At 50.0% G+C, this 461373-nt stretch carries 404 protein-coding genes, 1 tRNA gene and 4 pseudogenes (2 of these 409 only partly in view); 338 read left to right on the top strand and 71 right to left on the bottom strand.

The window, feature by feature from the left end; all coding sequences use genetic code 11:
- The 12 genes from PRIO_RS21555 to PRIO_RS21500 form a co-directional block, all read left to right on the top strand.
- On the top strand, window positions 1-114 hold the end of the coding sequence (locus PRIO_RS21555) for an ABC transporter substrate-binding protein (protein ID WP_046504632.1). The gene continues 1641 nt to the left of window position 1, outside the view; only the last 114 of its 1755 coding nucleotides appear in the window; the start codon falls outside the window, past its left edge; it ends in the stop codon at window positions 112-114.
- Window positions 115-174: 60 nt separating this feature from the next.
- Window positions 175-1128, top strand: a complete 954-nt coding sequence (locus PRIO_RS21550; protein WP_046504629.1) for an ABC transporter permease — start codon at window positions 175-177, stop codon at window positions 1126-1128.
- Between the two features lie 15 nt (window positions 1129-1143).
- The gene (gene opp4C / locus PRIO_RS21545) at window positions 1144-2067 is read left to right on the top strand and encodes an oligopeptide ABC transporter permease (RefSeq protein WP_020427736.1); all 924 of its coding nucleotides are present in this window, start codon (window positions 1144-1146) and stop codon (window positions 2065-2067) included.
- A gap of 14 nt (window positions 2068-2081) precedes the next feature.
- Window positions 2082-3065: an ABC transporter ATP-binding protein gene (locus PRIO_RS21540; RefSeq protein ID WP_020427737.1), complete on the top strand. Its 984-nt coding sequence runs from the start codon at window positions 2082-2084 to the stop codon at window positions 3063-3065.
- Complete coding sequence (locus PRIO_RS21535) at window positions 3058-4023, top strand: ABC transporter ATP-binding protein (RefSeq protein ID WP_020427738.1); 966 nt, start codon at window positions 3058-3060, stop codon at window positions 4021-4023. The genes PRIO_RS21540 and PRIO_RS21535 overlap by 8 nt, the downstream gene beginning before the upstream one ends.
- A gap of 480 nt (window positions 4024-4503) precedes the next feature.
- Window positions 4504-5118, top strand: coding sequence for a 50S ribosomal protein L25 (locus PRIO_RS21530; RefSeq protein WP_020427739.1), 615 nt, complete (start codon window positions 4504-4506; stop codon window positions 5116-5118).
- 148 nt (window positions 5119-5266) lie between these two features.
- Window positions 5267-6616: a vWA domain-containing protein gene (locus tag PRIO_RS21525; protein WP_046504627.1), complete on the top strand. Its 1350-nt coding sequence runs from the start codon at window positions 5267-5269 to the stop codon at window positions 6614-6616.
- A gap of 133 nt (window positions 6617-6749) precedes the next feature.
- Entirely contained in the window at window positions 6750-7886 is a 1137-nt protein-coding gene (locus PRIO_RS21520) for a GNAT family N-acetyltransferase (protein WP_046504625.1), read from the top strand.
- 189 nt (window positions 7887-8075) lie between these two features.
- A complete protein-coding gene (locus PRIO_RS21515; RefSeq protein WP_020427743.1) occupies window positions 8076-8705 on the top strand; it encodes a YhbD family protein in 630 nt (209 codons plus the stop codon).
- A gap of 77 nt (window positions 8706-8782) precedes the next feature.
- On the top strand, window positions 8783-9472 hold the full coding sequence (locus PRIO_RS21510; RefSeq protein WP_141639074.1) for a hypothetical protein: 690 nt from the start codon (window positions 8783-8785) through the stop codon (window positions 9470-9472).
- The gene (locus PRIO_RS34020) at window positions 9465-10133 is read left to right on the top strand and encodes a polymer-forming cytoskeletal protein (RefSeq protein ID WP_052741505.1); all 669 of its coding nucleotides are present in this window, start codon (window positions 9465-9467) and stop codon (window positions 10131-10133) included. The genes PRIO_RS21510 and PRIO_RS34020 overlap by 8 nt, the downstream gene beginning before the upstream one ends.
- A 118-nt stretch (window positions 10134-10251) precedes the next feature.
- Window positions 10252-11787, top strand: coding sequence for an MDR family MFS transporter (locus PRIO_RS21500; RefSeq protein WP_020427747.1), 1536 nt, complete (start codon window positions 10252-10254; stop codon window positions 11785-11787).
- A 46-nt stretch (window positions 11788-11833) separates the two neighbouring features.
- Here PRIO_RS21500 and PRIO_RS21495 read toward each other — a convergent pair whose 3' ends face one another.
- On the bottom strand, window positions 11834-12460 hold the full coding sequence (locus PRIO_RS21495; RefSeq protein WP_020427748.1) for a GyrI-like domain-containing protein: 627 nt from the start codon (window positions 12458-12460) through the stop codon (window positions 11834-11836).
- A gap of 174 nt (window positions 12461-12634) precedes the next feature.
- Between PRIO_RS21495 and PRIO_RS21490 the strand changes: the two genes are divergently transcribed.
- The 8 genes from PRIO_RS21490 to PRIO_RS21455 all read left to right on the top strand — a co-directional run bounded on the left by PRIO_RS21490 (window position 12635) and on the right by PRIO_RS21455 (window position 24098).
- Window positions 12635-13510 carry an SMP-30/gluconolactonase/LRE family protein gene (locus tag PRIO_RS21490; protein WP_231869731.1) on the top strand — a complete coding sequence of 292 codons (876 nt, stop codon included), beginning with the start codon at window positions 12635-12637 and terminating at the stop codon, window positions 13508-13510.
- 83 nt (window positions 13511-13593) lie between these two features.
- Window positions 13594-14508: a fumarylacetoacetate hydrolase family protein gene (locus PRIO_RS21485; RefSeq protein ID WP_046504623.1), complete on the top strand. Its 915-nt coding sequence runs from the start codon at window positions 13594-13596 to the stop codon at window positions 14506-14508.
- A gap of 801 nt (window positions 14509-15309) precedes the next feature.
- Entirely contained in the window at window positions 15310-16269 is a 960-nt protein-coding gene (locus PRIO_RS21480; protein WP_020427752.1) for an ABC transporter permease, read from the top strand.
- A gap of 5 nt (window positions 16270-16274) precedes the next feature.
- A complete protein-coding gene (locus PRIO_RS21475) occupies window positions 16275-17177 on the top strand; it encodes a carbohydrate ABC transporter permease (RefSeq protein ID WP_248630937.1) in 903 nt (300 codons plus the stop codon).
- 101 nt (window positions 17178-17278) lie between these two features.
- On the top strand, window positions 17279-19132 hold the full coding sequence (locus tag PRIO_RS21470) for a type 2 periplasmic-binding domain-containing protein (protein WP_020427754.1): 1854 nt from the start codon (window positions 17279-17281) through the stop codon (window positions 19130-19132).
- A 130-nt stretch (window positions 19133-19262) separates the two neighbouring features.
- Complete coding sequence (locus PRIO_RS21465; protein ID WP_020427755.1) at window positions 19263-21014, top strand: sensor histidine kinase; 1752 nt, start codon at window positions 19263-19265, stop codon at window positions 21012-21014.
- On the top strand, window positions 21007-22404 hold the full coding sequence (locus tag PRIO_RS21460) for a response regulator transcription factor (RefSeq protein WP_020427756.1): 1398 nt from the start codon (window positions 21007-21009) through the stop codon (window positions 22402-22404). The genes PRIO_RS21465 and PRIO_RS21460 overlap by 8 nt, the downstream gene beginning before the upstream one ends.
- Window positions 22401-24098 (top strand): extracellular solute-binding protein, encoded by a 1698-nt coding sequence (locus PRIO_RS21455; protein ID WP_052741504.1) that lies wholly within the window; start codon window positions 22401-22403, stop codon window positions 24096-24098. The genes PRIO_RS21460 and PRIO_RS21455 overlap by 4 nt, the downstream gene beginning before the upstream one ends.
- Before the next feature lie 211 nt (window positions 24099-24309).
- On the opposite strand, the gene PRIO_RS21450 is transcribed toward PRIO_RS21455, so the two are convergent.
- The 3 genes from PRIO_RS21450 to PRIO_RS21440 all read right to left on the bottom strand — a co-directional run bounded on the left by PRIO_RS21450 (window position 24310) and on the right by PRIO_RS21440 (window position 26640).
- The gene (locus PRIO_RS21450; protein WP_020427758.1) at window positions 24310-25491 is read right to left on the bottom strand and encodes an MFS transporter; all 1182 of its coding nucleotides are present in this window, start codon (window positions 25489-25491) and stop codon (window positions 24310-24312) included.
- A gap of 50 nt (window positions 25492-25541) precedes the next feature.
- Complete coding sequence (locus tag PRIO_RS21445; protein ID WP_020427759.1) at window positions 25542-26048, bottom strand: YbaK/EbsC family protein; 507 nt, start codon at window positions 26046-26048, stop codon at window positions 25542-25544.
- 157 nt (window positions 26049-26205) lie between these two features.
- Window positions 26206-26640 (bottom strand): MarR family winged helix-turn-helix transcriptional regulator, encoded by a 435-nt coding sequence (locus PRIO_RS21440; protein WP_020427760.1) that lies wholly within the window; start codon window positions 26638-26640, stop codon window positions 26206-26208.
- A gap of 163 nt (window positions 26641-26803) precedes the next feature.
- On the opposite strand from PRIO_RS21440, the gene PRIO_RS21435 reads away from it, so the two are divergent.
- Window positions 26804-28267, top strand: a complete 1464-nt coding sequence (locus PRIO_RS21435) for an MFS transporter (protein ID WP_407944468.1) — start codon at window positions 26804-26806, stop codon at window positions 28265-28267.
- Window positions 28268-28926: 659 nt separating this feature from the next.
- Here the strand turns inward: PRIO_RS21435 and PRIO_RS21430 are convergent.
- The gene (locus PRIO_RS21430; protein ID WP_046501121.1) at window positions 28927-30381 is read right to left on the bottom strand and encodes a transposase; all 1455 of its coding nucleotides are present in this window, start codon (window positions 30379-30381) and stop codon (window positions 28927-28929) included.
- A 350-nt stretch (window positions 30382-30731) separates the two neighbouring features.
- Between PRIO_RS21430 and PRIO_RS21425 the strand changes: the two genes are divergently transcribed.
- Both PRIO_RS21425 and PRIO_RS21420 read left to right on the top strand, forming a co-directional pair.
- Window positions 30732-31178 carry a carboxymuconolactone decarboxylase family protein gene (locus tag PRIO_RS21425; RefSeq protein ID WP_020433158.1) on the top strand — a complete coding sequence of 149 codons (447 nt, stop codon included), beginning with the start codon at window positions 30732-30734 and terminating at the stop codon, window positions 31176-31178.
- A gap of 42 nt (window positions 31179-31220) precedes the next feature.
- The gene (locus PRIO_RS21420; RefSeq protein WP_046504619.1) at window positions 31221-32159 is read left to right on the top strand and encodes a sigma-70 family RNA polymerase sigma factor; all 939 of its coding nucleotides are present in this window, start codon (window positions 31221-31223) and stop codon (window positions 32157-32159) included.
- Between the two features lie 869 nt (window positions 32160-33028).
- On the opposite strand, the gene PRIO_RS21415 is transcribed toward PRIO_RS21420, so the two are convergent.
- Both PRIO_RS21415 and PRIO_RS21410 read right to left on the bottom strand, forming a co-directional pair.
- A complete protein-coding gene (locus tag PRIO_RS21415; RefSeq protein WP_248630926.1) occupies window positions 33029-34384 on the bottom strand; it encodes a PFL family protein in 1356 nt (451 codons plus the stop codon).
- A gap of 52 nt (window positions 34385-34436) precedes the next feature.
- Window positions 34437-34706 carry an ACT domain-containing protein gene (locus tag PRIO_RS21410; RefSeq protein WP_019910116.1) on the bottom strand — a complete coding sequence of 90 codons (270 nt, stop codon included), beginning with the start codon at window positions 34704-34706 and terminating at the stop codon, window positions 34437-34439.
- A gap of 231 nt (window positions 34707-34937) precedes the next feature.
- Between PRIO_RS21410 and PRIO_RS21405 the strand changes: the two genes are divergently transcribed.
- The 6 genes from PRIO_RS21405 to ltrA (PRIO_RS21385) all read left to right on the top strand — a co-directional run bounded on the left by PRIO_RS21405 (window position 34938) and on the right by ltrA (PRIO_RS21385) (window position 43343).
- Window positions 34938-36578 carry a GGDEF domain-containing response regulator gene (locus PRIO_RS21405; RefSeq protein WP_020426815.1) on the top strand — a complete coding sequence of 547 codons (1641 nt, stop codon included), beginning with the start codon at window positions 34938-34940 and terminating at the stop codon, window positions 36576-36578.
- Between the two features lie 49 nt (window positions 36579-36627).
- Complete coding sequence (locus tag PRIO_RS21400) at window positions 36628-37008, top strand: response regulator (protein WP_020426814.1); 381 nt, start codon at window positions 36628-36630, stop codon at window positions 37006-37008.
- Complete coding sequence (locus PRIO_RS34015) at window positions 36986-40240, top strand: ATP-binding protein (protein ID WP_020426813.1); 3255 nt, start codon at window positions 36986-36988, stop codon at window positions 40238-40240. Before PRIO_RS21400 ends, PRIO_RS34015 begins: the two co-directional genes overlap by 23 nt.
- An 85-nt stretch (window positions 40241-40325) precedes the next feature.
- Entirely contained in the window at window positions 40326-41300 is a 975-nt protein-coding gene (locus PRIO_RS21390) for an aldo/keto reductase (protein WP_020426812.1), read from the top strand.
- A gap of 122 nt (window positions 41301-41422) precedes the next feature.
- Window positions 41423-41551 (top strand): hypothetical protein, encoded by a 129-nt coding sequence (locus PRIO_RS37220; protein ID WP_269451265.1) that lies wholly within the window; start codon window positions 41423-41425, stop codon window positions 41549-41551.
- 499 nt (window positions 41552-42050) lie between these two features.
- The gene (gene ltrA, locus PRIO_RS21385; protein WP_020425999.1) at window positions 42051-43343 is read left to right on the top strand and encodes a group II intron reverse transcriptase/maturase; all 1293 of its coding nucleotides are present in this window, start codon (window positions 42051-42053) and stop codon (window positions 43341-43343) included.
- A 1197-nt stretch (window positions 43344-44540) separates the two neighbouring features.
- Here the strand turns inward: ltrA (PRIO_RS21385) and PRIO_RS21380 are convergent.
- Window positions 44541-45245, bottom strand: a complete 705-nt coding sequence (locus tag PRIO_RS21380) for a DUF421 domain-containing protein (RefSeq protein ID WP_020430733.1) — start codon at window positions 45243-45245, stop codon at window positions 44541-44543.
- Between the two features lie 193 nt (window positions 45246-45438).
- Between PRIO_RS21380 and lspA the strand changes: the two genes are divergently transcribed.
- Complete coding sequence (gene lspA / locus PRIO_RS21375) at window positions 45439-45897, top strand: signal peptidase II (RefSeq protein WP_020430732.1); 459 nt, start codon at window positions 45439-45441, stop codon at window positions 45895-45897.
- Window positions 45898-45912: 15 nt separating this feature from the next.
- On the opposite strand, the gene PRIO_RS21370 is transcribed toward lspA, so the two are convergent.
- Window positions 45913-47082, bottom strand: coding sequence for an alpha/beta hydrolase (locus PRIO_RS21370; RefSeq protein ID WP_020430730.1), 1170 nt, complete (start codon window positions 47080-47082; stop codon window positions 45913-45915).
- Window positions 47083-47234: 152 nt separating this feature from the next.
- Between PRIO_RS21370 and PRIO_RS21365 the strand changes: the two genes are divergently transcribed.
- The 8 genes from PRIO_RS21365 (at window position 47235) to PRIO_RS21330 (ending at window position 57223) form a co-directional block, all read left to right on the top strand.
- Window positions 47235-47828: a TetR/AcrR family transcriptional regulator gene (locus tag PRIO_RS21365; protein WP_020430729.1), complete on the top strand. Its 594-nt coding sequence runs from the start codon at window positions 47235-47237 to the stop codon at window positions 47826-47828.
- A 225-nt stretch (window positions 47829-48053) separates the two neighbouring features.
- Window positions 48054-49913, top strand: a complete 1860-nt coding sequence (locus PRIO_RS21360) for an assimilatory sulfite reductase (NADPH) flavoprotein subunit (protein ID WP_039790103.1) — start codon at window positions 48054-48056, stop codon at window positions 49911-49913.
- A 38-nt stretch (window positions 49914-49951) separates the two neighbouring features.
- Complete coding sequence (gene cysI, locus PRIO_RS21355; RefSeq protein WP_020430726.1) at window positions 49952-51676, top strand: assimilatory sulfite reductase (NADPH) hemoprotein subunit; 1725 nt, start codon at window positions 49952-49954, stop codon at window positions 51674-51676.
- Window positions 51677-51850: 174 nt separating this feature from the next.
- Entirely contained in the window at window positions 51851-52597 is a 747-nt protein-coding gene (map, locus tag PRIO_RS21350) for a type I methionyl aminopeptidase (protein ID WP_020430724.1), read from the top strand.
- Window positions 52598-53073: 476 nt separating this feature from the next.
- Entirely contained in the window at window positions 53074-54504 is a 1431-nt protein-coding gene (locus tag PRIO_RS21345) for a SpoIIE family protein phosphatase (protein WP_020430722.1), read from the top strand.
- A 15-nt stretch (window positions 54505-54519) separates the two neighbouring features.
- Entirely contained in the window at window positions 54520-54912 is a 393-nt protein-coding gene (locus tag PRIO_RS21340; RefSeq protein ID WP_020430720.1) for an ATP-binding protein, read from the top strand.
- A 21-nt stretch (window positions 54913-54933) separates the two neighbouring features.
- Window positions 54934-56952, top strand: coding sequence for a methyl-accepting chemotaxis protein (locus PRIO_RS21335; protein ID WP_020430717.1), 2019 nt, complete (start codon window positions 54934-54936; stop codon window positions 56950-56952).
- Complete coding sequence (locus PRIO_RS21330) at window positions 56945-57223, top strand: STAS domain-containing protein (RefSeq protein ID WP_020430715.1); 279 nt, start codon at window positions 56945-56947, stop codon at window positions 57221-57223. The genes PRIO_RS21335 and PRIO_RS21330 overlap by 8 nt, the downstream gene beginning before the upstream one ends.
- Before the next feature lie 78 nt (window positions 57224-57301).
- Here the strand turns inward: PRIO_RS21330 and PRIO_RS21325 are convergent, their stop codons facing one another.
- The 6 genes from PRIO_RS21325 to PRIO_RS21300 form a co-directional block, all read right to left on the bottom strand.
- Entirely contained in the window at window positions 57302-57706 is a 405-nt protein-coding gene (locus tag PRIO_RS21325; protein WP_020430712.1) for a CBS domain-containing protein, read from the bottom strand.
- Between the two features lie 85 nt (window positions 57707-57791).
- Window positions 57792-60914 (bottom strand): hybrid sensor histidine kinase/response regulator, encoded by a 3123-nt coding sequence (locus tag PRIO_RS21320; RefSeq protein ID WP_039790096.1) that lies wholly within the window; start codon window positions 60912-60914, stop codon window positions 57792-57794.
- Window positions 60915-61048: 134 nt separating this feature from the next.
- Entirely contained in the window at window positions 61049-61483 is a 435-nt protein-coding gene (locus PRIO_RS21315) for a VOC family protein (RefSeq protein ID WP_020430708.1), read from the bottom strand.
- A gap of 72 nt (window positions 61484-61555) precedes the next feature.
- Window positions 61556-62449, bottom strand: a complete 894-nt coding sequence (locus PRIO_RS21310; RefSeq protein ID WP_039790094.1) for a sugar phosphate isomerase/epimerase — start codon at window positions 62447-62449, stop codon at window positions 61556-61558.
- Window positions 62450-62522: 73 nt separating this feature from the next.
- A complete protein-coding gene (locus PRIO_RS21305; RefSeq protein ID WP_020430704.1) occupies window positions 62523-64142 on the bottom strand; it encodes a helix-turn-helix domain-containing protein in 1620 nt (539 codons plus the stop codon).
- Window positions 64129-65934 carry a sensor histidine kinase gene (locus PRIO_RS21300; protein ID WP_020430702.1) on the bottom strand — a complete coding sequence of 602 codons (1806 nt, stop codon included), beginning with the start codon at window positions 65932-65934 and terminating at the stop codon, window positions 64129-64131. Before PRIO_RS21300 ends, PRIO_RS21305 begins: the two co-directional genes overlap by 14 nt.
- 225 nt (window positions 65935-66159) lie before the next feature.
- On the opposite strand from PRIO_RS21300, the gene PRIO_RS21295 reads away from it, so the two are divergent.
- The 8 genes from PRIO_RS21295 to PRIO_RS21260 all read left to right on the top strand — a co-directional run bounded on the left by PRIO_RS21295 (window position 66160) and on the right by PRIO_RS21260 (window position 81723).
- Window positions 66160-67725, top strand: coding sequence for an extracellular solute-binding protein (locus PRIO_RS21295; protein WP_167345650.1), 1566 nt, complete (start codon window positions 66160-66162; stop codon window positions 67723-67725).
- Between the two features lie 76 nt (window positions 67726-67801).
- Window positions 67802-68710, top strand: a complete 909-nt coding sequence (locus PRIO_RS21290; RefSeq protein WP_020430697.1) for an ABC transporter permease — start codon at window positions 67802-67804, stop codon at window positions 68708-68710.
- 24 nt (window positions 68711-68734) lie between these two features.
- Window positions 68735-69604 (top strand): carbohydrate ABC transporter permease, encoded by an 870-nt coding sequence (locus PRIO_RS21285; protein ID WP_020430695.1) that lies wholly within the window; start codon window positions 68735-68737, stop codon window positions 69602-69604.
- A gap of 39 nt (window positions 69605-69643) precedes the next feature.
- Window positions 69644-71854, top strand: coding sequence for an alginate lyase family protein (locus tag PRIO_RS21280; protein WP_020430694.1), 2211 nt, complete (start codon window positions 69644-69646; stop codon window positions 71852-71854).
- 266 nt (window positions 71855-72120) lie between these two features.
- Window positions 72121-73224: a winged helix DNA-binding domain-containing protein gene (locus tag PRIO_RS21275; protein ID WP_020430692.1), complete on the top strand. Its 1104-nt coding sequence runs from the start codon at window positions 72121-72123 to the stop codon at window positions 73222-73224.
- Window positions 73225-73529: 305 nt separating this feature from the next.
- Window positions 73530-74696 carry a cytochrome c oxidase subunit II gene (locus PRIO_RS21270; protein WP_020430689.1) on the top strand — a complete coding sequence of 389 codons (1167 nt, stop codon included), beginning with the start codon at window positions 73530-73532 and terminating at the stop codon, window positions 74694-74696.
- 13 nt (window positions 74697-74709) lie between these two features.
- Complete coding sequence (locus PRIO_RS21265) at window positions 74710-80133, top strand: diguanylate cyclase (RefSeq protein WP_046504607.1); 5424 nt, start codon at window positions 74710-74712, stop codon at window positions 80131-80133.
- Window positions 80134-80253: 120 nt separating this feature from the next.
- Window positions 80254-81723 carry an amino acid permease gene (locus PRIO_RS21260; protein ID WP_046504604.1) on the top strand — a complete coding sequence of 490 codons (1470 nt, stop codon included), beginning with the start codon at window positions 80254-80256 and terminating at the stop codon, window positions 81721-81723.
- A gap of 463 nt (window positions 81724-82186) precedes the next feature.
- Here PRIO_RS21260 and PRIO_RS21255 read toward each other — a convergent pair whose 3' ends face one another.
- Both PRIO_RS21255 and PRIO_RS21250 read right to left on the bottom strand, forming a co-directional pair.
- A complete protein-coding gene (locus PRIO_RS21255; RefSeq protein WP_020430678.1) occupies window positions 82187-82747 on the bottom strand; it encodes an AAA family ATPase in 561 nt (186 codons plus the stop codon).
- Entirely contained in the window at window positions 82744-82950 is a 207-nt protein-coding gene (locus PRIO_RS21250; protein WP_020430676.1) for a hypothetical protein, read from the bottom strand. Before PRIO_RS21250 ends, PRIO_RS21255 begins: the two co-directional genes overlap by 4 nt.
- Before the next feature lie 110 nt (window positions 82951-83060).
- Between PRIO_RS21250 and PRIO_RS21245 the strand changes: the two genes are divergently transcribed.
- Window positions 83061-84083, top strand: a complete 1023-nt coding sequence (locus PRIO_RS21245) for an NADH:flavin oxidoreductase (RefSeq protein ID WP_081487247.1) — start codon at window positions 83061-83063, stop codon at window positions 84081-84083.
- A 566-nt stretch (window positions 84084-84649) separates the two neighbouring features.
- On the opposite strand, the gene PRIO_RS21240 is transcribed toward PRIO_RS21245, so the two are convergent.
- The gene (locus PRIO_RS21240; protein WP_020429676.1) at window positions 84650-85687 is read right to left on the bottom strand and encodes an asparaginase; all 1038 of its coding nucleotides are present in this window, start codon (window positions 85685-85687) and stop codon (window positions 84650-84652) included.
- A 247-nt stretch (window positions 85688-85934) separates the two neighbouring features.
- Between PRIO_RS21240 and tnpB the strand changes: the two genes are divergently transcribed.
- The 3 genes from tnpB to PRIO_RS21225 all read left to right on the top strand — a co-directional run bounded on the left by tnpB (window position 85935) and on the right by PRIO_RS21225 (window position 88941).
- Window positions 85935-87014 (top strand): IS200/IS605 family element RNA-guided endonuclease TnpB, encoded by a 1080-nt coding sequence (tnpB, locus tag PRIO_RS21235; RefSeq protein ID WP_046504599.1) that lies wholly within the window; start codon window positions 85935-85937, stop codon window positions 87012-87014.
- A 212-nt stretch (window positions 87015-87226) separates the two neighbouring features.
- The gene (locus tag PRIO_RS21230) at window positions 87227-88069 is read left to right on the top strand and encodes a GNAT family N-acetyltransferase (protein WP_020428571.1); all 843 of its coding nucleotides are present in this window, start codon (window positions 87227-87229) and stop codon (window positions 88067-88069) included.
- 74 nt (window positions 88070-88143) lie between these two features.
- Window positions 88144-88941, top strand: a complete 798-nt coding sequence (locus PRIO_RS21225; protein ID WP_020428570.1) for a class I SAM-dependent methyltransferase — start codon at window positions 88144-88146, stop codon at window positions 88939-88941.
- A 20-nt stretch (window positions 88942-88961) separates the two neighbouring features.
- Here PRIO_RS21225 and PRIO_RS21220 read toward each other — a convergent pair whose 3' ends face one another.
- Window positions 88962-89717: a PIG-L deacetylase family protein gene (locus PRIO_RS21220; RefSeq protein WP_020428569.1), complete on the bottom strand. Its 756-nt coding sequence runs from the start codon at window positions 89715-89717 to the stop codon at window positions 88962-88964.
- A gap of 6 nt (window positions 89718-89723) precedes the next feature.
- Window positions 89724-91061 (bottom strand): MFS transporter, encoded by a 1338-nt coding sequence (locus PRIO_RS21215; RefSeq protein WP_020428568.1) that lies wholly within the window; start codon window positions 91059-91061, stop codon window positions 89724-89726.
- Between the two features lie 310 nt (window positions 91062-91371).
- Here PRIO_RS21215 and PRIO_RS21210 point away from each other — a divergent pair, with 310 nt between their 5' ends.
- The 11 genes from PRIO_RS21210 (at window position 91372) to PRIO_RS21160 (ending at window position 104069) form a co-directional block, all read left to right on the top strand.
- On the top strand, window positions 91372-92961 hold the full coding sequence (locus PRIO_RS21210) for a methyl-accepting chemotaxis protein (RefSeq protein ID WP_046504595.1): 1590 nt from the start codon (window positions 91372-91374) through the stop codon (window positions 92959-92961).
- 19 nt (window positions 92962-92980) lie between these two features.
- Window positions 92981-93409, top strand: a complete 429-nt coding sequence (locus tag PRIO_RS21205) for a chemotaxis protein CheW (protein ID WP_231869730.1) — start codon at window positions 92981-92983, stop codon at window positions 93407-93409.
- An 18-nt stretch (window positions 93410-93427) separates the two neighbouring features.
- Window positions 93428-95422, top strand: a complete 1995-nt coding sequence (locus PRIO_RS21200) for a chemotaxis protein CheA (RefSeq protein ID WP_020428562.1) — start codon at window positions 93428-93430, stop codon at window positions 95420-95422.
- Between the two features lie 294 nt (window positions 95423-95716).
- A complete protein-coding gene (locus tag PRIO_RS21195; protein ID WP_046504591.1) occupies window positions 95717-96322 on the top strand; it encodes a hypothetical protein in 606 nt (201 codons plus the stop codon).
- 119 nt (window positions 96323-96441) lie between these two features.
- Window positions 96442-97395: a copper amine oxidase N-terminal domain-containing protein gene (locus tag PRIO_RS21190; RefSeq protein WP_046504588.1), complete on the top strand. Its 954-nt coding sequence runs from the start codon at window positions 96442-96444 to the stop codon at window positions 97393-97395.
- Window positions 97396-97414: 19 nt separating this feature from the next.
- Complete coding sequence (locus tag PRIO_RS34010; RefSeq protein WP_020428557.1) at window positions 97415-97966, top strand: hypothetical protein; 552 nt, start codon at window positions 97415-97417, stop codon at window positions 97964-97966.
- Window positions 97967-98103: 137 nt separating this feature from the next.
- The gene (locus tag PRIO_RS21180; protein ID WP_046504585.1) at window positions 98104-98865 is read left to right on the top strand and encodes a CPBP family intramembrane glutamic endopeptidase; all 762 of its coding nucleotides are present in this window, start codon (window positions 98104-98106) and stop codon (window positions 98863-98865) included.
- Window positions 98866-98987: 122 nt separating this feature from the next.
- Entirely contained in the window at window positions 98988-99638 is a 651-nt protein-coding gene (locus PRIO_RS21175) for a TetR/AcrR family transcriptional regulator (RefSeq protein WP_020428553.1), read from the top strand.
- Window positions 99625-100917 carry an MFS transporter gene (locus PRIO_RS21170; protein WP_331709812.1) on the top strand — a complete coding sequence of 431 codons (1293 nt, stop codon included), beginning with the start codon at window positions 99625-99627 and terminating at the stop codon, window positions 100915-100917. The genes PRIO_RS21175 and PRIO_RS21170 overlap by 14 nt, the downstream gene beginning before the upstream one ends.
- A 33-nt stretch (window positions 100918-100950) precedes the next feature.
- A complete protein-coding gene (locus PRIO_RS21165; protein ID WP_020428549.1) occupies window positions 100951-103290 on the top strand; it encodes an ABC transporter permease in 2340 nt (779 codons plus the stop codon).
- 14 nt (window positions 103291-103304) lie between these two features.
- Window positions 103305-104069, top strand: a complete 765-nt coding sequence (locus tag PRIO_RS21160) for an ABC transporter ATP-binding protein (protein ID WP_020428547.1) — start codon at window positions 103305-103307, stop codon at window positions 104067-104069.
- Window positions 104070-104875: 806 nt separating this feature from the next.
- Here PRIO_RS21160 and PRIO_RS21155 read toward each other — a convergent pair.
- From PRIO_RS21155 to PRIO_RS21145, 3 genes are all read right to left on the bottom strand, one after another.
- Window positions 104876-105835: a serine hydrolase domain-containing protein gene (locus tag PRIO_RS21155; protein WP_082118185.1), complete on the bottom strand. Its 960-nt coding sequence runs from the start codon at window positions 105833-105835 to the stop codon at window positions 104876-104878.
- Between the two features lie 189 nt (window positions 105836-106024).
- Entirely contained in the window at window positions 106025-106186 is a 162-nt protein-coding gene (locus PRIO_RS21150) for a helix-turn-helix domain-containing protein (RefSeq protein ID WP_020428542.1), read from the bottom strand.
- Complete coding sequence (locus PRIO_RS21145) at window positions 106183-106554, bottom strand: RNA polymerase sigma factor (RefSeq protein ID WP_020428541.1); 372 nt, start codon at window positions 106552-106554, stop codon at window positions 106183-106185. The genes PRIO_RS21150 and PRIO_RS21145 overlap by 4 nt, the downstream gene beginning before the upstream one ends.
- 316 nt (window positions 106555-106870) lie before the next feature.
- On the opposite strand from PRIO_RS21145, the gene PRIO_RS34005 reads away from it, so the two are divergent.
- From PRIO_RS34005 to PRIO_RS20985, 31 genes are all read left to right on the top strand, one after another.
- Window positions 106871-107275, top strand: coding sequence for a hypothetical protein (locus PRIO_RS34005; protein ID WP_020428540.1), 405 nt, complete (start codon window positions 106871-106873; stop codon window positions 107273-107275).
- Window positions 107276-107364: 89 nt separating this feature from the next.
- Complete coding sequence (locus tag PRIO_RS21135; protein ID WP_231869729.1) at window positions 107365-114168, top strand: HYR domain-containing protein; 6804 nt, start codon at window positions 107365-107367, stop codon at window positions 114166-114168.
- A 115-nt stretch (window positions 114169-114283) separates the two neighbouring features.
- Window positions 114284-114550, top strand: coding sequence for a hypothetical protein (locus tag PRIO_RS36440; RefSeq protein ID WP_020429235.1), 267 nt, complete (start codon window positions 114284-114286; stop codon window positions 114548-114550).
- Between the two features lie 42 nt (window positions 114551-114592).
- Complete coding sequence (locus PRIO_RS21125; RefSeq protein WP_020429236.1) at window positions 114593-115384, top strand: DUF1906 domain-containing protein; 792 nt, start codon at window positions 114593-114595, stop codon at window positions 115382-115384.
- Between the two features lie 280 nt (window positions 115385-115664).
- Entirely contained in the window at window positions 115665-117185 is a 1521-nt protein-coding gene (locus PRIO_RS21115; protein WP_046504574.1) for a hypothetical protein, read from the top strand.
- A 167-nt stretch (window positions 117186-117352) separates the two neighbouring features.
- The gene (locus PRIO_RS21110) at window positions 117353-121294 is read left to right on the top strand and encodes a hypothetical protein (RefSeq protein WP_052741503.1); all 3942 of its coding nucleotides are present in this window, start codon (window positions 117353-117355) and stop codon (window positions 121292-121294) included.
- A 57-nt stretch (window positions 121295-121351) separates the two neighbouring features.
- On the top strand, window positions 121352-121672 hold the full coding sequence (locus tag PRIO_RS21105; RefSeq protein WP_046504571.1) for a DUF7716 domain-containing protein: 321 nt from the start codon (window positions 121352-121354) through the stop codon (window positions 121670-121672).
- Window positions 121673-122144: 472 nt separating this feature from the next.
- Entirely contained in the window at window positions 122145-122345 is a 201-nt protein-coding gene (locus tag PRIO_RS21100; protein WP_144412125.1) for a hypothetical protein, read from the top strand.
- 196 nt (window positions 122346-122541) lie between these two features.
- Window positions 122542-123234 carry an SMI1/KNR4 family protein gene (locus PRIO_RS21095; RefSeq protein WP_046504564.1) on the top strand — a complete coding sequence of 231 codons (693 nt, stop codon included), beginning with the start codon at window positions 122542-122544 and terminating at the stop codon, window positions 123232-123234.
- A 150-nt stretch (window positions 123235-123384) separates the two neighbouring features.
- Window positions 123385-123612, top strand: coding sequence for a hypothetical protein (locus tag PRIO_RS21090; RefSeq protein WP_046504561.1), 228 nt, complete (start codon window positions 123385-123387; stop codon window positions 123610-123612).
- Window positions 123613-123750: 138 nt separating this feature from the next.
- Window positions 123751-124191, top strand: a complete 441-nt coding sequence (locus tag PRIO_RS21085) for an SMI1/KNR4 family protein (protein ID WP_046504558.1) — start codon at window positions 123751-123753, stop codon at window positions 124189-124191.
- A 185-nt stretch (window positions 124192-124376) separates the two neighbouring features.
- Window positions 124377-126680, top strand: a complete 2304-nt coding sequence (locus tag PRIO_RS21080) for an ATP-binding protein (protein WP_020433768.1) — start codon at window positions 124377-124379, stop codon at window positions 126678-126680.
- Between the two features lie 2 nt (window positions 126681-126682).
- On the top strand, window positions 126683-127255 hold the full coding sequence (locus tag PRIO_RS21075) for a Pvc16 family protein (protein ID WP_020433767.1): 573 nt from the start codon (window positions 126683-126685) through the stop codon (window positions 127253-127255).
- Between the two features lie 211 nt (window positions 127256-127466).
- On the top strand, window positions 127467-129005 hold the full coding sequence (locus tag PRIO_RS21070) for a phage tail sheath family protein (RefSeq protein ID WP_039837788.1): 1539 nt from the start codon (window positions 127467-127469) through the stop codon (window positions 129003-129005).
- Window positions 129006-129028: 23 nt separating this feature from the next.
- The gene (locus tag PRIO_RS21065; RefSeq protein WP_019910188.1) at window positions 129029-129472 is read left to right on the top strand and encodes a phage tail protein; all 444 of its coding nucleotides are present in this window, start codon (window positions 129029-129031) and stop codon (window positions 129470-129472) included.
- Between the two features lie 142 nt (window positions 129473-129614).
- On the top strand, window positions 129615-129983 hold the full coding sequence (locus tag PRIO_RS21060; protein WP_039791015.1) for a hypothetical protein: 369 nt from the start codon (window positions 129615-129617) through the stop codon (window positions 129981-129983).
- Window positions 129968-130165 carry a DUF6760 family protein gene (locus PRIO_RS37335; protein WP_197545464.1) on the top strand — a complete coding sequence of 66 codons (198 nt, stop codon included), beginning with the start codon at window positions 129968-129970 and terminating at the stop codon, window positions 130163-130165. The genes PRIO_RS21060 and PRIO_RS37335 overlap by 16 nt, the downstream gene beginning before the upstream one ends.
- A gap of 9 nt (window positions 130166-130174) precedes the next feature.
- Entirely contained in the window at window positions 130175-130651 is a 477-nt protein-coding gene (locus PRIO_RS21050; protein ID WP_020433762.1) for a phage tail protein, read from the top strand.
- Window positions 130652-130698: 47 nt separating this feature from the next.
- Window positions 130699-132168 (top strand): hypothetical protein, encoded by a 1470-nt coding sequence (locus PRIO_RS21045; RefSeq protein WP_167345649.1) that lies wholly within the window; start codon window positions 130699-130701, stop codon window positions 132166-132168.
- A complete protein-coding gene (locus tag PRIO_RS21040) occupies window positions 132168-132779 on the top strand; it encodes a CIS tube protein (protein ID WP_020433760.1) in 612 nt (203 codons plus the stop codon). Before PRIO_RS21045 ends, PRIO_RS21040 begins: the two co-directional genes overlap by 1 nt.
- Window positions 132780-132791: 12 nt before the next feature.
- Entirely contained in the window at window positions 132792-133835 is a 1044-nt protein-coding gene (locus tag PRIO_RS21035; RefSeq protein ID WP_020433759.1) for a phage late control D family protein, read from the top strand.
- Window positions 133832-134554 carry a phage baseplate assembly protein V gene (locus PRIO_RS21030; RefSeq protein WP_020433758.1) on the top strand — a complete coding sequence of 241 codons (723 nt, stop codon included), beginning with the start codon at window positions 133832-133834 and terminating at the stop codon, window positions 134552-134554. Before PRIO_RS21035 ends, PRIO_RS21030 begins: the two co-directional genes overlap by 4 nt.
- A 15-nt stretch (window positions 134555-134569) precedes the next feature.
- Window positions 134570-134965 (top strand): PAAR domain-containing protein, encoded by a 396-nt coding sequence (locus PRIO_RS21025; protein ID WP_020433757.1) that lies wholly within the window; start codon window positions 134570-134572, stop codon window positions 134963-134965.
- Between the two features lie 3 nt (window positions 134966-134968).
- On the top strand, window positions 134969-135364 hold the full coding sequence (locus PRIO_RS21020; RefSeq protein WP_020433756.1) for a GPW/gp25 family protein: 396 nt from the start codon (window positions 134969-134971) through the stop codon (window positions 135362-135364).
- Window positions 135364-139002 (top strand): putative baseplate assembly protein, encoded by a 3639-nt coding sequence (locus PRIO_RS21015; protein ID WP_046504546.1) that lies wholly within the window; start codon window positions 135364-135366, stop codon window positions 139000-139002. Before PRIO_RS21020 ends, PRIO_RS21015 begins: the two co-directional genes overlap by 1 nt.
- Before the next feature lie 56 nt (window positions 139003-139058).
- Window positions 139059-139931, top strand: coding sequence for a baseplate J/gp47 family protein (locus tag PRIO_RS21010; protein WP_020433754.1), 873 nt, complete (start codon window positions 139059-139061; stop codon window positions 139929-139931).
- Window positions 139928-140677 carry a hypothetical protein gene (locus tag PRIO_RS21005; RefSeq protein ID WP_020433753.1) on the top strand — a complete coding sequence of 250 codons (750 nt, stop codon included), beginning with the start codon at window positions 139928-139930 and terminating at the stop codon, window positions 140675-140677. Before PRIO_RS21010 ends, PRIO_RS21005 begins: the two co-directional genes overlap by 4 nt.
- 27 nt (window positions 140678-140704) lie before the next feature.
- A complete protein-coding gene (locus PRIO_RS21000) occupies window positions 140705-143557 on the top strand; it encodes a tail fiber domain-containing protein (RefSeq protein WP_046504542.1) in 2853 nt (950 codons plus the stop codon).
- A 15-nt stretch (window positions 143558-143572) separates the two neighbouring features.
- Window positions 143573-143758 carry a hypothetical protein gene (locus PRIO_RS20995; RefSeq protein ID WP_231869728.1) on the top strand — a complete coding sequence of 62 codons (186 nt, stop codon included), beginning with the start codon at window positions 143573-143575 and terminating at the stop codon, window positions 143756-143758.
- A 37-nt stretch (window positions 143759-143795) separates the two neighbouring features.
- Complete coding sequence (locus tag PRIO_RS20990; protein ID WP_046504538.1) at window positions 143796-149543, top strand: tail fiber domain-containing protein; 5748 nt, start codon at window positions 143796-143798, stop codon at window positions 149541-149543.
- 335 nt (window positions 149544-149878) lie between these two features.
- Window positions 149879-150124: a hypothetical protein gene (locus PRIO_RS20985; protein ID WP_020433748.1), complete on the top strand. Its 246-nt coding sequence runs from the start codon at window positions 149879-149881 to the stop codon at window positions 150122-150124.
- 75 nt (window positions 150125-150199) lie between these two features.
- On the opposite strand, the gene PRIO_RS20980 is transcribed toward PRIO_RS20985, so the two are convergent.
- The gene (locus PRIO_RS20980) at window positions 150200-151027 is read right to left on the bottom strand and encodes an SDR family oxidoreductase (protein ID WP_046504535.1); all 828 of its coding nucleotides are present in this window, start codon (window positions 151025-151027) and stop codon (window positions 150200-150202) included.
- Window positions 151028-151168: 141 nt separating this feature from the next.
- Here PRIO_RS20980 and PRIO_RS20975 point away from each other — a divergent pair, with 141 nt between their 5' ends.
- From PRIO_RS20975 to PRIO_RS20930, 10 genes are all read left to right on the top strand, one after another.
- Window positions 151169-151789, top strand: a complete 621-nt coding sequence (locus PRIO_RS20975; protein ID WP_020433746.1) for a TetR/AcrR family transcriptional regulator — start codon at window positions 151169-151171, stop codon at window positions 151787-151789.
- A 125-nt stretch (window positions 151790-151914) separates the two neighbouring features.
- Entirely contained in the window at window positions 151915-152403 is a 489-nt protein-coding gene (locus PRIO_RS20970; protein WP_020433745.1) for a MarR family winged helix-turn-helix transcriptional regulator, read from the top strand.
- Window positions 152378-153316 (top strand): alpha/beta hydrolase, encoded by a 939-nt coding sequence (locus tag PRIO_RS20965; RefSeq protein ID WP_020433744.1) that lies wholly within the window; start codon window positions 152378-152380, stop codon window positions 153314-153316. Before PRIO_RS20970 ends, PRIO_RS20965 begins: the two co-directional genes overlap by 26 nt.
- Window positions 153313-154296: an amidohydrolase family protein gene (locus tag PRIO_RS20960; RefSeq protein ID WP_144412124.1), complete on the top strand. Its 984-nt coding sequence runs from the start codon at window positions 153313-153315 to the stop codon at window positions 154294-154296. The genes PRIO_RS20965 and PRIO_RS20960 overlap by 4 nt, the downstream gene beginning before the upstream one ends.
- A 613-nt stretch (window positions 154297-154909) precedes the next feature.
- Window positions 154910-156202: a group II intron reverse transcriptase/maturase gene (gene ltrA / locus PRIO_RS20955; protein WP_020425999.1), complete on the top strand. Its 1293-nt coding sequence runs from the start codon at window positions 154910-154912 to the stop codon at window positions 156200-156202.
- Window positions 156203-156543: 341 nt separating this feature from the next.
- Complete coding sequence (locus PRIO_RS20950) at window positions 156544-157461, top strand: ABC transporter ATP-binding protein (protein ID WP_046504526.1); 918 nt, start codon at window positions 156544-156546, stop codon at window positions 157459-157461.
- Between the two features lie 133 nt (window positions 157462-157594).
- Complete coding sequence (locus PRIO_RS20945; protein WP_407944501.1) at window positions 157595-158164, top strand: YkoP family protein; 570 nt, start codon at window positions 157595-157597, stop codon at window positions 158162-158164.
- 26 nt (window positions 158165-158190) lie between these two features.
- Window positions 158191-158889 (top strand): polysaccharide deacetylase family protein, encoded by a 699-nt coding sequence (locus PRIO_RS20940; protein ID WP_046504523.1) that lies wholly within the window; start codon window positions 158191-158193, stop codon window positions 158887-158889.
- Window positions 158890-159093: 204 nt separating this feature from the next.
- Window positions 159094-159654, top strand: a complete 561-nt coding sequence (locus tag PRIO_RS20935; protein ID WP_046504520.1) for a polymer-forming cytoskeletal protein — start codon at window positions 159094-159096, stop codon at window positions 159652-159654.
- Between the two features lie 157 nt (window positions 159655-159811).
- Window positions 159812-160285: a hypothetical protein gene (locus tag PRIO_RS20930; RefSeq protein WP_046504517.1), complete on the top strand. Its 474-nt coding sequence runs from the start codon at window positions 159812-159814 to the stop codon at window positions 160283-160285.
- Between the two features lie 59 nt (window positions 160286-160344).
- On the opposite strand, the gene PRIO_RS20925 is transcribed toward PRIO_RS20930, so the two are convergent.
- Both PRIO_RS20925 and PRIO_RS20920 read right to left on the bottom strand, forming a co-directional pair.
- Window positions 160345-161118: an AraC family transcriptional regulator gene (locus PRIO_RS20925; RefSeq protein WP_020433692.1), complete on the bottom strand. Its 774-nt coding sequence runs from the start codon at window positions 161116-161118 to the stop codon at window positions 160345-160347.
- A gap of 19 nt (window positions 161119-161137) precedes the next feature.
- Window positions 161138-161719: a LysE family translocator gene (locus PRIO_RS20920; RefSeq protein ID WP_020433690.1), complete on the bottom strand. Its 582-nt coding sequence runs from the start codon at window positions 161717-161719 to the stop codon at window positions 161138-161140.
- A gap of 169 nt (window positions 161720-161888) precedes the next feature.
- Here PRIO_RS20920 and PRIO_RS20915 point away from each other — a divergent pair, with 169 nt between their 5' ends.
- Complete coding sequence (locus PRIO_RS20915; protein ID WP_020433688.1) at window positions 161889-162779, top strand: AraC family transcriptional regulator; 891 nt, start codon at window positions 161889-161891, stop codon at window positions 162777-162779.
- A gap of 108 nt (window positions 162780-162887) precedes the next feature.
- Entirely contained in the window at window positions 162888-163370 is a 483-nt protein-coding gene (locus PRIO_RS20910) for a DinB family protein (protein WP_085981687.1), read from the top strand.
- Window positions 163371-163633: 263 nt separating this feature from the next.
- On the opposite strand, the gene PRIO_RS20905 is transcribed toward PRIO_RS20910, so the two are convergent.
- Window positions 163634-164029 carry a hypothetical protein gene (locus PRIO_RS20905; RefSeq protein WP_046504514.1) on the bottom strand — a complete coding sequence of 132 codons (396 nt, stop codon included), beginning with the start codon at window positions 164027-164029 and terminating at the stop codon, window positions 163634-163636.
- Window positions 164030-164196: 167 nt separating this feature from the next.
- Between PRIO_RS20905 and PRIO_RS20900 the strand changes: the two genes are divergently transcribed.
- The 7 genes from PRIO_RS20900 to PRIO_RS20870 all read left to right on the top strand — a co-directional run bounded on the left by PRIO_RS20900 (window position 164197) and on the right by PRIO_RS20870 (window position 170273).
- Window positions 164197-165027, top strand: coding sequence for a helix-turn-helix transcriptional regulator (locus PRIO_RS20900; RefSeq protein ID WP_020433682.1), 831 nt, complete (start codon window positions 164197-164199; stop codon window positions 165025-165027).
- A 76-nt stretch (window positions 165028-165103) separates the two neighbouring features.
- On the top strand, window positions 165104-166294 hold the full coding sequence (locus PRIO_RS20895) for a multidrug efflux MFS transporter (RefSeq protein ID WP_046504509.1): 1191 nt from the start codon (window positions 165104-165106) through the stop codon (window positions 166292-166294).
- 28 nt (window positions 166295-166322) lie between these two features.
- Complete coding sequence (locus PRIO_RS20890; RefSeq protein ID WP_020433680.1) at window positions 166323-166913, top strand: isochorismatase family protein; 591 nt, start codon at window positions 166323-166325, stop codon at window positions 166911-166913.
- A gap of 190 nt (window positions 166914-167103) precedes the next feature.
- Window positions 167104-167868, top strand: coding sequence for an SDR family NAD(P)-dependent oxidoreductase (locus PRIO_RS20885; RefSeq protein WP_020433679.1), 765 nt, complete (start codon window positions 167104-167106; stop codon window positions 167866-167868).
- A 318-nt stretch (window positions 167869-168186) separates the two neighbouring features.
- A complete protein-coding gene (locus tag PRIO_RS20880; RefSeq protein WP_144412123.1) occupies window positions 168187-168741 on the top strand; it encodes a hypothetical protein in 555 nt (184 codons plus the stop codon).
- Between the two features lie 58 nt (window positions 168742-168799).
- Window positions 168800-169240, top strand: coding sequence for a hypothetical protein (locus PRIO_RS20875; protein ID WP_167345647.1), 441 nt, complete (start codon window positions 168800-168802; stop codon window positions 169238-169240).
- Between the two features lie 121 nt (window positions 169241-169361).
- Window positions 169362-170273, top strand: a complete 912-nt coding sequence (locus PRIO_RS20870) for a sialidase family protein (RefSeq protein ID WP_141639231.1) — start codon at window positions 169362-169364, stop codon at window positions 170271-170273.
- 59 nt (window positions 170274-170332) lie between these two features.
- Here the strand turns inward: PRIO_RS20870 and PRIO_RS20865 are convergent, their stop codons facing one another.
- Window positions 170333-171664, bottom strand: a complete 1332-nt coding sequence (locus PRIO_RS20865) for a hypothetical protein (RefSeq protein WP_020433674.1) — start codon at window positions 171662-171664, stop codon at window positions 170333-170335.
- Between the two features lie 221 nt (window positions 171665-171885).
- Window positions 171886-173700 (bottom strand): LTA synthase family protein, encoded by a 1815-nt coding sequence (locus tag PRIO_RS20860; RefSeq protein WP_407944467.1) that lies wholly within the window; start codon window positions 173698-173700, stop codon window positions 171886-171888.
- 251 nt (window positions 173701-173951) lie between these two features.
- On the opposite strand from PRIO_RS20860, the gene PRIO_RS20855 reads away from it, so the two are divergent.
- From PRIO_RS20855 to PRIO_RS20805, 11 genes are all read left to right on the top strand, one after another.
- Entirely contained in the window at window positions 173952-174290 is a 339-nt protein-coding gene (locus PRIO_RS20855) for a hypothetical protein (RefSeq protein WP_020433670.1), read from the top strand.
- A gap of 158 nt (window positions 174291-174448) precedes the next feature.
- Entirely contained in the window at window positions 174449-175138 is a 690-nt protein-coding gene (locus PRIO_RS20850) for a response regulator transcription factor (RefSeq protein ID WP_020433669.1), read from the top strand.
- The gene (locus tag PRIO_RS20845) at window positions 175135-176139 is read left to right on the top strand and encodes a sensor histidine kinase (protein WP_020433667.1); all 1005 of its coding nucleotides are present in this window, start codon (window positions 175135-175137) and stop codon (window positions 176137-176139) included. The genes PRIO_RS20850 and PRIO_RS20845 overlap by 4 nt, the downstream gene beginning before the upstream one ends.
- A 393-nt stretch (window positions 176140-176532) precedes the next feature.
- Window positions 176533-177285, top strand: a complete 753-nt coding sequence (locus tag PRIO_RS20840) for an ABC transporter ATP-binding protein (protein WP_020433665.1) — start codon at window positions 176533-176535, stop codon at window positions 177283-177285.
- Complete coding sequence (locus tag PRIO_RS20835; protein ID WP_020433664.1) at window positions 177282-179219, top strand: ABC transporter permease; 1938 nt, start codon at window positions 177282-177284, stop codon at window positions 179217-179219. Before PRIO_RS20840 ends, PRIO_RS20835 begins: the two co-directional genes overlap by 4 nt.
- A gap of 214 nt (window positions 179220-179433) precedes the next feature.
- Window positions 179434-180804, top strand: a complete 1371-nt coding sequence (locus tag PRIO_RS20830) for an extracellular solute-binding protein (RefSeq protein WP_020433663.1) — start codon at window positions 179434-179436, stop codon at window positions 180802-180804.
- Between the two features lie 278 nt (window positions 180805-181082).
- On the top strand, window positions 181083-182672 hold the full coding sequence (locus PRIO_RS20825) for an extracellular solute-binding protein (protein ID WP_020433662.1): 1590 nt from the start codon (window positions 181083-181085) through the stop codon (window positions 182670-182672).
- A 65-nt stretch (window positions 182673-182737) separates the two neighbouring features.
- A complete protein-coding gene (locus PRIO_RS20820) occupies window positions 182738-183670 on the top strand; it encodes an ABC transporter permease (protein WP_046507225.1) in 933 nt (310 codons plus the stop codon).
- On the top strand, window positions 183664-184527 hold the full coding sequence (locus PRIO_RS20815; protein WP_020433660.1) for a carbohydrate ABC transporter permease: 864 nt from the start codon (window positions 183664-183666) through the stop codon (window positions 184525-184527). The genes PRIO_RS20820 and PRIO_RS20815 overlap by 7 nt, the downstream gene beginning before the upstream one ends.
- A gap of 26 nt (window positions 184528-184553) precedes the next feature.
- On the top strand, window positions 184554-185561 hold the full coding sequence (locus tag PRIO_RS20810; protein ID WP_020433659.1) for a zinc-dependent alcohol dehydrogenase: 1008 nt from the start codon (window positions 184554-184556) through the stop codon (window positions 185559-185561).
- A 25-nt stretch (window positions 185562-185586) separates the two neighbouring features.
- Window positions 185587-188841, top strand: coding sequence for a PQQ-binding-like beta-propeller repeat protein (locus PRIO_RS20805; protein ID WP_046504495.1), 3255 nt, complete (start codon window positions 185587-185589; stop codon window positions 188839-188841).
- Window positions 188842-188906: 65 nt separating this feature from the next.
- Here the strand turns inward: PRIO_RS20805 and PRIO_RS20800 are convergent, their stop codons facing one another.
- Complete coding sequence (locus tag PRIO_RS20800; protein WP_020433656.1) at window positions 188907-189716, bottom strand: class I SAM-dependent methyltransferase; 810 nt, start codon at window positions 189714-189716, stop codon at window positions 188907-188909.
- Window positions 189717-189974: 258 nt separating this feature from the next.
- On the opposite strand from PRIO_RS20800, the gene PRIO_RS20795 reads away from it, so the two are divergent.
- The gene (locus PRIO_RS20795) at window positions 189975-190778 is read left to right on the top strand and encodes an undecaprenyl-diphosphate phosphatase (RefSeq protein WP_046504490.1); all 804 of its coding nucleotides are present in this window, start codon (window positions 189975-189977) and stop codon (window positions 190776-190778) included.
- Here PRIO_RS20795 and PRIO_RS20790 read toward each other — a convergent pair.
- Complete coding sequence (locus tag PRIO_RS20790) at window positions 190757-191608, bottom strand: DUF6544 family protein (protein WP_020433654.1); 852 nt, start codon at window positions 191606-191608, stop codon at window positions 190757-190759. The two genes, PRIO_RS20795 and PRIO_RS20790, sit on opposite strands and share 22 nt — an antisense overlap.
- Before the next feature lie 7 nt (window positions 191609-191615).
- Window positions 191616-192080: a MarR family winged helix-turn-helix transcriptional regulator gene (locus tag PRIO_RS20785; RefSeq protein ID WP_020433653.1), complete on the bottom strand. Its 465-nt coding sequence runs from the start codon at window positions 192078-192080 to the stop codon at window positions 191616-191618.
- A 256-nt stretch (window positions 192081-192336) separates the two neighbouring features.
- Here PRIO_RS20785 and PRIO_RS20780 point away from each other — a divergent pair, with 256 nt between their 5' ends.
- From PRIO_RS20780 to PRIO_RS20765, 4 genes are all read left to right on the top strand, one after another.
- On the top strand, window positions 192337-193362 hold the full coding sequence (locus PRIO_RS20780; protein ID WP_020433651.1) for a daunorubicin resistance protein DrrA family ABC transporter ATP-binding protein: 1026 nt from the start codon (window positions 192337-192339) through the stop codon (window positions 193360-193362).
- A complete protein-coding gene (locus PRIO_RS20775; RefSeq protein ID WP_020433650.1) occupies window positions 193359-194171 on the top strand; it encodes an ABC transporter permease in 813 nt (270 codons plus the stop codon). Before PRIO_RS20780 ends, PRIO_RS20775 begins: the two co-directional genes overlap by 4 nt.
- A 211-nt stretch (window positions 194172-194382) precedes the next feature.
- Window positions 194383-194649, top strand: a complete 267-nt coding sequence (locus tag PRIO_RS20770) for a DUF6809 family protein (RefSeq protein WP_020433648.1) — start codon at window positions 194383-194385, stop codon at window positions 194647-194649.
- A 612-nt stretch (window positions 194650-195261) separates the two neighbouring features.
- Window positions 195262-196020: a carbohydrate-binding protein gene (locus tag PRIO_RS20765; protein ID WP_231869962.1), complete on the top strand. Its 759-nt coding sequence runs from the start codon at window positions 195262-195264 to the stop codon at window positions 196018-196020.
- Window positions 196021-196151: 131 nt separating this feature from the next.
- Here the strand turns inward: PRIO_RS20765 and PRIO_RS20760 are convergent, their stop codons facing one another.
- Entirely contained in the window at window positions 196152-198137 is a 1986-nt protein-coding gene (locus tag PRIO_RS20760) for a serine hydrolase domain-containing protein (protein WP_167345646.1), read from the bottom strand.
- A 93-nt stretch (window positions 198138-198230) separates the two neighbouring features.
- On the opposite strand from PRIO_RS20760, the gene PRIO_RS20755 reads away from it, so the two are divergent.
- The 3 genes from PRIO_RS20755 (at window position 198231) to PRIO_RS20745 (ending at window position 200942) form a co-directional block, all read left to right on the top strand.
- Window positions 198231-198710, top strand: coding sequence for a DUF6530 family protein (locus tag PRIO_RS20755; RefSeq protein WP_020431884.1), 480 nt, complete (start codon window positions 198231-198233; stop codon window positions 198708-198710).
- A 22-nt stretch (window positions 198711-198732) separates the two neighbouring features.
- Complete coding sequence (locus PRIO_RS20750) at window positions 198733-199854, top strand: AAA family ATPase (protein ID WP_020431882.1); 1122 nt, start codon at window positions 198733-198735, stop codon at window positions 199852-199854.
- Window positions 199855-199982: 128 nt separating this feature from the next.
- Window positions 199983-200942: a vWA domain-containing protein gene (locus tag PRIO_RS20745; protein WP_020431881.1), complete on the top strand. Its 960-nt coding sequence runs from the start codon at window positions 199983-199985 to the stop codon at window positions 200940-200942.
- 312 nt (window positions 200943-201254) lie between these two features.
- Here the strand turns inward: PRIO_RS20745 and PRIO_RS20740 are convergent, their stop codons facing one another.
- Both PRIO_RS20740 and PRIO_RS20735 read right to left on the bottom strand, forming a co-directional pair.
- Window positions 201255-201887, bottom strand: a complete 633-nt coding sequence (locus PRIO_RS20740) for a type 1 glutamine amidotransferase family protein (RefSeq protein WP_046504481.1) — start codon at window positions 201885-201887, stop codon at window positions 201255-201257.
- 237 nt (window positions 201888-202124) lie between these two features.
- Window positions 202125-202946 carry a lipase family protein gene (locus PRIO_RS20735; RefSeq protein WP_020431878.1) on the bottom strand — a complete coding sequence of 274 codons (822 nt, stop codon included), beginning with the start codon at window positions 202944-202946 and terminating at the stop codon, window positions 202125-202127.
- A 140-nt stretch (window positions 202947-203086) separates the two neighbouring features.
- Between PRIO_RS20735 and PRIO_RS20730 the strand changes: the two genes are divergently transcribed.
- The 3 genes from PRIO_RS20730 to PRIO_RS20720 all read left to right on the top strand — a co-directional run bounded on the left by PRIO_RS20730 (window position 203087) and on the right by PRIO_RS20720 (window position 205293).
- Window positions 203087-203467, top strand: coding sequence for a DUF664 domain-containing protein (locus PRIO_RS20730; RefSeq protein ID WP_231869727.1), 381 nt, complete (start codon window positions 203087-203089; stop codon window positions 203465-203467).
- A gap of 93 nt (window positions 203468-203560) precedes the next feature.
- Window positions 203561-204679, top strand: coding sequence for a stalk domain-containing protein (locus PRIO_RS20725; RefSeq protein ID WP_020431876.1), 1119 nt, complete (start codon window positions 203561-203563; stop codon window positions 204677-204679).
- A gap of 56 nt (window positions 204680-204735) precedes the next feature.
- Window positions 204736-205293, top strand: a complete 558-nt coding sequence (locus PRIO_RS20720) for a cysteine hydrolase family protein (RefSeq protein ID WP_020431875.1) — start codon at window positions 204736-204738, stop codon at window positions 205291-205293.
- Window positions 205294-205853: 560 nt separating this feature from the next.
- On the opposite strand, the gene PRIO_RS20715 is transcribed toward PRIO_RS20720, so the two are convergent.
- Window positions 205854-207131, bottom strand: a complete 1278-nt coding sequence (locus tag PRIO_RS20715; protein ID WP_020432461.1) for an ATP-binding protein — start codon at window positions 207129-207131, stop codon at window positions 205854-205856.
- Window positions 207132-207148: 17 nt separating this feature from the next.
- Entirely contained in the window at window positions 207149-207919 is a 771-nt protein-coding gene (locus PRIO_RS20710; RefSeq protein ID WP_081487311.1) for a LytR/AlgR family response regulator transcription factor, read from the bottom strand.
- Between the two features lie 130 nt (window positions 207920-208049).
- Here PRIO_RS20710 and PRIO_RS20705 point away from each other — a divergent pair, with 130 nt between their 5' ends.
- The 20 genes from PRIO_RS20705 to PRIO_RS20615 all read left to right on the top strand — a co-directional run bounded on the left by PRIO_RS20705 (window position 208050) and on the right by PRIO_RS20615 (window position 229619).
- Window positions 208050-208628 carry an accessory gene regulator B family protein gene (locus PRIO_RS20705; RefSeq protein WP_020432464.1) on the top strand — a complete coding sequence of 193 codons (579 nt, stop codon included), beginning with the start codon at window positions 208050-208052 and terminating at the stop codon, window positions 208626-208628.
- Window positions 208625-208768 (top strand): cyclic lactone autoinducer peptide, encoded by a 144-nt coding sequence (locus tag PRIO_RS34995; protein ID WP_020432465.1) that lies wholly within the window; start codon window positions 208625-208627, stop codon window positions 208766-208768. Before PRIO_RS20705 ends, PRIO_RS34995 begins: the two co-directional genes overlap by 4 nt.
- Before the next feature lie 40 nt (window positions 208769-208808).
- The gene (locus PRIO_RS20700) at window positions 208809-209087 is read left to right on the top strand and encodes a PqqD family protein (protein ID WP_020432467.1); all 279 of its coding nucleotides are present in this window, start codon (window positions 208809-208811) and stop codon (window positions 209085-209087) included.
- Window positions 209088-209096: 9 nt separating this feature from the next.
- Window positions 209097-210191 (top strand): radical SAM/SPASM domain-containing protein, encoded by a 1095-nt coding sequence (locus PRIO_RS20695; protein WP_020432468.1) that lies wholly within the window; start codon window positions 209097-209099, stop codon window positions 210189-210191.
- A gap of 281 nt (window positions 210192-210472) precedes the next feature.
- Entirely contained in the window at window positions 210473-212209 is a 1737-nt protein-coding gene (locus PRIO_RS20690; protein WP_020432469.1) for an ABC transporter ATP-binding protein, read from the top strand.
- Complete coding sequence (locus PRIO_RS20685) at window positions 212206-213966, top strand: ABC transporter ATP-binding protein (RefSeq protein WP_020432470.1); 1761 nt, start codon at window positions 212206-212208, stop codon at window positions 213964-213966. The genes PRIO_RS20690 and PRIO_RS20685 overlap by 4 nt, the downstream gene beginning before the upstream one ends.
- A gap of 108 nt (window positions 213967-214074) precedes the next feature.
- Window positions 214075-214434 (top strand): BlaI/MecI/CopY family transcriptional regulator, encoded by a 360-nt coding sequence (locus PRIO_RS20680; protein ID WP_020432472.1) that lies wholly within the window; start codon window positions 214075-214077, stop codon window positions 214432-214434.
- A 25-nt stretch (window positions 214435-214459) separates the two neighbouring features.
- A complete protein-coding gene (locus PRIO_RS34000) occupies window positions 214460-215860 on the top strand; it encodes a M56 family metallopeptidase (RefSeq protein ID WP_020432474.1) in 1401 nt (466 codons plus the stop codon).
- A gap of 167 nt (window positions 215861-216027) precedes the next feature.
- Window positions 216028-218718 carry a winged helix-turn-helix domain-containing protein gene (locus tag PRIO_RS20670; RefSeq protein ID WP_039790758.1) on the top strand — a complete coding sequence of 897 codons (2691 nt, stop codon included), beginning with the start codon at window positions 216028-216030 and terminating at the stop codon, window positions 218716-218718.
- Between the two features lie 111 nt (window positions 218719-218829).
- Window positions 218830-219753 (top strand): NAD(P)-dependent alcohol dehydrogenase, encoded by a 924-nt coding sequence (locus PRIO_RS20665; RefSeq protein ID WP_020432477.1) that lies wholly within the window; start codon window positions 218830-218832, stop codon window positions 219751-219753.
- A 170-nt stretch (window positions 219754-219923) separates the two neighbouring features.
- The gene (locus PRIO_RS20660) at window positions 219924-220391 is read left to right on the top strand and encodes a GNAT family N-acetyltransferase (protein ID WP_020432479.1); all 468 of its coding nucleotides are present in this window, start codon (window positions 219924-219926) and stop codon (window positions 220389-220391) included.
- 908 nt (window positions 220392-221299) lie between these two features.
- Window positions 221300-221980, top strand: a complete 681-nt coding sequence (locus PRIO_RS20655; RefSeq protein ID WP_020432481.1) for a GntR family transcriptional regulator — start codon at window positions 221300-221302, stop codon at window positions 221978-221980.
- Between the two features lie 24 nt (window positions 221981-222004).
- Window positions 222005-223201 carry a trans-sulfuration enzyme family protein gene (locus tag PRIO_RS20650; RefSeq protein ID WP_020432485.1) on the top strand — a complete coding sequence of 399 codons (1197 nt, stop codon included), beginning with the start codon at window positions 222005-222007 and terminating at the stop codon, window positions 223199-223201.
- Between the two features lie 25 nt (window positions 223202-223226).
- The gene (locus PRIO_RS20645) at window positions 223227-224396 is read left to right on the top strand and encodes an amidohydrolase (RefSeq protein ID WP_269451260.1); all 1170 of its coding nucleotides are present in this window, start codon (window positions 223227-223229) and stop codon (window positions 224394-224396) included.
- Window positions 224397-224430: 34 nt separating this feature from the next.
- Window positions 224431-225474 carry a methionine ABC transporter ATP-binding protein gene (locus PRIO_RS20640; RefSeq protein WP_020432493.1) on the top strand — a complete coding sequence of 348 codons (1044 nt, stop codon included), beginning with the start codon at window positions 224431-224433 and terminating at the stop codon, window positions 225472-225474.
- Window positions 225449-226108, top strand: coding sequence for a methionine ABC transporter permease (locus tag PRIO_RS20635; protein WP_020432494.1), 660 nt, complete (start codon window positions 225449-225451; stop codon window positions 226106-226108). Before PRIO_RS20640 ends, PRIO_RS20635 begins: the two co-directional genes overlap by 26 nt.
- Before the next feature lie 30 nt (window positions 226109-226138).
- Complete coding sequence (locus PRIO_RS20630) at window positions 226139-227173, top strand: uroporphyrinogen decarboxylase family protein (protein ID WP_020432495.1); 1035 nt, start codon at window positions 226139-226141, stop codon at window positions 227171-227173.
- Entirely contained in the window at window positions 227170-228018 is an 849-nt protein-coding gene (locus PRIO_RS20625) for a MetQ/NlpA family ABC transporter substrate-binding protein (RefSeq protein WP_020432496.1), read from the top strand. The genes PRIO_RS20630 and PRIO_RS20625 overlap by 4 nt, the downstream gene beginning before the upstream one ends.
- Window positions 228019-228038: 20 nt before the next feature.
- Window positions 228039-228842, top strand: coding sequence for a pyrroline-5-carboxylate reductase (gene proC / locus PRIO_RS20620; RefSeq protein WP_046507217.1), 804 nt, complete (start codon window positions 228039-228041; stop codon window positions 228840-228842).
- A gap of 3 nt (window positions 228843-228845) precedes the next feature.
- Window positions 228846-229619 (top strand): VOC family protein, encoded by a 774-nt coding sequence (locus PRIO_RS20615; RefSeq protein ID WP_020432499.1) that lies wholly within the window; start codon window positions 228846-228848, stop codon window positions 229617-229619.
- A gap of 74 nt (window positions 229620-229693) precedes the next feature.
- On the opposite strand, the gene PRIO_RS20610 is transcribed toward PRIO_RS20615, so the two are convergent.
- Entirely contained in the window at window positions 229694-230608 is a 915-nt protein-coding gene (locus PRIO_RS20610; RefSeq protein WP_020432500.1) for an arginase family protein, read from the bottom strand.
- Between the two features lie 105 nt (window positions 230609-230713).
- Between PRIO_RS20610 and PRIO_RS20605 the strand changes: the two genes are divergently transcribed.
- From PRIO_RS20605 to PRIO_RS20580, 6 genes are all read left to right on the top strand, one after another.
- Window positions 230714-231061 (top strand): winged helix-turn-helix transcriptional regulator, encoded by a 348-nt coding sequence (locus PRIO_RS20605; RefSeq protein ID WP_046504471.1) that lies wholly within the window; start codon window positions 230714-230716, stop codon window positions 231059-231061.
- Between the two features lie 133 nt (window positions 231062-231194).
- Window positions 231195-234365 (top strand): GNAT family N-acetyltransferase, encoded by a 3171-nt coding sequence (locus tag PRIO_RS20600; protein ID WP_046504466.1) that lies wholly within the window; start codon window positions 231195-231197, stop codon window positions 234363-234365.
- Window positions 234352-235227 (top strand): amidohydrolase family protein, encoded by an 876-nt coding sequence (locus PRIO_RS20595; RefSeq protein ID WP_020432504.1) that lies wholly within the window; start codon window positions 234352-234354, stop codon window positions 235225-235227. The genes PRIO_RS20600 and PRIO_RS20595 overlap by 14 nt, the downstream gene beginning before the upstream one ends.
- A 794-nt stretch (window positions 235228-236021) precedes the next feature.
- Window positions 236022-237482 carry a protein adenylyltransferase SelO gene (locus tag PRIO_RS20590; protein ID WP_046504463.1) on the top strand — a complete coding sequence of 487 codons (1461 nt, stop codon included), beginning with the start codon at window positions 236022-236024 and terminating at the stop codon, window positions 237480-237482.
- Between the two features lie 24 nt (window positions 237483-237506).
- Entirely contained in the window at window positions 237507-237938 is a 432-nt protein-coding gene (locus PRIO_RS20585; protein ID WP_046504460.1) for an SRPBCC family protein, read from the top strand.
- A gap of 103 nt (window positions 237939-238041) precedes the next feature.
- Complete coding sequence (locus PRIO_RS20580) at window positions 238042-239598, top strand: ABC-F family ATP-binding cassette domain-containing protein (RefSeq protein WP_046504457.1); 1557 nt, start codon at window positions 238042-238044, stop codon at window positions 239596-239598.
- Window positions 239599-239671: 73 nt separating this feature from the next.
- On the opposite strand, the gene PRIO_RS20575 is transcribed toward PRIO_RS20580, so the two are convergent.
- The 5 genes from PRIO_RS20575 to PRIO_RS20555 form a co-directional block, all read right to left on the bottom strand.
- Window positions 239672-240604: a VanZ family protein gene (locus PRIO_RS20575; protein WP_046504454.1), complete on the bottom strand. Its 933-nt coding sequence runs from the start codon at window positions 240602-240604 to the stop codon at window positions 239672-239674.
- A gap of 117 nt (window positions 240605-240721) precedes the next feature.
- A complete protein-coding gene (locus tag PRIO_RS20570; RefSeq protein WP_046504451.1) occupies window positions 240722-241816 on the bottom strand; it encodes a sensor histidine kinase in 1095 nt (364 codons plus the stop codon).
- Entirely contained in the window at window positions 241809-242498 is a 690-nt protein-coding gene (locus PRIO_RS20565) for a response regulator transcription factor (protein WP_046504448.1), read from the bottom strand. The genes PRIO_RS20570 and PRIO_RS20565 overlap by 8 nt, the downstream gene beginning before the upstream one ends.
- Before the next feature lie 102 nt (window positions 242499-242600).
- On the bottom strand, window positions 242601-243332 hold the full coding sequence (locus PRIO_RS20560) for a hypothetical protein (RefSeq protein ID WP_144412121.1): 732 nt from the start codon (window positions 243330-243332) through the stop codon (window positions 242601-242603).
- Complete coding sequence (locus PRIO_RS20555) at window positions 243329-244048, bottom strand: ABC transporter ATP-binding protein (RefSeq protein WP_052741501.1); 720 nt, start codon at window positions 244046-244048, stop codon at window positions 243329-243331. Before PRIO_RS20555 ends, PRIO_RS20560 begins: the two co-directional genes overlap by 4 nt.
- 346 nt (window positions 244049-244394) lie before the next feature.
- On the opposite strand from PRIO_RS20555, the gene PRIO_RS20550 reads away from it, so the two are divergent.
- The gene (locus PRIO_RS20550; RefSeq protein ID WP_046504441.1) at window positions 244395-244883 is read left to right on the top strand and encodes a hypothetical protein; all 489 of its coding nucleotides are present in this window, start codon (window positions 244395-244397) and stop codon (window positions 244881-244883) included.
- A 211-nt stretch (window positions 244884-245094) separates the two neighbouring features.
- On the opposite strand, the gene PRIO_RS20545 is transcribed toward PRIO_RS20550, so the two are convergent.
- From PRIO_RS20545 to PRIO_RS20535, 3 genes are read right to left on the bottom strand one after another with little or no spacing between them, the layout of a single operon-like run.
- Entirely contained in the window at window positions 245095-245718 is a 624-nt protein-coding gene (locus PRIO_RS20545; RefSeq protein ID WP_020428530.1) for a response regulator transcription factor, read from the bottom strand.
- Window positions 245711-248053, bottom strand: coding sequence for a sensor histidine kinase (locus PRIO_RS20540; RefSeq protein ID WP_020428531.1), 2343 nt, complete (start codon window positions 248051-248053; stop codon window positions 245711-245713). The genes PRIO_RS20545 and PRIO_RS20540 overlap by 8 nt, the downstream gene beginning before the upstream one ends.
- A 31-nt stretch (window positions 248054-248084) precedes the next feature.
- Window positions 248085-248888, bottom strand: a complete 804-nt coding sequence (locus PRIO_RS20535; protein WP_020428532.1) for a CPBP family intramembrane glutamic endopeptidase — start codon at window positions 248886-248888, stop codon at window positions 248085-248087.
- A gap of 273 nt (window positions 248889-249161) precedes the next feature.
- Between PRIO_RS20535 and PRIO_RS20530 the strand changes: the two genes are divergently transcribed.
- The 6 genes from PRIO_RS20530 to PRIO_RS20505 all read left to right on the top strand — a co-directional run bounded on the left by PRIO_RS20530 (window position 249162) and on the right by PRIO_RS20505 (window position 257906).
- Window positions 249162-250502, top strand: a complete 1341-nt coding sequence (locus tag PRIO_RS20530; RefSeq protein ID WP_046504437.1) for an ABC transporter substrate-binding protein — start codon at window positions 249162-249164, stop codon at window positions 250500-250502.
- A gap of 13 nt (window positions 250503-250515) precedes the next feature.
- Window positions 250516-252303, top strand: coding sequence for a sensor histidine kinase (locus PRIO_RS20525; RefSeq protein ID WP_052741500.1), 1788 nt, complete (start codon window positions 250516-250518; stop codon window positions 252301-252303).
- A 26-nt stretch (window positions 252304-252329) separates the two neighbouring features.
- Complete coding sequence (locus PRIO_RS20520; protein ID WP_046504434.1) at window positions 252330-253919, top strand: response regulator; 1590 nt, start codon at window positions 252330-252332, stop codon at window positions 253917-253919.
- A 169-nt stretch (window positions 253920-254088) separates the two neighbouring features.
- Complete coding sequence (locus PRIO_RS20515) at window positions 254089-255579, top strand: MFS transporter (protein ID WP_046504432.1); 1491 nt, start codon at window positions 254089-254091, stop codon at window positions 255577-255579.
- Between the two features lie 349 nt (window positions 255580-255928).
- The gene (locus PRIO_RS20510; RefSeq protein ID WP_020428537.1) at window positions 255929-256909 is read left to right on the top strand and encodes an aldo/keto reductase; all 981 of its coding nucleotides are present in this window, start codon (window positions 255929-255931) and stop codon (window positions 256907-256909) included.
- Window positions 256910-257183: 274 nt separating this feature from the next.
- Window positions 257184-257906 carry a response regulator transcription factor gene (locus tag PRIO_RS20505; RefSeq protein WP_046504429.1) on the top strand — a complete coding sequence of 241 codons (723 nt, stop codon included), beginning with the start codon at window positions 257184-257186 and terminating at the stop codon, window positions 257904-257906.
- A gap of 185 nt (window positions 257907-258091) precedes the next feature.
- Here PRIO_RS20505 and PRIO_RS20500 read toward each other — a convergent pair whose 3' ends face one another.
- On the bottom strand, window positions 258092-259180 hold the full coding sequence (locus tag PRIO_RS20500; protein WP_046504426.1) for an RNA-guided endonuclease InsQ/TnpB family protein: 1089 nt from the start codon (window positions 259178-259180) through the stop codon (window positions 258092-258094).
- Window positions 259181-259618: 438 nt separating this feature from the next.
- Here PRIO_RS20500 and PRIO_RS36935 point away from each other — a divergent pair, with 438 nt between their 5' ends.
- The 8 genes and pseudogenes from PRIO_RS36935 to PRIO_RS20460 all read left to right on the top strand — a co-directional run bounded on the left by PRIO_RS36935 (window position 259619) and on the right by PRIO_RS20460 (window position 267913).
- Window positions 259619-262495: an alpha-amylase family glycosyl hydrolase gene (locus PRIO_RS36935; RefSeq protein ID WP_231869725.1), complete on the top strand. Its 2877-nt coding sequence runs from the start codon at window positions 259619-259621 to the stop codon at window positions 262493-262495.
- A complete protein-coding gene (locus PRIO_RS36930) occupies window positions 262426-264300 on the top strand; it encodes a carbohydrate binding domain-containing protein (protein ID WP_046504423.1) in 1875 nt (624 codons plus the stop codon). Before PRIO_RS36935 ends, PRIO_RS36930 begins: the two co-directional genes overlap by 70 nt.
- 192 nt (window positions 264301-264492) lie before the next feature.
- A pseudogene (locus tag PRIO_RS36925) lies at window positions 264493-264708 on the top strand (DUF6809 family protein); the annotation flags it as partial.
- A gap of 114 nt (window positions 264709-264822) precedes the next feature.
- A complete protein-coding gene (locus PRIO_RS20480) occupies window positions 264823-265746 on the top strand; it encodes an alpha/beta fold hydrolase (RefSeq protein ID WP_046504420.1) in 924 nt (307 codons plus the stop codon).
- A gap of 36 nt (window positions 265747-265782) precedes the next feature.
- Entirely contained in the window at window positions 265783-266412 is a 630-nt protein-coding gene (locus tag PRIO_RS20475) for a class I SAM-dependent methyltransferase (protein ID WP_020429493.1), read from the top strand.
- Complete coding sequence (locus PRIO_RS20470; protein WP_046504417.1) at window positions 266413-267030, top strand: HAD family hydrolase; 618 nt, start codon at window positions 266413-266415, stop codon at window positions 267028-267030.
- A 33-nt stretch (window positions 267031-267063) separates the two neighbouring features.
- Complete coding sequence (locus PRIO_RS20465) at window positions 267064-267468, top strand: contact-dependent growth inhibition system immunity protein (RefSeq protein WP_046504414.1); 405 nt, start codon at window positions 267064-267066, stop codon at window positions 267466-267468.
- Between the two features lie 58 nt (window positions 267469-267526).
- Window positions 267527-267913 carry a VOC family protein gene (locus PRIO_RS20460; protein ID WP_197545358.1) on the top strand — a complete coding sequence of 129 codons (387 nt, stop codon included), beginning with the start codon at window positions 267527-267529 and terminating at the stop codon, window positions 267911-267913.
- Between the two features lie 37 nt (window positions 267914-267950).
- On the opposite strand, the gene PRIO_RS20455 is transcribed toward PRIO_RS20460, so the two are convergent.
- Complete coding sequence (locus PRIO_RS20455) at window positions 267951-269039, bottom strand: nucleotidyltransferase domain-containing protein (RefSeq protein WP_046504412.1); 1089 nt, start codon at window positions 269037-269039, stop codon at window positions 267951-267953.
- Window positions 269040-269299: 260 nt separating this feature from the next.
- Here PRIO_RS20455 and tnpA point away from each other — a divergent pair.
- Together tnpA and PRIO_RS20445 are read left to right on the top strand one after the other, a co-directional pair.
- Window positions 269300-269477, top strand: a pseudogene (tnpA, locus tag PRIO_RS34990) (IS200/IS605 family transposase); the annotation flags it as partial.
- A 91-nt stretch (window positions 269478-269568) separates the two neighbouring features.
- A complete protein-coding gene (locus PRIO_RS20445; protein ID WP_046504410.1) occupies window positions 269569-270627 on the top strand; it encodes an RNA-guided endonuclease InsQ/TnpB family protein in 1059 nt (352 codons plus the stop codon).
- Between the two features lie 221 nt (window positions 270628-270848).
- Here the strand turns inward: PRIO_RS20445 and PRIO_RS20440 are convergent, their stop codons facing one another.
- Window positions 270849-271703 carry a nitroreductase family protein gene (locus PRIO_RS20440; RefSeq protein WP_020432418.1) on the bottom strand — a complete coding sequence of 285 codons (855 nt, stop codon included), beginning with the start codon at window positions 271701-271703 and terminating at the stop codon, window positions 270849-270851.
- A 143-nt stretch (window positions 271704-271846) separates the two neighbouring features.
- Here PRIO_RS20440 and PRIO_RS20435 point away from each other — a divergent pair, with 143 nt between their 5' ends.
- Window positions 271847-272422, top strand: coding sequence for a GNAT family N-acetyltransferase (locus PRIO_RS20435; RefSeq protein WP_020432416.1), 576 nt, complete (start codon window positions 271847-271849; stop codon window positions 272420-272422).
- Between the two features lie 135 nt (window positions 272423-272557).
- On the opposite strand, the gene PRIO_RS36150 is transcribed toward PRIO_RS20435, so the two are convergent.
- Entirely contained in the window at window positions 272558-273196 is a 639-nt protein-coding gene (locus PRIO_RS36150) for an SMI1/KNR4 family protein (protein ID WP_020432414.1), read from the bottom strand.
- A 271-nt stretch (window positions 273197-273467) separates the two neighbouring features.
- On the opposite strand from PRIO_RS36150, the gene PRIO_RS20420 reads away from it, so the two are divergent.
- From PRIO_RS20420 to PRIO_RS20395, 7 genes are all read left to right on the top strand, one after another.
- A complete protein-coding gene (locus PRIO_RS20420) occupies window positions 273468-274709 on the top strand; it encodes a pectin acetylesterase-family hydrolase (RefSeq protein WP_020432411.1) in 1242 nt (413 codons plus the stop codon).
- The gene (locus PRIO_RS36145; protein WP_020432410.1) at window positions 274710-274868 is read left to right on the top strand and encodes a hypothetical protein; all 159 of its coding nucleotides are present in this window, start codon (window positions 274710-274712) and stop codon (window positions 274866-274868) included.
- 189 nt (window positions 274869-275057) lie between these two features.
- Entirely contained in the window at window positions 275058-276569 is a 1512-nt protein-coding gene (locus PRIO_RS20415) for a serine hydrolase domain-containing protein (protein WP_046504404.1), read from the top strand.
- 140 nt (window positions 276570-276709) lie between these two features.
- Window positions 276710-277528 (top strand): hypothetical protein, encoded by an 819-nt coding sequence (locus PRIO_RS20410; RefSeq protein WP_046504402.1) that lies wholly within the window; start codon window positions 276710-276712, stop codon window positions 277526-277528.
- Between the two features lie 195 nt (window positions 277529-277723).
- Window positions 277724-278428, top strand: coding sequence for a DUF4386 domain-containing protein (locus PRIO_RS20405; RefSeq protein ID WP_046504399.1), 705 nt, complete (start codon window positions 277724-277726; stop codon window positions 278426-278428).
- A gap of 238 nt (window positions 278429-278666) precedes the next feature.
- Window positions 278667-280172, top strand: coding sequence for an alpha/beta hydrolase family protein (locus PRIO_RS20400; protein ID WP_039790225.1), 1506 nt, complete (start codon window positions 278667-278669; stop codon window positions 280170-280172).
- Window positions 280173-280398: 226 nt separating this feature from the next.
- Window positions 280399-281400 (top strand): alpha/beta fold hydrolase, encoded by a 1002-nt coding sequence (locus PRIO_RS20395; protein WP_046507201.1) that lies wholly within the window; start codon window positions 280399-280401, stop codon window positions 281398-281400.
- 1249 nt (window positions 281401-282649) lie between these two features.
- On the opposite strand, the gene PRIO_RS20390 is transcribed toward PRIO_RS20395, so the two are convergent.
- Window positions 282650-283021 (bottom strand): hypothetical protein, encoded by a 372-nt coding sequence (locus tag PRIO_RS20390; protein WP_046504396.1) that lies wholly within the window; start codon window positions 283019-283021, stop codon window positions 282650-282652.
- A gap of 477 nt (window positions 283022-283498) precedes the next feature.
- Between PRIO_RS20390 and PRIO_RS37485 the strand changes: the two are divergent.
- From PRIO_RS37485 to PRIO_RS20305, 18 genes and pseudogenes are all read left to right on the top strand, one after another.
- A pseudogene (locus PRIO_RS37485) lies at window positions 283499-283656 on the top strand (DUF255 domain-containing protein); the annotation flags it as partial.
- Window positions 283657-283933: 277 nt separating this feature from the next.
- A complete protein-coding gene (locus tag PRIO_RS20385) occupies window positions 283934-284737 on the top strand; it encodes a toll/interleukin-1 receptor domain-containing protein (protein ID WP_046504393.1) in 804 nt (267 codons plus the stop codon).
- A gap of 307 nt (window positions 284738-285044) precedes the next feature.
- Window positions 285045-285869 (top strand): hypothetical protein, encoded by an 825-nt coding sequence (locus tag PRIO_RS20380; RefSeq protein ID WP_046504390.1) that lies wholly within the window; start codon window positions 285045-285047, stop codon window positions 285867-285869.
- Between the two features lie 459 nt (window positions 285870-286328).
- Window positions 286329-287315, top strand: a complete 987-nt coding sequence (locus tag PRIO_RS20375) for a hypothetical protein (RefSeq protein WP_046504386.1) — start codon at window positions 286329-286331, stop codon at window positions 287313-287315.
- A gap of 278 nt (window positions 287316-287593) precedes the next feature.
- On the top strand, window positions 287594-287755 hold the full coding sequence (locus PRIO_RS34975; RefSeq protein WP_020431545.1) for a DUF255 domain-containing protein: 162 nt from the start codon (window positions 287594-287596) through the stop codon (window positions 287753-287755).
- Between the two features lie 271 nt (window positions 287756-288026).
- The gene (locus PRIO_RS20370; protein WP_046504382.1) at window positions 288027-288797 is read left to right on the top strand and encodes a hypothetical protein; all 771 of its coding nucleotides are present in this window, start codon (window positions 288027-288029) and stop codon (window positions 288795-288797) included.
- 165 nt (window positions 288798-288962) lie between these two features.
- Window positions 288963-289796: a hypothetical protein gene (locus PRIO_RS20365; protein ID WP_046504379.1), complete on the top strand. Its 834-nt coding sequence runs from the start codon at window positions 288963-288965 to the stop codon at window positions 289794-289796.
- Window positions 289797-290105: 309 nt separating this feature from the next.
- Window positions 290106-290939, top strand: coding sequence for a DUF5677 domain-containing protein (locus tag PRIO_RS20360; protein ID WP_046504376.1), 834 nt, complete (start codon window positions 290106-290108; stop codon window positions 290937-290939).
- Window positions 290940-292051: 1112 nt separating this feature from the next.
- On the top strand, window positions 292052-294175 hold the full coding sequence (locus tag PRIO_RS20350) for a thioredoxin domain-containing protein (RefSeq protein WP_046504371.1): 2124 nt from the start codon (window positions 292052-292054) through the stop codon (window positions 294173-294175).
- Between the two features lie 159 nt (window positions 294176-294334).
- A complete protein-coding gene (locus PRIO_RS20345; protein WP_039790131.1) occupies window positions 294335-294637 on the top strand; it encodes an ArsR/SmtB family transcription factor in 303 nt (100 codons plus the stop codon).
- A 148-nt stretch (window positions 294638-294785) separates the two neighbouring features.
- The gene (locus tag PRIO_RS20340; RefSeq protein ID WP_046504368.1) at window positions 294786-295961 is read left to right on the top strand and encodes an MFS transporter; all 1176 of its coding nucleotides are present in this window, start codon (window positions 294786-294788) and stop codon (window positions 295959-295961) included.
- Window positions 295962-296100: 139 nt separating this feature from the next.
- Window positions 296101-296790 carry a metal-dependent hydrolase gene (locus tag PRIO_RS20335; RefSeq protein ID WP_020430751.1) on the top strand — a complete coding sequence of 230 codons (690 nt, stop codon included), beginning with the start codon at window positions 296101-296103 and terminating at the stop codon, window positions 296788-296790.
- A 468-nt stretch (window positions 296791-297258) separates the two neighbouring features.
- Complete coding sequence (locus PRIO_RS20330; protein WP_051010672.1) at window positions 297259-297936, top strand: TetR/AcrR family transcriptional regulator; 678 nt, start codon at window positions 297259-297261, stop codon at window positions 297934-297936.
- Window positions 297933-298301: an OsmC family protein gene (locus tag PRIO_RS20325; protein WP_020430748.1), complete on the top strand. Its 369-nt coding sequence runs from the start codon at window positions 297933-297935 to the stop codon at window positions 298299-298301. The genes PRIO_RS20330 and PRIO_RS20325 overlap by 4 nt, the downstream gene beginning before the upstream one ends.
- 16 nt (window positions 298302-298317) lie before the next feature.
- Window positions 298318-299670 (top strand): cytosine permease, encoded by a 1353-nt coding sequence (locus PRIO_RS20320; RefSeq protein ID WP_020430746.1) that lies wholly within the window; start codon window positions 298318-298320, stop codon window positions 299668-299670.
- A 37-nt stretch (window positions 299671-299707) separates the two neighbouring features.
- On the top strand, window positions 299708-301801 hold the full coding sequence (locus tag PRIO_RS20315) for a hydantoinase/oxoprolinase family protein (RefSeq protein ID WP_046504363.1): 2094 nt from the start codon (window positions 299708-299710) through the stop codon (window positions 301799-301801).
- A gap of 1 nt (window position 301802) precedes the next feature.
- Window positions 301803-303323, top strand: coding sequence for a hydantoinase B/oxoprolinase family protein (locus PRIO_RS20310; RefSeq protein ID WP_052741498.1), 1521 nt, complete (start codon window positions 301803-301805; stop codon window positions 303321-303323).
- A complete protein-coding gene (locus tag PRIO_RS20305) occupies window positions 303307-305058 on the top strand; it encodes a hydantoinase B/oxoprolinase family protein (protein ID WP_020430738.1) in 1752 nt (583 codons plus the stop codon). The genes PRIO_RS20310 and PRIO_RS20305 overlap by 17 nt, the downstream gene beginning before the upstream one ends.
- A 755-nt stretch (window positions 305059-305813) precedes the next feature.
- Here PRIO_RS20305 and PRIO_RS20300 read toward each other — a convergent pair.
- Window positions 305814-306029 carry a hypothetical protein gene (locus PRIO_RS20300; protein ID WP_020432175.1) on the bottom strand — a complete coding sequence of 72 codons (216 nt, stop codon included), beginning with the start codon at window positions 306027-306029 and terminating at the stop codon, window positions 305814-305816.
- A gap of 165 nt (window positions 306030-306194) precedes the next feature.
- On the opposite strand from PRIO_RS20300, the gene PRIO_RS20295 reads away from it, so the two are divergent.
- From PRIO_RS20295 to PRIO_RS20265, 7 genes are all read left to right on the top strand, one after another.
- Window positions 306195-307034 (top strand): DegV family protein, encoded by an 840-nt coding sequence (locus PRIO_RS20295; protein WP_020432173.1) that lies wholly within the window; start codon window positions 306195-306197, stop codon window positions 307032-307034.
- 173 nt (window positions 307035-307207) lie between these two features.
- Window positions 307208-307912, top strand: a complete 705-nt coding sequence (locus PRIO_RS20290; protein ID WP_020432171.1) for a response regulator transcription factor — start codon at window positions 307208-307210, stop codon at window positions 307910-307912.
- Complete coding sequence (locus PRIO_RS20285; protein ID WP_020432169.1) at window positions 307890-309311, top strand: sensor histidine kinase; 1422 nt, start codon at window positions 307890-307892, stop codon at window positions 309309-309311. Before PRIO_RS20290 ends, PRIO_RS20285 begins: the two co-directional genes overlap by 23 nt.
- A gap of 34 nt (window positions 309312-309345) precedes the next feature.
- Window positions 309346-310452, top strand: coding sequence for an AI-2E family transporter (locus PRIO_RS20280; protein WP_020432167.1), 1107 nt, complete (start codon window positions 309346-309348; stop codon window positions 310450-310452).
- Window positions 310453-310491: 39 nt separating this feature from the next.
- The gene (locus PRIO_RS20275; RefSeq protein WP_020432165.1) at window positions 310492-310839 is read left to right on the top strand and encodes an Asp23/Gls24 family envelope stress response protein; all 348 of its coding nucleotides are present in this window, start codon (window positions 310492-310494) and stop codon (window positions 310837-310839) included.
- A gap of 80 nt (window positions 310840-310919) precedes the next feature.
- On the top strand, window positions 310920-311264 hold the full coding sequence (locus PRIO_RS20270) for a hypothetical protein (RefSeq protein WP_046504358.1): 345 nt from the start codon (window positions 310920-310922) through the stop codon (window positions 311262-311264).
- 150 nt (window positions 311265-311414) lie between these two features.
- Window positions 311415-312368, top strand: a complete 954-nt coding sequence (locus tag PRIO_RS20265) for a S66 family peptidase (RefSeq protein ID WP_020432156.1) — start codon at window positions 311415-311417, stop codon at window positions 312366-312368.
- Between the two features lie 1010 nt (window positions 312369-313378).
- Here PRIO_RS20265 and PRIO_RS20260 read toward each other — a convergent pair.
- The 3 genes from PRIO_RS20260 to PRIO_RS20250 all read right to left on the bottom strand — a co-directional run bounded on the left by PRIO_RS20260 (window position 313379) and on the right by PRIO_RS20250 (window position 314912).
- Window positions 313379-313681 (bottom strand): YxcD family protein, encoded by a 303-nt coding sequence (locus tag PRIO_RS20260; RefSeq protein ID WP_081487167.1) that lies wholly within the window; start codon window positions 313679-313681, stop codon window positions 313379-313381.
- Window positions 313668-314096, bottom strand: coding sequence for a membrane protein (locus tag PRIO_RS20255; protein ID WP_039787707.1), 429 nt, complete (start codon window positions 314094-314096; stop codon window positions 313668-313670). Before PRIO_RS20255 ends, PRIO_RS20260 begins: the two co-directional genes overlap by 14 nt.
- A 249-nt stretch (window positions 314097-314345) precedes the next feature.
- Window positions 314346-314912, bottom strand: coding sequence for a beta-class carbonic anhydrase (locus PRIO_RS20250; protein WP_046504355.1), 567 nt, complete (start codon window positions 314910-314912; stop codon window positions 314346-314348).
- Between the two features lie 501 nt (window positions 314913-315413).
- On the opposite strand from PRIO_RS20250, the gene PRIO_RS20245 reads away from it, so the two are divergent.
- The 9 genes from PRIO_RS20245 to trmD all read left to right on the top strand — a co-directional run bounded on the left by PRIO_RS20245 (window position 315414) and on the right by trmD (window position 323081).
- Entirely contained in the window at window positions 315414-316139 is a 726-nt protein-coding gene (locus PRIO_RS20245; RefSeq protein ID WP_020427991.1) for a hypothetical protein, read from the top strand.
- 191 nt (window positions 316140-316330) lie between these two features.
- Window positions 316331-317848, top strand: a complete 1518-nt coding sequence (locus PRIO_RS20240; protein ID WP_020427990.1) for a carboxypeptidase M32 — start codon at window positions 316331-316333, stop codon at window positions 317846-317848.
- 92 nt (window positions 317849-317940) lie between these two features.
- A complete protein-coding gene (gene trhA, locus PRIO_RS20235; protein WP_020427989.1) occupies window positions 317941-318588 on the top strand; it encodes a PAQR family membrane homeostasis protein TrhA in 648 nt (215 codons plus the stop codon).
- Between the two features lie 373 nt (window positions 318589-318961).
- Window positions 318962-319318: a putative DNA-binding protein gene (locus PRIO_RS20230; protein ID WP_020432319.1), complete on the top strand. Its 357-nt coding sequence runs from the start codon at window positions 318962-318964 to the stop codon at window positions 319316-319318.
- A gap of 21 nt (window positions 319319-319339) precedes the next feature.
- Window positions 319340-320725 carry a signal recognition particle protein gene (gene ffh, locus PRIO_RS20225; RefSeq protein WP_020432320.1) on the top strand — a complete coding sequence of 462 codons (1386 nt, stop codon included), beginning with the start codon at window positions 319340-319342 and terminating at the stop codon, window positions 320723-320725.
- A gap of 336 nt (window positions 320726-321061) precedes the next feature.
- Window positions 321062-321334: a 30S ribosomal protein S16 gene (rpsP, locus tag PRIO_RS20220; RefSeq protein WP_019910363.1), complete on the top strand. Its 273-nt coding sequence runs from the start codon at window positions 321062-321064 to the stop codon at window positions 321332-321334.
- Window positions 321335-321356: 22 nt separating this feature from the next.
- Window positions 321357-321587: a KH domain-containing protein gene (locus tag PRIO_RS20215; RefSeq protein WP_020432321.1), complete on the top strand. Its 231-nt coding sequence runs from the start codon at window positions 321357-321359 to the stop codon at window positions 321585-321587.
- Between the two features lie 112 nt (window positions 321588-321699).
- The gene (rimM, locus tag PRIO_RS20210) at window positions 321700-322224 is read left to right on the top strand and encodes a ribosome maturation factor RimM (protein ID WP_020432322.1); all 525 of its coding nucleotides are present in this window, start codon (window positions 321700-321702) and stop codon (window positions 322222-322224) included.
- Window positions 322224-323081, top strand: coding sequence for a tRNA (guanosine(37)-N1)-methyltransferase TrmD (trmD, locus tag PRIO_RS20205; protein ID WP_046507192.1), 858 nt, complete (start codon window positions 322224-322226; stop codon window positions 323079-323081). The genes rimM and trmD overlap by 1 nt, the downstream gene beginning before the upstream one ends.
- A 739-nt stretch (window positions 323082-323820) precedes the next feature.
- Here the strand turns inward: trmD and PRIO_RS20200 are convergent.
- Window positions 323821-324738, bottom strand: coding sequence for a helix-turn-helix transcriptional regulator (locus PRIO_RS20200; RefSeq protein WP_020432326.1), 918 nt, complete (start codon window positions 324736-324738; stop codon window positions 323821-323823).
- A 186-nt stretch (window positions 324739-324924) separates the two neighbouring features.
- Between PRIO_RS20200 and PRIO_RS20195 the strand changes: the two genes are divergently transcribed.
- Window positions 324925-324998: transfer RNA gene (locus tag PRIO_RS20195), tRNA-Pro, on the top strand.
- 170 nt (window positions 324999-325168) lie between these two features.
- Here the strand turns inward: PRIO_RS20195 and PRIO_RS20190 are convergent.
- A complete protein-coding gene (locus tag PRIO_RS20190; protein ID WP_020432328.1) occupies window positions 325169-325366 on the bottom strand; it encodes a hypothetical protein in 198 nt (65 codons plus the stop codon).
- A gap of 227 nt (window positions 325367-325593) precedes the next feature.
- On the opposite strand from PRIO_RS20190, the gene PRIO_RS20185 reads away from it, so the two are divergent.
- Window positions 325594-325845, top strand: coding sequence for an LSm family protein (locus PRIO_RS20185; protein ID WP_020432329.1), 252 nt, complete (start codon window positions 325594-325596; stop codon window positions 325843-325845).
- 88 nt (window positions 325846-325933) lie between these two features.
- Here PRIO_RS20185 and PRIO_RS20180 read toward each other — a convergent pair whose 3' ends face one another.
- A complete protein-coding gene (locus PRIO_RS20180) occupies window positions 325934-326881 on the bottom strand; it encodes a hypothetical protein (protein ID WP_020432331.1) in 948 nt (315 codons plus the stop codon).
- A gap of 285 nt (window positions 326882-327166) precedes the next feature.
- Between PRIO_RS20180 and PRIO_RS20170 the strand changes: the two genes are divergently transcribed.
- The 11 genes from PRIO_RS20170 (at window position 327167) to PRIO_RS20120 (ending at window position 336767) form a co-directional block, all read left to right on the top strand.
- Window positions 327167-327463 (top strand): hypothetical protein, encoded by a 297-nt coding sequence (locus PRIO_RS20170; RefSeq protein ID WP_141639197.1) that lies wholly within the window; start codon window positions 327167-327169, stop codon window positions 327461-327463.
- Window positions 327464-327611: 148 nt separating this feature from the next.
- Window positions 327612-327956 (top strand): 50S ribosomal protein L19, encoded by a 345-nt coding sequence (gene rplS, locus PRIO_RS20165; RefSeq protein WP_019910375.1) that lies wholly within the window; start codon window positions 327612-327614, stop codon window positions 327954-327956.
- Window positions 327957-328151: 195 nt separating this feature from the next.
- On the top strand, window positions 328152-328772 hold the full coding sequence (gene lepB, locus PRIO_RS20160) for a signal peptidase I (RefSeq protein WP_020432335.1): 621 nt from the start codon (window positions 328152-328154) through the stop codon (window positions 328770-328772).
- Window positions 328773-328801: 29 nt separating this feature from the next.
- Window positions 328802-329662, top strand: a complete 861-nt coding sequence (ylqF, locus tag PRIO_RS20155; protein ID WP_020432336.1) for a ribosome biogenesis GTPase YlqF — start codon at window positions 328802-328804, stop codon at window positions 329660-329662.
- A gap of 202 nt (window positions 329663-329864) precedes the next feature.
- Complete coding sequence (locus PRIO_RS20150; RefSeq protein WP_020432337.1) at window positions 329865-330476, top strand: ribonuclease HII; 612 nt, start codon at window positions 329865-329867, stop codon at window positions 330474-330476.
- A 402-nt stretch (window positions 330477-330878) separates the two neighbouring features.
- On the top strand, window positions 330879-333032 hold the full coding sequence (locus PRIO_RS20145) for a hypothetical protein (RefSeq protein WP_046504344.1): 2154 nt from the start codon (window positions 330879-330881) through the stop codon (window positions 333030-333032).
- Window positions 333029-333331, top strand: a complete 303-nt coding sequence (locus PRIO_RS20140) for an EscU/YscU/HrcU family type III secretion system export apparatus switch protein (protein ID WP_020434147.1) — start codon at window positions 333029-333031, stop codon at window positions 333329-333331. Before PRIO_RS20145 ends, PRIO_RS20140 begins: the two co-directional genes overlap by 4 nt.
- Window positions 333328-333714: a YraN family protein gene (locus PRIO_RS20135; RefSeq protein ID WP_020434146.1), complete on the top strand. Its 387-nt coding sequence runs from the start codon at window positions 333328-333330 to the stop codon at window positions 333712-333714. The genes PRIO_RS20140 and PRIO_RS20135 overlap by 4 nt, the downstream gene beginning before the upstream one ends.
- Window positions 333715-333847: 133 nt before the next feature.
- Entirely contained in the window at window positions 333848-334264 is a 417-nt protein-coding gene (locus PRIO_RS20130; RefSeq protein WP_020434145.1) for a hypothetical protein, read from the top strand.
- 15 nt (window positions 334265-334279) lie between these two features.
- Window positions 334280-334789, top strand: coding sequence for a metallophosphoesterase (locus tag PRIO_RS20125; RefSeq protein ID WP_046504338.1), 510 nt, complete (start codon window positions 334280-334282; stop codon window positions 334787-334789).
- A gap of 202 nt (window positions 334790-334991) precedes the next feature.
- On the top strand, window positions 334992-336767 hold the full coding sequence (locus tag PRIO_RS20120; RefSeq protein WP_046504336.1) for a YifB family Mg chelatase-like AAA ATPase: 1776 nt from the start codon (window positions 334992-334994) through the stop codon (window positions 336765-336767).
- 94 nt (window positions 336768-336861) lie between these two features.
- Here the strand turns inward: PRIO_RS20120 and PRIO_RS20115 are convergent, their stop codons facing one another.
- Window positions 336862-337290 (bottom strand): organic hydroperoxide resistance protein, encoded by a 429-nt coding sequence (locus PRIO_RS20115; RefSeq protein ID WP_039836535.1) that lies wholly within the window; start codon window positions 337288-337290, stop codon window positions 336862-336864.
- 147 nt (window positions 337291-337437) lie between these two features.
- On the opposite strand from PRIO_RS20115, the gene PRIO_RS20110 reads away from it, so the two are divergent.
- The 98 genes and pseudogenes from PRIO_RS20110 to PRIO_RS35635 all read left to right on the top strand — a co-directional run bounded on the left by PRIO_RS20110 (window position 337438) and on the right by PRIO_RS35635 (window position 438048).
- Window positions 337438-337902, top strand: coding sequence for a MarR family winged helix-turn-helix transcriptional regulator (locus tag PRIO_RS20110; RefSeq protein WP_020434139.1), 465 nt, complete (start codon window positions 337438-337440; stop codon window positions 337900-337902).
- 350 nt (window positions 337903-338252) lie between these two features.
- Complete coding sequence (gene sucC / locus PRIO_RS20105; RefSeq protein WP_039836538.1) at window positions 338253-339410, top strand: ADP-forming succinate--CoA ligase subunit beta; 1158 nt, start codon at window positions 338253-338255, stop codon at window positions 339408-339410.
- A 31-nt stretch (window positions 339411-339441) separates the two neighbouring features.
- Window positions 339442-340371: a succinate--CoA ligase subunit alpha gene (sucD, locus tag PRIO_RS20100; protein ID WP_020434137.1), complete on the top strand. Its 930-nt coding sequence runs from the start codon at window positions 339442-339444 to the stop codon at window positions 340369-340371.
- 132 nt (window positions 340372-340503) lie between these two features.
- On the top strand, window positions 340504-341622 hold the full coding sequence (dprA, locus tag PRIO_RS20095) for a DNA-processing protein DprA (protein ID WP_020434136.1): 1119 nt from the start codon (window positions 340504-340506) through the stop codon (window positions 341620-341622).
- Window positions 341623-341654: 32 nt separating this feature from the next.
- On the top strand, window positions 341655-343751 hold the full coding sequence (gene topA / locus PRIO_RS20090) for a type I DNA topoisomerase (RefSeq protein WP_020434135.1): 2097 nt from the start codon (window positions 341655-341657) through the stop codon (window positions 343749-343751).
- A 24-nt stretch (window positions 343752-343775) separates the two neighbouring features.
- Complete coding sequence (gene trmFO, locus PRIO_RS20085; RefSeq protein WP_020434134.1) at window positions 343776-345134, top strand: FADH(2)-oxidizing methylenetetrahydrofolate--tRNA-(uracil(54)-C(5))-methyltransferase TrmFO; 1359 nt, start codon at window positions 343776-343778, stop codon at window positions 345132-345134.
- A 196-nt stretch (window positions 345135-345330) separates the two neighbouring features.
- Window positions 345331-345873: an ATP-dependent protease subunit HslV gene (gene hslV, locus PRIO_RS20080; protein WP_039791297.1), complete on the top strand. Its 543-nt coding sequence runs from the start codon at window positions 345331-345333 to the stop codon at window positions 345871-345873.
- Between the two features lie 33 nt (window positions 345874-345906).
- Window positions 345907-347307, top strand: a complete 1401-nt coding sequence (gene hslU / locus PRIO_RS20075; RefSeq protein ID WP_020434132.1) for an ATP-dependent protease ATPase subunit HslU — start codon at window positions 345907-345909, stop codon at window positions 347305-347307.
- Between the two features lie 378 nt (window positions 347308-347685).
- Window positions 347686-348093, top strand: coding sequence for a flagellar basal body rod protein FlgB (gene flgB, locus PRIO_RS20070; RefSeq protein WP_020434131.1), 408 nt, complete (start codon window positions 347686-347688; stop codon window positions 348091-348093).
- 6 nt (window positions 348094-348099) lie between these two features.
- Entirely contained in the window at window positions 348100-348549 is a 450-nt protein-coding gene (gene flgC, locus PRIO_RS20065) for a flagellar basal body rod protein FlgC (RefSeq protein ID WP_020434130.1), read from the top strand.
- Window positions 348550-348577: 28 nt separating this feature from the next.
- Complete coding sequence (gene fliE, locus PRIO_RS20060) at window positions 348578-348886, top strand: flagellar hook-basal body complex protein FliE (protein ID WP_052741497.1); 309 nt, start codon at window positions 348578-348580, stop codon at window positions 348884-348886.
- A gap of 34 nt (window positions 348887-348920) precedes the next feature.
- Entirely contained in the window at window positions 348921-350507 is a 1587-nt protein-coding gene (gene fliF, locus PRIO_RS20055) for a flagellar basal-body MS-ring/collar protein FliF (RefSeq protein WP_046504327.1), read from the top strand.
- 4 nt (window positions 350508-350511) lie between these two features.
- Window positions 350512-351528, top strand: coding sequence for a flagellar motor switch protein FliG (gene fliG, locus PRIO_RS20050; protein ID WP_020434127.1), 1017 nt, complete (start codon window positions 350512-350514; stop codon window positions 351526-351528).
- Window positions 351521-352372: a FliH/SctL family protein gene (locus PRIO_RS20045; RefSeq protein WP_020434126.1), complete on the top strand. Its 852-nt coding sequence runs from the start codon at window positions 351521-351523 to the stop codon at window positions 352370-352372. Before fliG ends, PRIO_RS20045 begins: the two co-directional genes overlap by 8 nt.
- Complete coding sequence (fliI, locus tag PRIO_RS20040) at window positions 352365-353678, top strand: flagellar protein export ATPase FliI (protein ID WP_039791296.1); 1314 nt, start codon at window positions 352365-352367, stop codon at window positions 353676-353678. Before PRIO_RS20045 ends, fliI begins: the two co-directional genes overlap by 8 nt.
- Before the next feature lie 6 nt (window positions 353679-353684).
- Window positions 353685-354128: a flagellar export protein FliJ gene (gene fliJ / locus PRIO_RS20035; RefSeq protein WP_020434124.1), complete on the top strand. Its 444-nt coding sequence runs from the start codon at window positions 353685-353687 to the stop codon at window positions 354126-354128.
- A gap of 18 nt (window positions 354129-354146) precedes the next feature.
- Window positions 354147-355088 (top strand): MotE family protein, encoded by a 942-nt coding sequence (locus tag PRIO_RS20030; protein ID WP_020434123.1) that lies wholly within the window; start codon window positions 354147-354149, stop codon window positions 355086-355088.
- A gap of 21 nt (window positions 355089-355109) precedes the next feature.
- On the top strand, window positions 355110-356597 hold the full coding sequence (locus PRIO_RS20025; RefSeq protein WP_052741496.1) for a flagellar hook-length control protein FliK: 1488 nt from the start codon (window positions 355110-355112) through the stop codon (window positions 356595-356597).
- 25 nt (window positions 356598-356622) lie between these two features.
- The gene (gene flgD / locus PRIO_RS20020) at window positions 356623-357108 is read left to right on the top strand and encodes a flagellar hook assembly protein FlgD (protein WP_046504323.1); all 486 of its coding nucleotides are present in this window, start codon (window positions 356623-356625) and stop codon (window positions 357106-357108) included.
- Window positions 357105-357488 carry a TIGR02530 family flagellar biosynthesis protein gene (locus PRIO_RS20015; RefSeq protein ID WP_046504320.1) on the top strand — a complete coding sequence of 128 codons (384 nt, stop codon included), beginning with the start codon at window positions 357105-357107 and terminating at the stop codon, window positions 357486-357488. The genes flgD and PRIO_RS20015 overlap by 4 nt, the downstream gene beginning before the upstream one ends.
- A gap of 120 nt (window positions 357489-357608) precedes the next feature.
- Window positions 357609-358427, top strand: a complete 819-nt coding sequence (gene flgG / locus PRIO_RS20010) for a flagellar basal body rod protein FlgG (RefSeq protein ID WP_039791286.1) — start codon at window positions 357609-357611, stop codon at window positions 358425-358427.
- 121 nt (window positions 358428-358548) lie between these two features.
- Entirely contained in the window at window positions 358549-358773 is a 225-nt protein-coding gene (locus PRIO_RS20005; RefSeq protein WP_020434117.1) for a flagellar FlbD family protein, read from the top strand.
- Window positions 358770-359237 (top strand): flagellar basal body-associated FliL family protein, encoded by a 468-nt coding sequence (locus tag PRIO_RS20000; protein WP_020434116.1) that lies wholly within the window; start codon window positions 358770-358772, stop codon window positions 359235-359237. Before PRIO_RS20005 ends, PRIO_RS20000 begins: the two co-directional genes overlap by 4 nt.
- Window positions 359238-359277: 40 nt before the next feature.
- On the top strand, window positions 359278-360276 hold the full coding sequence (gene fliM / locus PRIO_RS19995) for a flagellar motor switch protein FliM (RefSeq protein ID WP_020434115.1): 999 nt from the start codon (window positions 359278-359280) through the stop codon (window positions 360274-360276).
- Complete coding sequence (fliY, locus tag PRIO_RS19990; RefSeq protein WP_020434114.1) at window positions 360266-361534, top strand: flagellar motor switch phosphatase FliY; 1269 nt, start codon at window positions 360266-360268, stop codon at window positions 361532-361534. The genes fliM and fliY overlap by 11 nt, the downstream gene beginning before the upstream one ends.
- Window positions 361535-361561: 27 nt before the next feature.
- A complete protein-coding gene (locus tag PRIO_RS19985) occupies window positions 361562-361927 on the top strand; it encodes a response regulator (RefSeq protein WP_019910416.1) in 366 nt (121 codons plus the stop codon).
- Window positions 361928-361936: 9 nt separating this feature from the next.
- A complete protein-coding gene (locus PRIO_RS19980; RefSeq protein ID WP_020434113.1) occupies window positions 361937-362464 on the top strand; it encodes a flagellar biosynthetic protein FliO in 528 nt (175 codons plus the stop codon).
- Window positions 362461-363228 carry a flagellar type III secretion system pore protein FliP gene (fliP, locus tag PRIO_RS19975; RefSeq protein ID WP_020434112.1) on the top strand — a complete coding sequence of 256 codons (768 nt, stop codon included), beginning with the start codon at window positions 362461-362463 and terminating at the stop codon, window positions 363226-363228. Before PRIO_RS19980 ends, fliP begins: the two co-directional genes overlap by 4 nt.
- 22 nt (window positions 363229-363250) lie before the next feature.
- Window positions 363251-363520: a flagellar biosynthesis protein FliQ gene (gene fliQ, locus PRIO_RS19970; protein WP_020434111.1), complete on the top strand. Its 270-nt coding sequence runs from the start codon at window positions 363251-363253 to the stop codon at window positions 363518-363520.
- A 10-nt stretch (window positions 363521-363530) separates the two neighbouring features.
- Window positions 363531-364316, top strand: coding sequence for a flagellar biosynthetic protein FliR (gene fliR / locus PRIO_RS19965; protein ID WP_039791282.1), 786 nt, complete (start codon window positions 363531-363533; stop codon window positions 364314-364316).
- Between the two features lie 21 nt (window positions 364317-364337).
- Window positions 364338-365432 (top strand): flagellar biosynthesis protein FlhB, encoded by a 1095-nt coding sequence (gene flhB, locus PRIO_RS19960; RefSeq protein ID WP_020434108.1) that lies wholly within the window; start codon window positions 364338-364340, stop codon window positions 365430-365432.
- Between the two features lie 18 nt (window positions 365433-365450).
- Window positions 365451-367484 carry a flagellar biosynthesis protein FlhA gene (gene flhA, locus PRIO_RS19955; RefSeq protein ID WP_046504315.1) on the top strand — a complete coding sequence of 678 codons (2034 nt, stop codon included), beginning with the start codon at window positions 365451-365453 and terminating at the stop codon, window positions 367482-367484.
- Window positions 367481-368923 carry a flagellar biosynthesis protein FlhF gene (locus PRIO_RS19950; protein WP_046504312.1) on the top strand — a complete coding sequence of 481 codons (1443 nt, stop codon included), beginning with the start codon at window positions 367481-367483 and terminating at the stop codon, window positions 368921-368923. The genes flhA and PRIO_RS19950 overlap by 4 nt, the downstream gene beginning before the upstream one ends.
- Window positions 368920-369801, top strand: coding sequence for a MinD/ParA family protein (locus PRIO_RS19945; RefSeq protein WP_039791274.1), 882 nt, complete (start codon window positions 368920-368922; stop codon window positions 369799-369801). Before PRIO_RS19950 ends, PRIO_RS19945 begins: the two co-directional genes overlap by 4 nt.
- A gap of 35 nt (window positions 369802-369836) precedes the next feature.
- The gene (gene cheB, locus PRIO_RS19940) at window positions 369837-371231 is read left to right on the top strand and encodes a protein-glutamate methylesterase/protein-glutamine glutaminase (RefSeq protein WP_046504309.1); all 1395 of its coding nucleotides are present in this window, start codon (window positions 369837-369839) and stop codon (window positions 371229-371231) included.
- 34 nt (window positions 371232-371265) lie between these two features.
- Window positions 371266-373329 (top strand): chemotaxis protein CheA, encoded by a 2064-nt coding sequence (locus tag PRIO_RS19935; protein ID WP_020434103.1) that lies wholly within the window; start codon window positions 371266-371268, stop codon window positions 373327-373329.
- Between the two features lie 28 nt (window positions 373330-373357).
- Window positions 373358-373819, top strand: a complete 462-nt coding sequence (locus PRIO_RS19930; RefSeq protein WP_020434102.1) for a chemotaxis protein CheW — start codon at window positions 373358-373360, stop codon at window positions 373817-373819.
- 36 nt (window positions 373820-373855) lie between these two features.
- Window positions 373856-374449, top strand: coding sequence for a chemotaxis protein CheC (locus tag PRIO_RS19925; RefSeq protein ID WP_269847235.1), 594 nt, complete (start codon window positions 373856-373858; stop codon window positions 374447-374449).
- Complete coding sequence (locus PRIO_RS19920) at window positions 374442-374939, top strand: chemotaxis protein CheD (protein WP_020434100.1); 498 nt, start codon at window positions 374442-374444, stop codon at window positions 374937-374939. The genes PRIO_RS19925 and PRIO_RS19920 overlap by 8 nt, the downstream gene beginning before the upstream one ends.
- A gap of 2 nt (window positions 374940-374941) precedes the next feature.
- Window positions 374942-375358: a hypothetical protein gene (locus tag PRIO_RS19915; protein WP_020434099.1), complete on the top strand. Its 417-nt coding sequence runs from the start codon at window positions 374942-374944 to the stop codon at window positions 375356-375358.
- Between the two features lie 49 nt (window positions 375359-375407).
- Window positions 375408-376196, top strand: a complete 789-nt coding sequence (locus PRIO_RS19910) for a FliA/WhiG family RNA polymerase sigma factor (protein WP_020434098.1) — start codon at window positions 375408-375410, stop codon at window positions 376194-376196.
- A gap of 30 nt (window positions 376197-376226) precedes the next feature.
- On the top strand, window positions 376227-377630 hold the full coding sequence (locus PRIO_RS19905) for a flagellar assembly protein A (RefSeq protein WP_020434097.1): 1404 nt from the start codon (window positions 376227-376229) through the stop codon (window positions 377628-377630).
- Between the two features lie 85 nt (window positions 377631-377715).
- Window positions 377716-378027: a hypothetical protein gene (locus PRIO_RS19900; protein ID WP_020434096.1), complete on the top strand. Its 312-nt coding sequence runs from the start codon at window positions 377716-377718 to the stop codon at window positions 378025-378027.
- 40 nt (window positions 378028-378067) lie between these two features.
- On the top strand, window positions 378068-378634 hold the full coding sequence (locus tag PRIO_RS19895) for a hypothetical protein (RefSeq protein WP_020434095.1): 567 nt from the start codon (window positions 378068-378070) through the stop codon (window positions 378632-378634).
- Entirely contained in the window at window positions 378631-379278 is a 648-nt protein-coding gene (locus PRIO_RS33995) for an MltG/YceG/YrrL family protein (RefSeq protein ID WP_020434094.1), read from the top strand. Before PRIO_RS19895 ends, PRIO_RS33995 begins: the two co-directional genes overlap by 4 nt.
- Before the next feature lie 199 nt (window positions 379279-379477).
- Window positions 379478-380179: a 30S ribosomal protein S2 gene (gene rpsB, locus PRIO_RS19885; RefSeq protein WP_020434093.1), complete on the top strand. Its 702-nt coding sequence runs from the start codon at window positions 379478-379480 to the stop codon at window positions 380177-380179.
- A 132-nt stretch (window positions 380180-380311) separates the two neighbouring features.
- Entirely contained in the window at window positions 380312-380962 is a 651-nt protein-coding gene (tsf, locus tag PRIO_RS19880; RefSeq protein WP_020434092.1) for a translation elongation factor Ts, read from the top strand.
- 105 nt (window positions 380963-381067) lie between these two features.
- Complete coding sequence (gene pyrH, locus PRIO_RS19875) at window positions 381068-381796, top strand: UMP kinase (RefSeq protein ID WP_020434091.1); 729 nt, start codon at window positions 381068-381070, stop codon at window positions 381794-381796.
- Window positions 381796-382350 (top strand): ribosome recycling factor, encoded by a 555-nt coding sequence (gene frr / locus PRIO_RS19870; RefSeq protein ID WP_020434090.1) that lies wholly within the window; start codon window positions 381796-381798, stop codon window positions 382348-382350. The genes pyrH and frr overlap by 1 nt, the downstream gene beginning before the upstream one ends.
- Before the next feature lie 78 nt (window positions 382351-382428).
- Window positions 382429-383199, top strand: coding sequence for an undecaprenyl pyrophosphate synthase (locus PRIO_RS19865; protein ID WP_020434089.1), 771 nt, complete (start codon window positions 382429-382431; stop codon window positions 383197-383199).
- Window positions 383200-383220: 21 nt separating this feature from the next.
- Window positions 383221-384024 (top strand): phosphatidate cytidylyltransferase, encoded by an 804-nt coding sequence (locus tag PRIO_RS19860; protein ID WP_020434088.1) that lies wholly within the window; start codon window positions 383221-383223, stop codon window positions 384022-384024.
- Between the two features lie 21 nt (window positions 384025-384045).
- Complete coding sequence (locus tag PRIO_RS19855) at window positions 384046-385185, top strand: 1-deoxy-D-xylulose-5-phosphate reductoisomerase (RefSeq protein WP_020434087.1); 1140 nt, start codon at window positions 384046-384048, stop codon at window positions 385183-385185.
- Window positions 385186-385333: 148 nt separating this feature from the next.
- On the top strand, window positions 385334-386608 hold the full coding sequence (rseP, locus tag PRIO_RS19850; protein ID WP_046504304.1) for an RIP metalloprotease RseP: 1275 nt from the start codon (window positions 385334-385336) through the stop codon (window positions 386606-386608).
- 36 nt (window positions 386609-386644) lie between these two features.
- Complete coding sequence (gene proS, locus PRIO_RS19845; protein WP_020434085.1) at window positions 386645-388093, top strand: proline--tRNA ligase; 1449 nt, start codon at window positions 386645-386647, stop codon at window positions 388091-388093.
- A 177-nt stretch (window positions 388094-388270) separates the two neighbouring features.
- Window positions 388271-392596, top strand: coding sequence for a PolC-type DNA polymerase III (locus tag PRIO_RS19840; protein ID WP_046504301.1), 4326 nt, complete (start codon window positions 388271-388273; stop codon window positions 392594-392596).
- Between the two features lie 200 nt (window positions 392597-392796).
- Window positions 392797-393264: a ribosome maturation factor RimP gene (rimP, locus tag PRIO_RS19835; RefSeq protein WP_020434082.1), complete on the top strand. Its 468-nt coding sequence runs from the start codon at window positions 392797-392799 to the stop codon at window positions 393262-393264.
- Window positions 393265-393290: 26 nt separating this feature from the next.
- A complete protein-coding gene (gene nusA / locus PRIO_RS19830; protein WP_020434081.1) occupies window positions 393291-394388 on the top strand; it encodes a transcription termination factor NusA in 1098 nt (365 codons plus the stop codon).
- 35 nt (window positions 394389-394423) lie between these two features.
- Window positions 394424-394732, top strand: coding sequence for an RNase P modulator RnpM (rnpM, locus tag PRIO_RS19825; RefSeq protein ID WP_020434080.1), 309 nt, complete (start codon window positions 394424-394426; stop codon window positions 394730-394732).
- Window positions 394725-395043, top strand: a pseudogene (locus PRIO_RS19820) (YlxQ family RNA-binding protein); the annotation flags it as partial. The gene rnpM and the pseudogene PRIO_RS19820, both read left to right, overlap by 8 nt.
- Window positions 395041-397671, top strand: coding sequence for a translation initiation factor IF-2 (infB, locus tag PRIO_RS19815; protein WP_046504296.1), 2631 nt, complete (start codon window positions 395041-395043; stop codon window positions 397669-397671). The pseudogene PRIO_RS19820 and the gene infB, both read left to right, overlap by 3 nt.
- Before the next feature lie 17 nt (window positions 397672-397688).
- Window positions 397689-398042 carry a 30S ribosome-binding factor RbfA gene (gene rbfA / locus PRIO_RS19810; RefSeq protein ID WP_020434078.1) on the top strand — a complete coding sequence of 118 codons (354 nt, stop codon included), beginning with the start codon at window positions 397689-397691 and terminating at the stop codon, window positions 398040-398042.
- A 21-nt stretch (window positions 398043-398063) separates the two neighbouring features.
- Window positions 398064-399041, top strand: a complete 978-nt coding sequence (locus PRIO_RS19805) for a DHH family phosphoesterase (RefSeq protein WP_020434077.1) — start codon at window positions 398064-398066, stop codon at window positions 399039-399041.
- Window positions 399038-399952 (top strand): tRNA pseudouridine(55) synthase TruB, encoded by a 915-nt coding sequence (gene truB / locus PRIO_RS19800; protein WP_020434076.1) that lies wholly within the window; start codon window positions 399038-399040, stop codon window positions 399950-399952. Before PRIO_RS19805 ends, truB begins: the two co-directional genes overlap by 4 nt.
- Before the next feature lie 38 nt (window positions 399953-399990).
- Window positions 399991-400938 carry a bifunctional riboflavin kinase/FAD synthetase gene (locus PRIO_RS19795; protein WP_020434075.1) on the top strand — a complete coding sequence of 316 codons (948 nt, stop codon included), beginning with the start codon at window positions 399991-399993 and terminating at the stop codon, window positions 400936-400938.
- A 150-nt stretch (window positions 400939-401088) separates the two neighbouring features.
- Entirely contained in the window at window positions 401089-401358 is a 270-nt protein-coding gene (gene rpsO / locus PRIO_RS19790) for a 30S ribosomal protein S15 (protein ID WP_019910460.1), read from the top strand.
- A gap of 261 nt (window positions 401359-401619) precedes the next feature.
- Window positions 401620-403722: a polyribonucleotide nucleotidyltransferase gene (pnp, locus tag PRIO_RS19785; RefSeq protein WP_020434074.1), complete on the top strand. Its 2103-nt coding sequence runs from the start codon at window positions 401620-401622 to the stop codon at window positions 403720-403722.
- 196 nt (window positions 403723-403918) lie between these two features.
- Window positions 403919-404905 carry a polysaccharide deacetylase family protein gene (locus PRIO_RS19780; protein ID WP_020434073.1) on the top strand — a complete coding sequence of 329 codons (987 nt, stop codon included), beginning with the start codon at window positions 403919-403921 and terminating at the stop codon, window positions 404903-404905.
- 79 nt (window positions 404906-404984) lie between these two features.
- Window positions 404985-406250 (top strand): M16 family metallopeptidase, encoded by a 1266-nt coding sequence (locus PRIO_RS19775; protein WP_020434072.1) that lies wholly within the window; start codon window positions 404985-404987, stop codon window positions 406248-406250.
- Window positions 406228-406674 carry a dUTP diphosphatase gene (gene dut, locus PRIO_RS19770; RefSeq protein WP_020434071.1) on the top strand — a complete coding sequence of 149 codons (447 nt, stop codon included), beginning with the start codon at window positions 406228-406230 and terminating at the stop codon, window positions 406672-406674. The genes PRIO_RS19775 and dut overlap by 23 nt, the downstream gene beginning before the upstream one ends.
- A 920-nt stretch (window positions 406675-407594) precedes the next feature.
- Complete coding sequence (gene dpsA / locus PRIO_RS19765; protein WP_020428027.1) at window positions 407595-408491, top strand: dipicolinate synthase subunit DpsA; 897 nt, start codon at window positions 407595-407597, stop codon at window positions 408489-408491.
- Entirely contained in the window at window positions 408491-409087 is a 597-nt protein-coding gene (locus PRIO_RS19760) for a dipicolinate synthase subunit B (RefSeq protein WP_020428026.1), read from the top strand. Before dpsA ends, PRIO_RS19760 begins: the two co-directional genes overlap by 1 nt.
- A 189-nt stretch (window positions 409088-409276) precedes the next feature.
- A complete protein-coding gene (dapG, locus tag PRIO_RS19755; RefSeq protein WP_020428025.1) occupies window positions 409277-410497 on the top strand; it encodes an aspartate kinase in 1221 nt (406 codons plus the stop codon).
- Window positions 410472-411389: a 4-hydroxy-tetrahydrodipicolinate synthase gene (dapA, locus tag PRIO_RS19750; RefSeq protein ID WP_197545357.1), complete on the top strand. Its 918-nt coding sequence runs from the start codon at window positions 410472-410474 to the stop codon at window positions 411387-411389. The genes dapG and dapA (PRIO_RS19750) overlap by 26 nt, the downstream gene beginning before the upstream one ends.
- Window positions 411390-411922: 533 nt before the next feature.
- Window positions 411923-413602: a ribonuclease J gene (locus tag PRIO_RS19745; RefSeq protein ID WP_025704672.1), complete on the top strand. Its 1680-nt coding sequence runs from the start codon at window positions 411923-411925 to the stop codon at window positions 413600-413602.
- 278 nt (window positions 413603-413880) lie between these two features.
- Window positions 413881-414660 (top strand): ClpP family protease, encoded by a 780-nt coding sequence (locus tag PRIO_RS19740; protein WP_020428019.1) that lies wholly within the window; start codon window positions 413881-413883, stop codon window positions 414658-414660.
- Window positions 414657-414869, top strand: coding sequence for a YlzJ-like family protein (locus PRIO_RS19735; protein WP_020428018.1), 213 nt, complete (start codon window positions 414657-414659; stop codon window positions 414867-414869). The genes PRIO_RS19740 and PRIO_RS19735 overlap by 4 nt, the downstream gene beginning before the upstream one ends.
- Window positions 414870-414997: 128 nt before the next feature.
- The gene (locus PRIO_RS19730; protein WP_020428017.1) at window positions 414998-417649 is read left to right on the top strand and encodes an FtsK/SpoIIIE family DNA translocase; all 2652 of its coding nucleotides are present in this window, start codon (window positions 414998-415000) and stop codon (window positions 417647-417649) included.
- Window positions 417650-417839: 190 nt separating this feature from the next.
- Window positions 417840-418703, top strand: coding sequence for a spore cortex-lytic enzyme (sleB, locus tag PRIO_RS19725; protein ID WP_020428016.1), 864 nt, complete (start codon window positions 417840-417842; stop codon window positions 418701-418703).
- Window positions 418704-418949: 246 nt separating this feature from the next.
- A complete protein-coding gene (gene yfmF, locus PRIO_RS19720; protein WP_407944500.1) occupies window positions 418950-420188 on the top strand; it encodes an EF-P 5-aminopentanol modification-associated protein YfmF in 1239 nt (412 codons plus the stop codon).
- Between the two features lie 2 nt (window positions 420189-420190).
- Window positions 420191-421471, top strand: a complete 1281-nt coding sequence (gene yfmH / locus PRIO_RS19715; protein WP_046504285.1) for an EF-P 5-aminopentanol modification-associated protein YfmH — start codon at window positions 420191-420193, stop codon at window positions 421469-421471.
- On the top strand, window positions 421471-422238 hold the full coding sequence (gene ymfI, locus PRIO_RS19710; RefSeq protein WP_020428012.1) for an elongation factor P 5-aminopentanone reductase: 768 nt from the start codon (window positions 421471-421473) through the stop codon (window positions 422236-422238). The genes yfmH and ymfI overlap by 1 nt, the downstream gene beginning before the upstream one ends.
- Window positions 422239-422348: 110 nt before the next feature.
- Complete coding sequence (locus PRIO_RS19705) at window positions 422349-422609, top strand: DUF3243 domain-containing protein (protein WP_020428011.1); 261 nt, start codon at window positions 422349-422351, stop codon at window positions 422607-422609.
- Between the two features lie 179 nt (window positions 422610-422788).
- Entirely contained in the window at window positions 422789-423556 is a 768-nt protein-coding gene (locus PRIO_RS19700) for a DUF3388 domain-containing protein (protein WP_020428009.1), read from the top strand.
- 44 nt (window positions 423557-423600) lie between these two features.
- Window positions 423601-424596, top strand: coding sequence for a RodZ domain-containing protein (locus PRIO_RS19695; RefSeq protein ID WP_020428008.1), 996 nt, complete (start codon window positions 423601-423603; stop codon window positions 424594-424596).
- 92 nt (window positions 424597-424688) lie between these two features.
- On the top strand, window positions 424689-424853 hold the full coding sequence (locus PRIO_RS36140) for a hypothetical protein (protein ID WP_167330793.1): 165 nt from the start codon (window positions 424689-424691) through the stop codon (window positions 424851-424853).
- A gap of 180 nt (window positions 424854-425033) precedes the next feature.
- Window positions 425034-425525 (top strand): YajQ family cyclic di-GMP-binding protein, encoded by a 492-nt coding sequence (locus PRIO_RS19685; protein ID WP_039787733.1) that lies wholly within the window; start codon window positions 425034-425036, stop codon window positions 425523-425525.
- Between the two features lie 153 nt (window positions 425526-425678).
- Window positions 425679-426266, top strand: coding sequence for a CDP-diacylglycerol--glycerol-3-phosphate 3-phosphatidyltransferase (pgsA, locus tag PRIO_RS19680; protein ID WP_020428005.1), 588 nt, complete (start codon window positions 425679-425681; stop codon window positions 426264-426266).
- 56 nt (window positions 426267-426322) lie between these two features.
- The gene (locus tag PRIO_RS19675) at window positions 426323-427612 is read left to right on the top strand and encodes a competence/damage-inducible protein A (protein WP_020428004.1); all 1290 of its coding nucleotides are present in this window, start codon (window positions 426323-426325) and stop codon (window positions 427610-427612) included.
- Between the two features lie 298 nt (window positions 427613-427910).
- Complete coding sequence (recA, locus tag PRIO_RS19670) at window positions 427911-428975, top strand: recombinase RecA (RefSeq protein ID WP_039834594.1); 1065 nt, start codon at window positions 427911-427913, stop codon at window positions 428973-428975.
- A 337-nt stretch (window positions 428976-429312) separates the two neighbouring features.
- Window positions 429313-430047: a regulatory protein RecX gene (locus tag PRIO_RS19665; RefSeq protein WP_020428002.1), complete on the top strand. Its 735-nt coding sequence runs from the start codon at window positions 429313-429315 to the stop codon at window positions 430045-430047.
- 308 nt (window positions 430048-430355) lie between these two features.
- On the top strand, window positions 430356-431897 hold the full coding sequence (rny, locus tag PRIO_RS19660) for a ribonuclease Y (protein ID WP_020428001.1): 1542 nt from the start codon (window positions 430356-430358) through the stop codon (window positions 431895-431897).
- Between the two features lie 51 nt (window positions 431898-431948).
- Window positions 431949-432743 (top strand): TIGR00282 family metallophosphoesterase, encoded by a 795-nt coding sequence (locus PRIO_RS19655; protein WP_039787722.1) that lies wholly within the window; start codon window positions 431949-431951, stop codon window positions 432741-432743.
- Between the two features lie 200 nt (window positions 432744-432943).
- Window positions 432944-433204 (top strand): stage V sporulation protein S, encoded by a 261-nt coding sequence (locus tag PRIO_RS19650; protein WP_019910496.1) that lies wholly within the window; start codon window positions 432944-432946, stop codon window positions 433202-433204.
- Window positions 433205-433420: 216 nt separating this feature from the next.
- On the top strand, window positions 433421-434392 hold the full coding sequence (locus tag PRIO_RS19645; RefSeq protein ID WP_197545356.1) for a dipeptidase: 972 nt from the start codon (window positions 433421-433423) through the stop codon (window positions 434390-434392).
- Between the two features lie 168 nt (window positions 434393-434560).
- Window positions 434561-435133, top strand: coding sequence for a phosphate propanoyltransferase (gene pduL, locus PRIO_RS19640; protein WP_020427998.1), 573 nt, complete (start codon window positions 434561-434563; stop codon window positions 435131-435133).
- Window positions 435134-435343: 210 nt separating this feature from the next.
- Complete coding sequence (locus PRIO_RS19635) at window positions 435344-435703, top strand: YmaF family protein (RefSeq protein WP_020427997.1); 360 nt, start codon at window positions 435344-435346, stop codon at window positions 435701-435703.
- Window positions 435704-435949: 246 nt separating this feature from the next.
- Entirely contained in the window at window positions 435950-437503 is a 1554-nt protein-coding gene (locus tag PRIO_RS19630) for a DEAD/DEAH box helicase (protein WP_020427996.1), read from the top strand.
- 101 nt (window positions 437504-437604) lie between these two features.
- Entirely contained in the window at window positions 437605-438048 is a 444-nt protein-coding gene (locus tag PRIO_RS35635) for a hypothetical protein (protein ID WP_144412120.1), read from the top strand.
- A 113-nt stretch (window positions 438049-438161) separates the two neighbouring features.
- On the opposite strand, the gene dapA (PRIO_RS19620) is transcribed toward PRIO_RS35635, so the two are convergent.
- On the bottom strand, window positions 438162-439058 hold the full coding sequence (gene dapA / locus PRIO_RS19620) for a 4-hydroxy-tetrahydrodipicolinate synthase (RefSeq protein WP_020427899.1): 897 nt from the start codon (window positions 439056-439058) through the stop codon (window positions 438162-438164).
- 119 nt (window positions 439059-439177) lie between these two features.
- Between dapA (PRIO_RS19620) and PRIO_RS19615 the strand changes: the two genes are divergently transcribed.
- Together PRIO_RS19615 and PRIO_RS19610 are read left to right on the top strand one after the other, a co-directional pair.
- The gene (locus tag PRIO_RS19615; RefSeq protein WP_020427898.1) at window positions 439178-440074 is read left to right on the top strand and encodes a LysR family transcriptional regulator; all 897 of its coding nucleotides are present in this window, start codon (window positions 439178-439180) and stop codon (window positions 440072-440074) included.
- Window positions 440075-440134: 60 nt separating this feature from the next.
- Entirely contained in the window at window positions 440135-440821 is a 687-nt protein-coding gene (locus tag PRIO_RS19610; protein ID WP_020427897.1) for an MBL fold metallo-hydrolase, read from the top strand.
- 84 nt (window positions 440822-440905) lie between these two features.
- Here the strand turns inward: PRIO_RS19610 and PRIO_RS19605 are convergent, their stop codons facing one another.
- The gene (locus PRIO_RS19605; protein WP_039787585.1) at window positions 440906-441763 is read right to left on the bottom strand and encodes a glycosyltransferase family 2 protein; all 858 of its coding nucleotides are present in this window, start codon (window positions 441761-441763) and stop codon (window positions 440906-440908) included.
- Between the two features lie 180 nt (window positions 441764-441943).
- Between PRIO_RS19605 and PRIO_RS19600 the strand changes: the two genes are divergently transcribed.
- Together PRIO_RS19600 and htpG are read left to right on the top strand one after the other, a co-directional pair.
- Window positions 441944-442573: a DUF1796 family putative cysteine peptidase gene (locus tag PRIO_RS19600; protein ID WP_020427895.1), complete on the top strand. Its 630-nt coding sequence runs from the start codon at window positions 441944-441946 to the stop codon at window positions 442571-442573.
- A gap of 158 nt (window positions 442574-442731) precedes the next feature.
- Window positions 442732-444612, top strand: a complete 1881-nt coding sequence (htpG, locus tag PRIO_RS19595) for a molecular chaperone HtpG (protein WP_020427894.1) — start codon at window positions 442732-442734, stop codon at window positions 444610-444612.
- Between the two features lie 192 nt (window positions 444613-444804).
- On the opposite strand, the gene PRIO_RS19590 is transcribed toward htpG, so the two are convergent.
- Complete coding sequence (locus PRIO_RS19590) at window positions 444805-445674, bottom strand: LysR family transcriptional regulator (RefSeq protein ID WP_046504262.1); 870 nt, start codon at window positions 445672-445674, stop codon at window positions 444805-444807.
- A 158-nt stretch (window positions 445675-445832) separates the two neighbouring features.
- On the opposite strand from PRIO_RS19590, the gene PRIO_RS19585 reads away from it, so the two are divergent.
- Both PRIO_RS19585 and PRIO_RS19580 read left to right on the top strand, forming a co-directional pair.
- Window positions 445833-447572: an ABC transporter ATP-binding protein gene (locus PRIO_RS19585; RefSeq protein ID WP_046504259.1), complete on the top strand. Its 1740-nt coding sequence runs from the start codon at window positions 445833-445835 to the stop codon at window positions 447570-447572.
- On the top strand, window positions 447569-449308 hold the full coding sequence (locus PRIO_RS19580; protein ID WP_020427891.1) for an ABC transporter ATP-binding protein: 1740 nt from the start codon (window positions 447569-447571) through the stop codon (window positions 449306-449308). Before PRIO_RS19585 ends, PRIO_RS19580 begins: the two co-directional genes overlap by 4 nt.
- A gap of 558 nt (window positions 449309-449866) precedes the next feature.
- Here PRIO_RS19580 and PRIO_RS19575 read toward each other — a convergent pair.
- Together PRIO_RS19575 and PRIO_RS19570 are read right to left on the bottom strand one after the other, a co-directional pair.
- Complete coding sequence (locus PRIO_RS19575; protein ID WP_020429199.1) at window positions 449867-451849, bottom strand: Na+/H+ antiporter; 1983 nt, start codon at window positions 451847-451849, stop codon at window positions 449867-449869.
- A 109-nt stretch (window positions 451850-451958) separates the two neighbouring features.
- Entirely contained in the window at window positions 451959-452819 is an 861-nt protein-coding gene (locus tag PRIO_RS19570; RefSeq protein WP_046504256.1) for an AraC family transcriptional regulator, read from the bottom strand.
- A 187-nt stretch (window positions 452820-453006) separates the two neighbouring features.
- Between PRIO_RS19570 and PRIO_RS19565 the strand changes: the two genes are divergently transcribed.
- Window positions 453007-455085, top strand: coding sequence for a beta-galactosidase (locus PRIO_RS19565; protein WP_046504253.1), 2079 nt, complete (start codon window positions 453007-453009; stop codon window positions 455083-455085).
- A gap of 78 nt (window positions 455086-455163) precedes the next feature.
- Here PRIO_RS19565 and PRIO_RS36135 read toward each other — a convergent pair whose 3' ends face one another.
- The 4 genes from PRIO_RS36135 to PRIO_RS19550 form a co-directional block, all read right to left on the bottom strand.
- Complete coding sequence (locus PRIO_RS36135; protein ID WP_167345643.1) at window positions 455164-455418, bottom strand: hypothetical protein; 255 nt, start codon at window positions 455416-455418, stop codon at window positions 455164-455166.
- Between the two features lie 75 nt (window positions 455419-455493).
- Window positions 455494-456117, bottom strand: a complete 624-nt coding sequence (locus tag PRIO_RS19560; protein ID WP_020429202.1) for an NUDIX hydrolase — start codon at window positions 456115-456117, stop codon at window positions 455494-455496.
- A gap of 27 nt (window positions 456118-456144) precedes the next feature.
- A complete protein-coding gene (locus PRIO_RS19555; protein ID WP_020429203.1) occupies window positions 456145-456597 on the bottom strand; it encodes a hypothetical protein in 453 nt (150 codons plus the stop codon).
- Window positions 456584-456805, bottom strand: coding sequence for a helix-turn-helix transcriptional regulator (locus PRIO_RS19550; RefSeq protein WP_020429204.1), 222 nt, complete (start codon window positions 456803-456805; stop codon window positions 456584-456586). The genes PRIO_RS19555 and PRIO_RS19550 overlap by 14 nt, the downstream gene beginning before the upstream one ends.
- 168 nt (window positions 456806-456973) lie before the next feature.
- On the opposite strand from PRIO_RS19550, the gene PRIO_RS19545 reads away from it, so the two are divergent.
- Together PRIO_RS19545 and PRIO_RS19540 are read left to right on the top strand one after the other, a co-directional pair.
- Entirely contained in the window at window positions 456974-457726 is a 753-nt protein-coding gene (locus tag PRIO_RS19545; RefSeq protein ID WP_052741495.1) for an ABC transporter ATP-binding protein, read from the top strand.
- On the top strand, window positions 457723-459147 hold the full coding sequence (locus PRIO_RS19540) for an ABC transporter permease family protein (protein ID WP_020429206.1): 1425 nt from the start codon (window positions 457723-457725) through the stop codon (window positions 459145-459147). Before PRIO_RS19545 ends, PRIO_RS19540 begins: the two co-directional genes overlap by 4 nt.
- 64 nt (window positions 459148-459211) lie before the next feature.
- Here PRIO_RS19540 and kduD read toward each other — a convergent pair whose 3' ends face one another.
- From kduD to kduI, 3 genes are all read right to left on the bottom strand, one after another.
- Window positions 459212-459967, bottom strand: coding sequence for a 2-dehydro-3-deoxy-D-gluconate 5-dehydrogenase KduD (gene kduD / locus PRIO_RS19535; protein ID WP_020429207.1), 756 nt, complete (start codon window positions 459965-459967; stop codon window positions 459212-459214).
- A gap of 61 nt (window positions 459968-460028) precedes the next feature.
- A complete protein-coding gene (locus PRIO_RS19530) occupies window positions 460029-460784 on the bottom strand; it encodes a DeoR/GlpR family DNA-binding transcription regulator (protein WP_020429208.1) in 756 nt (251 codons plus the stop codon).
- Between the two features lie 34 nt (window positions 460785-460818).
- Window positions 460819-461373, bottom strand: partial view of a 5-dehydro-4-deoxy-D-glucuronate isomerase gene (gene kduI / locus PRIO_RS19525; RefSeq protein ID WP_020429209.1) — the 3' portion only. It continues 279 nt past the right edge of the window; only the last 555 of its 834 coding nucleotides appear in the window; its start codon lies beyond the right edge, outside the window; the stop codon is at window positions 460819-460821.

Genomic DNA, 461373 nt, shown 5'->3' with positions numbered 1-461373 from the left:
CTGTTCACCAGCTACAAAAAAACAGTCTATGCCTACAATGGGCGCATACAGAATCTGACGGTCAGCCCGTTCATCGGACTTGCCGGAAGCCTGCCGGAGTGGACGTTGAAATAACTACACAGTCGTCCCCTGCCTGGATGTAACGGGCAGGGGACGACTCATAAGGAGCGGGTCATGAGTACCTATCTGACAAAAAGACTGCTGTACATGCTCATCATTCTGTTTGCGGCTTCACTGCTCATCTTCATCCTGTATGCATCGACGCCCGGCGATTTCATTACGGGCAATATTAAGCTGACTGCGGAGCGCAAAGCCGAGCTGCGGGAAATTTACGGCTTGAACAAGCCGGTGCTGGAACGCTACGGCACCTGGATGAACAATGCATTCCATGGGGATTTCGGGTATTCGCTTGCCCAGCAGAAGCCGGTGCTTCAGTTGTTCAACGATTATATCTGGAATTCTTTTTTGCTGGCCGCCGTGTCCACCTTTCTAACCTGGGTGATTGCGGTTATTGTCGGCGTAATCTCTGCCTATAAGCAATATTCCTGGTTTGACACGCTGGTGATGGTGGCTATTTTTGCCGCAATGTCGCTGCCGTCCTTTTTTATCGGTTTGTTCCTGATCAAGATACTGGCGGTAGATCTGAAGTGGCTCCCGCCGGGCGGGATGATTACCACGGGCAGCCATGCCACGGGGCTGGCCTATCTCAAGGAAGTGGTGCGGCATATGGCGCTTCCCGTTGTGGTGATGACTCTGCTTGGCCTGGGTTCATTAACCCGTTATTTCCGCAGCAATATGATTGACGTGCTGAAGCAGGACTATATCCGCACTGCACGGGCCAAAGGGCTTAAGGAGCGGAAGGTGCTGTTCCGCCATGCGCTGCGCAATGCCCTGCTGCCGGCCATTACGCTGGTCGGCTTCGAGCTTCCGGCACTGTTCGGCGGCTCGCTGATTATCGAGCAGATTTTCAACTGGCCGGGGATCGGCCAGCTGTATATGAAATCCTTCGGGCTCCGGGACTACCCGCTGCTCATGGGCTTTACGATGTTTATTGCCATTCTGACCGTCATCGGAACGCTGCTCTCGGATATTCTGTACCGGGTGGCCGATCCGCGCGTCCGGTTATAGGGGGAAGATGCCGTTTTGACAGTTAACAGCAGGTTGGCCGGGCTGCGCGAGCCGCAGGTGCAGAGGCAAAAGTCCTCATTGTTCAGACAGTCTTTGAAAAGGCTGATGAAGAACAGGCTCGCTGTAGCCGGTTTTGGAGTGGTTGTGTTTATGTTTGCTTTATGTTTTATCGGCCCGTTCTTTTCGCCTTATGCGGACAACAAAATCAATATGGCGATGATGAACAAGGCGCCAAGCTTGCAGCATTTGCTGGGGACCGATGCCTTGGGCCGGGACATCCTGACCCGGGTGATGCAGGCCGGACGGATATCACTGACTGTAGGTCTGGCATCCATGGTGCTGTCCGTGTTCATTGGCGCACTGCTGGGGGCGGTTGCCGGTTATTACCGCGGCATAGCGGATCAGATCATTATGCGGATCGCCGATCTGCTGATGACGATACCCGGCCTGCCGCTGCTTTTTATCTTCGGGGCGCTGCTCTCGGAATGGAAGGTTCCGACAGACTACCGGATGTATATCGTCATGCTGATGCTCAGCATTGTGAATTGGCCGGGGCTTGCCCGGATGGTGCGGGGACAGATGCTCAGCCTGCGGGAGCGGGAATTTATGCAGGCTGCTGTTGTGCTGGGCCTGCGCGACAGCCGGAAGCTGTTCCATCATCTGCTCCCGAATGTGGTCCCGCTGCTGATTGTCATGGCTACACTGAACATCGGCGGAGCGATTCTCAGCGAATCGGTGCTCAGCTTTTTCGGGCTGGGCGTCATGCCGCCTACGCCGACCTGGGGCAACATGATTGACGCGGCGAACAATATGATTGATTTTCAGGATCATCCATGGCTGTGGATTCCTCCGGGCTTGTCCATTTTTGCCACAGTGATTGCCATTAATATATTCGGTGACGGCCTCAGAGACGTGCTTGATCCCAAACAGAAGAGGTAGGTGGCCAGCAGCTGATGAAGCATTTAATGAAAATTGAAGGACTAAGCACCGTTTTTCATACAGAAGAAGGAAAAGTGACCGCAGTGGATAAAGTAAGCTTCCAGGTCCGCGAAGGAGAGACGGTCTGCATTGTCGGTGAATCCGGCTGCGGAAAAAGTGTAACTGCCATGTCCATTATGGGGCTGGTGGAAGCGCCAGGCGGACAGGTGAACGGAGGGCGGATTGATTTTGCGGGGGAAGATTTGCTGCGGCTTGACAAGAATACCCTGCGGGCTATCCGCGGCAATGAAATCGCCATGATTTTTCAGGAGCCGATGTCATCGCTCAATCCGGTAATGAAGATCGGGGAGCAGATCATGGAGCCGCTGATGGTGCATTTGAAGCTGAGCAAAAAACAGGCGCGTATCCGGGCCGTCGAGCTGATCACGCAGGTGGGCATTGCGCGCCCTGAACAGATTTTTGGCAGCTATCCTCATGAATTAAGCGGCGGGATGCTTCAGCGGATCATGATTGCCATTGCCGTTTCCTGCAACCCGAAGCTGCTGATTGCCGACGAGCCGACCACTGCGCTCGATGTGACCATCCAGGCGCAGATTCTCGATATGCTGCGGGAATTCAAAGAAAACAGCGGGATGTCCATTCTGCTGATTACCCATGATCTGGGCGTTGTCGCAGAAATGGCCGATTACGTGATTGTGATGTATTCAGGCCAAATTGTTGAAGAGGGCGGAGTCGTGGAGCTGTTCAATCACCCCAAGCATCCGTATACCAGGGGGCTGCTGAAATCCAAGCCGGTGGTGGGCCAGCGTCTGGAGGAGCTGTATTCCATTCCGGGTCAGGTGCCGAATCCGCTGATGCTTGAGCAATCCTGTTATTTCCATGACCGCTGCGAGCATTGTATGCCGGTCTGCCGCAGCCGCCAGCCCCGCCTGAAGGAGCTGGACGGCGGACAAAAGACAGCCTGCTGGCTGTACGAGGAGGCGGAAGTCCATGTCTGAAGCACTGCTTGAGGTTAGCCATCTGAAGAAGTATTTTCCGGTCACCGAGGGGCTGCTGAACCGGACCGTTGGACATGTGAAGGCCGTCGATGACATCAGCCTCACCCTTCAGCCGGGCGAAACCTTCGGGCTGGTCGGAGAATCCGGCAGCGGCAAAAGCACGGTAGGCCGGACGATTCTGCGCCTGACCGAGAAAACGGCCGGCGAGGTAAAGTTCAAAGGAGTAGATATTCACAGCCTCTCTCCTGCAGAGCTTCGGCTGCTGCGGCCGCGGATGCAGCTGATCTTTCAGGACCCGTACAGCGCACTCAATCCGCGTGTGCGGGTGGGCGATGCGATCGGCGAAGCCCTGCTGGACCATGGTTTATGCACCAAGGATGAGGTGCGGGAGCTGGTTCTGGAATCGCTCGCAGCCTGCGGGTTATCCTACTACCACATCGACCGCTTCCCGCATGAATTCTCCGGCGGACAGCGCCAGCGGATCGGAATCGCCCGGGCGCTGATCCTGAACCCGGATCTCATTATTGCCGATGAGCCGGTATCGGCGCTGGATGTGTCGATTCAGGCCCAGATTATCAATCTGTTCAGCAAGCTGCAGCAAAGCAAGGGCCTCGCCTATTTATTCATCTCCCATGATCTAAGTGTGGTGGAGCATTTATGCTCGCGGATCGGGGTGATGTATCTTGGTTCCATGGTCGAGACGGCTGCCCGGGACGAGCTGTTCCACAACCCCCTGCATCCCTATACCAAGGCTCTGCTCTCTGCGGTGCCCGTGCCGGTTCCCAGGCTGAAAAGGGAACGGATCGTCCTGAAAGGCGATATCCCCAGCCCGGCGAATCCGCCCTCCGGCTGCAAATTTCATACCCGCTGCCCGTTTGCTGTAGAGGTGTGCAAAGCAGAGAACCCCGTTTTCCGTGATGCCGGAGGCGGACATTTTGTCGCTTGTCATTTGGTTTGATTCATATAGAGTGAACTTAAGATATTTACATTAGGGACTTCGTCGGGACTACGGAGAATGTTTGGACTTCCGGCCGCTGTTGTCTGCAGATTTCTTGATTTGTACCGCTGTTCGCGGTGGAAATCCGCAGACAAAGGCGGACGCATTCGCTCCTCCAGTTCCAAACTTCCCCTCCATCCCCTTTCCCTTTTGTTAGTTTTTCAAGTTCGCTCTATACAGATAAATCTGGCCCGAAATTGAAAATTCCCTTTTTTTGACTTGCCATATCCGCAGTGCTATACTGATTCCAATGTAGGTAAATACGTTTAATAAGAGACTAATTAGACCTGCAGCTCTAATTGGTCTTGTTTTTTTGTTTTGCGCAATGAACTATTCAATGCAGCTGAGCTGACAAAACTTAAGCGTATGCTTCCGAAGCCAGTTTTGTACGAAGAACTATTCAATGCAGCTAAGCTGACAAAACTTTTAGGAGGAAATATCATGAATACCACAGTACGTTTGACTGAAAGATCCGGATCGACCTCTTCACAGCGGAGCAAAGGCTTTGTACCGGTTGTCGTCTACGGTGCAGGTTCAGATAGCCAGTCCTTTACAGCGGATGCGAAGACATTGAACGAGATTCTGGGCAAAAACCCGCGCGCCATCCTCAAGGTGGAACTGCCCGGCTCCGGCTCCAAAAACGTAGTGATTCAGGAAGTGCAGCGCCAGCCGTTGTCCCGGAAGCTGCTGCATGTGGACCTTCACCAGATTGACATGAAGGCCGAACTGGATACCAAGGTTGCATTCCATTTCACCGGAGATCCTGTCGGCGTGAAGAGCGGCGGCATTCAGCAGGTTGAGCTGTATGAGCTGGATATCCGCACCCTGCCGGACAAGCTGACCGCCACCTTTGAAGTGGATATCAGCGGACTCGACGTTGGCGACCAGCTGCTGGTTTCGGATCTGCCGAAGCATGAAGGCTGGGAAGTGCTGACCCCGGAAGATACGCTGATTGTGCGGATTGCACCGCCTGTTGCACTGGAAGAGCCGGCGGGTGCTGAAGCGGACGAGCCTGCTGCTGCCGAGGCTGCCGAAGAACAGAAGACTGAAGAATAAATCGGATCGAGAGATAAATAGGCGTACTAAATATACGCAGCTAACAGGAGCAGACGCATCCTTGCCGGGGAGCTGTCTGCTCCTTTTGCTGCACAGGAACGGAATATGGGTCATCACTTTTATCTAAGGAGCAAAAGGAGAACTGCATATGGACGGGACAATCATTAATCTGGTCAGCGGCTCAAATGCCAAACTGGATGAGGTTTCAATGAATGCGAGAGTAAAAATATCCTGCAGCAGCTCCCCGGCGGAGCTGGATCTCAGCTGCTTTATGGTGGGGGCGGACGGAAGGGTGCCTGCGGACGATTATTTTATTTTCTATAACCAGCCCGCAGATCCGCAGCGGGCTGTGCGGTTTGAGCCGATTGATAAATACAGCGGCGAATTTGTAATCGATCTGCGTGCCCTGCAGAGCTCCGGTGTTGAAAAATGCGTGTTCGCCGCAACGCTGGACGGGCCGGGAACCTTTGCCGAGGTCAGAGGCTGCAAAATCAGTGCGGCGGCAGGGAATACGGAGCTAGTATTCGCCATTACCGAAGGCAAGGCCGAAACCTCGCTGGTCCTCGCCGAGCTCTACCGCCACGGGCAGGGCTTCAAGCTGCGGGCTGTTGGCCGCGGTTTTCACGGCGGGCTGAAGCCGTTGGCGGAAGCCCATGGTGTGGAGGTGGAGGATGAGCCGGCAGCGGAAGCTGCCAGTCCAGGCGAACCGGGTCATACGGCTGCGGCTGCTGCTGAGCTGTCAGCGTCCATCGCCGAAGCGGCAGCAGCCACGGCGGCAACGCCGCCAGCACAGCCAGATCCCCCGCTGAAGCTCAATCTGACCAAGATTGACCTGCACAAGCAGCAGGTTGCCCTCTCCCTGCGCAAAAAGAATATTGAGCAGGAAAAAGCACGCGTCGCCGTAGTATTTGACGCGTCCGGTTCGATGTCAGCGCTTTATCAGAAGGGTGTGGTCCAGCGGGCCTTTGAACGGGTACTCGCTGTTGCTGCCAGCATGGACGATGACGGAATGCTGGATGTCTGGTTTTTTGCAACTAAAAGCAAGCGGATGCCCAGTGTGCGCGAAACCGGATATGAGGACTATGTGAAACGCACCTATCCGGGGCCGCGTATGTTCGGGGGCCTTGGCATCGGTAATAATGAGCCTGTCGTCATGGCAGATATCCTCAAGAAATATACCAAGGAAGATCCGGGCATCCTGCCGGTGTACGTCGTATTCTTCAGTGATGGCGGGATTTACGAAACGCGCAAAATCTCCAAGCTGCTGATTGACAGCTCCAAGCATAATATTTTCTGGCAATTTGTCGGTCTGGGCCAGGCGGATTACGGTGTGCTGCGGGAGCTGGATGATCTGCAGGGACGTTATGTGGATAATGCGGATTTTTTTGCGCTGGATGACCTGGACGAGGTCAGCGACGAAGAGCTGTACGACCGCTTGTTCAATGAGTTTCCCAAGTGGCTGCGTGAAGCCAGGGAGAAAGGCGTGATCAGAAGCTGATTCATGCTTATGCCCGTTAACTGTTATTCGATTTTGGGGTGCAAAACGTTGTATACTGCTGATATATCCGGCACGCACCATGTGCTGCGAATGAATGCAATGTGATATGAGTGTAAGGAGAGAGGAATGGAGCATGGGCGATATTCGTTTTGTCTCGCGCGAAGAATTGAAGCAGGCGGCAGAGCTGTCGGATCTGGTCTTCCGGGATGAGGAACAGACCTCAATGGCAGTCAAATTTCCGGGGATTTTCTCCGGCAGCTACTTGAGTTCACCCGGTGTATTTGAGGACGGGCAGCTTGTGGCTTTTGCCGGACTTGTTCCGGGTTTTATACAGATGGGCACCGTGTCTGTGCCGGTATTCTCCCTTGGTTCAGTATGCACGCACCCTGAATACCGGGGAAAAGGGTATGCCAATGCCTTACTGCAGCGCGTATTTGACCATATCGACAGGGCAGGCGCTTCGCTGCTGCTTGTGTCGGGTACACGGGATCTCTACATCCGGCAAGGCTGCCATACCTTCCGGTCGGTGCGCAGCTACTTGCTGTCTCCAGAGAATGAGGTTGTCAGGAGGGCAGCAGCAGGCCCGGCCATCGTCCGCGAGGCAGAGGAACGTGACTGGTTCGGGCTGCAAAGACTGGCAGAGAACCGTGAAGTGCGGTATGACCGCAGTCTATATGAGCTGGCCACGCTTGTAAGGGCGGAAGCCATTGCAGACATTTATAAGCTGAAGCAAAAGATCTATGTTGCGGAATCCGATGGCCGCTTGCTGGCTTATGCGGTTATCGCCGTAAGAAACAAGCTGAAGACAGAGGCCGTGCCGCTTGTTATCGAATGGGGCGGAGCGCCGGAGGCCGCCCTTCAAGCGGTCTCTCAGGTGATTGCGGCGAAGGGGATTTCTGAGCTTCAGTTCCAGGTTCCATGGCATGAGACGGGGATGATACGCGCCTTGGGAAGCAGCACTTATCTGGAAGAGCCAAATCCTGGAACGGTGAAAATTGTCAACCCCGTCCGGCTATGGCAGCAAATTCATCCATATCTGCAGCAAAAGTCTCCCGAAGCCCTCAGCGGCGTGGAGCTTCACAGCGCTGCTCCAGGGGGAGAGACTGTGCTGACCGTAAATGGAACGGCAGTTCATCTGAGTGACATGGAGCTGATTTCGCTGTTTTTTGACACCCAGCCGCAGCTTGAACTGCCGGTTGCCATCCGGGAACAGCTGAAGGAGCTGTTTCCCGTTCCTCTTCCCTATGCGTCAGGGCTGAATTTTGTATAATTCAATAGAATAGGCTTGAAGAATGAGCGGAAATCCTCCTCAGGGCGGAGGTCCGCTTTTTTGACATGGAATACAATCGGAAGTGCGGCAAGGCAAGTTAAAGGGTGTACGGAAAATAGATTGATGCAGATGTTCTATTGTTTACAACGTAACAGTGTTATGTTACGATGATTGCGGGAGGTGATCATCATGGAAGAAGATTTGATCTCCAAGAAGGAGCTGCTGGACTTGACGGGAATTTCTTACGGTCAGCTGTACCGCTGGAAACGTAAGCAGCTGATCCCGGAGAGCTGGTTCATCCGCAAGTCCACGTATACCGGACAGGAAACCTTTTTTCCGAAGGAAAGAATGCTGGGGCGCATCCAGCATATTCTGAGCAAGAAAGATGACCTTTCTTTGGATGAGCTGGCAGGCAAGCTGTCGGATATGTCCTCTGTACATAAGCAATGGCTGACTATCGAAGAGGTTAGGGAACGTAACATTGTTTCGTCTATAACTCTGGAGCGGTATGGGCAGTGTGACAGGGACGAACATAAATATTCATTCGAGCAGCTGATTCATCTGGTTGCTGTTGACCTCCTGCTGGGCAAGGGGGAATTGAGTCTGGAGGAGGCAGATCTGCTCCACCGGACGCTGAGTATGAACCGGACGCAGTTTGGGGGCAAACGCTGGGAGTTGTTTTTTGCACGTAAAATGGGTGTCAGCTTTTTCCTCCAGGCTCAGGCACCATCAGAGCTTGTCTTTGACGAGGGAGTACGGCTAATCAGCAGGATTACGCTCGAGGATCTGACAGAGCAGCTGCAGGGCAAGCTGGGCTGAAGGACTGGAAGCAGGCCGCAGCCAGATAGTGAGTGAGTCAACCGTTCGCGGTGAGTTGGCATAATTGGGGAGGTTAGATGATGGATAAAGGTGCAGCGGCAGATTTATTGATTGCAGGAATAGGAGGGGCAGCAGGCGGGACCTATAATCATGTCAGTCTGGAGGGGTTAAGCCGGATCAACGGCCCCGTAACAGCCATGACATTTACCGGAAACGGCCGGATGAAGGTAGGCGGAAGTCTCACGGTAGAGCAGATGGAAACGAACGGGGATCTCAAAATAGGCGGCGGCCTGCGGATCGGCACGATGAAGCATGACGGGCTGCTGAAGATTGACGGCGGACTGCTCGGAGAAAGCTTCACGCTGAACGGGGTGGCTGACATTAAAGGCGATTGTGAGCTGGAGAAGTTTACCGCTGAAGGCGTTGTTACGATCGGCGGCTTCCTCAGCGCCGGATGTGTCGAGTTGGTTTTGCAGGGTCAGGCGAAGGTGAAAGAGCTGGGTGTGGAGAGTCTGGTCATCCGCAAAGGCGGATCGGGAGTCTGGAACAAGCTGGCTGGCGGCATTATTCCGAAATTGCGGCCAGAATTGCAGGCAAAGGTTATTGAGGGTGATTTTCTTGATCTGGAATATACGACAGCAGAGGTTGTGAGGGGTGCTGTGATTATCATTGGAGAGGGCTGCAGCATTGGCCGGGTGGAATACCGTGACAGGCTGACAGTGCATCCCGGAGCCAGTGTGGGAATGGAGGAGAAGACCGGTGAATGAGACAGCAAACCGGACAAATCTGAAAATACTCGGGAATTCAACCTCGGCGGGCGGACGTTTCCTTGATGTTAAGGTGACCGGGGAATGCACATTCCATGGAGATGTGGATTGCCGGAAATTGACACTGATGGGTGAAACCAAGGTCAGTGGCAGCCTGGTCATGGAAAGTATGAAGCTTACAGGAGAATGCTCCGTGAAGGGCGGCATTGAGGGGGAGTCTCTGCGCGGACAAGGGGAGATCAGGGCGGAGTGCGTACATGTAGAAGGTATCAAATTCACCGGGAACCTGAGCGTATCCGGCAATTGTGATGCTGAAGACATGCAGATTAGCGGTGCGGTCCAGATAGACGGGCTGCTCAGTGCGGAGACGCTGGAATTATCGCTGTTTGGTCCAAGCCGTGCAGCTGAGGTCGGAGGCGGAAGCATCAAGATCAAACGCAGCCTTGGCGGGGCGCTGATCAGACCCGGACATCCCGGACAACTGCGTTTTGCTGCGGGCCTGATTGAAGGGGATCACGTGGATCTGCAGAATACGGCAGCCGATACGGTGAGGGGCGGTAGAGTAGTCATAGGCTCCGGCTGCGAAATTGGCACGGTGGAGTACCGTGATTTTCTGGATATCCATCCGAATGCGGTTGTTAGGAATCAGGTGAAAGTGTAGTTTCAAGCTAATTCCTCCTTTACAGCAGATTTCAACCGGAATTAGGGTGTTTTTTTCACCTGAGATGCCCCTGGAGCTGAAAGAATGGGATGAATATTAAAAAATGAGGAGTGGTCCTATGAGCTCAGCTCAAAAATCGCCGAAACTCGGCATTGTGATTGCAGGTCTGCTGCTGGGCATCCTGATGGCCTCCATGGACAGTACAATTGTGGCCACAGCAATGGGCAACATCGTTGGAGAACTGGGCGGAATGGACAAATTCGTCTGGGTTACTTCGGCATATCTGGTTGCCGAGATGACGGGGATGCCGATCTTCGGCAAGCTGTCGGATATGTACGGCCGCAAAAAATTCTTCATTTTCGGGATCATTGTATTTATGGCCGGCTCAGCCCTGTGCGGAACGGCAGATACCATTACCCAGCTGGCCGCTTACCGGGCCCTTCAGGGAATCGGGGGCGGGGCGCTTGTGCCGATTGCCTTTGCCATCATGTTCGACGCGGTTCCGCTGGAGACACGCGGTAAGCTGGGCGGCGCTTTTGGCGCGGTGTTCGGGCTGTCCAGCATTTTCGGGCCTCTGCTCGGAGCCTACATTACGGATCATATCGCCTGGCAGTGGGTTTTCTATATCAACCTTCCGCTGGGAGTGATCGCGCTGGTTATGGTGGTGAGCTTCTACCGGGAATCGGTGGAGCATTCCAAGCATCCCATTGACTGGCTGGGTGCGGGAACATTGCTGGGCGCTGTAATCAGCTTAATGTTCGCGCTCGAACTGGGCGGCAAAGAGTATGCTTGGGACTCCGGGCTGATTCTGGGCTTGTTCGCAGCGTTTGCCGTGCTGGCGGTGCTGTTCATGTTCGCAGAGACGAAGGCAAAGGAGCCGATAATCTCCTTTGCTTTGTTCAGACAGAGACTTTATGCCTCCAGCATTTTATGTGCCTTGTTTAGCGGTGCGGCATTTATCGCCGCCTCGGTGTATATTCCGATTTTTATCCAGGGCGTGCTGGGCGGCTCGGCGACGAATTCCGGGCTGGTGCTGCTGCCGATGATGGTCGCCTCGGTCGTTACCGCCTCCACCGGGGGCTTCCTGATGGTTAAGACCAGCTACCGCAGCCTGATGGTGCCCACGCTGATCCTGCTTGTACTGGGTACGGGTCTTGTAGCGACGCTGGAACCGGATGCCTCGCGCCTTCTCGTTACGTTCTATATGATTCTCATCGGACTCGGAGTGGGAGCCTCCTTCTCGGTGCTCAGTACGGCTGCAATCCATGGCCTGACACCCCAGCAGCGCGGCTCGGCCAGCGCAACGCTGAACTTCATCCGCTCGCTCGGGATGACCATCGGAATCACGGCTTTCGGGATCATTCAGAGCCATTATTTCAGCTCGAAGCTGACGCAAGTATTCCCGGGGACTGCCGGAGCCGCACCTGGCGGCGCCATGAATTTCAAGGACCCGCATGCGCTGCTCTCCCCGGAGACGCGGGCACAGATTCCGCCGGGAATTCTGAGCAAAATTACCGATGGCCTGTCCTTCTCCATTACCAGCACCTTCGCCTGGGCTGCTGTACCTGCGCTTCTGGCGCTTCTGGCCGCCTGCTTCATGGGCCGCCAGAAGATGGATGCTTCGGCTGAAGGGCAGATGCCTTCCGGACACTGATGCCGCCTGCGGAGCAGAGCGGTCCGGCTGGTACACCGGCGGCGGACTATGTCTCTTCTGCGACCAGGAAACGCAGCACGGTTTTTTGCTTCTCCGGCTGCGTCCGGCGCGCATCCGTGAGGTAAATTTCCCGGTGGGTCTTGGAGAGCCGCCGCAGTCCATGCTCCGCGCAATATTGTTCCATCTTCCTGAAGCTTGCGGGTTCCTCATCATAGGGACCAGTATGCAGCATTTGGACAGACGGGCCGTCTTCGGAACTGCCGAAGACGGCTTTTTGCAGCAGTGGATGCGGCTTCGTGCGCTGCACCTTCTCCATAATACTGCCGGCAAGGTCCGGGGTAACGAACTCCGGCTGCCGGATCATTATGGTGTATACCAGCTCGTTTTTGTCGAGGGCGGCCTGGCTGCGGCCTTTTTCGCTGAGATCCCATACCCCCTCCAGCGGGAAAATGCTGTATTCATGGTAGCCTTCCGGTGCCGGGCCTTTTTTGGGCAGCATTTTGATGGCATAAGTGAGGGAGTAGAGCACACCCACCGCCTGCGCAAATTCTTCACTGTTCGGGTTGCCTGTACCCTGCAGCATGAAGTAGTTGTAAGCGGGAACTGTAATCAGCACTGGTTCAGCTGGCGGGAAATAGATTGCTTTGTCCTGTTTTTTCCATTCGTATTTCATTAATATTCCTCCGCATTTCATAGTGGCTATCCTTTGGATTCATGCTTGCTTTCAGATTATCATGTGAAACTGGACAGGTGTCTGTCATGTTAGCGGATAGTGGATAATTATACTCTGCGAAGGTAAAATGAAGAGAATGGTGTCATATTTTGGAGTGGAGTCAGGGGGGTATCATTGATTATACAGGCTGAAATGCTATTGGATGCACAGGCGGAGCTTGGCGAGGGTGCGCATTGGGACTCAGAGGCCGGCCGGCTGTATTGGGTGAATATTGAAGGCAGGCAGCTGCGGATTGTCGATCCCGTGACACTCAGCGAGCAGACTCATATCTTTGGACAAATGATCAGTGCGGCTGTACCTGCAGTTAGCGGCGGCTGGGTAGTGGCTTTGCAGGATGGGATTTACAAATTTCAGGAAGATCAGTCTTTGGAATTGTTGGCTCATGTAGAGAAAGATCTTCCCGGCAACCGGCTGAACGATGCGAAATGCGACAGCAAGGGGAGATTATGGTTCGGCACCATGAGCATGGAGGACAAGCGGGATGCGGGAAGCTTATATGTGATGGAGCCGGGAGGCGAAGTGCGGAAGGTGCTGTCCGGCATCGGCATCTCTAACGGCCTGGCGTGGGATGACAGCTGCGGACTGATGTATTACATTGATACATTGACCCGCGGCGTGGACGTAATGGATTATGATCTGCAGAACGGCACGGTCAGCGGACGAAGAACAGTGGTGCGGTTCCCGGAAGGGGCGGGCAGCCCGGATGGAATGACCATCGACAGCGAGGGAATGATCTGGGTGGCCCATTGGAACGGCGGCTGTGTCTCGCGCTGGAACCCGCACACCGGCGAACAGATTGGGAAAATAGAAGTACCTGCACCGTTTGTAACTTCATGCGCTTTTGGAGGCGGGCACCTGAATGAGCTGTATATTACTTCTGCACGCGGCAGTATGAGTCCTGAGGAATTGCAGCGGTGGCCGCTTGCAGGCGGGCTGTTCAAGGCAAATACGGGCATCAGGGGAGTGCCGGCGAATTGTTTTGCAGGATAAAAGACACAGCCAGCAGTGATTCACACGGCACCTTCTGGTGAAGTTCGAAAGCAAGTTCTGTTGCAGTTAGGAGGGGGACACATATGAAGCTAATGAATTTTTGGGAATCAGGGAACCTGCGGCTGGGTGTGAAAAAAGAAGAGGGCATTCTGGATGTGGCGGCAGCGCTGAATGCGCTCCCTCAGCGGGCGGCGGGAGCTGTTCCGGCAACGCTGAGAGAAGTGCTCGATGGAGGGGAAGCGGCGCTCGACAGCCTGCGTAAATTTGCCGATAGCCTGCCTTATCATGATGAAGGGGCAAAGGCTTTTTACAGAGATGAAACCTTGCTTGAATTCGCGCCGTGTACAGCCGATCCCGGCAAAATCATCTGCATCGGGCTGAACTACCGCAGACATGCTGAAGAAACCGGAATGCCGCTCCCCGAATACCCGATTCTGTTCAGCAAATTTTCGAACAGCCTGTCCGGCCACGGAATGGAAGTGCCGCTTCCATACTCGACACAGAAGGTCGATTACGAAGCGGAACTGGGCATTATGATCGGCCGGACGGCCAAAAACGTTAGCGAGGAAGAGGCGCTGGATGCGGTGTTCGGTTATTTTGCCGCCAATGATTTGTCCGCCCGTGATCTGCAGACGCGCACCAGCCAGTGGCTGGCGGGCAAATCCTGCGACCGGTTTGCGCCGGTCGGGCCCTATGTGGTAACGGAAGATGAGGTTGGCGATCCCGGATTGCTGCGCATCAGCTGCTCGGTGAACGGAGAAGTTCGGCAGGACTCCAACACCTCGGACATGATTTTCGACTGCAGGCAGATCATCAGCTACATCTCCAGCTGCATGACGCTCTCGCCGGGTGACATCATCCTTACCGGCACTCCAGAGGGTGTCATGATGGGGTATCCGCCGGAGAAGCAGGTCTATCTGCAGCCGGGTGACGAGGTTACTGTGGAGATTGAAAAGCTAGGAAGGCTGACGAACCGGATGGTTGCGGAAAAGGCTTGAGCCGGGCAGTATGCCATTGCCTGGACCGGCCGCTGTAATTAGTAAGATGGATATAAAAGAGCTGTTCATTTGCGGAGCTTGCAGATGAGCGGCTCTTTTTTTAAAAGTAGATATCGGGGGCACCGCAAGGTACCGGAATCAGCTTCCGAACAAAGGCTCCACTTTGTGAGATTAATTTAGTTACTTAGGGGAATGATACTGATCTTTTGCGGGGGGAGAAATAGCGGTGGAAATGCCGTTGTTTGGTGCTGTGGTGGCAGGTTAAGTGGAAAAAGGGAACTTAAATTCCTCAGAAATCAAGAATCGCGAGGTTTAAGTGGAAAAAGGTAACTTAATTTAGCGATATTCCCTTGTTTGGAACAAAACGGGTTGTATTAATGTACCTTTTTCCACTTAGTCTGCCGGGTTGCTCGATTCTCAGGCAAATTAGTGATACTTTTTCCACTTAAGCAGCAAACGAAACGCCATGAGGATACGTGCTCTCTTTCGCAAACTTTTTGATTGGGAGCGCCGCAGCGGGGATGTGCAAAAACAACGGCAAAACTGCCGCTGTTGGAGCACCGCAGGCGGGAATGTGCAGAAACAACGGCAGAACTGCCGTTGTTGGAGCACCGCAGGCGGGGGGCCCTCGCTGGAAGGAACAGAAACCCAGCGGCGGGAAATTCGTCCGCTGGCCTGTGAAAATCGTCCGAAACTGTCTTACCGCTCTCCCAGAAGGCCATTCCGGCCTCTCTACCGGGAGAAAGGTTTTTTATCCTAAAATGAAAGCGCAAACAAAAATCTGGATAGAGGAGATTCAATATGGGGGTACCTTCAGGCGAGCTGCTCCGCGGTGTGGAACCGGTCCGTCCATCCCGCAGGAAGCTGCAGAACAAATACAAGCTGTTTCTTCTGGCGCTTCCTTTTCTTGCCGTGACTTTTGTGTTCTATTATTTGCCGGTCAGCGGGTGGATCTACGCCTTCTATGACTTCATCCCCGGCATTCCGCTGTCGGAAACACCGTATGTCGGGCTGAAGTGGTTCCGCACTCTCGTAGCCAATCCCACGCAGACCGGAGAGGTGCTGCGCGTGCTGAAGAACACGGTGGCGATGAGTTCACTGGGGCTGGCCACTTCGGTTTTTCCGGTCATTTTTGCCATTCTGCTGACGGAGATAAGGGCGGGCTGGTACCGGAAATTTGTGCAGACCCTGACGACGATTCCGAATTTTATCAGCTGGATTCTCGTCTACGCGCTGGCCTTTTCGCTGTTCTCCGTGGATAACGGGGTCGTGAACCACATTTTGGTGCAGCTCGGGGTCGTGAGTGAGGAATTCAATTTTCTGGCTTCCAGTTCGCATGTCTGGTTGACCATGATTGCCTGGTACTGGTGGAAATCCCTTGGCTGGGGCGCGATCCTGTACCTGGCGGCGATTGCCGGCATAGACCAGGAGCTGTATGAAGCGGCGGAAGTGGATGGGGCCAGCCGGTTCCGTAAAATCTGGCATATCACTGTTCCCGGCATCATCCCGACCTTCTTCGTGCTGCTGCTGCTCTCCATCGGCAACTTTGTCAACAACGGCATGGAGCAGTATTTTGCCTTCCAGAATGCGATGAACAAGGATGCGATAGAAGTGCTGGACCTGTATGTGTACAACATCGCTTTTGCCAACAATTTTCCGTTCGCCACGGCGGTTAGTATGTTGAAGTCGGTCGTCAGCGTCATTCTGCTGTTTGCGGCCAACACGCTGTCCAAGGTGGTGCGCGATGAGTCGATCATTTAAGGAAGGTGATCCATTTGCGTAAAAAGCTGAAGCCCGGCGATGCCCTGTTCCAGGGAATCATCTATGTGCTCTTCGGTCTGTTCACCCTGAGCTGCATCTATCCGTTCTATTACCTGTTCATCAATACCATCAGCTCGAATGATCTCAGTGCAGCAGGGGATATCAATTTTTACCCGCAGCAGATCCATTTTGACAACTACTCAAAGGTGCTGCGGATCAGCGGGCTCAGCCATGCGGCGCTGGTGTCTGTATACCGGACCGTAGCGGGTACCTTTCTTACCGTGGGCGCTTCGGCCTTTCTCGGCTATCTGTTCACGAAGAAGGAGATGTGGGGGCGGCAGATCTGGTACCGCAGCGTCGTCGTCACCATGTATTTCAGCGCAGGGCTGATTCCCTGGTATATCACCATGCACAATCTGCATCTGACCAACAATTATCTGGCCTATATTTTGCCGACGATTATTACCCCGTTCAACATCATCTTGGTCAAAACCTTCGTGGAGGCTATTCCGCCTTCACTGGAGGAGTCCGCAGCCATGGACGGCGCGGGTGTTCTGCGGTCCTTCTGGAGCATTGTCGTCCCGCTGACGACACCGATTCTGGCGACGATTACGATTTTTTCGGCAGTCAACCAGTGGAATTCCTTCATCGACACGGCCTTCCTGATGACAGATACCAAATACTACACACTGCAGTTCCTGCTCTGGCGGTATTTGAATGAGTCCAGCTCGCTGGCTGCGCTCATCCGCAGCTCCCCGGATATGGCGGCCAGTGTGCAGAATATGCAGACACCGACCTCTGTGCGGATGACCGTAACGATGATCGTCGTGCTGCCGATTCTGATCGTGTATCCGTTTTTCCAGCGTTTTTTTGTCAAGGGCATTATGATCGGTGCCGTCAAAGGGTGACCGGTGTGTCCACCAGCCTTAAGTCAATGCTTTCGAAGCGGGTTTTGTACGAAGGATTTCAAGCAAGCAACGCCCACATAACTTTCAGGAGGTATAAAGCCATGAAATTTAAAAAGCTGCCGCTTATTCTGCTGGGCATGGTGCTGATGCTGGTGCTGGCATCCTGCGGCGGAGGTAACGGAAACTCAGGTAACTCAGTCAACTCCGGCAAAACCAACACGGCGGAAAGCACCGGCAAGCCGGCGGCTGAAGCGACGGATGCTGCGGCTGAATCTGCGGCGCCAAGTGACGGGACGCTCGACCATTCCAAGCCGCTGAAGCTGACAGTATTCTCTACCACAGCCAACTATGCAGGACCGCAGACCGGCTGGTTCGCCAAAATCATCAAAGACAAGTTCAACATCGAGCTGGACATTGTCGCTTCCAATTTAACCGGCGGGGACACCAAAATCTCCGCCATGATGGCCTCCGGCAATCTCGGCGACATTATCGTCTTCGGGGACGATAAGAATCACTATCCGAATGCGATCAAAGGCAAGCTGCTGCTGGACTGGACCCAGGACGGGCTGCTGGATAAATACGGTGCGGATCTGACGAAGCAGTTCCCGAAGGCCGTGGAGAAGGCAAAGGTTGCTTTTGGCGGCGGCAGCGCGGTATACGGCATCGGGAACGGTGTGGCCACGAATCCCTCCGGACCTTCCGAAGGGAAGGATATGACTTGGGGACCGGATCTGCGCTGGGATCTGTACCAGCAAATCGGGGCTCCGGAAATCAGCACCATTGAGGATTATCTGCCTGTGCTGAAGAAGATGCAGGAGCTTGAGCCCAAGAATGAGCAAGGCAAAAAAACCTATGCCTTCTCGCTCTGGTCCGACTGGGACGGCAACTACAAAATGACGCTGGCAAAGCAGTTCGCCAATATGATGGGCTATGACGAAATCCCCGACACTGCGCTTTATGTCAAAGCAGATGAAGAGAAATATTATGATTTCATCTCCGAGGACAGCTGGTACATGAAATCGCTCAAGCTGTATTACGAGGCGAACCAGTTGGGGCTGCTGGACCCCGATTCGCTGACGCAGAAATTTGATGATGTGGTGGCGAAGTATAAGGATGGACGTCTGCTTTTCTCCTGGTTCCCGTGGCTGGGGGCGGCCAACTACAATACGCCGGAAAGAACAGCAGAAGGCAAGGGCTTCGCACTTGTACCGTTCAAGAATGAGCTGATGTATTCCACAGGCTTCAACGTATACGGCGGCAATGGCATCATCGCGATCGGCGCGAAAGCCAAGGAGCCTGCGCGTATTATGGAGTTCCTTAACTGGATGTATACGCCTGAAGGCGCGATGATCTCTGCGGGCAGCGGAACGGCAGTGCCGAACGGACCGCAGGGACTGACCTGGGATATTGACAGCAGCGGCAAGCCGGTGGTTACCGATTTTGGCTGGAAGGCGTACGCGGATCAGCAGAACACGAAGGTTCCAGACGAATACGGGGGCGGCGACTATTACTATGGCTCGAATCAGATGAACTTTTCTTTTGTCGTGCCCGCAATGGTGAATCCGCAGACCAGCGAGCCCTATGACCACAACTTGTGGACAACATCACTGGAGCGCAACCCTACGAAGCTCGATAGCGACTGGAGAGCGAAGATGGGCGTGCTGACGGCGAAGGAGTATTTTGAGAAAAATAATCTGCTTGCCGTTGCGCCTCAGGGCTTCACCGGTAAAGAACCGCTGACGATGGACAAAACGCTGGAGCAGAAAAATAAGCAGATCGGAACCGTGATTCAGCAGATTTCGTGGAAGATGGTTTTTGCCAAAAATCAGGTGGAATACGACAAGCTCAACAAAGAAATGCATGACAAAGTGAATGGACTCGGCTATGCCGATGTGATGGACTTCTCGGTCAAAAAAGCAGCAGAGCTGTTCGAAGCCCGCAAAAGTGTGAAGTAAGCCACTCCGGCAAATAGAAGCAAGGCAGGGCGGTGAGGAAGCTGCTCTGCCTTATTCTGTTCGAAATAAGATAAATCTGGTATTCTTGGAGTACTTGATAAAACGCTTCCATTGGGGGTAGAAGAAACAAGTGCGGATACTCAAAAGGAAAGCGCGCCGGCAGGCGCCGGCAGGCCAGTCGCTGCGGACGACCCTGGTGATGTATCTGCTCGTCGGGACGCTGCTGCCGCTGCTTATAGTCGGAATAGTATCCTATACTTCGATTTATTCCATTCTTTCCGGCAAAATCGGCAGCGGCATCAGTGCAGGCCTGCAGCAGGAGGCGCTGGTCCTGGAGAACGCCATCGATAATCTGGATTTTGCCTCCAAGCAGTTTGCGCTGGATGGTCAGATCGTGGAAGAGATGTCTTCTTTTCTGGAGGAGAAACAGATTTACCGCAAATCCCAGATCATGAATTCCATCAACCAGAAGATCAATCTTGTCAACTTCACCAATCCTTACATCGGCTTAACAGCTTATATTATGCCAGGCAGCGATGACCCTGTTCTGTTCACCAATATGAGTACCCGGCGGGATTTCGATCCCGGCAGACTCCCGGCCTTTATGCGCTACAACGGGGCTGATTATTACGGGCCGCACGGGACGATGTACGCGGTTGGCGACAATGTTGTTTTTTCGGAGCGGCGGATCGTGCGTGTGAACGGACAGCATGAGCTGTACATCTATCTGGAGACGAATTACAGCCTGCTGCGCAAAATCTTCAATCCGCAGGCTTACGGGATGCAGGTGAATCATCTGCTGGTCAACCAGAATAACACAGATATTCATGTGATTGACGGCGAATTGCCTGCATCTGTTGTCGAAGCAGCCCGGGCAAGCACGGGCCCTGCCCATGAGGTGCTGGATGGCTATCATCTGTTCCGCTACGAGAGCCTGCAGGGCTGGAAGCTTGTGGCCGCAGTGAAGAAATCGGTATTCAATAGTGAAATCTCTTCCTGGTTCTACAAAATGATTTTGCTCGCCCTCTCGACCCTGCTGTTTGCCGGATTGCTGGCCTGGCTGATCTGGAAAAGGATCTACGGCCCCTTGCGCAAGGTGAACCTCGAAATTATCCGGATGGCGGAGAATGTAACGGCTCCGGTAGCTTTTACGAACGTTGCAGAGTTCGATTTCGTGCTGATGAACTTTCAGCAGATGAAGGATCAGGTCAATGAGCTGATTCTGGCTGTAGCCCGCAATGAGAAGCAGAAAAGCCAGTTCGAAATCGAGAAGCTGCTCAGTCAGATCAACCCCCATTTTCTGCATAACACACTGAATACCGTACAATGGCTGGCCCGGCTGAACGGCCAGAAGGAGATCGACAAGCTGGTCACGCTGCTGGTGAAGGTGCTCCATTATAACCTCGGCAAGCAGAGCATTATTGTTACGATCGGCGAGGAAATTGAAGCGATACGCAATTATATGGAGCTGCAGCGCATCCGCTATGACTATGAATTTGAGTTCAACGTGCAGGCGGATGAGACGGTGCTGGACGCAGCTGTCCCCCGGTTCCTGCTGCAGCCGCTGGTGGAAAACTCGATTTATCATGGTCTTAGCGACAACGGCAGGGTGGATGTGATTATTACGGCCCATGGCCCCGGGGAAGTGCAGCTATGTGTGAGGGATAGCGGAACCGGCATGGATGAGGCCCAAATCGCAGAGCTGCTCGCGGATGACGGGGTAGCGGGGCGCGGGCTTGGGATCGGATTCTCGTACGTCATGCGTATGCTGAGGACGTATTACGGAGAGCAGATGACGCTGCAAATCCATAGCGCTGCCAATGAAGGAACTACCGTATCCATTATCATTCCTATAAAGGGCAAGGAGGACTTCGATGATTAAAGCTGTTGTAGTCGATGACGAGCGTCTGGTGCGCAAAGGCTTCATCTCGCTGATTGACTGGTCGTCCTTCGGAGTGGTCATCGTCGGCGAGGCGGGTGACGGCAACGCGGCGCTTACGCTCCTCCGGGAGCAGGAAGCAGACCTGCTGTTTGTGGATCTGACGATGCCCGGTATGTCCGGTTTCGAGCTGATCCGGCAGGTCCGCCAGCGATATCCGGCCATCCGCTGCGTCGTGCTGACCTGCCATCATGAGTTTGATTATGTGCAGGAGGCGCTGCGTCTGGGAGCGGTTGATTATATTGTCAAAACACTGCTGGAGGTGGAGAACGCCGATGAGACCATCCGACGCCTGGTCGAGCGGGTGAAATGGGAAGACAGCACCCGGGAATTGCTGGCGCGGGGAGAAGGCAGGGTGATGGCTGCTGATGTGGCGCTGCTCTATCTTCCGCAGCTGCCGGACAGCCATGAAGAAGAGTTGTTCCGGCTATCGGTAACGAAAAATAATCCGCTGCTCGCGTTTCAGAACATGTGGATGTCTCCGCTGCTCAGCCGGATTCCGGACAAAGAAACCTGCCGGGAACTCCAAACGGTGCTGGGCGCAGGCTGGCAGGCGGCGCTGGTAAGCGGACTGAAAAATCAGCTGCTTCAGGAGGTAGAGGAGGTGCTGGGCAAGGCTGTCCGGCATGCGCTGTTTTATTACTGCGGGGCGGAGGACCCGGCCAGGCTGGAGTTTGGCGAGCTGAGGCGAATAGCCGGGGAGCGGTTTTCCGCAGGAGAAGATACGCTGTCAGAGGCGCAGAATCTGCGATGGGCACTGGACCGGGAGACTTGGGAGGGTTTTACCTCCGGGGTGCAGCAGCGGCAGCCTGCCCAGGAACAGATTTCGGCCTTCAGCCATTTGCTGCTCCATGACTGGAGCGGGCTTCTCTTGAAGGCTGAAGAAGCGGCACAGCTGGAAGCATCCGCTGCCGGGAACCTGAACTGGTGCCATTGGAAAAGCTGGCTGCGGCAGTTCTCCGGCTGTGTCCAGCAGCGGATGCTTGAGCTGGGGCTGAGCAAGGAGGTGGTATTCTGCCTGATCCGTGCGGTCCGCTTCATGAAGGCCCATGCCGGAGACAAGATCAACCAGGGCGATGTCGCCACCGAGATCAACATGAGCCGCGGCTACTTCAGCCAGTGCTTCGCCCGTTTTGCCGGTGAAACCTTCGGCGAGTGCCTGAGGGGGATGCGGCTGGAGCTGGCCAAGACACTGCTGCTGGAAACTTATTATCCGATAGGCGAAATCGCCGGCAGATCAGGCTTTGAGGATGACCGCTATTTCAGCAGGCTGTTCCGCGAGCATGTCGGCAAGCTGCCAAGCGAATACCGTGCGGAGGGGATGAAGCGGTGAACAGAGCCGTCAGACATGTTCTTCCTGCTGTGGCGCTGCTCTGCCTTGCAGCCTGCCGGGAGGGCAATGCCCCGGCAGCAGGCTCAGGGAGTGCAGACATCCGGGCAATTAAGGCGGAATCTGCTGCTTACGGGAGATATGAAGAGCCGGTAGTGATGCGGATCGGCTTCAAAGTGCCCGATTCCCGGCTCAATACGGGGGACAGCAATGACAATAATCCCATTTCCCGCTATTTGGAGAGTCTGACGAATATCAAGGTCATTCATTCCTGGGAAGCGAAAGGGGAAGAACCGTTTACGCAAAAAGTGCAGCTGGCGATTGACAGCAACGATCTCCCGGATGCGATGGTTGTGGACAGGGACCAGTTGGAGAAGCTGATCGACAGCGATATGATTGCCGATCTCACCCAAACCTACAAGGAGTTCGGGTCTGAGCTAATCAAAGATATGTACGATTCGACCCAAGGCGAAGCGCTGGGGGATGCGACCCGAAACGGCAGGCTCTACGGCCTGCCCAACGTGGCGATTCATGCGGATTCGCCGTCCCTGTTGTGGGTCCGCCAGGATTGGCTGGATCGGGTGGAGCTGCCGGCTCCGCGCAGCTTCGAGGATATTGAAGCCATCGCCAAGGCGTTTATCGAGCAAGACCCGGATGGCAACGGGAAGCGGGATACCGTTGGCCTTAGCGCATACAACAATATCGTGTACGGCACAAAACCCCATGTCAACGGCTTGGACACCCTGTTCAGCGCATTACATGCGTTCCCTACCAATTGGATCAGGGACAGCCGGGGCAATGTTGTCTATGGCTCGATCACCCCGGAGACCAAGGAGGCGCTGGGCAAGCTGGCCGGCTGGTATAAGCGGGGGTTGATTGACCCGGACTTTGCCCTGTATAAGGAAACGCAGGAGCCGATTATTTCCGGCAAAGCGGGGATGTTCTTCGGCCCGTGGTGGATGCCCTATTATCCACTGTCGGAGGCGGTTGCTCTGGATACCAGGGCGGAATGGAGAGCCTATGCCGCCCCGCTTGATGCTTCAGGCAAATTCGTAACTCATATGGCTCCGGTCACCGACCGCTATCTTGTCGTCCGCAAAGGCTATGAGCATCCCGAAGCTGTGGTGAAGCTGCTGAATGTGTTCACCCGGCTGGAACGGCGAAGAGATCCGAATCTGGAGGCGGTCCGAAGCCTGGATGATTTCTCGGCGCAGACCGGCATCCAGCCGAGGGCGTATTATCCCTTTGATCTGCTGATTGATTATGCAGATGCCATTGAGAAGCATTATGCGGATATGCAGCAGGCGCTCCACGGCAAGATCGATCCCGATTCACTGGACCCGGACACTCATTTGCTGTATGATCTCTGGCTTGCCGATGAGGAGCAGCCCAAAAAGAATCTGGAGGGCTGGAAAGCGGCAAACGCCTACAAATACGGGGTTTCCGTGTTATCCACAACAGCTATAGATAGAGTGCGCAGTGTCTTTTACGGAAGCACGCTGCATATGCGGAGCAATTGGCCCGAGCTGCAGAAGCTGGAGAGCGAGACCTTCCTGAACATTATTGTCGGAGATTCACCGCTCAGCGATTTTGATCTCTTTGCAGCCAAGTGGAGGAGCCTGGGCGGAGATGCCATTACCCAAGAGGTAGCGAAGGCTGTGAACATCAGGGACGAGGATAAGCAGGGAGGTGAATAAGCGGGAACTTGAAGATGCAGGGGCGTTGCGCAGCCGCACTTCCTGCACAGAACACGCACACAGGCCGGAGTCCTCTTTTGAGGGGACTCCGGCCTATGTTTTGGAACAACACCAGCGCCATTTGTGATGATAGGGCAGCGCTGGCATCGCTAGCGCCAAGGTAGCTCTAAGAAGAAGGGGTGACGCTGATGCTGTTAGCGGCCAAGGCACTCTATGAAGAAGAGGTAGCGCTGACATCGCCAGCGGTCAGGGCGGCTTGCCTGCTGCGGGTTGACAGGTAGCTGAGCCAGGCACCGGCCAAACCCAAGGCAGCCAGGCTGGCGGCTAGCCAGGGAATGGAGGAAAGGCCCCATTGGGTGATGGCCGCTCCGCCAAGATAAGCTCCGGTGGCATTGCCCAGGTTCAGCGCAGAATGGCTGGATGTGGTGGCTAGTAGCGGAGCTTTATGCGCGAGATTCATGATGCGCAATTGAATGCCGGGCATGATGCCAAACGCGGCGATGCCCCACATGAAGACGTTAATGATAGTAAGCACAGGGTTGTGCAGTGTCCAAGAGAACAGGGAGATCATAATAGCCAGGATGGCAAAATTGACTATAAGCGAGGGCATCAGCTTCCAGTCGGCCAGTTTGCCGCCGATCAGATTGCCAAGGGTTACCCCCGCTCCAAATAGTACCAGAATCCAAGTCACATTATGTTCGGCAAACCCCGTGATCTCCTCCAGCATCGGGGTGATGTAGGTAAATAAGGAGAACAGGCTTGCGCAGCCCAAGGCCCCTGTCAGAAGTATCAGCAGCACCTTCGGATTAAGCAGCCCGCGTACCTGTTCCGAGAGATTGGCTGTTTGTTCCTGAACAATGACCGGTATGAACCGGATGATTCCGAACAAGGACACGACGCCAAGCACAGTGATTGCTCCAAAAGAAGCTCTCCAACCAAGCTGCTGGCCAATAAAGGTACCGAAGGGCACCCCGATAATATTGGCGACTGTAAGGCCGGCAAGCACGACGGATACAGCGCCTGCCCGCTTCTCGGGCCGGACCAGCCGGGCCGCGATAATCGTCCCCACTCCGAGGAAAGTTCCGTGTGCAAAGGCTGTAAGGATCCGGGCCAGAATCAGCAGCGTATAGGTAGGCGCAATCACCGACACAGCGTTCCCGAAGATGAAAATGCACATCAGGATCATGAGCAGTTTTTTCTGGGGCAGGCGGTGGGTGAAGATCGTCAGCACAGGCGCACCGATGGCAACACCGAGGGCATAGCTCGTAATGAGCTGTCCGGCCTGCGGAATACTCACACCTAGATCTCTGGCAACGTTGGGCAAAAGCCCCATGATGATGAATTCGGTCATGCCGATTGCAAAAGCGCCCAAAGTAAGGCAAAGCAAAGACATTGGGAAACGCTCTTTACGCGGTGGCGATTGGCTTTTGTCCACAGTAGGGTTCAATGTGCTGATCCTTCCCCAGTCTCCAGCGGCTCATTCCAGCCTTTACAGACATCGACCCAATCCTTGGCGCCCGAGTAGACGGCCAACTCGTCACAGTTCAGTTCGATTGCGGAATTGGTGCTGCCGCAGGCTGGAAACAGAGTTGTGAATCTTTTCATAGACACATCCAGATAGACCTCCAAATCACGGGCGAGTCCAAAAGGGCACACCCCTCCGATTTCGTGTCCGGTCTGCTCCAGAACCTCTTCCGGGCTGAGCATTCTTGCTTTGAGGCCAAAGCTCTCCCTGAATTTCTTGTTGTCAACCTTGGCATCTCCGGCGGCTACAACGAGAATGGCAGACTCATCCGTGCCCCGGAAGGAGAGTGTTTTGGCAATCCGGGCCGGAATGACCCCAATGGTTGCGGCTGCCATCTCTACAGTGGCGCTTGATGTGGCAAATTCCAGGATGTCCTGCTCCCGCCCTACACGCCGGAAATGTTCTTTTACATTTGCAATGGACAAGGTCAAGTCTCCTTTCTGAAAGCTTTTCATATTGTCTTACATTTTAACCTGTTTTGGAATATTGGGCAAAGTAAATCTCATCATCGGCTTGTGCACCCTTGTCGGGGCCATTAGCTTTGATGCGGCTGGGCTTGGGCAGCCTTTCACAGTGACCTGTTCATAGCTTCGCCGAATTTTTGTTGACCTTCTGAAGCAAAGCAATAAGCTGATCAACCTCATCCCCGTCTAAATCGAGGGTAAGCTTGCGGTCCAAATCTGTCAGGATCGACTGGAGGACAGGAGCGAACTTAACCGCCTTGGGGGTCGGATACAGCAGGGAAGAGCGGCGGTCCTTGGGATCGGTTCTCCGCTCAATATAACCGGCTTCCTCCAGCTTCTTCACGGAGCGGGCGGTGGTGGCTTTATCGAATTTCATTTCGTTGGTCATTTGATCCTGCGTAATGCCGGGATGGTTCACAATCAGCTTCAAAAAAATGTGCTGTCCGCCGCTGCCGATACCGTAGGGCAACAGTTCTTTGACCAGATACTTTTGATTCTGGCGATGGAGCTGGGAGACCAGCTTCCCGATGGGTTCTCTATTTGAATTCAACATGTACACCTCATTGGTTAAAATCCTGCGGCCAGCAGGCTGCTTTCTTATAATTTAAAATAGTACAGTAAAATAGTTGCGTGCGCAACCGAATTGCGATACACTAGGGAAGCTAAGTTTGTTGCGGACGCAACTATATCCGGGGTATAAGAGGTGTTATTTTATTATGAGTACGATGACTGCAACTTATCAGGAGGACGCGGCCGTTCAGAAGAAACGCTGGCTGATTCTGATTGTTCTGAACCTGTTCACGTTTATGTCCACGCTCGACGGAAGCATTGTGAACATTGCCTTGCCGGTGCTGGTGAAGCAGCTCCATTTACCGATGGCGCAGGTGGAGTGGGTCACGACAGGCTATTTGATGGCGATTTGCTCAGCCGTGCTGTTCTTTGGAAAGCTTGGGGATATCGCCGGCAAGATCCGGATTTTTAAAATCGGCACGGTGATCTTCATCCTCGGCTCGCTGCTCTGCGGCTTGAGTGCAAGCCTCCCGCTGCTGATTGCTTCACGGGTGATTCAGGCAATCGGCGCTTCGATGACCATGGCCAACAGCCAGGGAATTGTCACGGATATTTTTCCGGCCACTGAACGGGGCAAGGCACTGGGGCTGATCGGTACCTTTGTATCTCTTGGAAGTATAGCCGGACCCAGCCTGGGGGGAATCATCGTCTCTACATTAGGGTGGGAATATATATTCTGGGTGAACGTTCCGATAGGTCTGATCGCCATCGTGCTGGGGTGGAAGGTACTGCCCAAGGATCTGATCCGGGTAAAATCCAAGATTGACCTTCCCGGCAGCCTGCTGTTCGCCGTATTTATCGTCACCTTGTTTGCCGGCATGCTTCTCGGCCAGCAGGTGGGGTATGGGGATAGCCGGATTATCTCGGCGCTGGCCGCCGCCGCCGCAGCTTTTATTGTCTTTCTTATTGTAGAGCTGCGCCGGAGCCAGCCGCTATTGCAGCTGTCCCTGTTCAAGAACCCGTTATTTTCGCTCAGCATACTATGCGCGTTTCTGGTATTCGTAGCGAATTTCTGCTTTAACATTATCGCTCCGTTTTATGCGCAGAACATGCTGAACCTGTCGCCGTTCTATGCAGGCTTTCTGCTTATGCTGTTCCCGATTTCCATGGTCATTGTCGCTCCGCTTAGCGGGGCATTGTCCGATAAAATCGGCTCGGAATTCCTTACCTTCGCCGGTCTGATTGTCATGGTGATCGCACAATTTGGTTTGGCCCGTCTGCATGATGGAAGTGCCGTCGCACTGGTAGGCGTCTGGATTGCCATGCTGGGGATCGGCAGCGGGCTGTTCCAGTCGCCGAATAACTCGCTGATAATGTCTACCGTCCCGCGGACCCAGCTGGGCTCAGCGGGCAGCGTCAACTCGCTGGTCCGCAATGTGGGGATGGTTGTCGGCATCACGATTGCCACCTCGATCCTTTTCAATGTAATGAGCAGCAAGGCAGGCTACCGGGTAACCGATCTGATCCCCGGCCGTCCGGATGTTTTCCTCTCCGGCATGCATGTCGTGTTCATGACCTCGTCGGCTATCTGCCTTGTATCGGCGCTGCTGACAGGCTGGCGGCTGTTTTCGATCAAAAGGGCAAAGCGGGCCAAAAGAGCATCGGCCTGAGAATCACTCGGCCTGAGATTCCTGCGGGCAGGGCTTCTCATTGCCAGAGATTCCTACGGCCTGGGACTTCTGCGGCTTGAAATTCCCTTGGCCTGAGATCTATACGGCCTGAAGTTCTTTCGGCCTAACACTTCTACAGCATGAGATTCCTGCCGTCTTCGACTTCTGCGCTGGTCGCTTCGTTCCCATGCCTTGTCCGCAGACTGGTACTGCTCAAAGCTGCTCACATCGTAAGCTCTATTCAAACTGGAAGCCTTTCAGCCTGACTTCAGGCCGGGAGGCTTTTTTGTGGATTCCAGTATAGGCGGCATCTCCAGGGAAAATGTCCCCGGGATTATTAATAGCACCTCAGGCGCATTATATGGAGGCAGAGTAGTAAACTTCCAAACTTCCGCTAGCTCTGGAGTCAAGGGGAGAAGCTTGATCATCTATATCCTTCCACATTAGGTACAGGCGCAACATTCGATTGCACTTTATACAGCAGATGAGCCGAAAATTGGCCGAAAAACTCAATCTGCTGCACTTTGTACAGTAGAATCCCCTGGAATAGCTGCTTTTGACGCAAAAACCACAAAACTATTGCACGAAAGAGTCAATTTCATAATTCAGTTTGCTGAATAGCAAGACTCGGCCAAAATCTAAGGTCATTTTTTAAAAAATCAGGCCACTTGCTGGGAGTTGCGTAACCGCTGGTTTAACTTGTCTAGCGCAAACTTGCTGAGATTGTAAGCTAGTGTACTGAGCTGGAAATCAACTCTTGCCCGGACGCCGCGGTGACGCGTACGTTTCATGCCAAAATACTCTTTAAGATATGCAAAAACTCGCTCCACTGCCGTACGCTTCTTGTACAGCTCTGTAAAGCTCTCGCTACCTCTTGCGGGATAGGTGTGCTTGCGTAAATCCGTTTGTATGCGGATTTTAAACACCTTTTGGCAGCCGGAACCGGAAAGTGGACAGTCTTTGCACTGGCTCGGCTGGGTATACTTCAGCGTTTCGTACTTGGCATCAAAACTGTCGTAGCGGTAGGTATGCCCCTGTGAGCATACGGGATTGTAGTCCGAGTTCATTCCCTTGGGCGGCTCTTTGTGGTGAATCATTGGAATCGTAGGATAGGCGCCTAACGAATGAATCAACTGGTAGATGGCTGCGCTGTCGTACCCTTTGTCTCCCAAGACATGCTTTACGTTTAACCTAGGAAACTTCAGGAGCAGGCCTTTGAGAAGGATAACCGCCATGCGCTGGTCATTCAAATTCGCCGAACTCCATAAGCCACTAAGAATATACTGACAGTCCGCATCGACCAGCAGATTTGCCTTGAACCCGTAATAACTGGTAAGTCTACCTTTCGCATTTTTCTTGTCACAACGCGCGGCATGCCGGGGTAATGCTGCAAGCAATTCATCGTACGTGTAGGGCAGCATCTGTTCAATGGTTTTCTCAAACGGTCCTAGGCTCTCTTCATAAGCTTCCCGTTCCTTGCGCCGACGTTCCTTTTCTTCAGCAGAAGGACGTCCAGGCGGGTAGACGGGTTTTTTGGGCCGCTCGTCCACAGGCTCGGACTCGGGCTCGGTGAGTTCTAGCTGCAGCTGCTGAGCCACCGGAGCATCACTTGGCTTTTTAGCACGGCGGGCCGCGCGGCGTTTGGATGCAGCTTCGCTAAATAGGCTATCCCAAGCCTCAACGATAGAGGAATCCAAAGCGAGATGCATACCCGTAACGAACTCTTCCTCCAGGGCGGACAGCACCAGAGTATCCTGAAGGTCCTCGAGCATGCCCGTTTGCTCAAGCACATGAATCAAACGGGAGTACGAGGCTTCGCTCGGGATGCGGTTGGAACCGGTGAACCGGCACTGCACCCGAAATTCCTCGCTGAATCGAAGTCGCCGGACCAACGCGGATACAAACTCGATGCCCTCCATTTTTGCGATGAGCAGCGAGTAGATCATCGCGGGTACGTTTAGTTCTTCCGGCCGCCCACGGTTGTTCTTTTTTCCAAGCGCGTGCAAGACCGGAGCGAGATTTAAGTGTTCAAAGATCTGACTGTATTTATCTTCCGGTCGCATCAGCAACAAATCCTCAAAGGAAAACAGCTCTTCTTGCCGAATAGAATACATGGGGATTACCTCTTTTCATTCTCGGATGTTGGTTTGGTCACCTATATCTTCGAGATTTGGGGAGGTACTCCCTTTTCTATGCTCAAAAAAACCAATCCTAGCAAGGGTTTTGAATTATGAAATTGTCTCCGAAATACAGCAGAATGTGATTTGGCATAGCAGAGTAAGCTTTCTATTGCATGAAATACAGCAGAAAGTGATTCTCGCACAGAGGCATAAGTTTTCTGTTGCCTAAAGTGCAATCAGGAAGAAATCTGCTAGTATTACTGTCACAAATCTCAAGTATTACTGTCACAAATCCGCAAGGTACATTGTCTACAGTATGTACACACATTATGGAGGCGATGAGAATGAGTTTAAGATTTAATTACAGAGCGGTAAATGAGCAGGCTTTCCGGGCAATGATGACGCTGGAGCAGTATGGAGGCGGACGGATCAAAGATAAGGTATTATATGAGTTAGTGAAAATACGCGTCTCCCAGATCAACGGCTGCGCCTTCTGCCTGGATATGCATGCGAAGGACCTGATGAAGCTGGGCGATTATGCGGACCATATTTTGCTGCTCAGTGTATGGCGAGAGGTGCCGTTGTTTACAGATAAGGAAAAAGCGCTGCTTGAACTTGCCGAAACGGTAACCCTTATTAGTCAAGCCGGGGTTCCTGCGGCGCTGTATGACAAGGTTATGGAGCATATCAGCCAGGAAGAGTTTGTAGACTGGATTATGGTCATCAATACAATCAACAGCTGGAACCGTATCGCAATCTCTACCGGAATGTATCCGGGTTGTTTTAACTGAACCACAGCAAAAAGTTAGGCTGGAAGCACAGGGGGGACAGCAGTGAAGGACCGGGACAGTAAGGCTGGCAGCACGGCTCCGCAGATAGCGGGAGAGCTTAGCGTGGAGGAAATCTACCGCAGCTATAATCGTTATGCCTTCTCGATTGCATACCGAATGCTGGGAACTGTGGCCGATGCGGAGGATGCCGTGCAGGATTGTTTTGCCGGGCTGCAGCAGAAGGAACTCAGCGGTGTGCTCAATATGAAGGCTTACTTGGCAAAGGGGATTACCAACCGCTGCCTGAATATCCTCAGCTCTGCGCGCAGCCGCAGGGAAACCTATATCGGAGAGTGGCTGCCCGAGCCTGTCAGCGAGGCTTACGACGGGCCGGAAGCGTCAGCGGAGCGGAAGGATACGCTGTCTTATGCTTTTCTGGTCCTGCTGGAACGGCTGTCACCCACAGAAAGAGCGGCGTTTGTGCTGAGGGAGGTTTTTCAGTACGAATATGATGCTATCGCAGAGATGGTTGGCAAGTCCGGGAGCAACTGCCGGCAAATCTTCAGCCGGGCCAAGCGCACGCTTCAATCGAAGCAGTTGCTGCCAGCGGCAGCAGGGGAGGCGAACCCCGCTTCTAGAGAAAAGCTGCTGCGCCGGTTCACCACCGCTTTTGCAGCTTATGATGTTGGCGGCATGCTGGCGCTGCTGGCTGAACAACCTGTGCTTATCGGTGACGGGGGCGGACAGGAAGTGCATACGATTCTTAGACCTATGGTCGGTCGCAAAGGTGTGCTGGCACTGCTGACTTCGCGGAGGGTACTCCAGCGAATGCGTGAGTGGGAGGTCGCAGTCGGCAGTATCAACGGCGAGCCGAATCTTGTGTTCAAGCAGCAAGGAGAGGTTCGGGCGGTGCTCTGCCTGACACTGGACAAGAGCGGGGAGCAGATTCAGGAGCTGTACCTGGTTATGGCTCCCGGTAAGCTGAAGCATGTGTCAGCCTAAAGCCTAGCGGCCCTGCTTTGGAACGTATAGGTCCTGTTCAAAAGCCAGGTCTCCGGTATCTATAATTCCACAACAAAAAAGCGCCGCCTGCCCGGGCTGCGGGCAGGCGGCGCTTTTTTAAAAGATAATTTATATGTTTTGGGGCCCCTTATTTATTGTATAGGAAACTTCCGCAAGTGGATAATATTATGCTTAAAGTTGTAAATAAATACTTTGGACGAATTTGTAACGAGCAACGGCAGAAATACCGTTGTTGGAGCGTCGAAGGCCAGTTTGCCCGGAAACAACGGCAGAAATATTACTTACTGGTTTCTCCGCAGGTGCTATATAAGTTGAACTTTAGTTTTACATTGTTGGGTATGGTCGTAACTGCGGGGAATGTTTGGACTTCCAGCCGCTGTTGTCGTAAGAATTTCTTGATTGGAATCGCCTTTTGCGGTTGAAATCCGGTGACTGATTATGCTTCCGATGCTAGCTTTCCTACGGAAAGCTTTCAGGCGGACGCTGCCGCTCTGTAAGTATCCAAACTTCCCCTCGGCACTTCTACCCTTTTTATGAGCTCTTTAAGTTCTACTTATATAGTTGGAAAAAGGGAACTTATTTTTCCGGAAATTAAGAAATCCTGAGAGTGAAGTGGAAAAAGTAAATCTAATTGGGCCAATTTTCTTGAAAAATGGCGAAATGAGCTGAATTAGTGTCCCTTTTTCCACTTCATCTGCCCGAGGATAGGGTACTCCGGCAAATTAGTTAACCTTTTTCCACTTAAAAAGTTGCCGTAGGATTCATGGGGAATCGTTCTCCAGGTAACGCTAGAACCAAGACGGCTGCGCAGCCCGTGGAGGACGGCACAGCCGTTTTTGTTAATGAGTCTAGTTCTTAAAGCTGTGGATCGGAGCCGGAATACGTCCGCCCCGGTTAACGAACCCAGAGCAGTCGAACTTGTTCACAGCCATGACCGGTGCATAGCCGAGCAGACCGCCGAATTCAACCATTTCGCCCACTTCTTTGCCGATGACCGGGATTACGCGGACTGCTGTGGTCTTGTTGTTGACCATGCCGATAGCCGCTTCGTCGGCAATGATGCCTGCGATGGTTTCTTTGCTGGTGCTGCCGGGAATAGCAATCATATCAAGGCCGACCGAGCAGACACAGGTCATCGCTTCCAGCTTCTCCAGTGTCAGCGCCCCGCGCTGCACGGCCTGAATCATGCCGTGGTCTTCGCTGACCGGGATAAAAGCGCCGCTGAGCCCGCCGACGTAGGATGAAGCCATAACGCCGCCTTTTTTGACATTGTCGTTAAGAATAGCGAGTGCGGCAGTCGTACCGGGTGCGCCTGCTTCCTCCAGCCCCATCACCTGAAAAATCTCGGCGATGGAATCACCGATCAGCGGGGTTGGCGCCAGCGACAGATCGATAATGCCAAAAGGCACACCAAGCCGTTTGGAGGCTTCCTGGGCAACCAGCTGGCCCACGCGGGTAACCTTGAAGGCGGTCCGCTTGATCGTCTCGCACAGCGTCTCGAAGTCATGGCCCTTCACTTCCTCCAGCGCCCGCTTGATTACGCCGGGACCGCTGACGCCCACGTTGATTACACATTCGCGCTCCCCGACTCCGTGAAACGCACCGGCCATGAACGGGTTGTCCTCCACCGCATTGCAGAACACCACCAGCTTGGCGCAGCCGATGGAATCGCACTCCTTAGTGCGCTCTGCCGTCTGAAGGATAATATCGCCCATCAGCTTCACAGCGTCCATGTTGATTCCGCTGCGCGAGGAGCCGACATTGACGGAAGAACACACTCTTTCTGTTACCGCCAGCGCTTCAGGAATGCTGTCGATCAGAATCCGGTCGCCTTTGGTGCAGCCCTTCTGCACCAGCGCCGAAAAGCCGCCGATAAAGTTCACGCCAACCTCTTTGGCCGCCTTGTCCAGAACTTCGGCAACCGGGACATAGGTATCGGTGTGGACCGCCCCGGCGGCAATGGAGACAGGAGTAACCGATATCCGCTTGTTGACGATCGGCACACCGAATTGCCGCTCCAGATCTTCGCCGGTTTTGACCAGCTTCTCGGCGGAGCGGGTGATTTTGTCATACACATTCTGATTGAACACGCGCATATCGGTGTGGGCACAGTCCATCAGGCTGATTCCCATCGTAATGGTACGGACATCGAGGTTCATTTCCCGGATCATTTTATTCGTTTCCTGTACTTCCACAATTGAAATCATAGGTTAAACTCCTTTATTAATTTAGTGCTGTATCTCAATTTTCAGCGGTTTAAATCCGATGCATAATATTGAAGATATCCTCATGCTGAAGCTTGATTTCCACGCCGATCTCTTCACCCACCTGCTGCAGATCCTCCACAATCTCTTCAAAGGATTTGCTGGGTGCGGAAATATCCACGATCATCATCATGTTGAAGTAATCCTGTACGATGGTCTGTGAAATGTCCAGAATGTTCAAATTATGGCCTGCGAGATAGGTGCAGACCTTGGCAATAATACCGACTTTGTCTTTTCCCAGTACTGTGATAATCCCCTTCAATGTAAAGCCTCCTATTAATATATTTATCTGGTGCTTTGTCCATCCGCCGCTTTAACGGAATGAACCATTTCAATTATTATGGCAAAGGAACGGCAACTCTACAACCGAAGTTTTTTTGTCCATATCTTCATAGATTTGATCTTAAGCCCCAATTTTCATAGAATACAGTTGACAGGGCTGAGAAGCTATGATTAAGTAACTTGTTTATATTAGCGGCTTGAAGGAGAAATAATGACAACGAGAAAATACAAAGAGCTGGTCGCGCAACGTACCAGACAAACACTCCACAATTGGTCCTCACAGGAATTCGTCAGCGAAAAAGATATTTACCGTTTCCTCCATAATTTGAAGGGTACCGCCGGAACGGTGGGACTCGTCAAGGTCGAGCAGCAGGCGGGCAGCATCATGCTGTATTTCTCGGAAGATGTCCATCGCAGCTGGACGGAAGCGGAATGGGGAGATTACCTATACCCGCTTTTGGAGCTTTTTGACAATGAGCAAGATGAAGCGCATCCGATGCTGCAGAGTTCCAGTCCGCCGGGGACAGAACCGTTTCATGGCATACACCACCAGCATGAGATTCTGATCATTGATGATGATGTTGAACTGGTGGCTTTTTTACGCGAATCCCTTGAAAAGCAGTCCTATTATGTCAGCATTGCCTTGTCCGCCGAGCGCGGACTGAAAATATTTTACGAAAGCAAGCCGGATCTGATCCTGCTGGATATTCTGCTCCCGGACCAGAGTGGAATTGATGTGCTGAAGCAAATCATCGGCAAGGCCAAAAAAGAACGGATTCCCATCATCATCGTCAGCGGCGAGCATTCCAAGGATATTCAAATGTACGCTTATTCGCTGGGGGTGATGGATTATCTGCCGAAGCCGCTGGACATCGATCTGTTCCTGGTGCTGATCAAAAACCGTTTTGAGCTGAAGCGGGAGTGGCAGGAATCGGTGATTGTGGATGAGCTGACCGGTGCGTTCAACCGCAAGTACTTCAATCAGACGATGAAGCGGCTTGTTTCCGATTTCCGGCGGACCGGCCGGATTTTTTCGGTGGCGCTGATGGATCTGGATCATTTCAAGCATGTAAATGACACCTATGGCCATCTGGTCGGCGATGAAGTGCTGCAGACCTTTTCCGGGGCGGTGCGGCGTTCCATACGTGTAGAAGATACCTTTTGCCGGTTCGGCGGAGAAGAATTTGCCTTGTTCATGCCGAATACGGATTCGGCTTCAGCCCTTCTGGTGGTGCAGCGGATTCAGCAGGAGTTTGCCGCAAGAAGCTTTACCGCCAAAAAGGAGCAGTTTCATGTTACCTTTTCAGCCGGCATTACGGAGGTCCGCGAGGCCCTTCATGAACCGGACCGGCTGATCGGGGAAGCAGACCAGGCGCTATATGCCAGCAAGGCTGAAGGAAGGAACCGCACTACCCTGTATACCAAACAGCTTGGCACCGGCCAGGAAGAATCGCTGCTGAATGTGATTGTCATCGATGACGACGCTCTGATCCGCCGGATTGTGACCCAGCATTTCGCCGTCTGGGAACCGGCGGGCATTGGCCAAGTGAAGGTCAGCAGCTATGCAGGCGGCCCGCAGTTTCTGGAATCGGACTGGTATGCGGAAGGCGGTAAATATATTATTTTGCTTGATGGCATCATGCCGGAGCTGGACGGACTGGAGGTCCTGGAGCGGATTCGCAGCAGCTACCCGGAAGTGAATATTCTCGTAATCATGCTGACCGGACGGAATAACCAGCGCGATATCATCCATGCCTTGCAAATGGGTGCCGATGATTATGTGGTAAAGCCGTTTCATTTGCCGGAACTGCTGAGCAGAATAGAGCGGCTGGCACACAGATTTTTGTTCTGATACAGAAACTTGCACAACATCAAGAGGAGCAGAAAGGTGAGAAGCAGAAATGCAAAAAGTACTTATCGTGGATGATGAAGAGGTTCTGCGGATGCTGATTGAAGACACGCTGGAGGATCTGGAGAATGTGGAGATTCATACGGCCGAGAACGGTGCGGAGGCATTAACTAAGCTGTCCGGGCAGCTGTACGATCTCGTTATTCTGGATTATATGATGCCCGAGATGACCGGAATCGAAGTGCTGGAGGCGCTGGACATCGAACAAAAAAATGCCATGCCCATCCTGATGCTGACCGCCAAGGCGCAGGAGAACGACCGCAGTAAGGCCCGGGATGCCGGAGCGCGCTTTTTCATGCCCAAGCCGTTCAGCCCCATGGAACTTCTGCAAATTGTGGAGGGCATTCTACATGAGAACAGCGAAACCCTCTAACCACAGCATCAAAACAAAATATTACCGTATCATTACCTTGTTATTTCTGCTCCTGGTTGTGACAGTGACCGTCCTCTTCTTCTATATTAACTCGCAGCAAAGCAAGCTGAAGGCAGAGCGGGAGGTCTTGCAGACCAAAGCCCATACTATAGACAGGCTGGCTGGTGCGCTGAACGAGGTGTTTTTCCGGGCCAGGGGTTATGTTGCCCTGAAGAACAGCAATGAGCTGAGCCTGCTGAATACAGCGCTTGAGAATCTGGACGGTATCCTGGATCAATACTCCACGCTGAATTTGTCGGCAGAAGAGGCGGAATACCGGGATGCGCTGTCGGCTTTTTACACCAACTATAAAAGCAAGACGCTGCCGAAGGCGATTCAATTGGTTGAGAGCGATGATTATGAGGGAATCCGGACCCTTTCGCAGAGCGGCAGCACGCAGGCTTTGAATGATTTTCTCGCCTATACCAAGGCTTTCAAGGATAACTCTGATAAGCAATTAAGTGAGATGGCGGACCGTTCGATCCGGAAGGCCGACGGCTATACCGTTGCCGCTTTTGGCATCAGCGCCTTTCTGCTCCTCTTTTTCACACTGATGATCTGGCGGATGCTGAAGGTGCTGATTGATCCGATTGTCCGGCTGGAGGAGGCTACCCATTCGCTTGCGGCAGGTGAGGCGGTTCTGCTCGGCAGACTGCATAAGCAGGATGAGATCGGGCGCTTGTATGAGGCATTTCTGAATATGGCCCACAGCATCCAGGACAAGGAAGAAGAGCTGACGATGCAGAACGAAGAGCTGCAGGCCCAGCAGGATGAGCTTCAGGATCAGCAGTTCAAGCTGGAGCGCTCTCTGATTGAAATTGAAAGCATCATGAAGGCGCTCAATCAGACCTCAGCCGTCGGCATTTTGTCGGATAAGGGGCTGTTCACTTACGCCAATGACAATCTGAGCAAGTATACAGGCTACAGCCATTCCGAAATGATAGGCTATCCTTTCCGGTTATTGGAGCTGCTTAATATTACGGATTCCCAGCTTGAACAGATCTTCTTCAAACTGTCGACCGGCGGGATCTGGAGCGGAGAAGTGGAGGCTCTGGTGAAGGATGGTTCGGCGTCCGTGTGGCTCCATATGACGGTGATGCCTTATTTGAATGATGAGGGCAAGGTCTACCAGTATATCCTGATCGCGAACAATATCACTTCCCTCAAAAGTGCGCAGCAGCAGCTGGCGGTTACCCTCCGGAATACGGAGCAGACCACAGTGATGCTTGAGCGCTATAACCAGTTGAACCATGAGCTTACCTATACATTGGACAAGCAGGAATTTGCCGGGAAATTCAGCAGGTTCATGAACCAGATTTATGCGTTTGATTCCAGCCTCTTTTTCCTCGTCAAAGATAAGATCGCCGTGGTCAAAGGCGTGCCGCAGGAGAAAGTGGAGCAGTATCTCGATCATCATCATCTCGACATGCTGCACCGCCTGAAAGAAGAGAAGTCCTATATTGTCAAAAGAACAGGCTCGCCGCGGGAGCAGGGCATTTCACCGGATGAAGTCCTGTGCTACGATTTCTACACTTCTGTTGTGGGCGGGAATGATGAGATTCTGGCAGTATTCTGCGGCAGCCGGATCGGCCATGCCTTCACCGAAGAGGAGATCAGCGAAATTCAGGGCCTCGCGAGCCGGGTGGCGCTGGCGATTGAGCGGATCATGATGTACGAAGAAATCGAACACGGGCGCAAGCTGAACCAGGATATCGTCAACAATGTCAACGAGGGAATCCAGTTCGTCAATACCGAAGGCGTCATGCAGCATATCAACAAGGCGCTTAGCCAGTTGTTTCACTACGAATGGGCCGAAGGTTCGCTTATTCCTGCGGAGGCTTGGCTGGATGCGTTCACCGGCAAGTCCAATGAATCGGCAGAACTGCGGAGCTTCTACGAGAATGCGATAGCTGAATCAGCGCTGGATTCCAGTACAATGAAATATTCGCTGGGCAAAGAAGAAATTCAGCATGTGGACGTCTATGCCATCCCTGTGCTGCGGCGTGAAGACCGGATCGGCACATTGTTCGTACACCGCGATATTACCCGTGAATATGAGCTTGATGTGATGAAGTCCGAGCTGGTCAGCACAGTCAGCCATGAGCTGCGTACACCGCTGTCCAGCGTTCTTGGCTTCACGGAGCTGCTGCTGTCCAAAACCATGAAGCCGGAGAAGCAGCTGAAATATCTGGAGACGATTCATAAGGAAGCCAAACGCCTGACGGAGCTGATCAATGATTTTCTGGATCTGCAAAGAATGGAGTCGGGCACACAGCAGTACAATGTGGAACCGGCCCATCTCAGCGAAATTGTGCTCGGCGTGATTGACCAGTATAAGCTCAGCAGCACCCATCATATTCTTTTTGAAGATGAAGCGGTGCATGATGAAGTGGCCGTCGATAGGGACAAAATAGTCCAGGTGCTCACCAATCTGCTCAGCAATGCCATCAAATTTTCACCGGGAAGCCATGAAGTAAAGGTGATGCTCCATAATGAACCGGGCCGGATACTGGTACGAATTCAGGATCAAGGGCTGGGGATTCCCAAAAATCAGATCGGCCAGCTGTTCCAGAAATTCAGAAGAGTGGACAACAGTGCATCCAAGCGGATCGGGGGGACCGGACTGGGGCTTGCCATCTGCAAGGAGATTATTGAAAAACACAAAGGGACCATTGGCATTGATTCGGTAGAGGGTGAAGGATCTACTGTATGGTTCAGCCTCCCTGTGCAGGTTGCGGAAGAAAGCAGGCCTGTGGAGGAAATGTCCAAGTGGGGTGCGGACAAGGAACAGAAGCCGAGTGTGATGATTGTGGAGGATGATTACAGCCTGTCTCTGCTGCTCTCGGAAGAGCTGAAGGGCAAAGGCTTCCGGGTCACCCATCATTACCATCCGCAAAAAGCATTTGACCAGGCGCTGAAATCGCCTTTTGTGGCTATTGTCGTAGATCTGATGCTGGGCGTGGAGCTGGACGGGTGGGATCTGATCCGTATGCTCAAAAATGATCCCCGGACGGAGAAGGTTCCGATTGTGATCTCTTCGGCACTGGACCAAACGGATAAAAGCCTGCTTGAAAACGTGAAGACTTATCTGACCAAACCTTATCCTCCGGGTGAGCTGTCGAAAACACTGCAGGAAATTGTAGAAATCAAGCTGAAGTCGGGGGAAGTCCTTTTTCCCGGTAATGACTGCTAATCAGGGCTTGCCTTACAGTGGACTCTAAGGTATATAGTGAAATCGAAGCAGACAACCATTCAGGAATGAAAGGGAGGAAATGCGAGTGAAGTACAGTTATTTAGGCAAATCCGGTTTAAAAGTCAGCCAATTATGTCTCGGGACGATGAATTTTGGCCCGGAAACCGAGGAAAAGGAAGCATTTAGAATTATGGATGCTGCTTTGGATGCGGGAATCAACTTTTTTGATACAGCCAACGTGTATGGCGGTAATGACCGGCGCGGCTGGACCGAAGAAATCATCGGCCGCTGGTTTCAGCAGGGAGGCGGCCGGCGCGAGAAGGTCGTCCTGGCTACCAAGGTATACAATGACATGTTCGACGAGCAGGACGGTCCCAATTCAGGTGCAGGTTTGTCCGCATACAAGATCAGACGTCATTTTGAAGGCTCGCTGAAACGCCTGCAGACCGACCATATTGAGCTGTACCAGATGCATCATATTGACCGCAATGTTTCCTGGGATGAGCTGTGGGGCGCGTTTGAAATTCTGGTCTCCCAGGGCAAAGCCGATTACATCGGGTCCAGCAATTTTGCGGGCTGGCATATTGCCGCCGCCCAGGCTAAGGCCAAGGAACGCCATTTCCTCGGGCTTGTCTCCGAGCAGCATCTGTACAACCTGCTGGAACGGACACCGGAACTGGAGGTCCTTCCGGCTTCGCAGGAGCTGGGCCTGGGAGTCATTCCTTGGAGTCCGCTGGCCGGCGGCCTGCTGGGACGCAATGCACTGTCCAAGACCGGCGTGCGCAGCGCCCGTTCGGCCAAGCTGGAGCAGCACCGCAGCCAGCTGGAGCAGTTCTCCGCGCTCTGCAAGGAGCTTGGAGAGCATGAAGACCAGGTGGCGCTGGCCTGGGTGCTGGCGAATCCGGCGGTGACTGCGCCGATCATCGGACCGCGGACGCTCGAACAGTTCGAAGACTCGCTGAGAGTGACCGAGATCGTGCTCGAAGCGGATGTGCTGAAGAAGCTGGACGAGATCTTCCCGGGACCGGGCCGCCCGGCACCGGAGGCTTACGCCTGGTAAGCGTCACGGCGGAAGCGGGGCAGGAGGCCGGGGGTAAGCGTCGGCGGAAGCAGGGCAAGAAGCTGGCAGGTAAGCGTCCGGCGGAAGCAAGGGAAGAAGCCTGGTAACGTTCCGGCTTGACAATGAATGCAAGGCAACGCCTGCCGCAGAAACATGCGGCAGGCGGACTGCGCGAGTGTATCCTGCGGGAGACACTCGCTTTTTTTGTTGTATTGGGCGTGCCCAGAAAGCACGTATCTTCTAGCCGGTGAAAGTCCGGTCACGGGAGGGGCCAAGCCCCCGTGTAGCTGGGATGCCTGCGTACGGCGAAATCTGTGCGTAGAAGCGCATCGACAAAAGTCCGGTCAGAGACAGGGCGAGCAACCTGCTAGGCCGTAACATGAAGTGAATCCTGCCGCGTCGTCACAAAGGCCCCGCAAGGGGGGAGAGAGGAAGTCGAGCCTCGCCTATACGGGTGAAGACCACGGAAGCTGCAGAGAACTTGGAACGGCAGTGAAGAATCCTCCGGCGTATGGGGATCGGCATGGAAGGAAAGAAGACGCAGTGAACTGGGGAGACCCTCCCCCACACGGGAGGAATTTTTTTTTTAGAAACCCGTAAAGAGACGCTCTATAAGTCCAAAAGATGAAATGAACCGTCTGTGGGAAGGGAGTCCGAGGGGCTCATAATACCGAAGAACCTAAGGACAACATAACCTTAGGGAGGGAAGGAGCCCTGCTTTGTTTATGCTTTTGGAGGAGGTACGAGTGAGTGAATGCCAAAGGGCTAACGACACCAAAGGAAAAAGTTCAAGAACTCCAAGAAAAGCTAGGTCATGCGGCCAAGGAGAACAAGAAGCGTAAATTTCATGCGCTGTATGACAAGGTCTACCGCCCGGATGTGCTGTGTGAAGCCTGGAAACGGGTGAAAGCGAATAAGGGAGCAGCAGGAGTAGATGCCGTGACGCTCGCAGACATCGAGGAACGAGGAGAAACGAACTTCCTTAAGACCTGTGAGCGAGAATTGAAAGAAGGCAGCTACCATCCGCAGCCTGTGCGGCGGCACTATATCCCAAAGAAAGACGGGAAGCCAAGGCCGCTGGGCATACCCACCGTGCGCGACCGAGTCATACAGATGGCAACCAAACTCGTGATTGAGCCCATCTTCGAAGCAGACTTCGAAGAAGTATCCTTCGGATTTCGCCCGAAGCGAAGTGCGAAAGGAGCGCTGGAACGAATCCGGAAAGCCTGCAACCGCAAAGGAAATTGGGTAGTCGACGTCGATATCCAAGGTTACTTCGACAACATTAATCAAGAGAAGCTCATGAAACTGGTACAGATGCGTATCAATGACAGGAGAATCTTGAAGTTAATACGGAAATGGCTTCAGGCGGGAGTTATGGAAGAAGGAAACGTGAGGCGTTCCGATTTAGGGACACCACAAGGTGGCGTCATCTCACCGCTGTTGGCGAATATCTACTTGAACTACTTTGACCGGCTATGGGAGAAACACGGAAGTGGATTGGGGGAACTGACCAGGTATGCAGACGATTTCGTCGTAGTCTGTAAAACGAAAAAGGACGCCGAACATGCCTATGAGCTCATAAGCAGAATCATGGAACGTCTGGAGTTAACTCTACATCCGACCAAAACCCGCATTGTAGGCCTGTGGACAGGAGACGAAGGATTCGACTTTTTAGGAATGCACCATCGAAAAACGAAAGCAGAAACTTCCCAAGGGAAGGTATATTACACCACACAGCAATGGCTAACGAAAAAGGCAGAGGAGCGCATCCGAGGCGTGGTCAAAGAAAGATTAGCCCCTCCGAGCATGCGCTCAAGAACGTTGGCGGAACAGGTGGAATGGCTCAATCCAAAGATTCAAGGATGGAGAAATTATTACTACACGAACTACAGCCAAAAGAGATTAGCGAAACTGGATTGGTATATTTTGCAAAGATTAACCCGGTGGTACGCGAAGAAGAGACAACGCGGGAGATGGATGAGGTCCAGGTCAGAAGTTAAATATTTGACCATCCAATATGGACTAAAAACGCTATTGTAATCTGCATGCCCATGAATGACGAACATCGGAAAGCCGTATGAGGGAAAACCTCACGTACGGTTTGATGAGGAGGGGCTGGGTTGCACCAGCCCTTTACTCTAGAAATTATACAGTGTAAGAAAATGTGGATATCTTGGAAGCCTCACAGGATATAAGCGATGCAGAAGGATTGCGCTCCATCCGCTGACTGAAGCGGACAGAGGAGCCCTTATTTTGCCCAAAATCATGCTTTATCAGCGGATACGGACTCAGGAGCCGTTATATCGTTCGATGGAGCCTGGAATAAAGGGGAAAGGGACAAATAAGGGCATCTCGGTCCGTTGTCCTGCGGAATAGACGAATCTTCTATCCATAACGGCTTTCCTGTCCGCAACGGCTGCAGATCGATCGCGAAGGAAAACAACGATCCGTCTTCAGCATGCCCCCGTTGATTTTGGAGTGGTGGGGAATCCCTGCGGGCATAAGCCCCGGGTTGCTATTCCCATCAGGGTGGTTGGACGAATTTGTAACGAGCAACGGCAGAAATACCGTTGTTGGGGCGGCGAAGGCCGTGTTCTGAGGGGGTAGCCGGTCTAGATATCCTCATTCCTGCCAGTATTCGCCTACCGGCGTCTTCGTCAGGCGGCGCTAGTTGGAAAAAGGGAACTTATTTTTCCGGAAATTAAGAAATCCTGAGGAGTAAAGTGGAAAAAGTAAACTTAATTGGGCCACTTTTCCTGAATAATGGCGAAATGGGCTGAATTAGTGACCCTTTTTCCACTTCATCTGCCCGAGGATAGGGTACTCCGGCAAATTAGTTAACCTTTTTCCACTTAAAGAGTTGCCGTAGGATTGACGGGGAGTCGTTCTTCAGGTAACGCTAGAACAAAGGCGGCTGCGCTGTCCCGTGGAGCACGGCACAGCCGTTGTTGAAGCGCCGACGGCAGGTATGTTTTTGTGTAGGAGAGCTAGGGACTGCAATTGATAAAACCAGAAAGAAAACCAATCTATTGCACTTTCTACAGCAGATTACTCCCAAATAAGCTTAGAAACAAAATCTACTGCATTCTGTGCAGCAGATTTTAGGCAAATGGTCCTTAGGATCAGATTTCTTGGATTTCAATTGTATGAAATACAATAGATTGCCTTTTTCCGCAGCGCATAGGGCAATCTATTGCACAAAATGCAATCAAACTGTAAGACCCTTTGTTCCCGGGCTTAATATTCGCCGGGTTTCGCGTGCTGCGACGTTGAAGGGATAATTGCCAGCTTCCCCTCCTCGTTGATTTCCGCATACGCTACGGAATCGAGATTCGGGCAGCCTTCCTCCTGGAGCTTCCTGCGCAGCCAGGTTTCGTCATGCCCCAGGCTGGCCAGCGCGGCCCGCTGGACCTCACCGGCTTCCACCAGACTGCGGGGCAGCCGGGTGTGCTGCGGTTTGATGTCCAGCTCCTTCCGCGTGGCGGGCTCGAACTGCGGCTTCTTCAGGATGCTCAGGGATCCGTTGGTTTCATAGATAGCATAGGCCACCTCATTCATCGAGAACGTATCCTTCGCACGCAGCATCATCCGCAGCTGCTCGAAGTCGAGATTATTTTTGCGCAGCTTGGTGAGGTCGAGCTTCCCGTCCCGGATAAGGATCTCCGGCTCCCCCTCCAGCGGTTTGCGCAGCTTGCGCACCCGCTGGGTAATTTTTTCAAATATGATGGAAAGCACCGTCCAGACAGCAAGCGCAAACAGCAGCAGCAGTACAGATTTATCCGGCTCATAAATGGTATTCCCTACCAAATCGCCAAGAATTACTGCCGAGATAAAGTCGAAAGGGGTTAAGGCGGAGATTTCCTTTTTGCCCAGCAATCTTGCCATAGCCCATAACCCGACAAATCCGGCTGTAAGCTTCACCAGTACGGATACATAATCCATGGAATCATCCTCCAGGCTCAATTGTTGACTTAAGAATGTTTAACCCATGCACTATCCGCTGTAACATGAAGGATCTGGCTGGGAGAAGAGAACTGAGGGAACTGAAGGATGATTCCAGGGGCTGTAATGTGATAAGCTATGTTTAGTATCCATCATCTTATTTATTTTTCTGCGTGCGGAGGGGACGGCTATAATGATATTTTATGTGATAACGATATTGGTCATCATCGCAGACCAGGCTGCCAAATGGGGAGTACGCTCCAATATGCAGCTTGGGGAGACCGTTCAGGTGTGGAGCGGACATCTGCAATTTACATATTATGAGAACAGCGGGGCAGCGTTCAGCTCATTTCAGGGTTATGGCAAATATTTTGCCATCATTGCCGTGCTCTTTGTTGCCGGAATATTTTATTACCGGCGCAAAGGGGAGCTGCGCGGCCCCATTCTGGAAGCGGCCACCGGTTTCCTGGCCGGCGGGGCTATCGGCAATGCCATTGACCGTGTTATTTACCACCAGGTAACTGATTTCCTGGTCTTCGGCAGCCGGGGAGGCATCCTGAATCTCGCAGACCTGGCGATCAACGCCGGAGGGCTTCTGGTTGTGGTGCACCTGCTGAAAGAACCGCTCAAGCGGGTTATGATCAGAAGATAATGAGCAAGGAGGAACTCACGCCTCCCATTGCTGCAGCCAGTGCAGCATCACATGAATAGAAAGCCCAATATTTCCTACGTGGCAGTGATTCTGGGCCTGCTCCTTGCGCGTGAACAAACGGGTGGTCAGTGACCGTACAGAGGTGAGGGAGCCGGTCTGCTCGCCAAACTGGACAAGGGGGATATAATGATCCTCCTGCGCCGCCAGAAGAAGAACATCCTGTGAGAGAAGCGGAGAAATCCCCGCTGTAGTATAGAGCATCGATTGCTTCAGAAATCCGTACGGTGTCTGGCTTCCGGTCACATGCATCCCTTGCGTGATGCCCCATTCCAGCATCAGATTCTCTTTCATTAAACGGCTGAAGAGCGCGTTGATTTCCGCTTCATTTTCCTTTGCCATCAGGGTGCTGATGCTGTCCTCCAGCGGCCCCGTCTGTCTTAATAGAACTTTGTAAAAGTCTGTACATATATCATCCGCCACCACCCTTTTGACCCTGTTGGTTTCATAAGCTGCAGCCCGCAGGGCCAGATAGCCGCCGAGAGATAAGCCGATCAGAGTCACCTCTTGTAAGTTAAAAAAATCCAACACCGTTGCGACCGGCTTCTCCCATTCATGAGTCATAGGCAACTGCCAGTCCTCCAGAGCAGCTCCTTGTCCAGGCCCGTCAAAGCAAACCACATCATAGCCCGCATCCTTGAACACCAGCGCCATCAAAAAGATTTCTTCAATATAGCTGTCAAATCCGCCGAACAGGACGATAGAGCCCTTTGCCGGAACTTCTGGTGAGAAACGGTAGGCGGAGAGAAACCCTTTACCATAGGGAATGTCAAAATGCTGATTGTCTTCCACTTGATAATGTGCTCTTGTGAGAACGATGAATTGCTGGCGGGACGTATGCTTCAAGGGGTGGCCCTCCGGCATATAAAATTCGGCACCGCGCAGATAATTGGCAGCTTTGAGCTTTTTATCCGCCGCCACCGCCTGCTGTCCCAGCTTCAGACAGATTTCGATTAACTCCGCGTAATTATGAATGCCCGGGGCTGCTGCCCGCATTTCCTCAAGCATTTCCAAATCATTAGTCCAGCTGTAGAACCGGTTCATTTGAAAGTTGATACTGAAATCCGGATGAAGCTCCTCATAAAAGCCTACCGGAAAGTCTGCTGTGGTTCTTTGTCTCTCTGCCATAATTCAATCGCCTGCTTTCTCTATCGGATATAACGAACTATAATTTTCTGAGAGGCTGGCCGCAATGATTGATTCTTGGGTTTTTGACGGATAAAGGCCAATGCGGCTGCAAGTGTGGTATATTGCGGAGATGATAGACGGAGGGAACGAATATGTCTAGAGAAACCGATTTGCGTGTAGTGAAGACGAAAAAGCTGATCCGGGATGCGCTGGTCAGCTTAATCGCCGAAAAAGGGTTTGACAGCGTGACTGTTAATGATATCGCCGGCCGCGCCCAAATTAACCGTTCTACCTTTTACCTGCATTACACGGATAAGTATGAGCTTCTGGAGAAGATCACCGCTGAAATTACCGGCAAGCTGATGGCACTCATTATTCCTGCTGCTCATGTGCAAGGGGGGCTTTTGGGCGTCGGGGATTTGACCCGTGATTTGGAAAAGATACTGGCAGCCATTGCTGAAGATGCCCTCTTTTATCAGATCATGCTCAGCGGGCGGGGAGTTCACAGCTTTCGTTTCGACCTGGGAAACCTGCTTAAGCAAAAGCTGGATGAAGGGTTCCGGGAGCAGCCCTTAATCTCGAAGGATTTATTTGTTGAGCTGTTGTCTTCATTGTATCTGGGGGCGATTGCGTGGTGGCTGGATAACGGGATGAAATATTCGCCAGCTTTTATGGCCGGGCAGTTGGTGCAGTTGATGACTATGGGCCCGGTTAAGGTCTCAGGACTGGTTTCAGGGCCAATTTAAGTATCATTTTATCTAATAGAAGTTATCATAAATTATAATGAAGCTGGTTAAATCAGAGCTTTTTACTCTGATTTAAGCGGCTTTTCTGCGTTTTATTGAATTTATTGGCTGTATATTCTGAATTTGGCAGGTTTGAGGCTCGTTGATCGTTTCATATAATTGTGATAGCCTGAATTCAAGATGTTAGAGGGAAGCAGATTTCATGCTGAGGAGAGATCGATATTGTTGCAATTACAAGTTACGAACAGTCCTTTTAACGAGGAGCAGGTTGAGCTTCTTAACCGGCTTCTGCCGACACTGACGCAGACGCAGCAAATTTGGCTTGGCGGTTATATATCGGCATTGACATTGCAGGGAGCAGCAGCGGTTTCCGCTGCAGCCCCCGCTGTGCTTGCAGCTCCGTCCGCAAGCACGGCAGCCGCAGGAGGTGCGGCGGAGCCAGCCCGTTCCCGTGAAGTTACCGTGCTTTTCGGATCGCAGACCGGCAACTGCCAGCGCCTTGCCTCCAGCCTGTCGGGCAAGCTGAAGGAGCAAGGGTTCGAGATCACCGTGTCTGCAATGAACAGCTTTAAGCCCAATACGCTGAAGAAGGTGGAGAACCTGCTGATCCTGGTCAGCACTCATGGTGAAGGCGAACCGCCGGATAATGCGCGTTCATTTCACGAATTTCTCAATAGCAAAAGAGCCCCCCGCTTGGAGCATTTGCGCTTTTCAGTGCTGGCACTCGGGGATACCTCTTATGAATTCTTTTGCCAGACCGGCAAGGATTTCGATCAGAGACTGGAAGAACTCGGCGGCCAGCGTCTGATTCCACGCGTCGATTGCGATCTGGACTATGACGAGCCGGTTGCTGCGTGGATGGAGCAGGTGATTACCGCCCTTAACGGTGCCGGGAGCGCTCCGGCTATTGCTGAAGAAGCCGTGCTTGCGGCAGAGCATGCAGAATCCCTGCAATCGGCCTATTCGCGCAATCATCCTTTTCACGCTGAAGTACTGGAGAATCTCAACCTGAACGGCCGCGGCTCGGACCGGGAAACCCGTCATCTGGAGCTGTCGCTGGCAGGATCGAATATAACCTTCGAACCGGGCGATGCCCTGGGAGTCTACCCCGAGAACCATCCCCGCCTGGTAGAGGAGATTATTGCCGCTATGGGCTGGAATCCGGAGGAACCCGTTCCCCTGAACAAAAAAGGCGAAGAGGGCACGCTGCGTGAAGCGCTCCTCCGCCACTATGAAATTACGGTCCTGAGCAAACCGCTGCTGGAGCAGGCGGCGAAGCTGTCCCCGGCTGCCGGTCTTCATGAGCTTCTGCTGCCGGACCGGGCACCGCAGCTCAAGGAATATATCCAGGGACGCGATCTGCTGGACCTGGTTCAAGACTTCTCGCCATGGGATGTACCGGCCCGCAGCTTTGTAACGATTCTGCGCAAGCTGCCGGCCAGATTATACTCCATTGCCAGCAGCTATAATGCCAATCCCGAGGAGGTTCATTTCACCGTACGGGCGGTGCGTTATGAATCCCATGGACGTGAACGTTATGGCGTCTGCTCAGTGCACTGCGCCGAACGTGTGCAGCCGGGGGACACGCTGCCGATATACATTCAGAACAATCCGAATTTCAAACTTCCGGCGAATCCCGAAGTGCCTGTAATCATGATCGGACCCGGCACGGGCGTTGCACCGTTCCGTTCGTTCCTGGAGGAACGGGAAGAGCAGGATGCAGAAGGCAAGACATGGCTGTTCTACGGCGACCGTCATTTTGTGACGGACTTCCTCTACCAGACGGACTGGCAGCGGATGCTCAAGGACGGCGTGCTGACGAAGCTGGACGTGGCTTTTTCCCGGGATACGGAAGAGAAGGTATACGTGCAGCACCGCATTCTGGAGCATAGCCGCGAGCTGTATACCTGGCTTCAGGAAGGCGCCCATGTCTATGTCTGCGGCGATGAGAAGCATATGGCTCATGACGTACATTCTGCGCTGATTAGTGTCATCCAAGCGGAGGGCGGACTTAGCCCTGAAGCGGCAGCGGCCTATCTGGACCATCTGCAGCAGGAGCAGCGCTACCAGCGCGATGTGTACTAACATTAACAAACAGTGAGTGCGGAAGGAGACTACCAGCAATGGCGAATAATGAATCAGCGGTGAAGCCTGTCGGCGGCCCGCCTAGCGATGTTGAACATATTAAGCTGGAGAGCAACTATCTGCGGGGAGCGCTTGTCGAGACGCTCAGTAACCCGATCACCGGGAGCCTTCCAGAAGATGATAACCGGCTGCTCAAGTTCCACGGCAGCTACATGCAGGACGACCGGGATTTGCGCAGTGAACGGGAACGCTCAAAGCTGGAGCCGGCCTTTCAGTTCATGCTGCGCGTTGTGGCACCGGGCGGGGTGGCTACCCCGGCACAGTGGCTGGTCATGGATGAGCTGGCCCGTAAATACGGAAACGGCACCTTGCGTCTGACTACCAGACAAGCTTTTCAAATGCACGGTGTACTCAAGTGGAATTTGAAAAAAACGATCAAAACCATTAATGATGCACTGATGACTACCCTCGCTGCCTGTGGGGACGTCAACCGCAACGTGATGAGCGGTCCGAATCCGTACCAGTCGGAGGTCCACGCCGAGGTCTATGAGTGGGCACGCCGGATCAGCGATCATCTGTCGCCGCGCACGCCTGCCTATCATGAAATCTGGCTGGACGGCGAAAAGGTCGTGGACAGCAAAGAGGGCGTTGAGGTGGAGCCGATCTATGGCCCTGTTTATCTGCCGCGCAAATTCAAAATCGGCCTCGCCGTCCCTCCATCCAACGATGTCGATGTGTTCTCCCAGGATCTTGGCTTCATCGCTATTCTGGAAGACGGCAAGCTGGCCGGGTTCAATGTTTCGGTTGGCGGCGGCATGGGGATGACCCATGGCGACACGAACACTTATCCGCAGCTTGGGCGGGTGATCGGCTTTTGCCGTCCTGAGCAGATGATCGATCTGGCAGAGAAGACCGTCACGATCCAGCGTGACTACGGCAACCGCTCCGTCCGCAAAAATGCCCGCTTCAAATACACCATCGACCGCCACGGCCTGGAATGGTTCACCGGCGAGCTGCAGCACCGGCTGGGCTGGGCGCTGGAACCGGCACGGTCCTATCACTTTGACCATAACGGAGACCGTTACGGCTGGGTGAAGGGTGTGAACGGCAAATGGAACCTGACCCTGTATATCCAGAGCGGGCGGATTCAGGACACGGAAACCAGTCAGCTGATGACAGGCCTGCGGGAAATTGCCAAGATCCATGGCGGAGACTTCCGGCTGACCCCCAACCAGAATCTGATTATCGCCAATGTCAGCAGCGTGAAGAAACGCAAGGTTGCAGAGCTCGCCAAGCAGTATGGATTGACGGATGGCGCACATCATTCTGCGCTGCGGCGGAGTTCAATGTCCTGTGTGGCGCTGCCGACCTGCGGGCTGGCCATGGCCGAAGCAGAGCGTTACCTTCCGCAGCTGCTGGATAAGCTGGAGCTGATCATCGACGAGGCGGGCCTGCGGGGTGAAGAAATCATCATCCGCATGACCGGCTGCCCGAATGGCTGCGCCAGACCGGCACTGGGCGAAATCTCGTTCATCGGGAAGGCTCCGGGCAGATACAATATGTATCTGGGAGCGGGCTTTACCGGGGACCGGCTCAATAAGCTCTACAAGGAAAACATCGATGAAAAGGAAATTCTGGAGACGCTTGAACCGATCATCCACCGCTATGCCAAGGAACGCCAGAGCGGCGAACACTTCGGGGACTTTGTAATCCGTAGCGGATATGTCAAGGCGGTTACCTCTGGACTCAACTTTCATGACTGAACCGCAAATGAACCCGTTCTCCTTTTATGGAGGGCGGGTTTGTTAATTTTGGAATTAGTAAGATTAAATTTGGATTTTCGGCGGTTATCTTACATAATATAGAGAAGTACCATCAAACCATATCCAAGAGCCATTATAGTAAGTAATGTGTTCTGTACAGAAGAGGCGAAACGAATGATCATCATGAAAACAATGGAAGAGATTGAAAAAATGCGCGCAGCCGGCAAAATTCTTGCGGAATGCCACCGGCAAATCGCTCAAATGATCAAACCCGGAATTACCACGTGGGAAATCGACCAGTTTGCCGAAAAATTTATTCTTTCCCAAGGGGCAACCCCGGAGCAGAAAGGCTATCACGGATACCCTTATGCAACCTGCGCATCCGTAAATGATGTGATCTGCCATGGATTTCCGAAGCGGGAGGAGCTGAAGGACGGGGATATCGTAACCATTGATATGGTTGTGAACCTGAATGGCTGGCTCGCGGACTCGGCCTGGTCCTACGCTGTCGGCAATATCAGCGAACAGGCGGAGAAGCTGCTGAATACGACTAAAGAGTCTTTGTTCAAAGGCATTGAGCAAGCCGTCGCCGGCAACCGGATCGGGGATGTTGCCCATGCGGTACAGGTCTATGCCGAGTCGAACGGCTTTTCGGTCGTCCGTGACTTCATCGGGCACGGCATCGGCTCCGAGATGCATGAAGCGCCTGAGGTGCCGCATTACGGGCCAGCAGGCAAGGGACCGCGCATCAAAGAAGGCATGGTCTTCACGATTGAGCCTATGCTGAACACCGGAAGCTACCGCACTAAGGTGGATGCGGACGGGTGGACCGCCCGGACCATCGACGGCGGCCTGTCCGCACAGTATGAGCATACGCTGGCCATCACTCCGCAAGGCACCATTATCCTGACCGAGCTGTAAGCCGCTCAGACCGAAACCCGGGCGTTCTCCTTCCAAGGAAGGAAGCGCACGGGTTTTTAACACTGAATCAGCTCAGCTTTCATGCAATAGCCCCACTTTGTGGGGCTATTTTACGTGCGATGCTGCCTCCCCGGCACAGCGGAAAGTAGCGTATTTGACGAAATCAGAGGTATAAATACCTTTGATTTGCCCGGGACCGGTCTGTTTGGCGAAATCAGAGGTATAAATTATAAATACCTTTGATTTGCCCGGGATCGGCCTTTTTGGAGAATCGGAGCCTATGAATGCAATCAGAGGATTCACCCAAAGGATAGTCAACTATGAAACTTATCAGAACCTAAGCTTCGTGTATTATTGACACAGATCGAGCTTCTAAGGTTTTTTTTTGCTGTATGTGTCGGAATTCACGGCTGAATGCAATTGAAATGCATATAATGGGAAGACTTCAATAGCTGAATCAGAATAGAGGAAGAAATATGGCAGTAGACAAACAATGCAAAAATCTGTTCAGGAGCCCCAGCCCGGCACAGTGTATGGAGCATTACGGCTGCATTTATGAGAACAATCATCTGATCACCTTGCTGGTGGACCCTGCGGACGGTTCCATCACCGATGCCAACCGCGCAGCCTGTGAATTCTACGGATATCCGCTCCGCATCTTCCGCAAACTCCATATTACCGATCTGCAGGCGGATCAAACATCCGGGATGGTGAAGTTCATCGAGCACGGGATGCCTGGCGGGGAGCATGGCAGAAACAGGGTTTTTATGGACAAACACCTGCTCGCAGGAGGACAACAGATCGATGTGGAGATTCACACCGGGATGATGTCCATGCTGGGGAAGTCATGCATTTATACAGTGATCCACGACATTAGTGAACGGGTGCGCTCAGAGCAGCGGCTCCGGGAGAGTGAAGAGCGGTACAGGGATCTGGTCGAGCTGTGCCCTGAAGCCATCCTGGTCTACAGCGGAGGCATGATTCTGTTTGCCAACAAGCAAAGTGAAAAAATGTTTGGCAAAAAGAAAAAAGAGATGATCGGCCAGAGGATTGAAGCTTTTTTCAGCGAGGAATACCTCAAAAGCGCCAAATATAAAAAGCTCATGACTTGGGGGTCAACGGCCAAGGAGAGATTCCGCATTGAACAGCGGCTGATCCGTTATGACAACCGGATTTTTGATGTGGAGATTTCAGGGGTGCCGATCATTTATGAGGAAGAAAAAGCGCTGCAGCTGGTGCTGAGGGACATCACCGAGAGCAAAAAGGAAGTGGAGCGGGCGGTTAAGCTGCAGAATCACCGGCATACCGTAGTTTTTCCGCTGGAAGACAAGGCAGAGCTGGAGAAGCTGTATATTCCGGCAAGAACACTTAGCGGTGATTTCTTCATTTTTCATAAGATTGATGAGGAGCGGGTGATCGGCATGATCGGTGATGTGACCGGCAAGGGGATCACGGCCGCACTGAACATATCGGCTCTCCGTGTGCTGTTTGCGGATTGTCTGGAGGTTACCGTCGATCCGCTGCAGGCCATCAAGGAGCTGAACCAGAAGGCAATGCTGCATCTGGGCGAAGATTATATTGCCGGGTGCTGCTTTCAGCTTGATTTTGGAGCGGGTGTGCTGAAGGCGGCGGGTGCAGGGATTAATGAATTCATCTATGTGCCCAAGGATCAGGAGAGCCAATGCCTTACAGTCAGGGGTGCACCGCTTGGCATGTTCGGAAACAGCGAGTTTGAGGAGATCACCGTCCCCTTTTCCTCCGGTGACCGTTTCTGCTTCTACAGTGACGGGATGGAGCTTCTCTTTGACACTCAGGAACTGAGCCGCAGCTATGAGTATCTGACCGACAAAATTGCTGAGGCTTCACTGCAGGATGACTGTACCTGGCTTAACCTGAGCATTAAATGAATGAAGGAGAGTATTATGAACGCTGTTCAAAAGGAAATTCGGCTCTATGGATTGGAGCAGCATCAGAGAATCATCGACGGGATTATTCAGGAGCTTGGACTGGAGGACTATGCGTTTGATATTCGGCTGATTCTAATTGAGGCCATCACCAATGCCTACTATCACGGTAATCTTAGCGACTGCACCAAGCCGATTATTATCCGGTACCTGCTTAGCGGCAAGCGGCTTGAACTCCAGGTCGAGGACTCCGGAGAAGGAACAGGGTCTTTGGTGTTCCCGGAAACGATCAGCGGTGATGAACTGCTGGATGAAGGCGGGAGAGGCTTGTACCTTATCCGCTGCTTCTCTGACAAGGCAGAGATGATTCGCAACACCATGTACATAAGCAAGTGTGTATGTCCCTCGTAGACTGAAAAAGGAGAGAATCCTGTGAAATTAAGTTTGAAAGTAAAAATAAGCATCCTGCTGTTCCTGATTATCAGTGTGCCGTTGGCGATATCAGGCCTTATATCCCATAATCTGGCCTCTAACGCACTGCAGCAGACCATTGAAGAGGAGCTGCGCGATACTACAGCCTCGGCAGCGAAGGCGGTTGATTCTGAACTGGAGGCTGTGGAGAGTTATCTTAGCATCGCGAGCAAAAATGATACTCTGGCAGCCTTTGCCGCCAACCCTGCCGGTGAGGCGGCCAAAAAACTGGCTCACACCTACATTTCCGGGATACAGCAGGATCATGCGAAGCTGCTGGAGTCGTTAATCATCGCCGGCACTGACGGACAGGTGCTGCTTACCAGCAGCCCGGAGAATCCTGGCTTAGATGTCCGGGACCAGGATTATTTTCAGCAGGCCCTGCAGGGGAAAGAGGCAGTCAGTGAGGTCCTTTTCTCCAAAGAGAGCAACCAGCATGTTGTCGCCATCGCCCGGCCGCTGGAGCACGATGGACATATTACCGGGGTGCTGATCGGAACGGTTGTGTTCAATTCCCTGTCATCACCGGTAGCGGAGGTCAAGATCGGTGACAGCGGATATGGATACATGACCGACCGGACGGGCCTGATTGTCTATCATCCTGACCAGGGCAAGATTCTGAAGGAGACGCTGGACGGCAACAGCAACAAGGAATTGAATGCCCTCGTCCAGGTCATGAAAAGCGGCAAGGCCTCCGACGGCTTCTACACCTATGAAGGCGTACATAAATATATGTCCTTTCAACCTGCGGGGAATTGGGTGGTGGCCACTACCGCCAATGTGCAGGATTATATGGCCCCGGCAACGGAAATCCGCAACACGACACTGATCATTGTTATAGCCTTCATATTGATCGCCTTGCTGGTAGCTTATTTCTTCACTACGCGGAATATTGTGCATCCGATTATCAAGCTGGAACAAGCCATGTCCCGTGCCGGTGAAGGCAATCTGACCGTTCATACCTCCATCCGCTCGGGAGACGAGCTGCAGGAGCTGAGTGAAGCTTTCAATACGATGATTGACAAGCAGAAGGCCATCATTGAAAAGGTAAGGGCAGGCTCAGTCTCCCTGACCTCCATGTCGGAAGAAATGGCAGCCTCTTCGGAGGAGATCAGCGCTTCTATTCAGGAGATCAGCTCCAGCACCCAGGAAATTGCTGCCGGAGCGGAGAACAACAACCAATCGGTTGTAAATGCCTCCCAGGTGCTGGTGCAGCTCTCCAGTCTGGTCCAGATGGCCCAGAGCAAGGCGGCGGCTACTTCCGGCAATGCGGATGTCACCAATCAGGCGGCCCAGCGGGGGAGAGCGCAGGTGATGGACACCGTTCAAGCGATGAACACCATCAGCAGCAGCACGCAGGAGACGGAAGAGCAGCTGCAGGCCGTTAGTGAGCTGTCGGACCAGGTGTCCACAATCATCGGCACGATCAACGCGATTGCCCAGCAAACCAATCTGCTGGCACTCAATGCGGCGATTGAAGCGGCACGGGCAGGGGAACATGGCCGGGGCTTCAGTGTGGTAGCCGAAGAGGTACGGAAGCTGTCGGATGAAACCCATAAGCAGGCGACCGAGATTTCGGCCCTCGTGAGCGACATGGTTTCGCGGATTACACAGGCGGTAGATTCCATGAGAGGGGCAACGGAGGCGGTTGAAGGCGGTGTACGCGTGGTGACCGAGACGGATCATGCCTTTGTGCATATTATCAATTCCGTGGAGCTTATTACGGGCAGCGTCAAGGAGATTCTCGATATTACCCAGGACGAGGTGGCAACCTCAGACCAGATCATCAAGCTGATTGATTCCATGGGGTCCATTTCGGAACTGGCCGCCATCAATAGCGAGAATGTATCCAGTGCGACAGAGGAGCAGGCGGCAACCGTTACAAACTTTGCAGCATCAGCCCAGGAAGTAAGCGCCATGGCGAATGAACTGGAGATTCTCGTAGAGAAATTTATAATCAGGGGTGAGCAGGTTGAGTGAGATTGTAATTGACATGCCGGAGATGTTCTCCGTCGAAGAGGCCAGTGAATTCAGAGAAAAGATCAGGGGGCATATTGACGGGGGGTTCTCCAGCTTTGTGCTTGATTTTGGCGGCTGCGCCTTTATCGACAGCACCGGGCTTGGTGTGATTGTCAGCTCTTACAAGAAATGTGTGGAGAATGGCGGCACCATTAAGCTCAAGGCACTGAATGCCAATGTGCTGAAGATTTTCGAGTTAACCAGATTGACCCATGTGTTTGAAATTTTATAAAAGCATACAGGCAACAGCAGCGGCTGCGCGTCCTCTGGAGGACAACGCAGCCGCTGCTGTATGCAGACCGGACACGAACTAATCGGTGATATTCCGGGTGTAATATTCAATGATATCTTTCCGGCGGATGATGCCCAGAAAGATTCCCTTGTCATCGACAACCGGGACAAAGTTCTGGTCAGCCGCCAGTGTCAGCATATCCTCCATCTGGGCGTGGATCTCGACGCTCTCGTTGTGTACATGCTGCTGAATTTCGCTTACGGTCACTTCACGCATATTCTCAAAATTCAGGCCGGCCGTATTCTTAAATTTCCACAATAAATCACCTTCGGAGAGGGTTCCTACATATTTGCCTTCTTCATTAATAATCGGGATGGCTGAATAATAATGATGCTCCAGTTGTTCAAGGGCTTCCAGCATAGAGATCGAAGAGGTAATGTACGATACCTGGTCTTTGGGCAGCAAAAAGGCGGATATTTCCATAAGCATTAGCTCCTTTACAGCTGATTTTTGCGATAACGGTATCCTTATTAAAACACAGATTGGCATGTAAACGCATATAAAAATGCTATTTACCCGGATCCGGTATCGTAAAAGAGACAGAGGTTCCTTGTTCCGGCTCACTCTGAATTGACAGTCCGCGGCCATATAATTGGGTCAGACGGCGGTTGGTATTGAGCAGGCCGATTCCTCCGCTGACCTTGCGGGAATGGTCCAGGAGGTGGCTGACCTGTTCCTGCGTCATGCCTTTCCCGTTGTCCCTGACCTCGAAAAAAGTGAAGCCTCCGCTGCTGCGAATGCGGATGGTCAGCAGGCCGCCACGCGAGCGGCTCAGCAGACCGTGTCTGACCGCGTTCTCAACCAGGGGCTGCAGCGTGAGCGGCGGAAGTGCAGTGTTAATCCCGTCCTCAATGTCCCATTCGACGGCCAGCCTTTCTTCGAACCGGGCTTGCTCGATATACACATAAGCCCGGACCAGTTCCAGTTCATGGGAGAGCGCAACCCGCTGATGCGAGTTCATATAATCGAAACTGATCCGCAAATAGGAGGAGAACGCCTCGCTGAGATCACGCATTTTGGCGGTATCGATTTCGCTTAAAGCCATAATTGAATTTAAAGTGTTGAACAAAAAATGCGGCTGAATCTGCGCCTGGAGATAGGCGGCTTCCATGCGCAGCATCTCATCAATGGATTGCTTCAGCCCCGTCAGCGACCGGACTCTGTATTTCAGCTCCAGCCCGTCAACCGGTTTGACCAGGTAATCGTTCGCACCGGACAGAAATCCGGTATAAATATCTTCAGGCTGTGTGCGGGCCGTCAGCAGCAGGATGGGCAGCTCCGATAATGAAAAACGCTCACGGACGATTCGCGTCAGCTCATAGCCGGAGATGTGCGGCATCATCACGTCGGCGATCAGAAGATCCCATTGCTCGGTTCCCAGCAGGTTCAAGGCTTCATGAGCGCCCAGCGCGGTCCTGATATTGTAATTCTCTGAAGAGAGAATACTGGCCAGTACCTTGAGGTTAACGGAATCATCATCCACGGCCAGAATATGGATCCGGCGGCCAGCCCCTTCTGATTCTCCGGAATGCGCAGCACTCCAGATCGCAGACAAGTCTGCGAGAGGGCTGTGTGCCGGAACGGAAGGTCTGGCCGGCTCCGTGTTCTTCGGCATCTCTTGGCTGGAGAGTGCGGAAGCAGGCTGGTCTGTTCCCTTTGCCAAGGGGAGAGTGAAGGTGAACTCCGAGCCTTGCCCTGGTTGTGAACGGACCGTCAGGGTTCCGTGATGAAGCTCAACGAGCTGTTTACAGATGCTCAGCCCGAGGCCGATTCCGCCGCCATCATTAATCCCCTGCTGCCCTTGTTCATAGCGCTTGAATATACGGCTCAGTGTCTCCTCATTCATACCGGCTCCTGTATCGGCAACATGAATGAGCATTTCCTTGCCCTGTGTTTCAGCAGATACGGCTATACTGCCTTCAATCGTATATTTGACTGCATTGTGCAGCAGATTGAATAGAATCTGGACCAGACGTTTCTCGTCTGCGAACACAGGGGGAAGAGAGTCAGCAATGTTGTTTTTTAATGTGAGCGCCCGGCCCTCTGTCATAAATTCGAACATATCAATCACGCCGGAGACCAGCGACTGGATAGACAGCGGCTCCCGCTGCAGCTCAATCCGTTTATCCTGAAGCCGGGTTACATCCAGAAGGTCATTGAGCAGATGTGACATCCGGCGGCTGATGGTCAGGAGCAGATCCATGTCCTGGACACTTTTTGAGTCCATCACCGAATGTTCCTTGGCGGCGACAGTCTGGGCAATACTGATAATGCCGTGAAGCGGCGTCCTCAGCTCATGTGAAGTATTCGCCAGGAATTGGTCCTTTAGACGGTCATTTTCCTGCAGCTGCCGGTTCAGCTTGATGTTTTCCTCAGAATTGCGGAAATAACGCTTGAACCAATAGGCGGAGAAACCGATGATTGCTGCAATAATATCAACGGGATAAAAGAAGTTGCTGGTATTTCCCCTGGATTCGACAACACCCCAAAGCACACTGGACAGGATGGCGACCGCGGCAAACAGCAGAAATACGGCGTCCTCTTGTTTCCCCAGCACCATTTGCACAATCTTCCAGACTACGCCGGCCACCGGGAGCAGATACAAAATACTGAACAAGAGAATCGTCTGAAAAATGATTTCTGCAGGCATAACCACAATAAAAGCCGAATACAGGCCCAGCACCGCAGCATAACTTCTGAAAAGAATTCCGGTATGGGGTCTTCGTCTTCCAGAGAAGCTTTGTGACAGCTGCAGCATAAAATAAGACAGCCACATATAAGACAAAAGCTTGATTTTCAGCAGCCAGGTATAGTTAATCGGCAGCCAGAGCCTCAGCAGAATATCATTATCGGAAATGATGGAAATGCCGACTGCGACCAGAAGCAGGAAAAAAAGTAAAAAGACATTTTGCCGGTTAAAGCAATATAAGATCCCTGCATACAAGGCGTGCAGCAGCAGAATAATGAATGCGACCAGCTGGAAGCCAATGGAATACCAGCGCTCGGTGTCTATCGCAGCCTGTGTACCGAAGCGGATGGAACGGACGATGCCCCCTTTCTGGGGATGGTCGAAATTGGAGACACGGACGAGCAGCTCAATCTCCCTGTGATCTCCGGCAATATAAGTAGCAGTGTAAGAAGGGGCATCGGGTATATAATCTTCCTTGCTTTCGGCTAGCCGGCCCACAGAGGGCTCCTTCTGCCCGTTAATCTCAATCTCCGAAGCTGCCTGAATGCGCTGAATCCAGAAGCCGTAGGGCTCATCCAGAGGTGTGCCGGTCAGAATCCGCAGTTTGTAGGTGCCGGTACCAAAGGAAGCATGCCCTTTTTCCGGAAAACCGTTTCTCCAGTCCCCGGGAACCATGGCATAATGCCGCCTGGTGTCAGGCTGCGGGAAGTCCTTGTGCGTTAGTAATTCGTCCGGGTAAAATTCCCACTCCCCATCCAGCGGAATGGAACGGGAGTCCCCGATTTGGAAGCTGCGCAAATCCAGCACGCCCTGAACCGCCTGCGGATGCTCCGGAGCAACATACGTGGTGAACCACAGGTAGCGTATCGCCGACAGGACAGCCAGATACAGCAGGACAATGACGATATTTTTCAGAAAAAAAGTAAAGGGCTTCTTCATCATAAATTTTTTATTCCACATCAATCGGATGTTTTCCTCTTTCTAAGTACACTTTAGAAACCATTAAAAAAGGATACAGCATCCCTAGAATTGCCCAGAGAGCTATATCCTGACCTTAATTGAATGAAGAATGGAGCTTAAGCGTTGCCGGCGCCCTGGCCGTTATCATGACTCAGCTGCCAGATGATCCCGAATTTGTCCTTTAGGCTGCCGTAGCATTTGCTCCAAAAGGTTTCCTGCAGCTCCATGATGACATTACCGCCTTCTTTTAGCTTGTTGAACCAGTCCTTGATTTTGCCGGCATCGTCATTGGTCAGAGTAAGGTTGACGTTGTTCCCTTCCACATAAGGCATTCCAGGGAAAACGTCCGAGAACATCACGGGACTGCCGTCAATAAACAGCATGGCGTGCATCACCAGATGCTTAGCCTCCTCCGGAAGAGGGTGGGAAGGGTCTGGGGGTGCTTCGCCAAAGGTCATAATCCGTGGGGCTTCTGTTCCAAATACTTCGGCATAAAACTCTACAGCTTCACGGGCATTTCCATTAAAATTGAAATACACATTAATTGCCACAGCCTTCACTCCTCTAAGATGGTTAATGTTAGCAAGCGTTTGATTTCCATATTGTATCATGTGCCTGTCCATTTATAAATATACAGAACCGTTAACTATGGCGTCTACCCAGTCATAACACTGCTGCAATTGGTCCTCGGTGATCAGGTCGGAGCGGTGCTCGAACATGATTTTTACCCGGCTGTTCTCCCCGCGGATGATCTGCAAATACTCGGCAATAGGTGCCCAGCCGTCCTGCACACTAAGCTCTGGCAGCACCGGATAATGAGAGTTCTGGACCGCTTGATTGACTTGAACCGTGGAGAGATGGATCAGCCCGGCATATTTGGCATATTTCCGTAAGACGGCTTTCGCGTCAAACCGGGGATCAAGCTTGTCCTGCAGATGCAGTCTGGCGGTATCCAGGCACAATTGAATCTGCGGGTACTTCAGCAGCAGGTTTTCAAAAAAATCATGTTCGTAAACATAACGGTTCAAGGCGTCGAATTCAAGAATAGGTGTAAAATGATATTCCCTGCTCCTGAGGTCCAGCCACTCAAACAAGGATTCACTGCGTTCAATCAGCCCGCTTAAGGTACACTCACTTTCAAATATGTATTCGCGGCGGTCCCCGAACCTCCACAGCTTCCAGTCTACGCGGTCATCCAGAATGACCGGCTTCGGATAATGAAACAATACATATTCCGGCTTCAGCACGGTTAAATATTCAAGCTCAGTCCGAATCTGCTCAAAGGCAGCCTCGCGTTCGCCCGGATCAGAAGAGAGGAACAGAGCATCCCTTATGGCTGAACCGTTCGCCCGGAACGGAAAATGAACGCCTACACGAAAGCCTTTACTTTTTGATTCCTCCATTAAAAGGCGGCAGTCTTCATCTCCCGGGAAGGAGCAGGCTTCAATGCCATAGAATGCAGCCTTGAAATCCCGGTGATATTTGTGGGAGTCAAATCCCCCGTATTGCCCAATCATGAACTGGTGCAACCCGATTCACCTCGCATAAAGTAATATCATCCAAGCCGAAGTCCGCCCGCCCCGGCTTGATTCATCTGGACATTGCTGCCCCGTTCCGGCGGTAATCGGAAGGGGAGACGCCAGTCTCTTTTTTGAATATCCGGTTAAAAGACCGGTAATTCTCGAATCCGATGGATTCGGAAATTTCGAAGGTTTTGTGATCGGTGGTGAGCAGCAGCAGCTTCGCCTTCTCGATGCGCAGGCGGGTCAGATATTGAACGAAGCTTTCTCCAACGGCTTTTTTGAACATGGAACTGAAATAGGGCACGCTGTAATTCATTGAAGCAGCCAGTTCCTCCAGCTTGTAAGGATAGCTGAGATCTTCCCGCATATGCTGGATAATCCTTGAAATGGAGGAGTCTATTTTTTTGCCGCCCTCCTGCAGCTGTTGAAGCTTGTGGAAGTAGGCGCAAGTCGTGTCGTGTACGGAGCCAAAGGTTTGGCACAGCTCCAGCTTTTTGCGCAGGGCCGCTTCCAGCTCCGCACCGCCTTCGGCTCCGATGACGGTATGGCTCATGTCCAGAAAAACTCTCAGGTACAGGGACTTAATCTGCTCCGGTTCCCAGCCATGCTCTATGGCCTGGCGGAATAAAGAGCTGCGTTCCTGCTCCAGCGCGGCAGCGCTCAGATGCGGCTCCAGCAGCGCCTTCTTGAGCACCTTGCTCCAGAACCGGCTCACCGGTTCCGGGATGCGCTGAAAGAAAGCGAACTGTTCCCATTCCTCAATGGCAATGCTCTCATCGGAGCGGTAAAAGAAAGGGTAGGGGGCTGAGGCTAAACGTTTGAGCGCCTCCGGCCGTCCCCGCAGTCCTTGCTCGAATCTGCACTGGAGGGCGAAGCATTTCATTTTGAGATTCGCGGCAAAGGACTCCAGCACCTGCTCCAGAAACCCGGGGCGCTCCAGCTTCAGGGCATCGGTATAGACGGCCAGGAAACGCCCTTTGTCGAGCGCGATCACCTTGTGTGCGCCTATGCCGCCCAGCAGTTCCTTCAGCACGTTGACGCCGGCGAACTGCCACAGCTTCAGTTCCTCGATCTGGCCGATCGGGAAGCGCAGGGAGCCCCGGTCCAGCTCCAGCAGCAGCACCTTGAACCGGCCTTCCTGAACCGGGAGCTGCGATTCCTCCAGCGTGCGCAGCCATTTGGCTTCAGCTGCAGGATTCAGCAGCATGTCCAGAAACAGGCTTTGCTCAATCTCAACTTCGCTCAGCCGGACCTGCTGTTCCAACTGGAGCTGCTTTTCCCGCGTTTCATCAATCGAATGAACCTGGGAAGCCAGCTGCTCCATCGTCCTGGTCAACAGGCCGGGATCAGAAAGGCAGTCATCCTTGATCAGGTAGGAGGCCGCTTTCAGATGAATGGCCTGCTGGGCGTAATGAAAATCCTGATGACAGGTAAGAATGATGATTTGCGGCGGGCGTTCCCCGCTTTTTTCAATTTCCCGGAGCATCTCCAGCCCGTTCATTCCCGGCATCGTGATATCGGTTACGATTAACTCCGGTTTATGCTTCAGGAACAGCTCCAGTCCGTCCTGCCCGTCTTCCGCTTCGCCGACAAGGGTGAACAGGTCGCCCCGCTCTTCAATGAAATGGCGGAATACGGTTCTTGCCGGAATCTCGTCTTCCACGAGGACTACTTTATAGTGGTTCATGTTGCTCCTCCTTCATAGGAACAGACTCAATCGGCAGCGTGATACGGATGGTCATACCTTCTCCAGGGGGGCTGAGGAGCAGAATCTGCGCGGCCTTTCCGAACAGCAGCTTCATCCGCATCCATACATTCTGCAGCCCGATATTCTCTGTGGATTCTTCCCGGAGCAAGTGAAGCTGCAGGGTCCCCAGCGCGGCCTCCTCCAGTCCAACCCCGTCATCGCTCACTTCAATGACGATATGGTTTTGAAGAGAATCGGTAAAAACATGAACCTTAATATGCCCTTCAGCCGTTTTGTTCGGAAGAATGCCGTGGAAGACGGAGTTTTCAATCAGCGGCTGAAGGCTGAGCTTCGGAATCTGCATGCCCCGCAGCGGCTCCTCAATTTCGGCCTCCAGATGGACTTGGCACTTGTACCGCATATTGAGCAGCCCGACGTAATCCGCGAGATAATCAAGCTCTTGCTGCAGCTGCACCGTCTGCTCATAATTTTCCATGGAATACCGGAGCAGTGCAACCAGCCGGCCCATCAGCGTGTTGATCTTTTCATAATCCTTCATCATGGCGAACATACGGATAGTGTTGAGAGTGTTGTACATGAAATGCGGGTTGATCTGCGATTGCAGCGCCCGGATTTCCAGCTTGTGCTTCAGCTCCTCCGAATCATGGAGATCGGCCAGCAGGTCCTGAATGCGGACAGCCATAGTGTTGAGCATCCGGCCCAGGTCGCCGATTTCATTGTTGGCAAAATGAGTGACCCGGGCATCGAAATGGCCTTTTTTGATCGCATCGACCTGCCGTTTCACCGCCTGCAGCGGCCGGTATAACTGATAGCCGAACCCGACAACGCATAGCGCGCCGAGGAACACCAGAATCCCCAGAAAGTAAGCCACGGTTCTGCGGATGATTTCTGCGCTGGCGGTCAGCTCCTTGGACGGTATCTCTGAAACCACAATCCAGTTGTCATAGGTGGATGTCTGCTTGACAGAGACAATGGAAGAGCCGACCGCAAATTGATTCGGCCGGTCCAGCTCTTTCCAGTGCTTGAGAATATTCTGCACCCGCCCGGTATCTTCTTTCGGCTCCAGCCTGCTGGTCGTGGCAATTGTCATCCCGTCATCGGTCAAAAGGGAGATAGACCCCCGGTTGCCCAGCTGAATGTTCTCAATCTGCCGCTGGTATTGGTCATTGCTCATTGAGATCAGCAGCACCCCCTTCAGGTCCTCATACAAGTCAAAGGGGACGCGTGAAATATAATAGGTTGAAGAATCCAGAATCGCAAGGTCCGGCAGAGCGTGCTTGTCCAGGAACAGATTGGCCTTCCCTGAGGACAAATAGGCTTCGATCAGCGGCCGGTAGGGAGAATCCTCAAGCATGGCCGGGGCTTCCGTGGACGAGAGGACTTCCCCCGTAATGGCTGAATACACCTGCAGTCCCTCCACGTTCCCAATAACCGCCGAGGCGTTGCTGAGCACGGAGATCAGTTCTTTTTTACGGACAACCTCTTCGAAATATTGGGCTGACGGCGACACCAGAGCGCTCTGAATGGAAGAAATGCGTGAATACTGCTCGCTCAGCTCCCGCAGCCTGGTCATGGTTAATTCAATCCGGTCCACGACCTGGTTGACGAGCTGGGCGTTCAGGCGGTTTACCTGTTTCTCCACAGTATTACTGGAGACGCTTACAGAAATAATGGACAAGACAATCAGAGGAATTACTGAAACGGCGAGCATCACCAGAATCATTTTAAAATAAAAGCTCCGGCGCAGAAAGCTGAAGAAGGTTGAACTCACAGAAACCACTTCCGTTACTTGGTTTTAGGCTGGGGATGGCAGATAAGCTATCCTGTAATTATTATAGTACATTGAAGGATGGCTATGGAACACAGATTCCGGCGGATCTTAAAAACGGTTACACATTGGCGCGAATCCGGCATGTTCACAAGATACGCTGTCTTCTATAATCCAAAGTGTAAGGACGATGTAAACGCAAACAATACAAGCAAACGGGGGATGACAATGGATTTCAAAAGAAAGCTTGTACCGCTTGTGGCAACAGCGGCATTGATGGTAACCACACTTGCAGGCTGCTCCGGCAGCAATAATTCCGCAGCGGGAAGCTCTGTTTCACCGGAAGGAACCGCTAAAACAGAAGCCGGCAGTCAAAAGGCCAGCATCAAGGCGATGACCATACTTTTCGGGAACCCGCCTGCAACGGAAAACAACAAAGCCCTGGAGGATCTGGAGAAGCGGGGCAATGTGGACCTGGATGTGACCTTCGTGCCGTCCGAGGCTTACACGGACAAGCTCTCCGTAGCCGTATCGGCAGGCAACTCCTATGATTTGCTGCTGATGGATGGGGGAAAGGACGACAAGTTCAGCAACCTTGTGAAGATGGGGGCCTTCCATGATCTGACTCCTTATATTGAGAAAACTAAGAATATCAGCCAGATCGATGATACAGTCTGGAATGGAATCAAAGTCGATGGCAAGTTATACGGAATTCCCCGGCCGCGGGGCCTGTATGGCGGAGGGGAAGCCAATATTCTGATCCGCAAGGACTGGCTGGACAAATACAACCTGGCTGTACCGAAGACAATGGATGAGCTGACCAATGCCCTTGCAGTTTTCAAGGAAAAGGACCCGGCGGGCGGGGGGAAAACCATACCGTTCTCGATCTACGCTGTAGATGGCATCAACAGCCCTGGACCATTTGCCGGTGTAGCGCCGATTCAATTCGCCTTCGGCGTCCCGAATATCTGGAAGCTGGATAACGGGAAGGCCGTCCGCGACTTTCAGACGCCCGAATACAAAGCTTTTCTGGAATGGCTCAAGGATTCCTGGAGCAAAGGGCTGATTGATAAAGATGCGCCGGTGCTCAAAAATCAGGGGCAGGCGCGCAGCAAGTTTTTGGCCGGTACGGCAGGCGCCTTTGTGGGGAATGTGAGCGATATGGCTGAGACCAATATTGAAAAGCTGAAGCAGACTGATCCGAACGCCGAAATCGCCATTGTCGATGTTCTGGAAGGTGCCAACGGGCAAAAAGGTGTCGCGGTACTTGGCGGATACTACGGCCTGTGGGCCATTCCAAGTTCTGTAAAGGAGGACAAGGTTCAGCAAATTGTGGATTTCCTCGATTTCTCAGCCTCCGAGGAGAATGTAGCGTTCTCCAAAGCGGGAGTGACCGGAATCCATTCCAGTGATTTTAAAGAGGGTATTGCTGTGCAGACAGAGGAACAGAAAAAACAGTACGATTTGGATAAACCGAGCCAATTTGTGCTGGAAAACAGAGTCGACCCTTACGTATATGCCGGCTCCAAGGATCCGGAGATTCTGAAGGCTCAAAAGGCTACTTTGGATGTCATCAGCAAGGCTGGAATCGAAAATCCGTTCCTCAGCTACAACTCGGCAACCGCGAGCAAAAATCCGGACAGCTATAAAAAAATGAGCGCCGTGATGACGAAGTATGTGCTGGGCGAAGGCACTTGGGATGATGTGCAGAAAGAAATTGATGCCTGGACGAACGGCACAGGTGCGCAGATTACCAAAGACCTGCTGGACCAGTACAATGCAGAGCATAAATAAGTAAAACTAAAGATACACAGAGGCAAAGAAGGGGGCACTCCCCTTTCTTTTGCCCATGGATAAGGAGGTTTGACCTGTGCAGAGAACTTTGCGTCCTAAACGTTTCAATCAATTGTGGCCCTTTTACTTACTGGCGGCACCGGGAATGCTCTATTTTGTAATTTTCCATTACATCCCGATGTCGGGATTGGTGCTGGCTTTCAAGGAATACAGCCCGTTTAAAGGCATTATAAACAGCCCATGGGTGGGGCTGGATAATTTCAGACAGTTTTTCGGAACTTCCGATTTCTATATTTTGCTGAAAAATACACTGCTGATCAGCTTGCTGAACCTGGTTATTTATTTTCCCTTTACGATTATTCTGTCCCTGCTGCTGAACGAACTCCGGCTGAAGGTGTTCAAGCGGGTGTCGCAGACCATAGTATACCTGCCTCACTTTTTGTCCTGGGTGGTTATTTACGGGATTACCATCTCCTTCTTCGGCCCTTCGGGAGTGATAAATCACTACTTAACCGAATGGTTTGGCGGTAGCGCCAATTTTCTGGTCAGCAACGAATGGTTCCGGCCGCTGGTTATTTTCCAGTCGATTTGGAAGGATGCAGGGTGGGGGACCATTATATTCCTGGCGGCGCTTGCCGGGATCAACCCTGAACAGTATGAAGCAGCCAAAGTGGATGGCGCGAACCGGTTTCAGAATATCTGGCATATTACGCTGCCCGGTATCAAAAGCACTATCGTCATTTTGCTGCTGCTCCGTCTCGGCTCATCCATGGATTCCAACTTTATGCAAATTTTCCTGATGACCAACAGCCTCAACCTGGATGTCTCCAATGTGTTCGATCTGTTCGTCTATCATATCGGTCTGGAGCAATTCAACTACAGCTTCGCGATTACGGTAGGCATGTTCAAATCCGTTGCCAGTCTGATCCTTGTCCTCGGGGCCAACTATGCGGCAAAGCTTCTTGGAGAAGAAGGCATATTCTAGAACTAGAACAGGAGTGGTGACGTTATGAAGCTGCGCGTAACATGGTTTGACAGCCTGATTGTAGTGATTATCTGCTTGATCAGCTTGCTGGTGATATTGCCTTTTCTGTACATTATCGCGGTATCCTTTAGTCCGCCCGGCGACTCGCTCGCAGGGAACTTCTTCATCTGGCCCAAGCATTGGACGCTGGATGCCTACTCTTATCTGCTGAATGCGGATACCTTCCTGACTTCGGTCAGAAACTCTGTTGTGATTACGGTGATGGGAACCCTCTTAAGTCTGTTTGTATCGATTACGCTGGCGTATGCATTGTCCAAAAAGTTTTTGCCCGGCCGGCGGATTATACTGCTGTTCATTTTCTTCACCATGATCTTCCACGGGGGTATGATTCCCAGCTATCTGGTGGTTAAAAATCTCGGACTGATTGACTCTTACTGGGCTGTGGTGCTTCCGGCGGCGTCCAGTGCTTTTAATATCATGGTTATCCGCTCTTTCTTCCAGAGCCTCCCTGAAAGCCTGGATGAAGCGGCCAGAATTGATGGTGCAGGTGAGTTCAGAATTCTATATTCGATTGTGCTTCCGTTGTCCAAACCGATTATCGCGACATTTACGCTGTTCTTTATGGTGCAGTTCTGGAACGAGTTCTTTTCCGCCGTTATCTACTTAAATGATACATCGCGCTGGCCGATTCAGCCGCTTCTCCGGCAGATGGTGGCGATCAGCGCCTCCAATATTTCGGCAGAGGCCGCAGTGGATGCGCAGCTGGCCGCTAATCTCGGACCCAATGTACAAAATGCTGCAATCCTGCTGGCGATGCTGCCGATTGTAATCGTGTACCCGTTCCTGCAAAAGTATTTTGCCAAAGGAGCCATGCTGGGCTCAATTAAGGAATAAATGCGAATAAGCTCCGCTGGACAAAAAGGTGATGATCCAATGACTGTTGGTTATAAAGATTTGCGGCACAATCCCGCTTACACAAGACCGCAGATGTCAGATGAAGAATTCTTAAGAACGATGCTGGACCTGGATAGACCGGAGCTTGCAGAAGCAGCCGCCAAGCTGCATGAGGGCAACGTCTCTGGGGCAAGGGATGCCTATCTGGAGGTTATCGCATCCGGTAACACCGGAAGATATTACTTTGATGTGAGAGATGTTCCCGGCCTCAAGGCATACGCGGTGAACAGCTACAGCCAAGAGGAGGAAGCCAAGCAGGACATTGCTGAGGCCGATCGGATTGCCGAAGGTGATATCCCGCTGTTCAAAGGCAAAAGAGTGGTTTTCCCTAAGGGAACCTATGAATGGAACAGCTGGCTGTACGATAGCTCGCAGTATCAGCTGCATCTGACGCGGTTTGTCTATGTCAAACGTCTGGCCAGAGCATACGCGCTGACCGGCGATGAGAAATACGCCAAATGCTTCAATGATATGATGAGCCATTTCATTGACGATAACCCGATGCCGGTGGACGGTACCTTCCGGGCCGAGCATTCCACCTGGGACCCTCTTTCTGTCGGGGTGCGGCTGTTTATGCTTCCGGAAGCTTTCATTACGTTCTTCAGTTCTCCTTCATTTGAGCCTGAAGTCAAGCTGAAGCTGATTAAATCCTTCCATGAACACGGCCAATATGTCCGCAAATATCATGCCACTCATGGCAATCATGTCTGCATGCAGCTTCGCGGATTAATCCAGACGGCTCTGCTTCTGCCGGAGCTGAAGGATTCGGCAGAATGGCTGGAATACGGTATGCGTGAAATGCCGGGGTATATCCGGCAGAATGTGTACCCGGACGGTGTGCAGTTTGAAGGCAGCCCCAACTATCATCTGGTTGTGATGCGTGACCTGTATGAGCTGGTGGCGCTGTTCCACAAGCTCGGCATCGCTGCCGGTGAATATCAGGAAATTCTGGAGAACATGTTCGTCGTCATGATGCATTTGCTGGCTCCGGACGGACAATTGGTCAAATTCGGCGATACCGACCAGCAGGTAGCCAGTGAACTGCGCAATGTTATGAGCCTGGGGGCATACCTGTATCAGCGCAGCGATTTCAAGGCCCTTGGACATGAGCGGCTGCCGTTCTCCCTAATCTGGAGAGTGGGGCCGGAAGCTGTGGAGAACTATAATCAGCTGAAGGCGGTAGGCCCGGCAGAAACGGCAGCCTGCTTTCCAGCCGGGGGATATTTGACCTCCCGGCAGGGCTGGAAGCATACCGACATGTACATGGCGATGCGGGCGGGCGTTGGAGTAGGCGGACATGCCCATTCCGATGCGCTCAGCCTGGTGCTCTACGCCGGCGGGCGTGAGCTGCTGGCGGATTCAGGAATGGGGCTATTCGAGTGGGACAAGGAGCGTAAATATGTGGTATCTACGCGGGCCCACAATACAGTGGTTGTAGACGGACAGGATCAGCATGTCCGCAGCTTCCACTGGAATACACCGGCTACCGCTGCCTGCCGGATCTGGGATTTTCAGACGAATGAACAATATGACTATACCTTTGCCAGCCATTACGGCTATACCCGGTATGATGACCCAGTGATTCATTCCCGCAAGGTTCTGTTCGTCAAGAACAGCTACTGGCTGATTGTGGATCTGTTCGAAGCGAAGGGGCAGCACCGTTATGAGCAGTACTTTCATCTGCCGCCCGGCGGAGTGGCGTACGATTGCTTCACCGGGGAGGTATCTACACAACTGGAGGATGCCAATCTGCTGCTGGTGCATCCGTCTGCCGGACAGGAAATGGATCAGCTGTCCGTGGAGCCGGGACTGGTCTTCAAGCAGGGCAATTATTATGATCATCCGGTGGTGAAGCGTTCCTTGACTGCGGCGGGAAGAACCGTCATTGCAACGCTTGCCGTTCCGTTCGGAACCGCAAAACCCAAGGTGAAGGTCGAACGCCTGCCCGCCCGGAGGAACGGGGCAGAACTATCCGCTGCAGAGGCAACCGCCCTGCGTATTGTAATGGAAGACCGAGTGGATGAAATCTGCTTGTACCATAACAGCTTTAACGTAGAGGGATACCTCGATCATACCGGCAATATCATTGCGGAAGCGCTGCTGCCCCGCAAGATCGAGCCGGAAGCATTGGAGTTTGCCGGTGCCGCCTACAGCCAGGATGTTATTGTTATTCCCAGCCGAACAGTATAGCTGGGCTTAATTTCAGACACACCCATTCCGCTAAGGAGTGGGTGTTTTTTGCATTCTCATGGGCGAGATGCCTCTGCTTGGCTTAGGCGGGCGAACTGGCGGGATGAGAGGTAAAAGTAACTGCACCCGGCTCTAACTTTACCGGTTTCCGCCGGATTTCCGATGGACAAGCTGCGGAGGGTTTCAATATACTGAAGGAAAGTATTGGATGGGTACGGAAAGCGGCCGTTCAGCTTATGTTGTATCCGGTAAAGGAGATTATAAGGATGAGTACAAACATCGCACACCGCAGGCTGGCTAACCAGTTGATCAACAGCCCGGACTCTTTTGAGCCGGAGGAAGTTGTCCGGAGACTGGGTGCGCTTCAGGCGCAGGATTATCTGCAGGCAGTATGGGCGGTCGGCCTGCGCACGCCTTCAGCAACGCTGGCCGGGGTTGAACGGGCCATCGCTGAAGGGAAGATTGTGCTGACCTGGATACTCCGCGGAACGATTCATTGTGTGCCGCCGGAGGATGTGAAATGGCTGCTTCAGCTGAGCGGGCCCCGTCTTCTCAAGCAAGCTGTGCGGAGAATGGCGCAATTGGAGCTGGATGAAAGAACGCTGGAGCGGTCAAAAGAAATCATCTATAACGCACTCACAAACGGCGGAATTATACGGCGACCCGATATGCTTGCACTGCTTGAAGGCGAAGGCATCCGCACCGATGGGCAGCGGGGCTATCATATTTTGTGGCACAGCGCGTACAGCGGTCTGATCTGCTTCGGCCCCCGGAGCGGCAAACAGCAGACCTTTGTCCTGCTCGACAAGTGGGTGGAGCATTCCCGGGAGCTGTCCTTCGAGGAATCGCTATCGGAGCTGGCCTTGCGCTATTTCACTGCCCATGGACCGGCGACCGTCAAGGATTTGGCCTGGTGGGCCGGAATCACGCTAACGGAGGCCAGGGCAGGGCTTGACGCAGTAAAGTCTGAACTCATAGCTGAAACCATTACAGGCACTGAGTACTGGATGCCGGCGGCACCTGCGGCCGAGACACAATTCCCCTCTAAAGAGGTTCATTTGCTGCCGGGTTTTGATGAATATATTCTTGGCTACAATGACCGCAGTGCTGTGCTTGAACCGGAGACGGCACCGCGCATTGTCCCTGGCAATAACGGTGTATTTCTGCCGACGATTGCCGCAGGCGGCCAGATCCTCGGCACCTGGAAACGGACCGTCAAGCCAAAGGGCGTTGAGCTGAATTTCAGCCCGTTTGAACCGCTGGAACACAAATGGGAAGAGAAGCTTATGCAGGCCGCTGAACGGTATGCCGCCTTTTTAGGACTCCCTGTGTTAAAGACTGTATTTGAAGAAGAGCACACAGCCCGATGACCCAGTTGTTGGAGGTGTAACGATGGGCGAATTCAGTGAAAGCTGCCATCTGCGGCCAGCCGGCCGGGACGAGGTTGTGAAGCTGCTCCGGGCTCCCGGAAATACTGGCAATTCTGAAGTTATATAACCGGCGTTCCGCAGCCATATTTCTGGCATCTGGAACGTCTTTTTGCTGGTTTGGCCGCCTGGTCCGCAGTAAAAAGGTAGAAAGGCAAACTAACCAGGCAGGAATAATCTGGGCGGACATCGAATAGTTCCGGTTATCAACACAACTCAACTTTTCCATACATAAGAGGGGTTATGCCATGCTGAGAAAAAACAAGATATTGTTCCTGATTGTGACGTTTGGTTTGATTTTTCTGCTCCCTTTGATCGGCAGCTTGTCCAAGTGGAAGGGGCTTCCGCCCGGCTATGGCGATTTTCCCGCACAAAAAGTGGAGGCAGACCCCGGCTTCAACCTGCTGTACTTTTCCCTGGCTTGTATTGTCGCACTGGTAATTACGCTGATTCTGGTTTTTCCCCGCTGGTTTGGCTTTAAAAAGATCAAGGAGGAGCCTGCCCCGAAAGACGGTGCAACCCCATTCCCGGTCTGGTTCTGGTGGAGCCTGCCTGTGCTTGCTGTGAGCTGGTTCCTGATGTGGGCACGGGTCAAGCTCGTCATTTCCCTCGAATATTACACCTTTGTCCCCTTATGGTGGTCATTCATTTTAATTCTGGACGGGCTGGTGTACAAAAGAAATAAAGGTGCGTCCATCATTTCACGCAAGCCTCATCTCATGCAGCTGCTGGCTGTGGTGTCCTGCTTCAGCTGGTTTGCTTTTGAATTTCTGAATTTTTTTGTGATCGAGAATTGGTATTACCCGAACGATAAAGTATTTTCCAACTTCGGCAATGTGTTCTGGTTTTCCCTCTCCTATACAACGGTGCTCCCTGCAATCTTTGAGTGGTACCTGCTGCTCAAGACCTTTGGTGCATTCAGGAACCGCTATAAAAATGGCCCGAAATTTAACGTCTCCCGGACATTTCTGATCCTTTATTATGTGCTGGGGCTGATTTTGGCGTTTGGTATGGGGTATTATCCTTATGTGCTGTTCTGGGTGCTGTGGGTAGCGCTGGTCCCGATGCTTTCTGCCGCCATGGCGCTGGCCGGTTTCTGGACGCCTTTTACTCCGGTCAAGAACGGGGACTGGTCGAGCGTCATTCTGATTGGACTTGCCACGCTGTTTAACGGATTTTTCTGGGAGTTCTGGAACTTCGGAAGCGAGTGGTTCCATGATTCCCTGCCGACCAATCCCAACTACTGGAAATATTCGGTCCCTTATCTGGACAAAATTCATATTTTCTCCGAGATGCCGATACTGGGCTATTTCGGGTATCTCTTTTTTGGACTGAACTGCTGGATTATCTGGCTGATTGCCGCCTATATTTTTAAATTTAATGCGGATATTGATGTGACGGGAGATCAGAGCTAAAGGTGGAGTGGGTATGGTTGCGTTGGGCCAATATGAGATAGTGGAAACAATTTCCGATCAATATACAAAATCCATTTACAGAAGCATCGACCCCTTATCCGGTGAATCGGTCATCCTGAAGGTTCTTAAGTCAGAGTTTAGCGGAACTGAAGAAGTGATGCGTTTTAAGCAGGAATACAAGCTCCTTATGGAGCTTAGTGCAAGTATACCGGGTGTCATCAGGCCCTGCAGGCTGGAGGAGCAAAACGGCTCTTATGTAATGGTGCTGGAGGATATCCGCGGCCGGTCACTGAAACGGATTATGGCGGAAGACCCGCCGGATCAGGAGGCGCTGCTGCAGCTTGCGGTGAGGATCGTAGATATTTTGGGGGCGATTCATGAACGGAGCGTCATCCACAAGGATATCAAGCCTTCCAATATCATCTGGAACAGGGAAGAAAACCGTGTACAGATCATTGATTTTGGTCTTGCCGTGAAGCTGTCCAGGGAAAAACGGGATTACCAGAACAGCGGTGTGCTGGAGGGGAGCCTGCTGTATATTTCACCTGAGCAGACGGGCAGAATGAACCGCAATATCGATTACCGCAGCGATTATTACTCCCTCGGAGTAGTCCTCTATGAGATGATGACGGGAATGAAGCCTTATGATGCCGATGAGATGCTGGAGCAGATCTACTCCATTATTGCCAAAGAAGCTGTACCGCCCCATAAGACAAGTGGAGGCAGGGTCTCAAAAAGTCTGTCGGCGGTGATTATGAAGCTGATGGAGAAGTCCTCGGAGGACCGGTACCGCAGCGCATATGGCATAAAGGCCGACCTGATGAAATGTCTGGCTGGCCGGGAGAGCTTTGTGGTTGGTGCCGAAGACCGGATGAACATCTTCCGGATTCCGCAGAAATTATATGGGCGGGAGCAGGAGCTTGGACGCCTTGTGGAAGCTTTCCGCCGGAGTGTCAGGGGCAGCTCGCAGCTGATGCTGGTGACAGGTGAGGCCGGTGTGGGCAAAACCGCTTTGGTGCATGAACTGCACCGGCACATCAGCCAGGAGAAGGGTCTGTTTGCGGAAGGAAAGTTTGACCAGTACAACCAAAATATTCCCTACAGCGCACTGATCCAGGCTTTCCGGCGGATGATCAGCCAGCTGATGGATAGTCCCGATGAGGAGTATAAGGCGCATATCCAGCGGTCCTTAACCAAAGCGCTGGACGGAAATGGCAACCTGATCGCCGCTCTTATCCCGGAGCTGGCTGGCTGGATTGGCGTTCAGCCGGAGATGGAGCCGCTGAATCCGGCCGAAGAGACGAACCGCTTCTATCTTACTTTTGCCAGGTTCATCGAAGGGATTACCCATAATGAGAGACCGCTGGTCCTGTTTCTGGATGATGTGCAGTGGGCCGATTATTCCAGTCTGCATCTTGTCGGGAAGCTGGTGCTTGAATCTCAGCTGCACAAAGTGTTTATCGTATGCTCTTACCGCCAGCATGAAATCCATGAGGGTCATCCGCTGTTCGGGGTCATCGCTGCCATTGAAAAAAATCACGAGGTTGCCAAAATTGTCTTGAATACATTAAGCGCAGAAAAAGTAGGCTGCCTAGTAGCTGAAACCCTCTATACTACTCCCCTCCGCGTGCAGGAGCTTACAGAAGTGATTTTTAAGCGGACCAAAGGCAACGCCTTTTTTGTAAATGAAATTATGAAGGATTTGTACAAGAACGGTTATTTGTATTTCGATGAGGTTACAGGGGGCTGGAACTGGCAGCTTGAGCAGATCATCGGCTTGCCGGTCAACGACAGCGTTGTGGACTTCCTGATGCTGAAGCAGCAGGAGCTGCCGGGGAACGTGCAGAGAATTCTGATGCTGTGCGCTGCTGTGGGAAATGTATTTGATTTTGGTCTATTGGCGCTGATTGCTGACGAATCCCTTGAAGTGGTTGCCCAGGCCATTGCAAGAGCCGTTGCGGAGGAATTCATAATTCCTGAAGAGCACCGCTATGTCCTGATTTCCAGCTTTCTGGCAGAGCCGGGGGAAGAAGGCCTGCGGAATCTGGATCTCCGGTTTAAATTCGCCCATGACCGGATTCAGCAGGCCTTTTACCAAATGCTTGACAGCGGTGAAAGCGGTGCTCTGCATCTGGCTATAGGCCGGCTGCTGCTGGAGCGGCTGACTCCGGGGGAAGCGGACGGTATTATCGTCGATATCGCCGCCCATCTGAATAAAGGACTGGACAGACTGGTCTCAAAGGAGGATTTCGGTCAAGTCATCGGGATCAATCTAAGAGCCGCCCGGAAAGCCAAGGCAGCTTTTGGGTATGACTCGGCTTTTAAGCTGCTGGAAGTGAGTATAAGCCTCCTTAAGGAGGAGGCCTGGGAAGAGAATGGGCCGCAAACGACGGAAATTTATCAGCTGTATGCGGAATGCGGATATCTGACCCAGCAGGTGGAGGCAGCCGATTCGGCGTGTGCGGTGCTGATCCGGCATACCTCAGACCGGCTTGCCCTCGCCCAAATCTATGAAATGCAGGCTAATCACTATATGTACCTGGGAATGATGAAAGAATCTATTGCGTCGGGCCGGCTGGGGCTGGCTGTAATGGGTGTTTCCATTCCTGCCCGTGTGGGGATGGCGTCTGTCCTGACGGAGCTTGTGAGGATCAAAACCGCGCTGCGGGGCAGAACCGCCGAGAACATATTCGAAGCGGATGAGATGAAAGATCCGGAGATGAAGCTTGTGATGCGGCTGCTGATCAACTTTATTCCGCCAGCCTTTATTTCGGGAGAAACATCCCTGTTTGGGCTGGTCGTTCTGAAGAAGGTGGGACTGACGCTGAAGTATGGAAATGCTCCGGAGTCAGCTCTTGCGTTTATCGGGTATGCGATGCTGCTGTCCGGTTTTGGAGATTCCAAGGGAGCTTTTGACTATGGGCGTTTGGGTATCCGCATTAATGACAAATTCGATGATCTGCAGTGGAAAGGGGCAGCGTATGTATTATACACCTTGTTCTGCCATACATGGACCGAGCCTTGGGACACCCTGCAGGAGTGGTTTACCACCTCTATAGATGCCAGCCTGCGGACAGGAGATTTGCTCTATCTGGCTCATTCCTGCTTCTATGTGAATCTCTGGAATCCGGGGATGGATATTGCGGCGAATCTGCAGGAAAGCTCCAGAATGATCGCCATGATCGAAAAGACCAAATACAAAGAGTCCTTAGCCACCGCGCAGTTGTCCCGCCAATATCTGCTGAATCTGGCAGGGGAGCTGGACAACCGCCTTTCCTTTGACAGCGAAGATTTTAGTGAAGCGTCCTATCTGAGGGAGCTGGAAGCTGCCAAATATTATTCAGGAATTGCTATTTATTATATTTATAAAATGAAGCTTCTGTTCACCTATGAGAACTACAGCGGGGCACTGGCCTGTATTGACAAAGCTTACCCGATCATCGGCACGCTTGCCGGGTCCGCTTTTATGGAGGAATTCGCCCTCTACACCTTCCTGAACTTGGCCTATGCCTATAAGGATTTAGGCGCAAACCGGAAAAGACAGGCCAAAGCCAGAATGCGCAAGGAATACCGCCGGGTCCGTAAGTGGGCCAGACACGCCCCGCAAACCTTCCGCCAGCACGAAATGCTGATGAAGGCGGAATGGGCCAGAATCGCAGGCAGGGATGATGAAGCCGGGCAGTATTACGATTGTGCCATCGAGGCCAGTGAGCAGAGCGGCTTCGTGCGGTACAAGGCGCTGACCAGTGAGCTGGCCGCCCGTTTTTATTACCGGAAAGACTTCAAGGAATTCGCCGGCTATCTGCTGAGACAGTCAGAATATTATTATTCTGTCTGGGGGGCGAAGGGGAAAATTGCGTTTATTCATGAGCGCTACCCGGATCTGATCAGAAGGATCAGCACCAAGGAGTTCCTGCATGGCCGGACTGTTACGGATTACACAGAAAGTCTGGACATTAACTCCATGCTGCTGGCTTCGCAGGCCATCTCCAAGGAAATCGAGCTGAGCAATCTGCTGGAGGCCCTGATGGAAATCGTCATCAAAAATGCCGGAGCGCAAAGAGGCTGCATCCTCATGACCTCTAAGACGAACCTGCTTGTGGAGGGCGAATATCGTCCGAAGGAGGACAAGATTACTGTAGCTGTGCATGACCGGACCAGATACGATCATCTGCCCTATGCGATTCTGAAGCAGGTGGAAGAGAGCCGTGAGAGTGTGATCTACAACGACGCGTTTTCTGAAACTCCATTCGTCAATGAACCTTATATTGTAAAACACCGGCCTAAATCGATGGTCTGTATGCCGCTGATCAACCAAAACAAGACCATTGCGGTCATTTATCTGGAAAACAACCTGGTGACAGGCGTGTTCACTAAGGAGCGGATGAAGATTATCAATCTGCTGTCCCGGGAGATGGTCTTTTCACTGGAAAATGCGACGCTCTATTCGGAGCTGGAGCGGTCGGAGGAGAAGTACCGCGAGCTGGTCAATAACATGCAGGACGGTATTTTTATTACCCAGGATTTAATCTGCAGATATGTCAATGAGGCTTTGGCGCAGATGCTCGGTTATGAGACCGAAGAAATGGTGGGGCAGCCTTTTGAGCAATTCGTCAGTCTCCCGGAGCGGGAGAAGGTGACACATTATTATACCCGCCGGGTGGAGGGGAAGCAGGCCCCTTTTGAATATGAAACGAAATTAATGCATAAGGATCAGATCCGTGAGGTGATTGTCATCCATAAGGTCACACGGATCAACTATATGAACCGGCCGGCTATACAGGGCACCGTCAAGGATATCACGGAACGGAAAAAGGCGGAGCAGGAGCTGCTGCGGCATAAAGAGCATCTGGAGGAGCTGGTCGCCGAGCGCACCAGGGAGCTGGAGCTGAACAATGAGGAATTGAATAAGTACATTGAGCTGATCGAACAGATATCCATCACCGATGAGCTGACTGGCCTGTACAACCGCAGATATTTCAACAAGCTGTTCCTGGAGGAAGTGGAGAAGGCGGGAGCGAACAAGCGGCATCTGACCTATCTGATGCTGGATATTGATTATTTCAAAAAATACAATGATACCTATGGCCATTATGAGGGCGATTCGGTATTGCGGCGGGTCGGAACCCTGCTGCAGGAGCTGGCGGCACGTGCCGATGGGTATGCCTTCCGGCTCGGCGGTGAAGAATTCGGTATCGTCGTCAGCGGCTTCACCCCCCGTCAGTCGCGTGAATATGCCGAGAGCATCCGGAGAAGCATTGCCGACCTGCGGATAGAGCACGCGCTTAGCACGGATTATGGAATCATTACGGTATCAATTGGTGTCGCTGCCGTCTATGTGGACAATGTCCGTGAAGAGGATATTTACAAGCTTGGCGATGATGCCCTGTACCAATCCAAAGCCCAAGGCAGGAACTGCGTAACGATGTTTCAATAGCCTGAAGGAGACAAACTTCTTATGGATATAACGTCATTAGTCGGCAGCTGTTAAATTTCCATGGGTAAATTCCCCGCTTATTGCAGATACTCTCCATAAAAAGAGCGGGGAGGCAGCTGTATGGGGAAAGAGGAAAAAGGACTATCGGCGTGGGGGCTGACGATGCTTGCGCTGGGAACGGTGGTTGGCGGCTCATTTTTTCTGGGCTCGTCCGTGGCGATCCGCGCAGCGGGGCCGTCTGTGCTGCTGTCCTATGTGATTGGAGGCATACTCGTTTATTTCATTTTGTCCGCGCTGTCGGAAATGACAGTGGCGAATCCGGTAGCGGGGTCCTTCCGGACCTATACCGAGCAGGCCTTTGGCCGGGGGGCGGGCTTCACGGTCGGGTGGGTCTATTGGACAGGCCTTGTACTCGCGATGTCCAGTGAAGCTACAGCGGTGTCCATCCTGCTGCGCGGCTGGTTTCCCGCTTTGCCGCTTGCGCTGCTTGGATCAGGGATCATCGCGGGAGTGACGCTGCTCAACCTGCTGGGCGCCAAACGGCTGAGCAGGCTGGAGAGCGGACTCGCTGCGTTTAAGCTGCTTGCCATTGCCGCTTTTGTGCTGATTGCTGCGGCTCTGATCGCAGGCTTCGGCACGGGAGGCGCTCGTGCGGTAGGCCTTGATGTTGTGCGCGGGCAGAGCTTATTTCCGGGCGGGATTGCCGGAATCGCCGGAAGCATGCTGATGGTCATGTTTACCTACGCAGGCTTCGAGGTGCTTGGGCTGGCGGCCTCGGAGACGGGGAATCCGGGCGTAACGATTCCCAGGGCGATCCGGTATACCATTGTGCTCCTGGTCGGATTGTATCTGGCAGCTATCATTGGGCTGTTCCTGCTGCTGCCCCCTGCCCGGGTATCCGAGCAGGTTAGCCCGTTCGTGTCGGCGTTAAGCCTATACGGGCTTGGCTGGGCCGGAACGGTCATGAATATTGTCCTGGTATCCGCTATCCTGTCCACCATGCTGGCTTCAGTATTCGGCCTGGGCCGGATGCTCCGCTCTTTGGCGGAAGAAGGGCATACTCCCGCATGGATGCGGGACCGTGCAGACATTCCCTACCGGGGCATTCTTATCTCCGGCGGCGCGATGCTGGCGGGGCTCTGGCTCGGAATGCTGCTGCCGCAGGGCGTATATCTCTTTCTGGTCAGCTCTGGAGGCTTCTCGCTGCTGTTCTCCTATGTCATTATCATGGCCAGCCACTACCGGCTGCGCAAGCGTCATGGCGGTCCGTTGATCAGGCACCATGGGCTGCGCGGATATCCTTACACCTCATGGATTGCCATAGTAAGCCTGGTGGCGATTCTGGCCAGTATGCCGCTGATCCCCGGCCAGGGCGGAGGACTTGCTGCGGGTGTGATGTTTGTTGTGTTGTTTGCAGGAATCTATGCGCTCACAGCCCTACGGAAGGCCAGGGACACTGGCAGGTATCAGAGGCGGCCTCTGCCGGTGCCTGCGGCAAGGATTCAGATGGAGGCAGCAGAAGAGCTCGAAGGGAAGCGGGAGCGGGGTCAGGGGATAAAAAAAGGTGCGGGGATAAAGCAAGGAAAGTAAAAAGGTGCAGGGCCGGGAGTGTGGTCAGTAAGAGGTACGCACAAATGTGCGTGCCTCTTTACGGTGAGTAGGAACTCATGATTTACTGCCAGTGCGGGAAATTTAAAGGGGCCAAATGGGATTGCAATCCAATCGTGCTGTTATCGTGCTTAACCTGTGATTCGCAGAGGGCCTTGGTGTTCAAAAGGTTGAAGGGGAGGAAGACAGGGCTCTGCGGGAAAGTGGAGTGGAATAAGTAAACTTAAATTAGCCTCTAAGCGCTCAACTGAGGAAATAGTGGGAATTAGTAAACTTATTTTAAGTGAATTCACCCGAAAGGATGGAAATCAGCTGGATTAGTTGTCCTTTTTCCCACTAAAGCTTGTCGGGAACCGGGATGGGGAAGATTTAAGTTCCCTTTTTCCACTTGGGCTCTGCCACGACGGAGCTGAAGGAGAGGATGGAATGGGGAAGCGCCACTTCCTCACAAGTTTTGAGCAATATCCACAATTTTTTGCAAAGTAGCTGGAACTTCACTACTATCCTTAATCACAAACAAATAGTCCGCTTCATCTTCTGCCGGTGCTATAACATCCCCATGATCAGTTTCGGCTTGCTGCCGGAGAAGCACTTCTTCAAAGGTAGACGCACTCCTGAAAATAGCTGTACTCCGCTGACTGCCGGCTACCCGGGCTTCAAGAATCTGATCGGGAATATCAAAATGAACAAGTACGCGTACAAAACCTTCGGGTTGAAAATATTCGAGCAAATCCAATCGGCCTTTGCGGCCGCGGTTAGCGTTGCATAAGATAAGATGCAAATCGGTTTCATGGACTGCATAATCAATAATTGTCCGAGAGATGGCGTTTTTAAGGGTGTTGGCACCTTGTTTTGGCAGCATGCTCTTATAATAGGTGTTGATAAATTCAGCATGGGTATCACGGTCAATTACGACTGAGTTGTGCAGGTGCTGCTCTAATTTTTGGGCAAAAGTAGTTTTTCCGCTATGTGTTTTCCCGACAGTAATGATCACTAATCTCTTCATTTGTACCTCTCCATTCCCGCATGATTGCCCAAGGGATGCAGGAAGGGGACTCCATCCGCAATCAGCGGCACTGTTCTCTGAGCCAAGTCTGCCGGAGATTCTTTTCTTCCTTCCATATTCCAGCGGTAGGTTAAGCCATAGACCGACCAGCTTATCATGGTTGCTGCTGTTGCGGCCTCTTTCAGATCCCTCCTTTCATACAAGAAAATATCCCTTCTTATTATAAGCATCTGTTGTTTTGACAACAAATGATTTCTTGGTGCGCGACAGTTTCTTTCAGCTTTTGCTTAAACAACAAATCCGGCGGATTGTAATGTCGCCGGTAGCGCGGGCTTTTTCACCCGGGGGTGTTCCCGGAGAGGATGTCACCGCATATTACCGCCGCCGTGCGGAGAATGAGGTGGGACTTATTATCACGGAAGGTGTCGTTATTGACCATCCGGCGGCCAGCAGTGAGCCGAGACTGCCGGGCATCTATGGGGAAGCTGCTATGGACGGCTGGAGAGAAGTCGTCCGGCAGGTGCATGAAGCCGGAGGTACTATTTTTCCGCAGCTTGTGCATTTGGGGATGATTCGTCCAATGGGAGCTGAGCCCTTCCCGGAAGCCCCGTCAATTGGCCCGTCCGGGCTGGATCTGGAAGGCAGACAGGTAACCGGACCCATGACAGAAGAAGAAATTGCGGGCGTTATTCAGGCTTTTGCCAATGCGGCAGCGAATGCCAAGCAGATAGGTTTTGACGGTGTTGAGCTTCATGGTGCGCACGGTTTTCTGATCGACCAGTTCTTCTGGGAAAAAACCAATCAGCGCACTGACCGCTATGGCGGTGATTTCCTCAAGCGTACCCAATTCGCTATCCAGGTAGTTCAGGCCGTCCGCGCCGCTGTGGGTCCGGATTATCCGGTCTCAATGCGGCTGTCCCAATGGAAAATGGGGGATTACGCTGCGAAGCTGGTAGGTACCCCGGAACAGCTGGAGCAATTTCTGAATGTGCTGGTGAAGGCAGGTGTGGATATTTTCCATATCTCAACGCGCCGTTTCTGGGACCCGGAGTTTGAAGGTTCAGAGCTTAGCTTGGCCGGATGGGTTAAGAAACTCAGCGGGAAAACAACCATCACGGTTGGCTCCGTCGGGATGGAGGACGAGCCGTCAGAAGATGGAGAGGCGGGTCGGCATGGGCTGGAAGAGCTGCTGAAACGGCTGGAGCGTCAAGAATTTGATCTTATCGCCGTAGGCCGTGCACTGCTCGGCGATCCGGCTTGGGCCAAGAAAATACGCGAAGGACGGGTAGACGAGATTAAGGCTTTTACACCGGAAGCCACTGCTGTTCTGTTCTAATTTGCACTCAGTCCGTCCTGCGGAATAGACGAATCTTCTATCCATAACGGCTCTCCTGTCCGTAACGGCTGCGGATCGATCGCAAAGGAATAGGGCGATCCGTCTTTACCGGCTTCTTCGCAGGTGCTAGTTGGAAAAAGGGACCTTATTTTTCCGGAAATTAAGAAATCCTGAGATTGAAGTGGAAAAAGTCAACCTAATTGGGCCACATTTCTGCTCCAATGGCGAAATGGGCTGAATTAGTGTCCCTTTTTCCACTTCATCTGCCCGAGGGTAGGGTAATCCGGCAAATTAGTGTACCTTTTGTACCTAAAGAGTTGCCGTAGGATTCATGGGGAGTCGTTCTCCCGGTAACGCTAGAACCAAGACGGCTGCGCTGTCCCGTGGAGGACGGCACAGCCGTTTTTGTTCTTCTTGGTTTGGGTCGTTCCTCCGAATAATCTAAATATAACCATTGAAGCCCACCCTTGGAGTAATGGTTTCAATGGTTATATACGGATTAACAAGCGTGCGGGAGTACCATCCTTCATGTGGCTGGCAGGGATAGCCCCTTGCTCTGGAAGAACTTAGTATTCATTGAACATTGCAGCGATTTCCTCATAACCCGTTGTTTGGGTCAGCGCCAGCGAGAGCAGGATTCGTGCCTTTTGCGGCACCAGGCTGTTGCAGGGAATCGAATTGGCAGAAAGGTCGATATAGGAATCCTTCAGCGTAATGCCGCTGGAAATCCGCGAGCAGCGGACAACGGGGATATCGTTATTTTTGAGCTCGCCGACTTTATCGATCCAGGGTTTGCTGTAGATGCCTCCGCCTGCTCCGGCAATGACAATGCCTTTGGAGAGGGTAGCCAGATAATCCAGAATTCCCGGATCAGCATCGACATGGAAATAGGCTACGGACACCTGCGGCAGCTGTTCCAGGGCAGAAATGTCGAACTGGGCGGCGGTGGTATGCTTTTTGAGCGATCTGGTGTAGAAAAAAGCCTCGCTGTCCCGCATATAGCCGAGACATCCAAAATCCCGTTCATCAAAGGCATTGGCCTTAAAGGTGTTGACCTTCTGCACATCCCGGCCGCTGTAGATCCCTTCGGCAAACACAACCATGACGCCTTGGCCGGAAGCTTCCGGGTTGGCCGCCAGGGCTACCGACTGGTACAAATTCAGCGGTCCATCCGGACTGATGGCCGTAGCCGGGCGCATGGAGCCGGTAATGATGACGGGTTTATCCGTTTTGATTACCAGATTAAGAAAGTACGACGTTTCGTCCAGGGTATCCGTGCCGTGTGTGATCACAAAACCATGCACATCTTCACGGAGTGCCAGAGTGTTAATCAAGGCTGCCAGGGTCAGCCAGTGCTCACTGGTTATATCGGCGCTGCACAGATTGCTGACCTGTACTCCTGCGCAATTGGCTACACGTTCAAGATGGGGGACACTGTCCAGCAAATCCTGTATCGACAGAGCACCAGGCTCGTAATTCAAGGTTTTATGCGCTTCGCCGCTGCCTGCAATGGTACCCCCGGTGGCGAGAATGACCACATTTTTGAGGCTGGGATTATAGAAAGGGGAGGCTGTAAAATTCACTTCTGGAACTGGAATAATCATCGCTTATATCCTTTCAAGTCAGATCATTTTTTAATAGGACTAATTAATAGAAATTGGCTGAATGTATTATAACATACGATTAACGGTGTAAGGCTGTTTTTTAACCATCAGTTGTCAGAATTCCCCCATTTCTAAAATGGTGGGATGAATGGCAACGGTCTTTCTTATCTAAAGGAAATTTTCTTCCATAAATACGAACATTTGTGCTATGATGGATTCGTAAATTCCTGGAAAGGAGTTGCGAGGCATGTTCGTACTTAAAGCGCATAAGTATCGGATCTACCCCACCCATGAGCAACAACAATATCTGGCAAAGGTGTTCGGATGTGTCCGCTTTATCTACAACAAAATGCTTGCGGATAAGATCGAACACTATAAACAAACGGAGAAAATGCTCCATAATACACCTGCCAGGTACAAGAAAGCATTCCCGTGGCTGAAAGAAGTGGACAGCCTGGCCTTAGCAAACGTTCAGCTCAACCTGGAGAAAGCCTATAGGCATTTTTTTCGGGATAAGAACGTGGGTTTCCCTACATTCAAAAGCAAGAAAACGAACAACAATAGCTTCACAACGAACAATCAAAACGGAACGATAGCCACCAAAGCTGGAACGATTAAAATTCCGAAACTAAAGACAAGAATCCGAATCAAGGTACATCGTCCATTCTGGGGGCGAATCAAATCCTGCACCCTATCCAAAACACCATCAGGAAAATATTTTGCCTCCGTACGGGTAGAAACAGATATCGCTCCTTTGCCAAAAACAGAAAAGAAGATTGGCGTAGATCTGGGACTAAGAAACTTTGCGATTACTTCGTGTGGCGAAGTGATCGCAAATCCGAAACATCTTCGTCAATCTGAACAACGATTAGCCAAACTGCAAAAGGACTTGTCGAGAAAGAAGAAAGGAAGCCATAACCGAAATAAAGCACGTTTGAAGGTCGCCAAGCTTCATGAAAAAATAGCGAATCAGCGTAAAGACTTCTTGCACCAAACGTCAACCCAAATGATACGCGAAAACCAAGTGATCGTGATGGAAGACCTGCGTGTAAAGAAAATGATGCAGAATCACAAATTAGCGAAAGCCATATCCGAAGTATCGTGGAGCATGTTCAGAGAGATGCTTACTTACAAATCAGAATGGTACGGTAGAGAATTGATGATTGCCCCAAAACACTTTGCGAGCAGCCAAAGATGTTCCTGCTGCGGCTATAAAAACGCAGAAGTGAAGAACCTTGCGGTACGTGAATGGACTTGTCCTGAATGTAGTGTACAACACGACAGAGATGTAAACGCAGCTAAAAACTTAATACAATTAGCCATATAAGATGGCAACGATTGGGCTAGGAACTAGCCTCTAAGCTTGGGTAAACTTGGAGCAGTAGCTCTATTGACCAAGAAGCACCCACCTCTTAGGTGGTGTGTAGTTCACTCCCATTATTGATATGAGACGTATCCTTCCAAACATTCCAACTCATAGTGTAAATCAGAATATAGTATACTGGGGAAAATTACTAATCTCCTGAAGGGGGCTAAAAGATGATTGAACTGGAGGTTCAAGACTATTACAGAGGGTTGCCTGCGCTGGATCAAGTGAAAATAAATACACTCTTCGCCAGGGCTGTGCTGGAGCAGCGTATTCCGGGGAAAGTGTATGCCGACAGCAAAGAAAAGCCGGGTGCGTTCTATGTCGTCCATCCTTATGGAATGTCATTGGTCTATGGAAGTGCTGCGAATCCGGATTTTCATCACTGGTTGTCGGATTACATAACGGGCAGAGCGGAAAACCGCATACAGGCAGAGTGGCTGCAGGGAGATCCGGCCGGAGGCTGGAGTGAGCAGATCGATGCTATAGCTGCTGCGCATAACAGCACATTGCCGGCAGGCAGCGGGGAATCCGGGCAGGACAATTACCGGGCCATAGTAAGAAATACCAGAGTGAATTTCAGCTTTGACCGTGAAGCCTATTGTGCAGCACGGGCGCAGTTCTTCAAGCAGGAAGCAGACCTGGTACGAACGGGAAAAGAGCATTTTTTTGCTCAGACCGGTTCAGTGCTTCCGCGTTTTTTTTGGCGGGATGAAGAACATTTTGTGGCTGAAGGCGCCGGCTACAGTATCCTGGAGGATGGCGGGGTTGCTTCTACTGCGTTTTCGTCCTGCATCACGGCGGATCAGCTCGAAATCGGGATAGAGACAGCGGAAGCTTCACGGGGAAAAGGGTATGCATTTACCGTATGCGCCGCGTTGATCGATTATTGCCTTGACCATCGTCTGGAGCCAGTATGGGCCTGCCGCCTGGAGAATCAGGGGTCTTATTATCTGGCACAGAAGCTGGGCTTCAAGCCGTCGGTGACGCTGCCTTATTACCGGCTCGCATTATGATGGGAGAGCAGCCTTTACCTAATTCAGCAAATAGAATCAGCAGAAGACAAGAGTCTGGAAGAGGAGAGGGAATCATGAAGGGGATCATTAACTATTATGACCGGTACAATGAGGCAGCCCGACTGACAACGGATCATGCAAGAAGACTAGAGTTTATCACAACTACCCATTTTCTGGACACGTACCTCAAGGGGGATTCGCAAATTCTGGATCTTGGGGCCGGAGCAGGAATTTATACTTTTTATTATGCACAGAAGGGCCACACCGTGATCTCCACGGACCTGACCCCAAAGCATGTAGAGATCATTAGTCAAAGAGCATCCGACGAAGGATACGCCAATATCACTGCCGCTATGGCAGACGCCACCGATCTTTCCCGGTATCCGGACGAGAGCTTTGACGCTGTATTGTGCCTGGGACCTTTGTATCACCTTACAGACATTCCGGACCAGGATACATGCATCCGGGAATGTCTGAGGGTTCTTAGACCGGGCGGCCTGCTTGCCGCAGCATATGTGAATAGATTGTTTATTTACCCGCATCTTGTCAAAAGTGATCCCGGCTTCCTTGACACCAGGTGGATACAAACGATTTTGGAGGAGAAACAGATTTCCTCGACGGAAGCGGATTGCTTCTGGACAGACGCCTTTTTTCACACTCCCGGTGAAATTGAGGCATTAATTGAAGCCTATGGGACACAAAAGCTGGTGCACGCCGCGAGTGACGGCATAAGCATCCTGCTGCGTGAAACGCTCAATGGCTTGACTACGGAACAATTCAATATATGGGTGGATTATCATTTGAGAACATGTACGGAGCCTTCGATACTCGGAATGAGCAATCATGGACTCTATTTATGCCGCAAAACATAAGTCCAACCTTCTGGATCTCCCTACACCAGTCCGGCATCCACAAAGCAATGCAGGTGCAGCGGCGACAGGACCTTAAATCCTTCCCCGATTTCAAAATCCTTTCCCTCCGCCAGCTGGCGTCCTTTCTCCATGAAATACAGCCGGTATAGCGCCAGCGTTTCCCCGCTGAACTGGCTGCTGTGCAGCGCCATGGCGGCCAGCTTCTGATCGAAGCAGCTGGTAATATCGATGACCGTATTCGGTTCCGAGGTAAGGTAGAATCCCAGCGCCTGGGGCTGCCAGGGCCGGGTGCTTGTCCCGCGGGGATACAGCGCAAGACCCGAGGAGAGGAAGGCCTGTGCCGCCGCCCGTCCGGTCACGATATGATCATAGTGGGCTTCATAGGGAAGCCAAGGATCAGGGCAGAATACCGCATCAGGCTGGACGGTGCGGATGATCTCGGCTATTTCCGCCGCCAGCGCCGGAATATGCTCAAGTGTGCCGTCACCGTGTGAAAGCTGATGGAATACGGTGGCACCAAGCGAACGTCCCGCCGTCTCCAGCTCTCTGGAACGGATCACAGCGATCTCGGCGGGAGAGTTTTTCCCGTCGCTGCTGCCTAAATCCCCGTTGGTCACTGTTAAATAATGAATTTCGCAGCCCTTTGCGGCAAAAGCGGCAATCGTTCCGCCCATCCCCACTTCATTGTCGTCGGGGTGAGGCTGAATACACAATATTCTGCGGCATTCCGTGAGACCGGGAGGAGACATCAGGCTGTAGAGGATAGATGAATCCATGTTAAATCACTCCTTTGTTAATGAATGAATATCCATCAATATCTGTGTCCGCTGCTTGTCGCTAATCGTATAGAACAGAATTGGAATAATGGCAGCCAGGAAACAGAGTGCGGGCAGCAAAAACATTACCAGGCTCAGGCCATGCCGGAGCCCCGGAGTAACCGGCTGGTTCTCCACGTAGTTCAGGACTCCCAGACTTGCCCCGATGATTAATCTAGACACAGCCCCGCTGAATTTGGTGATAAAGGTGTTCGTTGAGAACACAATCCCTTCGCCCCGGAAGCCCAGCTTCCACTCGGAATAATCAATCGTATCCAGCAGCATTGATGTGCTGACTATAGTGGTTATTCCCGAGAAAAAGAAGCTGACCCCAAAGAACACCAGCGTAAACAGAACATTCTGGTCCCCAAAGAGATAGGGTACAAGGCAGGAGAGGCTGCCCAGAATGCAGGACCCGATGAATACGCTTTTCTTGGAAAAGTAACCAAGCAGCCTGGGCGTTGCAATCATGCCGAGCAGCATGCCTGCTACCAGGCTGATTCCCACCTGGGTTCCATAACTGGCATCTCCCCAGACATAAACTACATAGTAGAGCTGAATGCTCTGTCTGATGCCGGTGACCAGATTGATAATCAGCAAAGAGGCCAGCAGGGTGAGCAGGGGCTTGTTTTTGTACACGGTCTGCAGATTGTTCCGGAAAGAAATCCGTTCCGTAGAGGGGACCACTCTTTCCCGGGAAAGCATTCCCGTCAGAAATATGGACAGTGCGGCAATGACCGCCACGATCACTGCAGAATACAGATAAGCCTTGGTGCTTCGCTCGCCGCCGAAAGCGAGCAGGAGCTGAATGCCGCCAATGGTGATGACCACCGCACCGATGGTCCCCCCGATTTTGCCCAAAGTGACCACAAGCGTCCGTTCCGCCGGGTCTTTGGAAATAACAGAGGACAACGCCCAGAGCGGAGTATCACAGACAGTGTAGAGCATCCCCCACAGCAGGTAAGAGAAGGCTGCAATGGTTACGGTGAGAGCAGACGAAGTGTCAAAATCCATGAAGCATAGGACAGTCGCGGCAGCGATCAGAACAGGGGCAAACAATAGATAAGGTCTAAACTTCCCCCACCTGGACCGCGTTTTATCCGTGATCATCCCCATGACCGGGTCCAGGCAGGCGTCAACAATACTTGCGGTAACCAGAATGGCACTGGCTGTCGATGTGGATATGCCCAGCAGATCCGTATAAAAGAACAGGATGTACATCGACATGAAGCTGTAGAGCATATTTTGGCCCAGCAATCCGCCGGAGAACACCATTTTTTCAGCCAAAGATACTTTTGTTGTCAATCGGCTGCCCTCTTTTCACTAGATTATTTGGGAGAATCCGGTTCTTTGTAATTATGTTTATTTATAACTTTTTCGCATTTATTGTCAAGCGTAATGTTCAGTTGGATAGCCGTCTATAAGAAATAGATATGAATGTGTATAATTAGGAATATTGAATTAGGAATATATAACTATTCTCGATAAAAACTATTAATAAAAGCGAGAAAAATGTCGAAATATACCTTAAGTTGTCCTGATGACATGCAGGGGGAGTGCAAGGACGCATGAGCATCAAGCCGGACATGAGTTGTTAACAATAGGGGGAGTTCAGATGAAATGGTTCGGTAATCTAAAAACAGCAACAAAAATCATCTCCGCATTTTTAATTGTGTCCTTGATTCTCGCGGGACTTGGCGTGTTCTCAATCTCCACGCTGCGCAATGCCAACGGAAATATGAAGGCGATGTATGGCAACAATCTGATCTCGGTCCGGGACTTGTCCGCAGCCCAGATCAACTACCAGACCATGAGAGTATATCTGCGGGATATGAGCACTACAACAGTAAGTGGAGAAGTGTCCGGCTACAAGGAGAAAATTGAAACGACACGCCAGGAAATTAATAAGTTGGTGGACCGCTACCGGCCGCTTGCAACTACGCTGAAAGAACAGGAGCTGCTGCGTGGTTTTGATACTGAATATGGGGAATATCAAAAACTGTTTGACCAGGCGTTAATCTTGGCGGAACAGGACGACCCGACCGAATTTAATGCGTTCCTTAGATCGCAGTTGACACCGCAAGGAGAAAAAGTAGTCGTCAATCTGAAGGGTCTGATTGATGTGAATGTGGACTTGGCGGATGAAGCGAACAGCCACTCCCAATCCACGTATTCTTCCGCATTGATCTTAACCATCTCTGTAGTTGTGGGAGCAGTAATCGTAAGCGTGCTTATTGGCTACATCATTGCCAGATCGATCTCCAAACCTCTCATGCGAATGCTGGGTCTGGCTACCGAGGTAGCCAGCGGCAATCTGACGCAGCGGGCGGATATCTCTACCAAGGATGAAGTTGGGCAATTGGCGAGTGCGCTGAACCGGATGGTGGATAATTTGAAGGATCTGATTAATGGCATCGTGATGAATTCGCAGAGTGTTGCCGCTTCTTCCGAGGAGATTTCCGCGAGCACACAAGAAATTGCCAGCACCAGCACGACCCAGTCGGTGGCGTCGGCAAATATTACCGAGCTGTTCAAAGAGCTGTCTGTGGCGATCAATTCTGTCGCGGTAAGTGCAGAGGAAGCTGCCGAGTTGTCCAATGAAACGGTCAGAACAGCACGCGAAGGCGGTAATGTGGTGGAAACCTCATTGCAGGGCATGCAGGCCGTGAATTACCAGATGACACAGCTCGAAGAGGACTCCAGCAAAATCGGTGACATCATTGAGGTCATTGACGATATTGCCGAGCAGACCAATCTCCTGGCACTGAATGCGGCCATTGAAGCTGCCCGTGCCGGGGAACAGGGCCGCGGCTTTGCAGTCGTTGCCGACGAGGTGCGCAAACTGGCGGAACGAAGCAGTGATGCAACCAAGGAAATTACCAAAATCATTAAGGCCATGCAGGAGAACACCAAACAAAGTGTCCGGGCTGTTGCCGAGAGCGTTGAGCAATCTTCGATGACGAGTCAGGCATTTGAGCAAATTATCAGCATGGTGAACTCGTCCTCGCTCAAGGTGAATGAAATTGCTGCGGCTTGTGAAGAGGAATCCGCTCAAGCGGCCGAAGTGATGAGTTCGGTTGAATCCATTGCGGCCTCCAGTGAAGAATCAGCCGCTGCATCGGAAGAGACAGCAGCGACCTGCCAGTCCCTGGCCCAGCTCGCTGAGGAGCTTGCCCAGTCCGCAGCCGCGTTCAAAACCCACTAACCTACAGACTGAAGGTGTTATGATGTCAACGCTGCAGAAGGAACAATATATAGAGCTTGCCGTAGGCCAGGAAACTTGCGCCATCCGCATCGAGGAAGTGCATGAAATTATCAAAATGCTCACCATTACGGACATTCCCTTCAGCCGGAATGAAGTGAAGGGGGTCGTCAATCTCCGCGGCAAAGTAGTCTGCGTGATGAGTCTGCGTAATCTGCTGGGCATGTCTGATGAGCCGTATACCCGGGCCACACGGATTGTGGTGGTCCGTTACCGGGATGAATTTGTGGGACTCATTGTAGATAAGGTGAATAAAGTCACCACTTATGGAGAAATACATCCTCCTTCCAGTGGACAAGGCCGGGGCCGGGAAGGGGTATTTCTGGGCATCGGTCAACGCGAGGACCAGCTGATCGGCATTCTGAAGCTTGAGGAAATATTGGGCGGTTAGGAAGGAGAAGGATTGATAATGATGGAGCTGTCTGCCTACCGCGATATTTTTATCGAAGAGTTGAACGATCAGCTGGAACGGATGGACCAGTCGCTGCTGGCCCTGGAGCAATCGCCGTCCGCAGAGCTGATTCAGACCATTTTCCGTGCTGCGCATACCATTAAAGGGTCTTCTTCCACCATGGGTTTCAAGGAAATGAGTGATTTGACCCACGAAGTGGAATTTATCCTCGAATGGGTACGGGAAAAGAAACCTGAGATCACCTCCGTGCTGATTGACACCTTGTTCCGTGCGCTGGATGCGATGAAGCTGCTGCGGACAGAGTATATCAGCGGCAGTGAATATACCAACTGCAGCAGTGTGGTGTCCGAGATCAAGGCACTGCTCGGCAAGCCTGCCGAACCGGAGCGGAACAGGCTCCCGCTCCCGGTTCTGAGCGCGGCAGAGACGCTTCTGGCGGAGTCGGCTGTAGGCGCAGGAGAGCAGCTGATCGCTGTAAGCATCACGCTGAAGGAAGACTGTCTGATGAAGGCCGCAAGACATTTTATCCTGCTCCAGCGGATGGAGGCTGTATGCGGAACAGTAATTGCCGTTTCTCTTTTCCCTGCATCAGCTCCGGGCACTGATGAAGATGACCGTTATGGCAGATTTACCGTAGTGGCAGCCACGATGAAGGAGCAGCAGCAGATTCAGGACCAGCTTGGTGACGATTCTGATATTCAGAGTCTGGATATTGCTCCGTTCAAACTTAAGCAGTCCAAAGAAGCGGAAAAGATAGAGCATGCCCCAGAGGCGTCTACCCAGCAGGGGAACCCGAAGGCTGAGGAACGCGGAAAGGGCATGCATCCAACGGTTAGGGTAAACGTGGAGCGGCTGGATCATCTGATGAATCTGGTTGGTGAGCTGCTGATTGAGCAGACCTCCCTGGCCGATCTCAGCGCAGCCGGTCAGCGTTCAGATCCGGCCAGAGTTCTTCCGGACATTAGCAGCGTATCGGATCACATGGGCAGTATTATCAAGGAACTCCAGGATGGTGTCATGAAGACGCGAATGCTGCCCATTGATCAGCTGTTCAGCCGTTTCCCCCGGCTTGTCCGGGATCTGGCCCAGAAGCTGGACAAGGACATTGAGCTGGTGATCCAGGGCGGTGAAACCGAACTGGACCGGATGATTATCGAGGAGCTAAGTGATCCCCTGATCCATTTGATCCGCAACAGCGCGGACCATGGGATCGAGAGTCCCGGGGTACGCATCTCTGAAGGAAAGCCGGCTAAGGGAAGGATTACCCTGACTTCTTTTCATGAAGAGAATCATGTAGTCATCCGCCTTGAAGATGATGGGCAAGGTATCGACGCTAGTAAGATCAAAGCTTCGGCACTCGGCAAAGGAATTATTACCGAGGAGCAGGCCGGTTACTTGACCGCCCAGGAGGCGGTCCATCTGATCTTTGAGCCCGGATTCTCGACGGCCTCAGCGGTGAGCGAGGTCTCCGGCCGGGGAGTCGGCATGGATATTGTGCGCAGTCAGATCGGACGGCTGAATGGGATTATCGATATCGAAACAGAGCCGGGCAAAGGGACCGTCTTCACGATCCGGCTTCCGCTCACGCTGGCCATTATCAAGGGACTGCTTGTGAAGGTTGCCGGCCGGGTCCTGATTCTCCCAATGTACAATGTTGCCGAAATTGTGCGCATCGCCCCGGAAGAGATTCAGGTCGTTCAGGGAGAGCAGGCGATAATCAACCACGGGCGGATTGTGCCGCTCTCCTGGCTGAGGGACAAGCTGCATTATCCCCGGGCGGAACGGAGCACCAGGACCATCCCGCTGGTCATCGTCAGATCTGTCGATAAGATCGCCGCTTTTGCTGTGGATGAGATTATCGGCAACCAGGAGGTTGTCATTAAGTCTCTCGGAGCTTATCTGGGAACCCTGAACCATCTCTCGGGAGCGACTATCCTTGGAAATGGCCGGGTTGCGCTCATCCTGGATGCCGCTTACCTGGTAAGTCATTAATTCAATAGATACTCGGAGCTGTCAGGTAAATAGCCGGAAGGACGCAGTGAAATGCTGTGTTATCCTTCCGGCTTTTTACCGTTTAGGAAATTATGCAATGCCAGGCAAGTCAAGAAGCGGGCAGTTCCTCAACCTTTTAGAGGTGAATCCTGTAAGTACCAGCAAAAAAGTAGGTTGTATTATGATTACTAAAATTTCCCTAATAATCGAGAGGATGATTAGTGGTAACGAAAGTGAGGACACACAATCGTTGCTTTGTCCTTAATCCTCATCTCATATTATGGAGGAATTTATATGTCAACACCCAGACCCGAGACAACACTTCGTGTATTTGCTACAAACGCTAGCTATATTGGCATCAAAGGCAGTATAAAGATTCCAACAACCCTGAATGTTTCAGGAGGTTATGTCGATTGGTATTTTGGGCTTGGTAACGCGATCGTAGAGGCTGGCATTTCGTATACAGGTTCCAAATTCCGTACACCTATTAAGATTACATCTCCTGGCGGAGAACCAATAATCGGTACAAGTCAAGATGATATCACTGGTATTATTCCAGGTGCTACCGTTCCTATTCAGTTGTTGCATGACAGAGTGAATCATACTATTTCTGTCTGGATTAATGGTGTAAAGATATGGAATTCCATTTCTATTCTTGACTCACATGGGAATGACGTACTAGGAAGTGCCAGCACTGCTAAAATGGTTTTCGGTCTAGATGACCAAGGGGCTTCCAGTTATAGCTTAGGAAGCTTCACATTGCTTAAACTCCAGAAGACGGATGGTACTTGGATTGATTGGAATAGCAGTGTTCCTTATACTCCATTGCCCAGCGGTTCGGCATCTAGTTTTAATCTGAACTCTTATGTCCCACTGAGCGCGTCTTTAAACGCAAACTAAATAAGTAATAATAACAATACCTACACAGAAATGTGTGGGTATTGTTATTTAATGAAACTTTTTACCATAAATAAGCGTCTAATAAAAAGTGACACTAAAAAAACAAGGAGGTCCATTGTATGAATAAAAGACAAATCCTATCAGGAACTCTTGCTGCATTCTTAAGCTTAATGCCATTGACTGATGTATTTGCTGCGAACACTCCTTCAATTATCGTTAATAGTAAAGCTGTGAAGACAGAGGTCATTCCAATACTTAAAAATGGGGTTACATTAGTTCCAGTAAAAACTATAAGCGAACTTCCCAATACAACAATATCCTGGGACAATGCATCAAAGACAGTGACTGTAGTCAATAAGATAACGCAGCAGACGTCAACATTTAAATTAAATAGCAAATATGTCATAATTGGTAATGAGCGCAAAGAAATTCAGGTTCCTGTTTCTATTATTAATGGCAGAGTCTTTGTTCCGCTTCGGGTTATCAGTGAAGCATCTGGAGCTGTTGTTGTTTGGGAACAACAAAAACAAACTGTGTATATCGCTAAACCAACAAATCAAACCATTAAAGATCTGGAGTCGAGCGACTTGTCCGTCAGAAGAAAGGCTGCAGTTTCCGGGACACCAAAAGTTGATGCCCTGACCTCTCCTTCTGCTGATCGTAAGGTAAATAACAATGACGTTTTTTATTTTCCAAAAGGTGAATCTAATCAATACTTCTATTTATACGGTGATGTAATCGAATATCATCAAATAAAAAACAACATCGATTACAAGACTTGGCAGGCTAACATCGGGTCCTCGAATGATTACATTCAGCTCATAAATAACAAAGAAGGCTTAGCTTTTAAAGGAAATGTTGGTGTTTTATCGGAAGAGGGAATACGGCCTAAAATTACTGGGGAGTACGTATATTATAACATGGCTATTATGGGCGGGATTGCTAGGTACGGACTAGTCAATTCGGAAGGCAAGGTTACTGAGCTGGGGATGAACGATGATATCACTTCAATAAAGGATTTTTTTATAATACCTAATGAACAAAGGGGATATTCCCATGTGGATTCCAAATGATCTGTAAAGGAGGAGGAGTATGTCTGAAACCAATACGATCATGAGCAAAAGATGGTTCCGTATCTATGTCATTGTGACAACCACTATGATTGCGATTCTATTGGTGCTTATATTTGCCTGGGAACCGGCAGGGAAACACAAAGAGACAGCAGGAGCCGCAGGCATTGCGGCCGAAGGGGAAAAATCAGCTGCCACCGGATTAACGGAGGTTGCGGGTGAAGCGTTGGAAATGGAGAATGGCTCTGGTCCAGTTCCTCATGACGGGGTTCTGTTTATCCGGGAGATGAGGCAACGGGGAGGCGGCGGCTTTAAGAATACTTTCACGACCGTTCCGGATTACGGAAAAGAGTTAGTAATACAAATTAAAAATAACGGCAGCCAGGGAACGGTTATTGCTAATGTAACCCGTGGCTCACACGAGTATGGTTTTGTGGATGTGAAGCCGGGAGAGAGCTTGACAAGAACCTTTCGCATGTCTGACGGCAGCGGAATGACCGGGCACTGGAAAGTATATGTCACCACCGAGGACGGGCATAAGATCGATATCAGTGTCGAAGCGGGCCAGCACTAGGCAAGTCAAGAAACGGGCAACCCTGCCCGCGTCTTGACTTTTTTTAATAGAATAATTTCAAGGGAAGTATTACAATTAATCCATTATTGGCCTCATGGGCCAATGAAAACAGCAAATGATTATAAAGGAGACGAGCTATGAAAGAGCACTTGGCAAAAAAAGGACATCCGGTTTTATTTTCACTTATGCTGGGCATAGTACTGACTCTGCTGGTATCGGCAGCCTCAGCGGCAGCGAGCATCATGGAGCTTGACGACACGGGGGGCCGCTTCGCCCAGGCGTGCGCTTTTTTCCTTATGGCCGTGATTGTTACGGTGTATATGAGCAGAAGCAGCAGGCCGCGTGGCAGCTACGGATTCAAAAGGTTCGAGGGGGTAAAGGAAAAGCGTGCGCTTTATTACATTCCACTGCTGGTCATTGCGCTGATTCAGCCGGCCATGGCCGGGATTAACACCAAGCTTTCCTGGATCGAGGTGGGGAGTATTCTTCTGCTGACCGTCTGTGTCGGTTTTACCGAAGAAACGATTTTCCGGGGGATCATCCGGGAGAAGCTCCGGTTCAAGGGACCTGTATTTTATATTGTTTTTTCTTCAGTGTTTTTTGGCATCCTGCATATGGCCAATGCGCTGAACGGAACCGATCTTATACATATTGTTCTTCAAGTGATCAATGCGCTGCTGCTGGGCTGTGTTCTGGCGCTGTTAATTGAAACAACGGACAACATCATTCCTTTGATTGCCTTCCATTTTATTTATGATGCGCTCGCTATGGTTTGCAATGAAAATCCGGATATGGAAATTCCGGCAGTTGCTCTATTAAATATCCTCTATCTGCTGTATGGAATCTATCTAATTGCCGTGTTATTGCGGAGAAATAAAACTCAGAGCTTGTCTATGTAAAAATAAAGCGGTCAGCAGACAGGAGTATTCCTGCGGGCTGGCCGTTTTTTCTTGACATCACCCAAATAATCCCTATACTTATTATAGACCGACGGTCGGTCAGTTGAGTGAGGAGGTTATTGATGAGAATATCCAAAGAGCCAATTGAACGCAGAAATGAGATTTTAGATACAGCGGAGGGGCTTTTTTTTACAAAGGGCTATAACAAAACAACGGTCAATGATATTTTGCAGGAAATCGGGATTGCCAAGGGGACCTTCTATTATTATTTCAAATCCAAAGAAGAAGTGATGGATGCGGTGGTCATGCGGTTTATTGAAGCCGGCGTGGCTGCAGCCAGAGCTATAGCCTCCGATCCGAAGCTTACTGTGCACGACAAGCTGCTGCAGATTATTATGGCTCAGAAGCCCGATACAGTCCGGAAGGAAAAGATGATTGAGCAGTTTCATGAGGCGGAGAATGCACAGATTCACCAGAAAAGTCTGGCAGAGACGATTCTGCAGTTGACGCCTGTTCTAACAGAGGTAATCAATCAGGGGATAGAGGAAAAGCTGTTTCGCACTCCGTACCCCAAAGAAACGATGGAATTTTTACTGGCTGCTTCGCAGTTTCTGCTGGATGAAGGAATCTTCATGTGGACACCCGAGGAAATGCTTCGAAAAATACAGGCCTTCATCCACATCATGGAGGTAACGCTTGGAGCAGAACCGGGAAGTTTCGCTTATGTCACGCAAATGTTCAGCCAGACTTCTCCAGGCAATGATGAGCAGTAGGTCTTATGGACGCTTCCTGCTCTTATGGATGGGGGAATGGATATCCAGCATAGGCAGCGGTTTGACAGCTTTTGCACTCGGGGTATACGTCTTTCATATGACAGGTACAGCCACCAGTGTTGCAATGGTCACCTTATGCGCTTATGTTCCGTCGATTGTACTTGGTCCGTTTGGCGGAGTACTCGCAGACCGCTTTGACCGGAGGCTCATGATGATAACGGGTGACTTAGGCTCGGCTGTTGGTCTGGTGTTCATTCTGGTTTTGATGCTGGAAGGCGAGCCCTCCCTCGGGCAGATTTGTTTGGGCGTGGCGCTTAGTTCAGTGTTTGTTTCCTTGCTGGAACCTGCTTATAAGGCTACCATTACCGATTTATTGAGCGTAGAGCAATTTGCCAAGGCCAGCGGGCTGGTCCAGCTTGCAGCATCTTCGAAATATCTTCTTTCCCCGGTGCTCGCCGGGAGCTTGCTGGCTATCACTGATATTAAGAACATTCTGATTATAGATATTTTCACCTTTCTGGTTACTGTGTTTGCCGTTTTTGCTGTGAAGCGGAGTATGAACACTCCGAAGTCAGCGGCGGTTACGGGAGTGCCTTTGCAGCTGTTCAAAGATTTGAGGGAAGGCTGGAAAGCACTTGCTTCCGTTCAGGGAGTACTTCAGCTTATTTTCGTGCTCTCGATGGTGACTTTTTGTGCAGGTTTTCTGCAGACCCTGTTTACCCCCTTGCTGCTGGCTTTTACGGATACGAGGACGCTTGGCATGATCGAATCTATCAGCGCTGTTGGGATGCTGGCCGGGAGTCTGGTCATCGGGATATTCAGCCTTAAGGGCAACATTGTGAGGTTACTGGCGGTCAGCCTGGGTGTGGCCGGGCTGTGTTTTGCACTGGTGGGAATGAGCACAAATACAGCGTTGATCACATCTGCCGGATTCCTTTTCTTTGCAGCCCTGCCATTCGTGAACACCAGTGCGGATGTCATGATCCGCAGCAATATTCCCGGTGAGGTGCAAGGCAGAGCCTGGGGGATTATTGGCGTACTGTCCCAGTTTGGTTATGTCGCGGCCTATGCCTGTTCCGGGGTACTGTCGGATCAAGTGTTTAACCCGCTTTTACAGGAAGGGGGAATGCTGGCATCCAGCGTAGGCAGAATTATAGGGACAGGGGAAGGGCGGGGAATTGGGCTGCTTCTGATGGTCGCGGGAGGACTTATCGTGTTTGCAGCATTTATGATTTCCGGTATGACATCTATCCGTTCTCTCAATAAGAAGATGAAATAAATATTTCGGTCATGGACAGGAGAGCAACTAACAATGCTGCTGCAAATGGTGAAAAGAGATATCCGAAGAAATAAAATCATCTCCGTTGGCCTGGTTCTGTTTATCATGCTGTCCGCATTGCTGGCAGCCAGTGCCACCCATATTCTGGTGGAGCTGTCCGGCTCGCTCCGCAGTCTGCTTGTCCAGGCACAAGCTCCGCATTTCGTTCAGATGCATTCGGGGCCGATTAATGCTGATGCCATCCGGGAGTTTACAGCAAATAATCCGCTTGTCAAACAGCAGCAGACTCAAGAGATGCTGAATATAGACGGCTCCAGGGTTTACCTGGGGGAAAGTACCCGTTCGGAAGGCAGCAGTGTGATGGACATCAGTTTTGTCCGGCAGAATCCAGCGTTTGATTACCTGCTGAATCTGGATAATCAAATCATTGAAGTGCCTGAAGGGAATATCGCCGTCCCGATCTACTACATGCAGCAGAACAACCTGCATATCGGAGATCAAGTGAAGGTGTCCGATGGACCGGATGAATGGATTTATACAATCAGTGATTTTGTCCGTGATGTACAGATGAATCCTTCTCTTGTCAGCTCGAAGCGGTTTGTGGTCAACGAATCAGACTACCGGCTCCTGAAGGGCAAGCTCGGGGAAATTGAATATCTGATTGAATTTCAGCTGAATGATTCCAGCAGGTTGGCGGAGTTCCGCAATGCGTATAAAGCCTCGAATCTGCCGGATAAAGGGCCGAATATTGACTATCCTTTATTAAAAACATTGAATGCCCTGACGGATGGAATCATAGCCATTGTCATCATTGCGGCCAGTATGCTGCTGATCGTTATCGCCTGTCTTTGCCTGCGGTTTACCCTGCTTGCCACTCTGGAGGAGGACTACCGCGAGATTGGTGTCATGAAGGCCATCGGTATTTCCAGGAAGGATATCCGCAAGCTCTATTTTGGCAAGTACTTCATCCTGGCGGCGCTCGCCTGCTGTGGGGGATACGGCCTGTCATTTGCTGTATTGGGGCTGTTTACCTCTAATATCAGTCTGTATATGGGAACGGCTCCGGCCAGCCTGCTGAAGATTATGGTTCCGATATTCGCCGCAGGACTGATTTTTGGACTGGTGATGTTTTTTTGCAGGATTATTCTTGGGAGGTTTGGCCGGATTTCGGCAGCAAAGGCATTAAGAACAGGCACACTCGGAACGGGGCATAGGCATAACCGGCGGTACCAGCTAAGCAGGCGAAAGTATGTGCACGTCAATATATTTCTTGGCATAAAGGATGTCTGCCGGCGGTTCAGCATGTTTGGAATATTGTTTGTCGTGATGGTGATCTGTTTGTTCCTGATCATTGTTCCGGTTAATCTCTTGCACACGCTGAAGTCGCCAAACTTCATTTCCTATATGGGAGTAGGGCAAAGCGATCTGCGCATTGATCTGCAGTCCGCCGGAGATACAGAGCAGCGATATCATGTTATGCTTTCAGCATTGAAAAACGATCCCGACATCGAACGCTTATCGCCTTTAGTTACCAGCAGGTTCAAAGTACTTGGCAATGACGGTTTATGGGCCAATCTTAATGTGGAGACAGGAGATTTTTCTATATTTCCTTTGTCATATCTCCATGGAACCGCACCGGAAGCAGGCAATGAAATTGCACTCTCGGATCTGAATGCACGTGAACTTAACAAAAAGGTAGGGGATATTCTTATTCTGGAGGCCGGCGGCAAAAAGCTGGATGTGACGGTGAGCGGGATTTACCAGGACATCACCAATGGCGGCCGGACCGCCAAAGCGCGCATAGGCTATGACCGGAAGAATGTTCTGTGGTACATAGTGGCTCTGGATCTCAAACCGGGGGTATCTGCAACTGACAAAATGAAGCAGTATGAGCAGAGCTTTTCATCAGCCAAAATCACTCATCTGGACAGCTATTTATCGCAAACTCTGGGGAATACAATCGCCCGGCTGAAACTGGTAACGGGTCTCGCGATCGCTGTCTCCCTGGCGGTAACGATCATGATGACCTCACTGTTCCTGAAGATGCTGCTGGCTAAGGATACCTCGCAAATTGCTATTATGAAAAGCATGGGATTCACACACCGGGATATCTGCTGGCAGTATCTGACCAAGATAGTTTCCGTAGCCTCGATTGGGATCGTCAGTGGAACATTCGCATCCGGTACAATCGGAGAAGCTCTGGTGCGTCTCTTGGGCTCGATGATGGGCGCCTCCCGGATTGAGCTTGCGGCTCAACCGCTGCTGGCTTATCTGGTTCTGCCCTGCGGTTATCTTCTAACTGTAGGCCTTGCGGCAATAATAAGCACATTATCGGTAAAAAGGGTTAGTAACGCACAGCATACAGCCGAATGAGAGGGGACAGCAACATGGTTATTTTAGAAGCGAGCGGGTTGCATAAGGTGTATGATAACGGCCAATCCAATCCGCAGCCTGTACTTAGAAATATCAAATTGCAGATTCAGCAAGGTGAATTTGTGGCAGTGATGGGACCTTCGGGGTCCGGAAAATCTACGCTGCTGTACACAGTGAGCGGGATGGACCCAATCACCACCGGCAGTGTGGCATTTAACGGACGGGAGCTTGCGGGCCTGAATGAGAATGAACTCGCGGAGATACGGCTGAACGAAATGGGCTTTATTTTTCAGCAGATGCATTTGTTGAAAAATCTGAACATCCGCGACAACATTCTTTTGCCGGCTTACCGTGCCGGGCAAATAAGCCGCAGGAGCATCAATAAGTCAGCTGCCGAGTTAATGAGATTAACCGGCATTTCTGCACTGGCCGAACGGAATATTACGCAAGTGTCCGGAGGACAAATGCAAAGAGCGGCGATCTGCAGGGCTCTGATCAATGAGCCGGTGATGCTTTTTGGCGACGAACCTACCGGTGCTTTGAATTCGCAGGCTGCCACTGAGATCATGGGGATTCTGGCAGAGATCAACCAATCAGGGACCACCATTTTGCTGGCAACCCATGATCCGAGAGTGGCTGCCAAGGCCGAACGGGTACTGTATATGCTGGATGGGAATATGGCTTCGGAGCAGTGGCTTGGTAAATACAATTCCCGGGAGCATGAGCTGAAGTTACGGGAAGAGCGTTTGTCCAGATGGTTGAATCAGATGAAATTTTAAGCTGGAAATGAAAACGCAACCAAAATGAAATAAACCTCAGCAATTCTTAGGCTTGGGAAGATCAGGCAAGAAAATGGCGAATTTTCAGGAAATATGGGGGAATATATAGGCTTTTGAAGTTTTAAATTTTATCCTTTATGCGCTAGAATGTAGACATCACCACAGGAACCACCTAAGCAAAGATCAGGGGTTACCCGGGTGACTGTCTCATTCCTAAATTTAGAAATGAATGTAGGAAAGGAGAGAATCCAATGTACTGAGTTAGCGAAGCATGCCGGAATCGGCTGCGGGTAGAAGGGTGGACGTGACAACATCTTTCGGCAGACCGTGGGGATGCGGGTAACCAGGGCAGCAAATCTTTAGTAAAGGAAAAAGCTATTCATTCAAGCAAGAGCTATCTTGCCGAAGAAAGAGCGTGATTCCGTTGAAAAAGGTTAGCGAAGCGTACAAATACGATATTCACAACAGGAAAAACGCCGGTGAAAACGTTTTTCGTGGAATCGTGTACGCGGGAATTCACCCCCATATGCAGGACATGGATTAATGCTCCGGACAGGAGAGTACGGGTAAAACAGTAAGTTGAATATGAGAACAATTACCATGTCAGGGATATGGCTTGTTACTTGGAGGAAATGATAGAAATTGAATACAGGAGTCAGCACATAATCCCCGTTGCCTTATTACTTAAGGTTAACGGGGATTTATGCGTACTATGCGTACTATGCGTACTATGCGTACTATGCGTACTATGCGTACTATGCGTACATAGTGAGGATCAACCAAAAGAACGGCGTGTATACAGGCATCTACAGCCAGCCGGGATTCAGAAGCAGAGGCGCAATGTGTTCGCTGAAGACATCCGCAGGCGGATTGTTTTTGCCGCGCTTGTTATCCTGAGTCAGAACGACGACTGTCTGTGGCTCCGGCAATACATATACAAATTGTCCGGCATACCCCCTGGCGTAATAAAATTGCATGGCGGCTGGAGGCTCCCCGTCACTTGCAGCATGAGGATAGGAATCTGTCCACCAATGCCAGCCGTACCCTCCGCGGCGGGGAGCTTCCGCATGCATTGCCGTTGTCACTGAACGTGCAAGCCTCTCCCGCGAAATCAGCTGCGCCCCGTTCCAGCGCCCTTGCTGCAAATAGAGCTGTCCAAATTTCAACAGAGCTGACGGCCGCAGCTGAAGCCCGAATCCGCCTGTATGAATGCCTTGGGGATCAGCCTCCCATTGATATTCCTCAATTCCAAGCGGTCCGAACAAATATTGCTCGGCAAACCGTGCCGTAGTCATCCCCGAGGCTTGAACCAGAATGGCGGATAAGAGCTGCGATATGCCGGAGTTGTACTCCATGCGTGTCCCCGGAGCATCCGCGAGCGGCTGTTCCAGCACATATTCCACCCAATCGGGGGAACGGGTCATCTTGGGGAAGGAATTCAGCCCGCCGAATTCACTCCAGCGGAAACCGGCAGACAGGGTCAGCAGATGTTCCAGGGTTATCTCCTGTTTGCGCGTGTCCTTGTCCCGGCGGAGCTGAGGGAAAAATTCGGCAACGCTGGACGAAGGGTCCGGCAGCAGCCCTTGATCCATTGCAATGCAGATCAGCGAGGAAAGCACGCTTTTGGTACAGGAGTTGATCTTGGCAATCCCGGAAGCGGTGCGGTCATCCCGGTAATGCTCAAACCTAAGCTCGCCCCGGGTACTGATCAGGCAGCTCCTCAGATTCAGCGGGGCAATAGCATGTTGTAATGTCATCTGATTCATCCGGCTCATCCTTTCATAAGATGTATCATACCATTGGTTCATATAATACCCCAATAGGCTTGCGGACAACCGGCATCATAGTAAAAGCTGCCCGGAGCACCTCCGGACAGCTTTGTATAATGAATTTCCAGCCGCACTGACAGCCTCAGGTGGAGAGCGTGTACGAAATGAATATTCTTATTTTTAGCTTCATAGATCCTGATAAACAATATTTATAAGTTCGATCTTCAAAGTCTGGATGGCCTCTTCCCGGGGCAGCATAATGAACTTGGACAAATATTCAATATCTACCGAGAAAAGACTTAGGATATCCTCCATGGATTCTTTGTCACCGTTTTGCGCTTTTTTCACTGTTTCGACGAAATGATGAGATATTCCTTCAGGATTTCTAGCCCCTTGCGCTTCCATTTGCTAACCCCCTGTTGAGTCATATGTAACTCTCTCGCAACCTCGTGTTCCGCCATTCCTTCAATCACCGTTTTTTTAATGATATACCTGCATTTCTCCCAAGGAATCGTTTCCAGAAGCTCGTCCACAAACAGCTCTGAAATCACCATGGTCTCAAAGCTGCTGTCGGAGCCGCTGTCATACAACTGATTGTCATACAGCGGGCTGCTTTCCCGGATCAGCTGAATGCGAGTTTTGTACTGGATTCTCCATGCTGAACGTTTTAACAGTTTTCTGCAGGTTTCAAGTAGCTCGTCATCATAGGTAATCATGACTACTCCCCCATTTCCAGTTTTGCAAAAATAGATTGGCCAGTGCAGCCTGTTCCCCCAGGCCTGATCCCCGTATGCCGCCGCAGAGCACAATGCAGCTATTTGCACTCCCGCTTGCGGCTGCATGGCGGATCAACTGATTTCTCTCCTTATATAACAAGTAGAATATTCCATAGATTCCACAACTATCAAAAACATAAATTTACATGATTACTATTTTTATTCGAATAGTTGTAAAAATAATCTTTCAATTACCATTATTTACGATGGTAAATAAGATTCGATTGTCGAAATTTCATTTTTGGAGGCGATAGGGATGGAGGACTATTTTACACCGGAAATCATCAATACCATTCTTACTGTGCTGGTTATTCCGCTGCTGGGTTTAATGGCAAAAGCAATGGTGTCATATACCAGACGCGAAATAGCCCATCTGGAAGAAAAGATAGGAGCCGAGGCCGTGAACACGCTGCTGAACCGGGCAGGGGATGCGATTGAGTCCGCGGTGATTGCGGTGAACCAGACGTTCGTGGAGGAGCTGAAACAGCAGGGTTCTTTTGATGCGGCGGCGATGGAGAAGGCGTTCAAGCTGGCTAAAGAAAAGGCTATGACCCTATTGGGGGAAACGGCCAAAACGGAGCTGAGCCTTGTCCTCGGTGATCTCGAAGCCTGGATAGAAACCAAAATAGAAGTTTATGTGAACCGGAATAAACAGTTGTAAAAACCTGTCCGGATTTCCCTTTGATTAGTAAAGGAGGGGCAAATCTTCGCCAGGTTAGATAGCTCATCACAAAAAAAGTTAGGGGATGCATGATGAAACATTCGAAAAGAAAAGTAAAGCTTGTGCAGCAAGGAAGGTTAGGCATCATCACCAAATGGCTGTGCCTTTTGCTCCTGATCTTGTTGCTGGCTCCCGGGGCTGTGTTTGGATCAGGGAAAATGTTCCTGGACGGCCCGTCGGGTGCGGAGGCAGGAAAAGTGTACGCAGCGGTGTATGATACAGAACCTCCCGCTAAACAGACGGTCAGAAATTCAGTCTACCAATCCGTATATGATTCAGTGTATGGGCTGGACCCGACACTCGGAGTCATTCTGCACCACGGGGCCTATCAGATGAACCTGCTTGCCGTCAGTGATGTGGAAGGGTCAATGACCGCAGTGTCACCGCTGCTCCAGCAGATCCGATTGTCCCAGGCTTCGGGTGTCATTCCGGGCGGACGCGGGTTTATGCTTCCGCAGGTGGTAGCTGTCAAGGATCTGGCAGGCAACCCGCTTGCCGGAGTTCCTGTTACTTTTACCGCTTCTGAAGACAGCACGATCACAGCGGTTATGCGGGGGCTTAACAGCACTGGAATCACGGTTTTTACGGATGACAACGGGTATGCCTCTGCAGCTAACACCTTTACGGGTTATGCGGGGGAAGGGTATCAGGTCTACTCTAAGAGTACCGGTGTCATTAAGACACTGGATGTAAAAGCCACGGTCCCGGGTCTGCAGCCGGTCACCTTCAAGGTGGAAATCGGTGCCGTAGGCTCCAATCTGATCGATACCACGCCGCCCGCGATTATGGCAACGGCGCGAACCGATGCCGGAGCTGCTTACATTGCCGGAACATGGACCAACCATTCCGTGACGGTTCATTACTCGGCAACTGATACTTTATCCGCGATTAAATCGCTGACCCCCGATCAGAGCTTTACCGCTGAAGGAGCGGGCCAGATGGCAACGGGTAAAGCTGTCGACAGCGCAGCTTCGAGTGATGAGGATAAGAACCATTATTCCACCACAACCTTTGGACCCATTAACATTGATAAAAGCGCCCCGGTTACGACGGTAACTGCGCCGGGTGCGGAATCCGGCAGCTGGAGCCACGATAAGGTGCAGCTTCATCTGGCCGCAGAGGACCCGTATTCAGGTGTCGACTCCCTCTATTATAAGCTGGGTGAGCATGACGCCGTGAAAACGGCAGGCAGCAGTGCAGATGTTGAAATTAACCAAGAAGGAACAACTACGGTCACCTATTGGGCTGTGGATAAAACCGGGAATGCGGAAGCTGCCCAGACAGCAACCGTTAAAATCGATAAAAGCGGTCCGGTCATGTCCAGCATTCTTAGCCCTGAGGCGAATGCAAAAGGCTGGAACAGCACCGATGTTACGGTTTCCCTCACGGCCTCGGATGTAAACTCGGGAGTTAAGGAAATTCACTATATTCTGGGTGCAGCCGGAGAAGAGAAGATTGTTGCGGGAACAACGGCAACATTTGCTGTCCAGACTGAAGGGATCACACCACTTGCGTTCTGGGCTGTAGACCAGGCAGGAAACAGTACTCCTGTACAAAAGACTGAAGTGAAGATAGACAAAACGATTCCGGTAGTCACTGTACCGGCAGATATCACGATTGAGGCAAAGGGGATTCGAACGTCTGTCGATATTGGGCAAGCCTCCGTGAAGGATATTTCGGTCCCTGATGTTTCCATCACAAACGATGCCCCGGCGGATTATCCGATCGGAACAACAACCGTGAAATGGACTGCAGTGGACCCGGTAGGGAACACCTCTTCGCAGGTGCAGAAAATCACGGTGAAGGATACCACCAAACCTGTGCTTACCGTGCAGGGGGATATTGTGGTTGAAGCGACTGCTGTAAAAACACCGGTTGTGGTCACCGGAGCATCGGCAACCGATATTTTCCCGGTCATTGTGGTCAATGATGCTCCGAAGGAATTCCCTATCGGGACGACAAAGGTCACATGGACGGCTACAGATGCGAACAGCAACGTCATTACAGCTACGCAAAAGGTAATTGTTGTCGATACGGTTAAGCCTGTACTGACGATACCTGCGAACATCACCAAGGAAGCTGAAGGCAGAAGAACTGCGGTTTCCATTGGTACGGCGACAGCGGAAGATATTTTTAAAGTGAATATCACCAATAATGCACCGGCAGACTTTCCGGTAGGGACGACCGAAGTCAGCTGGACGGCTAAAGACGAGAACGGGAATGTCTCTACAGCCAAGCAATTCATTACGGTTAAAGATACGACCAAGCCTGTAATGGTCATTCCGCAGGACATCACCATCGAGGCAACCAGCCCGCGGATGGAGCTGGAGATTGGAAAGGCTCAGGTTACAGATTTGTTCGATGTGCTGGTCATCAATAATGCCCCGGAATATTTTAAGGTAGGGGTTACCAAGGTGACCTGGACGGCTACTGACGAGCATGGCAATATCACGAGTGCGGTTCAGAATGTTACCGTTATCGACAGTACTGACCCAGTGCTCACAGTACCTAAGGATGTCTCAGCAGAAGCCACTGGAATCAAGACGCCGGTGGAACTGGGAGAGGCGGCAGCTACGGATATTTTTAAGGTCATTGTTACCAATAATGCCCCGGATAGCTATGCTGTCGGAAAAACGGTTGTGACCTGGACAGCTACCGACGAGAATGGCAACGTCACCAAGAAAACGCAGACAGTTACCATCACTGATACCACCAAGCCGCTGGTTACGCTGCCAAGCGATAAGACGGCAGAAGCGACCGGAGAAAGAACAAAGGTAGACATCGGCAAGCCGGTGGTGACGGAAATATTCCCGGTAACCATTACCCATAATGCACCGGCGGATTTCCCGCTGGGAACGACGGAAGTGACCTGGACGGTTACCGATGAGAATGGCAATGCGACCATAGGCACGCAAAAGATCAAGATAGTAGATACGACCAAACCTAAGCTCACAGCGCCTGCGGATCTCACCGTAGAGGCGACGGCGGTCAGATCCAAAGTCTCCCTCGGTCAGCCCGTTGTGACAGATTTGTTCAAAGTTACAGTCATTAATGATGCGCCAGTCGACTTTCCGGTAGGGGTTACCAAGGTAACCTGGATGGCTACGGATGCAAGCGGCAATGTGGCTATAAGCACACAGAATGTAAAGGTTATAGACTCTACCAATCCCAAACTCCATATGCCTGAGGATGTCCGGGTTGAAGCCACTGCCGTTAGAACACCGGTCCAGATTGGCATCGCCACGGCCACGGATATTTTTCCGGTTGTGATCACCAGCAATGCGCCGGCAGATTATCCGGTCGGTACGACTGAAGTCACCTGGACGGCCACGGATGCCAACGGAAATATGACAGCAGGCAAACAAAAAGTGACTGTAGTCGATACAACACTCCCGGTGCTGAAGGTTCCGGCAGATATCAGCACAGAAGCTACAGCGGTTAACACACCTGTCAACATTGGACAGGCGACGGCAACCGATTTGTTTGCAGTAACGATTACAAGCAATGCTCCGGCAAGCTATCCGCTGGGCAAAACGATTGTGACCTGGAAAGCCACCGACGCGAATGGCAATATCAGCAGCGAAACACAGACTATAACAATAGTAGATACAACCGCTCCTGCAATCGCTGAAATCGCAGATCTGACGGTGGAGGCAAGCGGACGGGAAACGCAGGTTCAGCTTGCGGTCCCGGAAGTAACGGATATTTTCGGAATTGCTGCCATGACTAGTGATGCTCCGGCTGCATTTCCTATCGGTACTACAGAGGTGACTTGGACGGCCAAGGATAAGAACGGCAATCTGTCGACCCGCCAACAGAAGGTTATCGTGGCGGATACGACAAAGCCGGTTCTGAGCGTACCGGAGGATGTGCAGGCAGAGGCTTCAGCATTACTGACACCTGTCGAGATCGGGACGGCGACAGCGACGGATTTATTCGATGTTACTGTAAAAAGCAATGCCCCTGCGTCCTATCCACTAGGCGTAACCGAAGTGATCTGGACAGCCACGGATGAGCATGGCAATGTGTCCACAGGCGTGCAGAAGATTACTGTGACAGATACCACGAAGCCGGTGCTGACTGTGCCGGATGATCTGGAAGTGGAAGCCACGGCAGTAAAGTCCCCTGTAAAGATTGGTCAAGCGGCAGCGACAGACATTTATAAAGTTACGATTACCAGCAACGCTCCGGAAGCCTATCCTTTGGGGGTAACGGAAGTCATTTGGACCGCGGCCGATGCGAACGGAAATGTGTCCACGAAGGTGCAGAAGATCAAGGTGGTAGATACGACAAAGCCGGTGCTCACCGTGCCGGAGGACCAGACTGTAGAAGCTACGGCGGTCAAGACTCCAGTGGAGATTGGTATGGCGACGGTGACGGATATTTTCAAATATACGCTTGTAAATAATGCTCCGGAAGCTTATCCGCTGGGTACAACCGAGGTCACCTGGACGGCCACGGATGAGAACGGAAATGTGTCCATGAAGGTGCAGAAGATCAAGGTTGTGGATACGACGAAGCCGGTGCTTACTGTGCCGGAGGACAAGACTGTAGAAGCCACGGCGGTCAAAACTCCAGTGGAGATTGGCATGGCGGCGGCATCGGATATTTTCAAATTTACGCTTGTAAATGATGCTCCGGAAGCTTATCCGCTGGGTACAACCGAGGTCAACTGGACAGCCACGGATGTGAATGGCAATAAGACCACAGGGGTGCAGCGCATTACCGTTGTGGATACCACACAGCCAGTGCTGAAATTCAAAGGTTCCCTGAATCTGACCAAGGAAGCAACCGCCCTGGCAACGCCAGTGGAGCTGGAAGTGCCTGAGGTGCTGGAGCTGTTCCCATTCACATTAACTACAGATGCTCCAGGGTATGGCGATGAACATCCGGTCACTTCAGGGGATCACATCACAGCGAAGTTCCTGCTGGGAACAACAAAGGTCACCTGGACGGCTAAGGATGCCAACGGAAATGCCATGATTGGAATTATAACGGTGACCATAACGGATACGGTCAAGCCCGTGCTCAAGCTGCCGGCAGATATCACTTTAGAAGCAACTGCAGTGAAGACACCGGTTGAGATTGGCCAAGCCACAGCAACAGATATTTATGATGTGACCGTCACCAGCAACGCGCCAGAGGATTACCCGCTGGGGACAACGGAAGTCACCTGGACGGCAAAAGATGCGAACGGCAATGTAAACACAGGCGTGCAGAAGATCACGGTGGTGGATACGACGAAACCGGGTCTGATTTTACCAGTTGATAAGACGGTCGAGGCGACCGGACTCAAGACTCCGGTGGAAATTGGCCAAGCAAAGGGAACGGACATTTTCAAAGTAACTGTCACCAGCAACGCTCCAGAGGATTACCCGCTGGGCACTACAGAAGTAAAATGGACGGCAACTGATGCAAGCGGCAATGTAACCACAGGCGTGCAGAAGATCACGGTGGTGGATACGACGAAGCCCGCTCTGACCCTGCCAGCCGATAAGACGGTCGAAGCGACCGGGCTTAAGACTCCAGTGGAGATCGGCTTGGCGACAGGGACGGACATTTTCAAAGTAACCGTCACCAGCAACGCTCCTGAGGATTACCCGCTGGGGACAACGGAAGTCACCTGGACAGCAACCGATGCGAACGGCAATGTAACCACAGGCGTGCAGAAGATCACAGTGGTGGATACGACGAAACCGACTCTGGCTTTGCCAGCCGACAAGACGGTCGAAGCGACCGGGCTGAAGACTCCAGTGGAGATCGGCTTGGCGACAGGAACGGACATTTTCAAAGTAACCGTCACCAGCAACGCTCCAGAGGATTACCCGCTGGGCACTACAGAAGTAAAATGGACGGCAACTGATGCAAGCGGCAATGTAACCACAGGTGTGCAGAAGATCACGGTGGTGGATACCACGAAGCCGGTGCTGACCCTGCCAGTGGACAAGACGGTCGAAGCGACCGCGCTGAAGACTCCAGTGGAGATCGGCTTGGCGACAGGAACGGACATTTTCAAGGTAACCGTCACCAGCAATGCTCCAGAGGATTACGCGCTGGGCACTACAGAAGTGAAGTGGACGGCAACCGATGAGAACGGCAATGTAACCACAGGCGTGCAGAAAATCACAGTGGTGGATACAACGAAGCCGGTGCTGAAAGCACCAGCGGACATAGCTGCCGCAGCGACAGGGGTCAAAACTCCTGTATCCTTGGGTCAGGCGACAGTGAGCGATATTTTCGGGTACACGTTAGAGAATGATGCTCCTGCGGATGGTTTCCCGGTTGGAAAAACAGCTGTCACCTGGACCGCTACCGATGCGAACGGAAATGTATCTACGGCAGTCCAGTACGTAACCGTTACTCAGGTATTCAAAGTCCAATCGTATAACGGCAGCAGAAACAGTGTCACGAGTAAGATTTCTCCAAGAATCTCCTTCGAGAACACCAGCGGCAGCACCATTCAGCTCTCAAACATTAAGCTCAGATATTACTACACCATTGATGGAGAGAAAATGCAGGGTTTCTATTCCGATTATTCACGGGTATCCGGCTCCGGCAGCAGAAACATTCTATCCTACACCGAGGGAAGCTTTCAAAAGACTGCAAGCAAGAACGGAAGCGATTATTATCTGGAGATCAGCTTCTCCAGCGGTGCCGGAAGCTTGAAGCCGGGTGAAAAGGTGCAAATCCAGTGCACGTTCTGGAAATCTAATTTTTCCGCCTATACGCAGACTAACGATTATTCCTTCAACACATGGGCTACAGATTATACAGACACCAATAAAATCACGGTTTACTCCTCCGGCAAGCTGATTGCAGGTATGGAACCGTAAGCGTGTAGGTGCATTATTGTAACAGCGTCCAGGCTGCTGCCCGGCACAAATGGCTGCAGTCTGGAGTCTATATTCATTATTGAGAGATCAACCAGCTCCATTCCGGGGGTACGATATGCCAGATGACATGAACGAAATTCTTCAACGGTTGACCCGCGTAGAAACAAAGCTCGATATTATGAACAGCGCCAGGGATATCGCACTTGAAGCAATGCAGAGCAGTAAATCGGCGCATCTGCGTGTGGATGAGATGCGGGATGAGCTGGCCAGATTGAAGGTACGGCAAGGGGAGAGCCAGCGGTGGCTGGTGGGAACCATCATCAGCAGTGCCGGACTATTTATTGCGGCTGCCGGGCTTTTGCTGAAAATAATAATCGGATAGCAGGAAAAGACAGCCAGATGACGTGAAAGGAGATGCTGGACAATGGCCAAGGGATTTGATTGCGCGGCACCGCTGACGAAGACATTAGCGAAGAAGTTCCGGGAAGGCGGATATGAATTCGCCTGCCGTTACCTCGTGCCGTCGGGCTGGAAAAGACTTACCAAGTCAGAGGCCGCGGCCATCAGCGCAGGCGGACTGCAAATAGTCTCTGTGTTTGAAACGGCCGCTAACCGTGCGCTGGGAGGCCGCGCTGCGGGTCTGACTGACGGGGCGGCCGCTGCTCAAACGGCGCTGGCTGTAGGACAGCCTGCAGGAAGCCGGATCTACTTTGCCGTAGATTTCGATGCTTCAGCGAAGCAGATGGACACGATCATTCAGTATCTTAAGGCAGCAGGTGAAGCCGCCGGGAATTTTCGGACTGGTGTTTACGGCAGCGCGGCAGTTGTTGAGGCAGCGATGGCGGCCAAAGCCTGCACAGGGTTCTGGCAGACCTATGCCTGGAGCAAGGGCCGGAAGGCGGAGGGGATTCACATCTATCAGTACGACAATGGCCCCAAAGGGCTGGGGCAGCCGATTTATGGTGTGAATGTGGATTTGAATCAGTCCAGCGGCGATGTGGGGTGGTGGAACACGCTGGCTACGATTCAACAGCCGGACGGCTGGGCCGGGGAGGTGAATGATTACATGCTGAATAAGGAGGATGCCAACAAGATCATTGCCTTCATTCAAGCCGCCTACATGGCTGCAGGCAGTGCGGAGTCCAGAACAGAATTCCACCGCCTGGCAGATGAACTGCGCAAAGCATCGGGACAGCCAGTGGACATGGAAAAGTAGGAGGCTATATAGAGTGAACTTGAAAAACGAACAAAAGGGAAAAGGGATGGAGGGGAAGTTTGGAACTGTAGGAGCGGTAGCGTCCGCCTTTGTCTGCGGATTTCCACCGCGAACAGCGGTTATAATCAAGAAATCTGCAGATGGGCAGCGGCCGGAAGTCCAAACATTCTCTGGAGTCACGGCCAAATCCCAAAATCGAAAAATCTCAAGTTCAGTTTATATAGAGTTTATTTGTTAGTAATTATCTTTTATCAGACTATAAAAAGAAAGAGGTTAACCCATGGACGATACTTTAGGAGTGTATATTTCACTATATGGAGTTAAACCAAACGGAGAGGATCAATCCGCAAATATTAATCTGGCGCTTGCTTCGGGCAACACTAAATTTATTTTTCCAAAAGGCACCATACGAGTCGATAAAAAAATTCAAATTAATAACCGGGCTGTAGAATTTATCGGCCACAACAACGGAAGAAGTCAGGAGAACGCAACCATTCTTGAGTTTTATGGAGAAGGTGAGTTTATTAGTCTTGGAAATTCATCTACTCCTGGTTTCTCTGGCCAACAGGGATTTACTTTAAGACAGATTTCTCTAATCTATAAAGGCTCAAGTAGAGGTAATCTAAAAAACCCGTTCGCTGTGAGTGCATCAAACGGGTGGTATGGAACAGGAACCTATGGAATACGAGATTGGAGAGGCGGAGGAATAAAGTTAATTGATGCTCAAATTGAACATTTTGAATACGGGGTATGGGGGACTCAAAGTGATATCAATCGGTTTAACAATCTCCAGCTTTTTTATAATAAGTGTGCAATTTATATGGAAGAAAAAAGCGACCAGTTTCTAGGCGAAGGGCTATATACTTTCGGTAACGATAATACGATTACTATGGTGAATTGTACGGGAGGAAGGTTCTTAAATTGTCAATTTGTTAAGGAAGGTTCTCAAGGCACCTATCCGGTTGAGCTTAACGGATGTTTCTCAATGCTGTTTGCCGGAAACTGGTATGAATCCACAGGGAATTATGGGGCAACTGTTCCTGCATATATTAGGCTGGGCGCAAGTTCAGAGTGTAGAAATATTGTAGTTCGTTCAAGCACATTAGCTATTGGTGATAAAATAAACGGGACCGTACCACAAGTGAATTATTTTATAGAAGTTGTTACAGGCAGATCAATAGTGATAGATGAGGCAGGCGGTTATTTAAGAAATTTAAAAAAATTAGTGGGTTTTTCAGGAGGATCTTCAATCCAAGATGTATATGTCAAGTTAGCTAATACGGTTCCCTATTCTGATGGGAAATACCATGACGAGAATGGGACCGGAAGAGCAGCTATTTTAATTGAGCAACACGATGAGAACGGCAAAACTGTAATGGGGCTAACCAGAACAAAAGCTCAAGCTGGTTCGGTTCAACGTTTAACAGGCGGCTTATGGACAAGGATCGCATTAGATAAAAGCGCCTTTGATGAGCTCGGTGAATTTGATAACGTCAAATATCAATGGACAGCAAAACATACCGGATACTATCGCATTACATCGCTGCAGATGACAGGTGTTCAACAGGCTGGAAATAGACTTCAGCTTGCTTTATTTTTAAATACGGGCGATTCAACGGGGGGAACACCTTGGACTTTTCTGGATGACCGAACGAGTCCGGTAACAGGAGGGGGAGCCGTATCTGGTTCAGTAGAAGTAAAAGTTAATGCGGGGTACAAAATTGATTTAAGAATGTTATCTACTAATGACACAACTTTGCTGGGCGGAAGTTCTAATTATTTGATTATTACTCGGATTTAGTTCGAAATCAGTTACAGATAAATATGCCCGCTTACGGCCACCTGGGGGTGGCTTTTATTATTTTTGTTCGGAAATAAAAATAGTTTTCTTTGTCATCCCGGCTGTAAAAATCGCTATAGATTTTACATCTTCTATAGGATCGATTTTTTACAGAGGGGGGACTCAGCTTGCAGACCCAAGCAACCGCGACCAAGGAGAAAGAGAACACTTCGGGCAGCCATAAACCATACAGCAATCCACTGACGTTCGTACGGCCAGCCGCAACAAAGCTACCGGACCCGGTAGAGATTATCCGGCGTGTCCGTCAAAATCCGGCTTCTTTGAGCCGGGAAGACAAGCTGGCGCTCCAGCGTACCTTAGGCAACCGTGCCGTAGTTCAATTGTTATCCAGCCTGAAGGATGGGCCTAAGGATGAGAAAAAAACAGATAACTCTCCGGAGGCAAAGCCGGGCGGACAAGGACAGGGAAGCCCGGAAACTGTAAGTAGGCAGATGCAGCCTCCGGAGCAGAAGCCGGAACCGGCACAGGCAAAGGCAAAGGTAGAACCGCTTAGCGCTCAGACTGAACCGAAGGCACAGCAGAATGAAAAGCCTAGCAATATAGCAAAGGTCAGCTCTGCACTCAAAGAGCAGGGCAGACCTTTGGCGAAAAGTTCACCTTCGGGCGCTGAAGCGGGCAAAGGAAAAGCAGATGAAGAGCGGCCGGACGGAAAAGAGAAAGCAGCAGCTCCTCAGGCTACAGAAACTGGGAAAGCGCAAGTGGCCGAAGCCCAAGATGCGAACAATATGAACGAAGGCAAAGAGTCCAAGGGAGCAAAGGAAGAAAAGTCAGAAAAGAAATCCAAGGCAGAGGATGCCAAAGGGGAATCCGCACAGAAGGGAGCACCGAAGGAACCATCCTTGGGTGAGGCCTTGGGCGCATTGGCGGGAGAGGGGAAGGAAGAGCCGGCCAAGGCTAAGAAGGTGAACATCCACGGGGAAGATCCGGGGCAAATTCTCGATCAGCTGACCCATGTTCAGCCCACAGAGATCGGGGATGCCTATGCCCAGGCTGTGGATGTATCCGCAGGCGCCTTAGCGAAGCAGAAGCAGAAGACCCGGCAGGGGCTGCCGGTCATTCCGACCCCTACGGGACTGAAGGGAAAAGTGCTGCAAGCCCGGAGAAAAATAGCGCCGCTGAAACATGACGTTCCGGACGGCTATAAGAGCGAACGGTCTGGCGGAAGCGCGCAACCAGGAAATCTTGGTCGAATGGACATCGGGTCTTCAGGATCAGACGGAAATCCGGAAGCCATGTTGGGCGAAATCCGTTCCGCTGCGGCGGTGCCGCCGGAAATCAGCATGACAGGCGAGGCGGACCCGTCCCAGCTTGAAGGCTTCAGCCAGGAGGCCTCCCAGCAGGTAGGAGCAGCCAAGCGGGCGGAGATGGACCAGATTAGCCATCCGTTTGGTGAAAATGACATCTATCCCGAGCCGGACGGCTCCACCCTGAAAGCCGCAGAACTGCAAGGAGGCCATGCCCCCGGAGCCAAAAAGCTGCCTGTGCTGGGAGTGCCGGCGGACATGACCGCCGGGCTGAATCACAGCCTTGCTCCGGAAATGAAGAAGCAGCTGGGGGCCAAGCAGGCTGAATACAGCAAGGAGAAAGCAGCGTTCGACAGCAAGGTGCAGCGCTCCAAAGCAGACAGCCACGCCCAAATCCAGCAGGCGGAGACCGAGGCCAAGGACAAGCAGCTTAGCCAGCAGGCCGGGGCGAAGGCGGAAGTGGATCATCTGCGCGGCGAATGGAAAAACGAGCTGGATGCGGCCGAAGCCGACTATGCCGGTCAGGCTGGAGCCGCAGCGCAGCAGAAAAAAGGCGAGATCAACAGCGTCCGGGCGGAAAAAGAGCGCGAAGCGCAGAAAAAGCAGTCCGAAGCTGAACGGGAAGCCACCCAAGCCTACAGCAAAGCCAAGAAGGAAGCCGACGGAAAACACGAGGAAGAAAAAGCGAAGGAAGAGAAAAAGGGCGGCTTCCTCGGCTGGGTGAAAGACAAGCTCGAAGCGGTGGTCGAAGTCGTTAAAAAGGCAGTTACCTTTATTTTCGAAGGCCTCCGAAAAGCGGTTAAGTTTATTTTTGACAAAGCCAAGCAAGCCGTGCTGGGTATTATTGAACTGGGCCGCAAGCTGATCACCACGCTGATTAAAGGCCTGGGAACGCTGCTCAAAAAGCTGGTCTCAGTTGTTTTTGCCAAATTCCCTGGCATCGCCGCCAAAATATGCAGCAAAATTGACGGAGTCGTCAACAAAGCGGTGAAGGCTGTCAACCAGCTGGCGCAGAAGCTCAAAACCAAAGTCACACAGGTTATGGATTTCCTGGCCGCCAAGGTGGATCAGGCGCTGGCTGCGGTGCAGAACTTCTATACCAAGCTGATCTCAACGTTAGGCCATCTTCTCATTGCTACCTTTCTGGATGTGCTGTCACGGATTGGGGCGCTCGGCAAGGCGGCCAAGCGTTCGCTCAGCCATTTGGAAGGCAAGATGTGGGAATATCTGCTGGGTGTGGACATCTCCAAACCTATGGGGGCAGAAGCGGCTGAGGGCGGCGCTGCGCCACAGGCCCAGGAGGAAGGTCAGGCTGCGGACGAGAAGCTTACGGCAGACGACATCGAAATGGAGTCGGTGGAAGAAGGGGAGCTGGACCCGGCGCTGGTGCAGGAAGCGAACCTTAAGGATGGAGAAACGAAGCAGCTTCCAGGCAGCAGCAAGCCGGCTACGATGGACAGCATCATGGCGGATTTTGATACCGGAAAAGCGGAGCAAAACGTTGGCGGCAAAATCGCCGACGGCGCGAAGCTTCGTGCCAGCAATGCGAAAATGTTGTTTGACCAGATGAAAACGTATGTAATAAAATGGATGAAGAGTAATGGATTGAAGCTTTTGGCGGCCATCGCGGGGATATTGGCTGGCGTCGTCGCTGCCGAGATCCTCACAGGCGGGGCCATCACCGCTGCACTTCCGATGATTATGAACCTCATCACCCTGTATCTGCAAGCAGATGCGATCAAATCCGTCGCCCAGACCCTGGTCCAAGCCTCTGGTTATATTGGCACCTACCTGAGCCAGGGCTGGCAGAAAATGATCGAGCCTGCGGCAATCGCGCTCGCCACCGCACTTGCCATGGGACTGGTTGAGCTGGCGATGGAGCTCGGGTTCAAGGCGATTGGCAAAGGGCTGAACAAAGCCGGAAAAGCTGTAAAAAACAGCATCGGAGCCGCTAGTGCGGGAGTGAAGAAGGCAGCGGGCGCAGGAGTCAAAGGCATCAAGAGCCTGCTGAAATCCGGAGCCAAGCTTGCCTCCAAGAGCGGCAGCATGATCATCCGGAGCGGCAAAATCGTGATCAAGAGCCTGCAGAAAGGGCTCATGAAGGGGGCCAAAAAGCTCAGAGTCCTGCTGGACCGGGTTCTGCAGAGGTTTAAGTTTAAGAAGTTTAAGCTGGAGCGTAAGGGAGATCACGTTCTTCTCTACGGGGAAGTTAATCCTTGGGTTTTACTGGCTAATGGGCGAATAAAAAAAGTTGACGATCTTGAAGGTAAAAAGGCTGGAATTAGTTCTCAGGCTGAGTATGACAAAATTAAAAGCTTAAACGTTTCCGAAAGAAAAGAAGTATACGGTAAAGCAGTTTCTAAAGAAGATGGCAAGATTGATTTTGATAGTATTTTGGAGAAAGATAGTTCGCAGAAGTGGTCTCCTGATAAGAGATTGTATTCAGTTGCTTATGAAATGAAATTACCCAATCATATGTACCCTGAGATGAGTGACGCTAGACATTTTCAAGAAGCTAATAAGAAACTACATGAGGCTTTCCAAGTTGACTCAATATTTGCTCAACAAATGGAGGAATTATATCCAGGAATAATTGCTGGTGTAAAACCGGGAAAAAGAGGAGCTTTTCCACGAAAACCACCAACTCCAGAGGTTACTTGGCATCATGAGCCCAATAGAGAGGGGATTCTACAATTAATACCGTTTGATCAGCATACAGCAAAGGGTGAAATACAATCTGTATTACATCCTAATGGAAAAGGAGGAATGGAGATTTGGGGGGGAGGAAGAAAAAGAAAAAAGTAATGAAATATTTATATAATTCGGCGCTTTTCTAGAAGAGTGCATTTAGGGGAGAATAAAATGGAGAAACTTATTACATTGAAAAAAATACTAAATAATATTGAACAATTCGAGTGGTCAGATGCTTTATTTCTTCCAGCTGATGAAACATGGGATTTAGATACAAAAGGTGCTATAATCGATCCAGATGATGTAGAGGATGACAGTGATGAAGTGCCTGAATTTGCTAAGAAAAATAATTTAATGTACGCTTTAGACATTCAAACTATAAAAGGAATAATTAAAAATGCTTTAGTACAAAAGGTTGAATGTACAGATGAAGATTTAATCGAGGCCTTTTTATATTATTATGATAATGACGCTTTTATAGTAACAAAATAAATAATAAATCGACTTTGAAAATGATTAGGATATTATGCTTATGTGGAGTTTAAATTGACCTTGGTTGGTTATAGGCCTTCCAAGGTTTCTTTTTTGTCGGGGCTAATTAGTACAATTCCTGACCAACAACGATTATAAGTAAAGCACTATCAAAATTCCCTCCCCAGTTGTAATCCCTCTTCCCAAAATAAGCTCGGTACTTCATGCTCCGATATCTGGAAGCCAATAAAAGTAAAATCCGCTTTGTCGTGGGGTGCACTGCCAGGGATCTGTATGACAGAGAGGCGGAGCCATCTTTGTCACAGAGCTGTAGCCAGAGAAGCATCACACTATTGAGATTGGCTGCAAGCTGGATTTTGATACCCGGAAAAGCTGAGCAAAGCCTTGGCGGCAAAACGCCGACGGCGCGTTGCTACACGCTAATAATGTGAAAATGGTGTTTGACCCGTTTAAATCGCATCTAATAAAATGGATGAAGAATAAAGGATGGAGGCTTTTTCCGGCCATCGCCGGGATATTGGTCGGCGTAGTCGCTGCTGAGATCATCACAAGCGGGGCAATCACTGCCGCCCTTCCGATGATTGTGAATTTCATCACACTGTACCTGCAAGCAGATGCGATCAAATCTGTCGCCAGAACTTGGTTCAAGCCTCTGGCTATAATTCAAAGATGACAAAGTCTCAAGGATTGACAGCTCACCATTTCAGCAATACAGAAATACAAATGATTCCATCAAAAATCTATGGAAATATACCACATAAGGGTTCTGCTTCTGAGATGAGAAATTCTAATAATCAAAAAGAGTGAAAAAGATCTGAAAATGAAAATAGTAATTATTTAAATAAATAATAAAGGAGCTAAGATATCGAATGAAAGAAATAAGCGAACAGTTTAATCTTATAGAAGAACATTTATATACTATTGGATTACCAAGTAGAGACGTAGTTTACTCTGAAGTTGATATTACAAAAATTGAGGAAAAATACAACATTTCATTTCCTGAGATATATAAACTTTTTGTACTTAAATACGGAAATTCTAAATTTGAACAAGAAGTGATTTATAAATCATTAGAATTATCGCCTTGTACAGATAAGAATGGTTTTAATGCTTTTGATTCATTTTTTGGTTTGGATGGTGGATTGGATGACGTGAGTAATAAAATTAATCAGTACTATGAAAGGATCCCCAGTTCTTTAATACCAATTGCAGACGATGGTAAAGGGAATCTTATATGTATTGGTGTCAAGAATGGATTTAATGAGAAAATTTATTTTTGGTATCACGAAAATGAATTGATGGCAAATGTAATGCTGAATGAAAAAAAATACGGAAATATTGGTTTAGATGATTATTGGGACAATGTTTTTTTAGTTTCAGATAGCTTTGTTGATTTTATAAGAAGTTTTGAAATTGAACCAGTAGAAAAAGACCAAAAAGTTGAATTGAAAATTGTAAAAGAAAGAATGAATACTGACTTTGTAGCTAATATGTTAGCCGCTAGAGCAGAATTGGAGGCTAAAGAAAAGGAAAGAAAGGATAAGAAAAATGGCAAGGGCTGAAATTAGGCTATAGGATGCTCTATACCAAAATCAGTATATAGATTTTCTCAACCTTAACCTTTGTTAGTGCTAATACTCATAGGTCGATTCCAGTCCAATGACTGAATAATCGACCTTATTTTTTCTTTTTCGTCTCAATAACTCTTCAGGGTGAATCTTCCAATTATCATCAACCTGATCACCCTGTACCTGCAAGCAGATGCGATCAAATCCGTCGCCCAGACCCTGGTCCAAGCCTCTGGTTATATTGGCACCTACCTGAGCCAGGGCTGGCAGAAGATGATTGAGCCTGCGGCAATCGCGCTCACGACCGTATTTGGCATGGGACTGGTTGAGCTGGCGATGAAGCTCGGGTTCAAGGCGATTGGCAAGGGCTGAACAAGCTGGAAAAGCCGTAAAAAGCAGCATCGGAGCCGCTGGTGCGGGAGTGTAATTTTAGAGCTAAGTACTGGAGAAAGAGAGCTAAGGAAATTATGGCAACTAAGTAAAACGATTTTATACCCTGGAGGGATAGAAATGATTTATGAAAAGCTAGAGAGTTTAATTCAAGAGAATTCTGACGAGGGCGATTTTACGGGTGGAATTACTGCAGAAGAAGTGATAAGAATTGAATCCGCCTTAAATGTTGAATTCCCACAAAGTTACAGATGGTTCTTGAAAAACTATGGTTCGGGTGGGCTGTTTGGCGTAGATATACTTGGTTGTGGTAAATCTAGTCCTTCTGTTGTTTCAAAAACAGAAAAACTTCGAAATCTTGGAATGCCGTATGGCTATATTGTCATTGAGGATTGTGAAGAGTTTTTTTATTGTCTTGATACTACTGATATTTCGAATGGAGAGTGTTCTGTAATATCTTGGGATAGAATATCAGGGTTTAATGGAAAACGTGCCGATAATTTTTATGAGTTCTTGTTCGAAAGACATAGTGACGCTAAAGAGAATTGGGAGGAAGACTAGCAGATTAATAACATGAAACTATAGTGGTTTGGCCACCCCGGTGTGAACGCACGAGGGTGGCTTTTCTTTTGCTTTTTTTCTCCGAAATAATACTATCAAAATTCCCCTCCCCCAGTTGTAAACCCCCTCCCCAAACTTACTTTATATATGAACAAGAAAATATAGAGTGAGGACATAAACAGGCGATGAAATTCAAAAAATTGGCCAGAACCTTTCGTCAGGAAACACCGGAAGCCGGGTGTGCGGAACGAGAAGCTGCACCTGTCCTTGATCCAGCGCCAGCTCATACTCTGGTTCTTGAAGCCTCTCCCGGACAGGAGAGCTGCGAGCCCGCCCAGCCCTACACCTCCAACCATGAGCATCTGGCGGAGGAGCTCCAGCGTCTGGATCTTCGGCTCAAGCTCAGAATGCTTGAGGCTCCACAGCTTGACTCCGAGCTGGCTCTCATGAACGAGGAGATCCGCAGCCTGCTGGATGCCTATTCAGCGGATGAGGACGACGGGAATCTCCTACACGTAAAGCTGAGCATGCTGGAACAGCGCATCGCTGCCAGGCTGGAGGCCAGCAGCGGGCAAGAGGTCCAGCTGATGCTGCCGCAGGTGGCTTCCTTGCTGAACCTGTCGGGGCTTGAGGTAAGTATCCTTGTGGCTTGCCTCGCACCTGAGCTGGACCGGAAATATGAGCGCATTTACGCTTTTCTGCAGAATGATATGTCGGATCAGCGTCCTACGGCCGGATTTGTCCTGGGATTGTTTACAGGGTCGGTGGAAGAGAGGCTAGCGGCACGTCTGCTCTTTGATGTGAATGCGCCGCTGATGAAGCTCCTGCTGGAGCGGAGGGGGGAATACGGCGACAGCCGCATACCTCTGATTGCCAGACCCCTGAAGCTGGAGGATTGGACGGTGAATATGCTGCTCGGCTATGAGGTGCTGGACGAGCGTTTGGCGAAGGTAGCGAGCCTCAGCACTCTGGCGATTCCGCAGCAGGCCGGCTTTCCTGAAGAGCTGGAGCAGAGCCTGCTGCGGTTTGTGAAGCATTACAGCAGCGGTAAGGAACGCAGAACCGGCAGCCTGCTGTACTGCAGCGGCCCGGATGAAGCCGGAAAGCTGAGCGGCATCAGAGAAGTCTGCGGCAAGCTGGGATTATCCGTGCTGGCTGCCGATATGGACAAGCTGCTGCTTCCAGAGGCGAATTTCAGCGAACTGCTGAGGCTGCTTGGACGGCATACGCTGCTGGAGAATACGGCCCTCTGCTTCACAGGCTTCGACAGCATAGTGACAGAGGATGACCGCCACCTGCTGAAACGGCGGCTTTTGATGGAGATGCTGGAGGCTTATGTGCCTCTAACCTTTATCCTTGGGGAAGCACAGTGGGGGATAAGCTTAACCGGGGTCCAATTGAATTTCATGCAGATTGACCTCCCTGTTCCCGATGAGGCAGCGCGCAAGCAGGCGTGGACCACCTTCGGCCAGGAGTACCGGCTGTCTCCACAGATGGATCTGGCAGATTTCAGCGGCAGCTTCCGCTTTACTTCCGGGCAGATCCGGGCCGCGCTGGCCGGTGGTGAAAATATCGCCGTATGGAATGGCTCCAGCGGGGCCGAGGTTAGCGTGAGTGACCTGTATCAGGCATGTTACTTCCAGTCCAGCCGCAAAATCCAGGCGCTGGCGACGAAGATCCGCGCCATGTATACCTGGGACATGCTGGTGCTTCCCGGCGAGCAGCTAAGCCAGCTGCGGGAAATCTGCCGCCAGGTGAAGTACCGTCCGCTGGTCTATGGAGAGTGGGGCTTTGCGGGACGGCTGTCTCTGGGCAGGGGGCTTAACATCCTGTTTTCCGGACCTCCCGGCTCCGGGAAGACAATGGCAGCCGAGGTGATCGCGACGGAGCTGAACCTGGAAATCTACAAAATCGATGTCTCGCAGATTGTGAGCAAATACATCGGGGAGACGGAGAAGAATTTGTCGCGGATTTTTGACGAAGCCGAGACCTCCAACGCCATTCTCTTTTTTGATGAAGCCGATGCCTTGTTCGGCAAGCGTTCAGAGGTCAAGGATGCCCATGACCGGTATGCGAATGTGGAAATCAGCTATTTGCTGCAGAAGATGGAGGAGTATACGGGGATCGTGATTCTGGCGACCAATTTGAATCAGAACCTGGACGATGCCTTTGCGCGCAGACTGCATTTCAAGCTGGAGTTTCCGTTCCCGGAAAAAAAGCAGCGCGGGCTGATCTGGCGGGGGATGTTCCCCCGGGGAGCGCCGCTTGATCCTGACATGGACTATGATTTCATGGCCGACAAGTTCATCCTGGCCGGCGGCAATATCAAGAACATTGCCTTGAACGCCGCCTTTTACGCTGCGCATGAGGGCTGTCCCATCGGGATGAAGCAGATCATGCTGGCCGCCAAGCGGGAATATCTCAAGCTGGGCAGAACCTTTTTACAATCGGATTATGCCCCGTATCACAAACTGATCGAGGTGAAATAAGCATGGCCGTGGATACCGGTACGGTAATAAGAGATGTCAGCACCAGCCTGAAGGCACTGCTGAAGGCGAATGTACCTGAACTGAACGATGACAGCTTCATCAGCTTCGGCTCTCCAAGCGACATTGACAGTTCGACGATGAAGCTCTCGATGTGCCTGTATTATTTGAGCCACAGCCCGAGCATGCGCAACAGTGAGAAGGAAGAGATCGGCGGCACGAACGAGTTCTTGTATCCGCCGGCTTATCTGGATTTATATTATCTGCTCACCCCGTATGCCAAGGACAGAGAAACCGAGCAGCTTATACTGGGCAGAATCTTTCAGCTGTTCCATGAGCACCCGGTGCTTAGCGGCTCCGACCTGAGAGGCAATCTTGCCGAATGCGGCAATGAGAAGATCCGGATCTCCTATAACAACCTGACCATTCAGGATATTAAGCAGCTATGGGAGGTTTTTCCCGGGAAGCCGGCCAAGGTGAGCCTGTCCTATCTGGTATCACCGGTAAGGCTGCCTGCGGATAAGAAGATCATCATTCCACGGGTACAGGTAAAGGATCTGGGCATTCACCCCATTTAAATAGACAGGCCCAGGTTTCTTCTTTGAAAGGAGTGATTCATGGAGGGAACCCGCTGCAAGGCATCCAAAAAAAGCGGATTTTCCGCAAAATTCAGCAGATGCTGCCAAAGAAGCATATGCGAACAAAACTTAAGCATATGCTTGCGAAGCGAGTTTTGCCGAAGCAATCTCAACGCAGCATATGCGAACAAAACTTTTAGGAGGGTATGAGATGGCAAATTATTTATCGCCAGGCGTGTATGTAGAGGAAGTCTCAAGCGGTGTCAAGCCGATTGCCGGCGTAGGCACATCTGTAGGGGCGTTTGTAGGGATCGCAGAAAAAGGTGTGATCGGCAAAGCGGTGCTAATCACGAATTGGAGCCAATTCGTCAATGAATTCGGCCAATTTATCCCGAATGGCTATCTGGCTTATGCCGTGTATAACTTTTTTGCGGAAGGAGGCACCTCCTGCTACGTGGTAAGAGCGGCTTCTAAGGATATTCAGCCTGCATCTCTAACCATCAAAGATACGGATAACCTGGATCTGTTCAAGGTGGTTGCACGCTCGGAAGGAAAATGGGGCAACCGGATTTCGGTGAAGATCAGCCAGTCCTCCAACAAGCAGCAGTTTGGCTTCAAAATGGTTGTCCAGTATTTGCTGGACAGCAGCTTCAACGATGAATACACCGGGGAAGATGAAGACGGCAAAATCGTTGAGGTCTTCGATAACATGCTGCTGATCAATTTTGAGGAGAAGGTCAATCAGGTTTCCGCTTTTGTCAGTGTGAAGCCGCTGGTCGATCTGACCATTCTGGAAAATATGGAAAAAACACCGGCCTTCAACGAAACAGCCCTGTCGCTCAGCGGCGGCGTGAACGGAATGTCTCCGATCGATTTCCTGGGGGATTCAGCCAGCCGGGCAGGTATCCACGCTTTTGACACCATTGACGGCATCAACATTGTGGCTGCTCCGGACCTTGCGGATATGGCTTACAGCCGGGGCACGATCCTGGACATGCTCAATTACTGCAAGCTGAGAAAAGACTGCATCTTCATTGTTGACCCTCCGCACGGACTGAGTCCGCTGGAAGTCAAGGATTTCAAGGAAGGTGCAGGCAACTATTCCGGCAATTCGTTCAACACCTCTTACGGTGCCCTGTACTATCCATGGGTCTACATTAACGATCCGCTCACAGGCAAGCAAAAGCTCGTGCCGCCGTCAGGTGCAATTGCCGGTACTTATGCTTATGTCGATTCCGTGCGCGGTGTCCACAAAGCACCCGCAGGCACAACGGACGGCTATCTTGATTCCGTGGTTGGCATTGAGAAGATCATCACCAAAGCGGAGCAGGAGCTGCTCAATCCGGACGGCATCAACGTGATCCGCTCCCTGCCGGAAGGCATTTGCGTATGGGGGGCCAGAACCCTGTCCTCCGATTCCGAATGGAATTACGTCAACGTCCGGCGTCTGCTGATGTATATTGAGGAATCGCTGGATGAGGGCAGCCAATGGGTTGTTTTTGAACCGAATGATCCCAGCCTGTGGGGCAAGGTGAAGCGCAATCTGACAGCTTTCCTGACCCGGGTCTGGAGAGACGGAGCCTTATACGGGACTACGCAGGAAGAAGCCTTTTTCGTCAAAGTGGACGAGGAGAACAATCCGCCTTCTGTGCGGGATGTCGGCCAGCTGATTATTGAAGTCGGCGTGGCACCGGTCAAGCCTGCGGAATTTGTAGTCATTCGGGTCAGCCAAAAAACCCTATCCAAATAAGAGATTGAGAGGAGATTTATTCTATGGCAACCGGCAAAAGATTGGACCCCTACCGCAATTACCGCTTCCGCGTTGTGATTGACGGCATTCAAACCGCAGCATTTGCTGACGCGACAATTCCGGATACCTCTACAGAAGCTGTGGATTACCGCGAGGGCATAGATGCTCCGCATGCACGCAAGCTATCGGGACTGACCAAATTCGGGAACATCACCTTGAAAAAAGGCCTTACCGACTCCCTGGAGCTCTACAACTGGCGCAAGTCGATTGAAGACAAAGGGGCACTGAAGAACCGCAAGAGCTTGTCGATCATCCTGGTGGATGAAGAAGGCAATGACAAAGCGCAGTGGGATATCCTCGAAGCCTGGCCGATCAAATATGATGTCAGCGCATTAAGTGCCAAGGGAAATGAAGTCTCCGTAGAATCGATGGAACTGGTGCATGAAGGTGTGCGCAGAGTGAAATAGTTTCCTTTCCTCATTCTCGCTTAGAATTTGATGCAATACGCCAAAACATGAAATGGACGGTATGGGGATCAAATTCACCGGCGGGAATGCCGGACGGAAGCATAGGCACGGGAATTTTTCAGAAGAAGAAGCGAGGGAGATCATGGAACTTTTGCAAACGGAATTCAGCTTTACGCTGCCTAAAGGATATGTGGATGAAGCAGGCACGCTGCATAAGCAGGGCACCATGCGTCTGGCAACTGCTGCGGATGAAATTACACCGCTCCGGGATTCCCGGGTCCAGCAGAACCCGGCTTATCTGACGGTGATTCTGCTCTCCAGAGTGGTAACCAGCCTGGGCGGGCTCAGCATGATCACGCCGAGAGTAATTGAAGAGCTGTACACTTCGGATTTTGCTTATTTGCAGGATATGTATAACCGGATTAACCAGAACGGCTCCAATACGGTTCATACAAAATGCCCCAAATGCGAGCAGCCGTTTGAGCTTGAACTGGAATCGCCGGGGGAATAGTCGGCTACCCCCTTGACCGCCTCTACGAGGAGGTAGCCTTTCTAACCTACTATCTGCATTGGGACTATGCGGCTGTGCTGAACCTGGAGCATCCTGAACGGAACCGCTGGTGCAGTGAAGTCAGCAAAATCAACCAAAAGCTGGGTGGCGGGGAAGAGAAGAAGAACTTCTTTGAGGCTTAGGAGGATAACATGAAGGCAAATATTTTAAATATCGGCGCGAAAAGCAATTGGGTGCCCGGTTACAGGGAAGATCCCTATCTTGCCTTTAACTTCATTGTGGAGATCGACGGGATCTCCGTCGCCGGGTTCTCCGAGGTTTCCGGCCTTAGTATTGAGACCCAGGTGGAACGCAAAACATTCGGCGGTGAGAATCATAAGGAATTTGTTTTCCTCGGACAGACCAAATACTCAGATCTGACGCTGAAAAACGGGGTTACCAACGACGAATATCTGTGGAACTGGTATCAAAATGTGGTTAATGGAGTGGTCAAACGGCGCAGCGGGTCCATCTGTCTGCTGGATCATTCCGGCACGCCAAAGGTGTGGTGGAACTTTATCGAGGCTTGTCCCATCAAGTGGGAAGGACCGGCATTCAGTGCCAGCAGCAGTGCGGTGGCGGTGGAGAGTCTGGTTCTGACCCATAACGGGCTGTACAGGTACCGGTAATGATCCGGAGCATTCGGAGAACGGCTTCCCCTGCTAACCACAAGCAAATGGATTTCATCCAGGCCATTCTGGGGAAGTACGGCATAACCCGATGGCGGAGCCGGTTTCAGAGCCTGATCCTGCGGCAATATCCTTTGCTGTTCGCGGAGCCGGAAGCAGTCAAGCCTGCTGAGACGGTTATTAATAACATTCATCCTGTTAAGGAAATGCATATTCATCATTCCATTTATCCTCCCATAACGCAGGTTATGACGGGTCCGGGGACAGTAAACCGAGTGCTGTACACCACTCAAGGCAGCGGTGGAGCGGGAATCGGCAGTCCGGCCTCTTCTCCGGGACACCAGAACCTCATCCATGGATTACAGGAGAGAGTGTGGAAGCAGCAACACGCGGAACGCCCTGTAACAAGGGGATATCGCACTCTTGATCCTGCCGGAAGTGCAGTGGAGCCCGTAACCGTTCAGGTTGCCATGAGGAATCAGGAGCGGACAGATGGCACGCCGTTGTCTTACCTTCTGCCAATGCCGGCAGCGGCTCCGGCCGGAACGGATCTGGCAGGGCGGCGCATTGGAAGCAGACTTGAGCCTTATTCCGGAGACTCCCGGCAGGGGCAATCCCTTGCGGGCAGGGGACCTCAGCATTTGCCCGCAGCTCATGGTCAGCTGCAGACGCTGCGGACCTATATCCTGCATCAAAGCGTTGACACTGTAAACAACGAGCAGCCTTTGAGGCAGAAGCTTGAACCAGCGGCGGTCCGGCATGACCAGGCTGAGCCGCCAAGAATGGCGCTGAGCCATCCTGGGGCAGGCTCAGGCTCAGCCGGGACAACGGTGGAAGCACAGCATAGCACTCCATCCGTCAGGCCAAGTCCAGGCCCCCGGTCCTTGGTAAGCCCCAATCTTCACCTGGGCTTAGGACAGAGACTGGCGGCTGCGCTGGACAAGCTGGAGGGCCGGTCTGAGCGTCTGAACCCGCTGCCCGCTGGACCTGCGGCAGTGCATGACGGGCTGCAGCAGCCGGACGTCTTACCCCTTCAGCTTCTTGCGGTTCCGTCAGAACCCCGGTCAATGGTTCAGCGGCATTCTTCCGCCCGGTTAAGCAGCGCTGTGCGGCCAGCGCATATAGGGGGCTTACTTTCAGTTGCACCACAGAATGGCTTGATCCACACAGCCAAGGGGCAAGCGGTGCCTTTGGCTCTGAAGGGAAGAGGTCCCGGAGGCAGGCTCATCACAGCCGGGCCTGAGCAAGAAGAATACCTTCAGCCCGCAGGCAGATACAGCAGCCTTATTCTGCGGAAACCTGCAGCACCCAAGGCTGCCCGGCCGGAGCCGGTTCAGCAGTGGCCGGAGCCGGTTCCTCAGGAACGGGCTGCCCCGCCTACTTCCCAGTCTTTCCCCAAGGCAGCGGCCCCTGCTGCAAAAATGGATACTGCGGAGCTGAATCAGCTGGCTGAACGGGTCTATCAGGTGCTCGAAAAGAAAATGGCGATCCGCAAGGATCGGAGGGGGCTTAGATAATGGCGGAGAAAGCGAAGATTATTCCTCTGGATATGCCCGTTGGAGCCATTGAGGTGATGTTCAACCCCAATGAGTACACCGTTTCCTTCGAAGGGAAGTATACCGGGGAGAAGAACAACAAGCAATTTCAAATCACGGAAACCCCTGAACTCAAGGTTTCTTTATTCTATGACACTTATGAGAAGCGCACGGATGTGCGCAAGAAAACCAAGCTGCTAACCTCGCTGCTTGACCCCAAAGTAAGCGGGAAAAATACGAAAAAGCCGCCGGTGTGCCTGTTTGTCTGGGGCGGGTTCACCTACCGCGGCCTTCTCAGCAAGATCGAGCAGAAGTTCACGATGTTCATGGAGAACGGCACACCGGTCCGCTCTCTGCTCGATGTTACCTTTATCACAGAAGAGTCGGACAAAACCGTCGAAGACAACCGGGGTCTGAATGCCTGCCGGAAGCTGTGGGTGGTCAAAAGCGGGGACCGGCTGGATCTGATCGCCAATGAAGCGCTGAAGGAGCCGCTGGCGTGGCGCAGGATTGCCGAGCTGAACAAGATTGTCAATCCAATCGGCTTTCCTGGAAAAAACGATATCGGGAGGACCTTGGTCATCCCGGATTAAGGCGGGGATTGCATGGGCACCAGTGTAGCGAATTATAAGATTGAGCTGAATGGAAGCAAGCTGTCCGCAGAACTGGCTGCGGCGGTGGAGGGAGTTACGCTGGAAGATGAGATTAATCTGCCGGCTTTATTTTCCATTCAGATGAATATGGTCAATTCCGGGAGCGGCATGTGGCGGGGAACCGATCTCAAGAGCATCAAGCCGGGAGACAAGGTGAAGCTTTCACTTGGACTCGACAAGCTCCAGCCGATGATCAGCGGGGAGATTACCGCGCTTGATCTGAATTTTGGGGAGCATTCCGTGCTGGACATTCGCGGGTACGACCTGCTGCACAGGCTTCGCATGGGGACGAGAAGCAAAGCTTTTCTGAAGAAAAAGGACAGCGACATCGCTTCGGAGATCGCCAAAGAGCATGGACTGACCCCTGTGGTAGACGATACTGGAACCGTGTATCCCTACATATTCCAGAATAATCAGAGCAATTACGAGTTTCTGGTGGAACGGGCGGCCATGCTCGATTATGAGCTCTATGCGGATGACAAGAAGCTGTATTTCGTCAAGTCAAGGTCGGTGAAAGCCCCCGGTCTGCCGGAGCTGAGCTTCAAGAAGGATTTTGAACGGCTGAATCTGGAGCTGCGGGCGCTTACCCGGGGGAGCAAGGTGAAGGTAAAGGGCTGGGACGTGAAGGAGAAGAAGGAGCTGGAAGCCGAAGCGAAGACCGGAGACGAGACGACCAAGATGGGCGGGACAGAATCCGGCTTTTCTTTAAGCGCCAAAGCTATTGAGGAATCGCCGGTCGCCATCATGGCGGAGCATCTGCTCGATATGAGCGAGGCCAAAACATTGGCTTCCGCCGCCTACAACAGCCGCCTGCGCGACTTCATCGCCGGTGAGGGCATGTGCTGGGGAAATCCGCAGCTCCGGGCAGGCCAAACGGTGAAGCTGCTCGGCCTGGGCGAGCGCTTCAGCGGCATCTATTATATTGTATCCACGGTTCACAAGATTGACAGCAAGGGTTATACAACGACTTTTAGGGTAAAGAGGACTGGCCTATGAATGAGGGACCTGGAATTACCAATTTTGCCGACAGCATGATTAACGAGGGACGCATCTTCGGAGTGATGGTGGGAATTGTCATTAACAATGACTCCGCGAACCATGCGGATAAACCCGGACCCGGCCGGGTAAAGGTAAAGATCCCGCTGATGGGCATGCCGGAATCCAACTGGGCCCGGATGGCTTCATGGATGGCCGGGAAGGAGCGGGGGGCTTTTTGCCTGCCTGAGGTGGATGATGAGGTGCTGGTGGTTTTTGAGAATGGAGATGTCAACCGCCCCTATGTGATCGGGTCCTTGTGGAACGGAAAGGATACACCGCCGGAAACCAACAAAGACGGCAAAAACAATATCCGTATGTTCAAATCCCGCAGCGGACACATTCTGCAGTTTGCCGATACCGAGGGGAAAGAGAACATTACGCTTACTTCCGCCAAAGGTCATGTAATCCGGCTGGATGACAAAAGCGGCGCCGAGCAAATCCAGATCATGGATAAATCGGGGAAGAACAAAATCGTCATCGATTCCAAAGCGAATAAGCTGTCGGTCCTGTCCGGACAGGACATCGAAATATCCGCCCCCGGCGGGAAGCTGTCTCTCTCCGCGAAAACGATTGAAATGAAATCATCGGCGGACACCAGGATTGAAGCGTCGGCGGGGATGGAGGTCAAAGCAGCGGCCAGCATGACGATCAAAGGGGCTACGGTCAATATTAATTAGAGAGGAGCTTCATACATGGGACAGCCTGCCGCGAAAAAGGGCGACCGCATTCTGGCTACCGATACGCATATCGTGATGCTTCCTGCCGGTCCGGCGCCCGTTCCGACGCCGTTGCCCCATCCTTTTACGGGCATTCTGGACGGCGCGCTTAGCGCAAATGTCAAGATTATGGGGCAGCCGGCAGCTACAGTGGATTCCACGGCCACGAATACACCGGCACATGTTCCGCAGGGAGGCCCTTTTCAAAAGCCTCCAACCAATCAGGGGAAAATCATCGCCGGAAGCGCTAGCGTAAAAATCAACGGAAAAATGGCCGCCAGACACAGCGATCCGGCGCTGACATGCAATGATCCGGCCGATCTGCCGGTAGGCAAGGTGGTTGCGGCAGGAACGGTCTTAATAGGAGGCTGAATTATGGAAGTTGTAGATTTTTTGGGACGGGGCTGGAAATATCCCTTCGCTGTCCAAAGAGGGAGCATCAATTCTTCAGATGGAGAAGATTCCATCCGCGAATCTATCCTTCTGATTCTTTCAACCGCCCGCGGCGAACGGGTCATGCGCCCGGATTTCGGCTGCAGGCTGAACGAGCTGGTGTTCGCGCCTAATACGATGAGCACCGCTACGCTGCTGAGAAGCTTTATTGAAGAAGCGCTGCAGAACTGGGAGCCGCGGATCGAAGTGGACGATATTACCGTCACGCCGCGCTCCGACCAGTCTCAGCTGGAGGTGTCCATTGACTATTCAATCAGGGCCAGCAACAGCAAATATAATCTGGTCTATCCATTCTTCCTTGAAAGCGTGGGGAAATAATGCCAAACAAAGTGCCTACCATTGACAAGCGGAATCAGGAACAGCTGGTTCCGGAGCTAAGACGCTTAATCTACCAATACTGCAGCAGGGAATGGACGGATCTGACGGAGCTGGAAGCAGACAAGAAGGTGGATGCGCTGGTCCATATTTTTACCCAAATGATGGGCAAAGTCATCGGCCGGCTGAACCAGGCGCCCGAGAAAAATTTCATATCCTTTCTGAATCTGATCGGTATTCATCCGACTCCGCCCAGATCAGCCAAAGTACCGCTGCTCTTTAAGCAGAAGCCTGATGCGGACACCAGCAGCACGATTCCGGCAGGGACGCGGGTATCCGCCCAGCCCGAGAATCAGGCAGAGGTGATTTTTGAAACCGAAAAGGATTTGACGGTCATCCAGCCCCGGCTGGTCAGGGCCGTAAGCCTTGATCCCGAAGAAGACCAGTGGAGCAATCAGGATTATCTTTTTGCTGAGGAGCCTTCCGGACAAAGGGCCAAGTTGTTCAAAGGCGATTCGACGGTGGTCCACAGGCTGTACCTGGGCCATTCGGAGCTTCTCGGGTTCGAAGAAGCGGGCAGCCGCTTGTCGGTTTACTTCAACAAGCCGGAAGCAGCCCTGGCTCTGGCTGCGGATGCGCCAGGAGGGGCCGGGAGTCTGCCCGATATGGACTGGTTCTGCTTCGATGAAGAGGGGAATACCGTACAGCTGTCGCCGTCAATGACCGGGATTAAGGAGGATTCTGCCTGGAGGGCGGTGGTTCAGTTTGATCACCTGTCCGGGGTTCATGCGAAGACAATTGCCGGTTACGAGCAAGCGGAGCGTTTGCGGGAATGGTCCAATAAGTGGATATTTGCCGAGCTGAAGACACCCATAACCGCCGCTGATCTGATGCCGGATATCGAAGATATCCGCTTGGAGCTAAAGCTGGTGAGCCCGGTGCCGCTGATGCCGGATATGGCGGTCAACAACGGCACTTCGCTGGATATGGGCAAAGATTATTATCCTTTTGGAGACAAGCCCAAAGTGAACGACACCTTCTATATCGCGTGCAGCGAGGCCTTCTCCAAACCGGGCTCCCGGATAACGCTGAAGATTGAGCTGTCTGATCCGGAAATCAGCAAGCTGCCGGATACCCCTTATGTGAGACTCGGCTGGGAGTACTGGAACGGCAAGGAATGGCTCGGTATCGGCAGCCTGGAAGAGACGCTGGACGGAGAAGCTGCGGCTGCAGGCGGCAGTACGCGCAGCAGCGCCTGCCTTACCGGAAGTGGAATGCTCAGCTTCCAGTGTCCGGGGATCAAGCCGCTGACGCTGAACGGGGAAGAGCGCTACTGGATCCGTGCCCGCATCACCGGCGGGAATTATGGTGAGGAAGCGAAATATGAATACCAGGATGAAGAGGTCAAGCTTGGGGAGGGAAGCATCAAGGTAGCCCAGCTGAAGGTTACACAAGCAACCTATGCTCCCCCTTCCATCCGCAGGCTCAGCATTGCTTACAGCCATACGCTGGAGGGGCACCCGCAAACGGTGCTCACGGAGAACAATTTCAGCTTTGCGGACAAAACGGCTGCCTGCCTGGCGGAAGGGGAATATTTCAAACCCTTTTACCCTTGTGCAGAGCTTGAGCCTACGTTCTATCTGGGCTTTGACCGTGACATCAGCAACCTGCCGGTATCGCTCTTTTTTCCGTTAAACGGGGAACAGCTGAGGCGTCCGGTTGTGGCTTGGGAGTATTGGGACGGCAGAAGATGGCTGACGCTAAGTGTAAATGACGAGATCAGGGGCTTCACCCGGAGGGAGATTCTGCAGTTTGCCGTTCCAACGGATATCGCTAAACGCCCGCTGTTCGGAACAGAGCAGTATTGGATCCGCGCCCGGCTGGATGAGGGACGTTTTGAGATCTTTCCCCAGGTCGATGCTATCTTTGCGAATGCGGTATGGGCCCGCAACTCCAATTCGGTTGCCGGTGAGATCCCCGGCTCCAGCAACGGCGAAGAGAACCAGAGCTTCCAGTTATCCAAGACGCCTGTGCTGCCCGGACAGCGACTTCGGGTCCGGGAGGCGCCGGGGCAAGGCGAGTGGGTGCCGTGGGAGGAAGTTGACACTTTTTCCTTGTCTGCCTCGGACGGAAGGCACTATATGCTGGACAGAAGCAGCGGGACGATCATCTTCGGGGACGGAAGAAACGGCATGATCCCGCCGACCGGAACCGACAACATTGAGTGCGACTATAAGTATGGCGGCGGAGCAGCCGGCAATGTTGCCGCAGGAGCGGTCACCAAGATATGGGACAGCTTCAGCTGGCTGGATTCGGTGACTAATCCGGTGGCGGCGGACGGCGGCTTTGACCAGGAGGCGGCGGAGCAGGCTCAAATCCGCGGGCCGCATACGCTGAAAAGCTGGGACAGAGGCGTTACCGCCGAGGACATAGAATGGCTGGTGCGTGAGGCGATGCCCCAGATTGCCAAGGTGAAATGCCTTAGCGCCATGAACCGTGATCTGGAATTCGTTCCGGGCACAGCCACAATCATTGTGGTGCCGGAAACGGATGAGCCAAAGCCGGTCCCCAGCCAGGAATTGCTCAGTGAAATTGAAGCCTATCTGTGCGAACGGACCTCTGCGGCATTGGACACGAGCGACCCGGGAATTGAAGTGATTGGCCCGGATTACGTGCGGATCGGAGTGGAGGCCGCTGTAGCATTTACCTCCGTAGAACAGCGGAAGGTGGAGGAGGGACGGATTATTGACAACCTGAAGCAGTTTTTTCATCCCCTCTATGGCGGAGACAGGGCTGCGGGCTGGGAGCTGGGACAGAACCTGTATGTTTCCGAGGTCTATGCTGTGATCAAAAATACACCGGGTGTGGACTATGTATCCGGCATTGCCATCAAGGCTTCGGTGCAGTGCTTTACGGCAAGTCTTGAACCCCTGGAGAACGGGCCTTATAAACCTCTGGCTGCTTACCCGAAGTACAGTGCGGTCCGTTCTGACGACAACTCTATTCAATTTGCGCTTGCCGAGCGGGTAGAGGCCGGAAGCGAAGTGAAATCGCTGGTGCTTAAGGGGTTCAAGGAGAATGGAAAGATCAGGCTCCGCTACAGAACTTATGAGCCGGTTGAGCTGATCGTCGTATCGATCGACGGGGACATCCTGGAATGTCAGACTCTGGACGGGCAACCGCTGGAGCACAGCTATCCTGAAGGCAGCGACCTTGAATTCGACATCACCGATGACTTAACAGTCCGCACCTATATACTTAACGGGCTGGCTTCAGGTGCTGAATCGTTTTTTGTGAAAATCGCCGTCTTTGAGCCGAAGGATATTGTCTTCTTAAGCAAGACTGATGAGTATGTCAACACCACCCCCCTCAAGATTCGCAGCATCCACTCTGATAACATTTTCCTTGAAGAGGATGAGCTGATCTATGGCGGGACGCATCTGATCAACAAACCGGAAGAGCACATCTTCCCGTATCTTCTGGATAAGAACACAGGCCTGCTGCATGATTTGACCGGAACCACGGAAGACTGCAGGCTTGGAGCCATCCTTAAGGAGGAGCGGAAGTTTCTGACCGGCCTTAAGGAGGCGCCAGGGACAGCGGCACGGTGCCGCTATTGTTTTCCGGAGGAGCAGCCATAAGAAAATGACCTGTATAGGTTGAGCTTAAAGCTTATACAACAAAGGAGGAAGAACCCATGCCGCTTCCAGTACCCAACCTGGACGATCTTGGCTTTGATGAGCTAGTGGCGGATGCCAAAACGCTGATCCCGCTCTACGATCCGGATTGGACGAATTATAATCCCTCCGACCCCGGCATCACACTGATTGAGCTGTTTGCATGGTTCAGCGAAATGGTTCTCTACCGGATTGACCAGGTGACGGAAGAGAGCCAACTGCAGTTTCTCAAGCTGCTGGGTGTTGCCCTGGCAGAAGGGGAGGAGCTGACAAGCGGGATACGGCGCGGGGTGAAGCAGTTTTCGGAGTGCTACAGAGCCGTAACGGCAGCGGATTTTCAGCTGTTGGCCAAGCAGAGCCTGCTGGATATTCCGGGCATTCTGGACACCTATCCCGATCTTGCGGTGCGCACTCTCTGTCTGATCAATACAGATATGGAGAACGGCACCGGAGTGAACAAAGAAGCTTTCGGGCATGTCTCTGTGGTATTGATTCTCCAGACGGATAATCAGAAGGATCTGCTGCGAGAAATGACACAGATCAAGCAGAGCGTCAAAGCTTATCTGGACGCCCGCAAGCTGCTGACCACGCGTGTCCATGTGGTCGAGCCCGATTACCGGGATATTGTGATCGAGATGACAGTGTCCGCCAAGGACAAAAGTATCGGCAGCACGGTTATCGACAGTATTACACGTTTCCTAGATCCGGTAAGCGGGGGAGAGGAAGGCCTGGGCTGGCTTCCGGGCAGAAAGCTGTATGCCTCTGATCTGTACCATCTCGTAGAAGGCATATCCGGGATCGATCATGTTACGAGTGTGGCGCTGGATTCCCCCGACCTGCTGCCGTTCCAGTTATTTAAACTGAAGGACCTGAAAGTTGAGGTGGAATCGTGAGCAGCCAGAACGATTATAGCTATGTGCAGTACCTTCCCAGAGTATTTCAGCAGAAAGCAGGGGAATCGGACGAACAATTTTTTCTGGGCCGGTTCCTGAAGGCCTTTGAAGCCATGCTCTCCGGTAAAACAGGAGCGGCCGGGGAAGAGTCGGTCGGGATTGAAGCACTGCTGGATGGACTGCATCAGTATTTTGATCCCGGCAGGGCCCCCTCCCAGTTTCTGCCCTGGCTCGCAGGCTGGGTAGGCCTGGAGCTGGAAGAAGGCCTCGAATATGACGGGGAACAGGATAACCGGGACCGTGCGCTTGCCCCTATGCAGATTCTCCCGCTTCCTGCGGCCCGCAGCACCGTCAACCGCAATCTGATCAGCAGCATTGTCCGGCTCTACAAAAAACGCGGAACGCTGGACGGGCTGGCGGAATATTTGCAGGTCTATGCAGGGGAAGAGGCCGCCATTCAGATCAATGATTACGAAGAGCCTGTCCGCTGCGGCATCGGGCAGCGTGTAGGAATCAATACCATGGTGGGGGCGGCGGAGCCGAGCTATTTCTCCGTTCATGTCATCCTTCCCGCGTACAGCCGGAGCATCCTGCAGAACAAAGTGCAAATTCTGCAAGAGGTGATCCGTAAGGAAAAACCTTTTTACACCAATTCCAGCTTGAATATTGAAGTTCCGAAAATGTGCCTGGGGGTGTACGGGCGTGTTGGAATGGAGACCTTGCTCGGGGGTATGACAGAGAATTAGAAGATAGAGAACGGAGGCAAGTAAATCATGGGAAAAGAATTTGCAAGAATGCGTTACTTTGACGGGCTCTTCCTGAATGCGGAGGATTACAAGCTGGACCAGAATTTCTACCTGCGTTTGCAGCGGCTGCATAACCGTTACCTGCATACCTGGGGCATTGTCTGCGGGCTGAAGGTGCTCCCTGTGCTGGATCCGGGTGAATACATGAAGGTAAAGGTAGCCGAAGGGCTGGCTTTGAATCAGGTAGTGATTGAAGATGCTGCGACGAAGAAGAAAGAGAGCATCAGCCAGGAAATCCTCATCTATGAGGGACATCCTGACAATCCGGTGGATCTGTCCGAATATAACGCCAACGAGACCATCTATATTTGGGTCAGTTATGAAGAGATGGAGACTGACCGCAATATTGAGCGGGGCCAGGGAGAGAAGATTCACATCTGGGAGCGGGGGCGGATCAGCCACGGTACCAAGAAGCCTGACAGCTCTGAGCATATCGTTCTGGCCCGGATTGTCCCGCGCAAGGAAAGCAATGGAATCGTTATCGACAGCGCATGTATTTTCGACTACGACAGTGACGTTGCCCGTACGCCGCTCCGGACCTACGCAGGTGCAGCGGGCAAAAAGATGGTTACAGAGAAGCTGATTATCAAAGCAAAGAGCGAAGACAGCATCGACAATATGGAGCTGAATGAAGCGACGCTGGCTGGCATGCCTGCGGTATATACGCTCCAGGAAGGAAAGGTGCTGGAGGTCAGCGCACCGGAGACGCGTTTTACCGGGGCGCTTAACATCGCCGGAGATTTAACGCTCCAGGGTGAGCTTATTCTGCAGAGCAAGGATAAATCGCAAAGTGAAATGCGGATTATGAACAGCTTCGTAGAGGTCAACAGTCCCAACACGGATGATCCGGATTATGAGTTTCCGGGACCGCGGGATGGCGGGCTTGAGGTCTACCGGGGCGACGGAGGCATCCATGATGCCCGGATTGTATGGGTGGAGGCCGATCAATGCTTCAAGGCCGGACTTGGCACCGATCTCAAAAAAATTGCCTACGGCAACGAGTGGGACAGCCTGATCAAATATGAGTTCGCCGACCTGCTGCACAGACACAGCAAGCTGTCATCATCGGGCGGATCGTCGTTTGGCTTCAACAGCTCCGGCAAGCTGTTCAGCGATGCGGATCTGGCGCTCAAGGACGGGACAACCTTCTGGCTTAAGGGGACGAACCCGGACACGATTGACAGCTCGCATGGTCTCGGCTGGTTCGGAGCCGGCAAGCCTTTTGCCGCATCTGAAGTGGACGGGCCTGTATTATTCGGGAACAGCGGCGGGGTTCTGGGCACTAGAACGGCCAACAGCGACGGGTCCCGGACCGACCGGCCGGTCCTCTCCTGGAACAAGGCCGGCTATGTCGGAATCGGCCCCCGGAAGGCGCTGGAGGATTCCCTGGACATCGACGGCAGCCTGCGTATCCTCAGCGGCAGGAATCCTGTCCGCTTCACCTCTGTGTGGTCGGGATTTCCGGACAATCAGATTAACGGCGCAGAGATCAGCAATGATATCACCAATCACAAAGCACTGATGATTGTAGGCAACCAGTCAGCCGGACAGGGAAGAAAGGTTGCGATCTGGGACCGCCTCGATGTGAACGGATTTCTGTACGTGAACGGTGTTATGCAGGCTGCCCAGGAAATCATTCCAAGTGCAGGCAAAGGCGAGCACAACGGCATCATCTTCCCGGCGAACCCGGGCGGCGGCGGATCAGACCTGGCGTGGATCAAATATTATCCCCGCAGCGGCGAGGATTGCACGCTGGAGATCGGCACCTCTAATGATGCCAATGACCACATCTCGCTGAATGCCTCCGGCAATGTAGGCGTCGGAACGCTGACCCCGGCAGATAAGCTGGATGTGGCCGGGGAGCTGCGAGTCCTGAGCGGCAAGAATCCGATCCGCTTCACCTCGGCCTGGTCGGGATTCCCGGATCAGGCTCATAATCAGGCGGAGATCAGCAATGATACCACCACTTACAAATCCTTGATGCTGATCGGCAACTCGTCCTCCCCGGACGGCAAACGGAAGGTTGCGGTCTGGGATCAGCTGGATGTGAACGGATTCCTGCAGGTGAACGGAAGCGCCCGCATTGCAGGGGATCTGCAGATCACAGGAAGCATCAAGACCGATGTGTTCAACTTTGACGGAAGATTTAAAAAGCTGGATGTAGCAGATAATTTTGCGGCGTATGTACGCTGTGCCGACTTCTACATCGGCTATTCCGGACGCCGTGGAGCTCCCGGCAGAGCCCTGGTCGATAATGGAAACCACCTGGTGCTCAATTACGGCAATGATTGGTCGTACGCCTCGGTTCACAGCAGCCTTGAAGTGAAAAATGCCCTGATCCCCAGTGCGGGCAGCGGCAATAACGGGATTATCTTCCCTTCCGATCCCGGCGGCGGCAGCGGCGACTCGGCTTGGATCAAGTTCTACCCGACCAGCGGGGAAAACTGCGTGCTGGATATCGGTGTATCCAATGATGCCGGGGACCGCATTTATCTTCATGCCAGCGGCGGTGTCTATGCCAACGGCAGCATGTACTGGTGGTCCTCACGCGAGCTGAAGGACAACATCGCCGATATTCCCGTCAAAGAAGCGAAGCAGCTGCTCGACGGGCTGAACCCGGTTTCTTTTAAATACAAAGGAAGTACGAAGGAAAAAACGCTTGGTTTTATCGCTGAAGAGGTGCCGGCGGTTCTGGCCGACCCTGACCAGCGGGCCATCAGCGGGATGGATATCATCGCCGTTCTGACCAGTGTGGTGAAAGACCAGCAGAAGGCTATAACCAGAATGCAAAAACAAATCGCAACCCTGCAGGGTGCCTAAAAATTGGAGGATGAAATGATGAAGGAACAACTGGAAGCGCGCATGAATGAACTGAAGGCAGAACTCGAATCCGGCCGGCAAATGATGCAGGAGCTGGATGAGAAACGCAGCAATCTGGGGTATGCCATGACACGGATCAGCGGGGCCATCCAGGTGCTGGAGGAATTGTCTGCCGGCGAAGAGGAGTCCGTTCAAGACTGAATAAGCTGTAACTATGAAAGCCGGGAGGAGTGGGATTGTGCCAAAGGATATGAAACGCATGAATTATTTCAACGGGCTGCTGCTTAAGGAAGAGGACTTAACACTGGATCAGAATTATCATAAGCGCGCACGCGGGCTGCATAACCGTTATTTCCATAATTGGGGTGTCGTCACCGGGCTTAAGGTCAATCCAAAAGAGCTGACCCAAGTAGAGATTGATCCGGGGTTTGCCCTGAACCGGATCACGGACCCGGACAACAATGAAGAGATCAGCCAGGAAATTCTGGTCAGTGACACCCATCCGAAGCGGGTGCTGGATCTGTCCGGATACAGCACCTCGGATCAGATCTATATTTCAGTCAGCTACATGGAAGAGCTGGCAGACCCCGACCTGCTCAAGGGGGGCGGGGAAAATATTCATGTGTGGGAAAAAGCGGATATCAAGGCCAGCTCCCTGAAGCCTAAGGATGTGCGCAAGGACATCCTGTTAGGCCGTGTAACCCTGAAGCATAATCAGGACGGAGCGCTTAGCATCGACCAGATTTATGATACTGACGTGGACGGAACGCAACTTGTAACCAGAGCCATAGGCGGAGAAACGCTTAAGGCTGACAAAATTATTGTCGGATCCAAGGAAGATCCGGACCAGCCCTTTTTGAGCAACTCCGTTAAAGAGGATGGAAAAGAGGGAAACAAGCTCAATGTTCACGCAGCCTTGACTGAATTTACGGGCAATCTGAGAACCGGTGCGATCAGCTCCTACGGAGCCTTGGATGTAAACGGCGAGCTTGCTGTCACTGCCGGCAGTGAACAGGTGTTCAAGGTTAATGATTCCGGGGACGTGGATATGTCGGGTTCCGTTGCCGTAGCCGGATCTTTCTCTGCCAAAAGCGGGATTGAAGTCAGCGGAGGCATGGCTGTACTGGATGTGCCTCAGGTCATGGTGGGCGGAAATATGGTTACGCTCAACAAAAATGCCAGTAAGGAGAACAATAGCGGCTTTGAAGTCATCCGCAAGGACGAGCCCAGCGCCAAGCTGCTGTGGGATGAAAAGAGCAAAGGGTGGATGATTGGAACCGATGTGAAGGAGGGGGACGCGGCCAGCGGCATGTTCCATGTCGCCTATGGAGCAGAGTGGGAGCAGCTGCATGGCGGCTCGCTTGCCGATGGCCTGCATTCCCACAGTCAGCTGCATTCGGCGGACGGGAAGCCGGCTCTCCGCACCGATGCGCAGGGCAACATCCAGATCGACCAGACACTGACCGTGTCAGGGAGCCTGGTGTCCAAGCAGGACGGGCTGGAGGTCTTCCGGGGAGAGACACTGCCTAATGCCAAGATTGCCTGGAACGAGACGGCGAAGTCCTGGCAGATCGGCACGGCAAACGGAGACATGACGGATATCCCGGACGGGAAGCAGTGGGAAGAGCTGACCGGCGGAACCGGCAACGCGGATGCCCTGCATACCCACAGACAATTCCATAATGAGGATAAAAGCCTGCTGGCCCTGGAAATTGGTGCTGACGGAAATGTAAATATTCCGCATGAACTGATGGTCGGCGAGACGCTTACGGTCAACAAGCTGATTGTCAGGGAAGAAGAGGTAGTCGTCAAGAAAGTGGAGCAGGAGGTGGCGGACAGTTTCCTGACCGTGAACAAGGCAGACAATGATGCAGTGCTTGGCAGCAAGGGGGGCCTGGACGTATACCGGGGCATAAAGAATCCAAAAGCCCGTATGGAATGGAATGAGGCGGAGCGCAAGTGGAAAATCGGACTCGAAGGCAGCATGTCCGACATTCCGTATGGAACCAAATGGGATTCGCTGACGAACGGCTCACTGGCCGATGCGGCCCACAAGCACAGTGCGCTCAGCACACCGTCAGGGGGAACGATCCTCTCCGCCGATGAACATGGGAAGGTGTCTGCTTCCGGGAGTCTGGAGATTGGCGGAACCCTGAAGGGCCAGGGCAATTCTGAGCTCAAGGCTGATCTGAATGTGGGCGGCTCTGCTACCATCGAGGGCAACCTGACGGTAAAGGGCAAGACCACCTATGTGGACAAAGTAGATCTGGTTGTCGCCAGCAACCGGATTGAGCTGAACAAATCCGAAAGCAACGGCTCCATCTTGAACCAGAGCAGCATTGACGTCTACCGGGGGAAGCAGAAACCGAGCGCCAGGCTGGTCTGGAGCGAAACGGACGGCAGATGGAAGCTGGGGCTGGGAGATGAGCTGTCCAATATTGCGTACGGCAGCAATTGGGATGCGCTGACCGGAGGCGTGAGCTCGGATGCGGATGGCCTGCACCGGCATAATTCTCTAAGTGACAGCAAGGGCAACACTGTAATCCAGGCAACTGCCAAGGGCGATATTGAGATTACGAACAGCGCGGAGGTACAGGGAACACTTACGGTCGACAACGGTGCGGATATCAGCGGCGGGCTGGCGGTGCAAGGTCAGCTTAAGGTCGACGGCAACCTGATTGTCAAAGGTACCACGACTACTGTTGAGCGTGAAGACCTGGTCGTTACCAATAATGTGATCGAGATTAACAAGTTCAAAGGCGGGACGCCGCCCGCGAATGAGAGCGGGATTGAGGTCTACCGGGGGGAATCGCAGCCTGCCGCCAGAATTATCTGGAACGAGAGTGAACGCAAATGGAAGGTTGGCACAGGCAGCGCTCTGGAAAATATCGCAAGCGGCAGCTCCTGGGACAAGCTGACGCAAATGGCGAGTGCGGATTCCCTGCACACCCACAGTCAGATCTACAATCCGCAGACCGATATACTGGCACTAAGCGCCAGTGCCGAGGGGGATGTAGATGTCCATCATGATCTGACCGTCGGCAGCAATCTTACAGTGGCCGGAGATCTGGAAGTCCGGGGGACTTCTGCCAGCATCACTACGGACGAGCTGGACATCGGCAGTCCATGGGTCACGATCAATAAGGATGGCGGTGAGGTCTCTTCACTTTCGGGCGGCGGATTGGAAATCTACCGGGGACCCAACCAGCCTGCTGCCAAGATTACCTGGGACGAGACTAAGGATGAGTGGCAGCTTGCAACGCCTACAGAACCCGCCGCAATGGTTGTAGATACATCAGGTAATGTCAATGTACCCGGTGGACTGAAGGCTGCCAACGCCAGTGTCCTTGGTGCGGTGACCGCTGCCAGTGCAGCTATTGCCGGAACGGTGACCGTTGGTGATGGTCTTGAAGTACTCCAGGGAACGGAGACGAGTGCACAGATCAAATGGGCGAAGGACCGCTGGAAGCTGGGGACCGCAGGCAAAACTGTACTCAGCCTGACCCGCAGCGGCAAAGTGGGTGTGGGCACAGATAATCCTACTGAAGTTCTGGATGTGGCCGGCAAGGCTGTTTTCCGGACAGAGGCGGAAATCGCCGGAGCAGCAACGTTTTCGGGCAAGGTCACTGCCCATGGCGAAGCGACATTCGAAGGAGATGCTGCATTTAACAAGGCGATTCATGCGGCAGATCTTGCGGTAAGCAAAAATGCAGTCGTGGCCGGCAATGTTGTCGCAGGCGGCTTCGAGGCCCCGCGCGGGCTGGACAGCAGCGGCAAGGAACTGCCGAATGCGCGGATCGTCTGGAACAACGTGCAGAAGGCCTGGTTCTATGGCGACGGAGTTACGCTCTCGGAATTCGGCACGGGCAAAGGCGGCCAGAACAAGCTCTACAACGCGCTTGGTGATACCATTGCCCTGTTCGCGGATTCGGAAGGCAGAGTAGGGATCGGAACCAATACCCCGCTGGCACTTATGGATGTCAAGATTAAGGGGGGGCTCACGGCTTTCAGCGTAACCGGAGCAGGAAATGTCGGTATCGGGACCTATGATCCGAAATCAAAGCTCGATGTGCAGGGCGACACAGCGGTTGCGGGAACCCTCACAGCGGTTAATGCCGTTATCTCCAAGGATCTGACCGTAACTGGCAATCTGACTGTGAACGGCGATACAGTGATGATCAATGCAGCTACCCTGGAAGTTGAAGACAACATTATTAGAGTGAACAAGTATGCACCCCAAGCAACGCCGGTTGTCAAAAATGCGGGACTGGAGGTATTCCGCGGCGGGACCGCGCTCCCGGCCCAACTGATCTGGGATGAAACTGCCGATGAATGGCAGGCCGGTGTCCCGAACGCACTGAAGGCTATTGAGTTCAAAGGCCATACCCATCCGGAGTTCGCCGAATTGTCCGGCGCATTTACCGTAGTTTCCGGAAATGTCGGGATCGGCACCCCAGCGCCGGCCGCCAAGCTGGATGTCAACGGCAATGTGGCCGTTTCCGGCAAGCTGACCGCCGTAGACGCCGCTGCCAGCGGGACATTAACGGCCAAGGATGCAACGGTCAGCGGTGCATTGACGGCGAAGGATGCAACGGTCAGCGGTGTATTGACCGCGAAGGATGCAGCCATCAGCGGCAGCCTTACCCTCGGCCAGGGCATTGCCGTGGACAGGGGAGCCGACCCGAAAGCGCAGCTTCTCTGGGACGAATCCACAGATGCCTGGCAGGCTGGGGTAGCCGGAAGTATGAAGCAGCTTTCGTACAGCGGCCACACCCATCCGGAGCTGACGGCTCTGACCGGTGTGCTGAAGATAGCCTCCGGGAATCTCGGGATTGGCACCGTAGCGCCAACCGCCAAGCTGGATGTGAACGGCAATGCGGTAGTCTCAGGTAAAATGACCGTTGTTGACACAGCCATCAGCGGTACTTTAACCGCCAAAGACGCAACCGTCAGCGGCAGTCTTACACTCAGCCAGGGCATTGCCGTGGAGCGGGGAACCGATCCGAAAGCACAAATTCTGTGGAACGAAGCGCTGGATGAGTGGCAGGTTGGCGTAGCAGGCAGCCTGAAGCAGCTTGCCTACAGCGGCCATACGCACCAGGAGCTTACAGACCTGAGCGCAGTGCTGAAGATCGCTTCCGGTAATCTCGGGATTGGCACCGCCACACCCGCTGCCAAGCTCGATGTGAACGGCAATGCGGCAGTATCCGGGAAGCTGACGGTGGCCGACGCCGCAGTCAGCGGCACATTGACAGCAAAGGACGCAGCACTAACCGGAGTGCTGACCGTGAAGGATGTGTCGCTAAGTGGAACATTGACGGTTCCAAATGCAACAGTGTCCGCCACGCTGACAGCGAAAGACGCTGCGGTTAGCAATAAACTGACCGCCAAGGACGCTGTCATCAGCGGCAGTCTGGCGGTTAGCCAAGGCATTGAAGTCGGCCGCGGAACGGACAAAAAGGCCCGGATCGCCTGGGACACAGCTAACAATGTATGGCAAGCCGGAATCGAAGACAATTTGCAGACCTTAGTCTGCAAGGATCACGTTTATGATGAGCTGATTCAGGTAGCGGGCGCGGTGACCGTGGACTCCAGCAGCAATGTAGGGATCGGCAAAACCCCAACCGACGATTACAAGCTGGATGTGAACGGCAACCTGCGGGCGACCAATTTCGCCCAGACCTCTTCCAGAACCTTCAAGGAGAACATCGCCAGCCTTCCGGTGAAAAAAGCCCTGGAGCTGCTGAACAAACTGAAGCCTGTTACCTTTAACTACAAAGCGGAAAATGCCAAGAAACAGAATATCGGCTTCATCGCCGAGGACGTTCCGCAAATCTTCTCGACCACGGATCACAAGTCCGTTGTTCTGATGGATATCATCGCTGTGCTGACTACTGTTGTGCAGAAGCAGCAGAAGGAAGCCCAGGATATGCGGAAGCAGGTTAATGAACTTCAGGTTCAGGTAAAAGCCCTCGCAGGCGCATAACCTATAGGCGCTTGTAAGAGACAGATTAAGCAGCTCCATCAGCTATAGTGCTGTGGGGCTGCTTTGTTTTTTTATATTAAATAAGCACCCAGCCTACTAAGCGAAAAATACCTTTGAATTACGCACAGGCAGGCAAAATGGCGAAATGAGAGGTATAAGTACCTTTGAATTAGGCCCAGGTAGGTAAAATAGCGAAATGAGAGGTAAAAATACCTTTGAATTATGAGCAGGCAGGCTTCTCATAATATTCTCTCCAGCTAATCAGCCCTGGACTGCCATTTTGCAAAGTTTAAGTGTAGAATGGTCAGTAGATGAACGCCGCAGGAGGAACAGGGATGTCAAAAGAGTATTCGCGCACCTATATTGAGAGTGTAAAGCTGGAGCTGCTGAACAGGCTTGGCCTGAAGCAGGTCTATTATAAGGGTCAGGCAGGCGATGATTTACTCTATGAAGCCACGGGTTTTGACAAAAAGACCCAGCACAGATTCTGCGTCAGAACCAGAACCGGGACCGTTGACGAATTCGTGGCCGGGAAATGGATGAAGGTCCGCAGCTTTGAGATCAAGAGCAAAGAGCAATAAGACCTGGATATCCGAAAACAACAAAGCCGCCTAACCCCCGATTGAAGGGGACAGGTGGCTTTTCTATTCTGCAATCTACATAGAGAAATCGTTGCCGAGGTACACGTTCGGCGCAGTCAGATACAGCTCACGGACCACTACATTCTGCGGCTGCTGCAGCGCGTAGACTACGGCTCTTGCTATATCATCGCCGCTCAAAAAGGTTTGGCCCATGGCCCCGCTAATCCGTGCAATCAGCTCTTCCGGCAGGTGGTCCCCCTGCTTGTATTCGACCTCCATCCCCAGCTTGCGGGCAAGCTGTACAACTGCCTCCGGTTCAAGGTTCCGTCCGAAGTTAGTGGCTACAGCACCGGGAAGAATCGTTGTTATCTGAATCGGCTCTTGGGCCAGCTCACGAGTTAAGGCTTGTCCGATTGCATTTACCATGTGTTTGGTGGCGCTGTAGAAATCCCTTCCCGGTTCGTAGGCGTTGCCTGAGGAAATATTAATAATATGGCCTGGGGCGCCGCCCTCATTCAGCCGCATGGCCTGGACAGCTGCCTGCGAGCCGGCCAGAAGCGCCACGATGTTGACATCGATCATCTCCCGCCAGTCCTCCACCTTCGTATCGACAATATTCCCATGGATATGCAGGCCGGCATTGTTGACCATGATATCCAAATGACCGGTCTGCGTCCGGGTTTGGCGGATAAAATCCTGCAGCCTGCCGGTATCCCGGAGATCAAATGCGCTGCAGGTGGCTTGACCGCCTGCCAGTTCAATTTGCGACTTCACCTCTTCCAGTTGTTCCCGGCTTCTTCCGGTGATGAAGACATGCACACCTTGTGCTGCGAGCCGGGTGGCGATGGCGCGTCCAATGCCGCTGGATGCACCTGTAATGACGGCTGTTTTATGATTTAACATGCTGTTTCCTCCTTTGTGTAATGAACAATGTGTTGATTTATGAACCATGTGTTTATTATAATCAGGGTAATATACACTTACAATAATCACTATTTTGAATAGTGTTCATTAAGGTTGGAGTGGAGAAATGGAGGGGCTTTTATGGAAAAAGCCGCTGATCTGCGGGTGATCCGCACCAAGAAACTGATCGATGAAGCGTTCCTGTCACTTGTTGAGGAGAAAGGGCTGGAAGGTGTGAATGTTAGAAGTCTGACCTCCAAAGCAGGGATTAACCGCGGCACCTTCTATCTGCATTATCAGGATATTTATGATCTGATGGAGAAGATGGAGGATCAGATTATCGAAGAGATGAACGCTCTGCCAGCCCGGACCATACCTGAACAGCTGCTTGGCAGCGGGAGTGTAGAAGAGCCTTTTCCCTCGATTGTGGAATTTATCCGCTTTATGAACGGGCGGCACCGGTTTTTTGCTATTTTTTTCGCCCAGGAGGGCACCTCATTTGGAAAAAGACTAAGAACACTGATTCACAGCCGCATGTATGAGAAGCTTCCCCGGCAGGCCTTTAATCCGGATGCCTTGGCGGTCCCGGACGATTATATTGTCGCTTATTTCAGCTCAGCGCATTTCGGAGTCATCCGGCACTGGTTTGAATCGGGAAGAACACTCCCCCCGGAGCAGGTGGCGCTGATCTTAACCCGCCTCGTCCGCGACGGCCCGCTGCTGACCGCGCTGAACCGTAAGCCGGAGCAGCCGGAGAAGTGAATTCCCTGCACCAGTACAGGATAATCGCCTCTATTTATCTGGAATAATATTCATAAAAATAAGTTGACTGAATCAACTTATCGGAGTATAACATAGTTGACTGGATCAACCATGGAGGCGGTAAAATGGAGCTTTTAACACTCGCAAGAAATGTAGGAATACTCCACAGGCAAACTCAGACGTATATTGCGGCTATTGGCAGCGCACTGGATATCAGCTTCTCGGAGTGTATCCTTCTGATGAACATTTACGGCAATGAGGGTATCACTCAGGAGGAACTGTCCGCTCTGTTGTTTATAGATAAGGCGGCAACGGCTAGATCGCTTCAATCTCTTGAGAAGAAGGGGGTGATCAGGCGGGAGACGAAAAATGAGGATAGAAGAGCCAAGAAACTTTTTGTTACGGATAAAGGAACAGAATTTCAAGCGTATTTCTTCAACCGTCTGGAAGCATGGGAGAAGGTTACAACCGGAGGAATGGATGAAGAGGCAAAGGACCAGGTCTTCAAGGGGCTGCAGAGGATGGCGGAGCAATCCATGCGGGCAGACCTAAGTGACTGTCAACAATCCAAGGAAGAAGGCCATAAGTATGCCACTCAACCCAAAACTGAATAAATTGCTGGAGACTGATTTTGCACAAATTTATACATTGCCTCTGGAGCAGCAGAGAGAATGGTACGCTCACAGCTGGGATGATTGCAAAGGAAGTGCTGTAGAAGTTGGTACAGTACAAGATTTTACCGTCACCACTTCTGTCAGGGATACCCGGATACGAGTCTATTCCCCCCAAGGCGATGGCCCTTTCCCTGCTTTCATTTGGATTCATGGAGGCGGCTTTGTGTTTGGAAATATTGAAGTCTATGACCCGATCTGCCGCAGGATAACGGATACTGTGAAGTGTACAGTAATTTCCATCGAATACGGCCTGGCGCCGGAGCATAAGTTCCCCCAGCCAGTGGCAGAGTGCTACCAGACTGTAAGCTGGATATTCGGGCATGCAGAACGCTTGAACCTTTCCGCTAACCGCATCGCTATTGGGGGCGACAGTGTGGGCGGGACTCTTGCAGCGGTCATCTGCCAGCTCTCCCGGGATACAGGAGAATTCAAGCTTGTGTATCAGGTCATCATTAACGCAATGCTGGATTTGCTGGGAGTCACAGAACCTAAATCGCGCGTAGAGAATGCGGAAGGCTATAGACTGACCACCAAAGGCATCGAATGGTTTGTGTCCCAGTACTTGAATGAAGCAAGCGAGGCCCGGAGCCCTCTGGCTTCACCGCTGCTTGCTGAGTATCTTGGAGAGCTTCCTTCCGCTTGCATAATTACCTCAGAATATGATCCGTTGAGAGATGAAGGGGAGATGTATGCGCAGCGGCTCATTGCGGCAGGAGTTGATGTTTGTTTAAAAAGATACAACGGGGTCATTCATGGTTTTTTTAACATGCAGGAGACCTTGGAGGAAGCGCAGGATGCCCTGGCGCTGGTCTGTGCGATGCTGGCGGAAGCCTTCGGGAAGGAGCTGCAATGATGGCTAGTATCCAGGAATGGCGGGCAAATAAAATCGACCTTCACAGCCATTATCTGCCTTCAGCCTACAGAGAGGCATTGCTGAAACATGCCGGACCCAATCCCGATGGTTTTCCAACTCCCGTCTGGCATGCGGACCTTCATTTGGAGGCGATGGAGCAATTGGGGATTGCGGTCTCGCTATTGTCTCTGTCTTCTCCCCATATTCATTGGGGAGACAGAGAAGCTGCCAGAGAACTGGCCCGTAGGGTAAACGAGGACGGTGCGGAGCTTGTGCGGAAGTATCCCGGGAAGTTTGGCTTGCTGGCCTCATTGCCTGTGCCGGAGATTTCCGATTCCATTGTAGAGATTAAATACGCTATGGATGTGCTGCATGCTGACGGTTTTACACTGCCTACCCATGCGCTGGGAGTATATCTGGGCAATCCCTGCCTGCATGATATCTTTGCCGAGCTGAACACACGTAAAGCCATTGTCGCACTTCATCCCAATAGACCCGCTCTCGTCCCGGAGCATGTTCTGGAAAGATTGCCTGCCCCGATGATGGAGTTTTTCTTCGATACGACCCGCACAGTAATGAACCTTATCTTCACGGGGACCTTTAGCCGCTTTCCCGACATCACTTTCATTATCCCGCATGCTGGTGCGTTCCTGCCGGTACTTGCCGACCGGATTGCACCGGCGCTGCATATGATGCCTTCGATATTCGGTGAGCACACGGAGGATGCCGGGGTGGATATCTACACCTCACTAAAAGGACTCTATTATGACATAGCCGGCGCTTGTCTGCCCAGACAGCTGGATAATCTGCTGCAATTGATTGGGACGGACCATCTCTTGTATGGCAGCGACTACCCGTATACCCCGGCTGATGCCTGCAAATCTTTAGCGGACGGTCTGGAGGGGACTAACCTGCTGACGGATGAAGCGCGTTGTCAAATCTATGGTGAGAATGCGTTGCGTTTGTTTCCAGGGCTGTAACGGCTTCTTCTGAGATTACGGCTTGTTTTGCATGTACCCGCTTTGATCATAGGATCAAGGCGTTTTTTTATTGTATGGGGCGTGCCCAGAAAGCACGTATCTTCTAGCCGGTGAAAGTCCGGTCACGGGAGGGGCCAAGCCCCCGTGTAGCTGGGATGCCTGCGTACGGCGAAATCTGTGCGTAGAAGCGCATCGACAAAAGTCCGGTCAGAGACAGGGCGAGCAACCTGCTAGGCCGTAACATGAAGTGAATCCTGCCGCGTCGTCACAAAGGCCCCGCAAGGGGGGAGAGAGGAAGTCGAGCCTCGCCTATACGGGTGAAGACCACGGAAGCTGCAGAGAACTTGGAACGGCAGTGAAGAATCCTCCGGCGTATGGGGATCGGCATGGAAGGAAAGAAGACGCAGTGAACTGGGGAGACCCTCCCCCACACGGGAGGAATTTTTTTTTTAGAAACCCGTAAAGAGACGCTCTATAAGTCCAAAAGATGAAATGAACCGTCTGTGGGAAGGGAGTCCGAGGGGCTCATAATACCGAAGAACCTAAGGACAACATAACCTTAGGGAGGGAAGGAGCCCTGCTTTGTTTATGCTTTTGGAGGAGGTACGAGTGAGTGAATGCCAAAGGGCTAACGACACCAAAGGAAAAAGTTCAAGAACTCCAAGAAAAGCTAGGTCATGCGGCCAAGGAGAACAAGAAGCGTAAATTTCATGCGCTGTATGACAAGGTCTACCGCCCGGATGTGCTGTGTGAAGCCTGGAAACGGGTGAAAGCGAATAAGGGAGCAGCAGGAGTAGATGCCGTGACGCTCGCAGACATCGAGGAACGAGGAGAAACGAACTTCCTTAAGACCTGTGAGCGAGAATTGAAAGAAGGCAGCTACCATCCGCAGCCTGTGCGGCGGCACTATATCCCAAAGAAAGACGGGAAGCCAAGGCCGCTGGGCATACCCACCGTGCGCGACCGAGTCATACAGATGGCAACCAAACTCGTGATTGAGCCCATCTTCGAAGCAGACTTCGAAGAAGTATCCTTCGGATTTCGCCCGAAGCGAAGTGCGAAAGGAGCGCTGGAACGAATCCGGAAAGCCTGCAACCGCAAAGGAAATTGGGTAGTCGACGTCGATATCCAAGGTTACTTCGACAACATTAATCAAGAGAAGCTCATGAAACTGGTACAGATGCGTATCAATGACAGGAGAATCTTGAAGTTAATACGGAAATGGCTTCAGGCGGGAGTTATGGAAGAAGGAAACGTGAGGCGTTCCGATTTAGGGACACCACAAGGTGGCGTCATCTCACCGCTGTTGGCGAATATCTACTTGAACTACTTTGACCGGCTATGGGAGAAACACGGAAGTGGATTGGGGGAACTGACCAGGTATGCAGACGATTTCGTCGTAGTCTGTAAAACGAAAAAGGACGCCGAACATGCCTATGAGCTCATAAGCAGAATCATGGAACGTCTGGAGTTAACTCTACATCCGACCAAAACCCGCATTGTAGGCCTGTGGACAGGAGACGAAGGATTCGACTTTTTAGGAATGCACCATCGAAAAACGAAAGCAGAAACTTCCCAAGGGAAGGTATATTACACCACACAGCAATGGCTAACGAAAAAGGCAGAGGAGCGCATCCGAGGCGTGGTCAAAGAAAGATTAGCCCCTCCGAGCATGCGCTCAAGAACGTTGGCGGAACAGGTGGAATGGCTCAATCCAAAGATTCAAGGATGGAGAAATTATTACTACACGAACTACAGCCAAAAGAGATTAGCGAAACTGGATTGGTATATTTTGCAAAGATTAACCCGGTGGTACGCGAAGAAGAGACAACGCGGGAGATGGATGAGGTCCAGGTCAGAAGTTAAATATTTGACCATCCAATATGGACTAAAAACGCTATTGTAATCTGCATGCCCATGAATGACGAACATCGGAAAGCCGTATGAGGGAAAACCTCACGTACGGTTTGATGAGGAGGGGCTGGGTTGCACCAGCCCTTTACTCTAGAAATTTGGCAAAGTAAAAAAATGTGGGCAGCAGCCAGCCAATCCCTATGATGGACTCTGGAATCTGGAGGCGTCCTTCCGTTCCTTCATCTTGGCTTCAAGCATGGAATCGATGAAACTCTCTACGGCATCAGTCTGCAGCTTAAGAATTATGTAAGGTTCAGGTAATAAAAAAGAAAATTCTGCTGTGTACAATAAGAGCCAGGAAGACAAACGAAGAAGCCAAAGGGGATAGCGGGAATGACAACCATATTGCGGACATGGGAGCTAACCAAGGAGTATCAAGGCAAAGAGGTTGTTAGCGGCGTGAACATGAATATTAAGCAAGGCGAAATTTACGGGTTCCTGGGACCGAACGGGGCGGGTAAAACCACGGTAATGAAAATGATCACCAATCTGGTGAAGCCGACAGAGGGGTTTATCGAATTTTTTGGAGTGAGCATGACAGACCATTCCTATGAATTGCTGAAGCGCATGGGCTGTATTATTGAAAATCCGGTGTTCTACGACAAGCTGACGGCGAGAGAAAATCTCCAGCTGCACGGGGAGTATATGGGGCACTACAATGTGAAGGCCATGGAAGAAGCGCTGGAGCTGGTCAAGCTGAAGGATGTGGACAAAAAGCCGGTCAAGCAATTCTCCCTGGGGATGAAGCAGCGGCTGGGCATTGCCCGGGCGCTAATGACCAAGCCGGAGCTGCTCATTCTGGATGAGCCGATCAACGGGCTGGACCCCATGGGCATCAAGGAAATGCGTGAAGTATTCCGCATGCTGAGCCGGGAATATGGAATGACACTGCTGATCTCCAGCCACATTCTGGGGGAGGTTGAACAGGTTGCCGACACCATCGGCGTGATCTTTGAGGGAATTTTGCTGGAGGAAGTGGCGATGGATGTGATCCGCAGCCGGAACACGCCATACATCGAGCTGATTACCGGAGAGAGCGGCAAAGCGCTGTATGTGCTGGAGCACAAGCTGGGCCTCACCAACTTCAAGATGCTGAACCCCCGGACGATCCGCATTTACGATGCCGTACAGCAGCTTGAACTGAATAAAGCCCTGACAGAAGCGGATGTGGAACTGGAAAGCTTGAGTAAAAAAAATCATTCGCTGGAAGATCATTTTGTGGAATTGATGGGGTGGGGAGGCATTGCTTAATTTCATTTTTTAATTTTCAGGCAGTGAATAATCATCCGTAAGCGTCAAACAGAGGAGAGGTAAATATTAAAAGTGAATTACATTAGTTGTTAGAGGAAGGATGAATGAAGTGGAACTAAAAATTGGTAAAAGTATGGTGCAGTCCCTCTGGATGGCCTGGGAAAAGGTGTTTGCGCTGGGCTCACATTTTCGCGGAGCCGGTACCTCCCGTTTTGGGATTTGCAGCGTAATGCTCAAAAAACACAGAGGGAAGGCTATCATATGCCAGGACTCTACAGTGATTCATGACGGGGAATGGGTAGGAGAGCTGCACCTTGATAACGGAAGTATTCTGAAGCTGATAAAGTCCGAAGGTTCGGACCGGGCTGCACTGCGCACGGCAAGAATGCTGCGGCAATCCATGCGCCAGATCAATGAAGCCTTCGAATCGCAGTCAGAGTTCAAGCAGGTCAAGGCGCTCATGGGGATTACGCTGCTGCACCGGGGAATCACGCATGGTCTGGGCTTTGAGCAGCAGGCGATGCAGCCGGGATTGTTCAGACGGATGACCACGATCTATCTCCGCCTGCTGTTGTCAGCATTGCACCCGGAGGGGAAGAACAGAATCGGCCAACGCACCGATCAACTCGTCCCGATGCTGCTGATCCATTCGCGCGCTTCGCTGAAAGACCGTTTTTCCCCCGGACAGAAGCTGCCGGGATAAATACATATCCGCTATAAGGAGGAACTATGCTCTCACACCTGACTATTGGAATCATCAGCATCTTTATCTTATACATGTTACTCCCCAGTCTTTTAACACGGCTGGCGGGGTATGGCGTCATGCGCCGGGGGACGTCTCCCAAGGAGGTGGCTTTCACCTTTGATGATGGGCCGCATCCGGAATACACCCCCAGATTGCTGGATCTTCTGGCACAGCATAAAGTAAAAGCCACATTTTTCGTACTTGGTTCGCAAGCGGAACGGTATCCTGAGCTGATCAAGAGAATGGACCGGGAAGGCCATCAAATTGGCATTCATAATTATATACATACCTCCAACTGGCTCATGCTGCCCGGCACCATCCGTAGGGGGCATCTGAAGCGGACTGCAGATATTGTGGAGTCAATCATCGGAACCCGGCCTGATTATTACCGTCCGCCTTGGGGATTGATCAATATGTTCGACTTCTTTCGCCTGAAGCAGTACCGGATTGTGCTGTGGTCGCTGATGGCACATGACTGGAGCCGGAAGAAATGTCAGACCTCCCTGCGCTCAACACTGTTGAACCGTATCCGGGACGGGTCTATTATTGTGCTGCATGACAGCGGAGATACGCTGGGGGCGGACGGAAATGCTCCTCATTATATGCTCCAGGCTCTGGAGGAAGTACTGAACCAGCTGAAGACCAGAAACCTGAAATGTGTCCGGGTGGATGAAATGGCTTAACCTGAGATAAGTGTTCCGTTTAGATGAATAGGATCATTCGCTGACTACAATTACATAATTTTGCATAAAAGCGACTTCACTGCCAAATATATTGAATTTGCATAATAAAAAAATGATAGACACAAATTTGTGAAATTTATCACGTTGTTATTATTAAAATTTTAATATATAATATGAATATACCAAAAAACAGGGGGAATTGTTGTGAAGCTAGTAAAAGGATTGATTGTTGCAGGTGTGGCGGCAGCGTTGCTGTCGGGTTGTGGAAATAATAATGATAAAGCCAATGAAGCGGCAAGCGCAGCTCCGTCTGCAAGTGCGGCGGCTGAAACTACAGATGCACAAAGCACAGCGTCCATCGTAAACCAAGCGGATGCTTTTACCAAAGCAGTAAGTGCTGAAGGCAACTGGATTGTAGCGATTCTGAATGATCTGACTGTAGACACCGATGTGGTTGTTGCCGGAGAATTCCATGACAAAGGCAAAGCAGAGAATGCCATCTACCGCAAACTGGCTCTGTATGCTCAGGATGCAGATCACAAAATCACTGCCAGCTACACACTGACTGCCCCTAAGGTGACTGTTCAGAGTGAAAACTTCAAAGTGCAGGGCGGAACAATCAAAGGTGACGTTTATGTAGAAGCCAAAGGCTTTACGCTCGACAAAACCGCAACAATCGACGGCAACCTCTACTTTAAGAGCGATGATCTGAAAACAAGTGCTGTCCTCGAAGGTAAAGTAACCGGCGAAACAGCCGTTAAATAATCCTGGTTCTGAACAACAGCTATCATTTTATCTTCATAAAAAAATGCCTGTAGACCGTACCCGCTTAGGGTTCAAATCTGCAGGCTTTTTTTCTGTATCTCCCTATCCATAATATGGTACACTTAACGGACTTAATCCTTAAGGAGCGGTGATGAATATGAAGCGGATCATTGGCCTTCTGCTCTTGTGCACTGCATTGTGGATCAGTGGCTGCAGTGGTAAGGCCTCTATTTATGACGGGATCGAGAAGCAGGATATTACAAGTATCAAGAGTATCAAGGATCTGAATTTTATTTATGAATATAAAGGGCATACCGATAACTGGGCGTCCGCCTATTATGTGTATCAACTGAAGAATGACAATGATAACCATGTCACACGATTGTTTTTGAAATATATTGGCAAAGAGCCTGGCCCCTCAGGTGAAATGAAATATAAGTATACTACAGAAGGCGGTCATAACGGGAGTGGGACTCTGTCTGATGCCCAGTCGCCATCCCCTATATATAATCTCGGTTCCTCCGGGGGGAACGGGTCCATTGCCGACCAGAATTCTGTGGTGAACATGCACGTGGAATGGGATGGTGGTACGGAAGAAATTGAGTTGATGCCTGTAAACCCACGGAAGTAGGTGAGTTGATGCCTGTAAACCCACGGAAGTAGGGCTTGGGTAGCCGGGTAACAAGAGGGCTAACTAAGCTGCGACATATATTCATAAGCCGTGATTCCGAACATGCTTTTGAAATGACGGTTGAGATGGGTCAGATCGGCAAAGCCGTAATCCGCCACAGCTGCATAGATATCTCTTGAACGTTCAATAGCCTGTTTGGCACGCTCCACCTTGCAGTTCAGAAAAAATTGATAAGGGGAGATGCCGGCATGGCTTTTGAACTCACGGATAAACTGATATTTGGACAGGCCAAATTCTTGACACAGGTCATCGAGCTTCAGCACTTGATCTATGTGGGAGTTCATCATTTCTTTCGCTTTTTGCACAAAAGCATTGTTCTTCCTCCTCGGTGCGGCGATCTCCGTTTCCGACAAAAGGCCTCCCAGCCTGAACAACAGCTCACTGGACCAAGCCTCATCTGTGCCGTTGCGGATCGATTGGTTCAAGCTTAGGATGCAGGAAGCTAAATCAGCATCGTAGACAATAGGGGAGGTGAAGCGCAATTCCTGACCCCCGAGAATCTCAGCGAACAGGTCCGGTTTGATGTACAGCATTACATAATCAATGCCCTCCCTGTCATAGGAGCTGCCGTCATGGTACTGTTCACGGTTGAACAGCATGACGCCATTTTTATGGGAAGCCTGAAAGCTGCCCTCCAGGTTATACTGCTGAATCCCGCGCAGGGTTACCCCGACGGCATACTCCTCATGGCAATGCTTTTTGTAAGTGAAATCGGTAAAGCTTGCTGACAAGGACAGGATATCTGCCGATTTGGCATAGTTGAATTTCTCCACGGAACTCACCTCCAAGGCTTTATAGAATCCCTGACACCATCACTGCGGAATACACGAGAAACAGTGCCATCAGGGTATTGAACAACCGGTGATGCTGCTGCAGCAAATTTTTGAAGACAGCGCCGCACACCACCCAGGTTACAAACGCCAGAAATCCGATGACCGTAATCATCAGCACAAACAGAAACGAAGCCGAAGCCGAAGGATAATAAGGCAGGACATAGCTGGGAATAACGGTTAAGGTGAACAGCAGCACCTTCGGGTTGATTAGCTGCATAAGCAGGCCTGAGGCAAAATTGGCGGTCTGCACCGGTGCGGCTTCCGCACGCCCCATCCGATAGATTTGATAGGCCAGGTAGAGCATATATAGACTGCCGGCAATCTGCATGATGACCAGTATATCCGGAATTATGCCGGCAAGCACATGATTAAGCAGGGCAGAAGCGGCAAGCAGCATACCAAAGGCGATCGTTGCTCCCCAGACGTATTCCATGGTTTTTTTGGCACCGTGATGCTGCACAGATGATAAAATAACAATATTGGTAGGCCCGGGTGTGAATGTGACCACAATACAGTAAATAATGAAGGATGCGATGTTCATAATGACCCCCTATACAAGTAGTCACATGAATATACACCCTGTTGCGGAATGGCTATAGTATATTATTGCAGCGTCCAATAAAGGAAGCACCCGTCAAATCTGTGCACGAACTGTCGGAACCGGGTCCTGAAAGGCTGTTATTCTAGGTTCGAGGGGAGGATTCAACAGCATGAACGTACTTGAAAACATGAACGATGCATTATCCTACATTGAAGATCATCTCACAGAAGAGATTGATTTTAAAGAGGTGACAAGGCGGGCATTATGCTCCGAATATCATTTCAAGCGGATGTTTTCATTCCTTGCCGGGGTGCCGCTCTCGGAGTATATCCGCCGCAGACGCCTTACGATTGCCGCATTCGAGCTGCAACAAAGCCAGCTGCGGATCATCGACGTGGCGGTGCATGTCGGATACAGTTCACCGGATGCGTTCACGAAGGCGTTCCAGCTTTTTCATGGAGTGACTCCCTCTGAAGCGCGGGCGGGCAGTCCCTCTCTGAAGTCCTTCCCCCGGATGACTTTTCAGTTGACCATCAGAGGAGGCAGTGAAATGAATTACCGTATCGAGGAAAAAAAGGCGTTTCGTATTGTCGGGCTGAAGAAAAGGGTTCCCATTCAATTCAGCGGTGTGAACCCGGAGATTGCCGCCATGGCGCAAAGCCTGAACCTGCAGATGATCACCGAGCTGAAGCAGCTGTCGAATACCGATCCGGCGGGGATCATCAGCGCATCGGTCAATTTCTCCGAGGGCCGTATGGAAGAAAAAGGGGAGCTGGATCATTACATCGGGGTTGCTACAACACTGGAAGGTCCGGAGCCTTATGCCCAGCTTGAGGTTGCCGCTTCTACATGGGCTGTATTTGAAGCCGTCGGGCCTTTTCCGGATACCCTCCAGAATATTTGGGGCCGGATATACTCCGAGTGGTTCCCTTCTTCCAGCTACGAGCTAGTGGAGGGGCCGGAAATGTTATGGAATGAGAGCCAGGACACGGCCTCGCCCACGTACAGAAGTGAAATTTGGATACCTGTTCAAGCTTCAGGCCTGAATTCAGGTATCTAACCACTGGCGGTATTTTTTAACTAAAAACAATCTTTGGCCCCAGCCCTCAAGCTCAGTATGGTATGGTTAGGTTGTATTCATCAACAGCAAGAGTGAGGTGTTATGGGATTGGTTCAAGCCAAGGAAGTATTGAGCAACCAGTTGCTCGCGAACGCAAATGACCCCAGCTGGTATGTGACCTTCACAGCATCCGTGCAGGGTTTAAGTGAAGAAGAGGCTGCATGGAAGGCGGATGAAGACAGCAATAGCATTGCCGAGCTGGTCCAGCATCTGCTGTACTGGAATCAGACCTGGCAGACCCGGTACCGGGAGGCCAGTGTTCAAGCTGTCCCTTCTGTAGAGAGCAACGACCATACGTTTGCGGTTCCCCCGGATCTTTCATTTCAGCAGCTTCAAACCCGGTTGCTGGCGGTGCTGTTGGATTGGCAGAGCCTGTTAACCGAAGCACAGCTGGCAGAAGATATACGCGAATTCCCCGGCAGCCAGTGGTGGGAAATCGTCGGGAATGTGACCACCCACAATGCTTACCATATCGGGCAGATCGTATTGATCCGCAAGCTGCAGAAGAGCTGGAAGCGAAGTCGGCAATAGAATAAGAGGACAAAAAGATATTTCGCTTGATATATTGACCATGTGAAATAGATAAGAGCATCTCGGTTTTGGAGATGCTTTTCACAATTTCGGGACGTTTGTTCTTTCATTACTATGTACGGAAAAGATTAACCGATTTACATTGATGATTATTCTTATTATTTTCAAAAATGGATACAAACAGCATATGAAGTAACACATAGTTGATGACTTTTAGACTTAGAAAATCAAAAGCCCTGCAGCATTCCCCGCAAGGCATTTTGTTATTCGATCATCCCCATCTCACGGAGACGGTGCTTGATCACTTCAATTTTCCCTTTTCGTTCTTCCTTCATTATATATTCTTCCTCCAAGAATCTTAATACCTCTAAATTAATTATAAGACTAGGATCGTCTGAAATCCGCTGTAGAAGTCCAATAAGTAATTTACACTCACTACGCTCAAGTCCATTTATAATGTCAATTTTACTATACTGAGCGTCCAGTATATCTCCAATTCGCTTATATCCTGCTTGGGTGAGACTTTTTAGCATTTTGTTTACGGGAGTCCTTTTTTCGCCGGGTTTTACTGCTAATTTGATGTGATTAATAGGCAGTCCTTCACCGGCTATATGTATCATGAAACTGTCTCTTAAGGTGCCTTGGAGTTCATTGGCCATCTGACATCACCTCAATATAAATATATGGTTAACATAACATTCTCAATGAGTGAATTAATAGTTGTAAAATATTACAGTGCGCCATCGCTCCCGATTGGAGACGCCTGCTGGATCATGAGCAGCGGACGCTGATATAATGTGAATACCTGTCATCCTGGAGGGAAACCATGAAGCTGAGCCATCTTTTTTTTCACATCCATTATTGCAATTTCAGAAAAATAAATGACAACCGCAAGCCTTCGAGCCGGATCAGCCGGGCATTGGATCATCATGAGCTTATATTGGTCAGCGCAGGGAAGGGCAGTATTACAATAGAGAGAAAAAAATACCCTTTCAAAGCGGGCATGCTGTTCTACCTTACCCCTGGTCTGCCGCATACGATAGAGATGGACAGGCAGGAGCCGGGCAGGTTTCAATCCGTTCATTTCAGTTATGGATATGTTGGATTACGTGAAGGCGAGTGGTTCGTCCGGCCGGAAGCGGAGAATCTCCCCCTGCAGGCGGCCCAGCAGCTGAAGGACTATTACCAGGTGGAGGAGCAATTCCATAAGCTGGTGGACTGCTGGGACGCGAAGCTGCCGGGGTATGAATATGTATCTAAAACTGCCTTCCAGCAGCTCCTCATCGCCATTTACCACAACACCAAGAAGCAGAATCAGAATTATGCAACTTCTTTGAAGGTAGAAAAGCTGATTCAGTACATGCGTGAAAATATCCATCGCAAACTAACCTTGACTGAATTATCCGGTCAGGCTCAGCTGTCCCCCACGTATCTCTCCAGAGCATTCAAAGAAATTACAGGAACCACGATCATCGAGTTCTTTAATCAATTGAAAATGGATGCCGCCAAAGAAATGCTTCTGGAAGGCGATCTGAGAATCAAAGAGGTGGCCGGGGCGCTCGGTTTTGCGGATGAGTTTTATTTTAGCAGGATTTTTAAAAAGACAGAGGGGATTAGCCCTTCGCAATTTCACAGCAAAAATGTCCATGGAGTCTAAGATTGTGCATGGTTTGAAGCCATTCCTGCTGCTAGGATAAGGATATAATCGTGAAGCAGAAGGAAGGCCGTATGTCATGCCGGTTTGGAAAAGAAATTTGATTGTCTGCTGGTTCGGAATCTTTGTAACAGGGGTAGGGATGAGCCAGATCGCACCGGTATTGCCGCTCTATATTCAGCAGCTTGGTGTGGAGAATCCTGCTTCCATTGCCCGGTTATCCGGGATCGCTTTTGGCATCACTTATGTGATATCCGCACTGTTCTCACCCATATGGGGGCTGGCGGCGGACAAACTCGGCCGGAAACCGATGCTCCTGCGGGCAAGCCTGGGCATGGCGGTAATCATCGGGTGTATGGGATTTGTACACAACGTCTATATCCTGATCGGGCTCCGCTTATTACAGGGGACGATCACTGGATATGGTACGGCCTGCACGACGCTGATTGCCACCCAGACGGATAAGGAGCACGCGGGATATGCTCTTGGCACCCTTTCAACGGCAAGCATCGCGGGTTCTTTGTTGGGGCCGTCCCTTGGCGGTTTTATCGCCGAGAACATGGGGCTGGAGGACACCTTTTTCCTGACTGGAGCTCTGCTGCTGGCCGCCTTCATCTTGACCCTGCTATTTGTACAGGAATCCTTTGTCCGCGAGGACAAGCAGGCGCTTCGGTTCAAGGAAGTATGGAGCAGTGTGCCTGAGAAAAACCTGACGATTACCCTGTTTGTGAGTTTTTTCGTGTTAACGGTCGCTTTGTATACGGTTGAGCCGGTTATCACTGTGTATGTGAACCATTTGTCCAGAAGCGGCAGCCATATTGCGCTAATCGCCGGACTCACCTTCTCGGCATCCGGACTGGCGAATATTATCGCCGCTCCAAGATTAGGCAGGCTTTCGGACCGGATTGGCGCACACAGGGTAATGCTGGCTGCGCTGATCACGGCGGGGCTGATTTTCATCCCTCAAGCTTTTGTGCAGAATCCCTGGCAGCTTATGGGCCTCCGTTTTGTGCTGGGCCTTGCCGCAGGCGGACTTATTCCTTCCGTGAACATTCTGGTCAAAAAGATCACCCCCTCTTCAATTACTGGCAGAGTGTTTGGATTGAACATGTCGGCAGGCTACCTGGGGATATTCGGGGGATCGGTGCTGGGCGGGCAAATTGCCGCCTGGTTTGGGATCCGGTATGTATTTTTTATTACAGCTGCGTTGTTATTGATCAATGCCGTGTGGGTGTATTTCAAGGTGTATAAGAAACTTAACAGCCAATAAAGAGAATGAATAGGAGCGTGTAACGACAATGGGAAATGTAAAAGAGCCTGAAGAATTAAACGCGGCTACTACAGCGCTTGTGGTGATTGACTTGCAGAACGGGATTGCCAGCACTGGCCGTGAGCTGCATCCCTATCCGGTGGAGCAGGTGATCCGTAATGCAGACAATCTGGTGAAGGCTTTTACGGAGAAAGGTGCTTTTGTGGTGCTGGTAAGAGTCTCTACGCTCGACGGGAAAGATATGCTTAAACCCAAAACGGATTTGCAAGTAAACCCGCCGCAGTACCCTGAAGGCTGGGACCAGATTGTGCCTGAATTAGCCAAATATCAGGGGACGTACACCCTTGCCAAACATCAATGGGGAGCGTTTTTCGGGACAGATCTCGACCTCCAGCTCCGCCGGCGCGGGATTCGTACAATCGTACTTTGTGGTATATCTACCTCTATCGGTGTGGATACCACCGCAAGAGAAGCTTATCAACTGGGTTATGACCAGGTTTTTGCCGAAGATGCCATGGGTGCTTCCAGCCGGGAGGAACATGAATTTGTCTGCAAAACGATCTTTTCCCGGATTGGACGGATTCGGACGAGTGCAGAAGCGGCTGCCTCATTAACATAACACGCTGGTTGAAAGGATAAGACTTTTATATGAGAACGGTCGGTGAAATAATTATTTACTGACCGTTCTCATTATGTTAAGATGATTTCGTGAGCAGGAGATCAATTTTTTTTGATAATAATAGAATGATCGTTCCCATAAAAGACCTCAATCGGCTTTAGAGAACGAATCGGAAAAGGAGAAATGGACAATGGGTAAATTGGAAGGGAAAGTAGCTTTTATTACCGGAGGGAATAGCGGCATCGGGCTGGCCACTGCAAAATTATTCGTAAACGAAGGAGCCAAAGTAGTGATTACCGGACGGAACCAGGACACTCTAAATGCGGCAGTTGAGGAGCTTGGCGCTGCGAGCGCACTTGGGGTTCAAGCAGACACTACTGATCCAGCAAGTCTGGAACAGGCGGTTGCGGCTGCGGTAGAGAGATTTGGTACGCTGGATGTGGTATTTGCAAATGCCGGAATTTCAGGCTACACCCCTGTTGGGGGAACGGAGCTCTCCCTTTTCGAGAAGGTGCTGCGAACGAATGTGACAGGCGTCTTTTTCACCGTTCAGGCGGCTGTTCCTCACTTGAAGGAGGGGGCTTCCGTGATCTTGAACAGCTCTGTGCTGGCGGAAGCCGGAAGTCCGGGCACATCTGCCTATGCAGCCAGCAAAGGTGCGGTCAGCAGTATGGCGAGAGTGCTGGTGTCAGAGCTGGCACCGCGCGGAATCCGTGTGAATACAATCTCTCCCGGAGCCACGCGGACGCCAATCTGGGGAAACGCTGAAGGTTTGGCCGCCAAAGAAGCAGTACTCACCCGTTCAGTTCCGCTGAAGCGCTTGGGTGAACCGGAGGAAATTGCCCAGGTAGCCGTATTTTTGGCATCAGATGCAGCTTCTTATGTCAACGGAGCGGATATTGGCGTCGATGGCGGTTCAGGCTCTTCTCCATTTGGAGCTCCAATCTATAAATAAGGGATTATCGTTCTTTTGAGCACAGAACAATAAATCCGGGGATGCCTATAGGGCATCTCTTTTTGCTGTTATGGGAATAGAGTGGATACGGAGACTATTCTATAATTAATATAGCCAAATACATAAGCATGATCAAACAAATGTTATAATAAGGTAAATCACTGTGCTGGAGGTGAGAAAAGCATGAGGACAAGATCGCCAGGGATACTGTCGCTGCTGGCAATATGCTGGGTAGCAGCGTCTTGTGACTCAGGCGGGACGCCTGAATCCGTATCGGTTGCGTTGCCCCGCAAGTTGACTTCTGAGCAGGCGGGCAAGTTGATTACAGCAAATATAAATGAAACCTCTTCCCGAAATGGTACGGCTCATTGGACCGACATCACACCCCCGGATATTTGGGAGCAAACCGGGCATCAGCTTTTTAAAAATATAGAAGAGACTTCAAGCTGGGATACCTTTGCCGTATCTGACGGGAAGGCAGTGCAGATCGGAATTGGATTCGGCGGGTATGGTGTAACAAGTGCTGTTCCTTACGACGTGAACAAGGACGGGACAGCGGATATCGTCTATGCGTATTCTTTTGGATCAGGAATTCATCGTTCGGTTATCGAATGGCTGGACTTGCAGGATTTCACCGAGCATGTCGTCTCGAATAAACCCGAGGCTAAGGAATTCCGGCAGGAAGATCTTATCCTGAAAATCGAAAATGAGAACATCGCTGTTTACCGCATTGAAGGTATGGATAATAACAAAGCCAGTTTCGATGTATTGCGTACATACCCCACGACTAAGGATATTGAGAAAATGACTCTAGTAAAAGAAGGGGAGCTGGTATGGGAAAATAGTGAATTCTTTAATATTCCTGAAAAATGAACGTAAGTGAATGAGAGAATAACGAATGCGGATTAGGGGGATAACCTTGTTTCATCCTGTGAGTCTTTTGGTACCGCTGTTGATTTTGCTGCCCAATCTGCTGTTTTTCCAATTAGAACCTCAGAACATGCCTGACAAGACGACACGAAATCGCTTTTTTACCGGGGCTGAATTCATCGGGCGGATGGGAGTGATTATTGTTCCGCTTTTTTATTCCCTGCATATGCAGAACGGTTTGGAGGTCCTTGCACTGATCGTAATGCTGCTTTCACTGGGCATTTACTATTACGGTTGGGGCAGATATTTCAGGAATGGAAGACCGTACAGGCTGTTGTTCACGCCGCTCATGGGGATTCCCGTACCTCTGGCGTTAAGCCCGGTTCTCTATTTTCTGTCTGCTTCCGTAATCCTGCACTCCGGCTATTTATTAATCTTCAGCCTTATTCTTGGAGCGGGGCATATTCCCGCCAGTCTGAGTGACTATCGACGAAATGTGTAAAACTTAATAGAATAATCATCCGGCTGTGACCCGATAGGAGTTTTGTTGTCTTGCAGCTGCGGTCTGTCGTTCACGATTAATTTTATGATTAGAGATATATGGTAATAGATTGGGAGGAAAAATGATGTGGAAAGGTTTACTTTTGAAAACACACTGGATTGCAGCAGTTGTATTGATGGCCTTGGCAGGGATATGGGGCTCCGGCATAAGCGAAGGCAGCGGTTCAAAGATCAAGCCTGGCACTGTCTACACCCGCAACTCGGCAGGAGAGCAGGTGATTGCCTATAATGCGGGCCATTTGTATACGCTGGATAAGGATGGTCATGTCATGATTTCGTACAATAACGGTAAAACTAAGGTGAAGGCTCCGCTAACCTTGAATCCGGGTTATGACGAAGAGTCGGGTATGACCGCAGATGGATCAGGTTTCTTTATTTCCACAGATAAAACAGCCATTGTGTATGGAGGCTCCAGGGCAATTCCGGTTCAGGTGCTTATCACCAACGATCAGGGGAAGACCTGGAATACCTACCCGGTGACCAAAGAGGTCACTGGCACCACCAAAAACATCGGGTTCATTAACAAAAATGACGGCTGGATGATACTCAGCAGCTTCAAAGGGATGGGCAGTGAAGACCATTATCTCTACAAAACGAGGGATGGCGGGAAGACCTGGAACGAAGTGAAGGGAAATGCCAATGAAGTGTATGCAAGAGTATTAACCGGAGCAGGCTTCGCAAATGACAAGATCGGTTTTATGGGGTTCAGATATGAGACGGACTTCCAGCCGGCCGTTTGCTGGACGCAGGATGGAGGTAAAAGCTGGACCAAGCTTCATCTCAAACTGCCTGGCGGCTTTGAAGAGTATAGCCTGACGCCGCTGTCTCCGGTATTCGACGGGGCACGGGGGCAGTTCCCGGTACAGCTCAGCAAGGATGGTGCGAGTAACGTTGTGGGTACGATATACTTGACCAGCAGCAATTACGGCAAGACCTGGAAGTATCAAAAGCTGGTGCGAAACCTGAATCCATAGGGTAAAGCAGCCTTACGAATAAGGCTGCTTTACTTTTAACAGCTTAATTTTTCATAAAATCAATCACTGCCAAACTTAAGCAGGAGGACGTCATAATCGTTGTTGGCTAGATACGAACCGGTAACAACATATCCGCCATCACTGGCAGCTGCGACGCTTCTGCCTATTTCGCCTGTGTCGCCAAAACTATAGGTATTCGACCATTGCGTGTTTCCGGAGCCGTCAATTTTTAACATTAACAGATCTTCCTTGTACACTGCAGGAGTAATAAAACCTGTCACTATAAAGTTGCCATCCTTCGCAAGCTTGATATCGTTGGCAAAATCGCCATTGGTCGCATGGAATTGCCGGCTCCAGCTTTGACTGCCGGACGTACTGACTTTGGTTACAAAAATATTGTAAAGTTGACTATTATTCGGTAGATCAACATTATTGATGGACCCGGCTGCCACATAACCGCTTGATGTTGCAGCAACGCCGTTCAACATTGAATAGCGGTCCAGTGTAGATTCAAATACGGTGTTACCGCTTCCATTTACTTTCACCATTAAGCCATACATCCGTTGAGCCGTTCCCGGATTAATAATTTCGGAGAGCGTTTTATATCCGACGGCTACATAACCGCCATCCGGTGTCACAGCCACCCCGTAAAAACGGTCTTCAAGGTTATCTTTGCCGAAAGTCCGGGTCCATTGGATATTGCCGTTTGCATCTACCTTCAGCATATAAGCGTCGTTGGAATTACTGCTGCTCTCCTTGGTGCCGACAACGATATATCCACCGTCAGTGCCAAGCTCCATAGCCTGGGCCTCTTCCTTGACTGGCCCTCCGTAGGTTTTCGACCATTGAACTGTACCGCTTGCATCGGTCTTGACCAGAATGACATCTGAAGAACCGCTGGCATTGCTTGTCCCGGCAATCATATAACCGCCATCGCTGGTTGCCCGTACTTCAGCTCCAGATTCGGCTCCTGTTCCTCCATAAGCGTATGCCCATTGCAGAGTTAGAGCAGCGTCTGTCTTGGCAAATATGATATCTTCATTTCCATTCACAGTGGTTGAGCCGGTGTACACGTAGCCGCCATCGCTCGTTTGCACGATAGAATAACCGAAATCACGCGGCGAGAAATTATAATTGCTGGCTGCTTGCAGTTGAGGCGGCAGCAGACTTGCCGCTTGCTGGGATGGTATCGCCTTTTGGCCCGTATCTACTGAATTGCTCTGATCCAACAAATCAATAACTTTAATATCAGCCTTCTGTGCAATTTCTTGACTTTCGGTTTGTGGAAGAATGTTGTTGGCTGGAAGCACAGCTTCCTCTGCAAATGCTAATTGCGACGAAAACAACATAGTGACGGCCAGTGTGGAGATAACAGAAATTGACTTTCGCATAACCAAACACCTCCAAGTTTTATTTTTTGACGCTAAGGGAAATATTCCCAAATTCATTCTATTCTTTTTTTCATGATAAATCTACCATCTGGATTATAATTATTGAATAATTTGTTATATTTACAAATATAGTGATGTCATTTTGACAATAAAAAACCCACCTCGATTACGAAGTGGGCTTCGCTGCGCTATGTATTGCTGTTTTTTGCCAAAAGAGAGACTTAATTTTCTTCGCCTTTTACTTCTCTGTCAGGCAATTGGGTTACATAGCTGTCAGACAGGTGAAGCAGCTCCAGCGCGCGGTTGAATTCATCTTCTGTAGCTTGCAGAGGTTTCATGCCGTCACCGGATAACGTATAATGCTGGCCATCCTTGAATCCGCTGCCGGACAGAAACAGCTCTTCATTATTTACAAATGAGCCTGTCGGCAAATAATAGCGCTGTGGAAGCAGATTATACGCGGATTGATTCAACAGATCCTGCCCGAAATGAATATGGCTGTCAAGGGATACCCCTAATAGATTGGATACCGTTGGTAAAATATCTACCTGCCCGCCTAATTGTTCCTTCACGCTTGGCGTCGTTAATCCCGGGGAGGCGATGATCAGCGGAATATTAATCAAATCGCGTTCCGTATATTTATGATTCAGAATTTCCTCCAATAAGACATGATCCTCTTCCTTGAGGGAGAAAATGGGCAGTCCCCGGTGATCGCCGTACAACATAATTAAGCTGTTATCCCATACACCATTCTGCTTAAGCTCATCGATGAACTGGCCAAGAGCATAGTCAGCATAATTCTGGGCACGAATGTAATTCCCGACAAGCGTTCCTTCAAAGCGTTCCGGCAGCGCCATCTTGTATTTATCTTCGGGAATGGTGAACGGATTATGCGATGACATCGAGATCACGTGGGAATAGAACGGCTGGCTTCTCTGGTCCATTCTCGCCAGTTCTGCGGATGTCTTCTTGTATAGAATTTCATCGGAAGCCCCGTAGAATACCTTATCGTCTTCACCAAAAAAGGCCTTGTCATAGTAACGGTCAAAGCCCAATGCTTTGTACAGCTCACCACGGTTCCAGAAGTCAACCTCATTGGTATGAAACGTTGCCGTGTCGTACCCTTGCGCCTGCAGCAGCTTGGGCAGGCTGGGAAGCTCTTTGGGAGCATAGATGTCGGTAGCCGGTCCATCCGGCGGAACATAAAAGGAAGTGTTCACGATAAATTCCGCATCCGAGGTATTGCCTTGACCGACCTGCTGGTAAAAACGCGGAAAGTAAAAGTTTCCTGCGGCCAGCTTGTTCATATTAGGAGTAATCTCCTGCCCATCGATGGACAGATTAATCAGGAAATTCTGGAAAGACTCCATTTGAATGATAATCAGATTTTTTCCCTTGGCAGCACCGAACAGGGCCGGGTTGGATTGCTCCTGAATGCCCTTTTTTTGATCGATGGCGGCTTGTGTGATTTGGGAGAGTTCAATTTGCTCTTCTTTATGCTCTGCAAGCAGGGCGTAGGCTTCATAATTAAGAATTCCCATTTGCTCGGCTTGAACCGTTTCATTCATACTGGCCTGATTCGGGAAAATATTCATCATACAAATGATCAGCGAAATGCAGAACAGGGCAGCGACCGCTTTGCGGTTGCTCCGGCGGGACATGGCTTTTTTCCAGGCGACGGCCTTTTTCCGGCTGAACATCACCAGGCTAATGATAATGATATCCAGAAAAATCAGCATATACTGCGGGTGGAGCACCGAAAATATGCTTTTCTTCACGGCTCCAACCTGTTTGGCCTGACCGATAACCTGAGAAGTGGCAATAATGCCAAAATGATTATGATAGACAATCAAAGAGAAAAACAAAACCGTAATCAATAAATTGACAATCATGTAGATAGCGATTTTCCGTTTGGTGGCGAACCATTCAATCAGGCAGAATATCAGCAGGATGAACGGGATTTCTTTCAGCCATGTTGTCCAGGTAGGACCATCCTCGAACAAGTAATACCAGGCAAAATAGCTTTTCGCAAGCATGATCAGCGAGAAAAAAAGTATAGATCTTTTGCTGAGTGTACGTGGTTCCTTCAACCGCATTTCTTATGCGCATCCTTTTCTATATAATTAGTTCATTCTATTACATGAAAGCGATCAAAATCAACTAGATTAGGAGCCAGATTTTGCATAATAAGTGACTATTGTTCGATTACAATATGTGGAACATATGTTACAATCACTCTGCAAAAGAATATTGCAACAATACACATACATACGGAGGGAATGGCAGGATGAAGATTAAAGGTCTGGAAGGATTAACATGGGAAACGCTGGAGCAGGAGGTAGGACAAGGTGGTAAATTTGTCGTTTATACTTTTTGCATCTCCATCCTCATAATGACCTTCTGGAGAAGCTCGTCCATATATTACATAGCACCAGGAATGGGTGCAGTGGGCACAGGATTGAAATTCACCGTATTTAGCGTTTTGTTCGGATGGTGGGGCATACCGTGGGGGCCAATTTATACTATTGGAGCGCTGATTACCAATTTCAAGGGGGGCCGTGATATGACCGTAGAGGTCCTGAATTCCTTGGCAGAACAACGGGGACCGCAGCAGCAAATTGGTTAATTACAAATCAAGGGTCCCCTTTGCGGGGGCCTTTTTTGATGCCGTGGGCATACTGGACTATGTTGAAGCAAGGAGGCCTAACCCAATCTACAGCTTCTATGTTAAAATAACCCTGGATTAAATATCTGCGCTGGAAGATTTGAAACGAGGTGGCTGTATTGTTCAAAATAATGCTGATTGAGGACGATGTTACGCTTTTTGGCGAGATTAAGGAACGGTTATCCCAATGGTCGTATGAGGTATACGGCATTTCCGATTTCGGGAAGGTCCTTCAGGAGTTTACGGCGGCCAAGCCTGAACTGGTCATTGTTGATATCCAGCTTCCCCAGTTCGACGGGTTCCATTGGTGCCGGATCCTGCGCGCGCATTCCAATGTGCCGATTATTGTTCTGTCCTCCCGCGACCACCCGAGCGATATGGTTATGTCGATGCAGTTCGGAGCAGATGACTTTATCCAGAAGCCGTTCCATTTCGAAGTGCTTATCGCCAAAATCCAGGCCACGCTGCGCCGGGTGTATAACTACAGCACCGAGCGGACTGAGCTGAAGACATGGCGTGGGGCAACGATTGAATATGTGAAGAATACGATAACCTTGGAACATGAGTCTGCTCTGCTGACGAAGAATGAAATGTTAATCCTCAAAATACTGGTGGAGAGTAAGGACCGGATCGTTGAGCGTGAAGAGCTGATCAGAAAACTGTGGGATAATGAGCATTTTGTGAGCGACAACACCCTGACCGTAAATGTGAACCGGCTGCGTAAAAAACTCGAGCCGCTGGGTCTGGATGCATATATAGAAACCAAGGTGGGGCAAGGCTATATGGCTACCGAAGAGGCGCTGGTATGATAAGAAAATACATAAAGGAGAAGTTAAGCTGGCTCCTTCTGCTTGGCGGGCTGCAGATCATTTTTTTGTTCGTGGCTTATGTGGATTCATCCATTCCGTTCTTGTCCGTATTGTATATTGTCGTACTGAACATCATGGTATGTACAACTTTTGTGTTTCTCCGGTATCATAAGGAAACCCGTTTTTATCAACGGATGGGCGCTTGGGACGAGGTATATGATCTGAGCACCTTCAAGGAAGCGAACAGTCCATTCGAAAGGATGGTGCAGGAGGCAGTCAATGCCCAAACCGAACGTTACAGACGGGAGTCCTCTGCAAATTTTCAACTGCTTGAACAGGAGAAGGACGATCTGCTGTCCTGGATTCATGAGGTCAAAACTCCGCTTACGGCCATGCAGCTGATGATCGAACGGCTGACGGATGAAACGCTGAAGCCCAAATTAATGTACGAATGGCTGCGGGTTCATCATTTGCTGGACCAGCAGCTTCATCAGAAACGGATTCCGTTCATGCGCAACGATCTGTATATCGAGATGATCCGGCTTGAACCCGTCCTGAATAAAGAGATTCAGGCGCTGAAATCCTGGTGTATTCCCAAAGGAATCGGTTTTGATGTGGACCTTGCCGTCGAAGCGGTGCTCACGGATGGCAAATGGCTTGGGTTTATTCTTAGGCAGCTGCTGACAAATGCCGTAAAATATAGTGAAAACTCCGACATTCTCATCCAGAGTAGGGAAAAGGCGGGCCACACCGTGCTGATCATTGAAGATCATGGAAGAGGGATTGACCCCAAAGATTTACCGCGGATATATGATAAAGGCTTCACTTCTACCACCGGGCGCCAAGAGGGAGCCGCCACAGGCATGGGACTCTACCTGACAAAACAGGTGGCGGAGCCGCTGCAGATCGGCATTCATGCAGATTCAATGCTTGGCGAAGGCACTACGTTTACCTTGACTTTTCCGCGTAAAAATGACTTTTTGCGCATTACGGGCATGTGACAACAATGTCACATGCCTTTTCGTTTTGTTCGCCGAAACGCAGGATAATATAACGTAACCCGCTTATGATAGATTTAAAGAGATCAGACATAGTGCAACATCAGAGGATCGAGGTGTTTTGATCTTAATCTTTTATAGATCAGACATAGTGCAACATCAGATGATCAAGTGGGTTTATCCAGGTACCGCTGCAGTTAAGCGGGTCCCGCAGGGACGGCAAGCGATCCTACTCCCCACATTCCCAAGTCCAGCCAATCTGAACGCCTACGCTAATTGCACTTCACCGGGTGTCCAGAGGGCGGAGCCCTTGGGGCCCTCCCTTGGCTAAGGGAGGGTTTGGGAGGGATCGAAATTTTTAGGGATCGAAATCACTTTAGGAGTTGAAAATCACCAATGATTCTGGAAGCGAACAAAATTTATAAAACGTATGGCAACAAATTCAACAGACAGGAAGTGCTGAAAGGAATCGACCTTCAAGTCAGCAAAGGCGAGTTCGTCGGCATTATGGGGGCTTCCGGTTCGGGAAAAACCACCCTGCTGAACGTCCTTTCCTCCATTGACCGGGTAAGTCAGGGAACGATTGAAATCGAAGGCAAGGAATTTACGCGGATGAAGGAGAAGCAGCTGGCGGAATTCCGCAAACAGCATCTGGGGTTTATTTTTCAGGAATACAATCTGCTGGACACCTTGACCGTCAAAGAAAATGTGCTGCTGCCGCTTTCGATCACCGGCATATCCAGGAGAGAAGCGCACCAGAAGTTCGAGCAGGTGGCAGGCGAGCTGGGGATCTACGAATTGAAAGATAAATACCCAGCGGAAATCTCCGGCGGACAGAAACAGCGGACCTCGGCGGCACGGGCGTTTATCCATGATCCGAGCATTATTTTTGCAGATGAGCCTACCGGTGCGCTTGATTCCAAGTCAGCCTCCGACCTGCTGAATAAGCTTGCCGACATGAATACGAAACGCCAGGCCACGATTGTGATGGTCACCCATGATGCGATTGCCGCCAGCTATTGCAGCCGGGTAGTGTTTATCCGCGACGGTCAAATTTACACGCAGCTGAATAAAGGCGATGAAGCACGGCAGTCCTTTTTCAACGATATTATGAAGACCCAGAGTGTATTGGGCGGTGTCCAGCAATGAGCATCAACTATATTATCCTGCTCAATCTGCGGAAAAACATCAAAAACTATTATCTGTACGTCTTTGCTCTGGTCTTCGGGGTGGCGCTGTATTTCTCTTTTGTTACGCTTAAGTATGACCCGTCCTTGGATATAGTCGCCGGTTCGATTAAAGGGGGAGCCGCCCTCGGCGCATCTTCGGTACTGCTGGTGGCCATAGTCGCTATTTTCCTGTTGTATGCAAACACGATCTTCATTAAGCGGCGCAGCCGCGAGATCGGGCTGTTTCAACTGATCGGACTAACGAAGGGGAAAATCTTCAAGCTGTTAAGCGCCGAGAACCTGATCCTGTATTTCGGGTCCATGCTCCTTGGGATTGGTGCCGGGTTTGCGGTGTCGCGGCTGATTCTGATGATTTTGTTCAAAATTCTGGCGATTGAATCTGTAGCCAAGCTCCGCTTTTCAATGGAGGCGCTGCAGCAGACCGTGATTGTCTTTGCCGGGATATATCTGCTGATCATGCTGATGAACTATACATTTATTAAAGCACAGAGCATTCTTTCCCTGTTCAAGGTCAGCTCCACCGCACAGGAACGCATCCGGAAAATGCCGCTGTGGGAAATTGTCCTCGGCTTGCTCGGCATCGGCTGTATCGCGTCAGGTTATTATTTATCGACCCTGCTCTTCAGCGGAAAATTAGATGACATGACCAGGCTGATGACCTCGATGATTGTTATCCTGGGACTGGTTATTATCGGCACGTACCTGTTCTACAAAGGCACGGTCAGCTTTGTGTTCAACGCTATCCGCAAGAGTAAACAAGGCTACCTTACCATTAATGAGGTGCTCTCGCTCTCGTCCATTATGTTCCGGATGAAGTCAAATGCGCTGCTGCTGACGATCATTACCACAGTATCCGCGCTGGCAATCGGTCTCTTGTCACTCAGTTATATCGCATATTATTCGGCAGGAGCGACAGCCAAAGACAACTCGCCTGACGATTTCGGGTTTGCGCAGGTGGAAGCCAAAGAGCGGTTTGTGCAGGCGCTGGATAAGGCGCACATCAAATACAGCGAGGTCCATATGCAGCCCATCCCGATGGAAGTCGATGGCTCGCAAATTATGGAACAGGGTTCCCGGAACACGGTTATTTCGACACTCGTAGTCAGTGACAGCAGCGTGGAGGGAGTCGATCTGAAGCCAGGAGAAGCGCGGATTATGGGCTATTATAACAATGTTTTGAGCAGTTATATGACTCTGAAGGAAAGCGGCGGGGTTGGCTTTAAAACCATGAACGGTACGATAGAGCAGCAGCTCACAGGGATCTCCGGGAAAACAATTATGCCTTACTTTTACAGCAAAGGCGCTGGAGTGTTTGTGGTCGATGAGACGGTTTATGAGGAGCTGGCTCAGGGTCAGGACCCCAAGCTAAGAAGTGCTAAGGGAGCGGCAGCAGCAGATTACTTCGGGATAGAACTTGCCGACCGTTCTCAGCTAAAGGACGCAAATCAAATTTTTACGGATCAGAAGCCGGGGGAGATGAGCATCTCACAATATGAATACAAAATGAACCACCGGAGCGGGATGGGGCTCATTATGTTTATAGTAGGGTTCCTGGGTTTGACCTTCCTGATCACCTCCGGCTGTATTTTGTACTTCAAACAAATGGATGAGGGAGAGGAAGAAAAGGCAGGCTACACTATTCTGCGGAAACTGGGCTTTACCCAGGGGGATCTCTTGCGGGGTATTCAATTCAAGCAATTGTTCAATTTCGGCATCCCGCTGGTCGTTGGCCTGAGCCACAGCTATTTCGCCGTCAAATCCGGCTGGTTCTTCTTCGGCACGGAAATGCTCACCCCGATGATCATGGTCATGCTGCTGTACACAGTGCTGTATTCCGTTTTTGGCTTCCTGTCGGTTCTGTATTACAAGCGGGTCATTAGCGAGTCGTTGTGACCAAAAAGCACATATTGGTAAAAAATGGAGGAGTACGCCTGGCAGCGGCTCCTTTTTTGTTGGTTCCACAGGAATAGTTGAATTAAAAGTGAACTAATTTACGCACAGAGTGGAAATCTGGTTCATATCTGGTATAATAAAAAATAATAATCAGGAAATATATTGCAATACAGCTATAACACAATTGATGAAAAAGGATAGGTGGAAACAGCCCATGGCGAAAATTGATCGTCATACTTTTCAGACCAAAACCAGACATATGTCTGCCGATCTGAAGCAAAAAATCAACTCGGGGGCTTACAGTCCGGGAGAATACCTGCCTTCCGAGCTGGCACTGACAGAACTGTACAAACTAAGCAAAAATTCCGTAAGGTACGTTCTGGATGAGCTTGTCCAGGAGGGATTGATTATTAAAATTCCCCGGGTGGGCACACAGGTGGCAAAATCTATTGCCAAGGAAACCATCCGCTTTGGCGTATATCCCTCGTTGTATAAGGAAGCGGGGATGGAGGAACTGATTAGGCGTTTCCACGAAACCCATCCGCATATTCACGTGGAAACCATTGAGCTTCCGTACGTGAGTTCAGACAGCATCGCCAATCTCATCAAGCTGGGGATTGTGGATGTGTTAACCGTCAACCTGCAGGATATGTACCAGTTCAAGGAGAGAAATTCCCTTGATTTGTTTGCCGGCCAGGATCGGCATGACAATATATACCCTTTTCTTACAACTTATTTTGAGAAGGAACCGGGGGTTGTGGCAGCCCAGCCTTTCGTGTACTCGCCCGTTATTTTGTGTTACAACAAGGAGCACCTTAAGGAGAAAAGACTGGGAGAACCGAACAGCAGCTGGAGCTGGGATGAGCTGGCAACGCTGCTCCGGGAGCTTAAGGCGCCTCACCGCTACAGCATCGCTTTTCAGCTGTTTTCCATGAACCGGTGGCCGATTTTCTGGATGCAAAATGAGGACGATCCGGCTTCGGCTGATTACAATCCGTCCCAGGACGGAACCAGCTTGCCTACAGAAGGGTTACGCTGGCTCAGGGATCTTGTGACGGAGGAAGGAATATTTCCTCTGGCCCTGGCTCAGGGCGAATTCGAAGCTGAGAAATTGTTTAGAGAGCAGAAGGTATCGGTCATGCTCACCACGTATTACATGCTGAATGAGCTGAAGAATGCGGATTTTTCCTTTGATATTGCTCAGCTGCCGCATTTTAAGAATGATAAGACACTCCTTCTGTCCACAGGCATTGCTCTCAGTGCAGAATCGGGGCATAAGGAACCGGCGGCCTGTTTTGTGAATTATCTCACTTCTGATGAGGCGCAGACCTATATCCGACAGCACACCTACAGTTTACCTGCGAGCAGATACATTACGGAAACGGTTTCCGTAGATATGATTAACAAACCGTCCAGGCTGGAGCTGCACCGTGACTACAGTTCAAAATACACGACGTACCACGACCTGTCTATGTCCATTGAAACCCTGATCCGATTTGGAGAAAGCCTGAAGCAATATATGTCTTATTTAACGGATGAAGAGGGACTTGCTGAAGTACTGCTTCCGGCCAAAAGCCTTAATTGACAAAAAACGCATAGCGGCTTCAATAAAAGCACTGCCATTGGGGAAGTGCTTTTTTTTTGAATTTATATGAACCACAAAAGAACCAGTTGACAGATATCGTGGTGTATGATAATTTCTTATTGAAAAATAAGAACCACACATGATCCAAATGACTGAGGGTTAATAAGGAGCTAAATAACGGCTTACCTAAAGTGGAGGGGGGAAAGTTTTCATCGTCTTTTCTTAAAGGAACCCTGTATCCGTTTTCATTGGTAGTTTACATGAAGGAGGAACGATTAATGATGCTGAAAAAAAGGATTTCCATCATGCTTGCGGCCACTCTTTTTTCCTCGATCCTTGCCGCATGCGGCAGCAGTACCGACAAAAGCGGTTCTGCCGCCCTGCCTTCACAGGAGCCCGGACAATACGGAGATACGGGCACTTTGACCCTGCCGCTGGTAGATAAACCGACCACTATTACTTACATGCTGCCCAGCAATGCCAAAGATCTCGGTCCGGGCAAGCTGGTGGTCCAGGAGCTTGAGAAGCGGACCGGCATTAAAGTGGATTTTCAGACCTATTCCCCGCAAACCTATCAGGACAAATTAAAAGTCATTGTCGCCTCCGGCAAGCTTCCCGACATTTTTACAGGGTTAAAACCGGCCGAACTCAAAAAAATCGGTAAACAAAACGGCGTGGTTGCCATCAATAAATACGCCGATCAGCTCCCTAACTTCAAAAAGCTGTATATGGAAGAAAACGACTGGGTCCTCAAATCCTTTGGCGATGAAGCCGGCGATATATACACCTGGCCGATATATAATCTGAACCGCAAAGTGAATCACGGATTCATGTTCAGAAAAGATATCTTTGATGAACTTGGCATTAAAGAATGGACGAACACCGACGAGTTTTACGAAGCTTTGAAAAAAGTAAAAGCAGCTTACCCCGATTCTTACCCGTACGCGTCAAAAAGCCTGGCCAATATTTTCCGGGATTGGGCCTTCGGCTGGGGACTCGGCAACACGGATCAGTACCCGGCTTATTACGATGAAAAAGACGGCACCTGGAAGTATGCTGCAGTCCAGCAAGCGCATAAGGACATGCTCGATTTCATGAAAAAGCTGTACAACGAAAAGCTGCTGGACCCGGAATTTTTGACAGATACCCAGGATTCCTGGACCACCAAGATGACAACAGACAAATCGTTTGTCACGTTTGACTGGATCGGCCGCCTTGACCTCTTTTATAACCAGATCAAAGAACAGAATCCGGACTATGACCTCAGGTATGCCAATCCCGTCGGACCGACCGGCAATGTCAGAACGCTGCCTGAGGTTTCGGATTTCAGCGTCGCCGTGGCCAAAAACAAAAATACGGAAGCCTCGCTCAAACTGCTCGACTATTTGACCAGTCCATCCGGAAGCGAACTTATGACCATCGGTGTGGAGGGGGTTAACTTCGAATGGGGAGAGGACGGGTTTCCGGTATACCCTGAACTGAAGGATCTTCCGCTTGTGGATATCACCGTACTGGAGGATCGTTATGCGATGTGGCTGGAAGGAGCGTACCTGAGACCGGACCACCGGAGCATTTACTATCGTTTCTCGGAAAAAGAGCAGGAAGCCCAGGATAAAATCGTAAAGGAGGATCGTTTCGAGCCGCTTGATCCGATCCTTAATTTTACGGACGAAGAAACCTCCAAGATCGCTGAGCTGCAGACCTCACTGCAAAAATCCGCCGAGGAATTTAATGCAAAATATATCCTTGATGCGGGTTATGGAGAAGCCCAGTGGGCGGATTTCCAAACCAAATTGAGCCGTAGCGGCGTGGAGGAACTGATGTCGATCTACAATGAGGCCCAAAAAAGATACGATGAGTCCAAATAAAAGGCCTTAGGTCTTGAATTAAAGGGAGGGGACAAGGCATGGAACATCCGGCAGCTAACCAAACAATGCACAAGAAGAGCTCCAGAAGCCGTCTTGGTACGACGTGGAACCATATCAAACGCGACAGGCAGCTGCTTCTGCTGTTTCTTCCCTGCATCCTGTTTTACGTCGTCTTTCGTTACGGGCCATTATACGGACTGATTATAGCCTTCAAGGACTACAGCGTATTTTCGGGAGTGCTTGGCAGCGAATGGGTGGGATTTGAGCATTTCATCACGTTTTTTACGAACCATGACTTCTGGATGCTGTTCCGCAACACGCTGCTCCTTGGGCTGTATACGCTCATTTTTGGGTTTCCTTTTCCAATCATGCTGGCCCTTCTGCTGAACGAAGTCAGAAACAAGTGGTTAAAAAAATCCGTTCAAACCTTCAGTTATTTTCCGGCATTTTTGTCCGTTGTCATCATCAGCAGCATGATCATTGATTTTCTGTCTCCCAATCACGGTATTTTGAATCAAATGCTGGCCGCGTTCGGATTCGAGAAAAAATACTTTCTGGTTGATCCGGGCTGGTTCCGTCCGATTTACGTCATTTCGGAAATTTGGGCAAATATGGGGTACGAATCGATCATTTATCTGGCAGCGATTGCGGGAATCAGTCCTACGCTTTATGAAGCGGCCAAGGTGGACGGCGCCAGCCGGTTCCATATGATCCGTCATATTACGCTGCCGGGGTTGTTTCCCACGATGCTCATCATGTTCATCCTCAAAACCGGCTCCATGATTCGTGTCGGCTATGAGAAAGTCCTGCTGCTGTACAACCCGATGACATATGACGTAGCGGACGTATTTTCAACTTATGTATACCGTAAAGGACTGCTAGAATCCAATTACAGTTACGCAGCCGCGGTAGGGCTGTTTGAAGCACTCGTGGCAATGGTGATGCTGCTGTCCGCGAATGCGGTCAGCAAACGGCTGGGAGGGAACGGATTATGGTAGGAGAACGCAAAATATCTTGGTTTGGTGTCATCAATACGCTGATACTCACTCTGGTTGCTGTAGCCACACTCTATCCCATCGTGTATATAACGGCCATCTCTTTAAGCGATACGGTGTCGGTCGTTCAAGGCAAGGTTTTTCTATTTCCGAAAGGGTTTAACTTTGAGGCCTACGGCGAGGTGCTTAAAAATGACACGATTCCAAGAGCCTATCTGAATTCTGTCTTCTATACGGCGCTTGGCACGTTCTTGAATTTGCTCTTTACTGCGGTGGCAGCTTATCCCCTGTCCCAAAAAGGTTTTTTTGGAAGAAAGTTTTTTATGACGGCGATTGTGCTGACGATGTTCCTGAATCCCGGCATTATTCCGACTTATGTGGTCGTACAGCAGCTGGGGTTGACGGATTCGGTCTGGGCCCTTGTGCTTCCCAACGCCATCTGGACGATGGAACTGATCATTCTGAAAAGTTTTTATGAAAACATGTCCTCCCAAATACGGGAAGCTGCCCTGATCGACGGAGCCTCCGAATACCGGATTCTGTTCAATATTGTCATTCCCTTATCCAAGCCTGCGCTTGCGTCCATCGGTCTTTTTTATTTCATGGGGCACTGGAACAGCTTTTTCCTGCCGCTGATTTACTTGAACGATGCGGATAAATATCCATTGCAGGTCGTGCTGCGGGATATGCTGATTTACAGCGCAGAAAATGACGCGGGTCTCGTGGATCGTTCGGCTCTGGCCCCTCAATCGATCAAAAACGCAACCATTGTGCTGTCCATGATCCCTGTTCTCCTTATCTATCCATTTGCCCAGAAGTATTTCGCTAAAGGGGTGATGCTCGGTTCAGAAAAAGGCTGAATAGACATAAGGAGGAGCCATATCTAATGAGAATCGTTGCTGCGAAGGAAGGGAAAGTTGCCATACTTCAAGCGGCTATACCCGAACTGAACAAACGGCATGTCCAAGTGAGAACCGAATATTCGGGGATTAGTCCGGGTACGGAGCTGAGCTCGATCAAGAGATCCGGATTATCTCCCGTATCACTTGGCTATAGTGCCGTTGGAATTGTGGAACAGACGGGGAGTGAGGTCAGGGATATTCATCCGGGAGACCGGGTGGCTTGTTACGGTGTGCCTTACGTCAGACACGCAGAGGTGATTTCGGTACCGACCAATCTGGTGACCAAAGTGCCGCATCATGTCAACCCTGAGGAGGCGGCATTTACAGGGCTCGGGGCCATTGCCATACATGCGTTGCGTACAGCTGACGTGAGGTTCGGTGACAAGGTGCTTGTCGTCGGACTGGGTATCCTCGGTAATCTTGTGGCCCAAATTGCTTCTGCCGCTGCGTGCCATACTGCTGCATATGATCTGAGCGAAGACCGGGTGCAGCTGCTTCAGGGACAAATGGGCATTACATCAGGCTTTTCAAGTGAAGAGGAAGTGGAACATTTTGTGATGAACGAGACGGGTGGAGCCGGGTTCGATTCCATCCTCTTATGTGCTGGCGGCCCCGGCGAAGTGCTGATTAACAAGTCGCTGGAGTGGCTTCGGGACCTGGGGAAAATCGTGATCGTCGGGGATTTGTCCATGGAGTTTTCAAGAGATCTGATGTTCCGCAAGGAAGCGCAGATTCTTATCTCAAGAGCGGGCGGCCCGGGAAGATACGATATGCGTTATGAGGAAGACAATCAGGATTATCCTATCGGTTTCGTGCGGTGGACGGAAGGAAGAAATATGGACGAGTATGTAAGGCTGCTTGCTGAAAAGCGGATTACGGTAAGTCCTGCGATCACGCACAGGTTTGCGCTGGAAGAGGCGCCTGCAGCCTATGGAATTTATCAATCCGGCCCGGCTCAAGGAGCCCTGGCCACGTTGATCAAGTATGTTTAATGACATGAAGAAGGGGAGATAAGTGATGAAAAAGCCTTTTTCCAACCTGATCACCATGTTCATGAGCTGTTTACTTGTATTAGTGATGTATCCCGTACAGCCTGCTCCCGCCGCAGCGGAGGATTCCAGACTTTCTCAGAAAAACTTCAGCGAACCCGAAGAATTGCTTATTCCCAATAACTACACGGTAGCTGTGTTTAATGGAGCCGTCGGCTATGAGGACGGCAAGCCTGTAATGTATGCGACGAGCAAAGGAAAGCCGGGGTACCTGAATGTGATAGACCTCGAAGAGTATAAACTGCTCCGGACCGTTTCTCTTGCGCCTTCCGAAAGCTCCTGGGCTCATACTGTTGCTCCAAACGGTACACTCTATGTGGCGTCCGAAGGAGCGGGGGCGCGGTTATGGGAGTACTCTCCAGTCACGCATGAGGCCGTTCAAGTGGCTGAATTTGCGGGGCAGTCTGTCTCCAACAGCATTACGACGGATGAACAAGGAAGAGTCTACGTTGGAACGTACCCGGGAGGAAAAGTATGGCAGTATGACCCTGCCACCAGGCAGGTGAGGGATTACGGCCGCGTCATCGGCGCGCTTGATCAAGAATATGTCCGCTCCATTGCTTATCAGGGAGGATATATTTATGCCGGAACGGCACATAAACAGATCGTGCGCGTGGACCTCAACACGGGAGAAAAAACGGATATTGCAGCTTCACTTAACGTTAAAAATGATACGGTATACGATTTGAGTACGATTGATAACCGTTATTTGTTCGCCCGTTATACAGACGGAAGCGGCATACCGGGTGAAGGCTACATCTACGATACGGCAACAGGATCATGGCTTGATGTAGAGCTTCAGCAGGTAACCGGCCTTCATGCAGCCGACTCGGTGGGTGGAAAGCTGTATTATATGTCAGAGAAAAAACTGAAAACCTTTGACCTGGCAACGCATCAGGTAGAAGAAACCGGCATGACCTATGAAAGCGGATTCAGAGGGGCGGATTGGGTAGAGTTCAACAATCCCGAGCTTCCGGGAAAAACGCTGGTCACCGTCCGTTATGACGGCGGGGTAGCTATGCTGAATATCGATACAAAAAAAGTAATTGTAAAGCCGCCGATTATCCCGGGATTGCCGGGCGTGGTCAACCGGCTTCAAAGCGTATCGGATACGCAGCTGATCACAACGGGTTCTCAAGCCAGATCCTCGCTGGTGGATTTAGAGAGCATGACGGCAAAACCCTTCAGCATAGGTCAGGCGGATAGTGTGTACCCGATTGGAAACAAAGTCTATATGGGTGTCTACCCGGAAGGCGGCTTATACGTTTATGATCTGAATCAAGAGCCGGGAAGCACGAATCCGCAGCGGCTCGCGGTACTCGGAAATGATCAGGAACGGCTTGTCCATATGTCTGAAGGGGACGGCAAACTGTTTATTTCTACTATCTCCGGTTACGGTACGCTGGGAGGATCGCTTACGGTCCATGATACAGCGACAGGGGAAACCAAAGTCCACCGCAATGTGGTCCAGAATCAGAGTGTGCTCAGTACCGCTTATGTAAACGGAAAGATTTTCGGATCTACGACCATCAGGGGCGGACTGGGTTCCACGCCAAGCGAGCAGGAGGCCAAGATCTTCGTGTGGGATGTCCAGAAGGAGCAAAAAATCACGGAGTTTACCCTTGATATTCCCGAACTTACCGATCCTATTTTCATAGGGGATCTGTCTCTCGGACCGGACGGGCTGATCTGGGGGGCATCCTATGAATATATTTTTGCGATCGATCCGGACACGTACAAGCTTGTGAAATATAAAAAAATCTATCCGAAGCTTTATTACACCCAGTGGCATCATCACCCGATGCGCTGGTCGGAAGACGGGCTTCTGTATGTGCTGTTCAATAACAAACTGACAGTGATTGATCCCGAAACCCTTGAATTCAGAACACTGACAGATGCATCAAGATTTGATCTTGGAAGAGACGGGAATCTTTATTTCACCGATCTCGCAACGAATACTATTCTCTATAGAATCAAGATCGATGGAGAGATGGTGCCTGAACCGCCGGGTCTGCCTTTGCCGGTCAACAATGCCGGAGTGGAGCAAGCGCCGGAGGGGAGCGGCAAACTGCCGGGCTGGACTTCTTTGTTTGCGACCAGCGGGGATGTGCATTTTGAGCGGAGCGGCGATAAGAGCTATGCGGGTGATTACAGCCTCCACACCACGGATCTGATCCGTACCGCCTCTGTGGCGGTGCAAAGCGATCCAATCACTTTGTCTCCGGGGAAAGAGTATAGCGCTAGTGCGCAAATCTACATCGAATCCGGCCAGCCCGGATTAATGTTCAGATTCTATAATGCTGAAGGGCAGACGTTGTCCACTTTGGAAACGCATTTGGATGAATCGCGGCTTCACCAATGGCAAAAGGTAACCCTCCGCGGTAAAGCACCGGAAGGGGCAGCTTCCGCCAGAATTATCGCGGTTACAAGCCGCTATAATATCTCATCCGCTTATTATGACGACTTTTCGGTATTTGAAAAGGATAATACGGCTCCCTTGACTGAGGTTACCATGAATCCACAGCCCAATGAGCAGGGCTGGCACAATAAAGATGTTTCCATAACGTTGAACTCGGAAGGGGCAGCCGCCCTTTTCTACGAGACTAAGGGGGCTGAGAGCATTGATCAACGTGAGGCTGCAGGCAGCAGCACGGAGTTTACGGTAGGCGCAGAAGGCGTAACGGAAGTAACTTATTGGGCAAAATCTGTTTATGGCGTGCCCGGGGTGCCTTCTACTATCGGACTCAAGATTGACAAAACAGCACCTGTAATCGAATTTTCAGGAGAATCCGTCTATGAAGTAAATGATGTGATCCGGATCGGCTGCTCCGCCCAGGATGCGTTATCAGGTATAGCTTCAGGCGATTGTGATGCTGTGCTTGCAGATAGCCCCGCCTATCTGGCGGGTATTGGGGAGCATACGGTTGATGCAACCGTGAGTGATATTGCCGGGAACGCTGTACAATCCTCTTTTTCTTATGAAGTGATCCTGACCTATGAGGGCATTGCAGGGCTTATTGACCAGTTCCTCGCTCATGATCCCAAGTTGGCTGGGCGGCTTAAGGATCAGCTGGCGTTAGCACAAAGCGCGGACGAAGCGGGCAACGAGGGAGGAAAAAAAGGTGCAAAGAGCGGATTTATTTATCAAGTGCAAGCCATGAGCGGCAAGGGATTAGCTCCAGAACATGCCGAACTGCTGGTACAGTTCGGAACCCGAATTTAACTTCATGTGAAGCCGCCGCAATGGCGGCTTTTTCCAATTTTCGCCTAGAGTTGCTGAAGGAACCTTTATAGTTTTCTTGCTTTGAATACAAAAGTTACAGGAAGCATCTTTGCTTTTTTTGCAAAATCACTGTTATCATTCCGCGATTGCATAATTTCCTCATCAGATTCCTCAACCATTTGTTCAATTACAAATCCCGCTTTGGAGAGCGCATTGACATAGGTGGAAAGTTTACGGTCCGATAAGGTTAGCGTACTTTCCTCAAGGGATACCGAATACCAGGATTCATCAAAATAACTTTTCTTGAAGACTAGCATATTATTTTCCGCACCAACACATTTATGAATAGGATGAGACCAGCTGAAAATAAATATGCCGTCCTTTTTCAGGTAAGAAGCGATCCGGCCAAAAGTGGCCTCAAGGTCGGTGGTCCAGCCTATGGCATAAACCGAATAAACGAAGTCAAAATAATCCTCCGGTATACCACATTCTTCTTCCATGGGAGAACAGATCAATGTTGCTGAAAGGCCGCACGACTTCAAAAGCTGCCCGGTTTTTTCGATTTGTTTTTCTGATATATCTGTCCCCCAAAGCTCAGCTGCTTTACGTTCCCCCATATATTGCAAGGATTGGCCGCTTCCACAGCCTATTTCCAGCAGCTTTTTTCCAGCGATATCGCCAAAAAGCCGGCATTGCTCTTCGGAGACAAATGCTCCATACAAAGGAAGTGCGGTTGCTCCTAAGATTTCAGTTCCTTTTGTATCCCAAAAGCTGCTGTTTGTTTTATGTATAGCATTCTTGTCCATGTCAGCCGAAATGGCGCGGCCAACCTCGCCAGCACCTATAATGTTTGTTCTAACCGTATTGTTGTCCATGCCGGTAATCCCCCAATATAATAATATGAGCCTAAAATTGAATACGAACACGCTGCGTTGTTAATCCCACAGTAATGTAACATTTTCCTGAGAATAATTCTACCTAAAATCTTCCATCCAGCCCTGTAATGAGCAATGTGACAATTATGTCATACCGAATTGAGTATTGTTATGTGAATCGATGGGAATATATAGTTGTCCCCCTTATACTGGAAACTGTTTGAAAGAGTTAATTTCCAAAGGGGGATATATCCGCTGATGACTGATGTAATTAAAGCAATAATCCTTGGCATAATAGAGGGCTTAACTGAATTTTTACCGGTATCGTCTACCGGGCATCTTATTTTAGCAGGCGATTTGCTCAGCTTTGAGGGAGACGCTGCCATAACTTTTAAAATCGTAATCCAATTGGGTGCAGTGATGGCAGTTCTGATTCTTTATTGGCGAAGGTATTTAGCGATTGGGGCTAATCTGATTAGAATGGATTTTTCCAAAAGTAAAGGGTTAAATGTCATTCATATGATTTTGGCTATGTTACCGGCATTAATCCTGTATCTTCTCTTCAAAGACATAATAAAAAGCCGATTGTTCGGCCCAACCCCTGTTTTGATCGGTCTGGTTGCCGGCGGCTTGCTGATGATCCTCGCAGCACGGAGCAGGAAAACTAACACCGCTGATACGATCGATGGGATTAATTACAAACAAGCTTTCGGGATTGGCCTGTTCCAATGTTTGGCTTTGTGGCCGGGATTTTCGAGATCGGGTTCGACGATTTCAGGGGGCCTTTTGCTTGGCACCAGCCAAAAAGCCGCCGCAGATTTTACGTTCCTTATTTCCGTGCCTGTTATGTTTGGGGCAAGCTTGTTGGATTTATACGATAGCCGCGATTTGCTGAATTCTGACGATTTAATCTTAATGTTAATTGGCTTTACGACATCCTTTCTTGTGGCAATGATTGCAGTAGTCACGTTCATCAAACTGATTAAGCGGCTTAGATTGGAATGGTTTGCCCTATACCGTTTTGCCCTGGCGGCGCTCTTCTATTTAATCGTCATCCTGTAACTATACTCCACCCGAAAATTCCTGCTGTCAAAATAGACAAGATCTCCGCTGTCATAATGCCACACTGCCTGCAGTCGGGTAGGTTGTCTAACGCCGTCAATCTGCTTGTAATCCTTCATTAGCGCCGACCATCTCACCCGCTGTTTGGAGCCGTCCATTCCGACGGCGGTGCGGTCGTCCGTCGTGAAGGACAGGCATTCTCCGTTGTCGTTGAAACTGAAGATGCCGCCTGCGGTAATGCCATAACAGGCAATCACCGCGCGGGCATGAGTATCGTCGATGGGCTCCCAAGTAATGCAGCTCTGTATAGCGGCGCTTGGCAGCAAGAGCGATTCCGACAAAAAGGTGACCAGACACGCCTGATCCATCTCCCTGCCCTGCTGGTTGAATAGAGTGAACAACTTTGCCAGAACGCCCTTCATGCTGCCTTTTCCCTCGACATAGGTATCCAGGCCTTGAAAAGGAATCCCGTACATAGAAGTTTCGATCAGGGCAATTCTGGCAGGACGCTGACTGAAATTATACTGCGTGTAATCTATCTGAATCGCCGGTTTCTTGGGGGAGAGGATGAAGTCTACCCCTTTGAATACGGCTTTCATCGAGGACATTTTGGGTGTGCCGGTCCATCCGCTGGTTTCGAAATATTTCTGGACAGGAGAAGGAAGAGCCTTCCAGTCTTCGCTTGTGAACACATCGTTAGAGGCAGCAGCAGCAGAGAGGCCGTTATCAGCGAGCCGCAGAAACTCGGCTTTGGTGCGCGAATAGGGAATATGGAAGAATATCATCACACCAACTGTGATGCCGACAAGGATTACCAGTATAAGAATCATCAAATATCTACTCCTTTTCCCGATCAGATGCGTCCGTTTCCATGCGGGCGATGTTCTCTGTAAGCCGGGTCAATCCGCGGAACAGGCCACGGGTTAACTCTGCGTCGAAGGATTGAAACAGAGCCTTTATAAACTGGTCTTCCCGTCCGCTTCTCCCCGAAAAATATACCCTGCATTTATCGGTAAGCTGAACCCGAAGAACGCGTGCATCCCGGCTATCCTTGGTCAGCGCAACAAATCCCTGCTGTTCGAGCAGGAGAGCCATCTTCTTCACATTCTGCCTGGAGCTTCCGATCATCGCGGATACATCGCTCAGGGTGGGAGCGGGTGAACCGCTCTTCAGAATGACTGCGATCAGCAGCCACTGCTTCATGGTCATTTGGTCATCCAATTGATCGCCTAATACCTGCAGGCGGTTGGCGAGTGTGAGAACAGCGCCAAGGATATAAGCCTGCTGCTCTTTTTCCTCCATATGATTCCTCTCCTTACATCAGAATGGTAACCTATTACGTTTTATTATATGTAATAGGTTACCTTTTTGTCTATATCCAAATTGAATCGCTCTACATCCAGAGACCGAGGTGAAAATGCGTTTGGAGACCGTTAACCGGCATATCCGATAGGATTATAATGAAGCAGCACTGAACGGAGTACATACCAAGTTTATATTCAGTTTAAAAAGGCGGATTATGATCCATCTATATTAGTTTTCTAGGAGGAATAGCAAAATGAGTCAAAACAAGAAACAACCGCTGCCATCCAAAGATTGGGCCATTGAGGCGCATGGGCTTGTCAAAGTTTTTGGAGACAACCGGGCGGTGGACGGGGTAGACCTGCAAGTGGCCACGGGTTCGATTTACGGAGTGCTGGGGCCAAACGGCGCAGGCAAGACTACAGCGATCCGGATGCTGGCGACATTATTAAGACCGGATGGCGGTTCTGCGAAGGTGTTCGGGCATGATGTGGTGAAGGAGCCGCAGATTGTGCGCCAGCTGATTGGGGTAACCGGACAATATGCGTCAGTGGATGAGTCGCTCAGTGCAACCGAGAATCTGGTGATTTTCTCCCGGCTGCTGGGCCTGGGACGTGCGGAAGCACGCCGCAAGGCAGAGGAGCTGCTGGAGGAATTCGGTTTGACCGAAGCTGCCAAACGTCCGCTCAAAAATTTCTCCGGCGGGATGCGCCGGCGGCTGGACCTGGCCGCCAGTCTGATTGCGCAGCCGCCGCTCATTTTCCTGGATGAGCCGACGACTGGCCTGGACCCCCGTACCCGCAACCAGATGTGGGAGACGATCCGGCGCTTGATCCAATCCGGTTCAACGGTGTTGTTGACCACACAATACCTGGAAGAAGCAGATCAGCTGGCTGACCGGATCGCGGTCATTGATCATGGCCATGTGGTTGCGGAGGGGACGGTAGATGAGCTGAAATCATCGGTTGGTACCTCGTCTCTGCAATTAAGAGTTCAGAATATGCGGGACATTGGCATTGCCCGCCAGACGGTAGAGCGGATGTTGAGAGTACAGACCAGTATATCAGCGGAAGCTGCGAAGATTACGGCACCTCTGGGAAATGTTGACCGGGTGGCGGATCTGCTGATTGCACTGCGTGAGGCAGGGATTTCTTTGGCGGAGCTGAGTGTGCAGAAGCCAACGCTCGACGAGGTTTTCCTGAGCATCACGGGCCACGGGGTAGAAGAAAAGTCAGCTCCGGCTTCGGCCGAATTCATTCAAGCGGAGGGTCAAACCGTATGAGTACAATGATAAAACCAGGCGCCCAGCGCCAACTGAAAAACCACACCAGCTTCGGACAGTCGGTACGCAATTCACTGACAATGGCCTACCGGGGGATGCTCAAAATCAAACGCACACCCGAGCAGTTATTTGACGTCACGTTTCAGCCGATTATTTTTACCCTGATGTTTACGTATATTTTTGGTGGAGCCATCTCTGGGGATGTCCAGAATTATTTGCCGATGATCATCCCCGGAATCCTCGTGCAGACCGTCATCACGACTTCGATTGTGACAGGTGTTCAACTGCGTGAGGATATGGAAAAAGGGGTCTTTGACCGCTTCAAGTCACTGCCGATCTCGCGGATAGCCCCGCTTGCCGGAGCCTTGCTGGCGGATACGGTCCGTTATACGATTGCAACAGTGCTTACTTTTGCGATGGGGTATGTGATGGGACTGAGCCCTGAAGGCGGACTCGGGCATGTAGCCATGGCCGGTGTGCTGGTCATTATCTGCTCCTGGGCGATCAGCTGGATCTTTGCTTTCTTCGGCGTTATTGCGCGTACAGCTTCCAGTGTACAGGGAATCTCCATGATTGTGCTGTTCCCGCTTACCTTCCTGTCCAACGCTTTTGTACCGGTCGATACCATGCCTGACTGGCTTCAATGGTTCGTCAAAATGAACCCGATCTCGCATTTGGTCACAGCCGTCCGCGATCTGGTCAACTCGGGAACCATGGGCTCGGATCTGGTCTTTTCCCTGGCCGGCGCCGCTGTGATTGTGGCGATCTTTGCACCAATCACGGTGCGTGCATATATGCGCCGTACGTAAGGGAGAGAAATATCTATGAAGAAGTAAAGATAATATTTGGTCATTACAAGGAAACGGCTGGAGCCTGATTGCTCAGTCGTTTTTTTGTTGCATTCGCTCTGTTTCAATAGAGGTTCAACTATGCTGTATGCGAAAATCGCATAAATATCAATATATTTATCCGTATAAAGTACACTTGGAATAAACTGCTATAAGTCAGGAGGTTGTATAAGTGAAAAGTATTCTGGAGGATATGTATTACGGGAATTTGCGGCCTGATGAGTCTATAAAATCTGCAGATCCAAGAGCTAAGCAGCTTCATCAGGAGGTTATGATGTTAATGGACAATTACCAAAAGAAGCTAGCGGCGGCAGAATTCGAAGAAATCGAAAGACTACTGGATCTCGTTGGTGAGCTTAACTCCATGCATGCGGCGGCAGCTTTTGTTCAAGGATACCGGATAGGGGCATTAATGATAATGGAGGTATATTGCGGATAAGAATTTAAAATAATCAATTGCACTTTATACAATAGATGATCCTTATATCAGCGGAAAAATGGGATCTGTTGCACTCTGTACAGCAGAATCAGGCTAAAAGGGCGCTTTTGACTCCAAACAAGAAATCTACTGCACGAAATACAGCAGAATGCGTTTCACCGTAAAACTCTCAGCTTTCTATTGTACTAAGTGCAATCACTGAAGATTTCCAGTTCAACTTATACCTTGAATCATCCTGGAACACCATGAAGGAGCTAACTATTAAATTAACTCATCTAAAAATATGGTTTAAAAAATCCCCGGAGACGTATGTCGACAGCCTTCAAGGGATTTTTTGCGCTGCTTTTCTGTGCTTTTGACCTTTTATGACAATATAACCCATATATTTACATGTTAAAATTGTTACTTATTTACTATATACATATATATTTACTAAAGTTATCCTATGAATAGGAAATGATTAACATTTCCGCAAATTACAGCTTGGTTTCGAAGTGTCAAAGGAGGAATGAAAAAGGCAAAAAAGTGTACAAAATGTATGTGTCTCATCCTAGTCGGCTCAAGACTCTGCTGTAAAAATTTGAAATTAGAGGAGCGAGAACTGTGAAAGCAATGAAAAAACTATTTGCTGGATTGATGATGTTTACTCTGATTTTTGGTGTATCCTTTGTGGGATCGGCATTTGCCAGCGGTGATGAGGTTAAGCTTATTGACTCGGATGTTAGCGTTATTTATAAACCCGGATATGTCGGATTCAGCGGAAATGTTGATGTTGCAAATCTGGGACCCGTGAAAAATGTCACTGTCCATTATACGACAGATAACACCACTTGGTATAATACAAGTGCGAATTATGTAGGGCCGACGGATGGAACCCGTGAGAAATGGCATTTCGGCATTTCCAGAACTGATGCTTCAACAGATCATAACGAGCTGAAGAATCTGAGCTTCATTAAATTCGCTATTGAATACGAAGTGAATGGCCAGGTCTATTGGGATAACAACGGGGGAGCGAATTATTACAATGAAGTCAATCATACTGTTCCCCTGAGTTCCGTGATTTTGGGAGCACCAAATGTGGTTAACGGCAGTAGTACTCTTAGCAACGGTGAATTTAACGGAACCATCTATGTGAAAAACCTGAATCCGACCAAAACAGTAAAAGTAACGTACTCAACAGACAACTGGGCAACGACTCAAGAGGCATTCGCTACTTACAACGGCTCCTTGAATAATCTCAATAGTGTTGAAAGATGGAGCTACAGTATCAATGTCCCAGGTGCTACAGATGTTAAATATTCGGTTTCGTATACAACCGGCGGGCAAACGTATTGGGACAATAACTACGGCCATAATTACGAGGTCAACTAATTTATTTTAAAATGTAGTTGATAAAGGATCACAGGCGGATTATTCCGCTTAGTGATCCTTTTTTTTGCGGATGACCAGCAAGCAAACCGTCTTGATCCGCTTGTTTATTCGCCTTTCACTAAAATCAATATCTAAAAAAGCTTCTGAACAAGCTTGTAGATCAATACCGCTGCTTCCTTGTTCAGCATAGGATCCTTCGGTCTGTATTCCAGCGCTCCGTTTGCAGCCTGGACGTCAGGGCCGAATAGCTGTTGTCCCGCAATGTACTGTACCCCTTCGGATGCCCAGGGGGAGGCGGGGGTTTTCAGGTCGGCTTTTACGGGATCAGCATTCAGCGAGATCTTGACCATCCGCCAGATGAAGGTAGCCGCTTGCTCACGTGTCAATGGCTGGTTAGGGCCAAAGATGCTGCCGGGGAGTCCCTGAACAATCCCGTAATCAACCGCCGTCTGGATTACAGCTTCATAGGGGCTGCCTTTCGTGTCAGAAAATACAGATGGCCGGGTAGAAAGCTGGAATCCCGCCAGTGGCATAATTTGTGAGAGAAACTGGCCTCGCGTCACCGCCTTGTCTGGTTTGAATTCGTTTGTGCCGCCCGGAATAGCCCCAAGCTGAACCAGGTAATAAATAGATTTGGCATAAGGATGGTTTACCGGGACATCGCTGAATATGGGGGGCACGGGGATCTTCTCCGCCCAGCTGTCTGTCATGTTGTAGGAAAAGTAGGTAATGTTCCCGTCCGCATCCGCTTTAAAACCGGCAGGGGTTCCTTCTTCGTCATAAAACAGCAAATCGTCCGCCTGGCGCAAGGTATGGGTGCCCAAAGCGTCGCGCACGATCAAGGCACCGTCTGTTGCGGTAATGTCATAACGCAATACAGGTGTGCGCAGATGGCGGTACAGTCCCTCAAACCGCAGGAGCTGCTGCTTATCCGGTGCCGGCTTCAGAAAAGCCGGTCCAGCATCCGTTTTAGGGAAATAACGGCTCATGAACTGCTCAAAGAAAGGAAGCCGCAGGTTGCCTTTGTCACTGTTCAAGGCGAGGAACATACCGGTGTTCTGCCCGGGCAGCAGCCATAGATTGGAATGGAACCCCGATAAATCGCCGCCTTTTTCTACGACTGTATGCCCGTTGTAATCTTTCGGATAGTTCGTCTCAAAGGCATAGCCGGCACCCGGAATGTCCGGATGGATCGTGACGCTTGTATGCTCCATTGCTTTTATTGAAGCTTCCGTCAGGAACCGCCCATCTCCGGTTTGCCCGTTGTGTAGCATTGCGAGCATGAACTTGGCCATATCGGCTCCCGTAGAGAACATCCCTCCTTGCGGAGAGTTGTCAGGCACGTTCTTGATTTGCTCTAGCTGCTCAAGATTGTTGTCGTAGGGAGTGGCGATGGCTTGCTTTACCTTGTCGTTAAAAATAAAGCTGCTGCTGTCCATGCCGAGCGGGTTGAAAATATTTTTGCTGACATAATCCTGAAACGGCAGTCCGGACACTTGCTCGATGATATACCCCTGCAAAGTAAATGCGAAGTTGTCGTAACGGAAAACTTCCCCTGGCTTGCGGACAACAGTAGGCATCATGTCATTCAGGTAATTCTTAAGTGTATAAGACCTATCAGAATCAACGTTGTCTGCATTATCAAAGCCAGTCGTATGGGTCATCAGATGCTTCAGTGTAAGCGGTGCTCCCGTTGTATTCGGGATTTTCAGATCCGGCAGGTAGGTTTGGACATCCTTGTCCAGATCAACCTTTCCGGCTTCAGCCAGCTGCATAATGCCGGCAGCAGTGAACAGCTTGGATACAGAAGCCAGGCGAAAGAGTGTTGTATCCGCGTCAACCGGCCGCTTTGCAGCAATGTCTGCATAACCGTAGCCTTTGTTCAGGAGCACCTGTCCGTCTTTGACGATGACCAGCAGGGCGCCTGCCAATTGTTCTTTGACCTCCTTTTGTTCAAAAAATTGCGTTGCAAAGGCTTCGACCCCGGCTTTGTCCAGCTTTACAGCCGAAGGGGACACTGGGGGGGCGGCCGCAGCAACTACAGACGGTAGGAGCAGGGTAGCAGTGAAGATGAGCATAATGAGCGGATCAAGAATTTGAAGTCTTGCCGTTGACAAAAGCAAAACAGAGGATTATTATGGTTTTAAATTTAGTAAATTAGTAATTTAGTAAATCAGTGAATTAGTAAATGAAAATTGGAGCGTGTACAAATGAAAATCCCAACAACGTTAAAACATAAGCCAGTAGTCGTATCAGAAGATTATGAGCAAGTGGACGGCCGGTATGCCCGGAATACGGATGCGAAGGGTCTCTCTCTGGGACTGGCCCAGTGGAATGACCGGGGGAAGGTTGATATTTCAGCAAAAGTATGGAGACATACGGGGGAGAAATGGTCGAGACAGTCCGAAGAGCTGCCGATGCACCGTGTCCTGGACCTTGCCATTCTGATCTGCAGCAGCAGCTTATATTTTCAGGATGCCTACCGGTTTCCGAAAATGTATGACCCGGAGAACCCGGTAATTGACCGTATCGGGCTTCAGGGGGATGCCATGAGTGTATCCGTGTGCGCAGACAATCCCATGATTGATAATGATATCAAGCTGTTTGCCCAGGCGCTTAGTGATGATGGAGAAATGATTGGAGAACGGCTGCGCGTATTGTCCCGGCTGTTGAAAGACATGGGGTATTAAAGCCTTAAAGAGGTGAGAGGGTATGAGCAAGCAAGAAACAACTATGCTGTCTCCAGCAAGACAACTGACCCGTGCAGAGCAGGAGCTGGTCTGGAATAAGCCGTTGTCTCATAAAGTCAGCGAAGAAGAGAAGCGAATCTGTAGTGAAATCAGGCGCAACTGGAACCGCGGGGAACTGAAAATCGCCAATATCCTGCTGGAAGGGGACGCCGGCTCCGGAAAAACACAGCTTGCAAAGGCACTGTCCGCTGAGTTGGGATTGCCGTATACGAAGGTGACCTGCTTTGCGGATATGGATAAATCGGATATTATCGGGGCGATCCTTCCGGTGATCCCGGAAGAAGATCTGCAGAAGCTGGAGCCTGCGGAGCAAGCCGTCTGGAACGCATTATATGAAAATGACGGTTTTCAGAGCACCGCTGAAATCTTGATGAGTGTGCTGGGGATCAGCCGGGAGCAGGCCGCCTCTAAGCTGAAGCTGCTGCTGGCGAAGGTGGCGCAGAACAGCGGTGACGAAGCGGTTGAATATCGTTTTTACCCTTCGGAGATCGTCAGAGCCTATCAGCAAGGTTATCTTCTGGAGATCCAGGAACCTACCGTTATCCGGGATGCCGCGGTGCTCATGGCGCTTAACTCGGCCCTGGAGCTGGACGGGAGCATTAACCTTCCGACAGGAATTATACGCAGACACCCGGATTTTATCGCAGTCATTACGACCAACCGCAGTTATGCAGGAACCAGGCCGCTGAATGAAGCTCTGCGTGACCGGGTCCAGCATACCGAGAAGATGGATCTGCCCGCCAAAGAGATCATGATTGAACGGGCCATCTCCAAAACCGGCTACACGGATGAACGGGTGCTGGGTGTACTGGCAGAGATTATTATGGTTCTGGACAGCACAGCCCGGGCGAATGCGATTAAAGGTGTGGCGGGGATGCGTTCTTTTTTCTATTGGGCGGATGCGGTTGCCGGCGGAGCTTCAGCCAGAGAATCCCTTTATCATAAAGTCATCTACAAGATCACAACCGATTCCGAAGAAATCAAGCTGCTGGAAGAAGCTTTAAGAAGCCATGGCTTGTTCTCGGGTCTTGATGAAATCGAACGGGAAGGTAAAAAAAAAGAATCGTTGCGGAACTGGAGCTAAAAGCATGGGGGGACATCGGCGATACTGATTTTGACCCTGGCAAGGAGGAAGAGGAACAGGGGGTTGCGCTGAAAAAATCTGCGGACAGCGACGAAAGCACAGCTGATGTTCCTGATTCTTCAACCGAAATGGAACGCTCAGATACCGAAGAAGACGGTGCTCCCAGAGTTCATCAGGCAAATCCTGAGCTGAAGTCTGAAGAAGCGAGACAGCAAGAGCGGGACTTCCGCAAAAAGCTGAACCGCGAGGCCAGAGAGACAGTGTCTGGTTCCATCCACAGCAAGATCAAACTCATTGTTCACCGTCCGGATTTCGATTTGGACTCCAAGCGGGAATATCAGAGTCTAAGCAGGGAGCTCTTGCCTGTTGTCAGAGAAATTGCCAGAAAAACCATGCCGCTGCTCGCACATGATGACTCTTTTGATTTTGCGAAACATCAGTATTATGGCAGTAAATTTCAGGCGGACAGCATTGCTTACCGTGATTTCAGGTATTTTGCGAAGAAACGGCCGCCAACTGACTCTCCCTCCCTGGCGGTCGGTGTTAGAGTGGACGAATCGGCATCCATGTCGGCTTTTGGAAGATTGGCGGCTGCCAAACAGGCGGTCATCGCCGTGTACGAGTTTTGTCAGCTTTGCCGGATTCCGGTGTTGATCTACGGGGATACAGCAGATGTCTCCAGGCTGGAGCAGATGTCCATGTACGCCTATGCGGATTTTGAGCACCCGGATGCTAATGACCGGTTCAGGCTCATGGGGATTCGTGCCAGAAGCAATAATCGTGACGGGATGGCATTGCGAGTTATGGCGGACCGGTTGGCTGGTTCAGCAGCGCAGACCCGGTTGTTGATCAGCATCAGTGACGGGCAGCCCAAGGCCTTGGAGGATTATACCGGTTCCTTGGCCGTCCAGGACATGCAGCAGACCTTGGCCTACTATGAACGCAAGGGAGTTACATTTCTTGCAGCCGCCATCGGCCAGGACAAGGATGTGATTCATGACATCTACGGGAGTGACAGATTCCTGGATATTTCCCATTTGCCGGAGCTGCCCGCACAGCTGGTCCGGATGATTGCCCGGTATTTGTGATTTTATTCTATATAGAGTGAACTTGAAAAACGAACAAAAGGGAAAAGGGATGGAGGGGAAGTTTGGAACTGGAGGAGCGAATGCGTCCGCCTTTGTCTGCGGATTTCCACCGCGAACAGCGGTACCAATCAAGAAATCTGCAGATGGGCAGCGGCCGGAAGTCCAAACATTCACCGTAGTCCCGACGAAGTCCCTAATGTAAAGATCTTAAGTTCACTCTATATACTGTGGAACTAGACAACGGCAGAAATGACGTTGTTGAAGTTCCTGCTCTGGTCTATCCAGAATACCCATATAAGTCAATTTCATAAGCTATCTATTAATTGAACTCATTAGCTGGAAGAAGTATTCAGGTTGATGAGTTTTATTCAGGTTATACCATGAATGTAATGTATCCGGCGCAAATACATCTAATTGCTTCAGTACTTCTACCGCAAATTCCAGGGGTGCTACTCCTGAGGCAGTAACCAGATTTGTGTCCGCTGCTGCAGGTCCCGGCTCATAAAATTTTTCTCCTTTATACTGAGGACAAACCATTTTCAGATACTCTAAGTCATTGCTGGTATGCTTCCTGGAATCCAGGTATCCCATATTCGCCAGTCCCTCGGTTGCACCGCAAATTGCAGCAACAATAGCGCCTCGCTTTAATGCTTCGCCAACTCTTTTCAAGACAGCTTGATGAACAGGTTCTCCCCAAGTATTCCCCCCAGGTAAAATTAATAGATCTTTACTCGCAAAAGTGCACTCATCAAGGGATATATCAGGTTGTATGCGCAATCCTCCCATCGTAGTAATAATTTCTTTATCAACGCCTACGGTAACTACTTTTAAAGGGGCTGCATCGGTTTTGAAATATCTTCCTGTGTTTAGCTCAGCAATTAAATATCCATACTCCCAGTCTGACATTGTATTCAATACATAGAGATAAGCTTTTTGGGTTCGCATCCAGTAACACTCCATTCACATTTGATATAGCCTATTATAAAATCACTTCCCTGACAGCTAACGTCAGGGAAGTGATTTGTTTGCTGAAATTTTTATTTCGTACAAGCGTGTATAGACAGGTATTCAGAATTAGGAACGATGAAATTCTCCCTGGGATTATACATACCGTTTAGAATGGACACAAAAAAGCTCTGCAGGCCGCTAGGGTCTGCAGGGCTTTTTTAATCCATGCAGGGGTTAAGCCCTATTCGCTGCTTGAGGGGGCACTTCCAGGACCGGACAAAAATCCGGATTTGAGGTGCAGAGCTGGCGGGTGAATTCCGGCCGGAGCATGGAGAGCTCTTCGAAATAACTGCTGAGTGCATGATTCAGGCTGACGGAACCTTTTTGGAACGAAAGGGGGCAGAACTCTCTGACATGACTGTAATAATACCGTTTGTCCCGCTTGGGCAGCTTGAAGATCGAGGGCGGAACATAGGCGGCAGAGTCAAAAAGATTGGCAATGCGGTGGCTGTTCGGTAAATAGCGGGTACTGGCTTTTGCGAAGGCTGGATCACCCACACGGGGTGAACCATACGTATACAGATGCGGTGTGCTGAATGAAGTGTTGGCAGCAACATCAGGCGCGCACAGTGTGGCCAGTGCTCCGCCGAGGCTGTGACCTGTAATATATAGTCTTTTGCCGGAGGATAACCGGGAGAGTGCGGAGTGAATCCCGCTTCGGGCTGAGGTATATATGTTGGTGAAGCCGCGGTGGGTCAGACAGTCTTCCTGAATATATTTGAACTTTTTTTGCGTGGCATTGGCGTTGGAGATCCAGTTGGCTGTTGAGCTGCTCCCGCGGAAGGCGATTATGATCTCTTCTGGAGATTCGATAATGAACCCGAACCGTTCCCACACCTGTCCTAACGATTTTGCCTGAATGGTGTGAGTGACAGAATAACCAGCGGGAATGGTGAATGAACCGTCCGCATGATTAAACTGGGCATAGGTCTGTCCGCAGACAGCCGCCAGAAAGATGGCCCGTTCTTCAAAAGCCTGATTATTGCTCACATGCATCCCGCCCTTCCCTCTAATTCTATGTATGTCAAGAGCACAGGATGGGTGCCTGTCGCTGGAAGAAAAAATGTTCTAAAAAAATTTCTACCATTTTCTGTATCAGTCTATATGGTAAAATGATTTGAATGACCCTACAGGTCATGTGGGGAGAACAATGCTATCAAGGGAGGATACTAGAATATGCCTATCAAGTTGAAACCTTTGAAAGAAGAGACTTAACTGAAGAAGAATTGGCCAGATGGGGAGCGGCGTTAAATTTAGGTGAAGAAGGACGGGAGCAAATTAAGGGCAATGAATTGAGTTATTATATGGACCAGCTGGATGCAGTAAGACGGACGACGCTGGAATGGTTCCAGACTGTGGATGACGAGTGGTTATACAAGGAGGAACCATTCTGGGGTGATCAACCGGCAAACTACTATTTTATGTGGTTTCATGTTTTTGAAGATGAGATTAACCACAGGGGGCAGATCCGAATGATCCGTAAAAGATGTGACGTGAGGTTACAGAATAAAGGGTGAGGCCGCCTCAAAGCGAAACCTATTGGTCAAGTTTGCGTCTATACTTCACAGGAATAGGGACCCGATATTGCAACCGGAGAGGACGGATGATATATGGTGAAAAAATGGCTGGTCGCCCCAATGCTTGCCGCTTCATTGCTTATGGCCCCAATGACGAATGCTGCTTCCTCCGCATATTTCAAGTACACACTGGAAAACGGAGGGCAGGTTACCAGTCCGGCGCTGCTCAAGAATGGAATTACCTATGTGTCAGCAGGTCTCTGGGAGTCATCAGGCCTTCAGGCCACCTGGGATAAGGCACATCAGAAGGCGCAATTTCTGGGATGGAACAAAAAGGTTGGGGTTCGCATAGGGAGCGCAAAGGGGGTTCTCGACGGTACAATCGTTGATCTTGGAGGTATTCCATTTGTGCATGAAGAGCAGTTGTATGTTCCGGCACGCTTCCTTGTCCGTTCACTGGGTGGAACAACGGTGAGCTGGGATGCGGCTCAGAACCTTTATATTGCCCAAGGGCTGAAGGTTTTCTCCAGCGCGGGTGCAACCTATGGCGGAAAGCAGTATACCGTTGATAAAAAAACCGGAAATCTTTATGTAGCCGATCCATCGGGAGAGCCCAAATTGCTGGCAAAACTCGGGTCTGAGCTTTATGACATGGTTCAATTTGATTTTAAAAAGACCCCGAAGGGCCTGCTCTACCTGACCATCACGGATGTGTACGGGGAGCCGCATATCAACAATAAATGGTATACGCTGATCCTCAAGGATGGAATGGTGATCCGTCAGGACAGCGTAAAATACTGGATGCGTTATGGGGAAAATGTGAAAATGTACGGCAATACCCTGTTGCTTACCGATGGAAAAAAGCTGCGGCTGATCGAAGATGGAACAGGGAAGGTAACTTCCGTAATAGATTTGGTCAAGCTTGGCGGTGAGGCTGATACGTATTTGGTAGAGGGAATGGATGATGATTTTCTGCTGATTCGTCCGAATCAGAAGGGGCTTCTCCTGCTGATCGAACGTAAGACAGGGAAACAAACGTTGTTGTACCAAAACCTGCTTGACGCTGAGCAGCAGAAATTTGCGGAAACGAATGATCTTCCGTTCTATGGAGACAATCTGAAATTCATCAAGCGTGAAGGGAATGCGCTGCTTTTTACCAATGAGTATGTGCGGGATGGCAAGGTTTATAAATACCTTCTGCCGGGGAAATAGATTAAGTGCGGTAGACTGAACTAAACGCTTCGGCGCCATTTGAAAGGGGAAACCATTTGAACCAGGTATTATTAATCATCGATGCGCAGCAGGAATTAATGGACGGGAACCAAAAGGAAAGTCCGGTATTCCATAAAGATCAGCTTATCCAAACGATCAATAAAGTGATTGAAAAAGCCAAACAATCCGGTGTTGAGACTGTATTTGTGAGGGATCTTGATGTCGCCGGGGGAAAAGATGCGGGCTTTCAGGTGCACAATGAAATTCTTATGCCTGCAGATGCCAAAGTGTTTGATAAAAAGGCAACGAATGCTTTTCACGGGACCGGACTTTTGCATTATTTAAAAGAGCAGCAGGTTGAACATGTAGTCATTATGGGCTGTAAAACACAGCATTGTATCGATACCGCAGTCCGGACGGCTACCGTCAGTCATTTCGATGTCACCTTGGTTGGCGATGGACATTCTACAACAGACAGTGATGTCCTGAGCGCAGACCAAATCATCAGGCATCATAACAGTACGCTGCACGGACACTATAATGTCGAACACTTTTCGCTGGTCAGAATGTCGGAGGAAGAACTGTTCCGTCCAACCCATGACTCATACAGATAATGGAATACAAACGAACGGCTCCCATCCGGTGAAGGATAGCGGGGCCGTTTATTTTTAATTGTATAGTTGCGGACTGAAGCGGACAGAGGAGCCCTTATTTTGCCAAAAATCTTACTTTTTCAGCAGTTACGGACTCTGGAGCCGTTATATCGTTCGATGGAGCCTGGAATAAAGGGGAAAGGAACAAATAAAGGGTTTCTTCGCAGGTGCTAGTTGGAAAAAGTGGACTTATTTTTCCGAAAATTAAGAAATCCTGGGAGTTAAGTGGATAAAGTAAAACTAATTGGGCTACTTTTCTTGTCCAATGGCGAAATGGGCTGAATTAGTGTCCCTTTTTCCACTTCATCTGCCCGAGGATAGGTACTCCGGCAAATTAGTTAACCTTTTTCCACTTAAAAAGTTGCCGTAGGTTTCTGCGGAATCGTTCTCCAGGTAACGCTAGAACAAAGTCGGCTGCGCTGTCCCGGCACAGCGGTTTTGTTCTTTTCAGAAACCTACAGTTAGGAAGGGCGGTATTTTATTGGCAAGACCGTTATCTTAAATTATGATGAAGATTTTTATTAAACAGAAACGCTGATCTTTGGAAAAGGAAGCACCACCACGGTTTCGAATTTTCCGTTTTTGGCCGTGGTTTTTAAATGACCGCCATATTTGTCGGCAGTCCGCTGCACATTGCTTAAACCGATTCCGTGCAGCCCGGGATTTTCTTTCCGGGTTTGCGTCTCTGACGTGGAGGGATCGGCCATGGAATTGCCAACATAAATAACGAGTGCATTGTTGTTGGAATGGATATGGAGATGAATGAACCTGTTTTCGGTCCCGCTGACCTGCTGTGCGGCTTCTATGGCATTATCCAGAAGGTTTCCTAAAACAATGCATAAATCATAGCGGTCAATGTTAATTTCTGCAGCGGTAATATGGATTTTGTGTTCCATGGCAATCCGGCGGTCATAAGCGATGCTGAGTGCATTGCTGATTAAGGCATCAATCGCCAGGTTGCCGGTGGTCACTTTTTGGCAGGAAGCTTCTATTTGAAGCAATATCCTGTTGATATGTTCAATGCCTTCCTGAGCATGGCCTTCTTCAATACAGGCACGTATGTATACTAAATGTTTATTGGTGTCATGAATAATTCGTTTGATACCCATGAATGAATGTACCGTCTGCTTGTAGCTGATATCCTGGGCGTCCATTTGTCTTTGCAGCCGGTAATTCACCTCCGCCAGCCTGAAAATTTCAATCATCCTGTCGAACAGGAAGATGATCAGGAAATTGATGCCGAGAATACCGATAACAGACAGGACGTACCAAAGATTTATTCTGGAGTAAAAAAACAGCGTATTCAAAATGAGCAGGCTTATTAAGATAATCAGCGTCATGATGAAGTAGTAGCTTTTACTGATTTTATAGTCCTGCCCCCGCTTGATAAAACGGATGACGGTGATGAACAGCAGTATAATCAAAGCGGAAATGAACAGGATGAGCAGGCGCTGCTCCAGCCTGGATAATTGGTTAACCCCGTGGGCCGGGCGGATGGCAAGGATCAGGCAATAAGACAGCGATTCGGCGATGAATCCAAGGATAACATACAGGGCGCTGAAAATGATCTGGGAACCGGGCCGGACAGAGTAGAGCCGGGCAATCCAAAAGGTACTGGCCATGGACAAAAGTCCGGTGATGGGCATGGGGAAAAAGGAAACGGACGATGTGAACAAGATCGCTCCGGCCAGTAAATAATGAAGTATAATGATTTGCAGCTTCCGGTCCGGAGTATGAAAGAGAACCGAAAAGTAACGGTTCAACAGAATCAATTCCAGTAAAGTTGTCCCCGTAAACAATGCAGTAGGCAGTATGGCTACCCTCTCCCTTGTAATTCTTCCAACACGTATTGGGCATAGACATCCTTAATGGTCTTCGATTGGGAACGGCCTATGGGGTATTCTTCATCATTGGACATCACAACGGAGGTGGCGGTAAATCTGCGGACATGCTCCAGATTAACGATAATGGAACGGTGAATCATCAGGAACAGGCTGCCCAGCTTATCCGAATACTCTTGTAGAGTGCCGTTTATGATGTACTCTTGAGCTGCTGTTATTACTTTAAGCTTGTTTTGGGCCAGCGAATGCTTGATTTTGACCATGGCGATAATTTCGGGCTTTCTTAATACGATTTGCCCGTCTTCCACCTTGATGGTGAAAAAACGGTTCGAGGAAGAAATGAGGTAGCTGCACAGCTTCAGTGTTTTTTTCTTGAACAATTCATAGGTTACCGGTTTGAGCAGGTACTGAAAGGTTTGAACATCAAAGCTTTCCATCATGTATTCGGGATAGCTGGTCAAAAAGATAATTTGTACGTCACGGTCTGGCAAGGATCGGATCTGCCGGGCTGTCTCAAGCCCGCTAATGCCGGTCATTTCGACATCCAGAATCAGCAGATGATAGGCATACTCCCCTTGCATTGCTTTATAGTGCTGCAGGAGCTTTTCGCCGGAGGGAAAATAATGGACATCAAATGAATAGTTTGTCGCTACCGAAAGTTGTGAAAAGTACCGCTGCAGCTCGTTGCGGACCCCGGCTTCATCATCGCACACCCCCACGTGGAACAAATATTTCTCTCCTCTCATCTAGTAAAGTTATGTAAGATTTGGAAGTATATCTGACAAAAGTATGCGTTTGCATGTCCTATTATACCATTAACATACATAATGTTCCATTTAATTAACAAATACGCTATATTCGATTTGGGGGATGTGAATGATAGATTATATTGTGAAACTAATCACGCTGCGAAGCGTCCAGCAAGGCATTGTGGAAGAAAGGAATGCACCGGTCATCCGCTACGGGCTGCAGGCCATGATCGAGGTTACAATCATCGCCATGTCCATGATCGCCATCTCTGTCTGGTTCAACCGGATACCTGAAGCGCTGGCCTGGCTGGGAGCCGTTATGGGGTGCCGGAGCTTTGGCGGGGGTTATCATGCGAAATCATTCAAGGCCTGTTATTTCATTTCAGTCACTATTTTCATAACGACCCTGGCATTTGTGGATATCCTGCCTCCCCTGTGGGTGAGCTCTATTGTGATCCTGTTTGTTGGGGGCTCTGTGGTTCTGTTTGCCTGTATGAACGTGATGTCCCGGCAGGGTGGACAAGCGGATACAAACGGCCGCCGCACACTGCAGAAGATATCTGTTACTGTACATATTTCATTTTATGCTTTTGTCCTGTCTATGATTTTGCTGCAGCTGGCCGGCACCGCCGTTTTGGCTAGTCTATGCGGCTGCCTCATTTCTCAGTTTTCCGTACTGATCCAATTAAAGGGGGAGAATCAATGAAAATGGTCCAATGGCCTTTGAAATCGCTTACGATGCTGGCCGGAATGTTCGCTGTGCTGGGTGCCAACATAACCTGCTGGTGGATTGCCCATGAGCCGGAAATGCCGGAAGAGGTAAAAAAATTGCATAAGCTGCAATAACGCAACACTTCGGTGTAATTACGTGTGAGGATGTGAGTCAATGAATGCAAATACGCTATTGTCCAAGGTTAATGTGATCAATGAGGATTTGGGCGAAGAGTCACTGGTGCTCGACCAGAATAACGAGATGTTCTTTTTGAACCAGACAGCCAAATATTTATGGGAACACTGTAATGGAAGAACAGTTTCTGAAGTAGCCGGCTTGCTCTATGACCAATGCCTGGATAAGGATGGACTTGAGTTAAGCGATATTATCACGGACTGTCTTGGCGCATTTGAAGAACTGGAGCAACGGGGATTTGTGAAAATCAGGAAATGAGGTGCTTATGTGGAATTTTTGTCGCCAGCCGAAAGTTTTAAATTAGGCGGTTGTTATCTGGAAATCACCTCCAATTGCAACCTGCGCTGTCTGCATTGCTATAACGAATCCGGCGTATTGCAAAGCCAGATTGATAAGCCGACCTTCATGAATATCATTAATGCTCTGCCGGATAATCCCGATACTAGCATTACCATTTCCGGAGGAGAGCCGACCACGCATCCTGAGTTCTGGTACTTTATGGATGAGCTGCAAAAGAAGCATTTTGGCATGGTACTGGTGATCACGAACGGCACCTATATTACAAAGGAAGTAGCCGAGAAATTTGCCTCCTATAAAGTTGCCATCCAATTAAGCTTAAACGGGTCGCGCGCTGAAATACATGACCAATTATGCGGACGCGGCAGCTTTAACAAAACGATGCAGGGACTGGATCATTTAATCGAAGCCGGCATGAGCGAACGCATTCTGATCCGCAGCGTGCTTACCAGCTTCAACAAAGATGATATCGTGAATCTGCTGAATATGGTCGCTGATAAAAAGATACCCCAGGCCGAGATAGCCGGATTGAGCAGCCTGGGCCGAAGTGAAAATAATAAAAATGACTTGTATCTGGACATTCTGGAGAAATCCGCACTCGTGCAGAGTCTGGAGAAAAATGCGGAAATTGTGAATCTGATCGACAGCGGTGTCAAAATTACACTCCCTGATGATTTTACAGGAGCCTGTCCTTTGTTGAGCGGCGTGACCGAGGAGGATGATAAAATTCCTTTAACACCGCGAATTGACTCTTCCGGGAATGTATTTCTGTGCCAATTGTTTACCGATGTCCAGTATGCGATCGGAAATGTCAATCAGGCCAGCCTGCCGTCGATGCTGCAATCCCCTGAGATGATTAATCTGATCCGGTTTTTTCAAGTAGGACAGACCTATATGAACAAGTGCCAGTCCTGTATTTGGAATCACAATTGCGGCAAGGGCTGTGTGGCAATCGCCGTGGCCAACGGGGGATCCATCCAGGATACCGATGGCTGCTGCAAAGTGAGAACGAAATATTATGTATCCGAGCTGAACAAAAACAGAAAAACATTGGTACCCCAGTAATAATGGGGAGCCACTTGAAAGGAGGTGAAAAAAATGAGCTATATCAAACCGATGATTGAAAAAGCAAGCGCTGATTCCATGATCACTCCTGCAGCGTGTACTTCAGGCTTCAGTTGCCCAAAAACCTTCAACTGTGGTAGCTACTCCTGCAAAAACAACTTTAAATGCGGAAATTGGTAAAACCTGGTCTACAGTATTTTTAGCAATATCCATAATATGCAAAAAGAACATGGTTATTCTAGATAATCATGTTCTTTTCTTTGAAAGGCAGGGGATATCCATTGAAGGAATACATATGGTTCTTAAAGATCTACTTCAGACATCAGCCGGTGACTATGGTATCCATACTCCTGCTCTACATATTAATGTACTCGCTGCAGCCTCTGGAGCTGCTCCTGATCCAGCGGATCATTGTCAGCCTTGGCCATCAGTCTGAAATTCTTGCCATCGCCGGACTTATCCTCGCCTATATCCTCGTATATTCATTGAAGAATATTCAATATTCTTTTTCGCTCCTGTTCATAGAATTGCTGGAGAACAAAGTCGGTGCAATGCTGCAAAGAAGTCTGTTCGACGCGATTGCCAAGGCAGATTTATGCAAATTGGATCAGGCGGATTATCTGCTTCAAATCGAAAGGGCCAAAGATACGGTATGGTTTAAACTTACTAATGCCGTTAATGACGTGTTTCATTTTCTGGGGTCCGTTGCCGGCTTTTGTATGTCTGCGCTGATTATCGTCAGGCTGGGTGTTCTCTATTTACTGGCATTTATTGTGCTTGGACTGCTCTACAACTATTTTGTGAAGAAAAACACGAAAGAACATATCGATTTGATGAAGAGGCAGGAGCACGAGGACCGCAAATTGAAGTATTTGAGCAATCTTATGCAGGACAGAAGCAACCAGAAAGAAATCAGAAGCTTCAAAATTTTCGATTGGCTGGAAACGAAACGGCTGGGCAAATTTGACGAGATCAGGGACATCGATCTGGCCTTCAGTAAAAAATGGACGGTGATCGGCTGTCTATGGTCGGGGCTGATGATTGGCCTGGAAAATAGCATTTTGATGGTGATGTGTTATGGTGTGGCACTCACAATGCTGACAGTCGATCAACTGATTGTGCTGAGCCAGGGCCAGGGGCAGATCATTGTTGGCATCAATGCCTTTGCGGAGTTTTTCTCCCAAGCCCAAAAAAATAAAATCTATATCAATGAATTCAGAGAGCTGATCACACCTGAGGAACCCGGGATTCCGGCCGGGCCGAACCCTGCCTTAGCCAGAGCCAAAACGGTTATGGAGCTGCAGCATGTGTCTTTCTCGTATGGCGATCATTCCCCTGCATTAAAGGATATCAATCTGCGCGTCGGCAAAGGCGAAAGCATCGTGCTCGTTGGTGAGAACGGCAGCGGGAAAAGCACCTTGGCCAAAGTTATGGCCGGTCTGCTTAAGCCTACTGAAGGCATCGTCCGGAAGAATTGTGCGACCGCCACCGCTGCATTTCAGGATTATGCCAAATTTGAATTCTCTGTACGGGATAATGTCGGTATAGGCGATGTAACCAGTATTAATGACAACGATAAAATCAGAGAAGCAACCATAAAAGGCCAGATCAACCATGTCATTGAGCAGTATCCTAAGCGGCTGGACACGATACTGGGCAAAAAATTCGATGCCGATGGCATCGACATGTCAGAAGGGCAGTGGCAGAAAGTCGCCATCAGCCGGGCGTTTATGCGCGATGCTGATTTTATTATCTTCGATGAACCGTCTGCCTCTTTGGATGCGTTGTCGGAGATTCAGCAATTCAACAATATCGGTAAATATTTTCGCGGCAAAAGCGTTGTCCTGGTCTCGCACAGAATCGGAATCGCCAAGCTGGCCGACAGAATCGTATTTATGAAGCACGGGGAGATCGTAGAAGAGGGCACCCATGCCGAGCTGATGCAGCTGAATGGCGAATACTGCAGTTTCTTTATGAATCAGGCCAAATGGTACGATACGGGAGATCAGGTCATATGAAAAATAAATTGCTGATTCATGTCCGCAACATTATGATGTTCGTCAAGCTGTTTTGCACCAAAGAGCTATACGTTTCACTGGCGCTTATGGCGTTCAGCGCGCTGCTGGCCCCCCTCGGCACCTGGCTGTATAAGCTTTTGATCGATGACCTCGCTTTCGTTCATTCGGCATCCGCTGTGACGCAAAAGCTGGTTGTCATTATCGCCGGTTATACCGTGCTGAAGGTCCTCCTTGAATGGTCTGAGCATATTACGGCACATATCAATAACCGCCTGAAATATAATATTAACCGGGAATTTATCAGACAAGTGAACAAGAAGCTGTCTGTTATTTCGATGGAGCAATTGGAGAATCCGGCAGTCTATGATCTGCTCGACAGGGTGCAGTCCAATGTCAATAAAGGGATATTATCCTACATCAATAACTCATTGTCTGTGGTCCTTCCTGTATTCTCCATCATCTCCTACATTCTGCTGTTGATTAACATCAATCTGTATTTCCCCTTGATCGCGGTGCTCGCTACTGTCCCTTATTTGCTGCTGATGAATGCACAGGGAAAGAAGAGCTATTTTCAAGCCGTTGAACAAAGCAAGCCGCTGCGCCGTTTAAACTATATGTACGATGTGCTGACAAGCAGACGTTATGCTAAAGAGATCCGGATGTTCGGGCTGATTGACTATTTCAATGACCGGACCGAAGAGATCCGGAAGGATGTATGGAAAGAGAAGTTCAAATTGCTGCTGCATTATACGCTGGGAGGCGCTTTTATCGATATATTCCGGAACGTTGCGCTGGGAATCTGTCTGTTGATGACCTGTATAGGCGTTCTAGAGAACCGGATGAGTATTGGTGATGTGATGCTGGTAATCACTTCAATGCAAGCCATAACAGACGGTTTGAGCGGTATGGTCAATAAAATCAGTTCGATGAACAATTATACGTTGTATATAGAAGACATGATGAACTTTTTGGAACTCCCTGAGGATACCGGCAGCGGACACAAAAAAATTGTTGAGTCACCAACGATTCAATTCAAACATGTCGATTTCAAATATCCCAATAGCAAGACCCATACTTTGAAAAATATTGATATCACGATAAATAAAGGCGAGAAAATTGCCCTGGTTGGGGAGAACGGATGCGGCAAGACCACTTTTATTAATGTGCTTCTGGGCCTGTACAAGCCAACTTCAGGTGAAGTATTGGTCGGCGGTGACCCGTTGGCTGACGTGATTGATGATTTCCGGACGATGACGGTCTGCGTATTCCAAAATTTCATCAAATATCAGCTTTCGGTAGCGGACAATATCAAGGCGGGGAACTTCGGAGAAGATTTTCACAAGCAATCTTTGCAGATCTTCAGTATGGATTCCTTCATCGATAACCTTCCGAAGGGGCTGGACACCCAGCTTGGGCAGCTCGAGAATAACGATGTGGAGTTGTCTGGCGGCCAATGGCAGAGACTGGCCATCGCAAGGGCGCTCAGCCGGGCAGGAACAGAAATTCTGATTATGGACGAACCTACAGCCAGCCTGGACCCCAAAGTGGAAACACAGATTTATGAGGAATTCTCGGCGCTGTGTGAAAATAAAACGGCGATAATGATCTCACACCGTTTAGGCGTGACCAGACTGTGCGATACAATCTATGTATTTGACCAGGGGGAAATCTGTGAATTTGGATCGCATGCGGAACTGATGAACCGGAGGGGGAAATATTATCAGATGTATTCGGCACAAAGCTATTTATACGCCTGATTCTTTTGGCATAAAAAAGAATTAACAGGATATAATTGACAATTAGTGACTACTGGAGTAGTATTGACTCATGACTACTTCAGTAGTCAATGCGAGGGAGGCTGGTACATGGAGCTCAAACTGTATGATTCCGAGTTAAAAGTGATGGACATTTTGTGGAGAGAAGGGATGCTGGCGGCAGGTGATCTGGCGGCGATCTTGAACCGGGAAACGGGCTGGAACAGAAATACAACCTACACGGTAATCAAAAAGCTGATCGTCAAGGGAGCCATCCAGCGGACCGATCCGGGCTTTGTCTGCACAGCTCTGATTCCCAAAGAACAGGTGCAGACTTATGAAACGAAGGAATTGATCAACAAAATGTACAATGGTTCGGCGGGGATGTTTTTTTCGGCGTTCCTCAATGAGAAGAACCTGAGCAAAGAAGACATCGACAAACTGAAAAAAATTGTGGAAAGCTTAAGCTGAGGCGGCGATGGTGGATATCCTACGGATGAGTATTTCGGCGAGTGTGCTGATCGTTCTTGTTATCCTGCTGCGGTCTTTGGCTATCCACAAATTACCCAGGCTGCTATTCCTCATTCTGTGGGGAATTGTGGTTGCCAGGCTGCTGGTTCCAGTTTCTTTTCCTATTCTTCCGCAGTTATTCCCCCCGGCTGAAATTGCTGATCCGAACATCAGTGTGAATGCACATACAGCAGCAGTATTCCAGCTGCCCGGTCCAACTGCTCTGAACAACGGGATGCTGACCCGTGAGGTTGAGGTCCCAGCAGATTCAGGCGGGGGGCCGAAGCCGGAGCCGATGCCGGAGCTTCTGAATACCTTGTGGCTCGGGGGGGCTGCTCTATTGCTTATGGCGATAGTGGTGATCTATTACAGAAGCAAAAGGGAGCTGCGGACAGCGCTGCCTCTTCAGGGGAGCCATCCCGTTATCGAAGCCTGGTTAGCCAAACATCCATTGCGTCGGACCTTGACGATATTGACCTATGACCGGATGGATACGCCGATCACCTTCGGAATATTGCACCCGAAGATTATTTTGCCCAAATCACTCGATACCGGCAACGAATCCGCAATGGATTATATTCTCACCCATGAATACATGCACATCAGACACTTTGATGCGGTGTGGAAATTGGCCGCGGCCGCTGTCCTATGCCTGCACTGGTTCAATCCGCTGGTCTGGCTGATGTATCTCTACCTGAACCGGGATTTGGAAATGGTGTGCGATGCAAGAGTGATCCACAAGCTTGGTGCCGAACACAAGGCGGACTATGCTTTATGTCTCTTGGCGGTGGCAGAACAAAAAGGGGGATTCACTCCCCTGTACAGTGGCTTCAGCAAAAATGCGACTAAAGAAAGGATCGTGTCGATCATGAAATTGAAAAAATTGACGGTAATGACGGCAGCCATTTCGCTCGTTTTAATATTGGGAGCGGTGTCTGCATTTGCAGACCAATCCAGCGGGGCAGAAAGCAGCGCGAATACAGAAAACTCTGTTGAAATGAACGCTGTAGAAAGCGAAGGCAACGCCGGCGGGCTTGATTCTGCCGCTGCGTCAGCCTCTTCGCAAGACGGAACAGTGAGCGACTTTAACTACGATGCGCTGAAGGATTATGTGGCCTATGGACTGACGTATGACAAAGCCAAAGACAGATTTTTGTACAATGGCAAGCATATCCGGCTGTTCCTGGACCAGGATCTTAAAAATGAAGGAAAGTTCAACAAATTTTATTTTGACGGGGACGGTAAGGCCGATTTCAAAGTCATCAGGGATAAAGACAACAAGGTAACTAAAATTACTGAAGTGGATGAACATGAACTCCAGGCTTTAGCCAAGGGGTACGGGTTTGAACTTACTCAGGATGGCCTGAAATTTGAAAATGCAAACTAGGCAGTCTCCAGCAGATTACCGTAGGGACTGGCGTAAAATATAAGGTAAGCATTGTTTCTTGAATATACAGGTCATTGCAGGGGGAGTTTTCTATAAACTGCCCCCTTTTTTTTATGAATGTATCCGCTTTGTTGACGCTGCAGGAGAGCAGTTATTATAATCTAGCTATGACAATAACCATTGTATCTGCCAAACTGTTTATCCCCCCGGCCAGGTCAAAATCCGTTGTCCGTCCGCGTCTGCTGGAGCGGCTTAACGGGAGCTTGCAAGGCAAGCTGACCGTCCTCTCGGCCGCTGCCGGTTATGGTAAAACTACACTCGCCAGTGAATGGCTCGCTGTCTGCGGACGCAGAGCGACATGGCTGTCGCTGGATGCGGGAGACAATGATCCTGCACGTTTTCTCACGTATCTGTTCGCCGCTTGCCGGTCAATCGGGGTGAACATCGGGGAGGGTGTATTTGCTGTGCTTCAATCCCCGCAACCACCGCCAGCCGAATCGCTGCTGACGGCACTGTTGAATGAAATTAGCTCTGATTCTGAACCTTCCATACTCGTCCTTGACGATTACCATGTGATTACTGCCGAACCAGTTAACCAAGCCGTTGCTTTTCTGCTTGAACATCTGCCGCCGCAGATGCATCTGGTCATCGCCACACGCGAAGATCCGCCGCTGCCTTTGCCAAGACTCCGGGTTCGGCATCAATTGACTGAACTGCGCGCTGCTGACCTGCGGTTCAACGCCGCTGAAGCTGCTGAATTTCTGGGCGGGGTGATGGGTCTCACGCTTTCCGCTAAAGATGTCATGCTCCTTGAATCCCGCACCGAAGGCTGGATTGCCGGCCTGCAATTGGCCGCTCTCTCCATGCAGGGGCGCAATGACACCACCGGTTTCATCCAATCATTCACCGGCAGCCATAAGTTTGTCCTGGATTATCTGATCGAAGAAGTGCTGCAGCAGCAGCCCGCAAGCATACAGGCTTTTTTGCAGTTCACATCGGTTCTGGACAAAATGTGCGGCCCGCTGTGTGATGCTGTTCTGGGTAAAGACTCCGAAGGAGCATCCCGTTCTACCGGCCAACGGACTTTAGAATATCTTGAACATGCGAATCTGTTCCTCATCCCTTTGGACAACGAAAGACGCTGGTACCGCTATCACCATCTCTTCGCGGATTTGCTGCGGGAGCGGCTGAATCAAGGCTTCTTCCCGTCAGAAGGGGGGAAGGAAAAAACCGTTTCTGAATTACATCTCCGGGCCAGTCAGTGGTATGAGGACAACGGTTTTGAACTTGAAGCGTTTCATCATGCAGCCGCTGCCGGAGATACCAGACGCGCCGCCCGGTTGACAGAAGGTGAAGGGATGCCGCTGCTTTTTCGCGGAGCAGTAACTCCTGTACTGAACTGGCTGCAATCTTTGCCGGAGGAAGAACTGGATGCAATTCCTTCGTTGCGGGTGATGTATGCCTCCGCACTCCTGATGACAGGACGGCTTTCCAGTGTTGAACAGAAGCTGCAAGCTGCCGAACAAGCGCTGCACGGTGCTGTGCTGGACGAGAAAACCCGTGATCTTATAGGACACATTGCCTCCATACGTGCTATGCTCGCCGTCAGCAAACACCAGGCTGATCCTATTGCTGCTGAGTCGCGCCGCGCCTTGGAATATCTGCACCCTGACAATCTGGCGGTCCGCGCAGCGGCTGCATGGACGCTGGGGTATGCTTATCAGCTCCAAGGAGAGCAAGGCTTGGCCGGTGCAGCCTATAACGAAGCCTTATCGGTCAGCAAGAGGATTGGACATGTCATGATCTCGATTATGGCGACGCTTGGCCGGGGAAATATACAGGAAGCCGAGAACCGGTTACCGGCTGCGGCTGGGAGCTATCTGCAGGTGCTGGAATGGGCAGGTGATCCGCCGCTGCCGGTTGCTTGCGAAGCACACCTGGGATTAGCGCGGATTTATTATGAATGGAACGAATGGGACACGGCTTTGATGCATGTTCAACAGAGTATTCTGCTTGCCGGGCAATTTGAGGACAGTGACCGGGAGGTTGCAGGCAAAGTATTGCTCGCAAAGCTGAAGCTTGCGCGGGGAGCGGTGAGCGAAGCGGCCGCGATTCTGGAGCAAGCGGACGATTTCGCCCGCCAGCGTCAATACTGGACACAGATTCCCCATATTGCGGCTGTGCAGGTGCCGGTAATGCTTCGTCAAGGGAATCTGGAGGCAGCCGCTATCCTCGCGGAGCAACACGGGCTTCCCCTTAGCCTGGCCAAGGTAAATCTGGCTCTCGGAGACGCTGCTGCCGCATTGGCGGTGCTGGAGCCGGTGCTAAGGCAAACGGCGGTCAAAGGCCGCCAAGATGAACGGCTGAAAGGCATGATTCTCTATGCGGCTGCACTTTATAAGTGTGGAGATAACTCCGGGGCGGCGCATACACTGGCCGAGGCTATGAGGATTGCTGAGCCGGGCGGATGTATCCGGAGCTTTGTCGATGAGGGGCCGGAAGCCGAAAGGCTGCTGCGCGGGTCAGAGATTCCTGGGGAAATGCTGGACTACCGGAGGAAGCTGCTGGCTGCATTTGCAGCGGAGACACCGGAGACACTGGAGATACTGACCTCCAGCCAAACGGGGGCCTCCCGGCATCATATCCGGCCTGATCAGCCCCTTTTCGAAAAACTGAGCAGGCGGGAGCTCGAAATCCTGCAGCTCATTGCCCAAGGCCTCTCGAACCGCGAAATTGGGGACCGGATGTTTCTTGCACTCAGTACCGTTAAGGGCTATAACCGCAATATCTTTGACAAACTTCAGGTTTCGCGGCGTACAGAGGCGATAGCGCGGGCACGTATGCTGGGTTTATTGTAAGGTCCGCAATTGCTCATCCGCAGCTTTTTAACTAAAACCATACTTAAGTATCTACATGACTTTCCCTGCTGAAGCTATACTGATTGAAAATCGACATCCGGGAGGAAACTCATGAAAGCCATGGTATGCTCAAAATACGGTTCACCGGAAAATCTGCACCTCATAGAGATGGAAAAACCCGTCCCGAAGCGCAAAGATCTGCTGATCAAGGTTCATGCGTCAACTGTTACCGCAGGGGACATTAGAGTACGGACGTTTAAGAGTCCTGTCCTGCTATGGCTGCCAATGCGTCTTGTTTTAGGTCTCAGCAAACCCAGGAAACCTGTTCTGGGTGTGGAATTAGCCGGTGAAGTTGTAGCCGTAGGCAGTGAAGTCACGCGCTTTAAGCCAGGTGACCCGGTTTATGCCTTAACGGGGATGCGCTTTGGCGGACACGCTGAGTATGCCTGTCTGTCTGAAGACGCAATGGTGAGCATCAAACCGGCCAATACGACCTTTGAGGAAGCTGCCTCAACGCTATTTGGGGGAACCACGGCACTCTATTTTCTCAGAAAAGCGAACATCCAAAAGGGACAAAAGGTTCTGATCTATGGAGCATCAGGCACAGTAGGGACCTTCGCGCTGCAGCTTGCAAGACACTTTGGGGCAGAAGTTGACGGGGTATGCAGCACCGCAAATCTGGAATGGGTGAAATCGCTGGGCGCCTCTCAGGTAATTGACTACACGGCTGAAGATTGTACTCAAAGAGGTCAGCAGTATGACATCATCTTCGATGCCGTTGGCAAACTCCCCAAAGCCGGCTGCAAAAAAGCGCTGAAGCCAAACGGATCATACGTCACCGTAGATGGGCAGGGAATGGCCAAGGTACGCCTCGAGGATCTGCAGCTTCTATCAGAATTGATGGAGGCGGGTAACATTAAATCGGTGATCGACCGGTACTATCCGTTAGAACAACTGGCTGAGGCTCACCGGTATGTGGAACAAGGGCATAAGAAGGGCAGTGTAGTCATCAGGATAGGTCAGGGCAGGGGTTAATAAGTATTGAATGAACAAGATCTATTGTCCTCCAAAGAATAGCCTTGGGGGGCAATTTTATTTTATGGGATTCTACCGCAATGTAGTTCTAAGCGGATTACAAAGTAACAAAGTAACACTCATAAAATGAAAATGCTATCATGGATTTTCAGTAAAATGGAGGCACAGCCATGAATGAAAAAAAACCTATTAATTCGTCTAACCTCGTCATTAGAAATGCAGTTGTCGACGACATCGATACGCTGCGCGGCATCTTTCGCCGTGCATCGCTGACAAATGAGGGCGTCCGGGAACTGATCGCCGTTCATCCTGAGTGGCTCCTGTGGGACGACGCGATGATGCCGTTCACTCGTGTCGCTGTTGTTGACGGGCGGGTCGTCGGCTTTGCTTCGGTACGTCCTGTTGATGACTTTCTCGAACTTGAGGATCTGTTCACTGATCCTGACTGGATGCGCCAAGGTGTCGCTAGTGCTCTGATCGAAGACATTGCGCGGCACGGTATGCGTGTAGAGGTGACCGCCAACCCGTACGCGATAGGGTTTTACGAATCCGTTGGCTTTGCCGCTAGCGGATTCGCCAACACACAGGGTGGGCCGGCGCCGCGGATGCTCCTCGATATCACGCGTGCCAGACCTTGAACTCATTTGAGATTTAAAACTACCCAAAAGGAATAGGTAATATCGCCCGAAGACACTAGCCCTTCGTTATATAGAGTGAACTTGAAAAAGTAACAAAAAGGAAAAGGGATGGAGGGGAAGTTTGGAACTGTAGGAGCGGAAGCGTCCGCCTTTGTCTGCGGATTTCCACCGCGAACAGCGGTAACAATCAAGAAATCTGCAGATGGGCAGCGGCCGGAAGTCCAAACATTCACCGGAGTCCCGACGAAGTCCCTAATGTTAATATCTTAAGTTCACTCTATATAGTGTCTTTGTATGCTGTGTAGTTTCAACCTAAGTCTTCATTTTCGACAAGTTGATTTTGGCATGATTGCACATCGTGCAATAGAATGCTTAGAATTGGGCATTGAATCGCCTTCTGCTGCATTTTGTGCAACTGATTTCCGTATATGGAGACAAAAACAGCTTTTTCAGCGAATTCTAATGTACAGAGTGCAACAGATCGAGTTTTTCGACCGGTTTATGGGTCATCTGCTGCATAAAATGCAATAGAATGCGAGCGCTGAGCTAAATTGAAAGAGAGATTAGCATTTATCTTCGCAGGATGCACAGTACTGAAAAGCAAGCCGGAACATAAGCCGCTATACATTCTGGCTCACTTTACATGTGACTTTATATTACATGGTCTTCGAGGTCGTGAGTTAAGAGAGCGTTTTCTAAAAAAAACATGGCGAAATGTGACGAAAAATGACATGAAAGTATAGACAAAATGATTTTCAATCGGTATTATAAGCCTAAATCTACAAACCGCAACGAAAAAGGAAAGAGAGAGGTGGGACTTCAGCAATAATTGTATACAATTATACAATTACACAAATGCACAATGAAGTGCTTAGAGTTAGAAATTGCAATTTAGAGGAGAAGCGCCGATGAGCAGCTCAATGTTACGGACACGCAGGTTGTCCAAGGATAACACCTATTTTGAACTGAAGCAGAAGATCATTGACAATGAACTGAAACCAGGCCAGAACGTGCATGAAGAAAGCCTTGCCGCACTGCTCGGCGTCAGCCGTACTCCCTTGCGGGAGGCGATTCAACGATTGGAGAATGAGGATTTTCTAGTCCGCCAGCCAAACGGCAGGCTGAAGGTAGCGCCGATTACTGTGGAAGAGCTGGAAGAGATCTTTCTTGTCCGCGGCATGCTGGAAGGGCATATTGCCAAAAATGCCGCCAAAAACGCCACTCCGCAAGATATTCAACATATGACGGCGATGGTTGAAAAAACGAATCAATCTCTGTATTTAGGCTCTGATAAGGATGCTCTCCCGTTTGGCTTTGAATTTCATGATTATTTATCGGAAATAAGCGGCCTGCATACTTTTGAAAGAATTCTGAGCCAGCTCCGGGATCACACGCTCCGCTATTGCCGCTATGTCTCCCTGCACGGAGAATGGAATTCGCAGGCCTATGAAGAGCATAGCCTGATTCTGCAGAGGATCGTTGAGCGGGATGAAGAAGGCGCGGAAAAAGTGATGCAGGACCACATCTCGAACAGCTTGTCCACGGCGCTGAAACGTCTAAAAACGGTGGACGAAACCAGAAAGGACTGAGCCACAATGCAAGCAGAATGGAAGATGGACACAAGGATTATTCATGAGAGCCAGTCCCCCGATCCCCTGACAGGCGCCATTTCCCAAAGCGTTATCCCTGCGGTTGCCTATGCGTTTCCTGATGCTGAAACAGCGGCGTCCGTGGTGGCAGGTGAAGCGGAAGGCGTGTATTACGGCAGATACGGGAATCCAACCTCGCGCACGCTGGAGAAAAAGATCGCCGCACTGGAAGGCGGTGAAGACGCGTTGGGGGTTTCCAGCGGTATGGCCGCCATCTCCATCGCCCTGCTTGGCTTCCTGAAGCATGGAGATCATGTCCTGGTAACAAAGGATGTGTACGGCGGCACCTATAACTTCTTAACTTCCCTCGCACCACGTTTCGGTATCGAATGCGACTTTGTTGACTGTACGGATACTGCCGCGATGCTCCAGGCGATTAAGCCCAATACGAAAGCTGTCTATATCGAAACACCCTCCAACCCGAAGCTGACGATCCTTGATATCAAGCAAATTACCCAAGCCTGCAAGCTGCATAAGCTTCCCGTTATAGTTGACAACACCTTCATGAGCCCTTGTCTGCAAAAACCTTTGGAGCTGGGAGCCGATGTTGTGGTGCATAGTGCTACTAAATACATCAATGGCCATGGGGATGTGCTGGCCGGATTCGTTGTAGGCAGCAAAGACGTAATCCGTTTTATGCGAAAAAGGCTGATGGGCGATTTGGGGCAGAATCTGAACGCCTGGGATTCATTTCTGATTCTGAGAGGGATGAAGACGATGGCCCTGCGGGTCGAAAGGCACTGCCGCAATGCCCAGACAGTCGCAGAATTTCTGGAGGCCCATCCTTCGATAGAAAGAGTATACTATCCGGGTCTTGAATCCCATCCCCAGCATAAACTGGCTCTTGCGCAGATGAAAGGCATGGGCGGTATCGTCTCGTTCGAAGTCAAGGGAGGGCTGACAGAAGGGAAGAAGCTGATCAACTCGCTTAAGCTGGCGATGATTTCCTTCAGCCTGGGGGATCCGGAAACGCTGGTGCAGCATCCGGCTTCTATGACCCATGCTTCCATTCCGCAGAAGGAGCGGGTTCAATTCGGGATCACGGACGGGTTGATCCGTGTTTCGGTCGGGCTGGAGGATGTGGACGATATTATCGCAGATTTCGAGCAAGCGCTGGCGGCGTTGTTTCCTTATTCGGAGCAGAACTCCATTTCTAAATAAAATATGGCCTATACAAGGGGGAAAAATGATGCCGGTGAAACTGCAGGATGAAATGATGCAAGCACTGGAGCAACACCTGATTGACGTTCGCAGAAGTCTGCATCGCGAGCCGGAATTATCTTACGAAGAATTTAAGACAACGGACAAGCTGCGGACATGGCTGGCCGGGGCTCATATTTCCGTCTTGGATCTTCCTTTGCCAACGGGGCTTATTGCCCAGGTCGGGCAGAATGAAGGGCCGGTGGTGGCGATCCGCTGCGATATCGATGCCCTTCCGGTTGAGGAACAGACCGGGCTGCCGTTTGCGTCGGAAATTCCGGGGAAAATGCACGCCTGCGGGCACGATTTTCATACAGCGGTCATTCTGGGAGCTGCGATGCTGCTCAAAGCCCGTGAAGCCGAGCTGCCGGGCAAAGTGAAGATTTTGTTTCAGCCAGCGGAGGAAACCGGTCATGGCGCCGAGAGTGTGCTCGCTTCGGGAGGACTGGGCGATGTGGCTGCGATATTCGGGCTGCATAACTCGCCGGAGCTGCCGACGGGAAGCTTCGGAACGAGAACAGGGCCTTTAACGGCGGGTGTCGACCGGTTTGAAATTTCGGTGGAAGGCATAGGCGCTCATGCCGCCACTCCGGAGAATGGGGTGGATGCGATCGTAACGGCAGCTCAGATCATTACCGCGCTCCAAACCATCGTCAGCCGTCAATGCGGTGCCATGGAAACGGTAGTGCTGAGTGTCACCCGGATCAACGGAGGCCATACCTGGAACGTACTGCCGGAACGGGTAGAACTGGAGGGAACCGTCCGCACTTATAATGAAGAAATTCGTGCAAGCATGCCGGAGAAGATCACCCGGATCATTGAAGGCATCGCCGGAGCTGCCGGAGCGAAGGCGCGGCTGCACTGGGCTCCGGGGCCGCCGGCGACGATCAATGACGGCGTCTGGGCCGACTTCAGCAAAGAGATCGCCGGGCAGGCCGGATATGAGGTTCATGATATCCCGCCGCAAATGGGGGGAGAGGATTTTGCGCTGTATTTGCAGCAAATCCCGGGCGCTTTTGTAAACATCGGCACGGGTCCTGCTTATGCACTGCATCATCCGCGTTTCGACGTGGACGAAGCCGCTCTGCTGCCTGCCGCCCGTTATTTTGCGCTCCTGGCTGAGCAGGCGCTGGTACAGCTGAAAGAGCGGGCTTAGCCCCAGAACATTCAATGAAAGGAGCGGAATGGTGATGATCGAATTAAGAGACGTTTACAAGACGTATCTCCGCAAGGGAATCTCGAATGATGCCATTAAGGGAGTTCAGCTGAAGGTTGAGAAAGGCGATATCTTCGGAGTGATAGGCTATAGCGGCGCAGGCAAGAGCACGCTGATCCGGCTGGTCAATTACTTGGAAAGGCCGACGAAAGGACAGGTGTTCGTCGACGGGCATGATTTGGGAGCGTACAGCGATAAAGAGCTGCGTGCCGCCAAAAAAAATATCGGCATGATCTTTCAGCATTTCAACCTGCTGGAATCCAAAAAGGTTTTTGACAATGTGGCAATCCCCCTTGTGCTGCTGAAAAAGAATAAAAACGAGATTCACCAGCGCGTCATGGAACTGCTCGAGTTCGTGGGCCTGAGCGACAAAGCCGGCAGCTATCCGAGCGAATTGTCGGGAGGACAGAAGCAGCGGGTGGGAATTGCCCGTGCGCTGGCTTCGAACCCTTCAGTGCTGCTATGCGATGAAGCGACCTCGGCGCTCGACCCGCAGACGACCCGCTCTATTTTACAATTGCTCAAGAAGATTAACGCGGAATATCATATTACGATCATGATTATTACCCATGAAATGTCTGTCATACAGGAGATTTGCAATAAGGTGGCGGTGATGGAAGGCGGCCGGATCATTGAGCAGGGCAGCGTGCTGGAGGTATTCGGGCATCCGCAGCATCCGACGACACAAAATTTTGTGAGCACGGTTATTCAGACCAGTATGACAAGCAGCATGCGCAAAACATTGATTACAGATGAGGGAAGCCGCATGTACAAGCTGGAATTCTTCGGGGAACGCGCCTCAGAGCCGGTATTGTACGAGCTTATTCGGTCCAGTGATGTCAAGGTTAATATTCTGTTTGCCAATATGACAGAGATTCAGGACACCACCCTGGGGACGATGATCATTCAACTTAAGGGGAGTTCAGAGGAAATGGACAAGGCGCTGGATTTCCTGAAGCGTAGAGAAATCGATTTGGAGGAGGTGGACAAACATGTTCTCAACAACAGTGACCAGTGAGCAGTTTATACAAGCGATCATCGATACGGTCTATATGGTGGGGATGTCCTTGTTCGTAGGCTCGTTGATCGGGATCCCCATCGGCATCCTGCTCGTCGTTACCCGTCCCGGGGGTGTTCTGGAGAACAAGCTGCTGTATACCTTGCTCAATCCGGTCATTAACATCATTCGTTCTCTGCCCTTTATCATTTTGCTGGTCGCGATCATTCCGTTCACCCGGATGATTGTCCACACCTCCATCGGGACGAACGCCGCAATCGTGCCGCTCATCCTGTATATCGCGCCGTACATCGGACGTCTGGTCGAGAACTCCCTGCTTGAGGTGAATCCGGGCATTATGGAAGCGGCGGAATCGATGGGTGCCACACCGTTTCAGGTTATCCGCTTCTTCTTACTGCCGGAGGCTGTCGGCTCGCTGATTTTGTCCTTGACCACTGCAACCATCGGATTGATTGGCGCAACGGCGATGGCCGGAACAGTCGGCGGCGGCGGCGTCGGAGACTTGGCGATTGTGTACGGGTACCAACGGTTTGACACTGTGGTTGTAGTTGCGACAGTGGTGATACTTGTTATTTTCGTACAGGGAATTCAATCTTTGGGCAACTCGCTGGCGAGAAAGATCCGCCGGTACTAGGAACTGTCCTAACAAAAGGAGGCAAACAAAGTGAGTACATGGAGCAGACAGGAACGGTTTCAGGCCATTTTATCGGGGGAGCGGGCGGACCGGCCCATCGTCAGCGGCTGGCGCCATTTTATTGACAAGGAGCAGAACGCGGACGATCTGGCCGGGACGACCATCGCTTTTACCAGGCAATATGATTGGGACTGGGTGAAGATCAACCCCAGAGCCACCTATTTGGCTGAAGCTTGGGGAAATGAATATGATTTCGGCCATTATCAGACTGTATTTCCCCGGCAGCTTACAACGGTGGTTCCGGCAGCAGCCCGGTTGTGGCAGCTTGAAGCGAAAAAGGCCACACAATCACCCCCGCTATTGGAGCAGCTTGAAGCTGTAGCCAAAATCCGCCGGGGGCTGCCGGATACCCCCTTAATCCAGACCGTCTTCTCCCCGCTGACAGTGCTGCTGTTTATTGTCGGGCGTTCCGCTTATGTGTACCCGACCGTGTTCGGCATCGAACAGCCGGTGACCCTGGAATCGCTGTTCCAAGAGCACCGGGCGGCGGCACATCATGCACTGCATGCGATCGCCCTGACTATGGCCGATTATGTGCAAGAGCTGAAGCGGGCTGGATCAGACGGCTTGTTCTATGCGGTGACGGGGACAGCACATCCGGGGATGTTCGATGAAGCGTCGTTCAACGAATTTTCGAGACCTTATGACAGTATTGTATTGGACGCAGCCGGCTACGGAAAAAATGTGCTCCATACCTGTGGGGCTTATGCGCATCCCGAGCGGTTCAACGACTATCCGGTGGACGGGATCAGCTGGGATACGAAGGCTGAAGGAAACCCGGGTCTGGAAGCTGCTGTGACAGCGACGAAGGTTGGGGGAGTCGATCATGCTCTGTTTGCCGCAAACGACATCGCGCAAATTCAGCAGCAGGCTTCGGAAGCACTGCGTCAGATGAAGGACCAGCCGTTTATACTCGCTCCCAACTGCGCGATTCCGCTGAGTGTTACCGACGAAGCACTGGTACAGTTAAAAAAATCTGTATTTGAAGGAGAGATCCGTGTATGAAAAAAGCAATGTCCCTGTTCCTGATTGGTTTCGTTCTGGTACTGACAGCTTGTGGTGCCAACAATGCGGCGGATAACTCTAAAGCCGGAGCTGCAGAAGGTGAGAAGAAGGAGATTGTTGTAGGATTTGGGGTCGGCACTTATGAAGAGCAGTTCCGCCAAGCGATTCTGCCGATTCTGGAGAAGCAGGGCTACAAGGTGGATATTAAGACCTTCTCGCAAAATATGCAGGTCAACCCGGCTATGAAGGAAGGCACCATCGATGCGAGCATCTTCCAGAGTACAGCGTATATGGAAGCTATCAACGGCGAAATTGGCGCGGATATGGTAGGAATCGCCTATGTGCCTGGCGCACCGCAAGGGATCTATTCTGTCAAGCACACTACGCTTGACGATGTAAAGGACGGCACAACGGTGGCCGTTCCCAATGACCCTGTTAACCAGGAACGGGCGCTCCGCATTCTGGAAGAATTGGGCTGGGTTAAGATTAAAGAAGGCTCGAATCTAGCGGACTTCAACATCAATAACATGGAGCCGGACAAATATAAAATCGATATCAAGATTCTCGACCCGGCGCAAATTATGGTGTCCCTGCAGGATGTGGATTATGGCGTGATTAATGGGAATTACATCGCCAGCGCGGGCAAGAAAATTACCGATGCGCTCAAAATTGAAAATACGCCTATGCAGCACCGCATCATCGTATCCGTGAACCGGAAGGATGAGAATACGCAGTGGGCCAAGGACCTGAAGGCTGCCTACGAGTCCAAGGAGTTTGAAGAATATATTACCGGTTTGGAGAAATACGACGGATTCATTCTGCCGGAAGCGTGGAAGAACAACTAATCAGAGGGGGGAAGACGTTGATCGAGCAACGGATTCATTTTATCGGAGGCGGACAGATGGCCGAGGCCATTATCCGGGCCGTCACAGCCAATCAGACCATTGCCGCCGGCCGGATCAGTGTTACGGATATCAATGAGGCACGTCTTCAGGTGTTGACCAATGCTTATGGAGTAGATACGGGCCGGAGCCAGGAAACGTATCTTGCTGAAGCTGAACTGATTGTGCTTGCCGTCCGGCCGCAGGATGCACTGGACGGGCTGGGACAAGCTATAACCCGGCTCGCTGCACCCGATGCCGTGATCGTTTCGATCGTGGCCGGCTTGACGCTGGAGAAGCTGGCCGGAGTATTCGGAGCCGGACGGCCGATCGTCAGGGTCATTCCAAATACGTTGACGGATACGGGGTACGGCTACAGCGGGGTCGTCCTGAACGCCAACGCATCGCGGGAGCAAGTGGACGAGTTCCTGCTTGGCTTTGGCAAAGTCCAGTATATGGAGGAAACATTCCTGGATATTTTCACCGGATACGGTGTGGCCGGGCCTAACTACATCTATTATTTCATTGAATCTCTTGTGGATGCCGGTGTGCTGGCGGGGTTGCCGCGTGAGCAGGCCTGGAATGTCGCGCTGGAGAATATGGCTGGAGCCGTGCTTATGCTGCGGCAGACGGGGCTGCATCCGAGACAGCTGCTGGACATCAATAACTCACCGGGCGGGGTGGGGATGCACGGTCTGTACGAACTGAACAACAGCGATTTCGCGGCCGGACTGCAGCGCAGCGTAATGGCAGCGGTCAAGCGAACGACTGAACTGGGAGCGAAATAGACGATGGCGAGCAAACAATGGGATCACTTGGTTCATTACATCAACAATTTAGACAATGTCGTCGAGGTCTTCGGGGAGAAGGGTCTGGTTGCTTTTAAGGGAGGTTCCCATAAGGACTGGGGCACCTTCAATACGTTAAGCTACTTCGGTCTGACTTACATCGAGTTTCTGGGGATTGAATCGCCCGAATTGGCCCGGTCCACCGGGTACAACCTGGTTGTCCAGGATGCCGTTGCCGCTTTGCCTGAGCATGAAGTGCTGAGCCGGGTGGTGATCCGCACCGACGATATTGAGGAAATGGCAGCATCGTTAACCGCAGCGGGCTTAAGCTTGTCGCCCATTATGGACGGCAAACGCCTGGATATGTCGGGCAGCTTGATCGAATGGCGCATGATGACCATTGCCGGAGATTTCGGCGGGCTGGTCTATCCGTTTATTATTCAGTGGAAAGGAACGGATGAGGAGCGGCTGGCCAGGCTGACGGCTTCCGGCATTGTCCAGCCTCATCCTGCAGGCCGGGCCGAGATCAGGCGGGCGGTCTTCCGCGTGTCGGACCCCGCCGCTGCTGCGGGACACTGGGCGGATTTGTTTGGCCTGGAGGTTGTGAAGTCAACGGATACATCCGCTGTCTTGCAGATCGGAGACAAGTTCTACGATTTCGTCAAAGGGGAGGAGAACCGGTTCATGCAGGTGATCCTGGACACGGACTCTGAACTTCTGGGGGGACAAACTATCCGGATTGGCGAAGGGGAGTATGTGTTCCAGACTTCGGATTAACAGATCGGGATGTACAACAAAAGCGCGCTCCAATGCCTCGGCAGGGAGCGCGTTTTTGTTGTATTTTCATGGCCTTACATATTCAGAATAGGTATTTCTCTAAGCAGATTTTTCAAGTTAATCGAATCCCATGGCATATGCTCCGTTATCCCTAATCCAACTACATCTGTTGCTTCCGAAAGTTCTTTTATCAGATTCAATAGCAGAGGCATTTGCATTGTTCCCGCAGGAGAATAATTATAAGGGGCTTCAGGATTGGCAAATAATAAAGAACGGAATGATTTTGGATCAAGCACATCCAGATCGAGGTGGATAGCCAGGTGCTTAATACCGCTTTCCTTAATCCACTCTTTTATAGATTCAGTACTGTTCGTTAGCTCTTGAGTTCCGGCAGTTTTTATGCCCAGCCGCTGAATCATCTCTGTATCTTGTTCTTCAGGAGCTATGCCCAGTCTCTGAAACGCCTCTGAAATCACTTCTATTTCTTTCTCTGTAGGAGTAGCTAATCCCGCGATAAAAACATGTTCAGGTTTTAGCGGAGTTTTCACATGTCTTGCAAATTCCTCATCTCCTTCTCCCAAAAGATTCCCGAGAGGTAAAGTATGTCCGTTGTCATAACCGGCATATCTGACTAAGTCACTGTGAGCATCGATCCAGATTAAACCCAATTCCCCGCCATACCGTTCGTTTAAATAGGCAAATGGAGCTTGTTCGACTAAGCAGTCCCCGCCAAACATTACAATACGGTCCGGCTTATGGGCATCGATGAGGTGCCGGGCAGCCTCTAATTGCTCAAGCAGCTGTGTTCTTCCATACATGCCGTTCTCGTTGTGCAGCGGGGTTCCATCATAGGCTTGGACGGGTACGTGAATTAGGGGCTGATCATTGTCCGGAGCCAGCCAGGCAAGCAGTTCGGCACCAAAAGAGTAGTTTGGATTGTTCCCTCCTTGCCACTGCGGCATTAACAAACGGATTGTTTTTTTGGTCATTTCTTGCTCTCCTTTACATCAAAGTATGGTTAGTATAAACTGGGCACAAATAAAAAAGTAGTACGCACTAATATGATAGGTACTACCCGAAAGGATAGTGTGAATATGAGTATGGCCGAATATAAAGGCAAAGTTAAGAATGTTCAAGATACACCCTTTGGTTATACATTGTCAGTTATCGGCGGCAAATGGAAGATGGTTATTATATACCTCCTGGCAGAAAATCAACCGGTCCGCTTTAATGATCTGAAAAGACAGATAGGTGCTATTACTTATAAAACTTTGAGTTCACAGCTTAAAGAATTGGAAGCGGATGGTATGGTGATCCGGAAGGAGTATCCTCAAGTGCCGCCTAAAGTTGAATACAGCCTCACAGATAAAGCGGAAACGCTATTACCCGTCTTGGAAGGGTTGTGTGAGTGGGGAACAAAAAACCAGAATAGGAGAGAGTGAGAAAAAGTAGAGTTACTATGAGCTTGGAGCAAAGTTAGTAATATTCTTCCATCCCATAGTATAATATGATCTAGCACCACAGAACCATCTGTTATTTTTGACATTGTGTAATTGAAAATAAGGAGATGAATGCATGGCAAATACCGTTGCGGAGCAAGTCCGGATTATCGAATATGACCCTTCTTACGCGGGAGCGCTTGCAGAAATGTGGAACCGCAGCAGTGACAGCTGGGGCGGCGGGACCATCCAGAAAACAAAGGACAGCGTCCTCCGGATGATGGAGGTATCGTCTCATCTTCATGCCTTTCTTGCTGTTGACGGCGGGGAGGTTGTCGGCTTTTGCAGCTTCTCGCACTACCATCAGGATGAAGGCGCGATGTATGTACCGTTGTTGAATGTCCGCCCTGATTATCACGGCTGTAAGGTTGGCCGCAATCTGATTCTGAAAGCTGTCCGCAAGACGGTAGAAGCGGGCTGGCCGCGGCTTGATTTATTTACCTGGGCAGGCAATACCAAGGCTGTACCGATGTACAAGAAATGCGGGTTCTTCTGGGAAAAAAATGACGATTACGTCCACCTCATGAACTTCATTCCGACTATTTTACAGACTGAAGCCTTGGCTCCTTACTTCGAGGAGCTGGATTGGTACGCCGACAGTACGCGTGAGCTGAGGATTGAGCCGGATGGCCGCACAGCGCGCGGTTTTGATTTCCTGGATTACACTTGGCGCAAGGGAGCGCTTGCCTTACGGGCAGAATTTGAAAAGACCGGACGCGGGCTGACCGCGCTGGATACGCCGGATTATGCAATCTCTACACATATCGATGATCATGATCTCGTATTCGGTTCCGCCTATAAGGTTCAGTATCGCATCGAAAACCGCTCGGCCGCTGCCATGACGATTGAGATCGAGGGCCAGAATAATAAATGTATCCGTTATGCCCTGGATGTCTCCCAAACGATTGCTCCGGGTGAAACCGTAACAATAGAAGGAGAATTTGAGCTGGACCCGGTCCTGGAAGAGCAGAATGACAAGAAGACCCATCCTGTGGTTATGAGCACATGGGCCATCAATGGCAAACGGGCCGAATTCCGGATTGGCATATCACCGAAATTCCCGGTCAAGATGAAGGTTGCACTGCAGGCGGGCGAGCTGTATCCGGGTATTCCGGCCATGCTGTACCTGAATGTAGAGAATCATTTTGCTACGGAAGCAGAGTTCTCCTTCGACTGGCCGGAGACGGATATCGTGGAATGGGCGGACCGTACGGTGCGCTTCACGGTACCGGCGAAAGGCAAAGCAGCTATACCCGCACCATTCAGACTGCGGTCCTATGGACTTTTATCGCATGAGGTAGAGGTAACGGCGGTCCCCGCCGGACACAAAGAAGTCACCTTCACAAGCAAGCTCTCCGCTTTGCTCAAAGGCACGCAGGGCCGGTACGGAGGGCAGAACGGGGATCAGTGGGTCGCCGTAAACGGAGCATTCTCGCTGCATATGAACAAGCTGGATAACAATATGTGGATCGAGTATCCCGGTTCCCGCCACAATTTCCGGTGGAGCTATCCGAAGCTGGGCAAGCCGTTCTCACAGGAATTCTCCAAAAAGCAGGCTGCAGAAGTGAAAATCTATGCAAAAGGGGAGAGTCAGGTTCTCGAAGCCCTATACGAGTCTGAGGATTTCTCCGGCCTGCAGATCAAGTCGGTGGCGAAGCTGTCCGCAAACGGTATTGCCGGATTCCATTATGAAATTTGCAATACCAGCAGCAGAGCGCTGGAAGAGAACATGCAATTGCTGACGAATTTTATTTTCTTCGGGAGCCGGTTCATCCTGCCGTACCAGGGCCGTTATGTTGATATGGGCAACTCCTACTCCAGCGATCCTGCGAATTGGGATAGCGCTAAAATTACAGAAAACTGGCTGTTCTCCAAGGAAGAGAACGTCACTTGCGGGATCTGTTGGGACCCTTCCCTGAAGCTGCTCCGCTCAGATTATCCGCTCGGCTTGGAGCATGAGCTTGGCCGGATTGCTGCCGGAGCCGTAGTGAAAACGAACCCGGTTATATTTGCCCTGAACACCTTCCTCAAGTGGTCTGATTTCCGCTCCTTTGCCCGGAAATTGTCCACCCCGGTTGTTCCGCTGCTGGACAATCACCTGGAACTGGTAGTCGGCGGCGGCAATCCGTTTGCAGCAGGGCTGCTGAGCGCCGAACTGATCGAACGAAAGATGGCACCGCTTGCCGGGAGACTCGAACTGCATATGCAGAAAGGTGGGGAGCCTGAACGGGAAATGGCTGTGGTTGAACTGGACCCGGAACAGCACCTCCATTCAGCCCATGTGGAGATTTCTGCTGAGAACAAGAATGGCCACGGGCAAGGCGAACCGGGCCGGAAGCTCCGGGCCGTCTACCACGGTGAGGATTGGATTCAGGAGCGTTCAGCTCTGTGGTTCCCTCAGACTGACGGCAATGTCACTTGTGAAATAGAAGAGAGTGCAGCAGGTCCTGTGTATACGGTGAACAACGGGGTTCTTTCCATAGCGGCTGCGCCCGGCTTTGGCAGTGTGGTGCATTCCTTGAAGCACAACGGCACAGAATGGCTGGATACTTCGTACCCGGAACCGGTCCCGCATTCCTGGTGGAACCCTTGGCATGGCGGGCTTGGTGTGGATATCCCCCGTTTAGGCGGATTCAGCCGGGAGCAGGAGCCGCGAAACACGGATTGGGGAGAGCGGAAGGACGGGTACGGCAATGTCTGGAAGGGCCTGCGTGTTACTACCAGCATCACGAAGCATGAAGTGAACCGGGGAATAGTCATCCATCAGCATTATCTTATGCTGCCGGGTGTTCCTGTGCTCTGTGTGCAGCATTCCGTGACCAACGGAAGCGGCGAAGCGCTGCCGCATTATTCGTTCGCCGATGATAACTTCTTCAAACCATCGCCTGAGGTCTTCTCAGAAGGTTGGGTAGAAGTCCCGGGGCAAGGGCGGTTTTTGCTCGGCAAACTGGAGGCACAGCTTCAATCCAAGGGGCTTTTGCGGATCGGCGCGGCTTCCCGTCAGGATATGCTGCAGGTGGTGAGCAGTTATCCTAATCAAAGCTCAGCAGTTTATGTGAACAACAAGGGGATCTGTCAGGGTGTAGATTATCAGCTTTCTCTTCTGAACGGGGAAACGCTTTGGACACAGCCGACCTTTCTGGTCTTGGGCCCCATTGCATTGAACCCGGATGATGTGCGGGGTTTGCTTAATCTAAGCTTTGCAGATACAGCAGATGAGAAGGAGGCCTTACATGCCGATCATTGATATTCATATCCATCTGTCAGACATCGACAGCTTCCATCGGACAGCAAGTGATCAATCCAAAGTTGATTACACTGCGGCCGGCCTCAAGGCCGAGTTTGACCAGAACGATGTCATTCTCGGCATCGGAATGGGGGTCACGGAGCAGACGAAGGGGGCTTTTCCCGATTCCGGTTCACCCAATCCTATGGGTCTTGATCTGGAGGAAGAGGTTCCCCCATTCCTGATGGAATGTGTCGGCATCAATCCAAACCGGCTGGCCGGGGCGCAGGCCCAGGCGGAGCTTGACCGGATCGAAGCGCGGATGCAGGCGCCGGAGGTAGCGGGAATCAAGCTGTATGCCGGATATTACCATTATTATGTCCATGACAAGATCTATGCTCCGGTCTATGAGCTGGCGGCTAAGTACAGCTTGCCCGTGGTGATTCATACCGGTGATACCTACTCGATGAACGGGTTGCTGAAGTATTCGCATCCGCTCACTGTAGATGAATTGGCCTATCAGCAGCGTGGCGTTAACTTTATGATCTGTCATCTGGGAGATCCCTGGGTGATGGATGCTGCTGAAGTGGTGGCCAAGAACCCGAACGTGTACGCCGATTTGTCCGGCCTCGTCGTCGGTGACCGGCCTCATTTTGAACGGTTCATGAATGAACCGCTGTTCATGGACCATTTCCGCCGGGCGCTGGTCTATTGTGATCATTATGAGAAAATGCTGTTTGGAACCGACTGGCCGCTGGCGCCAATCGGTCTGTACGCAGAATTTATCCGCAGGCTCGTCCCCGGGCAGCATCACGAAAAGGTATTCTACCGGAATGCCTTTGAGCTATTTCCGCGTATCCGCCAGCGGATCGCGGAGCTGTGAGAGGATGAATGACAGAGAATAAAAGTAATAGTTAGAAAAGCTTCTGCTGATGAACAGTAGAAGCTTTTTTAAATGTATAGGAAACTATGATTACTTCCGCTTAAGTTGGGGACAAACACCTTTGGACGAATTTGTAACGAACAACGGCAGAAATACCGTTGTTGGAGCAGCGAATCTAATCCTAATTCCAACTAGTGTTTTCTCACCGGCTTCTTCGTAAGTGCTATATAAGTTGAACTATAGATTTTCATATTGGGGCCTGGTCGTAACTGCGGGGAATGTTTGGACTTCCGGCCGCTGTTGTCTGCAGATTTCTTCAATTGTACCGCTGTTCGCGGTTGAAATCCGCAGCTTTAGTTCAACTTCTATAGTTGGAAAAAGGGAACTTATTTCACCCCAAAATCAACAATTGTGAGATTTAAGTGGAAAAAGGAAACTTAATGGGGCTATATTCCCTCGTCAGGAGTGAAATGAGCTGAATTAGTGATCCTTTTTCCACTTCACCTGCGGAGAACAGGGTGTTCGAGCAAATTAGTTACCCTTTTTCCACTTGGCATCAGAAAATAGGCCAGGGTGATTTTTTTCTTTGAAAAGAACGTTTCAATCTAAAAGCAGAGCGGTTGTTTATCTGTTAGATTTAATGTTAACATTGAAATAATTGCCACTGACCCCTACATCCTAGGAGACGCATCACATTTACTGTATATCGGCAGAAAGAAGTGGAAAGAGCATAATAAATGAGCACAGGTATACACTAAAAAGAACTTAAAGTACGGCAGAGAAAAGGAGACATTATGACGGTAGATACAGGATGGAACTTCGACAACAGCTATGCCAGACTGCCGGAATCATTGTTTACACGAATCAAGCCAACGCCAGTCCGTTTACCGGAGCTGATCATTTTTAATGACCCGCTGGCGGCAGCCCTGGGGTTGAACGGCCCGGCGCTGCGCAGCGATAAGGGCACTGCGGTTTTTGCAGGCAATGAAGTTCCTCAGGGTGCGGAGTCTCTTGCTCAAGCTTACGCAGGACATCAATTCGGGCATTTTACGATGCTGGGTGACGGTAGAGCCGTGCTAATTGGCGAACAGATCACCCCACAGGGGACGAGGGTTGACATTCAGCTTAAGGGGTCAGGCAGAACGCCATACTCCCGGAGGGGCGATGGCCGGGCGGCACTTGGACCGATGCTCCGCGAATATATTATCAGTGAAGCCATGCATGGGCTTGGCATTCCAACGACCCGCAGTCTGGCGGTAGTCGCCACCGGAGAGCCGGTCATCCGGGAAACTGAGCAGCCGGGTGCTGTTCTCACCCGTGTGGCCGCCAGCCACCTGCGGGTCGGGACCTTTCAATACGCCGCCGCAAGAGGCATTACCGAGGATCTCCGGACCCTGGCAGATTACACTTTGCAAAGACATTATCCGGAAGTTGAAGGTGCAACTAACCGTTATCTTTCCCTGCTTCACGAAGTGGTTAAACGCCAGGCCGACCTGATTGCCAAATGGCAGCTCGTTGGTTTTGTTCACGGGGTGATGAACACGGACAACATGGCTCTTAGTGGAGAAACCATTGATTATGGCCCGTGTGCCTTTTTGGACACCTATGATCCTGAGACGGTATTTAGCTCCATTGACCAACACGGCCGGTATGCCTATGGCAACCAGCCCCAAATTGCTGCCTGGAATCTCGCAAGGTTTGCCGAAACTCTGCTGCCGCTGCTGCATGACGACGAGTCGCAGGCGGTCCGGTTGGCCGAGGAGGCGATTTCCGATTTTACAGAGCGGTACTACCGGAACTGGCTCGCGGGAATGAGGGCAAAGCTGGGACTCTTTAACGAGGAACAGCAGGATGAAGCGTTGATTGAGGAACTTCTTGGCATGATGCACAAGCATCGTGCGGACTATACCAATACCTTCCGTGCCTTAACGTTAGGCAAGCTGGCAGACAGCGAGCTATTTGACAGTAAGGAATTTGCCGGGTGGCATCAGCAGTGGGAGGCTAGACTGGGCAGACAAAAAGAAGCGCAAGACGCCTCCAGGCAGCTTATGCGCAGCAGCAATCCCGCCCTGATCCCCCGTAACCACCGGGTAGAGGAGGCTCTGGAAGCAGCGGTAGAACGTGAAGACTTCAGTGTAATGGAGCGGTTTCTTGGGGTGCTCTCGAACCCTTACGCCTACTCTCCCGAACAGGAGGAGTACTCGACACTGCCGGAAAGCTGCTCCAGTCCTTACCGGACCTTCTGCGGTACCTGATTTTGATCTGAGGGAGATCTGTATATGAAAAATATTACAAAAATGAAAATCTATAAATCTGCAGGCGAAGTGTTTGAAGCCTTTATTGATCCTGCAAAAATCAGAAATTTCTGGTTCTCTTCCAGTTCTGAGAGATGGGAGCAAGGAAAGACCATTACCTTAAAGTATGATGAGTACAATGCGCAAGGGGATATTGAAATTATGGACATGGAGGAAAGCAAGAGCATTGTTTTCCAGTGGGCTTATGGTGAAGAAAAGCATACCGTTACGATTACACTGACAGAAATAGAAGCTTCATCTACAATCGTAGAAGTCATGGAAGAAGGATTTCATGAAAACGATGACAATCTGATACATCATTTATTAGGCAACAAAGAAGGCTGGGTCTACATGTTAACGTGTCTAAAGGGTTACCTGGAATTTGGCGTTACTAAGCTGAGGGCAGGATTAGTATAAGTGTGGTGCTTTGTTTTTTATTTTTAAAACCTGTCTGGAGTTGTGGCGCTTTAGCCTTTATAATATGACAAGTATACTGTATAAAGGAAAAGGTGTTTAACTCATGAGTATATTAAATGTAGAACGGCTGAGTCACGGGTTTGGCGACCGCGCGATTTTCAGCGATGTATCCTTCCGCCTGCTAAAAGGCGAACATATCGGCTTGATCGGCGCAAACGGTGAAGGGAAATCCACCTTCATGAACATAATCACAGGCAAGCTTCAGCCGGACGAAGGCAAAGTCGAATGGGCGAAGCGTATGCGGGCGGGCTACCTGGACCAGCATGCGGTGCTGACGAAGGGACAATCGATCCGCGATGTTCTGCGCGGGGCGTTCCAATATCTCTTCGATATGGAACAAGAGATGAACGACATGTACGGCAGGATGGGTGATGTGTCCCCGGAAGAACTGGAGCAAATGCTGGAGGATGTCGGTACGATTCAGGACACGCTGACAAACCAGGATTTCTATATGATTGACGCTAAAATCGACGAAACTGCCCGCGGGCTGGGTCTTACGGACATCGGTTTGGATAAGGATGTGCATGATCTCAGCGGCGGTCAGCGGACGAAGGTACTGCTGGCTAAACTGCTGCTTGAGAAACCGGACATTCTGCTGCTGGACGAACCTACAAACTATCTCGACGAACAGCATATCGTCTGGCTGAAGCGCTATTTGCAGGAATACGAAAATGCCTTCATTTTGATTTCCCATGACATTCCTTTCCTAAACAGCGTGATCAACCTGATCTACCATATGGAGAATCAATCACTGACACGGTATGTGGGGGATTACGAGTATTTCCAGCAGGTGTACGAGGCGAAAAAGTCGCAGCTTGAATCCGCTTTTAAACGTCAGCAGCAGGAAATTGCCGATCTGAAGGACTTTGTTGCGCGGAACAAAGCCAGCGTGGCTACGCGGAATATGGCGATGTCCCGGCAGAAGAAGCTGGACAAGATGGAGGTTATCGAGCTCGCCCGGGAGAAGCCGAAGCCGCAATTCAACTTCAAGGCCGGACGCACTTCCGGCAAGCTGATTTTTGAAACCAAAGATCTTGTGATCGGCTACGATTCTCCGCTGTCCAGACCGCTGAACCTGCAAATGGAACGGGGACAAAAAATCGCGCTTGTCGGTGCCAACGGGATCGGTAAGACCACGCTGCTGCGCAGCATTCTCGGCCAAATTCCGGCGATTTCAGGTTCGGCCAGACTTGGCGACCTGCTGGAAACCGGTTATTTCGAGCAGGAAATCAAGGGAACGAACTACAATACCTGTATTGAGGAGATTTGGGCAGAGTTCCCGTCCTTTACGCAATTTGAAATTCGGGCGGCGCTTGCCAAATGCGGTCTGACGACCCAGCATATTGAGAGCAAGATTGCGGTTCTGAGCGGCGGCGAGAAGGCCAAAGTCCGTCTGTGCAAACTCATCAACCGCGAAACGAATCTGCTTGTGCTGGACGAACCGACCAACCATCTCGATGTGGATGCGAAGGACGAGCTGCAGCGTGCGCTCCAAGCGTATAAAGGCAGCATTTTGCTGATCTCCCACGAACCTGAATTTTACCGCGATATTGTAACCGATACTTGGAACTGCGAGTCTTGGACAACGAAAGTGTTCTAAACCGTGAAGATCAGGGCTGTCTCAGGGAGGCAGCCTTTTTTCCCTAGGTAGACTGGGAGCCTCGGGAAGCTGATTATTGAATCCATTCGATAACAACGAGATTATCAACTTTTTTTCCATCTGAACTCCAGATGATAACATTATTTTCTTTGCGGAAAACTTCACTTTTCTGTGAAGCAAAATCAGTATATGTGATTTGCTCATAACGTTGATGTTCGCCGGAAACTGTGCTGAAAAAGTAGTCTATTTTATCATAGCAAACATAGAGGCGGCTTTCGGCTGTTACTTCAAATTTCATAAGCTCCCTTTGTTCTGATGCGCTTTGAATACTTTTTTCCACTGTCAGTATGGAATTCTCTGCTTCAACAAACTTTCCGCTAAAATAAAATGGAGTTTCAATAAATCCCTGAACAAGTTCTCCGTTTTCCACAGTAGTTTCCTTCGGAGAGGTTACAAACAAAGCTGTATGGTTAACAAATAAAATACCAAAGGCGATGCTTCCAGAAACAATCAACAGGGTTGTCAGCGAAGTAAGAAATGATAAATTTGATTTTGACTTTCTCTTCATAGCGGTAAATAGCAGATATCCGGTTATAGTCCCCAATGTATTAAATATTAAATCATCAATATCAGTGCTTCCCAAGCCAAAGATAAACTGAATGATTTCGATGAACGCGCTAAAAAGAATCCCGCCTAAAATAACATTTCTGCTTCTTCTTTTTATAATAATTGGCAGTAATAATCCCATAGGAATGAAAATAGCAATATTCCCCACAACATTTTCCAATATTCGCGTTATTGAAACACTGCTGCTAATCATTTCAAAAATTGATTTGAACGGAACAATGCTTACCGTCCGCTCGCTTGCGCCAATGGCCGCAAATAAATTATAGAAGCTCGCTTGCTTAAAAAGTGTTATGCGAAGCAGAAACAGGAAATAAAGCGTGAAAAGTCCAAATACGCAATACCACAAAACTTTTTCTTTTGCACTTTCTTTATTGTTCATAATTCCTCCATTTGTAGGGTGCCATATAAAAACGGCTCGCTTTTTTTAGTGATTGTACTAAATAAAAGCAAACCGTTGATTTTTAATTTCTTTCGAAAATCTTATTTTTTTCTTATCCTACTTACGGATAGGCAAGGTTATGGTAAATGCAGTAGTTTCTTCACGGCTTTCTGCGGAGATAGCTCCACCGTGCATTCTCATAATTTCCTTTGCAATGGCTAATCCAAGCCCTGCACCGCTATTACCAGAGCTCCTGGATTCATCGGCATGATAAAATTTATCAAATATACGCTCCAGCTTATCCTCCGGTATGGTTTCTCCACGATTTTTAATGATTGCAGTTAGATGATCATTTGACTTCTGCACAAAAACATCAATAATACCTTGGGGGAAGCTATAGGTGATCGCGTTTTTTAGGACATTGTTAAAGACTCTTGCAATTTTTTCGGCATCCACAAAAGCAAATATATTATCGGGGATATCCAAATTGAGCTGAAGCTCTTTTTGCTGCAGTAAAGGGTAGAATTCATCAGATATTTGCTCAATTAAAAAGGATAAATCCACTTCTTTTTTAACTAATGCCTTGTCCGACAGACTGTAACGTGTGATATCAAAAAATTCATCAATCAGGTTTTCAAATTTCAATGCTTTTTCAAAGGCGATCCTTTCGAACTTGTTCCGTTGTTCCGGCGGCATATCCGGCGATTCACATAAAAGGCTCAAATATCCGACAACGGAAGCAAGCGGGGTTCTTATATCATGTGCAAGATAGGTGAGCGCGTCAGATTTTTTTTGAACCTCGATTTCCGATAAATGCTGTTGCTCTCTATTTTGGGTTTTTATAAGATTAAGCCGGTTTTGCAAATCAGAAAACTCCGCAGGCAATATAATATCGTCGGCTGAATTGTCTAATATATGGTCCAGACTGTCCATGATCTTCATAATCTTTCGTGAAGCATTCCATTCAATCCCAATCCATACCAGAAATTGTGAAGCTGCAATAACAAATAAGATCACGGCCGGTTCATAGTCATGAATGAAATAAGCTAAATTGTGGCCCAGCATTTTTTCAAGCATGATGTAAAAGTTGTCTGCATACGCAATCTTCACTATAAAATAGCCGATAGCAAAAACGACGAATACGGCTATTGCCCCTACCAAATGCCGTAGCCATAATGTTTGTTTGTATTTCTTTGAAAACGTCTTATTCAATGATGTATCCTACTCCCCATATCGTTTTTATGAATTTTGGGTTTTCTCCAGTATCGTTTAGCTTCTCCCGGATATGTCTGATTTGAACCATAACTGTGTTTCTGTTATTTTTGAAATATTTCTCTCCCCATACTTGCTGAAAGAGTTCATCCGCACTGAAAACGATTCCTCTGTTTTTGCACAAAAGCCATAATATAGAGAATTCCAGGGGAGTCAGCCTGATTTTTTTACCATTTAAATTACATTCATGAGATCTTTTGTTGAGAAAGAGGCCTGTGACCATAAGGGTTTCTGATGTGCTGCTTTCTTTTCCGTCATATAGCTGGACTCGTCTTAATTGGGCCTTTACACGCGCGACTAATTCAACCGGCAAAAAAGGCTTAGTCACATAATCATCGGCTCCCAAGGATAGTCCGGTAACACGGTCGATCCCTTCTGTTTTGGAAGTAAGCATAATTATTGGAAAAGTGTATTTCTCCCGTATGAGCTTGCATAATTCAAATCCGTTTCCATCTGGCAGCATGACATCTATAATAGCCAAATCAAATCTTTCGTTATTAATGAGCACAAGTGCATCCTGTGAACAATAGCATTTGGACACTTGAAAATTTTCATTTTGCAGAAACAGCTCTATTAAATCGGTAATTTCCTGTTCATCATCAATGATTAAAATTCTGTTCATAGGTTCTCACTCTTTAGTTCCTTATTTAGGTATTTTCCATACAAAAATATTATATACGGTCAACCGAAGGATTGCATTGTTCTCTTCAATGGGCATCGTACGTCATTGTTTAAAAGATAGGACAACAACTTCATTTTTTAATTTCTTTTTCAGCGCATACCGTATAAGCACACAAACAAAAGCGAGAACGAGCAAAGTTGATCCGATGATCCAAACAAGGGAGTTGCGGTCGGGAGTGAATCCCAACTTTTTTAAGAACGTTCCAGGAAGCGTTGCAGCAAAAATGAATAATACAGAGCTGACAGACAAGTAAGTGCGGATTTTTTCCGGTGATTTGGAGAGCATGGACAGCAAAGTTAGCGTACTTGTCACGAAGTAGCTAAACAAGATAAATGCTAACGCGAAAAAAACAAATGATAAACTCAGATACAGATCTATCAGCACCCTCTGATTAGTAAAAAGAGCATAAATGAAAATCATAATATTAAAAATAAGGATAGGTCCAATACATAGTAGATAGGAGGACCAGCCATATATTTTCACAAGTTTATGAACTTCCAATTTGTTAGCGAGATAGTATTCGCAGCGTCCCGTTGTCTTTTCCGAGATGACAATCATGCTAATAGTTAACATATTCAGGAAGAAATAAATAGAAATATTTAGAATGAGCAGGACATAGACAGCAAGGTATCCCAGCGGACCCGTATTGGTTTTTAAAATTTGAATAACAGAGTTGAGTGGGATGATCAACATCATTGCAACCATAACCAGATAAGAAGAGCTTCTTAGAACATCTCTAGAATTGAGCTTAATAATTGGATTAATGCCCATCACCTAACTTCCTCCAGTACGTCAAAAAATCTTTCTTCCAAATCTCCTTTAAAGTTCTGATTATTAATGATCTCCGCGATTGTTCCATTAGCCAGAATGGCAATCCAGTCGCTGATTTTTTGGACTTCTGCCAAATCATGCGAAGTAATGATGACTGTCTTACCTTCTTCCTTCAGAAGCTGTATTACGTCCCGCATAACTCTTCTGGATTCAGGGTCAACCCCGGAAGTTAATTCATCCAACATTATAATGGGTGAATCTTTGAGTAAAGTAATAAGCAATGAGAGTTTTCGTTTCATGCCTTTGGAATAAGTAGCAACTTTCTTATCAAGAGCGGTGCTTAATTGTAGCAAATGGGCATACTTCATGGTGGTTGCCGAGACCAGTGAGGAGTTTACAGAAAGATAGATACCAAAATTCTGTAGATTCTCCCATCCGGTTTTGGTTTCGAACAAATAATCATTTTCAAGCAGTACTGACACTGCTTGTTCGTCACCGGTAAAATGGATCATTCCTTCATCCAAATGGAGTAAACCCATCATTAACCGGAGAAGCGTTGTTTTTCCTGCACCATTAGGTCCAATAATGGCATAAATGCTGTTATGGGGTACATGTAAAGAAACTCCCTTAATAATTTTTGTGTCATTCAGACTTTTGCCTGCTCCTGATATGACAATAGCGTATCCTTCAGCGTCTGAGGTACCTTGTTCGTATACCATTTACACTCCGCTCCTATTTTTTTGATTCCGATAAAAAGAATATAATCGCAATATTAATATATAATGAGTTATATTTTACGTAAGCGACATTAAATACCATAAGTTTTCGGGGTGGAAAGTCAACCTATATATAAACGGAAATAAATTGGATGAGGACGAAGTATTTGTTGAAGACGAATTTTTCAGAAGAATTAATACAAAAATTAGAAGAGCTCAAAAGCATAATGGCTTCGAACGGCTTAGAATTTCGATATGATGTAGAACGATATAAGGGAATAATCGAAAAAATAAATGGAGTAGAGTGATCTGTTTTTACTTCTAATAACAATTTACAAGGGGAAATAATATGTTTGAGAAGAGAAGACATATCAGAATTGATGCAGACGGATGGGCGGAAGATATTGAAAACGCTCAAGTGGATGTAGTGGTCACTTTTCCAGATTCCACACGATGGATTTCGAATTTTTACACCATAAAGTGCATTGAAACCATGAAGCAGGATTATTCGGAAAGTAAGGTTTGTTTGAATGGGGCCTATTGGTGTGCATCCTCTCCAGTCATTATAGTTGATAATATTAGCCGCGAGAGAATTGAACAGGTAGTTGACGATTTAATACAGGATGGGAGCTTTGAATATGTATTTGAATATTTTGGTCCGGTAGAGAATAGGGATATGGAAGCGTCAGGGTACCCTGAAGATTTTTTTGATAATAACAGTAAAATTGATCCTTTGTATGTATCGTTACAAGCTGCCCGGATACAACAGATGCTAGATCAGGCTAGTGAGGAAGTGAAAATGAAAATAATGAGAGAGATATTCGGAGTGTGTTTGTGATTTGTAAATTATTTCCAATGACTTCCGGAAGAGAGAGAAAGAGAATCATCTGTGCTCGTACGGCCTTATTGTATGTCAAGTTTATACGTAACGGTTCCGCTTATTCCCGTAGTTGCACAGCTCTTCGAAATTTCGACTATAGGCTCTGGCGCAGCAACCTTCTCTCCAATAATTTGCCTATGGATCTCATTGCATTGTCCGTTGGTATCATTCATAGCAGGGAAGGCCCCAAGACCCCCAATTCATAACCTTTGGCGACAGCGCCGACCCGCGACTTCACCCCCAGCTTCTGAAGAATGGCTGTCAGGTGATATTCAACAGTTCGCTGGCTGATCGCCAGGTCCCGGGCAATCTCCCGGTTGTTCATTTCTCTGGCCACCCGCAGCAGCACTTCCCGTTCCACCGGCGTAAGTTTGTCTTGTGCAGAAGTGTTGAATATCCGTTCCGGGACCAGCAGATGTCCGGACATACTCTGCCTTATTGCATTAATAATCTGCGCATAGGATGCTTGCTTGGACAAATAAGCGTTCACCCCAAGCTCGTAAGCCTTACGGTAAAATTCATCGTAGGTATAACCCGACAGCATAATGATTTTTAGAGAGGAGCCATAGTCCTTTTTCAATAATTTGGCCAGACTGAAGCCATCCAGGTGGGGCAGAGACACATCAAGGACCAGCACATCCGGCTTCAAAACACCGATTTGCTCCAGCAGGTGCCGCGGGTCCGCAAAGGCTTCAATCACACGGATATCCTGTTCCTGTTCCAAGCGGGCTCGCAAAGAATCCATAACCAAGGGATGATCATCGATTAATATAACCCGGATACTGTCATCCATATTGATGTACCTCCTGGGAGTTGTAATGATGCGGCCGAAGCCGGATGGTGATCACGGCCCCTTTTCCGGGCCTGGACTGGATGTCCAGCTCGCCGCCCAAATGCCCGATCTGGCTGCTGACGGAGATGAGTCCGAGATGACTGCCATTCATAAAGCTGCTCTGTTCTGAAAAAGCGGTGGCGTCAAAGCCTTTGCCATTATCGCTGACGGTGCAGCATATGCCTTCTGCCGGTATATGTATGAAGCGGATATCGAGCTGACTGGCTTCGGCATGTTTTTGTACATTAAGAACCAGTTCGCGTATGATCCGGAACAGGTTGGATTTTAAGATGGAATCAGGCGGGGTTTCGCCGCCCCAGCGATAATCAAGCGATACGTTAAGCCCGCTCTGCTCTTTGACAGTCCGCAGCAGCCAATGCAGAGAGGCTTCCAAATCGGCTTTGTCTACGATGTGGGGATACAGTTCATCGCACAACAGCCGGATTTCCTGCTGCGAAGTGTACAGGCACTTGAGCCAGGAAGCCATACGCCTGGCGTTCACCGTTCCCTGATCGGCCAGCTCCTCCAAGTCCCGGGACAAGAAGATCAGGTTCTGAAGCAGATGATCGTGCAGACGGTACGAGAGGCGGATACGTTCAGCTTGCTGGGCTTCCAGCAGCAGGTAATTCGCTGCGCGGATGCCGCTGACATCACGCTTATACGCTGCATTTTCCTCCTTAGTATGTTGAAATTCCTTGTATATTCCAGACAACAGCCCGGCATTCAGGAGCAGCCGGACGGATTCATGGCCAACCTCTTCAATCAACTGCTTCTCCTCGGCGGAGAACATGGACTGATTCCGTTTGGGTCCCACGCACAGATAGCCTTCTCCGGCATTTTCCTCCCCTCCGGCAAGAGGAACCACATGTTCAAAATCATAGTTTCGTGCCCAATAGCTACGATCCAATAAGCGGTTATCCTGGCCGGTTGCAGGATTTACGTACACCATATCCCCGTATTTTTCTGTACCATGAAAGATCGGCTGCTTATTTTGAGCCTCCTGCCAAATCATAAAAATCCCTTCCACATCTACAATGTGGTGCAGCATTTCACCCATCATACTAAGAATATCCTGAATATTCCGTTTGCTTGCTGCTTGAATCGAGAGTTTATAGGTTTGGTGTTCCAGCCATTTTTTCCGTCCCTCTGCGTGCCGCTTCGACCTTTGGACAAGATTCCGGTACAACCAGGTTCCGGCAACGAAACAGATAAACAAACCGGAGACTCCAAAGGGATCCCTGACCACATGCGCCAGAGCCAACAGCACAAATACGCCTCCGAAGTAGACAGAATGAATGAACAGGCGGGGCAGGTACAACTGCATGTCCAACATGCTCCGTTTGTTCAAAATATACAGGAGAATAACAGACAGCGGCACAAGGCCGATGAGGGTATACTCAGGGGCAATAACATACCTGTCACCCCATATATTCGGAAGGGCATACAGCAATACAAAAGGCAGAAGGCTGGTGACCAGTCCGGCAACGAGAACTAACGCATGGTTTTTTTCTACCCTGTCCAATGATCTCCAATATAATGCGACTGTCACCAGGAGCAGCAGCAGCACCAGCAGAAGGACAAGATGGAGTGTTCCCCGGAACCAACCGGGAATCTGAGGCTGAGCTACCGCCCAGAGGGCACAGCAGGAGAGCAGCACACTAAGCATCCGGAATGCAGTCAGCGCCCTTGCCCAGGTCCGGGGTACAGCACGCAGCACAAACGATACGCAAAAGGAAAGAAGCAAATATGGCAGCCAGAGAGAAGAGAGGGCAAGGATCCAATTTGACACAGCCCTCTCTGTTGAATACACGGCCAGGATAACCAGTGCCATGACATAATTCATAAGAGAGAACTTGCGCACCGTGGAGGAGCCGGGATTTGCCCGGTAGGCCAGCCAGGAAATGGAGAGCAGCAATACTTCAAGCAGCATGGAAAACAGGCTTTTCCAAACGTCGGTGTTCGACGCTGTAAATTGCAATTCATACACCGAACCATCCCTGTGCAGGAGGGTCGCCGTGCTTACCTTGGTGAGGGAGGTTTGGGTCTGGCCTGCGTACTTGGCTTCAGCGGCAATGCCGTCAACGGACACCATACGGTCTCCCTGCTGCACTTGTCCCAGCGCTGCTTTGCCTGAAGGGTCCACGCGGATTACCCGCCAGCCTGCTTCGCCGCGCCCCAGGACTGCTCCGATATAGGGATGCTGAATCGTCTCCAGGTGAACATAAACGGCTATGAGCAGAAAAAAAGCAGCAAGCGTTGCGGCGAGTAAAGCGGGTTTCGTGCGTATCGGGTACATGAGCATTTCCTCTTTCGTTCATCTTTCAGAATTATACGCCAACCAGATAAAGCGTAACTGCACCCCAGATGGTGTTGATGTAGATATGAAATAAAATAGCTCCATAGAGGTTCTTGCGCAGCTTCACTAGAATCTCACAAGGAATCACTACTGCGAGCGGAATAAAAGCCCAATTCATCGGTGCTTGCCACATGTGATAAAACTGGAATAGCACACTGACGAGCAGCCAGTCAAAGCGGAGGCGGCCGATCTTCTTCAGCAAAAATCCGCGGAAATATATTTCCTCTCCGATAAAATTCCCAATCAGCCCGATTACCAGGAGCGGCCAGGGAAAATCATAGTAGCCTTGATGATAGATATGCCATTCTCCCATCCGCAGCGCGGGTATAGAATCCAAGAAGGCGGACAAGGGCGGGAACATCCATTTCATATAGGGCAGGGAGAGGACGGTGAAAATAATAGTGATTATTGGAAGAATCACGAAAAGCCCCTTGGCATCCCCTTTTCGGAATCCGAGATATGTAAACGTCTGCTTCCAGGTCAGCTTATCCACAAATTTTAGCATGAATAATGGAAAAAAAATATGCCATCCGCTGGCCATCACTGCCAGCACAAGAAACTGGATGTAGTGACTGGATAGACCTGTGAGTTCCATGAGCCGGGGGCGGAGCGGATAGATCAGCAAATATGCCAAGAAACCGGGCAGGATGGCGCAGGATAAATAAAACAGAATGCTTCGGCGGCTGGCTGCTTCATGCTGGCGGAGAAAACTTTCATATTCAGGGTCACGATTTACAAAAAAGGCGGTAACTCTACGGGTCCAATTGGTTGTCATAATGAACGCTCCTTGTGCCAGGTAATGTAGTCACAAGGAGAATAGCATACGGCTGATATTCCGGTATCCGTATCCCGCGCCGTATCCGAGGGGAGCCACGCCTTATTTTTGCGTGGTCACGCAAAATGTACAATAATTTACTGTAAATGATATTATGATATAGAACTAGATGCGGCGGCAATCGTATTGGGTTTCATAATCAGAAAAAATGTTAAGAAAGCGCACTATACTGTGTTGAAGATTGCAGAATGCTGTGAATTGAAGGAGTCTTTCATGAAAAAGAGTCAACGTGCTGCTTGCATATTTTTAATCGTTGTACTTGGTTTGTTGCTCTCAGGGTGCTTCCCGAAGTCGGATAATGCAGCGGATACAGCGGAACACGGGGGGAAAGTCGTGCTGACCTATTGGGATGAGAATGCCGGTCCCAGCCGTACGCCAATTCTCCAGGAGCTGCTTCGCCGTTTTGAACAGAAGAACCCCGATATTCAAGTGAAATACGAAGGCATGCCCGCCGGTATCAATAAAGCTAAATATGATCTGGCTGTAGCTTCTGGCGACCTGCCCGATGCAGGGGGAATCAACGGAGAGTGGATAGCGGATTATGCAGCCAAAGGTGTGCTTCTGCCCCTGGACGCTTACTTTGCCGACTGGCCGGAGCGGGGGCAGATTGACCCTTCTTTTATTGACTATAACCGTTCGCTTACGCAGGACGGTAAGCTGTATCAGATTCCTTCCACCTATTATTTAGACGTATTCTGGTACCGTTCCGACTGGTTCGCTGCGGCCGGGCTGCCCCGGCCGCAGACCTGGGAGGATATCTTCCGGAGCGTGAGAGTGTTGGCGAATACCCGTCAGGGGAGCTTTGGATATAGCCTGCGGGGCGGTGAAGGCAGCGTGGCCCAATTAACCTCCCTCATGTACGCATACTCGGGGATTACCGGCTCTTTTCGGACAGACGGCTCCAGTACGGTGAATGATCCGGTACATATAGAATTTCTCAAACGCTATCTCGCCCTATACAAGGCTTACACCCCTGCCAGCGATATTGTCAGCGGCTATAAGGAAGTGGTGGCGAATTTTGATTCCGGCCGGGCTGCCATGATTCAGCATAATCTGGGCTCCTATCAAGACCACAAAAAGGCGCTGGGCACAGGCCACTTTGACGGTGTGCTGCTTCCGCCCTCCATAAATGGCACAAGAACCTTATTTGGAAATGCCAACGGCTACGGCATCATGAGGACGACGCGGCATCCTGATGAAGCATGGCGGCTTATCCGTTACCTGCTGTCCGAGGAAAGCCAGATCTATTGGAACAGCCAGGTGGGACAGATTCCCACCAATTTGAAAGCGTGGAATGATCCATATTTCCTAAGCCATCCTGTGCTGAGGGAGGCTATTGAAGCTTTTCGGAGCCCGGATACAGCATTTGTACGCGCTCCTTATGAGCTGCCCGATTATCCCAGTCTGATCCGTCTGATCGAACCGGAGTTTCAGCAAGTCCTGGCGGGAACGATGGATGTGGAGCATTTTCTGAATTTCTGGGCACAGTTGATGGAGAATTCCCGCAGGCAGCATCTTCATTCCAATGAAGAGCAGCCTCAGGAGCAGGGCTAGAGAGGAAGATGGTATGCGCTGGATTTTCAACCGGCCTCTAAAATCGACGATCATGAGGCTATTTATCCCGATGATATTAGTGTTCGTCCCGATTACAGGGACTGTTTCCTATATACTGGCCTCGCAGCAACTCAAAATCAATGCGGAGACAAGCTTGAACGATACCTTGTCCCAGACCCGGGATTTTATGAATGACAGGCTGACTGCAGTGCTGGCAGAAATGGCAGTGCTGGATGGCAGCACTGAGCTGCGCAGCCTTTTTTACCGCGCGAACCGGTCTGATTTCTCCATGACTCCGCAGGACTATTTGACGGTGGGCCGCAATATCGACAAAGTGTATGCTAATCTCTATTCGATCATCGACTCCATTCTGGTATATTACCGGAACGGCGCTATATCGATGTACCGCCGGGATTCCCTCCATACGGATTTTTCGTATGATATGAGCCCATATCCCGGGTATTCAGGAGGAAACACCGCTCAAATGCGCTGGTTGATTCCCGCCTCTAACCGGCTGGAGAACGATGGAGGAAACACGGCCAGTCTATACAAATGGATCGCCGGCGGTGACGGGAAACCGGACGGGATGCTTTTGCTGCAATTGAAGGAGCAATTTTTCCTGGAGATGCTCTCCACTCCAAAAATCAGTGCAAGCGGGTATATGCTACTGGCAAGCCCAGACGGCACGGTCAGCGCCAAAGCTGCATCCGCCGGAGATGCCCGGGTGGATGACGAAGCGCTGCGCAGCATGCTAATGGCGCAGACAGAGGCCTCCGGCAAACTGGAAATGACGAGCCGGACCGGTATGCGGATCGTCGTACTCTACGAGACCATCGCGATTAACAACTGGCGGCTGGCAGTGGTTTACCCCCAGGCAGAAATTTATGAGAAGGTCAATTATATCAAATATGTAAACCTGGTGGTGACGGCTGCCGTGGTTATTGCAGTAGCGCTTTTGGCCCGGGTGCTGGCAAAGCTTATCGCCAGACCCGTGACCCGGCTGACCCGGCAGGTCAACAGTATCGAAGAGGGTCATCTGGATGTTCAGATTATAGAGTCGGATAATTATGAAATCGGTATCCTGAGCAAAGGGATCAAGGATATGATGGAGAGGATCAAGCATCTGCTGTCCCAGGTGGAGTACGAGCAGGAGCAGAAACGGATCTCCGAGTTTGCCGCTCTTCAGGCGCAGATTCATCCTCATTTTCTATACAATACTCTATATTCTATTAAACAGTTGTGTGAGTTGGGGGAGACAGCGGAAGCTTCCCGGATGATCTCGGCACTCTCCCATTATTTCCGGATCAGCATCAGCCGCGGCGATGAGTTGATCCCGGTGGAGACTGAACTGGAGCACATCCGTCAGTATCTGACGATTCAACAAATGCGCTACGGGGATTCGATCCGCTATGAGATGGATGTTGCTCCTGAGATGCTATCGGTTCCCATCGTCAAATTAACTTTACAGCCGTTGGTGGAGAATGCCATTTACCATGGAATCAAGAAGGTCCGGCGGCCGGGATTCATCCATATCAGCGGCCGGATGGAGGGGGAACTCTGCCGGATTCGTATAGAAGATAACGGATTTGGCATGGATCAGAGGCAACTGGACAGACTGAACCTTGCCTTGGCAGCGGGGGAAGAGCCGCAGGAGGAACCGCCCGTGGGCTTCGGGGTCCGCAATGTTCACCGCCGGCTGCAGCTTCATTATGGAAGCAGCTTCGGTCTTGCCTACGACAGTACCGAGGGACAAGGCACCACGGTTACGGTTACCTTCCCGCTTAGCGGAGGTAAGGAATAGAGAACCCAAGCAATGGAGGAACAGCCATGTGGAAGCTAGTGCTAATCGATGACGATCATATTATTCTGCGGGGGTTAAGCCGTAATATTCCATGGGAGGAATATGGCTTCGAGGTCTCTGCTTCTGCCCACGACGGAGAAGAAGGGCTGGATGCTGTAGAGAGGGAGCGGCCGCATGTCGTCATTACGGATATCCGGATGCCGTTCATGGACGGTCTGCAGTTGACCGAGGCCATTAAGAGTAAGTTTCCTGACGTGAAAATCATTCTTATGACCAGCTATGATGAGTTTGAATTCGCCCAAAAAGCGCTGAAGCTGAAGGTTTTCGATTTTGTCCTGAAGCCGGTGGAGAATGACAAACTGCTGGAGGTTGCCCTGCGGGCGGCTGCAGAATGGGAACAGGAACGGGCTCTGGCTAAAAAGGTGCTGGAAGGAGTTCCCTTTCTGCGGCAGCGATTCTATGAGAATCTGTTGCGGGGAAAGTATCGGCAAGAGGAAATAGATCATGAGCTGGCGTTTCTGGAGCTTCCCTTGAAGGCGGAACGTTACGCTGTTCTCCTGATTATAGCTGACGACTATTACGAAACAGGAGCCGGAAACCGGTTTGGGCAGGAGCTGCTGAAATACTGCATACACAACATATCCCTGGAGGTGCTGGATTCTCTTGGCGAAGGAGTTGTATTTGAGCTTGGGGAGGATGAGATTGCAGTCATTTGCACCGGTTCTGCAGACCAGCAGGCTATGGAAAGAAAGGTGATGCAGATGGCGGAGCATATCCGTTACAACGCTGAAGTCTATCTGAAGACCACAGTTACCGTAGGTACAGGTCCGGTCTGCAGTGAGCTGACCGGTATTGCCCAATCCTACCATGAAGCCAAGGCAGCTACAGATTTCCGTCATATAGCGGGTACCAATCAGGTCCTGTCGTTCCGGGATACAAAGGTGAAGCAGCATGTGTCCGGCCATCCCGCCGTCAACGGGGGCTGGGAGGCCGATCTGGGCATGAATATTAGGCTGGGCTTTGTTCAAGAGGCTTTGCTGGTGCTGGAGCATATGGAGAAGCAAATCCAATCCGCTCCCATTACTTTGGAACGCCTTCGTCTGCTCGGTATTGAGATCGTGCTGGTCATCGTCAACACCTTTCAGAGCTGGAGCGAACCGCCGTATGACCGGGAGCGGGTGGAGGAGCTATTGCAGGAGCTGCCCAAAATCCGTACTGCCAAAGACATATTTCAAAACTTGAGAGCATTGATCCGTGACGCTGCCGCCGGTGTCAATGACAGCCGGAGTACGCAGCAGAAACGGCAGGTGGATCAGGCTGTGGATTACATCTTGAAGAATTACATGAAGGAAGGACTGTCGCTCCAGGATGTCGCCGATCAGGTGCATCTGAGCACCAGTTATTTCAGCATGATTTTCAAAAAACAAACCGGTACAACCTTCAGCGAATTCCTCCAGGACGTACGCATGAAAAAGGCCGTGGAGCTGCTGCGCGGAGAGGAAATGAGAACCTATGAAGTAGCCAGCCGGGTAGGATACACCAATCCGCGGCATTTCAGCGTCCTTTTCAAGAGACATACCGGCAAAACCCCGTCGGAATTCAAGCAGTTGCCCTAGTAAAAAAAGATTCGTGAAACAATTCACACATTTACCACATTTCACTCCCGAGATCATAAAATCCCGAACAGTTTGCATGGGATTGTGTACATTCCCCTTCGCTATAATCAAGACGGGGAAGTTGAATACGATCACAACAAATTGAGTTGACCTTAAGGAGTGCAAGGAAATGGGAAAAAAGAAAGTGACAATTCCGGTTAGTATCGGGTATGGCTTAACCGATTTAATGGGTGGGGGTGCGTTTACCATAATTGGGGCATGGCTGATGTTCTATTATACGACTTTCGTGGGAATGTCACCGGTGAAAGCGGCTTCTATTGTGGCTATCGCGAGAATCGTCGATGCAGTCATCAGCTTGTTTATGGGCAGCATCACTGATCATTTTTATAAAACGAAGCTAGGCAAGAAATTCGGCCGACGGAGATTTTTCCTGCTGGTCGGATCGCCTTTAATGATTGTTTACGCGTTGCTGTGGATTGACGGTATGAGTTATGCGTTCTATCTGGTCTGTTACCTCATGTTTGAAATTATTGCCGCGCTTGTATTGATTCCGTGGGAAACCTTGCCTTCTGAAATGACGAAGGATTTCACAGAAAGAACGAAGCTGTCCACCTGCCGTATGTTTATTTCTGCGCTGGGCACCTTCCTGGCCACCTTTGTTCCGGGTCGTCTCATCAAATATTTTGGGGATGACACTTCCTATGCTTATTTTCTGAATGGTCTTATCTTTGCCGTCCTGTTCGCGGTTTGCATCTTTATCACCTATAAAGTAACTTGGGAAAGAGAACTAACGCCTGCGATGCTGGAAGAATTGGAGAAGGGCCAAACCAGGCAGTCTTTTGCTGACCGGATACTCGCACTACGCAATATGTTGAAAGACTATGCATCCACCTTCAAAATCAGAGCTTTCCGCAAGCATTTGGCGATTTACCTGCTTTCTTTTACCGCTAAAGATATTTTTAACACCGTATTTGTATTTTTCTGTGTGTATTGTTTAAGTATTTCTTCCTCTCAAGCTGCCGATCTGCTGTCTTTGAGTATTATCGGTTTGCCGATTACCCTTTTGGCTGGCTTTGCCATCATCAAATTCGGACCGTCACGGTTATACACCGTATCCTATTCGTCTATGATTTTATGTCTGGCAGGCTTTTACATGATATATCTATACGATCCTTCCTCCAAAATAGCCATTATGTATGTGCTTGCGGTTGTGTACCAAATGGGAAGAAGCTTACTGGAGTTTACACCATGGAACGTGTTTCCCTTCATTCCGGACGTGGACGAGGCGGTAACCCAAAAAAGACGTGAAGGCCTGTTTGCTGCAGTCATGACCTTTGGGCGGAAAACGACAGTGGCATTAGCAACTTTTATCGTCGGAATTGTTCTTGAAGAGGGCGGCTTTGTCAAAGGCCAGCAGTATCAATCACCGGAAGCCATTAGCGTAATTGCCAATACCCTGATGTTCGGAGCAAGCGCATTGCTCGTGCTGGCCCTGATCTTTGCATGGACCTTCAAGCTGAACAAGAAAACCCACGGTGTATTGGTAAAAGAGGTTGACCGGTTAAAGCTCAACGGTTCCAAATCACAGGTTGATCCAGAAACCCAAAAGATTGTTGAAGACTTAACAGGCTATAAATACGAGAAGATATGGAATCAATAAGCGAATCCTTCGCTTTGACCCGCACGCAAGTCAGGACACTAACACCTCCCCGCCAGTGTGAATAATTATTCCAAGAAGCTTCTGCTGATTTTTGGCAGGAGTTTTTTGTTTAGTTGTATAGATTCATAACAATCGTAATATTCTTCCATCTCATAGTATAATGCACCTATAGGTCATGAATGAATTGTGTTGTAAAAGACGGAACGGGAAATGAGCTGAAGCCACATGAAGGATACGTGTATGAACAAATATGAGGGCATAGGAATCAGTGCCATAAAATATGCAGTATTGAATTTGATTCTAATATTTAAGAAGGACAACACTCAACGGGAAAGTGAGGAACACTCTAATGGAAATTGTAAAGCTTGGAAATACGGGCTTGGATGTCTCCCGGCTGTGCCTGGGCTGTATGAGCTTTGGTGAAGCAGATCGATGGGTCCATCCCTGGGTATTGGATGAAGACCGCAGTCGTATTATTATCAAACAAGCCCTTGAACTGGGTATCAATTTTTTTGACACGGCGAACGTATATTCAGATGGAACAAGCGAGGAAATTGTGGGCCGGGCTTTGAAGGATTATGCCCATCGGGATGAAATTGTCCTGGCGACGAAAGTACATTTTCGTATGCATCAAGGCCCCAATGGGGCCGGACTTTCCCGGAAGGCGATTATGAGTGAAATCGATAAAAGTCTGAAGCGGCTGGGAACCGATTATGTGGACCTGTACCAGATTCACCGCTGGGATTACCATACGCCGATCGAAGAGACGATGGAAGCCCTGCATGATGTGGTTAAGGCCGGGAAGGCAAGATATATTGGGGCTTCAGCCATGTTCGCATGGCAGTTCCTGAAGGCACTGCATGTTGCTGAAAAACATGGATGGACCCGGTTTGTATCGATGCAGAATCATTTGAACCTCTTATACCGTGAAGAGGAGAGGGAAATGCTCCCGCTATGCAAGGAAGAAAAAATCGCTGTCATTCCCTATAGCCCGCTGGCCTCTGGCAGATTGACGCGGGACTGGTCCGAATCCACACACCGCTCCGAGACTGACCAGGTCCAAAAATCCAAATACGATGCCACGGCAAAGACTGACCGCCTGATTGCAGAACAGGTTGCAGCAATCGCAGAACAACGCGGTGTTCCACGCGCTCAAGTTGCCCTGGCCTGGTTATTGCAGAAAGAACCCGTGACCGCTCCCATTATCGGTGCTACCAAAATCTCCCATCTCGAAGATGCGGCAGCCGCGCTGTCCATCACGCTAACACCCGAAGAAATCGCTTCGCTGGAAGAGCCGTATGTTCCGCATCCGGTGGTTGGTGCTCTATAAAAGAATCAGCGGCAGACATGGACGAGAAAACCAGTCCTGGACTGCCGCTGTTTTTTGGAGGCTAACGTTATCAATGGAAACAATTGATAGCCGGCTTGTCAGATTATATTCTTAATTGTGGTTTATATAGTTGCATTATTCTACAGGAAATGATATTTATGTATGTATATAACAGGACTTTATGCACGCTCTAAAGTTCACCTTGTAATGTTAATATCTACAATAAGGTATTGTTTAGAAAGCGCTTTCCAAAATAATGAAAGGAGATAAATGAATGCGGGAAAAAATCATAATCATTGATGATGATACTGAAACTCGCAAGTTGTTGGTTCAATCCTTACTAGAGCATGGATATGAAGCTGTTGGATATACTCACAGCGGACAAGCATTGGTCAGCTTCATTCATTCTCACGATCCTGATTTAATTATTCTTGAACTGTCAATGCCAGGGGCGGACGGCTTGAACTTATGCACCGAATTGCGCAAATTCAGTGATAAACCAGTGCTTTATACAAGTCATCAAACCGATGATTATCTCAGGATTGAAGCCTTGAACCGGGGGGCAGATGAGTTTATTGCCAAACCCTACAGCTTTGAAGTATTGCTTGCCCGAATCAGAGCACACCTCCGCAGGTATAAACGGGCTTTCCCTGTTAATCAGCGTCATTTGATACTCTATCCAGGCCTGCAGATTGATCCTACTACCCACTCAGTAATCGCCTATGGCAGGGAAGTCTCTTTATCTTCTAAAGAATTCCGACTCCTTGTTGTTCTGGCAAAAAATCCAAACCGCGTATTTCCCACCGAAACCTTATATGATCTGATTTGGAATGACATGAAGCAAGGGGACATACGAACCGTCATGGTTCATATTTATAACTTGCGGCAAAAAATTGAGAAAACCCCGAGTGAACCGCTATATATCCATACTGTCAGAGGTGTCGGTTACAAATTTAACGGATCGGTCTCACTAATGACGGAATCCTTAGACGCATGAATTTAAAGCACCGCATATCGAATAATCTATAACTTTTCGTGAATACTCCCACCGCCTATAGAGGCGGGGGCTTCTTGTTTCGACGATCGCTGCCTTTTTGTAGAAAGGTCTTACATGATCTCCACAAGCGTTCGATGCAGTATGCATCCCGTTCGGGGCAAACCCTCCCTACGGCGATCAATCCATCATGCACTGATTTTCAAAGCCCGCTGCAAAATGACCTTAGCGGATACGATGTCTCGGTCCTGCACCCATCCGCATCTTTTGCATTCATGAAGCCGAATAGCCAACGTTTTCGGCACATCCGCGCCGCATATACAGGTCTGCGATGTGCCGTGGGCAGGCACTTGTACGAATCGCTTCCCCTGTCTTTCCGCTTTATACGACAGATACGTCATGAACTTTCGCCATCCGGCATCCGCGATGCTTTTGGACAGCCGGCGATTTCGGAGCATGTTTTTCACTTTCAATTGCTCCACCGCGATCAGATCATGCTTCATGACGATACGATAAGATTGTTTATGCAAAAAATCGTTGCGCTGCCGCGCGACTTTCTGGTGGATTTTCGCGACCTTCCGTTTGGCTTTCTGCCGATTGCAGGAACCGCGTTGTTTGCGGGATAGCCGCCGCTGGGCGCGTCTGAGCCGCTTCTCCGCTCTTCGCAGATGCCGCGGGTTGTCCACTTTCGTCTCGTCGGACAGCGCCGCAAACGTGCGCAGCCCTACGTCGATGCCCACGGCCGCATCCACCGACTGGCCTGCTTCCACTGCCGCCAGCTTCACGCCTATATTTGCCATCCACCCGTCTGCATATCGTTTTACATTGATTTGGGTCACGTTTGCCCGGTCGAATGGACGGTGTGCATGCATGCGGACCCAGCCGATTTTGGACAAATAGACGGATCCCTCGTGGGCCAATGTCTTGGCTACCGCACCAGGCTGGGGGTATGTAAAAGAGAGATATCGGTCGGCCGACTTGTAATGGGGAAACCCCGCCTCCCCGCGAAAGAATCGCTGATAGGCATCATCCAGCCGTCGCAGGCAATCCTGCAGCACTTGCGAATGAACGGCTTTATATTCGGGGAATTCCTTCTTGAAGGCGGGCAATTCGTCCTGCTGCATGGCATAGGTGACGGGTTTACCCTCCTGAGTGTAGGCGGTATCTCGTTGCTCCTTAGCCCGATTGTACAGCTTCTGGCACAACCTCAACGTTCGAATCATGAGTTGCTCCTGTTTGGGAGTTGGATAGAGGCGAAACTGATAAGTGATTTGCACGAAAGGTCACCACCTTGATCGGATCATATGTTCCTATTATATCACACAAACATCCAACATCTATCCTCTTATTGGAAAAAGATAGGATGATTTTGTCGCCCAAGGGCACACACAATAGAACATGCATTTAGGCTTCGCCTAACCGAGATTCATCCCCTACCTGCAGAGGAAGGGGACTTCTCTCAGAAGGCCGTTAAAAACATATTTCATTACTTTAACTAGACTTTAACATAAGTTGGTAATATGGACTTGAGTGCAAACGATTGCAATCCGAAAAATCCAGCTTTTTTAGTAGTATACCGCCGGCTGGTTTTCGGATCACGCCACTCGTTTCATACCAAAAGGTCCAGGAGGAGAAAAAAGCTAATGGTAAAAAAAAGTTGCAAAGTTTTACTAAGCATAATGCTGCTCTGCTCAATGCTATGGAGCGTTGCAGTATTGCCAGCGGGACAAGCAACAGCAGCCACAGTACCCCCCACAGCAACGGACACAGCAGCACCTGCAGCAACCAGCAGCGGCGGACAGCAGCAAGAAGCAAGCCCATTCAGCTGGGATAATGCAAACGTTTACTTCGTCATGACAGACCGTTTCAACAACGGTAATACCAGCAATGACGGCGCTTATGGCAGACCTAAGACAGATGCGTGGGGCTCGAATGTGGGTACATTCCACGGCGGAGATATTAAAGGTTTGACACAGAAGCTGGAGGAAGGCTATTTCACAGACTTGGGTACAAATGCAATTTGGATCACAGCTCCTTGGGAACAAATGCACGGCTGGGTAGGCGGTAAAGATGGTGACTTTGCTCACTATGGCTACCATGGCTATTATGCACTTGATTTCACTGCAATGGATAAGAGCATGGGTACCATTGCTGAAATGCGCGAGTTCGTTGATCTTGCTCATGCCAAAGGAATTCGTGTTGTCCTTGACGTGGTTATGAACCATGTCGCTTATCCGACACTTGTAGATATGGCGGAATACGGATACGGTGACCGCGGCGGACTCGCCGGCAGCTGGATTCCGGATAAAGGCCAAGGCCAGAACTGGCACACGCATAATAACATTATGAACACCAATAATTCCAGTGCATGGGCTTCCTGGTGGGGCAGCAGTTGGATTCGTGCCAACAATATTGCAGGTTACGATCAATGCGGCGGCAGCGATCAGACGCTGTGCGTAGGGTTCCTGCCGGATATCAAGACCGAATCCACTAGTGGCACCGGCTTGCCGCCGGTACTGAAGACAAAGTTCAACAAAGAAGCAAGCGGTTACGACAACTGGATCGTTCCGGCTGCCAAGCAATACCGCAAAGACCTGAACATCGCCCCTAAGGATTACATGATCAAATGGCTGTCTGCATGGGTTGAAGAATTCGGAATTGATGGTTTCCGTATCGATACTGCGAAGCATGTTCAAGCAGATAGATGGAAAGAACTCAAAACAAGCGCAAGCAGTTCCCTTGCGAAATGGAGACAGAACAACCCGACGAAACCGGGAGCAGATTGGACAGATAACTTCTGGATGACCGGGGAAGTTTGGGGTCATGGCCTCGGAAGAACCGGCACTTATTTCGATAACGGGTTCGATTCCTTAATCAACTTCTCCTTCCAAAGCGCTAATATAAGCGACCTGGAAGGGCTCTTCTCCCGGTATGCAAGTGAATTAAACGGAGATCTGCCTAACTACAATATGCTCAGCTACCTTTCTTCCCACGATAAAGGGTTGTACAACCGTGGAAACCTGATTCAGGCAGGTACCGCGCTTCTGCTTCTTCCAGGCGGAGTGCAAACCTTCTATGGAGATGAAACAGCAAGACCGTTCGGGCCTACCGGCTCTGACCAGGATCAAGGCTCGCGTTCACAGATGAACTGGAGCAGCATGAACCAAAGTGTTCTGTCACACTGGCAGAAGCTTGGACAATTCAGAAACAATCACATTGCGGTAGGCGCAGGAACGCATAAGAAAATTGCGGACGGTCCGTATACGTTCTCACGCACCTATGAGACAGGTGATGTTCTGGATAAAGTAGTCGTGGCTACAGGAGCCTCCGGAACTGTGGATGTGAATGTATCCGGCATCTTCCCGGATGGGACTACTGTCCGCGATGCTTACACGAAAAACGAAGTGGTTGTAAGCGGAGGCAAGGCCAGATTTACCGCCGGAACCAACGGTGTTATTCTGATTGAAAATGTTGGCGTAAATAAGAAGTTCCCGGTTCTGACTGCTTCACCCGCAGGCGGTAAATTCAAAACCGGAACGACCACTGTAACGTTGTCGATCAAGAATGCGGACAGCGGCAAGTACACGCTGGATGGCAGTGATCCGATTAACGGGACTGCATTTACCAATGGAACAACAATCCCGATTGGCGCAGACATGGCTATTAATGACACGAAAACGCTGAAGATGTACGCTACGAATGAAAATGGCGAAGGGACTGCTTCGTACGAGTTCACGAAGGGCGATCCCAACGCCAAGCTGGAAGTCTACTTCAAGAAACCGTCCGGATGGGGAGCACCATCCATCTACTTCTATGACACAGCACCAAAGGATAATGACCCAACCTGGGCTACAGCTCCGGCTATGACAAACGCTGGCGGAGACTGGTATGTCTACAGCTTCGACAAGGCTGAACAAGCTACGGTTATTTTTAAAGATGCTACTGGCAAACAATTGCCTGCCCAAAACCAGGCTGGCTTCACCCGAACAACAACAGGCTGGTATGACGGAAGCGTGTGGTCCGATACAGATCCGCGTGTCGTAACTAAACCGACGGCTCCAACAAACCTAGCTAGTTCTGTGAAAACAGACAAAACAGTAACATTGACGTGGAATGCGTCCACCGACAGCTCCGGAATTGCCGGATACGACGTATACCGCAACAATGCGAAGGTTGGATCGTCCGCAACAACAACTTATAAGGATACAGGCTTGACTGCAGAAACAACGTATACCTACAAAGTGATTGCAAAGGGCCAATCCGGCGGCACATCCGATCCAAGTAACGAGCTCAGCGTTAAGACTTTGCCGTCTGGGCAAGGCAATGGCAACACCGCTACGATTTACTACAAAAAAGGATATGCAACTCCCTATATTCACTACCGCGCTGAAGGTGGCAACTGGACAGCCGCCCCTGGCGTGAAAATGGAAGATTCTGAAATTCCTGGGTATGCTGTGTACACGATTGACCTGGGAACCTCAGCAACACGCGCAGAGGTTGCTTTCAACAATGGCAGCGGTCAATGGACAGCAACAATCAGAAGAACTATTTCTTCAGCAAAGGCGACAATACCTATGATTCAGGTAAAGTGACTGCCGGTAAACCGGGATCTCCCAATCCGGGCAATAAAGTTACCGTTTACTACAAAGAGGGCTGGACAAATGTTAACATTCATTATCGTGCTGAGGGTGGCACATGGACATCCGCTCCAGGCGTGAAGATGGAGAATGACCCGTCGAACCCTGGCTACAAAAAAATAACGGTTGATGTTGGAACCGCCAGCCGTTTGGAAGCTTGCTTTAATAACGGAAGCATCGTTTGGGACAGCAACGGTCAGAAGAACTACTTCTTCAACACAGGCGACAATATTTACATTCCCGGCAACAACAATGCTCCTGGACAAGTGAAGCTTGGGGAGAAGCCGGCAGGTTCCGACACGACTGCTCCTTCAATCCCGGCTAACCTGGCTGGTAATCTCAGCAGTGGAACTCCTAAGACGGTCACTTTGACTTGGAGTGCTTCTAGTGACAATGTTGGCGTAGCAGATTACCAAATTACCCGTAAGGCTGGTACAAGCACGGAGACATTTACGGTGAAGGCGACAACTTATATCGACAGCACGGTGAAGGAAGGGACGACTTACAAGTACCAGGTCCGTGCCCGTGATGCTGCAAATAATTTCTCCGCTAACAGCAATGAAGTAACCATCGAAGTACCGGGCGCTGGTGATATTATCGCACCCTCGGCGCCAACAAATGTAAAAGGTACAGCAACTTCTGCCAGTGTTGCCCTTCAGTGGACAGCTTCAACGGATAATGTGGCGGTAGCAGGTTACGAGATCTACCGTGGCGCAGTGAAAGTAGGAACATCAACAACGCCTGCATTCACGGACACTGGTCTGGCTGAAGAAACACCGTATACCTACACGGTAAAAGCTTTCGATGCTGCAAATAACTTCTCAGCAGCGAGCGCTGAGCTTACAGTGGTGACATTAAAAGGAACGATCGTTATTCCTGGCGGGGACAAGCCATATTCCACTAACCCTTCGTTTGGTAAACGCGTATCCACTCCAATCACAATTGATGGAACTAACAGTGGAGAATGGACAGATGACATGCTGATTGCAATCGACATGGCCGGTGATGATCCGCGTACACTTGGCAGCAACTGGTCACTTCATGAAACGCCAATGGACCTCAGCCATCTGTGGGCTGCATGGGACAACGAGTTCCTGTATCTGGCTTGGCAGTATGTAGATGTTACAGACATCGTTGATCCTGCTAATGCTGGTTCGGCAGGCGGTACACCGATCCGCTCCATGGATATGCCGCAGACGATTGCGATAGATACGATTAGTGGTGCAGGTGCAACACATGATATGTGGAAGAAAAATGGAAATCAACCGCTCTGGGGCGGGCTGGATCTTCCCGATTATCAATTCAACATCGCTTCGAATATGTTCCACTCCGGTTACCTTTCCAGAGCCGTAAACGGTGTATTCCCGGTCGACGATGGCGGGGTGAACTATAAGACAGGGACAGCAGCAGGTATTACCGTTAAATTTGCTAAAGGTAAAGGTTATACTTCCCTGTGGGGCGTGAAAGATGCTGATGATGTTAATGATCCAAGCAAGCTCGTCAACTTCATGGCGCTTGGCCACGATTCCAATCGCGACACTTTCTATGAAGCGAAAATTCCGCTCAGCGCACTCGGAAATCCGGATATGGAGAACACGGGTATCGGCGTAATGCTGCACCAAGGCGAATACTCGCCAATGGACACCCTCCCAAATGATCCAGCGACTTCCGATACGCCAGGGATATCCGATTCCAACTCCCCTAAAGAGTGGAGTGACATCGATTTATTGACTGCTCCGTTCGCTCGCATCGGCAAATAATCGCGGACGGCTATTATTGAATTACAATTCCCCGCAACAACACAAAGAGGTCGGCCAAAATACAGGCTGATCTCTTTTCTAGTGGCAGCGCTTTAATGTGGCAAGCGGAGTATATGGAGATAAGGCTTCACGCGAGAAAAGAGTACATGTTAATCGGCCAAACGAAGTGGATTTTACTATTCCGAATACCAAGAACTTAACCGAGAGATTTCTTCGTTCATTAATGCCTATCACAAGAAGCTGTCCCTGCAAGAGTACGATGAGTTGGAAAAGTTCATTGATCTATTGGGGCAAAGTACCTCCATGTATTCAGCTGCCGCATATAAGGAAGGGTTTCGGCTGGGGGCGTTAATGATGATTGAGGTGATGGGGGCGGAGGGAAAGGCTGTTGGTGATTCAAGGGAATAACTCGATCTCTTAGGTATTCAGGGCCTATACTTTATTACTTCGAATTAATTAGCACTAGAATCTTCTATCTTATGGTAGAATTACCCTGAAATCCAAAAAAAGAAGGCTGAAAACGTGCAAATTGATAGAGGGGAATTCACAAATATCGGAAGTCATAAGCTGTTTAGGATGATCGAAGGGGGGGATGAACGATATCTCCCCGTAGTTTTTGAGCATGGTTGTGGTTCATCAGCCTTGTTATGGTCTCTTGTTGCACCTGAAATCGCCAGAATCACGACAACCATAGTTTATGATCGTGCGGGTTATGGATGGAGTGAATTAGGACCGTTCCCGCGCACCAATGAGCGATGTATCTCCGAACTGTATGAGTTATTACAGATAGAAGGAATCAAGGGACCCTATATTCTTGTTGGTCATTCGTATGGCGGCTTAAATGTAAGAATGTTTACCCACAAACATCCGGAACTAGTGGCAGGAGTAGTACTTGTGGATTCAATGCATGAAGATGAAATGACTGCCCGTTTTCCTGAAGAACATAGGAAGGGACAACTATTTGCGGTTAAATTCTTTTGGTTTTTACAAGTATTATCTAAAATTGGTATACTAAAGTTGTTGGCAGTTTTTAAAATTTTTCCTGGTTTCTCCAAGACCATAAGACCATTCCCGAAGCAAATTCAAGGTCTTTTATGGAAAATATCTTTTCAAAAAAAGTCTATGGTTACTGCATATAATGAGTTCTTAAACGTTCAGGACGGATATGCTAAAGTAAGAGGCTCGAAAATAAAAGATATTCCTTTAATCGTTATTAAGTCTGGAATAGTTAACGAATTTTATCCGGGGACGAAAGAAGAAGCAAAGAGAATCATAAGAGAGAAACTCAAGGAAGTGGCAAATGATATGAAAAATATGTCGGCTGATGGAAAAATGATTGAAGTCCATGATAGCGGACATAACATACATATTGATAACCCGCAGGTTGTTATTGATTCAATAGTTAAAATACTTAAAAAAACAGAAAAAACGGGCCTATTAAGCTAAACACGATCAATTATGGAATGAGCTGATCAGCGAAAGATGGATAAACAGCGGTTGATAAATATTTTTGATAGACAAGCTACCCAATATGACAAAAAAAGAGAAGATCCCAAACAACAGCGCTGGCGGCAGAATCTTATAGGTCACGCGAAGGGCAATGTGCTGGAACTTGCAGTAGGCACGGGTGCTAATTTCCCCTTTTATCCTCCGGAAGTCAAGATTACTGCAGCGGACTTTAGTAAGGAAATGATTGACAAAGCACGGCAGGCCGCAAGGTACCATCATCTGAATGCCGAATTTATGTGTTCCGATATGGAGGAAATCAACTTTTCCGATCAATCGTTTGATACTATTGTTTCCACATTATCCTTTTGCAGCTATAAGAATCCGCTAAGGATGTTGGATAAAGTCAACCGCTGGTGTAAACCGGACGGGGTAATCCTGTTCATGGAGCATGGGCTCAGTTCTAACTTTATGGTAGCTGTGATGCAAAAAGCGCTTAATCCGCTGCTATATCGTGTTTATGGATGCCATCATACAAGGGATATTATTGGACTGGTCCAGGAGTCACGTATGCAAATCGATAAAGTGGAAAGCCACTGGCTGAATATGGTTCATCTGATTTGGGCGAAACCAACAATATATAACTATAAGTTAGGAGAATTTTAAATGGATAGCATGATCTTTGATCTGGATGGAACGTTATGGGATTCCTTGGATGTTGTTGCAGATGTATGGAACAGAGTACTGAGCGAATATAAAGGGAGCATAGGGGAAGTAACTAAGGAAGATTTAAGAGGAATTATGGGTCTGCAAGCGGATGAAGCCGGCCGAAAAATGTTTCCTGGCTTAGATGAAGAGGCACAGCAAAAGATTCTAGGACAGTGTTATGATGCGGAGTGTGTGAGCCTGGCTGAACAAGGCGGAAGGTTATTTGAACAGTTGGAAGAGGTCCTTAAAGTTTTATCTGCAAAATATAAGCTGTTCATAGTGAGTAATTGCCAGGACGGATATATTGAAGCTTTTTATGAATATCATCAATTACAAAAGTATTTCGTAGACTTTGAGAATCCGGGGAGAACCGGGCTGTCCAAAGGTGAGAATATCAAACTGGTCATGGAAAGAAATAACTTAAAGAACCCTGTTTACGTAGGCGATACGGAAAAGGATTTGAAGGCTGCAAGATATGCCGGGATTCCTTTCGTATTTGCAAGCTACGGGTTTGGAGAAGTTAGTGATTATGATTATATCATTAATAGTTTCGAGGGGCTTTTGGAGTTGTTTTAGCTAGCGTTTCTGTACGAAAGGGGGAGATTCTATTTGGACTTAAAAGATATAGATTTCAAAAAGTGTCTGGATGAACTTGAGAGTACGGATTGGGGAGACGCCCCAATTCATTCAACAGGATTAATTATAAAAGTACATGAATTAAGAAAGCTGCCCTTAGAATATTGGACTAATGAAGATCTCAGACTAATGATACTTCAGCAAATTTCACTTGAATATTTAGTGCCCATTGCATTGTACAGACTTGCCAGGAATCCATTTAATTCAGGGGAATTATATGTGGGCGACTTGTTATATACAATTGTTAGAATTGAGGAGGATTTTTGGAAGCAACATAGTAGGTTGCACTATGAACTAGATAGCATAATAGATTCATTAAAGGTTGAGATAGAAACGTTCACTGAAATTATAAGCCATTACAAGCAGAGCTATGAATAAGTAATGTAATTGTCCATCACACATGGGGATGATAATTAAATTTTTATGAGAAATGAGGATGACCTTGAAAATTAGCACACAGGTTTATGTCAAAGGAAGCATAGAAGCTGCTGATTTCTATTGTAGTGCCTTTGGTTTAGAGAAAAGCTTGGAAATAAAAAATGAAGCGAAGAACGAATACATGCATTGCGAATTAACTTTAGATGGAAAGTTATTTATGGCTGTGAGTGAAGCACCAAAGAACTGTGACACGGGTGAAAAAAAGTCCTGGCAGACGATGGCATTTAATGTCTCTGACATAGGCAGTGAAGAAGCTGTTCGAAGGGCATTTGATGTATTGAGCAACGGGGGGAAGGTTATTGATTCTTTGGGTCCATGCGACTGGAACAGGTATTGTGCAAATCTGATTGATAAATATGGCGTGTTTTGGTGGATAGCCATTTAACAAAGGGAAGTCGGGCAGCCGGCTTCCCGGTTCTATGTTATACGCTGCCGCTCATAAAACTTTTGGTTAACTCATCAATAGACTCATAGCGGGCAACTTCCCTGCCGGCTTTTTTATATTCCTCAAGGTATTCGTCCATAATTCCCATAAAACGTTCCTGAAAAGCTTCCAGAGCATCCGCTGAGAAATGCTTCATGACATCGAACTTCGCGGTTCCCCGGCTAACCAGCATCTCATCCAGAAAATCCTGAGCGCTTAGTGCGGTAAGAAAGGCGTATGACTTATCCTTGGCCTGTGTGCTGGCAATGACCTTATTTCTCTGATTGGACCACAATTCTTCATATGTGCCTTTTAGATTATCATAGGTTGGAACCGGAGGTTCAACCAGTTCGGCTTGCATTTGATCATAAAGCACTGTTGTATTTTTCAATAGACGGAAGGCCATACTTCTGAGTTCATCCACCGACCGGGCATTTACCAGGTCCAGATAAGTTTGCTCGAAATGATGGGGCAAATATTTCAAGGGGCGCAGTTCTTCCAGATATCGCTTGATCCCTTGCTGAAAGAAAGTATTATTGAGACAATTAATCGCGTTGAAGAGTTCAAGAGCCAGATTGCCTGCCGCATAACGGACAGCACCGGTTTCCTCTGCCAACAAAGCTTCTGCATAATATTGCTTTGCCATACGGATATACGCCTGTGCCCTGGCAAGGGAGGTTTGGCCAATGGGCTTGGCCAGTTCATCAAGCGCCTTTTGCTGATAACCTTTCAATCTCTCCAAAAATTCGGGTTTTGCACAGTAAAGCACCTTCATATGGATAAGCGAAGAAACCATGGGACTTTCCAGATTCGCTTGCTGTTCAATGCGCGTATTCCACGGAGTGCAGTATAGATCATAACCAACGTCCTCCAAGATAAAGCAAGACGATATCTCCCAGCCTCTGTCGGTATTGTTGATGATGATCAGATCCAGGTCGCTTTTTTCATGAAAATCACCCGTTACAAACGAGCCCGAGAGCGCTATAATGGCGATGTCTTCCGGAAAATCACGTTTTACGCGCTCAATGACCATGTTGATGAGCCGTTCGTTTTTTTCAAGCAGTTTATGTTTCGTATGTTCATCCATAGTGTATAACCCCTTTAGTATGTTCGCCAGTATTTGCCACTCCAATATAACATGAGATGGATGCATCCTACCGTTCCAGAATTTTTTGAGCGAGAAAGCCCACTCCTTTATGTGTGGGATGATAGCGAGATTGGAACAGGCGTGTCCTAAGACACGTTAATGTTCCAACATTTCTTGGTTATCATGTTTCAGTTTTAAAAATAAATTGATACAATTAATGTATGGATAATTATAGAAGAACCAACACAACTGTATAGCTAATCCATGATCACTTTGTTTTTTGTCCACGATATCGAAAAAGAATCATTCTTTAAAATTGATGTTGAAAATAAATTTAAGGAGTTGATTAAAGAGGTTTGTGATGATTTAAAAATAGAGATTATCGCAATCGAAACAGATCAAGATCACGCACATCTATTTTTGAATGCTTTGCCGACTTGGCTAGGTGGTTGTTCTATAATTAGAGAATCAACATTTGACGAGATAAATCCATCAAAAGAGCGAAACAAATTAAGGAGAGGGGTGAAAACTGATGCAGTCCGTCACGATAAAGATAAGATTCTTTCCAAGTCGCTCCATCGAATTAAAGTTATTAAGTAGAGAATATATTCGAGTGATTAATACATTAACAGAACAAGCAGAAAAAGAAGGTTCATTCCCCAAACTCACAACGAAAGATGTAAAAGCCAAACTCCCTTCTGCTGTACTTAATCAAGCGATTCGTGATGCTAAAAGCGTATTTAAGAAAACGAAGAAGGAAATGAAGCGTCCAATATTAAGGAAACCAACCTACTATATCAATAACCAAAACTATTCCATCGGCAATGCCTCTATTGCTTTTCCGATCATCGTGGACAACAAAGCGAAAAAGACAATTTTTCCTGCACTTTTAACAGAAAGAGATCAACAATTTCTTCAAAATGCAAAATGTGGTCTTATGAGAATCGTTGAGAAATCAGGAAAATGGTTTGCTCAAGTTTCACTTAAAATTCCTACAGAGACAACCACAGGCGAACAGGTAATAGGCATTGATTTTGGATTAAAAGTCCCTGCTGCTGTCGTGACTAGCGAAGGAAAGACGAGATTTTTTGGGAATGGTAGAGAAAACAAATATATGAAACGCAAGTTCCGTAGTGAACGAAAAGCTTTAGGAAAGAAGAAAAAGCTATGTGCTATTCGTAAACTGGATCATAAAGAACAAAGATGGATGAAAGATAAGGACCACAAAGTAAGTAGACAAATTGTCAATTTTGCCGTGGAGAATCAAGTGTCTGTCATTCACTTAGAGAAGCTGACAAACATCAGAAAAACGACAAGAACAAGTCGTAAAAACGAAAAGAATTTACACACATGGTCATTCTATCGCTTGGCACAATTCATTGAATACAAAGCAAATATGGCAGGGATCAAAGTGGAATATGTGAATCCAGCGTATACATCGCAAAAATGTCCATCTTGCTCTACGCTAAATAAAGCGATAGATAGAAAATATTCGTGTCCATGCGGGTTTCATACGCATCGTGATAAAGTCGGTGCAATGAATATCATTCACGCACCTGTGATTGGTGGTAATAGTCAATCAGCCTAAGATGCTAAAACGCACTGTCTTAGGAGGGCTGATGGCACAGCCCAATCTTGGGGTCATACTTCGATAGCAGAAATGCACTTCGACTTAATCATCCAAGAATCCCACTGCTTTAGCTGTGGGAGTGTCAATAAATGGTTAAAGTTATTCTTGGTCCATAGGGTATCATCAATGCATGCGTAATTCATGATGAAATCACCCTTTCGGTTGGGTAAGGTCCCACTTTAACAGGGCGTCCAGGAAAAAAGATAATGCAAATGCTCCGGCGGATTTGTCAGCGGGAGAGGCAGCACGCGAAATGCTCCGGGCAGATTTTTGTCCTCTGCTGCAAGCTGAAAGTGACAGGCGGCAATGCCCAAGTCTACCTTCTGGATATCATAGCCAAGCGCATCGCTGTAGCCCCGCGCCTTGTACTCATAGAAATGATAGGTCTGTCCGTCCGCATCCCTGATAATCCGCCAGGGCTGCTTGTTGGAAGCCGACGGCGCCAGCCGCGTCATTTCCAGGGGGTAAGCATAGTCTCCGGCCTCGGCGGGAGTCAGGGGGTTGTTGAAGGATTCCCGGAAAAAAAGTGTCTCCCAAGGCATGCGCTGGTCCGATTTGGCCACTTTGCGGACGATGTTTTCGGTCAAGCGTCTTTTACCGGCGGCATAACCGATTGGAGAGATAACCGGGAACAGTTGACCTTCGCGCACGTCCATCGCTTTGGCGAATTCGCTTCTATTGAAGGTTCCGCCCATCCAGCAGGTGCCGAGCCCTAATGAGGTCGCATATAAAACCAAATGCTCAAACTCATAGCCCAGCGCCTCCAGCGCCAGTGCTCCGTTGGTCACGGAAGCCCCGATATAATCTTTGGCGCCTTTGATAACGCCGTAGGTGCCGAGCTTCCGCGCGTTTGCGGCCTGCTCCGTTTGCAGCAGCTTGAAATGTACCTCTGCCGAGAAAGGATTGCCCAATGTGCCGATGAACCACTGAATCTGCTCTTTGGTCCCTTGTTCGATGCTTTCTCTGGAATAGGTCCGGACCGAGGAACGGGTTTTGATGGTTTCCTCCAGCGGAAGTGCCAATGCAGTGCTCATAATTTTATTCCTCCATATCAAATTAGATGTGGAAATAAATTACTGTTCAAGTTCTTTTCCATAGTATACCATAGGCGCATTGATGCGGCTGTTGTTCCTGTAAGTAGCAGAGAGGAATTGTTGGAGAGCGGGGATGATGGACGATGAGGATTCAAAATATAGAATTTAAAAGCTTAAGCCTGGATGATTTGCGGCCGGGCCTGCTGGATTCCTTCAACAGATTTCAACGGGTGACCCGCGCCTGGCGCACAGTTGAAGGGGAGCGGAAGCTGGTCGATGCGCCGTTCATTGACAACTGGGACGCCGCAACCAAAAACGAAATCATTGCCGAGGATTTTCATACATGTATTCATAATGGGGGGAAGGTCATATGTGCTGTACATAACGGGCAAATCGCCGCGTTTGCCGCATTGCTGCGCGAGCTGTTCGGCAGTGCGCAGCAGTACGCGGATTTAATGCAGCTGCATGTCTCCACGGATTTCCGCCATGCCGGGCTTGGAAGAAGCTTGTTTATGATGGCGGCGGAGCAGGCTGAAGCGTGGGGCGCGCAGAAGCTGTATATCTCCGCGCATTCCGCAGAAGAAACACAGGCTTTTTACCGGGCGTTGGGCTGTGTTGATGCGGTGGAGATTAACGCGCATCATGTGGCGCTGGAGCCGTTTGATATACAGATGGAGTATGTGATTGGCCGGGATAAGAATCAGCGAAAAACAGACTGAATTTGGGTTCCGCTTGCTGGATATCCGGGACCGCCGGGCACGATTTTGCGCAAAAAAGACTAAAGCAGAACGCACTCCGCAACCCCGGCAGCTAAGCGCAGCCAGCGATGTATAGCCTCATAGCACTCGGGAGGGTCAGTGTGCGCCCTCTTTTGCCTTGCGTTTCCACACATCAATGGCATGGGCGTCCAGGCTGAAGAAAATATCATCTTCATCGTCTTCGGCCTCAATCTCAACCTCGCCCGCGAATGCCGTCAGATAACGCGGGATAAAAGCGGCGAGATTCGGCGCCAGCACCAGTTTGTTATCTTCGTCGCGCCCGAAATTGATGATCTGGCCCATGCTTCCTTGCTCGCCGGGGTCCAGATCGACCCCAACCGCATTGCCCGATCCATCGTAAAAGAGGGGAATCCAGCGGAGATTGGCATATACGGTTTGGATCGCGCCCGGCGGAGCGGAGGTGCACAGGCCTCCCAGTTCTTCAAGGCCTTCCGGTCCTTCCGAATCAATCAGCTCTTTCCAGTCATTCCACTTTCTGCACAGCTCAGTCAGGGACAAAAAGTCGAGCCCGAATACGATGCCGTACATATGATTTTGTCCGTTATGTATGCGATATAATTCCTCTACTTCCTCCGGAAGCGGGAAGCCGAGCTGCTGTTCCGCTTCAAGCAATTCCTCCTCCGTAGCCGGTTCATTCAAAAATTCGGGGAACCTCCGCTCCTGTTCGCTCATGGCCTGTATAAAAGCCGGCCACACCGCAGCAATATTGCCCATCACATGACCTCCTGTATTACGGGGAAATCCGGCATGGCAGGCATGTCCGGCCGTTCCCACTGAATGGTTTGCATCAGTATCATTGTACCATGCTTTACGAAATCTTCCTCCCCAAAAGATGCGGTGTACAGGCGTCTCCGCTTCAAACAGAACCGGGGATGCATGGAAAAATTGGCCCCAGGTGCTGCAAATGGGGTATATTTGAAGAAGGCAGGCGAGTAGCCGTTGCGGACTGTACATACAGTTTCTAAGTAAGGAGGGATCAGGGGAAATGAAGAGAAAAACCGGTAAATGGTTGAAAATTTCATTGGTGGCGCTGCTGGCCTTAACCCTGGTGGGAGCGGGTGTAGTGTATGCCTTTGTCATTAAACGGCCGACACAGATTGCCGAGTACGCCGATACGAAGCCTCATAAGTGGAACAGGGTAGAATTGGGCGGAAACGTCCGTTCAAGCGACGGCTCGGAATATTATCTGCTGACCAAAAAAGGGAGCAGCCGCAACTGGATTATTTTTTTCTCCGGCGGCGGGGTTAGCTGGGATGCCCCCAGCGCGGCTAGCCCGATGAAAATTACCAACATTCTCACGGGAAAAGATCCCGGCAATTACTTTGCAAATCTGCCTTTTTACATGCTGACCCTGCTGGACGGAATCATGGCGGACCGGCCGGAGAACCCCTTCCGGGAGTGGAATGTCGCATATATTCCTTATTCGACCGGCGATTTCCATATCGGCAACCGTATCGCCAAATACCCGGAGAAGGATGGCAGCAGCCTTATCGTGAATTATAACGGCAGAAATAATGTGCAAAGCAGTCTGGACTGGATTTACGAACATGCCGTTCAGCCGGATAAACTGCTGATTGCCGGAGAAAGCGCCGGCGGCTTCGGGTCGGCCTTCTGGGCGCCCGAAATCGCCGGGCATTACAAAGATGCCGAAATTTATCAATATTCGGACAGTTCTTTTTTATACAGCGACAAATGGCCTGGGATCGTTGATAACGAATGGCATGCCGATTTCAAGAAGAACTTCGGTTATCCGGCGGCTGCGGATCTGATCGGCGCGGCGGTTAGAGGCAATAGCCGTCAAATGGCGGACGGGACGGTCTTTTTGCAATCCTATTCTTTGTACGATGAAATCTTGACCCATTTTGAGAATAAAATCAACGATAAAGCCCCGGTCTCCAGCCAAAGCGATGCAGCCGCCTGGTCTAGAAGGATGACGTCAGCAGTCCGGGAATTGGCCGAAACCCTTCCGAATTATGTTTATTTTGTGACCGATGACGGGCTGGATGCCAAAAAAGGCACCACCTCGCATACCTTCGCGACCCGCGATGTCTTATTCAAGACAGAGGAAGACGGGGTGCGGCTGGCGGATTGGCTGGATGACATCATCAACAAACGGCAGAAATATTCCGTTGGCGGTAAGTTATTGTCTGCTCCGGCGGATGAAGGGGAACGGACGGAAAAAAAGGGCGCTCCAGAAGAGAGCGTTGGTACGAAAGGGGGAGAATAGGTGGGCGGATTCAGGGAACCGGGCGGATTTTTTGACTTTTTCAGTGAAGTACCGGTGTTCTTCAGGCTGTTTATCGGCGCTATTTTTCTGGTGGTGATCAGTGTTTTCGCCTATGTCATTATTAAAGGACTGCGCATTTTTGCCGATGTGTATAGCTAGTTATTGACCCACACGTACATCTCATTGATGGGGTGTTCGTGTGAATCAATTTTTTAATGAAACTTCTGCTGATGTTTTGGCAGGAGTTTTTGATTTGGAAGCAAGATGTATCTTTGAAGGGAATGGGGGAGATCGAACGTCTAAATTAAAAAGAGCACTGCGTGTTTAGAAAAGAGGGAGATTTTGAACTTGAAGATAATTAGGAGAAAAGGAACTATAGCTGCAGTAGGTATAATCCTGCTGATCGTGATCATCACTACTATTGCCTGTTGGCATGGGATTGGAACTTTATTTGCATCAGGGAAATATGATAATGAGCAAAACATGGTGGAAACCATCATGGACAAAACAGCGACTCCAGGCGTAGCTATCGTATCATCCAAGCAGGGCAAGGCAGAATTTAAGGTATACGGCTACGCCGATGTTGATCAAAAAAAGCAGGTCACTGAAGAATCGTTGTTTGAATTGGGCTCGACCACCAAGGCGTTTACGGCTCTGGCTATAATTTTGTTACAAGAAGAGGGAGCCTTAGCTTATTCCGATTATATTTCAGATTATCTTCCATGGTTTGCGCCAACCTATAAGGGAGAGAAAACTAAGATTTCGATTAACCAGCTGTTGGTTCATACAAGCGGTATACCGTCATGGAGCATCAGGTTAATTCCAGAAGGTAGTACTGAGGAAATGCTTGGAACAACCATACATAAGATTTCAGGCATTACATTAGATACATATCCCGGGACTGAGCATCAGTATGCAACTGTTAATTATGATATTTTAGCAATGATTATTGAACAAGTTACAGGCATAAGCTATCAGGATTATGTGACTCAACACATTCTGGTTCCGCTGGGGATGACAGACAGTTATTTTTCATCAGGACAGGAAAAGAAACCGGATCAGCTTACCCAAGGCTATCGCGTGTTTTTTGGAAAAAGCTTAGCATATAATGCCCCCAGATATTACGGGAATATTGCTGCGGGATATTTGGTAACGAATATAAAGGATTTGGAGCATTGGATCAACGCCCAGATGGGAATAAGCGATGTACCGGATAATCTGAAGAACGCCATTCAACAATCCCATGAGGTTGACATCCGGGCAGCCGGATATGAAGCTAAGAACCAATACTATTCCTTCGGATGGAGCAATGACCGGGTCAACCGGGTGATCAGTCATAGCGGAAGTAACCCGAATTATTCCTCTCAGGTCATTATCGACCTGGAGCGGCAGGAGGCGGTATTCGTGCTCGCTAATTTGAATTCAACTGCACCCTCGCTGATTGCTAAGAATAAGTATGAGCAAATGAATGGGAATCCAATGCACAACTTCAAATATGACGATAGCTACATAATAATTGATTTGGTATCATCGTTCCTAGTCCTGTTAGCGGCTATTGGCATTACTCTAAAGGTTATTAAACTAGCCGGAGGGAAAAACCAAAGCATAATAGATGAAAATGCTAGACGCAGGAAAAGAATCCGGGCCCGTATTACTCTGCTCTTTAGAGCACTGCTGTTGGTAGTGGTGCTGATCTGGCCTTATCTGTTGAACTACAATTACAATATGATTAGCGTATGGATGTCCTATTCAGTATTGTTGTCGATGGGGCTTGCTGCTATTAGCTGCATGTTATCCATTATCTTGGCTTGTATCAACTGCTCATGCTTGAAAAAAAGTTGTTATAAGTCGATCGTCTGAATGAAGACTTCGTGTTCTCCTTTGAGCCTTCCCCCGCCTTTTTGGGTAAATTAACCATAAGGCTTGTATAGCTAGTTGTACTTGCGGTACACATCTTAGGTATATACCCGAAGTAGAAATAAATTTAGGAGGAAACCATTATGACAAACAATAGCATGAAAAAAGCTGCAATTATTTTGAGTCTCTCAATTGTTACAGCTGTATTTCCCGGTCAAGCCTGGGCTGAGCAAGGTACAAGTACTTCAACTAACGTAACGAGTTCAGCTAGCAGTAATCCTTATGAGGTTGCGGGCATCAACGATCCAGCGGAATTTACGGCTTATTTTGCAAAATTGCAGAAAGCAGTTGAGGGCAACAAACCAGCAGAAGTGGCAGATCTGATCTCCTATCCACTGAATTTAAACAAAGACAACAAAAAATATGTTTTTTATAACAAAAATGAATTTATTAAAAAATATGATCGTATCTTTACTTCCCGTGTACGTGAAAATCTGTTAGCTCAAAAAGCCGATAAGGTGTTTGTGAACTACCAAGGGATTATGGTTGGAGATGGAGATGGAGATTTGTGGATTGGTAATCAAAACAATAAACTTGGAGTTATTGCGGTTAATATCCTTAACAATCCATATGAAGTCGCAGGCATCAACGATCCAATCGTATTTGAGCATAACTTCAGTTTGCTCCAAAAAAACGTTAAAGAAGGAAAAAAATCCGAAGTAGCCAATTTGATAGTGTACCCATTGAAAGTGAATCATAACGGAAAAACCATGCAAATCAAAACCAAGAAGGATTTTATTGCAAAATACGACAAAATCATAACTGCTAAAGTTAAGCAGGCATTATTAGCGCAAAAAGTCGAAAAAGTATTTGTCAATTGGAAAGGTGTTATGATTGGTAACGGAGAACTGTGGATTGGACAGTTTGGGGAGCAGGTTGGTGTGTTTGTTATAAACCAGTAACTGAAAACTCATAATGATCGTATTCCTTATAATTGCATATTTGAGGAGTTGCAGGTGAAGAGGCGTACAGAAGCGATTGCGCGTGCTCGAGAGGTCGGATTACTTTTGTGCTGCGTACCCTACTTTAGTAGCTACCGCGTTATTGCCGGGAACCGATATGATGTAATAAGAACATTTCATTATATCGGGGAGTGATTGGTTATTAAAACAAATAGACGAACGGCGATCCAGTTGGGACTGCTTCTTATAAGCAGCATGATATTTGGTGTGTTTAGCTCTGTGCCTGCATTAGAACGTTCCGATTATTTCGAACAGTTGCCAAATCTCGAAAAGCATGTGTTGACAGCGGCTTTTTTTCAAACGGCAATGGCCGTAGCATATGTTGCTATAACCGTATTGTTTTATTCCCTTCTAAAGACTTACAGCGAGCGATTCGTAACAGGATTTGTCGCTTTCAAATTAATAGGTGCAGGTTTTCTTTTCCTCGGAATCGGTTTTCTCCCTCTTTTATTGGAAATCAGCCAAAGTGCAGTATCGGCCACTCCTGTAAACGCAGTTATCTTTGAATGGAATGCAGAATGGCTTCGGCAGGGCCGGGATTTCGTTAATCATATTGGCATGATCTTGCCATGGAGTATCGGCAGTTTAATTCTGTATTATTGCCTATATACAACTCGACGGATTCCAAGATGGCTGGCGGTATGGGGGATGATAGGTTCCATCTGTACAGTTGCCGCTACGTTGATTCTATTATCGGACGGGATTTCGATCACAACTTCGGCCTATATGCTCTTAAATGCACCAACGGCTTTTGGCGAATTGATTCTGGCTTTATTTCTAATGATAAAAGGATTTAACGTTGACGATAAAGAGCTGAGGGGAGCAGCGAATAACGCATGAAAATCGTTGTGCTAGGAGCAAGTGGAGCCACCATTTATAGATGTTACGCTCCAGCCACTTTCGCACTACATATATACCTATTGACATTAGCTTTATTGTGGCTGTCCATTTTTTAAACAATTGTAAAACAAACAACCTTACAAGCGTGTAAGGCAATTGTCATCTAGATCAATAGTATCAACCTTGCTGCTTCTCTATACTAATCCATTGAAAGGATTATTTTTAAGGGGGAGTTGGCGTGAGGTTTTTTGAGATTCTGCTATTCTTTTCAAGTGTTTGTTTGTTGGCACTCCTGTTCATTTTCAATCAACGTATCCGAAGACCAGCTTTGCTTCTGACAAGCGGAGCAGGCTCCATTTTTTTAGTGATACATTTGCTTGTCGAAGGGTACAGGGTTCAGCTTTTATTTTTATACGGGTTTACGGTCCTGATGCTTCTGCTTTCGCTTAGAGACGTTTTCATAACGCCGAAAGTCGTTCGGACTGCCTCGAGAATCCGTAGGGTTCTGGGCCGCCTTTTTATCGTGTTTGGGCTAATCGCAACTTCGTGCTTCCTTTATGTGTTTCCCGTATTCGACCTTCCGGCGCCAACCGGCGAGTTGAAGGTAGGCACGCAAGTCTTTCATTTCACTGATCCAAGCCGGGAGGAGACATTTGGCACAACCGCGACAGGCAAGAGGGAGTTGATGGTTCAGGTATGGTATCCGGCTCAAGCTGGCACCGGCAGGTATGCTCCCTTTATTCCAGATACCCCAATTTTACGTTATATGGCCGCGAACTATGGCCTTCCCGGGTTTACTTTTCAACATCTGAAGTACGTATCCAGTCATGCTTATTCAGGGGCCGAAGTCTCTTCGGCACAAACTTCATACCCGCTGATCCTTGCGAATCCCGGCAACGGCTCATCCAGGTTCCTCCACACGTCGCAAGCCGAAAATCTCGCGAGTCACGGATATATCGTGGCAGTGATCGATCACACCTACAATACATTTGCAACCGAGTTTCCGGACGGCCGAGTCACGACCAGCACAACCGACGACTTATTCTCGCCCGACCATGACTACCGGACGGAAAGCGGAAATCGCGACAAGTTGGGGAAAGTTTTAACCGACGATGTGGTGTTTGTGCTGGACCAATTCGAGCTCATCCAATCGGGGCAGATTTCAAGTGATTTCAAAGGGAGGATTGATCTCGGCCATGTCGGAGTGTTCGGTCATTCCATCGGCGGAGCGACGGCCTATGACGCATCTTACGATCCGCGAATCACGGTTGGCATAGACTTGGATGGAGGGCTCTATCGACTGCGTGACAGAGAGGGTCTGCGAAAGCCGTTTTTGTTCATCAACTCGGAAAGCGAATTCGAAAGATTAAAAATGGTGATGGATAACCGGGTCTACACGGATGCAGAGCTTAAGCGTATGGGCTCAACAAGAGAGTGGAATGACCAGGTAACGGAGGATAAGAAGCTGGAGCTTGAACGGATGCGCGAAACGGTCGGCGAAGGGGGACAATTCCTCTATATCGAAAAAACGGAGCATTTAAATTTTACCGACGTACAGTTCATTTCTCCAATATTCAAAATGCTGGGCATTACAGGAAAGATTGCGCCCGAAAGAGCGGACTCCATTATCAATGCCTATATGCTGGATTTCTTCGATATGTATCTGAAAAATCAAGGCGGAAGCTTAATGAAAGGACCGGATAGCCGCTTTCCGGAGGTGAAGATTGTAACCTCGCTTTTATAAATTACAGAATAAGTTACCGATTTTGATTGCTCCCCTTCAAGTAGACAGGTTTAATAAATAAACCGGTACTTGAAGGGGAGTTTTCCGCTTGTTCATATTCAGTTCATATTGTCGTCATGGGGAGTACATCTCTATCGTATATGCTAGTTTAACGGCTCGATAAGGCAGCCCAATACAGAAATAACGACAGGAGAAGACGCGAGTGAAAATACGTGAGGTGGAGAAAATGGACTTGGATACAACAACAGGCAAAAAACCAGCTAGTAAAATGAAAAAAATACTTAGCATTTTACTTAAGGTATTAGCAGTATTAGCTATAGCAATCGTCGTTTTTCTTGCCATTGTTTTTGTCGTTGATAAGATCAGCAGTAAATCAGAGGAAGGAAAAATAAAGCCCTATGGTCAGTTTGTAACCGTAGATGGGAAAAACATGAATGTCTTGATTCAAGGACAAGGCGAAGAAACAGTCGTGCTACTACCAGGTTTGGGAACAGGAACACCAGCACTGGATTTTAAGCCGCTAGTAGAAGAGTTATCACCATTTTACAAAGTCGTAGTGATTGAGCCTTTTGGTTATGGATTAAGTGATGTAACCGAAAAAGAACGAAGCATAGGAAATATTGTAAGTGAAATTCATGAAGCTTTACAGGGGCTTAAAATTGACCGGTATATCCTAATGGGTCACTCCATCGCAGGCATTTACGGACTAGATTATGTGAACAAATATGAACACGAAGTGAGTGCATTTGTCGGGATCGATAGCAGTGCTCCAAAACAATACGGTGATAAGGTTGTTGAATCTCCAATATCAAATACAACAATTTCCCTACTCAAAAAATCAGGTTTAGCCAGATTGATAATGAAACTAAGTGCTGACCCCTATGCTGCAATACCAGTTGATGATGAAACCAAAGAACAAATGAGAATTCTTTCTTACAAAAACTTCAGAAATCCTACTATTGTGAATGAAATAGAAAATATGTTTCCTAATTTTAAAGCAGCTGAAAATTTAACATTCCCAAAAAACCTTCCTGTTATATTCTTTTTACAACCGGATAGTACAGCAATTGAAGGATGGTCAACACTACATGAAGAGCAAATAAAAGATTCTGTACATGGAAAAGTGATGACATTTGAAGGAACACATTATTTACACCATACCCAATCAAAAGAAATCGTTGAAAACTTTAGGGCGTTTATGGAAGAAGTAAAAAAGACAGGTAGATGATTTAAAAATGAAAGTTTAAACACGGTCCTCGTATTATCCATGCTGCGGCATCATGTGCAAGCTTCCTTGCATGTCATGTCGTAGCATTTTTTTGATAGTTCATATTCAGTTCTTATTGCCACTCATATACCCTCAAGAATGGATCGGAAATCTCGTCAAGCTGCTGTTAAGTAAAATTCTTATCAAGATGAAACTGTCGAAAAATGCTGTAATAGCCGAATAAAAACAACTACTTCATATCGGTTATTTTCATATTACTTTCATTTTGCGGGTTTATGTATGGAGAATATCAAATGGCCTAGTCTCAGCATCGAATGAAATTAATTATAAGTTTGAGGGGGAGCATATAAGCAATTTTGTGTTTGGAGGATCAGATGAACCTATAACTCTATTGAACTATTATGATTATAAATTTAATAATAGCAGTTTAAGCATATTTTCAAGAGGACATGTAAGCAATGCAATAGATATTGAACCAAATAAGTGGGTAAACTTCAGCAAATTCCTCATACAATGTGTTGGATTATTAATAGGCGGTCTAGGTGCCGGATTGCTGATGACAAATGGTAAGACACATTGTTCTTCATGTAACAAAGCGTATTTACAGGAACATAAACTTTTGGACGTAAATAGCGAGATGATAGAGCCGGTAATAAGTGAAATCAATCAATACATACAAAATAACAACGGTTTGGTCATTGTCCCAATTGTCAACAGGGCTACCTGATAAAGAGTTGTTATACGCTAGATAAACATGGGAACTTTGTAGAGCAAGAAGATAAAAAGGCAGTAATTTCTATCAGCCAAGAGATTGTAGCTAGTGTACTAAAAGCAGAAAAAGCATCATAAATGAAAAGAAAAGCGAGTGACCAGCTTTCAGCATCTGTATCTCCTTGAATGATAAGGTTTTTCTCGTCAATGGTCTCCGATGTGTCTGTGACCCCTTGATCCTGAAAGTACTGTTTATAAGTTTCTGCCAGCTTGTCGAGCTTTTCTTGGGATTTTAATATTAAAAGAACCAATTTTTTGCCGTCGTTTTGCTCTGAGTGGGAAGTGGTTATTTCAGCATCATCCGGGAGTGGAAAGTCCTCTGGCGAATATCAGTACATAACAGGACAATTTGGAAAAACAACTTTATTCGATAGAAGATGTAACGCAACAGATTTGGATTGAAGCCGAACAGTTGGGTTAATGGAGAATAGAATTCAGACGCTCGTTGAAAAGAATCAACAAACTGGCGGGAGTTTTTTTATTTCTGTTTAGACCAAATGAGAGTTCTTTGTGAGGAATTAGAGCCCTGCAGATATATTTTTTGAATGTTACCAAAATCATTATTAATTGAAATATTAAAATCCCCAGCTGATCCATTAAATGATAATAGACTTCCTTTTATTTTTATATAGAGCGTATTATCGTTATAAGTAAGTTTATATCCTCTATACTTATTTGCACTATCTGTAAAAGCATCTTTTATTAATATTGAATTATTTGTTATGTTGCATTGTGACACAAAAATTGTGTTAGGATTTATTATATTGGTAAACATAAAAAGAAACCCCACTATAGAAATTATAGGTATAGCAATCGCTGCAATTACAAAGTTGCGTTTTTTTGTGGTCAATTCATCACCTCATTCATTATTTTACATATATTTCTATTACAATGAAATACGTCTTTACAATCATCTTTTAATATATTCAACTTCCGTAGCTCAAAACCTTAATCAATCCCTATGTATAACTTTTAGAACGTAAATAAGAAGCTAACGAAGTCTCTTAAATCGCAAAACCGGGTAATTCATGGTAAATGAGTTCAAGGTAACGATGAAAATGAGTAGTGAAGAAAATATACATATATGAAAGAGACATCTGATAAACGGCTCTACGAAGAAAGGAATCAGCGGTTCGCCTTAAAAATTGATTCTTTAACTTTGAGGGGGAAACCCCTCTTTTTTCTTCTGTGATTAATATCGAAGGATGTGATAAGGTATCGTATTCGCGGTGCCTTTTTTCTATTTTTTGCGCCTCCCCCACCTTTTGGGTAAAGTAACCCTAAGCAATACTTTACCCAAATCCAACACGAAACGAAGTGATGCCCCATGACAACTCACAAAGTACCCAATAGATTAGCCAAGAGAATTCGCCGTATTTGCTGCAACACGCACATAACCCGGTGAACTGGTTCCCTTGGTCGGAAGAGGCTTTTGAAGTCGACAAGCGCGACAACAAGCCTGTCTTCTTATCTATTGGGTATAGCTATTTGTTGATTCACACGTACCTGCCATTGAGGGGATGTTCGCGTGAATCAATTTTTAGAAGCTTCTGCTGAAGGAATTGGCGGAGGCTTTTTCTATGAAAGTATAGGATTAGTGATCATCATATTCTTCCATTCCATAGTATAATAAAAACACGTTTCAAAAAGGTTATTTAGACACGATGAGTTCGTTTAATCAATTGTATTTCTTATACTTATGAACTTCGTGAATATTACGTTATATGAAAGATGGTTAAAAAAATATTGGAGGTAGTTATTCATGGATGCATTCAAAAAGCTAACGTATGATGTTCCTGGTATTCAAGGAGTAATACGAAAATATACGGGAGAACCGTATATCTCAAATATTATGGAACAACTTGTAAGAGCGGTGGGTGAAAGGAAACTTGATGAAGTAATTTATTTTTTAGAATTAATAAATGATTGGTATGGTCAGAATCAATCAAGAATTCAATCTAATGAATACGTTTCAAATCATAATGTCCACCTAGCACTTGAACAGAAAATCAAAGATTACATAAGTGAATTGAAGAATTTAGTAGACTCACAGATAGACGATAAAAGCACTGAGGATCGAGGTAAAGAAGAGATGAAAATATTCGTGAGCCACTCTTCCAAAGATAAAAGTATTTGTGATGCATTTGTAGAATTGATGGAAGTAATTGGAGTGCCAGAAGAAATGATCTTATACACATCTTCAGCTAGACATGGTATTCCGGGTGATCTTGATATATTTGACTACCTGCGACAGAATTTATCGGGGCAAACAACCGTCTTTTTTATGTTGTCTGATAATTATTACGAGAGTGTGTATTGCCTAAATGAGATGGGGGCAGCTTGGATAGCCCGAAACGATTTCTCGACATTTATATTACCTAATTTTTCAGGAGAAATTAGAGGAGTTATTGATCGTAATAAAAAAGGCTATTCTCTTATGGAACCAATTGATCTCATTCAATTCAAAAACAAACTATTAGAATCGTTTGAAATAAATCTTTCAGAAAATAAATGGGAGGACATTAAAAACAATTTTATTGAGAAACTTCGAAGAACCTATAGCTAACTCAAAGATGAACCAATCCTTCATATAACAATATGTTCACGCATCGGGCTACGCCCTCGGTCCCGGAAGAAATGTCGAAGAAGCATATGCCGGAACACACCTGCATCACCTAACCGCAACGCGGCCGGTCCTACGGTCCTTAATGTGGTGAGGCGTCGTGAACGCGGAACGTTATACGATAGAATCAATTAAAAGCAGTATAAAGAAGATTAATTTACATGCATAAAATATTGATCCAGCATTCTCAGAATGTTTTATCCTGAAATTATTGTAGGTCTATAAATAAAAAACCTGTGGGAGGTGCAGTATGTATCATAATTTTTTATTGGTACAAAAAGTAAATGAGCATGCAGATTTTAAAGTACATTTTGCAACGGGACAATATATTAATTGGACATACGAAACAATGAGGAGCCCCTCGAAGAAGCTGAACAATCCAATGTTTCCTATAATCATTACTGATCAGAGAGTAACAATTCAAGAAAAGCCGAAAGGACGTGAAACAAGTTGTTATAGAATCTCAGAGAATAAAATCAGATTTATTGATGATTACGGAGTACCAGATGGTTTTCTTATATGTATTACAGGACCAGAGGGTTACCTACCTAAGTTAATAAAGTTTGGTCCAAAGCCTAACTTGTACATGGAAGGATTCCCCCATAGAAACCCTGGAATATTTGATTTCTACGTCAATGCAACTACGAGGGAGGCTTCAATATTAGTTCATACAACTGAAAGATCACTCTTTAGCATGGCTGTTGATTTTGAAAAATATGATGGCGATTTCAGTGTACATAGAAGGACTAATTATCATGATGCATTTGATTTAACAATAGCTTTAAATGCAGGAAGGTTTGAAACAGTAACAAAAAAAGACGTAAGGGATATTATGCCTAACATATTGGAACCAGAGTCTGAAAAAATAGTTGAAGTTATGAATGAGTTAATAGATCATTTGAATACAAAACAAGATAGCAGTGTACCTAATAGTCTCAAATTAAAAATTGCTCATGTATTTAATAGTGTACTTGCAACATCTTCTGCTACAGTTACGGTAGTAGATTCGTACATGAACAATGGAAGTGTAGGGAAAATGATTAAGACATTGATAGAATATTTTTCTCAAGGATAAGTTGGTTGAATCATAGGCATGCCCAAATGAAAAGTGAAATCTACTTAAATACCTACTCAATAAAGAATTAATAATGTGGGTGAATTCAAGAAGAACGATTCCATCGTATAACACCATATTATGCGAACCATTTTCTGCACCTTCAAAAATGCCCGAACCCCTTGCCCGTAAGGCTTTCTCCACATTCCCTACTTCACTTTTGGTGCTTTGTCTTCGCATAACTTTGATTTTTTCAGCTTAGATATACGAAAGGTACATGAGAGATATGCGCAGTAAAAGATATACGCACCTGATTTTTACGTGATATACGAAGCTGATGATCAGAGTATAACTTGACTCGATTCGACAGTCAAATATATAAGCATTGACTTACTATTGTGGTCCAATTGAGTTTTGCGGAAGACATTTTAAAAAGAAACGTTATTCAAAATTAAAATAGCTTCAAAGGAGCGCATAATTATGAAGGTAGATAGAACGCACGGAGTAAATCTTATATATAATATATATCACGAATCTCTCGGCAAGAATGAGCAGTACATTTTAGACTCCAATGTAGTGGTGAGTATAGAAAAGGCATTTTACCATCCTTCAAAAATGAGGGAGGACAAACTAAGGAATTTAATGATGTTCCTTAGACATATAAATAATGAAAATAAGAACTGTGAATACAGTCATGCGTTAAGTGAACTATCTATTGATTTAATAGAAGGAGAATTAGAACGTAAAAAGTATTACGGTAGTAAACGAGCTGTTTCAAGTATTTTAAGTTTATCAATACCTAAACTAGAGAAACATATAAAGTATCATAAGAGTAAAGAGCTTCAAAATCATGAGCCAAAGCAAAAATCAAATCAAGAATTAATTAATTCGATTCGAGACTCTCTTTACAATACTTCTAGAATTGTTATCGTATCTTACTTACCTATGCTTAAGTTTTATCAATTGATTAAAATACATGGTATGCAGAAAAAAGAAAGAATTTTTAGAGAAGTGCTAGAATATATGACGAAGGTTATCGGATCTATTTCACTATATGAGATTGCTGCTATAACTTATTTTTTGTTTTCGTCAGATGAGGAGTTTAATAATTTACAATCATTAATGAAAGTCAATAATAATATTGAATTGGTCAGAAAGGCTTGGAATGTGTCTTGGTATATGAGTTTTTTGAGAATCATGAATACCTATTCTGCGAGCCAGAGGTCAGGTGAAGAATCGGGGGATAATTACAACAGAATCCTAGCAACTAATCATCGTGCTCTTAGTAATCTAGCAGAGGCAATGATTAGTGATGAGACTGCTCATTTTGACGGAAAATATGTATCGAACGTTAGAATTGATCCCGAGAAATTAAGTCCCAAATATCATGATTTTTATAGTTCAATTAGTGCTGAGTTTAATTCTCATGAGAAAAAAGTGAGCGCAAAAAAGTACTTGAAAATCTAAACGCAGAAGAAAATGTAGAACGATTAATCAAAATTACCGAAAATTTAATTAAAGATCTGATAAAATCCTGAATAAGTTGTATAGCTAACCCGATATTTGTTCAGCGGGCTTTTTTCAACATATTTTGTCGCTTAAATTATAAGAATTCAATAAAATATTTGAGAGAACGGTCACTAGCGCAATCAAGCCTAAGTTCCCTGCAACCTCCCCAACCATTTTGGGTAAACTAACCCTAAGCAATACTTTACCCAAATCCACACGAAAAGAGGTGATGCCCCATGACAACTCACAAAGTACCCAATAGATTAGCCAAGGAAAAGTCGCCGTATCTGCTGCAACATGCTCACAACCCGGTGAACTGGTTCCCTTGGTCGGAAGAGGCGTTTGAAATCGCCAAGCGCGATAATAAGCCCGTCTTCCTTTCTATTGGGTATAGCTAGTTGTTGACTTCAAAGAACTTGCCATTGGTGGGATGTTCGTGTGAATCAATTTCTATAGAAGCTCTTGCTAATAGTATTAGTGGGAGTTCTTCAGTTGGATGCAGGAACATGTTCGTCATATTCTTCCATTGTGCAGTATAATAAGAATACAGTTGATAGAAACGTCCTACCTAATAATGTTTAAATAGTTAGAGGATGTTGGGAGTTTCACGAAGTTCGTGAATATAATAATTTCCAAAATTATCTAATTATAGAGGGGGAATATATGACAATGAAGGAAGAAGAAATAAACCATCATCTTGAAATATTAATTTATGAAGATTTTGAGTTTCATCCACAACACTATATTAAAGATTTTATCAAAATTCCAAATGATATTGTCTCACATAAGCATTTATTGAAAGGCGCATCACTTGATAGTAATTCAATAGAATATTTAGTTGATCTCGTTGTGAATGATTTGAAAGAGAACCGTAGATTTCGCAGGGGAGAGTGTTTAAAAGTCTTGAAACAAATTATTAAGAATCGAGAATCTGAAGACCTTCCTAAATCCTTGATCTCAAAATTATTTTATCTTTATAAAAGTTTTATTCTTGTGGGAAGAGAAGAGATTCAGTGGGCGGTCAGCTTGTTTATCAAGAATCAAGTATTAGATAATGATGAAATACTATGGCTAATTGATAATTATCAAGAATCAGATCATCTTGTTAATCGATTACTAAGGTATCCCAAAGCAAACTCGTTAATTTTCAAGTGGGCTGAGGACGTATATAAGAATGGGCTATTACTTGATAGACAATCAGAAGTTGTAGCTATTTTAATATCAGACTCTATCCCCAAATATATTTCTGTCAGTGCAGATACATTGATGTGGGGGATTTATTATTCAAGGTGTGATTTAAAAAAGAAAGAAGAGTTAATAGTTAATCATTTAGACTTTACCGACTATTTAGCAGCCATTAAGATTGCTGCAAGACTGAATATACCAACAGTAGTAAAAAATTTATTAGGTCATTATATGGAATTGGCTTCGGAGAGATGACATCGTCTAGTACCTTTTTAATGCATCGGGGACTAAGCACCTCAATCTTCAATGGTTTGGGAGAAGTGAGTCTGACACACACAATTCGAAAATACATAAACTATCAAAAAAATTTAAATACAGAAGAATAGTAAAGAAAAGTTGAGAAGGAGTTTGTGGGAGATTATGATTTATGCATTAGGCTATAGAAAATTTTCACTTGAGCATGGACATGAATTTATTATTCAGAAACATATAACGAAAGATGAATACGACAGTCATAATATTGCGTTAGGAGAAGCAAGTAAAATAAGTGCAATGGACAATGTTCACAATTTATTAAATAGAAACGGAAATGAATTTTTATTATATTCATCAGGAGCAAAAGATTATCAAGGGGCAGACGAAAAAGTAGCATACTTAGAAGCTAATCGTTTACTAATCAACTATTTAGCGGCAGTATCAATGTTTATCGATTATGGAGAAAAATATAACAGTAAATATTTTGGTAAAGAACGAATGAAGAAGTTTCAAGAAAAAACAAGCGTGTTTTACGACAACCACATCTCCTATCGTTTCATTGTACTTATGAGAAACTATGTTTTACATTTTGGCTTTCCTTTATCAGTAATTCATCAGAGTGAATCTGGAACAAATGGATTTTTCGCTTCAAGAGAAACATTATTAAAGTTTAAGGCATGGAAACATGCTACTGAAGATATTAAAAAAATGTCTGAATTAATCTCATTGGATATACATATTGAGATTTCAATGATGTTTATTAAACAACTTTATCAAGATTACATCTATGAAATTGCTCCCACGGTATTAAAAGGAATTGAGTATTTAAATAATATGATAAAAAATACTGGAGGCAAGATGCCTATATTAGTAACATTTAAAAGTGTAGAAGAATTCAAAAAGGGGAACTTATCCGCCAACATCATAGATGCACAGTCTTTTTATGAGGCTCTGGAAATAATTAAAAGTCATCCAAGCATTGATATAATTGAAAGATAAAGATAGTTAATGATTTATAGATTGCCTATGTTTCGACGCTGCTTTCCCTACACTTAGCATTATATTCAAGCAGTGCCTCTTGATGTAGCTTTAGCTGTGAGGTGAATCTAAGAGGGGAATTTCAGCACATAGTCCCTAACGGGGATCGTGAATATAGGAACGTTATTTGCATTCTCCAAATACTAATAGAACTAATAGGGAATATGTCTTGACAGCAGACAATCCCTTTGTGTTCGTTAATACAGTTACGTTATAAGAAAGGGATAAAATGTAAATAAAATGATAAATCCTAAAGAGAGAGCATACAACTTGAAGAGGTTAGCTGAAATTGCAAGGCAAGTTTCCCGGATAGAAAATAAAAAACATACTGTTACATCTAGAATTCTTTATGCAGAGGATTTATTTGAAAAAGCACTTTTAAATGTTTATAGCTTTATTAGACTTTGGCCACATGATGCAGAAACCAAGAAGACATTTGATGCAAGCTCCCTTGCTAGTTTAGCTAGAAATATTATTGAAACTCATAAAGTGTATCATTACATTTCTGAATTAGATATAAGTAAAGAAGAGTTTGAATTGAGATGGAGTATAATGGTATTACATGACGGTTTAGGTAGGGAGCGAATACTTAATAAACTTGGTTTTTCTGAAGAAGATAGTGTAAGAGAGTCTAGCATGATGTCTGTGTCATTTGCAGAGGGGGTATTGAGAAAAAATTCATTATTTAATTTGTTAGATGAAAAATTAAAGAAGAAAATAATGAAAGGTGAGAAGCCATATTTATTTGAGCGGATCGCTAAAAACCACTCTCCAATAAACAAGGATCATGAATCCGGCATGTATAATTTTCTTTCGAATAGTGTTCATTCTTTTCCATTGGGCATTATTAATTATAAAGGGGGATTCTCTGAGAATTTTCATTTAGGAATGTACCATCTAGTAACAATAGCAGTAGAAGTTAGTATTATGTATTTTGCTTCTATAGTAGATTCTTATACTAGATTAAGAAGATTCGTACATCTATTAAATAAAGAAGATATAAAATTTATAAAAACTATGCTGAAGAGTGGAAATTTTTATGAATGGTTAGATCAAAGAATAAGCAAAGGTATGGATTTTGTTTATCCTATTAGTGGTAATTAAAATAAGAGATGTATTTTTTATATCCAATACCTCGACTAAATTAAAATTAAGCTTTTCTATTGTTGGCATGATAATAATGTGGATCTCTATTGTTGCACTTAAGAAGTACATACCTGATCTAAACCTTAGTAAGGAATTCAGAGTTCTATACTTTACAATGCTTATCACTCTTATTTCGGCTATGGGTTGTTTATTAGGAGCAATAATGATTTTGAGTCATTTAAATTATAAAAATAGAATCAATCAGTTTATATTGTTTTTACTAATAGGTGTCTTATTAGGCGTTAGTGTGTATAACAATCTTACAAGAATCGTACTTATTACATTAATTGTAGATGCAATTATATTTTTTATAGTAGTCATATTGTTTAAATAATACTCAACAATTACTACTATGATAGTTACCTCTTACATATATTTATTGTTGATTCTTGTTGGTAGTGGGTTGCTGTCCTTATTTAGCTTTAATTTAAATATTAACCCTTCTATATAAGAAGCACTAAAGAAATTAACGAAAAGCGAAAAGAAGCGAAGGGGAAATTTGGAACTGTAGGAGCGATAGCGCTCGCCTTTGTCACCGGATTTCTACCGCTAGAAGCGGTATCAAATGAAGAAATTCTTACGACAACAGCGACCGGAAGTCCAAATACTCACCGCAGTGACGGCTATGCTTCAAGGCCAAATCTTAAGTGCTTCTTATATAGTATTTTCTATATTATAATTACAATATTTTTAATTCTTTATCGCCTAATAGGAGTAAAAGTTAACCATTTTTTTATTTCTTCTGTAATGGGTAGAAAAAAATCAAACACGAATACACCTCTGAGGATTTAGTATCACACATAAATCTTATTTATATAGTAATTTTCATATTAATAAATTGTACTGGATTAATTTATAAGTCTGGAGATTACAATTTCTTCAATGTACTTAATAACTGCTTTATAACTGCTCTTGCCATTAATCAAGTTAATTGGCGCATTTTTAAATTCTGATGTCTTAAACCACGTTTGCTAGGTTAAAAAGTCTATATAGTTTTATTACCTATTGAGCCCTCCCCCACCAAATTGGGTAAACTATCCCTAGACAACACTTTACCCAAATCATCCGAAATGAGGGGACGCCTGGTGACAACTCATAAAACACCCAATAGATTAGTCAACGAAAAATCACCCTATCTACTTCAACACGCCCACAACCCTGTGGATTGGTATCCATGGGGCGAAGAGGCTTTTGCCAAGGCGCAGGCGGAGAACAAGCCGATCTTCTTATCTGTCGGCTATTCCACTTGCCATTGGTGTCACGTAATGGAAAGAGAATCCTTCGAGGATCAGGAGGTCGCTAAGCTCCTTAACGAACACTATGTCGCGATCAAGGTGGACCGTGAGGAGCGGCCGGATATTGATGCGCTGTATATGTCGGTGTGTCAGGCGCTGACGGGGAGCGGGGGGTGGCCGCTGACGGTGCTGCTGACGCCGGAGAAGAAGCCGTTTTATGCGGGGACGTATTTTCCGAAGCGGCAGATGTTCGGGCGTATCGGGCTGATGGATGTACTGGAGCAGATTCACCGCAAATGGGAGCAGGACGGTGAAGCGCTGGACAAGCTAGGGGATGACCTGCTGGCGGATCTTCAGTCGCTGGACCGCAAAAATGCCGGACGTGCCGGAGAAGGCGGGGCAGGAGTTCCCGGAGAGGAGCTGCTGCATGAAGCGTATGCGCTGTACCGCCGCCAGTTCGATGAGGAATATGGCGGGTTCGGCAATGCGCCGAAGTTTCCTTCACCGCATAATCTGTCTTTTCTGCTGGCGTACAGCCAGATGTATAACCAGCCGGAAGCGCTGCGTATGGTAGAGAAGACGCTGGAGTCGATGTACCGTGGTGGCATGTATGACCATGTGGGCTACGGGTTCTCACGTTATTCCACGGACCGGGAGTGGCTGGTGCCGCATTTTGAGAAAATGCTCTACGACAATGCGCTGCTGGCTATTGCATATTTGGAGGCGTACCAGATCACGGGGAAACCGCTCTATGCAGAGGTCGCCGAGCAGATCTTTACGTATGTGCAACGTGATATGACGTCGCCGGAAGGGGCTTTCTACTCTGCGGAGGATGCCGATTCCGAAGGGGTGGAAGGGAAGTTCTATGTCTTCACCCGTCAGGAGATCGAGGAGGCGCTTGGCCTGGAGGATATGCACTCCTATTGCCATGTGTACGGAATTACACCTGAGGGGAACTTTGAAGGTGCGAATATCCCGAATCTGCTGCAAGGGCTGCCGGACGACATGGCGGAACGGATGGGGATGAACCCGCTGGGATTGCGGACCCGGATGGAGGAATGGCGCGAGAAGCTGTTCGCCTACCGGGAGCAGCGCATTCATCCATCGAAGGATGATAAGGTGCTCACTTCCTGGAACGGGCTGATGATCGCGGCGCTGGCCAAGGGAGCCAAAGCCCTGCAAAAGCCGGAGTACGCTGGGGCCGCAGCCGCGGCGGCGGACTTTATCTGGCACAAGCTGCGCCGCCGTGAGGACGGCAGGCTGCTGGCGCGCTACCGGGATGGCGATGCTGCGATTCCTGCTTATCTGGACGACTACACGTTCCTGCTCTGGGGGCTGACCGAGCTGTACGAAGCTACAGGCCAAGCCGTTCATTTGGAGCGGGCGTTGACGCTTAAGGATGGGCTGCTGGAACTGTTCGCCGATCAGGAAAGGGGCGGGTTCTTCTTCACAGGCCATGATGGTGAGGAGCTGCCGATCCGTTCCAAGGAGCTGTATGACGGTGCGCTTCCTTCGGGCAACTCGGTGGCAGCGAAGCTGCTGTGGAAGCTGTCGGTGATGACCCAGGATGTGGAGCTGAAGACGGCTGCTGAGCGTACGGCAGCGGTGATGGCTGCATCAGCATCCGAGTACCCTCCGGGATATGCGATGTATTTGCAGGCTCATCTGGCAATGGCTTCCGGCGGCCGGGAATGGGTGCTGTCCGGGAAGCGGGAGGATTCCGCGCTTCACGGTATGCTGGCCCAGGTGCAGCAGGCGTATCTGCCTGACGCTGCGCTGCTTGTCAACTGGGAAGGAGACGCCGAAGGGATTCTCCGTCTGCTTCCGCACCTGGCGGACAAACCGGCGCTTAACGGGGAAGCGACAGCTTACGTCTGCCGGAACTTTGCCTGCCGTGCACCGGTTACGAGCATGGAGGCGGTCAGGGAGCTTTTGGCTACAGGCCATCGGGAAGTGTAGCGTAGAAACAAAAGAGCAGCCTGTGGCAAGGGCTGCTCTTTGTTTTGTGCGACCGGCCGTCACTACTTTAGCTCAGAACGCTAAGAATCTGGAAGAATGGAGATCCATATCTCCGATTTTGAGTTTGACATATCGTGAATTATCAATATAATGATGAATATGAACCCTATCGAAGTATTTAAGGCTTTGTCGAATGAATCGCGTTTTCAGATCTTGCAGTGGCTAAAAGAACCGAATCTCCATTTTACACCCCATGAAGGGATTGATATGACTGAAGTTGGGGTATGTGTAACCCAGATAACGAACAAGCTGAACATGACGCAGTCGACGGCTTCCCAATATCTTGCGATGATGCAGCGGGCCGGACTGATTACAACCAAACGGATTGGCAAATTTACGTACTACCAAAGAAACGAACAGGCGATTCGTCAATTGGCAGCTTTTATGAAAGATGAGATATAGCCCAGAAACTGAATTCTTATTCCGAGGATTCAGTTTCTATTTGTTACAACATTTCGATATTTCGCGATTTGTTTATTTTTTTATTCAAACATATTAACAATTCGCGATATATCTTTATATAAAAGAAAATTAAGGAGTTGAACGATCCATGTCGGTAAGCTGGAAAGTTTATATTTTGGCCATTATAAGTTTTTTGGTGGGGACATCTGAGTATATTGTGTCTGGAATTTTAGACCGCATCTCACTTTCATTCGGCGTTTCACTGGCTTCTGGTGGACAATTGATCACGATCTTCTCGCTCGTATATGCTATCTGTACACCAATTCTTATGGCACTGACGGCAAGCATGGACAGACGAAGATTAATTCTATCAGGTCTGGGCTTGTTCGTTGCAGCTAACATTTTATCCTTTGTTCTGCCTGGGTATGGGTTATTCGTGGTCGCACGTATTATTATGGCGCTTGGTGCGGGAATAGTCGTAGTTACGGCACTAAATATTGCAGCTAAAATCGCCCGGGAAGGCAGGCAGGCAAGCTCGATAGCAACAGTTGTCATGGGCTTCACAGCTTCTCTGATTATTGGTGTTCCTCTGGGAAGAATGACGGCGGATGCCATCGGATGGAAGTATATTTTCCTAGGTATTGCACTGTTGGGACTAATTTCCATGCTGATTATTTTTCTTACAATTCCACGTATCAAAGGTGATGAACCCATTCCCTTATCGCAGCAGCTTGCATTGCTGAAGGAACCAAAAGTGGCCTTGGGATTAGCCGTTACGTTCTTCTGGCTCGGAGGATATTCCATCGCGTATACTTATTTGTCTCCGTACCTGATTACGATTTCGGGGATTAACGACAGCTACATCAGTGGTGCACTGTTAATCTTCGGTATTGCCAGTATGATCGGTTCGAAAATTGGCGGCTTCAGTGCGGATCGCTGGGGAGTGTATCCTACGTTATTTGGCGGGATGCTGCTGCATATATTGATGCTTGTCCTATTGTCTCTTGTTACCCATTCCGTTGTCGGTGTGCTGGCTGTGCTTTTGCTCTGGTCATTTGCAGCCTGGTCAACCGGGCCCACCCAACAGTACCATATCACTACCTTGAAACCCGAAGCGTCGGGGGTAATGTTAGGCCTGAACCAGTCGATGATGCAGCTGGCTATGGCGGCTGGGGCTGGGATTGGAGGACTTGCGGTTCAGCAGATTGCGCTGTCTTCGATTACATGGATTGGTGCAGCTAGTGTGTTTTTGGCAACAAGTGCAACTCTGATTTTATATCGGCTTGGAGCTGAAAGAAAAACTGTGCTCGAACAAAAGCTGTAATAAGCTGGGAGAGCGTCATGTCAGAACGGGTTCCATCCATACTTGACGTCTTTTTTGACAGGGAATGAAGTTGAAATATATTATTATTTCATACGTTCGTATTGAAATGAGTATAAAGGATGATAAGGAGAGATATCCCATGAAAATCATTTACCACGGCCATTCCTGCATTCAGATTGAGGTGAGCGGGAAGTCGCTCATTATCGACCCGTTTCTTAGAGGCAACCCCGCTGCGGTCACCAAACCGGAGGAGGTCAAGACAGATATGGTGCTGCTGACCCATGCCCATGTGGATCATATTCTGGATGCTGCCCCGATTGCGCTGCAGAATAATGTGCCAATCGTGGCGAATGTGGAGCTGGCTGGTTACATGGAAGGACAAGGCGTCCAGACTATCGGGATGAACATCGGGGGGACGGTTGATCTTGGTTTTGCCAAGGCGACGATGATTCATGCTTTTCATAGCTCCGGCATTACGCTGGAAGACGGGCAGAAAGCGATTTATGGCGGCATGCCTGCGGGATTCATTATTCAGGCGGAAGGACGCACTGTTGTGCACACCGGGGACACGGGCCTGTTCGGAGATTTGAAAATGTTCGGTGAGCTGTATGACATCGATCTGGCGATTCTGCCTATCGGGGGGCATTACACTATGGGACCGGAGCATGCGCTGATTGCCGCCAAATGGCTGGGAGCCAAGCAGGTGCTTCCGATTCACTACAATACCTTCCCGCCTATTGTGCAGGATGCGAATGCTTTTGTGCGGGCGCTTGGGGAAGAAGGAATCAGAGGCACGGTGCTTGGTTACGGGGAGTCACTGGAGCTGTAAACTATAACGGGTTCAGCAGTATTCAGCACAAGTTGGAGAACATGGCAATAGAACATCACTTCGGTGGTGTTCTTTTTTTGGGGTTATATTGGCAAAAGACATCTCCTGTCCGGATCGCGGCTGAATTATTGTGTGTTGGAGCCACGAAAAGTGACCGCATGATGTATGGAAGGATGGGAGACTTTCGAATCAGGTGTGACCGTAAGTCGGCGATAAATCTCAATCTGCTGCACTCTGTACGTTAGAATCTTTTGGAAATGCTGCTTTTGGCTCAACCTCCGGCATTGTATCCTTCTCCGAGATTTCATTGATACGAAAACCATGATTTCCTATGTTGCGGATAACGAGCAGAAGATATATGTATAAAAATTAAACTAAATGATTGACTAATACCAAGTTATCTTATAGGATATAAAATAAATCGACTGACTGATCAATCAGTTTTGAATTCGAGGGAGGGGAAATCCCATTTCGCGCGAAGAAACAAATACCAAAAAAAGTGAAGAACGCAGAAGCGAACTGCTCGGAATCGCTCTGGAGCTGTTCGCCAAATTCGGATACCATAATACAAAAATCTCGGATATCGTCAAGCAGGCCGGTGTCGCACAAGGCACGTTTTACTGGCATTTCAAGAGCAAGGAAGCCATTGCTCTGGAGATTATTGCGAGCGGCAGAGCCGAGATTGTGAAGGTGATCGGTCAAGGATACCGAAGCCATTCAGGAACCGTAGAGGATATGGTCACTGCGTCTGAACTGCTTTTAACCAGCCTGTTCCGTTTTGCGGGCAGCAACCGTTATTTCATGGAGCTTTTGTATGCCGGGGCAGGTAATGACGAGGTCATCCGCAGTGCGGTGAACGAAACGAGAAATGAGATGGAACGGGCATTCCGGCGCAATATCGAACGTGCGGTGGAGCTGCAGATGCTTCCGGCTAACATTGATTCCTCACTCCGGGCGATGCTTCTGGTGAGTCTTATTGAAGGCGTGATTTCCCGCTGGCTGTTCGGGCCAAGGGAGGCGGAATCCGAGCTGTCCCGGAAGACCGCTGAGGAGCTTGCTGCCGAGACAGCCAGATTCGAGTTCTTTGGTCTGCTGGGCACAACGAAGAATACAGTAAATGAAGACAAGAAGGGGGGTTCGGAATGATATCAGTCCTATGGAGCAATCACAGTTATACGGTTAACAGCGACAATACGTATGAAGCGCCCGCAGGCGCCAGACAGTCGCCCATGGATATTCTTTGTGAGTCACTGGGCATGTGCATCGCGGTTTCCCTTGTCAGATTAATGGGGGATGCGGGGCTGGACAGCAATCTGCTGACAGTCGAAGTAGTGCCTCATAAAGCCCATGGAGGGGCACCCCGTGTTGAGAATATGAACGTCTCGGTGATATTCCCCGGTGCATTAAGCACGGAAATCAAAGAGAAGCTGCTGCTGCAGGCGTCCCGGGTGTGTACCATTGGCAACACCTTAAAACGCGGCAGTGAAATTACTTACGAAATTAAACCATAAGCGGAGGTTATCATCAATGGCAATCCAAAAAGAGCATACAGCGGGCCGGCAGGGAAATATAGCAGCCCTCGAAGATTACGCGATTCAATCGGTCCCGGCGGAAAAACGGAAAAGTTGGCTTAATGTTGCTTTTACCAGCTGCGGATGGATTATCTCCTTATCGACCATATTTGTAGGGGGATCACTCGCAGCGGGCATGACCTTCGGACAAGCCATTCTGGCGGCGGTAATCGGGATGACCATTCTGGCGGTGTACGGGTTTTTCCAAGGCTGGATGGGGGCTAAATACGGTGTGGCTACCGCTGTTCTCGCCCGGCAGGCCTTCGGGCGGGCCGGTGCCGGACTGTTCGGCATACTGCTGTCGCTGACGATGGGGATCGGCTGGTTTGGCTGGCAGGTTGCTTTTTTCGGATCAACGATTGAGCAAATGTTTCCCGGCCAATGGTTTGCGGACCCGACCTTCGCGATTATCTGGGGCGGCGTGCTTATGATTTTTACGGCTTTGATCGGCTATAAGGGGATTACTTATTTAAGCTTTGTTGCTGTGCCGCTGGTCATTGTTCTTTCGATCTGGGGGATATTTGTTGCTGCCGATGCTTCTGGCGGATTAAGTAATTTGTTTGCTCTTCAGCCTACCGGCGCGTCCCTTGGCTTGTTCGCGGGAATCACTCTGGTAGTGGGGAATGCGGCGCTTGGCGCCATCGTTTTCCCGGATGTTTCGCGGTATGGGAAGACACCACTGGCCGGCGGTATGGGCGCAGCGGTTGGTTATTTTGTCGGCGGGATTTTTTCGGTGGTCGCCGGAGCGGCTATGACCTTTGCGGCACAACTGCCTGACCTGGGGGCCACTCCTAATATCCCGGCTGTAATGGCCAAGCTTGGCATGGGCTTCTTTGCTTTTTTGATTCTGGTTTTTGCCCAATGGTCCAACAATGACAACAATCTGTATACAGGCGCACTTGGTTTGCGCAATGTGGTGAAGCTGCCGAAGTTCGTTCTGGTGCTCATCATGGGGGTACTTGGTATTGTGATTGCGCTGACAGGCTATCAGGATCATTTCGTGCCGTTCCTGAACTTCCTTGGCGTCTATGTGCCGCCGATTGCGGGGGTTATGATTGCCGATCACTGGATTGTGCGCAGAGGCACCTATCAATTTGGTGAGGGCACGAAGTATAGCGGAATTAATCTCGCGGCCATCGCCGCTGTGATCATTGCAGGCGTTATCGCGTCAAATATTGCATGGGGAATCAGCCCGATTAATTCGACCGTTCTGGGTCTGATCATCTATCCGGTGCTGACTGCGCTGCTGCGGCTGCTGCGGATTCCCTATGAGTGGGGACAAACTACGGAAGATTCTACAGGTTACTAAACTTTAACGGTACAAGAAAAGGGCAGGAGGTCAACAAATGACAGCAGAGAATAACAGCTGGATGCTTGGAATTGATGTGGGGGGCACATTTACGGATCTGGCAGCTTTGGATGAACGGGGGAACATTACGGCGACCAAAACTCCTTCAACCCCCGATCCCTCGGATGGGGTGATTCAGGGAATTGAGAAATTGTCCAGGCAGCTGAATATCAGCATGCTGGATTTCCTTACCCGCTGTTCGCTGCTTGTGCATGGGACAACGGTGGCAACCAACACGATTCTGGAGTATAACGGGGCCAAAGTGGGATTGATTACTACCGAGGGCTTCAGGGATGAGATTGAATTCCGCCGCGCTTATAAGGAAAGTGTATTCTCGCCGCGTCTCCCTGCACCTTACCCGATTGTACCGAGACGCCTTCGTATCGGTGTTCCTGAGCGTGTGGGGGCACAGGGACAAACCATCATCCCCCTGGATGAGGCAGCGGTACGGGAAGCTATCCGTTTCTTCAAGGAGGAGAAGGTGGAGGCGATTGCAGTTTCTTTCCTGTTCAGCTTCCTGGACCCGGCACATGAGCAGAAGGTGAAGCAGATTGCCCAAGAAGAAGCACCTGACATCTTTGTTACATTGTCCTCGGAGGTGCTGCCGCAAATAAGGGAGTTTGAACGCGTCAGTACAACCATTGTGAATGCTTATACGGCTCCGGCAATGAAGCGGTATATGGAACGGCTGGACCGCCGTCTGCGGGAGCAGCAGTTCAAAGGCGAGCTTTTTGTCATGCAGTCCAGCGGCGGGGTGCAGAACATTGTGCAGAGCGGACAGCTTGCTGCAAGCTGCCTGCTGTCCGGACCGGCCGGTGGCGTGACTGCGGCTGCTTTTATAGGTGAACGTATCGGATATAAGGATCTCATCACGGTAGATATGGGCGGGACAAGCTATGATGTCTCGGTCATCGAGCAGCTTCAGCCGACGCTGACGACGGAAAGCTGGATCAGCCGCTACCGTGTAGCGCTGCCGATGCTGGATATCCATACAGTAGGTGCAGGTGGCGGCAGCATCGCCTGGATCGATAACGGAGGCATGCTGCAGGTGGGGCCGCGCAGTGCCGGGTCAACACCAGGCCCGGCCTGCTACGGCCGGGGCGGTACTGAGCCAACGGTAACCGATGCGAATGTTGTGCTGGGATATATTAACCCCGATAACTTCCTGGGCGGTGAAATGAAGCTGGACCGCACCTTGTCAGAAGAAGCCATCCGCCGGGCGGTTGCGGAACCGTTAGGGGTTTCGGTTATTGAAGCGGCGCTTGCGATATCGGAGATTGTGAATAACAACATGTCCAACGCCATCCGGTTTGTAACGACCCAGCGCGGCTACGATCCCCGCAAGTTTGCGCTCCTTGCTGCAGGCGGGGCGGGAGCCGTTCATGCTGGACGGCAGGCGGAGGAGCTTGGCATCAATACGGTTATTGTCCCGGGCTTCGCCCCTGTGCTGTGCGCGCTTGGCGATGTGATCGCCAACCTCAAAGTCACTGAATTGCGCACGTTCTACGGGAATTCGAAAGAGCTGCAACTGGCTGATATCAATCAGCGTTTTGAGCAGATGGAACGTTCTGCCAAAGAAAAGCTCGGAGAGAGCGGGAAGCTGAATCTGAATATGGAAGTCCGCAAATATGCGGATATGCGTTATGAAGGCGAGGTTCATGAGGTAACGGTTCCGATCCGCACACGTACCCGCAAGATTACGGAACTGAATATGGAAGCTGCCTTTGGTCAGTTTCATGAACTGCATGAACGGCTCTATGCCCACAAAAATATCGGTCAGGAAATCGAACTGCTGAATTTGCGGCTCGATCTGATCGGAGTCAGGGACCGGATACAGCTGCAGGAAGGCCAGTTCAGTGAAGAAGATCCCGGGGCGGCTCAAATCTCCTCCCGCCCGGTATATTTTGGACAGCAGGCGGATGAGACGAAGATTTATGACAGCTCGCTGCTGGTGCCGGGCAATCTGATTGTAGGCCCGGCGATTATTGAGCACTGGGGATCGACGATTGTCGTGTATCCGGGAGATGAGGCGCTGATTGACCCGGGCGGCAACTGTATTATTGAGGTGCGGAAAGAAAAGGAGGCGGTATAGGATGCCTCCAGTCCACAGTATTGAAGACCAGATTATCTACGGTAAAATCGCAGCGGTGAGCCGCCACGCAGGGGAACAGCTGCAGCGGATCTCCCGGTCGCCGCTGATCGCTGAATCGCGGGCCTTTGCGGCCGGGATTGTAACAGAAGCTGCTGGGCTTGTTCATCAAATCCAGGGAGAGGCGGAGCATTTGTATGCGCTGCGTGCAAGCACGCGGGCCATGTATGACCATTTTGCCTATGATCTCGAAGAAGGGGATGTGCTGATCTCCGCTGATGTCTACAAGGGCGGAACCAAAGGCCAGATGCTTACGATGGTCCTGCCGTTCTTTCTGGAAGGCGAGCTGACTCTTTCGCCGGTGATCCGGGTTCAGCTAACGGATCTTGCGGGGGAATATCCCGGAGGATATCATCCCGAAGCCTTTGAGATGTGGCAGGAAAGTATGCGCATCACCCCCGTCAAGCTGTATTCAGGAGGCAAGCTGCAGCGGGATGTGCAGCGTTTTGTACTGGCAAACAGCCGGACTCCAGGGCTGCTGGCATCCGATCTGGATGCGCTTCGGGCAAGTCTGCTGCAGGCCCAGACAGGACTTCGTTCGATTATCCAAGCCTATGGCTTGAGTAAGGTGGCCCGGGCCATCGGGCAGATGAAGGCACACACGCAGGAGCAGGTCCTGAACCTGCTCCCGGAAGGCCGGAAGGAGTGGTGTGGTGCTGCCGATTTCTCGGCTTCAAAGGTGAGCGGAAGGGTACAGGTCCGGATGCAGCGGGAGGGGAATCTATGGAAAGCGGATTTCACCGGTTCTGCCTCGCAGGTGGAAGCGCCGTTCAATTGCAGTGAGGCAACCACATCTGCCTGCGCGGTTGTGGCAATATTGGCAGAGCATTTGGAATCTCTGCCTGTTAATGACGGTTTGCTGGATGTGTTCGATTTCAAGCTGCCAGCCGGGAGTATTGTGAATCCCGCTTATCCATCTGCGACTGCGCTCGGATATCATACGGCCGGGCAGGCTGTAGCTGCAGCCGTCACTCATGCATTAAATGGATCTGACAATAACGAAGGGAAGTTTCCGGCTGTTCATGGTGCTGCACCGCTTACGGTACTCTATTCACCCATAGGTTCGCAGAAGCAGACAGTGCCTGTGTTCCTTGAACTGGGCTATACGGCATCTGCCGGCGGGTGGGGCCCGCCGGTGCTGCACAGCGGCCGCAGTCTCGCCTCGGCGGAGGAGCTGGAGTGGAGAAGCGGACTGCGCATGACACAGCGGGAACTGGCCGGGGATGAGGGTATGGAAGTGCGGGTTGAGCTGCTGGACGGCAGCTGGGAGGCCTGTATTTTTGTGCCGGATCAAGCGGATTCATCCGGTCTGTCAGTGGCTGTAGAGAGCTGTGGAGAAGTGTGGAAAGGTACGGTTACTGGACTGCCTATATCGGCTGGTGCAACAATCCATTACACATTTGCCCGGAACGGCGGCGGGAGACCCGCAGAAAAGGAGGTTGGCCTTCATGGCAAGAAAGGTTGATGATTGGCTGCTCAGCCAGATTGTAGGCGGAACTCTCGATTCAGTCGCTGAAGAAATGAGCGCAGTTGTTACGCGCACTGCCCGTTCGCCTATTTTTAATGAAGCGCATGATTTTACGACAGGTGTCTTTGATTTCACCCGCAGCTCCACCAGACTTGTGGCCCAGGCACCAGGCTGCACGCTGCATTTGTATGCCATTGTCAGTGCAGTAGACCAGCTAATGGAGGCCTTCAAAAATGATCTGCATCCCGGCGATGTGCTGCTGGTAAATGATCCTTACCATGGCGGCTCGCACAGTCTGGATTGGACCATAGTAATGCCGGTCTTCCACGGCCGCAGACCCATTCTGCTTCCTGCGGTACGAAGCCATATGGGAGATAACGGGGGGCCCGTAGCCGGAGGTTACAACCCGCGTTCCCGGGACATCTGGCATGACGGGCTGCGGATTCCACCCATTAAGCTGTATGCGCGCGGCGAGAAGCGCCGCGATGTCTTTGAGATGATTCTGGCGAATAACCGGCTGGAGCACTGGCTTGAGGGGGATCTGGACGCGATGATCGGCGCCTGCAAGATGGCCGCCGAACGGATCGGACAGCTGCTGGAACGTTACGGCCCCCCTTCCGTCATTGGTGCGATTGAGCAGCGGATCGAATATACGGAGCGGAGGGTGCGCGAGGAAATTTCCAGTTGGCCTGACGGCACGTATACGGCGGAAACTTTCGCTGACCACGATTTTCAGGGGAACCGTGACATCAAAATCCGTGCCACAGTAAAGGTTGAAGGCAGCGGGCTTGAGATTGACTTTACAGGGTCCTCTCCGCAGGTAGCCGGATTCATCAACAGCCCGCTTTCCAATACGACTTCATTTGCTTTTGTTGCGGTCTCCACCTGCTGTGACGAGAGCATACCGATCAATGAAGGGTACATGAATCCGGTTAAGGTAACGGCTCCTGAAGGCACTGTGGTCAATCCGCGCCTGCCGGCCCCATGCGGGCATGCCACAGCCTGTGTGGGTGCCGAAATTGCCGAAGCCGTTCTCCTTGCGATCTCCCAGTGTGCGCCTGAAAGAGCAGGCGTCAATGCGCATAAGCTGCCGCTGGCGTATACGAACGGAACCTATGAAGATGGGCGTCCCTGGGTCAATCTGAACTTTTTCGGCTATACGGGCGGGGCCGGAGGCGCCTTCGAAACCGATGGCTGGGGATTGTATCCGCCGGTAATGACCGGGGTCATCCTGCCTTCCATTGAGATGAATGAACTCCAGTATCCAAGCCGTGTGCTTAAGCATGAATATGCCGCGGATTATACGGGAGCCGGTCAATACCGCGGTGCACCGGGACTTGAAGTGAAAATACAGCATCTTGAGCCAAGCTACACCAGTGTGATGATGGCCGGGGTACGCAACACGACCCGCGGTTTATGCGGGGGCGGCGACGCACCTGCGAATCTGGTGGTACTGGGCGACGGCCAGTCGGCCCCTCTTGAAGTCCGGGAAACAGCTTTTCATGTACACATGGAACCGGGCGGCATCATTACATTCCACCGTGCCGGAGGCGGAGGCTGGGGAAATCCGCTGCTTCGGGAGCCGGGCAAAGTGCTGGAGGATGTTCTGAACGGTATCGTGTCTGTCGAAGGAGCTGAACGGGAGTATGGCGTAGGGATTGTTCGTGTCGATGGAGGGTTTGCGGTCGATGACCGCAAAACGGCAGAACTTCGTCAGCTAAAACAGGGCTGAATTGAATTCAGCCCCAACAATCAGTAAGGGATGAGCCGCGGCAATACTCGGTTCATCCCTTTTTTAAAAGATAATTTATATGTGGGTGAACAGACTTCCCCTTTTTCTGTAATTTTATCTGCAGTTACGGACTCAGGAGCCGTTATAACGTTCGATGGAGCCTGGAATCAAGGGGAAAGGGAGAAATAAAGGCATCTGAGTCCGTAGTCCTGCGGAATAGCCGAATCTTCTATCCATAACGGCTCTCCTGTCCGTAACGGCTGCGGATCGATCGCGAAGGAATAGGGCGATCCGTCTTTACCGGCTTCTTCGCAGGTGCTAGTTGGAAAAAGGGAACTTATTTTTCCGGAAATTAAGAAATCCTGAGATTGAAGTGGAAAAAGTATACCTAATTGGGCCACATTTCTTGTCCGATGGTGAAATGGGCTGAATTAGTGTCCCTTTTTCCACTTCATCTGCCCGAGAATAGGGAACTTCGGCAAATTAGTTAACCTTTTTCCACTTAAAAAGTTGCCGTAGGATTCATGGGGAGTCGTTCTCCAAGGTAACGCTAGAACCAAGACGGCTGCGCTGTCCCGTGGAGGACCGCACAGCCGTTTTGGTTCAAATATAAGAATTTATATGCTTCACGCTATAAATGTTCCTTCTATTTCTCGCTGAAACGGGTACCTGAAAGCGATACTCTGTATCGCTGCTTCGGAAGCATAGGCTCCTAATAAGGACGGCGTAGCCGTTTCTACTTGTATCACGGATCATTATTTATTCTCCGGTTCCTTCGGCACCACCCGTGCTGGCCGGGTTACCCAGTTGCTGCGGTTCATCGGCTTGACCGTATCAATGCGCGGAATAAAGCTTTCCTCAGGGGCCGGCGCTGGTTGTGACTTGTTATCTGTTACCTCTGCCGCTATATTCTTCTTCGACAGCCCCCGCCCGTTATGCTTGCCTTTGTTCCATACTCTTCCCTTGCTCATGATTACACTCCATTTCTGTAGGCTTATGCTTCCACCATATCACATCAGGATAGCTTAAGAAAGCTTAGATAGCATAAAACGGGCTGTTTGACAAGTTATAAAATGTACTATTGATCGCTTATCTGGCTAACTATAATGAAATAGAATTGAAAGGAGAGCACCCTGATGCCCATCAAGATTATTACCGATAGCGGTTCTGATTTACCCTTGGAGTATGCAGAAAAATATAACGTTGACATCGTTCATTTGCCGGTTCACTTTGGGCATGAGCTGATGCCGGAGGATGCGGATACCCAGGCTTTTTATGCCAAAATGCGTGAATCCAAGGAGCTGCCTAAGACAGCCAGCCCCAGTCCGCAGGTATTCCTGAACAAATTCAAACAAGTGGAACCGGGCACCGATATTATGGTTGTCTGTATGTCCTCGAATATAAGCAGCACTTATCAGGCGGCGGTAATTGCCAAGGATTTATATGAAGAAGAAGGGCATTCCAATGCCATTGAGATTATAGATTCGAAGAACTTTTCCGGGGGCCTGTCCCTCATTGTCGCTTTTACGGCCAAATGGTCGCTGACCTGCTCCAGTCTGGCGGAGCTTAAGCAGATGGTCCTGGATAAGATCGGGGAAGTGAACGCATACTTTACGCTGGATACGCTGGAGAATGTGATTAAGGGCGGGCGGCTGAACCGGCTGTCCGGCGCAGTGGCTTCCGTATTGAACATCAAGCTGCTGCTGAAAATCAGCGATGAAGGGACCGTTGAGGTGGTAGAAAAAACACGCGGGCTTCCCAAAGCGCTGAGTCACCTGCTGGCAAAGCTGGAACACAAACAGCATGATTACGAAAAAGCGGTGATTGCCATTGTGCACAGCAACTGTGAGAAGCTGGCGCAGGAGATCAAGGAGCGGATTCTGGAAAAGCATCCCTTCAAAGAGATCCTATTTTCCAGTATGGGACCTGTGATGGGCACCTATGCGGGCGAAGGCGGAATCGGCGTGGCTTTTTAACACCCGCTCTTCACGCTGTCAGGAAGGCCGTACCCGGAAACCCGCCCGGTGTGCGGTTTTTTTGTATCATAAAACTTTATCTTTTCTTTAGATTTGGTTTAGACTGGATTAAGAATGGCAGGCTATAGTTACAATTAACGCGCCTTGCGGGAAAAGATAGAGGGGGATTCACCATGTATACCATTCTGATTGCCGACGATGAATTGGAGATTGTTGAGCTTCTGCAGTTGTATCTGGAGAAGGAATACAACATTTTGCAAGCACAGAACGGGAACGAAGCTTTGAAGCTGATGCAGAGCCACACCGTGGACCTGGCGATTCTCGATATTATGATGCCGGGTATGGACGGGCTGCAGCTGCTCAAGCGAATCCGTGAAAATGATCATTTTCCAGTGCTGTTTCTATCAGCCAAAAGCCAATACCATGATAAAATCCTGGGCCTTGAGCTGGGAGCGGATGATTATATCTCCAAGCCGTTCAATCCGCTGGAAATCGTTGCCCGTGTAGGTTCCATGCTGCGGCGGGTTCATGAGTTCGATGCTCCGGCCGTCCAGGAGAAGAAGAAGGAACAGATTGTGCTCGGACGATTGCTGCTTGACCGGAGCAGCTGTCAGGTTGAGGTGGACGGAGAACCGGTTGCACTGACCTCTACGGAATACAAAATCCTGGAGCTTCTGATGGAGCAGCCGGGCCGGGTATTCACCCGCAAAAAGATTTATGAAGCCGTCTGGGAAGACTTCTATGTCTATGAAGACAACAGTATTATGGTGCATATCAGCAATATCCGCGATAAGATCGAGCGTGATTCCAAGAAGCCGGAATACCTGAAGACGATCAGGGGATTGGGGTACAAAATTGAAGCACCCGTGGAAAAGTAGAGACAACCGTCCGCTGCAGACATCACTCACCCTGGATTTTCTGCTGTTCAACTGCATGCTGTTGCTGCTCGTGCTTGGAGTCTATCTTTTTATCCAGAAGGATATCACCCACATGATTCTTGACAAGCGGCTCACAGACCCGAATCTTCCGGTCGAAGCCGGTCAATATCTCGAAGAACTGGGCGAAGGGCCGCGAAGTGCCCAACTGCTGCATAGCGGAGGCTGGCTGGAGCTGCTTGATTCCAATAAGCAAGTGATCCGGGTCGTTGGGGATAAGGAGGACCAGATCCGGTCCTACGATGAAGACCGTTTATTCCTGGGTCTGGAGAACCGTAAGGATCAGCCTTATTATTATTCGATTGCCAAAATAGAGGGAGACGGGCAGGCAGCCTGGCTGCTGCTCAAAATCCCCCGCGATGTGATCAAAGTGTCCATTGATAATGAATTGCTGGTTTCTTATTTGAACCATTCTGTGTTTTTCTACGTATTTTTGGTCAGCGGGCTCATACTGCTGCTGATTTTTGTATATAGCTATTGGGTCACCAGACGCATCAAGAAGCCGCTGCGGGTGCTGAATCTCGGACTGAAGCAGATGATGGAGGGGCACTACAGCACGCGGATTGCCCTGTATGCGGAGACGGAATTTCTGCGGATCGGGGAAAGCTTCAATTACATGGCTGATGTGATTGAGAAGACTACAGAAGAGAAGCGGCGGGCCGAAAAAAGCAAGCAGCGGCTGATGGTAGACCTGTCCCATGATCTGAAAACACCGATTACGAGTATCCAGGGCTATGCACAGGCCTTAATGGAGGGCCGGGGGACCGACCCTGAACGGCAGACGAAATACTTGAATTATATTTACAGCAAATCCGTACAGGTGACCAAGCTGATCCAGCATATGCTGGAGCTGCTGAAGCTGGACTCACCGGATTTCATTCTCCGCACGGAACGGCTTGAGCTGGGGGATCACCTGCGGGAGATCGTTGCCGACACCTACGGCGAAATCGAGCAAAAGGACTTCCAGCTTCAGCTTCAGGTGCCGGAAGAGGAAATGTATGCCCATTATGATCCGGAGCTGTTCGCAAGTGTTGTCAATAATCTGATCTCTAATGCGCTGGCTTACAATCCCAACGGCACACACCTGCGGGTCAGCGTCTTTCCGGAGGATACAGAGATTCGTATTGAGATTGCCGACAATGGAGTGGGTATTCCGAAGGAGCTCTGGTCTACGATCTTCGACCCGTTCGTCCGGGGAGATGAAGCCCGCAGCACCGCAAGCGGCGGAACCGGGCTGGGGTTATCCATCGCGAAGAAAAACGCCGAGAAGATGGGCGGTTCGCTGGAGCTTGCGAGCAGAGAGGGAGAACCGACGGTATTTACCATCCGGGTTCCGAAATAATGCGGACGGATGAATTCAGTAAAGGGAGAGGATCATGGCCAAATTAAATTTGTTTATCCGCATTTGTATTGCGGTTCTGCTGGTGCTGGGAATTATCTACTTGGGCACTCAGGTAAAGTTTATTTTTACACCCGTCCTGTCTTTGTTCCGTGTGGTCATTGTGCCGCTGATGCTGGCGGTATTCTTCTTTTATCTCCTGAGGCCGCTGATCAACTGGCTCGAGTCACGCAAGCTGAACCGGACGGCAGCCATCCTGCTGGTCTATCTGAGCATTGCGGTTCTGCTTCTGGCTTTCAGTGTCGGGGTCTGGCCTTCATTAAAAAGCCAGCTGGTGAATCTCGGCAACAATATGCCAAACGTGTTCAATGCGCTGGGTGAACAACTCACGAAGCTGGAGGACAGCAAGCTGCTGTCTTCACTGATTCCGGCGGATATGAATCCGGCAGGACAGCTGATGAACTACTTAAATAAAGGGTTTTCGCTATTGTCGAATTCTATGTCTGAACTGTTTTCTTTTGTATCCAATTTCGCAGTAGTGCTCTTTACCTTCCCGATTCTGTTATTCTACATGCTTAAGGAAGGCGGAAAGTTCGGCGTAAAAGTGGTGAGCTTCTTCCCAAAACGCTTCCATAAGGAAGGAGAGGGAGTTGTTGCGGACATTGATGAGGCGATGAGCAATTTCATCGTAGGCAGGGTGCTGGTGAATCTGGCGCTCGGAGTATTGATGTATCTTGGTTTTCTGCTCATTGGTCTGCCATATGCCCTGCTGTTGACAGTGGTGGCTGTACTTATGAACTTTATCCCGTTTATCGGAGCCATTCTGTCCACCGTGCCCATTTTCATTATCGGACTAATGGAGTCGCCTTCGACGGCAATCTGGTCCATCGTGGTTGTGCTTGTCGCACAGCAGATTCAGGATAACCTGGTGGCACCCTATATTTTTGGAAAAAGCCTGGATATCCATCCGCTGACTACGATCATTCTGGTACTGGCCGGAGGGGACTTTGGCGGTATTATCGGGATACTGCTGATTATTCCGGTCTATATGATGCTCAAAATTATTACGGTCAAGCTGCATCAGCTGTATATGCGCCAGCGCTGGCCGGAGGAGCCGCAGCTGTCTGCGGATGCAGTGGATTAAAACGGGGCAATGCCTAACCATACTTAAGGAGGAATAGGAATGGAACAGGATTCTCACAAAGGTCTGGTGAATATTTCCGACCGGGTGATATCGGCGATTATCGGCTATGCGGTGATGGATACTCCGGGAATCGCAGGAATGTCCGGCAGCACGGTTACCGGAAATCTGGCCAAACGCCTGGGCGGAAAAATCAGCAAGAAGGGATTGTCTGTGGAAGTTACAGAAGAGGATGTAGCCATTCATCTGCAAGTCATTATTAACTATGGATACGCGATTCAGGAGGTATGCAAAAGCGTGCAGCAGAATGTCCGCAGTGCAGTGGAGAATATGCTCGGCCTGACGCTTGGCGTAGTGAACATCCGGGTTGAGAAGCTGGCTCTTCCGTAGATCTGCTTCCCCGGATTAGGCACCGTGCCCTGGGCAACCGCATAGAATGGAGCAAAACCAATTACGGAGGTCATCCAGCGATGTCATTCTATCAGTCAGGTCAGCCTGCGACGGTAATCTATCAGGCCGATCCCGCCGTTGTCCAGCACCTGCACGGAGTCCGCGAGTCGCTCCATCACTCTTGTATGCCATATTTAAACCACAAAGTCAGCGTAAAGACGATTGACGGTCAGGTGCATGAAGGAACCATTGCCGGGATGGACAACAAGCATATGTATCTTATGGTTGAGTGTCCCACAGATATGGGGCGGGGTTACTACAATCCCTATTATAACCCGTATCCTTATCCGTATCCTTATCCATACCCGAACAATGCGATCCTGCCTCTGGTGCTGTTTGAGCTGCTGGCCATATTTCTGATCTGATCATGTGATTATAGTAGTGGCCGGTGCTGTAACCGCAATAGACCGTCTCCATTCAGGCTGACCGCTTGGTGGAAACGGTTTTTCTTTTCCCGGGCATGGGGAAGAATGATAGACTATGAAGAAAGATCAGTAAGTTACAGGAGGCTTAAGATGATTACATATCCGGTTATAAAAAAAGGGGCGGCCATCGGCGTGACCGCTGCCTCCGCAGGGGTTGGACCCCAATCTGTGGAGCTGTTCGGACAAGCTATCACCCGCATGGAGGAAAAAGGTTATCATGTCCTTTGCGGAGATACCGTCTTCCGGCATGACAAGGCGAAATCAGCCTCCGGCCTGGTGCGCGGCAAGGAATTTAATCAGATGATGTCTAGCGATGAGGTGGATCTGATCCTTCCGCCCTGGGGCGGAGAGCTGCTGATCGAGATGCTGGAGCATATCGATTTCAGCCAGGTGAAGAATAAGTGGATCATGGGTTTTTCTGATATCAGTCTATTGCTGCTGGTGATCACCCTCCGGACAGGCATTGCGACAGCGCATGGGCCCAGTTTGGGGGATTTGCGCGGGGAGGTTATAGATAAGACTACTGCGAAGTGGGAGACCGTGTTGTCCACAGCAAGCGGAGAGTCCGTCATCCAGCGCTCCTCGCCAACAGACTGGAAGACGGTATCCGGCGAAGCGGTCACCCTCCAAGGCCGGCTGCTCGGCGGCTGCATCGATGTCATCCGGCATATTATCGGTACACCCTACGGCGATGTGCGGCATTTTCAAGAAAACTTTATTCATCAGGAACCTATCCTATGGTATTTGGAGAATTGTGAACTGAACACAGCAGATCTGCGGCGGTCGCTGGTGCAGATGAAGCTGGCGGGCTGGTTCGATAACTGCTCCGGGGTCATGTTCGGCAGAAGCGGCTCCAATACACCGATGGAAAATTATACGGCGGAGGATGTATACAGGGAGCTGACTGAGGAATTGCAGGTTCCGGTTGTTTACGATTTGGATTATGGCCATATTCCTCCGCAAATGACGCTGATCAATGGAGCCTATGCCGAAGTGAAGGTTTCCGGAGGCGCAGGAACAATAACACAATATTTTTATGAATAGGAGGCAATATTTAAAGGGATCGCCGAGGCTTCATGCATCGCAGGAGCCAGGATTCCTCCTGTTTCCATTAGGAAGGAAAGGATCAATTGCCTTCAAAATCAAAGGGTGTCCCATGCCGAAATGGCTTGGAACACCCTCGTTTTTTTCAAAATATAAATTTATTTGTTTTGGAGGAAGCGACTTCCCCCTTATTTCATTGTAGAGGAAATTATACAGTGTAAAAAAATGTGGATATCTTGGAAGCCTCAGAGGATATAAGCGATGCAGGAGGATAGGGCTCCATCCGCGGACTGAAGCGGACTGAGGAGCCCTTATTTTGCCAAAAACCTTACTTTTTCAGCAGTTACGGACACAGGAGCCGTTATATCGTTCGATAAGAGCCTCGAATAAAGGGGAAAGGGACAAATAAAGTCAACTCAGTCCGTCCCTCCCTGAGGAATAGCCGAAGCTTCTCTCCATAACGGCTTTCCTGTCAGCAACGGCTGCGGATAGATCGTGAAGGCATAGGGCGATCCGTCTTCAGCATGCCCCCGTTGATTTTGGAGCGGTGGGGATCCCTGCGGCCGTAAGCCCAGGGTTGCTATTCCCGTCAGGGTGGTTGGACGAATTTCTAACGGGCAACGGCGGAAATACCGTTGTTGGGATGGCAAAGGCCGAGTTCTGAGGGGGGCGGTCTAAATATCTTACCTGTTTCTTCGCAGGTGCTAGTTGGAAAAAGGGAACTTATTTTTCCGGAAATTAAGAAATCCTGAGAATTAAGTGGAAAAAGTTAACTTAATTGGGCCACTTTTCCTGTCCAATGGCGAAATGGGCTGAATTAGTGTCCCTTTTTCCACTTCATCTGCCCGAGGATAGGGTACTCCGGCAAATTAGTGTCCCTTTTTCCACTTAAAAAGTTGCCGTAAGGTTCATGGGGAATCGTTCTCCAGGTAACGCTAGAACAAAGACGGCTGCGCTGTCCCATGGAGGACGGCACAGCCGTTTTTGTTGTGAGCAGTTTACAGGAATATTTACGTATTCACAACCGCCGTAATCTCTTCATCCAATTCCAGCCGCACATCCTCACGGTAGGCACGGATGCCGTACTCACCGTCCAAATAGCGGAGGATCGCCTCGATCATGTTTGACTCGACCAGGTACTGGCTCCGGCCTTGGACCCACACCTCTGCGGTATAGCCGGTGTCTTCCTCCCAGCTAAGCTCCACCTGGACCTCCTGCACCCGGACGCCTTTGCGTTCAGCCATATGCAGGCAGATAGCGTTAATGATCTCGTCCATGCTTAGAACAGTCAATGCCATATTAGTATCGGCCATCCCGTTCCTGAAGTCTGCGCCGTTCTTTTCTGCGGCGGAAGAAGGACATAATCAGCATTACGACCAGGTAGATGGCCAGCATGTTGACGGCGAAGCCAAGCAGGTTCCCGAAGGCGCCCATCCCGGCAAACATGCTGCCGAAGAGGAAGCCGGCAATCCCGCCGATCATCAGGCCTTTCATTAAGCTGCCACCGCTGAAAAATCCACGGTTTGCTTTGGCGGCTGTGCCGGCTTTTGTTCCTGTACTGCTATCGCTTTGTTTCACGTTATTTGTAGTAGATTTCTTCGGCGTCGTGGTGTATCCACGGGTTCCGGATTTGAAGCCGCCCCCTCCGCGTCTCGCATCCGCAAAGTCAGGCGCGGTGACAGCGAAGAACAGGGTAAAGGCCATGAGAATCATCATTACACGTTTCATTGGTTTCATTGAGTACAAGTACCCTCCCATAAGTTTTGTTAGCATCTGCTTCCAGAATCGGTATCGTATAAGCTTGCTTCGGAAGCATGCGCTTGGTTTGGTGTATCTGCCCGGTAATACGCAGCGCATGAGAGAAGGTTTCAATTTTAAATATCACAATTGCTGATTTGCAGAAACTGGAAGGTACTGAACCCAAAAAAAATGCGCGGATCCTAAGATCCGCGCCACAGCAGTGTTTTAGAGAGTTGCCTAGTTCTCCGCATACCCGTCAGACACCAGCTCAAGCGCTCCGGTGGCCGGATCGATGATCATGCCGTGAATAGGTACGTTTGGGGGGAGTAAAGGATGGCGCTTAATCAGCTCCACAGTCTGAATTACCCCTTCTTCCACATTGTCAAACCCGCGCAGCCACTTGGTCAGTTTAATGCCCGAATTCTCCAAAGTAGAGAGGACCTCATCGGAAACCCCGCGTTCTTTAATGGAATTGATCATTCTGTCAGCGTTCAGCGAGGCCATCCCGCATTCATAGTGTCCGACGACAATGACCTCATCCGCATCCAGCTCGTACAAAGCAACCATCACGCTGCGCATAACGCTCCCGAAGGGCTGAGAAATAACCGCACCGGCATTTTTAATGATTTTGACGTCTCCGTTCTTGAAATTCATAGCCTTGGGCAAAAGCTCCACGAGCCGTGTGTCCATGCAAGTGATGATCAGCATCTTTTTGTCGGGAAAGCGGCTGGTCAAATAAGCTTCGTATTCTTTTTGTTCGACGAATTTCTTGTTAAACTCCAAAATATCTGTGATTTGACTCATGACCTGCTGCCTCCTAAAAGTTTTGATAGCATAGATTCCCAGACTCACTTCGCGAACCCCGCCTCAATAGCATACGCTTAGTTTTGTGAGCATCCTGCCCCATAATTGCTAATTCTTAATATACTCCCTTAAGATTCATTTCGCACATCCAGTCACGAAAAAAGAGGTTTACGTGTTGCCGGTGGACACACTGCACAGCGTTCCGGCAGCCTGCCGGGACACATTAGCGCCCCAGTATTTCAAATTGAAGATATATTCTTCTGTAGTTGATTATAAGGATAATAATTAACAGGAGTCAATAACCTGCGATTACCAACGAATCTGCTTGTGAAAAAAAACAAATGTACCTTGCTCACCTTGATACGAAAGCTGCCACACTTTACCAGCAGCCTGCGGCTCTGGACTCTCAATCGCAGGATTTCAGAAATGTCTAATTTCTCGTTTACGGAGAGACTAGTTCAATGGTAGGATAGGATAAAACTACCATATGGGGGATGCAAAGTGAAAAAATTTGTAATAGGATTCGTTTCTGGTGCGGTTTTGTTCGGTGGGATTTCTGCTTTTGCGGCATCAGGGCTGGTGGGACAAAAAGTTCAGAGCGTGGTCATGATTGAAAAAAGTGGAGTTAAAATTGCTGACGGTGCTGTAATCAATGGTGCCATATACGCTCCGATACAGGCATTGGCAAAAGCCACTGGAACAACAGTTACCATCAAGGACAAAAAGGTCACCATAGGTAGCCCTTCAGCTTCAACTGCTAATAGTACCTCGTCCTCTAGTCGTTCTAATCCTACCGACATAGGGAAAACTGTTAATTTCAACTACAAAAACGGTGGTTATTCCGGAACTGTAGCTGTCACACAAGTTCTTAGGGGGGCAGAAGCTTGGGAAGCTGCAAAAGAACAATATAATGATTTTGCAAGTGAACCGGACGCTGGATACGAATACTTATTTGCTAAAATCAAAGTGAGTATTCTAAAGGTGGATAAGGCTGGAGCGACAGCAGACTTAAACCAGTTTGATTATAAGCTCATATCGACATCAGGGACGGAATACGGTGCTGATATCGTTCTATCGCCAGAACCATCAATAAGCACTAAAGTATATGCCGGTTCTTCTCATGAAGGATGGGTCGGTTACAAAGTGAAAACGGACGACGCCTCTCCGCTCATTGCCTTTTCCCGAAATTATGACGGAACTGGCGGTGTATGGTTTAAAACAAAATAATAGATCTTACCATTCTGAGTCTCGCCAAGCCGGCGGGGCTTTTTATGTTGGGTGAAAGACTGGCTCAAGCAGTAGTAGCGCGGCTCTGAGATAGTGTGGCAGCTATTTTCTATAGGCGCTGTTGATTATGCGGATTTAAAAAAGTATCATCAAGAGGAGCTGGTAAAAATAGAGAAAGCGGGTGTTGGGCCATGGAACAACTGGTCAAGGAAGAGTGGGAGAAATTCAGCGGGCTATTATCCAAACTTAGCGGATACACAGAGGCAATTGGCCTGCTGCATTGGGATTTGCGGACAGGTGCGCCGCGCAAAGGTGTAGAGACCCGTTCCAATACTATCGGGCTCCTCAGCGGGGAAATCTTCAGGCTGCATACTTCAACTGAAATGGGCGAGTTCACACAATTTTTCAGCCGCCCGGAGGTCATGAATCAGTTAAGCGACGTCCAGAATAAAATCGTCAAGGATTGCCGCAAGGAGTATGAGCGCAGCCAGAGCATTCCTGCCAAAAGCTACGAGGAGTATTCCGTACTCACCGCCCATGCGCAGACCATTTGGGAGGAAGCCAAGGAAAGCGGTGATTTTAATTCCTTTGCGCCTTATTTGAGCAAAATCGTAGCCTTTACACAGGAGTTCATCGATCATTGGGGGGTAAAAGACTCCCGTTATGACACCTTGCTTGATATGTACGAGCCTGATCTGACGGTAGAAAAGCTGGACGACATCTTCGGCCGTCTGCGCAGCCGCCTCGTTCCGCTTGTGGAGGCTATCTCGGCTTCGCCGAACAAGCCCGATAAGGAGTTTCTTGCCCAGGTCTTTCCAAAGGAGCAGCAGGAGAAGTTCGGTTTGTTCATTCTTGGGCAGATGGGCTTTGATTTTGAAGCCGGACGTCTGGACGAGAGTGTCCATCCGTTCGCTACCGGACTCAATCCGGGGGATGTCCGCATCACGACGAACTACTTGCCGGACAATGTCACAAGTGCTGTATTCAGCTCGCTGCATGAAGGCGGGCATGCACTTTATGAACAGAACATCAGCAAGGAGCTTGTCGGCACACCGCTGGCCCAGGGCGCTTCTATGGGCATCCATGAATCCCAGTCCAGACTATGGGAAAATATGATCGGCCGCAGCCGCGCCTTCTGGCACCGCTACTACGGCGATCTGCAGCAGCATTTTCCCGAGCAGCTTGCCGGTGTGGGGGTGGAGGACTTTTACCGTGCGATCAACAGTGTGGCAAATTCCTTCATCCGCATTGAAGCCGACGAGCTGACCTATAATCTGCATATCATTATCCGTTATGAGATTGAGAAGCTGATTTTTAATGAAGGGCTGGAGGTGAAAGATCTGCCGGGCGTATGGAATGCGAAGTATCAGGAGTGCCTTGGGATTACACCTCCAAGCAATGCGCTGGGCGTGCTGCAGGATGTTCACTGGTCTGGCGGGGATTTCGGTTATTTTGCCTCTTATTCGCTGGGGAATATGTATGCCGCACAAATTTTGAATACGCTGCGCCAAGAGCTGCCGGAATTCGAGGATCTGATTGCCGCCGGGAATCTGCTGCCGATCAAGGACTGGCTCACGGAGAAAATCTACCGTTATGGCCAAAGCCTGACCCCGTCGCAAATTATTGAGCAGGTGACCGGGGAGCCGCTGAATCCCGATTATCTGGCCGATTACCTGGAAGCCAAATATACAGAGCTTTATCAACTGTAGCCGGTTAAGGACATACTATCCGCAGCAAGGTGGAAGGTATCCGCCAAAGGGAATATAATAGAAGGAAAGTGTACAATGGAAGGATTAGTGGGATGGCTAATACACACACATACAGCCGCAAGGAAGAGGTTGCAAATGCAGTAACACATGGGATTGGAGTTCTCTTAAGCATAGCTGCGCTGGTGCTGCTGGTCGTCTTCGCTGCACAGAACGGTACAGCCTGGCATGTAGTCAGCTTCTCCATTTACGGTGCCACGATGCTGCTGCTGTATATTAATTCAACGATGGTGCATAGTCTAAAGGAAGGAAAAGCAAAGGACTTTTTTGAATTTCTGGACCATTCCTCCATCTACTTGTTCATAGCCGGTACTTACACACCCTTTATGCTGGTGGCCATCCGGGGGACACTCGGCTGGACCCTGTTCGGCGTTGCCTGGGGCGTCGCGGTGTTCGGGGTGTTCTTCAAAGCCTTTTTCGTAAAAAGGTTCCTGTTCATGTCCACCATTTTCTACATCGCTATGGGCTGGATGATTGTGATAGCCTGGAACCCGCTGTCAGCGGTGCTGGCGGATGGAGGCATGACGCTGCTGCTGGCTGGCGGTCTGCTGTATACACTGGGAACGGTTTTTTATGTGTGGCGGGGATTTCCGTATCATCATGCGATCTGGCATTTGTTTGTGCTCGGAGGGACGGTCGCTCACTTTTTTGTAGTTCTCCTATACGTGCTGCCTATTCACTGAAATAGCGCTTTTATAGATTGAACTTGAAAATATACAAACAGGGAAAAGGTGGCGGAAGAGAAGTTTGGAACTGTAGGAGCGAATGCGTCCGCCTTTGTCTGCGGATTTCCACCGCGAACAGCGGTATCAATTGAAGAAATCTGCAGACAACAGCGGCCGGAAGTCCAAACATTCTCTGTAGTCACGACCAATCCCGAAGTAGAAAAATCACAAGTTCATTCTATATAGTCTCAAATTGAACGTTAAAACTGCTGCTGTTTGACAAAGAAAAAGATGACAAGCAAAAAGGCTTGACATCTTTCTTTGTTTTAGGTATCATAAGGGACGTTGTGAAGCTGTAAAGTGTTTTTCCTTGACGAAGGGAGTGCCCTTGATGAGTCAGGAGAATAGGCTCGAGAAGACCAACCGGATCAACTTGTTATTTGCTTTTTATGAACGGCTGCTTACGGATAAGCAGCAAACGTTTCTTAAATATTATTTTCACGATGACTTCTCCCTGGGAGAAATCGCCGCTGAATTTGAGATCAGCCGCCAGGCCGTGTATGAGCACATCAAGCGTGCCGAACAGGTGCTGGAGAATTATGAAGAGAAGCTGGGCTTGCTCGAGAAGCATGAGAGCCGCAGCAAATACTTAGAAGAACTGCGCAGACTGCCGGAGAATGGGATGCTGCCTGAGCAATATACACTGCGGTTCACGGAGCTCGTGGATCGTTTGCAGAGGTTAGAGTAGCATGAAGGGAGGAAGCTGCATATGGCGTTTGAAGGTTTAACCGGAAGATTGCAGAATGTGTTCAGCAAGCTGCGCGGCAAAGGTAAAGTATCCGAAGATGACGTGAACGAAGCCATGCGTGAAGTGCGGCTGGCGCTTCTGGAAGCCGATGTTAACTTCAAGGTAGTCAAGGAATTCGTGTCCAAGGTGAAGGAGAAGTCCATTGGCAAGGAAGTAATGGACAGCTTTACACCCGGCATGGTGATCATTGATATCGTTAACAAGGAATTGACTGAGCTGATGGGCGGAAGCCAGGCGAAGCTGGCCAAGTCAAACAAACCGCCAACTGTAATTATGATGGCTGGTCTGCAAGGGGCAGGGAAGACCACTACTTCAGGCAAACTGGCTAAGCTGCTGCAGAAGGGCAACCACCGCCCGCTGCTCGTAGCGGGGGATATTTACCGCCCGGCTGCGATTAAACAGTTGCAGATACTGGGAGAACAAATCAAGGTTCCTGTATTTACGCTGGGTGATCAGACCAGCCCGGTGGAAATCGCCAGACAGGCTGTTCAGCATGCGAAGGACAACAACCTGGACTATGTAATTATCGATACCGCAGGCCGCCTGCATATTGATGAAGAGCTGATGGAAGAGCTGAAGCAGATTCACACCGTTACTAATCCTGATGAAGTGCTGCTGGTCGTTGATGCCATGACCGGTCAGGATGCCGTCAACGTTGCGGACAGCTTCAACAAACAGCTGGAGCTTACGGGCGTAGTGCTGACGAAGCTTGATGGTGACACCCGCGGCGGTGCTGCGTTGTCTGTCAAGGCCGTCACCGGCTGCCCGATCAAATTCGCTGCATTGGGCGAGAAGATTGATGCGCTGGAGCCGTTCCATCCGGAGCGGATGGCATCGCGGATTCTCGGAATGGGCGACATGCTGTCGCTGATCGAGAAGGCCCAGGCCAATATCGATACTGAAAAAGCGAAGGAAATGGAACGTAAGATGCGCAATGCGGAATTTACGTTCGATGATTTCCTGGAGCAGATGGATCAGGTCAAGAAGCTTGGCCCGATCGACCAGATCCTCGACATGCTGCCGGGCATGAACAAAGCCAAGGGCATGAAGGATCTCAAAGTCGATGATAAGCAAATGGGCCGCGTCGAAGCCATTGTTCATTCTATGACCAAGGCCGAGAAAGCCCAGCCTGAGATCATCAACCACAACCGCCGTAAGCGCATCGCCGCCGGCAGCGGTACCAACGTGGCGGAGGTCAACCGCCTCATCAAACAGTTCGATGAAATGCGCAAGATGATGAAGCAGTTCTCCGGCATGATGGGCGGCGGAGGCAAAGGCGGCAAGAAAAACGCCATGAAGCAGCTCAAGGGCCTTGGCGGCAAAGGCATGAAGTTCCCTTTCCGCTGATCAGCAGATGATCAAAAGGGTTTGATCTTAATCTTTTCAAAGATCAGACATAGTACAACATCAGAGGATCAAGACGTTTTTGATCTTAAATCTTTTGATCTTAGTCTTTTGCTCTTAATCTTTAAATCTTTCCCCCGTTTCCAGGTACCGCCGCAGTTAAGCGTGTCCCGAAGGGACGGCAAGCGTTCCTACCCCCAACCTACCCAGATCCAACCAGCCTGAACGCCCACGCAACTTGCACTTAACCGGGTGTCCAGAGGGCGGAGCCCTTGGGGCCCTCCCTTGGCTAAGGGAGGGTTTGGGAGGGATCGAAACTATTTTAAGGAGGTGAATTTCGTGGCAGTACGTATTCGTCTGAAAAGAATGGGTGCACATAAAGCGCCTTTCTATCGTGTAGTGGTTTCCGATTCCCGGTCCCCTCGTGACGGCCGTTTTATCGAGGAAATCGGTTATTATAATCCGATTGAAGTACCGGCAGTAGTTAAGATCGATGAGGAAAAAGCGCTGAAATGGCTTCAAACAGGTGCGCAGGCATCTGACACCGTCCGCAATCTGCTTTCCAAAGCAGGCGTGATGAAGAAGTTCCATGAGCTGAAGCAACAGAAATAATGACTGATTGCGAGGGTCCTCTATGGAAGAATTAGTTGGAGTTATTGCTAAGGCTTTAGTGGATCATCCAGAGGATGTGGCTGTACGGACCGTGGAGAAGGATCACCTGATTGTATATGAGCTGTCGGTACATCCAGATGATGTCGGCAAGGTCATAGGCAAACAGGGCAGGATCGCCAAAGCGCTTCGTACTGTGGTCACATCTGCAGCAGTCAAGAGCGATAAACGCGTTACCGTGGATATCTTATCTTAAAGAATGCGTTCAAAGAGGGGCTAGGGATAGTATATCCCGGCTCCTTTTTGTTGAAATATATAGGAAGGAACTAAGTTTACGCTGTACAGGAACAGACGAAGGAGAGGATCAGATGACGGAAGAACTGAATGTAGGCAGGCTGGTCAATACACATGGAATCCGCGGGGAGATCAAAATATTGTCCTCTACCGATTTTCCGGAGGTCCGTTTTGCACCGGGCAAAAAGCTGCTCGTGGTTCCCGCCGATGGAAGCCAGAAATTCGAGGTGACGGTAGAATCCTCCCGCGAGCATAAAGGGATGTATATCGTCAGATTAAAGGGATATACCAACATCAATCAGATTGAGAAATATAAAGGAAGCCTCCTGAAGGTCCCCGGTGACGACTTGGTGGAGCTGCCGGAAAATGAATATTATTTTCACCAGATCGTTGGCTGCGAGGTGTATACCGATGAGGATGACAGCCGGCCGCTGGGCACTATAAAAGAAATTTTGCAGCCCGGGGCCAATGATGTATGGGTGGTGAAGCCGGTTAAAGGCCAGGATATTCTGATTCCGGTCATTAACGATGTGGTTCTCGACGTAGATATTCAGGCCAAAAAAATCACGGTGCATCTGATGGAAGGGCTGCTGCCATGATGCGGATTGATGTGCTGACGCTTTTTCCGGAGATGTGTGAGGGCGTATTCAGCACAAGTATTCTTGGCAAGGCTCGTGAAAAAGGCATTGTCTCGCTGAACGCGGTCAATTTCCGCGACTTCTCGGGGAATAAGCACAATAGTGTGGATGATACGCCTTATGGCGGCGGCGGGGGGATGGTGCTGAAGCCTGACCCTATCTTTGCCGCAGTGGAGCATGTGCTCGCCGCTTCCGGAAATCTGGAGCTGTCTAGATCGGAAGGCGAACAGGCCGGTGAAGCGGGTAATGTGCATACCATACATGATGATGGAGAAGCTGCTGAGTATAACGGGGAAAGTACCGCCCAGGGAAAGCCGCGCATCATTCTGATGTGCCCTCAAGGCCGGACCTATAATCAGCAGATTGCCGAGGAATTGGCACAGGAAGAGCATCTGATTTTTATCTGCGGCCATTATGAAGGTTATGATGAGCGGATCCGGGAGCATTTGGTGACCGATGAGCTGTCTATTGGGGATTACGTCCTGACGGGCGGCGAACTGCCTGCGCTGACGGTAATTGACTCGATTGTCCGGCTGCAGCCTGGGGCGCTGGGGAATGAGACCTCTGCGGTGACGGATTCGTTCAGCACAGGTCTGCTGGAGTATCCGCATTATACCCGTCCGGCGGAATTCCGCGGCTGGAAGGTGCCGGATATACTGCTCAGCGGACATCATGCCAATATCGAAGTGTGGCGGCGGGAGCAGGCCCTGCAGCGGACGCTGGAACGCCGGCCGGATCTGCTGGAGACAGTTGAACTAACGGCAAAGGATAAAGCGGCCCTCAAACGCCTGAAAGAACAAGGAAGCAATAGAATGTAGTGGAAATTTACTATAAAATGGAATATTTAGCGTCCTGTTAACGTATACTATGTTGATGGGGCGTTTTTTCTTGTGAATATATCCCTTTATATGGGGGAAAAAAGCGAACAAAAAATCTAAGCGAATGCTGAAAGGAACATGAGAGAAACAGAATATTTTGAAAAATGCGAGCAGATGTGCGTTACTATCCTGATTCTGGGGTATATATTAGAGGTGCCGGAAAATACATGCAGCCCAGATACAGCTATTTCAACTATTGAAAGGAATGAACAATAGTGACTACGAATACGCGTGAAGAACTCAAGCCAAACGTGGACACTGTCCACAAGGAAGCGGAGCCGCTCCGCACTGTAAATGATATTATTGATTTTTATACCAATCGTAAATCATAAGACCGATATAGTATGAACGAAAAACCACTGCCTCAGCGGCCCGGAAGCTGACGTAGTGGTTTTTTGACAGATCAGGCTTAATTCCTCGATAATAAAAAAGACCGTCCGAAGACGGTCTCTCTACCCGAGGCGCTAATTAAAAACTTGATCCGTATCCCGCGCCACCAGGGCTAATCTTTCAGCCGTTGGTCCGGGTAAGGGATACGTTCAACATGTCATGATTGATGTGAACGCACCTCCTTTCCTTGTGCCAAGAGTATAGCATAGCTTCAGCAAAAAAACCATAAATTTTCTACGATGAATACAAACAATAGATCACGCTCCAAAATTCGTCAAGGGTTCGAAAATCAGGCTTCGAATTTCAGATTCTGCGGCTCCAATGGGAAGTTTTGTGTCCGCGTGCGGACATCGGTAACCGGGATATCCATCCCCACTTCGTCGAATGTACAGTCATCGAGCCATACTTTGCCGCTCCCCGTAAGGAGAATGCCGATATTGATGCAATCCGCCTCCTCGGGGATATCCAGTACACAAGCGTAATAATTCCAGTCATTGGTTCCTTTAATGTTTCTGTATTGCATATTGTCAAAGCCGAGCAAATTCTGCAGCTTGTCATCAATGCGCATCCATAAACCGCACCAGCCGGTGACCTCACTTGTACGTATAAAACCTGCAAACCGCATCCGTTTCCCCAGATAATTTTTAGCGTCAAACTGCTGCATCAAGGTGCCGAATTCGCTATCGTCTGGCGAACCATCTGCTGTCCGCTCCAAAGATACGGAGTTTCTGCCTTTGTGATAGATTTGCATATCTAACGCTGCTTTGTAATTACCGGGGGCTGTTCCGGTGATGAGCCAGCCTTTAATTTCAGACATAGTAAATTCCTCACTTTCCTGAATCAATAGTTTCATTTGTGCCCTGTACTCAGCAGGGGGGAGCGCGTAGAGGCTTTTAAAGGCTCTTGTAAAAGCTTCCTGGCTTTCAAAGCCGTAATGTACAGCTATATCCAAAATCCGTTCCTCAGAATTGAGCAGCAGATAGGCGGCTGAGCTTAATTTCCGGGTACGGATATATTCCGCCGGACTTTTCCCCACATATTTTTGAAAGATCCGATGGAAATGGAACTTGGAGAAGCCAGCTTCTTTCGCAATTCTGTCCAAATTTAATTCTTCATCCAAATGACGCTCAATGAAATCAATGCTTTTGTGAATCACTTCGTAATACAGCCTGGGCACCTCCTTTTCTTTGGCATAAATATACTGCACATTTTCATTACGGGTTTGATTTTTCTTGCTATTCTGTTCCGGCCTAACTGCTTCGCATAATTTTCACTTGAATCTAATACTAATCTCGGTATATATTAAATAAAGGTAAAAATATCACCTGTGCAGCGGTTCTATTCCTGAGCACAGGGCGTATATTGAAAAATGAGCAAGCAGTTACATAAGTGTCGGGGTATAGCGCAGCCTGGTAGCGCGCACCCTTGGGGTGGGTGAGGTCGCAGGTTCAAATCCTGTTACTCCGATTATCCAATGATCCAATCAAAGAGAATCACATTCGGTCCGGCAAGTGCCGGGAAGCGAAGTGGTTCTTTTTGTTGTGAGCATACCGTTGCCTGTGATTACAAATAAAAAACACTCCCTCAGAACCAAAGGTCCAGAGGAAGTGTTATGGAAGGTGTGGGAGTTCAGGAAGTTAAGCCCTGCCCCGTTGTTCACGGTGATCGCGGGCCAGCATTACAATACCTGAGCCGAGCGCATAAAGGGCTACAGCCGAGAATAACACTACTACCCATGTGTAATTGCGGACCGTATAGGTAAGAGAGGCGAAGATAATAAACCAGGCGATACGGAGAACCCCTTCATTGATGAATCTTTTACCAGCTGCACTCATGAGAGTTGCCTCCTTTGCAAAATTGAAATTGTCTATAGTGCGTAAGCGTTCTAATTATGAATATTATATTAATAATAACCCTTTTTGCTCTAAATTGATACACAATGTTCACAAGTTCTTTGTTTCACAGTTATTTTATTTAATGCTTTCAGCGGTACGGCAATCGCCGTGTCCGGCTTTTCCCCCTCCGCATACCATACACCATCACGAATGGGGAGGGTTCTCAGGTGGAAGCCTATTATAATTGTCTGCATTGTATGAACAAAAGAGTAAGGATTTTAACGACCGACGGCAAACGGCATGAAGGAGTCATTGTAGATGTGGACAGAAACAACGTGTATTTGAAAACAAAAGGCAACGGGAGAGTGCAGACTTCGGCATTTAATCCTTACGGAAATTATTACGGCGGGTTTTACGGGTACGGAAGCGAGATTCTGACCTTAAGCTTGTTCACTCTGCTCGCCATAGCGCTGATCTAAATTCAGACGCACAAAAGCAGCCAATCTCAACCCGAGGCTGGCTGCTTTTGTGCGTCTGCAATAAGCTGGTGCTTTTTTATAGATTTTCCTATTGTACTGTAATCGAACCGATTTGTGTGGACAGTGACACTAGAGGCCCGCCGCCGTTAATATCTGTATTGCCGGATCCGGTTCCCGTGATATGGCCAAGCTCGGTTTTAGCGGATACGGTGCATTTAAGGCTGTCCTCAAGCCCGGCCTTAACTTTGCCGATATCACTGCTTGCTTTCAGGCTGCTGCCGGTTTTCATGCCGCGGATGTCCAGTTCGATGCTTCCCGTATTCGATTCCACTGTTGAGTTTCCGCTGAACCGGGCATTGTCCATAACAATTGCGCCTACATCGCTGGCAATGTGAAAGGTCCCTTGCAGGCCTTTGAGCTGAATTGCTCCAACATTGTTGCTGATATCATATTCATCAATTGTAGCGGGTACCTCAATCTCATAATCGATCGTAAAATTGGAGGCGCCGTATTTTTTCTGTGCCCAGGCCCATAGATTCTTTTGGGGTTCATTCTTGGCATGGGTAGACACCTTAAGCTCATCGCCGTCTGCTTGGACCGTAACCTCTGCGTTGTCGAGGATTTTACGTTCAGTCTCCTTATTAAGGCCGAGATGGGTGACAACCGTTGCTTTTACTGTGATGGAATCACTGCTGCCAGAGGTGACTTTCACTTCTCCAACGCTGTTCTCCAGAATAATTGCCGAGGAAGAGTCAGCTTTGCGGGAAGTAAAGAGCTCTTTACTCATACTGACAGAGTTGATTTCATCGGCCACCTTCGCTGCAGTATTTTTAACAGCCTGCTCTACGTTTGAAGTAGCCTCACTTAATCCTTGTTTGAAGGTCTCTGCAGTTTCCTGGTGACTATTTCCGGATAAGCGCTGTTCAAGCTGATTGTCTGCAGCTTCCTTGCCCGGCAGCTCGCGGCACCCGGACAGCATGGCAATAGAGAGTACGGCCACGGCCGCAAGCTTTGCTATATTATGATTTCTGTTCACTGTTCAGATCCTCCCAAGGGTTAGATTGTAGCTTATGTATAATCCATACTATATATTATGGAAAAAAATTGACAAACAGGCTGGAGGCGGGTTGCTGTACTGGACTATAGTCCAGTACGGTGCGATCCTCTACATTTCAATGAAGAGGTATGCTAGAATAAACGGTGAAACCGGTGTTTTGAAGAAGAAGTTATGGTATGCGGCAATGCAGGAGCAGCGGCTAATATATACTTTGAATGAAGGAAAGTCTGTTTACTATTAGACTGATACCAGTCAGGGGAGCGGATGATGCAGATGCAGTATGCGGCGATTGTAGTGGTCTTGTTAGTTGGTGTGTTTGTATATTTGGGTTACCGCAGCCGGAAGGGGCAGCCCTCAGAACCGAGGCGCAGCACCGCCAGTAATGTGATTTCTATGGACCGGCACCGGAAGGCCAAGCAGAGTGCGGTCGAACAGCCTTGCTCATCATGCAAGAAGAAAAACGGTAAGCTGATCTTCTATGCCCAGGATAACGGGACGGTTGTAGGCTTATGCAAGGACTGCAAAGCCAAGGCCAAGAAACGCGATATGCTGCCGCTGTGAACCTTAAAAAATAGGTTGTATTTACAGGGCGTTTATGGTAATATTAGTTCTGTTGTGTGGAATACGGTGGTCCTCTGCGGATAATGAGGGAGAGCGATGATCTCTCCGGAAGAGGCATGAACACCTGTACGGAAGGAGGAAGTCCTAAATGAATATCCTACAAGCAATTACGCAAGAGCAGCTTCGCAAAGATATCCCGAGTTTTCGCCCGGGTGATACTTTGAAAGTGCATGTAAAAGTTATTGAAGGAACTCGTGAACGGATCCAGTTGTTCGAAGGCGTTGTAATCAAACGCCGCGGCGGTGGAATCAGTGAGACTTTTACGGTTCGTAAAATCTCTTACGGTGTTGGTGTGGAAAGAACTTTCCCAATCAACTCGCCTAAGATCGAGAAAATCGAAGTGGCTCGCCGTGGTAAAGTGCGTCGTGCGAAGCTCTATTACCTTCGTGACCTGCGCGGTAAAGCTGCAAGAATCAAAGAAATCCGTCGCTAGTATTGCGGCAAGTGAAAGGGGCTTGATTTCAAGCCCCTTTCGTTTATTCTTGAAGAGAACCAGGATTCATTATAATATATGCCTTAGGAATCTGCTTCTCCGAAAAGGCCTCCTGACGGAGTAATCGTGGAGGAGTTTTTGGCAGGAGTTTTTTTGTTGTATAGTGAGGGTAGCATATAGAGAGGACGGTGAACTATGCAGCAGGATTTACAGCAGGGGCAAGGTGAGGTTGTTGAGCCTGACGGCAAGAATCCCCGCAAGCCCAAAAATGAAGTATTGGAATGGATTAAGGCCATTGCCATTGCTTTGGTTCTGGTGATTTTGATTCGTTGGCTTTTGTTCAAGCCGTTTATTGTGGATGGACCTTCCATGCAGCCTAACTTTCATACCGGTGAGCGTGTGATCGTCAATGAAATCTTATATGACATCCGTTCGCCTCAGCGGGGTGAGGTTATTGTGTTCCATGTGCCTTCTGAAGGAAGAGACTTCATTAAGCGTGTAATCGGTGTGGCTGGAGATACTGTGAAGGTTGAAGGCGATGTTGTTACTGTGAACGGCCAGCCGGTGAATGAAAGTTATATTCAAGGTGCGATTGACGAGGCGCACAAGAACAACGCATTGTATAACAACAAGAATTTCCCCAATGAAGACTTTACGGATGGAACCGTACCGGAAGGGCATGTCTTTGTAATGGGAGACAACCGTTCGGACAGCACCGACAGCCGGATGATCGGATATGTGCCGCTGGGTGATATTGTCGGCCGTGCGGACCTGATCTTTTGGCCGGTAAAGGATATTTCAGTGATTAACCATTAAGTTGACGGAAGTCAAAGGAGGTGACGGCAATGGCCATTCAATGGTTTCCTGGTCATATGACGAAGGCCAGGCGGCAAATCGAGGATAAGCTGAAGCTGATTGATGTGTGTATAGAACTGCTCGATTCCCGTCTGCCGCTTTCCAGCCGCAATCCGATGATTGACGATATTCTGCGGGACAAGCCAAGGCTGATTATTCTGAACAAAGCGGACTTGGCAGATCCTGAGGCTACACGGAAATGGCTGGCCTTTTTCAAAGCGGAGGGCCATGTTGCCCATCCGGTAGATGCGGCTACAGGCACAGGCATCAAAGAGATTCCCGAGCAGGTGAAGTTGCTGCTTAAGGACAAAATCGACCGGCAGATTGCCAAAGGTATGAACCCGCGACCGAGCCGGGCGCTGATCGTTGGGATTCCCAATGTGGGCAAATCTACGCTCATCAACCGTATGGCGGGCAAAAATATCGCTGCCACCGGTGACCGTCCGGGTGTTACCAAAGGACAGCAATGGATTAAGACCGGCGGAAATCTGGAGCTTCTGGACACCCCGGGGATTCTGTGGCCCAAATTCGAGGATCAGGAAGTGGGCTACCGTCTGGCGGTAACCGGCGCGATCAAAGAGGAAATCTTGAACATTGAGGATATCGCTTTTTTTGCGGTAAAATACCTGGTTAAGGATTACGGCGCAAGTTTCCAGGAACGTTTCGGAATCGGGCAGCTCCCGGAAGATTTGGACAATCCGGACGAAATTGTGGCGGTTATGGAAGCTGTAGGGCGTAAACGCGGTTGTCTGATCAGCGGCGGACGGGTAGATCTGGAGAAGGCTTCCCGGATTCTGCTGCATGACCTGCGGGCAGGCAAGCTGGGACGTTTTACGCTTGAGACACCTTAATTAGACATTATGTGGAGTGGACGAACCATCCGGGCATGTGGGGTGGTTTTTTTGTTGTGCGGGCTGAAGCGGTTTCCTGAATTTGGAGTGGGGATTTTGAGTATAAAGTGGGATGACCACGGAGTGTTCTTATGATAAGCTGGCTGGTACAGGGAACTGGGAGATTAGAATTGGTGGTGGATGAACGGTGAGTTCTATAGATATGTTGAGCTATGAAAAAGGATGCTGGGAACAGGATTACCGCCGGATTGCCGGTGTGGACGAGGTAGGGAGAGGCTGTCTGTTCGGTGACGTGGTGGCCGCTGCGGTTATTTTGCCGGAGGGTCTGATCATTGAGGGTGTGGATGATTCCAAGAAGCTGACCGCGAAGAAGCGGGAGCTCCTGTTCGAACAGATTATGGAGCAGGCGCTGGCAGTAAGTGTAGGACATGTCGATTCGGTCGTGATCGATGAGATCAACATCAAGCAGGCTTCCAGACTGGCGATGAAAAAAGCGGTAGAGGGTTTGGAATACCGCCCTGACTATATGCTGATTGATGCAGAAAAGATAGATCTTCCGCTGCCGCAGCAGGCCATTATTAAAGGGGATGCCAACAGCCAGTCCATTGCTGCTGCTTCTATTGTAGCCAAAGTAACACGTGACCGTCTGTGTGAAGGCCGCTGGGAGGAATTATACCCGGACTACGGGATTAAAATACATAAAGGTTATGCAACGAAACTGCACAGGGAACAGCTCCTGGCACTGGGACCAACTCCCATGCACCGCCGCAGCTTCCTGGGAAAAATACTCTCGGATGAACCGGTTTTGTTTTAGGTTTGACGGGTTGACCGTGGACTGTGGCCTGAAGGAAGTTTGGAGTTATATGAGTTCAATAGAAAAACAAAGTTAAGTGGAAAAAGTAAAACTAATTAACTGAAATCCTGGCTACAGAAGGTATTAGTTGGAATTTGTACACCTAATTCATGCATTTTCATCTCATACGGCTGCTTTCAGCACAATTAGTGGTATTTTTTCCACTTAAGTCTGCCAAGCTGGAAGTGTCGGACCCAATTAGTGATACTTTTTCCACTTTGGCAGGCGGCAGCCGGGCGTGTTGGGCGTGCTGGGAATCATAGAAGGATGTGTGCTGGGGCGCTGGTAAGGGAGGTTCTTAAGAATCCCTTAAATTTGCCGATATAAAATTAGAAAGATGCACACGAAGGGAGGGGGAACGGCATGAACATCGGATCTCTGATTCGTGGATTGCTCGGAGACAATAAAATGGGCGAACCCAAGGCGGTAGAGCTCAAAGAAGGCCAGGTAGTCCGGGGTGTGGTGCTCAGTGTGTCGGAATCCGGCAGAGAAGCGGTCGTTCAGATTCAGGGCACGCCTGTCCGAGCGGAGCTGGAGACCCCGCTGCAGCCTGGGCAGACACTGAATCTGCAAGTTGCTCCTCCGGGAGACGGAGGATTGCCTGTATTAAAGCCTGTTTCGTCCGGGGAGGCGATATTGGCATCTCCGCAAAGTATGGGGGAAGCCTTGGAATCGCTGGGGCTTACGGATTCCAAGGCAGGCAAGGAAATTATACAGGCTATGGTCTCTGGCGGGATTGCGCTGACCAAGGAAACTGCGGCGAAGCTGGAGGCTGTGATGAATGCCAAACCGCCGAATGTTCCGGTGTCGGAATGGCTGGAGGCGGCGGTGATTTCGGTAAAGCGCGGACTCCCGGTCACAGCCGAAAGCGTGAGAGGACTGCAGCAAGCGGTGTTCGGACCCAAGCTGCATCAGCTGGTGGCCCAGCTTGAAACGGCGATTGGCTTATGGGTCCAGCAGGAGAGCGATACGGCTGGCGGGAGTACCGCACCGGGCGGTACCAGCCAGCCTGCATCTGCATCAACTCTTTCATCAGGAACGGCGGCTCCTGTATCAGTGGTGTCTGCGGGTGGAACGGCTGCGGCTCCAGTTGCTCCGGCAGCCAGTCAAGCAGAGGGTGTTGATGCGTCACGTGCACCAGCAGCTCCAGCTGAGTCAGCCTCTGCCGGTGAGGCGGCTGAACTTCCCGGAAAGACCCCGGGAGGAGCCTTAAAAACGGAACCGCCTGCCGGAAGTGCAGCAGCTCTGGCAAGCAATCCAACAGCCGATGCAGAGGCGCCGGTTGAGGCTTCAGCTAACCGGACGGGGATTGCTCCGGCGCAGCCGCCTGTGGATGGAGATGCTGCGGAAGCAGCGGCGGCTCCGAAGGCGGGCAATGCCCAGCCGCCCGCTGCAGGAATAAGTGCTGCAGCGGGTGGTGCTATGCCTTCTGCGGAACCGGCAGAAGGCCTGGAACCGCGTTCCGTTCCGCAGCCGGAACGAAGCGCTGTGCCGGCAGCAGAAACCTCTGCTGCCGGCAAGGGGACCGCCCTGCTCGCGAAGCTGCAGGGCGTGCTCACCGAGCTGCGCGGCACGCTGCCGCAGCTCGCTGCAGCCCCGCCCGCTGACGCGGCGGGGCAAGCCCCTGCCCCTGCGGCTGCGCAGCCGCAGCAGGGCACCACAGCCCCGCCAGCGGCGGCGGGGCAAGAACCGGCCCCCGCGCCTGCCGGGCAGCGCGGGGACAGCCCGTCTGCGGGTGCGGCGCCGCAGACGGGCGCCGCACCCGCAGCACCCACGGAGACGGAGTCGTGGGTGGGGCGGGTGCTGAAGCTGCTCGGTGCGGAGCACGAGCAGCAGGCCGTCCGCGGCGGCGCACAGCCGCAGCTTGCCGTGGCCCCGCCCGCCGATGCGCTGGGGGCGGGTCAGGCCGCTAAGGCGGCGCTGCCGCAGGCTGCGCTGGCCAATGCGGCTGACGGCGGGGAGCCGGCCGCCGATACGCTGAAAGGCGTGCTGCTGCAGGTGCTAAGCAGCAGCGAGGTGCCGCCCGCGGTCAAGGAAGCCGCGGGCCAGCTGGTGCAGCAGCTCACAGGGCAGCAGCTGCTCCTGAATACCGACCGTACGGCTCCGTTCGCGCAGGTGACGATGTTCCTGCCGCTGCGGGGGCCGGACGGGCAGGAAACGGCTTCCGTCCATATCCAGTCGAGACGGGGCCGCAAAGGCGAGCTCGATGCCGCGAACTGCCGCCTGTGGTTTGACCTGGATATGAAGCAGCTGGGCCAGACGCTGGTAGATGTGCAGGTGGTCGACAGAATTGTCAGCCTGAAGCTGCATAATGATACGCCCTGGGTGCTGGAGCTGCTGGAAGAACGCAAGGAGGAGATTGGCGCAGCCGTGGAAGCGATAGGCTATCAGCTGTTGAGTCTGCGGACAGAACCTTTGCCCCAGCCAAGCGCAGCGTCCGCTTCAGCTGCGGGCAGCCCAGGCAAGCTGGCAGATTATGTGCCGGATTCCTATAAAGGAGTGGATTACCGCATATGAGTGAGCCTGCCGATGAAATTTCTCCAAATCTCAAAAAAGCAGTAGCCCTAAAGTATTCGCCTGGTCAGAGTGAAGCTCCGGTCGTTGTAGCCAAAGGACAAGGTGCAGTGGCGGACAAGATTCTGCAGATGGCCAAAGACAGCGGAGTGGCCGTGCAGGAGGATGCCGCCCTGGTTGAAGTGCTGTCCAAGCTTGACCTTGACCAGCAGATTCCTCCGCAGCTGTACCAGCTGGTGGCAGAAATTCTGAGCTATGTGTACCAGAGCGACCGTTCTGCCGGTGAGCGGAGGCAGAAGTGAGCGGGGGAGCACCCGAAGAACCTTATTCCCGCAAACAAAAAGGGGCAGCCGGCGAAAAAGCCGCTGCCCAGTATTTGTCTGCCCAAGGCTACCGGATTATTGACAGAAATTGGCGCTGTCGCAGCGGAGAACTGGACATTATTGCCGAGTACGGCGGGGTGCTTATTTTTGTTGAAGTGCGCAGCCGTAGCGGGAGTCCGCTTCAGGGTACTCCGGAGGAGTCTGTGGATGAACGGAAAATCCGTCAGGTTCGGGCCATCGCCCGGGTATATCTGCATATGAAGAATCAGGAGGAGCGCCGGGTTTCTTTTGACGTCATCACGGTGATGCTGAATGAGAAGTTGGGAATCTCGTCCCTTCACCATATCCGGGAAGCTTTTTAAGCTTTTATAGACGATTTGCTGTCTTTTCATACATTCAGTCTTGACTTAACCTCCGCACTATGGGTCATTTCTTCGAGGAAATGGGTAAACATTATTGTAACTTTTTAATGCCACCATGAGGAGGGCTGTCCGAGTGAAAAATCAACCATTTGATATACAGGTAAGTTTTACTTGCCAATATTGTGACAATAAAATCGCAGTAGAGCTGGACGGAGAGCCTGTATCCGTTGTATGCTGCAGCAAGTGTAACAAGACCTTTACCGTTATGCGGCCCGCTATAGCGGAGGAGATATTGATTGATTGGGAAAATGAAGCCTTATTTCAAAAAATCCGTGCCGAAAAGACCCAGAGCAGCAATAGCAGCCTGTTGTCGCTTGTGATCCGGGTAATTGAACTGTTGACCTGGCGCGACAAAGGCAATGGACAAGTGGAAGCGATCAGGGAGATGCGCCAGTGGCTGATCGAGCATGAGGAAGTCCCTCCTTTAGCCGAGTTGATTAAGCTGGATACGAACAGCCAGCGCACTGCCAAACGGAACTGGAACGATTGAAAGGTGGGGAGCAGATTGCCGGATGTATTCTTTACTTCAGACCAGCATTTTGGGCACAAGCTGATTATTGATTTTGAGTCCCGCCCCTTCAGCAGTGTCGAAGAAATGGATCAGGTCATGATCCGGAAGTGGAATGCTGTTGTCGGTGCGGAAGATACAGTATTTCATTTAGGGGATTTCTCTTTCTTGAACCTGGAACGCACGCGGGATATCGTCTCTGCCCTGAATGGTTATAAAATTCTGATTCTTGGCAACCACGACCGCAGCCGTGGCCGGAGCTGGTGGCTGAAAGCCGGGTTTAATGAGGTGAGTGAATACCCTATCGTGTATAAGGATTTCTTTTTTCTCTCACATGAACCGATGTACATGAACAAGCATATGCCTTACGTGAATGTGCATGGGCATATTCATGGCCAGAAATATGAGGGGAACAATCATTTTAACATTTGCGTAGAACACTGGGACTATACACCTTTGTCTTTTTCTCAAATCACAGATAGAGTTGTAGTAAAAGAGGAAGGCTGACGAATTTTTGTTCAAAAGCAGCTTGCATATTTATGCAAAAGTTGAAATTCCCTTTCGTTTGACCCCAGGCTATTGATTATCGCATGGAAAGCTAAGTATACTAAGAATAATAGAATCACCGGAAAATAGAGGAAGCACCCTTTTTCTTGAATCTAATCCGCCTGCATATGGGCGTATTTCAGGGGAAGAGGTGTTTTTTGTTATGTATGGAAAAATGCACAGCGCATGCCTGAACGGCATCGAAGGTGTAATGATCGGTGTTGAAATTGATCTGGCGAACGGTCTGCCGCAGACGAGTATTATCGGATTGCCGGATTCAGCCATTAGGGAAGCCGTAGAAAGAGTACGCGCCGCCGTCAAAAATTGCGGCTACCGTTACCCTCAGCAGCGGGTCACAATCAATCTGGCTCCGGCTGACCTCCGCAAAGAGGGGTCCGCCTTTGATCTGGCCATAGCGCTCGGCATCCTGACCACAAGCGGCCAGCTGGTTATGCCCGGAGCGGAAAATTTGCTGCTCATCGGTGAGCTGGCGCTGGATGGCAGTCTGCGGCCGGTTACCGGGGTGCTGCCTATGGTCGAAGCCGCCAGGCGTGCCGGCCTTACGGCTGTGCTTGTGCCTGCAGGCAATGCTGCTGAAGCGGCGCTGATCAGTGGAATGACGATCTATGCTGCAGAGCATTTGCGGCAGCTGCCGCAGCCACAGTCAGAGGGTGACCCTTTATATGCGCCCCGCAAAAGAAAACAGCATAAGCCGGAGCTGAAGCCGGAGGAAGCACCCGCTGCAGGTTTTGAATGCTTACCGGAAATATTAACAACGGCAAGTGCTGAGTCTTCCGCGATGCCTGCTCCCCCTGTAGGGTTAAGCGGGCTTCCTTTTCCGGTTACGGTCAGTTCAGGCCCAATTGTGCAGGAGCAGGCTTTGGTTAAGGTGCTAACCTTAGAACACTTGAAGTATACCGCTGAATATAAGCAGGCAGATCCAGTCAGCACCGGGGTAAACTTAATGGTGGAAGACTACAGTGATGTGCTTGGACAGAACCATGTGAAGCGGGCACTGATGATTGCGGCCGCCGGAATGCATAATATTGTCCTGATCGGTCCGCCCGGAACAGGCAAAACAATGCTGATCAAACGCCTGCCGGGCATCCTTCCGGAACTTGGCGACAGGGAGTCGCTGGAGGTGACCAAAATATTCAGCGCCGCCGGCAAGCTGAAGGATGCCCGCAGCGGACTCATGCGCTGCCGCCCTTTCCGGTCTCCGCATCATACGATTTCGGCGGCTGGCCTGATCGGGGGCGGAGGGGTTCCCAAGCCGGGTGAGGTCAGCCTGGCGCATCGCGGTGTCCTCTTTTTGGATGAGCTGCCTGAGTTCTCCCGCAATGTGCTTGAAGTGCTGCGCCAGCCCCTGGAGGACGGGGTGGTCACGATCAGCCGCGCCCGGGCGTCGTTTACATTTCCCGCGCAGTTTTTACTCGCTTGTTCGATGAATCCATGCAGCTGCGGGTATTTGGGAAGCGGAGGAACACAGCTGAGATGCACCTGCAGTCCGGCGAAGATTGCACAATACCGCAGCAAAATCTCCGGTCCGCTGCTCGACCGGATAGATATGCAGGTGGATGTTCCCCGTCCTACGGACTGGGAGGGGCAGGGGCCTTCATTGTCTTCGGCAGAGATGCGCGCTGAAGTGCTTAAAGTGCAAGCTATTCAGGCGGAACGCTATAAAAGTCTTCCGATCGCTTGGAACAGCGAGCTTTCAGGAGCGGCTTTGCGCCATTATGCCAGGCTGCATAAAGATGGCAGAGAGCTGCTCAATGATATCCTGGAAAATCTCGGTTTAAGCATGCGTGCACATGACCGGATCATTAAGCTGGCCCGCACGATTGCCGATCTTGAAGGTGCTGTTGATATTTCCTCGGCGCATCTTGCCGAGGCTGTCCAATACCGTAATCTGGACCGGCAAGTCGTGATGGAGGAGTGAATATGCGGAACCGGCATATTGTATCCGGCCAAACAAGCCGCCCGTCAAAGCCGGGCGGCTTGCGTTATGTTAACGAGATGTGCAGCAAGCTACCTTACAGCACATTCAACTCGACCACAATATTTCCGCGGGTTGCACGGGAGTAAGGACATGCCCCGTGGGCAGCTTCCACCAAGCGGGCTGCGGTTTCCTTGTCAACGCCTTTGACCAGGACATCAAGCTTCACGGCGATGCCGAATCCGCCATCCTCAACTTTACCGAAGCTTACAGTAGCCGTTACTTCACTGCCTTCAATTTTTACTTTACCCATGCGGGCGACCATATTCAGCGCACTGTCGAAGCAAGCGGAATAACCGGCTGCAAACAGCTGCTCAGGGTTGGTGCCTTCTCCGCCAGCGCCGCCCATTTCCCGTGGGGTACTGATGGTAAGGTTCAATTGCGGGCTCTCGGATTCGATGTAGCCGCTTCTTCCGCCTACTGCTTTTACTGTGGTTTCGTACATTTTCTGTTGAATAGTCATCATTATGATTCGCTCCCGTTCATTCGTTAATGTATTGTACACAATTTAATTTAACACAAATAAAATAATAGTCAATATATTTTTCGCTATTAACATGATATTATACAGGAATTGTGATAAAATAATGTTATAAAGGCAGGTGAATATGATATGCAAGAGACAAATACGACCCCTGAACTGCTGCTTGAAAATCAATTGTGCTTTACGATTTATGCCTGTTCCCGTGAATTTACGAAGCTGTACCAGCCTCATCTGGACAAGATTGGCCTTACGTATTCCCAATACCTTGTAATGCTTGTGCTTTGGGAAAGAAACCAGTGTACGGTTAAAGAACTGGGTGAGGCGCTTTTTTTAGACTCGGGTACATTAACACCACTGCTGAAAAGACTGCAGGCCGCCGGTCTGATTCTCCGCGAACGGTCGCTTCAGGACGAGCGGAAGGTGTTGATCTCACTGACCGAACAGGGAAGGGCGCTGAAGAGTGAAGCGGCGTGTATCCCGGGCAAAATGGCGGAAGGAACTATGCTCTCGGCAGATGAATTTGTTGGTCTGCTGGGCCAATTCAAGGACCTGCTTGCCCGTGTTCATGAAGCCAATGCCCACACTGCGAAATAGCTTGTTTGAGTAAAGTCAATGCAATCGTTCGCATTTCGGCATGAAATCAAGCGAAAATGTATGTATAAATCGTGAAAGTTTTTAAGGAAAGCGTTTTTAAAACATGTTACAATATTCTGGGTTTCATATTATGGCTCTGGGCAGAAATCGGTTCACTCCGCTATTTCGTCCCCGGATGCCATGGACAGAAACCTGTGCCGTTGTCAGGATCATGCGGCATGGGTATTCTGTATGGACCGGGATATTGCTCGTTTTACCGGTCTGGACCCGGCTTTGGACAATCAAAACGGAAAGCGGATTGGCAGCAGGCTGCCTGCATCGCCACCGCAATACTTTAGGAGGCTTCCGGTATGAATATCCACGAGTATCAGGGAAAAGAAGTACTTAAGAAGTACGGCGTCGCCGTACCGAACGGAAAAGTAGCTTATACAGTGGAGGAAGCGGTGGAAGCCGCAGCATCGCTGGGGACCCCGGTGGTAGTGGTAAAAGCGCAGATTCATGCTGGCGGGCGCGGTAAGGCCGGAGGCGTGAAGGTCGCCAAATCAAGCGAAGAGGTCCGGGCGTATGCTGAGGAGATTCTCGGAAAGACGCTGATTACCCATCAGACCGGTCCGGAAGGGAAAGTTGTGAAACGGCTTCTCATTGAAGAAGGCTGCCAGATTGTTAAGGAATACTACATCGGACTTGTTGTCGACCGTGGCTCCGGGCGTGTGGTGATGATGGCTTCGGAGGAAGGCGGAACGGAGATTGAAGAGGTAGCGGCAACGCATCCGGAGAAGATTTTCAAGGAAATTATTGATCCTGCAGTAGGACTGCAGACCTTTCAAGCCCGTAAACTGGCGTACAGCATTGCGATCCCCACGGAGCTGGTGAATAAAGCAGTAAAGTTCATGCAAGCGCTCTATTTAGCTTTTGTGGATAAGGATTGCTCCATTGCCGAAATTAACCCGCTGGTTGTGACCGGGGATGGAAACGTTATGGCATTGGATGCCAAGCTGAATTTCGATTCCAATGCACTGTTCCGGCATAAGGATATTCTGGAGCTGCGCGATCTCGATGAAGAGGATGTAAAAGAGATTGAAGCATCCAAATTCGATCTCAGCTACATCGCCCTTGACGGGAACATCGGCTGCATGGTGAACGGTGCCGGTCTGGCCATGGCTACAATGGATATCATCAAATATTACGGCGGCGAGCCGGCCAACTTCCTGGATGTAGGGGGCGGTGCCACGACTGAGAAAGTTACCGAGGCTTTCAAAATTATTTTGTCCGATGACAAGGTAAATGGTATATTCGTCAATATTTTCGGCGGGATCATGCGCTGTGATGTCATTGCGAGCGGTGTCGTGGAAGCTGCCAGACAGCTTGGTCTGACCAAACCGCTGGTTGTACGTCTTGAGGGCACCAATGTTGCGCTGGGCAAAGAGATTCTTGCCGGTTCGGGGCTGAATATTGTTGCTGCGGACTCAATGGCGGACGGGGCCCGTAAGATTGTCGCTCTTGTGTAACCACCAAATTAAGTAGGGATGTGACTAAAGCATGAGCATTCTTGTAGATAAAAATACGAAGGTAATCACGCAAGGGATCACGGGCTCTACCGGCTTGTTCCATACCAAAGGAGCTTTGGATTACGGGACGCAGATGGTAGGCGGGGTTACTCCCGGCAAAGGCGGAACTACTGTAAACATTACTTTGGAGAATGGCAGCGAGGTCAGTCTGCCTGTATTTGATACTGTGGTGGCGGCCAAAGCGGCTACGGGTGCGACAGCAAGCGTAATTTATGTCCCGCCGGCTTTTGCCGCAGACTCCATCATGGAGGCAGTGGATGCCGGTCTTGAACTGGTGATTTGTATCACTGAAGGAATCCCCGTATTGGATATGGTGAAGGTCTCCCGCTTTATGGAAGGGCGTTCTACCGTGCTGATCGGGCCTAACTGTCCTGGGGTTATCACACCCGGCGAGTGCAAAATAGGCATCATGCCGGGGTATATTCATATGCCTGGTTATGTGGGCGTCGTATCCCGCAGCGGAACGCTGACCTATGAGGCGGTTCATCAGCTCACTGAGCGCGGAATCGGGCAGTCTTCAGCGGTCGGTATCGGCGGTGACCCGGTAAAAGGCTCGGAGTTTATCGATATTCTGAAGCTGTTTAATGAAGATCCGGGAACCAAAGCCGTGATCATGATCGGGGAAATTGGCGGTACTGCGGAAGAAGAAGCGGCTGAATGGATCAAGGAAAATATGACCAAGCCGGTTGTCGGCTTTATTGGCGGAGTAACCGCACCTCCGGGCAAGCGGATGGGTCATGCCGGGGCCATCATATCCGGAGGAAAAGGGACAGCGAGTGAGAAGATCGCGGTGCTGGAATCCTGCGGAATCAAAGTGGCGCCTACTCCTGCCGAAATGGGCACAACCCTTGTCAAGGTGCTGGAAGAACGCGGAATTCTGAACGCTTTTACGACTCATTGAACATTCACAATACAATTGCGTCCAAATTAGGTATAATCAGCTTATAAGGTAAGCAACCTTTTGTCCTCTTTATGGGGATAATAGGTTGCTTTTTTGGCGTTCAGCCATTTTTTTAGAAGGGAGAGAGTACATATGGAAACACGCGAACTGCTGATCGGATTCAATGAAGTAGAGGGAATCGGCTGGAAAACGATCGACAGAATATGCCGGGAGGGACTTTTGACGGAAAATGCATTTTTCTGTAGTTCTGAGGATTGGGGGAGATTGGGAATAAATGCGAAAATTGCTCATTGGCTGGCTGCTGGTTTTAATCCGGAGTGGATTTATACACGCTGCAATTTAATGAAGGAAAGCGGTGTAGCAGTGGTAACTTTGCTCGATGAAGATTATCCTGAATTATTAAAAGAATCACTAGAGCCCCCGTGGGTATTGTATTACAGGGGCCGTCTGGAGCTGGCGAGCCGCCCTGCGGTCGCGATGGTTGGGACCCGGATGCCGACAGCCTATGGACGCAAGGCAGGGGAAATGCTGGCCATGGAATTGAGTGCGGCGGGTCTCACAGTCGTGAGCGGCCTGGCCAGAGGAATTGACAGTGTCTGCCATGAAGCTGCTCTCAAAAATGCCGGCGGGACCATTGCCGTTGTTGCGACAGGTCTCGACAGGGTATACCCGCCTGAGAACAGGGCGCTGGAGCAGCAGATTTCACGTCAAGGGCTGGTAATCAGCGAGTATCCTCTGGGCACCAAAAGCCATCCGGGGCTGTTCCCCCGGCGCAACCGGATCATCGCCGGCCTCACCCTGGGCACGCTTGTGGTTGAGGCGGATACACGGAGCGGGTCTCTGATCACCGCCGATGCTGCATTAGAGGCAGGAAGGGATGTGTTCGCCATACCGGGACCGATTACTTCACCCAAAAGCCGGGGAGCGCTTGATCTGATAAAACAAGGAGCAAAGCTCGTAACCGGAGCTGCGGATATTATTGAAGAATACCGGTCATACCTGCCTGCGAAGGCTGCAAATCAAGGTGGAAATACCTCTGAAGCCACCCGGGAAGAGGACGGGTTTAGGGAAAAGAAATTGACAAGTGAGGAGTCTCACCTATACCATATACTGCATCAAGGCCCTTTTACACTGGATGAGCTGCTGCTCAGGACGGGATGGGATTTTGGACATTTGCATTCAGTTCTGTTATCTTTAATCATAAAAAAAGCGGTATCACAATTACCAGGGGCAATTTATAAGGTAATTTAATATAGAAGGATCACTTTTAGGAGGAACAACCTATGGCGGATGCGCTGGTTATTGTCGAATCGCCGGCAAAAGCGAAGACAATTGGCAAATATTTAGGCAGTAAATATATCGTAAAGGCTTCAATGGGACATATCAGAGATTTGCCGAAAAGTCAGATCGGGGTAGAAGTAGAGAATGATTTCAGTCCCAAGTATATTACGATCCGCGGCAAGGGCTCTATTCTGAAAGAGCTCAAAGATGCCAGCAAAAAAGTGAAAAAAGTCTATCTGGCGGCTGACCCGGACCGCGAAGGTGAAGCGATTGCCTGGCATCTGGCACATGCGCTGGATCTGGACAACTCAGAGGAATGCCGGGTCGTTTTTAATGAGATCACGAAGCAGGCAGTGAAGGATGCCTTCAAGACCCCGCGGAAAATTAATATGGATCTGGTGAACGCGCAGCAGGCCCGCCGGATACTGGATCGTCTGGTCGGCTACAAGATCAGTCCGCTATTATGGAAGAAAGTCAAAAAAGGTTTGTCAGCCGGCCGTGTGCAGTCTGTTGCCGTGAAGATTATTATGGACCGCGAGAATGAAATTTCGGCTTTTGTTCCAACGGAATATTGGAGCATTACTGCAAAGCTAGGCATCCGGGATGCACTGTTCGAAGCCAAGTTCCACAAGCTCAATGGGGAGAAGAAAGAGCTCGGAAACGAAAATGATGTAAAAGAAGTGCTGGATGCCATTAAAGATGCTGCGTTCAAGGTGAGTGAAGTCAAAGAGAAGGAGAGGCAGCGCCATCCTTCGGCTCCCTTCACAACCAGCTCCCTGCAGCAGGAGGCAGCACGCAAGCTGGGCTTCCGTGCCGCCAAAACCATGTCTGTCGCACAGCAGCTCTATGAGGGCGTTGAACTGGGCAAAGAGGGAACCGTGGGTTTGATCACTTATATGCGTACTGACTCCACCCGGCTGTCCGCGACTGCGCAGGAAGAAGCCAAGGAACTGATTCTGGCGAAATACGGTGAGAAGTTTGTGCCCGAGTCGCCCCGCCAGTATTCCAAGAAGGCCGCCGGAGCCCAGGATGCGCATGAAGCCATCCGTCCTACCTCCGCACTTCGTGAACCTGAGATGGTCAAAGAATTCATGAGCCGTGACCAATTCCGGCTGTATAAGCTGATCTGGGAACGGTTCGTATCCAGCCAGATGTCTTCAGCAGTTCTTGATACACTCTCGGTAGATATCACTGCGGGCACAGCTGTCTTCAGAGCCGTGGGCTCCAAGGTCTCTTTTCCGGGTTTTATGAAGGTTTATGTTGAAGGCAATGATGACGGTACAACGGATGAAGAAAAGTTCCTGCCGCCGCTCCAGGCGGGCGATGACCTGAAGAAGCAGGAAATTGAGCCGAAGCAGCATTTCACGCAGCCGCCTCCGCGCTATACTGAGGCACGTCTGGTGAAGACGCTGGAAGAGCTCGGCATAGGCCGTCCAAGTACGTATGCCCCGACACTCGAAACCATCCAGAAACGCGGGTATGTGGCCATTGAAGAAAAGAAATTTATGCCGACCGAGCTTGGAGAGCTGATCATTGAGCAGATGGAGCAGTTTTTCCCGGAGATTCTGGATGTGGAATTTACAGCGCATATGGAAGATGATCTGGACCATGTGGAGGATGGCGAAGAAGATTGGGTGAAAGTTTTAGCTGAATTTTACACGTCCTTTGAGAAGCGGCTGGTCTTTGCTGAAGAAGAAATGAAAGAAATCGAAATTGAAGATGAAGTTTCGGATGAAATGTGCGAAAAATGCGGCAAGCCTATGGTATATAAGCTGGGACGGTTCGGTAAATTCCTGGCATGCTCCGGATTTCCCGATTGCCGGAATACCAAGCCGATTGTCAAGGATATTGGCGTGAGCTGCCCGAAATGCCATGAAGGCAAGGTTGTGGAGCGCCGCAGCAAGAAAGGCCGTGTTTTTTACGGATGTGACCAGTATCCCGGCTGTGATTTTGTATCATGGGACAGACCATCCGTCAAACCATGTCCGGTCTGCGGCTCCTGGATGATAGAGAAGCGCAGCAAGCAGGGAACGAAGCTGCAGTGCACCTCTTGCGATCACACGGAGGCAGTGCTTGAGGGCGAAGAACTGGCAGAATAAATGTCTCTACAGGAGGAAAGGAAATTGACTGATACAGCTAAGGTTACAGTAATAGGAGCCGGGCTTGCAGGCAGTGAAGCGGCCTGGCAGATTGCTTCGCGCGGAGTCCCGGTAAGACTCTATGAAATGAGACCCGTCGTGAAGACACCAGCGCACCATACCAATCAATTTGCCGAGCTGGTGTGCAGTAATTCGCTGCGCGCCAACGGACTGGGTAATGCGGTGGGAGTGCTGAAGGAAGAGATGCGGCGTTTGAATTCGCTGGTGCTCGGTGCGGCTGACCGCCATGCGGTTCCCGCAGGTGGTGCGCTTGCCGTGGACCGTGACGGGTTTTCCGGTGAAATTACCTCTACCCTGCATAATCATCCCCTGGTGGAAGTCATAAATGAAGAACTCACGCATATACCGGAGGAAGGGATTGTTGTCATTGCCACCGGTCCGCTGACATCCCCTTCGTTATCGGCTGAGATCAAGGGCCTGCTTGGTGAGGAGTATTTTTACTTCTATGATGCTGCCGCTCCTATCGTGGAGAAAGACAGCATTGACATGAACAAAGTCTATCTGGCCTCCCGTTATGACAAGGGTGAAGCAGCTTACCTGAACTGTCCGATGACGGAAGAGGAGTTTGACCGTTTTTATGATGCACTGATCTCAGCCGAGACGGCTGCACTCAAAGATTTTGAGAAAGAGATTTATTTTGAGGGCTGCATGCCCATTGAAATCATGATGAAGCGCGGCAAGCAGACCGCTTTGTTCGGACCGATGAAGCCGGTGGGGCTGATGAATCCCCATACCGGCAAGCTGCCTTACGCGGTTGTGCAGCTGCGGCAGGATAATGCTGCGGGAACCCTGTATAATCTGGTTGGCTTTCAGACACATCTGAAATGGGGCGAGCAGAAACGGGTATTTTCACTGATTCCCGGCCTGGAGAATGCCGAATATGTCCGCTATGGGGTAATGCACCGCAATACATTTATTAATTCTCCGAAGCTTCTGCATCCCACCTATCAAATGAAGGGCCGGGAAAGACTGTTTTTTGCCGGTCAGATGACCGGGGTTGAAGGTTACGTCGAGTCCGCAGCGTCCGGGCTGATTGCGGGCATGAACGCCGCGAGAGCAGCGCTTGGAGAGGAAGGGCTTATCTTCCCGCAGGATACGGTGCTGGGCAGCATGCCTGCTTACATCACGTCTGCTGACCCGGAACATTTCCAGCCGATGAATGCCAATTTTGGCCTGCTGCCGAAGCCGGAGCAAAGAATCCGCAGTAAAAAAGAAAAAAATGAGCTGCTTGCTCATCGTGCCCTGGACAGCCTTGCCGGTTTTGCAGCACGTACCGGCCTTGCCTATAAGGAACCCGAGAATGCTGGACAGACGACAGTATAGGCTGGTTCTGGTGCAAACCGCTACAATGGTGCGTAACCCTTGCAGAAGTGAATGTATGCTTCCAAACTGAGTTTTGTACGTAGATAATTCAAGGCAGCAGCGCCCGCAAAACTTAAGGGTTTGCTTTCCACTAAAGTTTTGTAAGAGGATATTTTAAGGAGTTGCGCTGCAACACTTTTAGGAGGTTGCGTAAATGATGTTACCTAGCTTTCATGCGACTACGATTTGTGCGGTGAGACATAATGGCCAGGCGGCAATAGCCGGGGATGGCCAGGTGACATTCGGTGAGAGTGTCATCATGAAGACGACAGCAAGAAAAGTCCGCCGGCTGTACAGGGGACAGGTTATTGCCGGTTTTGCGGGATCAGTAGCTGACGCGATTACGTTGTTTGAGAAGTTTGAGGGCAAGCTGGAAGAGCATCATGGCAACCTGCAGCGTGCAGCCGTTGAGCTGGCCAAGGATTGGCGCCAGGACCGCATTCTGCGCAAGCTGGAAGCCTTGATGATTGTGATGGATAAAGAGGGCATGCTGCTGATTTCCGGCAATGGGGAGATTATTGAACCGGACGATGATGTGCTTGCCATCGGTTCCGGCGGTAATTTTGCGCTTGCCTCAGGACGGGCGCTGAAACGCCACGCGTCTAATCTGAGCGCGCCCGAGATCGCCAAAGAAGCGCTGCAGATTGCCTCCGAAATATGCGTGTATACCAATTCCAATATTATCGTTGAACAACTATAGGCACGGTGCCCAAGAAAGAGGGAGGAAGTCACAATGGTCAATCAATCGCTTACACCCCGGCAAATCGTAGCAGAGCTTGACAAGTATATTGTAGGACAGAAGCAGGCTAAGAAATCGGTTGCTGTCGCACTCCGCAACCGGTACCGCCGCAGTCTGCTGTCTGAGGAGCTGCGGGATGAGGTTGTTCCGAAGAATATTCTGATGATCGGGCCGACCGGTGTCGGCAAAACCGAGATCGCCCGTCGTCTGGCCAAGCTGGTAAATGCTCCGTTCATTAAGGTGGAGGCGACCAAGTTTACTGAGGTTGGCTATGTGGGCCGGGATGTGGAGTCTATGGTCCGCGATCTGGTTGAAACCTCCATTCGTATGGTGAAGCTGGAACGGACCGAAAAGGTAAAAGACCGCGCAGAAGAACTGGCGAATGAACGTATCGTCTCTATTTTGGTGCCTGGGGGATCGAAAAATAAGTCGCAGCGGAATCCTTTTGAAATGATCTTCGGCGGGAACAATAACGCAGCTGAGGATGCCAAAGATGATGCCGAAGATGGAAGCCTCAGCGAGCGCCGCCGCGGAGTCAAGTTCAAGCTGCTGGCTGGCCAGCTGGAGGATGACATCATCGAGGTCGACGTAGAAGACACTGCGCCTACTATGCTGGATATGTTCGCAGGCCAAGGCAATGACCAGATGGGGATGAACATGCAGGAGATGTTCGGCAGCCTGCTGCCCAAACGGACCAAGAAGCGCAAGCTTCCGATCAGGGAAGCCCGGAAAGTGCTGATTCAGGATGAAGCGGCGAAGCTGATCGATATGGATGATGTCATTCAGGAGTCGGTGGCTCGTGCGGAGCAGTCCGGGATTATTTTTATCGATGAGATTGACAAAGTAGCCAGTCAAGGCAAGGGCTCCGGACCGGATGTATCGCGGGAAGGGGTACAGCGTGATATTCTGCCTATTGTCGAAGGCTCTACGGTAATGACCAAATACGGCCCTGTGAAGACGGACTACGTGCTGTTTATGGCCGCAGGGGCGTTTCATGTGGCAAAGCCCTCTGATCTGATCCCTGAGCTCCAAGGCCGGTTTCCGATCCGCGTAGAATTGAGCAGCCTCACGCTTGAGGATTTCGTGTCTATTCTGACTGAACCGGAAAACGCGCTAACGAAGCAATATGTCAATTTGCTGCAAACCGAAAATATTGAAGTTCAGTTCCAAAAAGAAGCGATTTACGAAATTGCCCGGATTGCAGCCTCAGTGAACCAAAATATGGAGAACATCGGTGCGCGAAGACTGCATACTATTCTGGAGAAACTGCTGGAAGACCTATCTTTCGAAGCACCGGAGCTGACTTTAGAGACGATGGTCATCACTCCGGAGTATGTGCGTGAAAAATTGGCAGGAATCGCACAGGACCGCGATTTAAGTCAATATATTCTCTGATGCGACAAGTTTCAAAATAATTAAAATTTAGGCATTAGGAATTAGGCCTTTACAAAAAATCCCCCATTTCGGGGAATTTCGTGCTATAAAATGTTATTTTTCCGAAGAATTTGGGCTAAAAATGTCAAATAATTGAAAAAACATGCTTTAAGCCCTCTCTTTTCAGAAAAGATAGGGCTTATTTCTTATTGTAATAATATACAAATTCTAAGAGAATCAATGTATGTGAGATTGACATTTATTTCGTCCATCGACATCTTTCGACCTATATTCGGTAAGTTAGGAAGAATTTTATCCTTTTTTGTCGAATCAAGCAGGAATTCTTAAGAAGTTTGTGGAATTCATTTCAGAACAAAAGCTTTGGAAGGGGGATTTCCATTGGGTTTATTGAACAGCGTCAGTTTTCAAAGATTGCAGGGAGGCCTTGATGCCGCCACCAAACGACAAAGTGTGCTGGCAAATAACGTAGCCAACGCCGACACTCCGAATTTCAAACGCTCTGATGTTAATTTTGAGAGCTATTTACAGCAGCAGGAGAACGGTCTTAAGTCCACACTGAATGCAAAGGTGACAGATTCCCGGCACTTCCAATTCGGGACAGGTACTATTGTACCAACAGCAACAGTCAGTACCGATGAAACAACTTCTATGAACAATAACGACAATAATGTGGATATGGACCGGGAGCAGGCGTTAAGCGCAGAGAACCAGCTCAGGTACAATTCATATGTGGCGCAGTTGAACAGCCAGATCACAATGATGCGAACAGTAGTTGAAGGGAGGTAGCAAACAATGAATTTTGGCAGCAGTTTTGGAATCAGTGCTTCAGCATTAACCGCCCAGCGGCTGAGAATGGACGTGATTTCCTCCAATATTGCCAATGCAGAGACAACAAGAGCTTCAGTGGTTGATGGCAAGGCAGTACCTTACCGGCGGAAATTGGTTGTACTGGAAACAAACCAGAACGACAGCTTCTCCAACATCTTGAATTCCAAGATGAACAGCGATGGCAGCCAGGGTGTGAAGGTACAGTCGATCATCGAGGATTCTTCTCCTCTGAAGCCTGTATACAACCCAAGCCATCCGGATGCAGATGCTGATGGTTATGTATATATGCCAAATGTGGATATAACCAAAGAAATGGTGGACATGCTGTCTGCGTCCCGATCTTATGATGCCAATGTCACGATGCTTAATGCATCGAAGGGTATGGTAACCAAAGCGCTCGAAATCGGGCGGTAAAATTTAGAACATGCCGGGAGGGAAAGTGTTGATACAGAATTTAAGCATTGGAGCTCAGGCTATCAAGCCGCTCGCCATGAAAACATCAGCCGCTGAGTCATTACCATCAGAAGGTTCGGGACAGAACTTTGGCGCTTATTTACAGAATGCTTTGGAACAGGTAGCAAATCAAGAACAGCAGGCAAAAGATATGAGTAACAAGTTCATCCTGGGTGAGGTCAATATTGATCAAGCTATGATTTCTTCCCAACAGGCATTGCTGAGTTTGCAGTTGACTACACAAGTCCGGAACAAAGTAATTGAAGCCTATCAGGAAATTATGAGAACTCAAATCTAAATAATCCTAGTTAAGTTTCGGATGGGGTGACACTGTGAATGAAAGATTTGCCCAGTACCGGGAAAGGGTAACCCAGTATTGGAACAGATTCAGCGGTAAACAGAAAATACTATTTTTCTCTACCCTGTTTATCATCATAATCATAATCGTGGTCTTAACGATGCAATTGTCAAAAACGGAATACGAAGTGGCTTTTCAGGATTTGGATAGTACTGATTCAGCCGGTGTAATGAAATACCTGGATTCTGCCGGAGTTTCTTACCGCTTGAGTCCGGATGGCAAAAGCATCTCCGTGCCAAGTACGGATGCGGCCCGTGTCAAAGTGGATATTGGCTCGCAGGGAATCGTACAAGGCGGTTCCATCGGTTATAAGGTTTTCGATGAGTCATCGTCGATGATCGGCACTACAGACAGCGAATTCAATGTTAAATATAACAATGCATTGAACGGTGAAGTAGAGCAGCTTATGAGACGGATGCAGGGGATCAAGGATGCCAAGGTCCTGATCAACCTGCCAAAGGAAACCGTATTTGCCTCACAAGAGAACCAGGAGCAGGCTTCTGCTTCGGTCGTGCTTAGCTTCGATCCTGGCTTTAGACCTACACAAGACAATATTGACGGTTATTTCAACCTAGTGAAGACCGCAGTTCCGAATCTGCCGATCGACAACATTACGATTGCCAACAATGAAATCGAATTAATGCCGACGGCCAAGGGCGGGCAGGCGGGAGTTTCCAGCCAGGTTGAAGAAAACTTTGCCCTCAAAAAGAAATTTGAGGAAGAAGTTAAAAAGAATGTGAAACAATTCCTTAGTACGCTCACAGGTCCAGATAAAGTAGATGTTCTGGTCTTCTCACAGTTGAATTTTGACAAGGAGAATCGCCAGGAGAAACTAGTCACACCGGTAGATGCGGAAAATATGAAAGGGATTGAGATCAGCTCGCAGATTATCAGCAATACCTATTCTGGTCAGGGAAACACTACCGGAGGAGTAGCAGGTACAGGCTCGCAAGATGTTGCGGGTTATCCATCGGATACGGGCTCGGGAACTTCTTCATCTGAGGAGTCTTCGGAGACAAGAAACTTTGAAGTGAACCATATCACTAAAGATATTATTGCAAGTCCTTACTCTGTTAAAGATTTAACCATAAATGTTGCGGTTGAACCACCTACCGGACAAAATACTTTGGATGATACTACATCAGCAGCAATTCAGAATATTTTGGTGAATATCGTACGTGCTTCTCTGGCGGATTCAGGTGTCTCTTATACAGACGCGGACTTAGCCAAAAAAGTTTCGGTATACTCCCAACAATTTGGAAGCACGGATGCCAATACGGCTTCAGGCGGGCTTGCAACGTGGATGATCTGGGCAATTGCTGCAGCTGCTTTGCTGGTTGGCGCAGGGGTCGGATATATGATCTACCGCAACCGCAAGAAGCAGGAAGAAGAGGTGGAAGAAGATATTCCGCTTCAGGTTCCTACAGAATTCCCGTCCATTAATATGGATAGCATGACGAACGAAAGTCAGGTTCGCAAGCAACTGGAAAGTCTGGCCAAGAAGAAGCCGGATGAATTCGTAAATCTGCTGCGTACTTGGCTAGCAGATGAACAGAGGTGAACTAATGGCAAAAGCGACTCAGCAGGCGCTTAGCGGCCGTCAAAAAGCGGCTATCCTGCTAATCACACTAGGGCCCGAGGTATCGGCGCAAATATTCAAACATCTGAGGGACGAGGAAATTGAACAGCTGACTCTGGAAATTGCCAATGTCCGTAAGGTAGATAGTGCGGAAAAAGAGTCCATTATGGCTGAATTTCACCAAATTTGCCTCGCGCAGGAATACATCTCACAAGGCGGTATCAATTACGCCAAGGAAATTCTGGAGAAAGCGCTTGGTTCAAGCAAGGCGATGGAAGTCATCAACCGCCTGACGGCAACGCTGCAGGTACGGCCATTCGATTTTGCCCGGAAGGCTGATCCTAATCAGATTTTGAACTTTATCCAGAATGAAAATGTACAGACTATAGCGCTGGTCTTGTCTTATCTGCAATTTGAACAGGCGGCCTCCATCCTGTCCTCGCTTCCACAGGAGAAACAGGCTGAAGTAGCCAGAAGAATTGCGATTATGGACAGCACCTCACCGGAAGTCGTTACTCAGATTGAGCGGGTGCTGGAGCAGAAGCTCTCAGCTACTGTAACTCAGGATTACACGAATGCCGGCGGTATTGAATCGATTGTGCAGATTCTGAACGGTGTTGACCGTGGTACGGAGCGCACGATTCTGGATTCCCTGGAAATTCAGGATCCGGAGCTTGCCGAAGAAATCAAAAAGCGGATGTTCGTCTTCGAGGATATCGTCAACGTGGACAACCGTTCGATCCAGCGGATTATCCGCGATATCGAAAATGCCGATTTGCAGCTGGCGCTCAAGGTGGCCAGCGAGGAAGTGCGGGACGTTATTTTCCGCAACATGTCGAAGCGGATGGCCGAAACCTTCCGCGAAGAAATGGAATATATGGGTCCGGTACGGCTGCGTGATGTCGAGGAAGCTCAGACACGCATCGTAGGAACGATCCGCAGACTTGAAGAATCAGGTGAAATAATCATCGCCCGTGGCGGAGGAGATGACATCATTGTCTAGGCTGATCAAACATTCACAGTATGTTCCGGTTGATGTTCTCAAACGGCTGGAACAAGCCAGGCAGTATGCAGGCCTGACTGAGGAGTCGATTGCTTCGGATGAGGCGGCAGGCGAGGTGCATATTCAGGATTCTGCCAGAGAAGAGGCGGAACAGGCCCGCAAGCAAATGCTGAAGGATGCACAGGAGTTTGCCGAAGGACAGGTCCGAGACGCGGCACAGGAAGCTGAGAATATTGTAGAATCGGCACGGACAGAGGCTGAAGAGTGGTGGCGGCAGCGCAGGGAACAGGATGAGCATCTTGTCGAGGCCGTCAAATCGGAAGCCTATCAACAGGGATACCAAGAGGGACAGGCACAGGCTGAACTGGAAATGTCGCGGAAAATGGCCGAGATGATGGAGGAAGCAAGACAGGTTCTCCAGGAGGCTTATCGGGCCAAAGAGGTTATTATTCAAGAGGCTGAGCCTTTTCTGGTAGAGCTTAGCTGCAGTATTGCCGAGAAGATTGTGGACAAGCAGCTGACCGTGGAGCCGCAATTTGCCATGGATCTGATCCGCAAGAATCTTGCCCGCAAACGCGAGCAGGGACTGATTTCATTATGTGTGTCCCCGGCACAGTTCTCCTTTGTCAATGCCGCCAGGGAAGAACTGGCAATGGCAGTGGATTCTCAGGCGGAGCTGCAAATTCTGCCTGACTCAACTGTAAAGGATCACGGATGCGTCATCCGTTCTTCTTTTGGAAGTATTGATGCGCGAATTGATACACAGCTCGCTGAAATCAAAAAAGAGCTGATCCGGATCGCACTGGATACCGATGAGAACAGAAATGGGGAAGACGATGCTTGACAGCGGACGGTATAAGGAGCAGCTGCGGAATTTTGACCCGGTCAGAATCAATGGCAAAGTGACTCAGGTGATCGGGCTGATGGTGGAGTCGGAAGGACCGGATGCGAGTATCGGTGATGTATGCTATATCTATCCGGCCAAAGGCAACAAACCGCTGCAGGCTGAAGTTGTAGGCTTTCGTGACAACAAGGTGCTGTTGATGCCGTTAGGTGAACTGCAAGCCATAGGGCCGGGCTGTGATGTTGTGGGTACAGGCAAGCCTCTGAGTGTACAGGTGGGCTCGGAGCTGCTGGGCAAGGTTCTTGACGGGTTGGGACAGCCGCTTGACGGCTCGCTCATTCCGGCGCGCATGCCGCACAGTTCAACGTTCAACATTCCATCCAATCCGCTGAACCGCCCCAGGGTGCAGGAGCCGATCAGTATTGGGGTCAGAGCCATCGACGGATTGCTCACCATAGGCAAAGGCCAGCGTGTAGGCATCTTTGCCGGATCAGGGGTCGGCAAGAGCACATTGATGGGCATGATCGCCCGCAATACATCTGCAGATGTGAATGTGATTGCCTTAATTGGTGAACGGGGCAGAGAGGTGCTGGACTTCATTGAACGCGACCTCGGTCCGGAAGGATTGCAGCGGTCAGTCGTTGTAGTCGCCACCTCTGACCAGCCGGCGCTTATCCGCATTAAAGGCGCGCTCATTGCCACAACGATTGCCGAATATTTTCGCGACCGGGGCTTGAATGTCATGCTGATGATGGATTCAGTCACACGGTATGCCATGGCGCAGCGTGAGGTGGGACTGGCGGTTGGAGAACCGCCGGCAATGAGAGGGTACACTCCCTCGGTGTTTGCCAGCCTTCCGAAGCTGCTTGAGCGGGCCGGAACCGGACCTACGGGATCGATTACCGCTTTTTACACAGTGCTCGTGGATGGTGACGATATGAATGAGCCTATTGCTGACGCAGTGCGCGGAATCCTGGATGGACATATTGTACTGAACCGGAATATTGCCAATAAGGGACATTTTCCAGCCATTGATGTTCTCTCCAGCATCAGCCGCGTCATGAAGGATATTGCTCCCGAGGAACAGATTGCTGCGGCTGAGAACGTAAAGCGGCTCATGGCTGTATACAAGGATTCGGAAGATTTGATTAACATCGGTGCCTACCAAAGAGGCTCCAATGCCCAGATCGATGAGTCTATACATTACATTGACAGCATATGGAATTTCACCAAGCAGAAGGTAAACGAAAAGGTCACGCTGGCCGAGGTCCAAGAGTCTTTAATTTCCCAGTTCTCAAGGAGTTGATTGATCATGAGATTTCATTACACTTTTCAAAAAGTTGTGGACTTGAAAGCAAATGAAAAAACACAGGCAGAGTGGATGCTGTCAAGCGCCCTCGGAGAACTTCAAGCCCAGGAAAAAAGTCTTGAGGACTTGCTGGAGCAACGCCGCGGACTGATGCTGGCACTGCAGCATGCGGCTGAACAGAAAACGCCGATGTCCAAGCTGCGTGAGATGCAGGATTATGTCGATTATCTGGACCACTGCATTGCGCGCAAACACTCGGATATCAGCCGTGCGCATGTTGAAGTTCAGCACAAGCAGAATCACCTCAGCACGAAAGTGCTGGATGAGAAGGTGTGGCTGAAGGCTAAAGACAAAGCCCAGACCGCATTTCAGCAGAGTATGATTTTACGGGAACAAAACGAACTGGATGAGATGGCTACCGTCCGCTTCGCGATGAAATCCCTCTAACCCAGGAGGTTTCCGCTAGTGGCTAACAATGATATGGAATTTGAAACTGAAGGGTCAGCAAGTAAATTTGAAAAGTTTTTATTTTTGATGATACCGATCATCTTTACCCTTGTCCTGCTTGGGGTACTGTTAACTCTGTTTAATATGGATATCCGCAACAACGTTCTGGCCATTGCGAACAAGATTCCGGTTGTGGAGAAATGGGTGCCTGACCCCCCGCAATCTGCTGATGAAGCAACCGACCCGAAACAGCAGGCTGAAGAGCAGGCAGCAAGTTCTGATAAGACGATCAAGGAGCTTAAGTCTCAGCTGGCGGCACAAAGCGAGCAGCTTAAGAAGGCGAACGAAGATACCGCAGCCCAGGCCACGAAAGCTGAAGCACTGCAGAAGCAGATTGACGGTATGAAGGAAGAAGCCGCAGCTGCAGAAGCAGGTACAGAGGAGACAGATGATCCCTATGTGAAGCAGGTGAAAGATCTGGCCAAGCTGTATGCGGGGATGAAAGCCTCCAAAGCTGCGCCAATCATGGAGAATTTGACCACAGATGAAATGGTGCAAATCTTCAGTGTAATGAATAATGCCAGCAAAACAGCTATATTAGAAAAAATGGATCCCAAAAAAGCTGCGGATGTCTCCATTAAGCTAAAAGAAACTACAAATTCAACCGATATGGCTATTGCAGCCCTTCAATCCAGACTAAAGCAGGATACGGGAGCTTCAACAAAGACCACAGCAACAAATAACCTGGATAAAGAGAAGCTGAACCAGACATTCACTAGCATGCCGGCTGCCGATGCAGCAACACTGCTGGGTTCGATGTACAAGATCAGCCCGGACAAAGTGATCACGATTCTGAATACGGTTAGTGACACTGTGCGCTCTTCAATTCTGGGGGAGATGACCAAGAATGACAGTGCTCAGACAGCTAAGGTTGTAAACCGGCTGATGGGCGGTAAATAACACTGGAGAGGAGGTGAAAAAATGAGTTTAGTCGTTCAAACAATGAGTGGCGGGAATAAAGCTGCTGCCACAGGGACATCAACTGCTGCAGGCGCGGGTACAGCCGCTGGGACAGCATCAGCGGCACCTTTTGCCCAGACTCTTGTTCAGAGCATGGGCGCAGCGCAAGCCACAGAAACGGCAGCGCCGGCGGTACTGGGGAATTTGGCTTCACTATTGCAAGGTCTAATGAACGCTGTACAAGCAGCTGGTGAAGAAACAAGCACCGATGCTACAGCCAAAAGCGCCGAGCTGCTGCAGGGTCTTACGGAAGATGTGGAGAAGCTGGATGAAGACATTAGCAGTGAACCTGCACTGATGGCTGCACTTCAAGGATGGCTGCTCCAGGTATCTGCTCTATTATCAGGAAGCGCTCCTTCTGAGGGAAGCACCGAAGCAGGAAGTATCCCTGCTGAAACGCTATCTCCACTTGCACAGAATCCCGAGACGCTGCGCTTTGCCGTCCAGGACGAGCTTAACAGTCTGGTTAGCCTGGTTAAGCAAGCTGCCGCAGAGGGGAATGAACCAACAGCCTCGGCGGGAATTGCCCTGTTGAATAATTTTACAGCGATTCTGGCGGATACGGTGGTCCCTGACCATAAAGCTAAGGCAAAACCGGCTGTCAGCACTGACGCTGCACCAGTAGTTTTGAAGCCAGTGACCGAAACGGATTCCAAAGTGGAGGTAAAGGTGAAAGCTCCAGTCTCTACTGACATCCGCACCAGTCCCGCTACTGCAGCAGCAACTGAGAATACCACAGCGGTTCCAGCTGCAACAGTAACAGCAGATGATGAGGCAGATATGGTTGCTGCACCACTGGCTAAAGCGGCTCTAACAGCAGATGCTTCTAAGGATGGAGCGGAAACTGAAGTCTTGGCTGGAGCAAAACCGGCTGAAGAGAACCATGAAGTCATAACTGCGGGGCAGCTGTCGTTGAGAGGTGGAATTACTGCGCCGCTTAAAGCAGTGACACCACCGGTTCCTGTACATCAGTTTGCTAGTGAGATGACCTCGTTCATAACAGGCAAACTGGAGATTGTCAAAAAAGGCGGAGTGGCTGAGGCGACAATTACACTGTTCCCTGAGAATCTTGGGCAGGTGGATGTTAAAATCACGATGCAAAACGGCCATTTGGTTGCCCAGTTCTTAACTGAGCATGCCGGAGCCAAAGATATGCTGGAACAGCAGATGAGCCAGCTCAGATCAGCATTGCAGCATCAGGGTCTTCAAGTTGAAAAATTGGAGGTTACCCAAAATAATACACCACTGCAGTCCCAATATAATGGAAGCCAGCAGGGACGTGGAGCCGGTTCCGGCAGTCAGCAGCAGGAAAGACGTTCCAAAGAACGCACGGAGGAAATCGGTGATGCGGTGCTTGCCGCTGAACTGAATGGCGAATGGAAAGAATGGGTTGCAAGCACGCAGCAGGATAGCCATTCGCAAGGTGGAAGTTTTTCAGCCAAGGCATAACAAACGACAAGCGAGGTGAACAAAAATGGCATCAACTACTCCACCCGTCTCAACACCGGAACAGTGGAATTACACAACTCCGGACAGCACCAAGAAAACTACCGGAAACTCAACACTCGGCAAGGACCAGTTTCTGAAGATCCTCATCACCCAGCTGCAGAATCAGGACCCGATGCAGCCGATGGAGGACAAGGAATTTATCGCCCAGATGGCCCAATTCTCTTCGGTAGAACAACTAATGAATATTTCAACACAAATGACAGCGATGAATCAGTCGCTTGGCGCGGTATCGGGACTGATCGGCAAGAATATTACCTGGATGGATGCAACGACTAAGGAGTCGAAATCGGGGAATGTCGATTCTATCGTTGTCAGCAGCGGCGTGCAGTACGCAGTTGTGGGCAAAGAAAAAATTGCGCTGACCGATGTCACGCAAATTCAGAATGCAGCTGCACCCGCAGAAGATGCGAAAGACAGTACCGGTTCTGCGGAGGGCGGGACGGGATCATGAGTGACAGGCTTACGATAGGCCAGCTGTATCCTGCCAGCATACATCCGTCAACACTTCAGCGGCCGGCTGGCTCCAAGAATCCTGTAAATCCGGAAGTTTCATTTGAGAGCTTGCTGCAAAAGAATATGCTGAAGTTCAGCAATCATGCAGCCAAACGATTGGAACAAAGAGGAATAGAGCTTGGAAGCCGGCAATTGGATCAAATCTCGTCCGCAGTGGATAAGGCGGCAGCCAAAGGCAGCAAGGAATCACTTATATTAATGAAAGACATGGCTTTGATCGTCAGTGTGGCTAACCGTACCGTAGTGACTGCTATGGACGGCAATTCCATGAAGGACAATGTGTTTACACAAATTGATAGTGCAGTAATCATCTCTTGACCGGCTGGTCCTAACTGGAGAGCCGGAATGGCTGCCGACCGACTGAAGCGGCCATAGCTCAAATTCATTTCAGACAAATTCGGAGTCAAAGAACTCCATAATCCGGGAGGAAGACAAATAATGCTAAGATCTATGTACTCAGGGGTATCCGGTATGCGCGGATTCCAGACTAAGCTGGACGTAATCGGCAACAACATTGCGAACGTGAATACCATTGGCTTCAAATCCGGGCGCGTCATGTTCAAGGATATTATGAGCCAGACGGTATCCGGGGTTACGGCTCCTGTGGATGGCGGTCAGGGCGGCGTGAATGCCAAGCAGATTGGGCTTGGAGTCAGCATTGGCTCCATTGACACCATGCACTTGGCCGGCAGCGCCATGACCACCAATAATCCGACGGACCTGCGGATTGACGGGGACGGATTTTTCCTGGTGAAGCTCTCTGACGAGCAGGCAACGCCATTCCTTACCCGCGCCGGTGATTTTCATGTGGATTCCGCCCGCAACCTGCTGACCTCCGACGGTCTCCATGTGCTTAATTCCGCTGGTGAACCTATTCAATTGAATGAAGGCACTACCGCATTCTCCATCTCCGCTGACGGTTCCGTTTTACAAACGCTGCAAGACGGAACCATCGATTCGGATACGAAAATCGGGGTAGCTAAGGTTAGCAATCCGCAGGGCTTGGAAAAGATCGGCGGCAACCTGTACCGGATGACGTTGAACGCCAATGCTGATGGAGCGCTTAATCCAACAACAGCCAACAATACTGAAGAAGGGACGGGAGCCATCGTTGCCGGCCAGCTGGAAATGTCCAATGTGGATCTGACCGGCGAGTTTACCGAAATGATTGTTTCCCAGCGCGGGTTCCAGGCCAATTCCCGCATTATTACGACCTCTGATGAAGTGCTGCAGGAAGTCGTCAACCTCAAGCGTTAATTTTTGGGGCCATAATCATAAACTTGCTGTATAATGGTAACGTTTCGTCTTCTGGCGCAAAGGTTATTGCGAAGTCGTGGGGGAGGAACTCCTCCCCCTATTTTTTGTTAGGAGGCCTGTTATGATTTCGGTAACCAGATTGAATGGTACACCCATGTTTTTAAATGCTTTACTGGTAGAAATGGTAGAAGAAAGTCCGGATACGTACATTACGCTCGTAACTGGCAAAAGGCTGATCGTGCTGGAAAAGGCCGATGAAGTCATCCGTAAGATCCGTGATTATAACAGGGACATTGGCACATATGCTGCCACCATTAAAGTCCAGTCAATGGAGGAGCTTTCATGAAAAAGATGCTGCCGTGGCTCATCACAATTTTATTAGCAATAACTCTTATAGTTGTAGCTGCCTTTTTACTAATGGATAAGATCTTTCCCAGTGATTCGAATGACGTCAATACGGCAGTTCAGAGCGTGGAGACTAAAAAGCTCAGCGCTGATGAGATCGTCGCATTAACGGCAGAAATCACTGATATCAAAACTAATACTGCCGATCCCGATTATATCCTTAAAGTAAACATCGCGTTCCAACTGGATTCAGCGAAGTCTAAGGAAGAATTCGAAAAGATAAAAGCTATTAAAATTACGCCGCTTATCATCAAGGCGATTGCTGATGCCAAGCCTGAGGATCTGAACGGGGCAAGCGGCAAAGATCAATTCAGCAGCAAGCTGATGAATATAATCAACAAGAATTTGACTGAGGGCACGATCACTCAGCTCGAATTCACTGATTTTGTTTTAGCTTCCATGTAGCTGCTGGAGGATTAATTCTTTGATAGGGGGGTGATTGAAATTGGTTGATGTACTATCACAAAACGAAATTGATGCTCTGCTTGCCGCACTATCATCCGGTGAAATGGATGCCGACGAACTTAAAAAAGAGGAAACCCAGAAGAAAGTCCGCTCTTATGATTTCAAACGGGCCGTACGCTTCTCAAAGGATCATATCCGAAGCCTTACACGGATTCATGATAACTTTGCCCGTTATCTAACGACATACTTTTCGGCCCAATTGCGTACCTTCGTGCAGATCAATGTCGTTCAAGTAGAGCAGCTCCCTTATGACGAGTTTATCCGCTCCATTCCAAAAATGACGATCTTGAATATTTTCGAAGCTGAACCGCTCGAAGGCCGGATGGTGATGGAGGTGCATCCGAACATCGCCTTTGCCATGCTGGATAGACTGCTAGGAGGCTTTGGAACGGCACCTTCCAAAATCAATACTCTCACTGAAATTGAAACAACAATAATGGAGAGGATTTTCAGCAGATGCTTTGAGAGTCTGCAGGAAGCCTGGAAGACGGTACTTGATATCAGTCCCCGCATGGAGGCGTTGGAAACCAATCCTCAATTCATGCAAATCGTATCGCCCAACGAAACGATTGCTCTAATTTCACTAAGCACCAAAATAGGCGACACGACCGGGATGATCAATCTGTGCATACCTCACGTTGTTCTGGAGCCAATTATGTCGAGGCTGTCCGTGCACCAATGGTTTGTTTCTGAAAAGAAGGTGCGCGATGAGATTGAGCTTGAGGCAATCCGGTCTAGAGTTCATCGCGCGCAGCTGCCGATTGTGGCCGAGCTGGGCGAATCGAGCTTATCCATTGCTGAATTTCTCGGGCTCAGCGTCGGCGACGTCATTTCTCTTAACAGGACTGTTGACTCCGGGCTGTCAATCAAGGTGGGGGACAAGCTGAAATTTATCGGAAGTCCTGGGATGATTAAAGAGCGTGTAGCTGTGCAAATAGACGAGATAGTCAGCGAAGGAGTTGAAGATTTTGACGAGTAAAGATTATTTGTCCCAAGAAGAAATAGATGCTCTGCTCAGACAGTCTGCGGAAGGACCAGTTGCTCCTTCAACAAAGTCGGTGGATGATTTCTTAACCCCCTTTGAGCAGGACGCATTGGGAGAAATCGGAAATATTACATTCGGGAGTGCAGCGACTGCGCTGTCCACGCTGCTGGGCAAAAAGGTAGACATCACTACTCCTGAGGTATCCATCATCACCCGCGATGAGTTCGAGGAAGCCTTTCCAAAACCCCATGTTGCGGTGCATGTTCAATATGTGGATGGTTTTCAGGGCATCAACTCACTGGTTATCAAAATCAGGGATGCACAGGTCATCGCGGATCTGATGCTTGGTGGTGAAGGTGAACCTAAGGACGAAGATTTGAATGAAATTCATATCAGTGCAGTCCAGGAAGCGATGAACCAAATGATGGGCTCATCGGCCACATCCATGTCGACCATTTTCAACCGCTTCGTGAATATCTCGCCTCCGGGTATCGATATCCTGAATATGTCCAGCGGAGAAGGCGTAGGCAGTCTTCCGGGTGATGAAACACTGATCCAGATTTCATTCCGGCTCAGGATTGGGGAGCTGATTGATTCTACTATTATGCAGCTGCTTCCGGTACAATTCGCCAAAGACATGGTATCTATGCTTCTGGGCGATGTTCAGTCGGAACAGGAGACGGCCGCAGCTGCGCCAGAAGCACCGCCTAAACCGGCAGCAGCTTATGAACCTCCTCCGGCGCCCACGGGGCAGCAGACTCCCCCAGCGCAGCCTGGAGCGGTTCCGCCGCCATACCCGGGTATGCCCGAAGGCGGATATTATTATCCTCCCGCAGGAATGCCGGCTTATGGGATGCCGCCGTATGGAATGCCGCCTCAAGGTGTGCCTTACCAGCAGGCTCCGCCGCAGCAGCCCGCACCGAACCGCAATGTCAATGTGCAGCCGGTACAGTTTGCGAACTTAAGCTCAGGTGCCTTCGGAAATATTGACGAAAATAATTTGAATTTATTGATGGACATACCACTGAGAGTAACCGTAGAATTAGGAAGGACCCAGAAGCAGATCAAAGATATTCTGGAAATGTCGCAAGGCTCCATCATCGAGCTGGACAAGCTGGCCGGTGAGCCTGTAGACATTCTGGTTAACAACAAGCTTATTGCCAAAGGGGAAGTCGTGGTTATCGACGAAAACTTCGGAGTTCGCGTTACGGATATCGTCAGCCAGTGGGACCGAATTCAAAAACTACAATAAAGCATACTTAGGGAGGATTTTGTAAAAATGGCTAACCGAATTCTAATCGTGGACGATGCAGCATTTATGAGAATGATGATCCGGGACATTTTGTCCAAAAACGGATTTGAGGTTGTGGGTGAAGCCCAGGACGGTTCACAGGCTATTGAGAAATTCAAGGAGCTGCGTCCGGATCTGATCACGATGGATATCACCATGCCTGAAATGGACGGTATTGCCGCCCTAAAAGAAATCAAAAAAGTAGATGCCAACGCCAAAGTCATCATGTGTTCTGCCATGGGTCAGCAGGCTATGGTCATTGATGCAATCCAAGCGGGTGCCAAGGATTTTATTGTAAAACCTTTCCAGGCAGACCGTGTTATCGAAGCAATCAACAAAACACTGGGTGTGTAACAAGAATTTATGCCAGTCAGTGTAGAACCGCTGGGAACAGGTAACAATCTGCTGAATTTATTAAACGTTATTTTTGTCCTTGCGGTAATTGTTGTGCTCATAGTGCTGCTTATCCGTTTTCTGGGACGCCGCAATCAGACCTTGATGAGCGGGCGTTCCATCCGTACACTTGGCGCTTTGGGCCTCGGGCCGAACAAGTCCATACAGATTATTGAACTCGGAGGCAGCCTCTATCTGATCGGGGTCGGTGAGAACATATCCATGATGGATAAAATCACCGATCCGGCTGAGGTAGCGCTGATCATTTCGGCATTTGAGGATCAATCTGCAGGACAAAATAACTTTCTTGCGCCGTTTATTGCTAAGGTTAGAGCCAAATTCCGCGGAGAAGTGCCATCGCAGGAAATCGAACTTAATGAAACATCCTCTTTCTATGAGACTTTGCAATCCAAGCTTGCGCTCGCACCAGAGCGTAAGGAGAAAATGGAAGAGCTGCTCCGGGATGATGTGCTTAAGGATGAGTCGAGGGATTTATGAAAAATAAACTGATTTTTTCACTTCTGCTACTAGTTGTATTCAGCGCTTTGCTGATACACCCTGTACATGCTGATCCTATCCCTAATATTGATATTAAGGTTGGGGGAAGCGGTGACGGTTCAAGCAGTGGCACCAGCTCCATCTCTATTCTGCTGCTTGTAACGGTTCTGAGCGTGGCTCCGGCCTTTCTTGTGCTAATGACCAGTTTCACCCGGATTGTTATCGTTCTGGGCTTTGTGAGAACCTCGCTCGGAACACAATCAATGCCTCCTAACCAGGTGCTTGTAGGATTGGCCCTGTTCCTGACGCTGTTTATCATGTCTCCGACACTGGCAAAAGTGAATGAGACAGCGCTTCAACCGTATATGAAAGGGACGATTACTCAGACTGAGGCGCTGAACAAGGCGGCAGATCCCATGAAGGAATTTATGTTCAAGCAGACCAGCACCAAGGATTTGCTGCTGTTTATGAACTACACCGGCAACAAGGCTTCGGTCAAGCCTGCAACGTACAGTGACATTCCATTGACGGTGATGGTCCCAGCCTTTGCCATCGGAGAGATGAAAAAAGCTTTTACCATGGGCTTTATGATTTTTATACCCTTTCTGATTATTGATATTGTGGTAGCGAGCACCCTGATGGCTATGGGGATGATGATGCTGCCACCGGTGATGATCTCATTGCCGTTCAAGATAATGCTCTTTGTACTGGTAGACGGGTGGTATTTAGTCGTTAAATCACTGCTACTGAGTTTTAACACCTGAGATTCAAGAGGAGGCATAAGGGATGAATACGGAATTTATTATCGGCCTAGCCGGTCAAGCCGTATATTTAGTGCTCGAAACCAGCGCTCCCATGTTGATTCTTGGTCTGGTGGTAGGACTAATTGTCAGCATATTCCAGGCTACAACCCAGATCCAGGAGCAAACCCTGGCGTTTATTCCAAAAATCGTAGCTGTGCTGCTTGCATTACTGCTGTTTGGACCATGGATCATTACCAAACTGGTAGACTTTACCGGGCAAATTCTGGGCAGCCTCAATATGTACATCGGTTAAAAGTATGAATATGGAGACATGGCTTCAAAATTTTCCCGTCTTTTTGTTGATTTTTTGTCGAATTTCCGCTTTTTTTGTTGTCGTTCCTGTTTTTTCTACGAGAAGCATTCCGGCGACGTTCAAGATAGGACTCTCCTTTTTTGTAGCATTGGTCATTTTCAGCTCAAGAGGGACGGGGATTGCCGTTCCCCAGGACTTGACCTACATTCTGCTGATTGCCCGTGAGGCATTAATAGGCTTACTGCTTGGTTTTATCGCCTATCTGATGTTTATGGCCATACAGACAGCCGGTTCCTTCATTGATATCCAAATCGGCTTCGGGATTGCCAACGTCATTGATCCAATGACTGGCACCTCAGCTCCTGTCATCGGGAACTTCAAATATTTGATTGCTACTTTGCTGTTCCTGAGCATGAACGGACACCATTATTTACTGGATGCTATCGTGTACAGCTATAAATGGGTTCCGATAGATAATAATCTATTGATCAAAATGATAGACGGAAGCCTGTCAGAATTTCTGGTCCGCTCGTTTGCACAGTCATTTATGCTGGCTTTTCAGATGTCGGCCCCCCTGGTTACCGCACTTTTTCTTACGGATATTGGTCTGGCCTTTCTGGCAAGAACGGCTCCGCAGTATAACGTGTTCGTCATCGGGGTTCCTCTCAAAATCATTGTAGGACTTGCGCTGCTTCTATTATTAATGCCGGGTCTGGCCTTGCTGTTCCAGAATCTATTCGACATCATGTTTGAGTCCATGCACAATCTGCTGGGCCTTATGGGGAAGAGTCCTTAGGTGACTTAAGGAGAGAGAGTTATGCCGAAAACGAAACGTTATGCACTCAATCTTCAGCATTTCGGGGGAGACAAAACAGAGAAAGCAACCCCGAAGAAACGGCAGGAGGCACGTAAAAAGGGCCAAGTTGCAAAAAGTGCTGAACTATCCGGTGCGGTTGTGTTGTTATCGGCTCTTCTGACCTTAATGATGTTTGGGGGTTTCATAAAAGAACGGGTTGTTAAGCTGTATACGGATGTCTTTCAGAACCGGATGATGATGCAAGTGACTCCTGAGAATGTATCCGAGATGTTTCGGCATTACGGTCTACAGATATTAATTCTCCTGGCTCCGCTGTTCATCATTACGTTTGTGATGGCTCTTGTGGTGAATTTGGCTGAAGTCGGTTTTATGATGGTCACTGAAGGGCTGACTCCAAAATTCAGCAAGATCAATCCGATCAAAGGCTTCAAGAATATTTTCTCCATGCGTTCTTTTGTGGAGTTCCTAAAATCCATCTTCAAGCTTCTGATAATCGGCTATCTGGTCTACAGTACCCTTTGGGGGGAAAAGGAAAGCTTCGCTTCCCTGGCTCATGTTAGCGCGGAAGGGGCTTACCGGTTTGCAGCTAAGATGACTATGAACCTGGGCATCAAAATCGGGGCGGTACTCTTGATAATGGCTGTTTTTGATTACATTTATCAAAAGTACGAACATGAGAAGAGCTTGAAAATGTCCAAACAGGATATCAAAGATGAATATAAAAAAATGGAAGGCGATCCGATCATTAAAGGCAAGATCAGGGAACGGCAGCGAAGAATGGCTATGCAGCGGATGATGCAGGAGGTTCCTAATGCGGATGTGATCATCACTAACCCGACACATTTTGCAGTTGCCTTGAAATATGACGGGTCCCAAATGGAGGCTCCGCAAATTATAGCCAAAGGCCAGGACTTTGTGGCACTCCGTATTCGTGAACTGGCTAAGGAGCATGGTGTTATAACTATGGAGAACAAGCCGCTCGCACGAGCGTTATTTCAAAGGACAGAAATCGGCGATGTCGTTCCTGCCGATCTTTTTCAGGCAGTAGCTGAAGTACTCGCTTATGTTTACAAGCTTAATGGTAAGAGGAGATAAGTCGGGAGGTTGAGGACATTGAAAGCAAGAGATCTAACAGTTCTACTGGGTGTTATCGGTATTGTGCTTATGATGATTCTGCCCATCCCGGCTTGGCTTCTGGATGTACTGCTAATTATCAATATTTCGATAGCCTTAACTATTATACTGGTAGCAATGAATACAAAAGACCCACTGCAGTTCTCGATATTCCCTTCATTGCTGTTAATCACAACCTTGTTTCGTCTGGCGCTGAATATTTCAACCACGAAGTTGATTCTGTCGGATGGTCATGCGGGTGAGGTTGTAGCTACGTTCGGAAGCTGGATTGCCCGGGGACAAATCGCTATTGGATTCATTGTCTTCCTGATCCTTGTCGTCGTGCAGTTCATTGTTATTACAAAAGGTTCGGAACGTGTAGCCGAGGTAGGTGCCCGGTTTACACTGGATGCGATGCCCGGCAAACAGATGAGTATTGATGCCGATTTGAACGCTGGCATGATTAATGAACAGCAGGCTGGTGAACGCAGACGCAAGATTGAACGTGAAGCCGACTTTTTCGGGTCTATGGATGGTGCGAGTAAGTTCGTCAAGGGGGATGCCATTGCGAGCATCATCATCCTGCTGATCAATCTGATTGGCGGTTTCATTATCGGTATGTCTGTTCACGGAATGTCTTTCCAGGCTGCTCTTTCGACTTACTCCGTATTGACAATCGGGGATGGTCTGGTCAGCCAAATTCCAGCATTGCTCATTTCAACCGCTGCCGGACTTATTGTTACCCGCGCAGCATCAGACGGCAATCTGGCGGAAGATTTAACTGGACAACTACTTTCTTATCCAAAGCTTCTGTATATCGTGGCCGTAACTATTGCTTTCCTCGGTTTTTTCACCCCGATTACAGTGATGTCTACCTTGCCACTAGCGGGGCTATTAGGCTATGCCGCTTATACTATGAGCCAAAAGGCCAGCCGTCAGCAAATAGCTGAAGAACAGCTGGTTGAAGAAAAACAGATCGAGGAAGTGCGCAGTCCGGAAAGTGTAATCAACCTGCTCTCTGTCGATGCTATCGAATTTGAGTTCGGGTACGGGCTTATCCCCCTTGCTGACACGGGCCAGGGCGGCGATTTGCTGGATCGTATTATCATGATCAGGCGGCAGTGTGCATTGGAGATGGGTCTTGTCGTCCCTGTTATTCGCATTCGCGACAATATTCAACTAAAACCGAATGAATATGTGATCAAAATTAAAGGAAATAACGTTGGCGGTGGTGAATTATTACTTAATCACTATCTGGCAATGAGTCCAGGGTATGAGGATGAGTCGATTCATGGAATTGAGACGGTAGAACCATCCTTTGGTCTGCCAGCGCTATGGATTGACGAGTCTGTGAAGGAACGGGCCGAATTGTCAGGCTATACCGTGGTTGATCCCCCTTCAGTAGTGGCTACACATTTGACCGAGCTTATCAAACGTTATGGCCATGAGCTGCTGGGACGACAGGAAACCAAGCAACTTGTCGACAATCTCCGCGAAAATTATCCTGTGCTGGTGGACGAGCTTGTGCCTTCCGTACTGGCCATCGGGGATATTCAAAAGGTACTCGGCAAGCTGCTGCGTGAGAAAATCTCGATTCGTGACCTGGTGACTATTTTTGAAACGTTGGCGGACTACGGAACCTATACCAAAGACCCGGATGTTCTGACTGAATATGTCCGGCAGTCCCTCTCCAGACAGATTACACAGCAGTTCTCACAGACCGGAGAGACGTTAAGGGTGATCACAGTGGGACCGAATCTGGAAAAGAAAATCTCCGAAAGTGTGCAGCAGACGGAGCAGGGCAGCTATCTTGCGCTGGACCCTGTCTCGACACAGACCGTTTACCAGCGGCTTACGGAGCAAATCAACCGTTTGCTTCAATCGGGACAGCAGCCTATAGTACTGACCTCCCCGACAATACGGATGTATCTGCGCCAGGTGATTGAACGGACCATGCAGGACATCCCGGTGTTGTCCTACAGTGAGCTGGAGCCAAATATTGAAATCCAAAGCGTTGGGGTGGTGAATCTATGAGAGTGAAGCGTTATGTGGTCGACACGATGCCTGACGCCATGCATTCCATCCGCAGCGAGCTGGGAAGCGATGCCGTCATTTTAAGCACCAAGGAGGTCAGAGTCGGCGGTTTCATGGGGATGTTCAAAAAGAAGAAAATTGAGGTTGTTGCAGCAGTGGAGGACGCCCAGAAGCCTGGAGCGTCTGCAAAGACACCAGCTGCCCTGCTGAACATTCCGCGCAGCGCAGTTCCCCAAGCATACCAGAAGGCTGCGGCCGCCTCTTCGGCACCTGCAGCCGCTGGTGCAAATGAACCAGCGGCTCGGACGGCCTCCTCAGGGAGTGAGGCAGCGGCGAAGCAGACTTTTGCCGAGATTGCTGCGGCGTTGTCTGATACCTTAGAGAACAAAGGGAATGTAGCCGTACTGCCTGCGGTCCAGGAGGAGGAAGAAGAGACTGGCTACTTGGAAGCCGATGAAGCTCCAATTCAACATTCAGCAGCTCCAGCTGCTAAGCTTGCAAGCATGGCAGCCATAGATGAGGCCCGGAACAAGAAGTTGAATGCCGCATCTACATCTGAACTGGAAAGTGATGTGCTGCGGGAGATTCGCGACATGAAGCAATGGATGGAGCGGATTGCCCGTTATTCATCTGGTGCTGTAGAGCTTCCGGAGCAGCTGGAGCAAATAAGAGACCGTCTGATGGAGCAGGAGACGGATGCCGTTCTGGTCGATGAGTGGATCAGCAATATTTTTGACCAATGGCATGAGGAAGGCCGCATCTGGACCCCGGAGGAATTCAATGTCAGGATGGCCGCTCAGGTTGAGGATTTTTTATCCGGGCGCATTGCTAACGGGATTGCGCCGGATACGCGGATTGTTTACATCGCGGGACCTACAGGTGTCGGCAAGACCACTACCATTGCCAAACTTGCCGCTGAGCAGTTGTTCAGGCAAGGGCGCAAGGTTGGACTGATTACCTCGGACACCTACCGGATTTCGGCCGTAGAGCAGCTTCGCACTTATGCGGCTATACTCAATATGCCTCTGGAGGTTGTACAGTCTCCTGGTGATTTGCAAAGAGCCTTGTTCCGGCTCGAAAGCTGTGATTTAGTGCTTATGGATACGGCAGGCCGGAATTACCGTAACGAAATGCTGGTAGCGGAGCTGCAGAGCCTTTTGGCCAAAGAGCTTAAAAGTGAAACCTTTCTGGTGCTCAGCCTGACCTCCAAAAGCCGGGATATGAAAAAGATTGTTGAACATTTTGGCCGCTATCAGCTCGATAAAGTGATCTTTACTAAACTGGACGAGACAGGAAGTTATGGTCCGCTCTTCAATGTTCTGAATGATTTCCCGCTCAAGCTTTCCTATATAACCAACGGTCAGAATGTACCCGATGATTTGCTGGCTGCTACCAAAGATCAGCTTAGCGGGATGATTTTGGGAACAGGGGGAATGTGATGGATCAGGCGCAATCCCTGAGGAGGCTTGTGTCCAGCCAGGGACCCAAACGTGCATCCGGAGGGGAGGCATCCGCCCGGATTATCACTGTTTGCAGTGGGAAGGGGGGGGTCGGCAAATCGAATTTCACCTTGAACTTTGCCCTCACACTCCAAGCGATGGGCAAACGAGTGCTCTTGTTCGATGCTGATATCGGTATGGCGAATATAGATGTGCTTATGGGTGTGTCGGCTAAGTATAATCTTTATCATTTACTGAAAAGGGAAGCGGATATCGGAGAGATCATTCATAAAGGACCCAAGGGGCTTCCTTTTATCGCAGGCGGTTCAGGTATGGACGAGCTTTTTTCGCTGTCTGAGGCGGATTTGAGCTACTTCACGGACCAGATCACCGGAATTGCGGACACGATGGATTTTATTCTCTTCGATACAGGAGCAGGGCTTTCCAAAGAAACCATGAAATTCATTACTTCGGCGGATGACTGCCTGGTGGTCACTACACCTGAACCCACTGCGATAACGGATGCTTACGCACTGATAAAGGTAGTAAATAACTCCCATCCGAAGGTTTCCTTCCGGCTGATCGTCAATCAGGCAGGGGATGAGAAAGAGGCGCACGCCACCAGTGATAAAATCCGCATGGCGGCAAGCCGGTTTTTGCAATTGGATATTTCTTTTCTTGGATATATCAGCAGCGACACCCATGTAGTTCAGGCAGTAAAGAGGCAGATTCCATTCTCGGTGGCTTTTCCGAACAGTTCGGCAGCCAAAGATGTGCATAGGCTTGCGCTTAGCTATTTGGCCGCTGATTCGGCAGACACCACTAAAGTTCAAGGCATCAAGGGATTTATCAGCAAGTGGTTGAAGCGAAAAGAATAATTGTTCTGAATTCGAGGAACAGAGGTGGAAATGATATGAAACCTTATCGAGTTTTGGTTGTTGATGATTCTGCATTCATGCGCAAGATCATTTCCGATTTAATTGAAAATGATGCTAACTTTCAGGTTGCGGCGACGGCATCCAACGGACGTGAAGCCATTGAAAAAGTCAACGAACTTTCTCCGGATCTGGTCACCATGGATGTCGAAATGCCGGAAATGAACGGCCTGGAGGCGCTCAAAATAATAATGGCGCAGCGTCCTCTGCCGGTAATCATGCTCTCAGGTATTAATGAAGAGGGCATGAAGGAAACCATTCTGGCACTGGAGTGGGGGGCTTTTGATTTTATCCGCAAGCCCTCCATATCGAACTCACAGGATATTATAGCTGTGGGCGTTTCGCTGAGAGAGCAAATGAAAGAGGCAATGCTTGCCCGCCAGCAGCGCGAAGCCAGAGCATCCGCATACAAGGTGCCTGAGCTGCCCGCTGCAGAGGCGGCCCCTGCACCGCAACCGGAGCGCGGGCCTGTCAAACGAAGTCCGGAATCTCCCAAGAAAGCTCCGGAGCTTCCACGCAAGCCGGCTGACAGGCTGAAGGCCAAGCCGGAATTGAGCCCTGCCTCAGAGAAGGATAAGGGAAAAAGTTCGCCGGGAAGAACAGCTCCGGATAGCGCTTTTCCGCCAGACGCGGCCAAGCGGCCCGCGCTGCCTCCCAAGCCGGCTTCCGATCCCTCCAGAAACCGTTCGAAAGAGGAAGCCAAACCGGCACAGCCGGATTCGCGCCCGGCTGCTTCGGCTGCTGCCAATTATGAATCATCTGCAGCAGGCGGGGACCGCAAATCCGCCAACAAGGGATTGCGCAAGCTGGTAGCCGTCGGATGTTCCACGGGCGGTCCAAGAGCTTTAAAAGCATTTCTTGAAAATATTCCGGCTGATTTTCCAGCACCTATTGTCATTGTGCAGCATATGCCGCCCAATTTCACCAAGTCGCTGGCCCAGCGGCTGAATACTTTCAGCCCGCTTGAAGTGGCGGAAGCAGAACAGGGAATGATTCTGCGCCAGGGGGCGGCATACATAGCTCCCGGCGGTTATCATATGAGGGTAGTTCCGGCTGCGGGCGGTCAATATGCGATTGATCTGACTTTGGAAGAAGCCCGCAACGGACACCGTCCATCGGTGGATACACTCTTCGAATCCATCCTTCCATACACCTCACTGGAGCGGCACGCAGTGATTATGACAGGGATGGGCAGCGATGGTGCCAGAATGATGAAGTCACTTTATGATTCAGGAGTGACCTCCACCTTTGCCGAAAGTGAAGAAACCTGTGTGGTTTACGGGATGCCGCGTTCTGCGGTGGAATTGCAGTGTGTAAGACATGTCCTGCCTTTGCAAGAAATTGCTCCAAGGCTGGTGCAAGCCGTAAAATAATGGAAAAGCGAACTTGAAGGGGAGGTGCCCGCTCATGGACATGAACCAATATTTATCCATGTTTATTGATGAGTCAAATGATCATCTGCAGTCATTGAACGAAAGTATGATGGGGCTTGAAGCAAATCCTGAAGATCTGAGTATTGTACAGGTTATTTTCCGCTCTGCCCATACCTTGAAGGGTATGGCGGCAACCATGGGCTTTGAGGATTTGGCTTCACTTACGCACCAAATGGAGAATGTTCTGGACTTAGTGCGCAACAACAAGCTGCGGATGCAGGATTTCATTTTTGACACCCTGTTCAAAAGTCTGGACGCCCTGGAATCCATGGTCGAGGATATTACAGGCGGCGGAGAGGGCAAAGCGGATGTATCGGCCATTGTTGCGTCTTTGCAGGCGATTGTCCGTGGCGAGATCCCGACCGCAGCCAGTACTGCAGCCCCTTCGGCAGCAGCACCGGCTGCCGAAGCTCCCGTATTCCTTGATGAGTTTCAATACTCCGTTCTGGAGCAGTCGCTCCAGGAAGGCCATAAGGTGCTGTATGTCGATGTGGCCATCCGCAAGGACTGCCAGCTCAAAGCAGTGCGGGCCTATATGGTCTTTGATCTCCTCGAACGTTCCGGCGAGGTCGTCAAATCCTTCCCTTCGGTTCAGGACATAGAGCAGGAGAAATTTGACCATAGCTTTTCGCTCTATTACATAACCCAAAAGGAAGCCAGTGAGATCCAGGCGATGATTCTGAATCTGTCTGAGATTGACAAGGTGACTGCGGTAGCTCTGGATCAGGAATCCTTGCGTCAGATGGGTCAGGACATGGTTGCGGCTACGGCCGAAGCGCCTGCTCCTGCAAAAGAAGCTGCCCCTGTTTCTAATGCTTCACCGGCATCTGCCGCACATGCCAAAGAAGAAGCCGGCAAACCGGCTCCTGTGAGAACAGGAGGAGCGCCCTCCCGGACGATCCGTGTAGACATTGAACGGCTTGATGTGCTGATGAATCTCTTCAGCGAGCTGCTCATCGACCGGGTCCGGCTGGAGCAGCTTGCTTCAGAGGTTCAGAACACCGATCTGACGGAAACTGTAGAACATATGGGCCGGGTCAGCGGAGATCTGCAGAATATTGTCATGAAGCTGCGCATGGTCCCGGTGGATACCGTGTTCAACCGGTTCCCGCGCATGGTTCGTGACCTTGCCAAATCCCTGGACAAAAAAATCGATCTGGTTGTTACCGGCGCCGAGACGGAGCTGGACCGCACTGTTATCGATGAAATCGGTGATCCGCTGGTTCACTTGCTGCGAAACGCTGTAGACCACGGTGTCGAAGGGATTCAAGACCGTTTAGCCGCAGGCAAGTCTGATACAGGAACGGTTAACCTGAGGGCATTCCACAGCGGCAACCATGTCTTTATCGAAATCGAAGATGACGGTGCCGGAATCAATCCGCAGAAAATACTGCAGTCGGCGATCAAAAAAGGCATTCTTTCGCAAGAACAAGCATCGAGTTATTCCGATGATGAGGCAATACAACTCCTGTTCGCACCGGGTTTCAGTACCGCTGAAGTAATCTCCGATGTATCCGGCCGCGGTGTGGGATTGGATGTTGTCAAATCAAAAATCACCTCACTGGGCGGGAATGTGGTGGTCTATTCCACCCAAGGCAAAGGTACCAATTTCTCAGTGCAGCTGCCGCTGACCTTGTCGATTATCGCAGCTATGCTTGTCCGTCTGGGCACAGAGAAATACGCGATACCGCTCTCGTCCATTGTGGAAACCGGCATTGTGAAGCAAACCCAGATCCGGAGCATTCACGGCAACAAAATGGTGGAGTTCCGCAACAGCCATATTCCGCTGGTTTCACTAAGCAAAATCTTTTCAGTACCGGATTATGATGAAAGCACGGAGGAAGAGACGGAAATTGTGGTTGTGCGTAAGGGGGAACGCCTGGTCGCTCTGGCAGTACAGGATTTTATTGGGCAGAACGAAATTGTCATCAAGAATCTCGGCAAATATTTGCCTGAGGTTCAAGGCATATCCGGCGCCACCATTCTTGGTGACGGGCAGGTCGCACTCATTATTGATCCGAATGCTTTTATTAAATAATTTAGGATAGAACAGGGAGGTTCATTCCATGGCTGAAGACATCAAGGTGATTGTGTTTAAACTCGGAACTGAAGAATACGGTATCGAAGTGGATAAGGTGCAGACAATCGAGCGCATGATGCCGATTACCCGTGTACCCAAGACGTATTCCTTTATCAAAGGGGTTATCAATCTGCGGGGAGTAGTGATTCCGGTTATTGATTTGCGCGGCCGGTTCGGGATTGAAGAAGCAGAGCACACAGACCAGACCCGTATCATTATCGTAGCAGTCAACGAAATGGAAGTAGGCTTTATTGTAGATTCGGCCAACGATGTTATTGATTTGAACCAGGATGCGATTGATACCCCTCCGGATGTAGTGGGCGGCATCAAAGCGAAATATCTGGACGGGGTGGCCAAAATCGGAGAGGACCGTCTGCTCATCATGCTCAACTTGTCCGAAGTGCTGAACAAGAATGAAATTGTGCAGTTGGAAAGTCTAGAGGGCTAACCTGTGGAGCTATTCAAAAACTTCAAGGATTTTAAAATGGATGTGCTCAAGGAGGTCGGTAATATAGGAGCCGGCAACGCTGCCACCGCGCTGTCACAGCTTCTGGGCAAACCGATTGACATGGCTGTCCCCAAAGTTCAGCTGCTTAATTTTGAAGAAATTACGGACAAGGTCGGCGGGGCGGAAGAACTGGTCTATGCTGTGTTCCTCCGGGTTGAAGGAGAAGCGCCGGGCAATCTGTTTTTCATCCTGACACCGGAGGCTGCAATTAACCTGCTTAGCCGGATAGCCGGGATTGAGCTCACAGGCAATGGGGAATTGGGCGAGATGGAGCTGTCGGCACTGAACGAAATCGGCAACATTCTGGCTGGCTCTTATTTATCCTCTCTTGCGGACTTTACCTCGCTGTCCATGTATCCGACCGTACCGGCGCTGGCGATGGATATGGCTGGGGCGATTCTAAGCTATGGTCTGCTGCAGTTCGGGCAAATGGGAGATGATGCTTTGCTGATCGATACCACTTTCCTTGAGGGGCACAACGAAATTGAAGGGCAATTTTTCCTTATACCCGATCCGGAATCTTTCCCGAAAATCTTCAAAGCATTAGGAGTACCGTTCGATAATGATTGAAGAGCAAAGCGTTATTAAAGTGGGTATGGCGGATCTTAACGTAGGCAGTGAGGAAAGTCTGGTTCGTACAACAGGCCTCGGCTCCTGCGTAGGAGTTACTTTGTTCGATCCTGGGAAAAAGCTTGCGGGGATGGCACATGTGATGCTGCCCTCATCCGAAATTGCCCGGGAGGGACAGATGAACATCGCCAAATTTGCGGACACCGCACTGCCGGAGCTATTATCCCGCTTGCTCGCGCTTGGCGCCGTCCGGAGCCGTCTTGTAGCCAAAATGGCTGGAGGGTCCCAGATGTTCGCCTTTGCCGGGGGGAGTGACACCATGAGGATCGGGCCTCGTAATGTGGAATCCTGCAAGCTTGCTCTTGAGGCCTTGAAGATACCGCTCATCGCTGAGGATACAGGCGGAAACTTCGGCCGCACTATAGAAATCGCCTGCAACACCGGGATATTGTATATCCGCAGTGTTCAAAAAGGCACGAAGGAAATATAGCCATGAAGGGTAAAATTCTATTGAGTCTGTTGTTCGGATTGCTTGGATTTGCCTTTACCTTTCTTATCAATTATGGGCATAACTTACTGGGAACCAGCCTTGTTCGAGGAATTATTAGTTTTATTGTCTGGTTTCTGCTTGCCTTCCTCCTAAGATGGGTATTGGGTTTTATTATTAAGCAATCCGGGTCCACGGAGAGCGGTGAGACAGTCTCTGCCGAGGGGACTGAGGAGCTTGGCTCCAATCTCGATATCAGCACTCCGGCCCAGGATGAAGAATTAATCAATCTGCTAAAGCAAAAGCCGGATAAGGCAAGCGGAGACGCGGAGGGATTTACGCCGATGCAGCCTCCCAAGCTGGTCTCTATGAAAGATCCTGAAGAATTGGCCAAGGCCGTTCGTCACCTGAAAGAAGAATAAGCGGGTTCTGTTAGGCCCGCTGACTACACTTTGGGAAGGGTGAAAGCCGTTGAACGAGCATAAAGCTACTCAATCTGAAACTGACGGGCTCTGGGAGCAGTGGAAAGAGCACGGGAATCCTGAAGCCAAAAAGAAGCTGATTGAGAGTTATCTCCATATTGTTGACTACGTATCCAGCCGTTTGGCAGTTGGACTGCCTAAGAATGTATCCAAAGACGATTTGGCCAGCAATGGTGTGATGGGCTTGATTGACGCGATTGAGAAGTTTGATTACAAGCGGGGGCTCCAGTTTCAGACCTATGCTTCCTGGCGTGTGCGCGGAGCGATCCTTGACTCGTTGCGGCAAAGTGACTGGGTTCCCAGATCGGTGCGGGAAAAAGCCAAAAAAATCGAGGATGCCTACCAGCAGCTGGAACAGAAATACTTGAGATCTGTGAGTGACGAGGAAATGAGCCAGTATTTGAACATTACGGAACCGGAATTTCAAAATATGCTGCAGGATGTGGCGGTCATGTCGTTATGCTCGCTTGAGGATCCTATCCGTGAAGAAGAATCAGAGACCCGTATGTCCATATTAGTGGACGATAAAGCCAAGAACCCGGATCGAAAAGTTAATGAATTTTATCTACGAGATACCCTGACCAAAGGCATCGAGAAATTAACAGTGAAAGAACGGACAGTTGTGTCCCTTTTATATTATGAAGATTTGTCATTGAGCGAGATCGCCGAGGTGATGTCACTGTCTCCTTCACGGATTTCGCAGCTTCATTCCAAAGCTATTTTGCGGCTGAGAGGAACACTTGAGAAAAACCGGGATCTTCTCATGCAAAACGACTAACCGGGCGACGGTGACAAGGGGGAGCAGAAATTGATCGGTCATTATGTTTTGAGCCAGTATATTAGTATCAACTTTTCGGAGGATAAGGGGATTGCTTACCTTCAGTTTTCTAAGAAGGATGAAAATTTCTCCTGTACGGTTGAAGATCTGGAAAGCTTCCTGCACAGTCACAACATTCGCTACGGGATTCAGCGGGACATCGTTCAACGCATCAGCAGCAACCCAGAAGAGTATTTTTTCAGTAGGGTGCCTATTGCAATAGGTGAACCTGCTGTAAACGGTACTGACGGGAGAGTAGTACTCACTGTCGATCTGGAAGAGGACCGCAAACCGCTGGAGAAGGCGGATGGGAAAGTGGATTACAAGGATCTGGTGCGGCTCCATAACGTTCTGAAAGGCCAGATTATCGCCAAAATCATTCCGCCAGAACCGGGAAAAAGCGGCACGATGGTTACTGGGGAGGAACTGCCGTTCAGACCAGGCAAAGAAGCTCATTTCAAAGTAGGCAAGAACGTGCTGGTCGATCAGGAAGAAACGGCCATGTATGCAGCAATTGATGGGCTTGTAACCTTGACAGACAAAGGCAAAATCAATGTTTTTCCGGTCTATGAAGTCAATGGGGATGTGGATTACAGCACAGGCAACATTGATTTTGTGGGTACAGTTGTGATCCGGGGGAACGTGCTGACCGGTTTCACCGTCAAATCTGCAGGAGATATCCGTGTGGTAGGCGGGGTTGAAGGAGCAGAGCTGATCTCCGGAGGCTCCATTGAAATTACCGGAGGGATTATCGGATACAACAAAGGTCTTGTAAGCGCCGGTAAAAATGTGAAGGTTTCCTTCATCCAGGACGGGAATGTAGTCGCCGGCGAGGATGTGATTGTGACACAGAGCGTGATGCATTCCAATATCAAGGCCGGCCGGGATGTCCTGTGCAATGGTGCGAAGGGGTTGATTGTGGGGGGCATCGTGCAGGCCGGTGAACGCGTTGTGGCGCGAACCATCGGCAACACCATGTCGACAGCAACAGCAATTGAGGTAGGCGTGGTTCCTGAGCTTAGAAATGAGATCAACGAACTGCGCCAGGAACTGCGCCATCTGCTGGAGAATGAGGATAAGACCAACAAAGCTTTGTATTTGCTTAACCAGCTTGCAAACAACGGTCAACTCTCTCCTGACAAGGTGGCTCTTCGTGTGAAGCTGAACGCTACCAAGCAATCCCACATGCGTGAGGAGAAAAAAATCAAAGAGCGTGTCCTTGAGATTGAGAGAATGCTGGAGGATACCGGCAGAGCCAGAGTTGAGGTTATTAAAACCATCTATGGAGGCTCTAAGATTGTTATCGGCAGGTATACCCGCTTTGTGAAGGACCCGACAGAACGGGTTACCTTCATTTACAGCGACGGTGATATAACCATGACGCCTAACCTGTAAAGCCTGGGCCAGCTGTGGCGGTTTACCGGAGGTACAGGATTCCTATGCTTAGCGCTGCAGACATTTCAGTGGAGGAGAGGGTATTATGAGTCTGAAACCGGTGGAACTCCAAATTGCTGTGCCCCGGACAACGGAGGCAGGCAAAATTCAAAACGGATTGCAGCATCGTCCCGCTCTGGATCAGCAGCAGCTGGCCGGGCAGAATGTGAAGCAGACGGAACAGCTCGCCCAGCGGAGCAGTGAAGTGGATGAATCCGCTGAACCGGCTCTGCGCGATCATGGAGGCGGAGGCCAACAGCCGGGCAGCCATTCTGCCCCGCCCAAACCTCAAAAGACGGAGACCGCTCACGATGCTGAGCATCCCTATAAGGGACACCGCATTGACCTGAGTCTATAATGGACAGTATTGAATTGAACAGCAAAAGGAGATAAGGCACTTGCAACCATGGGTATACATCGTGCTGGTTGGCGCTGTAGCTATCGTCTATGCCCTGAGACTGCCAGCCCGCAGCAAGAACGAGACAGCGGACCGACAAAGTTTAAAAGAGACCGAAGCCGCGCTTGAGCTGTATATGGCAGACATCGAGCGTGATAATGACAATTTGCTGCAGCTGGTCAGCGGCATCAAGCAGCAGTCCCAGAATAACCGGGCTGCCCTCCAGGAGGAGATTGCCGGTCTGCGGGAGCAGGTGGCCGAACTGCAAAAAAGCTCGCTGCTCCTGGAAGCCCGGCTGACCGCCGAGGAAAAAAGCCTGCTCCAGCTGTCAGCAGCCTTTGGCAAGGGCAGCGCTGCGGGGACGGCGGAGCAGAGCGTCAAGGAGCCTTTAACCGAAGAGCCTGCTCCCAAACCCAAACCAGTCAGTTCGATCAAGCAGCGTTATCCCCGGTTGTTCGAAATGCATGAGCAAGGTAAATCTATTGACTCTATTGCTAAGACGGCAGGTCTGCAGCGCGGAGAAGTCCAGCTGATTCTGCAGCTGGCCAAGCAGGAGGAGTCGGTATGATCAAGAATCGCTCGTTCATGCTTGGCCTTGGTGCCGGACTGATTAGCGGAGCGTTGCTGCTTCAATTGATGCTCGCCGGCGGAGCCGCGCCTATGACCAAAGAGCAACTGCTCAAGGAAGCGGCCAAGCTGAACCTGACAGTAACCGACAAGGCTGCTGATGCACCGGCAGCAGAGGGAGAAGGGGATCAGCAGAGCAAAGATCCCGCTGCGGCGGAAAATCCGGCCGCAACGGCTCCGGCAGGCTCCGCCAAACCTTCTGCATCCCCGCAAGCCTCGCCTGCAGCTTCGCCCAAGGCTGCTTCACAGCCAACCGCTGCTGTAACACCTGCGGAGCCTTCAGCACCTGCTGCACCAAAAACCACGGCCGCAGTGAAACCGCAGGCAACGAAGCTGCCGGTACAAGCTCCCTCCACGCCTGATCCGGCGGCAGCAGGCGGGATTTCCGTCAAGGTCCCTACAGGAGCAACGCTCTCCGGGACCGCTGATCTTTTAGCTGAGGCTGGAGTGATCAAGGATAAGGCAGAGTTTCTCAAAAGCGCCATCAGCCGTAAAATCAATACAAAAATTCAGTATGGCGGCTATAACTTTACAAAGGGAGAAAGCATCGATTCTATCATCGACAAGCTGATTACCGTGAAGTAAACGTAGGCGTAGCAGGGCCCCTAAGAAATTAACATGAAGCGTTGCATACGCTGTTTGAATATGGTATAGTAATAAACGGTGTTAAAACACACGCCGGTTGATTTCGACAAGGGGTGCTTTCTTCTGAAGAAAGTCTTGTAGGAAAATGACACGTGGCGGAGGAGACACACAATAAACCAAACCTAGGAGGTGTGTGAAGATGGCAGTAATCTCCATGAAACAGCTTCTCGAAGCTGGGGTTCACTTCGGTCACCAGACCCGTCGTTGGAATCCAAAGATGGATCGTTATATCTTCACTGAAAGAAACGGAATTTACATTATTGACCTGCAAAAGACAGTCAAAAAGGTAGAGGAAGCTTACAACTTTGTAAAAAGCGTCGCTGGCGACAACGGCACAATCCTATTTGTAGGAACTAAGAAGCAAGCACAGGATTCCGTAAAAGAAGAAGCTGAACGTTCGGGTATGTTCTTCATTAACCAACGTTGGCTGGGTGGTACCCTGACTAACTTCCAGACTATTCAGAAACGGATTGACCGTCTGAAGAAATTGGAACTTTGGGAAGAAGACGGTACCTTCGCAGTTCTGCCTAAGAAAGAAGTTATCCTTCTCCGCAAAGAGAAAGATCGTCTTGAAAAATTCCTGGGCGGTATCAAAAACATGAAAGGCCTGCCTAGCGCGCTGTTCATCATTGACCCGCGTAAAGAGCGCATCGCTGTTGCGGAAGCCCGCAAACTGGGTATCCCAATCGTGGCTATCGTTGATACCAACTGTGATCCAGATGAAATCGACTATGTAATTCCGGGTAATGACGACGCGATCCGCGCCGTGAAATTGCTCACTGGCAAAATGGCTGACGCAGTGGTTGAAGCTCACCAGGGCGAAGATACAACTACAGCTTAAGCAGCAGCCGGGACTTAACAAGAACTTAAATGAAAAGGGTGGTTGGCAGGTGGATAACCTCTCACTGCCCTTTTTTTAGGATAATAGACTTGAAAATGCAATATAACGACAACTATCTGGAGGGAATTAACAATGGCAGTAGATGCAAAAGCAGTAAAAGAACTTCGTGAAAGAACTGGCGCTGGCATGCTGGATTGCAAAAAAGCGCTGGAAGAAGCTAACGGTGATATCACCAAAGCAGCAGAATTGCTTCGTGAAAAAGGTCTTTCCGCAGCTGCTAACAAAGCTGGACGTATTGCAACCGAAGGTGTTGTTGAATCTTACATCCACGCTGGCGGACGCATTGGCGTGCTTGTGGAAATCAACTGCGAAACTGACTTCGTAGGTAAAACGGATTCCTTCAAGGAATTTGCCCGTGATATCGCCATGCAGATCGCAGCAGCCAACCCGCTTTATGTTCGTCGTGAAGAAGTGCCGGCTGAAGCTGTAGAGAAAGAAAAAGAAATTCTGAAGGCTCAAGCGCTGAACGAAGGCAAGCCTGAAAAAATCGTTGAAAAAATGGTGGAAGGCCGCATCAGCAAGTTCTACGAAGAACACTGTCTGCTGGAACAAACCTTTGTGAAAGACCAAGACAAAACGATTTCCCAACTGCTGAACGAAAAAATCAGCACAATCGGAGAAAACATCTCCATCCGCCGCTTTGTCCGATATGAGCTGGGCGAAGGTCTGGAAAAGAAAGTTGACAACTTTGTAGAAGAAGTTATGGCGCAAGTCAATCAATAACAGCACACGGTCTACAGCTTACAGAATTGAATAATGGCAAGCATCAAAAGAGCGGAACACATACACGTAGTGTTCCGTCTTTTGTAAGAAAGTGAGGGTATACAATTGGAACAGCCGGTATTTAAGAGGGTAGTCCTTAAGGTTAGCGGAGAATCTCTCGCAGGTCAAAACGGATATGGCATTGACGCCGATACGATTATTTCCATCGCGGAGCAGGTCAAGGAAGTCGTTGAGCTAGGGGTTCAGGTTGCTATTGTGTGCGGTGGAGGCAATATCTGGCGTGGAATCGCAGGCAGTGCAAGCGGCATTGACCGGGCCACAGCCGATTATATGGGGATGCTGGCGACGGTGATGAACTCCCTTGCTTTGCAGGATGCCCTGGAGCAAATTGATGTGCCGACACGGGTCCAGACTTCGATCGCTATGCAGCAGATTGCTGAACCTTACATTCGCCGCCGGGCGATACGGCATTTGGAGAAGGGCCGTGTAGTTATTTTTGCTGCGGGCACGGGCAATCCGTTCTTCTCTACAGATACGACAGCAGCACTGCGGGCAGCTGAAATCGAAGCGGAAGTTATTCTCATGGCGAAGAATAAAGTGGATGGTGTATACTCCGCTGACCCGTTCAAAGACAGTACCGCCGTGAAATTCGAGCAGCTTACGTATATGGAAGTGCTCAACAAAAATCTTGGAGTTATGGATTCCACCGCTTCCTCTCTGTGCATGGATAATAATATACCGCTCATTGTGTTTGCTATAACAGAGCAAGGCAATATCAAACGTGTCGTTCTCGGTGAGAAGATCGGGACGATTGTTAAAGGGAGTGTAGATTAATGCCACAATCGGTGAAGAAAAATGCCGAAGAGCGTATGGAAAAAGCGATTTTATCTCTAAAACGCGATTTGGCGACACTGCGGGCGGGACGCGCTTCAGCGTCACTTCTGGACCGCATTCAAGTTGAGTATTACGGTGCGCCTACCCCGATCAACCAGCTGGCCAATATCAGCACGCCGGATTCACGGACATTGCTGATTCAGCCTTGGGATAAAACTTCGATGTCCGATATCGAACGTGCGATCCTGAAATCGGATATCGGAATTACTCCGGCGAACGACGGAACAATTATCCGCCTATCCATTCCGCCGCTGACCGAAGAACGCCGCACTGAACTGGTGAAATTCACCAAGAAATTTGGTGAGGAAGCCAAGGTGGCTATCCGCAACATCCGCCGTGATGCCAATGATGACATCAAGAAGATGGAGAAGAACGGAATTTCGGAAGATGAATCCCACGGGCACCAGGAGGACATTCAGAAGTCAACGGATAAGTTCATAGCTGAAGTTGATAAAGTGCTCTTGGCCAAAGAAAAAGAGATTATGGAAGTATAATGGAATTCAAGAGACTTCAGGCCCCTCCGTTTATGGTGGGGTTTGTCTCTTTCTGATAAGAGCTTGGAGGAAACGGAAATGATCAAACGGATTCAAGCGTGGCTGAGCCGTAAAGACAGGCAGGAGCAGCCAGTCGAGATTTCACCGGATAACATCCCCCGGCATGTCGCAGTCATTATGGATGGGAATGGCCGCTGGGCAAAACGGCGCGGCTTGCCGCGAATCGTCGGGCACCAGAACGGGATGAAGGCAGTCAAACGTACCACGATTGCTGCGAATGATCTGGGAGTGGAGTTCTTGACCATGTACGCTTTCTCTACTGAGAACTGGAAACGGCCGAAGGAAGAAGTGGACTTTTTGATGCGTCTGCCAGTGGAGTTTTTGGCTCTGGAGCTGGATGAACTTATCGAAAAAAACGTGCAGGTGCGTGTGATGGGCGATACCGATGCCCTGCCCGCCCATACCCGAAAGGCGATGGAGGAGGCAGTGGACCGGACCAAGCATAATACAGGACTTATATTAAATTTTGCGCTGAATTATGGCTCCCGTAAAGAAATCGAAGACTGCATGCGGGGATTGGGCCGGGATATTCAAGCGGGCTTACTGTCACCGGAGGATATTACTTCTGAACTGATAGACAACAGGCTGATGACCTCAGGTCTGCCTGATCCGGATCTTTTGATCCGTACGAGCGGAGAGATGCGTCTCAGCAACTTTATGCTATGGCAGGTTGCTTATAGTGAATTTTGGTTTACCGATGCCTACTGGCCGGAATTTGATAAAACGCATTTGCTGCAGGCTGTGGCGGAGTACCAGCGACGCACACGCCGTTATGGTGGACTGAAGTAGCCTGATGGGAGATGGGAACCTTTGAAGCAGCGATTGATTACCGGAATTGTTGCCGGAGCGGTGTTTTTGGGATTGTGCTTTTGGGGAGGCTGGCCGTACCAGCTGCTGCTTACAGCTATGGCGCTCATCGGCTATTATGAATTTGTGAAAATGACGGGCACTAGAACCTTCGGCGGTACCGCCTTGTTAGGTTATTTGTCCATAATGTGCTTTATGATCCCATGGGATTTAATGGGCGCTCGAGAATGGTTGTCTTGGGAACAAGGGATTTGGCTACTGCTGCTGTTGTTCCTCTTGGTGACTGTATTCAGCAAGAACAAGCAGGATATTAAAATAACAGCTCTGATGTTTACTGGGATTGTATACATAGGAATGGGTTTTTCCTATATGGCGATTGCCCGCGGTGCAAGTGACGGGCATGGGGTGATCTGGACCTTCCTGCTGCTGTGCTGTATATGGGGAAGTGATGCAGGTGCCTATTTTGTAGGCCGGAGCTTTGGCAGGAACAAGCTGTGGCCGGCAATCAGCCCCAACAAAACAGTAGAGGGGGCGCTTGGAGGCGTATTGATCTCCATTCTGATTGCCGCCTGCTTTGCCTTATTTTTTCCTGATCTGCTGACTGTTGGACGCGCGCTGCTTATCGGGCTTTCATGTGCGGTTCTGGGTCAGCTTGGAGATCTTGTACAGTCAGCCTATAAACGGGTGTACGGTATTAAGGATTCAGGCTCGCTGCTGCCTGGTCATGGAGGGATTCTTGACCGCTGCGACAGCTGGATTATCGTATTTCCTTTCGTACATATCGTAATGCTTATGCCTTACTATTAACGACAGGGAGAAGGTTCTACTTTGAAAAAAATAAGTATTCTCGGCTCTACGGGTTCGATTGGCACGCAGACGCTGGACGTCATTGCCATGCACCCGGATGCCTTCGAAGTGGACGGGCTCTCGGCAGGCAGCAATACAGCCCTGCTCCTGGAACAGGTCCGGCGCTTCAAGCCGCGCCGTGTTTCTGTGTCCACGAAAGAACTGGCCGAGGAGATTAGGTCCAGTCTTCCGCCAGGCGTTGAACTGTTCAGCGGAAACGAAGGAATGGTGGAGATTGCAGCCGGAGGCGAAGCGGACACCGTTGTGACGGCCGTGATGGGCAGTGTAGGTCTGCGGTCAACGCTTGCGGCTATAGAAGCCGGACGTCATATTGGACTTGCCAATAAGGAGACGCTTGTAACAGCCGGACATCTGGTAACAGAGCTGGCTGAACGCAAAGGCGTTCAACTGCTGCCGGTCGACAGCGAGCATTCCGCTATATTTCAATGTCTGAACGGTGAGAACCGTGAAGACATTGCCTGCATCACCCTTACTGCTTCAGGCGGCTCTTTCCGTGACTATACACGGGATCAGCTGAAGCATGTTACGGTTGCAGATGCGCTCCGCCATCCCAACTGGAGCATGGGGGCCAAAATCACGATTGATTCTGCCACCATGGTTAATAAAGGGCTGGAAGTCATTGAAGCCCACTGGCTGTTTGGCCTGCCGTATGAACAGATTCAGGTGCTGCTGCATCCGGAGAGCATTATCCATTCCTACGTGGAGTTCCGGGACAGCAGTATTATTGCCCAGCTGGGCAACCCGGATATGCGGGTGCCTATCCAGTATGCGCTCACTTATCCGGACCGCTGGGCTTCACCGGCGAAACGGCTGTCTTTGGCAGAAGCTCAGCGCCTAACTTTCCGGGAAATGGATTATGCGCGTTTTCCGGCCTTGAAGCTTGCGATCGAGTGCGGCAAGGCCGGCGGGACAGCTACCACTGCGTTTAATGCTGCTAACGAAATCGCGGTTGCCCGCTTCCTGCGTGATGAAATTCCTTTTTTGCGGATTGAAGAGATTATTGAAGAAGTGCTTCAGCATCATGAACTGGCAGCCCATCCGAATCTGGAACAAATTGAGGACTGTGACCGGGCAGCCCGTGAGCTCGCGGGCAAGCTATAAAACCATGAAAATCAAGGTTTAGACCAGAAATCTTTGCTTTACCCTGAAAAATAGGCTGGAGCTGGTGATTCTCTTGTGCAAGGTCTTGGAATAATGATAAATTAAGAGGACATACTTCGGTCTTACACCTAAAGGGGGAAAGTTACGCATGGAAATGGTAAGAGTCGTTTTTTTAACGGTGCTTATGTTCTTTGTACTGGTAACAGTACATGAGTGGGGGCATTATTATTTTGCCAAACGCGCCGGTATTCTCGTGCGGGAATTTGCTATCGGTTTCGGCCCGAAACTGTTTTCTTATAAACGCAATGAAACTCAGTTCACCCTTCGTCTGCTTCCCTTTGGGGGATATGCGCGGATGGCTGGTGAAGACCCGGAGATCATTGAGATTGGCCCCGGGCAGACCATAGCCGTAAGACTCGGACAAGATAACAAAGTCAAGAACATTTACCTGGATTCCCTCGATACACGCAGAAATGTAATCCGTGGGGAAGCGCAGTATACAGATCTGGAGAATGAATTGAAAATCCGCCTTGATGTGGATGGGGAAGTAACTGTCTATGATGTTCATCCCCAAGCCATGCTGATCAAGGGTAACCAGCAGACGCAGATTGCGCCCAAGGACCGCCAGTTTGGCAGCAAAACGGTGGGTCAGCGCGCTATAGCGATTTTTGCCGGACCGGTGATGAACTTCCTGCTGGCCTTTGTACTGTTCGCTGTCCATCTGCAAATGGCCGGAATTAAGATTGAAAACCCTACGTATGTGAAGATTGGTGATGTAAGTGCGAACATGCCGGCAGAAGAAGCCGGACTGCAGAAGGGTGATATCGTCGTATCCATAAACGGGGAGAAAATTGGCGGGGATTATCAGAAGATGATTTCGCTGACGTCAGCGTCCAAAGGCAAGGAAATGCAATGGACCCTTCAGCGCGGCGAAGAAACCTATAATGTATCTATGATTCCCCGCAGCATGGAGGGTGAAGAAGGCGGCAAAGTAGGGATTACCCCTGAACTGCCTACCCGTAAAGCCGGTTTTGGAGAGACGATAACCAAATCAGGCACAGCTATGGTGGATACCACCAAGCTGATCTTCATCGGATTCAAGCAGCTGATCAACAAGTTCAACATGAACGACATCTCCGGTCCTGTAGGCACATTCCAGATGACCGGCCAGATTGCGCAGCAGGGGATTCAATATCTGACCTATTGGGCGGCAATTCTTAGCCTGTACCTGGGAATATTCAATCTGCTGCCTATTCCGGCGCTGGACGGAAGCCGTCTCGTCTTCCTGGGGGTAGAGGCGCTGCGCGGCAAGCCGGTCGATCCAAGCCGGGAAGGCATGGTTCATTTTGTGGGCTTTGCCCTGCTGTTCCTCGTGATGATTGCCGTTACTTATAATGATATATTGCGCCTCATCAGCGGTTGATTTTTTTGTGGGGCGAAATTAGGAGGATTTCAAGAAATGGCCAAAGATAAACAGTTCGTTACGGAGATCACGCCGCAGGGCGAGGATTTCTCACGCTGGTATATTGATGTAATCAAAAAAGCGGATTTGATGGACTACTCTCCGGTCCGCGGCTGTATAGTGTTCAAACCGGACGGATTTGAAATCTGGGAGCATATCCAGGAGGAAATGAACCGCCGCTTCAAGGAGACCGGGCACCGGAACGCTTATTTTCCAATGTTCATTCCGGAGAGCTTTTTCCAGAAGGAAAAGGATCATATTGAAGGCTTCAACCCCGAACTGCCTTGGGTAACGGAAGCGGGCGGGGATCAATTGGAAGAACGTCTGGCGATCCGTCCGACTTCGGAAACGATGATCGGCCATATGTATTCCAAATGGATTCAGTCTTACCGGGATCTGCCGGTCCTGATCAACCAATGGGCCAACGTAGTCCGCTGGGAGAAACGGACACTGCCTTTCATCCGCACGAGCGAGTTTCTCTGGCAGGAAGGCCACACCGCCCATGAAAATGAGACTGAAGCGCGTGAAGAAACGATGCAGATGCTGGAGATTTACCGTGATTTTGTAGAAGGCTATCTGGCGATACCGGTCATTACCGGCCAGAAGACGCCTTCGGAACGTTTTGCCGGTGCGGTAGATACGTATTCCATTGAAGCGATGATGAAAGACGGGCGTGCCGTTCAGGCCGGAACCTCGCATTATCTGGGCACCAAATTTGCGGTTGCGTTTGAAATCCAGTATCTGAGCCGGGACAACGTGCTTGAGTATGTACATACCACTTCCTGGGGGACAAGCACACGCCTGATCGGTTCGATGATTATGGTTCACGGTGATGACCGCGGGCTTGCACTGCCTCCTAAAGTTGCGCCTACTCAAGTCATTATGATTCCGATCGGCCCTCCCAAAACCCGTGACGCCGTCATTGGCCGGACGGATGAGCTGTTCAAAGAGCTCAAAAGCGCAGGCATCCGGGTGCGTGTGGACGACCGGGCAGATGTGACTCCGGGCTGGAAATTCAATGAGTACGAAATGCGCGGAGTGCCAGTCCGTCTGGAGCTGGGGCCGCGTGATATGGAGAACGGCGTTTGTGTGCTGGTCTCGCGGATCAGCGGTGAGAAGAAGGTTATTCAGCAGGAGAACCTGGTGCAAGAAGTGCAGGCGATGCTGGAGCAGGTGCATAACGAGATGTTCGAGCGCGCGCTGAAATTCCGTGAGGATCATTTTTATTCGGTAGATACGCTCGATGAAATGAAGGCTTCCATGGAAGAGAAACGCGGCTTTGCGCTGGCAGGCTGGTGCGGCTCCGAGGAATGCGAATCCAAGGTCAAGGAAGAAACCGGCGCAACCAGCCGCAACATTCCGTTTAACCCTGCAGAGAACAAGCAAGTCTGCATTTGCTGCGGCAAGCCGGCAGCGCATACGGTTGTTTTTGCCAAAGCCTATTAATTTGCTTCTGTATTGTTTATGATTATGATTCAAGCACGTAAATCTAGCTTCTGGTGAGAGGAGTCGGCGGGCCGAAAGAACCCAAAGCTTTTTGACCCGGAAGCTTTTTACAATCTGATTTTTATTTTATTCGGGGATTGGGCATTTTTATCATTGCGTAAGTTAGGTGGGGGAAGCATGGAACAGAACGAGGAGAGAAGAAAGCGGTTCGAGCTTTTGATGAAGCAGGGAGAAATTCCGCCCGCAATCATTGATCCCTACTTCTTGGACGGACACATTGAACGTGTGGAGATCAGCCGCGGCAATCATGATTGGCATATTGTTATTGTCAAAGAAAGTTTGGTTCCGGCCCAGACGTACCGGACCTTTGTACTCAGAATGCGTGAGAAGCTGCAGCATATTGCCAAAGTCAGCTTTTTGTTCCTATATGATGAAAAAATCAGCAGAGCGGAGCTTGTGCAGGAATATTGGGGGCTTTTTCTGGAATGGGTGCAGCGGGAGATTCCTTCTGTGAATGGCTGGCTGACGCGTTCCACTCAAGAACTGCAGGACGGTACGCTGGTGCTGAGCCTGAACGATTCCATGTCGCTCGAATTGGCCCGTAAAAAAGGCATCGAAGGCGCGATTGTGAAATTTTACGATAAATTTTTCGGCCTCTCCCTGAAGGTTAAGCTGCAGATTACCGAGAATGAGAGCAAAGCGGATGCCTATGAGGAATTCCAGCAGAAGCTGCAGCAGGAGCAACGGGAGCTGGTGGAAATGATGATGATGGCCAGCGAGCCGGACGAGCCTGAAGACGAAGGGGATCCGAACGAAGTGATCAAGCTCCAGGTAGGGTATGAGATCAAGGAGCAGGCTGTACCGATCATTGAAATCCAGGATGAAGAAAAGAAAATCACAATCCAGGGAACCATCTTCGGCCTTGAGAGTAAAGAGCTGCGCAACGGCAATACGCTGTTCACTTTCTGCATCACGGACTTTACGGATTCGCTGCAAATCAAAATGTTTGCCAAGACGAAGGAAGATCTGAAGATCATGGGCCAACTGGCGAACGGCAAATGGGTCAGAGCACGCGGCAAAGTGGAATACGACCGTTTTATGCAGATTCCCGAGCTGGTCATGATTCCTTCAGATCTGTGCGAGGTGCAGGCGCCTCCTGCCCGTAAAGATCTGGCTCCGGTGAAACGGGTAGAATTCCATCTGCATACGACAATGAGCACGATGGATGCGGTCACACCGATTGATGCCTATGTCAAAACAGCCGCAAAATGGGGGCATCCGGCGATCGCCGTCTCGGATCACGGTGTCGTCCAGAGTTTCCCGGATGCAGATCATGCCGCCCACAAGCACAAAATCAAAATGCTCTACGGGGTGGAAGCCAATGTCGTTAATGATTCGGTGAATATTGTCGAGAATCCGCAGCCGCTTGACCTGAAGAAAGCTACTTATGTTGTGTTCGATATCGAGACCACCGGTTTGTCGATTACGCGCAATAATATTACAGAGCTGGCGGCTGTCAAAATGTGTGAAGGCAAGGAGCTGGACCGTTATACGACATTCGTCAATCCGCATGAAAAAATCCCGTACCATATTCAGCAGCTGACCAACATCACCGATGAAATGGTGAAGGATGCTCCGGATCTGGAGCCTGTGCTGGAGGAGTTCGTGGAATTTGTCGGGGACAGCGTCCTGGTCGCCCATAATGCCAGATTTGATATGGGGTTTATCCAGGCATCACTGACAAAGCTGGGCAAGCCGGTATTGCCGAACCCCTCGCTGGATACCCTGGAGCTGGCCCGTCTCTTGTTCCCAAGCATGAAGAACCACCGGCTGAACACATTGGCGGATAAATATAAAGTTCTGCTGGAGAGCCATCACCGTGCGGTGGATGATACCGTGGCACTGGGGGGCATTTTGAACGGCTTGCTGGCTGACGCGGAAAAGCTGAAGAACATCACCCGTCTGGAGCGGCTGAATGATTATGTCGGCAACGATCTCTCCAATGTCCGGCCGTTCCACTGCGGTATATATGCACTTAATCCGGCTGGGAAAAAGAACCTGTATAAGCTGATTTCCATGTCACATACAGAATATTACAAGCGCGTGCCTTGCATTCCAAAATCCAAGCTTGAAGAGCACAGGGATGGCTTGCTGGTGATTTCCGGGTGTGAACGGGGAGAGTTTTTCGAAGCGGTGCTGAACAAGACCACTGAAGAAGCGATGGAAGTCGCGCAATTTTACGATGTGCTTGAGATCCAGCCGCTGACCATGTACATGCACCTGGTGGATAAGGGGTTTGTGGCCAGTCCGGAGGATTTGCGTGACGTTGTGCGCAAAATCTGTGAGATTGGCGAACAGATGAACAAGCCGGTTATTGCCACCGGAAATGTACATTATCTGGAGCCGCGGGACAAGCTGTTCCGCGATATTACGATTCATGGCATCACCGGCTTCAGCCCGCTGAAGGACCAGCGTAAGCCGGACGCCCATTTCCGTACGACGGATGAAATGCTGGCTGAATTTGAATTCCTCGGTGCGGAAAAAGCGCTGGAGGTTGTTGTTACTAACACTGTAGCGCTGGCTGAGCGTTTTGAGGAATATCCGCTTTTCCCGAGCGAGCTGTTCACACCTATTATTGAAGGTGCCGACGAAGAAATCCGCAATACCTGCTACAATACAGCCAAATCCATCTATGGGGAAGAGCTGCCTGAGGTCGTCGTCGCCCGGCTCGAAAAAGAACTTGCCCCGATTATCAAATACGGCTTCTCTGCCAACTATCTGATCTCGGAACGGCTGGTAAAAAAATCGAATCAGGACGGCTATCTGGTAGGCTCCCGTGGTTCCGTAGGATCGTCTGTAGTAGCAACCTTCCTTGGGATCTCTGAGGTAAATCCGCTGCCGGCGCATTATATCTGTGTCAATCCGGAATGCCGGCACAGCGAGTGGTTCCTTGACGGCAGTGTGCCGAGCGGCTTCGACCTCCCGGACAAGGATTGCCCGAACTGTGGAGGCAAGCTCAGAGGTGAAGGGCAGGATATTCCTTTTGAAACCTTCCTCGGGTTCAAGGGAGATAAGGTTCCCGATATCGATCTTAACTTTTCGGGTGAATATCAGCCGAATGCCCATAATTTCACCAAGACTATGTTTGGACCGGACAATGTTTTCCGGGCAGGTACGATCGGTACAGTAGCCGAAAAAACTGCCTTCGGCTTCACAAAGAAATACGAGGAGCATCATCAGAAGCGCTGGCGCGGAGCCGAGGTCGGGCGTCTGGCGGCAGGCTGCACAGGGGTGAAACGGAGCACAGGCCAGCATCCCGGCGGGATCGTCGTTTTGCCGGATTATATGGAGATCGAAGATATTACGCCGGTGCAGTACCCTGCGGATGACGTCACTGCCGAATGGAAGACAACCCATTTCGATTACCACGCGTTCGATGCGAACCTGCTGAAGCTCGATATTCTGGGACACGATGATCCGACCATGATGCGTATGCTTCAGGATTTGACGGGCGTGGACCCGACGACCATTCCGATGAATGATCCCAAGGTGATGAGCATGTTCAACTCCACGGAGGCGCTTGGAGTCAGTCCCGAGCAGATCCGCACACCGGTAGCCACGTATGGAGTGCCGGAGATGGGGACCAAATTTGTCCGGCAGATGCTTGTAGAGTCGAAGCCGTCAAGCTTTGCCGACCTGCTGCAGATCTCCGGGCTGTCCCACGGAACAGGGGTATGGCTGGGGAACGCACAGGAGCTTATCAAGAACAACACCTGCAACATCAAGACGGTTATCGGCTGCCGGGATGATATCATGCTCTACCTGATCTACAAGGCGGGAATGGACGCAGGCCTGGCCTTCAAAATTACCGAGAGTGTCCGTAAGGGCAAGGGCTTGTCCGCCGAATGGATCGAGGAAATGAAGAAATGCAAGGTTCCCGGATGGTATATTGATTCCTGTCTGAAGATCCAGTACATGTTCCCGAAGGCGCATGCTGCCGCCTATGTTATTTCCGCAGTACGAACCGCTTACTTCAAGCTGTATCATCCTATTGAATATTATGCGACCTATTTTTCGGTCCGGGCGGCCGATTTTGACATTGAATTATGCTGCAAAGGCTATGAGGCGATCGGCCGGCAAATCGTAGAAATTGAGCAGAAAGGCTTCCAGGCGCTGCCGAAGGAAAAAGCGATGCTGCCTGTGCTGGAAATGGCCCTGGAGATGACCGCTCGCGGCTTCACCTTCAAGAATATCGATTTGTACCGTTCCGACGCCACCAAATTTACCGTCGACGGCACCAGCCTGATTCCTCCGTTCTCTTCTCTGGCGGGGATCGGGGAGAATGCTGCCATTAATATCGCTGCCGCCAAGGAAGCGGGAGAGTTTCTGTCCATTGAAGATTTCCAGCAGAAGTCGAAGGCGAGCAAAACGGTTGTCGAACTGCTGAACGGCATGGGCTGCTTCCGCGGATTGCCGGAGAGCAACCAGCTTTCACTATTTTAAGAGCCCCACAAAGTGGAGTTTAACACCCTTTTTATGCCCTCCCGAACGAGGCAGTCAAGGGCCGGCACTTGTCAGTGATGATGCACTATGGTATAATTTTTTTGGTAATAATGAGATAAGTCCGTTGTGTAAAGAGTGGGGAAACCCACTCTTTATCTTTGGTATATAGCAAAAGACAAGTTCGTGGAGGTTATTTTCTTTTGAGCACACCCAAATCCAAAATTAAACAAACGGTAGAGCAGATGCTCGGGCCCTATCTCGAGGACAATGGTTTCGAACTGGTGGACGTTGAATATGTGAAGGAAGGCTCCAACTGGTTTTTGCGCATATTCGTGGACAAAGAAGGCGGCATTGATATTGATGACTGCGGGACCATCAGCGAATATTTCAGCCAGAAGCTGGATGAGAATGATCCTATACCTGAGGCGTATTTCCTTGAGGTTTCCTCGCCGGGTGCTGAACGTCCGCTCAAAAAAGCTGCGGATGTTGCCAAAGCGGTTGGCAAGGACGTCTATGTAACGGTATATGAACCGATTCAAGGACTCAAGGAATTCGAAGGTCGTTTGCTTTCGTTCGAGAACGAGGAACTGCTCATCTCCGCGGGCAAAAAAGAACATGTTGTACCGTACGCCAAAGTCGCCAGTGCGAGATTGGCCATTATTTTTTAACGTCTTGAAAGGGGGACCGGAATTTCATGAGTATGGATTTTATCGAAGCTATGAATGAACTGGAAAGAGAGAAGGGCATCAGCAAGGATGTGTTGTTCGAAGCCATTGAAGCTGCGCTGATCTCAAGCTATAAACGCAACTTCAATGCCGCGCAGAATGTGCGTGTGGACATGAACCGCAACACAGGCGTAATCAAGGTGTTCGCCCGCAAGCTGATTGTCGAGGAAGTGCTGGATGCCCGCACCGAAATCTCGCTGATGTCCGCGCGTGAGATCAACCCGCATTTCCAGCTGGAGGATATCGCCGAGCTTGAAGTAACGCCGCGTGATTTCGGCCGCATTGCCGCTCAGACGGCCAAGCAAGTCGTGACCCAGCGCATTCGTGAAGCGGAGCGCGGATTGATCTATAATGCTTTTATCGACAAGGAAGATGACATTGTTACCGGCCTAGTGCAGCGTCAGGATATGCGCAACATCTATGTGGACCTGGGCAAAATCGAAGCAGTGCTGCCGCTCAGCGAACTGATGCCGGGTGAGAAATTCAAGCAAAGCGAACGTATCAAGGCCTATATCACCAAGGTTGAGAACACGACCAAAGGGCCGCAGATCATGCTGTCCCGCAGTCATCCCGGACTCTTGAAACGCCTGTTCGAGCTTGAGGTTCCGGAAATTTTTGACGGTGTCGTCGAAATTCGTTCCGTGGCCCGTGAAGCCGGATTCCGTTCCAAGATTGCCGTCTTCTCGCGCAACCCGGAAGTGGACCCGGTCGGTTCATGCGTAGGCCCTAGAGGCACGCGTGTTCAGACAATCGTCACTGAGCTTCGCGGCGAGAAAATTGATATTGTCCGTTATTCCGATACGGTTCAGGAGTATGTGGCGAACGCGCTTAGCCCGTCCAAGGTGCTTGAGGTTCAGGTCTTTGAAGCGGAGAAAATGGCCCGTGTCATTGTTCCTGACTATCAATTGTCGCTGGCCATCGGCATTAAAGGGCAGAATGCCCGCCTTGCCGCCAAGCTGACCGGCTGGAAAATTGATATCAAGAGCGAAAGCCAGGCAGAGCAGGAATACGGCAGACCAAGAACTTCTAATGATGAAATGCATCAGGATTCCGTCTCCATTGACTAATCAACCTGCTCTATTTTAGAGGGGAGGCGATTGACATGAAACAGCGTAAGGTGCCGATGCGCAAATGCGTTGCCAGCCAGGAGATGATGCCCAAAAAAGAGCTGATTCGCGTGGTGAGAACGCCGGAGGGCGAAGTGCTGATTGACCTGACAGGCAAAAAGTCGGGCCGCGGCGCTTATATATGCGGCAAACTGGAATGTTTTAAGCTGGCACAAAAGAACAAGGCGCTTGACCGTGCACTCAAATGTCAAGTGAGTCCGGAAATTTATGCCCAGCTTGCCCGGGATTTTGCATCCGTGGAGGAGCAGTTTCTGGCAGCGAAGGATAGTGAGGACAATGAGTAAGGCGCTTTCTTATTTAGGGCTTGCCATGCGAGCGGGCAAGATTGTCACCGGCGACGAAGCTGTGCTGAAAGCGGTACGGTCTTCGGAGGCGAGGCTGGTCGTCCTGGCGGGTGACGCTTCAGAAAATACTCAGAAAAAGTTCCGTGACAAGTGCGGAACCTACGATATTCCACTAGTAATCGCATTTCACCGGGATGAGCTCGGTGCAAGTATTGGTAAAGACCAGCGCGTAGTGCTGGCCGTTACGGATAAAGGATTCGCGGAAATGATCTCCAGAGTGCTGGGAGATACTGTCGGAGGTGGAGCTATTGACTAAAGAAGACAATAAGGATAAGCTGCGCGTGTATGAATACGCGAAATCGCTCAACATGAGCAGTAAAGAAATTATTACAATTCTGAAGCGTTTGAATGTCCCTGTGAATAATCATATGAGTGTCATGGAGAATGGCTCCGTGAGCAAAGTGGAACAGTTCTTCAAGGATATCAAGTCAAATGCTGCAGCCAAGCGGGATAGCGGAACCAGCAGCCGTCCGGCATCTGCCGGAACGGTAACCGCTGAACCCCAGAGCGCTCAGAATGCCAACAAAAATCAACCGGAAAAGCAGGTAGGTATGAACAGTAACCAAAACAACAACCAATCGACGACGTCCCCAAGGCCCCAAAGCGGACAAGATTCCCGCAGAGCAACATCAGGTTCAACACAAAATTCACGTCCGCACAGCAGCACAGGCGGCAACCGCCCGCAAGGCAGCACAAACGGCAGCCGTTCGCAAGGCAGCTCCAATAACGGCCGTCCGCAGGGCAATTCCACAGGCGGCAGCCGTCCGCAAGGCAATTCCGCGGGCAACCGTTCACAAGGCAGCACAAACGGCAGCCGTCCGCAAGGCAGCTCTACGGGCAGCCGCCCGCAAGGCCAAGGCGGCGGTGCGCCGCGTACGGGCGACCGTACACAGGGTCAAGGCGGAGCACGTACAGCTGACAGCCGTCCACAAGGCCAAGGCGGCGGTGATTTCTCCCGCGGCGGCGACAGAGGACCCAAGAAGAACACAACCGGAGGCAGACCGAATAACAACAGCGGTCAAAAACGGTTTGAAGACGGCAAAGGCGGCAATTTCCGCGGCCGGGGCGGTAAAAACAACCGTGGCCGGAACAATCAGCCGGTGGAACGCCGTGAGAAGATCGACAACACGCCTAAGAAAATCATTGTCCGCGGCAGCATGACTGTGGGCGAAACTGCCAAACTGCTCCATAAGGATGCTTCTGAAGTCATCAAGAAGCTGATTTCCATGGGGGTTATGGCTACAATTAACCAGGAGCTCGACATTGACACGATTCTGCTGCTCTCCAGCGAATTCGGAGTGGAAGTAGAAGTGAAGATTCCAGTGGATGAAGACAGCTTCGAGACGGTGGAAGAGAACGATTCCGAAGAGGATCTGCAGACTCGTCCGCCGGTCGTAACCATCATGGGTCACGTTGACCATGGTAAAACGACCTTGCTGGATGCCATTCGTTCTACGAATGTAACCGGCGGGGAAGCTGGCGGGATTACCCAGCATATCGGTGCTTATCAAGTCGAAATCAACCATAAAAAAATCACGTTCCTCGATACACCAGGCCACGAAGCGTTTACCGCGATGCGTGCCCGTGGTGCCCAGGTAACGGATATGACCATTATCGTAGTCGCTGCCGATGACGGTGTAATGCCGCAGACGGTAGAAGCAATCAACCATGCCAAGGCTGCAGGCCTGCCGATCATTGTTGCTGTCAACAAGATCGACAAGCCGGGTGCAGACCCTGACCGGGTGAAGCAGGAGCTTACCAACTATGAGCTGGTGCCGGAAGAGTGGGGCGGAGACACCATCTTCGTCAACCTGTCTGCCAAACAGCGCATCAACCTTGAAGAGCTGCTGGAGATGATTCTGCTCGTGGCTGAAGTGAATGAGTACAAAGCTAACCCTGACAAGCGGGCGCGCGGTACTGTCATTGAAGCAGAGCTTGATAAGAACCGTGGACCGGTTGCCCGGATTCTCGTGCAGAATGGTACGCTGAAAGTCGGCGACGCCTTTGTAGCAGGGAACTGCTTCGGACGTGTGCGCGCCATGGTGAATGACAAAGGACGCAAGATCAAGGAAGCAGGCCCTTCCACACCGGTGGAAATTACCGGTCTGACTGAAGTTCCGCAAGCCGGCGATCCGTTCATGGCGTTTGAAGATGAGCGTAAAGCCCGTGCGATTGCAGACAGACGTTCCACGTCGCAGCGCCAGTCTGAGCTGAATACGAACACCCGGGTAACCCTGGATGATCTGTTCAAGCACATCAAGGAAGGCGAGATCAAAGACCTGAACGTAATCATCAAAGGTGACGTGCAGGGTTCGGTTGAGGCGCTCAAAGGCTCTTTAGCCAAAATTGAAGTTGAAGGCGTGCGTGTGAAGATTATCCATAGTGGTGCGGGTGCGATTACAGAATCCGACATTACGCTGGCGGCAGCTTCCAATGCGATCGTAATCGGCTTCAATGTGCGTCCGGATGCCCAGACCAAAGCTGCAGCAGAGCAGGAAAAAGTGGATGTCCGTCTGCACAACATCATTTACAATGTCATCGAAGAAATTGAAAGTGCCATGAAAGGCATGCTTGATCCCGTCTACAAAGAGAACATTATCGGCCATGCCGAAGTGCGCAACGTCTTCAAAATCAGCAAAGTGGGGACCATTGCAGGTTGTATGGTTACTTCCGGCAAAATTACCCGCAATGCCGAAATGCGCCTGATCCGCAGCGGTATTGTAGTCTTCCAAGGCAAGATCGACACCTTGAAACGTTTCAAAGATGATGCCAAAGAAGTGGCACAGGGTTATGAATGTGGCATAACTTTGGAACGCTATAATGATGTCGTCGAAGGCGACATTATCGAAGCGTTTATCATGGAGACGGTTGAGCGCTAAGCGAAGAGGTGATATAGATGTCTAAAATTAGAGCAGGACGGGTTGGCGAGCAGATTAAAAAAGAACTCAGCCAGCTGATCCAAAGCGGACTTAAAGACCCGCGCATCGGGTTTGTAACTGTAACAGGCGTAGATGTGACGAACGATTTGTCACAGGCCAAAGTATACCTGAGCGTTTTCGGGGATGAAGAGCAGGTCACAGGTTCCCTAAAGGCGATCGAGAAAGCCAATGGCTTTCTCCGCTCGGAGCTTGGCAAAGCGATCCGCCTGCGCCATACACCTGAGCTGATCTTCAAGATTGATGAATCCGTTGCTTACGGAAGCCATATCGAGAAGCTGCTTGGCGAAATTGGCAAGAATGAAGAAAGCTAGGAATCATAAAGGAGACGGCGAATGCAGAGCTATGAACAAAGTCTCCAGCAGACCCGTAAGTTTCTGCTGGAACACGACGACTATCTTGTAGTGTCGCATATTCAGCCGGACGGAGATGCAGTCAGCTCCACCCTCGCGGTGGGCTGGCTTCTCTCATGTCTGGGCAAAAAATATACTATGCTGAACGAAGGGCCGATCCCGCAGCGGATGGAATACTTATGGCATGCCGGTGAGATTGCCAATCTGGCAGAAGGGGATCTGGCCCGCGAGTACAGCCGTGTCATTTGTGTGGATTGCGCCGATTTTCAGCGTGTAGGACTGACCCAGCGCCATTTTGCCTCCGATGCCCTCATCGTAAATATTGATCATCATCCTACGAACAATGGTTATGGCTCCGTTAATCTGATTAAGCCTGATGCTGCTGCAACTGCGGAGATTTTATTCGATCTGCTGAAGACATTTGAGGTCGAATGGGATATTGACATCGCGACAGCCCTCTATACCGGACTGCTTACGGATACCGGAGGCTTTCGCTACAGCAATACTTCCCCTAAAGTGATGGCGGCGGTATCTGAGCTGCTTGAGCTTGGTGTCAATGGACCAATGCTTGCGGAAACGCTGCTGGAGGAGATGACACTGGGACAGGTCAAGGTGCTGAACCGGGCGCTGAGTACTTTGCAGCTCTCCCCGGAAGGCGACATAGCCTGGGTATCCATAACACCTCAGGACATGCTGGATTGCGAAGCCGCAAACGAAGATCTTGAAGGCATCGTTAATTATCCGCGCAACATCCGGGGTGTGGAGGTAGGAATTCTGTTCAAGGTTATTCATGAGCGTGCCGTAAAGGCGAGTTTCCGGTCTGCAGGTAAAGTAGATGTTGCCGCTTTGGCGCAAGTGTTTGGCGGAGGCGGACATACCCGGGCTGCAGGTGCGCGTATCGATGCGACACTGGAAGATGCTATTCCATTGGTGCTTCAGGAGGTCAGACGTCATTTATGAGTGAGCTTACAGGTGTGCTGGCTGTCTATAAGCCTGCTGGCTTCACTTCACATGATGTTGTCGCCAAGGCCCGGCGCATTCTCGGCATGAAGCGGATCGGCCACACGGGAACGCTTGATCCTCAAGTGACCGGTGTCCTGCCTCTTTGTCTTGGACGGGCAACGCGTGTCGTGGAATACATCCAGGAACTGCCTAAGGAATACGTAGCCACGCTGCGTCTCGGCTTATCCAGTGATACCGAGGATTTAACCGGAACGATTACGGAAACCGTTGATGAGGTGCATGTTACGGAAGCCGAAGTACTCGCAGTGCTTAAATCTTTTCAGGGTGTGATTTCTCAGGTTCCACCGATGTATTCCGCTGTCAAGGTTGACGGGAAGCGCCTCTATGAGCTGGCCCGGGAAGGCAAAACCGTTGAGCGGAAGAGCCGTGAAGTGGAAATCTATGAGATTGAAATGACCGGCATGATCTGGAACGGTAATCATCCGGATGTTACGTTTCGTGTGCTGTGCTCCAAAGGCACGTACATCCGTACCCTATGCGTGGATATCGGCCGGGCGCTTGGACTTCCCGGTGTCATGGTGAAGCTTGAGCGGACGATGTCTGCGGGGATATCAGCAAGCCATTGCCTGACCCTGGAACAGATCGCTGAATACAAGGAAGCAGGCACCCTGGAGGCGCATTTGATTGCGGCGGACGAGGCGGTCTCCCATTTGCCCAGACATACAGTGATGGACGGGAAGAAAAAAGCAGCGCTCCAGGGGCAGCGTCTGTCTCTCCGTCATGTGGCTCCTGAGGTACAGCACAATGGGCATTTTCGGCTTTATGATGAGCAGGGCGGGTTCCTGGGGATATATGTACTGGAAGAAACGGGAGCCATCGCGCCTGTAAAAGTATTTGCACAAGCTTGACTATTAATTTCATTAGTGAATTGTAGGTGAGAAACAGCGTGAGAACCATAACCTTAAGCTATCCGATACCGCCGGAGACCGCGGCGAAGTGGGCACAGCCGCAAGTGGCTGCCCTGGGTCAGTTTGACGGGCTGCACCGGGGACACGCCAGTGTCATTGCATCCGCTGTTGAACTGGCCCGCAAAGAAGGCGTACCGGCTGCAGTCATGACTTTCCATCCGCATCCCAAGGATGTCATGGGCAAAGGAGATTATGACGGATATTTGACCCCGGCGAAGGACAAGCAGGAGATTCTTGCCGGCATGGGTGTCGATATTTTGTATATTATTGAATTCAACGAGCAGTTGTCCCGGGTAAGTCCGGAGGACTTTGTGTCTGTGATGCTGCTGCCGCTGCAGATTGCAACTGCCGTGGTGGGCTTTGATTTCCATTTCGGCTATATGGGCGCAGGTGATCCTGACCGGCTCCGTGAGCTGGGGGATGGGATGATGAATGTCCTGACTGCTCCTCCGTTCCTCATTGATGGACAGAAGGTAAGCAGCTCCGGGATACGCAAGAGTCTCCAGAATGGTGATCTTACCCTGGCGAATACATGGTTCGGGCGCTGTTATCATCTGCGGGGAACGGTAGTTCATGGAGAGAAGCGCGGACGCACTATAGGTTTTCCCACAGCCAATGTGCAGCTCGAAGACCGGTATGTTGTTCCCGCCAAGGGGGTATATGCGGTCAGAGTCTTTTATCAGGACGAAGTTCTGCACGGGGTAATGAACGTTGGTGTAAAGCCAACCTTCCACGAAGGGGTAACAGCGCCCAGCTTTGAGGTGCATCTGTTTGATTTTGCAGGAGATATCTACGGGCAGGAGCTTAAGGTCGAGCTGGTTTCATTCATCCGTCCTGAACGCAAGTTCGGCTCCATTGATGCCTTGATCGCGCAGATTGGCGAGGATGCCAACACTGCCAAAAGCCTGCTGGAAGAAGAATCCTAATTCACTGTGGACATGCCGTTTACATTTGTCTTCGAAGATGCTATACTGATTAACGTTGCTGGAATGACAGCATCATAACCTTAGCTTGGTTGCATGTTCTCACCGACGGCGACGAGGCTATTGGCGATTATATTGAAGGAGGTGAACAGGATGGCATTGACTCAAGAACGTAAACATCAATTGATTGACGAGCACAAAACTCATGAATCCGATACAGGATCCCCTGAGGTGCAAGTTGCTATCCTAACGGAGAACATCGTTAATTTGACTGACCACTTGCGTACGCACAAGAAGGATCACCATTCCCGCCGCGGACTGCTGAAGATGGTTGGACAACGTCGTAAACTGCTGGCGTATTTGAAGAACAAAGACATCAGACGTTACAGCGCCCTGATCGAAAAACTGGGATTGCGTCGCTAATTTTCTATAATCACTACCCTAAAGCAGCCTGGTTGTATACCGTATGTCCTTCTTACAAGCGACAGCGGGACAGCCGGGTTGCTTTTTGAAAATTTAGGGAAAACTATTGCAGGCGGCAAGTGGATATGATTTGCACAAAACGGCTATTTAACCTCTGCTTGAGGACAAGCCGTTTTTGCTTGAAAGATAAGATTTTATTAAGCATTATGCTGAAACCTGAGATAGGATAGGCAGGTCTACTACTACTTAAGGAGGGATTTTATGGAAAAACGTGTAGAAATGCAGCTTGGCGGAAGACGCCTTGTGCTGGAAACGGGCCGGCTTGCCAAGCAGGCAAATGCTGCAGTCATGGTACGCTATGGTGACACTTCAGTATTGTGTACGGTTACAGCCTCCAGCGAACCTAAAGATCTGGATTTTTTCCCGCTTACAGTAAACTATGAGGAAAGATTATATGCGGTTGGTAAAATTCCCGGAGGTTTCATCAAACGTGAGGGCAGACCCAGCGAAAAAGCGATTCTGTCCAGCCGTCTGACAGACCGTCCGATCCGCCCGCTGTTTCCGGAAGGATTCCGCAACGATGTCCAGGTGCTCAATCTGGTAATGAGCGTGGATCAGGATTGTGCGCCGGATATTGCCGCTATGATTGGTACTTCTGCCGCGCTCAGCATTTCCGATGTGCCGTTTGACGGACCGATCGGCGGTGTGGCTGTGGGCCGGATTAACGGTGGATTTGTTATTAATCCGGACGTTGCACAGCAAGCGGTGAGCGATATTTATGTAGTCGTAGCCGGAACCAAGGACGCCATCATGATGGTGGAAGCTGAAGCCAATGAAGTGCCAGAAGATGTTATGCTGGAAGCTATCATGTTCGGCCATGATGAAATCCGCAAGATCGTAGCTGTGATTGAAGAACTGGTTGCAGTTGCCGGCAAAGAAAAAATGGCAGTGAAGCTGCACACGGTAAACAGCGAAGTGAACGCAGAGGTCCGCGCTTATGCACAGATCCGTCTGGTGGAAGCTGTAAAAATTGCCGAGAAACATGCCCGCCAGGATGCCATCGACCTGATCAACAATGAAACGGTGGAGTATTTCGCAGAGAAATACATAGAAACACCAGAGCTTCTGAAGGATGTCAAGGAAGTGCTGCATGATATCGTCAAGGATGAAGTAAGACGTCTGATCACACATGACAAGATCCGTCCGGATGGACGCAAGCTGGATGAAATCCGTCCGATCGAATGCGATACGGCTTTGCTGCCGCGCACTCATGGTTCCGGACTCTTCACACGCGGACAGACTCAGATCCTCAGCGTATGTACGCTTGGTGCGCTTGGAGATGTGCAGATTCTGGACGGGATTGATCCGGCCGAAACGAAACGCTTCATGCACCACTACAACTTCCCGCCATTCAGCGTAGGGGAGGCCCGTCCGCTTAGAGCACCGGGACGCCGCGAGATTGGACACGGGGCCCTTGGGGAACGCGCTTTGTCCAAAGTCATTCCAAGTGAAACTGAATTCCCGTACACTATTCGTCTGGTGTCAGAGGCTATCGAATCCAACGGCTCTACTTCCCAAGCGAGTATTTGCGCCAGCATCTTGGCCATGATGGATGCAGGTGTGCCGATTAAGGCGCCTGTAGCCGGTGTAGCCATGGGTCTGATCAAAGACGGAGAGCATGTCTCGATTCTGACCGATATTCAGGGAATGGAAGATCATCTGGGCGATATGGACTTCAAAGTGGCAGGTACGGCTGAAGGGGTTACAGCGATTCAGATGGACATCAAGATCGCCGGCATTGACCGCAAGATTCTTCAGGATGCGCTGCAGCAGGCCAAAGAAGGACGGATGTTCATCCTGGGCAAAATGATGGAAGCCATCTCCGAGCCTAGACCAAGCCTGTCCAAATACGCTCCAAAAATCATTATCATCAACATCAATCCGGACAAAATCCGTGATGTCATCGGTGCAGGCGGCAAGATTATCAATAAAATCATTGAAGAAACCGGCGTGAAGATCGATATCGAGCAGGACGGCCGTGTCTTCATTGGCTCTTCGGACGAAGCGATGATTCAAAAAGCCCGCGGCATTATCGAAGGCATTGTACGTGAAGTGCAGGTCGGTGAAATTTATGTGGGTACCGTCAGACGCATCGAGAAGTTTGGTGCCTTTGTTGAACTGATTCCGGGCAAAGACGGACTGGTGCATATTTCACAGCTGTCCACAGAACGTGTAGCCAAAGTTGAAGATGTAGTGGCTATCGGCGACACGATTACGGTCAAAGTTACGGAAATCGACCAGCAGGGCCGCGTTAATCTGTCACGCAAAGCAGTGCTCACTTCAGAAGGCGCAGCCAAGGCGTAACATCACCATAAGATTTACCTGAAATGAAATGCATGAACGGGAAGAGACAGAAGCAGTTTTGTTCTGGCTCTTTTTTAAGTTGCAGACATTGAACATATTTTCCTTCATGGATGCATAGGCTGGGACAAAGCGTCTCTGCGCCTGACTTGTGCAGGGACGGACAAATGAACCGTTTCTGCCGGGGAGGAAAGACGTCATGAAGACGGAAAAAGCGGCACTTGTGCTGGCCTGTATTGCTGTAGTGATCGGGATAGGCAGTACATATGGGCCGGTGAAGGAAATGCTGGCCCAGCTTAAGCCGCAGACTGGACTGGCTGTATGGGGCAGGGTCTACACGGAAGCCCAGGATGATTTGCGCGCAAGCATCGAGAGCAAGGCCGCCAAGCTGAACAGCCCGCCTGTGGATGCAACTGTTGACCGTGTATGGAAGGCTATACCGGGTTATAACGGGCTGGAAGTGGATGTGGAGGCAACCTACCGGGAGGCCAAGCTAAAGGGGCCTAATGATGGCTTAAAGCTGCTGTACCGCCAGATTAAACCTAAGGTTTCACTGGATGACCTGGGGGCTCAGCCGATCTACCGGGGCAATCCGGCGAAGCCGATGGTATCGCTGATGATCAATGTGGCCTGGGGCAACCAGTACATTATCCCAATGCTGGACATCTTAGATCAGGAAAAGGTGAAAGTCACCTTTTTTCTGGACGGCAGCTGGCTCAGCCGCAATAAAGAGCTGGCCGCAGAAATGCTGAAGCGCGGGCATGAAATGGAAAATCACGCCTATACCCATCCCAATATGAGCACTTTGAGCCGGGCGCGGGCGACAGCCGAAATCCAGAAAACACAAAACCTGCTCAAAGAGAGCCTGGGAGTGACCAATATCTGGTTTGCCCCTCCATCCGGCGACTTTGACCAGGAGACTGTTGACATTGCCGCCTCGTTGGGGCTGAAAACGGTGCTGTGGACGCTGGATACGGTGGATTGGCGCAATCCTTCACCGGATTCGATCATCTCCAAAATCAGCAGCCAAGCGGAGCCGGGAACCTTGATTCTAATGCACCCGACAGCTTCTTCGTCGCAGGCGCTCCGGGGGATGATCCGTGGAATCAAGGCGAAAGGCCTGCAGCTGGGGACGGTCAGCCAGACGCTCTCGGCAGAGCGTGTGCTGCCTGCGGATGTTGAGTGAGCCGGCTAATTCTGGTAGGATAAGAGGCGCGTATACCAAAATACAGATAGAACCAGGGCTATGCCAGGAGGACTTAGAAGTGGAAAAAATAGTATTGTCAAACGGCCTCAGAGTGGTAACTGAAAAAATTCCCACCGGCCGATCCGTTTCCTTTGGAATATGGGTCAAAACAGGCTCCCGCAATGAGACTCCGCAGAACAACGGGATTTCTCATTTTATTGAGCATATGCTGTTCAAAGGAACCGACCGGTACAGCGCCAAGGATATTGCTGAACAGTTCGACGCTATCGGCGGCAACGTCAATGCGTTTACCTCTAAGGAATATACATGCTATTATGCTAAAGTGCTGGATGAGCATCTGCCGATTGCGGTCGATGTGCTGGCCGATATGTTTTTCCGTTCACGGATGGACGCCGAAGAGCTGGCGAAGGAGAAAAATGTTATTCTCGAGGAAATCGCCATGTGCGAAGACACACCGGATGATCTGGTGCATGATCTGATGTGCGCTGCAGCTTACGGTGAGCACCCCCTGGCCTATTCCATTCTGGGTCTCAAGGAACGGCTTCAGGAAATGACGCCGGATGATCTCCGGGATTATATGAAGGCACAATATACGATTGAGAACACAGTGATCAGCGTAGCCGGCAACATCAATGACGGGCTGGAGGAGCTGCTGGAGAAGCACTTCGGTTCGTTTCAGAATCATGGCGAATCCGCAGCGCTGGCTGCACCCGATTTCCATGGCGGGCTGCTGTTCCACCGCAAAAAAACAGAGCAAAACCATATTTGCCTCTCTTTGCCGGGTGTCCAAAGCGGAGGGCCACTGCAATATCCGATGGTGCTGCTGAACAATGCCATCGGCGGGGGCATGAGCTCGCGGATGTTCCAGGAAATCCGTGAAAAACGCGGGTTGGCTTATTCGGTTTATTCTTACCACAGCTCCCAGGCGGACAGCGGGCTGTTCACGGTATATGCGGGGACTGCGCCGAAGCAGACCAAAGAGGTTACCGAACTGATCAAAGAAATGATGCATGAGCTTGCCGTCAAGGGACTCAGCGATGATGAACTGCGAAAAGGCAAGGAGCAGCTCAAAGGCAGCCTGATTCTCAGCCTCGAAAGCACCAGCAGCCGGATGAACCGTATCGGAAAAAACGAGCTGATGCTGGGAAGACATGATACACTGGATGATATGATCGCCAAAATTCAGCAGGTAAGCATGGATGATGTGAACCAGCTGCTGGATCATATGTTTGCGCAGCCGCTCGCTGTGGCGATGGTAGGCGCAACAGACAAAGCTATTGCCAATGTTAGGAGAGATGATCTTGTCTTATTACGTTCAAATTAACAAGCTTTCCGGGAATGAGGATGTGGAACTGCCCCGTAAAATGTCGGAACAGGCTTCGGGGTATGATCTGTATGCCGCCGTAGGAGAAGCGGTTGTCCTCGCTCCGGGCGAGCGTACCCTAATCCCCACTGGCATATCGCTGGCCATGCCGGACGGCCTGGAGGCACAAATCCGGCCGCGCAGCGGGCTGGCGCTGAAGCATGGCATTACCTGCCTGAACACACCGGGAACCATCGATGCGGATTACCGGGGAGAGATTAAGGTGCTGCTGATCAATCTCGGACAGGAGCCTTTTGCCATTGCCCGGAATGAACGGATTGCCCAAATGGTTTTCCAGGCTGTACCTTCTGTGACAATGGTCCAGGTGGACGAGCTGTCGGAAACTGAACGTGGTGCCGGCGGCTTTGGCCATACGGGGAAATAACAAGGGCTTCACCGTCCTTTTTTAGGACGGCGTAGCCGTTTCTACTTGAGTCGGCCTTTCGTCGATAGCTGCACACAAAGCTTGCGGAGATACCGTTACCGGTATTTACCCGCAAGCTTTTTTTAAAATATAAGAATTTATATGTTTTGGGGGACTGACTTCCCCTTATTTAACTGTAAAACAGTGTGAAAAAATGTGGATATCTTGGAAGCCTCACAAGATATACGCGATGCAGGAGGATAGGGCTCCATCCGGGGACTGAAGCGGACCGAGGAGCCGAGGAGCCCTTATTTTGCCAAAAATCTTACTTTTTCAGCAGTTACGGACTCAGGAGCCGTTACAACGTTCGATGGAGCCTGGAATCAAGGGGAAAGGGAGAAATAAAGGCATCTCAGTCCGTTAGTCTTGCGGAATAGCCGAAGCTTCTATCCATAACGGCTCTCCTGTCCGTAACGGCTGCGGATCGATCGCGAAGGAATAGGGCGATCCGTCTTTACCGGCTTCTTCGCAGGTGTAGTTGGAAAAAGGGAACTTATTTTTCCGAAAATTAAGAAATCCTGAGAGTGAAGTGGAAAAAGTAATCCTAATTGGGCCACATTTCCGGTTCAATGGTGAAATGAGCTGAATTAATGTCCCTTTTTCCACTTCATCTACCCGAGGGTAGGGTACTTCGGCAAATTAGTTAACCTTTTTCCACTTAAAGAGTTGCGTAGGATTCATGGGGAGTCGTTCTCCAGGTAACGCTAGAACCAAGACGGCTGCGCTGGTCCCGTGGGGGACCGCACAGCCGTTTTGGTTCGCTGTTTTTTCCATAATGTACCCGGGTGCCCATTATTTCTTCTCCGCTCATCACCCATCCGCAGCCTGCGGCATAAGATGCTCTATAGTCGATAGTGTATGTGGAAAGGAGCGTCAACCCTATGCTTACTGGCATCAGGATCGTGTTCCTGGGCGGGGACGCGAGACAGATTGAAGTGATTCGGAAATGTGTGGAAATGGATGCTACGGTAAGCGCTGCCGGGTTCGACAAGTGGGATGCCCCAAGCCCGGGGGTAAGCCTGGAACAAATGTCGGCAGAGCTGCTGAGCCGCGCGGATGTGCTGGTGCTGCCAACGGTGGGGTGTGATGATGAAGGCAATATCAGTGCCCTCTTTTCAACGGAGCGCCTGCAGCTGCTGGAGGAACATATCGCCGCGCTTCCGCCAAGCTGTATGGTCTATACCGGCATGGCCAAAAGCTACTTGCGCGGCCTGTGCGACAAATATTCACTGAAGCTGGTGGAGCTGCTGAGCAGGGACGATGTGGCGATCTACAACTCCATCCCTACAGCAGAGGGAGCATTGGTTATGGCCATTCAGAATACGGATTTTACAATCCATGGCTCTACCTCAATGGTTCTGGGCATGGGCAGAACAGGGTTTACCATGGCCAGAGTGCTGCAGGGACTCGGTTCCAACGTGAAGGTGGGAGTAAGAAAACAGGAGCATTACGCACGGGCCGAGGAGATGGGCTGGAAGCCCTTTATGACTGGAGAGCTGGTGGCGCATGCGCCGGAGGCGGATCTTATTTTCAACACCATCCCTAGTATGATTATCACCGCACAAGTGTTATCGCGTCTTCCCAGACACTGTGTAATTATCGATCTGGCTTCCGCCCCGGGCGGGTGTGATTTCCGCTATGCGGAGAAACGCGGGATCAAGGCCATGCTGGCACCGGGACTGCCCGGAGTCGTTGCTCCCAAAAGCGCCGGAATTATTATGGCGGGCGCGCTGGTACAGTCGATATCGGACGAGACTTTTAACAGGGGGGACGTTTAATGGATTGGCATGGAAAAACAGTAGGTTATGCGGTGACCGGCTCACACTGCACGTTAGCCGAGGTTATGCCGCAGATTCAGCGGTTTATGGAGGGCGGAGCCAATGTGGTGCCGATTGTGTCCGCATCCGTGCTGAATACGGACACCCGCTTTGGCACATCGGAAAATTGGCTAAAACAGTTGAAAGAAATAACAGGGAATGATATCATTTCTACAATTGTTGAAGCGGAACCGCTGGGTCCTTCCAAGCTGCTGGATGTGCTGACTATTGCACCCTGCACGGGGAATACGACAAGTAAATTGGCTAACGCCATGACCGACAGCCCCGTGCTGATGGCCGCCAAAGCGCAGCTGCGCAACAGCCGTCCGCTGGTGCTGGCAATCTCCACCAATGATGGACTTGGCCTGAATGCGGCGAATATCGCGAAGCTCCTGGTTGCGAAGAACATTTATTTTGTTCCGTTCGGCCAGGATAATCCGCAGGGCAAGCCGAATTCGCTTGTGGCCCAGATGGACCTCATTCCCGAAGCCTGCTTTGCGGCTTTGCAGGGCCAACAGCTGCAGCCGATGATTATCGAACGGTTTCATTCAGCATAGACATATGTTTCATGCAGGCACTCTGACCATACAGGTATACATCTGCCGTCCTCATTTCCGGGGGCGGTTCAACACTTTATTCAGCTATCTGAATACGGAACCGCACAGGCGGATTCTTTCCATTTACATTATGGATGGAGTGTGTACGTATTAGCGTGCTTGCTTAGAGAAGTAATGGAGGAATTATACATGGGTATTTTGGTGCAAAAATTTGGCGGAACCTCACTCTCCACACCAGCGGCCAGAGAACACGTGATCCGTCATGTCAAACGTGAACTGGCCAGCGGCTTCAGTCTGGTCGTGGTCGTATCGGCCATGGGGCGCAAAGGTGAACCTTATGCGACAGATACTTTGCTGGACTGGGCGGTACAGAACGGGGATGCTCTGCCGAGCCGGGAGAAGGATCTTCTGATGTGCTGCGGAGAGATTATTTCTGCCACAACCCTGTGCGGCTTACTGGAGCATGAGGGTGTCCCGGCAACCGTGCTGACAGGAGCGCAGGCCGGTTTTCTGACCGATAACAACTACGGCAACGCCCGGATTCTGGATGTGCGGACCGAACGTATTCTGCGCGAACTGCGCGAACACAAAGTGGTGATTGTAACCGGGTTCCAGGGGCAGACCGAAGCCGGTGATTTTACGACCCTGGGACGCGGCGGAAGTGACACTTCGGCTACGGCGCTAGGCGCTGCGCTGCGGGCGGATATGGTTGATATCTATACAGATGTGGACGGCATCCTGACTGCTGATCCGCGGATTGTTGAGGATGCGAAGCAGCTGTCTTATGTCAGCTACACCGAAATCTGCAACATGGCTTATCAAGGCGCCAAGGTCATTCATCCCCGTGCTGTCGAGATTGCCATGCAGGCGCAGATTCCTGTACGTGTCCGGTCAACCTTCTCTGAAGCCGAAGGCACGCTCGTGACCCACCCGGAGGGGTTCAGCGATGTCTCCCATGGAGTGGTTGACCGCTTTGTCACGGGGATCGCTTATGTCAGCAACGTTACCCAAATCTCTGTGGAATGTCCGGAGGGCAATGGTACCGGTGTACAGCTGCAGATTTTTAAAAGCATGGCCGACAACGGCATCAGTGTGGATTTCATCAATGTAACGCCAACTGAAGCGCTGTACACGGTGAACGATGACAAATCGGAGCAAGCGATTGCTGCACTTCAGGAGCTGGGGCTGCGTCCTTCGAGCCTGTCCGGCTGCGCCAAGGTCTCGGTTATCGGAGGCGGGATCAACGGGGTTCCGGGCATCATGGCCCGCATCGTTGAAGCGCTTAGCTCGCAGAATATTCAGATTCTCCAGTCAGCCGATTCCAATACAACCATTTGGGTGCTGGTCAAAAAGGAAGATATGGTGCAGTCGCTGCGCGCGCTGCATGCCAAATTTGAATTACACCGCTGACAAGGAGGAATTCAAAGTGGACTTCGGAAGATTAATCACCGCTATGGTAACCCCCTTTGACAGATCCGGCGAAATCAATTGGGAAGCTACCTCACGCTTGATTGACTATCTTATTGAGCAAAAGAAATCTGAAGCGCTGGTGGTCTGCGGGACGACGGGAGAATCTCCTACCTTAAGCGATGAGGAGAAACTGGAGTTATTCGCTTATGTGCTGAAGAAGGCCGCAGGCCGCTGCAAGATCATCGCCGGAACAGGCACCAACAGCACCAGACATTCCATTCATCTCACGAAAGAAGCGGAGAAGATCGGTGTGGACGGTGTGCTTCTCGTTGTGCCCTATTACAACAAGCCGAATCAGGAAGGGCTGTACCGGCATTTTGCTGCCATCGCAGGGGAGACAAAGCTGCCTGTTATTCTCTATAATGTGCCCAGCCGGACCAGCGTCAGCATGAGCGCTGCCACAACACTGAGGCTTGCCGGGATTCCGAACATTGTGGCAACCAAGGAATGCCAGTCCGTGGATCAGATTACACAGATTGTTTCAGCCTGCCCCGCTGATTTCCGTGTGTATTCAGGAGATGATTCCGCCGGACTGGCTGCGCTTGCTGTCGGGGGCTACGGCATAATCAGCGTTGCCAGCCATGTGGTTGGCGAGCAGATGGCAGAGATGATTCAAGCTTATTTCTCGGGGAACGTCCAACGGGCAGGTGAACTTCACCGCAAGCTGTTCCCGGTGTTCAAGGGGCTGTTTGAATGTCCGCAGCCGCTTCCGAATCCCTCTGCCGTCAAGTATGCGCTTGGCCTCCGCGGTGTGGATGTAGGTACGGTACGGCTCCCGCTGGTACCTCCTACAGAAGAAGAAGCGTCATTTATTGCTGCGCTGCTGGAATAGCGCATTTATGTTCCATCCATAATCAGATTTAAGCCGGCATTCCTTGTCAAAGGGGTGCCGGCTTTTGTATATTTTGTGGCAAAATTATTAACGCAATATTAAGGTTTTAGCCCTAAAATTAAGGAAAGAAAAGGGTTACCGGGTCGATGACTTGTCTTTTGCCAAAAAAATCATGTATAATGTCATTAAGTGACTGGGTGCGGTTAAAATTAAATATGCGGTAATCTTCCGTCAATGTATTTTTACATTGTGAGACAGGATAGGTCCTTGAATAAGTCTGTGCTAATGTTGCCAGATTTTCGCGCAAGGGGCGCGTGCAGTGAGTTTTGACGGGGGTTTTCCGCTCAAGAAGGGGTTCACTGCCCGATTTCAGGAATTTTCGCAGTGCGAAATTATACAGACTTATGGAATTTCCTTGTTGATCGTGGAAGCTATCAGCAATTTGAAGATGTGTTCAGCGCCGCTGAGATAATGGAGCTTATGGTTTGCAAATAAAAGTATGACGTCCAACATCATAGGAGGGTTAGATTCATTTGTCCAAAAAAAACAACAACGATAAATTGACGATTTTCGCTTTGGGCGGAGTCGGAGAGATCGGAAAAAACATGTATGTGGTACAATACGGAAACGATATTGTAGTCGTGGATGCGGGACTTAAGTTCCCGGAAGAGGATATGCTCGGGATTGACATTGTTATTCCTGACATCTCTTACTTAACTGAGAACCGTGACAAAGTCAGAGGTATCGTTCTTACCCACGGACACGAAGATCACATTGGCGGGTTATCGTATGTGCTTAAGAACCTGAATGTTCCGGTTTACGGAACAAGACTTACGCTGGGCCTTGTAGAGAATAAGCTCAAGGAAGCGAATCTCCTCGGCGAAACCAAACGGATTCTGATCAATGAGGATTCTGAAATTGAACTGGGCAGCTCACTCAAAGTAACTTTCTTCAGAACAAATCATAGTATTCCCGACTCGGTCGGCGTATGCATCGAGACACCGGAAGGCAATGTTGTTCACACTGGTGACTTCAAATTTGACCATACCCCAGTTAATGGCCAGTTTGCCAACCTGCACCGGATGGCTGAAATCGGGCAAAGAGGCGTGCTTGCGCTCATGTCAGACAGTACAAATGCGGAGAAGCCGGGCTTCACTCCTTCGGAGAAGAATGTCGGCATCGTGCTGGAGGATATTTTCCGCAAAGCCGAACAGCGTGTGGTGGTTGCAACCTTCGCTTCCAACGTGCACCGCATCCAGCAGGTAGTGAATGCGGCTGAATCGACTGGACGCAAGATTACCGTTATCGGGCGCAGTATGGTCAATGTCGTGTCCATTGCTTCCGAGCTTGGGTATCTTCACGTTCCCGACGGCATGCTGATTGAACCGGAAGAAATGAACAGAATGGCCGGCAACCGCGTAGTGGTATTGTGCACAGGCAGCCAGGGCGAGCCTATGTCGGCGCTTACCCGTATGGCGCGCTCCAGTCACCGCAAGGTTGACATCCTGCCGGGCGACACCGTAATTATTGCGGCAACTCCGGTACCAGGCAATGAGAAGTATGTCGGCCGTACCATCGATGAACTGTTCCGGCTGGGCGCCAACGTGATCTACAGCGGGTCCAATTCCGGTGTTCACGTATCGGGACACGGCAGCCAGGAAGAACTGAAGCTTATGCTCAACCTGATGAAACCGAAATATTTCCTTCCCATTCACGGTGAATTCCGGATGCAGCGCAGACATGCCCTGCTTGCCGAATCCGTAGGTGTAGAACCCGCGAACATCTTCATTACCGAACTGGGTGAAGTGATTGAGATTTCCGGCGGTTCAGCACGCAGAGCCGGCAAGGTAACAGCAGGCAACGTGCTGATTGACGGACTTGGTGTTGGGGATGTAGGCAACATTGTATTGCGTGACCGCAAGCTGCTGTCCCAGGACGGTATTCTTGTAGTGGTTGTGACGCTGAGCAAGCAGAACGGAGCTATTGTTTCCGGACCGGATATTATCTCCCGCGGCTTTGTATATGTACGGGAATCCGAAGGGCTTCTGGACGAAGCAAACCGGATTGTATCCGGCACACTGCAGCGCCTGATGAGCGAGAAGGTCAATGAATGGGCTTCTCTGAAGACAAGCGTTAAGGATTCACTCGGCCGTTTCCTCTATGAGCAGACACGCCGCAGACCGATGATCCTTCCGATCATCATGGAAGTGTAATCAAGAAGCAAGCTCCTTCTTAATAAATAAACGCAGGGCCAAAAGCCCCTTCTCCCCGGAAATATTGGACGGTTTCCAGGGGGGAAGGGGTTTTTGCATAAGGCATTGCTGTATGGCTCTGCTGCGTCAGGAGGAAAAGGAGCATATCGAATTTGTCCCTACAGTGGACAAATATTAAGACCGGGTGCATAAGGAAGTCCCCTGAAATGTCATACTAACCAGAGCTAGTATGGCTGCAGCCGCGAGTGCTGCAAGCAAAAAGGGAGCGCTGCGAACATATGGAAGCAACTGAAGGGACAAATGTCGGCACAAATGAGGAAGTTCTCCCGGATGGGGTGAAACCGCAAACCAGCGAGCCGGTTCTTCCGGGAACGGCAGGAATGGTGAAAGAGCTGGGTCAGACCGCTGTGCCCACCGGTGAGCCGGACATTTTCTGCATAACCATTATCGGACAGATTGAGGGGCATTTTGTGCTGCCTCCGCATAATAAAACCACCAAATACGAACATATTATTCCACAGCTGGTTGCCGCCGAGCAGAGCAAAACGATCAAAGGCCTGCTGATTATTCTGAATACGGTCGGCGGTGATGTTGAGGCCGGGCTTGCGATTGCGGAGATGATCGCTTCGCTGTCGAAGCCTACGGTGACTGTGGTCATTGGCGGAGGACACAGCATCGGCGTGCCGATTGCAGTAGCCTCCAGCTACTCCATCATTGCCGAGAGCGCGACGATGACGATTCATCCGATCCGTATGAACGGCCTGGTGATCGGGGTACCGCAGACTTTTGAATATATGGAGCGGATGCAGGAGAGGATGGTGAGGTTTGTAACCTCTCATTCACGGATATCCGAGCAGCAGTTCAAGGATCTGATGTTCCGTACCGGTGAGCTGAACCGGGATATCGGTACGGCAGTCGGCGGTTATGATGCGGTCAAGTACGGACTGATGGATGAGGTAGGCGGAATCGGTGCAGCGCTGTCCCGGTTGAACGGAATGATTGCCGGTGAGACAGGGCAGCTGGTGGAACAGGTTATGCAGGGAGGGCTTACACAATGACCTTGTATACTGTTATTCCGCTGGAACAAGTATTTGAAGGGGCAGTCAGCTTCATGGAGCCGCTTGAAGAGGTCAGCTTTCAGGGGCTCCTGATGCAGGTGGAACCGCTGGACCGCGGACGGGCGCGTATCGTCAGGCTGCTGGATTGTCCGCTGGAAAAGTATCTGGACCCGGCATTTTCACCGGGAGCCATCATCAGCTGGAAATAAAATAACAATCCCCCGGAAACGTTGGCAGGAAATGCGAACAACATGCAGAAAGATGCATTTTCTGACAAAAGAGAACATAGGTACGCCACGCCATTATATGGTATAATATTGTTCCGGGGGTGGCTGTTGTGGCTAAACGAAGAAAGAAAAAGAAAAAGGCGCTGCTCGGCAGCGTTTTAAAATATGAAATCTATGGGATTATGCTGATTACAATCTCCGTCATCGCATTATCCGGTGAGGCGGCGGTAGGGCGCTCCCTCTCGAATATGTCAGGCTATTTATTAGGCAGATTCTATTTTGTGCTGCCGCTGGTAGGTATTTTTTATGGATTGATGGTCATGATTCACCGGAGGTGGCCTTCCAAATGGACAAGCCGCCATTCCGGTGCGCTGCTGCTGGTGCTGTCCATGTGCCTGATGAGCACGATTTCGGCCATGGAGCAGAAATTAGGCCCTTTATCGATGCTTCATCCCGGCAATGTGCTGGCCCAAATACATAATGATCTGTCAGGCTCGCTTTCATCTGGTGCAGACGGCAGTGAGGTATACATGCTGGGCAAGGATATCAGCGGAGGATACGTGGGGGCGCTGGAGTACGCAGCTTTGCTGTGGCTGTTCGGCAGTCTGGGCGCCAAGCTGCTGATGATCGTCATGCTGGCGATCAGCTTTATGCTGATCACGAACCTCTCCTATGTAGAACTGTTTACCTTGCTTCGGGTCCGGGTAATGAAGCTGGCGGAAGGCATCCGGCAGAGGACCGCCAACCGGCCGGCTGCGGTTCCGGTAACCTCCAGACCTGCTAGAACCGGAAGAACGGCTGCTCCACAGCCTGTGCAGGATGACGACGATGAGGATGAGGATGATCAGCAGCTTCCAAGCCGCAGCCAGCCGCAGTTCCTGCGGAGAATCGGGGGCTGGTTCAGCGGAGCTTCAAGGACTGGACAGCCTGCGGGCGAAGCCCATCCGGCGGATGAAGAGGCAGATGTGGTGCTGGCCGGCACCCCTTCCGAACCTATTATCTCTGGTTTCTCCGCAGGAGATCAGTCACAGCTGGACGATGATGAAGATTACCTGGGTGATGATATGGAGCCTGTTACTCCGATTATTCGTGATTTCTTCGAGCATATCCGCGCAGAAGGCTTGAATGCGGAGGATCGCGAAGAGTGGAGCGAATTTTCTCCTGCAGCGCGCAGTGGAGCGGTCAGGGAAGCCGTTTCGGGTACACCTCCGGTTAACGGAGGTGCCACGGCTGAGGAAGCGGTGCCGGAAGAGGATCTGACACGGCTTGAGCTGGACGGGCTGCTGGATTCGGCGGAGGGTGGAGAACCAGTTCCCGTACCGCTGCCTCCTCCGCCCAAGCCGTACAAGCTGCCGCCTTTCCGGCTTTTGGCTAAGCCTAACAGCGGGGGCAAGTCCGGCGACCAGAATGATTACATGCAGACGGCACGCAAGCTGGAAGCCACGCTGGAGAGCTTTGGCGTGCGGGCGAAGGTGCTTGAGGTGGTTAGAGGACCAGCAGTTACAAGGTACGAGATTCAACCGGATATCGGGGTCAAGGTCAGCCGCATTGTGAATCTGACGGATGATATAGCGCTGGCCCTGGCGGCGAAGGATATCCGTATGGAGGCGCCTATTCCAGGCAAGTCTGCCATCGGGATTGAAGTGCCTAATCCGGAAGTGTCGGTCGTAACCATGCGCGAGGTCATGGAGACCCAGATTTTCCAGGATGCCGAATCCAGATTATCGATTGCCTTCGGGCGGGATATTTCCGGGCAGACGATTGTCGGCAATCTGGCCAAGATGCCCCATCTCCTTGTAGCGGGAGCGACGGGCTCCGGGAAGTCTGTCTGCATTAACGGGATTATTACCAGTATTTTATATAAGGCCAAACCGAATGAGGTTAAGTTTCTGATGGTTGACCCCAAGATGGTTGAGCTTAATGTGTATAACGGAATTCCTCATCTGCTCGCTCCGGTCGTCACAGATCCCAAGCGGGCCAGCCTGGCGCTGAAGAAAATTGTGGTTGAAATGGAGAAAAGATATGAACTCTTCTCCAAATCGGGCACGCGCAATGTGGAAGGCTACAATAATCTGATGAAGGATAACCCGGCTGCGGTGCTGCCTTATATTGTGGTGATTGTGGACGAGCTTGCCGATCTCATGATGGTTGCAGCTAATGATGTCGAGGATGCGATCTGCCGCCTGGCGCAAATGGCCCGTGCAGCCGGCATCCACTTAATCATTGCAACCCAGCGTCCGTCCGTCGATGTCATCACAGGACTTATTAAGGCTAATATTCCTTCACGTATTGCGTTTGGAGTGTCCTCTAACGTCGATTCGCGGACCATTCTGGATATGCCGGGAGCGGAGAAACTGCTGGGGCGGGGCGATATGCTCTTCCTGCCTATGGGCGCATCGAAGCCGATACGCGTCCAGGGTGCTTTTATGAGCGATCAGGAAGTAGAAACGATTGTCCAGTATGTCAGCAGCCAGGGGGAAGCCAATTACGATGAGTCCATTGTCCCTGAAGTGGATGACACGGTGACAGAAGACGATGAGCCGCAGGATGAATTGTACGAGCAGGCGGTACAGATTGTGCTGGAAGCGAAGCAGGCTTCTGTATCGCTGCTTCAGCGGCGCATGCGTGTAGGTTACACCCGCGCTGCCCGGCTGATTGATGCCATGGAGGCCCGGAGTGTGATCGGTCCATACGAGGGCAGTAAACCTCGCGAGGTGTTGATGTCTCTTGAGCAGTACCAGCATAACCGGATTAGCTCGTAACTAATCCTTTTACTTTTTCGGGATCAAGCCCCTTTCCTTGTTGGAAAGGGGTTTGTTGTGTTCCCAGGCAAACTGGATTGACCGGGAGAGCTTGTTTCGAAGCCGGTAATGCATAGGATGCGCTGCCAGTCGTCATAATAACTTTAGCCATCCATGCAGAACTTACAAGAGAAAGGTAGAGCGATCCCTAATGAAAAAGCATACGCAATGGATATTTGCCGCACTAACCCTTGCACTGGCAGCTGCACCGTCCACAGCTATACTCCTCAAGGAACCAGGTGCAGTCTACGCGAATCAGAATAATCATACATCTGTAATGACGGAGGGTATTGTGCCGGAGGAAGAGGCGCTGCCTGTATTCGGGACAACCCCGCTTAAGGTGGGTTCTTCCGGACAGGATGTCTACGAGCTGCAGGGCAGACTCAAGCATCTCGGATATTATGCGGGTGCCATAGACAGCCAATTCGGGGCCAAAACCAGAAATGCCGTTACCTGGTTCCAGTGGAAATTCGGGATGGAGGCAGATGGTATTGTAGGGGCCAAAACAAAGCTGAAGCTCTATAACGCCACCAAAGCCTGGAGGCCTACAGAACCGTCAACCAGCACTGCCAATAAGACGGAAGGCAATGGGAACACCGGAGCTTCAAATGGGGCCAACACGAATACAGCCGAGCTTAGCTCGGGCAACACCATGGGGCTGTCGGAGAATGATCTCAGAATTATGGCCAATGCAGTATATGGCGAGTCGCGCGGTGAACCGTTTGAAGGCCAGGTCGCAGTAGCCGCAGTGATTCTGAACCGTGTGAAATCACCAAACTTCCCGAATACACCTTCCGGTGTAATTTTTCAGCCGGGCGCCTTCACCGCGGTGGCGGATGGACAGATTTATCTGGAGCCGAATGAACAGGCGCGCAAGGCGGTGCAGCAGGCCCTTAACGGGTGGGACCCTTCCGGCGGCTGCATTTATTACTTCAATCCGAAGACAGCCACCTCCAAATGGATTTGGAGCCGTCCGCAGGTGAAGACCATCGGCCAGCATATTTTCTGCATGTAGCCGGCAATACGCAGTGCCATACAAGACAAAAATCGACCAAGAGCAACCGGCAGCCTGCTTCCGGTTGCTTCCTTACTTTGGAATGGTTTAGAATGGATAATACTTCATAAACTTGTTGTATTGAGTGTGAACTTAAGAATCCGGCTTCCCGTTGCTCTTAAGTTTAGCTTATATGGCAGTTATCCCCGCCGCAAAGGAGTTTTGGACTTGACAAATAACGGTTTTCAACATGGCAGCGCCGCAGGGATGCGCATTCACGTTCTGCCGACCAAGGCGTTCAAGACGTTCGCCATCTCACTCTATGCCGGTGTTCCGCTTGATGAACATACGGTGACCCCGACAGCGCTGATTCCCTTTGTGCTGCGCAGAGGAACGGCAAATTATCCCGAAACCACACAGTTCCGTGAGCGTCTGGAGGAGTTGTACGGGGCCGGGTTCGGTTTTGACATTTATAAAAGAGGCGACTATCAGATTGTCCAGTTCCGTATGGATACAATCAATGATTCCTTCGTGCAGAGCAAAGAAAGCCTGCTGGGCGAATCGTTTGCGTTCCTTGGAGAGGTGCTGACAAAACCGCTGTTGGAGGATGGGAGTTTCCGCGCTTCCTATGTAGCCACTGAGCGCGAAACCGTGCGCAAGAAGCTGGAGGCAATCGTCAACGACAAAATCCGTTATGCAGCCGAACGCTGCATTGAAGAAATGTGCCGTCAGGAACCGTACCGTCTCCACCCGCTGGGCCAAAGAGCCGATCTCGACGGCATTACCCCGGAATCGCTTTATCAGTCCTATCATTCCTGGCTGGGCGGAGCCATTCTCGACCTGTATGTCGTTGGTGATACCACCCCTGAGGAAGTAGAGAAGCTGGTGACCCGCCATTTTGGCCGTACCCATGGGAATGCAGCAGGATATTCCTCCAATTTTTCACCAGTAGCCGTAACGGAGGTCCGCACTGTGGAAGAGAAGCTCGATGTCAATCAGGGGAAGCTCAACATGGGTCTGCGCACCCCGATAACTTACAAAGATGACAGGTATGCTTCAGCGCTCATGTACAACGGCATTCTGGGCGGATATCCGCACTCCAAGCTGTTTGTGAACGTGCGGGAAAAAGAGAGCCTGGCTTATTACGCATCCTCGCGTTATGACGGCCATAAAGGCATCGGCACCATTCAATCGGGAATTGAGACACAGAACTACAGCAAAGCCGTGGACATTATCCGCAAGCAGCTGGATGAACTCCAGGCCGGGAATATCAGTGACCTGGAGCTGAGCCAGACCAAAGCCATGATCCGCAATCTGCTCTCCGAAATCCAGGACTCCGCTTTTGAAATGATATCCTTTGATTTCAACCGTCAGTTGTCCGGAAAAGACCGCTCCGCCCAGGAACTCCTGGCTCAGGTTGACAGCACGGGGGCAGAAGATGTGAAGGCTGCAGCCGGCACCTTTGAGCTGGATACGATTTATTTCCTGACAGGGAAGGGGGAATAACGGTGGAAAAGATTCATTACGAGAAACTTCAAGAAACGCTGTATCACGAGGTTATGGATAACGGTCTGCAGGTGTATGTGCTGCCGAAGCCGGCTTTTCTCAAAACCTATGCCACCTTTGCGACCAAATACGGGTCCGTGGATAATCACTTCAAGGTTGCAGGGGGCGAAGAAACGACCGTTCCCGACGGCATAGCCCACTTTCTGGAGCACAAAATGTTCGAGGAGCCGGAAGGCGACATTTTCGCCACCTTTGCATCCAACGGGGCTTCAGCAAATGCGTTCACCAGCTTTGACCAGACGGTCTACCTCTTTTCGGCAACCGAAAATATCGAGACCAATCTCAGTACACTTGTGGATTTCGTGCAGCGGCCTTATTTCACCGATGAGAATGTGGAGAAGGAAAAGGGCATCATCGGCCAGGAAATCAATATGTATGCGGATAATCCCGACTGGCGCGTTTATTTTGGCCTGATCGAAGCCATGTATTCCAAACACCCGGTCCATATCGATATTGCCGGTACCATCGAATCGATTGCCACGATCACCAAGGAAACCTTGTATACCTGCTACAATTCCTTCTACCATCCCAGCAATATGCTGTTATTTGTAGTTGGCGGAGTCGATCCGGAGAAGGTGTTCGAGCTGATCCGCAACAACCAGAACGGCAAATCTTACGGCAAACAGGGTGAAATCCAGCGCATCTTTGAGGAAGAGCCTGTACAGGTAGCGGCAAAAGTCAAGGAGAGCAAGCTGGCGGTGTCCATGCCGAAGATGCTGTTTGGCTTCAAGGAAAAGGTGGAGGGTCTGACCGGGGAAGCTGCGGTGCGCCGCGATTTGACGACCAAGCTGATGCTGGACCTGCTGCTCGGAAGCAGTACGGCCTTGTACCAGAAATTGTATGACGAAGAGCTGATCTCGGACAGCTTCGGACATGAATTCAACAGCTCACCGCAATACGCGTTTTCGGCGATCGGCGGAGATACCAAAGATACTGATCTGCTGCTGAAGCGGATAAAGGAAGAAATCAATCTCGTGCTGGCGTCTGGTTTTGCGGAGAAGGATTTTGAACGGGCCCGCAAAAAGAAAATCGGCGGCTATCTGCGAATGCTGAATTCGCCTGAGAGCATTGCCCATGAATTCACGCGGTACCAGTTCCGCGGAGGAGACCTTTTTGAAGTGCTTCCGCTCTATGAATCGATCACACTGGAAGAAGTGAATGAACGTCTGCGCTCGCATGTCGACTGGGAGCAGCTTGCAGTGTCGCTTGTGGTGAGCCCTTAATGACGCTTTCGGGAGAGAACAGCAAGCCAATAGGGGAAATGACCGTGCTCATTACCGGAGGCAGCGGGGGAATCGGCGGTGCAATTGCCGAACGTTTTGCCTCAGTCGGGATGAACATTGTTATTCATTATATGAATTCGCATGAAGCGGCGAATGATGTGGCCCGGCGCTGTATGGCGCTTGGAGCCAAGGTAATGACGGTGGCTGCGGATATGAAGGACCGCAGCCAGCTTGTGCGTATGGCCGAAAGGCTCGCAGCGAGCGGAATGCAGCCGGATATTCTGGTCAATAACGCCGGTAAGGCGCACTACGGGATGCTGGCGGATGTGACTGAGGAAGAATGGGACGAGATTATGGCGGTCAACCTGAAAGGCACCTTCCTGTGCAGCCAGATTTTCATGCCGTATATGGTGTCCCAGCGGTACGGGCGGATTATCAATGTATCCTCGGTCTGGGGAATTTCCGGCGCCTCCTGTGAAGTCGCTTATTCCGCCAGCAAAGGCGGCGTTAATGCCTTTACTAAGGCGCTAGCGAAGGAGCTGGCCCCGTCGGGAGTCACAGTCAACGCAGTAGCCCCTGGAGCCGTACAGACGGCGATGCTCGCCAACCTGCAAGCGGATGAGATGCGCATGCTGGAGGATGAGATTCCGGCAGGACGTCTGGCTTCTCCGGAGGAGATCTCTTCGCTGGTGTATTTTCTGGCGCTTCCGGAATCCGGTTATATCACCGGGCAGATCATCAGTCCGAACGGCGGGTGGATTACCTGAAGCGGTACCCTTGGAGAAATGCTCCAGCATAAGAATATCCGGGCGGAGACATATTATAACTGTTGCTTTTAAATCTCACGTAACCCACAACATTTTGAGGAGGATTTAAGATGTCAACAGACTCCGTAGTGAAGAACTTTGATACCTGGAAAAGCTTTCTGGGCGAGCGGGTCATTCAGGCTGAAAAAATGGGGATGAGCGAGGAAACCATTTCCAAGCTGGCTTTTGAAATCGGGGAGTTTCTCGATAAAAAAGTCGATCCGGGCAACTACTCCAACCGGGCGATCAAAGAGCTGTGGGATGTCGGCACGGATGATGAGAAGCAGACTATTGCTTCCCTCATGGTGAAGCTGGCGAAGAAAAACGCATAGCTCGCGGAACAAGCTCCCCTCGCGGGAGCTTTTCTGCAATTATTACAATAGTGTCCTTGCCTTTCAAATTTATTTTATATATCATTAACATGACCCGTGTTCAGAACACTTTGCCGAAGCCGGCTTTTTTTGGTGTATGCCGCAAAGTTACGGGAAAAGGAATCTATGAGGTGTAGCAAGTGGAATATAAACAATGGTACATGGAGTATAAGATACATAAGAACAGACCTGGTCTGCTTGGTGATATCGCTTCAATGCTCGGAATGCTGGAGGTCAATATCCTGACCATTAACGGAGTAGAAGGCAAAACCCGCGGAATGCTGCTGGAAACAAGTGACGATGAAAAGATCATGCTGATGGGCGAAATGCTCAAAAAAGTTGATAATATAACGGTGACCGCCCTGCGTTCCCCGCGGCTTGTTGACAAGCTGGCCGTACGGCATGGGCGCTATATTGACCGCGACTCGGATGACCGCAAGACGTTCCGGTTCACCAGGGATGAACTGGGGCTGCTGGTTGATTTTCTCGGTGAGCTGTTTAAAAGGGAAGGAAATCAGGTTATTGGTCTTCGGGGCATGCCGCGTGTCGGCAAGACGGAGTCGATTATCGCCGGCAGTGTCTGTGCCATGAAGCGCTGGACCTTTGTCTCTTCGACGCTATTGCGCCAGACGGTACGCAGCCAGCTCGCCGAAGATGAAATGAATCCGCACAATGTATTCATTATTGACGGGATTGTCAGCACGATCCGCTCCAACGAGAAGCACTATAATCTGCTGCAGCATGTGATGAGCATGCCAAGCACGAAGGTGATTGAGCACCCGGATATTTTTGTGCGGGAATCCGAATACACCTATGATGATTTCGATATTATTATCGAGCTGCGCAATATACCAAGCGAAGAGATATTGTACGACTCGTTCACGACGAGCTACAGTGATGATCTATAAAAAATACTGCTGATAGCAGCACTACACACTTAGGAGGTGATGGTATGTCGGAACTGGGCCGGCATTTGAAGGAGGCGCGTCTGCAAAAAGGGATGAGCCTTGATGATGTCCAGGAAGTAACGAAAATCCGCAAAAAATATCTAGAAGCCATCGAAGCGGGGGATTATAAGGTGTTGCCGGGAAGCTTTTATGTCCGGGCCTTTATCAAAACCTATGCGGAGGCCGTGGATGTAAATCCCGACGAGCTGATGGAAGAGCACGGCAACGTGCCTGCCGCTCCGGTAGAGACACCGATGGAAACGGTGATACAGAAGCGCAGCCGCAGACCGGAAACGGAACGGAATGCGAAATGGCTGCCCACAGTTCTGATGTGGACCTTTCCCGTGCTTATTATCGTGGTGATTTACATGTACGCTTCTTCCAATATGAACAAACCGGAGCCAGACAAAGCCGAACCCGGCAATCTGACCACGGCTACACAGGACCCGTCGAAGGTTCAGCCTTCCCCGACTGCAGTGGGAGGTGGTGTTGCGGCTCCTTCCGCTACGGCAGGCACGGGTTCGGGCACAGCGGCTCCTGAGGCGACAACAGCTCCAACGGCTTCACCATCACCATCACCATCCTCCCAGGAGGTAACGGTCACACAGGACCGCAAATCGGGAAAAACGACGGTGTACAAGGTGTCAGCACCTGCAGGAAGCGCCGTTCAGGTGCAGATCGCAGCGAGTGGCGTGAGTTGGCTTGAAGTCTACAAAGGCGAGAATTCCAAGGGAGAGAAGCTGAGCTTCGGCAATACTGCTGCCGGCGACAACCTGAGCTTCACACTTGACAGTGAAGGGATGTATATCAAGTCCGGATACTCCCCTGCTACGGAAATTACCGTCAATGGACAAGTAATCACGGACGGCAAAACCTCATCCCGGCTTCTTCTTGAGCTGGATAACAACCCGGCTTCCGAAGACACATCCGGAGCACAGGACAGCGGTACTGAGGGAAGCCAGGACAATGCAGCCAATCAGGGGAATACAACTACTGAATAATCATCTATATAAGCTGAATGTATAGACTTTGGCTTTTAGGAGAACCTATGATTGCTTTACAGTTCTTACGCCAAAGTGAGGTGTATTCTCTCATGACCGCTAGCTGGATCGTAACAGGGCTTGGTATTATCGTCAGTCTCCTCGGATACTATCTGACACCGAGTGCCTGGGGTTATGGCATTTTGGGCTTTGGACTGGCACATATTCTGCTCGGGATTTTGGATATGTTCCGGGCCCCCTCGCGCAGCAGACAGTAGCGACATGCGGAGTCCCCCGGCTCATTGGCACCGGGGGAACGGGTTGTCTGCCTTTACACAGAACGGCTCCACTTTGGTGGGGCTGTTTTGTATGCCGGGCTTTACCTGTCAAATTAGACTTAAGAGTTCCTTTCTCATATAATAGGAAAAGAATATTTGCTGACAAAGGAAGTGGATGTATTGAGTTCGGAAAGTTCATTTGATATCGTGTCCAAAATGGACATGCAGGAGTTGACCAATGCCGTTCACCAGACGGAGAAGGAGATTGATAACCGCTTTGACTTCAAGAACAGCAAGAGCAGTCTGAAGCTGGAGAAGGATGCGCTTATCATCGCCTCAGAGGACGAATACAAGCTGAATGCCGTCATCGATATTTTACAGTCGAAGATGGTCAAGCGGGGCATTACACTCAAGAATCTGGATTTCGGCAAGGTTGAGCCGGCTTCTCTGGGCACTGTGCGCCAGCGTCTGGGTCTTAAGCAGGGAATTGATCATGAAAATGCCAAAAAAATCAACATTCTGATCCGTGATTCGAAGCTGAAGGTGAAGAGCCAAATCCAGGGGGACCAAATCCGCGTGACCGGCAAAAGCCGTGATGATCTGCAGCAGATTATCCAGATTCTGCGCAAAGCCGATTTGCCGCTGGATCTGCAGTTTAATAACTTAAAGTAAGATTTTTGTACCCCGCACTGCTTGCTGATTTCTCGCCTGCGGGGTGCTTTGTGTTTTTTTGACACCTACATAGGGCTATAATATACTTGCGTAAGCAGTTTTTTTAGAAAATAGTGGAATTACGGATTCGTATGGATCAAGGGAGGAACTTCTGTGAATTTGCCTAACCGCATTACGCTGGCACGTATTTGTCTTATCCCGATTATGATGTTTTTTTTGCTGATGAATTTCAGCTTTTATCCGGAACCGATTCATTGGGGCTCGTTCCAGCTTTCCTTTAATCATCTGATCGCAGCGGTGATCTTTTTGCTTGCGGCCAGCACCGATGGCATAGACGGTTATATCGCCCGGAAATACAACATGGTCACCAATCTGGGCAAGCTGCTCGACCCTCTTGCGGACAAGCTGCTGGTCTCGGCTGTGCTGATTTCCCTGGTGGAGCTGGGCAGATGCGACTCATGGATCGCAATCGTTATTATCAGCCGCGAGTTCGCGGTAACCGGCCTGCGCCAGGTAGCGCTGCTCGAAGGTAAAGTGGTTGCTGCCAGCAAGTGGGGCAAGATAAAGACTGTTATTCAGATTGTTGCCATTTCACTGCTGCTGCTGAATAACTTCCCGTTTCAATTCGTCAGCATTCCTGTTGATGATATTGCCATCTGGGCAGCAGCGCTGGTTACGATTTATTCTGGCATTGACTATTTCGTGAAAAATAAAGATTTGCTGGAGCTTCATAACGCTTAGCCGCAAAGCCGCCATTACACATGTATTACTCTACATCCAGGAGGAGAAAGCCAGCTATGAAAGCGGAAATTATTGCCGTTGGTACAGAACTTTTACTCGGACAGATCGTAAACAGCAATGCCCAGTTTCTATCCCTGGAGCTGGCGGCGCTTGGAATTGATGTGTTCTTTCAGACCGTCGTTGGGGATAACAGCAGCCGCCTTCAGCAGGCCATCGAAATTGCCCGCAGCCGTGCGGATGTCATTCTATTCACCGGCGGGATAGGTCCCACGGAGGATGATCTTACCAAAGATGCGCTTGCGGCTTCCCTGGGCCGCAGCCTGCATATAGATCAGCTTGCCATGGATCATGTACAACGTTTTTTTGATGAACGCAAAATTGTAATGACCGAAAATAACCGCAAGCAGGCGCTTATCATTGATGGAGCCACACCGCTTCCGAATGAAACGGGGCTTGCTGCGGGCCTTGCGTTTGCTGACGGAGGCAAATATTATATTGTTCTTCCCGGTCCACCGCGGGAGATGAAGCCTATGTTCACTGGCCAGGCCAAGCCTTGGCTGCAGCAGCATGCACTGACCGGCGAAATGCCGATTTATTCGAAGATGCTTAAGTTCGCCGGCATTGGAGAGTCGCTCCTGGAGGATAAGCTGATTGATCTGATCAGGAATCAGAGTGATCCGACCATAGCCCCTTATGCCAAGGAGGGCGAGGTAACGGTTCGCATATCCACCAAAGCCCCTTCTGAACGGGAGGCCATGCAGAAGCTGGAGGTGCTGGAGACAACCATTCAGGAGATCCTGCCGGAGCATATGTACGCCAATATCGATGTGCCGCTGGAACAGCTGATCGTCGATTGGATGGCGGATGCCGGATTGACTTTGAGTGCGGCGGAGAGCTGCACCGGCGGCCTGCTGATGGAGAGCATTACGAATATTCCGGGCAGCGCCTCGATGTTTCTCGGAGGAATCGTATGCTATTCCAATGAAATGAAGAAGAAGCTGCTGAATGTGCCGGCAGCCCTTCTGGAGGGACCGGATGCGCCGGGTGCGGTAAGCCGGGAAGTAGCCGAAGTGCTGGCGGATCAGGTCAGAATGATTGCAGACAGTGACTTCGGATTATCGGTTACCGGTGTAGCCGGTCCGGGATATTCTGAACGCAAGCCGGTTGGGCTTGTGTTCGTCGGACTGGCGGAACGGGGCCGGCCTACGCAGGTCTATGAGCTGAACCTTAAGGGTACGCGGGAGAACATCCGTCTGCGGACCGTCAAGTCGCTTCTGTACCGTCTCTGGCGCAGACTGGAGGAGCGCAAGGTGGATACACCGCTTGAGGGGTCAGCCTTGCAATAACCTTAGTACCCAGTATATAATTCAAGTATACGGAAGAACCGTGGCACTGAGATATCCTTGCTGCGGTTTTTTGTTATATTGAGAGGCATGAACCTGCAGCCCGTCCTTTGAAAGAAGGCACTGTCCGATGTCCGGTGATCGATATTCTGGGTCAGCCCCAGATCCGGAAGGAGGCTTACAATAAAAGGGAGTATTAGCCCGCAGGATAAAAAAAACGAATGTATGTTCGAAAAAAAGCTTGGCAAGACCTCCAAAACACGTTATTATAGTACTATAAACAGTGAAGGAAGTGGTCTGATTGTCAGATCGTCGTGCAGCGCTTGATATGGCGCTTCGTCAAATAGAAAAACAATTCGGTAAAGGTTCGGTTATGAAATTGGGAGAATCCAACCACATGAAGGTGGAAGTGGTACCTAGCGGATCTTTGGCACTTGATATTGCATTAGGTATTGGCGGACTTCCCAAAGGACGTATTATTGAAGTATATGGACCGGAATCTTCCGGTAAGACAACAGTTGCCTTGCATGCGATTGCAGAAGTGCAAAAGGTCGGCGGACAAGCTGCATTTATCGATGCCGAGCATGCGCTTGATCCTAAATACGCTAATGCGCTTGGAGTTAACATCGATGAGTTGCTGCTGTCCCAGCCAGACACGGGCGAGCAGGCGCTGGAAATCGCTGAAGCACTTGTCCGCAGCGGTGCTGTCGACATTATCGTAGTAGACTCTGTGGCAGCATTGGTTCCGAAGGCCGAAATCGAAGGCGATATGGGCGATTCCCATGTAGGCTTGCAGGCCCGCCTGATGTCTCAGGCTTTGCGGAAGCTGTCCGGGGCAATCAACAAGTCGAATACTATTGCGATCTTCATCAACCAGCTTCGTGAGAAGATTGGTGTAATGTTCGGTAACCCGGAAACAACTCCCGGCGGCCGGGCATTGAAATTCTACTCTTCCGTGCGTCTGGATGTGCGCCGCGTTGAGAGCATTAAGATGGGCAACGATGTGGTAGGCAACCGCACTAAGATCAAGGTTGTGAAGAACAAGGTAGCTCCTCCATTCAAGCAGGCTGATGTTGATATCATGTATGGTGAAGGGATCTCCAAGGAGGGAAGCCTCGTGGACATCGGCACTGAAATGGACATCGTCAACAAGAGCGGTGCCTGGTACTCTTATGAAGGTGAGCGTCTTGGACAAGGCCGTGAGAATTCCAAGCAGTTCCTGAAGGAACATCAGGATATTGCCCTGTTGATTGAGAATAAGATTCGTGAAGCAAGCAATCTGTCAACGATTGTGGCTGCGCCAACCGAATCTGAGATAGCAGCGGAGCAAGAGGAAGAAGAAAATTTGCTGCTTGAAATCGAATAACTTGATATTCAATCTTCTGTAACTAATACTATATAGAGTGAACTTGAAAAACGAACAAAAGGGAAAAGGGATGGAGGGGAAGTTTGGAACTGTAGGAGCGAAAGCGTCCGCCTTTGTCTGCGGATTTCCACCGCGAACAGCGGTACCAATCAAGAAATCTGCAGACAACAGCGGCCGGAAGTCCAAACATTCTCCGTAGTCCCGACGAAGTCCCTAATGTAAATATCTTAAGTTCACTCTATATAGGTAAGATATCGAGCGCCCTGTGAATGATCTGACAGGGCGCTTTTTCGTAAAATGAACCAGACTTACAATAGCAATGAGGTGACAGCCATCCATGGTAATACAATTAAATCCCGAACCCGAAGGGCAGGACGAGCAGGTGCTGGCTGATTTTCCTGCGGATGAGCAGCTGGTGATTACACGGGTGGAACGGCAGAAAAAGTCTGACCACCGCTATATTATTCATTTTGGCGCCTATCAGATGACCGTTCATGAAGATGTCATGATTAAATACCGGATGATTACGGGCAGCTCTTTTATGAAGGCTGATCTGGAAGAGATCGTTGTAGCGGATGAACGCCAGCGGGCTTATGTGGAGGGACTGCGGTATCTGGAGCGCAAGCCCCGGACGTCTCAGGAGATGGCCCGCCGTTTACGGGAGAAGGAAATAGGAGAGACTATTATTGCCGAAGTTCTGCTGCGCCTGCAGCAGGAACGTCTGCTGGATGATCCCTTGTATGCCAAGCAATGGGCAGAGCAGCGAATTACGAGCCAGCGCAAAGGCAAGCTGTGGATCCGTCAGGAGCTGCGCGAGAAGGGCATCGACAAGTCGCTGATTTCGGAGGCGCTGGAGCATATTACTCCCGAGCAGGAGCTGGAGAGCGCTTTGCAGACGGGGCGGAAGAAATGGAATCTGATCCGCGGCGATGTGAACGACAAGCGCAGAAAGACCGGTGCATTTCTTATGCGGCGGGGATTTTCCGGGGATATGGTGCGTCAGGTGCTGAACATTTTACGCGGGGAAGAAGATTTTGAAGGCGAAGAAGAGGAGATTTACTTCCCTGACTGATTGTCTTGACTTTAATGCGGTTATCGACTCTCTTGACAATGTCTTTTTATAAATAATAAAATATAACATGAATCGGCCTAAATAAGAATCCTTTTTCCTTCCCAAAAAGCAGACTCTTATGGTGCGGTTCGCGTACAACTCATATGAAATGTAATCGCCGGATAAGGCGGGCAGTGTGCATGTGCAGCATGTGCAGTATGGCAATCGGTGTATTACCGGTTTTTTGTATGGTGATGAACGGATTAGTTTAACAACTGCACAAATTCCCAAGGCTTGTTCTTGGAGGAACCAACGAGGAGGTGAACAGAATGCATCCTGCAATCTGGGTCATAATCGTTCTCGTTGTAGCTGCATTATTCTTTGGATTCGGTTATTTTATTCGTAAATCCCTTGCAGAAGCTAAGATTTCCAGTGCTGAGAAGGAAGCCGTAGTCATCGTGGAGAACGCGAAGAAAGAGGCAGAAGCGCTGAAGAAAGAAACGGTACTTGAAGCTAAGGACGAAGTCCATAGAATCCGCACCGAAGCTGAGAAAGAAACTCGTGAGCGTCGGAATGAAATCCAACGGCAAGAGAGACGTTTGCTGCAAAAGGAAGAATCGCTGGATAAAAAAATGGAATCGCTCGAACGAAAAGAAGAACAAGTAGCTAACAAAGAGAAACGAATTGACGAAACACAGCAGCAAATTGATGTTATTTACAAGAATCAAGTCACTGAACTGGAACGCATCTCCAATTTGAGCATCGATGATGCCAGAAGTATCATTCTGAGCAATGTTGAGCAGGAAGTTCGCCACGAAACCGCACAGATGATCAAGGAAATTGAGCAGCAGGCTAAGGAAGAAGCGGACAAGAAAGCCCGTGAAATCATTACCTTGGCGATCCAGCGCTGCGCTGCTGATCATGTGGCGGAAACCACCGTGTCGGTCGTAACGCTGCCTAATGAAGAGATGAAGGGCCGGATTATCGGCCGTGAAGGCCGCAACATTCGTGCACTGGAAACTCTCACAGGTATTGATCTCATCATTGATGATACGCCGGAAGCGGTTATTCTGTCAGGCTTTGATCCGATTCGCCGCGAAGTGGCCCGTACGGCACTTGAGAAGCTGGTAGCGGATGGACGTATCCATCCGGCCCGAATCGAGGAAATGGTAGAGAAGTCCCGTAAGGAAGTAGATGAACGGATTCGTGAATACGGTGAACAGGCTACCTTCGAGGTAGGCGTTCACGGATTGCATCCGGATCTGATCAAGATCCTGGGCCGTCTGAAATTCCGTACGAGCTATGGTCAAAACGTACTCAAGCACTCCATGGAGGTTGCTTATTTGACTGGACTGATGGCCGGTGAGCTTGGGGAAGACATCGTGCTTGCAAAACGCGCCGGACTGCTGCATGATATCGGCAAAGCGCTGGATCACGAAGTAGAAGGTTCGCACGTGGAAATCGGTGTCGAACTGGCGAAGAAATACAAGGAACATCCGGTGGTTATCAACAGTATCGCGTCCCATCACGGAGACTGCGAGGCTACCTCGGTTATCGCCATGCTGGTTGGAGCTGCCGATGCTTTGTCGGCCGCACGCCCTGGCGCCCGCCGCGAGACCCTGGAAACGTATATCAAGCGTCTGGAAAAGCTGGAAGAAATTTCGGAATCCTTCGAAGGCGTGGAGAAATCCTATGCGATTCAAGCGGGCCGCGAGGTTCGCGTGATGGTGCAGCCTGAGAAGATCGACGACGCCGAAGCTTTCCGTCTGGCCCGCGACATTACGAAGATGATCGAGAGTGAACTGGATTATCCGGGTCATATCAAGGTTACCGTAATCCGCGAGACACGGGCAGTAGAATACGCTAAATAACAAGGAAATCGGCCCCTCGCGGGGCCTTTTTTCTTTCAGGAGGAGAACATCATTAAAGTTCTGTTTATCGGAGACATTTGCGGGAATACCGGCAGAAAAGCGCTGCGTGAAATGCTGCCTACCCTGAAGGATAAATATCAGCCGCATATCATAATCGTTAATGGAGAGAACGCCGCTGCCGGCAGAGGGATTACCTCAGCCATTGCCAATGAGTTTTTCAATTGGGGTGTGCATGGGATTACGATGGGGAATCACACTTGGGACAACAAGGATATTTTTGAATTTATCGACGATGAGCCGCGGCTCATCCGTCCCGCTAATTTTCCTCCAGGCACGCCAGGCCGCGGCTATACAGTGATCAAAGCGAATGGCAAACAGCTCGCGCTTGTCAATCTGCAGGGACGTACGTTTTTGCCGGCTATTGATGATCCGTTTCGCATTGGGGAAGAGATTGCCCAAGAGCTCCGTCAGAAGCACAAATGCATCCTTGTTGATTTTCATGCCGAAGCTACTTCCGAAAAGATCGCCATGGGGTATTACCTGGATGGACTGGCTTCGATTGTGGTCGGCACACACACCCATGTACAGAGCAACGACGAAGTTATCCTGCCGGGAGGAACTGCATATTTGACCGATGCCGGGATGGTTGGTTCAAGAGAAGGGATTCTGGGTATGGAAAAGGATGCGGTACTGTATAAATTTACTACCCAGCTTCCGGCAAGATTTGTCGTGGATGAAGGCAAGTGGCAGCTGCATGGATTGTTCGCAGAACTTGATGAAGCTACGGGTAAGGCAACACGTGTTGAGAAGATCCGGATGCGTGAAGGCGAATGGGTAATGAGCTAGGTTGTGCTCCAAGTCAATAGGTTTTTCGAGAATAATCGCTGGTTTTGGGTAAAGTGTGATATTTATTATATCGAGAAAGAGTATCTTTTGTCCTAATTTCTCCGGAATGGTCCGCAAAAAGAAGGAATTAATTCTTCTAACGCGAATAACATCTACAGTAGTGGAAGAACACCATCATTTTCCCAGGGGAGGTACTTACTATGGATGTATTAAAAGTATCAGCTAAATCCAATCCTAATTCCGTCGCCGGCGCGTTAGCAGGTGTTCTTCGTGAACGTGGATCGGCCGAGCTGCAAGCCATTGGAGCCGGAGCACTGAACCAAGCCGTCAAAGCAGTTGCCATTGCCCGGGGATTTGTCGCACCCAGCGGCGTCGATTTGATCTGCATTCCGGCTTTTACAGACATAGTGATTGATGGAGAGGATCGGACCGCGATTAAACTGATTGTAGAACCTAGATAATAGATAGCCATAAGTAGATTTTCGAAGCAAGTTTTGTGTGGAGTCCAATCGTTGAAGTTATCCCCGCAAAACTTTTTGAGTGAACCTGTTTACTCCGGTAAGCAGGTTTTTTGCTGTGCATATAGAAATTACAGATGACAAGTTGAGAGATACGTTGTGGGAGCATAAGCTTTGTAGTAGGCCATAAGCCCAAACGAAAGCGAGGTGTATTCTGTGGTGAGGAACAGGCAACGAAGAGTGGCGGATTTTCACTGTGATGTGCTTAGCAAGCTGCAGGCTTCACCGGATATAGATTTCAGGAAAGACAGCCGGCTGGATGTGACCCTGGACCGTTTGCTGGCGGGGGGTGTCGAACTGCAGGTTTTTGCGATCTATCTGTCTACCCGGCGGGAAAAAGCGAGCTTTGAGCGCATTTTGGGGCAGATCGAGTCCTTCCGCAATCAAGTAGCCGGTTCAGGAGGCCTGCAGTGGCTGTGCTGGAAGGAGGAGGCGGCAGAGCAGATTAATACACCCACAGGCCGGGGAATGCTCTCCCTGGAAGGTGTGGACGGTCTGGAGGGCAATCTGTTCTATGCCCAGCTGTGTTTTGAATTGGGAGTGCGGTTCATGGGCGTAACCTGGAATTATGCCAACTGGGCAGCGGACGGTGTGCTGGAGCAGCGGAACGGCGGTTTTACGGAGCAGGGGCGGAAACTCATTAACTGGTGTAATGAGAGCGGAATGCTGCTGGATGTGTCGCATCTGGCGCCTGCCGGGTTCTGGGAGCTTGCGGAGCGGAGTGTGCGTCCCTTCATTGCTTCGCATTCCAATGCTGCTGCTGTGTGCGGACATCCGCGCAATCTGAGCGATGAGCAGATTCAGGCATTGATCGCGATGGACGGGCGGATCGGGGTGACTTTTGTCCCCTGGTTTGTCCGGGATGGCGGGGAGGCGAAGGCTGAGGATGTCCTGCGGCATATTGAGCATATTTGTTCGCTCGGCGGCTCCGGGCAGATCATGTTCGGATCGGATTTTGACGGCATTGATTGCTGGGTGGAGGGTCTGGAGCATCCGGGAAAATATGCAGAATTCGCCGAGCTGCTGCTGGCCCGTTATCCTGAAGATGCGGTGAAGGGCTGGCTTCACGGGAATGCCCTGTCTTTTCTCGCCAAAAATCTGCCATCCAAGACAATCCAGCCGCAGCTGTGAATACTGGTCCCGCAAGTGGCGAATTTTTGACAATCCTGTTCCAATATCGTAAAATGTCGAAAAAAGCTCCCTCTATGTGAAGAGGGGCTTTTTATTTTCAGAGAAATAGATGTATAATGTTCAGTGGCTTGTACAGATACTAGAGAAAATACAAGGAGTGACATTACAATGAGCAAGACTGTACCCGTAGGTGTGTCGGCCCGGCATATTCACCTTACGCAGGAGCATGTAGAAGCATTGTTTGGCCCAGGATATCAATTGACAGAGTTCAAACCGCTGTCCCAACCCGGACAATTTGCAGCAAATGAGCAAGTAGCCGTAATCGGCACCAAAGGAAAATTCGACAAGGTCAGAATCCTTGGACCTGTCCGTCCGGCATCGCAGCTGGAAGTATCCCGCACAGACGCATTCAGCCTCGGCGTGAAAGCCCCTGTCCGCGAATCCGGCCACATTGAAGGCACACCAGGCATTACGATCAAAGGGCCTGCCGGCGAACTTGAGCTGGAAACAGGCGTTATTGTGGCAGCACGCCATATCCACTTCCATACCTCCGAAGCTGAAGCCTGGGGCATTGCCGACAAGCAAATGCTGAAGGTACGCCTTGGCGGTGAACGTGGTCTGATACTAGAGAACGTGATTGCACGTGTATCCGACAACTTTAAGCTCGACATGCATATCGACACCGACGAAGCCAACGCTGCAGGCGCCAACAATGGCGATACTGCTGAAATTGTGGATTAGTCTTAATTTTTTATAAGATGGAAGAGAGCGGGGGAGCGATCCTCCGCTTTTTTTGCATATCAGCAGCAAAATACCTGACCCAGCATCCAAGCAAAAGTCCCGCGAAGCCGGAAAAATAGCCTTCGGATCCTCGACAGATGCCTAGCACATACCTATTTTTGCCTCAATATGATGTTGTGGAGTCCACTATTGTAAGGAGGCAAGTGACGGATGCAGAAGAAAAATCTCAGAAGGTTGAAAGGTGTATCGTCTAAACAGGCGCAGCGGCATGTACATGAATTTGAAGGCAGTACTAAATTGGCCGAAGCAGGTGCAGACCGGCATAACCACCGGTTCGCAGGTGTTACGGGGCAGGCAATCCGGGCAGGGAACAGCCATGTCCATGAAATTGATCTCAATAAAACTGATTTTTTGAACCATTTTCATAATCTGAAAAAGATTAGAACCGGACCGGCGATTCCGGTTGGAAATGGCAAGCATGTGCATTTTGTTACTGGTCTCACTACTGTAAATGATGGCCATCAGCATCAATTTAATTTTGCAACATTGATCCAAGCGCCGCTTGTTTAGGTACATGAACTGAGTTAGAACGGTTTTTAAAAAGCAGTCCCTCCCGTTCGTTGATAAGGGGACTGTTTTTTTCTGGAAATCTTTTGGACAAAACCAAAACCGGATTAAAAAGCATTATCTAATATACGAATCTGTGGTATCATTATGTGTTATGACTTACAACTGCGCTATGTGGAGACGCAGGAATAAGCTGAATATGCCCGCACATGATCTGAAAATATATGTATTTCACATTAAGGAGACAACATGACTTTTAATGATTTGAATTTAATCCCGGCAATCCTTAAGGCGTTAAGCCAAGAAAATTATACATCCCCCACCCCCATTCAGGAGGAATCCATTCCAGCGGCTTTGGCTGGCCGGGATGTCCTTGGCTGCGCACAGACCGGAACAGGTAAAACAGCAGCATTTTCTCTGCCGATTATTCAGCTGTTAAGCCAGCAGCCTTCCGTAACGGGCGGCAAACGCCGCATCCGTTCGCTTATTCTTACCCCCACAAGAGAGCTTGCCCTGCAAATCTCGGAAAATATTCAGGCCTACAGCAAATTCACCAATATCCGCTCAACAGCTATAGTCGGCGGTGTGTCACAAAAAGCTCAGGAGCGGGCATTAAGCCAGGGTGCAGACATCCTGATCGCCACACCAGGCCGGCTCATCGACCTGATTACCCAAAAGCATGCCGATTTGCAATACGTGCAGATCCTTGTGCTGGACGAAGCGGACCGTATGTTAGACATGGGTTTCATTCATGATGTAAAGCGGATCATTGCCAAAATGCCAAGCAAAAAACAAACCTTGTTCTTCTCGGCTACGATGCCGACAGAAATTTCGAATTTGATCAAAACGCTGCTGGTGAATCCGGTGAAAATCGAGATTACCCCGGTGTCCTCTACTGTGGACCGTATTGAACAATCGGTTTATCTGCTGGAAAACGGCAATAAGCAAAAGCAATTGAATCGTCTATTGCAGGACAAATCCATTGTGTCAGCATTGGTTTTTACCCGCACCAAGCGGGGGGCTGACCGGGTGACCCGCGATTTGACCCGCAATAATATTACGGCTCAAGCCATTCATGGCAACAAGTCCCAGAATGACCGGCAAAATGCGCTGCGAAACTTCAAAAGCGGAACCACCCGTGTACTCGTTGCTACGGACATTGCCGCGCGCGGGATTGATATTGATGAGCTGTCGCATGTTATTAATTTCAACCTGCCGAACATTCCGGAGACCTATGTTCACCGGATCGGCCGCACCGGCCGTGCCGGGATGAGCGGAGTTGCCATTTCCTTATGCGAAGCAGAAGAGATCCCCTACCTGAAGGATATCCAGAAGCTGATCGGGAAGACGATTCCCGAAGTAAAGGACCACGCCTATCCAATGTCCGAGAGTGCCCAGGCGCTGCTTAGAGACCGTCCGGTCAAGACACCGGCGAAACCGGCGGCAAAGGTGAAGTCCAATCCGGCGCGCAAGCCGAAGTCCGAGTGGTTCACGCAGGGCAACCGCCCGGGCAACAGCTCTGGCGGCGGCAGCAGGAACCGTTCGGGAAGCAGACCGAACGGGGAACCGGCCCAGCATGCAGCGGCCGGGACAAGACCTGGAAGTGCTCCTGCCAGTGGAGCACGATCTGGAGCCGGGGCTAGCGGCAGAGCCAACGGAGGAAACGGTAGCAGAGCTGGTGCAGGCAGCCGCCCCGGCAGCGCTAGCGGGAGACCGGGGGAGCGGATAAGCACCGGGCAGAATAGCAGACCTGGCGGCAGCGCTAGCGGGAGACCTGCTGCCAAAGCTGGCAGAACGCAGTAAACTGCGGCTCATAGATTTATAGATTACAGCTTCCCTGGGTGGGAGGCTGTTTTTTTGCTTTTTGCAGGAAAGTATTTGCCGGGAGTAGACAGCAAAGGAGAGTGAGAGGTAAAAGTACCTCTGATTTCACCGGAAACAGGCCATATGCCGAAATGAGAGGTAAAAGTACCTCTGATTTCACTGGAAACAGGCCATATGCGGAAATGAGAGGTAAAAGTACCTCTGATTTCACTGGAAACAGGCCATATGCGGAAATGAGAGGTAAAAGTACCTCTGATTTCGCCGGAAGCAGGCCATATGAGGAAATGAGAGGTAAAAATACCTCTGTTTTCGCCGGAGGCAGGCCATATGAGGAAATGAGAGGTAAAAATACCTCTGATTTCGCCGGAAACAGGCCATATGCCGAAATGAGAGGTAAAAATACCTCTGATTTCGCCGGAAACAGGCTGTATGTGGAAATGAGAGGTAAAAGTACCTCTGATTTCGCCGGAGGCAGGCTGTATTTCGCCACGGCGGTCTGCCTGCAGGCGGGCGGCCGGGTATAGCAGATAGCTGGGTAGCGGGCGGCTGCGATGTTTAGAGGAAAAGCGGCCGACACAACAACCGCCAGACTACAGTCTCAGACTGTAACCTGGCGGTTGTTGTTGTCAGCACAATATCAAATGGCTGCCAGATGGTTTGATCCGGCCAGATAAGCTCCCAATTCCTCACGCAGCCCGGAGCTGATGGAGGTCATCGGCAGGCGGAGTGTATCAGAGGCGATTTCCCCATAGGCGCTGAGCAGCCATTTGATCGGGGCCGGATTCGATTCCTTGAAGAGCAGCTTCATCAGCGGGATGAGCCGGTCGAATGCCGCTCTGGCTTCTTCGATCTGTCCGGCTCTGAACTGTTCATAGATGCCGAGGAATTTGGCGGTGTGCACATTGGCCGAGGCCAGCATGCCGCCGGCGGCTCCGCAGCCCAGCATATCGAAGAAATGGAGGTCATCGCCGCACAGCACCGGCTTCGAGCCGAGGCGGGACAGCTCAGTGACGAGCAGCGGCGAGCCGGAGCAGTCCTTTAAGCCCACGACATTGTTCATGTCGAGAATGGTGCGTGCGGTATCGACGGACATGCCGACCCCGGTGCGGCCGGGGATATCATAGGCAATGACCGGAATGCCCACCTCGGCCGCTTTGCGGAAATGTTCAATAATGCCTTGCTGGGAAGGACGGCTGTAATAAGGCACGACTACCAGCACAGCGTCAGCGCCTGAATTTGCAGCCAGCTCGGTGCGGGCAACCGTGGAAGCAGTATCATTTGTGCCTGTGCCGATGACCAGCGGAATGCTGCTGGATTTCAATATTTCCCGTGAGGTGTTCACGAGGGTCTGTAATTCCTGTATGTTGACTGTCGGCGATTCTCCAGTGGTTCCATTGACGACCAGACCATGAATACTGTTCTTGATGATGTTGTTCACATAACGCTGGTACGATTCCAGATCGATCTCGCCAGCAGCATTGAACGGGGTTACCACGGGAACATAGATTCCATAAATCTGTTCTTCTGTTAACATGAATATCGTCCTCCAAAATGTTAAAATCCTTTTATCTTACTGTAGCATGGAATATTTCATCGGTGTTAGCTATAATAAATGATGTAGGTTATCAATAATATTGATGTTAGGGTGAGATTATGGATTTAACATATATGCGGACCTTCCGCGAGGTTGCGAAGCGGCAGAGCTTTACCCGCGCGGCTGAAGAGCTGGGCTATGCGCAGTCCAGTGTGACCATGCAGATTCAGAAGATTGAGAAGGAATACGGGGTTCCGCTGATAGAAAGGCATGGACGCGCACTGCGCCTGACTCCGCCCGGTGAAGAGCTGTTGAAGCTGTTCGTGGAAATATTGGACCTGTATGACCGCTCCAAAGAAACCATTGCCCAGCAGATCGGGGGAACTTTGACTATCGGAACGATAGATTCACTTGCCGCCTTTTACCTGCCGCCTTTTCTGCAGCAGCTGAGGACGACGTTCCCAGGGCTGAATATTCATCTGCAAACCGAGCAGGAGGCGAATCTGGTGGCCAAAATTAGAGATGGCGAGGTCGATATCGGTCTGATGCTCGACCGCAGCACCACAGATTCGCAGCTGGAACGCATGATTATCAGGGATGAGCCGCTCGTACTGGTGGCACCCAAGGGCCATCCGTTAGCCAAGCTGGACGGTGTGACGCTGCATGACCTGAACCAATGTGAGCTGATCGTCTCCGAGGAGAGCTGTATTTACCGCAGCCTGTTCGAGAATCTGCTGCGGGAGCACGGGATCAATTTCCGCATCGGCTTTGAGCTGTCCAACCTGGAGGCGATCAAGCGCTGCGTGCGCAATGGACTCGGGATTGCCCTGCTTCCAAGAATTGTAGCCGAAGAAGAGATTGAGCGGGGTACCCTGGCGGAGTTGGCTTTTGTACATCCCGAAATCCACTTTGATCTGCAGCTGCTGATCCACCCGAAGAAGTGGAAGTCGCTGCCGCTGCAGTCGCTGATTCAGATGCTGCTGGCCGATGCGGAGGCAAAGGCGGTAGCATTATAAATGGAGGATGCGGAGGTTAAATAAGCTGCCTATTAATCATCTATGGAGGATAGAGTTGCAATGAAAATAATCGAACTTCCGATTGAATTTGAGTATAATGGTCAACCCAATTATATATATCCAAGCCTGATTGTCTCAGAGAATGAATTAACCCTGGTGGATACCGGATATCCGGGGTTTCTTCCTTTCATTGAAAAGGAGATTGTTGCCCATGGCTATGACATGATGAATTTAAAAAATATCCTGATCACACACTATGATGATGACCATATCGGTTCATTGTACGCTTTCAAAGCAAAATACCCTTCAGTTACGATTATGGCAAGCGGAGTGGAAGCGGAAGGTATCAGCGGCAAAGTAAAACCGGAGAGATTAGCCCAAGCTGAAGCAATGCTGGAGCATATGCCGGAGGAACAACAAGATTTTGGACACTGGTTCGTGCAGCAGCTAAAAAGCCTACAGCATGTTTCCGTAGATCAAACCGTCCATGACGGGGAGTGGATTTTAAATCAGCAATGTAAGGTCATTGCCACACCGGGGCATACGTCAGGCCATATTTCTTTGTATTTTCCTGAATTAAGCAGTGTCATTACGGGCGATGCAGCGGTTAGGGACGGGGATGAATTAATTATAGCCAATCCGGATTTTTGTCTGGACCGTGAGCGTGCAGATCAGTCCTTGAATGTCCTGCAGAATCTTCAGGCTAAATCGTATTACTGCTATCATGGCGGAAGCCTGACATTCTGAAGGAACACGTACTCCGGTTAAACATAAAGAAGGTTGGGGAGATCCCGTTGATCTGCCCAACCTTTTTTTTGAACGATCAGAACCCTAGTATCTGGATAAACTGAAACATTGCGATAATACCGAATTTAAGGTTTCATGGTGATACCTTTGTGTGCGCAGGTTGCCCTCCAGGAGCTTGTGAGCCCAGGCTAAGCACTGATAATAGTGAGCGGGTTCATGTACCCGTATTCTGAAATGGCAAAAATCCAAATGGGTCTGATACTCCTCGGCGGTGGGTTCAATACCAAGCAGGCGCAGTTGATCTCTGCGGATGCGTTCGGATTGTACTAATTGTACCTGCTGCTGAGTATTTGAGATCTGGCCCGGATGAACTCTGTACATGAGCAAAACCTCGGGGAGATTCATTAACTTTGTTGCTGCCCCTAACCGGTTCCATATTTCATAATCCTCGGCATGGGGATAATCCAGATACCTGATCCCATGGTTCACAAGTACGGAACTTCGGATCATAATCGTTGGATGCACAATCGTACAGTGGAGCAGCTGCCAGCAGAGGATCTCTTCATGATGTACAGGTTTGGTGGTAACACTGTCTTTGCCCAACAAATAAACCTGGGAACCGCAAACGCCGTAATCCGGATGGGTGTCCATGAATTCCACTTGACGCTGGAACCGGTGGGGCAAAGCGATATCGTCGCCATCCATCCGGGCAATATACTCGCCTCTACAACAATCAATGCCTTGATTTAAAGTTGCAATCAGCCCCTGGTTCACTGCATGGGCAATCACTTTAATTCGGGTATCATCAAATTTTCGGATAATATCCAAAGTTCCGTCCGTTGATCCGTCATCAATAATAAGCAATTCGAAATCAGAATAGGTCTGGGTTAGAATACTGCAAATCGCTTCTTCAATATATGCGGCCATATTATAAACTGGCATGAGAACTGATATTTTGGCCAAAATACACACCGCCTATCCTTTTTTATAAAATTATTGTATGTGAGATTCGTATGTTATGACCTGCATATCTGACTAATTCGCTGTTTATAGGCCGGACAGTCCAATCCCTTTTTTATTTGCATAATTAAATATAGTAAACAATGCGGGAGGGGAATGGACATGAATTTTAATGAGATACAAGGAACCTATGATATCATTTTTAGCCTGGGACGGAATTGTCTGGCCGCAGACCAATTGTCGCGTCATATGCTGAGGAAAAACGGGGGTGTTCTCGACTGGGTGGAGTCACCTGCGTTGTCCGGGGTAAGCAACCTCTTGCGGAACCGTTTTTCGAATTTTATGGAACTGCCCAATCTGGCGATTACCGGTATTAATGAAAAGGCCAAATGCTATATTGTACGTGATGCGGCGTATTATATCTTCTCCCACCATGATTTTCCGCTGAATCAGAATACACCTACCCAGCTTGTGAGCTACCCGGAGCTTAGGGAGAAGATTGCCCGGCGTGTTCCACGGTTTTTGGAGACGCTCAGGAGCGCTAACCGGATTTTATTTATCCGGACGGAAGGAACGATACATGAAACGGCGGAACTGCTGGATGTTCTAAGAGAGCTGGTGTCCGGCGAATTTAATGTGCTGGTAATTAATCAGGCCCCGGTAGGCGGTATTGTTGAAACCCCGTGGCCTTTTCCGAATGTGTGCGCCCTGCAGATCCCCGGGGTTCCTGATGAGTTTCACGATAATGACGATCTGTGGAAAAATATATTAGATAGATTCACCGTCCGCTAGCCTTCTTTGGCACAAAAAAGGGTTCCGGTATGCAGCAATATATTGACATCAAAAACAGGAATATGGTATATAAAAGGAAGTGTTAGCACTCCTCGCACTGGAGTGCTAATCAGCCGGAAACCATCAGAGGTTATTTTTGAAAGGAGATTTACTTATTCATGGCCAAAAAAGAGTTTAAAGCGGAATCCAAAAGATTGCTGGAAATGATGATTAACTCTATTTATACGCAACGCGAAATTTTTCTGCGGGAACTGATCTCGAATGCAAGCGATGCCATTGACAAAATTTATTACAAAGCACTGGCCGATGAAGGCCTGGTGTTCAATAAAGAGGATTATTACATTAAAGTGGCCGCCGACAAGGCAAGCCGCACCTTGACCATCTCCGATACAGGGATCGGGATGACCCAGGAAGAGCTGGAGAATAACCTGGGGATTATCGCCAACAGCGGCTCGTTTGCTTTTAAGAAGGATAATGAAGCGAAGGACGGCCACAATATTATCGGGCAGTTCGGGGTTGGGTTCTATTCCGCTTTTATGGTGGCAGAGGATGTGACGGTAGTCAGCAAGGCGCTGGGCAGCGACCAGGCCTTCAAGTGGGAATCCCAGGGGGCAGACGGCTACACCATTGAGCCGACGGAAAAGGACACTGTAGGAACCGAGATTACCCTCAAGATCAAAGCGAACACCGAAGAAGACAATTACGATGAGTTCCTGGAAGAATACCGCCTGAAATCGATCATCAAGAAATACTCTGACTTCATCCGTTTCCCGATCAAGATGGAGATTACCAGCAGCAAGCCGAAGGAAGGCAGCGAAAACGAGTTCGAGGAAACCAAGGAAGAGCAAACCGTTAACAGCATGGTACCGATCTGGCGGAAGAACAAAAGCGAGCTGACCGATGAGGATTACAATAACTTTTACACAGAGAAACGCTACGGCTTCGACAAGCCGCTGAAGCATATCCACATCAGTGCCGATGGCGCGGTGGTTTACAATGCGATCCTGTTCATTCCGGAGAACACACCTTTTGACTATTACACCAAGGAATATGAAAAAGGCCTGGAGCTCTACTCCAACGGCGTGCTGATCATGAATAAATGCGCCGATCTGCTGCCGGATTATTTCAGCTTCGTCAAAGGGATGGTCGATTCCGAGGACTTGTCGCTGAACATCTCCCGTGAGATGCTGCAGCATGACCGCCAGCTGACGCTGATTGCCAAGAATATCAAGAGCAAGATCAAGAGCCAGCTCCAGAGCCTGCTGAAGGATGAAAGAGAGAAATATGAGAAATTCTATACTTCTTTTGGCAGACAGCTGAAGTTCGGAGTCTATAATGACTATGGCATGGAAAAAGAAACTCTCCAGGATCTGCTGATGTTCTACTCCTCCAAGGAGAAGAAACAGGTGACATTGGCAGAATATGTGGAAAGAATGCCGGAAGACCAGAAGTATATCTATTATGCTTCCGGGGAATCCGTAGAACGGATCGAAAAGCTGCCGCAGACCGAAATGGTCTCGGACAAAGGTTACGAAATCCTCTACTTCACGGACGATATCGATGAATTTGCCATCAAGATGATCATGTCCTATAAGGAAAAAGAATTCAAAAACGTATCCAGCGGCGATCTAGGGCTTGAAGAAAATGCCGAGGACAAACCATCGGAAGCGGAAGAAAACGAGAACAAGGAATTGTTCGAAGCCATGAAGGGCATTCTGTCCGGCAAAGTGAAGGACGTCAAAGCCTCCAAACGCCTGAAATCCCATCCGGTCTGCCTCTCCACGGAAGGCGAACTGACGATCGAAATGGAGAAAATCCTCAAAGCGATGCCAAACGGCCAGGAAGTTCAGGCGGACAAGGTGCTGGAGATCAACATCCATCATGATGTCTTCAAATCCCTGAAGGCTGCAGCCGAAGGGGACAAGGAGAAGCTTGGCCTGTACACGAACCTGCTGTACAATCAGGCGCTGCTGATCGAAGGCCTGCAGGTAAATGATCCTGTGCAGTTCACCAATGATATCTGCAAAATCATGGTGTAATCCGCAACGGCTCCGCCCTGCGCTAAATACAATGGACCCGCCTCCGGTGATTGCCGGGGCGGGTTTTTTGCGCAAATAGAAGCCGGGAGAAGCGTGAGAAGAAAAGTTGCACCTGCTAGGCGGGGCGCCCGGGAACAAGGGCAGAAATGCCGTTGTTGAAGCGCCGGAGGCTGGTTTGTTCTGGGGTTCACATCATGCTCTGCTGAAGTTCTCAATAAACTTCGCGGCCAGGGAGGACAGATACTTGTCTTTCATCCAGACGGCGGCGACCCGGGTATTTAGGGAATCGCTGCGGATTTCCTTGGCTGCCACATTGCTGTTGCTGGCGAGCGTGAAAGCCGATCGCGGAATGATGCCGATCCCCAGGCCCGCATTCGCCCAAAGCAGGGTGGTGCGGGCATCGTCATTCATACAGAAGAACTGCGGATCAAATCCGTTCTCCAGGCAGGTCTCACGGATAAGCTGCTCAAAGCGCCGGTAAACAATAAGCGGCTGGTTCCGGAGCTCACCGATTTCAATCTCAGGCTTCCCGCCCGTCCAGTCATATTCTGGAGCCATCACGGCAATCATAGGTTCAGACACCGTATAGACACATTCCAGGCCTGCGCTGCTGAACGGAGTGCGGACGATGCCGATTTCGACAATGCCTTTGTTCAACAGATCGATAATCCGATAGGTATTGCCTTCATGGATTTCAAATTTCACCCCTGAATAGTTGTGATGGAACTCTACCAGCCGGTCCTGCAGCAAGGTAGCTGCCGAAGAGGATACGGTGCCGATGGAAAGTGTGCCGGATACGCCTTTTACGAAATCCTTCAGCTCCCGGGTGGTAGAGTCCGTCAGCTCCAGAATCTGCTGTGCCCGCTCCCTGAGGATCATTCCCGCTTCTGTCAGCTGAATGCTCCGCGGACCGCGTTCCACCAGCACCACGCCAAGCTCCTCCTCCAGCTGCTTGAGCTGCTGGCTAAGCGGCGGCTGCGCCATTTGCAGCTTTCTCGCCGCCGATGTAATTTGACCTTCTTCGGCAATCGCCAAAAAATATTTCAACTGGCGGATATCCATAAGTGTACCTCCGGTTTGTGTTCTCTGCCATATGCGAATCGTATCGCATGGATATGAAACCAATATTATTAATATGTAAGCAGGTATGACATAATCATAACGGGTCTTCTTTTATTTTCATAGCTCTTACATACTAATAAAGTTAGGTGAGGATTACTGTGTTCAAATTGGCTGTATTTCTTAAACCCTACCGGAAAGAAGTGATACTGGGACCGGTCTTCAAGCTGCTGGAGGCGATTCTTGAACTTCTGCTGCCAACCATCGTCGCCCTGATTGTCAACAACGGGATTGGCCGCCACGACAGCGCGTATGTGTACCGGATGGGCGGGCTGATGGTGCTGATGTCATTGCTGGGCTTCAGCTGTTCCATGGTATGCCAGTATTACGCTGCCCGGGCTTCACAGGGGTTTGGCACATCATTGCGCAATAAGATGTTTAAGCATATTTCAGCGCTTTCCTATGCCGAGCTGGATACCTTTGGCACCCCTTCGCTGATCAACCGGATCACGAATGATGTGAACCAGCTGCAGCTTGCGGTGGCGATGCTGATCCGACTGGTCATCCGCGCCCCGTTCATCTGTATCGGGGCAATTATCATGTCCATGATTCTCGACTTCCGGCTTTCGCTGATCCTGCTTGCGGCGACTCCGGTAATTGGTGTGATTCTGTATTTCATCATCACCCGCAGCTCACCGCTCTACCGCAAATACCAGCAGAAGCTGGATCATCTGGCTCTTGTGCTCAGCGAGAACCTGTCCGGCATCCGCGTGATCCGCGCCTTTGCCAAGAGCCGCAGTGAGAAGCAGCGCTTTGATGCCGCTTCGGAGGATCTCACAGCGACGGCAATCCGCGTCGCCCGCATCTCCGCCTGGCTGGGGCCCATGACAACGCTGGTGGTTAACGCAGCGATTATTGCCATTCTGTGGGCAGGCGGCATCCACATTGATGCGGGGCGGCTGTCCCAGGGGGAAATTATTGCATTTATCAACTATGTGACCCAGATTCTGCTGGCGCTGATTGTGGTCTCGAATCTGGTTATTATTTTCACCAAGGCCTCTTCCTCGGCGAACCGTGTGAATGAAGTGCTGGGTACGGAAGCCTCCGTTTTGGATACCGGGAATCACTCACTTCCCCGGACCGGTCAGCAGGCTCCGGCGATCACCTTCGAGCATGTCTCCTTTGGCTACAACACCACCGGTGAGCTGGCACTGCATGATATTTCAGTGGCCATTAACCGGGGAGAGACCGTAGGGCTGATCGGCAGCACAGGCTCCGGGAAGTCAACCTTCGTGAATCTGATTCCGCGTTTTTATGATGCGGTGGAGGGAGAGATACGGGTGGATGGAGTAAATGTCAGGGATTACGGGCTGGAGCAGCTGCGGAGGAAAATCGGCATCGTGCCGCAGAAGGCTACACTCTTCAGCGGTACCATTGCGGACAATATCCGCTGGGGCAAGCAGGATGCCTCGCAGGAGGAGCTGCTGGCCGCCGCCTCTGTCGCCCAGGCCGAAGAGTTCATAGAGAAGCTGCCTGAAGGGCTGGCGACTCCGGTTGCGCGTGGGGGATTGAACCTGTCCGGCGGGCAAAAGCAGCGGCTGACCATCGCCCGGGCGGTTGCCATGCGCCCGCAAATCCTGATTCTGGACGATTCGGCAAGCGCACTGGATTTCGCCACGGATGCGGCGCTGCGCCGCGCACTGAAGGAGAGCAGCGGGGCAATGACTGTACTGCTGGTCTCCCAGCGGGTAAGCACTGTACGCCAGGCGGATGTAATCATCGTCTTTGACGAAGGCCGGATTGCCGGTATTGGCACACATGAAGCATTATTGGAGAGCTGCGGCGTATACCAGGACATCTGCGGGTCCCAGCTCTCTACAGAGGAGGCGGGGGCACAATGAATGCCGGAGCAACCTGGAAAAGAATTATAGTATATACCAAACAACACCGGGGCATTGCCATTGCCGCTGTGTTCTGTGCCATACTGAGCGTAGTCGCCAGCCTGATCGGGCCGCTTCTAATCGGACGGACAGTCGATCAGATGGCCGGTCTGGGACAAGTGGACTTTGATCAGGTCCTCCGGCTGCTGCTGATTCTGGCTGCGGTCTATATCGCCGGCAGCTTTTTCGGCTGGCTGCTGACTTACTACACCAACCGGATCGCCTACCGGACAGTCTATGATTTGCGGCGCGAGCTGTTCGACAAGCTGAACGTGCTGCCGCTGAAGTTCCATGACAACCATCCGCAGGGAGACAGCATATCCCGGTTCGTGAACGACATGGATGCGGTCTCGGACGGATTGCTGCAAGGTTTTTCTACCCTGCTTACCGGAGTGGTGACCATTGCCGGAGCGATCGGTCTGATGCTCTACATCAGTCCGGTGATGACGCTGGTTGTGCTGCTGTCGGCACCGGCCGCCTTTTATGTCGCACGGTTCATAACTACTCGATCCCAGAAGCTCTTCCGCGAGCAGGCCAGAATTCTCGGCGGACTTAACGGATACGTGGAGGAAATCGTCGGCGGCCAGAAGGTAGTGCAAGCCTTCCGTTATGAAGACCACAGCTTCGCGGAGTTCTCCGGACGGAATAATGAGCTGTACCAGACCGGTGTCAAAGCCCAATTCTACGGTTCGTTGTCCAATCCCAGTACACGGCTGGTGAACAATATTACTTTTTCTGTGATTGCCATGATCGGCAGCGCTCTGGTTATCGGGGGGCATTTTACAGTCGGGGACCTTTCCAGCTTCCTGATCTATTCGAACCTGTTCGCCAAGCCGTTCAATGAAATTACCGGTGTCATCACCCAGCTTCAATCGGCAACGGCTTCGGCCCAGCGGATTTTTGCGATTCTGGATCTGCCCCCGGAAACCCAGGATGCTGAAGACGCACGCGTGTTGGGGATAAGCCAAGGGACGATCCAATTTGACAATGTGAGCTTTGCCTATTCGCCAGAGCGCCCGCTGATCAGAAATTTCAGCCTGGAGGTGAAACCGGGCACACGGGTGGCCATCGTCGGGCAGACGGGGGCCGGGAAAACTACACTGGTCAACCTGCTGATGCGTTTCTATGATGTGGACAGCGGCAGCATCAAGCTGGACGGTACCGATATCAGGGCGATTACCCGCGACAGCCTGCGCCGCAATTTTGGAATGGTGCTGCAGGATACCTGGCTGTATGGGGGAACGATCCGCGACAATATCGCTTACGGCAAGCCGGAGGCGGCTGAGGAAGAAGTGATTGCTGCCGCCAAGGCTGCGAATGCCCACAGCTTCATCAAGCGGCTGCCCGAAGGTTATGCCACCAAAATATCCGGTTCAGGGGATAATCTGTCCCAGGGGCAGAAGCAATTGCTCACCATCGCCCGTGTCATGCTTGCCGATCCGCCCATGCTGATCCTGGACGAAGCGACCAGCAGTATCGACACGCTGACAGAAGCCCGTATCCAGAAGGCTTTTCTGGCGATGATCTCCGGCCGCACCAGCTTCGTGATTGCCCACCGGCTGTCCACGATTCGCGAGGCAGACGTCATTCTCTATATGAAAGACGGCGATATCGTCGAGAGCGGCACCCATGAGGAGCTGCTGCAACGCGGCGGCCATTACGCCCGGCTGTATAACAGCCAATTCGCGGCAGTGTAATTAGTTAGACATAGAGGAAAAGCATTAAAAAACAGCTGCGGCCTCGACTTGAGGATGAGGTCCAGGGCTGGCAGCTGTTTTTTTAGTTGTATAGGAAACTATGATTGCTTCCGCTTATGGATAAAATGTGCAAAAATTTGGGGATAAACACCTTTGGACAAATTTGTAGCGAACAACGGCAGAAATACCGTTGTTGGAGCATCCGGCTTCTTCGCAAGCGCTATAGATTGAACTTGAAATACTAAAAATAAAGGGGAAAGTGGCGGAGGAGAAGTTTGGATGCTTACAGAGTGGTAAGGTCCGCCTTTGTCTGCGGATTTCAACCGCGACAGCGGTAAACAATCAAGAAATCTGCAGATGAGCAGCGGGCGGAAGACCAAACATTCTCTATAGTCACGGCCAATCCCAAAATCGAAAAATAACCCTAGACTGAAATACAAGACGGCTGCACTGTCCGTAGGGGACGTCACAGCCGTTTTGTTCTTCAGGCAGGCAATCTATCCGCCACTGCTGATTTCCTCCTGCGGACCGCTTAGGCAGGCAATTAGCCCGGCCCGCTCAAAGGGTTAATTCCCGGAGGTCATGCTCCATCAGCAGCAGGTTGCTTTTCATCCCCTTCATACCTGCCCTTGACAGCTTGCCGGATTCGAACATGTGCTGAATCTGGTCTCTCTCCAATTGGATGCCCACCCGGGCCAGTTCATCCAGAGTTGAATCGAAGTCCTCTTTGGCCGAAGGCTCAGCTTCATTTCGTGTATATCTGCTGAGCATCCGTTCATAACGCAGCAGCAAAGAGCTGACATCCTCAATTTCGGCTCCCGCTGACGGCAGCATGTTCTTTAATTGCACAATAACATAGTGGAGGCTGCGAATCCGGAAGGCATCTACGGCTGCCCGTCTCTCCTGAAAGGTTAATCTGGCCTGCTGCAGGATGCCGGATACTTCCATCCATTGCCGGAGCACCAGCAGGTCTGTTCTGTATTGTTCATCTTTGGTGAACCGGTACAGCGTTCTATTGAGTCTATGCAAATAGCGGTATGCCATGAAGGGGTTCACTTCTTTGTTTTGGATCGCCTGGAGGATGTCCTCTCTTTGCCATTTGAGCGTCTGGATAATCAATGGGCGCTGGAACCTGTCAGCAGCTTCTTCCTTTTTCAGCTTGCGGATCCGCGAATTGTACGTATTGATAATTTTGCTGATGGCCGCTCTGTTCTCGTCATTTGTCTGTTCACTTAACGCAATCACAACATTGCGAAGGATTTCGATTTCAATGTGGGATTCGTCGTTTTCGGAATCCGCTTCATTTTTGATCAGAAGAGGCAGCAGGTAGTTCGCCGCCAGCAAGGTCCAGAGAATGACGCCCGCCGCCAGAAAAATAATCAGATCCCGCTCCGGAAACGGGTTCCCGTTATCAAGGAGAAACGGCAGCGACAAGGTGCTTGCCAGCGTGATCGTTCCGCGCACACCGGACAGACTCAGGATGAGCGCGTTTCTGATTTTATGCCCCCGGGCAGGCATCTGTTCATTGCTTCCAGGAAACTTCATGAAGAGAACCCAGATAAAGCGCAGGGTCAGCACTGCAAGCGTCAACACCAGCGTGTAGCTGATCACCTGGGCATGTCCAAGGCTGGAACTGCTCCAGATGGTCCGGATAATCTCCGGGAGCTGTGTGCCGAGCAGCAGGAAAACCAGTCCATTCAGAACATAAATGATGACGGACCAGGTGCTTTTGGAAACAATATTCAGTCTGGCAACCTCGGGGTCTAATTTTTTATAGCCAAAGGAGTGGGCGATGCCCGCGCTGACTGCTGCCAGAATTCCATTGACTCCAAGCTCCTCAGCCGCCAGAAACACTGCGAAGGGGGTTAAGACCTCAATCAGCATATGCAGCGTAACATTCTCCATGCCCAATCTGCGCAGCCACTTCACAAATACATATTTCACAAGGGTCAGCAAAAGCCCGAGCACAATGCCTCCGATAGATATTCCTACAAAACTCAAACTAGCCGAACGCAAGGAGAAAGCGCCGGTTACCATCGCTGCGGCAGCAAACTGAAAGGATACCAGCCCCGAAGCATCGTTGATCAGTGATTCTCCCTCCAGGATTTTCATCGTTTGGTGGGGGATTTGGATTTTCTCCTCCAAGGCGCCAACGGCTATAGCATCGGTAGGAGCGAGTGCCGCAGCCAGCGCAAAAGCCGCAGCCAGCGGAATCACAGGAAGCAGCCAATTCAGAAAGAAGCCCAGGATGGCTACCGTCATAAATACCAGGCCCAGCGCTAATAAAAGAATGGGTTTCTTCAGGCTCCACAGCGCCTCTTTGTCTGAATGGCGCCCGTCGTTGAACAGCAGGGGAGCGATAAACAACAGTAAAAACAGCTCAGGGTTCAGCCTTAATTCAAAATGCAGCGGCAGATAGGTAATCCCAACCCCAAGCGCAATCTGAATAATAGGGACGGAAACGGATGGGATAAACCGGTTCAGCAAATTGGATAACGCGATTGCCGCCAGCATGAGTAAGATGAATTCAAAAATCTCCACAGCTTCTACCACCTTGTTAGTGTATTGTCTTTGTGTGTCCGCTGGATAAACGTAATCTTCTTGAACGCGTACTCCGTTAATTCACAGCGTCACAACTTGGTATCTCTGTCTAGTATTCATGCAGCCGCTTGCGCATCGTACCCGGTGTACAACCATACGTATTCCGAAAGACACGGATAAAATAATTGGTCTCCATGCCGAGATTCAGCGCGATCTCCTGTACGGGTATATCGGCATTCTCGCGGATTAATTGCAGTGCGCGCTCCAGGCGGAGATTCTGTAAATATCTGTGCGGGGTAATCCCGTATTCCTGCAGGAACAGCCGTTGAAAGTGCTGTACGGAATAGCCTACGGCGGCGGCAAGATTAGAGACCAGCAGCGGTTCGGTAAAATGCTCATTGATCAGGCTTACCGCCTTTTGCAAAGCCTCATTGCGTACGTTCTCCAGCTCCAGCCGTCCAGAGGGGCCGGTGTCAGAAACACTGCGGCGAAGCAGCAGCAGCAGCCGGTAGAGCGCTACAGACAACTCCTGCATCACCTGTTCATCCTGGCGGCTGGCCTGCTGGTTCACAGTGTGCCAGATGGTGCCCACCTGTTCCCAGCACTCCTCGAAGCGCTCCGGGCGCAAGGGAGGGGCGGCAGGCTGCATGCCGATTCCTTCCAGCAGCCCCTGGGAGAGGTCCCCGTGGAAGCCGATGAAGCCCACATGCCAGGGCTCCAGGGACAGCGGGTAATATTCATGGCCCCGGTCCGGCGGATAAGCAAAAGCCATACCGGGTTCAAGTACCGTTTCCGCACCCGTCTCAAGGTCCCGAAACAAGCCTTTTCCGCTGCGGATCAGAAAGATCTGGTATACGGGAAAACCGCCGGGGCGGACATGATGGTACTGGTTGTGCCGGCCGACCGAATAGGGGTACAAGGGGAAACGGTCCGGGTCGCGCGGCATTTCAATTAGCGAGAAGGGGAGCATGATGGTCACCTCGTATTCATTTTGTGCTAGTAAAGCGAGTATATACTCCTACTGCTTGAATGTTTTTATCCTATATTATATACAGTATAAAGAATGATTCATGAAATAGACAGGGCTTGTCCTCACATCATATCAGAGAATAATCCCATCTGGACATGGACAACCTACCGAAAGGATGAACCTACCAATGAATATGAAATTATCCCCGGTCAGCAGCAAGCTTCCGGTCATGCTGCATGGAGCCGATTATAATCCCGAGCAATGGCTGAAATATCCTGAAGTGCTGCGTGAGGACATCCGCATGATGAAGCTGGCTAATTGCAATGTAATGTCTGTTGGCATCTTTTCCTGGGTATCGCTGGAGCCGGAGGAAGGTGTATTCACCTTTGATTGGCTGGACAGCGTTCTCAATACCTTCGCTGAGAACGGAATTTATGCTTTTCTGGCTACCCCGAGCGGAGCGCGTCCCGCCTGGATGTCAGAGAAATATCCGGAAGTGCTCCGGGTAGAAAGAAACCGTGTGCGCAATTTGCACGGCGTCCGGCACAACCACTGCTACACTTCGCCGGTGTACCGGGAGAAGACAGCTCTGCTGAACGGCAAGCTGGCTGAACGGTATGCGAATCATCCGGCTGTCATCGGCTGGCATATCTCGAATGAATACGGCGGTGAATGCCACTGTGATCTATGTCAAGCGAGCTTCAGGGACTGGCTGAAGGTGAAATATAACAACAGCCTGGATGAAATGAACCATGCCTGGTGGGCGACGTTCTGGAGCCATACGTACACCTCATGGAATCAAGTAGAGTCCCCGGCCCCGCATGGAGAAACGCAGGTTCACGGCCTGAATCTGGACTGGCGCCGCTTTGTAAGCGAATCGATGATTGACTTCTGCCAGCATGAGATTGATTCTGTTCGTGAGTATAACCCCGAGCTGCCGGTAACCACCAACATGCACAATATTGACGGCGTAGATTACCGCAAGCTGGCCAAAATCCTCGATGTTGTCTCCTGGGACGCCTATCCGGATTGGGGATATACCGAAGATAATGACGATGCCCGGCTCGCGGCCTGGACGGCGATGCACCATGATATGTACCGCACCTTTAAGCACAAGCCGTTCCTGCTCATGGAAAGCACGCCTTCGCTTACGAACTGGCAGTCGGTCAGCAAGCTGAAGCGGCCCGGTATGCACAAGCTGTCTTCGCTGCAGGCGGTTGCCCACGGCTCGGACTCTGTACAGTATTTCCAATGGCGCAAAAGCCGCGGCTCCAGCGAGAAATTTCACGGTGCTGTAATTGACCACAGCGGCCACGCCGAAACCCGTGTCTTCCGCGATGTTGCCGAAGTCGGCCGTACCCTAGCAGAGCTGCAAGACGTAGTAGGCACAACTACACCTGTGCAGACCGCCATTATATATGATTGGGACAACCGCTGGGCGATTAAGGATGCCCAGGGGATTCGCAACTCCGGCCTGAAATATGAAGAAACGGTGCTTCAGCATTATCAGGCGCTGTGGGAGCTGGGCATTCCGGTCGATATTATCGGTTCGGAGGAAGACTTCTCCGCCTACAAGCTGGTGATCGCACCAATGCTGTACCTGATCAGCGAAGACAACGGCAAACGGATTGAGAAGTATGTCGAACAGGGCGGCACCTTTCTGGGAACCTACTGGTCGGGTGTGGTCGGGGAGACGGATCTCTGCCATTTGGGCGGCTTCCCCGGACCGCTGCGCAGAACGCTGGGTATCTGGGCTGAGGAGACCGAGGGGCTGCACAGCCGCGATCTGAACGGCCTGGTCATGGACCCGGGCAACAGCCTGAAGCTGAGCGGCGAATACGATGCGCATGAGATCGCTGAATTGATCCATCTGGAGGGTGCTGAGGCGCTGGGCCATTACCGCAGCGACTTCTACGCCGGACGTCCGGCACTCACCGTGAACAAGCTGGGGGCGGGTAAGGCGTATCATCTGGCAACCCGTGTGAAGGATCTGCAATTCTATGTGGATCTGTACGCAGCGATTGCCGGCAAGGAGCGGATCAGCCGCACCCTGAACAGCGAGCTTCCTGTAGGGGTAACCGCTCAACTGCGTACCGACGGCGAACATGACTATGTATTCGTGCAGAATTTCAGCGGTGCCGAGCAGGTAGTGACGCTGGACGGCCGGGAATACACCGATGTGGAATCCGGCGCAGCGGCACCAAGCGAGCTGAAGCTGGCGGTGAACGGGCTGGCGATTCTGAAGCGCGGGGCAGTTAAGGCGTAAGGCGAAGCAGATTTTAAAAAGTATATAACTTAAACAGCGCAGCGATTCTCCTGTTATAGGAGGGTCGCTGCGCTGCGTTTATGGTTGTGTAGGCGCGCGTGGTCCAAATGTAATCGAAAAACCGATCACATTGAGCTGGTGCGGGGCGTGAGGAGCAAATGTAGTCGAAAAACCGACCACATTTGGTGTGGCGAGGGCATCTGGACCAAATGTAATCGAAAAACCGACCACATTTGATGTGGTGAGGGCATCTGGACCAAATGTAATCGAAAAACCGACCACATTTGATGTGGCGAAGGCATCTGGACCAAATGTAATCGAAAAACCGACCACATTGCGCTCAAGTTAGGCATTTAGGCTGATTACGCTCCCCCTCTGGGCGGCCGGCCCGGAATGCCTTGCATAGCATCAGCCATACAGCACCTCAATACCCTCAATCACCCGCATATAATACTCACGCTCATGCGGAACCAACTGAGAGAACTCCACCTGCTCATCCAGCACGATTCGTTCACCGTCACCCTCGACCCGGAAGCCTTCTACATGAAGCTTGCTGCTGCCTCCAGTGATGAAGCTGCGGAAGTCTGCGAAGCGGGCCTGGACGATTCCGGCGACCTCTTCCTGCTGCGGTGTGAACTCACTGAGTGCATAGTGGTTCTCGTAGACAAACACATGGGCCCGTTCACGGTCAATGAAGCCGGCGGTATCCATCTGGTAGGGGATAACCCCCAGCGGCTTCAACTGGTCAAAATCCACCGCGATCCCCAGCTCCTCCTGGACCTCGCAGACACCGTCCACAACGGTCTCATCCGCCAGCAGATGTCCGGCAGCGGTGATGTCGAGCAGCCCGGCGTAGTCTCTTTTGTGCAGGCTGCGGAGTTGCAGGTAGATCATCAGCCCGCCGGCATCCCTACGGACAAACCAGCAGTGGAAGGTCTCATGCCAGAGACCTAGGCGGTGAACCTCGTCCCGGGGAGCAGCACCGGTGCGGTTGCCTTGCTCATCAAACGTAGCCAGTAATTCTTCGTTCATACCAGTAGGCTCCTTCGCATAGTTAAGTTACATTTTCCGGGAATAATACGCCGCCAGCACAAAGTACAACGCCAACAGCGCTGCTAATATAATAGCGATAGTCAAGAAAACAACTTTGCTGATAAGGGACGCGGCAACGGCAGACAAAGATAACAGGAGAATGGTAAGCGTCATACCGGCTCTGGCCGTTCTGAGGGCAATCATCCGATTGCGTTCGTCCTTCTCAGCAATATGTAAAGCTTCCAGGACTTCAGAGCTCTGGAGTGCTCTGCGGAGCCGGGCAATACGGAGGAATGCAGAGACTTCAGCCCCGAGCAATAACCCGGCAAGAATCCCGATGTCCCAGCTGTCAAGCGTATCGATGCTGCCATACACAAACGCTTTAAGCACAAACGCGACAATAACGGTTATCCCGATAGTAACCGCATAGAGGGTCATTATACGTATCCGCCGTCTTAACTCCTGTTCAAAAGATGTCATAATCGATATCCTCCACATCTGAAAAATCAAAAATGTCCTCAATCGGCAAGCCGAAAAACCTGGAAATCTTATATGCGAGTGGAAGGGAGGCCGTATATTTCTCATTCTCAATCGAAGTGATGGTATGGCGCGTCACGCGCAAGGCTTTAGCCAATTCCTCCTGGGAAATCCGCCGCTCTTTGCGCAGCTCGCGTATTCTTGTTTTCACCGGCACGCCACCTCCTTCGGATCCATTTTGGTTCACCTTAACTCCAATATTATGGTGCACGAACCGGAGAATAGTCAAGTTCACTATACCATTTATGTATAGTTGACTACACAAAAAATGTGCAGTAAGCTATACATAACGATAATCTTAAAAGTGGGGCGGGGGAGTATGGGCGACATACGGTTTGAAGGGATCAGCAAATCCTTTGGCGGAGTGGCTGCCGTTAACGGGCTTAATCTTACTATCTCGGAGGGGGAGATCTATGCGCTGCTTGGGCATAATGGTGCGGGCAAGACTACAACCCTCCGGTTGCTTCTGGGGCTGCTGGAGCCGGACGATGGAACGGTCACGGTGTTTGGAAGCCATCCCATTAAGGACGGGAGTACGGTACGGGGGATGTGCGGCGTATTGTCTGAGGATGTTGGGTTGTACGAGTCCATGACCGTCCTGGATAATCTGATGTATTACGCTGACATTTACGGCATGAGCCGTGCAGAATCGGATGGACGCATTGATGAGCTGTTGCGGACGTTCGCGATGCAGGACAAGAAACGGGCCCTTGTAAAAGGTCTTTCAACCGGTATGAGCAAAAAGACCGCCCTGATCCGCGCCATGCTCCACAACCCCCGCATCCTCATTCTGGATGAGCCGACGAACGGGCTTGATCCTGTCAGCACCGCAGATTTAAGGGCGATGTTATTACGGCTTGCGAAGGAGCAGGGCACGACGATCATCATGACCACACATAATCTGGAGGAGGTCCAGAAAATATGTGATAAAATTACGGTTTTGCGGCATGGGCAGAATATTTTTACCGGCTTGATTGCAGCGCTGGAAGACAGCGGACACTATATGGAGCGCGGACAGTTCAGTCTGGAAAAGCTGTATATGGAACTTGAGCAGGGGGCAGGACGGAAATGACACGATCCTATCCTGTTTTTCGCGCAGCGTGTGAAGAGTTCAGCAGGGAAAAAGGGATGCTCCTCTTTTACGGCCTGTCTATCGCCATTACCGGCATCATTATTCCAATCCTCACGCAAGGGATAGAAGCGTCTTTAACTATAGGTGCTTTGCTTACGGCTATCTTATTAAGACCTCTGCTCTCTGACAGCCTGGCGGGTGAACGGGAGCACCGGACCCTGGAAACGCTCCTGTCAAGCCCCTTGAACGGGAAAAGCATTATTTGGAGGAAGTTACAATTCTGCTGCGTATTTGCGGTCAGTTATTTCACCATAACCGTCTTTTGCTCCGCGTTATCGTGCTTTCTGGTCAGAGGTGAACCGGCGCTGCTTCCTTGGCAATGGCTTGGTATTATGGGCCTGGCAGTATTGAATTACAGCGCAATCTGTATTGCGGGAGTGTATGCTTCTTCAACATCGGGGGATATGCGGGCGGCCAACAGCCGGGTGTCGTGGATGGCTTATCCGCTGGGGCTGCTGTTCGTGGTGTGTCTGGGGGTTATCGCGACCGCTGACTGGATCTCAGCAATGGCTGTGGGGGCTGTTTGTGCACTGATTTACTTAAGTGTCCTGTCGGTATATTCGGTGAGGGTCACAAGAATGAAGCAGCCGGATTTCTTCAAGCCGGGAACGGTCCGGAAGCCGGAGAGAGTGCATAAGCATCGTGTTTCTTCAAGGCGGCCGAAGTCGCAGTTTGGCATTGTTCTGAAGTTTGAATGGAAGGCACTGATGACTCTAAAATCATTGCTGCTCAGCTTTGGACTGCTGTGCTTCTCGCCGGTTGCTGCTGTGTGTCTGCTGCTGTATTTTACTGGGACGTTCGACCTTAACTATGCAGTGATTCTGACCGTCCTGCTCATACCGAGAGTACCGTCCAACTTAATCGCCTACTCCATTGGCGGAGAGAAGGTCTATAAGACAGGAGAATCCTTGTTATCCACGCCTCTGCAGCTCCGGCCGGTCTTGCTTGCCAAGTGTACCGTTCCGGTCCTGGTGACTGCGGTCATGCTGGCCGTCTCCGCCTTGCTGACATGGGCGGGCAGCCGGCTGATCCCGCTCCTTATGCCTGACCTGGCCCCCATCCCGGAGTATACGGCCTCACAGCTTATCCTGCTGTTTTCGGTCAGCATCCTGTCGTCCATATCCATGATTTTAATCGCGGCCATTCTTTCTGTACGATTGCAAACTCCGCGTCACGGCTTGTATGCCACAAGCCTGCTGTCGTTTCTGTTCGTTCTCCCGGTACTGGCGATTCTCTATCTGGCCCCGGGCCCGATCCTGTGGACGCTGATCTATTCCGTTATCCTGCTGCTTGGCGATCTGATCTGCCTAATGAAGATTTCAGACAATATAACGCGTCCTCAGGTTATGAGCAGACTATAAATGAACGTACTAAACCCCCGGCTGCGCTTCATAAGAAGCAACCGGGGGGTTGTATTATAGGGCGTTATCTGGCCATCCAGCCGCCGTCTACATTCAGAATGTGGCCGTTCAGATAGTCGGAGGCAGCGGAGGCAAGGAATACCGCCGGGCCCTTCACATCTTCAGCAGTTCCCCAGCGTCCCGCAGGAATACGGTCGAGAATGGAGTCCGCACGGTTCTGGTCGGCACGGATTGGAGCGGTGTTCTCAGTAGCCATATAGCCTGGAGCGATGGCATTGATGTTCAGACCGGAGCCGGCCCATTCATTGGCAAAAGCTTTGGTCAAACCGGCTACGCCGTGCTTGCTCGCGGTATACCCAGGCACGTTGATTCCCCCCTGGTAGGAGAGCATGGAGCAGATGTTGATGATTTTACCGTTGCCTCTTTCCAGGAAGTGGCGGCCGGCGATTTGCGACAGCAGGAACACCGTGTTCAAGTTCAGGTTGATGACATCGAACCAGTCTTTTTCGCTGTGGTCTTTGGCTGGAGTGCGGCGGATCATGCCTGCGCAGTTGACAAGAATGTCTACTTTCCCGGTAAAAGCAACAGCCTCGTCGAACATGCCTTGCAGCTTGGTGTGATCGCTCAGATCGCCTGCGATGCTGAGGGCTTTTACGCCAAAGGCTTTGGCGGCGGCTACCGTTTCGTCACTTGCATTGAGGGAAGCGGAGATCACGTCTGCGCCTGCTTCTGCGAATGCAAGGGCAATCCCTTGTCCAAGACCTTGGGCAGCACCGGTTACGATTGCTGTTTTACCTGCCAAACTGAATAAAGATGACATATTATTTCTCTCCTTTATACACATTAATGAGCATCCTGCGATGCTTCGATAGATTCTGATTCTACCCGCATTCGATGTTGACGCCTGCGTTCCGGAACTGCTCGGCAGTTTCTTGTGCAAGACCGCTATCGGTAAGCAGCACGTCAACTTCCTGCAATGAAGCGAACGTGCGCAGCGCGGTATGCCCGAATTTGTGATGGTCACATACGGCGAACACTGTGCGGGCAGTGGATACTAAAGCTTGCTTGAAATCGATGAAATCACCGGTGTAAATCGACAGCCCGTGTTCAATATGAACGGCTGTAGCCGACAGAAAGGCTTTTTCTATATTAAGCTTTTGGACATAGGAGACAGCTTCAGGACCTGCCAGTATATTGCGGACACGGTAGCCTCCGGGCACGACAAGACGAATGCGGTCTTTCTGAACCAGTTCGCTGATGATGTACACATCATTGGTGATGACCGTCAGCGGGATGTTGTCCAGCCTCCGGGCAATTTCAAGCGTGGTGCTGCCGCCGTCCAGGGCAATAATATCATCCTCGGCAATATGGGCCAGCGCCAGCTGCGCAATCTCCGTTTTTTCGTCGGAATATTTATCCAAAGGGTTCTTGGAGGGCAGAATGCCAAACTGGTCGCTCTGGGCCAGCACGGCTCCGCCGTGGACGCGCATAATCAGTCCCTGTTCCTCCAGCTTGCTTAGGTCCTCGCGGATTGTTTTTCCTGTCACCTGGAGCTTGTCGCTCAGCTCGTTCACCGTTACATCCTTCTGGTTGAGCAAAACTTCCATAATCATTTCGTGCCGCCGTATCGGGTTCATCCGCTTGCCTCATCTTTCCGTAGTTGTTTTTGTTCTATTGTAATTCTTTCATGCCTACGGGGTCCATATCATCATAACGTTTATTGTCGCCGGCCATGCTCCAGATAAAGGTGTAGTTGTGCGTACCCACACCGCTGTGGATGGACCAGCTTGGAGAAATGACTGCCTGTTCATTGTGCATTACGATGTGACGGGTCTCGGTAGGCTCGCCCATGAGATGGAATACGATGGAGTCGTCTGGAAGATCGAAATAGAAGTAGGCCTCCATCCGGCGCGGGTGAGTATGGGATGGCATTGTATTCCACATGCTGCCCGGTTTCAGCTGGGTCATCCCCATAACGAGCTGTGCGCTTTGTACGCCACCCGCATGAATGAAGCGGTGAATGGTACGTTCGTTGGAGTTCTCCAAACCGCCCATTGCGCCGGATTCGGATTCTGCCAGCGTTGTTTTGGTAGTAGGGTAGGACTGGTGTGCAGGAGCCGAGTTCAGGTAGAACTTGGCAGGCTTGGCACTGTCGGCGCTTTTGAAAATAACATCTTTGGCGCCTTGCCCTACATACAGACATTCTTTGAAATCTATTTCATATTC

This window comes from Paenibacillus riograndensis SBR5, assembly GCF_000981585.1.
In the GTDB taxonomy this organism is placed as follows: domain Bacteria; phylum Bacillota; class Bacilli; order Paenibacillales; family Paenibacillaceae; genus Paenibacillus_AQ; species Paenibacillus_AQ riograndensis.
This window is presented reverse-complemented; position numbering and strand designations above follow the sequence as displayed.

Excerpts from the sequence above, each read along its gene's own strand:
- frr (WP_020434090.1), top strand. The coding sequence starts at position 381,796 with ATGCCACAATCGGTGAAGAAAAATGCCGAAGAGCGTATGGAAAAAGCG.
- fliI (WP_039791296.1), top strand. The coding sequence starts at position 352,365 with ATGCTTGACAGCGGACGGTATAAGGAGCAGCTGCGGAATTTTGACCCG.
- PRIO_RS21500 (WP_020427747.1), top strand. The coding sequence starts at position 10,252 with ATGAGCTCAGCTCAAAAATCGCCGAAACTCGGCATTGTGATTGCAGGT.
- PRIO_RS21540 (WP_020427737.1), top strand. The coding sequence starts at position 2,082 with ATGAAGCATTTAATGAAAATTGAAGGACTAAGCACCGTTTTTCATACA.
- PRIO_RS19900 (WP_020434096.1), top strand. The coding sequence starts at position 377,716 with ATGAGTCTGAAACCGGTGGAACTCCAAATTGCTGTGCCCCGGACAACG.
- rseP (WP_046504304.1), top strand. The coding sequence starts at position 385,334 with ATGGAAATGGTAAGAGTCGTTTTTTTAACGGTGCTTATGTTCTTTGTA.
- PRIO_RS21230 (WP_020428571.1), top strand. The coding sequence starts at position 87,227 with ATGATTGAACTGGAGGTTCAAGACTATTACAGAGGGTTGCCTGCGCTG.
- PRIO_RS20725 (WP_020431876.1), top strand. The coding sequence starts at position 203,561 with ATGGTGAAAAAATGGCTGGTCGCCCCAATGCTTGCCGCTTCATTGCTT.
- PRIO_RS19760 (WP_020428026.1), top strand. The coding sequence starts at position 408,491 with ATGGATTGGCATGGAAAAACAGTAGGTTATGCGGTGACCGGCTCACAC.
- rpsB (WP_020434093.1), top strand. The coding sequence starts at position 379,478 with ATGGCAGTAATCTCCATGAAACAGCTTCTCGAAGCTGGGGTTCACTTC.
- PRIO_RS34015 (WP_020426813.1), top strand. The coding sequence starts at position 36,986 with ATGAGAACAGCGAAACCCTCTAACCACAGCATCAAAACAAAATATTAC.
- sucC (WP_039836538.1), top strand. The coding sequence starts at position 338,253 with ATGAATATCCACGAGTATCAGGGAAAAGAAGTACTTAAGAAGTACGGC.
- PRIO_RS21180 (WP_046504585.1), top strand. The coding sequence starts at position 98,104 with ATGAAAGAGCACTTGGCAAAAAAAGGACATCCGGTTTTATTTTCACTT.
- PRIO_RS21370 (WP_020430730.1), bottom strand. The coding sequence starts at position 47,082 with ATGGCAGAGAGACAAAGAACCACAGCAGACTTTCCGGTAGGCTTTTAT.
- PRIO_RS20260 (WP_081487167.1), bottom strand. The coding sequence starts at position 313,681 with ATGGCCGATACTAATATGGCATTGACTGTTCTAAGCATGGACGAGATC.
- PRIO_RS20930 (WP_046504517.1), top strand. The coding sequence starts at position 159,812 with ATGAAGCGGATCATTGGCCTTCTGCTCTTGTGCACTGCATTGTGGATC.
- lepB (WP_020432335.1), top strand. The coding sequence starts at position 328,152 with ATGCAGCAGGATTTACAGCAGGGGCAAGGTGAGGTTGTTGAGCCTGAC.
- PRIO_RS21220 (WP_020428569.1), bottom strand. The coding sequence starts at position 89,717 with ATGGATTCATCTATCCTCTACAGCCTGATGTCTCCTCCCGGTCTCACG.
- PRIO_RS21295 (WP_167345650.1), top strand. The coding sequence starts at position 66,160 with ATGGATTTCAAAAGAAAGCTTGTACCGCTTGTGGCAACAGCGGCATTG.
- PRIO_RS19570 (WP_046504256.1), bottom strand. The coding sequence starts at position 452,819 with ATGCTCCCCTTCTCGCTAATTGAAATGCCGCGCGACCCGGACCGTTTC.
- PRIO_RS19950 (WP_046504312.1), top strand. The coding sequence starts at position 367,481 with ATGAGAGTGAAGCGTTATGTGGTCGACACGATGCCTGACGCCATGCAT.
- PRIO_RS20710 (WP_081487311.1), bottom strand. The coding sequence starts at position 207,919 with ATGAGAGGAGAGAAATATTTGTTCCACGTGGGGGTGTGCGATGATGAA.
- PRIO_RS33995 (WP_020434094.1), top strand. The coding sequence starts at position 378,631 with ATGATCAAGAATCGCTCGTTCATGCTTGGCCTTGGTGCCGGACTGATT.
- PRIO_RS20270 (WP_046504358.1), top strand. The coding sequence starts at position 310,920 with ATGTCATTCTATCAGTCAGGTCAGCCTGCGACGGTAATCTATCAGGCC.
- PRIO_RS20470 (WP_046504417.1), top strand. The coding sequence starts at position 266,413 with ATGGATAGCATGATCTTTGATCTGGATGGAACGTTATGGGATTCCTTG.
- PRIO_RS20565 (WP_046504448.1), bottom strand. The coding sequence starts at position 242,498 with ATGAACAGAATTTTAATCATTGATGATGAACAGGAAATTACCGATTTA.
- PRIO_RS21070 (WP_039837788.1), top strand. The coding sequence starts at position 127,467 with ATGGCAAATTATTTATCGCCAGGCGTGTATGTAGAGGAAGTCTCAAGC.
- PRIO_RS20940 (WP_046504523.1), top strand. The coding sequence starts at position 158,191 with ATGCTCTCACACCTGACTATTGGAATCATCAGCATCTTTATCTTATAC.
- PRIO_RS19610 (WP_020427897.1), top strand. The coding sequence starts at position 440,135 with ATGAAAATAATCGAACTTCCGATTGAATTTGAGTATAATGGTCAACCC.
- PRIO_RS20545 (WP_020428530.1), bottom strand. The coding sequence starts at position 245,718 with ATGGATGACAGTATCCGGGTTATATTAATCGATGATCATCCCTTGGTT.
- PRIO_RS20650 (WP_020432485.1), top strand. The coding sequence starts at position 222,005 with ATGGACACAAGGATTATTCATGAGAGCCAGTCCCCCGATCCCCTGACA.
- PRIO_RS21095 (WP_046504564.1), top strand. The coding sequence starts at position 122,542 with ATGAAAGAAATAAGCGAACAGTTTAATCTTATAGAAGAACATTTATAT.
- PRIO_RS20475 (WP_020429493.1), top strand. The coding sequence starts at position 265,783 with ATGGATAAACAGCGGTTGATAAATATTTTTGATAGACAAGCTACCCAA.
- ffh (WP_020432320.1), top strand. The coding sequence starts at position 319,340 with ATGGCGTTTGAAGGTTTAACCGGAAGATTGCAGAATGTGTTCAGCAAG.
- PRIO_RS21380 (WP_020430733.1), bottom strand. The coding sequence starts at position 45,245 with ATGGATTATGTATCCGTACTGGTGAAGCTTACAGCCGGATTTGTCGGG.
- PRIO_RS20590 (WP_046504463.1), top strand. The coding sequence starts at position 236,022 with ATGACGGTAGATACAGGATGGAACTTCGACAACAGCTATGCCAGACTG.
- PRIO_RS20660 (WP_020432479.1), top strand. The coding sequence starts at position 219,924 with ATGAATGAAAAAAAACCTATTAATTCGTCTAACCTCGTCATTAGAAAT.
- PRIO_RS21320 (WP_039790096.1), bottom strand. The coding sequence starts at position 60,914 with ATGATGAAGAAGCCCTTTACTTTTTTTCTGAAAAATATCGTCATTGTC.
- PRIO_RS36150 (WP_020432414.1), bottom strand. The coding sequence starts at position 273,196 with ATGGGCAATATTGCTGCGGTGTGGCCGGCTTTTATACAGGCCATGAGC.
- PRIO_RS34000 (WP_020432474.1), top strand. The coding sequence starts at position 214,460 with ATGAGTATTTCGGCGAGTGTGCTGATCGTTCTTGTTATCCTGCTGCGG.
- PRIO_RS20960 (WP_144412124.1), top strand. The coding sequence starts at position 153,313 with ATGATGGCTAGTATCCAGGAATGGCGGGCAAATAAAATCGACCTTCAC.
- PRIO_RS21470 (WP_020427754.1), top strand. The coding sequence starts at position 17,279 with ATGAAATTTAAAAAGCTGCCGCTTATTCTGCTGGGCATGGTGCTGATG.
- PRIO_RS20965 (WP_020433744.1), top strand. The coding sequence starts at position 152,378 with ATGCCACTCAACCCAAAACTGAATAAATTGCTGGAGACTGATTTTGCA.
- PRIO_RS21125 (WP_020429236.1), top strand. The coding sequence starts at position 114,593 with ATGGCCAAGGGATTTGATTGCGCGGCACCGCTGACGAAGACATTAGCG.
- PRIO_RS19540 (WP_020429206.1), top strand. The coding sequence starts at position 457,723 with ATGACACGATCCTATCCTGTTTTTCGCGCAGCGTGTGAAGAGTTCAGC.
- rny (WP_020428001.1), top strand. The coding sequence starts at position 430,356 with ATGCATCCTGCAATCTGGGTCATAATCGTTCTCGTTGTAGCTGCATTA.
- PRIO_RS20420 (WP_020432411.1), top strand. The coding sequence starts at position 273,468 with ATGAAGAGAAAAACCGGTAAATGGTTGAAAATTTCATTGGTGGCGCTG.
- PRIO_RS20515 (WP_046504432.1), top strand. The coding sequence starts at position 254,089 with ATGGGAAAAAAGAAAGTGACAATTCCGGTTAGTATCGGGTATGGCTTA.
- tnpB (WP_046504599.1), top strand. The coding sequence starts at position 85,935 with ATGTTCGTACTTAAAGCGCATAAGTATCGGATCTACCCCACCCATGAG.
- PRIO_RS20025 (WP_052741496.1), top strand. The coding sequence starts at position 355,110 with ATGAGTTTAGTCGTTCAAACAATGAGTGGCGGGAATAAAGCTGCTGCC.
- PRIO_RS20750 (WP_020431882.1), top strand. The coding sequence starts at position 198,733 with ATGAGCAAGCAAGAAACAACTATGCTGTCTCCAGCAAGACAACTGACC.
- dapA (WP_020427899.1), bottom strand. The coding sequence starts at position 439,058 with ATGTTAACAGAAGAACAGATTTATGGAATCTATGTTCCCGTGGTAACC.
- PRIO_RS20505 (WP_046504429.1), top strand. The coding sequence starts at position 257,184 with ATGCGGGAAAAAATCATAATCATTGATGATGATACTGAAACTCGCAAG.
- PRIO_RS20550 (WP_046504441.1), top strand. The coding sequence starts at position 244,395 with ATGTTTGAGAAGAGAAGACATATCAGAATTGATGCAGACGGATGGGCG.
- PRIO_RS19615 (WP_020427898.1), top strand. The coding sequence starts at position 439,178 with ATGGATTTAACATATATGCGGACCTTCCGCGAGGTTGCGAAGCGGCAG.
- PRIO_RS19985 (WP_019910416.1), top strand. The coding sequence starts at position 361,562 with ATGGCTAACCGAATTCTAATCGTGGACGATGCAGCATTTATGAGAATG.
- PRIO_RS20605 (WP_046504471.1), top strand. The coding sequence starts at position 230,714 with ATGAGTATGGCCGAATATAAAGGCAAAGTTAAGAATGTTCAAGATACA.
- PRIO_RS19565 (WP_046504253.1), top strand. The coding sequence starts at position 453,007 with ATGAATATGAAATTATCCCCGGTCAGCAGCAAGCTTCCGGTCATGCTG.
- hslU (WP_020434132.1), top strand. The coding sequence starts at position 345,907 with ATGGTCAATCAATCGCTTACACCCCGGCAAATCGTAGCAGAGCTTGAC.
- PRIO_RS20920 (WP_020433690.1), bottom strand. The coding sequence starts at position 161,719 with ATGAACATCGCATCCTTCATTATTTACTGTATTGTGGTCACATTCACA.
- PRIO_RS21045 (WP_167345649.1), top strand. The coding sequence starts at position 130,699 with ATGGATTTCATCCAGGCCATTCTGGGGAAGTACGGCATAACCCGATGG.
- fliP (WP_020434112.1), top strand. The coding sequence starts at position 362,461 with ATGAAAAATAAACTGATTTTTTCACTTCTGCTACTAGTTGTATTCAGC.
- PRIO_RS21225 (WP_020428570.1), top strand. The coding sequence starts at position 88,144 with ATGAAGGGGATCATTAACTATTATGACCGGTACAATGAGGCAGCCCGA.
- PRIO_RS21435 (WP_407944468.1), top strand. The coding sequence starts at position 26,804 with ATGAGTACGATGACTGCAACTTATCAGGAGGACGCGGCCGTTCAGAAG.
- PRIO_RS20895 (WP_046504509.1), top strand. The coding sequence starts at position 165,104 with ATGCCGGTTTGGAAAAGAAATTTGATTGTCTGCTGGTTCGGAATCTTT.
- ylqF (WP_020432336.1), top strand. The coding sequence starts at position 328,802 with ATGGCCATTCAATGGTTTCCTGGTCATATGACGAAGGCCAGGCGGCAA.
- rimM (WP_020432322.1), top strand. The coding sequence starts at position 321,700 with ATGACGGAAGAACTGAATGTAGGCAGGCTGGTCAATACACATGGAATC.
- fliR (WP_039791282.1), top strand. The coding sequence starts at position 363,531 with ATGGAGACATGGCTTCAAAATTTTCCCGTCTTTTTGTTGATTTTTTGT.
- PRIO_RS20440 (WP_020432418.1), bottom strand. The coding sequence starts at position 271,703 with ATGAGCACTGCATTGGCACTTCCGCTGGAGGAAACCATCAAAACCCGT.
- PRIO_RS19840 (WP_046504301.1), top strand. The coding sequence starts at position 388,271 with ATGGAACAGAACGAGGAGAGAAGAAAGCGGTTCGAGCTTTTGATGAAG.
- PRIO_RS19935 (WP_020434103.1), top strand. The coding sequence starts at position 371,266 with ATGGACATGAACCAATATTTATCCATGTTTATTGATGAGTCAAATGAT.
- PRIO_RS20145 (WP_046504344.1), top strand. The coding sequence starts at position 330,879 with ATGAACATCGGATCTCTGATTCGTGGATTGCTCGGAGACAATAAAATG.
- PRIO_RS21065 (WP_019910188.1), top strand. The coding sequence starts at position 129,029 with ATGGCAACCGGCAAAAGATTGGACCCCTACCGCAATTACCGCTTCCGC.
- PRIO_RS19865 (WP_020434089.1), top strand. The coding sequence starts at position 382,429 with ATGATCAAACGGATTCAAGCGTGGCTGAGCCGTAAAGACAGGCAGGAG.
- PRIO_RS21325 (WP_020430712.1), bottom strand. The coding sequence starts at position 57,706 with ATGGAAATATCCGCCTTTTTGCTGCCCAAAGACCAGGTATCGTACATT.
- PRIO_RS21515 (WP_020427743.1), top strand. The coding sequence starts at position 8,076 with ATGGAAGAAGATTTGATCTCCAAGAAGGAGCTGCTGGACTTGACGGGA.
- fliQ (WP_020434111.1), top strand. The coding sequence starts at position 363,251 with ATGAATACGGAATTTATTATCGGCCTAGCCGGTCAAGCCGTATATTTA.
- PRIO_RS21450 (WP_020427758.1), bottom strand. The coding sequence starts at position 25,491 with ATGTCTTTGCTTTGCCTTACTTTGGGCGCTTTTGCAATCGGCATGACC.
- PRIO_RS20970 (WP_020433745.1), top strand. The coding sequence starts at position 151,915 with ATGGAGCTTTTAACACTCGCAAGAAATGTAGGAATACTCCACAGGCAA.
- PRIO_RS20375 (WP_046504386.1), top strand. The coding sequence starts at position 286,329 with ATGAAGGTAGATAGAACGCACGGAGTAAATCTTATATATAATATATAT.
- truB (WP_020434076.1), top strand. The coding sequence starts at position 399,038 with ATGAGTGAGCTTACAGGTGTGCTGGCTGTCTATAAGCCTGCTGGCTTC.
- PRIO_RS20815 (WP_020433660.1), top strand. The coding sequence starts at position 183,664 with ATGGTAGGAGAACGCAAAATATCTTGGTTTGGTGTCATCAATACGCTG.
- PRIO_RS21405 (WP_020426815.1), top strand. The coding sequence starts at position 34,938 with ATGACAACGAGAAAATACAAAGAGCTGGTCGCGCAACGTACCAGACAA.
- PRIO_RS20740 (WP_046504481.1), bottom strand. The coding sequence starts at position 201,887 with ATGCGAACCCAAAAAGCTTATCTCTATGTATTGAATACAATGTCAGAC.
- PRIO_RS36440 (WP_020429235.1), top strand. The coding sequence starts at position 114,284 with ATGCCAGATGACATGAACGAAATTCTTCAACGGTTGACCCGCGTAGAA.
- PRIO_RS21265 (WP_046504607.1), top strand. The coding sequence starts at position 74,710 with ATGGTTGCGTTGGGCCAATATGAGATAGTGGAAACAATTTCCGATCAA.
- proS (WP_020434085.1), top strand. The coding sequence starts at position 386,645 with ATGGCCAAAGATAAACAGTTCGTTACGGAGATCACGCCGCAGGGCGAG.
- PRIO_RS20240 (WP_020427990.1), top strand. The coding sequence starts at position 316,331 with ATGGAACAACTGGTCAAGGAAGAGTGGGAGAAATTCAGCGGGCTATTA.
- PRIO_RS20385 (WP_046504393.1), top strand. The coding sequence starts at position 283,934 with ATGGATGCATTCAAAAAGCTAACGTATGATGTTCCTGGTATTCAAGGA.
- PRIO_RS21060 (WP_039791015.1), top strand. The coding sequence starts at position 129,615 with ATGGAACTTTTGCAAACGGAATTCAGCTTTACGCTGCCTAAAGGATAT.
- PRIO_RS20290 (WP_020432171.1), top strand. The coding sequence starts at position 307,208 with ATGTATACCATTCTGATTGCCGACGATGAATTGGAGATTGTTGAGCTT.
- PRIO_RS19630 (WP_020427996.1), top strand. The coding sequence starts at position 435,950 with ATGACTTTTAATGATTTGAATTTAATCCCGGCAATCCTTAAGGCGTTA.
- PRIO_RS21050 (WP_020433762.1), top strand. The coding sequence starts at position 130,175 with ATGAAGGCAAATATTTTAAATATCGGCGCGAAAAGCAATTGGGTGCCC.
- PRIO_RS20365 (WP_046504379.1), top strand. The coding sequence starts at position 288,963 with ATGATTTATGCATTAGGCTATAGAAAATTTTCACTTGAGCATGGACAT.
- PRIO_RS20120 (WP_046504336.1), top strand. The coding sequence starts at position 334,992 with ATGTATGGAAAAATGCACAGCGCATGCCTGAACGGCATCGAAGGTGTA.
- PRIO_RS34010 (WP_020428557.1), top strand. The coding sequence starts at position 97,415 with ATGTCTGAAACCAATACGATCATGAGCAAAAGATGGTTCCGTATCTAT.
- PRIO_RS21345 (WP_020430722.1), top strand. The coding sequence starts at position 53,074 with ATGGCAGTAGACAAACAATGCAAAAATCTGTTCAGGAGCCCCAGCCCG.
- topA (WP_020434135.1), top strand. The coding sequence starts at position 341,655 with ATGGCGGATGCGCTGGTTATTGTCGAATCGCCGGCAAAAGCGAAGACA.
- PRIO_RS20280 (WP_020432167.1), top strand. The coding sequence starts at position 309,346 with ATGGCCAAATTAAATTTGTTTATCCGCATTTGTATTGCGGTTCTGCTG.
- PRIO_RS20625 (WP_020432496.1), top strand. The coding sequence starts at position 227,170 with ATGAAAAAAGCAATGTCCCTGTTCCTGATTGGTTTCGTTCTGGTACTG.
- PRIO_RS20340 (WP_046504368.1), top strand. The coding sequence starts at position 294,786 with ATGTCGGTAAGCTGGAAAGTTTATATTTTGGCCATTATAAGTTTTTTG.
- PRIO_RS21485 (WP_046504623.1), top strand. The coding sequence starts at position 13,594 with ATGAAGCTAATGAATTTTTGGGAATCAGGGAACCTGCGGCTGGGTGTG.
- PRIO_RS19915 (WP_020434099.1), top strand. The coding sequence starts at position 374,942 with ATGAAGGGTAAAATTCTATTGAGTCTGTTGTTCGGATTGCTTGGATTT.
- PRIO_RS21440 (WP_020427760.1), bottom strand. The coding sequence starts at position 26,640 with ATGTTGAATTCAAATAGAGAACCCATCGGGAAGCTGGTCTCCCAGCTC.
- PRIO_RS19530 (WP_020429208.1), bottom strand. The coding sequence starts at position 460,784 with ATGAACCCGATACGGCGGCACGAAATGATTATGGAAGTTTTGCTCAAC.
- PRIO_RS21425 (WP_020433158.1), top strand. The coding sequence starts at position 30,732 with ATGAGTTTAAGATTTAATTACAGAGCGGTAAATGAGCAGGCTTTCCGG.
- PRIO_RS21275 (WP_020430692.1), top strand. The coding sequence starts at position 72,121 with ATGAGTACAAACATCGCACACCGCAGGCTGGCTAACCAGTTGATCAAC.
- PRIO_RS19695 (WP_020428008.1), top strand. The coding sequence starts at position 423,601 with ATGTCGGAACTGGGCCGGCATTTGAAGGAGGCGCGTCTGCAAAAAGGG.
- PRIO_RS20315 (WP_046504363.1), top strand. The coding sequence starts at position 299,708 with ATGACAGCAGAGAATAACAGCTGGATGCTTGGAATTGATGTGGGGGGC.
- PRIO_RS21105 (WP_046504571.1), top strand. The coding sequence starts at position 121,352 with ATGGAGAAACTTATTACATTGAAAAAAATACTAAATAATATTGAACAA.
- PRIO_RS21430 (WP_046501121.1), bottom strand. The coding sequence starts at position 30,381 with ATGTATTCTATTCGGCAAGAAGAGCTGTTTTCCTTTGAGGATTTGTTG.
- PRIO_RS19545 (WP_052741495.1), top strand. The coding sequence starts at position 456,974 with ATGGGCGACATACGGTTTGAAGGGATCAGCAAATCCTTTGGCGGAGTG.
- PRIO_RS19590 (WP_046504262.1), bottom strand. The coding sequence starts at position 445,674 with ATGGATATCCGCCAGTTGAAATATTTTTTGGCGATTGCCGAAGAAGGT.
- PRIO_RS21155 (WP_082118185.1), bottom strand. The coding sequence starts at position 105,835 with ATGAATCAGATGACATTACAACATGCTATTGCCCCGCTGAATCTGAGG.
- PRIO_RS20885 (WP_020433679.1), top strand. The coding sequence starts at position 167,104 with ATGGGTAAATTGGAAGGGAAAGTAGCTTTTATTACCGGAGGGAATAGC.
- PRIO_RS20540 (WP_020428531.1), bottom strand. The coding sequence starts at position 248,053 with ATGTACCCGATACGCACGAAACCCGCTTTACTCGCCGCAACGCTTGCT.
- PRIO_RS20000 (WP_020434116.1), top strand. The coding sequence starts at position 358,770 with ATGAAAAAGATGCTGCCGTGGCTCATCACAATTTTATTAGCAATAACT.
- trhA (WP_020427989.1), top strand. The coding sequence starts at position 317,941 with ATGGCTAATACACACACATACAGCCGCAAGGAAGAGGTTGCAAATGCA.
- PRIO_RS20535 (WP_020428532.1), bottom strand. The coding sequence starts at position 248,888 with ATGACAACCAATTGGACCCGTAGAGTTACCGCCTTTTTTGTAAATCGT.
- PRIO_RS36140 (WP_167330793.1), top strand. The coding sequence starts at position 424,689 with ATGACCGCTAGCTGGATCGTAACAGGGCTTGGTATTATCGTCAGTCTC.
- PRIO_RS34995 (WP_020432465.1), top strand. The coding sequence starts at position 208,625 with ATGAAAATGGTCCAATGGCCTTTGAAATCGCTTACGATGCTGGCCGGA.
- PRIO_RS20320 (WP_020430746.1), top strand. The coding sequence starts at position 298,318 with ATGGCAATCCAAAAAGAGCATACAGCGGGCCGGCAGGGAAATATAGCA.
- PRIO_RS20820 (WP_046507225.1), top strand. The coding sequence starts at position 182,738 with ATGCACAAGAAGAGCTCCAGAAGCCGTCTTGGTACGACGTGGAACCAT.
- PRIO_RS20015 (WP_046504320.1), top strand. The coding sequence starts at position 357,105 with ATGAGTGACAGGCTTACGATAGGCCAGCTGTATCCTGCCAGCATACAT.
- PRIO_RS20190 (WP_020432328.1), bottom strand. The coding sequence starts at position 325,366 with ATGAGTGCAGCTGGTAAAAGATTCATCAATGAAGGGGTTCTCCGTATC.
- PRIO_RS20370 (WP_046504382.1), top strand. The coding sequence starts at position 288,027 with ATGAAGGAAGAAGAAATAAACCATCATCTTGAAATATTAATTTATGAA.
- PRIO_RS20790 (WP_020433654.1), bottom strand. The coding sequence starts at position 191,608 with ATGATTCTTATACTGGTAATCCTTGTCGGCATCACAGTTGGTGTGATG.
- PRIO_RS19925 (WP_269847235.1), top strand. The coding sequence starts at position 373,856 with ATGGATGTGCTCAAGGAGGTCGGTAATATAGGAGCCGGCAACGCTGCC.
- PRIO_RS20780 (WP_020433651.1), top strand. The coding sequence starts at position 192,337 with ATGAGTCAAAACAAGAAACAACCGCTGCCATCCAAAGATTGGGCCATT.
- lspA (WP_020430732.1), top strand. The coding sequence starts at position 45,439 with ATGATATTTTATGTGATAACGATATTGGTCATCATCGCAGACCAGGCT.
- cysI (WP_020430726.1), top strand. The coding sequence starts at position 49,952 with ATGGCGAATAATGAATCAGCGGTGAAGCCTGTCGGCGGCCCGCCTAGC.
- PRIO_RS21000 (WP_046504542.1), top strand. The coding sequence starts at position 140,705 with ATGGGAAAAGAATTTGCAAGAATGCGTTACTTTGACGGGCTCTTCCTG.
- PRIO_RS20785 (WP_020433653.1), bottom strand. The coding sequence starts at position 192,080 with ATGGAGGAAAAAGAGCAGCAGGCTTATATCCTTGGCGCTGTTCTCACA.
- PRIO_RS21305 (WP_020430704.1), bottom strand. The coding sequence starts at position 64,142 with ATGAACCACTATAAAGTAGTCCTCGTGGAAGACGAGATTCCGGCAAGA.
- PRIO_RS20255 (WP_039787707.1), bottom strand. The coding sequence starts at position 314,096 with ATGAAACGTGTAATGATGATTCTCATGGCCTTTACCCTGTTCTTCGCT.
- PRIO_RS21495 (WP_020427748.1), bottom strand. The coding sequence starts at position 12,460 with ATGAAATACGAATGGAAAAAACAGGACAAAGCAATCTATTTCCCGCCA.
- PRIO_RS21200 (WP_020428562.1), top strand. The coding sequence starts at position 93,428 with ATGATGGAGCTGTCTGCCTACCGCGATATTTTTATCGAAGAGTTGAAC.
- cheB (WP_046504309.1), top strand. The coding sequence starts at position 369,837 with ATGAAACCTTATCGAGTTTTGGTTGTTGATGATTCTGCATTCATGCGC.
- PRIO_RS21075 (WP_020433767.1), top strand. The coding sequence starts at position 126,683 with ATGGCCGTGGATACCGGTACGGTAATAAGAGATGTCAGCACCAGCCTG.
- PRIO_RS21270 (WP_020430689.1), top strand. The coding sequence starts at position 73,530 with ATGCTGAGAAAAAACAAGATATTGTTCCTGATTGTGACGTTTGGTTTG.
- PRIO_RS20350 (WP_046504371.1), top strand. The coding sequence starts at position 292,052 with ATGAGGGGACGCCTGGTGACAACTCATAAAACACCCAATAGATTAGTC.
- PRIO_RS20455 (WP_046504412.1), bottom strand. The coding sequence starts at position 269,039 with ATGGATGAACATACGAAACATAAACTGCTTGAAAAAAACGAACGGCTC.
- PRIO_RS21135 (WP_231869729.1), top strand. The coding sequence starts at position 107,365 with ATGATGAAACATTCGAAAAGAAAAGTAAAGCTTGTGCAGCAAGGAAGG.
- dapG (WP_020428025.1), top strand. The coding sequence starts at position 409,277 with ATGGGTATTTTGGTGCAAAAATTTGGCGGAACCTCACTCTCCACACCA.
- PRIO_RS20840 (WP_020433665.1), top strand. The coding sequence starts at position 176,533 with ATGATTCTGGAAGCGAACAAAATTTATAAAACGTATGGCAACAAATTC.
- PRIO_RS20810 (WP_020433659.1), top strand. The coding sequence starts at position 184,554 with ATGAGAATCGTTGCTGCGAAGGAAGGGAAAGTTGCCATACTTCAAGCG.
- PRIO_RS20600 (WP_046504466.1), top strand. The coding sequence starts at position 231,195 with ATGGCAAATACCGTTGCGGAGCAAGTCCGGATTATCGAATATGACCCT.
- PRIO_RS20005 (WP_020434117.1), top strand. The coding sequence starts at position 358,549 with ATGATTTCGGTAACCAGATTGAATGGTACACCCATGTTTTTAAATGCT.
- PRIO_RS21040 (WP_020433760.1), top strand. The coding sequence starts at position 132,168 with ATGGCGGAGAAAGCGAAGATTATTCCTCTGGATATGCCCGTTGGAGCC.
- PRIO_RS20335 (WP_020430751.1), top strand. The coding sequence starts at position 296,101 with ATGAAAATCATTTACCACGGCCATTCCTGCATTCAGATTGAGGTGAGC.
- PRIO_RS21010 (WP_020433754.1), top strand. The coding sequence starts at position 139,059 with ATGCCGCTTCCAGTACCCAACCTGGACGATCTTGGCTTTGATGAGCTA.
- sleB (WP_020428016.1), top strand. The coding sequence starts at position 417,840 with ATGAAAAAGCATACGCAATGGATATTTGCCGCACTAACCCTTGCACTG.
- PRIO_RS19650 (WP_019910496.1), top strand. The coding sequence starts at position 432,944 with ATGGATGTATTAAAAGTATCAGCTAAATCCAATCCTAATTCCGTCGCC.
- PRIO_RS20700 (WP_020432467.1), top strand. The coding sequence starts at position 208,809 with ATGAATGCAAATACGCTATTGTCCAAGGTTAATGTGATCAATGAGGAT.
- PRIO_RS21525 (WP_046504627.1), top strand. The coding sequence starts at position 5,267 with ATGGACGGGACAATCATTAATCTGGTCAGCGGCTCAAATGCCAAACTG.
- PRIO_RS20300 (WP_020432175.1), bottom strand. The coding sequence starts at position 306,029 with ATGAGCAAGGGAAGAGTATGGAACAAAGGCAAGCATAACGGGCGGGGG.
- PRIO_RS20310 (WP_052741498.1), top strand. The coding sequence starts at position 301,803 with ATGCCTCCAGTCCACAGTATTGAAGACCAGATTATCTACGGTAAAATC.
- PRIO_RS21165 (WP_020428549.1), top strand. The coding sequence starts at position 100,951 with ATGCTGCTGCAAATGGTGAAAAGAGATATCCGAAGAAATAAAATCATC.
- flhB (WP_020434108.1), top strand. The coding sequence starts at position 364,338 with ATGCCGAAAACGAAACGTTATGCACTCAATCTTCAGCATTTCGGGGGA.
- PRIO_RS20530 (WP_046504437.1), top strand. The coding sequence starts at position 249,162 with ATGAAAAAGAGTCAACGTGCTGCTTGCATATTTTTAATCGTTGTACTT.
- PRIO_RS20150 (WP_020432337.1), top strand. The coding sequence starts at position 329,865 with ATGTTGAGCTATGAAAAAGGATGCTGGGAACAGGATTACCGCCGGATT.
- PRIO_RS20395 (WP_046507201.1), top strand. The coding sequence starts at position 280,399 with ATGGACTTGGATACAACAACAGGCAAAAAACCAGCTAGTAAAATGAAA.
- PRIO_RS20410 (WP_046504402.1), top strand. The coding sequence starts at position 276,710 with ATGACAAACAATAGCATGAAAAAAGCTGCAATTATTTTGAGTCTCTCA.
- PRIO_RS20655 (WP_020432481.1), top strand. The coding sequence starts at position 221,300 with ATGAGCAGCTCAATGTTACGGACACGCAGGTTGTCCAAGGATAACACC.
- PRIO_RS20170 (WP_141639197.1), top strand. The coding sequence starts at position 327,167 with ATGATGCAGATGCAGTATGCGGCGATTGTAGTGGTCTTGTTAGTTGGT.
- PRIO_RS20215 (WP_020432321.1), top strand. The coding sequence starts at position 321,357 with ATGGAAGAATTAGTTGGAGTTATTGCTAAGGCTTTAGTGGATCATCCA.
- PRIO_RS19920 (WP_020434100.1), top strand. The coding sequence starts at position 374,442 with ATGATTGAAGAGCAAAGCGTTATTAAAGTGGGTATGGCGGATCTTAAC.
- PRIO_RS21280 (WP_020430694.1), top strand. The coding sequence starts at position 69,644 with ATGACTGTTGGTTATAAAGATTTGCGGCACAATCCCGCTTACACAAGA.
- PRIO_RS19930 (WP_020434102.1), top strand. The coding sequence starts at position 373,358 with ATGGCTGAAGACATCAAGGTGATTGTGTTTAAACTCGGAACTGAAGAA.
- PRIO_RS20295 (WP_020432173.1), top strand. The coding sequence starts at position 306,195 with ATGCCCATCAAGATTATTACCGATAGCGGTTCTGATTTACCCTTGGAG.
- PRIO_RS21260 (WP_046504604.1), top strand. The coding sequence starts at position 80,254 with ATGGGGAAAGAGGAAAAAGGACTATCGGCGTGGGGGCTGACGATGCTT.
- PRIO_RS20755 (WP_020431884.1), top strand. The coding sequence starts at position 198,231 with ATGAAAATCCCAACAACGTTAAAACATAAGCCAGTAGTCGTATCAGAA.
- PRIO_RS20435 (WP_020432416.1), top strand. The coding sequence starts at position 271,847 with ATGAGGATTCAAAATATAGAATTTAAAAGCTTAAGCCTGGATGATTTG.
- pnp (WP_020434074.1), top strand. The coding sequence starts at position 401,620 with ATGGAAAAACGTGTAGAAATGCAGCTTGGCGGAAGACGCCTTGTGCTG.
- PRIO_RS19980 (WP_020434113.1), top strand. The coding sequence starts at position 361,937 with ATGCCAGTCAGTGTAGAACCGCTGGGAACAGGTAACAATCTGCTGAAT.
- PRIO_RS21085 (WP_046504558.1), top strand. The coding sequence starts at position 123,751 with ATGATTTATGAAAAGCTAGAGAGTTTAATTCAAGAGAATTCTGACGAG.
- PRIO_RS21400 (WP_020426814.1), top strand. The coding sequence starts at position 36,628 with ATGCAAAAAGTACTTATCGTGGATGATGAAGAGGTTCTGCGGATGCTG.
- dapA (WP_197545357.1), top strand. The coding sequence starts at position 410,472 with ATGCCAAATTTGAATTACACCGCTGACAAGGAGGAATTCAAAGTGGAC.
- PRIO_RS19605 (WP_039787585.1), bottom strand. The coding sequence starts at position 441,763 with ATGCCAGTTTATAATATGGCCGCATATATTGAAGAAGCGATTTGCAGT.
- PRIO_RS20615 (WP_020432499.1), top strand. The coding sequence starts at position 228,846 with ATGGCGAGCAAACAATGGGATCACTTGGTTCATTACATCAACAATTTA.
- PRIO_RS20595 (WP_020432504.1), top strand. The coding sequence starts at position 234,352 with ATGCCGATCATTGATATTCATATCCATCTGTCAGACATCGACAGCTTC.
- PRIO_RS21080 (WP_020433768.1), top strand. The coding sequence starts at position 124,377 with ATGAAATTCAAAAAATTGGCCAGAACCTTTCGTCAGGAAACACCGGAA.
- PRIO_RS20640 (WP_020432493.1), top strand. The coding sequence starts at position 224,431 with ATGATCGAATTAAGAGACGTTTACAAGACGTATCTCCGCAAGGGAATC.
- yfmF (WP_407944500.1), top strand. The coding sequence starts at position 418,950 with ATGCGCATTCACGTTCTGCCGACCAAGGCGTTCAAGACGTTCGCCATC.
- rnpM (WP_020434080.1), top strand. The coding sequence starts at position 394,424 with ATGAAACAGCGTAAGGTGCCGATGCGCAAATGCGTTGCCAGCCAGGAG.
- PRIO_RS20870 (WP_141639231.1), top strand. The coding sequence starts at position 169,362 with ATGATGTGGAAAGGTTTACTTTTGAAAACACACTGGATTGCAGCAGTT.
- PRIO_RS21025 (WP_020433757.1), top strand. The coding sequence starts at position 134,570 with ATGGGACAGCCTGCCGCGAAAAAGGGCGACCGCATTCTGGCTACCGAT.
- PRIO_RS20890 (WP_020433680.1), top strand. The coding sequence starts at position 166,323 with ATGGGAAATGTAAAAGAGCCTGAAGAATTAAACGCGGCTACTACAGCG.
- PRIO_RS21015 (WP_046504546.1), top strand. The coding sequence starts at position 135,364 with ATGCCAAACAAAGTGCCTACCATTGACAAGCGGAATCAGGAACAGCTG.
- dpsA (WP_020428027.1), top strand. The coding sequence starts at position 407,595 with ATGCTTACTGGCATCAGGATCGTGTTCCTGGGCGGGGACGCGAGACAG.
- PRIO_RS20860 (WP_407944467.1), bottom strand. The coding sequence starts at position 173,700 with ATGCTTGCGAAAAGCTATTTTGCCTGGTATTACTTGTTCGAGGATGGT.
- PRIO_RS36930 (WP_046504423.1), top strand. The coding sequence starts at position 262,426 with ATGGACAGCAACAATCAGAAGAACTATTTCTTCAGCAAAGGCGACAAT.
- PRIO_RS21145 (WP_020428541.1), bottom strand. The coding sequence starts at position 106,554 with ATGATTACCTATGATGACGAGCTACTTGAAACCTGCAGAAAACTGTTA.
- PRIO_RS20985 (WP_020433748.1), top strand. The coding sequence starts at position 149,879 with ATGTCAAAAGAGTATTCGCGCACCTATATTGAGAGTGTAAAGCTGGAG.
- PRIO_RS20995 (WP_231869728.1), top strand. The coding sequence starts at position 143,573 with ATGATGAAGGAACAACTGGAAGCGCGCATGAATGAACTGAAGGCAGAA.
- htpG (WP_020427894.1), top strand. The coding sequence starts at position 442,732 with ATGGCCAAAAAAGAGTTTAAAGCGGAATCCAAAAGATTGCTGGAAATG.
- pduL (WP_020427998.1), top strand. The coding sequence starts at position 434,561 with ATGAGCAAGACTGTACCCGTAGGTGTGTCGGCCCGGCATATTCACCTT.
- PRIO_RS20460 (WP_197545358.1), top strand. The coding sequence starts at position 267,527 with ATGACCTTGAAAATTAGCACACAGGTTTATGTCAAAGGAAGCATAGAA.
- PRIO_RS21020 (WP_020433756.1), top strand. The coding sequence starts at position 134,969 with ATGGAAGTTGTAGATTTTTTGGGACGGGGCTGGAAATATCCCTTCGCT.
- PRIO_RS20230 (WP_020432319.1), top strand. The coding sequence starts at position 318,962 with ATGAGTCAGGAGAATAGGCTCGAGAAGACCAACCGGATCAACTTGTTA.
- PRIO_RS20745 (WP_020431881.1), top strand. The coding sequence starts at position 199,983 with ATGGAACGCTCAGATACCGAAGAAGACGGTGCTCCCAGAGTTCATCAG.
- PRIO_RS20680 (WP_020432472.1), top strand. The coding sequence starts at position 214,075 with ATGGAGCTCAAACTGTATGATTCCGAGTTAAAAGTGATGGACATTTTG.
- PRIO_RS20645 (WP_269451260.1), top strand. The coding sequence starts at position 223,227 with ATGATGCCGGTGAAACTGCAGGATGAAATGATGCAAGCACTGGAGCAA.
- PRIO_RS20380 (WP_046504390.1), top strand. The coding sequence starts at position 285,045 with ATGTATCATAATTTTTTATTGGTACAAAAAGTAAATGAGCATGCAGAT.
- PRIO_RS21535 (WP_020427738.1), top strand. The coding sequence starts at position 3,058 with ATGTCTGAAGCACTGCTTGAGGTTAGCCATCTGAAGAAGTATTTTCCG.
- PRIO_RS20115 (WP_039836535.1), bottom strand. The coding sequence starts at position 337,290 with ATGATGACTATTCAACAGAAAATGTACGAAACCACAGTAAAAGCAGTA.
- dprA (WP_020434136.1), top strand. The coding sequence starts at position 340,504 with ATGGAAACACGCGAACTGCTGATCGGATTCAATGAAGTAGAGGGAATC.
- PRIO_RS21205 (WP_231869730.1), top strand. The coding sequence starts at position 92,981 with ATGATGTCAACGCTGCAGAAGGAACAATATATAGAGCTTGCCGTAGGC.
- PRIO_RS20855 (WP_020433670.1), top strand. The coding sequence starts at position 173,952 with ATGAAGATTAAAGGTCTGGAAGGATTAACATGGGAAACGCTGGAGCAG.
- PRIO_RS20735 (WP_020431878.1), bottom strand. The coding sequence starts at position 202,946 with ATGCATGTGAGCAATAATCAGGCTTTTGAAGAACGGGCCATCTTTCTG.
- PRIO_RS20525 (WP_052741500.1), top strand. The coding sequence starts at position 250,516 with ATGCGCTGGATTTTCAACCGGCCTCTAAAATCGACGATCATGAGGCTA.
- ymfI (WP_020428012.1), top strand. The coding sequence starts at position 421,471 with ATGACGCTTTCGGGAGAGAACAGCAAGCCAATAGGGGAAATGACCGTG.
- PRIO_RS20730 (WP_231869727.1), top strand. The coding sequence starts at position 203,087 with ATGTGGGGAGAACAATGCTATCAAGGGAGGATACTAGAATATGCCTAT.
- fliG (WP_020434127.1), top strand. The coding sequence starts at position 350,512 with ATGGCAAAAGCGACTCAGCAGGCGCTTAGCGGCCGTCAAAAAGCGGCT.
- PRIO_RS20305 (WP_020430738.1), top strand. The coding sequence starts at position 303,307 with ATGGCAAGAAAGGTTGATGATTGGCTGCTCAGCCAGATTGTAGGCGGA.
- PRIO_RS20275 (WP_020432165.1), top strand. The coding sequence starts at position 310,492 with ATGGAACAGGATTCTCACAAAGGTCTGGTGAATATTTCCGACCGGGTG.
- PRIO_RS19555 (WP_020429203.1), bottom strand. The coding sequence starts at position 456,597 with ATGACATCTTTTGAACAGGAGTTAAGACGGCGGATACGTATAATGACC.
- tsf (WP_020434092.1), top strand. The coding sequence starts at position 380,312 with ATGGCAGTAGATGCAAAAGCAGTAAAAGAACTTCGTGAAAGAACTGGC.
- PRIO_RS21285 (WP_020430695.1), top strand. The coding sequence starts at position 68,735 with ATGAAGCTGCGCGTAACATGGTTTGACAGCCTGATTGTAGTGATTATC.
- flgG (WP_039791286.1), top strand. The coding sequence starts at position 357,609 with ATGCTAAGATCTATGTACTCAGGGGTATCCGGTATGCGCGGATTCCAG.
- PRIO_RS21480 (WP_020427752.1), top strand. The coding sequence starts at position 15,310 with ATGGGGGTACCTTCAGGCGAGCTGCTCCGCGGTGTGGAACCGGTCCGT.
- sucD (WP_020434137.1), top strand. The coding sequence starts at position 339,442 with ATGAGCATTCTTGTAGATAAAAATACGAAGGTAATCACGCAAGGGATC.
- PRIO_RS20140 (WP_020434147.1), top strand. The coding sequence starts at position 333,029 with ATGAGTGAGCCTGCCGATGAAATTTCTCCAAATCTCAAAAAAGCAGTA.
- PRIO_RS20265 (WP_020432156.1), top strand. The coding sequence starts at position 311,415 with ATGATTACATATCCGGTTATAAAAAAAGGGGCGGCCATCGGCGTGACC.
- flgD (WP_046504323.1), top strand. The coding sequence starts at position 356,623 with ATGGCATCAACTACTCCACCCGTCTCAACACCGGAACAGTGGAATTAC.
- PRIO_RS21245 (WP_081487247.1), top strand. The coding sequence starts at position 83,061 with ATGTCGCCGGTAGCGCGGGCTTTTTCACCCGGGGGTGTTCCCGGAGAG.
- PRIO_RS20825 (WP_020433662.1), top strand. The coding sequence starts at position 181,083 with ATGATGCTGAAAAAAAGGATTTCCATCATGCTTGCGGCCACTCTTTTT.
- fliJ (WP_020434124.1), top strand. The coding sequence starts at position 353,685 with ATGAGATTTCATTACACTTTTCAAAAAGTTGTGGACTTGAAAGCAAAT.
- PRIO_RS20575 (WP_046504454.1), bottom strand. The coding sequence starts at position 240,604 with ATGAACAATAAAGAAAGTGCAAAAGAAAAAGTTTTGTGGTATTGCGTA.
- hslV (WP_039791297.1), top strand. The coding sequence starts at position 345,331 with ATGTTACCTAGCTTTCATGCGACTACGATTTGTGCGGTGAGACATAAT.
- PRIO_RS21340 (WP_020430720.1), top strand. The coding sequence starts at position 54,520 with ATGAACGCTGTTCAAAAGGAAATTCGGCTCTATGGATTGGAGCAGCAT.
- PRIO_RS20110 (WP_020434139.1), top strand. The coding sequence starts at position 337,438 with ATGCAAGAGACAAATACGACCCCTGAACTGCTGCTTGAAAATCAATTG.
- PRIO_RS19600 (WP_020427895.1), top strand. The coding sequence starts at position 441,944 with ATGAATTTTAATGAGATACAAGGAACCTATGATATCATTTTTAGCCTG.
- PRIO_RS20945 (WP_407944501.1), top strand. The coding sequence starts at position 157,595 with ATGGTGCAGTCCCTCTGGATGGCCTGGGAAAAGGTGTTTGCGCTGGGC.
- PRIO_RS20805 (WP_046504495.1), top strand. The coding sequence starts at position 185,587 with ATGAAAAAGCCTTTTTCCAACCTGATCACCATGTTCATGAGCTGTTTA.
- PRIO_RS21510 (WP_141639074.1), top strand. The coding sequence starts at position 8,783 with ATGATGGATAAAGGTGCAGCGGCAGATTTATTGATTGCAGGAATAGGA.
- trmD (WP_046507192.1), top strand. The coding sequence starts at position 322,224 with ATGCGGATTGATGTGCTGACGCTTTTTCCGGAGATGTGTGAGGGCGTA.
- PRIO_RS19780 (WP_020434073.1), top strand. The coding sequence starts at position 403,919 with ATGAAGACGGAAAAAGCGGCACTTGTGCTGGCCTGTATTGCTGTAGTG.
- PRIO_RS20845 (WP_020433667.1), top strand. The coding sequence starts at position 175,135 with ATGATAAGAAAATACATAAAGGAGAAGTTAAGCTGGCTCCTTCTGCTT.
- PRIO_RS20835 (WP_020433664.1), top strand. The coding sequence starts at position 177,282 with ATGAGCATCAACTATATTATCCTGCTCAATCTGCGGAAAAACATCAAA.
- flgC (WP_020434130.1), top strand. The coding sequence starts at position 348,100 with ATGAATTTTGGCAGCAGTTTTGGAATCAGTGCTTCAGCATTAACCGCC.
- map (WP_020430724.1), top strand. The coding sequence starts at position 51,851 with ATGATCATCATGAAAACAATGGAAGAGATTGAAAAAATGCGCGCAGCC.
- rplS (WP_019910375.1), top strand. The coding sequence starts at position 327,612 with ATGAATATCCTACAAGCAATTACGCAAGAGCAGCTTCGCAAAGATATC.
- PRIO_RS20585 (WP_046504460.1), top strand. The coding sequence starts at position 237,507 with ATGAAAAATATTACAAAAATGAAAATCTATAAATCTGCAGGCGAAGTG.
- PRIO_RS19580 (WP_020427891.1), top strand. The coding sequence starts at position 447,569 with ATGAATGCCGGAGCAACCTGGAAAAGAATTATAGTATATACCAAACAA.
- PRIO_RS21240 (WP_020429676.1), bottom strand. The coding sequence starts at position 85,687 with ATGATTATTCCAGTTCCAGAAGTGAATTTTACAGCCTCCCCTTTCTAT.
- PRIO_RS34005 (WP_020428540.1), top strand. The coding sequence starts at position 106,871 with ATGGAGGACTATTTTACACCGGAAATCATCAATACCATTCTTACTGTG.
- PRIO_RS21520 (WP_046504625.1), top strand. The coding sequence starts at position 6,750 with ATGGGCGATATTCGTTTTGTCTCGCGCGAAGAATTGAAGCAGGCGGCA.
- PRIO_RS19635 (WP_020427997.1), top strand. The coding sequence starts at position 435,344 with ATGCAGAAGAAAAATCTCAGAAGGTTGAAAGGTGTATCGTCTAAACAG.
- PRIO_RS21175 (WP_020428553.1), top strand. The coding sequence starts at position 98,988 with ATGAGAATATCCAAAGAGCCAATTGAACGCAGAAATGAGATTTTAGAT.
- PRIO_RS20765 (WP_231869962.1), top strand. The coding sequence starts at position 195,262 with ATGAAAAAACTATTTGCTGGATTGATGATGTTTACTCTGATTTTTGGT.
- PRIO_RS21190 (WP_046504588.1), top strand. The coding sequence starts at position 96,442 with ATGAATAAAAGACAAATCCTATCAGGAACTCTTGCTGCATTCTTAAGC.
- PRIO_RS20705 (WP_020432464.1), top strand. The coding sequence starts at position 208,050 with ATGATAGATTATATTGTGAAACTAATCACGCTGCGAAGCGTCCAGCAA.
- PRIO_RS20555 (WP_052741501.1), bottom strand. The coding sequence starts at position 244,048 with ATGGTATACGAACAAGGTACCTCAGACGCTGAAGGATACGCTATTGTC.
- PRIO_RS19675 (WP_020428004.1), top strand. The coding sequence starts at position 426,323 with ATGAAAGCGGAAATTATTGCCGTTGGTACAGAACTTTTACTCGGACAG.
- PRIO_RS21210 (WP_046504595.1), top strand. The coding sequence starts at position 91,372 with ATGAAATGGTTCGGTAATCTAAAAACAGCAACAAAAATCATCTCCGCA.
- PRIO_RS20950 (WP_046504526.1), top strand. The coding sequence starts at position 156,544 with ATGACAACCATATTGCGGACATGGGAGCTAACCAAGGAGTATCAAGGC.
- PRIO_RS19740 (WP_020428019.1), top strand. The coding sequence starts at position 413,881 with ATGGAAGCAACTGAAGGGACAAATGTCGGCACAAATGAGGAAGTTCTC.
- PRIO_RS21530 (WP_020427739.1), top strand. The coding sequence starts at position 4,504 with ATGAATACCACAGTACGTTTGACTGAAAGATCCGGATCGACCTCTTCA.
- PRIO_RS20345 (WP_039790131.1), top strand. The coding sequence starts at position 294,335 with ATGAACCCTATCGAAGTATTTAAGGCTTTGTCGAATGAATCGCGTTTT.
- PRIO_RS21550 (WP_046504629.1), top strand. The coding sequence starts at position 175 with ATGAGTACCTATCTGACAAAAAGACTGCTGTACATGCTCATCATTCTG.
- PRIO_RS20685 (WP_020432470.1), top strand. The coding sequence starts at position 212,206 with ATGAAAAATAAATTGCTGATTCATGTCCGCAACATTATGATGTTCGTC.
- PRIO_RS21310 (WP_039790094.1), bottom strand. The coding sequence starts at position 62,449 with ATGATTGGGCAATACGGGGGATTTGACTCCCACAAATATCACCGGGAT.
- PRIO_RS20795 (WP_046504490.1), top strand. The coding sequence starts at position 189,975 with ATGACTGATGTAATTAAAGCAATAATCCTTGGCATAATAGAGGGCTTA.
- PRIO_RS21255 (WP_020430678.1), bottom strand. The coding sequence starts at position 82,747 with ATGAAGAGATTAGTGATCATTACTGTCGGGAAAACACATAGCGGAAAA.
- PRIO_RS21460 (WP_020427756.1), top strand. The coding sequence starts at position 21,007 with ATGATTAAAGCTGTTGTAGTCGATGACGAGCGTCTGGTGCGCAAAGGC.
- rpsO (WP_019910460.1), top strand. The coding sequence starts at position 401,089 with ATGGCATTGACTCAAGAACGTAAACATCAATTGATTGACGAGCACAAA.
- PRIO_RS37220 (WP_269451265.1), top strand. The coding sequence starts at position 41,423 with ATGAATGCAAGGCAACGCCTGCCGCAGAAACATGCGGCAGGCGGACTG.
- PRIO_RS20900 (WP_020433682.1), top strand. The coding sequence starts at position 164,197 with ATGAAGCTGAGCCATCTTTTTTTTCACATCCATTATTGCAATTTCAGA.
- kduD (WP_020429207.1), bottom strand. The coding sequence starts at position 459,967 with ATGTCATCTTTATTCAGTTTGGCAGGTAAAACAGCAATCGTAACCGGT.
- PRIO_RS20580 (WP_046504457.1), top strand. The coding sequence starts at position 238,042 with ATGAGTATATTAAATGTAGAACGGCTGAGTCACGGGTTTGGCGACCGC.
- rbfA (WP_020434078.1), top strand. The coding sequence starts at position 397,689 with ATGTCTAAAATTAGAGCAGGACGGGTTGGCGAGCAGATTAAAAAAGAA.
- PRIO_RS19705 (WP_020428011.1), top strand. The coding sequence starts at position 422,349 with ATGTCAACAGACTCCGTAGTGAAGAACTTTGATACCTGGAAAAGCTTT.
- PRIO_RS34975 (WP_020431545.1), top strand. The coding sequence starts at position 287,594 with ATGACAACTCACAAAGTACCCAATAGATTAGCCAAGGAAAAGTCGCCG.
- PRIO_RS21030 (WP_020433758.1), top strand. The coding sequence starts at position 133,832 with ATGAATGAGGGACCTGGAATTACCAATTTTGCCGACAGCATGATTAAC.
- PRIO_RS19665 (WP_020428002.1), top strand. The coding sequence starts at position 429,313 with ATGGTAATACAATTAAATCCCGAACCCGAAGGGCAGGACGAGCAGGTG.
- PRIO_RS20665 (WP_020432477.1), top strand. The coding sequence starts at position 218,830 with ATGAAAGCCATGGTATGCTCAAAATACGGTTCACCGGAAAATCTGCAC.
- PRIO_RS20610 (WP_020432500.1), bottom strand. The coding sequence starts at position 230,608 with ATGACCAAAAAAACAATCCGTTTGTTAATGCCGCAGTGGCAAGGAGGG.
- PRIO_RS20830 (WP_020433663.1), top strand. The coding sequence starts at position 179,434 with ATGGCGAAAATTGATCGTCATACTTTTCAGACCAAAACCAGACATATG.
- PRIO_RS21100 (WP_144412125.1), top strand. The coding sequence starts at position 122,145 with ATGAAGAATAAAGGATGGAGGCTTTTTCCGGCCATCGCCGGGATATTG.
- PRIO_RS20510 (WP_020428537.1), top strand. The coding sequence starts at position 255,929 with ATGGAAATTGTAAAGCTTGGAAATACGGGCTTGGATGTCTCCCGGCTG.
- PRIO_RS20670 (WP_039790758.1), top strand. The coding sequence starts at position 216,028 with ATGACAATAACCATTGTATCTGCCAAACTGTTTATCCCCCCGGCCAGG.
- PRIO_RS20905 (WP_046504514.1), bottom strand. The coding sequence starts at position 164,029 with ATGGCCAATGAACTCCAAGGCACCTTAAGAGACAGTTTCATGATACAT.
- PRIO_RS20800 (WP_020433656.1), bottom strand. The coding sequence starts at position 189,716 with ATGGACAACAATACGGTTAGAACAAACATTATAGGTGCTGGCGAGGTT.
- PRIO_RS21115 (WP_046504574.1), top strand. The coding sequence starts at position 115,665 with ATGGACGATACTTTAGGAGTGTATATTTCACTATATGGAGTTAAACCA.
- PRIO_RS21195 (WP_046504591.1), top strand. The coding sequence starts at position 95,717 with ATGTCAACACCCAGACCCGAGACAACACTTCGTGTATTTGCTACAAAC.
- PRIO_RS20975 (WP_020433746.1), top strand. The coding sequence starts at position 151,169 with ATGGAAAAAGCCGCTGATCTGCGGGTGATCCGCACCAAGAAACTGATC.
- PRIO_RS21035 (WP_020433759.1), top strand. The coding sequence starts at position 132,792 with ATGGGCACCAGTGTAGCGAATTATAAGATTGAGCTGAATGGAAGCAAG.
- PRIO_RS20250 (WP_046504355.1), bottom strand. The coding sequence starts at position 314,912 with ATGAGTCAAATCACAGATATTTTGGAGTTTAACAAGAAATTCGTCGAA.
- PRIO_RS21170 (WP_331709812.1), top strand. The coding sequence starts at position 99,625 with ATGATGAGCAGTAGGTCTTATGGACGCTTCCTGCTCTTATGGATGGGG.
- PRIO_RS19560 (WP_020429202.1), bottom strand. The coding sequence starts at position 456,117 with ATGAACGAAGAATTACTGGCTACGTTTGATGAGCAAGGCAACCGCACC.
- PRIO_RS20325 (WP_020430748.1), top strand. The coding sequence starts at position 297,933 with ATGATATCAGTCCTATGGAGCAATCACAGTTATACGGTTAACAGCGAC.
- PRIO_RS19735 (WP_020428018.1), top strand. The coding sequence starts at position 414,657 with ATGACCTTGTATACTGTTATTCCGCTGGAACAAGTATTTGAAGGGGCA.
- PRIO_RS21160 (WP_020428547.1), top strand. The coding sequence starts at position 103,305 with ATGGTTATTTTAGAAGCGAGCGGGTTGCATAAGGTGTATGATAACGGC.
- PRIO_RS21365 (WP_020430729.1), top strand. The coding sequence starts at position 47,235 with ATGTCTAGAGAAACCGATTTGCGTGTAGTGAAGACGAAAAAGCTGATC.
- PRIO_RS20520 (WP_046504434.1), top strand. The coding sequence starts at position 252,330 with ATGTGGAAGCTAGTGCTAATCGATGACGATCATATTATTCTGCGGGGG.
- PRIO_RS20865 (WP_020433674.1), bottom strand. The coding sequence starts at position 171,664 with ATGCGAAAGTCAATTTCTGTTATCTCCACACTGGCCGTCACTATGTTG.
- PRIO_RS19805 (WP_020434077.1), top strand. The coding sequence starts at position 398,064 with ATGCAGAGCTATGAACAAAGTCTCCAGCAGACCCGTAAGTTTCTGCTG.
- PRIO_RS20915 (WP_020433688.1), top strand. The coding sequence starts at position 161,889 with ATGAACGTACTTGAAAACATGAACGATGCATTATCCTACATTGAAGAT.
- PRIO_RS20775 (WP_020433650.1), top strand. The coding sequence starts at position 193,359 with ATGAGTACAATGATAAAACCAGGCGCCCAGCGCCAACTGAAAAACCAC.
- PRIO_RS20635 (WP_020432494.1), top strand. The coding sequence starts at position 225,449 with ATGTTCTCAACAACAGTGACCAGTGAGCAGTTTATACAAGCGATCATC.
- PRIO_RS20980 (WP_046504535.1), bottom strand. The coding sequence starts at position 151,027 with ATGTTAAATCATAAAACAGCCGTCATTACAGGTGCATCCAGCGGCATT.
- nusA (WP_020434081.1), top strand. The coding sequence starts at position 393,291 with ATGAGTATGGATTTTATCGAAGCTATGAATGAACTGGAAAGAGAGAAG.